Source organism: Massilia sp. CFBP9012 (assembly GCF_034045115.1).
Lineage (GTDB): Bacteria > Pseudomonadota > Gammaproteobacteria > Burkholderiales > Burkholderiaceae_D > Telluria.
Window position 1 is genome coordinate 1 of the sequence record NZ_JAXCWM010000006.1, and the last position, 393060, is coordinate 393060.

General features: G+C 65.8%; 332 protein-coding genes, 6 tRNA genes and 1 pseudogene. 165 read left to right on the forward strand and 174 right to left on the reverse strand.

Going from position 1 to position 393060, the window contains the following annotated elements; translation table 11 throughout:
- Positions 1–241 precede the first annotated feature (241 nt).
- The 8 genes from SOM61_RS10970 to SOM61_RS11005 all read left to right on the forward strand — a co-directional run bounded on the left by SOM61_RS10970 (position 242) and on the right by SOM61_RS11005 (position 9639).
- On the forward strand, positions 242–1651 hold the full coding sequence (locus tag SOM61_RS10970; RefSeq protein WP_320474127.1) for a GntP family permease: 1410 nt from the start codon (positions 242–244) through the stop codon (positions 1649–1651).
- Between the two features lie 135 nt (positions 1652–1786).
- On the forward strand, positions 1787–2746 hold the full coding sequence (locus SOM61_RS10975; protein WP_123070530.1) for a chemotaxis protein: 960 nt from the start codon (positions 1787–1789) through the stop codon (positions 2744–2746).
- 43 nt (positions 2747–2789) lie between these two features.
- Entirely contained in the window at positions 2790–3731 is a 942-nt protein-coding gene (locus SOM61_RS10980) for a LysR family transcriptional regulator (RefSeq protein WP_320474128.1), read from the forward strand.
- 81 nt (positions 3732–3812) lie between these two features.
- Positions 3813–5279, forward strand: a complete 1467-nt coding sequence (locus SOM61_RS10985) for an efflux transporter outer membrane subunit (RefSeq protein ID WP_320474129.1) — start codon at positions 3813–3815, stop codon at positions 5277–5279.
- Between the two features lie 17 nt (positions 5280–5296).
- Complete coding sequence (locus tag SOM61_RS10990) at positions 5297–6469, forward strand: HlyD family secretion protein (RefSeq protein WP_320474130.1); 1173 nt, start codon at positions 5297–5299, stop codon at positions 6467–6469.
- Between the two features lie 15 nt (positions 6470–6484).
- A complete protein-coding gene (locus SOM61_RS10995) occupies positions 6485–7942 on the forward strand; it encodes an MFS transporter (RefSeq protein WP_320474131.1) in 1458 nt (485 codons plus the stop codon).
- 48 nt (positions 7943–7990) lie between these two features.
- Positions 7991–8518 carry a TetR/AcrR family transcriptional regulator gene (locus SOM61_RS11000; RefSeq protein WP_320474132.1) on the forward strand — a complete coding sequence of 176 codons (528 nt, stop codon included), beginning with the start codon at positions 7991–7993 and terminating at the stop codon, positions 8516–8518.
- Positions 8515–9639: an MFS transporter gene (locus SOM61_RS11005; protein WP_320474133.1), complete on the forward strand. Its 1125-nt coding sequence runs from the start codon at positions 8515–8517 to the stop codon at positions 9637–9639. Before SOM61_RS11000 ends, SOM61_RS11005 begins: the two co-directional genes overlap by 4 nt.
- A gap of 59 nt (positions 9640–9698) precedes the next feature.
- Here SOM61_RS11005 and SOM61_RS11010 read toward each other — a convergent pair whose 3' ends face one another.
- From SOM61_RS11010 to purU, 7 genes are all read right to left on the reverse strand, one after another.
- Positions 9699–11201, reverse strand: a complete 1503-nt coding sequence (locus tag SOM61_RS11010) for a tripartite tricarboxylate transporter permease (RefSeq protein WP_147935506.1) — start codon at positions 11199–11201, stop codon at positions 9699–9701.
- A gap of 6 nt (positions 11202–11207) precedes the next feature.
- Positions 11208–11672, reverse strand: coding sequence for a tripartite tricarboxylate transporter TctB family protein (locus SOM61_RS11015; protein ID WP_123071110.1), 465 nt, complete (start codon positions 11670–11672; stop codon positions 11208–11210).
- Positions 11673–11877: 205 nt separating this feature from the next.
- Positions 11878–12852 carry a tripartite tricarboxylate transporter substrate binding protein BugD gene (locus tag SOM61_RS11020; RefSeq protein WP_147935505.1) on the reverse strand — a complete coding sequence of 325 codons (975 nt, stop codon included), beginning with the start codon at positions 12850–12852 and terminating at the stop codon, positions 11878–11880.
- A 259-nt stretch (positions 12853–13111) separates the two neighbouring features.
- Positions 13112–15424, reverse strand: coding sequence for a xanthine dehydrogenase family protein molybdopterin-binding subunit (locus tag SOM61_RS11025; RefSeq protein WP_320474134.1), 2313 nt, complete (start codon positions 15422–15424; stop codon positions 13112–13114).
- A complete protein-coding gene (locus SOM61_RS11030) occupies positions 15421–16455 on the reverse strand; it encodes an FAD binding domain-containing protein (RefSeq protein WP_320474135.1) in 1035 nt (344 codons plus the stop codon). Before SOM61_RS11030 ends, SOM61_RS11025 begins: the two co-directional genes overlap by 4 nt.
- Entirely contained in the window at positions 16452–16979 is a 528-nt protein-coding gene (locus SOM61_RS11035; protein ID WP_320474136.1) for a (2Fe-2S)-binding protein, read from the reverse strand. Before SOM61_RS11035 ends, SOM61_RS11030 begins: the two co-directional genes overlap by 4 nt.
- Before the next feature lie 97 nt (positions 16980–17076).
- The gene (gene purU / locus SOM61_RS11040; protein WP_320474137.1) at positions 17077–17967 is read right to left on the reverse strand and encodes a formyltetrahydrofolate deformylase; all 891 of its coding nucleotides are present in this window, start codon (positions 17965–17967) and stop codon (positions 17077–17079) included.
- A gap of 222 nt (positions 17968–18189) precedes the next feature.
- Here purU and SOM61_RS11045 point away from each other — a divergent pair, with 222 nt between their 5' ends.
- Positions 18190–18687, forward strand: a complete 498-nt coding sequence (locus tag SOM61_RS11045) for a GNAT family N-acetyltransferase (protein WP_320474138.1) — start codon at positions 18190–18192, stop codon at positions 18685–18687.
- Between the two features lies 1 nt (position 18688).
- Here SOM61_RS11045 and SOM61_RS11050 read toward each other — a convergent pair whose 3' ends face one another.
- The gene (locus SOM61_RS11050; protein ID WP_320474139.1) at positions 18689–19156 is read right to left on the reverse strand and encodes a hypothetical protein; all 468 of its coding nucleotides are present in this window, start codon (positions 19154–19156) and stop codon (positions 18689–18691) included.
- A 183-nt stretch (positions 19157–19339) separates the two neighbouring features.
- Between SOM61_RS11050 and SOM61_RS11055 the strand changes: the two genes are divergently transcribed.
- The gene (locus tag SOM61_RS11055; RefSeq protein ID WP_320474140.1) at positions 19340–19636 is read left to right on the forward strand and encodes a putative quinol monooxygenase; all 297 of its coding nucleotides are present in this window, start codon (positions 19340–19342) and stop codon (positions 19634–19636) included.
- Between the two features lie 13 nt (positions 19637–19649).
- Here SOM61_RS11055 and SOM61_RS11060 read toward each other — a convergent pair whose 3' ends face one another.
- Positions 19650–20039, reverse strand: coding sequence for a group III truncated hemoglobin (locus tag SOM61_RS11060; RefSeq protein ID WP_320474141.1), 390 nt, complete (start codon positions 20037–20039; stop codon positions 19650–19652).
- Positions 20040–20044: 5 nt separating this feature from the next.
- Positions 20045–21244: an NnrS family protein gene (locus tag SOM61_RS11065; RefSeq protein WP_320474142.1), complete on the reverse strand. Its 1200-nt coding sequence runs from the start codon at positions 21242–21244 to the stop codon at positions 20045–20047.
- Positions 21245–21468: 224 nt separating this feature from the next.
- Here SOM61_RS11065 and SOM61_RS11070 point away from each other — a divergent pair, with 224 nt between their 5' ends.
- Entirely contained in the window at positions 21469–22092 is a 624-nt protein-coding gene (locus tag SOM61_RS11070) for a PEP-CTERM sorting domain-containing protein (protein WP_320474143.1), read from the forward strand.
- 1 nt (position 22093) lies between these two features.
- Here the strand turns inward: SOM61_RS11070 and SOM61_RS11075 are convergent, their stop codons facing one another.
- Both SOM61_RS11075 and SOM61_RS11080 read right to left on the reverse strand, forming a co-directional pair.
- Positions 22094–22627 (reverse strand): ankyrin repeat domain-containing protein, encoded by a 534-nt coding sequence (locus SOM61_RS11075; RefSeq protein WP_320474144.1) that lies wholly within the window; start codon positions 22625–22627, stop codon positions 22094–22096.
- A 66-nt stretch (positions 22628–22693) separates the two neighbouring features.
- Positions 22694–23914 carry an MFS transporter gene (locus tag SOM61_RS11080; RefSeq protein WP_320474145.1) on the reverse strand — a complete coding sequence of 407 codons (1221 nt, stop codon included), beginning with the start codon at positions 23912–23914 and terminating at the stop codon, positions 22694–22696.
- 106 nt (positions 23915–24020) lie between these two features.
- Between SOM61_RS11080 and SOM61_RS11085 the strand changes: the two genes are divergently transcribed.
- Both SOM61_RS11085 and SOM61_RS11090 read left to right on the forward strand, forming a co-directional pair.
- Positions 24021–24935 carry a LysR family transcriptional regulator gene (locus SOM61_RS11085; protein WP_320474146.1) on the forward strand — a complete coding sequence of 305 codons (915 nt, stop codon included), beginning with the start codon at positions 24021–24023 and terminating at the stop codon, positions 24933–24935.
- Positions 24936–25002: 67 nt separating this feature from the next.
- Positions 25003–25380, forward strand: coding sequence for a Rap1a/Tai family immunity protein (locus SOM61_RS11090; RefSeq protein WP_320474147.1), 378 nt, complete (start codon positions 25003–25005; stop codon positions 25378–25380).
- Positions 25381–25396: 16 nt separating this feature from the next.
- Here SOM61_RS11090 and SOM61_RS11095 read toward each other — a convergent pair whose 3' ends face one another.
- Positions 25397–27553, reverse strand: a complete 2157-nt coding sequence (locus SOM61_RS11095; protein ID WP_320474148.1) for a TonB-dependent receptor domain-containing protein — start codon at positions 27551–27553, stop codon at positions 25397–25399.
- Between the two features lie 545 nt (positions 27554–28098).
- Between SOM61_RS11095 and SOM61_RS11100 the strand changes: the two genes are divergently transcribed.
- The gene (locus SOM61_RS11100; RefSeq protein WP_320474149.1) at positions 28099–28410 is read left to right on the forward strand and encodes a c-type cytochrome; all 312 of its coding nucleotides are present in this window, start codon (positions 28099–28101) and stop codon (positions 28408–28410) included.
- A gap of 37 nt (positions 28411–28447) precedes the next feature.
- Here the strand turns inward: SOM61_RS11100 and SOM61_RS11105 are convergent, their stop codons facing one another.
- On the reverse strand, positions 28448–29413 hold the full coding sequence (locus SOM61_RS11105) for an IS1595 family transposase (protein ID WP_320474150.1): 966 nt from the start codon (positions 29411–29413) through the stop codon (positions 28448–28450).
- Positions 29414–29587: 174 nt separating this feature from the next.
- Between SOM61_RS11105 and SOM61_RS11110 the strand changes: the two genes are divergently transcribed.
- The 7 genes from SOM61_RS11110 (at position 29588) to SOM61_RS11140 (ending at position 37209) form a co-directional block, all read left to right on the forward strand.
- On the forward strand, positions 29588–30310 hold the full coding sequence (locus tag SOM61_RS11110; protein WP_320474151.1) for a hypothetical protein: 723 nt from the start codon (positions 29588–29590) through the stop codon (positions 30308–30310).
- Between the two features lie 400 nt (positions 30311–30710).
- Positions 30711–32297: a flavin monoamine oxidase family protein gene (locus SOM61_RS11115; protein WP_320474152.1), complete on the forward strand. Its 1587-nt coding sequence runs from the start codon at positions 30711–30713 to the stop codon at positions 32295–32297.
- The gene (locus SOM61_RS11120) at positions 32294–32704 is read left to right on the forward strand and encodes a c-type cytochrome (RefSeq protein WP_320474153.1); all 411 of its coding nucleotides are present in this window, start codon (positions 32294–32296) and stop codon (positions 32702–32704) included. Before SOM61_RS11115 ends, SOM61_RS11120 begins: the two co-directional genes overlap by 4 nt.
- 34 nt (positions 32705–32738) lie before the next feature.
- The gene (locus tag SOM61_RS11125) at positions 32739–33251 is read left to right on the forward strand and encodes a RidA family protein (protein WP_320474154.1); all 513 of its coding nucleotides are present in this window, start codon (positions 32739–32741) and stop codon (positions 33249–33251) included.
- 65 nt (positions 33252–33316) lie between these two features.
- Complete coding sequence (locus SOM61_RS11130) at positions 33317–35815, forward strand: TonB-dependent receptor plug domain-containing protein (protein WP_320474155.1); 2499 nt, start codon at positions 33317–33319, stop codon at positions 35813–35815.
- A 220-nt stretch (positions 35816–36035) separates the two neighbouring features.
- Entirely contained in the window at positions 36036–36737 is a 702-nt protein-coding gene (locus SOM61_RS11135; RefSeq protein ID WP_320474156.1) for a pirin family protein, read from the forward strand.
- A gap of 88 nt (positions 36738–36825) precedes the next feature.
- Entirely contained in the window at positions 36826–37209 is a 384-nt protein-coding gene (locus tag SOM61_RS11140) for an OsmC family protein (protein WP_320474157.1), read from the forward strand.
- Here the strand turns inward: SOM61_RS11140 and SOM61_RS11145 are convergent.
- On the reverse strand, positions 37206–38138 hold the full coding sequence (locus SOM61_RS11145; RefSeq protein WP_320474158.1) for a LysR substrate-binding domain-containing protein: 933 nt from the start codon (positions 38136–38138) through the stop codon (positions 37206–37208). The two genes, SOM61_RS11140 and SOM61_RS11145, sit on opposite strands and share 4 nt — an antisense overlap.
- Positions 38139–38300: 162 nt before the next feature.
- Between SOM61_RS11145 and SOM61_RS11150 the strand changes: the two genes are divergently transcribed.
- The 8 genes from SOM61_RS11150 (at position 38301) to SOM61_RS11185 (ending at position 44450) form a co-directional block, all read left to right on the forward strand.
- The gene (locus tag SOM61_RS11150; protein ID WP_320474425.1) at positions 38301–38576 is read left to right on the forward strand and encodes a XapX domain-containing protein; all 276 of its coding nucleotides are present in this window, start codon (positions 38301–38303) and stop codon (positions 38574–38576) included.
- Between the two features lie 41 nt (positions 38577–38617).
- A complete protein-coding gene (locus tag SOM61_RS11155; protein WP_320474159.1) occupies positions 38618–39304 on the forward strand; it encodes a hydrolase in 687 nt (228 codons plus the stop codon).
- Positions 39305–39416: 112 nt separating this feature from the next.
- Positions 39417–41315 (forward strand): amidohydrolase, encoded by a 1899-nt coding sequence (locus tag SOM61_RS11160; RefSeq protein ID WP_320474160.1) that lies wholly within the window; start codon positions 39417–39419, stop codon positions 41313–41315.
- 2 nt (positions 41316–41317) lie between these two features.
- Positions 41318–41998, forward strand: a complete 681-nt coding sequence (locus tag SOM61_RS11165) for a YoaK family protein (RefSeq protein WP_320474161.1) — start codon at positions 41318–41320, stop codon at positions 41996–41998.
- 9 nt (positions 41999–42007) lie between these two features.
- Positions 42008–42568 carry a TMEM175 family protein gene (locus tag SOM61_RS11170; RefSeq protein ID WP_320474162.1) on the forward strand — a complete coding sequence of 187 codons (561 nt, stop codon included), beginning with the start codon at positions 42008–42010 and terminating at the stop codon, positions 42566–42568.
- 65 nt (positions 42569–42633) lie between these two features.
- Positions 42634–43266 (forward strand): response regulator transcription factor, encoded by a 633-nt coding sequence (locus SOM61_RS11175; protein WP_320474163.1) that lies wholly within the window; start codon positions 42634–42636, stop codon positions 43264–43266.
- A gap of 114 nt (positions 43267–43380) precedes the next feature.
- Entirely contained in the window at positions 43381–43824 is a 444-nt protein-coding gene (locus SOM61_RS11180; RefSeq protein ID WP_320474164.1) for a helix-turn-helix domain-containing protein, read from the forward strand.
- Positions 43825–43841: 17 nt separating this feature from the next.
- Entirely contained in the window at positions 43842–44450 is a 609-nt protein-coding gene (locus SOM61_RS11185; protein ID WP_320474165.1) for a DedA family protein, read from the forward strand.
- Positions 44451–44453: 3 nt separating this feature from the next.
- On the opposite strand, the gene SOM61_RS11190 is transcribed toward SOM61_RS11185, so the two are convergent.
- The 6 genes from SOM61_RS11190 to SOM61_RS11215 all read right to left on the reverse strand — a co-directional run bounded on the left by SOM61_RS11190 (position 44454) and on the right by SOM61_RS11215 (position 58057).
- A complete protein-coding gene (locus SOM61_RS11190) occupies positions 44454–45377 on the reverse strand; it encodes a diguanylate cyclase (RefSeq protein WP_320474166.1) in 924 nt (307 codons plus the stop codon).
- Positions 45374–48895: a hybrid sensor histidine kinase/response regulator gene (locus tag SOM61_RS11195; RefSeq protein WP_320474167.1), complete on the reverse strand. Its 3522-nt coding sequence runs from the start codon at positions 48893–48895 to the stop codon at positions 45374–45376. Before SOM61_RS11195 ends, SOM61_RS11190 begins: the two co-directional genes overlap by 4 nt.
- A 132-nt stretch (positions 48896–49027) precedes the next feature.
- Entirely contained in the window at positions 49028–52486 is a 3459-nt protein-coding gene (locus tag SOM61_RS11200) for a response regulator (protein ID WP_320474168.1), read from the reverse strand.
- Positions 52487–52488: 2 nt separating this feature from the next.
- The gene (locus tag SOM61_RS11205) at positions 52489–53889 is read right to left on the reverse strand and encodes an oxygenase MpaB family protein (protein ID WP_320474169.1); all 1401 of its coding nucleotides are present in this window, start codon (positions 53887–53889) and stop codon (positions 52489–52491) included.
- Positions 53890–53936: 47 nt separating this feature from the next.
- Positions 53937–56186: a TonB-dependent receptor gene (locus tag SOM61_RS11210; protein ID WP_320474170.1), complete on the reverse strand. Its 2250-nt coding sequence runs from the start codon at positions 56184–56186 to the stop codon at positions 53937–53939.
- Between the two features lie 257 nt (positions 56187–56443).
- Positions 56444–58057, reverse strand: a complete 1614-nt coding sequence (locus tag SOM61_RS11215; protein WP_320474171.1) for a methyl-accepting chemotaxis protein — start codon at positions 58055–58057, stop codon at positions 56444–56446.
- A 376-nt stretch (positions 58058–58433) separates the two neighbouring features.
- On the opposite strand from SOM61_RS11215, the gene SOM61_RS11220 reads away from it, so the two are divergent.
- The gene (locus SOM61_RS11220; protein ID WP_320474172.1) at positions 58434–58796 is read left to right on the forward strand and encodes a hypothetical protein; all 363 of its coding nucleotides are present in this window, start codon (positions 58434–58436) and stop codon (positions 58794–58796) included.
- 93 nt (positions 58797–58889) lie between these two features.
- Entirely contained in the window at positions 58890–59534 is a 645-nt protein-coding gene (locus SOM61_RS11225) for a TetR/AcrR family transcriptional regulator (protein WP_320474173.1), read from the forward strand.
- 37 nt (positions 59535–59571) lie between these two features.
- On the opposite strand, the gene lpdA is transcribed toward SOM61_RS11225, so the two are convergent.
- From lpdA to SOM61_RS11245, 4 genes are read right to left on the reverse strand one after another with little or no spacing between them, the layout of a single operon-like run.
- Entirely contained in the window at positions 59572–60966 is a 1395-nt protein-coding gene (gene lpdA, locus SOM61_RS11230) for a dihydrolipoyl dehydrogenase (RefSeq protein ID WP_320474174.1), read from the reverse strand.
- A gap of 4 nt (positions 60967–60970) precedes the next feature.
- Positions 60971–62305, reverse strand: a complete 1335-nt coding sequence (locus SOM61_RS11235; protein WP_320474175.1) for a dihydrolipoamide acetyltransferase family protein — start codon at positions 62303–62305, stop codon at positions 60971–60973.
- A gap of 4 nt (positions 62306–62309) precedes the next feature.
- The gene (locus SOM61_RS11240) at positions 62310–63320 is read right to left on the reverse strand and encodes an alpha-ketoacid dehydrogenase subunit beta (RefSeq protein WP_320474426.1); all 1011 of its coding nucleotides are present in this window, start codon (positions 63318–63320) and stop codon (positions 62310–62312) included.
- Positions 63321–63357: 37 nt separating this feature from the next.
- Positions 63358–64590, reverse strand: a complete 1233-nt coding sequence (locus tag SOM61_RS11245) for a 3-methyl-2-oxobutanoate dehydrogenase (2-methylpropanoyl-transferring) subunit alpha (protein WP_320474176.1) — start codon at positions 64588–64590, stop codon at positions 63358–63360.
- Between the two features lie 404 nt (positions 64591–64994).
- Between SOM61_RS11245 and SOM61_RS11250 the strand changes: the two genes are divergently transcribed.
- Positions 64995–66293 (forward strand): S41 family peptidase, encoded by a 1299-nt coding sequence (locus SOM61_RS11250; RefSeq protein ID WP_320474177.1) that lies wholly within the window; start codon positions 64995–64997, stop codon positions 66291–66293.
- Here the strand turns inward: SOM61_RS11250 and SOM61_RS11255 are convergent.
- The 6 genes from SOM61_RS11255 to hmgA form a co-directional block, all read right to left on the reverse strand.
- On the reverse strand, positions 66269–66514 hold the full coding sequence (locus SOM61_RS11255) for a hypothetical protein (protein WP_320474178.1): 246 nt from the start codon (positions 66512–66514) through the stop codon (positions 66269–66271). The genes SOM61_RS11250 and SOM61_RS11255 overlap by 25 nt on opposite strands.
- Positions 66514–67902, reverse strand: a complete 1389-nt coding sequence (locus SOM61_RS11260) for an amino acid permease (RefSeq protein ID WP_320474179.1) — start codon at positions 67900–67902, stop codon at positions 66514–66516. Before SOM61_RS11260 ends, SOM61_RS11255 begins: the two co-directional genes overlap by 1 nt.
- A 245-nt stretch (positions 67903–68147) precedes the next feature.
- Positions 68148–68849, reverse strand: a complete 702-nt coding sequence (locus tag SOM61_RS11265) for an MBL fold metallo-hydrolase (protein ID WP_320474180.1) — start codon at positions 68847–68849, stop codon at positions 68148–68150.
- A gap of 59 nt (positions 68850–68908) precedes the next feature.
- Positions 68909–69715 (reverse strand): TlpA disulfide reductase family protein, encoded by an 807-nt coding sequence (locus SOM61_RS11270; RefSeq protein ID WP_320474181.1) that lies wholly within the window; start codon positions 69713–69715, stop codon positions 68909–68911.
- Between the two features lie 66 nt (positions 69716–69781).
- Complete coding sequence (locus tag SOM61_RS11275; protein ID WP_320474182.1) at positions 69782–71107, reverse strand: hemolysin family protein; 1326 nt, start codon at positions 71105–71107, stop codon at positions 69782–69784.
- Between the two features lie 132 nt (positions 71108–71239).
- Positions 71240–72547: a homogentisate 1,2-dioxygenase gene (gene hmgA, locus SOM61_RS11280; RefSeq protein WP_320474183.1), complete on the reverse strand. Its 1308-nt coding sequence runs from the start codon at positions 72545–72547 to the stop codon at positions 71240–71242.
- A 180-nt stretch (positions 72548–72727) separates the two neighbouring features.
- Between hmgA and SOM61_RS11285 the strand changes: the two genes are divergently transcribed.
- The 6 genes from SOM61_RS11285 (at position 72728) to SOM61_RS11310 (ending at position 77085) form a co-directional block, all read left to right on the forward strand.
- Positions 72728–73651 (forward strand): LysR family transcriptional regulator, encoded by a 924-nt coding sequence (locus SOM61_RS11285; protein ID WP_320474184.1) that lies wholly within the window; start codon positions 72728–72730, stop codon positions 73649–73651.
- 34 nt (positions 73652–73685) lie between these two features.
- On the forward strand, positions 73686–74792 hold the full coding sequence (hppD, locus tag SOM61_RS11290) for a 4-hydroxyphenylpyruvate dioxygenase (protein WP_320474185.1): 1107 nt from the start codon (positions 73686–73688) through the stop codon (positions 74790–74792).
- A gap of 111 nt (positions 74793–74903) precedes the next feature.
- A complete protein-coding gene (locus SOM61_RS11295) occupies positions 74904–75257 on the forward strand; it encodes a CidA/LrgA family protein (protein WP_320474186.1) in 354 nt (117 codons plus the stop codon).
- Positions 75250–75987, forward strand: coding sequence for an LrgB family protein (locus tag SOM61_RS11300; protein ID WP_320474187.1), 738 nt, complete (start codon positions 75250–75252; stop codon positions 75985–75987). Before SOM61_RS11295 ends, SOM61_RS11300 begins: the two co-directional genes overlap by 8 nt.
- A 67-nt stretch (positions 75988–76054) precedes the next feature.
- On the forward strand, positions 76055–76945 hold the full coding sequence (locus SOM61_RS11305) for a patatin-like phospholipase family protein (RefSeq protein ID WP_320474188.1): 891 nt from the start codon (positions 76055–76057) through the stop codon (positions 76943–76945).
- Between the two features lie 8 nt (positions 76946–76953).
- Positions 76954–77085, forward strand: coding sequence for a hypothetical protein (locus SOM61_RS11310; RefSeq protein ID WP_320474189.1), 132 nt, complete (start codon positions 76954–76956; stop codon positions 77083–77085).
- A gap of 145 nt (positions 77086–77230) precedes the next feature.
- Here SOM61_RS11310 and SOM61_RS11315 read toward each other — a convergent pair whose 3' ends face one another.
- Positions 77231–77833, reverse strand: a complete 603-nt coding sequence (locus SOM61_RS11315) for a hemerythrin domain-containing protein (protein WP_320474190.1) — start codon at positions 77831–77833, stop codon at positions 77231–77233.
- A gap of 346 nt (positions 77834–78179) precedes the next feature.
- Between SOM61_RS11315 and SOM61_RS11320 the strand changes: the two genes are divergently transcribed.
- The 5 genes from SOM61_RS11320 to SOM61_RS11340 all read left to right on the forward strand — a co-directional run bounded on the left by SOM61_RS11320 (position 78180) and on the right by SOM61_RS11340 (position 82586).
- Positions 78180–79181 (forward strand): manganese catalase family protein, encoded by a 1002-nt coding sequence (locus SOM61_RS11320; RefSeq protein ID WP_320474191.1) that lies wholly within the window; start codon positions 78180–78182, stop codon positions 79179–79181.
- A gap of 58 nt (positions 79182–79239) precedes the next feature.
- Entirely contained in the window at positions 79240–80148 is a 909-nt protein-coding gene (locus SOM61_RS11325; RefSeq protein ID WP_320474192.1) for a ZIP family metal transporter, read from the forward strand.
- A 71-nt stretch (positions 80149–80219) separates the two neighbouring features.
- Positions 80220–80825, forward strand: a complete 606-nt coding sequence (locus SOM61_RS11330; RefSeq protein ID WP_320474193.1) for a TetR/AcrR family transcriptional regulator — start codon at positions 80220–80222, stop codon at positions 80823–80825.
- A 288-nt stretch (positions 80826–81113) separates the two neighbouring features.
- Positions 81114–81827 carry an SDR family oxidoreductase gene (locus SOM61_RS11335; RefSeq protein ID WP_320474194.1) on the forward strand — a complete coding sequence of 238 codons (714 nt, stop codon included), beginning with the start codon at positions 81114–81116 and terminating at the stop codon, positions 81825–81827.
- 54 nt (positions 81828–81881) lie between these two features.
- A complete protein-coding gene (locus tag SOM61_RS11340; RefSeq protein ID WP_320474195.1) occupies positions 81882–82586 on the forward strand; it encodes a hypothetical protein in 705 nt (234 codons plus the stop codon).
- A gap of 57 nt (positions 82587–82643) precedes the next feature.
- Here SOM61_RS11340 and SOM61_RS11345 read toward each other — a convergent pair whose 3' ends face one another.
- Positions 82644–83987 carry an MFS transporter gene (locus SOM61_RS11345; RefSeq protein WP_123071374.1) on the reverse strand — a complete coding sequence of 448 codons (1344 nt, stop codon included), beginning with the start codon at positions 83985–83987 and terminating at the stop codon, positions 82644–82646.
- 144 nt (positions 83988–84131) lie between these two features.
- On the opposite strand from SOM61_RS11345, the gene cyoA reads away from it, so the two are divergent.
- From cyoA to SOM61_RS11385, 8 genes are read left to right on the forward strand one after another with little or no spacing between them, the layout of a single operon-like run.
- Positions 84132–85139 (forward strand): ubiquinol oxidase subunit II, encoded by a 1008-nt coding sequence (gene cyoA / locus SOM61_RS11350; protein ID WP_123071373.1) that lies wholly within the window; start codon positions 84132–84134, stop codon positions 85137–85139.
- Between the two features lie 2 nt (positions 85140–85141).
- Positions 85142–87151 carry a cytochrome o ubiquinol oxidase subunit I gene (gene cyoB, locus SOM61_RS11355; RefSeq protein ID WP_147935443.1) on the forward strand — a complete coding sequence of 670 codons (2010 nt, stop codon included), beginning with the start codon at positions 85142–85144 and terminating at the stop codon, positions 87149–87151.
- Entirely contained in the window at positions 87144–87782 is a 639-nt protein-coding gene (gene cyoC / locus SOM61_RS11360) for a cytochrome o ubiquinol oxidase subunit III (protein ID WP_320474196.1), read from the forward strand. Before cyoB ends, cyoC begins: the two co-directional genes overlap by 8 nt.
- Positions 87779–88156, forward strand: a complete 378-nt coding sequence (gene cyoD / locus SOM61_RS11365) for a cytochrome o ubiquinol oxidase subunit IV (RefSeq protein ID WP_320474197.1) — start codon at positions 87779–87781, stop codon at positions 88154–88156. The genes cyoC and cyoD overlap by 4 nt, the downstream gene beginning before the upstream one ends.
- A gap of 38 nt (positions 88157–88194) precedes the next feature.
- Positions 88195–88989 carry an SURF1 family protein gene (locus SOM61_RS11370; RefSeq protein ID WP_320474198.1) on the forward strand — a complete coding sequence of 265 codons (795 nt, stop codon included), beginning with the start codon at positions 88195–88197 and terminating at the stop codon, positions 88987–88989.
- Positions 88990–89041: 52 nt separating this feature from the next.
- A complete protein-coding gene (locus SOM61_RS11375) occupies positions 89042–90400 on the forward strand; it encodes an ATP-binding protein (protein ID WP_320474199.1) in 1359 nt (452 codons plus the stop codon).
- Complete coding sequence (locus SOM61_RS11380; RefSeq protein ID WP_320474200.1) at positions 90387–90926, forward strand: response regulator transcription factor; 540 nt, start codon at positions 90387–90389, stop codon at positions 90924–90926. Before SOM61_RS11375 ends, SOM61_RS11380 begins: the two co-directional genes overlap by 14 nt.
- Positions 90927–91373 (forward strand): c-type cytochrome, encoded by a 447-nt coding sequence (locus SOM61_RS11385; RefSeq protein ID WP_320474201.1) that lies wholly within the window; start codon positions 90927–90929, stop codon positions 91371–91373.
- Positions 91374–91403: 30 nt separating this feature from the next.
- Here the strand turns inward: SOM61_RS11385 and SOM61_RS11390 are convergent, their stop codons facing one another.
- Positions 91404–91916: a PEP-CTERM sorting domain-containing protein gene (locus SOM61_RS11390; protein ID WP_320474202.1), complete on the reverse strand. Its 513-nt coding sequence runs from the start codon at positions 91914–91916 to the stop codon at positions 91404–91406.
- A gap of 168 nt (positions 91917–92084) precedes the next feature.
- Positions 92085–92870: a ZIP family metal transporter gene (locus SOM61_RS11395; protein ID WP_320474203.1), complete on the reverse strand. Its 786-nt coding sequence runs from the start codon at positions 92868–92870 to the stop codon at positions 92085–92087.
- 377 nt (positions 92871–93247) lie between these two features.
- On the opposite strand from SOM61_RS11395, the gene SOM61_RS11400 reads away from it, so the two are divergent.
- Positions 93248–94477: a cation:proton antiporter gene (locus tag SOM61_RS11400; protein WP_320474204.1), complete on the forward strand. Its 1230-nt coding sequence runs from the start codon at positions 93248–93250 to the stop codon at positions 94475–94477.
- A complete protein-coding gene (locus SOM61_RS11405) occupies positions 94464–95585 on the forward strand; it encodes a YbdK family carboxylate-amine ligase (protein WP_320474205.1) in 1122 nt (373 codons plus the stop codon). Before SOM61_RS11400 ends, SOM61_RS11405 begins: the two co-directional genes overlap by 14 nt.
- A gap of 3 nt (positions 95586–95588) precedes the next feature.
- Here the strand turns inward: SOM61_RS11405 and SOM61_RS11410 are convergent, their stop codons facing one another.
- Entirely contained in the window at positions 95589–96095 is a 507-nt protein-coding gene (locus SOM61_RS11410) for a MarR family winged helix-turn-helix transcriptional regulator (protein WP_320474206.1), read from the reverse strand.
- Positions 96096–96199: 104 nt separating this feature from the next.
- Between SOM61_RS11410 and SOM61_RS11415 the strand changes: the two genes are divergently transcribed.
- Together SOM61_RS11415 and SOM61_RS11420 are read left to right on the forward strand one after the other, a co-directional pair.
- Positions 96200–99013, forward strand: coding sequence for a bifunctional diguanylate cyclase/phosphodiesterase (locus SOM61_RS11415; RefSeq protein WP_320474207.1), 2814 nt, complete (start codon positions 96200–96202; stop codon positions 99011–99013).
- Positions 99014–99108: 95 nt separating this feature from the next.
- Complete coding sequence (locus SOM61_RS11420) at positions 99109–101583, forward strand: penicillin-binding protein 1A (RefSeq protein ID WP_320474208.1); 2475 nt, start codon at positions 99109–99111, stop codon at positions 101581–101583.
- Here SOM61_RS11420 and SOM61_RS11425 read toward each other — a convergent pair.
- Together SOM61_RS11425 and SOM61_RS11430 are read right to left on the reverse strand one after the other, a co-directional pair.
- Positions 101540–102145, reverse strand: coding sequence for a M23 family metallopeptidase (locus SOM61_RS11425; RefSeq protein WP_320474209.1), 606 nt, complete (start codon positions 102143–102145; stop codon positions 101540–101542). The two genes, SOM61_RS11420 and SOM61_RS11425, sit on opposite strands and share 44 nt — an antisense overlap.
- Before the next feature lie 11 nt (positions 102146–102156).
- Positions 102157–102996 (reverse strand): glucose 1-dehydrogenase, encoded by an 840-nt coding sequence (locus SOM61_RS11430; RefSeq protein WP_320474210.1) that lies wholly within the window; start codon positions 102994–102996, stop codon positions 102157–102159.
- 175 nt (positions 102997–103171) lie between these two features.
- Here SOM61_RS11430 and SOM61_RS11435 point away from each other — a divergent pair, with 175 nt between their 5' ends.
- From SOM61_RS11435 to SOM61_RS11450, 4 genes are read left to right on the forward strand one after another with little or no spacing between them, the layout of a single operon-like run.
- A complete protein-coding gene (locus SOM61_RS11435; RefSeq protein WP_320474211.1) occupies positions 103172–103492 on the forward strand; it encodes a thioredoxin family protein in 321 nt (106 codons plus the stop codon).
- Entirely contained in the window at positions 103489–104784 is a 1296-nt protein-coding gene (locus tag SOM61_RS11440; protein ID WP_320474212.1) for an MFS transporter, read from the forward strand. The genes SOM61_RS11435 and SOM61_RS11440 overlap by 4 nt, the downstream gene beginning before the upstream one ends.
- Positions 104781–105269 (forward strand): GNAT family N-acetyltransferase, encoded by a 489-nt coding sequence (locus SOM61_RS11445; RefSeq protein WP_320474213.1) that lies wholly within the window; start codon positions 104781–104783, stop codon positions 105267–105269. Before SOM61_RS11440 ends, SOM61_RS11445 begins: the two co-directional genes overlap by 4 nt.
- Positions 105270–105309: 40 nt before the next feature.
- Positions 105310–106587: an MFS transporter gene (locus SOM61_RS11450; RefSeq protein WP_320474214.1), complete on the forward strand. Its 1278-nt coding sequence runs from the start codon at positions 105310–105312 to the stop codon at positions 106585–106587.
- Here the strand turns inward: SOM61_RS11450 and SOM61_RS11455 are convergent.
- Positions 106584–107381, reverse strand: coding sequence for a DUF481 domain-containing protein (locus SOM61_RS11455; protein WP_320474215.1), 798 nt, complete (start codon positions 107379–107381; stop codon positions 106584–106586). The two genes, SOM61_RS11450 and SOM61_RS11455, sit on opposite strands and share 4 nt — an antisense overlap.
- Positions 107382–107601: 220 nt before the next feature.
- On the reverse strand, positions 107602–108894 hold the full coding sequence (locus SOM61_RS11460) for an NCS2 family permease (RefSeq protein ID WP_320474216.1): 1293 nt from the start codon (positions 108892–108894) through the stop codon (positions 107602–107604).
- Between the two features lie 133 nt (positions 108895–109027).
- Here SOM61_RS11460 and SOM61_RS11465 point away from each other — a divergent pair, with 133 nt between their 5' ends.
- Together SOM61_RS11465 and SOM61_RS11470 are read left to right on the forward strand one after the other, a co-directional pair.
- Positions 109028–110230 (forward strand): hypothetical protein, encoded by a 1203-nt coding sequence (locus SOM61_RS11465; protein ID WP_320474217.1) that lies wholly within the window; start codon positions 109028–109030, stop codon positions 110228–110230.
- 393 nt (positions 110231–110623) lie between these two features.
- The gene (locus SOM61_RS11470) at positions 110624–111802 is read left to right on the forward strand and encodes a glycosyltransferase (protein ID WP_320474218.1); all 1179 of its coding nucleotides are present in this window, start codon (positions 110624–110626) and stop codon (positions 111800–111802) included.
- A gap of 227 nt (positions 111803–112029) precedes the next feature.
- Here SOM61_RS11470 and SOM61_RS11475 read toward each other — a convergent pair whose 3' ends face one another.
- From SOM61_RS11475 to SOM61_RS11495, 5 genes are all read right to left on the reverse strand, one after another.
- Positions 112030–114372: an ATP-binding protein gene (locus SOM61_RS11475; protein WP_320474219.1), complete on the reverse strand. Its 2343-nt coding sequence runs from the start codon at positions 114370–114372 to the stop codon at positions 112030–112032.
- 92 nt (positions 114373–114464) lie between these two features.
- On the reverse strand, positions 114465–114725 hold the full coding sequence (locus SOM61_RS11480; protein ID WP_320474220.1) for a hypothetical protein: 261 nt from the start codon (positions 114723–114725) through the stop codon (positions 114465–114467).
- 80 nt (positions 114726–114805) lie between these two features.
- Entirely contained in the window at positions 114806–115075 is a 270-nt protein-coding gene (locus SOM61_RS11485; RefSeq protein ID WP_320474221.1) for a DUF5985 family protein, read from the reverse strand.
- A gap of 4 nt (positions 115076–115079) precedes the next feature.
- Positions 115080–115340 (reverse strand): DUF5985 family protein, encoded by a 261-nt coding sequence (locus SOM61_RS11490; RefSeq protein WP_320474222.1) that lies wholly within the window; start codon positions 115338–115340, stop codon positions 115080–115082.
- 116 nt (positions 115341–115456) lie between these two features.
- Positions 115457–115789, reverse strand: a complete 333-nt coding sequence (locus SOM61_RS11495; RefSeq protein WP_229493666.1) for a hypothetical protein — start codon at positions 115787–115789, stop codon at positions 115457–115459.
- Positions 115790–116019: 230 nt separating this feature from the next.
- Between SOM61_RS11495 and SOM61_RS11500 the strand changes: the two genes are divergently transcribed.
- The 3 genes from SOM61_RS11500 to SOM61_RS11510 all read left to right on the forward strand — a co-directional run bounded on the left by SOM61_RS11500 (position 116020) and on the right by SOM61_RS11510 (position 119396).
- The gene (locus SOM61_RS11500; RefSeq protein ID WP_320474223.1) at positions 116020–116808 is read left to right on the forward strand and encodes a DNA/RNA non-specific endonuclease; all 789 of its coding nucleotides are present in this window, start codon (positions 116020–116022) and stop codon (positions 116806–116808) included.
- A gap of 9 nt (positions 116809–116817) precedes the next feature.
- Entirely contained in the window at positions 116818–117081 is a 264-nt protein-coding gene (locus SOM61_RS11505) for a hypothetical protein (protein WP_320474224.1), read from the forward strand.
- A gap of 251 nt (positions 117082–117332) precedes the next feature.
- On the forward strand, positions 117333–119396 hold the full coding sequence (locus tag SOM61_RS11510) for a general stress protein (protein ID WP_320474225.1): 2064 nt from the start codon (positions 117333–117335) through the stop codon (positions 119394–119396).
- Between the two features lie 197 nt (positions 119397–119593).
- Here SOM61_RS11510 and SOM61_RS11515 read toward each other — a convergent pair whose 3' ends face one another.
- The 3 genes from SOM61_RS11515 to SOM61_RS11525 form a co-directional block, all read right to left on the reverse strand.
- Positions 119594–122461 (reverse strand): M16 family metallopeptidase, encoded by a 2868-nt coding sequence (locus SOM61_RS11515; RefSeq protein ID WP_320474226.1) that lies wholly within the window; start codon positions 122459–122461, stop codon positions 119594–119596.
- 88 nt (positions 122462–122549) lie between these two features.
- On the reverse strand, positions 122550–123524 hold the full coding sequence (locus tag SOM61_RS11520) for a sensor domain-containing diguanylate cyclase (RefSeq protein ID WP_320474227.1): 975 nt from the start codon (positions 123522–123524) through the stop codon (positions 122550–122552).
- A 140-nt stretch (positions 123525–123664) separates the two neighbouring features.
- Complete coding sequence (locus SOM61_RS11525) at positions 123665–124612, reverse strand: sensor histidine kinase (RefSeq protein ID WP_320474228.1); 948 nt, start codon at positions 124610–124612, stop codon at positions 123665–123667.
- Between the two features lie 220 nt (positions 124613–124832).
- Here SOM61_RS11525 and queE point away from each other — a divergent pair, with 220 nt between their 5' ends.
- From queE to SOM61_RS11570, 9 genes are all read left to right on the forward strand, one after another.
- Positions 124833–125468: a 7-carboxy-7-deazaguanine synthase gene (gene queE / locus SOM61_RS11530; RefSeq protein ID WP_320474229.1), complete on the forward strand. Its 636-nt coding sequence runs from the start codon at positions 124833–124835 to the stop codon at positions 125466–125468.
- A 15-nt stretch (positions 125469–125483) separates the two neighbouring features.
- Entirely contained in the window at positions 125484–125927 is a 444-nt protein-coding gene (gene queD, locus SOM61_RS11535) for a 6-carboxytetrahydropterin synthase QueD (protein WP_320474230.1), read from the forward strand.
- A complete protein-coding gene (gene tadA / locus SOM61_RS11540) occupies positions 125927–126451 on the forward strand; it encodes a tRNA adenosine(34) deaminase TadA (protein ID WP_320474427.1) in 525 nt (174 codons plus the stop codon). The genes queD and tadA overlap by 1 nt, the downstream gene beginning before the upstream one ends.
- Positions 126452–126623: 172 nt before the next feature.
- Complete coding sequence (locus tag SOM61_RS11545) at positions 126624–127553, forward strand: alpha/beta hydrolase (protein WP_320474231.1); 930 nt, start codon at positions 126624–126626, stop codon at positions 127551–127553.
- Complete coding sequence (gene ldcA / locus SOM61_RS11550; protein ID WP_320474232.1) at positions 127550–128467, forward strand: muramoyltetrapeptide carboxypeptidase; 918 nt, start codon at positions 127550–127552, stop codon at positions 128465–128467. The genes SOM61_RS11545 and ldcA overlap by 4 nt, the downstream gene beginning before the upstream one ends.
- A gap of 110 nt (positions 128468–128577) precedes the next feature.
- Positions 128578–130176, forward strand: coding sequence for an ABC-F family ATPase (locus tag SOM61_RS11555; RefSeq protein ID WP_147935405.1), 1599 nt, complete (start codon positions 128578–128580; stop codon positions 130174–130176).
- Between the two features lie 66 nt (positions 130177–130242).
- Positions 130243–131382 carry a quinolinate synthase NadA gene (gene nadA, locus SOM61_RS11560; protein WP_320474233.1) on the forward strand — a complete coding sequence of 380 codons (1140 nt, stop codon included), beginning with the start codon at positions 130243–130245 and terminating at the stop codon, positions 131380–131382.
- Positions 131379–132242: a carboxylating nicotinate-nucleotide diphosphorylase gene (gene nadC, locus SOM61_RS11565; protein ID WP_320474234.1), complete on the forward strand. Its 864-nt coding sequence runs from the start codon at positions 131379–131381 to the stop codon at positions 132240–132242. Before nadA ends, nadC begins: the two co-directional genes overlap by 4 nt.
- Before the next feature lie 23 nt (positions 132243–132265).
- On the forward strand, positions 132266–132586 hold the full coding sequence (locus SOM61_RS11570; protein ID WP_208278836.1) for a hypothetical protein: 321 nt from the start codon (positions 132266–132268) through the stop codon (positions 132584–132586).
- Positions 132587–132792: 206 nt separating this feature from the next.
- Here SOM61_RS11570 and SOM61_RS11575 read toward each other — a convergent pair whose 3' ends face one another.
- The 4 genes from SOM61_RS11575 to nadB form a co-directional block, all read right to left on the reverse strand.
- Positions 132793–133833, reverse strand: coding sequence for an alpha/beta fold hydrolase (locus SOM61_RS11575; RefSeq protein ID WP_320474235.1), 1041 nt, complete (start codon positions 133831–133833; stop codon positions 132793–132795).
- Positions 133830–134723, reverse strand: a complete 894-nt coding sequence (locus SOM61_RS11580) for an NAD-dependent protein deacetylase (RefSeq protein WP_320474236.1) — start codon at positions 134721–134723, stop codon at positions 133830–133832. The genes SOM61_RS11575 and SOM61_RS11580 overlap by 4 nt, the downstream gene beginning before the upstream one ends.
- Before the next feature lie 78 nt (positions 134724–134801).
- Positions 134802–135707, reverse strand: coding sequence for a DMT family transporter (locus tag SOM61_RS11585; protein WP_320474237.1), 906 nt, complete (start codon positions 135705–135707; stop codon positions 134802–134804).
- Between the two features lies 1 nt (position 135708).
- Positions 135709–137316, reverse strand: coding sequence for an L-aspartate oxidase (gene nadB, locus SOM61_RS11590; RefSeq protein ID WP_320474238.1), 1608 nt, complete (start codon positions 137314–137316; stop codon positions 135709–135711).
- Positions 137317–137480: 164 nt separating this feature from the next.
- On the opposite strand from nadB, the gene SOM61_RS11595 reads away from it, so the two are divergent.
- On the forward strand, positions 137481–137975 hold the full coding sequence (locus SOM61_RS11595) for a pyridoxamine 5'-phosphate oxidase family protein (RefSeq protein ID WP_320474239.1): 495 nt from the start codon (positions 137481–137483) through the stop codon (positions 137973–137975).
- A gap of 61 nt (positions 137976–138036) precedes the next feature.
- Entirely contained in the window at positions 138037–138609 is a 573-nt protein-coding gene (gene pnuC, locus SOM61_RS11600) for a nicotinamide riboside transporter PnuC (protein ID WP_147935579.1), read from the forward strand.
- Here the strand turns inward: pnuC and SOM61_RS11605 are convergent, their stop codons facing one another.
- On the reverse strand, positions 138610–138993 hold the full coding sequence (locus tag SOM61_RS11605) for a hypothetical protein (RefSeq protein ID WP_320474240.1): 384 nt from the start codon (positions 138991–138993) through the stop codon (positions 138610–138612).
- Between the two features lie 207 nt (positions 138994–139200).
- Here SOM61_RS11605 and SOM61_RS11610 point away from each other — a divergent pair, with 207 nt between their 5' ends.
- A complete protein-coding gene (locus SOM61_RS11610; RefSeq protein WP_320474241.1) occupies positions 139201–140364 on the forward strand; it encodes a tyrosine-type recombinase/integrase in 1164 nt (387 codons plus the stop codon).
- 2 nt (positions 140365–140366) lie between these two features.
- Here the strand turns inward: SOM61_RS11610 and SOM61_RS11615 are convergent, their stop codons facing one another.
- Positions 140367–140645, reverse strand: coding sequence for a hypothetical protein (locus tag SOM61_RS11615; protein ID WP_320474242.1), 279 nt, complete (start codon positions 140643–140645; stop codon positions 140367–140369).
- A gap of 209 nt (positions 140646–140854) precedes the next feature.
- Between SOM61_RS11615 and SOM61_RS11620 the strand changes: the two genes are divergently transcribed.
- Both SOM61_RS11620 and SOM61_RS11625 read left to right on the forward strand, forming a co-directional pair.
- Positions 140855–142621: an amidohydrolase gene (locus SOM61_RS11620; RefSeq protein ID WP_320474243.1), complete on the forward strand. Its 1767-nt coding sequence runs from the start codon at positions 140855–140857 to the stop codon at positions 142619–142621.
- Between the two features lie 449 nt (positions 142622–143070).
- Positions 143071–143874: a hypothetical protein gene (locus SOM61_RS11625; RefSeq protein ID WP_320474244.1), complete on the forward strand. Its 804-nt coding sequence runs from the start codon at positions 143071–143073 to the stop codon at positions 143872–143874.
- 574 nt (positions 143875–144448) lie between these two features.
- On the opposite strand, the gene SOM61_RS11630 is transcribed toward SOM61_RS11625, so the two are convergent.
- Entirely contained in the window at positions 144449–145597 is a 1149-nt protein-coding gene (locus tag SOM61_RS11630) for a glutathione-independent formaldehyde dehydrogenase (RefSeq protein ID WP_320474245.1), read from the reverse strand.
- A gap of 540 nt (positions 145598–146137) precedes the next feature.
- On the opposite strand from SOM61_RS11630, the gene SOM61_RS11635 reads away from it, so the two are divergent.
- Positions 146138–147163 carry an L-dopachrome tautomerase-related protein gene (locus tag SOM61_RS11635; protein WP_320474246.1) on the forward strand — a complete coding sequence of 342 codons (1026 nt, stop codon included), beginning with the start codon at positions 146138–146140 and terminating at the stop codon, positions 147161–147163.
- Positions 147164–147173: 10 nt separating this feature from the next.
- Positions 147174–148346, forward strand: coding sequence for a zinc-dependent alcohol dehydrogenase (locus SOM61_RS11640; protein WP_320474247.1), 1173 nt, complete (start codon positions 147174–147176; stop codon positions 148344–148346).
- 191 nt (positions 148347–148537) lie between these two features.
- Here SOM61_RS11640 and SOM61_RS11645 read toward each other — a convergent pair whose 3' ends face one another.
- Positions 148538–148951, reverse strand: a complete 414-nt coding sequence (locus SOM61_RS11645; RefSeq protein ID WP_320474248.1) for an Rrf2 family transcriptional regulator — start codon at positions 148949–148951, stop codon at positions 148538–148540.
- A 413-nt stretch (positions 148952–149364) separates the two neighbouring features.
- Between SOM61_RS11645 and SOM61_RS11650 the strand changes: the two genes are divergently transcribed.
- Together SOM61_RS11650 and galB are read left to right on the forward strand one after the other, a co-directional pair.
- A complete protein-coding gene (locus SOM61_RS11650) occupies positions 149365–151074 on the forward strand; it encodes a glycoside hydrolase family 43 protein (RefSeq protein ID WP_320474249.1) in 1710 nt (569 codons plus the stop codon).
- Between the two features lie 144 nt (positions 151075–151218).
- On the forward strand, positions 151219–154050 hold the full coding sequence (gene galB, locus SOM61_RS11655; RefSeq protein ID WP_320474250.1) for a beta-galactosidase GalB: 2832 nt from the start codon (positions 151219–151221) through the stop codon (positions 154048–154050).
- A 14-nt stretch (positions 154051–154064) separates the two neighbouring features.
- On the opposite strand, the gene SOM61_RS11660 is transcribed toward galB, so the two are convergent.
- Entirely contained in the window at positions 154065–155090 is a 1026-nt protein-coding gene (locus SOM61_RS11660) for an aldo/keto reductase (protein ID WP_320474251.1), read from the reverse strand.
- A gap of 131 nt (positions 155091–155221) precedes the next feature.
- Positions 155222–155815 carry a CGNR zinc finger domain-containing protein gene (locus SOM61_RS11665; protein WP_320474252.1) on the reverse strand — a complete coding sequence of 198 codons (594 nt, stop codon included), beginning with the start codon at positions 155813–155815 and terminating at the stop codon, positions 155222–155224.
- Positions 155816–155948: 133 nt separating this feature from the next.
- Between SOM61_RS11665 and SOM61_RS11670 the strand changes: the two genes are divergently transcribed.
- On the forward strand, positions 155949–156887 hold the full coding sequence (locus tag SOM61_RS11670; RefSeq protein WP_320474253.1) for an alpha/beta fold hydrolase: 939 nt from the start codon (positions 155949–155951) through the stop codon (positions 156885–156887).
- 2 nt (positions 156888–156889) lie between these two features.
- On the opposite strand, the gene SOM61_RS11675 is transcribed toward SOM61_RS11670, so the two are convergent.
- The 3 genes from SOM61_RS11675 to SOM61_RS11685 form a co-directional block, all read right to left on the reverse strand.
- Positions 156890–158587 carry an FAD-dependent oxidoreductase gene (locus tag SOM61_RS11675; protein ID WP_320474254.1) on the reverse strand — a complete coding sequence of 566 codons (1698 nt, stop codon included), beginning with the start codon at positions 158585–158587 and terminating at the stop codon, positions 156890–156892.
- The gene (locus SOM61_RS11680; protein ID WP_320474255.1) at positions 158584–158883 is read right to left on the reverse strand and encodes a hypothetical protein; all 300 of its coding nucleotides are present in this window, start codon (positions 158881–158883) and stop codon (positions 158584–158586) included. Before SOM61_RS11680 ends, SOM61_RS11675 begins: the two co-directional genes overlap by 4 nt.
- Before the next feature lie 145 nt (positions 158884–159028).
- Positions 159029–159487: a DUF2721 domain-containing protein gene (locus SOM61_RS11685; protein WP_320474256.1), complete on the reverse strand. Its 459-nt coding sequence runs from the start codon at positions 159485–159487 to the stop codon at positions 159029–159031.
- A 207-nt stretch (positions 159488–159694) separates the two neighbouring features.
- Between SOM61_RS11685 and SOM61_RS11690 the strand changes: the two genes are divergently transcribed.
- From SOM61_RS11690 to SOM61_RS11705, 4 genes are read left to right on the forward strand one after another with little or no spacing between them, the layout of a single operon-like run.
- Positions 159695–160723 carry an acyl-CoA dehydrogenase family protein gene (locus tag SOM61_RS11690; protein ID WP_320474257.1) on the forward strand — a complete coding sequence of 343 codons (1029 nt, stop codon included), beginning with the start codon at positions 159695–159697 and terminating at the stop codon, positions 160721–160723.
- Positions 160711–161484 (forward strand): PIG-L deacetylase family protein, encoded by a 774-nt coding sequence (locus SOM61_RS11695; protein WP_320474258.1) that lies wholly within the window; start codon positions 160711–160713, stop codon positions 161482–161484. Before SOM61_RS11690 ends, SOM61_RS11695 begins: the two co-directional genes overlap by 13 nt.
- The gene (locus SOM61_RS11700; RefSeq protein ID WP_320474259.1) at positions 161477–162067 is read left to right on the forward strand and encodes a methyltransferase domain-containing protein; all 591 of its coding nucleotides are present in this window, start codon (positions 161477–161479) and stop codon (positions 162065–162067) included. The genes SOM61_RS11695 and SOM61_RS11700 overlap by 8 nt, the downstream gene beginning before the upstream one ends.
- Positions 162064–162801, forward strand: coding sequence for a glycosyltransferase family 2 protein (locus SOM61_RS11705; protein ID WP_320474260.1), 738 nt, complete (start codon positions 162064–162066; stop codon positions 162799–162801). The genes SOM61_RS11700 and SOM61_RS11705 overlap by 4 nt, the downstream gene beginning before the upstream one ends.
- Here SOM61_RS11705 and SOM61_RS11710 read toward each other — a convergent pair.
- The 6 genes from SOM61_RS11710 to SOM61_RS11735 form a co-directional block, all read right to left on the reverse strand.
- Entirely contained in the window at positions 162779–164404 is a 1626-nt protein-coding gene (locus SOM61_RS11710; RefSeq protein ID WP_320474261.1) for an alpha,alpha-trehalose-phosphate synthase (UDP-forming), read from the reverse strand. The genes SOM61_RS11705 and SOM61_RS11710 overlap by 23 nt on opposite strands.
- 79 nt (positions 164405–164483) lie before the next feature.
- A complete protein-coding gene (gene cyoE, locus SOM61_RS11715) occupies positions 164484–165413 on the reverse strand; it encodes a heme o synthase (RefSeq protein WP_320474262.1) in 930 nt (309 codons plus the stop codon).
- Between the two features lie 121 nt (positions 165414–165534).
- Positions 165535–166224: a hypothetical protein gene (locus SOM61_RS11720; protein ID WP_320474263.1), complete on the reverse strand. Its 690-nt coding sequence runs from the start codon at positions 166222–166224 to the stop codon at positions 165535–165537.
- A 160-nt stretch (positions 166225–166384) separates the two neighbouring features.
- Complete coding sequence (locus SOM61_RS11725) at positions 166385–166858, reverse strand: copper chaperone PCu(A)C (protein WP_414674972.1); 474 nt, start codon at positions 166856–166858, stop codon at positions 166385–166387.
- Positions 166859–166888: 30 nt separating this feature from the next.
- On the reverse strand, positions 166889–167503 hold the full coding sequence (locus SOM61_RS11730; protein WP_320474264.1) for an SCO family protein: 615 nt from the start codon (positions 167501–167503) through the stop codon (positions 166889–166891).
- A gap of 116 nt (positions 167504–167619) precedes the next feature.
- Positions 167620–167952, reverse strand: coding sequence for a DUF2946 family protein (locus tag SOM61_RS11735; protein WP_414674973.1), 333 nt, complete (start codon positions 167950–167952; stop codon positions 167620–167622).
- Between the two features lie 306 nt (positions 167953–168258).
- Between SOM61_RS11735 and SOM61_RS11740 the strand changes: the two genes are divergently transcribed.
- The 3 genes from SOM61_RS11740 to map all read left to right on the forward strand — a co-directional run bounded on the left by SOM61_RS11740 (position 168259) and on the right by map (position 172596).
- On the forward strand, positions 168259–171483 hold the full coding sequence (locus tag SOM61_RS11740) for a di-heme oxidoredictase family protein (RefSeq protein WP_320474266.1): 3225 nt from the start codon (positions 168259–168261) through the stop codon (positions 171481–171483).
- A 130-nt stretch (positions 171484–171613) separates the two neighbouring features.
- Positions 171614–171826: a ParD-like family protein gene (locus SOM61_RS11745; RefSeq protein WP_123068662.1), complete on the forward strand. Its 213-nt coding sequence runs from the start codon at positions 171614–171616 to the stop codon at positions 171824–171826.
- Positions 171823–172596 (forward strand): type I methionyl aminopeptidase, encoded by a 774-nt coding sequence (map, locus tag SOM61_RS11750; RefSeq protein ID WP_320474267.1) that lies wholly within the window; start codon positions 171823–171825, stop codon positions 172594–172596. Before SOM61_RS11745 ends, map begins: the two co-directional genes overlap by 4 nt.
- On the opposite strand, the gene SOM61_RS11755 is transcribed toward map, so the two are convergent.
- From SOM61_RS11755 to udk, 4 genes are all read right to left on the reverse strand, one after another.
- Entirely contained in the window at positions 172593–172979 is a 387-nt protein-coding gene (locus SOM61_RS11755; protein WP_320474268.1) for a DsrE family protein, read from the reverse strand. The genes map and SOM61_RS11755 overlap by 4 nt on opposite strands.
- The gene (locus SOM61_RS11760) at positions 172976–173422 is read right to left on the reverse strand and encodes a glycine cleavage system protein H (RefSeq protein ID WP_320474269.1); all 447 of its coding nucleotides are present in this window, start codon (positions 173420–173422) and stop codon (positions 172976–172978) included. The genes SOM61_RS11755 and SOM61_RS11760 overlap by 4 nt, the downstream gene beginning before the upstream one ends.
- Positions 173423–173444: 22 nt before the next feature.
- A tRNA-Sec gene (locus tag SOM61_RS11765) sits at positions 173445–173540 on the reverse strand.
- Positions 173541–173572: 32 nt separating this feature from the next.
- Entirely contained in the window at positions 173573–174250 is a 678-nt protein-coding gene (udk, locus tag SOM61_RS11770; protein WP_320474270.1) for a uridine kinase, read from the reverse strand.
- Between the two features lie 181 nt (positions 174251–174431).
- On the opposite strand from udk, the pseudogene SOM61_RS11775 reads away from it, so the two are divergent.
- Positions 174432–176675, forward strand: a pseudogene (locus SOM61_RS11775) (phosphocholine-specific phospholipase C).
- A gap of 23 nt (positions 176676–176698) precedes the next feature.
- Complete coding sequence (locus tag SOM61_RS11780; RefSeq protein ID WP_320474271.1) at positions 176699–177289, forward strand: PEP-CTERM sorting domain-containing protein; 591 nt, start codon at positions 176699–176701, stop codon at positions 177287–177289.
- Here SOM61_RS11780 and selB read toward each other — a convergent pair.
- From selB to SOM61_RS11820, 8 genes are all read right to left on the reverse strand, one after another.
- A complete protein-coding gene (gene selB / locus SOM61_RS11785) occupies positions 177251–179167 on the reverse strand; it encodes a selenocysteine-specific translation elongation factor (RefSeq protein WP_320474272.1) in 1917 nt (638 codons plus the stop codon). The genes SOM61_RS11780 and selB overlap by 39 nt on opposite strands.
- A gap of 18 nt (positions 179168–179185) precedes the next feature.
- Positions 179186–180637, reverse strand: coding sequence for an L-seryl-tRNA(Sec) selenium transferase (selA, locus tag SOM61_RS11790; RefSeq protein ID WP_320474273.1), 1452 nt, complete (start codon positions 180635–180637; stop codon positions 179186–179188).
- A gap of 2 nt (positions 180638–180639) precedes the next feature.
- On the reverse strand, positions 180640–181659 hold the full coding sequence (gene fdhE / locus SOM61_RS11795) for a formate dehydrogenase accessory protein FdhE (protein WP_320474274.1): 1020 nt from the start codon (positions 181657–181659) through the stop codon (positions 180640–180642).
- Positions 181660–181674: 15 nt separating this feature from the next.
- Complete coding sequence (locus tag SOM61_RS11800; RefSeq protein WP_320474275.1) at positions 181675–182319, reverse strand: formate dehydrogenase subunit gamma; 645 nt, start codon at positions 182317–182319, stop codon at positions 181675–181677.
- A gap of 10 nt (positions 182320–182329) precedes the next feature.
- Complete coding sequence (gene fdxH / locus SOM61_RS11805; RefSeq protein WP_320474276.1) at positions 182330–183259, reverse strand: formate dehydrogenase subunit beta; 930 nt, start codon at positions 183257–183259, stop codon at positions 182330–182332.
- Between the two features lie 3 nt (positions 183260–183262).
- The gene (fdnG, locus tag SOM61_RS11810) at positions 183263–186334 is read right to left on the reverse strand and encodes a formate dehydrogenase-N subunit alpha (protein ID WP_320474277.1); all 3072 of its coding nucleotides are present in this window, start codon (positions 186332–186334) and stop codon (positions 183263–183265) included.
- A 134-nt stretch (positions 186335–186468) separates the two neighbouring features.
- Entirely contained in the window at positions 186469–186810 is a 342-nt protein-coding gene (locus SOM61_RS11815) for a hypothetical protein (RefSeq protein WP_320474278.1), read from the reverse strand.
- A gap of 161 nt (positions 186811–186971) precedes the next feature.
- A complete protein-coding gene (locus SOM61_RS11820) occupies positions 186972–188855 on the reverse strand; it encodes a patatin-like phospholipase family protein (RefSeq protein WP_320474279.1) in 1884 nt (627 codons plus the stop codon).
- Positions 188856–189200: 345 nt separating this feature from the next.
- Between SOM61_RS11820 and SOM61_RS11825 the strand changes: the two genes are divergently transcribed.
- From SOM61_RS11825 to SOM61_RS11840, 4 genes are all read left to right on the forward strand, one after another.
- The gene (locus tag SOM61_RS11825) at positions 189201–192218 is read left to right on the forward strand and encodes a TonB-dependent receptor (protein ID WP_320474280.1); all 3018 of its coding nucleotides are present in this window, start codon (positions 189201–189203) and stop codon (positions 192216–192218) included.
- Between the two features lie 71 nt (positions 192219–192289).
- Entirely contained in the window at positions 192290–194482 is a 2193-nt protein-coding gene (locus SOM61_RS11830; protein ID WP_320474281.1) for a beta-glucosidase family protein, read from the forward strand.
- A gap of 9 nt (positions 194483–194491) precedes the next feature.
- Positions 194492–195781: a helix-turn-helix domain-containing protein gene (locus SOM61_RS11835; protein ID WP_320474282.1), complete on the forward strand. Its 1290-nt coding sequence runs from the start codon at positions 194492–194494 to the stop codon at positions 195779–195781.
- Positions 195782–195784: 3 nt separating this feature from the next.
- On the forward strand, positions 195785–197365 hold the full coding sequence (locus SOM61_RS11840) for a GH39 family glycosyl hydrolase (RefSeq protein ID WP_320474283.1): 1581 nt from the start codon (positions 195785–195787) through the stop codon (positions 197363–197365).
- Positions 197366–197369: 4 nt separating this feature from the next.
- Here SOM61_RS11840 and SOM61_RS11845 read toward each other — a convergent pair whose 3' ends face one another.
- Entirely contained in the window at positions 197370–198119 is a 750-nt protein-coding gene (locus SOM61_RS11845; RefSeq protein ID WP_320474284.1) for a hypothetical protein, read from the reverse strand.
- 203 nt (positions 198120–198322) lie between these two features.
- On the opposite strand from SOM61_RS11845, the gene SOM61_RS11850 reads away from it, so the two are divergent.
- Positions 198323–198523, forward strand: coding sequence for a hypothetical protein (locus SOM61_RS11850; RefSeq protein ID WP_123072150.1), 201 nt, complete (start codon positions 198323–198325; stop codon positions 198521–198523).
- 7 nt (positions 198524–198530) lie between these two features.
- On the opposite strand, the gene SOM61_RS11855 is transcribed toward SOM61_RS11850, so the two are convergent.
- The 6 genes from SOM61_RS11855 to SOM61_RS11880 are packed head-to-tail and all read right to left on the reverse strand — an operon-like array spanning position 198531 to position 209428.
- On the reverse strand, positions 198531–199166 hold the full coding sequence (locus SOM61_RS11855; protein WP_320474285.1) for a class I SAM-dependent rRNA methyltransferase: 636 nt from the start codon (positions 199164–199166) through the stop codon (positions 198531–198533).
- A gap of 52 nt (positions 199167–199218) precedes the next feature.
- A complete protein-coding gene (locus SOM61_RS11860; protein ID WP_320474286.1) occupies positions 199219–200304 on the reverse strand; it encodes an SGNH/GDSL hydrolase family protein in 1086 nt (361 codons plus the stop codon).
- 41 nt (positions 200305–200345) lie between these two features.
- Positions 200346–203216 carry a glycoside hydrolase family 31 protein gene (locus SOM61_RS11865; RefSeq protein WP_320474287.1) on the reverse strand — a complete coding sequence of 957 codons (2871 nt, stop codon included), beginning with the start codon at positions 203214–203216 and terminating at the stop codon, positions 200346–200348.
- 25 nt (positions 203217–203241) lie between these two features.
- Positions 203242–204915: a GH35 family beta-galactosidase gene (locus SOM61_RS11870; protein ID WP_320474288.1), complete on the reverse strand. Its 1674-nt coding sequence runs from the start codon at positions 204913–204915 to the stop codon at positions 203242–203244.
- A gap of 32 nt (positions 204916–204947) precedes the next feature.
- Positions 204948–207242 (reverse strand): glycoside hydrolase family 95 protein, encoded by a 2295-nt coding sequence (locus SOM61_RS11875; RefSeq protein ID WP_320474289.1) that lies wholly within the window; start codon positions 207240–207242, stop codon positions 204948–204950.
- Positions 207239–209428, reverse strand: a complete 2190-nt coding sequence (locus SOM61_RS11880; RefSeq protein WP_320474290.1) for a beta propeller repeat protein — start codon at positions 209426–209428, stop codon at positions 207239–207241. Before SOM61_RS11880 ends, SOM61_RS11875 begins: the two co-directional genes overlap by 4 nt.
- A 202-nt stretch (positions 209429–209630) precedes the next feature.
- Between SOM61_RS11880 and SOM61_RS11885 the strand changes: the two genes are divergently transcribed.
- Positions 209631–211208: an aldehyde dehydrogenase (NADP(+)) gene (locus SOM61_RS11885; RefSeq protein ID WP_320474291.1), complete on the forward strand. Its 1578-nt coding sequence runs from the start codon at positions 209631–209633 to the stop codon at positions 211206–211208.
- A gap of 84 nt (positions 211209–211292) precedes the next feature.
- Here SOM61_RS11885 and SOM61_RS11890 read toward each other — a convergent pair whose 3' ends face one another.
- From SOM61_RS11890 to SOM61_RS11915, 6 genes are all read right to left on the reverse strand, one after another.
- Positions 211293–212435, reverse strand: coding sequence for a sugar ABC transporter permease (locus SOM61_RS11890; RefSeq protein WP_320474292.1), 1143 nt, complete (start codon positions 212433–212435; stop codon positions 211293–211295).
- Positions 212436–212451: 16 nt separating this feature from the next.
- Complete coding sequence (gene xylG / locus SOM61_RS11895) at positions 212452–213975, reverse strand: D-xylose ABC transporter ATP-binding protein (protein WP_320474293.1); 1524 nt, start codon at positions 213973–213975, stop codon at positions 212452–212454.
- 71 nt (positions 213976–214046) lie between these two features.
- Positions 214047–215042 carry a D-xylose ABC transporter substrate-binding protein gene (gene xylF / locus SOM61_RS11900; protein ID WP_320474429.1) on the reverse strand — a complete coding sequence of 332 codons (996 nt, stop codon included), beginning with the start codon at positions 215040–215042 and terminating at the stop codon, positions 214047–214049.
- 85 nt (positions 215043–215127) lie between these two features.
- Complete coding sequence (xylB, locus tag SOM61_RS11905) at positions 215128–215919, reverse strand: D-xylose 1-dehydrogenase (RefSeq protein ID WP_320474294.1); 792 nt, start codon at positions 215917–215919, stop codon at positions 215128–215130.
- A gap of 183 nt (positions 215920–216102) precedes the next feature.
- Positions 216103–217206: a LacI family DNA-binding transcriptional regulator gene (locus SOM61_RS11910; RefSeq protein WP_320474295.1), complete on the reverse strand. Its 1104-nt coding sequence runs from the start codon at positions 217204–217206 to the stop codon at positions 216103–216105.
- A 131-nt stretch (positions 217207–217337) separates the two neighbouring features.
- Positions 217338–219641 (reverse strand): FAD-dependent oxidoreductase, encoded by a 2304-nt coding sequence (locus SOM61_RS11915; protein ID WP_320474296.1) that lies wholly within the window; start codon positions 219639–219641, stop codon positions 217338–217340.
- Positions 219642–219783: 142 nt separating this feature from the next.
- Between SOM61_RS11915 and SOM61_RS11920 the strand changes: the two genes are divergently transcribed.
- Positions 219784–221769, forward strand: coding sequence for a peptidase U32 family protein (locus SOM61_RS11920; protein WP_320474297.1), 1986 nt, complete (start codon positions 219784–219786; stop codon positions 221767–221769).
- Positions 221770–222051: 282 nt separating this feature from the next.
- Positions 222052–222789, forward strand: a complete 738-nt coding sequence (locus SOM61_RS11925) for an SDR family oxidoreductase (RefSeq protein ID WP_320474298.1) — start codon at positions 222052–222054, stop codon at positions 222787–222789.
- A 12-nt stretch (positions 222790–222801) separates the two neighbouring features.
- On the opposite strand, the gene SOM61_RS11930 is transcribed toward SOM61_RS11925, so the two are convergent.
- The 8 genes from SOM61_RS11930 to SOM61_RS11965 form a co-directional block, all read right to left on the reverse strand.
- On the reverse strand, positions 222802–223500 hold the full coding sequence (locus SOM61_RS11930; protein ID WP_320474299.1) for a glutathione S-transferase N-terminal domain-containing protein: 699 nt from the start codon (positions 223498–223500) through the stop codon (positions 222802–222804).
- A gap of 105 nt (positions 223501–223605) precedes the next feature.
- Positions 223606–224205, reverse strand: coding sequence for an NAD(P)H:quinone oxidoreductase (gene wrbA / locus SOM61_RS11935; protein ID WP_208277466.1), 600 nt, complete (start codon positions 224203–224205; stop codon positions 223606–223608).
- 122 nt (positions 224206–224327) lie between these two features.
- Positions 224328–225227 carry a lipid A hydroxylase LpxO gene (lpxO, locus tag SOM61_RS11940; RefSeq protein ID WP_320474300.1) on the reverse strand — a complete coding sequence of 300 codons (900 nt, stop codon included), beginning with the start codon at positions 225225–225227 and terminating at the stop codon, positions 224328–224330.
- A gap of 179 nt (positions 225228–225406) precedes the next feature.
- Complete coding sequence (locus tag SOM61_RS11945) at positions 225407–225634, reverse strand: DUF6139 family protein (protein WP_320474301.1); 228 nt, start codon at positions 225632–225634, stop codon at positions 225407–225409.
- A gap of 121 nt (positions 225635–225755) precedes the next feature.
- Positions 225756–225956, reverse strand: a complete 201-nt coding sequence (locus SOM61_RS11950; protein ID WP_320474302.1) for a hypothetical protein — start codon at positions 225954–225956, stop codon at positions 225756–225758.
- A gap of 249 nt (positions 225957–226205) precedes the next feature.
- Positions 226206–227135, reverse strand: coding sequence for a class I SAM-dependent methyltransferase (locus SOM61_RS11955; protein WP_320474303.1), 930 nt, complete (start codon positions 227133–227135; stop codon positions 226206–226208).
- Between the two features lie 127 nt (positions 227136–227262).
- The gene (locus SOM61_RS11960; RefSeq protein WP_320474304.1) at positions 227263–227925 is read right to left on the reverse strand and encodes an ankyrin repeat domain-containing protein; all 663 of its coding nucleotides are present in this window, start codon (positions 227923–227925) and stop codon (positions 227263–227265) included.
- 3 nt (positions 227926–227928) lie between these two features.
- Entirely contained in the window at positions 227929–228711 is a 783-nt protein-coding gene (locus SOM61_RS11965) for a TatD family hydrolase (RefSeq protein WP_320474305.1), read from the reverse strand.
- 209 nt (positions 228712–228920) lie between these two features.
- Here SOM61_RS11965 and SOM61_RS11970 point away from each other — a divergent pair, with 209 nt between their 5' ends.
- Positions 228921–229418 (forward strand): hypothetical protein, encoded by a 498-nt coding sequence (locus tag SOM61_RS11970; RefSeq protein WP_320474306.1) that lies wholly within the window; start codon positions 228921–228923, stop codon positions 229416–229418.
- Between the two features lie 144 nt (positions 229419–229562).
- Positions 229563–230531: an IS1595 family transposase gene (locus tag SOM61_RS11975; RefSeq protein WP_320474307.1), complete on the forward strand. Its 969-nt coding sequence runs from the start codon at positions 229563–229565 to the stop codon at positions 230529–230531.
- 50 nt (positions 230532–230581) lie between these two features.
- Here SOM61_RS11975 and SOM61_RS11980 read toward each other — a convergent pair whose 3' ends face one another.
- The 5 genes from SOM61_RS11980 to mltG are packed head-to-tail and all read right to left on the reverse strand — an operon-like array spanning position 230582 to position 234174.
- Complete coding sequence (locus tag SOM61_RS11980; protein WP_320474308.1) at positions 230582–231103, reverse strand: GNAT family N-acetyltransferase; 522 nt, start codon at positions 231101–231103, stop codon at positions 230582–230584.
- 17 nt (positions 231104–231120) lie between these two features.
- Positions 231121–231498, reverse strand: coding sequence for a PilZ domain-containing protein (locus SOM61_RS11985; RefSeq protein ID WP_320474309.1), 378 nt, complete (start codon positions 231496–231498; stop codon positions 231121–231123).
- A gap of 10 nt (positions 231499–231508) precedes the next feature.
- Positions 231509–232525: a DNA polymerase III subunit delta' gene (locus SOM61_RS11990; protein ID WP_414674978.1), complete on the reverse strand. Its 1017-nt coding sequence runs from the start codon at positions 232523–232525 to the stop codon at positions 231509–231511.
- A gap of 2 nt (positions 232526–232527) precedes the next feature.
- Positions 232528–233136: a dTMP kinase gene (tmk, locus tag SOM61_RS11995; protein ID WP_320474310.1), complete on the reverse strand. Its 609-nt coding sequence runs from the start codon at positions 233134–233136 to the stop codon at positions 232528–232530.
- An 18-nt stretch (positions 233137–233154) separates the two neighbouring features.
- Entirely contained in the window at positions 233155–234174 is a 1020-nt protein-coding gene (gene mltG / locus SOM61_RS12000; protein WP_320474311.1) for an endolytic transglycosylase MltG, read from the reverse strand.
- 125 nt (positions 234175–234299) lie between these two features.
- Here mltG and ygfZ point away from each other — a divergent pair, with 125 nt between their 5' ends.
- From ygfZ to SOM61_RS12015, 3 genes are read left to right on the forward strand one after another with little or no spacing between them, the layout of a single operon-like run.
- Entirely contained in the window at positions 234300–235370 is a 1071-nt protein-coding gene (ygfZ, locus tag SOM61_RS12005) for a CAF17-like 4Fe-4S cluster assembly/insertion protein YgfZ (RefSeq protein WP_320474312.1), read from the forward strand.
- Between the two features lie 2 nt (positions 235371–235372).
- Positions 235373–235663: a DUF4936 family protein gene (locus SOM61_RS12010; protein ID WP_320474313.1), complete on the forward strand. Its 291-nt coding sequence runs from the start codon at positions 235373–235375 to the stop codon at positions 235661–235663.
- Complete coding sequence (locus SOM61_RS12015; protein WP_320474314.1) at positions 235654–236415, forward strand: NRDE family protein; 762 nt, start codon at positions 235654–235656, stop codon at positions 236413–236415. The genes SOM61_RS12010 and SOM61_RS12015 overlap by 10 nt, the downstream gene beginning before the upstream one ends.
- A 205-nt stretch (positions 236416–236620) precedes the next feature.
- Here the strand turns inward: SOM61_RS12015 and SOM61_RS12020 are convergent, their stop codons facing one another.
- Genes SOM61_RS12020 through SOM61_RS12030 form a run of 3 tightly spaced genes read right to left on the reverse strand, consistent with a single transcriptional unit; the run spans position 236621 to position 238658 of the window.
- The gene (locus SOM61_RS12020; protein ID WP_320474315.1) at positions 236621–237526 is read right to left on the reverse strand and encodes an SDR family oxidoreductase; all 906 of its coding nucleotides are present in this window, start codon (positions 237524–237526) and stop codon (positions 236621–236623) included.
- Between the two features lie 17 nt (positions 237527–237543).
- Positions 237544–238326: an SDR family oxidoreductase gene (locus SOM61_RS12025; RefSeq protein WP_320474316.1), complete on the reverse strand. Its 783-nt coding sequence runs from the start codon at positions 238324–238326 to the stop codon at positions 237544–237546.
- A 29-nt stretch (positions 238327–238355) separates the two neighbouring features.
- Positions 238356–238658, reverse strand: a complete 303-nt coding sequence (locus SOM61_RS12030; protein ID WP_320474317.1) for a Dabb family protein — start codon at positions 238656–238658, stop codon at positions 238356–238358.
- A 316-nt stretch (positions 238659–238974) separates the two neighbouring features.
- On the opposite strand from SOM61_RS12030, the gene SOM61_RS12035 reads away from it, so the two are divergent.
- Positions 238975–240675 carry an MFS transporter gene (locus tag SOM61_RS12035; protein ID WP_320474318.1) on the forward strand — a complete coding sequence of 567 codons (1701 nt, stop codon included), beginning with the start codon at positions 238975–238977 and terminating at the stop codon, positions 240673–240675.
- A gap of 78 nt (positions 240676–240753) precedes the next feature.
- Here SOM61_RS12035 and SOM61_RS12040 read toward each other — a convergent pair whose 3' ends face one another.
- The 4 genes from SOM61_RS12040 to SOM61_RS12050 form a co-directional block, all read right to left on the reverse strand.
- The gene (locus SOM61_RS12040; protein ID WP_320474319.1) at positions 240754–242844 is read right to left on the reverse strand and encodes a 3-hydroxyacyl-CoA dehydrogenase NAD-binding domain-containing protein; all 2091 of its coding nucleotides are present in this window, start codon (positions 242842–242844) and stop codon (positions 240754–240756) included.
- A 94-nt stretch (positions 242845–242938) separates the two neighbouring features.
- Positions 242939–243136 (reverse strand): YqaE/Pmp3 family membrane protein, encoded by a 198-nt coding sequence (locus SOM61_RS12045; protein ID WP_320474320.1) that lies wholly within the window; start codon positions 243134–243136, stop codon positions 242939–242941.
- 105 nt (positions 243137–243241) lie between these two features.
- The gene (locus SOM61_RS26475) at positions 243242–243301 is read right to left on the reverse strand and encodes a hypothetical protein (protein ID WP_414674980.1); all 60 of its coding nucleotides are present in this window, start codon (positions 243299–243301) and stop codon (positions 243242–243244) included.
- A 507-nt stretch (positions 243302–243808) separates the two neighbouring features.
- Entirely contained in the window at positions 243809–245461 is a 1653-nt protein-coding gene (locus tag SOM61_RS12050) for a 3-(methylthio)propionyl-CoA ligase (protein WP_320474321.1), read from the reverse strand.
- 219 nt (positions 245462–245680) lie between these two features.
- On the opposite strand from SOM61_RS12050, the gene SOM61_RS12055 reads away from it, so the two are divergent.
- The 7 genes from SOM61_RS12055 (at position 245681) to SOM61_RS12085 (ending at position 250754) form a co-directional block, all read left to right on the forward strand.
- A complete protein-coding gene (locus SOM61_RS12055) occupies positions 245681–247144 on the forward strand; it encodes a protein adenylyltransferase SelO (RefSeq protein ID WP_422655577.1) in 1464 nt (487 codons plus the stop codon).
- Between the two features lie 43 nt (positions 247145–247187).
- The gene (gene msrB / locus SOM61_RS12060) at positions 247188–247583 is read left to right on the forward strand and encodes a peptide-methionine (R)-S-oxide reductase MsrB (protein WP_320474322.1); all 396 of its coding nucleotides are present in this window, start codon (positions 247188–247190) and stop codon (positions 247581–247583) included.
- A 10-nt stretch (positions 247584–247593) separates the two neighbouring features.
- Complete coding sequence (locus tag SOM61_RS12065) at positions 247594–248229, forward strand: septation protein A (protein WP_320474323.1); 636 nt, start codon at positions 247594–247596, stop codon at positions 248227–248229.
- On the forward strand, positions 248226–248504 hold the full coding sequence (locus SOM61_RS12070; RefSeq protein ID WP_320474324.1) for a BolA family protein: 279 nt from the start codon (positions 248226–248228) through the stop codon (positions 248502–248504). Before SOM61_RS12065 ends, SOM61_RS12070 begins: the two co-directional genes overlap by 4 nt.
- Before the next feature lie 106 nt (positions 248505–248610).
- Positions 248611–249390 (forward strand): peptidylprolyl isomerase, encoded by a 780-nt coding sequence (locus SOM61_RS12075; RefSeq protein ID WP_320474325.1) that lies wholly within the window; start codon positions 248611–248613, stop codon positions 249388–249390.
- Positions 249391–249472: 82 nt separating this feature from the next.
- Entirely contained in the window at positions 249473–250249 is a 777-nt protein-coding gene (locus SOM61_RS12080) for a foldase protein PrsA (RefSeq protein ID WP_320474326.1), read from the forward strand.
- Positions 250250–250367: 118 nt separating this feature from the next.
- Positions 250368–250754 (forward strand): GNAT family N-acetyltransferase, encoded by a 387-nt coding sequence (locus tag SOM61_RS12085; RefSeq protein WP_320474327.1) that lies wholly within the window; start codon positions 250368–250370, stop codon positions 250752–250754.
- Positions 250755–251164: 410 nt separating this feature from the next.
- On the opposite strand, the gene purL is transcribed toward SOM61_RS12085, so the two are convergent.
- Positions 251165–255184 carry a phosphoribosylformylglycinamidine synthase gene (gene purL, locus SOM61_RS12090; protein WP_320474328.1) on the reverse strand — a complete coding sequence of 1340 codons (4020 nt, stop codon included), beginning with the start codon at positions 255182–255184 and terminating at the stop codon, positions 251165–251167.
- Between the two features lie 210 nt (positions 255185–255394).
- Between purL and SOM61_RS12095 the strand changes: the two genes are divergently transcribed.
- Positions 255395–257026, forward strand: a complete 1632-nt coding sequence (locus SOM61_RS12095) for a tetratricopeptide repeat protein (protein WP_320474329.1) — start codon at positions 255395–255397, stop codon at positions 257024–257026.
- 527 nt (positions 257027–257553) lie between these two features.
- On the opposite strand, the gene SOM61_RS12100 is transcribed toward SOM61_RS12095, so the two are convergent.
- Complete coding sequence (locus tag SOM61_RS12100) at positions 257554–261156, reverse strand: hydantoinase B/oxoprolinase family protein (protein ID WP_320474330.1); 3603 nt, start codon at positions 261154–261156, stop codon at positions 257554–257556.
- A 109-nt stretch (positions 261157–261265) separates the two neighbouring features.
- Here SOM61_RS12100 and SOM61_RS12105 point away from each other — a divergent pair, with 109 nt between their 5' ends.
- Complete coding sequence (locus tag SOM61_RS12105; RefSeq protein ID WP_320474331.1) at positions 261266–262765, forward strand: NAD(P)H-hydrate dehydratase; 1500 nt, start codon at positions 261266–261268, stop codon at positions 262763–262765.
- 5 nt (positions 262766–262770) lie between these two features.
- Here SOM61_RS12105 and SOM61_RS12110 read toward each other — a convergent pair whose 3' ends face one another.
- On the reverse strand, positions 262771–263499 hold the full coding sequence (locus SOM61_RS12110) for an ABC transporter ATP-binding protein (RefSeq protein WP_320474332.1): 729 nt from the start codon (positions 263497–263499) through the stop codon (positions 262771–262773).
- Between SOM61_RS12110 and SOM61_RS12115 the strand changes: the two genes are divergently transcribed.
- A complete protein-coding gene (locus SOM61_RS12115; protein WP_320474333.1) occupies positions 263498–264124 on the forward strand; it encodes an arylesterase in 627 nt (208 codons plus the stop codon). The two genes, SOM61_RS12110 and SOM61_RS12115, sit on opposite strands and share 2 nt — an antisense overlap.
- Before the next feature lie 13 nt (positions 264125–264137).
- On the forward strand, positions 264138–265193 hold the full coding sequence (gene mnmH / locus SOM61_RS12120; RefSeq protein ID WP_320474432.1) for a tRNA 2-selenouridine(34) synthase MnmH: 1056 nt from the start codon (positions 264138–264140) through the stop codon (positions 265191–265193).
- 9 nt (positions 265194–265202) lie between these two features.
- Here mnmH and SOM61_RS12125 read toward each other — a convergent pair whose 3' ends face one another.
- Positions 265203–266093: a DMT family transporter gene (locus SOM61_RS12125; protein WP_320474334.1), complete on the reverse strand. Its 891-nt coding sequence runs from the start codon at positions 266091–266093 to the stop codon at positions 265203–265205.
- Positions 266094–266211: 118 nt separating this feature from the next.
- On the opposite strand from SOM61_RS12125, the gene SOM61_RS12130 reads away from it, so the two are divergent.
- Positions 266212–266781: an XRE family transcriptional regulator gene (locus tag SOM61_RS12130; protein ID WP_320474335.1), complete on the forward strand. Its 570-nt coding sequence runs from the start codon at positions 266212–266214 to the stop codon at positions 266779–266781.
- An 87-nt stretch (positions 266782–266868) separates the two neighbouring features.
- Here SOM61_RS12130 and SOM61_RS12135 read toward each other — a convergent pair whose 3' ends face one another.
- From SOM61_RS12135 to SOM61_RS12185, 11 genes are all read right to left on the reverse strand, one after another.
- Positions 266869–268788: a SurA N-terminal domain-containing protein gene (locus SOM61_RS12135; protein WP_320474336.1), complete on the reverse strand. Its 1920-nt coding sequence runs from the start codon at positions 268786–268788 to the stop codon at positions 266869–266871.
- Positions 268789–269065: 277 nt separating this feature from the next.
- Positions 269066–269142 (reverse strand) — tRNA-Asp (locus SOM61_RS12140).
- A gap of 24 nt (positions 269143–269166) precedes the next feature.
- Positions 269167–269243, reverse strand: a tRNA-Asp gene (locus SOM61_RS12145).
- Positions 269244–269324: 81 nt separating this feature from the next.
- The gene (locus SOM61_RS12150; RefSeq protein ID WP_005671138.1) at positions 269325–269597 is read right to left on the reverse strand and encodes an HU family DNA-binding protein; all 273 of its coding nucleotides are present in this window, start codon (positions 269595–269597) and stop codon (positions 269325–269327) included.
- Positions 269598–269989: 392 nt separating this feature from the next.
- Positions 269990–272404, reverse strand: a complete 2415-nt coding sequence (gene lon / locus SOM61_RS12155) for an endopeptidase La (RefSeq protein WP_320474337.1) — start codon at positions 272402–272404, stop codon at positions 269990–269992.
- A 272-nt stretch (positions 272405–272676) separates the two neighbouring features.
- The gene (clpX, locus tag SOM61_RS12160; protein ID WP_123072091.1) at positions 272677–273945 is read right to left on the reverse strand and encodes an ATP-dependent Clp protease ATP-binding subunit ClpX; all 1269 of its coding nucleotides are present in this window, start codon (positions 273943–273945) and stop codon (positions 272677–272679) included.
- A 196-nt stretch (positions 273946–274141) separates the two neighbouring features.
- The gene (gene clpP, locus SOM61_RS12165) at positions 274142–274759 is read right to left on the reverse strand and encodes an ATP-dependent Clp endopeptidase proteolytic subunit ClpP (protein WP_123072090.1); all 618 of its coding nucleotides are present in this window, start codon (positions 274757–274759) and stop codon (positions 274142–274144) included.
- A gap of 69 nt (positions 274760–274828) precedes the next feature.
- Positions 274829–276169 carry a trigger factor gene (tig, locus tag SOM61_RS12170; protein ID WP_320474338.1) on the reverse strand — a complete coding sequence of 447 codons (1341 nt, stop codon included), beginning with the start codon at positions 276167–276169 and terminating at the stop codon, positions 274829–274831.
- A 31-nt stretch (positions 276170–276200) separates the two neighbouring features.
- Positions 276201–276287, reverse strand: a tRNA-Leu gene (locus SOM61_RS12175).
- 322 nt (positions 276288–276609) lie between these two features.
- The gene (locus SOM61_RS12180; protein WP_320474339.1) at positions 276610–279720 is read right to left on the reverse strand and encodes an efflux RND transporter permease subunit; all 3111 of its coding nucleotides are present in this window, start codon (positions 279718–279720) and stop codon (positions 276610–276612) included.
- Entirely contained in the window at positions 279717–280856 is a 1140-nt protein-coding gene (locus SOM61_RS12185; protein WP_320474340.1) for an efflux RND transporter periplasmic adaptor subunit, read from the reverse strand. Before SOM61_RS12185 ends, SOM61_RS12180 begins: the two co-directional genes overlap by 4 nt.
- A 141-nt stretch (positions 280857–280997) precedes the next feature.
- Between SOM61_RS12185 and hpnC the strand changes: the two genes are divergently transcribed.
- The 7 genes from hpnC (at position 280998) to SOM61_RS26530 (ending at position 286185) form a co-directional block, all read left to right on the forward strand.
- On the forward strand, positions 280998–281807 hold the full coding sequence (gene hpnC, locus SOM61_RS12190; protein ID WP_320474341.1) for a squalene synthase HpnC: 810 nt from the start codon (positions 280998–281000) through the stop codon (positions 281805–281807).
- A gap of 98 nt (positions 281808–281905) precedes the next feature.
- The gene (gene hpnD, locus SOM61_RS12195; RefSeq protein ID WP_320474342.1) at positions 281906–282739 is read left to right on the forward strand and encodes a presqualene diphosphate synthase HpnD; all 834 of its coding nucleotides are present in this window, start codon (positions 281906–281908) and stop codon (positions 282737–282739) included.
- Positions 282726–284141 (forward strand): hydroxysqualene dehydroxylase HpnE, encoded by a 1416-nt coding sequence (gene hpnE / locus SOM61_RS12200; protein ID WP_320474343.1) that lies wholly within the window; start codon positions 282726–282728, stop codon positions 284139–284141. Before hpnD ends, hpnE begins: the two co-directional genes overlap by 14 nt.
- A gap of 31 nt (positions 284142–284172) precedes the next feature.
- Positions 284173–284322 (forward strand): hypothetical protein, encoded by a 150-nt coding sequence (locus SOM61_RS12205; RefSeq protein ID WP_183407322.1) that lies wholly within the window; start codon positions 284173–284175, stop codon positions 284320–284322.
- A gap of 18 nt (positions 284323–284340) precedes the next feature.
- Positions 284341–285138: a DUF1700 domain-containing protein gene (locus tag SOM61_RS12210; RefSeq protein WP_320474344.1), complete on the forward strand. Its 798-nt coding sequence runs from the start codon at positions 284341–284343 to the stop codon at positions 285136–285138.
- A gap of 19 nt (positions 285139–285157) precedes the next feature.
- Positions 285158–285952, forward strand: a complete 795-nt coding sequence (locus tag SOM61_RS12215; protein ID WP_320474345.1) for a head GIN domain-containing protein — start codon at positions 285158–285160, stop codon at positions 285950–285952.
- Positions 285953–286011: 59 nt separating this feature from the next.
- Complete coding sequence (locus tag SOM61_RS26530; protein WP_422655578.1) at positions 286012–286185, forward strand: DUF7661 family protein; 174 nt, start codon at positions 286012–286014, stop codon at positions 286183–286185.
- 375 nt (positions 286186–286560) lie between these two features.
- Here the strand turns inward: SOM61_RS26530 and SOM61_RS12220 are convergent, their stop codons facing one another.
- On the reverse strand, positions 286561–288084 hold the full coding sequence (locus SOM61_RS12220) for a reverse transcriptase domain-containing protein (RefSeq protein ID WP_320474346.1): 1524 nt from the start codon (positions 288082–288084) through the stop codon (positions 286561–286563).
- Positions 288085–289183: 1099 nt separating this feature from the next.
- Positions 289184–290401, reverse strand: coding sequence for a YeeE/YedE family protein (locus tag SOM61_RS12225; RefSeq protein WP_320474347.1), 1218 nt, complete (start codon positions 290399–290401; stop codon positions 289184–289186).
- 86 nt (positions 290402–290487) lie between these two features.
- Here SOM61_RS12225 and arfB point away from each other — a divergent pair, with 86 nt between their 5' ends.
- On the forward strand, positions 290488–290883 hold the full coding sequence (arfB, locus tag SOM61_RS12230) for an alternative ribosome rescue aminoacyl-tRNA hydrolase ArfB (protein ID WP_320474348.1): 396 nt from the start codon (positions 290488–290490) through the stop codon (positions 290881–290883).
- Positions 290884–290892: 9 nt separating this feature from the next.
- Here the strand turns inward: arfB and SOM61_RS12235 are convergent, their stop codons facing one another.
- From SOM61_RS12235 to SOM61_RS12250, 4 genes are all read right to left on the reverse strand, one after another.
- Positions 290893–291222, reverse strand: a complete 330-nt coding sequence (locus SOM61_RS12235; protein WP_320474349.1) for a hypothetical protein — start codon at positions 291220–291222, stop codon at positions 290893–290895.
- A 54-nt stretch (positions 291223–291276) separates the two neighbouring features.
- Entirely contained in the window at positions 291277–292458 is a 1182-nt protein-coding gene (locus SOM61_RS12240) for a tetratricopeptide repeat protein (protein WP_320474350.1), read from the reverse strand.
- A 63-nt stretch (positions 292459–292521) separates the two neighbouring features.
- Positions 292522–293637, reverse strand: coding sequence for a YsnF/AvaK domain-containing protein (locus tag SOM61_RS12245; protein ID WP_320474351.1), 1116 nt, complete (start codon positions 293635–293637; stop codon positions 292522–292524).
- A 24-nt stretch (positions 293638–293661) separates the two neighbouring features.
- On the reverse strand, positions 293662–294084 hold the full coding sequence (locus tag SOM61_RS12250; protein ID WP_320474352.1) for a YsnF/AvaK domain-containing protein: 423 nt from the start codon (positions 294082–294084) through the stop codon (positions 293662–293664).
- A 188-nt stretch (positions 294085–294272) separates the two neighbouring features.
- Between SOM61_RS12250 and SOM61_RS12255 the strand changes: the two genes are divergently transcribed.
- Positions 294273–295211: an MBL fold metallo-hydrolase gene (locus SOM61_RS12255; protein WP_320474353.1), complete on the forward strand. Its 939-nt coding sequence runs from the start codon at positions 294273–294275 to the stop codon at positions 295209–295211.
- On the opposite strand, the gene SOM61_RS12260 is transcribed toward SOM61_RS12255, so the two are convergent.
- A complete protein-coding gene (locus SOM61_RS12260; RefSeq protein WP_320474354.1) occupies positions 295208–296449 on the reverse strand; it encodes a TIGR03862 family flavoprotein in 1242 nt (413 codons plus the stop codon). The two genes, SOM61_RS12255 and SOM61_RS12260, sit on opposite strands and share 4 nt — an antisense overlap.
- A gap of 136 nt (positions 296450–296585) precedes the next feature.
- On the opposite strand from SOM61_RS12260, the gene SOM61_RS12265 reads away from it, so the two are divergent.
- From SOM61_RS12265 to dctP, 5 genes are all read left to right on the forward strand, one after another.
- Positions 296586–296984 carry a hypothetical protein gene (locus tag SOM61_RS12265; protein WP_320474355.1) on the forward strand — a complete coding sequence of 133 codons (399 nt, stop codon included), beginning with the start codon at positions 296586–296588 and terminating at the stop codon, positions 296982–296984.
- Positions 296981–297184 (forward strand): helix-turn-helix transcriptional regulator, encoded by a 204-nt coding sequence (locus SOM61_RS12270; RefSeq protein ID WP_123071259.1) that lies wholly within the window; start codon positions 296981–296983, stop codon positions 297182–297184. The genes SOM61_RS12265 and SOM61_RS12270 overlap by 4 nt, the downstream gene beginning before the upstream one ends.
- The gene (locus SOM61_RS12275) at positions 297181–298146 is read left to right on the forward strand and encodes an alpha/beta fold hydrolase (protein ID WP_320474356.1); all 966 of its coding nucleotides are present in this window, start codon (positions 297181–297183) and stop codon (positions 298144–298146) included. Before SOM61_RS12270 ends, SOM61_RS12275 begins: the two co-directional genes overlap by 4 nt.
- A gap of 14 nt (positions 298147–298160) precedes the next feature.
- Positions 298161–298379 carry a hypothetical protein gene (locus SOM61_RS12280; protein ID WP_320474357.1) on the forward strand — a complete coding sequence of 73 codons (219 nt, stop codon included), beginning with the start codon at positions 298161–298163 and terminating at the stop codon, positions 298377–298379.
- Between the two features lie 230 nt (positions 298380–298609).
- A complete protein-coding gene (gene dctP, locus SOM61_RS12285; RefSeq protein ID WP_320474358.1) occupies positions 298610–299650 on the forward strand; it encodes a TRAP transporter substrate-binding protein DctP in 1041 nt (346 codons plus the stop codon).
- A 38-nt stretch (positions 299651–299688) separates the two neighbouring features.
- Here dctP and moaD read toward each other — a convergent pair whose 3' ends face one another.
- The 6 genes from moaD to SOM61_RS12315 form a co-directional block, all read right to left on the reverse strand.
- Positions 299689–299946, reverse strand: coding sequence for a molybdopterin converting factor subunit 1 (gene moaD, locus SOM61_RS12290; protein WP_320474359.1), 258 nt, complete (start codon positions 299944–299946; stop codon positions 299689–299691).
- A 21-nt stretch (positions 299947–299967) separates the two neighbouring features.
- A complete protein-coding gene (locus SOM61_RS12295; RefSeq protein ID WP_320474360.1) occupies positions 299968–301215 on the reverse strand; it encodes a molybdopterin molybdotransferase MoeA in 1248 nt (415 codons plus the stop codon).
- The gene (gene thrC / locus SOM61_RS12300; protein WP_320474361.1) at positions 301215–302690 is read right to left on the reverse strand and encodes a threonine synthase; all 1476 of its coding nucleotides are present in this window, start codon (positions 302688–302690) and stop codon (positions 301215–301217) included. The genes SOM61_RS12295 and thrC overlap by 1 nt, the downstream gene beginning before the upstream one ends.
- Before the next feature lie 255 nt (positions 302691–302945).
- Positions 302946–304334 carry an L-serine ammonia-lyase gene (locus tag SOM61_RS12305; protein ID WP_320474362.1) on the reverse strand — a complete coding sequence of 463 codons (1389 nt, stop codon included), beginning with the start codon at positions 304332–304334 and terminating at the stop codon, positions 302946–302948.
- An 89-nt stretch (positions 304335–304423) separates the two neighbouring features.
- Entirely contained in the window at positions 304424–305386 is a 963-nt protein-coding gene (locus tag SOM61_RS12310; RefSeq protein ID WP_320474363.1) for an NAD-dependent epimerase/dehydratase family protein, read from the reverse strand.
- Between the two features lie 27 nt (positions 305387–305413).
- On the reverse strand, positions 305414–306616 hold the full coding sequence (locus SOM61_RS12315) for a glycine C-acetyltransferase (RefSeq protein WP_320474364.1): 1203 nt from the start codon (positions 306614–306616) through the stop codon (positions 305414–305416).
- Positions 306617–306839: 223 nt separating this feature from the next.
- Here SOM61_RS12315 and SOM61_RS12320 point away from each other — a divergent pair, with 223 nt between their 5' ends.
- Positions 306840–307415 (forward strand): helix-turn-helix domain-containing protein, encoded by a 576-nt coding sequence (locus tag SOM61_RS12320; protein WP_123072109.1) that lies wholly within the window; start codon positions 306840–306842, stop codon positions 307413–307415.
- 94 nt (positions 307416–307509) lie between these two features.
- Here the strand turns inward: SOM61_RS12320 and SOM61_RS12325 are convergent, their stop codons facing one another.
- The 4 genes from SOM61_RS12325 to SOM61_RS12340 all read right to left on the reverse strand — a co-directional run bounded on the left by SOM61_RS12325 (position 307510) and on the right by SOM61_RS12340 (position 313430).
- A complete protein-coding gene (locus tag SOM61_RS12325; protein ID WP_320474365.1) occupies positions 307510–309678 on the reverse strand; it encodes a prolyl oligopeptidase family serine peptidase in 2169 nt (722 codons plus the stop codon).
- 213 nt (positions 309679–309891) lie between these two features.
- On the reverse strand, positions 309892–311316 hold the full coding sequence (locus SOM61_RS12330) for a tetratricopeptide repeat protein (protein ID WP_320474366.1): 1425 nt from the start codon (positions 311314–311316) through the stop codon (positions 309892–309894).
- A 151-nt stretch (positions 311317–311467) separates the two neighbouring features.
- Positions 311468–312136: a 3'-5' exonuclease gene (locus tag SOM61_RS12335; protein WP_320474367.1), complete on the reverse strand. Its 669-nt coding sequence runs from the start codon at positions 312134–312136 to the stop codon at positions 311468–311470.
- Between the two features lie 28 nt (positions 312137–312164).
- On the reverse strand, positions 312165–313430 hold the full coding sequence (locus tag SOM61_RS12340) for an Hsp70 family protein (RefSeq protein WP_320474368.1): 1266 nt from the start codon (positions 313428–313430) through the stop codon (positions 312165–312167).
- Positions 313431–313614: 184 nt separating this feature from the next.
- Between SOM61_RS12340 and SOM61_RS12345 the strand changes: the two genes are divergently transcribed.
- Genes SOM61_RS12345 through cphA (SOM61_RS12355) form a run of 3 tightly spaced genes read left to right on the forward strand, consistent with a single transcriptional unit; the run spans position 313615 to position 317986 of the window.
- Entirely contained in the window at positions 313615–314526 is a 912-nt protein-coding gene (locus SOM61_RS12345; protein ID WP_320474369.1) for an isoaspartyl peptidase/L-asparaginase, read from the forward strand.
- Positions 314523–315401 (forward strand): cyanophycinase, encoded by an 879-nt coding sequence (locus SOM61_RS12350; protein WP_320474370.1) that lies wholly within the window; start codon positions 314523–314525, stop codon positions 315399–315401. Before SOM61_RS12345 ends, SOM61_RS12350 begins: the two co-directional genes overlap by 4 nt.
- Positions 315398–317986, forward strand: a complete 2589-nt coding sequence (gene cphA / locus SOM61_RS12355; protein ID WP_320474371.1) for a cyanophycin synthetase — start codon at positions 315398–315400, stop codon at positions 317984–317986. Before SOM61_RS12350 ends, cphA (SOM61_RS12355) begins: the two co-directional genes overlap by 4 nt.
- A gap of 515 nt (positions 317987–318501) precedes the next feature.
- Here cphA (SOM61_RS12355) and cphA (SOM61_RS12360) read toward each other — a convergent pair.
- The 5 genes from cphA (SOM61_RS12360) to SOM61_RS12380 all read right to left on the reverse strand — a co-directional run bounded on the left by cphA (SOM61_RS12360) (position 318502) and on the right by SOM61_RS12380 (position 326897).
- Complete coding sequence (gene cphA / locus SOM61_RS12360; protein WP_320474372.1) at positions 318502–321135, reverse strand: cyanophycin synthetase; 2634 nt, start codon at positions 321133–321135, stop codon at positions 318502–318504.
- Between the two features lie 90 nt (positions 321136–321225).
- Positions 321226–322689 carry an iron-containing redox enzyme family protein gene (locus SOM61_RS12365; RefSeq protein ID WP_414674977.1) on the reverse strand — a complete coding sequence of 488 codons (1464 nt, stop codon included), beginning with the start codon at positions 322687–322689 and terminating at the stop codon, positions 321226–321228.
- Between the two features lie 149 nt (positions 322690–322838).
- Positions 322839–324614: a thiamine pyrophosphate-requiring protein gene (locus SOM61_RS12370; protein WP_320474374.1), complete on the reverse strand. Its 1776-nt coding sequence runs from the start codon at positions 324612–324614 to the stop codon at positions 322839–322841.
- Between the two features lie 95 nt (positions 324615–324709).
- On the reverse strand, positions 324710–325345 hold the full coding sequence (locus SOM61_RS12375) for an isochorismatase family protein (protein WP_320474375.1): 636 nt from the start codon (positions 325343–325345) through the stop codon (positions 324710–324712).
- Positions 325346–325496: 151 nt separating this feature from the next.
- Positions 325497–326897, reverse strand: coding sequence for a branched-chain amino acid transporter BcaP (locus tag SOM61_RS12380; protein WP_320474376.1), 1401 nt, complete (start codon positions 326895–326897; stop codon positions 325497–325499).
- A gap of 373 nt (positions 326898–327270) precedes the next feature.
- Between SOM61_RS12380 and SOM61_RS12385 the strand changes: the two genes are divergently transcribed.
- Positions 327271–329286 carry a GGDEF domain-containing protein gene (locus SOM61_RS12385; protein ID WP_320474377.1) on the forward strand — a complete coding sequence of 672 codons (2016 nt, stop codon included), beginning with the start codon at positions 327271–327273 and terminating at the stop codon, positions 329284–329286.
- Between the two features lie 40 nt (positions 329287–329326).
- Here SOM61_RS12385 and SOM61_RS12390 read toward each other — a convergent pair whose 3' ends face one another.
- Positions 329327–331321 carry an MHYT domain-containing protein gene (locus SOM61_RS12390; RefSeq protein ID WP_320474378.1) on the reverse strand — a complete coding sequence of 665 codons (1995 nt, stop codon included), beginning with the start codon at positions 331319–331321 and terminating at the stop codon, positions 329327–329329.
- 132 nt (positions 331322–331453) lie between these two features.
- Between SOM61_RS12390 and SOM61_RS12395 the strand changes: the two genes are divergently transcribed.
- The gene (locus SOM61_RS12395; protein WP_320474379.1) at positions 331454–332083 is read left to right on the forward strand and encodes an SAM-dependent methyltransferase; all 630 of its coding nucleotides are present in this window, start codon (positions 331454–331456) and stop codon (positions 332081–332083) included.
- A 78-nt stretch (positions 332084–332161) separates the two neighbouring features.
- Here SOM61_RS12395 and SOM61_RS12400 read toward each other — a convergent pair.
- From SOM61_RS12400 to SOM61_RS12420, 5 genes are all read right to left on the reverse strand, one after another.
- Positions 332162–332236, reverse strand: a tRNA-Val gene (locus SOM61_RS12400).
- A gap of 164 nt (positions 332237–332400) precedes the next feature.
- A tRNA-Val gene (locus SOM61_RS12405) sits at positions 332401–332475 on the reverse strand.
- 37 nt (positions 332476–332512) lie between these two features.
- The gene (gene dnaQ / locus SOM61_RS12410; protein ID WP_320474380.1) at positions 332513–333220 is read right to left on the reverse strand and encodes a DNA polymerase III subunit epsilon; all 708 of its coding nucleotides are present in this window, start codon (positions 333218–333220) and stop codon (positions 332513–332515) included.
- A 73-nt stretch (positions 333221–333293) separates the two neighbouring features.
- Complete coding sequence (gene rnhA, locus SOM61_RS12415) at positions 333294–333761, reverse strand: ribonuclease HI (RefSeq protein WP_320474381.1); 468 nt, start codon at positions 333759–333761, stop codon at positions 333294–333296.
- Positions 333739–334527: a class I SAM-dependent methyltransferase gene (locus tag SOM61_RS12420; protein WP_147937267.1), complete on the reverse strand. Its 789-nt coding sequence runs from the start codon at positions 334525–334527 to the stop codon at positions 333739–333741. Before SOM61_RS12420 ends, rnhA begins: the two co-directional genes overlap by 23 nt.
- Before the next feature lie 26 nt (positions 334528–334553).
- Between SOM61_RS12420 and gloB the strand changes: the two genes are divergently transcribed.
- Positions 334554–335366, forward strand: coding sequence for a hydroxyacylglutathione hydrolase (gene gloB / locus SOM61_RS12425; protein ID WP_320474382.1), 813 nt, complete (start codon positions 334554–334556; stop codon positions 335364–335366).
- A 42-nt stretch (positions 335367–335408) separates the two neighbouring features.
- On the opposite strand, the gene aceB is transcribed toward gloB, so the two are convergent.
- Positions 335409–336998, reverse strand: coding sequence for a malate synthase A (gene aceB / locus SOM61_RS12430; protein ID WP_320474383.1), 1590 nt, complete (start codon positions 336996–336998; stop codon positions 335409–335411).
- Positions 336999–337169: 171 nt separating this feature from the next.
- On the opposite strand from aceB, the gene SOM61_RS12435 reads away from it, so the two are divergent.
- The gene (locus tag SOM61_RS12435) at positions 337170–338075 is read left to right on the forward strand and encodes a LysR family transcriptional regulator (RefSeq protein WP_320474384.1); all 906 of its coding nucleotides are present in this window, start codon (positions 337170–337172) and stop codon (positions 338073–338075) included.
- A 98-nt stretch (positions 338076–338173) separates the two neighbouring features.
- Here the strand turns inward: SOM61_RS12435 and SOM61_RS12440 are convergent, their stop codons facing one another.
- From SOM61_RS12440 to SOM61_RS12455, 4 genes are all read right to left on the reverse strand, one after another.
- Positions 338174–338377: a cold-shock protein gene (locus SOM61_RS12440; RefSeq protein ID WP_137176112.1), complete on the reverse strand. Its 204-nt coding sequence runs from the start codon at positions 338375–338377 to the stop codon at positions 338174–338176.
- Between the two features lie 341 nt (positions 338378–338718).
- Positions 338719–339090, reverse strand: a complete 372-nt coding sequence (locus tag SOM61_RS12445; RefSeq protein WP_320474385.1) for an Hpt domain-containing protein — start codon at positions 339088–339090, stop codon at positions 338719–338721.
- A 9-nt stretch (positions 339091–339099) separates the two neighbouring features.
- Entirely contained in the window at positions 339100–339750 is a 651-nt protein-coding gene (gene upp, locus SOM61_RS12450) for a uracil phosphoribosyltransferase (protein ID WP_320474386.1), read from the reverse strand.
- A 94-nt stretch (positions 339751–339844) separates the two neighbouring features.
- Positions 339845–341530 carry an isovaleryl-CoA dehydrogenase gene (locus SOM61_RS12455; protein WP_320474387.1) on the reverse strand — a complete coding sequence of 562 codons (1686 nt, stop codon included), beginning with the start codon at positions 341528–341530 and terminating at the stop codon, positions 339845–339847.
- Positions 341531–341867: 337 nt separating this feature from the next.
- On the opposite strand from SOM61_RS12455, the gene SOM61_RS12460 reads away from it, so the two are divergent.
- Together SOM61_RS12460 and SOM61_RS12465 are read left to right on the forward strand one after the other, a co-directional pair.
- The gene (locus SOM61_RS12460) at positions 341868–343622 is read left to right on the forward strand and encodes a putative bifunctional diguanylate cyclase/phosphodiesterase (protein ID WP_320474388.1); all 1755 of its coding nucleotides are present in this window, start codon (positions 341868–341870) and stop codon (positions 343620–343622) included.
- Positions 343619–345112 carry an HDOD domain-containing protein gene (locus tag SOM61_RS12465; RefSeq protein ID WP_320474389.1) on the forward strand — a complete coding sequence of 498 codons (1494 nt, stop codon included), beginning with the start codon at positions 343619–343621 and terminating at the stop codon, positions 345110–345112. Before SOM61_RS12460 ends, SOM61_RS12465 begins: the two co-directional genes overlap by 4 nt.
- Positions 345113–345299: 187 nt before the next feature.
- Here SOM61_RS12465 and aroC read toward each other — a convergent pair whose 3' ends face one another.
- Positions 345300–346394 carry a chorismate synthase gene (aroC, locus tag SOM61_RS12470; protein ID WP_320474390.1) on the reverse strand — a complete coding sequence of 365 codons (1095 nt, stop codon included), beginning with the start codon at positions 346392–346394 and terminating at the stop codon, positions 345300–345302.
- Between the two features lie 202 nt (positions 346395–346596).
- Here aroC and SOM61_RS12475 point away from each other — a divergent pair, with 202 nt between their 5' ends.
- Complete coding sequence (locus SOM61_RS12475) at positions 346597–348858, forward strand: GGDEF/EAL domain-containing response regulator (RefSeq protein WP_320474391.1); 2262 nt, start codon at positions 346597–346599, stop codon at positions 348856–348858.
- Between the two features lie 149 nt (positions 348859–349007).
- Here the strand turns inward: SOM61_RS12475 and SOM61_RS12480 are convergent, their stop codons facing one another.
- The gene (locus tag SOM61_RS12480; protein ID WP_137176105.1) at positions 349008–349460 is read right to left on the reverse strand and encodes a CBS domain-containing protein; all 453 of its coding nucleotides are present in this window, start codon (positions 349458–349460) and stop codon (positions 349008–349010) included.
- A gap of 202 nt (positions 349461–349662) precedes the next feature.
- Here SOM61_RS12480 and SOM61_RS12485 point away from each other — a divergent pair, with 202 nt between their 5' ends.
- Both SOM61_RS12485 and SOM61_RS12490 read left to right on the forward strand, forming a co-directional pair.
- Positions 349663–350973, forward strand: coding sequence for an O-acetylhomoserine aminocarboxypropyltransferase (locus SOM61_RS12485; protein ID WP_320474392.1), 1311 nt, complete (start codon positions 349663–349665; stop codon positions 350971–350973).
- A 1-nt stretch (position 350974) separates the two neighbouring features.
- On the forward strand, positions 350975–351802 hold the full coding sequence (locus SOM61_RS12490; protein ID WP_320474393.1) for an alpha/beta fold hydrolase: 828 nt from the start codon (positions 350975–350977) through the stop codon (positions 351800–351802).
- 6 nt (positions 351803–351808) lie between these two features.
- On the opposite strand, the gene SOM61_RS12495 is transcribed toward SOM61_RS12490, so the two are convergent.
- Positions 351809–353230, reverse strand: coding sequence for a YihY family inner membrane protein (locus tag SOM61_RS12495; protein ID WP_320474394.1), 1422 nt, complete (start codon positions 353228–353230; stop codon positions 351809–351811).
- A gap of 71 nt (positions 353231–353301) precedes the next feature.
- On the opposite strand from SOM61_RS12495, the gene wrbA (SOM61_RS12500) reads away from it, so the two are divergent.
- The 14 genes from wrbA (SOM61_RS12500) (at position 353302) to SOM61_RS12565 (ending at position 370343) form a co-directional block, all read left to right on the forward strand.
- Complete coding sequence (gene wrbA / locus SOM61_RS12500; RefSeq protein WP_320474395.1) at positions 353302–353913, forward strand: NAD(P)H:quinone oxidoreductase; 612 nt, start codon at positions 353302–353304, stop codon at positions 353911–353913.
- Entirely contained in the window at positions 353913–354314 is a 402-nt protein-coding gene (locus SOM61_RS12505; protein ID WP_147936914.1) for a DUF2069 domain-containing protein, read from the forward strand. Before wrbA (SOM61_RS12500) ends, SOM61_RS12505 begins: the two co-directional genes overlap by 1 nt.
- On the forward strand, positions 354307–355716 hold the full coding sequence (locus tag SOM61_RS12510; protein ID WP_320474396.1) for an FAD-binding oxidoreductase: 1410 nt from the start codon (positions 354307–354309) through the stop codon (positions 355714–355716). Before SOM61_RS12505 ends, SOM61_RS12510 begins: the two co-directional genes overlap by 8 nt.
- A gap of 13 nt (positions 355717–355729) precedes the next feature.
- A complete protein-coding gene (locus SOM61_RS12515; RefSeq protein WP_320474397.1) occupies positions 355730–356164 on the forward strand; it encodes a DUF4124 domain-containing protein in 435 nt (144 codons plus the stop codon).
- Positions 356152–358701, forward strand: coding sequence for an ABC transporter permease (locus tag SOM61_RS12520; RefSeq protein WP_320474398.1), 2550 nt, complete (start codon positions 356152–356154; stop codon positions 358699–358701). Before SOM61_RS12515 ends, SOM61_RS12520 begins: the two co-directional genes overlap by 13 nt.
- Positions 358701–359768: a lipocalin-like domain-containing protein gene (locus SOM61_RS12525; protein WP_320474399.1), complete on the forward strand. Its 1068-nt coding sequence runs from the start codon at positions 358701–358703 to the stop codon at positions 359766–359768. The genes SOM61_RS12520 and SOM61_RS12525 overlap by 1 nt, the downstream gene beginning before the upstream one ends.
- 41 nt (positions 359769–359809) lie before the next feature.
- The gene (locus SOM61_RS12530; protein WP_320474400.1) at positions 359810–361657 is read left to right on the forward strand and encodes an ABC transporter transmembrane domain-containing protein; all 1848 of its coding nucleotides are present in this window, start codon (positions 359810–359812) and stop codon (positions 361655–361657) included.
- Between the two features lie 157 nt (positions 361658–361814).
- Positions 361815–363836: a methyl-accepting chemotaxis protein gene (locus tag SOM61_RS12535; RefSeq protein WP_320474401.1), complete on the forward strand. Its 2022-nt coding sequence runs from the start codon at positions 361815–361817 to the stop codon at positions 363834–363836.
- A 33-nt stretch (positions 363837–363869) separates the two neighbouring features.
- Positions 363870–364985, forward strand: a complete 1116-nt coding sequence (locus SOM61_RS12540) for a threonine aldolase family protein (protein ID WP_320474402.1) — start codon at positions 363870–363872, stop codon at positions 364983–364985.
- Between the two features lie 4 nt (positions 364986–364989).
- Positions 364990–365784, forward strand: coding sequence for a thymidylate synthase (locus SOM61_RS12545; RefSeq protein WP_320474403.1), 795 nt, complete (start codon positions 364990–364992; stop codon positions 365782–365784).
- A complete protein-coding gene (locus tag SOM61_RS12550; protein ID WP_320474404.1) occupies positions 365781–366284 on the forward strand; it encodes a dihydrofolate reductase in 504 nt (167 codons plus the stop codon). The genes SOM61_RS12545 and SOM61_RS12550 overlap by 4 nt, the downstream gene beginning before the upstream one ends.
- Complete coding sequence (locus SOM61_RS12555) at positions 366281–366916, forward strand: DUF4337 domain-containing protein (RefSeq protein ID WP_320474405.1); 636 nt, start codon at positions 366281–366283, stop codon at positions 366914–366916. Before SOM61_RS12550 ends, SOM61_RS12555 begins: the two co-directional genes overlap by 4 nt.
- Before the next feature lie 187 nt (positions 366917–367103).
- On the forward strand, positions 367104–369362 hold the full coding sequence (locus SOM61_RS12560; protein WP_320474406.1) for an arginine/lysine/ornithine decarboxylase: 2259 nt from the start codon (positions 367104–367106) through the stop codon (positions 369360–369362).
- 90 nt (positions 369363–369452) lie between these two features.
- On the forward strand, positions 369453–370343 hold the full coding sequence (locus SOM61_RS12565) for a sigma-70 family RNA polymerase sigma factor (RefSeq protein WP_320474407.1): 891 nt from the start codon (positions 369453–369455) through the stop codon (positions 370341–370343).
- A 7-nt stretch (positions 370344–370350) separates the two neighbouring features.
- On the opposite strand, the gene dcd is transcribed toward SOM61_RS12565, so the two are convergent.
- On the reverse strand, positions 370351–370917 hold the full coding sequence (gene dcd / locus SOM61_RS12570) for a dCTP deaminase (RefSeq protein ID WP_320474408.1): 567 nt from the start codon (positions 370915–370917) through the stop codon (positions 370351–370353).
- Positions 370918–371063: 146 nt separating this feature from the next.
- Here dcd and SOM61_RS12575 point away from each other — a divergent pair, with 146 nt between their 5' ends.
- The gene (locus SOM61_RS12575) at positions 371064–371318 is read left to right on the forward strand and encodes a hypothetical protein (RefSeq protein WP_320474409.1); all 255 of its coding nucleotides are present in this window, start codon (positions 371064–371066) and stop codon (positions 371316–371318) included.
- Position 371319: 1 nt separating this feature from the next.
- Here SOM61_RS12575 and SOM61_RS12580 read toward each other — a convergent pair whose 3' ends face one another.
- Together SOM61_RS12580 and SOM61_RS12585 are read right to left on the reverse strand one after the other, a co-directional pair.
- Positions 371320–372126: an alpha/beta hydrolase gene (locus SOM61_RS12580; RefSeq protein WP_320474410.1), complete on the reverse strand. Its 807-nt coding sequence runs from the start codon at positions 372124–372126 to the stop codon at positions 371320–371322.
- Positions 372127–372191: 65 nt separating this feature from the next.
- Complete coding sequence (locus SOM61_RS12585) at positions 372192–373169, reverse strand: peptidase associated/transthyretin-like domain-containing protein (protein WP_320474411.1); 978 nt, start codon at positions 373167–373169, stop codon at positions 372192–372194.
- Positions 373170–373303: 134 nt separating this feature from the next.
- Between SOM61_RS12585 and SOM61_RS12590 the strand changes: the two genes are divergently transcribed.
- From SOM61_RS12590 to SOM61_RS12600, 3 genes are all read left to right on the forward strand, one after another.
- Complete coding sequence (locus SOM61_RS12590; protein WP_320474412.1) at positions 373304–373990, forward strand: response regulator transcription factor; 687 nt, start codon at positions 373304–373306, stop codon at positions 373988–373990.
- Position 373991: 1 nt separating this feature from the next.
- Positions 373992–375362 carry a sensor histidine kinase gene (locus SOM61_RS12595; protein WP_320474413.1) on the forward strand — a complete coding sequence of 457 codons (1371 nt, stop codon included), beginning with the start codon at positions 373992–373994 and terminating at the stop codon, positions 375360–375362.
- Between the two features lie 106 nt (positions 375363–375468).
- Positions 375469–377007, forward strand: coding sequence for a hypothetical protein (locus tag SOM61_RS12600; protein ID WP_320474414.1), 1539 nt, complete (start codon positions 375469–375471; stop codon positions 377005–377007).
- Positions 377008–377012: 5 nt separating this feature from the next.
- Here the strand turns inward: SOM61_RS12600 and SOM61_RS12605 are convergent, their stop codons facing one another.
- The 8 genes from SOM61_RS12605 to SOM61_RS12640 form a co-directional block, all read right to left on the reverse strand.
- Positions 377013–379361, reverse strand: a complete 2349-nt coding sequence (locus SOM61_RS12605) for a DNA internalization-related competence protein ComEC/Rec2 (protein WP_320474415.1) — start codon at positions 379359–379361, stop codon at positions 377013–377015.
- A gap of 119 nt (positions 379362–379480) precedes the next feature.
- Positions 379481–381166, reverse strand: coding sequence for a T6SS immunity protein Tli4 family protein (locus tag SOM61_RS12610; protein ID WP_320474416.1), 1686 nt, complete (start codon positions 381164–381166; stop codon positions 379481–379483).
- A complete protein-coding gene (locus SOM61_RS12615; RefSeq protein ID WP_320474417.1) occupies positions 381163–382863 on the reverse strand; it encodes an alpha/beta hydrolase in 1701 nt (566 codons plus the stop codon). The genes SOM61_RS12610 and SOM61_RS12615 overlap by 4 nt, the downstream gene beginning before the upstream one ends.
- Positions 382860–385682: a type VI secretion system Vgr family protein gene (locus SOM61_RS12620; protein ID WP_320474418.1), complete on the reverse strand. Its 2823-nt coding sequence runs from the start codon at positions 385680–385682 to the stop codon at positions 382860–382862. Before SOM61_RS12620 ends, SOM61_RS12615 begins: the two co-directional genes overlap by 4 nt.
- Before the next feature lie 141 nt (positions 385683–385823).
- Positions 385824–386624 (reverse strand): TatD family hydrolase, encoded by an 801-nt coding sequence (locus tag SOM61_RS12625; RefSeq protein WP_320474419.1) that lies wholly within the window; start codon positions 386622–386624, stop codon positions 385824–385826.
- A gap of 3 nt (positions 386625–386627) precedes the next feature.
- On the reverse strand, positions 386628–387329 hold the full coding sequence (gene lolD / locus SOM61_RS12630; RefSeq protein ID WP_320474420.1) for a lipoprotein-releasing ABC transporter ATP-binding protein LolD: 702 nt from the start codon (positions 387327–387329) through the stop codon (positions 386628–386630).
- The gene (locus SOM61_RS12635; protein ID WP_320474421.1) at positions 387322–388587 is read right to left on the reverse strand and encodes a lipoprotein-releasing ABC transporter permease subunit; all 1266 of its coding nucleotides are present in this window, start codon (positions 388585–388587) and stop codon (positions 387322–387324) included. The genes lolD and SOM61_RS12635 overlap by 8 nt, the downstream gene beginning before the upstream one ends.
- Before the next feature lie 48 nt (positions 388588–388635).
- Complete coding sequence (locus tag SOM61_RS12640; protein ID WP_320474422.1) at positions 388636–389919, reverse strand: lipoprotein-releasing ABC transporter permease subunit; 1284 nt, start codon at positions 389917–389919, stop codon at positions 388636–388638.
- A gap of 159 nt (positions 389920–390078) precedes the next feature.
- Between SOM61_RS12640 and SOM61_RS12645 the strand changes: the two genes are divergently transcribed.
- Together SOM61_RS12645 and recJ are read left to right on the forward strand one after the other, a co-directional pair.
- Positions 390079–391107 (forward strand): hypothetical protein, encoded by a 1029-nt coding sequence (locus tag SOM61_RS12645; RefSeq protein ID WP_320474423.1) that lies wholly within the window; start codon positions 390079–390081, stop codon positions 391105–391107.
- Complete coding sequence (recJ, locus tag SOM61_RS12650; protein WP_320474424.1) at positions 391104–392807, forward strand: single-stranded-DNA-specific exonuclease RecJ; 1704 nt, start codon at positions 391104–391106, stop codon at positions 392805–392807. Before SOM61_RS12645 ends, recJ begins: the two co-directional genes overlap by 4 nt.
- The last annotated feature ends 253 nt before the right edge of the window (positions 392808–393060 follow it).

Below are 393060 nucleotides of genomic sequence, written 5' to 3' on the forward strand. Positions count from 1 at the left end.
CCGGGCACACTTGGGTTCCCGCCTCCGCGGGAACGACGTGGTTTTTCCTATGAAGCGGGCTTATTCAAGCGCCCGAAATTATTCCGGACACCAGTGCGCCTGCGCGGGAACGACGGGCTAACGACGGGGCTTTCAGATGCCGGCTGCATAAGCGAACCTGAAAGCCGAATGACCGCTGGCAGATGACACCATATGCTTCCTATAATGATGACGTCTTTACACGCCATCACATGGAGTCGACTTGTCCTTCCTGATTGTCCTGGCCGCACTGGCCTTCCTCATGTTCGCCGCCTACCGCGGCTATAGCGTCATCCTGTTCGCCCCGGTCGCCGCCCTGGGCGCCGTGCTGCTCACCGACCCGGCGCAGGTCGCCCCGGTCTTTTCCGGCATCTTCATGGAAAAGATGGTCGGTTTCGTCAAGCTGTACTTCCCGGTGTTCATGCTCGGCGCGGTGTTCGGCAAGGTGATTGAGCTGTCGGGCTTTTCCGAGTCCATCGTGGCGGCGGCGATCCGCTATATCGGCGCGGCGCGCGCCAATGCCGTCATCGTCGCCGTGTGCGCCTTGCTCACCTATGGCGGCGTGTCGCTGTTCGTGGTGGTGTTCGCGGTGTATCCGTTCGCGGCCGAACTCTATCGCCAAAGCGACATCCCCAAGCGCCTATTGCCCGGGGCGATCGCGCTGGGCGCCTTCTCTTTCACGATGGATGCCTTGCCCGGCACGCCGCAGATCCAGAACATCATCCCGACCACCTTCTTCCAGACCACCTCGTGGGCCGCGCCGGTGCTGGGCACCGTGGGCGCGCTGTTCATCCTGGCGGTCGGGCTGACTTACCTGGAATGGCGTCGCCGCACCGCCGCCGCCAAAGGGGAGGGCTATGGCACCTCGCTGGTGAACGAACCGGAACGCGTGGACACGGGCGCCGGCGGCTTGCCGCATCCGCTGCTGGCGGTGGCGCCGCTGCTGCTGGTGGGCGTGGCCAACTTCGTCTTCACCCGCATGATTCCAATCTGGTATGGCGGCGACAGCCACACGGTGCCGCCCGAGATCCTGCCGGGCATCGCGACGCCGGTAACGACGACGATCAAGACCGTGACCGCGATCTGGGCCGTGCAGGCGGCGCTGCTGCTGGGGATCCTGTTCGTGATCGCGACCGCCTTCGGACGGGTGGCCAAGCGCTTTGCCGACGGCAGCAAGGCGGCGGTGGGCGGCGCACTGCTGGCGGCCATGAACACGGCCTCCGAGTACGGCTTTGGCGGCGTGATCGCGGCGCTGCCGGGCTTCCTGGTGGTGAGCGATGCGCTGCGCAGCATCCCGAATCCGCTGGTGAACGCGGCGGTTTCGGTCAGCTCGCTGGCCGGCATCACCGGCTCGGCCTCGGGCGGCATGAGCATCGCGCTGGCGGCGATGTCCGATGTCTTCATCCGCGGCGCCGAGAATGCGGGGATCCCGCTCGAGGTGATGCACCGGGTGGTGGCGATGGCCAGCGGCGGCATGGACACCTTGCCGCACAATGGCGCCGTGATCACCTTGCTGGCCGTCACCGGCCTGACCCACCGCGAAGCCTACCGCGACATCTTCGCCGTCACCCTGATCAAGACGGCGGCGGTATTTGTTGTCATCGGCGTCTACTACACCCTCGGTCTGGTGTGACAATCCGTGGTTTTTTTGCACTCGCTCCGGCAAAATCAGCAAGGCTCGTGCGTCGTATTGACCCAAAAAAGAGCCGCACGACTACAATGACTTTCGCAATGGTTTCCGTGCAGCACTATTAATCCAGGATGGAACATGAAATCGGTACAACAAGAAGTCGACGAACGCAGCAACCTGACCGGCACCAATAAATTCGAATTGCTGTTGTTCCGCCTGGGCGGTGACGAGCAGGGCAACCACAACGAGCTGTTCGGCATTAACGTCTTCAAGATCCGCGAAATCGTGGCCATGCCCGAGATCACCGCGGTGGCCGGCGCCCCGCGCCATGTGCTGGGCGTGGTCAACCTGCGCGGCCAGATCATCCAGGTGCTGGACCTGCCGGGCATCACCGGCGTCAAGCCCAAGTCGGGCCTGAACATCATGCTGGTGACCGAGTTCGCGCGCACCACCCAGGCCTTCGCCGTCGAGAGCGTGGAAGAGATCGTGCGCCTGGACTGGAGCCAGGTGATGACCGCCGAGCACAGTGCCGGCAGCGGCATGGTGACCAGCATCGCGCGCCTGCCAGAGCAGGACGGCCAGCCGGCACGCCTGGCCCAGGTGCTGGACGTCGAGACCATCCTGCGCAACCTGAACCCGACCCAGGAGCGCGAGAACATGGAGCAGGCGGTGGGCGCCAAGATCTCGATCAAGCCGGGTTCCGTGATCCTGGCGGCCGACGACTCGGTGGTGGCGCGCGCGTTGATCGAGCAGGGCCTGGACGCGATGGGCCTGCCCTACATCATGACCAAGAGCGGCAAGGAAGCCTGGGACCAGCTGGGCACGATCGCCGCCGCGGCCGAAGCCGAAGGCCGCACCGTGTACGACCGCGTGGCCATGGTGCTGACCGACCTCGAGATGCCCGAGATGGACGGCTTCACGCTCACCCGCAACATCAAGTCGAGCAACCGCTTCGGCAACCTGCCGGTCGTGATTCACTCTTCGCTGTCGGGCAGCACCAACGAAGAACACGTCAAGAACGTGCGCGCCGACGCCTACGTCGCCAAGTTCTCGGCCGAAGACCTGTCGCGCACCCTGCGCAAGGTGCTGGGCGGCTGAGCCGGCACCCAGGGGATCATTGCCGCAATGATATGATGCGGCCGTGATCCCCGACCTTTCCCAATTACTGATCCTCGACAGCCTTTTGCGCGAGGGCAGCCTCACCCGCACCGCCGAACTGCTCGGCATGACCCAGCCCACCGTCAGCCGCGCGCTGGCGAAACTGCGGCGCCACTTCGGCGACCCGCTCTTGGTGCGCTCGGGCCAGCGCATGCAGCCCACCGCGCGCGCCCTTGAGCTGGCCGGCCCGGTGGCGGCCGTGCTGGACGCGGCGCGCCAGCTCGAAGGCGGCCCGGCCGCATTCGATCCGCTGACTGCTACCCGTTCCTTCGGCCTGTATATGGTCGACGGCGCAGTGGTGAACATCCTGCCGCAACTGCTCGATGGCCTGGCGAAGCTGGAAAACGGCGCCGCCGGGCTGCAGCTGCGCAGCGTGCACATCGATCCGGGCTCGCTCGAGGCCCAGCTCGAACGCGGCCACATCGACCTGGCCATCGGCCGCTTTCCTCACCTGCTCAACAACATCCGCCAGCGCAAGCTGTGGGACGACGAATACGCCTGCGTGATGCGGCGCGACCATCCCTGGGCCGGGCAACTCGACCGCGCGGCCTGGCTGACCCACCGCCACGTGCTGATCGAGATGGAGCATACGAGCCACCACAACGTGGCCGTGACCCGCAAGCTCGAAACGCTGCTGGAACCCACGCGCATCCTGTGCCACGTGCCGAGTTTCACCTCGGCCGCTCACATCGCGCTGCATACGGATGCCATCGCCACCATCCCGCTGCGCCTGGCGCGACCGTTGGCGCGCGACCTCGGCCTGGTACTGGCGCCCATGCCGGTCGAGCTGCCGCCGCTGCAGCTGGCGCTGTACTGGCATGAGCGCAGCCATCGCGACCCGGCCAACCGCTGGCTGCGCGAGTTCGTGCTCACGACACTCACCAATACACTGGGCGCCGAACACGGCTATGCAGAATCTGCATAATCCCCATGCCGCTTATGGCATGGCCTAAATAACTTAGAGCAACTATGCTTCGGCTATTCAGTATTTTTGCCGAGGCACACCATGCTTCAATCTTCTCCCGCGCCAGGCCGGTTGTCGACCCGCCTGGCGCTTGTTTCTGCAATGCTCGTTCTCAGTGGTTGCGTGTCGATGGGCGCGCAGCCGCAGTTGGCCCGCCTGAACCAGGACGCGGCTGCAAATTCATCGCGCGCTATTGGGTCGTTGGCGACCGAGACCGCCGCCTGGCCGGCCCAGGATTGGTGGCGCGCCTATGGCGATCCCCAGCTCGACCGGCTGGTGGAGACCGCAAGCGATGCCAGCCCGACGATCGCCGGCGCACTCGCGCGGGTGCGCCAGGCGGCGGCCCTCGAAGGCCTGGCCGCAGCGAGCCTGGGGCCGCAGGCCAATGCGTCGGTCCGTTCCGCGCGCCAGCGCTACAGCGAAAACGGCAGCGTGCCCAAGCCGCTGGCCGGCAGCTGGCAGTGGGTCAACGACGCCAGCGTCAACCTCAATTATGAACTCGATTTCTGGGGCAAGAACGCAGCGGGCGTGACCGCCGCCGCCGGCCGCGTCAATGCGCGCCAGGCCGAAGCCCAGGCCGCACGCCTGGCCGTGTCGACCGCTGTGGTGCAGGCCTACCTGCGACTGGACCATCTTTACGCCCAGCGCGACCTGGCCGAGCGCGAGCTGCGCCAGAGAAGCAGCATCCTCGACCTGGTGCAGCAGCGCGTATCCGCCCAGCTCGACAGCAAGGCGGAGCTGAAGCAGGCCGAGATCGGCGTGCCGGCCGCGCGTGGCCAGATCGCTGCGCTGGACGAGGCGCTTGCGCTGACCCGCGGCCAGATTGCCGCCCTGGGCGGGCAGGGACAGGACGCGGCCGAGGCGATCGCCCGCCCGCAACTGCGCCTGGACCGTCCGGCGGCGGCGCCGGCCGACGTGCCGGCCGCGCTGCTGGGCCGCCGGCCCGAACTCGTCGCGCTGCGCTGGCAGGTCGAAGCGGCCAGCGGAGAGATCGACGTCGCCAGGGCGCAGTTCTATCCGACCGTGAACCTGAGCGTGTCGGGCGGCCTGGGCAGCCTGGGTTTCGACCGCCTGTTGCAGGGCGGCAGCCGCAGCTTCGCGGCCGGCCCGCTGGTGACCCTGCCGCTGCTCGACGGCGGCCGGCTGCGCAGCAATCTCGCGGCGCGCAACGCCGAATTCGACGTCGCGGTCGAGAACTACAACGGCGCCGTGATCGAGGCCCTGCGCGACGTGACGGCGCAACTGACGTCGCTGCGCTGGCTGGGTGAACGGGTGCGCGAGCAGGACCAGGCATTGGGCGCCGCCGAGCAGGCCTATGACCTGGCCGAACAGCGCTACCGCGCGGGGCTGGGCAACTTCGTGCAGGTGCTGATCGCCGAGACCCAGGTCGTGGCCCAGCGCCGCGCCCAGGCCGACCTGGACGCCCGCGCCTACGAGCTGGACGTGAACCTGGTGCGCGCCCTGGGTGGCGGCTATCAGGCCGCGGCTCCCGCCCTGGTCGCACATTGAAGAATCGAGAGAACGCCATGGACACCAAGAATACGAACACCGCTCCCCAGGGCCGCCGCAAGATCGCGATCGGCCTGACCGTCTCCGTGCTGGCCGCCGCCGCCGGCATCGCCTGGTCCTCGCCCGAGGTGCTGGGCATCGGCTGGAACAGCCAGCACACCGAAGACGCCTACGTCGAGGGCAACCTGGTGCAGGTGACGCCGCAGGTCGGCGGCACCGTGACCCGCATCGCGGCCGACAACACCGATTTCGTGCGGCCCGGCGAGGTGCTGGTGCAGCTGAATGAAGTCGATGCGCGCCTGGCCCAGGACCGCGCCGAGGCCGCGCTGGCCAAGTCGGCGCGCCAGGTGCGGGCGCAATTCGCCGGCGTCGAGCAGTTGCGCGCGACGGTCGCCCAGCGGGAGGCGGATCTCGGCAAGGCCACCAGCGACCTGGAACGCCGGCGCAAGCTGGCCGACACCGGCGCGGTCTCGGGCGAGGACATTCGCCACGCCCGAGACGCCGTGGCCGCTGCACGCGCCGCCTTGATGGCCGCGCGCCAGCAGGTCGGCTCGGCGCTGGCCATGGTCGATGGCACCACGGTCGAAAACCATCCTGACGTGCTGGCCGCGATCGCCCAGCTGCGCGACGCCTCGCTGGGCCTGGCGCGCACCACGCTGGCGGCGCCGGTGGGCGGCATCGTCGCCCGCCGCAACGTCCAGATCGGCCAGCGCGTGGCGCAGGGCACGCCCCTGATGGCGATCGTGCCGCTGGACCAGATGTGGGTCACCGCCAACCTGAAGGAAACCCAGCTCAAGGACGTGCGCATCGGCCAGCCGGTGGCGGTGACCGCCGACGTGTACGGCAAGGATGTCGTCTTCCATGGCCGCGTGGTCGGCCAGGAAGCCGGCACCGGCAGCGCCTTCGCCGCCATCCCGGCGCAGAACGCGACCGGCAACTGGATCAAGGTAGTGCAGCGGGTGCCGGTGCGCATCGCGCTCGACCCGGCCGACCTGGCGCGCCATCCGCTGCGCCTGGGCCTGTCGATGAAGGTGGCGATCGACACCCGCGCCAAGCAGGGCCCGAGCCTGATGCAGGCCGGCGCCGTGCGCCAGCAGTACAAGACCGTCGTGTTCGAGACCGAGTCGCATGGCGCCGAGGAGGCGATCCGGCGCGCGCTCGGCCACCCGGGCGCGGTGGCGTCGCGTTGATGGAAAGGGCAGGCGATGAACGCCCCCACTAGTGTAGCCATTCCGCGTCCGGCCTTGCTGGCCGCGATCTTCGTCTTCAATTTTATCGAGTTCCTCTCGACCGGGATGACGGTGTTCGCGGCCCCGGCCATCATGGGCCATGTCGGCGCCTCGCCCGAGGAATACGCGACCGTCTCGGCGCTGTACGCGGCGGTAGCGGTGCTGTCGATCTCGCAGCTGACGGTGCTGGTGCAGCGCCTCGGCTGGCGCAACTACCTGCTCGGCGGCGTGGTGTTCTACATGACCGGCGCCTGGCTGTGCGCGGGCAGCGGCAGCGTTGCCGCCTTTGCCGGCGGCCGGCTGTTGATGGCCATGGGCGGCGGCGTATTCATGACGGCCTCGCGCATGATGGTGAACCTGATTCCGCCGTCGCCCCAGCGCCTGCAGGGCATCGCGGCCTTCGGCGGCGCGCTGTCGCTCGGCCTGGCGCTCGGCCCACTGGCCGCGGCGAAGTTCGTCGGGCACGAAGCCTGGGGCGGCATGTTCCTGTTGCTGGCGGCGCTGGCCGCGATCGGCGCCGGCATCGCGGCGCGCTGGCTGCCGCTCGGCGCCGACACGCTGGACGGCACCCCGACGCGCCTCCACGTGCCGGATGCGATCCTGCTCGGCGGCGGCGCCGCGATCACGCTGTTTGCTCTACAGCACCTGACTTACGACTGGCACGGCGGCGAGCGCGCCGGGCTGCTCGGCCACCTGGCGCTGGGCCTGGCCTTGCTGCTGGCCTTCGGCCTGCTCAAGGCGCGCCGCCGCGAACCCTTCCTGCACCTGAATATCCTGGCCAGTGCGCGCTACCGCCTGGGCCTGGTCATCTTCGCGGTCTGCTACGCGGTGCTCGGGATGGTCAATACCCTGTTGCCGCAGGCGGTACAGAAGGGCCTGGGTATGGGACTCGAACAGGCCGGCGTCCTGCAGGGCGTGGGCCTGCTGTCGACGTTCGTCGTGTTCACGGTGATGCTGCAGCTGGTCAAGCGCAATCCGCACCCGACCCGGTTCTTCGTGACCGGCTTCCTGATGCTGGCAGCGCTGGGCTGGCGCTTCGCGACCCTCGATCCGCGCGCCAATGCCTGGGACACGGTGATGCTGTGGCTTGGCCTGTTCGGCGGCTTCCTGACGCTGGGCATGGCCACCGCCGCGATCCACTCGTTCAAGGATCTGCAGGCGGACAATGTGGTGTTCGCGCATGCCCAGCAATTGAAGAACATGCTGGGCCAGGTGGGGCTGGCGCTGGGTGTGGGCGTGACCAATGTGGGGCTGCAGGAACGCACCGCGCTGCATTCGACAAGGTTGGCCGAGAAGGCGACGGCGCTTCTAGATGGCGGCGCCGAGATGGCGCGCCAGGCCGGCCTGCTGGCGGGGCAAGACCTGTTCTGGGTCGTGATGTGGGTGGGCCTGGTGGGCGCCGTGCTGCTGGCCATGCAGCGCAGGTTCGATTGATTCTCAATCGTGCGCCTGGGGGTAAAACGATCGTTTTACACTGAGTGCATGGATACGTACCCAGCACTCCTCGAGACCGCCGAACGCCTGTTCTACGAGCACGGCTATATGGCAAGCAGTATGGACACCCTGGCCCGCACGGCCAGGATGTCGAGCCGCACACTGTATAAGCACGCCGGCAGCAAGGCCGCGCTTGCGGTCGATGTTCTTGCTGTGCGCGACCGTCGCTTCTTCGAACAGGTCGATGGCCTCGACGTGCGGTCCCTGTTCGCCGCGCTGGCCGGCTGGATCGGCCGCGAAGGCGCGCGCGGCTGCCTGTTCCTGCGCATCCTTGGCGAGACTGGCGGCGCCGAACCGGCGATCGTCGCGGCGGTGTTGGCCCACAAGGCCAGGCTGCGCCGGCACGTGGCGCGCATCGTCGAGGCCGACCTTGGGCGCGCAGACGACGTGCTGGCCGGGCGCATCGTGCTGCTGTTCGAGGGCGCGGTGGCGGCCAGTGCCTGGCAGGGGGCGGCCGCGATCGAGGCGGCCCGCGGAGCGGCGCTGGACGTGGTTGCAGCGGCGCGCGCGGCATGAACCGGACCGTCATGCTCGGCGCCACCGGTTTCGGCCTGATCGCGGTCTGCTACGGTTTCGCGCGCTTCGCCTTCGGCCTGTTCCTGCCGTCGATCGCCGACGATTTCGCGCTCTCGTCCACGCTGGCCGGGATCGTCTCGGCCGGCTCCTTCCTCGGCTTTTGCCTGGCGATCGTGCTGGCGGCATGGCTGACCGAGCGGATCGGTCCGCGCTGCGTGGCCGTCGCCGCGGGAGCGGCCGGCGCCATCGGCATGATCGGGATCGCCTGCAGTGCGTCGCCAGCCTGGCTCGCCGTCTTCGTCATCCTGGCCGGCTCGAGCACCGGGCTCGCTTCGCCGGCGCTGGCGGCCGCCGTGACCTCGATCGTGCCTTCGGACCGCCAGGACGCGACCAATACCTTCATCAATGCCGGCACCAGCGCCGGCGTCGCGCTGTCCGGCCCCGTCGCGGCGCTGATGGGTGCGCAATGGCGGCTGGCCTATGCCGGCTTTGCCGGCGCGGCCATCCTGATGGCCTGGGCCACGCTGAAGGTGCTGGCCGGCGCGGCCGCGCAGCCGGCCGGGCGTGCGCCCTTGCTGCCGACGCTGACTCCCGAGCTGAAGCGCCTGGCCGCTGCCGCGGGCCTGAGCGGGGCCGCGAGCACGGTGATCTGGAGCTTCGGCGCCGACCTGCTGGCGGCCAATCTGGACTGGAGCGGCCGCCAGGTCGGCATGTTATGGACCGTCATGGGGTGTGCGGGCGTGGTGGGGGCCATGGCTGGATCCCTGATCGCCCGCTTCGGGATGCGCACCGTGCACCTGGTATTCCACGTCGCATTGGGGTTGGCCGTCGTCGCCGTCGGGCTGGACGGCGCGCCGCCGTGGCTGGTGTTCACGGGGGGAGGCCTGTTCGGCGCCGCCTACCTGATGCTGACCGGTGTCTATCTGGTGTGGGGCATCGCGGCGCTCCCCGAGCGGCCGGCGACCGGCGTGACCGTGGCCTTTCTCGCGCTCGCGGTGGGCCAGACCCTGGGCGCGATGGCGTTCGGCTTCGTCATCGAGCGTGTATCGGCGAACGTCGCGGTGGCGTCGTTCGCGGCGCTGGCCCTCGTCGCCGGCGGGATGCGCCGCCGCGCCGACTGAGCAAAAAAAAGCGCCGGCCTGTCGGGGCCGGCGCTGGGCGGCACTTGCGTGCTGTCGGATCAGTCTTCCTGGAACGCCTCTTCGCGTTTCTTGCGCAGCGACGGCAGCAGCACGACGATCATCGCCGCCGCGGCCAGGCCCAGCATCACGCCCGAGATCGGACGCTCGATGAACACCATCGGATCGGCGCGCGACAGCAGCAGGGCGCGGCGCAGGTACTCTTCCATCATCGGTCCGATGATGAAGCCGAGCAGCATCGGGGCCGGTTCCAGTTCCAGCTTGGCGCACAGGTAGCCCAAGAGGCCGAAGATCGCCATCAGGTAGACGTCGAAGGTGCTGTTGTTCAGGCTGAACACGCCGATTGCGCAGAACAGCAGGATCGCTGGATACAGCAGCTGGTAAGGCACCATGATCATGCGCACCCAGATGCCGATCATCGGCAGGTTCAGCACCACCAGGAACAGGTTACCGATCCACATCGAGACGATCAGGCCCCAGAACAGGCCAGGCTGCTCGGTCATCACGGCCGGACCTGGCTGGATGCCCTGGATGATCATCGCGCCGATCATCAGCGCCATCACCGGGTTCGACGGAATGCCCAGGGTCAGCATCGGAATGAACGAGGTCTGGGCGCCCGCATTGTTCGCCGCTTCAGGCGCCGCAACGCCTTCGATTGCACCCTTGCCGAACTGCGCCGCGTTCTTGGAGACTTTCTTTTCGAGCGAGTACGAGGCAAACGAGGCCAGCATGGCGCCGCCGCCCGGCAGGATGCCCAGGATCGAGCCGAGGCCGGTGCCGCGGATGACTGGCCAGAAGATACGCTTGAAATCGTCCTTGTTGAGCATCAGGCCCTGGACCTTCTTCATCACCAGGTTGCGGCTTTCGTCGTGCTCCAGGTTGCGGATGATTTCGCCGATACCGAACATGCCCATCGCCACGATCACGAAGTTGATGCCATCGGCCAGCTCGGGCAAGTCGAAGGTGTAGCGCGCCGAACCCGAGTTGACGTCGGTGCCAACTACGCCCAGCAACAGGCCCAGTAGCACCATGCCGATCGCCTTGAGCAGCGAACCGCTGGCCAGGACCACCGAAGCGACCAGGCCGAGCACCATCAGCGAGAAGTACTCGGCCGGGCCGAATTCGAGCGCCATATCGGCCAGCGGCGGCGCCGCCACGGCCAGCAGCACGGTGGCGATGGTGCCGGCAAAGAACGAGCCGATGGCGGCGGTGGCCAGGGCCTTGCCGGCCTGGCCGTTGCGCGCCATCTGGTAGCCGTCAAGGGCAGTCACCACCGAAGACGATTCACCCGGCAGGTTGACCAGGATAGCGGTGGTGGAGCCGCCATATTGTGCGCCGTAGTAGATACCGGCCAGCATGATGAGGGCCGATTCCGGCGGCAGGCCGAAGGTGGCCGGCAGCAGCATGGCGATGGTGGCGACCGGGCCCAAGCCCGGCAGCACGCCGACGGCGGTGCCGACGAACACGCCCACCAGGCAGTAGAACAGGTTCTGGAGCGTGAAGGCCGTTTCCAGGCCGAGTGCGAGATTGCTGAAGAGTTCCATTTTTAATTATGCTCCACCGAACCAGGGACCGAACATGGGCATCGGCAAGCCAAGCAGCTTGACGAACAGGCCCACCGCAAACAGCGCCGCGCCGATCGCGAGTGCGATCGCCTTGGCCAGGTTGAATTTCTGGCCGGCGTAGGAGCTGATCATGATCAGCACCAGGGTTGCGGGAATCAGGCCGGCGTCGCGCACCAGGAAGCCGAACAGCAGCACGGCGACCAGCACCAGGGCCAGCTCGCGCCAGTACAGGCGGCCGATCGGTTCGCCTTCGCGGAAGAACGAGCGGATCAGCGACGCAGCGCCGACCAGCGACAGCAGGCCGCCGAGCACGGACGGGAAGTAGGCCGGACCCATGCGGCCGGCCGTGCCCATTTCATAGTCCTGGCCGATGACTATGGCGGAGAGGCCGAATAAGAGAAAGACGATGCCACTCCAAAAATCCTTTGGGTGGCGTATGAATGCTGGCACGTGGTGGTCCCCTTTTTTGTGGTGCAAATGCGGTGTTACAGATGCAGTGGTTCGAAATGTGTTTCAGCTACGGTGCGGCAGGTACGACGGGTACAACGGGTACAACGGGTACGACAGGTACGACAGGTACGACAGGTATGACAGATGCAACGACACGCACCGTCCCGGCAGGGCCGGGACGGTGCGTAATATCAGATGCTCATGCTCAGTCGGCGAAAGCGCCGGCTTTCTTGATGATAGGACCCCACAGGTCGATCTGCTGCTTGAGGTGGGTGCGCAGGGCTTCCGGCGTCGCCTGGTTGGTCGGCACCGGCTCGGTGCCCAGGTCGTTGAAGCGCTTGACCACGTTCGGATCGCGCAGCGAGGCGCGCAGGGCGTTGGCCAGCGCGTCCACGACCGGCTTCGGCGTGCCCTTCGGCGCGTACAGGCCGTGCCAGACGCCCACTTCGAAGCCAGGCAGCGCGCCCGAGGCCAGGGTCGGCAGGTTCGGCAGCGACGGCACGACGGTCTTGGTGGTCACGCCATAGGCCTTGATCTTGCCGCTCTTGATCTGACTGGTGGTATTGGTGGTCTGGTCGCACATGAAGTCCACCTGGCCACCCAGCAGGTCGTTCATCGCCGGACCGGTGCCTTTGTAGGGCACGGTGGTCAGCTCGACGCCCATCGCGGTCTGCAGCAGCATGCCGCACAGGTGCGAAGCCGAACCCAGGCCGGCGTGGGCGTAGGTGACCTTGTCCTTGTTGGCCTTGACGTAGGTGATCAGCTCTTTCATGTCCTTGGCCGGGAAGTTGCCGCGGGCGACCACGGTCATCGGCACGTCGGTGATCAGGCCGATCGGCTCGAAGCTGTCGATCGCGTTGTACGGCAGCTTGCGGTACAGGGCAGGGGCGGTCGACTGGCCGATGTGGTGCAGGAACAGGGTGTAGCCGTCGGGCGAAGCCTTGGCCGCGCGCGCCGCACCGATCGTGCCGCCGGCGCCGCCGACGTTCTCGATGATGATCTGCTGCTTGAGGGTGGTGCCCATCGACTGCGCCACGAGGCGCGCGACCGTATCGGTCGGGCCGCCGGCCGCGAACGGCACGATCATGGTGATGGTCTTGGTGGGGTAGTTCTGGGCCTGGGCCAGGCCGCTGCCGAAGGCAGCCAGGCACGCGACAGCGCACAGCATCTTGAGCTTCATGTTTGTCGTCCTCGTCAATCTCGTTCTTGGTATGGGGTCGGCGGCCCGCACCTTTCTGGTGCATCGCTGCGCTCTAGCGTTGTCTTACGCAGCTAGGGTTGTACCAGTAAACATATTGATATGCAACTACGTGGAAATACGTATGTCGCACGAGTGTGACGAGGTTCGAAAAAAACTGTACAGCCGAAGCCGAAAAATCGAAAATGAGGACGCCGATGGCGGTAGCCGTCGGCGTCTGGATATCGCCAGCTGAACCGGCTTACACCGGCGCCGGCACCGGCAGTTCGCGATCGCCCATCAGCAGCTTGGCCGGGGTCATCGGCGTGGTGCGCAGGCGCTTGCCGGTTGCGTGGAAGATGGCGTTCGACACTGCCGCCGCCACGCCCACGATCCCGATCTCGCCTACGCCCTTGGCGCCGAGCTGCTTGCTCACGATGCGGTCGTCCTCTTCCACGAAGATCACGTCGATGTCGTGGATGTCGGCGTTCACCGCCACGTGGTATTCGGCGAAATTGTGATTCATGAAGCGCCCGTACTTTTCATCGGTATGGGTTTCTTCATGCAGGGCCTGGCTGATCCCCCACACCACGCCGCCGCTGATCTGGCTGGCAGCCGTCTTGGCGCTGATGATGCGCCCGGCCGCGATCGCGCTCACCACGCGGGTCACGCGCACCATGCCCAGCTTTTCGTTGACGCGCACTTCGCAGAACACGGCCGAGTGCACCGCGCGCGCGTACTTGCGCTGCTTGAGCATCTGCGGCGTCATGAAGAATTTCTCCTCGACGCTGTCCTTGCCCTCCTCACGCAGCACGCTGGCGATCTCGACGCGCCGCGCCGGATCTTTCTTGAGGAAGATGGCGCCGTCGCCGAACTCGACGTCGCGCATGCGGGCGCCATCGATGGGGGAATCCTTGATACCGGTCGCCATCTTGAGCAGCGTCTTCTTGAGCTTCTCGCAGGCGCCGTGCACGCCCGAGCCCACGGTCGCCATATGCGATGAACCGCCCTCGATCGGCGCCATCGGCAAGGTCGAGTCGCCCAGCTGGAAGGTCACCTTCTCCATCGGGAGACCCATCTGCTCGGCGGCCACGATCGACATCGCGGTGTAGGTCCCGGTGCCGATGTCGGTCGCCGCGCTGCTGACCACCAGGCGGCCGTCGGCATGCATCACGGCGCTCACGCGCGCCACCATGACCAGCGCATCCCAGATCCCGGTCGCCATGCCCCAGCCGACCAGCTCTTCGCCGTCACGCATCGCGCGCGGCTCGAGCGGACGCTTGTCCCAGCCGAAGCGCTCGGCGCCCTGGCGGTAGCATTCGCGCAGTTCCTTGGTCGAGTAGGGCTTGTCCTCGATCGGGGCGACGTCGGTGTAGTTCTTCAGGCGCAGGGCCAGCGGGTCCATCTTGAGTTCATAGGCCAGCTCGTCCATCGCCACTTCGAGCGCATGCACGCCGTGGGCGGCGCCGGGCGCGCGCATGTCCAGTGGCGTGAAGCGGTCATGCGCTACCACCTGGTAGCCCAGCTTGACGTCGGGGCACGCGTATAACTGTCCGGACCAGTTGACGATCACTTCCACATAATCCTCGAGGCGCGAGGTTTCCTGGATCGCCTCGTGCCAGATCGCCTTGAGCGTGCCGTCCTGGTCGGCGCCGAGGCGGACGCGGTGCCAGGTCTCGGGACGGTGGCCGAAACTGAACATCTGCTGGCGGGTGAGCACCACGCGCACCGAGCGCTTCAGCTGCAGCGCGCCCATCACGGCCAGCGGCAGCTGGTATTGCGGACGCAGGCCGGAACCGAAGGCGCCGCCCACGTAGGGATTGCGCACCGTGACCTTGTCCTTCGAGATGCCGAAGCCGTGCGAGACGTACCAGCGGCTGTTCTGCGAGCTTTGCGTCTTGTCGTAGATGGTCAGGTGGCCGTCTTCTCCGTAGATCACGGTCGAGGCGAACATCTCCATCGGGTTATGGTGCTCAACGCCGTTGTAGTACTGCGAGTCGACCTTGACCGGGGCACTGGCGAAGGCTTTTTCTCCATCGCCGGTGGAGCTGGGCGGCGTGAAGCCGGCCTTCATCTTCTTGGGTTCGTAGGCTTCGTCGAGGCGTTCCAGGTGGCGGGTCTCGTGCTCCTCGACGTCGTAGTGCACGCGCACCAGTTGGGCCGCGTGGCGCGCCGCCTCGAAGGTGTCTGCGATCACCAGCGCGACCGGCTGGCCGCTGTAGAAGATCTGGTCCGAGAACAGCGGGCGGAAAGGCGAGCCGGCGGGCGCGGTCATGTCCTTCCAGGCGATGTCGAAGGAGCGCATCTTGGGGCGGTTCTCGTGGGTCATCACCGAGATCACGCCGTGCGCGGTGAGGGCGTCGACGGTGTCGATGCGGGTGATGCGGCCCTTGGCCACGGTGCCGCTGACGACCACGCCGTAGCACAGGTCGGGGGCGAATACTTCGGCCGCGTACTGGGCCTGGCCGGTGACCTTGGCGCGGCCGTCGACGCGCGAGACGGACATGCCGCTCTTGACGCGGCCGGTGCCGGCCGGCGCGCTCGGGGCGCGCAATTCTGGAATCAGGTCGGTCATGCTCGGTCTCCCTCTGGATTGCGGCCGCTTCCGCTGGCGATATCGGTGCCGCGGGCGGCGCTGGTCAAGGCCTGGACGATGGCGTTGTGCGCCAGGGTCAGCTTGAAGTCGTTGTGGCCGTAGCCGCGCGCACCCTGCAGGATAGCGTCGGCCGCGGCGGCGAAGGCTTGTTCGCCGGCCGCCTTGCCCACCAGCTGGTCTTCGGCCGCTTCGATCCTCCACGGCTTATGGGCGACGCCGCCCAGCGCGATGCGCGCGGCCTTGATCGTGCCGCCGGCATCGAGGTCGAGGGCGGCCGCCACCGACACCAACGCGAAAGCGTAAGACAGGCGGTCGCGCACCTTGATGTAGGCGCTGTGCGCGATGAAGCGGTCGGCCTGCGGGACGGTGATGTGGGTGATCAGTTCGCCCTGCTGCAGGGTGTTGTCGATCTCGGGACGGTCTTCCGGCAGGCGGTGGAAGTCGGCGAAGGGGATTTGCCGCTTGCCGCTGCTGGACTGGACGTGCACGGTCGCGTCGAGCGCGCGCAGGGCCACGCACATATCGGACGGGTGGGTGGCGATGCAGGTCTCGCTCGTGCCCAGGATGGCGTGCTGGCGGTTGACGCCTTCCTTGGCCGGGCAGCCGGTGCCGGGCTCGCGCTTGTTGCAGGCGGTGCCGACGTCATAGAAGTAGACGCAGCGGGTGCGCTGCATCAGGTTGCCGCCATTGCTCGCCATATTGCGCAGCTGGGGCGAGGCGCCGGCCAGGATCGCGCTCGACAGCAGCGGATAGCGCTCGCGCACCAGCCGGTTGTAGGCCGTGTCGGCGTTGCGGGCGAGGGCGCCCAGCAGCAGGCCACCGTCTTCGCCGATCTCGACCTTATCGAGGTCGAGGCCATTGATGTCGACCAGCTGCGAAGGGCGCATCACGCCTTCCTTCATCAGGTCGAGCAGGTTGGTGCCGCCTGCGATCGGGCGCGCTTCGCCGGCGCTCAATGCCGCCAGCACACCGTCGAGGTCCTTCGATTGGGTGAAGATGAATGGATTCATGCGAGCACCGCCCCGGTCGTGAACGCAGGCTTGTCGCCACTTTGGTTCTTGCGCAGGTCCATCACCTGGATCACGGCGTCCGCGATCTGCGGATAGGCGCCGCAGCGGCAGATATTGCCGCTCATGAGTTCGCGCACGTCGTCGCGCGACTTAGCCTGGCCCTCGTTCATCAGGCCCACGGCCGAACACAGCTGTCCGGGGGTACAGTAGCCGCACTGGAAGGCGTCGCACTCGATGAAGGCTTGCTGGAGCGGGTGCAGGTCCTCACCCTTGGCCAGGCCTTCGACCGTGGTGATTTCCTTGCCGTCCTGCATGACTGCCAGGGTCAGGCAGGAATTGATGCGCTTGCCGTCCACCAGCACCGTGCAGGCGCCGCATTGTCCCTGGTCGCAGCCCTTCTTGGTGCCGGTCATGCCTGCGCGCTCGCGCAAGAGGTCAAGCAATGTTACCCAGGACTCGACATTGAATTCGCGGTCTTGCCCGTTGATACGCAGGCGGACCGGATACTGGTGGTGAAGTTCCATGGTCATTCCCTTCTATGAAGAGCCATGACCTTACCCGTGCCGCTGGGGCATCACGGTTAGGTGACGCACCCATTCCTGAGCTTAGTTGTAATTTTGCTCAGGGACCGCGGAATACCACCGTTTTGTTGCCGTCGACAAAGACGCGGCGCTCGATGTGGAACTTGACCGCCGTCGCCAGCGCCAGGCATTCGTTGTCACGGCCGACACGGGTCAACTGGTCGACCCGATAGTTGTGGTCGACCCGGGTCAGCACCTGCTCGATGATCGGGCCTTCGTCGAGATCCGGGGTGGCGTAATGGGCGGTCGCGCCGATCAACTTGACTCCGCGGTCGAAGGCTTGCTGGTAGGGCTTGGCGCCCTTGAAGCCGGGCAGGAAGGAGTGGTGGATATTGATGCACTTGCCGGCCAGGCGCCGCGCCAGCTCGTCCGACAGGATCTGCATATAGCGCGCCAGGATCACCAGCTCGGAACCGGTCTCCTCGAAAATCTCGAACAGGCGCGCCTCTTGCTGCGTCTTGTTGTCCTTGCTGACCGGCAGGAACACGAAGCGGATGCCTTCGCGCTCGACCATCGGGCGCAGGTCGAGGTGGTTCGACACCACCGCCGTGATCTGCATATTCAGCTCGCCATTGCGGCGGCGGTACAGCAGGTCGTCCAGGCAGTGGTCGGTCTTCGAGACCATGATCACGGTGCGCACCGGATCGAGCGGATCGAACATTTTCCACTGCATGTCGAGGCGGCCGGCCACGAGGTCGCCGAACTCGTCGCGAATGCGCTCGATCGGCGGCGAATTCTCTTGCTGACGGAACACGGCGCGCATGAAGAAGCGCGCGGTCGAATCGTCGTCGAACTGCTCCAGCGCGCAGATATAGCAGTCGCGCTCGGCGAGGAAGGTCGCCACGGCGGCGACGATGCCGGTGCCGGCCGGGCAGCTGGCGTTGAGGATGTATTCGATGCGGCCGGTGGACGCCGGGGCGATGCTGCTCATGAGTGATTCCTGTCGGTTAGGGGCTAAACACAATGTGCCCGTCCGTCACGCGACACCGGCCAGGTGGGCCGGCGGCAGCTCTGGTATCCGGCGCCGCCCGGTCGGCGGCGCTGGGAAGGCTATCTTGCGATGTTGTCAGAATATATAGAATGAGGGATGAGGCGGGCGCCGTCAAGCGTGTGCATCTCGCGTGCTACCATGCGCGCTTTTTCCTGAACAGCCATGTCGTCGCCAATGACCATCCGTCCGATGCAGCCCGCCGATCTCGATGCTGTCCTGCGCGTGCAGGCGGCCTGTTATCCGCCGCCGATGCAGGAGCCGGCCGCGGTGGTCAAGGCCCGGCTGGATGCTGCCGCCGCCACCTGCCTGGCCGCCTGCGATGCCGACGGCGTGTGCGGCTACCTGTTCGCCTATCCCTCGCGCCTTGGGTTGGTCACCGACCTGGGGGCGCCGTTCGAGCTTGCGCCAGATGCCGATACCCTGTACCTGCACGACCTCGCGGTCGACCCGCGCGCGCTCGGGCGGGGCCTTGCGCGCGCGCTGGTGGAATATTTGCTGGATCTCGGCCGCGGCCGGGGTTTGTCCCATGCCGCGCTGGTCTCGGTGCAGGACAGCACGCGCTTCTGGACCGGCTTCGGTTTCGTGGCGCGGATGACGGGCGATGCGGGCCTGCTCACCTATCCGGCGGGCGCGGTCTATATGGCGCGCCCGCTGGATTGATTCACTCGACGCGGCGCACCTTGGCCGAGGCGTTGGTGCCGTCCACGCGCATGAAGATGGTGCCGAACATATTGCGTTCGATGCTGACCTTGACGTCCTTGGCCGGCGCCAGGACCGCGTCGCTGCCGTCGACGACGCGCCACACCTGGCCGTTGGCCAGGCGGATCCGCGAGCCCGGGCCCCAGCCCTCGAAGTTGCCCACGATGGTGCTCTGCATCGACTTGGGCTGCGTCTCGCGCTGCTTTACCGCTTCCATGCCGAAGTTTTCCTCGGCGGTGGCCACCGGCGCCGCCGCCCTCGGCGCGCCTGGCGCCGCTGCCGCAGGACTTGCCGCGCCAAGGGGAATCGCGTCATAGCAAGCCACGCGCGCCGCGACGTCGGTCACGGCGCGGCATTTCAGGAGCGCAGCATCGTTGGCGAGCGCGGAGCCGGAGGCGAGGAGCAGTATGGCAAGAGGCAGGGCTTTCATCGGAATCCTAGGTAGTGGTGGAAGCTCGCCCCCGGACGGGGCCGGGAGCGGCTTCGATTATAGGGGATGCCGATGCCGGAGTGGAAATCGGGGGGCGGCCGGCAGACCGCTGCGGGACGTCCTATACTGCCGGGCGGCGCCAGGCACTTTCGGACCGTGGCGCCTCCAACACGAAGGAAGACCATGAACCCACAAGTGACCATCATCGCCACCCTGTATGCCAAGGCAGGCCAGGAAGCCGCGCTCGCGGCGCGCATGCACGAGATGGCGATAGAAAGCCGCAAGGAAGCCGGCTGCATCCTGTACGAGCTGCAGCGTTCGAACGAAGACCCGCGCGAATTCATCATGGTGGAATACTGGCGCGATGCCGAGGCGGTGGCGCTGCACGACGTCAGCGCGCACATGGCGGCCCTGGTGGCCGACCTGCCGGCGCTGGTCGACCGTCCGGTGGCCGTGCGCAAATATACTCCCGCCGGCTGAGCCCAGGCCTGCTTCAGGCGGCCCGGCCGAACAAGCCGATCTGCAGGCCACGCGCCATGCCGCGCGCCGCGTCGACCAGGGCGTCGGCGTCGGCGGCCGCGAACAGCGCGCCGGCCGTCTCTTCGAACAGGGCCAGCCAGCGCGCGAAGTGCGCCGGCGTGAGCTGGGGCATGGCCTGGTGCTTGCCGAAGACGTTGCCCCGAAATTCGCGCGCCTTGAGCATCGCGGTACTCCAGAACGACACCATGCGCTCCTTGTGGTGGTCCCATTCGCCGTCCGCGATCGCGCCAGCGAACACGGGACCAAGCAACGGATCGCGCCTGACCTGGTCGTAGAAGACGTCGACCAGCACAGTCAGGGCCGGGCGATCCAGGGGCAGGGGGAAGGCGTCGCGTGGGCTCACCGCCTTTATCCTGGTTTGCCGTCGAGCCGCGGACTGGCGAGCCAGGGCCCATAGCGCAGCAGGTAGATGACGAAGGCCAGCGACCACAATGCCGCCGACAGGGCCAGCGTGTGGCCGCGCGCCGGACCATCGAACAGGTTGGCGGCCAGCCGCGCGGCGACCGCCAGCGGCAGCAGCGCGAACATCGCCACCTCGGGACGCTCCGCCTGCAGGGTGCGGCCGGTATGGCCACGCGCGGTGCGGGTGATCATGGCGCCGATCATGCCCGTCATGGCGCCGGCCGCCAGCAGGTGCAGGGCGGCGCTGCCCGAGACCACGCCGACGCCAGCCAGGCCCAGGGCCATGAGGCCCGCCACCAGCATCGCATACGACAGGTGGAACGACCACAGGAGCGGCGTGCGCAGCGTCGACAGGGGATCCCACAGGAGGAAGCGCACGCCGTTCAGCACCGCCGCAATGACGCCCGCCGCCAGAAGCATCCAGCCGGGGGCCGCGGCCAGCCAGCACAGGGCCAGCACGGCGATCGAGACGATGCTGGCCAGGTCGAGCCGCGGCAGGCTGCGCGCGCGGCTGCCGGGTGCGCCATTGCGGGTGAACATGGGGCCGACCCGCCCGCCGATCACGGCCACCAGCAGCACCAGCAGCAGGATCGCGCCGTGCACGGGCGTCAGCGGCGAGACCGCGAGCACGCCGTGCATCGCCAGGTGGAAGACCAGGTTGCACACCCCCAGCAGGGCGATCACGAGGCAGATCGGCAGGTTGCGGCGGTTGTCGGCGCGCAGCAGCAGGCGCAGGATGACGCCCGCCACGGCGAACAGGAAGGCCACGTCGACCACCGCATACAGGAGCGGCGGCGCGCCGAGGGCGGCGCAGCGCCCCGCGATCCACAGCAGCACCAGGGCCTGCAGGCTGCGGCCGCGCGGTGTCGGCAGGCCGGTCCAGTTCTGCACCGCGGTCAACAGAAAGCCGGCGACCACCGCGACCGCGAACCCGAACACCATCTCGTGCACATGCCAGAGCAGGTCCACGGGTCCCTGGGGCAGCAGGCCCAGATAGGCCAGCAGCCAGGCCGGCACCGCCGCGGCGGCGAAGGCGGCGGCCAGCAGGTAGAAGGGGCGAAAGCCCAGCCGCCACAGTGGGGCATCGCCGGATGCCAGGCCGGGTTGGGAGTTGCGAGGCAGATCGGTGGCAGGGTTGGCGCGCATGCGGACCTCCTGGTTAAGATGCATTCACGATACATCAAAAAAAGGCCCGGCGGGACATCCTTTCGACCTAGTCCGAATGGATGAGTTGTCGAGAAATTTAACACTCGGCGCCAGTGTATTTACAGTGCTCGAAAAATATTTCGATAAATCAATGAGTTGCCGCCGCCAGGTTCATAGGCCCGGTTCTTGCTCATCCATGGTGAGTAACCATGAGGAGCGTGTCGATGTTTCGTATTACCCCGTTGTTGTTCGTGGCCGCGCTGCTGGCCCAGCCGGCGCAGGCCGCCGTGACGTATTCCTGGCAGCAGGTCGAGGCCTCCGATTCGATGCCGCCCGGCCTGAACCTGGAACTGGTGTTCTCCGATGCGGCGGTTGCGCAGGGCAGCCTCTACCTCGACTTCACGAATATGTGCGACCTGGACGGACCGTGCCTGAATCCCCAGGACAGCCTGCTGTCGCTGCGCTACTGGTACGAAGAGCCGTTCTCGGGCGATTACCGGCACAACTACATCGACTACGGCTACCGCCAGCTGCCGCAGCACTACTATGACAAGATCAAGCTGGACGTGACCTTCCTGCCCGGCGGTCTGCTCAGCGGCGACATCTTCGCCACCGATGGCAATTCGCACTTCACGCTGGGCAGCGCGGGCAGCCTGTTCACGGTGCTGGACGCGCACAGCGACGAGCCCTTCGGCTGCGCCTACGACAGGCCGGCCTGCTCGGGCTCGTCCGGCCTGCTGGTCGGCGAACCGAAGAAGGGCGAAGTGCCCGAGCCGTCCAGCGTGCTGCTCACCGGCCTCGGCCTGGCCGCAGCCTGGCTTTCCCTGCGCCGGCGCCTGGGGCGCTGACTCAGACGGTCGGCGCCAGCAGCGCCGCGGTGTCGGCCGCGCCCATGCGCTGCGCCAAATCGTGGGCGCTGACGCCGTCGGCATCGCGCCGTGACGGGTCGGCGCCGCGTTCGATCAACAGGCGGGCGATTTCGCTCCGGTTGAACATGGCGGCGAACATCAGCGCGGTTTTGCCCGCCGGTCCCGCATGGTCGGCGATCGCGCCGTGGTCCAGCAGCAGCTTCGTCACCGCCAGGTCGCCCTTGAAGGCGGCGCCGTGCAGCGGCGTCTGGGATGCATCGTTCATCAGTTGCGGATCGGCGCCATGCTCCAGCAGCACGCGCGCGGCCTCGTGGTGGCCGTGGTAGCAGGCCAGCATCAGGAGGCTGTCGCCGCGCTCGTTGCGCAGATTGGGCGGCAAGCCCTTGGCCAGCAGGGCGCCGAGCGGTTCGGCCTCGCCGGCGCGGGCGTGCTGGAACACCTTGCGCACCCATTCGAGGGTGGCTTCGTCGAGTTCCGCCGGCGCGGCCGGCGGGGTGGTTTCATTGGCTTGCATGCTGGCCCTGGAAGTCACTGTGATGCTTGATTAAAGCACATCCGAGGCGGCCACGCAGGCTGCGCTTCAGGCTTGCTGGCGGCTGGCCGTGTGCTCGGCCGCTTCCCACAACCAGGCCGGCAAGGCCAGCGCCGGCAGCAGCATGCCGGTCACCAGCGCCGCATGCCAGCCATATTCGGCGTAGATCCAGCCGCCGAGGGCAGAGCCGAGCGCGCCGCCGGCGAAGAACAGGGCGAAGTACAGGCCATTGAGGCGGCTGCGGATTTCGGCGCCGAGGGCGAACAGCGCGCGCTGGCCCAGCACCAGGTTGGCGGCGACGGCGGCGTCGAGCGCGATGGCAGCCACGGCCAGCAGGCCGAGTGCCAGCGGCTTCGAATTCGGCGCCGCATCTGGCCCGAGCAGCGGCAGCGTGAAGCTCAGCGCGCCGACAGCCAGTGCGATCGCAGTGGCGCCCAGGGTATGGCCAGCATCGGCCAGGCGGCCGGCAATCGGCGAGGCCACCGCGCCGGCCATGCCCACCAGGGCGAACAGCGCGATCCCGTTCTGGCTCAGGCCGAAGTCCGGGCCGGCCAGGGCTTGCGGCACCACGGTCCAGAACAGGCTGAAGGCGCCGAACAGGCCGGCGTGGTACAGCGCGCGGCGGCGCAGCACGGCGGTATTGGCCAGCACCGGCCACAGCGAGGCGATCAGCGCGCCATAGCGCTGGGTGGCGGCCGGCCGGCGCTGCGGCAGCTTGAAATGCAGCACCACGGCCAGCAGCAGCACCAGCGCCGCGGCGATCTCGAACACGGCCTGCCAGCCACCGAAGCCGGCCAGCACGCTGGCCACCGGCCGCGCCACCATGATCCCCAGCAGCAGGCCGCTGACCACCTTGCCCACGGTCTGGCCGCGCGTCGCCTCCGGCGCCAGGTGGGCCGCGAACGGCACCAGCACCTGGGCCACCACCGCGCCAAGGCCGATGGCCAGTGCGGCCAGCAGGAACTGCCAGGCCGCGCTGGCATTCGCGGCCAGCGCCAGCGCGGCGCCGGTGGCGACCAGGCCGCTCACGATCAGGCGCCGGTTCTCGAGCAAATCGCCCAGCGGCACGATGAACAGCAGGCCGAGACAGTAGCCGATCTGGGTGAGGGTGACGACCAGGCCGGTGGCGCTTGGCGGCATGCCGAGGGCGGCGCCGATCGGGGCGACCAGCGGCTGGGCGTAGTACAGGTTGGCGACGATGATGCCGGCGGCGGCGGCCAGCAGCATCGTCATGCCGCTCGAAATCTGTGTTTGGGTGCTTGTTGTCATGGCGTGTTCCTCGATGGGGTATGTGAACGGTTCCATTCTAGGCAGGCATGAGGCAAAGATAATTAGGGCATAATGCCCACATACAATTCATTTAATGTGAACAATCATGGACAAGGTGAAGGCGATGCAGACCTTCGTGCGGATCGTCGAAGCCAACAGCTTCACCAAGGCCGCCGAATCGCTCAACCTGCCGCGCGCTTCGCTGACGGCGACCATGCAGAACCTCGAGCGCCACCTGGGCGCCCAGCTCTTGCAACGCACCACGCGCCGGCTGTCGCTCACGCAGGACGGTGAGCGCTACTATGAACAATGCGCCGCCATCCTGGCCGCGATCGACACGGCGGAAGCCGATTTCCTGGGCGTCGACGGACGCCGCATGCAGGGACGGCTGCGGATCGACCTGCCGGGCGCCCTGGGCCGCGCCATCGTGCTGCCGCGACTGGCCGAATTCCGTCGCGCCTGGCCCGGCATCGACCTTTCCATCGGCATGGGCGACCGCCTGGTCGACCTGACCGGCGAGGGCATCGACTGTGCGCTGCGGGTGGGCGAGCTGCAGGATTCCAGCCTGGTGGCGCGCCGCATCGGCCTGATGCGCTTCACACTCGCGGCCACGCCCGGCTACCTGGCGCGGTGCGACGTGCCGGCCTCGGTCGACGAGTTGGCGGGGCACGACGGCATCGTGCATTTCTCGGGCCGCACCGGGCGTGCCTTCGACTGGGAGTTCGAGGAAGCGGGTGGGGTGCGCAAGGTCGCCGTGAAAGGCGGTATTTCGGTCAACGACGCCGACGCCAACCTGATCCTCGCGCTGCAGGGCCTGGGCCTGGCCCAGCTGGCGCGCTACCAGCTGCGCGGCCAGGAGGGCCGGCTGGTCGAGGTGTTGCCGGGCGTGTGCCCGACGCCGATGCCGGTGTCGCTGCTGTATCCGCAGGGGCGCATCGCCAATCCGCGCCTGCGCGCCTTCGCCGATTGGCTGGCAGGCGTGTTCGAGGCCGACCCGGACCTGCGCCTGGCGCACGATTGAGGGTCCGCAAGCGGCGGCGGCGGACGCCACCGCACCATGGGGCGCTGATTGCCCTACAGGAGACCTCATGAAAGCCGGCGCCTGGATAGCGCTCGCGGCCTGCATGCCGGCCGGCGCGCTGGCCGCGATTCCCTATGTGTATCCGTTCAATGCCATGACCGGCCAGGAAGTGGTCGAGCATCGGCTCAAGGAGCCGAAGACCCAGCTTGACTACATCAACCGCGAAAAGGTGGACGCTTACCTGAACGGCATCAAGGATGCCGGCCATGGCCGCGAATGGTGCCTGGCCAGGCCGGTGCTGCCGCAAGAATTGAATGTGGCCGTCGTGCGCCGCCTGAAGGCGACGCGCAAGCCGGCCGAGCTGAAGGAGAACGCGGCGCCGCTGGTGCTGGCCGAGCTGCGCCGGCGCTTTCCCTGCCCGAAGCCGGGCAAGAAGAAGCGCTGACCGGACTACCCCTGGATCAGAAGTCCACGTTCATCGACACCCACAAACGACGACCATCCATATTGTTGACGTACACGCTGCTATAGGTCGGCGCCGCCGTCGGCGTCGACTGGTAAGGACGGTAGTCGACGAAGTCCTTGTTGAGCAGGTTGTAGACGGCGGCATTGATCGAGATGGTCGGGCTGAGCTGGTAGGCGGTGCCCAGGTGCAGCATGCCGTAGGCCTTGTAGTCGCCCAGCGTCGCCTTGGCGGCGCGGGTGGCGGCCGAGGTTCCCGGATCGCGATAGCGCTCGCTGCGGTACTCGGCGCGCAGCCACGTGTTCCACTGCGGCGAGATGTCCCAGGTCAGGCGCGCATTGAGCGAGTGCTCGGGCGTGTCGGACAGCGGTTTGCCGGCGCTGGCGCCGCTTTTCTGCTCGCTCTCGGTATAGGTGTAGTTCGCGCTCGCGGCCCAGCCGGCGGCGATCGGGAAGCGCGTCGCCAGTTCCAGGCCGCGGGTCACCGCCTCGTCGACGTTGATCGACTGGCCGAATGCATCGACGTTCGGCCAGTTGCCGAAGCTGACGCAACCGGGGCGGTTGGGTCCCAGGCGGTAGGTACAGTTCAACAGGCCAGTGCCGCTGGTGATCTTGTCCTCGAACTCGTTGTTGAACACGGTGACATTGGCGGTCCAGCCGGCGCCGTTGTCGAAATAGGCGCCCAGTTCGGTGGTCACGCTGGTCTCGGGTTTCAGGTTCGGGCTGCCGACCAGGGGAATCGTGCCCTGGCCGCCGAAGCCGTTGATGCCGGGCGAGAGCTGCTCGACGCGCGGGGTTTTATAACCTTTGCTGATGCCGCCCTTGAAGGTCCATTGCGGCGACGTCGTCCACACCAGGTAGGCGCGCGGGCTGGTCTGGCCGCCGAAGATGCTGTGGTCGTCGTAGCGCGCGCCGAGGGTCAGGGCCAGGCGCTCGTGGAAGCGCCATTCGTCTTCCAGGAACAGCGCTTTTTGAGTGAAAGCGAATGCTTCGGGCGCGACGCCGTCGACCATCTCGGCATCCCAGTGCTGGGCGCCGATGGTGGTCAGGTGATTACCCCATGGGACCAGCAGCTTGGTGTCGAACACCTTGCTCTCGACTTCCAGCACGCGCGCGGCGCCCGCGACCATGCCCGGCGTACCGGGCGGGATGGTGCGGCCGATGGTTTCGGTCTTGTTGACCATATAGCTGCTGTCCCAGGTGCCGAACGGCAGGCGCGCCTTGTAGGCCAGGGTGGTCTGGTCGCGGTTGTATTTCTGTTCCGGGCCGTAGCCGCCTTGCACGCTCTGGGTGCCGACCTGGCCGCGCGAATTGTCATAGGTCTGGCGGGTGCGGTCGGCGTCCAGGGTGAACTCATGATAGCGGTTGGGCGTGAACGCCAGGCGCGCGCCGACGTTGTCGACCTTGGCCTTGACCGGATTGGAACCCATGTTCAGGTTCACTTCGCCGTTCTGGTTGTCGTAGCTGAGCGTTGCTTCGTTGCGGCGCAGGACGCTGCCGCGCAGCGCCAGGCCCAGCACGTCGGTGGCGATCGGGCCGTTCAGGTAGAACTTGGCGCCCTTGACGTCGCCGAACCGCGATTCTTCTTGCAGGGTGTAGTCGGCCGACACCGTGCCGCCCCATTGCTTTCCGACCTTGCGCGTGATGATGTTGATCACGCCGCCCATCGCGTCCGAACCGTACAGGGTCGACATCGGGCCGCGGATGATCTCGATGCGCTCGATGGCGCTTACTGGCGGCATGAAGCTGGTCGAGGTGCCGCCAAAGCCGTTCGGGGTCACGTTGCCGGCGGCATTCTGGCGCCGGCCGTCGATCAGGATCAGGGTGTAGTCGCTCGGCATGCCGCGCACGCTGATGTTCATGCCCCCGGTCTTGTCGCCGGCAGCCGCGACGTCGATGCCTTCCACGCTTTCCAGGGCCTGGGCCAGGTTGCCGAAGCGTTCCTTCTCGAGCTGATCGCGGGTCAGCACGGTGATCGAGGCCGGCGCTTCGCGGATGGTCTGCTCGAAGCCGGAGGCCGAGATGACGACGGTCGCCATGTCGGCCGGGGCGGCGTCGACGCCGACATTGGCATGGGCGGCGAAGGGCAGGGCGCCGATGGCGAGGCTGAGCAGGGAGCGACGCAGCAGCGGCGCGTGGTGGCTAGGTGTGGGCATCTCGATTCCGTTGTAGTTTTATGGACGTGTGACGACAGCTGTAAATCTATGTAAAGAGGTCTAACCGGCAACATTCTAAACACAAATACGAATCATTCCTATTCTTATTTGTGACTAGGTAGCAAGAATGAGACGAAACGCCCCGGCCAAACGGCCACTGCGCAGGCGGTGGTGCAGTTCCAACGCCGTTTCGCTTCGGTCGGCCCGGGCGATCGCGTCTAACCGCAGCAGCACGTCGTCGGGACGGGTGCATTCGCGCACCAGCGCCGACGGGGCGTAACGGCGTCGCGCTCACCTCGGGAGGGAAACGGCATGCGTCGGAGGGAATACCTGCGCATCGTACTGATGGCCGCCGTGGTCATGCGAGTCGCGTGCGGAGCGGCCGCGTCCGTCGTCCATACGCCCTTGCCGCAACTGGCGATCCTCGCTTCATGGGGTCGCAATCGCGCGTCGTTGTCGGCTATCATGCCGGGTGCGTCAGGGACGAGGCTGTCGGTCCCTGGGCACAGCGCCCCATTGTCATTACAGTCCATACAGGAGCACCTATGAAGAACACCATGATCCTGGCCGCGACCCTCGCCGCCGCCGCCGCGATGCCCGCGGCCCACGCCAGCGCCGACCTGGCCAAGGCCAAGGCCTGCATGGCCTGCCACACCGTCGCGTCGAAGCTGGTCGGCCCGTCCTACAAGGATGTCGCCACCAAGTATGCGAAGGACGCCGGCGCCGAGGCGCGCCTGGCGCTGAAGATCCAGAAGGGCAGCAGCGGCACCTGGGGTCCGATCCCGATGCCGGCCAACCCGCAGGTCAGCGATGCCGAGGCGCAGACGCTGGCCAAGTGGATCCTGGCGCAGAAATGACCGGCGCTGTTCGCGTTATTTAGGCATGTGGCGCGGATCAGTCCGCCTTGACGGCGGCCTGCAGTAATTGATGTGGCGCAGCAAGGCTGCCCATATCGAGCACCCGCCGCCAGCCCGAGTAATGGGACAGATACCGGCTGGCAACGCCGTGGAAACGCACCAACCAGCGCTTGAAGCGGCTGTGCCAGCCGTTGACATGGTTCAGGTGGACCGCGCCGCGCGCCCGCTCTCCGGCGCGCAGGTTAATCGTTTCGTGGTTGACGCCATGGCGCCTGGCAAATGCACGATAAGCGGCGGCGCCGTCGCTGATCAGCAACGTGGCCGGGGCCAGCACCGGCCCCAGGCACCCATCGAGCTCGATGCCCTTGACCGGACCGCGCCCGCAATGGAAATCCAGTGCCGCGCCATCGCGCTCGCAAGCGATCAGCAGGCAGTCGTGATCGCGGCCGATGCCGCGGTGGCTGGCCACGCCGCCCCTCCGCCGCGGCGGCCGGGTCAGCGTGCGCGATTCTTTTTGCGACTCCAGCAGATAGGTTTCGTCCGCTTCGACCACGCCAGCGAGGTGCGCGGCACGCTCGTGAATGAAGCCGGTCACCATCCGGTGTCGCCAGCGAAAGCTGGTGGTGCGGTGCACCTGGGCAGTCTCGGCGCTGGCGCGCACGGTGCGTGAATCCAGCAGGCACTGCAGGTAAACGAGCCAACGTTCTTTCTTGCGCAGGTGTGCCAGCGGGGTCACGCTCAAGGCGTTGTAACTGCGACCGCAAGCCAGGCAGCGCCAGCGCTGCAGGCCGCTGGCGTGCCCACAGCGATGCGAACGCGTGCCGCCGCACCGAGGGCAGCATTTTCCGACGGCCGCCTGTTCGATGAGCACGATACACTTGGCCGCGGCGTCGGCGGTATCGTCGAATGTGGCGAGCCAGGCGCGTAGTTCTGAGCGTTCGCTATCGTCCAGCGGGACGCCACGCAGGGCGGCAAACAATGTACCGAAATCAAAATTGGCCACAGCCGCCTCTTCGGGATCACTCGATAGTGCTGAGACCCGACTGGACCAGGAAGGTTCGCTGAAATAACGCGAACAGCGCCAAATGACCGATCCGCGGCGCTGCACGGCGCCGCTGCCGCGCCACTGGCGCGGTCCTTGCATACGGGCGAGGCACCTGAACGACAGGACCCGCCCATGTTCCTCCAGAACGACGTCATCGAGTATCTCGATACTCCCGGCCGTCCGCTCCGCATCCTGTGGATCGACCCGGCCGGCGCCCAGGCCTATACCTATGCGTTGGGCATTCCAGGGGCCGTGCCCCGGCCGGCGTCCCTGCGCGTCCTGTACGCCGCGCTGCGCGAGCGGCGCGCGCGCCTGCTGCGGCCCGATCCCTGGCGCGCCGTCAGCCCCGCGGCCGCTCCGTCCGATAGCCAGCGCCGCTACCAGCTGAAGGCCTGGAACGCGGTGCGCGCGCTGCACCAGGACCTCCCGGCGCTGTACCTGCCGCGCGAGCGCGCCGCCTTGTTGGCGGCATGCGGCGTCGCGCACGGCATCGCGCCCGCCAGCATCATGCGCTACCTGCGCCGCTACTGGGAACGGGGCCAGACCATCGATGCGCTGCTGCCGGACTTCGCCAATTCCGGTGCGCGCGGCAAGACGCGTGAAGCGCGCGCCGGCGTCAAGCGCGGCCGGCCGCGCAAGGGCGCGGCGCCGGGCGCCAATATCGACGGCGCGCTGCGCGCGCTGTTCCGGGACGCGGTGGCGCGCTACGCGGCGACGCACCGCAGGTTCTCGCCGGCCGCGGCCTATCGCCAGATGCTGGCCGAGCACTTCGTCGACGCCGCGCCCGACGCCATCCCGAGCTACGGCCAATTCAGCTACTGGATCGTGCGCGACGGCTTGCTGCCACCGGCCTGACGGGGCGTCGGCGGCCGCCCGCCGCGGTGCATCGATTATTTCTGCAACCCAATAAGGTGCGGTTCGACGCCACGGCGGTGCATGGCCGTGGCGGCGGACGTTCGCGTGTCACATGGCCGCCGCCGCCGGGGCCGCTGCACTGTCGGCGCCAGTGAATATGAATAATGTTTGCGCTGTCACAAGCCGACCATCACTCCGCAGCTTCGTACATACGAGTGTGACATGACTCAATCCAAATTCTGTTTGCATAGATTCGCTTACAGCTTTCTTACATTTGGAGTAGCTGTAAATAAACTCTATTTTGTCCGGATTTTATAGCGCGAAATCCCCGCATCAATGGCATGGCGATTGCTCTGAGGCCACCTGTCTGAGTCCTTTGTATTGACATGTGGAGGTGTGGATGAGCGCTGTGAAATCGCCGCTGACCCGGCGTGCTTTCCTGTACCGCGCGGCCGCCGTCGGCGGCTCGGCGTTGTTGATGAAGTCGATGAATGCATGGGGCATGGGTATCGCCTCGAAGGTGACGGCGCCGCCGCCGCTCACAGGCAGCGGAAAGGGTAAAAAGGTCGCGATCCTCGGCGCCGGGCTGGCCGGCCTCTCCGCGGCCTACGAGTTGCGCAAGCTGGGCTACCGGGTGCAGGTGCTCGAGGCGCGCCCCTATGCCGGCGGGCGATGCCAGACGGCGCGCCGCGGTTTCACGCTGCGCGAACTCGGCGGCGAGGAACAGCGTTGCCGCTTCGACCGCGGCCATTACATCAACCACGGACCGTGGCGCATCCCGCTCGACCACCAGTCGACCCTGCATTACGCCCGTGAATTCGCGGTGCCGCTCGAGGTGATGGTGAACGAGAACGACCACGCCTGGGTGTACCTGGAAGAGGGCGGGCCGTTGTCGAAGCGGCGCCTGCGCGGGGCGCAGATCAAGGCCGACATGCGCGGCCATGTCGCCGAACTGCTGGCCAAATCGGTCCAGTCGCGCCAGCTCGATGTCCGATTGAGCAGCGAGGACCAGATGCTGCTGCTCGACTACCTGGCGCGCGAGGGCGCCCTCGGCCTGGGCGACCTGGCCTACAAGGGTCGCAGCGGGCGCGGCTTCGCCACCAATCCGGGCGCCGGCCTGGTGCCGGGCGCCGGCACGCCGTCCGACCCGCTGGCCTTCGGCGACCTGCTCGCGGCCAGGGTGGGCAAGGTGTACAGCGCGGTGCAGGAGTTCCCGATGCACGCGACCATGTTCCAGCCAGTGGGCGGCATGGACCGCATCCCGCAGGCTTTCGCCGCGCGCCTGGGCGATGCGGTCCGCTACGGGGCCGAGGTGCGGCGCATCCGCCAGGACACCGCCGGCGTCACCATCGACCTGCACGACACCGCCAGCGGCCAGGCCTCCAGCGTGAAAGCCGATTACTGCCTGTGCACGCTGCCGCTGTCGGTGCTGCGCATGATCGACACCGATTTCTCGCCCGGCTTCAAGGCGGCGCTCAAGGCCGTGCCCTATGCCCCGGTCGGCAAGATCGGCCTGCAGATGGGGCGCCGCTTCTGGGAAGAGGACGACCATATCTACGGCGGCCACGTCCTCACCGACCTCAAGGGCATCAACACGATCTCGCTGCCGTCGAGCGGCTGGCAGCAGCGCAAGGGCGTGGTGCTCGGCTACTACAACTATGCGCTCGACGCCATCGAAGTCAGTGCGCTGTCGCCGGCGCAGCGGGCCGAATTCGCACTGGCCGCCGGCGAAAAAATCTTCCCCGCCTATCGCAGCGCCTACGAGAACGCGTTCTCGGTGGCCTGGCACCGCGTGCAGTACAGCCTGGGTGGTTGGGCCGAATGGAACGAGGCGGCGCGCCGCGACGCCTATCCGCTGCTGCTCGAGGGCGAGGGCAGGGTGCAGCTCGCCGGCGAACACCTGAGTTACCTCACCGGCTGGCAGGCCGGGGCCATCGAATCGGCCTGGCAGCAGATCGAACGGCTGCACCGGAGGGCGAGCGCATGAAGTCCATTTTCACGCTTTGGGCGCTGGCCACCGGGCTCTGGGCGGGCGCGGCCTTCGCCCAGACGGGGCCAGTCGCCGCCGACGGCAAGACCCTGTTCGCGAAGAATTGCGCGGCCTGCCACCAGGCCGACGGACGCGGCATCCCCGGCGCCTTCCCGGCGCTGGCCGGCAGCGCGCTGGCGATTGGCGCGCCGGCCGAAGCGACCGAGGTGCTGCTCAAGGGCCGCGGCGGCATGCCGGACTTTAGCGGCAGCCTCGATGACGCCGACATCGCGGCGGTGCTCAGTTATGTGCGCGCCAGCTGGGGCAACCGCGCCGCGCCGGTCGCCGACGCCGAGGTCGGCGCGCTGCGCACGGCCCTGCAGCTGCCGCCCGCCAGCCGCAACCGTTTCGGCAACAAGCATTGAACCGTTTCTTCCAACCACCATGAAAGGCCTGCTAATGAAGATTGACCGCCGTCCCCCCTCACGACTCGCCGCCTCGCTGCTGCTCCTGCCCTTGCTGCTGCCGGCCGCAGCCGGCGCCCAGGACATCGTGCGCCACAAGATCCCGAATTCCGATTTCCCTATCGCCCAGGCAGTGAGCGTGCCGCCCAACGCCACCATCCACTTCATCAGCGGCCAGGTGCCGCCGGTCGTGCACAAGGAGCACGATCCGAACTCGATCGCGGCCTTCGGCGACACCCGCGCCCAGACGGTCGGCGTCCTGCAGCGCATCCGCGACATCCTGCAGGGGATGGGCCTGGGCATGGGCGACGTGGTCAAGATGCAGGTGTTCCTGGTGGGCGACCCGTCGCACGGGGGACGCGCCGACGTCGCCGGCTTCATGGCCGGCTATACCCAGTTCTTCGGCGGCGCCCAGCCCAATCTGCCGGCGCGCGCGGTGATGCAGGTGGCGGCCCTGAGCAATCCGGGCTGGCTGGTGGAGATCGAAGTCGTCGCCGCGAAGAAGTAGGCAAGCAAATACGCAAGAAGCAAGCAAGGCTGTTCTCGTCCAACAATTCCAACTAGGGGAAACACATGGTCAAAGGCTTTCTTCATACCGGCATCGCCGGCCTGCTCACCTGCGGCATCTGCGCCCACGCCGGCGCCGACCCCGGCCCGGACGCCGGGCGCGACGAGGACAATGCGCCCGCCAGCGCGGCGGCGCCTGCGCTCGATGCCGCCGCGCCGGGGGTCTCCAACAGCGGCGTGGTAATCGTCACCGGCACCCGCGCCGCCGGCCTGACGGTCGAGAACAGCGCCTCGCCGATCCAGGTGCTGGACGCGGCGTCGCTGGGCCGCACCGGCCAGCCCGACCTGATCCAGGCGCTGTCGCAGAACCTGCCTTCGCTGAACGCCCAGGCCTTCGGCAGCGATATGGCGAACATGACGCTGTCGGCGCGCCTGCGCGGCCTGAGCCCGAACAATACGCTGGTGCTGGTCAACGGCAAGCGGCGTCACGGCACCGCCAACCTGGCGGTGCTGGGCGGCCCTTACCAGGGCGGCGCGGCGGTCGACCTGAACTACATTCCGGTGGCGGCGATCGACCGCATCGAGGTGCTGCAGGACGGCGCCGCGGCGCAATACGGCACCGACGCCATCGCAGGCGTGATCAACATCATCCTCAAGTCGAACAACCGTGGCGGCACCGCCAACGTCAACGGCGGCGGCTATATGGATGGCGGCGGCCATACCGGCGACGGCATGGCCAATATCGGCCTGACCCCGTTCGCCGACGCCTTCCTGAGCCTGACGGCCGAGACCAAGTACCACGGCTTCTCGGAGCGCGGCGGCATCGACCCGCGCGTGGTGGATCCAGCCACCATGGCCCAGATGCCGTCGCTGGTCAATGCGCCCGGCTACCCCTACCTGAACAAGATCCAGGGCGACGCCCAGTATCGCCAGCACATCGCCGCCGCCAATTTCGGGGTCGACTTCGGCGCCGACACTTCGCTGTACAGCTTCGCGACCTATGGCAAGAAGGAAGCGCGCGCCTGGGAGAACTACCGCATGCCGAACCGGCTGCCGCAGATCTATCCCTTCGGCTTCAGCCCGCAAGAGACCTTCGACGAGGAAGACTATGCCTTTACTCTCGGCGTCAAGGGCCGCCTGTTCGGCGCCTGGAACTGGGACCTGTCCAGCACCTACGGCAAGGACGTGGCCAAGCTCGGCGTGGCCAATTCGGCCAACATCTCGCTGTACACCGATACCGGCGCAACGCCGCTCGAATTCGATGCCGGCGAATTCCGCGCCAGCCAGTGGGCCAACAACTTCGACCTGAGCCGCGAATTCGACGTCGGCTGGGCCTCGCCGCTGACCCTGGCCCTGGGCCTCGAGCACCGCCGCGATACCTACGAGATCGTGGCAGGCGACGCGGCCTCGCGCTACAAGGAAGGCTCGCAGTCGTATCCCGGCTTCTCGCTGACCGACGCCGGTAGCCATAGCCGCAACAACAAGGCGGCCTACGTCAACCTGGCGGTCCAGCCGCTGCCCGGCTGGACTGTGGACATCGCCGGCCGCTACGAGCGCTTCAGCGACTTCGGCAACGCCAAGGTCGGCAAGCTGACCAGCCGCTACGACTTCTCGCCGGCGGTGGCGCTGCGCGCGACCTACAGCAATGGCTTTCGCGCGCCTACGCTGGCCGAATCGTATTATTCGGCCACCAACGTCTCGCCGCGCAGCGCCTTCGTGCAGCTGGCGCCCAATTCGCCAGGCGCGCGGCTGGTGGGCATCAATGGCCTCAAGCCCGAAGCCTCGACCAATATCAGCGCCGGCCTGGTGCTCAACCCGCGGCCCGGCCTGGCGATCACGCTCGACGCCTACCAGATCACGATCCGCGACCGCATCGTCGGCAGCGGTGCGCTGTACGGCTCCGGCGGCGCGGTCAATGCGCCGGCGGTGACGGCGGCGATCCTCGCCAACGGCAACGTGCTCGACCCGACCGTGGTCCAGACCGGCATCAACATCTTCTCCAATGCGGTCAATACGCGCAGCCGCGGCATGGAGGCGGTGGCCACCATGAGCAGCAATTACGGCGGCTACGGGCGGGTCGACTGGTCGGCGGCGGCCAACTACAACCATGTGGAGGTCATCAAGATCAACCAGGCGCCGCCCGAATTGCAACCGCAGACCCTGCTCGACGAGACCGCGATCTCGCACCTGGAGACCGCTTCGCCGCGCATGCGGGTCAACCTGGGCGCGCTGTGGAAGGTGGGCGCATGGACCGTCAACCTGCGCGAGAACTACTTCGGCAAATCGTCGGAGCAGTTCTCGTCGGATGGCTCGGTCTATTATGAAAACAGGATCAAGCACAAGCTGCTGACCGATCTCGAGGTGAGCTACCAGTTCAGCAAGGCCTGGACCCTGTCGCTGGGCGCCAACAACCTGTTCAACGAGTACCCGGACATGGTCAACCCTTTAGTGCTGGCGGAGCAGCGCGCCAACCTGGACAATGGCGCGGTGACGATCTACCCGGCGTTTTCTCCCTTCGGCATCAACGGCGGCTATTACTATGCCCGCGCCAGCCTGAAGTTCTGACGAGGGAGAGACCCTGCGGGTGGCAGCGTCGCGGCCGCCCGCAGGGCTTCGAGGGTATGTTCGAAAATCTCGATGATAGGACGCTAAATTACCCGTTTTTCAAGTCCTCGTGGCGCGAGCATAATGACTCCATCGCATCGAACGCAAGACAGATCGACTGGCGGATTTCCGCCCTGGCGATCGAGCGCTTCGATGATCACCACCACGAAAGGATGACACCATGTTGAACGTACGTAAAAGCAATGAACGCGGCGGCGCAAGCTTTGGCTGGCTGGACTCGAAGCACACCTTCTCCTTCGGCCACTACCACGATCCGAAGCATATGGGCTTCGGTCCGCTGCGCGTCATCAACGAGGACAAGGTGCAGCCCGGCCGCGGTTTCGATTCGCACGGCCACCGCGACATGGAGATCATCTCCTATGTGCTCGACGGCGCGCTGGAGCACAAGGACAGCATGGGCAACGGTTCGGTGCTGCGCTACGGCGACGTGCAGATCATGAGCGCCGGTTCGGGCGTTGTGCACAGCGAGTACAACCATTCCAAGACCGAGGGCGTGCACTTTCTGCAGATCTGGATCATGCCGAACGTGGGCGGCGCCGAGCCACGCTACGAAGAAAAGCACTTCGACACGGCCGACAAGACCGGCAAGCTGCGCCTGATCGGATCGCCCGACGGCCGCGAAGGTTCGGTCTCGATCCGCCAGGATGCCGCCCTGTATGCGACCATCCTCGATGGCGAGGACGAGGTCAAACATACTCTGGGCGCCGGGCGCCAGGCCTATGTCCACGTGGTGCGCGGCCAGGTGACGGTCAATGGCATCGCCCTGGAAGGCGGCGACGCGCTGAAGGTCACCGGTGAAGAAGCCGTGACCCTGGCCCAGGCAGCCGGCGCCGAAGTGTTATTGTTCGACCTGCCACAGTAAGCGACCATAGGCAACCATAAGCAGCCATGTAAAACGCCGTCCCGCCCGCGGGGCGGCGCCTCGATCACCACGATAACAGGAGACGACGATGCAAGTGACGACCACCCGCGGCAACGACAAACTGCAGTACAAGATCCAGATCGGGAAGCACTGCTTGACCACCGATGCGCCGGAAGCTTTCGGCGGCGACGACAGCGGGCCTGAACCGCACGATCTGCTAGCCGCGTCCCTGGCTGCCTGCACCGCGCTGACCGTGACGATGTACGCGAAGCGCAAGGGCATGCAACTCGACGACGTGCGGGTCGCGATCGACCACGGCCAGCAGGACGGCGCCTACGAGCTGCGCCGCCACATCGAATTCGTCGGCCAACTGAGCGATGACGAACGCGCCCGCCTGCTCGACATCGCCAACAAGTGCCCGGTCCACAAGACCCTGTCCGGCACGATTCATATCCACACCGAGGCTGTCTAAGCCTCTGCCGGCCCCGCGCAGGGGTCAGGCAGCATGCGGGCGAATGCGCCACCCGTGCGCATGCGCTCGATCCACCACTTGAGCGCCGCGCCATCCTCGCCGCTGCGCCAGGCGAGATAGAAAGTCTCGTCCGCCTTCGGTTCCACCACCTGTTTTTCGATCAGCAATCCCTGGTCGATGGCTGGTCGCGCCCATGCTTCGGGTAGAAAACCGAAGCCCAGGCCCTGGACCTGGAACTCGTACTTTGTGCGCATATCGGGCACCGCCAGCGTCTCTTGCCCGAACAGCAGGCCGACGGTGCGCGCGCCCAGCACCCGCGCCGAATCCGAGACCGAGATCGCCCGGTAGGGCAGCAGGTCGGTCTTGTCGAGGGGATGCTCGAGCCGCGCCAGCGGATGGTGCGGGGCGACCGTGAACACGAAGGTGCTGGTGCCGAGCGGTTCGGCGGTGTAGCCGCCGCCCGACGGGCCCTCGCCGGCGGCGCCCACCAGCAGGTCGACGCGGCGGTCGAGCAGGGCGTCCCAGGTGCCCGACAGCGACTCGCGCACGATGCGCAGGCGGGTCTGGTCGGCCACGCCGTAGAAAGCTTCGATGTCGGGCTGCAGGGCGCCGCTCGATAACACCGAATCCATGCCCAGTGCGATCTCGGTCTCCCAGCCCGAGGCCACGCGCCGCACCCGCGATTCGAGGTCGCCGGCGGCGCGCAGCAGGTAGCGGCCTTCCTTGAGCAGTTCCTGTCCGGCTGGGGTGAGCGTCACCTTGGGGCCGAAGCGGTCGAACAGGCGCACGCCCAGGTCGTCCTCGAGCTTGGAGACCGTGTAGGAGATGGTCGAGGGCACGCGAAACAGTTCTTTCGCGGCCCCGGCGAAGGAGCCGCGGCGGGCGATGGTTTCAATGATCTGGAGGGCGTCGAGGCTGAGCTTGAGCAATTGTAGGTCCCATGGTGCGTGATGGCGCCATGGTAGCGCCAAGGCGCGGAACAAACCAAGCCCCCTGGCTTTGAAAATAGCAATCTGATTCTATCGCCGCGGCGGCGGTCTAACGATACTTGAATGAACGGGCGCCGGGTTGGCGCCTTCTGCAAGGAGGAGCTGGACATGTATCTGATTTCACTGGGCGCCGGCATCCTGGCCGGCCTGTTGTACGGCCTGATCAATGTGCGCTCGCCGGCGCCGCCCGCCATCGCCCTGATCGGCCTGCTGGGCATGCTGATCGGTGAACAGATCGTCCCGGTAGCCAAACGCCTGATCGAGGGCGCGCCGGTCACCGCAAGCTGGTTCGCCAGCGAATGCAAGCCCAAGATCACCGGCGTGGCCAAGGCGCCGCAATCACCCGCGCAGGAACCGGATGGCCCACGCCAGGGCTGATCCACAGATTTCAATCACCAAGTCACCATAAGGAGAACATCATGAGCAATCCAAAACTCGAAGTCCTGACCCCGCAGAATTCGCAGCTGATCGTCATCGACCACCAGCCGCAAATGGCCTTCGGCGTGCAGTCGATCGACCGCCAGACCCTCAAGAACAACGTCGTCGGCCTGGCCAAGGCGGCCAAGGTGTTCAACGTCCCGACCACCATCACCACGGTCGAAACCGAATCGTTCTCGGGCAACACCTATCCCGAGCTGCTGGACGTGTTCCCGGGCCATCAGATCCTGGAGCGCACCTCGATGAACTCGTGGGACGACCAGAAGGTGCGTGACTCGCTCAAGGCCAACGGCCGCAAGAAGGTCATCGTGGCCGGCCTGTGGACCGAGGTGTGCAACACCACCTTCGCCCTGTGCGCGATGCTCGAAGGCGACTACGAGATCTATATGGTGTCGGACGCCTCGGGCGGCACCACCAAGGAAGCGCACGACATGGCCATGCTGCGCATGGTGCAGGCCGGCGTGGTGCCGGTGACCTGGCAGCAGGTGCTGCTCGAGTGGCAGCGCGACTGGGCCCACCGCGACACCTACAACGACGTGATGAAGATCGTCACCGAGCACTCGGGCGCCTATGGCATGGGCGTGGACTACGCCTACACCATGGTGCACAAGGCCCCGGCGCGCGCCCAGGGCACGCACGAAGTGCTGGCGCCCGTTCCTGCCCGCTGATCAGCCCGCTAAGTTTTACCGAAGTTCTCGCCGCCGCACGCCCTCCAAAGCGCGCGGCGGTTGCCGCAAACCCGCCGGGCGCGTCACGCCCGGCGATATTTGGAGTACACGCATGAACCAAGCACAGTCCAGCGCGGACGCGCAATCCACCCCGCCGCTCATCCTGATCAACGGTTGTTTCAACACGATCGACCGCGAACAGCCCCAGGCCAGCGCCGTCGCCATCCAGGACGGGCGCTTCCTGGCCGTGGGCGACACCGACTACGTGATGCGCCACCGCCGCGACGGCAGCCAGGTGATCGACCTGAATGGCCGCACCGTGGTGCCGGGCCTGAACGACTCGCACCTGCACCTGATCCGAGGAGGCCTCAACTACAACCTCGAGCTGCGCTGGGAAGGCGTGCCCTCGCTGGCTGACGCCCTGCGCATGCTGAAGGAACAGGCCGACCGCACGCCGAATCCGCAGTGGGTGAGGGTGGTGGGTGGCTGGAACGAATTCCAGTTCGCCGAGCGCCGCATGCCGACGCTGGACGAGATCAACGCCGCCGCGCCGGATACGCCGGTGTTCATCCTGCACCTGTATGACCGCGCCTTGCTCAACCGCGCGGCGCTGCGCGCGGTCGGCTATACGAAAGACACGCCAAATCCCCCGGGCGGCGAGATCGTGCGCGACGGCGCCGGCAACCCGACCGGCATGCTGATCGCGCGTCCGAATGCGATGATCCTGTACGCCACCCTGGCCAAGGGCCCCAAGCTGCCGTACGACCTGCAGGTGAATTCGACGCGCCAGTTCATGCGCGAACTGAACCGCCTGGGCCTGACCAGCGCGATCGACGCCGGCGGCGGCTTCCAGAACTACCCCGAAGACTACGCCGTCATCGAGCAACTCGACAAGGCCGAACAGCTCACCATCCGCATCGCCTACAACCTGTTCACCCAGAACAAGGGCCAGGAACTGGAAGACTTCCAGCGCTGGACCGGCATGGTGACGCCGGGGCAGGGCAGCGACTACTACCGCGCCAACGGCGCCGGCGAGATGCTGGTGTTCTCGGCGGCCGACTTCGAGGATTTCCTGGAGCCGCGCCCCGACCTCGATCCCGGCATGGAAGACGAGCTGGAACGCGTGGTGCGCCACCTGGTGGGCCAGCGCTGGCCGTTCCGCCTGCATGCCACCTATGACGAATCGATCTCGCGCATGCTCGACGTGTTCGAGAAGGTCAACCGCGACATCCCGTTCGACGGCCTGCACTGGATGTTCGACCATTGCGAGACCATCACCCAGCGCAATATCGACCGCGTCGCCGCGCTCGGCGGCGGCATCGCGATCCAGCACCGCATGGCGTTCCAGGGCGAGTACTTTGTCGAACGCTATGGCAGCGCGGCGGCCGAATCGACGCCGCCGGTGAAACGGATGCTGGAAACCGGCGTGCCGGTCGGCGCCGGCACCGACGCCACCCGCGTGGCCAGCTACAACCCGTGGACCTCGCTGTACTGGCTGGTGACGGGCCGCACCGTGGGTGGCCTGCCGCTGTACGGCACCGCCGGCCACCTGCCGCGCCAGGTCGCGCTGGAACTGTGGACCGCGGGCAGCGCCTGGTTCTCCAACGAGCAGGAGCGTAAAGGCCGCATCCGCGAGGGCATGCTGGCCGACCTCGCCGTGCTGTCGCAGGATTTCTTCAGCATCGATGCCGAAGAGATCAAGGCGATCGAATCGGTGATGACCGTGGTCGGTGGCCGCATCGTCTATGGAGCCGCCGAATTCACCAGTCTCGGGCCGCCGCCGATTCCCGTCTTGCCCGAATGGTCGCCGGTGAGCAAGGTGCCGGGCCACTGGAGGAAAGTCGAACCAGGAGTGCAGCAAAGCGCGCAGCAGAAAGCGCTGCCGCACCAGTGCAGCGGCCCATGCGGCGTGCACGCCCACAGCCATGACAAGGCGCGCCGTTCGAGCATGCCGGTGTCGGATTTCAGCAGCTTCTGGGGCGCGCTGGGTTGCAGCTGCTTCGCGTTCTGACGATGGCGACTCCGAATCCATCGCGCCTGCAGGGTTTCAATATGGGCTTCCTTGGGGGCTATGTCGACACACTGGGCTTCATCGGCCTGTTCGGCCTGTTCACGGCCCACGTCACCGGCAACTTCGTGCTGCTCGGCGCCTCGCTGGCCGACCCGGCGAACATCCCGTCGCTGCTGAAGATCCTGGCCTTCCCGGCCTTCATCCTCGGCATCGCCGCGGCGCGCCTGCTGGTGGCGTCGTGCGAGCGGCAAGGCAGGGATGCGCACCGGCCTTCGTACCTGCTGCAGCTGGTCCTGTTGATCGGCTTCATGGCCTGCGGGATGCTGTCCGAGCCGGTGGGGCGCGATATGTCTGCGCTCGCCATGGCGGCCGGCCTACTGGGCACCGCGGCGATGGGCGCCCACAGCGCGGCCAGCAAGCTGCTGCTGGCCCACCTGGCGCCCACCTCGATGATGACCGGGAACGTGACCCAGCTGGTGATCGACACGGTCGACCAGCTGCGCGGCGCTGGCGACGCGGCCACCACGGCGCGTTGCAGCAAGTTCTTCTGGCCGCTGTTCGGCTTCGCGATCGGCTGCGCCGCGGGCGCCTTCCTGTTTTTGGCGTTCGGCTTCGTGGCGCTGATCGTGCCGGTAGCGATCCTGTGCCTGCATCTGGTCAAGCCCAGCCTGGACCAGGCCTAGGAAGGACATATGATCAAGACCCGCCTGGAGGCGTTCAGCGACGGCGTGATCGCCGTCATCCTCACCATCATGGTGCTGGAGCTGACGCCTCCGCACGGCACGACCCTCGGCGACATGCTGGCGGTCGTGCCGGGCTGGTTGCGTTATGCCCTGAGTTTCGTCTACGTCGGCATCTACTGGGTCAACCACCACGCACTGTTCGAGCGCGTGGAGCGGGTCGACTGGGCGACGCTGTGGGCCAACCTGCACCTGCTGTTCTGGATGTCGCTGATCCCGTTCGTGACCGCCTGGGCCGCCGAATACCCGACGGCGCCGGCGCCGGTGGCCCTGTACGGCGTGGTGCTGTTCCTCTGCTCGGTGTCCTTCATGCTGCTGTCGTGGCGCCTGGGGACGCTTGCTGGCCTGGATCATGCCCACACCTGGCAGAACGCCAAGAACCGGCTGTCGCTGGCCATGTATGCGCTGGCGGTGGGGGTGTCGCTGTGGCAGCCGCCGCTGGCGGCGCTGATCCACGTGCTGCTGGCGGCGCTGTGGCTGGTGCCGAACCGGATCGAGCGAGGGGCATCGTGACTGGACGCCGCGTGGCGGCGCTGGCATGATGCCCGTCGCCAGCCAAGAACAAGAAGAGGAGCACCGTGAACAGTCAACAGCGCACCATCGACGTCCTGATTGCCGACGACCACCCCCTGATGCGCGAGGGGATCGCGGCCGTGATCTGCAGCCAGCCCGATATGCGGGTGGTTGGCGAGGCCGCCGACGGCCTCGAAGCCGTCGCGCTTTACCGCAAGCTGCGCCCCCACGTCACCCTGGTCGACCTGCAGATGCCGCACCTGAACGGCATGGATGCGATTGCCGCGATCCGCGCCGAATTCCCCCAGGCCTGCCTTGCCATCCTGACGACCTTCCGTGGCGACGCCCGCGCCATGCAGGCGATCAAGAGCGGCGCCCAGGGATACCTGCTCAAGAGTTCCCTGCGCAAGGAGCTGACCGACGCCATCCGCGTGCTGGCCGCCGGCCACCGCTACATCCCGTCCGAGATCGCCGGTGAGCTGGCGCGCCACCTGGGCCAGGAAAGCCTCACCGTGCGCGAGCTGCAGGTGCTGGAGCTGATCGCGCGCGGCAACGGCAACAAGCAGATCGGCGCCGCCCTGAACCTGTCGGAAGACACGGTCAAGGGCCATCTGCGCAGCATCATGGACAAGCTGGGCGCGAATAACCGCACCCATGCCGTGACGATCGGCATCGAACGCGGCTTCCTGGAGATCTAGGTATCCCCCACTTTCGTGGGGGGTAAGGCCGCCCCTATCTTGTCTGTGCAATATCTTGCACACACTGCAACATGCACTCCAGTTCGTTCGCGTCAAGCCAACCTGGAGAGCACCATGCAGACAGCGCCATCGTTTCCGGCCATCACCCCCTGCCACGGAGGCCTGCCGCGCTGGCAGGTCAGGCGGGTCACCGACTACATCGACGCCAACCTGGGCGCCACCCTGCGCACGGCCAGCCTGGCGGCGACACTGGGCCTGAGCGTGAGCCATTTCACGCGCGCCTTCAAGCACAGCGTCGGCGTGCCGCCGCGCATGTACGTGATCCGGCGCCGGCTGGCGGCAGCCTGCGAAGCGATGGTCAACTCGGACACGCCGCTGACAACTATTGCCCACGCGCACGGTTTCTGCGACCAGTCGCACTTCACCCGCACCTTCCACGAGGTGATCGGCCTGTCGCCCCATGTCTGGCGTTGCCTGAACCGGCCTGGCGTTGCCGCCGATCCGTACGAAAGCGAACAGAAGCGCATTGTCGAACTGGATATGGTGGAGACTGCCTAACCTGTGGGAGTGCCCCCGTGTTCGACTTCATCACCGAATTCATGCAGAGTGGCGGCTATCTGGCCGTCTTTGCGCTGATGGCGCTGGAAAATATTTTCCCGCCAATTCCGTCCGAGTTGATCATGCCGTTTGCCGGCTTCGTCGCCGCGCGCGGCGACCTGAGCGTGTTAGGTGTGCTGATCGCTGGCACCGCCGGCTCGGTGGCCGGAGCCTTGCCCTGGTATTACGCCGGCAAGGTCTACGGCAAGGAGCGCCTGGAAAAATTTGCCGACAAGCATGCGCGCTGGCTGACCGTTACCCACGGCGACATCGAGCATGCAATGGAATCATTCGAGAAGCATGGACGCAAGGTCGTGCTGTTCGGGCGCCTGATCCCGGCCATCCGCACCCTGATCTCGGTGCCGGCCGGCCTGGCCGGCATGCCGATGGGGCAGTTCTTGCTGTACTCGACGGTGGGTTCGCTGGTCTGGACCGGCATCCTGACCGGCGCCGGCTACATGCTGGAAAGCCAGTATGAACGGGTGGCGCAATACGTCGATCCGGTGTCGAAGGCGATCCTGATCGGCCTGCTCGGCTGGTACCTGTACCGGGTGGCGACCTTCAAGAAGCGGGCCAAAGCCCAGTAAGCTTTAGACGGCAGCGTCGCCGTCGCGCCACCACACCTGGTTGCGTCCGCTTTGCTTGGCGCGGTACAGCTGGGCATCGGCGGCCTCGAACAATTCGGCTGGCCCTTCGTCGCCGCTTGGCTCGAGCGTGGCGCCGCCGATGCTCACCGTGAGCAGCGGCGCCACGCCCGATGTCTCGTGCGCGATGTTCAGGGCGGCCACCGCCTCGCGCACGCCTTCGGCCACAGAGCGCGCATCGAGCGCGCCGGTATCGGGCATCAGGAACAGCAATTCCTCGCCGCCGTAACGCGCAGCCAGGTTGCCGGGCCGGGACATCGCGAAGCCGGCCACCCGCGCGACCGAGCGCAGTGCGCGGTCGCCGGCCGGATGGCCGTAGCGGTCGTTGAACTGCTTGAAGGCATCGATGTCCAGCACGGCCAGCGACAGCGGCCGTCCCGAGCGCCGTGCGCGCTCCCATTCGAGGCTGTACATTTCGTCGAAGCGGCGCCGGTTGGCCAGTTCGGTCAGTCCGTCGATGTTCGCCAGCCGTTCCAGCATGCGGCGCTGGCGCACCACCTGCAGGTGCAGCGCCACGCGCGCCATCACCACGGTCTGGTTGAACGGTTTGACGATGTAGTCCGAGGCGCCCATCTTGAGGCCGTTGGCCTCGTCCTCGGGACGGTCCAGGCCCGAGATGAAGATCACCGAGATATGCGCCGTCTGCGGGTCGCCGCGCAGGCGGCGCAACACCTCGTAGCCGTCCATGTCGGGCATCATCACGTCCAGCAGGATCAGGTCGGGCAGGTGGCGCGCGGCGCGCTCCAGGGTCTGGGCGCCGTTACGGGCCAGCAGCACCGTGTATTCGGGCTTGAGCAGCTCGCCCAGCACTTCGCGATTGATGGCGTCATCATCCGCCACCAGCACCTTCTGTGTCTCCACCAGGTTCATCGGCTACCTTCCATGCTATGACTGATATCGAGTTGCGCCGCCAGCGCAGAGAGCGGCGCCAGCGCGGCAGCATACTCGATATCGACGACCGCGCGCCGCACGCCATCGAGCGCGGCGTCGTACAGGCTCGGGTCGATGCTGGCCGCGAGCAGCGCTTCGAGCTGGGCCAGGGCGTCCTCGGCGCGCGCATCGTCGCTGCGCAGGTGGTCCTCGAGGCGGACGATGAGCGCCGCCAGCGCCCCGGGATCGCTGGGCTTGGGCAGGGTGGCAGCGGCCAGCTGGGCCAGGCCCGCCAGCACCGATTCGGCGGCCGCCACCAGCGCCGGCACCTGGATGCCGACCCGTTCGAGCTGGCCGGCGCGCAGATCCTGTTCCAGCCGGCTGGCGGCGCCGGCCAGCTCGAAGGCGCCGACGTAGGCGGCGCTCGACTTCAGGTTGTGCGCCAGCCCCTGCAGGCGCGCATGGTCGCCCACCGCCAGCGCGTCGCGCAGGATGCGCGGCGCGCCCGCGTATTCGCGCACGAAGCTGCCGGCGCGCTTTTCCAGGCGGCTGCGCTGGCCGTCGACCTTGTCCAGGGCCAGGCGCCAGTCGATGCCGGGCACCGCCGGCAGCGCGAGGTCGTGGTCTGCGATTCGCGCCACCGGCTGGACGGCGGGCTGGAATCCCTGGAGCGCCGGGCGTCCTTCCAGGCGCGCCGGGTCGATCCACTTGAGCAGGGTGCAGAACAGCAGGTCGGGGTCGATCGGCTTGGTGACGTGGTCGTTCATGCCGGCCAGGCGGCTCAATGCGCGGTCGCTGGCCAGCGCATGCGCGGTCATGGCCACGATCGGCAGTTCGCGCAGGCGCGAATCGAGGCGGATCTCACGGGTCGCCGTGAGGCCGTCCATCTCGGGCATCTGGATGTCCATCAGCACCAGGTCGTAGTCGCCGGCGCGCGCCATGCGCACCGCTTCCACGCCGTTGAAGGCGACGTCCACCTGCATGCGGGCGGCGGCCATGAATTCGAGCGCCACCTCGCGGTTGTTGGCATTGTCTTCGGCGAGCAGGATGCGCGCGCCGTCCAGGCGCGGCAGGTCGGCCATGGCCGGTAAATATTTTTCCATAGGTTCGATGGGGCCGAGCTGCGGGTGCAGGGCTTGCAGCAGGCTGTGATAGAGCAGTGCGGGACCGACCGGCTTGTGCAGGAAGGCATCGACCGGCAGCTCGCCTTCCTCTTCCATCACGGTCTCGCGGGTGCAGGCGGAGATCATCAGGATCGCGGGCGGCGGGCAGTCGTGCCCGTGTTCTTGCGCGCCGCGGCGGATGCGGCGGATCGTCTCCATCCCGTCCAGCCCCGGCATCAGGTAGTCCATCAGCACGACCTGGTAGGGCTGGCCGGCGGCGTCGGCGCGCGCCAGCAGCGCCAGGCAATCCTCGCCCGAGGCCGCGGTGTCGGCGCGCATGCCAAGGCCGGCCAGCATCTCGGACAGCGCGCTGCGGGCGGTGGCGCTGTCGTCCACCACCAGCGCGCGCACGTCCTGCAGCAAGGCCTGGCGCATAGGGGCGGCGGGGGCGGACTGGTCGTCGGCGATCCCGAGCGGCACGCTGAAGGTGAAGCAGCTGCCCTTGCGCGGCGTGCTGCGCACCGCGATGTCGCCGCCCATCAGTTCCACCAGCTGGCGCGAGATCGACAGGCCAAGGCCAGTGCCGCCATACTTGCGGGTGGTCGAGCTGTCGGCCTGGCTGAACGACTGGAACAGGCGCCCGATGGCTTCCTCGGTCATGCCGATCCCGGTGTCCCTGACCGAGAACGCCAACATCACGCGCCCGGCCACGGTCTTGTCCGCCTCGACCGCCACTACGATCTCGCCATGCTCGGTGAACTTGACGGCGTTGCCGGTCAGGTTGATCAGCACCTGGCCCAGGCGCAGCGGGTCGCCGATCAGGCGCGTGGGCACATCCGGCCCGACCCGGAACACCAGCTCGAGGCCCTTGGCTTCGGCCTTCACCGCGGTGAGGCTGGACAGGTGTTCGAGCAGCTCGTTCAGGTCAAACTGTACTTCCTCGAGATGCAGTTTTCCGGCTTCGATGCGCGAGAAGTCGAGGATGTCGTTGATGATGCCCATCAGGTGTTCGCTCGCGCCGAGGATCTTGCCCAGGTAGTTGCGCAAGGCGGGCGCCGGTTCGCTCATCAGGGCCAGCCGGCTCATGCCGATGATGGCGTTCATCGGGGTGCGGATCTCGTGGCTCATATTGGCCAGGAATTCGGATTTCATGCGGGTGCTGGCTTCGGCGCGCAGCATCGCTTCCCGGATGGCCTTGGTGCGCAGGCCCAGGATGCGCATGAAGACCAGCATGTCGAAGGTGCTGCCGAACACCAGCGCGTGCATGGTCCAGAAGTTGGCCGGCAGCCTGCCGTTGATCAGCTGGGCGGTGATCAGCGCGCAGGCGAAGGCGCCGGCCCAGCCGATCAGGAAATAGGTGCCGACCATGTCGCCGGCGCGCGCGCGGCGGAAGGCGCCGGGCAGGCCGAGCAGCATCGGCAGGATGCCGAGCGTGCCGACGATCATGACCAGGTAGCGATGGCTGATCAGGCCAAAGCCGAAGCCCAGCGCCGTCACCACGCACAGGGCGGCCAGCGTCTTCATCAGCAGGCTGAAGATGCGGTCGCGCCCGGGACGGGCCAGCGACTGCTCGACGAACAGGTAGGCCCCGCACGACGCCAGGATCGATGCGATGCCGGCTCCGTGTTCGAGCAGCCAGGCGTTGCCGGGCCAGACGTACTGGCCGGCGATGCCGAACCATGCGGCCGAGTACACGGTCACCCCGGCCGCCAGCAGCGCGTACTTGCCGAACAGGTGGTCGCGCAGGGTGATCCACTGCCCGATCGCGTACAGGAACAGGGTGATGCGTAAACCCAGCAGCAGTCCCTGCAGGATCTGCTCGCCCAGCGCCTCGGGCAGCACGGCATGCGGCTGCATGAAGGTGATCGGCAGGATCTTGGGGCCGACCGAGCGCACGCGCAGCAAGACCGTGTAGTCGGTGCCGGGCGTCAGGCGCAGCAGGGCGCCCGGTACCCGGCCCGCGAGGGATTCGCCTGATGGCGCCTGCATGCGGCCCAGGCTGGCGATTTTTTCGACGCCCGCGGGGCGGGCCAGGTAGACGTCCAGCTCGTCGAGCAGGGCGTAGTCGACCTGCAGCACCCAGCCATTGGTGGCGTCCGTCGGCACCGTCACCGGGATGCGCAGCCAGGTGGTCCCGGGCAGCATCCCCAGGCTGGCGTAGGCGGTGCGCGGCCGCTCGAAACGCTCCGGCGCCGCCAGCGCCGCCGCCGCGTCCAGGCGGTTGTCCGCGTCGTGCAGGACGGTCACGGCCGGCCACGCCTCGATCACCTGGGCGTCGCGCGCCAGCTGCAGCGGCGCCGCCTGCACCGGCTGCATGCAGAGCACCAGGAGTGCGAGCAACAGCGTGAGCGCCATCGCCAGGCGCACGAAGGCGCAAGGGGCCGGGAGGTGCGGGACAGATGGCGTGGGCGTCATGAATCTTTCGGTAGAAGCGGCGGGCGAACCGCCCGGCAGTCTAGCAGGAAGACCCTGCCGTGGACAGTGCCAATGCGCCCCCGTGCCGGTGCGCCGCGCGGCACGGTAGCGCAGCGCAGTACCGGCCCGATGCTAGCTGCTGCCCGCCGCCTGGGGCGCCAGCTGCCGGGCCAGCCGCGCCAGCGGCGCGAGCGCGGCTTGGTATTCGACCTCGTCGATCGCGCGCCGCAGCGGGGCCAGCTCCTGGGCATAGGGGCCGCCGGCCAGCAGCGCCTCGAGCTGGTCCAGCGCGTCCTCGGCACGGGCGTCGTCGGCGCGCAGCCAAGCCTCCATGCGGGCGAACACCTCCGCCAGCGCCTGCGGATCGGACGGCTGCGGCCGGCCGGCGGCCGCGACCTGGGCCAGGCCTGCCAGCACCGGCCCGGCGGCGGCGATCAGCGCCGGCACCTGGACCCCGATCCGTTCGTGCAGCCCGGCGCGCAGGTCCTGATCGAGGCGGCCGGCGGCGGCGGACAGCTCGAAGGCGCCGATATAGGCCGCGCTCGACTTGAGGTTGTGCGCCAGCGACTGCATGCGCGCATGGTCGCCGCCGTTCAGCGCTTCGCGCAGGATGTCGGGCGCGCTGCCGTACTCGCGCACGAAACTGCCAGCGCGCTTCTCGAGCCGGCTGCGCTGGCCGTCGACATTGTCCAGGGCCAGCCGCCAGTCGATGCCCGGCACCGCAGGCAGGGCGCACGCGGCGGCCGCCGGCGCGTCCGGCCCCGTTTCTTGTGGCGACGCTTGCGGAATGGAGCGGCCCGCCAGGCGAGCCGGGTCAATCCACTTGAGCAGGGTGCAGAACAGTAGGTCGGGGTCGATCGGCTTGGTGACGTGGTCGTTCATGCCGGCCAGGCGGCTTTGCGCGCGGTCGCTGGCCATGGCGTGCGCCGTCATGGCCACGATCGGCAGCGTGCGCAGGCGCGGATCGAGGCGGATCTCGCGCGTGGCGGCGTGGCCATCGAGCTCCGGCATCTGGATATCCATCAGCACCAGGTCGTAGTCGCCTTCGCGCGCCATGCGCACCGCTTCCAGGCCATTGAAGGCGACGTCGACCTGCATCTGCGCGGCCGCCATGAAGTCGAGCGCGACCTCGCGGTTGTTGGCGTTGTCCTCGGCCAGCAGGATGCGCGCGCCGTCCAGGCGCGGCAGGTCGGCCATGATGCCCGGCGGCGTACGGTTGGCGCCTTCGTTGGCGCTGTCATGAAACGGCGCGGCCTGCGGATGCAGCACCTGCAGCATGCTGTGGTACAGCAGCGCCGGGCCGACCGGCTTGTTGAGGAAGGCGTCGACCGGCAATTCCCCTGCCGTTTCCAGCACCGCCTCGCGGCCGACGGCCGACACCATCAGGATCGCCGGCGGCGTGGCCCCGGCCACGTAGGCCGGGATGCGGCGGATGGTGGCGATGCCGTCAAGGTTGGGCATCAGGTAATCCATCAGCACGATCTGGTAGGGGCGGCCTGCCGCCTGGGCCGCGGCCAGCATGCGCAGGCATTCCTCGCCCGAGGCGGCGCTGTCGGCCTGCGCGCCGAAGGTGTCCAGCATCTCGGCCAGCGCGGCGCGCGCGCTGGCGCTGTCGTCGACCACCAGCGCGCGCAGGTCGGTCAGGATCGCCGGGCGCAGCGCGCCGGCGCCGCCCTGGCCGTCGTCGATCCCCAGCGGGACGGTGAAGGTGAAGCAGCTGCCGGCGCCTGGCGTGCTCTGGACCGAGATGGTCCCGCTCATGAGTTCGACCAGCTGGCGCGAGATCGACAGGCCCAGGCCGGTGCCGCCGTATTGGCGGGTGGTCGAGCTGTCGGCCTGGGTGAAGGAGTCGAACAGGTATTCGAGCTGGCCGGCGGTCATGCCGATGCCGGTGTCGCTGACCGAGAACGCCAGCATGACCCGGCCGTCGCCCGCCGCACCGGGGCGCGCCTCGACCGCGACCACGATCTCGCCGTGCTCGGTGAACTTGACCGCGTTGCCAGTCAGGTTGATCAGCACCTGGCCCAGGCGCAGCGGATCGCCCACCAGCCGCGCCGGCACGCCCGGCCCGACCCGGAACACCAGCTCGATGCCCTTGGCGTCGGTTTTCACCCCGACCAGGTTCGATAGCTGTTCGAGCATCTCGTCGAGCGAGAACGGCACCGCCTCCACCGACATCTTGCCGGCCGCGATCTTCGAATGGTCAAGGATGTCGTTGATGATGCCCAGCAGGTGTTCGCCGGCGCCCAGGATCTTGGAGACGTAGTTGCGCAGCCTGGGGTTCGGGTCGGCCATCAGGGCCAGCCGGCTCATGCCGATGATCGCGTTCATCGGGGTGCGGATCTCGTGGCTCATATTGGCCAGGAACTCGGACTTCATGCGCGCCTCGGTTTCGGCGCGCTGCATCGCCTCGCGCAGCGCCTTGGCGCGCAGGCTCAGGATGCGCATGAAGACCAGCATGTCGAAGGTGATCCCGAACTGCAGCGAGTGGGCGGTCCAGAAATTAACCGGCACCTCGCCGGCGGCGAGCAGGGTCTGGGTGATCGTGCCGCCATAGCTGGCCACCCAGCTGATCAGGAAATAGGCGCCGATCGCGTCGCGTTCGCGCATGCGCCGGAATGCCGCCGGCACGCCCAGCAGCATCGGCACCGCGCCGATGGTGGAGGTGATGACGATCATCGGCAGGTGCGCGATCCAGTCGAAGGCCCAGGCCACGGCGGACAGCGCGCAGATCGCGGCGCCGCTGCGCATGACGATCCGGAATTTCCGGTCGCGCCCGGGCCGCGCCATGATCTGCTCGACGAACAGGTAGGCGCCGACCGAGCCGATCATCGACGCGATCCCCATCATGTGCTCGCTGAGCCACAGGTGGTCGCGCCACAGGAACTGCTCGGCCGTGCCGTACCACGTTGCGAGGTAGACGGTCAGCCCGCCGATGAACAGCGCATACTTGAGGAACAGGCCGTCGCGCAGGGCGACCCACTGGCCAAGGCTGTACAGCACCAGGCAGGCGGCGATGCCGAACAGCAGGCCTTGCAGCATCTGTTCCATCAGCGAGGCCTGGTGGAAGGCGTCTTCGTGGAAGAAGGTCACCGGCAGCAGTTTCGGACCGCGCGACTGGACCCGCGCCAGCAGGGTGTAGTCCTGGCCGGGCGTCAGTTCGAGCGCAATGGCGGGCACGCGGCCCTTGAGGGCGCCTTCCATGTCCTGGCGCCGGCCGGTGGCGGCCAGCTTGCGCAGCCCGGCGCCGTCGACCAGGTAGACGTCGAGGTACTCCAGCAGCGCGACGTCGAATTGCACCACCCAGTTCGCCGGCGCATCCGGAGCGACCCGAAACGGGATCCGGATCCAGCTCGGCGCCGGATTCAGGCCCAGTGTTCCATAGGCCTTGTCAGGCGCCGTGAAGCGCTCCGGCGCGGCCAGGGCGCCGGCCGCATCCAGGGTCTTGCTGGCGTCGCGCAGCAGGCTCGCCGCGGGCCAGCCTTCCACCGCCGGGGTGCTGGCGGCCAGGATCGCCGGGGCTGCGCCGGCGGCGCCGGCGGACAGGAAGAGGCAGAGCGCCAGGCCAAGAAAGAAGGACAGGGCGCGCATGCTCAAGCCGCCCGTTTGTCCGCGTCGGCGTCAGCGCTCGCGTGCGCAGCAGGCGGTGCGCCGTGACCGGCCAGCTTCGCTTCGAGCCGGTTCATCCAGCGCGGCGCGCGCGGGTCGTGACGCCACTGGCCGAGCGCATCCTGCACCTGGCCCAGCAGCGCGTCGGGCAGGCGCAGGGGCCGGGTCTGCTCCATCAGGAAGCGGGTCACCAGGCGGTAGCCGAAGGCGCGCGTGAGCATGCGGCTGATCGAGAAGCCCGGCACCACGAGGCGTACGGTGGCGTCGATGGCGCGCACCAGGGCCAGGCCGCCCGTGAACAGGAGCCGCGACAACAGCGGCTGGCGCTTGTTCAGTCCCAGGTCGGCGCTGGCGTCGCGTCCACACAGGTGGCGCGTGAGCAGGGTCGGGAAGGGCTTGAACAGGCGCAGTTCAATCTCGTCTTCCATGGCGCCCATCAGCGCGGCCGCCAGGGCCGGTCGCGGATCCGGCGCGCGCACCAGATCCCGTCCGTGCGCCTGGATGTCTGCGAACGCCTGCTGCGCCTGGGCCATCGTCTCGGGCATCAGGGAGTGTTCGATGCCGAGCATGTGGCCCAGGACGTTCCAGGCATGCAGGTAGTCTTCCTCGTCCTTGCGCTCCAGGCCCAGTCCCAGCTTGCGCAGGCTGCGCAAGAACACATAGTGGAAGGTGAGCAGGGTATAGGCCAGCTCTTCCTGGTTGCACGGCAGGCCGTTGCGCGCGGTGTCCCAGCCGTGGGCATACAGCGTGTGATAGATGCCGCCTCCGGCGGGCAGGAGCGGGCGCACCGGACCGGCGCCGAGCGAATCCTCGGGCGAACCGCGCAGGATCAGGTGGCGGATGGTGGCGTGGATCAGCCTGACCTTCAGCGCCTGGGCCACGCCGGCGCCCTCACTGGCGGTCAGCCCGCCCGCGAGCATCACGGGGAAGATCATGGCGGCGGTGGCGCGCACCCGGTAGTCGGTATGCGCCTCGAGCTGGCCGGCCGCGTGCAGCACGGCCGACAGGTCGGGCAGCACATAGCACTCGGGCAGGCTGGCGCAGAACAGCAGCGTGCAGGACAGCATGCTCATGTCCATGAACAGGCTTTCCGCGCGCGCGATACGGTCCGGCTCGGCCCACGCGGGCAGGGCCAGGCAGGCGGCCAGGTAGTCCTTCAGCGCCGCCGCGGCGCGCGGATCGAGGCCGGGCCCCGGCTGCCAGTGCGCCAGGCCGCCATTGCTGTCCCAGCGCGCCAGCTCGCGATTGACCGCGGCGATGCGTTCGGCAAGCTCCTGCGGCCCGTCGGCGCCTGCAAGCATGCCGGCGACGGCAAGATCGGCGGGCGGATCGGCGCGCATGGACGGCGAAGGCGCGGAAGGCAGATGGGGTGCATCGCGGTGCATATGGTCTCCTGCTACGGCGGTAGGTATCGTTGGAATGCGGCCCCGGATCAGAACCGCAGATCCAGGCGCAAGTCGGCGGTGCGCGGCGCCGTCGGCGTGGCCATGCCGAAGCTGTCGATCAGCGACGGCCGCACCGAGTTCTCCAGATTGCGCACGCGCGCAAGCAGGCTCCAGTTCGCCGCCGCCGGCTGGTAGCGCAGGGTGGCGTCGGTCGTGGTGTGCGCCGGAATGCGGTATTCGAGCAGATTGCTCGGGATCGTGATCGCGTAATCGGCGCTGCGGCGCGAGAACACACCGGCATGCAGCTGCCCGTTCAGCACGTGGAAGCGGTGCTCGTAGCCCAGGGTGTAGACGTGGCTCGGTGCGCGGTCCAGCTTGCGGCCTGCCCAAGACACGCTGGCGTTCGGCTTATAGACCGCGTAATAGGCGTCGAGGAAGGTGGCGCCGTAGCGCAGGCGGCCATTGGCGCCGACCCGCAGTTCGCCCTCCAGTTCCAGGCCGCGCGAGCGGGCCTGGCCGGCATTGCCGGTCAGGATGCGCGGCGCGCCCGAGACGATCGCATTGCTGCTCAGTTGCAGATTGCTGTAGTCGTAGTAGAAGGCGGCGGCATTGAAGCTGAGGCGCCCATCCAGCAGGCGCGACTTGAGGCCGCCCTCCCAGGCGCGCAGTTCCTCGGGCTGGTAATACAGGTAGTCCGGCGCGACCGCGGCAGCGGCCGGGCAGGCGACACCACCAACGTCGGCGCCGGCCACGCAGCCGTCATTGAAGCCGCCGGCCTTGTAGCCGGTCGCCAGGCTGCCGTACAACAGGGTGCCCGGCGCCAGGTCAACTTCGGCGCCCAGGCGCCAGGTGGTGCGCGCGGTGGACAGCTCGGCGGCGTTCGGCAGGCGGCGGTCGGTGGCCGGATTGAATACCGGTCCCTGCTGGAAGTCGGTCGAGCCGACACGGTCCTTGTCGTCCTGGGTGCGGCGCGCGCCGGCCGTCAGGCGCAGCCCGTCCAGCACGCGCCAGGTCAGCTGGCCGAAGACTGCTTTACTTTGCGCCCGGGTATGCAGCGGGAACGAGTAATACGGCGGCAGGCCGACCGGCTGCAGGCCCTGGAAGGCGTACGAGGTGTTCGAGTCTTCGCTGAAATAGTACAAGCCGGCCTGTGCGCTGAGCGGACCGCTGCCATCCGTAGCGATGCGCAACTCGTGCGAGTCCTGCTCGTTGTGGCCGTCGTAGTTATTGACCACGCCGAGGGCGAGCGTGGGGGCCACGCGGTAGTAATAATTCTGGCGGATTGCCTGGTCCAGCTTGCGGTGCGAGCCCAGGTAATACACGGTCGCCGGGCCCAGGTCCCAGCTCAGGTCGGCCGACAGGCCGCGCGCGCGGCGGTCGTGCCAGCCCTGCACCGGGGTCATGTTCGGCGGTTGGAAGCTGTTGGTCAGGCGCTCGTCGGTGGTGCTGTCGCGCCAGACCGGACGGCCGCTGGCCACGCCGGTGAAGAAGTTGGTGTCGGGGACGATGCGGTCATTATTGCCCTCGGTCTCGCCGTGGTCGTAGCGCACCACCAGGGTGGCGTCGCGGTTGAGCTTGAGTTTGCCGCTCAGGCGTGCATCGCGTTCGTCGCGGTCCATGCCGGGACGGTGCGGCGTACCCTGGCCGTTGTTCAGGAATGGGTCCTGGCGCAGCTGGCTCACGGCAGCGCGCAGCGACAACGCCTCGTTGACGGGGACGTTGATCACGCCGTCGACCTTGCGCCGGCCATAGGTGCCGGCTTCGAGGCCCAGCGCGCCTTCGAGGCGGTCGGTCGGAGCATTCGAGATTACGTTGACCAGGCCGGCCGTGGTATTGCGGCCGTACAGCGTTCCCTGCGGGCCGCGCAGCACTTCGATGCGGTCGACGTCGAGCAGGTTGGCGCTCTGGCCGGCCGGACGGGCGATATAGACGCCGTCGAGCATGAAGGCGGCCGACGGGTCGCCCTTGTCGGTGGTGTCGTTGTTGCTGATGCCGCGGATGGTCACGCGCAGGCCCGAGAAGGCCTGGTCGATGTGCACGTTCGGCAGGCGCGGGCCGATGTCGGCCGGACTGATGGCGCCGAGGTCGCGCAACTGCTCGCCGGTGACGACGCTGACTGCGACCGGGGTGCGCGACGCCAGGGACGCGGTGCGCTGGGCGGTGACGACGACTTCCGGCAGGGCCGCGTCATTGTCCTGCGTAGGCGGAATTTGCTGGGCGTGGGCGATGCTGCAGACGATACCGGATACCGCCGCGACCAGCAGCTTCTGCGCTGGGCGGACTTGCATTGCTTTCATGTAGACGACTCCTGTGTAGACCGATGCTTACCCGTCCTGGGTAGAACATCCTCTTATTGTTCTTTTTAGCAAATAAAATTGCGTCAGAGGATGCAAAGTCTGCCAGTCTAGCAGTTCATGTCTGCAGGCAATAGTGCCCAGTAAAGTTATTGAACAAAAGTGCGACCAGAATGCAACGCTGGACGCTGCTTTCTGGTCGAACGATCAATGCGGCAGGTGTGTTTATCTTGCGTAAAACCTATCGCCGTAGCGCGGCCTCAAGCCGCCAACGCTGGTCGCGCCACGGCCGTCGTGCGGCGTGCGGCCGCCGGCGCGCTGACGCCGTGCTCCAGCCGGAAGGTGCCGACCACGGCAGACAACTTCGCCGCGTGGTCGCGCATTGCATCGGCGGCGGCCGCCGCTTCTTCGACCAGGGCCGCGTTCTGCTGAGTGACGCGGTCCATCTCGACGATGGCGGTATTGACCTGCTCGATGCCGGCGCTTTGCTCTTCGCTGGCGGCGGCGATCTCGCCCATGATCACGGTGACCTGCTCGATGCTCTGGACGATCTGCCCCATGGTGGCGCCGGCGCGCGCCACCTGCTGCGTGCCTTGCTGGACCTGGCCGACAGAGTCGTCGATCAGGCTCTTGATCTCTTTGGCGGCGGCCGCCGAGCGGTGGGCCAGGGTGCGCACCTCGCCGGCGACGACCGCGAACCCACGCCCTTGCTCGCCGGCGCGGGCCGCTTCGACCGCTGCATTCAGGGCCAGGATATTGGTCTGGAAGGCGATGCCGTCGATGACGCCGATGATGTCGACGATGCGCTGCGACGAAGCGTCGATGCGGCCCATCGTGCCGACCACCTCGGCCACCATGCGGCCGCCTTCGCCGGCCACGCCGGCTGCGCTGGCCGCCAGGCTGTTGGCGCGGCGCGCATGCTCGGTGTTCTGGCGCACGGTGGAGGTGAGTTCTTCCATCGAGGCGGCGGTTTCTTCGAGCGAGCCGGCCTGCTGTTCGGTGCGGCTCGACAGGTCCTGGTTGCCGCTCGCGATCTCGTCCGAAGCGGTGGCGATGGTGGCGGTGCTGTCGCGCACCTGGCCGACGATGGACGCCAGGCTGCCGTTCATGCGCGACAGCGCCGACATCAGCTGGCCAACCTCGTCGCCGCGCTCGAGCACCTGGCGGCTGAGCTGGCTGGTCAGGTCGCCGCCGGCCACGCGCTCGGCCACCTCGACCGCCTGGCGCAGCGGGGCCGTGATCGAGCGGCTGATGAACCAGGCACAGGCGGCGCCCAGCAGCAGGGCCGCGCCGCCTAGCGTGAACAGGATCACGCGGGTGCTGGCGTAGGACGCCAGAATCGACTGGGCCACGCCGTCGGTGGCGGTGATCTGCATATTGGCGAATTTGTCGACCGTGGCCAGGTAGGACACGGTGCGCGGGCTCAGTTGATTACGGTAGATCTCGTCGATCTGGGTACGGTTGTCTTCCCGCTTGGCCTGGAACAGGGCGTCGCGCGCGGCCATGTAGCCGAGGCGCTCTTCCTTGACGAGCGTGAACTGGTCGCGCACACCGGGGTTGCGCAGCGACTCCTCGATCTCCTTCTGCAGCACGTTGGAACGGCTGGTGATTGCCTGGCGCTTGGGACCGACCACCTCGAGGATGCCGGCGTCGGGAGCGTAATAGACGGTTTCGTTGATGGCGCTGTTGATTTCGATGTTGCGGCGCCACTCGGCGACGCTGCGCTGGTTCTTGATGCTGGTATTGACCAGGCGGTCGGTCAGGTCCGCCGCCGACTGCATGCGCGTCAGGGCGGTGGCGCTCATGGCGAGCAAGAGTACGAGAACAATGGCAAAGCCAAGGCCCAGACGGGCGCCGATATTCAGTTTTTTCACGAGGGTAGTTTCCAGTCTGCTGGGTGACTGCAGGCTGGCCGCGGGCGCGGCCGGACCGGCAGGCGCCGCGCGCGGCGCCATATCGAAGACCCCCAGTATAACCCGCAGAACCGGCAACAAGGTTGCACTGAGGCAAATTTGCAACATGCGTAGTACTACGCATGTTGCAATTGCCAATGCATCAATCGAGATGCGCAAACCGATGGTGTAGCGCAATAATCAAACTCAGGTTGCTTCGCAGCAAAAATGCATGCCGAATCGTCATCGGTAGCGCCGGTCGCGCCAAGTCCTACAGGAAGCGAGGCCGTTCGCCTATTGCCGTCATGCGCCGGGAGGATAAGATGGGTGCCACGTTATTGAACATGAGGAGATCGCCATGTCGACGCACAACGAAGGCAAAGATGTGAAGGGACGCAGCTGGGACCAGGTCACCAACGGCACCACGAGCGCAGCAACCATGGGGGCCGGCTCCACCGGCGAGGTCGGCGCCAGTGCCGAGCGCAAGGATCCGGCCCAGCGCCAGCGCGATGCTGCAATGCAGCAAGGTGGGCAAGGTAGCCAGGCCGGCCGCACCGACGACCTGCTGGCGGGCGGCTCGAACGACGAGCAGTCCGATCGGGGTTTCCAGGGCGGTGACAACCGCCAGTCGGGGCCTACCGGAAATCGTCAGAATGAGGCAGGCGCGTCCGATGCCGAAGACGACGAGTACGACCAGGGGACCGTGCGGCGCAAGCCGTAGTTCGAAGGGCGCGCCAGGCTATATAGCCTGGCGCGTATACCGACATTCATCACATTTTGATAACCAACGGCAAGTTGTGTCAAAATGTGAGGGATGAACCCAGAGCTTACCACTACGTCCACGCTCACGCGCTCGTACCGCGGCCAGTCGCAGGAGCAGCGCCGCGCCGAGCGCCGCAGCCGCCTGATTGCGGGCGCCATCGCCGTCTACGGCGAGCGCGGCTACCAACAGGCGACGGTGAAGGCGGTCTGCGAGGCGGCCGGCCTGACCGAACGTTATTTCTACGAGTCTTTCGCCAATAGCGAAGCGCTGCTGATCGATTCCTACAATGCTGTCACCTACGGCGTGCTGGGCGAGATCCTGCGCGCGGGCGAGGCGGCCGGGCGCGGCCAGGTGGCGCGCTCGCTCGCAATGCTGCACGCGTATTTCGCGGCCCTGCAGCGCGAGCCGCAGTCGGCGCGCGTGTTCCTGGTCGAGATTCGGGGCGTGAGCCGCGCCGTGGACCAGGCGTTCGATGCTTCGCTGCGCGCGATCGGCCGCGAAGTCGCGCGCGTGATGGGGGCCGACGCCGTGCAAGACGAGTTGCTGCAGGCGGGGGTGATCGGGGGTGTGATCCACATTGCCCTGCGCTGGATCGAGGATGGCTACCAGCCGCCGATCGAGCGCGCGGTCGATACAGCGCTGCGCCTGGGCACGGCGCTGGCCGCGCCGCCGCGTACCCGCCGCCGGCCTGCATGAGCCAGAACGCCGCCCCATGTGGGGCGGCGCATCATGCTCAGATGTGCAGGGCGTGGCCGAGCGCGCGCAGCGCAGCTTCCTGCACCGCCTCGCCCAGCGTCGGGTGGGCGTGGATCGTACGGGCGACGTCTTCCAGCTGGGCGCCCAGCTCGATCGACTGGGTGAAGCCGGCCGCCAGTTCCGACACGCCGACACCCACCGCCTGCCAGCCCAGGATCAGGTGGTTGTCCTTGCGCGCAACCACGCGCACGAAGCCGTCCGTACTCTCGATCGTCATCGCCCGACCATTGGCGCTGAACGGGAAGCTGGCCTGGATGGCGTCGATGCCAGCCGCCTGCGCCTCGGATGGCGACATGCCGGCCACCACGATCTCGGGATCGGTGTAGCACACCGCCGGAATCGCCGCCGGCTGGAACCAGCGGCGCTTGCCGGCGATGATCTCGGCCACCATCTCGCCCTGGGCCATGGCGCGGTGGGCCAGCATCGGCTCGCCCGTGAGGTCGCCGATCGCCCACACATTGCGCATCGAGGTGCGGCATTGTTCGTCGACCTTGATCGCGCGGCCCGCCATGTCGAGCATCAGGTTTTCCAGGCCCCAGCCGGTGGTCGCCGGCTTGCGGCCGACGGCCACCAGCACCTTGTCGGCTTCCAGATAGGCCTCGACGCCGGAAGCGTCGCGCACCTTGACCTGTTCACCTTCCATGCCCAGTACCGACGTCGCCAGGCGCAGCTCGACGCCAAGGCGCTCGAGCGACTTGGCCACCGGCTTGACCAGTTCGGTGTCATAGGCCGGCAGGATGCGCTCGGCCGCCTCGACCACCGTCACCTGGCTGCCCAGCTTGCGGTATGCCGTGCCCAGCTCCAGGCCGATGTAGCCGGCGCCCACCACCACCAGGCGGCGCGGCACGCTGTCCTGCGACAGCGCCTCGGTCGACGAGATCACCGGTCCGCCGAAGGGCATGAAGGGCAGCTCGACGGCCTGCGAACCGCTGGCCAGCAGCAGGTGCTCGCAACGGATGCGCACCGTTTCCTGGCCGTCGGCCTCGACTTCGACGGTCTTGCCGTCCAGGACCTTGGCCCAGCCGTGCACCACGCGCACGCCCTGCTTCTTGAGCAGGGCGCCGACGCCGCCGGTCAGGCGCTTGACGATGCCGTCCTTCCAGGCCACGGTGCGCGCCAGGTCAATCCTTGGATTCTCGACGCTGATGCCCAGCGGCGACTCCTGCGCCGCGTAGGTGGCACTCTTGTGGTACTCGTCGGCCGCGTGGATCAGCGCCTTCGACGGGATGCAGCCGATGTTCAGGCAGGTGCCGCCGGGGTTCGCGCCCTCGACCACGATGGCCGGGATGCCGAGCTGGCCGGCGCGGATGCCGGCCACGTAGCCGCCGGGGCCGCCGCCGATGATGAGCAGTGTAGTATTGATCGTCTCCATCGGCTCACTCCACGAACAGGGTTGCGGGGAATTCGAGGTAGCCCCGGATCGCCTGCACGAACTGGGCCGCCACCATGCCGTCGATGACGCGATGGTCGAACGAGGACGACAGGTTCATCATCTTGCGCGCCACCATGGCGCCATCCCGGATCACCGGGCGGTCGACGATGCGGTTGACGCCAACGATGGCCACTTCCGGGCGGTTGATCACCGGCGTGGTCACGATGCCGCCCAGCGCGCCGAGGCTGGTGATCGTAATGGTGGAGCCGGTCAGTTCGTCGCGGGTGGCCTTGCCGGTGCGCGCGGCGTCGGCCAGGCGCGAAATCTCGGCCGCGCTCGACCACGGGTCGCGCGATTCGGCGTGGCGCACCACCGGCACCATCAGGCCGTTGTCGGTCTGGGCCGCGATGCCGATGTGGGCCGCGTCATAGGTGGTGAGCAGGTTCTTGTCGTCGTCGTAGCGCGCGCTCATCATCGGATAGCTGCGCAGGGCCAGCACCACCGCGCGCATCAGCAGCGGCAGCAGGGTCAGCTTGCCTCTTTCCGCTCCATACCGGGCGTTCAGTTGCAGGCGCAGCGCTTCGAGTTCGGTGACGTCGACTTCTTCGACATAGGTGAAGTGCGGGATGTTGCGCTTGGCTTCCTGCATCTTCTCGGCGATCTTGCGGCGCAGGCCGATCACTTGCGTCGCATGTTCGCCATGCTGCTCGGCGTAGCGTTCGTCGGGGCCGCCATTGGCCGCGCCGCCGCGGTGGCCGGCCACGTGGGCGTCCAGGTCGGCGTGGGTGATGCGACCCGCCGGGCCGCTGCCGGCCACGAACTGCAGCTCGACGCCCAAGTCCCAGGCGCGTTGGCGCACGGCCGGCGGGGCCAGCGGCTTTTCGCCTTCGGCGCGCAACTGGGGCGCGCCCTTCGACACGGGCGCTGGACGCGCGGCCGGCGCGGGCCTGGAGGCAGGGGCAGGCGCTACTGCGGATGCTTCATTGGCTGCCACGGCTGCGAGCTGCGGCTCGGCGACTTCTTCGGCCGGTGCGGTGGCGGCAACCGTCCTGGCCGGTTCCTGGCTGGCCGCGCCCTTGTCCTTCAGGTTGCCGGCGCCTGCGACTTCGAGGCGGATCAGTTCCGCGCCCACCGCCAGCGACTGGCCGATCGCGCCACCCAGGCTGGTGATGGTGCCCGCGACCGGCGACGGAATCTCGACCGTTGCCTTGTCGGTCATGACGTCGGCCAGCACCTGGTCTTCCTTGACGACGTCGCCCGGTTGAACGTGCCAGGCGACGACTTCGACTTCGGCGATGCCTTCGCCGAGGTCAGGCATCTTGATAACGTGAATACCCATTGAATCAACCCTCCATCACGCGTTTCAGGGCCGCGCCGACACGGTCGGGCCCCGGGAAATAAGCCCACTCCTGCGCATGCGGATACGGGGTGTCCCAGCCGGCGACGCGCCCGATCGGCGCCTCCAGCTGGTAGAAGCAGTGTTCCTGCACCAGCGCCGCCAGTTCGGCGCCGAAGCCGCTGGTCTGCGTCGCTTCGTGCACGATCACGCAGCGGCCGGTCTTCTTGACCGAGTCAACGATGGTGCCCAAGTCGAGCGGCCAGATGCTGCGCAGGTCGATGACTTCGGCATCGACGCCCGATTCGCGCGCCGCCGCTTCGGCGACCCAGACCATGGTGCCGTAGGCCAGCACGGTGACGTCGTTGCCGGGGCGGACGATGGCAGCTTTATCCAGCTCGACGGTGTAGTAACCCGTTGGGACGTCGCCCTTCGGATGGCCGGACCAGGGCACGACCGGACGGTCGTGGTGGCCGTCAAAAGGACCATTGTAAAGACGTTTAGGTTCCAGGAAGATCACCGGATCGTCGTTCTCGATCGAGGCGATCAAGAGGCCCTTGGCGTCGTAGGGGTTGGAGGGCATCACGGTGCGCAGGCCGCACACGTGGGTGAAGAAAGCCTCCGGGCTCTGGCTATGGGTCTGGCCGCCGTAGATGCCGCCGCCGCAAGGCATGCGGATCACCATCGACGCGGTGAACTCGCCGGCCGAGCGGTAGCGCAGGCGCGCCGCCTCGGACACGATCTGGTCGGTCGCCGGATAAAAATAATCGGCGAACTGGATCTCGACCACGGGGCGCAGGCCATAGGCGGCCATGCCGACCGCGGTGCCGACGATGCCGCCTTCCGAGATCGGCGCGTCGAACACGCGCGACTTGCCGTATTTCGCTTGTAGCCCATCCGTGACGCGGAACACGCCCCCAAAGTAGCCCACGTCCTGGCCATACACCACGACGTTGCCGTCGCGTTCCATCATCACATCCATGGCCGAGCGCAGTGCCTGGATCATGGTCATCGGCATCGTTGCGATGTCCTTCGGTTGATCGTCTCGTGCCATCTTATACTCCCAACTGCTGACGCTGACGGCGCAGGTGCTCCGGCATGTCTTTATAAACGTCTTCGAACATGGTCGCGGCGCTCGGCGCGCGCTCGTCGCCCAGGGTGCCGTAGCTTTCGGCTTCCTTCTGCGCGGCCAGCACTTCGGCTTCGAGTTCGGCCTGCACGGCCTCGTGTTCGGCATCCGACCACCAGCCCAGATTGCTCAGGTACTGGCGCAGGCGGGCGATCGGGTCGCCCAGCGGGAAGCGGGCATAGTCGTCGGCCGGGCGGTAGCGCGAAGGATCGTCCGAGGTCGAGTGCGGGCCGGCGCGGTAGGTGACCCATTCGATCAGGGTCGGACCGAGGTTGCCGCGGGCGCGTTCTGCGGCCCAGCGCGAGGCCGACAGCACGGCCAAAAAGTCATTGCCGTCCACGCGCAGCGAGGCGATGCCGCTGCCGATGCCGCGGGTGGCGAAGGTCACGCTCTCGCCGCCGGCGAGCGCCTGGAAGCTCGAGATCGCCCACTGGTTATTGACCACGTTGAGGATGACCGGCGCGCGGTACACATGGGCAAAGGTGAGGGCAGTCGAGAAATCGGATTCCGCGGTGGCGCCGTCGCCGATCCAGGCCGAAGCGATCTTGGTATCGCCCTTGATCGCGGATGCCATGGCCCAGCCCACGGCTTGCGGGTACTGGGTGGCGAGGTTGCCCGAAATGGTAAAGAAGCCGGCCTCGCGCACCGAGTACATCACCGGCAGCTGGCGGCCCTTGAGCGGATCGCGCTCATTGGACAGCAGCTGGCAGATCATGTCGACCAGGGGCACCTGGCGCGCCATCAGGAGGCTTTGCTGGCGGTAGGTGGGGAAATTCATGTCGCCGTCCTGCAGCGCGAGGGCGTGGGCGGTGCCGATCGCCTCCTCGCCGAGCGAGATCATGTAGAACGACATCTTCTTCTGGCGCTGGGCGATCACCATGCGCGCATCGAAGATGCGGGTCTTCATCATGGTGCGCAGGCCGAAGCGCAGCAGGTCGCGGTCGGGTTCCTCGGCCCAGGGGCCGACGGCATTGCCGTGCTCGTCGAGCACGCGGATCAGTTGTTGGGCGATGTCGCTTGTCTCCAATGGCGCGACATCGATCGGTGGACGCCGGACCGAACCGGCAGCGCTCACCTGGAGGAACGAAAAATCAGTCTTGCAGCCCGGGCGGCCGGTAGGCTCCGGTACGTGCAGCGACAGAGGATTGCTCTGGCTCATATATATGCTTTCCCTTTTGAGGTGTTTTGCAGCAAGAGGCATCATAGACCCTTAGTTGACGTTTACGTCAACTGCGCGAAACTATTTTCATATTGCTTTGCAACATAGCAAGCCGTCGTTTTTTGCCATTGCGATAGGGGTTCCCTGGATTGGCGCGAGGTAGGCTGCTTATGCCGTATGGGTGCGCCGCACAGCGCCGGGTGTAGCGATGACGATAGAGCATCGAACGGACGAGTCGTTGGGCTTGGCTAAACGGATGCGATGACATACGTGGCTGGGCGGCGTTTGGCCGCATTCGTCGCGTGATACTGCATTTCGTCGCAAAAGCCATGCCGTCCAGCAAGTGTGGCGCTAGCATGCATTCGTTCCGGATGAGGTAACCGGCAAGATCATTGAAAGCACGCATGCATCGACGACTGCTGTCCACGATTTCCCGACTCCGCCCGCTCCTGGCGACGTTGGTCCTTGCCTGTGGACCGGTGACGGCGGCGGATGGCGCGCCGCCACCCATCAGCGCGGCGCAGTTTCGCGAAGATATCGCCTTCGTCCGCGCCATGATCGCGCGCATGCACCCGGATCCCGGCTTCTCGACCGATCCGGCGGCCGTGCACCGCGTGCTCGACCGAATGGCGCACGATGCGCCGCCCGCGCTCACGCGCGACGAAGCGTGGCAACGGCTTGCCTCGGTCAATGCGCTGCTGGCCGACGGTCATTTCGTGATCGGCTATCCGGACTGGCGCAAGGAAACGCGTGCGTGGCTGGCGCAGGGCGGCGGCCTGTTTCCGATGGAGGTGAACGTCGAACCGGATGGCGCGCTCTATCTGTCAGCAACGCCGACCCGCGTCGTCTCCGTCAATGGCGTGGCCGCAGCGGAACTCGTGTCGACCCTGTCGTCCCTGGTGCACGGCGATACGCCGCGCTTCCGGGCGAACCTGCTGGGCCAGCGCTGGTGGCTGTACTACTGGAAGAGGTTTGGCGCTCCCGAGACCTACGAACTGGTGCTGGAAGAGGAGGGCGTGCGGCGCACCGTGACCATGTCCGCTCGGCGGTTGCTACCGCGCGTCCTGGAACAGGAGGCGCGGCAACCCTTCGATCTCGCCATTGGGCGGGATGGCCAGGCGGTGCTGACAGTCGACACTTTCAACATGGCCGATCCCGCGCCATTCCTGGCATTTACGCGCGACGCCTTCGCCCGCATCCGCGCGCAGGGCGTGACCAGCCTGGTAATCGACATCAGCAAGAACGGTGGAGGGGACGATGCCGTGTGGCTGGAGGGCCTGATGCCCTACCTCGCGACACAACCCTATCGGACCGGCTCGACCTTCCGCGGCTTGACGCGCGCGCCGGCGGGCGCCCCCGCCAAGCCGATGCATGGCGAAATCGAAACCTGGCGCCAACCCCAGCCAGGCAATTCCCTGCGATTCGAGGGCAAGACCGAGGTCCGGATCGGGCCCGCGACCTACTCGTCGGCCGTCCTGTTCGCCAACGTCATGCGCGATTTCGGCTTCGCCACGCTGGTCGGCGCCGGCGGTGCTGCCCGCCAGACCCAGTCCGGCGGCGTGCGCGACGCCAGGCTGCCGCATTCAGGCCTCGCGATCACCTTACCGCGCTTTATCCTGGATCCACCGGCCGGAGGCAGGCCCGGCGCACTGCTCGAGACGACAGTCCAGACGCGCCGTCAATCCCAGGTAAGCAGTCGATAGTAGGTCAATGCAATGATCGAAAGAATCGCGACAATCCCGATATAGCCCGACCACATCATGAACTTGCCCTCCCAGTTGCCTTCCTTGGCCAGCTGCGAATAATAGGCCCAGGCATTACCGTGCGGATAGGCGTTCTTCTTTCTGTGCTTGTAATCGATGATCGCGTTGGGAATGGCGAGAGCCAGCAAGATCACCGCATAGACAATCTTGACGATGTCCATCAGAGCCCGCCCTCATTCGTCGCTGCGTGAGACGCCCGGGCCGCCGCCCGCCGCTGACGCAGCCAATAGCCACAGCCCAGCACTGCCAGCCACACCGGGATCAGGAATACCGATATGCGCAGCCCGGGAGTCAGCAGCATCACAACCAGGAGCAGCGCGACGAAGCCCAGGCACACGTAATTCGACAGCGGGAACCAGGGGCTGCGGAAGGTGGTCGTCGCGCCGAGCGCTTCCTTGCTGCGGCGAAAGCGCAGGTGGCTCCACGAAATCATGGCCCAGTTCAGGACCAGGGCGGTCGTGGCCAGCGTCATCACCATGCCCAGCGCTTCGCGCGGCAGGAAATAGTTGATCACGATCGCCGAGCCCGTTGCCACCGCCGACACGCCCAGCGCCACCAGCGGCACGCCACGCCGGTTGGTGTACTTCAGCGACGCCGGCGCATTGCCCTGTTCGGCCAGGCCGAACAGCATGCGGCTATTGGCGTAGACGCAGCCGTTATACACCGACAGCGCGGCGGTCAGCACGACCAGGTTGAGAACGTTGGCGACCCAGCCGCTGTCGAGCGCCTGGAAGATCAGCACGAAGGGGCTGCCGCCGGTAACGACCTTCTGCCACGGGTACAGCATCAGGAGCACGGCCAGCGCGCCGATGTAGAAGATCAGGATCCGGTACAGCGCGTTATTGGTGGCGCGCGGGATCGTGCGCGCCGGGTCGTCGGCTTCGGCGGCAGTGATGCCGATCAGTTCCAGGCCGCCGAACGAGAACATGATCACCGCCATCGCCATCGCCAGGCCCGCCACGCCGTGCGGGAAGAAGCCGCCGTGCTGCCACAGATTGGCCACGCCCGCCTCGGGACCGGCGCCGCCGCCGATCAGCAGGTACAGGCCGAACACGATCATGCCGACCACCGCGACCACCTTGATCACGGCGAACCAGAATTCCATTTCGCCGAAGGCCTTCACGTTGAGCAGGCTGATACAGTTGACCAGCACGAAGAAGCCGAGGGCCGAGACCCAGGTCGGCAGGTCCGGGAACCAGTACTGCATATAGATGCCGAGCGCGGTCAGTTCGGCCAGGCTGACCAGGATGTACATCACCCAGTAATTCCAGCCCGAGGCGAAGCCGGCCCAGCGTCCACAATACTTGTCGGCGAAGTGGCTGAAGGAGCCGGCCACCGGCTCGTCGACGATCATCTCGCCCAGCTGGCGCATGATCAGGAAGGCGACCGCGCCGGCGATCGCATAGCCCAGCAGCACCGAGGGGCCGGCCATCTGGATGGTCGAGGCGATGCCGAGGAACAGGCCGGTGCCGATGGCGCCGCCAAGGGCGATCAGCTGGATGTGGCGGTTCTTTAGCCCGCGCTTGAGTTCGTTGTGCCCGTCGGCCATGGTCCGTCTCTTGGTCTTGCCAGAAAGACAGGGATTCTACTGCATCCTTTGGGTCAGGCAAACCTGCGCCACGAAGTAGAGGCGCGGGCTATGCTGTCAGTAACGGCATGTCGCCGACCACCATCAAGGAGAAATTATGCGCAAGATGATCATGATGGCCCTGGCCGGGCTGATCTGGAAACAGTTTCAAACCAAGGTAATGAAGCGTCCGCCAACGCCCAAACGCACCTGGCGCTACTAATACATCACACGCTGTGCGGCAGGCCGAGATTGCGGTTTGCCGGCACGGCGACATCCATCATCCGCGGGCGCGGCAGGTCGAGCGCCGCCATCAGGGCAACGAAATCCTCGCGGCTGCGGTTGGCCAGGCGCGCATTGTGGCGCCGCTCCCAGCCGATGGTCGATACCGACTGGCCCTTGTAATCATGGCCCGGCCACACCCGCACATGGTCGTCCAGGACGAACAGCTTGCGGGTGACGCTGTCGTACAGGCTGTCCGAACTCCCGCTCTGGAAGTCGGTACGGCCGCAGCCGTCGATCAACAGGGTATCGCCCGTAAACAGATTGCCGCGCCACAGATAGCACATGCTGCCTGCCGTGTGGCCGGGCGTGTGGATCACCGCAATGTGCTCGTGCAGGCCGAAGCGGATCTGGTCGCCGTCCTGCAACTGCACTTCGGCCGGCGGGATGTCGCAACCGCTCGGCACGCAGGCCTTAGCCCCCGTGTGCTCGCGCAGGCGACCGGCCGAGGTCACGTGGTCGGCATGGGCATGGGTTTCCAGCACGTGGGTCAGGCGCAAGCCGAGGCGCTCGATATGGGCCAGGTCGCGCGTGAAATGGCGGTCGACCGGATCGATGATGACGGCGTCGTAGCTGCCCGGGGCGGCCAGGATATACGTAAACGTCGACGATTCGGCGTCGAACAGCTGGATCGGATTGACTTGCATAGACATCTCCTCGGTTGCCGCGATGTTTTACCACAAGTCGATCAAGGCGGATAGCCTGCTCATGGCTGCAGGCTTGCCAGCTTGTCCCTCAGCGTTGCCTCCGACAGCTCGCCGACGTGACGCAGCCGCAGCTTGCCATCGGCATCGTAGAACAGGGTCGTCGGATAGCCGGCGGCGCCGGTTCGCGCCGCCAGCTGCCCAGCCGGATCGATCACCACGTTCTGCAGGCGCAGCTGCTGGGTGGCCAAAAAGCGCCGCACCGCCGCGCCTGACTCGCCCTGGTTGACGAACACGAAACCGATGTCCGGATTCGCCGCCTGCGCCGCCTGCATGGCGGGCATCTCGCGCCGGCAGGGCGGACACCAGGTGGCCCACAGGTTGACCACCAGCGGCCTGCCGCCCAGGCTGCGCAGCGCCACCTCGCTGCCATCGAGCTGGCGCACCATCAGGTTGGGCAAGGGCGGCCGTGGTGGCGCCAGCGCCTGGGCGGCCAGCAGGCCGCCGATCCAGACCGCGCCGCCGGCCAGGACACTGGCCAGCAGCGGGCGGCGCAGCTCGGCGCGGCGCCGGGTCAGCTCGGCGCCGATCACACAGGCGACGACCAGGCCAGCCACCGGTTCGAAGCCACCGTCGCGGATGTCCAGCGCGCTCCATGGCGCCTTGACGTAGATGTCGTGGTGCTTGAGCACGAACACGGCGCGCGCGGCGACGAAGCCCGCCACGATCATCCGCCACAGCACGATGCCGGCGTCGAAGCCGCGCCGGCGGCGCAGCCAGTCGGCCGTGGTGGTGGCCGCCAGCAGGGCGAGCACGACCAGAGCGGCCGATAGCGGAATGATGAGGGGGCCAAGCCTGACGACGTCCATGCTGCTCCTTGTGCGATGCAAAGCACAAGTATACGTGCTCGCCGGGCGCGGCGTGCTAGCTGATGTTCAGGCCTCTTCGGCGACCGGCTGCGGCGCGGGCAAGCGGTCCACCAGGATGCGGTCAATGCGGTTTCCGTCCATGTCGACCACCTCGATCCGGTAGCCGCCCCATTCGAAGAATTCGGAGGTCTTGGGGATGTAGCCGAACTGGTACAGCACGAAGCCGGCCAGCGTGTGGTACGCCCCCGTCCCTTCATCCGGGAAGCGCACGTCGGTATTCATCAGGTCGCGGAAGCGGTCGAGATCCACGCCGCCGTCGAGCAGCCAGCTGCCGTCCTGGCGCTGCACCGCGTCGGGATCGTTCTCTTCGCCGATCACGGTGACGTCGCCCACCAGGGCGCTCATCACGTCGGACAGGGTGACCATGCCCTGGATGTCGCCGTACTCGTCGACGATCAGGGCCAGTTCGGCGCGGTTCTTCTTGAACAGCTCGAGCAGCACCATCGCGCTCACGGTCTCGGGCACGAACAGGATATCCGACACCGCATGCTCGATATTGACCGCCTCGAGCGAGCCATGGCGCACCGACTGCGCCAGCAGGTCGCGCACCTTCACGTAACCCAGGATCTGGGCGCGGTCGCCGCGGTACACGGGGAAGCGGCTGTAGGTATGGCAACTGATGAGTTCCAGGGTGCTGCGCCGCTCGGCGTCGAGGTCGATCATGACCAGGTCGACCCGCGGCGTCATGAGGGCCTTCAGGTGGCGGTCGTCCAGGCGCAGGGCACGCGAGACGATGTCGTATTCGGTCTTCTCGAACAGGCCGGCGTCGGTGCCTTCCTTGAACATGCCGGCGATGTCTTCCTCGGTCGGCGCGTCTTCCTTGGCGTCGTGGATGCCGAACAGGCGCACGATCGCCTCGGTGGTGAGCGACAGCACCTTGACGAACGGCGACATGATCACCGAGAGCATGTTCAGCGGCGGCGCGATCAGGGTCGCCATCGTTTCCGGATGGCGCATCGCGATCCGCTTCGGGACCAGCTCGCCCAGAACAATCGAGACGAAGGTGATGCCCAGCACCACCACGAACAGCGCGATCTCGTAGGCATAGGGCGCCAGGAAGCCGACGGTCTCGATCTGCGGCGTCAGGCGCGACACCAGCGAGGCTTCGCCGAAGGCGCCGGTGAAGATGCCGATCAGGGTGATGCCCACCTGGACGGTGGACAGGAAATGGCTGGGATTGTCGGCCAGCGCGATCGCGGCGCGGGCGCCGCGGCTGCCTTCGTCGGCGCGCCGCTCCAGGCGCATGCGCTTGGCCGAAACGAGCGCGAGTTCGCTCATCGCGAACACCCCGTTCAGGAGGATCAGAACGAGGATGATCAATATGTCTGACATGCTGGGCGCTTGCCCCATGACCGGTCATGCCGGGCCGTGGCCGGGCAGGCCACCATGGCCTGCCCGCGAATCATGGCATAAATGACAAAATCCGGGAACACCGCAGCGTGTGCTGCGCGCTTGGCTACCGGCTCACGGCTCCAGGCGGAAGTGCTTGCGGATGCCTGCCCAGCACTGCTGGTAATCGCCCTGCAACTGGGGCGAGGCCAGTGCCTGCGCCGTCGGCACCAGGGCGGCGCGGGTCTCGAACATGAAGGCCATGGTGTCGCCCACCTTGTGCGGATGGCCGGTATCGGCGCTGCTGGCCTTGTCGAAGGTGGCGGCGTCCGGGCCATGCCCGCTCATGCAGTTGTGGATGCTGGCGCCGCCCGGCACGAAGCCTTCGGCCTTGGCGTCGTAGGCGCCGTGGATCAGGCCCATGAATTCGCTGGCCACGTTGCGGTGGAACCAGGGCGGGCGGAAGGTGTCCTCGGCCGCCAGCCAGCGCGGTGGGAAGATCACGAAGTCGATCGTGTCCACGCCCGGCGTGTCGGACGGTGACTGCAGCACCAGGAAGATCGACGGATCGGGGTGGTCGTAGCTGATCGAGCCGATCGTGTTGAAGTGGCGCAGGTCGTATTTATAGGGCACGTAGTTGCCATGCCAGGCCACGACGTCCAGCGGCGAGTGGCCGATCGGGGCGCGCCACAGGCTGCCACCGAACTTGGTCACCAGCTCGAAATCGCCTTCGAGGTCTTCGTAGCGCGCCGTCGGCGTGAGGAAGTCGCGCGGGTTGGCCAGGCCGTTGGAGCCGAGCGGGCCCAGGTCGGGCAAGCGCAGGAGGGCGCCGAAGTTCTCGCAGATATAGCCGCGCGCCTCGCCGTCGGGGAGCCGCACCTGGAAGCGCACGCCGCGCGGGATCACGGCGATTTCCTGCGGCTCCACCTCGATGAGGCCCAGCTCGGTCGCGATCGACAGCCGGCCCAACTGCGGCACGATCAGGAGTTCGCCGTCCGAGTTATAAAAATAGCGGCCATCCATCGGGCGGTTGGCCGCGTACATATGGATGGCGCAGCCGGTCATCGCCTCCGCCGAGCCGTTGCCAGCCATGGTCACCCAGCCGTCGACGAAGTCGGTCGGCGCGTCCGGCATCGGCAGCGGACTCCAGCGCAGCTGGTTGGGCGGCGCCGGGGTGTCGAAGCGGCCCACCAGGCGCGGCGCGTCCAGGGGAACGAAGCTGCCGTGCACCGCCGCCGGGCGGATGCGGTACAGCCACGAGCGCCGGTTATGGCTGCGCGGGGCGGTGAAGGCGGTGCCGGACAGCTGCTCGGCATACAGGCCATAGGCCACGTGCTGGGGCGAGTTGCGGTGCTGGGGCAGGGCGCCGGGCAGGGCTTCGGTGGCGAACTCGTTGCCGAAACCGCTCATATAGGCTGACGGATGGCCGGGCTCGTGGCTCATGGGGTCTCCTGGACGGTAGATAGTATCTTTGATGGCGCCACTCTAGAATAATCCGCCATGTTTTACGAGATGAATAGAAAAATGTAGACTATTCATATCATAAATATTGCTGTTCGGGCGACCGTCCGGGCGTGGACAATGCGTTTCTATTGCCGGTCCGGCCGGCAGCCCGGGAAATCCATGATCGAAGCACACGATATCGACCTGAATCTGCTGGCCGTGTTCCAGGAGGTATACAGGGAGCGCCAGATCTCATCGGCGGCCCGGCGCCTGGGGCTGTCGCAGTCGGCCGTGAGCAATGCGCTCGCGCGGCTGCGGCGCAGCTTCGGCGACGAGCTGTTCGTGCGCACCGCCAGCGGCATGCAGCCGACCCCGCTGGCGAGCCAGATGGCCGAGCCGATCGGAGCGGCGATGGCGCAGGTGGCGCTGGCGCTGAACCAGCGTAGCCGCTTCGAGCCGGCCACCAGCAACCGGCGCTTCATGCTGGCCATGACCGACGTCGGCGAAGTGTATTTCATGCCGACGCTGATCGAGCGTTGCCGCCAGCTGGCGCCCCAGGTCGAGATCAGTTCGGTGCGGGTGGGGATGTTGTCGCTCAAGGAAGAGATGGAAGGCGGGCGGGTCGACCTGGCGGTGGGCCCGTTCGAGGACGTGTCCGAGGCGCTGTACCAGCGCCATTTGTTCCGCCAGCCGTTCGTGGCGATGTTCCGCAAGGGGCACCCGCTGGCAAAGGGCGAGCTGACCCTGGCGCGCTTCGCGGCGGCCGAACATCTGCTGGTTGACGCCGCCGACAGCCCCTACGACCGGGTGAATGCGGCGCTGGGCAGGGCCGGCATCGGGCAGGCGACCCGCGGGTTTGGGACACGATATAGGGTGCCGCATTTCACGGCAGTGCCGTATATCGTGAGCACCAGCGACCTGGTCGTGACGGTGCCGCAAAAACTGGCCGAGCGCGCGGCCGTGCCGTTCGGGCTCGAATGGGCGACGCCGCCGCTCGACCTACCGCCGCTGCAAACGAATATTTTCTGGCACCGCCGCTTCAACCAGGATCCGGGCAACCAGTGGTTGCGGGGCCTCCTGGCCGACGTGTTCGCCGAAACGTGAGTCAATGACAGTCAACTGAATAAAGGAAGAGACAATGGCAGACCTGTTCGACAATCCAATGGGCCTGATGGGCTTCGAGTTCGTCGAGTTCGCATCGCCCACGCCGGGCGTGCTGGAACCGGTGTTCGAAGCGCTCGGCTTCACCAAGGTCGCGGTGCACCGCTCGAAGGACGTCGTCCTGTTCCGCCAGGGCGGGATCAACTTCATCGTCAACAACGAACCGAAGAGCTACGCGGCCTATTTCGCCGCCGAGCACGGCCCGTCGGCCTGCGGCATGGCCTTCCGCGTCAAGGACGCGCACAAGGCCTATGCGCGTGCGCTCGAGCTGGGCGCCCAGGCGGTCGAGATCCCGACCGGCCCCATGGAATTGCGCCTGCCGGCCATCAAGGGCATCGGCGGCGCGCCGCTGTACCTGATCGACCGCTTCGACGAGGGCGCCAACGTCGGCAAATCGATCTATGACATCGACTTCGAATTCATCGCAGGCGTCGACCGCAACCCGCCGGGCCACGGCCTGTCGATCATCGACCACCTGACCCATAACGTCTACCGCGGCCGCATGTCCTACTGGGCCGGTTTCTACGAGAAGCTGTTCAACTTCCGCGAGATCCGCTACTTCGACATCAAGGGCGAGTACACCGGCCTGACCTCGAAGGCGATGACGGCGCCGGACGGCATGATCCGCATTCCGCTGAACGAAGAAGGAAAAGCGGGCGGCGGCCAGATCGAAGAGTTCCTGATGCAGTTCAACGGCGAAGGCATCCAGCACATCGCCCTGCTGACCGACGACCTGATCGCCACCGTCGACAAGCTGCGCGCCGCCGGCGTGCCGCTGATGGCGCCACCGCCGGACACCTATTACGAGATGCTGGACGAGCGCATCCCGGGCCACGGCCAGGACGCCGACGCCCTGAAGGTGCGCGGTCTGCTGCTCGACGGCGCCGTCAAGGACGGCCATGCGCGCCTGCTGGTGCAGATCTTCGGCGTGCCGCAACTGGGCCCTGTGTTCTTCGAGTTCATCCAGCGCAAGGGCGACGACGGCTTCGGCGAAGGCAACTTCAAAGCCTTGTTCGAGTCGATCGAGCGCGACCAGGTCAAGCGCGGCGCGATCGCCGGGGCGGGGGCCACGGCCGAGGCGTAATATTGCAACCGGCGCCGCGACCCGCGGCGCACGCGCGCGGCGGCGCCGGATTTGCTATCCTGTACACCGTTGGCGGCCCGGGTGGCCGCCTTGTTGTGTCGGGAGTTGGGTATGCTGGCTGCGTTCGCGGTCCTGTTGTTGTTCCAGTGCCTGGGCGAAGGCATCGTATTCGTCTTCCATCTTCCCTTGCCGGGGCCGGTCGCCGGCATGCTGCTGCTGATGGTGGCGCTGCTGGCCATGCCGAAGCTGCAGGCGCTGGTCGAGGGGGCCGCCAATACGCTGCTGTCGCACCTGTCGCTGCTGTTCGTGCCGGCCGGCGTCGGCATCCTGGTCGCCGCCAGCAGCGGCAGCGGCCACTGGATCGCGATCCTGGCCTCGCTCGTGGTCAGCACGGTGCTTGCGCTGGCCGTGACCGGCCTGATCCTGCGCGGGATGGGCGCTGCTCGCAAGGACGGCGATGCCTGATTTCGCCGAGTTCAGCCATTTCTGGGTCTATCTTTCCGCCTCACCCCTGCTGGGCCTGACCATGACCTTGTGCGCCTACCTGGCGGCGCAGCGTATCTTCGTCCTGTGCAAGGCCTCGCCGCTGGCCAATCCGGTGGCGATCGCGGTCGCCCTGGTCGTGGCGGTGCTGTGGCTCACCGGGATGTCGTATGAGCGCTATTTTGCCGGTGCCCAGTTCGTCCACTTCTTGCTGGGCCCGGCCACCGTGGCGCTGGCGGTGCCGCTGGTGCGCCAGCTGCCGCGCCTGCGCCGCGCCGCCTTGCCGCTGGGCGCCGCGCTGCTGGCCGGCAGCGTGACGGCCATCGTGTCGGCCGTGGTGGTGGCGCTGCTGCTGGGCGCGACGCCGGAGCTGGCCTATACGCTGGGGCCGAAGTCGGCCACCTCACCGATCGCGATGGCGGTGTCCGAACGGCTAGGTGGCATTCCGGCGCTGACCGCGGCGCTGGTGATCGGTACCGGCATCTTCGGCGCCGTGTTCGGGCGCTACGTCTTCATGTTGCTGGGTATCCGGTCAGACGCCGCCTGCGGCTTTGCGCTGGGCCTGGCCTCGCACGGCATCGGCACCGCGCGCGCCTTCCAGGTGAGCGCCGAAATGGGCGCCTTTGCCGGGCTGGCGATGGGTTTGAATGGCGCGCTGACGGCGCTGCTGGCCCCGTGGCTGGTGCCGCTCGTGATGGCGTGGATGTCCTGAGGCTACGCTGCGCCGCAACATCGGACGCCGCGTTAAGCTCGCTGCATCAGTCACGATGGAGCGGACTTTGACCACTTACAAGAAGATCAGCCTCGCCATCCAGGGCGGGGGAACCTACGGCGCCTTCGGTTGGGGCGTACTCGACCGGTTGCTGCAAGAGGAAGACCTGCTCATCGATGCCCTGAGCGGCTCGAGCGCCGGCGCCATCAATGCGGTAGTGGTGGCCGACGGCTACGCGCGTGGCGGCGGCCGCGAAGGCGCGCGCCGCGCGCTGGACCGGTTCTGGCGCACCCTTGGCAGCGCTGCTGCCCTGAGTCCGCTGCAACGCACGCCGCTCGACCGCATGGCGCCTACCGTTACCATGGCATTCTCTCCGGTCTACCATCTGCTCGAGATGATGGGCGCGATGATGGGTCCGGTGCGCGAAGGTCCGCTCACCCTCAATCCCTTACGCAACTTCCTTTCCACCATGATCGACTTCGAGCGGGTGCGCGACTGCGAGGAGCTGCAGGTATTCATTGCCGCGACCAATGTGCGGACCGGCACCGGCAAGCTGTTCCGGCGCGAAGAGATGGACGTGCAGCGCCTGGTGGCCTCGGCCTGCCTGCCGACGGTATTCGCAGCGGTCGAGGTCGAGGGCGAGATGTACTGGGACGGCAGTTATGTCGCCAATCCGCCGCTGGAACCGCTGGTGCGACATTCGACCGCGAGCGACCTGATCATCATTCAGAACAATCCGATCGCGCGCAGCGAAATGCCGACCAATATCGCCGACATCGCCAACCGCTCCAACGAGATCGCCTTCAATATCAGCTTCGTGCGCGAGGTCAGCGCCCTGCAATACCTCAATGGGGTTCCCGATGAGCGCCGTGGCGCAGGCGCGGCGTCCAATAACAAGCACCTCCACCTGATCAGCGGAAACGATTTTTGCAGGATCACGGCATCTCAGCCAAGATGAATGCCGAGATGCCCTTCCTCCAAATGCTGCACGATCAGGGCGTCAGGACGGCCGATCTATGGCTGAAGGAGCAGGGCGCCCATCTTGGCGTCAAGTCGACGCTTGACCCGATGCCGGTGTTTTTCTCGGAGCGGATGTAAGCAACCTCACTCAGAGCCAAGGTCAAAACGTCGTCCCCGCGGAGGCGGGGACCCAAGTTTGCCGGCATTTCGACAACGCTGGCAGCACTTGGGTCCCCGCCTGCGCGGGGACGACGGCTTTTCGGCCTGAGGAAGTATCAAAGGATCAGGTATTCGCCGGCTGCGACTTCCAGGTATTCTTCTTGGGCTTGAGCGCGAACGCCGCCAGCAAGGCGCCGGCCACGCCGACCACCATCGCGGCGGTGCTGCCCGAGAAACCGACGATGTGTTCCTTGGCCAGCTTGCCGGCCTTCGGCCCCACCAGCTGCATGCGGCGGCGGGTCATGTCGGCGCCCAGTTCGGACAGGCGCTGCTTGCCCAGGATCGACTCGGCATCCGGCAGCAGCTTGGTTTCTTCCTCCGCCACGTGGTGCATCACGTCGCGCATCAGTTCCATCACCAGGTCGTCGTGGCGTGGATCGGCGCCGGAGGTAGCGCGCAGCTCGGCGATCAGGCGTCGCATTTCATCGTGCTCGGGCTCGGCCTCGTGGATGAAGGGCTCGCTGCCGTCGCGCTGGCGCATGACCGGGTAAAAAATCTCTTCCTCGAGCGTAGCGTGGATTTCCAGGCCGTCGCAGATGGTGTCGGCCAGCGCCTTCTTGACGGTCGGGCTCTTGTCTTTCGAGTACTGGTGGAAGGTGACCATTACGTGCGAGTGATCGAAGCGGATCATGTCGGTAATGGTTGGGCTCAGTCGCTTGAGATTCATGGTAATACCCCCGTTCTTGATTGTTTGAACAATATGGTAGGCCTCGGCTGCATGCGATGACTGTAGGCGCGCGCGCCGGTGGGGTGTCAGTGATGGACGCACATAGCCGCATACGTCGTTGATCCACGGATGAAAAGCGACTCGCTTGGAGGATTGTTTATCTGGAATAACAGATTGTCACATTTGTCCTACACGGACACGGGGGTGCTCCTGACTGAAATCGCATGACCGACCTGAGAACATGCATGCATTGGGTTGCCGATCCCGGCGGCACCCTGTCCCGGCAGTGTCACGCAGGACGCGTTGCTGCCGGTTTTCATTCGCACTTCAATTGGAGATACCTGTCATGTTTGCACACAATAAGCGCTTGCAATATACAGTCCGGGTTAGCGGACCGAACCCCGGCCTGGCCAACCTGATGCTGGAACAGTTCGGCGGTCCGCAGGGCGAACTGGCTGCCGCCATGCGCTACTTCACCCAGGCGGTGGCCGAAGACGATCCAGGCCGCAAGGACATGCTGTTCGATATCGCGACCGAGGAGCTGAGCCACCTCGAGGTCATCGGACACATCGTTGCCATGCTCAACAAGGGCGCCAAGGGCCGCCTGGCCGAGGCCGCCGAGGAAGAAGCCGAGATGTACAAGTCGATCACCGGCGCCGGTAACGACAGCCACATCACGCAAGTGCTGTACGGCGCCGGCGCGCCGCTGACCAATTCCGCTGGCGTGCCGTGGACGGCCGCTTATATCGATTCGATCACCGAGCCCACCGCCGACCTGCGGTCGAATATCGCGGCCGAAGCCCGTGCCAAGATCGTCTACGAGCGCCTGATCGCGCTGACCGACGATCCGGGTGTGAAGGACGCGCTGGGCTTCCTGATGACGCGCGAAGTCGCCCATCTGAAATCCTTCGAGAAGGCGCTGTACGCGATGGAGCCGAATTTCCCACCCGGGAAGATGCCGGTGGTGCCGGCCTTCGCCAGCGTCTACTACAATATGTCACAGGGCGATGGCGAGATGCGCGGGTCCTGGAACCAGGGTCCCGACTGGGACTTCATCAGCGATCGCGAAAAGCAGATGGCAGTCGACGGCGGCTCGGGCGAGGCCGAAGTGGCCCTGCCGAACGAAGACATCGACATCCTCCAGCAGATGGCTGCGCGCACTATTTCGAATCCGGCGGCAACCCCTCGTACGGGGGCCGAGTTGGGCATGATGCAATCGGCAAGCGGTGGTACTATTGCCAACGCGGGTGATGGATCCAAAGGCCAGGCCACGGTCGCTTCGATGGGTGGACCGCTGGACGATACCGGCATCGGTAATCCGATGGGTAGCGGCAAGTCGCTGAAGTAATCCCAGGCGCCGGGTCCGCGCGATATGCGGCCCCGGCGTAGTCTTTACAGGAAGATGCATGGACATCCAGACCGAGAAAACTGAACACCCTCGTGGCCTTCCGCGCTGGCTGACCCCACGCCGCGCCATCGGTTTCGGCATCTGCGCCATCGGCTTCCTTGTCCTGCTCGGCAGCATGATTGAGCAGATCATGAATGCCAATCCCAAGATGCTGGCGGCCCTGGCGGGCGGCAGCACCGCGGCGGCCGCGACCGCACTGGGCACCTTGCCGGTCCTGTTCGCACAGAATTTCACCAAGCGCACCTACGATTGCTTCCTTGGTTTCGGCGCCGGCGTCATGCTCGGCGCCACCGCCTTTTCCCTCGTGATCCCGGCGCTGTCGGCGGCCAAGACGGCCGGCGCGGGCAACTGGGAATCGAGCCTCATGGTCGGCGCCGGCATCATGTTCGGCGCCGGCGCCATCCTGCTGCTCGGCCGCGCGGTGCGCACCGAGGGCATCCTGACCAACGATCCCGACAAGGTATCGCTGCGGCGCGCCTGGCTGTTCGTGTGGGCCGTGGCCCTGCACAACCTGCCCGAAGGCCTGGCCATCGGCGTGGCCTTCGCCGGCATCGACGTCGAAAAGGCCACCTCGCTCGCCACCGGTGTGTCGATCCAGGATGTGCCCGAAGGCCTGGTGGTGGCGCTGGCGCTGCACGCCGTCGGCTACAGCCGCCTGACCGCGGTTGGCATGGGCGTGGCCTCGGGTCTGGTCGAGCCGATCGCCGCCGTGTTCGGCGTGGCCCTCATCGGCATCTCGGCCGGCCTGCTGCCGTACGCCCTGGCCGCCGCCGCCGGCGCCATGCTTCTGGTGATCGTCAACGACGTGATCCCCGAGTCGCGCCAGTCGGGCAACGGCACCCAGGCCAGCGTGGCGCTGATCTTCGGCTTCATCCTGATGACGGTGCTCGACACGGCGCTGTCCTGACATCCGGACACGGTTGACCAGCATGGTGGATGGTCGTAGCATGAAGATCATCCCATTTCTGCAAGTACGGCATGACCATCCCCTCCAAACGGGAACAAACCCATCAGCGCATCGTCGACGTCGCGGCGCGCGCGCTGCGCCGTAACGGTTTCGCGGGCGTTGGCGTGGCCGACGTCATGAAGGGCGCCGGCCTGACCCACGGCGGCTTCTATGCCCACTTCGACTCGCGCGAAGCCCTGCTGGTCGAGGCGCTAGAGCATGCCGATGCCGCGTCCACCGCCAATCTCGACCGCCGCGCGGCCGCCTTGCGCGAGGACGGCGCCAGTCCGCTGGCGGCGCTGGTCACGGCCTACCTGTCCGAAAAACACCTGGTGGCCCATGAATCGGGCCTGGGCTGCGTCGTCGGGGCGCTCGGCTCGGAGATGGCGCGCCAGGAAGCGCCGCTGCGCGAGGTCGCGCGCAGCCGCATCGAACGGCTGGTAGGGCAGGTCCAGGCGGCGCTGGAAGCCGAAGGACGCTCCGGCGACGCCGCCGCCGGCAAGGCCCTGGCGCTGGCCGGCGCCATGGTCGGCGCCCTGCAGATCGCGCGCACCTTCGGTCCCGACCCGCAAGGCAGTGCGATTTTGGCCGCCAGCCGCCAAGCCTTGCTGGCCCAATACACGCGCCAGCCTTCCTGAATCCGAGCCTGTTAGTACGAGCCTGTAAGTGGGCTCATAAGCGGGGTCACATAAGCGGGGTCACACATAAGCGGGGTTGAGATGATCCGGATTTCATGGACTTCCGAATAGGGGACAATGTGCCCCGGGAGGATTTACATGAAATCCGGATCATCTCAACCTGACCCCGATTTTTTCCTGACCTCGATTTTTTCCTGAACCAGAGCCTGTCAGTACGCAGTGGTTTTTTCTGTATTAAAATATGATGATCGTCATATTTATGACGCCCACAACCAGAAAGGGATAGCCATGAAACTCGACAACGCCACCGTCCTCGTCACCGGCGCCAACCGCGGCCTGGGCCTCGAGTTCGCCCGTCATGCGCTCGCGCGTGGCGCCAGGAAGGTCTATGCGGGGGCGCGCGATCCCGCCAGCGTCACGCTGGCCGGTGTCACCCCGGTGCAGCTCGATGTCACGGATGCGCGCAGCGTGGCCGCGGCGGCGCGCGAGCTGGGCGACGTCGACCTGGTGATCAATAACGCCGGGATTGCCCATTTCCAGCAGGTGCTGGCGGATGGGGTCGAGGACTCGCTGCGGGCGATGCTGGAAACCAATGTGTTCGGCATCCTGGGCATGAGCCGCGCCTTCGCGCCGGTGCTCGGCCGCAACGGTGGCGGCGCCGTCCTCAACGTGCTGTCGGTGGCGAGCTGGATCAGTTCGCCCGCGCTGGCAGCCTACGGGGTGTCGAAATCGGCGGCCTGGGGGCTGACCAATGCGCTGCGCAACGAACTGCGGGAGCAGGGCACGCAGGTGCTGGCCTTGCATGTCGGCTTCATCGACACCGACCTGACGCGCGACATCGCGCTACCCAAGCTGGCGCCGTTGACGGTGGTCGAGCGCGGCTACGCGGCGCTGGAAGAGGGCGCGGACGAAGTCATGATCGACGAACTCACGCAGGCGGTGAAGGCCGGACTGTCGAGCGTGCCAGGCATTTACACCGAGGTCAGGCGCAATAATGCGTGAGAAATAGCCGCCCGGCGGCGGCTATACTCGGGCCTTATGCCCGCAACCCGACTATTGAGCCATCATCCGGACACCCGCCTGACGGGCCTTGTCGTCACGCTGCTTTTCCATGCGGCGCTGGTGGCCACCTGGCAGCAGGCGCGCAAGCTGCGGCTGCCCGTGCAGGGCGAGGCGGACTTCGTCCACTGGGTGAGGGTCCAGCCGCGCACGCCAGAGGCGACGGTGGTCGAGATGGCTCCTGAGCGGCCGCGCGCGCATGCCGCGCCCGGGCCGATCGCGTCTTCCGCTCCACCTGCGCCGGTGCCGGAGGCCGTTGCAACCGCCGCACCGGCCGCGGTCTTGACCGCCCCGGCGACGGCGGCGGAGCCGGCCGCCGGCACTGCACGCCAGATGATCGAGCAGGCGATCCGCGACGCCGGCGCCATCGACCGCGCCGTGCGCAAGGACAGCAAGCCGACCATCGTCGCCCCGCGCGACAGCCCGCAGATCCGCATGGCGAACAAGTTCAGGGAAGCGGCCGCGCTGGCGCCGAACAAGTGGTACGAGGCGCCCAAGATCGTCGAACTCGTGAACGACGGCGGCGATGGGGCGCGCCGCTTTCGGGTCCTGACGGCGCTCGGCATCTACTGCATCACCGAGCGCTCGCCCGCCACCAGCATCGACATGATCGAAAAACACGGCAAGCAGCGGATCACGAACTGTGGCCACGAACACGAGCAGCCGGTCAATCCGCAGGAGTGGCGCACCGCGCGCGACTAGCCCAAAAAAAGAGACGGCCCCGCAGGGCCGTCGTCGTTTCACGCTAAGCGACAACCATCAGTCGCGAATCTCCAGCTTCCGGTTCAGGCTCAGCGCCGCCAGCGAGGCCACGGCGCCCGACAGCAGGTAGAGGCTGACATAACCCAGGCCGAAGTGGGCCGACAGGCCGAGGGCGACCAGCGGTGCGAAGGCCGCGCCGACCAGCCAGGCCAGGTCGGACGTCAGCGCCGCGCCGGTGTAGCGGAAGTGCTTCAGGAAGTTCGAGGTCGTGGCGCCCGCTGCCTGGCCGTAGGAGAAACCGAGCAGGGTGAAGCCGATCAGGATGAAGGCATTCTGGCCGCCGGTGCCGCTATCGAGCAGGAACGGGATCGAGGCCGAATACAGGGCGATCAGCGCCGCGGCGGTGCCCAGCGTGGTGCGGCGACCCAGCTTGTCGGCGACGACGCCCGAGATCAGCATGGCGATCGCCGCGAGGCCGGCGCCCCACATCTGGACATGCAGGAACTCATCCATCGGACGGGTATCGTACAGCTGGATCCACGACAGCGGGAACACGGTCACCAGGTGGAACAGCGCGTAGCTGGCCAGGGCAGCCATGGCGCCGATGGCGATATTGCTGCCTTGCTTGCTCACCAGTTCGCCGACCGGGGCCGGATCGAGGTGGTGCGAGTCGAGCAGGCGCGAATACTCGGGCGTGCTGGCCAGGCGCAGGCGGGCGAAGGTGCCGACCACGTTGATGGCGAAGGCGACGAAGAACGGGAAGCGCCAGCCCCAGGTCAGGAAATCTTCTTCGGCCGTATAGGTGATCAGGAAGGCGAAAATGCCGGCCGCGATCACGAAGCCAAGCGGTGCGCTCAATTGTCCGAGCATGGCGTACCATCCGCGCTTGTTCTCGGGTGCGCTAAGAGCCAGCAGCGAAGGCAGTCCATCCCACGAACCACCCTGGGCGAAACCCTGGGCGATGCGCAGGGCTGCCAGGAGGACGATCGCGGTGGCGCCGATTTCACTATAGCTCGGGAGCATGGCGATGACGACGGTGCTGGTACCCATCATGAGCAGGGAAATGCCGAGCTTCATGTCGCGGCTCCAGCGTTTCTGGATCGCCATGAACACGACCGTGCCGATCGGTCGTGCTATGAAGGCGAGGGCGAAGATCGCGAAGGAATACAGGGTGGCGTCGAGCCGGTCCGCCCATGGGAAGAAAATGGCGGGGAAGACGAGTGCCGACGCGATTGCGTACGTGAAGAACTCGAAGTATTCGGCCGACCGGCCGATGACCACGCCGACGGCGATGTCACCGGGATCGACGTGCGCATCCCTGGCGTTGATGTTGCGAGCCCCGCTGTGCGGGTGTGTGATTGGAGCGGCCCCTGCGCCGCCGTACGTCGTCGTGCTTTGCATATTGTGTTCTCCAGAGAAGTCGACGGTCGCCACTGTTGTTAAAATTGCACTCCGGCAAAGGTGGGACAATGTGTCCAATGTTCTTTGGCGACCGTTGGCATTACAGTAGCATGTTCTCCTTCCATGTAACGTTAGATACCTAGCATGATTCCTAAAATTGTCCGCCGCGGACTCCCATTACTTCCGCTTGCAGCGCTGGCCGGCTGCAACACGGTCGTCATGAATCCCACCGGTGATATTGCGAAGCAGCAGGCCGATCTGATCACCATATCGGTTGTGCTGATGTTGTTGATTATCGTCCCTGTGATGATCTTGACTGTCCTGTTCGCCTGGCGCTATCGCAAGAACGCCAACGCGAAGTACGAACCCGATTGGGACCACTCGACCAAGCTCGAGCTCATCATCTGGGGCGCACCGCTCCTGATCATCATCGTCCTTGGCCTGATCACCTGGGTCAGCACCCACAAGCTCGATCCTTACCGTCCGCTCGAACGCCTGGACGAACACCGTCCGATCCCGGCGTCGACCAAGCCACTCGAAGTGCAGGTCGTGGCGCTGGACTGGAAATGGCTGTTCATCTATCCAGAGCAGGGCATCGCCTCGGTCAACCAGCTGGTGACCCCGATCGATACCCCGATCCGCTTCAAGATGACCGCATCGACCGTGATGAACACCTTCTATATTCCAACGCTGGCCGGCATGATCTACACGATGCCTGGCATGCAGACCGAATTGAACGCGGTGCTGAACAAGACCGGTGACTACCACGGCCTGTCGGCCAACTTCAGCGGCGACGGTTTCTCGCACATGAAGTTCGCCTACAAGGGCGTGACCAACGAAGAGTTCAACACCTGGGTGCAGGAAATGAAGGCCAATCCGGCAGTCCTGGATCGCGCCGACTACCTGGTGCTGGAAAAGCCGACCGCCAAGGAGGCCGTGCGCCACTACGGCCAGGTCGAGCCTGCGCTGTTCAACCGTGTCGTCAACCGCTGCGTGGCGGAAGGCACCATGTGCATGAACCAGCAGATGCACGAAGACGACAAGCGCAACCAGATGGCCGCCGCTATCCGCCAGCAATCGCAGGGTGGCAAGTCGCAGCTGGCGGAAGCACTGGAAATGTGCGTCGCTCCTATTAATACCTTGATGAAGTAATCATGCAAGAATCATTCGACTTGACGAAGTTCATCTTCGGTCGGCTGGGCTGGGACGCGATCCCACTCCATGAGCCGATTCTGCTCGCTACCTTCGCAGGCGTGATCGTCGGCGGCCTGGCCCTCGTGGCCATCCTGTCGTACTTCCGCCTGTGGGGCACCCTGTGGAAGGACTGGATCACCAGTATCGACCACAAGAAAATCGGGATCATGTACATGATCCTGGGCCTGATCATGCTGCTGCGCGGCTTCGCCGACGCCCTGATGATGCGCGCCCAGCAGGCGATCGCCTTCGGCGACAACGCCGGCTTCCTGCCGCCGCACCACTACGACCAGATCTTCACCGCCCACGGCGTGATCATGATCTTCTTCGTGGCGATGCCGTTCGTGACGGGGCTGATGAACTACGTGGTGCCGCTGCAGATCGGTGCGCGCGACGTGGCCTTCCCGTTCCTGAACAACTTCTCGTTCTGGATGACCACCATGGGCGCCGTGCTGATCATGGCGTCGCTGTTCGTGGGTGAGTTCGCACGCACCGGCTGGCTGGCGTATCCGCCGCTGTCGGGCATCCTGGCAAGTCCGGGTGTCGGCGTCGACTACTACATCTGGGCGCTGCAGATCGCGGGTGTCGGTACGACCCTGTCGGGCGTCAACCTGATCGTCACCATCATCAAGATGCGTGCGCCGGGCATGGACCTGATGAAGATGCCAGTCTTCGTCTGGACCTCGCTGTGCACCAACATCCTGATCGTGGTCACCTTCCCGATCCTGACCGCCGTGCTGGCCATGCTGGGCATGGACCGCCTGCTCGACACCGCGTTCTTCACGAGCGACCGTGGCGGCAACCCGATGATGTACGTCAACCTGATCTGGATCTGGGGCCACCCCGAGGTCTACATCCTGATCCTGCCGGCCTTCGGTATCTTCTCCGAAGTCGTCTCGACCTTCTGCGGCAAGCGCCTGTTCGGCTACACCTCGATGGTGTACGCGACCTGCGTGATCATGGTTCTCTCGTACCTGGTGTGGCTGCACCACTTCTTCACCATGGGTTCGGGCGCCAGCGTCAATGCGTTCTTCGGCATCACGACGATGATCATCTCGATCCCGACCGGCGCCAAGATCTTCAACTGGCTGTTCACCATGTACCGCGGCCGTATCCGCTTCGAACTGCCGATGATGTGGACGATCTCGTTCATGCTGACCTTCGTGATCGGCGGCATGACCGGCGTCATGCTGGCCATCCCGGCGGCCGACTTCGTGCTGCACAACTCGCTGTTCCTGATCGCCCACTTCCACAACGTCATCATCGGCGGTGTCGTGTTCGGTATCTTCGCCGGTATCAACTACTGGTTCCCGAAAGCCTTCGGCTACAAGCTGGACCGTTTCTGGGGCCTGGTCTCGTTCTGGCTGTGGTCGATCGGTTTCTGGGTCGCGTTCACCCCACCGTACATCCTGGGCTTCATGGGCTACACCCGTCGCGTGAGTCACTTCGACGATCCTTCGGTGCAGTGGCTGTTCCAGATCTCGTTCGTGGGCACCCTGATGATTGCCGGTGGTATCGGCGCGCTGCTGATGCAGTTCTATGTCAGCTTCCGTGACCGCAACACCGCTCGCCTGCGCGACTTCACCGGCGACCCGTGGGAAGGCCGTACCCTGGAGTGGGCGACCTCGTCGCCACCGCCGGACTACAACTTCGCCTTCACCCCGGTGGTGTACGACAACGATACCTTCGCCGACATGAAGAAGAACGGCTACCGTCGTCCGCTGAAGGACTTCGTGGCGATCCACATGCCGAAGAACACCGGCGCCGGCATTATCATTTCCGCGATCTCGTGCGTGGTCGGCTTCGGCATCATCTGGCATATGTGGGCGCTGACCGTGGCGTCGTTCATCGCCATGATGGTCGCGATCATCATCCATACCTTCAACTACAAGCGCGACTACTACATTCCGGCCGAAGAAGTGGCCCGTACTGAAGCAGAGCGCACCCGTATGCTGGAAAGCCATGTCTGAACTTAAAGCAACTGTAACCGGCGGCAGCGTCGCCGACGACGTGAGCGGGCGCTACATCTCCCGCGACCACCACCCGGAGCAGGGCACGCTGCTGGGCTTCTGGCTCTACCTGATGAGCGACTGCCTCATCTTCGCGTCCCTGTTCGCGACCTACGCGGTGCAAGGCCGCTCGTACGCCGGCGGTCCGACCGGCGCCGAGCTGTTCGAGCTGCCGCTGATCGCGCTCAACACCGCGTTCCTGCTGGTGTCGTCGCTGACCTTCGGCTTCGCCATGATCGCCGCGCAAGCGAAGAACCTGGCCAAGACCCGCATGTGGCTGGTCGCGACCGGCATCCTGGGCCTGGCCTTCCTGTGCGTGGAAATCTATGAGTTCCAGCACCTGATCCATATGGGCGCGGGTCCGCAGCGTTCGGGCTTCCTGACCGCGTTCTTCGCGCTGGTCGGCACCCACGGCCTGCACGTGACGTTCGGCATCATCTGGCTGGTGACCCTGTTCTTCCAGCTGGGTAAGCACGGCCTGACCCCGGAGAACTTCCGTCGCCTGTCGTGCCTGTCGCTGTTCTGGCACTTCCTGGACCTGATCTGGATCTTCGTCTTCACCTTTGTCTACCTGATGGGAGTCCTGCCATGAGCGACCACCACGACCACGGCCATCATGGCCACGACGTCTACGTGACGCACTACAGCCAGAAGGATTACCTGATCGGCTTCGTGCTGGCAGCGGTCCTGACGATCATCCCGTTCTGGCTGGTGATGGGCAACGTGCTGGCGCCAGAGACCACCAAGTGGGTCATCCTGCTGTTCGCCGGCGTGCAGCTGATCGTGCAGATGGTGTACTTCCTGCACCTTAGCTCGAAGTCGGAAGGCGGCTGGAACATGATGGCCGCCATCCTGACCATCGTCATCCTGGTCATCGTGCTGGCCGGCTCGATCTGGGTCATGCATCATATGAACACCAATATGATGCCGGGCATGGGTCCGAACAGCACCCACGACATGACCTGATGGCAGTAGTGCACGAACAGCCGGTGGTTCCGGAAGGAATGTCTCATGCGCCTCAGCGCTCCGCCTTCGTGCGGCGCGCCCTGGCAGTGGCGGCCCTGCTGCTGTTCGTGCTGTTTGCCGGTCTGGGAACCTGGCAGGTGTTTCGCCTGCAATGGAAACTGGACCTGATCGAACGCGTCGACGCACGCGTTCATGCGGATCCCATTGCGCCGCCCTCGGCGACGCAATGGCCGCAAGTCTCGAAAGAGTCCGACGAATACCGGCGCGTGCGCCTGTCGGGCCACTATCTCTACCAATTGACCACACCGGTGCAAGCGCTGTCCGATCTCGGCGCCGGTTTCTGGCTGCTCACGCCGTTATGCACGCAAGAGGGCCACATCATCCTCGTCAACCGCGGGTTCATCCCGTCGAGCGGCAATATCGCGCAGCAGTACCCGGCCGACAAGGCCGCCGGCGACCCGTGCTCAGCCGCTCCTGGCGCGCCGGTCGCGCTCACCGGCCTGCTGCGCATCGCCGAGCCGAAGAGCGGTTTCCTGCGCGATAACGACCCGGTCAACAACCGCTGGTATGCGCGCGAAGTCGGCGCCATCGCCGCCGCGCGCGGCCTCGACCCCGCAAACGTCGCGCCATTCTTCGTCGACGCCGGCAAGGGCCAGGATCCGAAGGACGCGCCGGAAACCGCGGTCGGCGGCCTGACCGTCATCTCTTTCCCGAATAATCACCTCGTCTACGCGCTCACTTGGTATGCTCTGGCCCTCATGGTGGCTGCCGCCACGTGGTGGATCGTACGCTACGAGGCCAGGCGCAGCAGCAGCGGCGACGCCGACGATTAAGAGGCCTGGCGCGCCATGCGCGCTGGCCGCAGGACAGACAACACGGATTCCGATGCAATCTCCACTGGATTTCTTTGCCAGGGCGGCGCGCTCGTCGCCGTCGGCCGCCGCCGCCAACGTCGAGTTCGCGGCCGGCCACAAGAATATGCTGCAGCTGATCGAGCTGCGCTGGATCGCCGTCATCGGCCAGATCACCACGATCGCCTCGGCCATCATGATCTTCCGGATCGAGCTGCCGCTGGTGCACATGCTGCAGGTGCTGGCCTGCCTGATCGCCTTCAACGTCGCCAGCCACCTGCGCTGGCACGAACGGCGCCCGGTCTCCAATGGCGAGATGTTCCTGGCGATCCTGGTCGACGTTTCCAGCCTCACCGTGCTGCTCTACCTGTCGGGCGGCACCACCAATCCCTTCGCCTTTCTCTATCTGCTGCAGGTGATCGTATCGGCCGTGCTGCTCGACGTGCTGTGGACCTGGAGCATCGTGCTGGTCACGATCGCCTGCATGGCCGGCCTGGCCATCTACGCCCAGCCCCTCGCGCTGCCGTTCGACCATGCGCGCGGCATCGGCAGCCTGTATGTCCAGGGCCTGCTGGTCTGCTTCGCGCTCAATGCGGCGCTGCTGGTGATGTTCATTTCGCGCATTTCGGACAACGTCCGCGACAAGGCGACCCAGCTGGCCGCGCTGCGCCAGCGTGCGGCCGAAGAAGAGCACATCGTGCGCATGGGCCTGCTTGCCAGCGGCGCCGCCCACGAGCTGGGCACGCCGCTGTCGACCGTCTCGGTAATCCTGGGCGACTGGAAGCGCATGCCCGAGTTTCGCAACAATCCCGAGATGCTGGGCGAACTGACCGAGATGCAGACCCAGCTCAAGCGCTGCAAGGCCATCGTCAGCGGCATCCTGCTGTCGGCGGGCGAAGCGCGCGGCGAGTCGGCCGAGCGCACCACCGTCAGCCGCTTCCTCAACGAACTGGCCGAAGGCTGGGAAGCCAGCCGTCCGGTGCGCACCTTCATCTACAATAACCGGATCGCCGACGACCTGCCGGTCGCCAGCGATTCGGCGCTGCGCCAGACGATCGACAACCTGCTCGACAACGCGCTGGAAGCATCGCCCGACTGGGTCTATATGGACGCCCACATCGACGAGCGCACCCTGGTGGTGACGGTCTTCGACCGCGGCCCCGGCTTCGCGCCCAGCATGCTGGCCCATTTCGGCAAGCCCTATCACTCGACCAAGGGCAAGCCCGGCGGCGGGCTGGGGCTGTTCCTGGCGGTGAACGTCGTGCGCAAGCTCGGCGGCACCGTCACGGCGCGCAACCGGCGCCAGGACGAGGACGGCGGGGCCGAAGTGTCCGTGCGCCTGCCGCTGGCCGCCATCGAACTGGAAGAGGAAATAGACGATGCAGAATCCTGAGCCGCTGCTGCTCATTATCGAAGACGACGAAGCCTTCGCCCGCACCCTCTCCCGCTCGTTCGAGCGGCGCGGCTACCGCGTGCTTAGTGCCACCGGCCACGACGAGGCCTCAGGGCTGCTGGCCCAGCACAACCCCGGCTACGCCGTGGTCGACCTGAAACTCAAGGGTAATACCTCGGGCCTGGCCTGCGTGCAGCTGCTGCACGAGCACGACCCGGACATGCTCATCGTGGTGCTGACGGGCTTTGCCAGCATCGCCACCGCGGTCGAGGCGATCAAGCTGGGCGCCGTGCAATACCTGGCCAAGCCGTCGGACGCCGACGATATCGAAGCCGCCTTCGGGCACATCGCCGGCGCCACCGACGTCGAGGTTACCAACCGCTCTACCTCGATCAAGACCCTGGAGTGGGAGCGCATCCACGCCGTGCTGGCCGAGACCGACTTCAATATTTCGGAGGCGGCGCGGCGGCTGGGCATGCACCGACGCACCCTGGCGCGCAAGCTCGAAAAGCAGCGGGTCAAGTAGATGCGGTGCGCACCAACGCTGCAGGGCGTCCTGCTGTTGCTTGCCCTGGCCGGCTGCGGCCGCGCCGACACGGCAGCGGTGGCGCCGACTTCCGACACGGCGTCGCCGGCCCGCATCGAGGCCGGGCGCAAGCTGTTCGCGCGTTGCGCCGGTTGCCACGAGGTGGGGCCGAAGGCCGGCCATATCTTCGGGCCGCATCTTAACGACGTGCTGGGACGTGAAGCGGGCAGCGTGGCCGGCTACACATATTCTCCGGCGCTGAAGGCGTCGACGCTGGTGTGGAACGAAGCGAACCTGACGGCCTTCATCCGCGATTCGGAAAAAGTCATCCCGGGGAACAAGATGCGCTTCATGAGTTTCCTGAGCGACCGTCAGGCGGGGGACATCGTGGCCTACCTGGCCACGCAGGGCGGGACGGAGACTGGGCAAGGCCAGCCGCGTCCCTGATACAGCTATCCAGCGCCTATTTGACGTCGCTTATTTGACGCTCTTGCGACGACGGGCAGCCAGCAGGCCCAGGCCGGCGGCCAGCAGCGCGGCGCTGGCCGGCTCGGGCACTTCGACTGGATCCGGCAGGGCATCGAGGTCGCTGATGGTCAGGACGTAGTTGCCCAAGCCAGCGTATTCGGTGAGCGAGAAGGTGCCGAGGGTGAACTCATGGCGCGATTCCTTGCCGGTGTACAGCTGCGGGCCATTCATGGTCAGCACATAGCGGTCGGTGTAGAAGTCGTACAGCTGCAGGCCGCCGCTGATCGCCGAGTTGAAGAACGTGATGTCCAGGGCGTCGTAACCCGCGAACGTGCCCGCCACCTCGTTGAAAGTCAGGCCCCCGTTATTGTCCGAGCTGTCCGGATCGCGCTCGGTATCCAGCTTCCAGCTTGCGGTGTAGTCTCCGCTGAGCTTGAATTCGTACAGGGCTGCGTTGGCAACGCCGGCCGACAGCAGGGCGGTGGCCAGGGCCGCTTTCATCAGGTTTTTTACCAATTTCACGTATTGCTCCATCTCTCTGGTTGATTTCGTGGACATCACAATGATGTCGCCGATACAACACCAAGCAGAAAGCATGCCTGATTAATATATCGATATTAATCAATGACTTCTACATAAGACTTCAAGTAAATACGCCGAAGAATGTAAAATTTCCCGACAGCAGCCATGCTAGGTGCCGAGCTTGCTGAGCGCGAAGGCTGCCAAAAATCCGGTGGCCACGATCAGTCCCGCGAAGTCGTGGGTTTCGTCGAAGGCCTCCGGGATCATGGTATCGACCACCATCGCCAGCACGCCGCCCGCGGCCACCGCCGTGGTCGCCGCCAGCATTTCGGGCGGAAAGCGGTGGAATACCGTATAGCCGAGCAGGGCAGCGAGCCCGGACGCCGCGGCGATGCCGCTCCAGACGCCGTAGATATGGGCCGGCGAGCGGCCGGCGTGGCGCATGCCGGCGGCGCTGGACAGGCCTTCGGGCAGGTTGGACAGGAAGACCGCCGCCACCACCGCCACGCTGACCCCTTCGCCACCCAGCAGCGACAGACCGATCACGATCGATTCCGGGATGCCGTCGAGGAGGGCGCCGACGGCCAGCGCGGCGCCGCTGCCTTCGCTCGCCCCTTTTGCCTGGCGCGGCGCGGCCCGCTTGCGGTGGCGCGCGCCTTTGTGCGCCAGCCACCAGTTCGCGGCCGTATAGAACAGGGCGCCCAGCAGGAAACCGGTGGCGGTGGACGCGAAGCCGCCGGTCGCGATCGCCTCGTCCATCAATTCGAACGACAGCGCCGAGATCAGGACGCCGCTGCCGAAGGCCATGACAGCCGCCACCAGCCGTTGCGGCACCTTGAAACGCACCCCGATGAAGGCGCCCAGGAGCAGGGCTGCCCCCGCAACCAGTCCCCAGCACCCCGCCTGCAGCCACCCCGGCAATGTCTCCAATGCGCCTCCATCTGTTTCATCCATGCTAATATTTTCCAGCACATAGTGCGCGCACGAATGGCCCCAAATAGACGAACAGCGCGGCCGACCACGTCGATTCCCATCTTGACGGACGGGAAGGGTAGCTTATCGCCTGTCTGTACATTCGCACAAATAGGGTTGCCACGATTATACTTTTCGGGCAGTATAGCTGGGTGGCAACCGGTAGCATCCGGAGGCCCGATCAGCGATGAGGCGGCTCAACCCGTTTCTTTTCGCCCCCCGCATCCGTCGGGGGGCATTTTTCGACACGCGGCGTAGCGTTCCCCCATCTGCCGCGTCTGGCGCTCCCCGTGCCGAATCGGACCATCGTGCCTGCGCGGCTCCCTGCCGCCGGTTGGCGCGCCCCACCGGAGGATTTGATGAGCGAGCTGCTTTCACTCACGCATGCGCTGGCCTGGCCGCTGGCGCTGACGCTGGCCTGGATGACCGGCGAACTGCTGTACCGCTGGGCCAACGTGCCGCGCATCTCGATCTATGGACTCTGCGGCTTCGTGTTCGGCAACCTGTCGAGCGGCTATCTGCCGCCGGCCCAGGCCGACAACTTCATGATGCTGGCCAACCTCGGATTCGGACTGATGCTGTTCGAGCTCGGCTACCGCATCAACCTGCGCTGGCTGCGCACCAATCCCTGGTTGCTGCTCACCTCGCTGCTGGAAGCCGGCCTGACCTGGGCCGCGGTGTACTACGTCTCGCGCATCTGCGGCCTGGCCGTGCTGCCGGCCTGCCTGCTGGCGGCCCTGGCCATGGCCAGTTCGCCGGCCGGCCTGCTGCGCATCGTCAACGAGCAGGGCGGCGGCGGCCAGGTGACCGAGCGCGCCATGCACCTGACGGCGCTGAACTGCGTGCTGGCCGTGTTCGTCTTCAACGTGACCGTGGGCTTTGGCGTGTTCCAGACCTCGGGCGACGTGGTCCACGCCAGCTGGACCGGCCTGGTGGTGCTGGCGGCGTCCAGCGGCCTGGGCGCGGCGCTGGGCTGGCTGCTGCCACTGTGGCAGCGCGTGGCCAGCCATGTGCGCAGCAATTCGACCCTGACGTTCGCGGTCTTCGTGTTCCTGCTGGTGGCGATCACCCATGTATTGAAGCTGTCGCCGGTGCTGGCGGCGCTGACCTTCGGCCTGGTGGCGCGCCACCGCCGCGTCACCCTGAGCCCGGCCCAGCGCAATTTCGGCGCCCTGGGCGACCTGCTCACCGTGCTGCTGTTCTTCTTCGTGGCCACCACCATCGCCTGGCAGCCGACCGCCGAAGGCCTGATGCTGGGCTTGCTGCTGCTGCTGGTGCGGGCCCTGGTCAAGGTAGCGGTGTGCACCGCCACCGCCCGGGTGTCGGGCATCTCGGCGCGCAAGGGCGCCCTGACCGGGGTGGCGATCATGCCGCTGACGGTGTTCGCCATCATCCTGATCGAGCAGACCCGGCGCTCGGGCGTCGACCTGTTCGACACCCTCACACCCCTGGCGCCGTTGGCCGCGATGGCGATGATCCTGGAGGTGCTGGCGCCGATCCTGACCCAGATCGCGCTGACCGGCGCGCGCGAGTCGGGTTTTGCCAAATACAAGAATGTCGTGAAGGAGGACAAGGATGCCGCTGCCTGAATTTGCGCGCTCGGAACCGCTGACCATGGGCGTCGAGCTGGAGTTGCAGCTGGTCGGCCTGTCGGATTTCGACCTGGCGCCGGCCTCGCCGGACATGCTCGACCTGCTGGCGCGCGCGCCGTTCCCCGGCGCCGTCACGCCCGAGATCACCGAGAGCATGATCGAGATTAACAGCAGCATCCACACCGGCTACACGCCGCTGGTGGACGAGCTGCGCCTGATCCGCGACACCCTGCTGCGGGCGGGCGACCGCCTCAACGTGGGCGTGTGCGGCGGCGGCACCCATCCGTTCCAGCAGTGGACCGAGCGCCGCATCTATGAAAAGCCGCGTTTTCGCGAGGTGTCGGCGCTGTACGGCTACCTGGCCAAGCAGTTCACCGTGTTCGGCCAGCACGTGCACATCGGCTGTGGCAGCGGCGACAATGCCCTGTTCCTGTTGCACGCACTGAACCGCTACATCCCGCACTTCATCGCACTGTCTGCCTCATCGCCCTTCCTGCAGGGCAGCGACACCCAGTTCCACTCCTCGCGCCTGAACTCGGTGTTCGCCTTCCCGCTGTCGGGGAGGGCGCCGTTCCTGCTGAAATGGGAAGACTTCGAGCGCGATTATTTCAAGCGCATGGAAGACACCGGCATCGTGCGCAGCATGAAGGACTTCTATTGGGATTTGCGCCCCAAGCCCGAATACGGCACCATCGAGCTGCGCGTCTGCGACACCCCGCTCACGGTCGAGCACGCCGCGGCGCTGGCGGCCTACCTGCAAGCGCTGTGCAGCTACCTGCTGGCCGGCAACGAGGCGCCGCCGCGCGAAGACGACTACCTGGTCTACAACTACAACCGCTTCCAGGCCTGCCGCTTCGGGCTCGACGGCAATATCGTGCTGCCGCAGGAACACCAGCAGGTGTCCCTGCGCGACGATATCCTGGCCACCCTGGCGCGCATCGCGCCGCACGCCGAGCAGCTCGGCTCGAGCGCCGCGCTGACCCATCTGTCGCGGGTAACCAGGGCGGTCGGGGACGCCGAACAGCTGCGCATCGTGCATGAGCACGAGGGCAGCGTGGAGGCGATGGTCAATCTAGCCTTAGGGAAATTCCGCGGCGAGGTGTAGGCCCTAGGACTGGCTCAACGGAATCTTGCCCGCCGCCTCGTCCGCATCCAGGCGGGCGATCAGCGTTGCCAGGTCCTGTTCCAGGCGCAGCAGGGTCGCCTCGTCCAGCGTCGCCAGTGCGCCCGGCAACACGCCGGCCGCCGGGCCGGGGACGCGGCGCAGCACTTCCTGGCCCGCCGGCAAGACGCGCAGCGCGACGTTGCGCCGGTCGCTGCCTTCGCGCGCCGCCACCACATAGCCGCGCTCGACCAGGCCGCGCACCAGGTTGCTGGCGGTCGACTGGTGGATGTCCATCGCGCGCCCCAGGCTGGTGGCGCCAATGCCGGGCTGGTTCTCGATCACCGACAATGCCCAGACCTGGGCCCCGCCCAGGCCCGAATCACGCTCGAGCTGGCGAAAATGCGTCTTGACGGCATTGAAGACGATACGGAACTGGCGCAGCACGCGCTGGGGCGGGGCATCGGCAGGCACAGGTGTGGGCAGGGATGCTGGATTGGGTTCGGACGGCATGGGCGAGATGATAATGCAACAGCCCGCAAAGCGGGGCCGGGCGCCGCTCTTTTTCTTCGTAGTCCGCGCCCCCTGAAAGGGCCGTTCTGCGCTAGCATCGATTCATGCGCAACGCATCCTCCAGCCCTGGTGTTCCGGAGCGCGGCCTGTCCAGGGCCGCGATGGTCACCTGTCTGCTCGGCCTGGTGCTCACCTCGTTGCTATGCGGCGCGGTGCGCAAGATGGAATACGACCGCGCCCAGGCCGAATTCGAGCAGCGCGCCGTGGTGCGGGTCGCGGCCGTCACCCGCGCCTTCGCCGAGGCCACCGATGCCGCGCGCGCCGTCAACCTGTTCTTCCGCGCATCGAACGAGATCACGCGAGCAGAGTTCGACGCCTTCGCCCTGCCGCTGGTGGCGCGCCACGGCTACCTGCAGGCGCTGGTGTTCCAGCGCTTCGTGGGCGACGCCGAGCGCGCCGCCTTCGAGGCCCATCGGCGTGCATTCTGGCCAGGCTTCGAGATCCGCGAACGCGTCAAGACCGGCGCGCCCACCCTGGTCCGTGCCGGCGTGCGCTGGCGCTACCTGGTCAACGACTATGTGGCGCCGATCGTCGGCAATGAAGTCATCTTCGGCTACGACGCCTGGTCCAACGCGCCGCAGCGGGTGTATACCCAACGGGCGATCGACAGCGGCGAACCGGCCGCCAGCCCCATCATCAACCTGCTGCAGGGAGGCGGCGCCCGCCACGGGGTCATGATCCTCCTGCCGGTCTACCGGCCCGGCACCCGGCCTCTGGCGCCACCGGAGCGGCGCGCCGCGGTGGTGGGCACCACCGAGGTGATCATCGACGTTGCCCAGCTGGTGGGCGGCACCCTGGAAGCGGTGCGCCTGCTCGACGACGACAATTTTGCCCTGTCGCTGCGCGGCCCCGACGCCCTCGGCAACCTGGTCACTGCCTACCAGCACGGCAGCCTGGCCACGCCCGAGGGCTGGTGGGAGCGATTGCTGGACGGCATGAGCCTGCGCCATGTCGAAGAGTTCGAGATCGCCGGCAGCGCCTGGCAGGTGGCGGTCGAGGAACAGCCGCCGGCACTGGGCGCCCACATGGCCGAGCTGGTGGCGATGGCGCTGGGCCTGATCCTGAGTTTCGCCGCCGCCGGCCTGGTGCAGCAGCGGGTGGCGCGCACGCGCCGCATCGAGGCACTGGTCGAGCAGCGCACCGCGGCGCTCGAACGCGCCACCGGCTCGCTGCGGCTGTACGAACGCGCGATGGAGGCCAGCGCCAATCCGATCCTGCTGGTCGACGCAGAGCAGCCGGGCTACCCGATCGAATACGCCAACCCGGCATGTGAGCGCACCTTCGGCTATGCGCCGCGCGAACTGGCCGGCCAGCCGCTCAAGCTGCTCGCCGGCCTGGATGCCGACCAGCCGGCGATGGAAGAGTTGCGCCGCGCCCTGCACGGGCAGCGCGAGGAGCACGCCCTGCTCACGGTCCACACCCGCGACGGGGTGGAACTGATCAGCGACGTCTACGTGGCGCCGGTGCGCCGCGCCGATGGCCAGGCCGGGCATTTCGTGGTCACCGTCTACGACGTCACCACCGCCAAGCGCTATGAGGCCGAGCTCGCACGCCATGCCCACTACGACACGCTCACCGGGCTGGCCAACCGGGCCTTGCTGTCCGACCGCATCGAGCGCGCCACCGCCAATGCCGGCGGCATGCCGGTGTGGACCGTGCTGCTCGACTTCGACCACTTCAAGCTGATCAACGACACCCTCGGCCGCCGCGCCGGCGACGAGGCGCTGCGCATGCTCGCCGCCCGCATCAAGGGTGCGCTGCGGCCGGTGGACACCGCGGCCCGGGTCGGCGGCGACGACTTCGTGCTGGTGCTGGTCGGCGTGGCCGACGAGCGCCAGGCCGCGGTCCGCATCCAGCAGGTGCGCGAGGCGGTGGGCGAGCCGATCCACCTGGCCGGCCAGCGCCTGGTGCTCAGCTGCAGCGCCGGCGTGGCCGCGTTCCCGGTCGACGGGATGGACGCCGACACCCTGGTCAAGCACGCCGAGATCGCGATGTACCGCGCCAAGGCCATCGGCCGCAACGGCGTGCAGTTCTACGCCCCGCACATGAATGCCCAGGCCTTCGACCGCCTGGCCCTGGAGAGCGCGCTGCGCCATGCACTGCAGGACGACCAGTTCGAGCTGCATTTCCAGCCGCAGGTCGACCTGGCCACCGGCTGCGTGGTCGGCAACGAGGCGCTGATCCGCTGGCGCCATCCGCTGCTGGGCACGGTGCGGCCCGACCGCTTCATCGCCCTGGCCGAAGAGACCGGCCTGATCGTGCCGATCGGCGCCTGGGTGCTGCGCACCGCCTGCCGCCAGAACCGGCGCTGGCAGCGCGCCGGGCTGGGCCCGCTGCGCATCGCGGTCAACCTGTCGGCGCGCCAGTTCGCCGAGCCCGACCTGGTCGACACCGTGGCCCAGGTGCTGGTCGAGACCGGCCTGCCGCCGGGCTCGCTCGAGATCGAGCTCACCGAGAGCATGATGATGGCCGACGCCGACGCCGCCATCCGCACCATGGAGTGCCTCAAGCGCATGGGCGTCAAGCTGTCCATCGACGACTTCGGCACTGGATACTCGAGCCTGCAATACCTCAAGCGCCTGCCCGTCGATGTGCTCAAGATCGACCGCTCCTTCGTCCAGGACATCGTGGGCAACCCGGACGGCGCGGCCCTGGTCGACGCCATCATCTCGCTGGCCCACTGCCTGCGCATGCAGGTGATCGCCGAAGGGGTCGAGACGATCGAGCAGCTCGACTACCTGCGCGGCTGCGGCTGCGACGAGGTGCAGGGTCACGTCTACAGCCGTCCGCAGCCGGCCACGCGGGTCGAGGCGCTGCTGCGCGCGGGCAGGGTGGAGCCGGTGGCCAGCGCCGCCTAGGCGGCCCGGGTCGTCGGGCGTCCCGTGCCGTCGCGGCGGTCGGGGTCAGCTATACTTGCCCCACATTGTTACTTCGATCAGGGCAGGAATAGCGAGTGGACCAACAACAGAACAACGAGAACACGGACACCGCGAACAGCGCGCCAACCGTGCAGCAACGCATCAAGCAAGTGTCCCGGCGCCTCGCCCGGCGCCTGCTCGCCGGCGCCTCGACCCGGGCCGGCGCGCTCAAGAGCGGCGCCCGCGCGCGCCTGCACGGCCGGCCGCTGCCGGTCAAGCTGGCCCTGATCGCGCTATGGAGCATGGCCGCGGGCCTGATGGCGATCCTGGCCTGGCTGCTGATCCTGATCCCGTTCACCCCCGGCATCGACGACCTGGAGCAAGTGAGCCGCTCGCGCCCGACCGTGATCCTGGACGCCGGCGGCCGCCCGCTCGGCACCTTCGAGAAAGGCCTGCAGGAGCGCGTCAAGCTGTCGCAGGTGTCGCCGCACGTGGTCGAGGCGCTGATCTCGACCGAGGACCACCGCTTCTACCAGCACCACGGCGTCGACTTCAAGCGCGTGGCCGGCGCCCTCTGGGCCAGCGTCAAGGGCGACCCGCAGGGCGGCTCGACCATCACCCAGCAGCTGGCGCGCAATATGTTCCCGCAAGAGATCGGCCGCGCGCGCAGCATGAGCCGCAAGATGAAGGAACTGATCACCGCGATCAAGATCGAGAACACCTATAGCAAGACGCAGATCCTGGAAGCCTACCTGAACACGGTGCCTTTCCTGTACAACGCCTACGGCATCGAGATGGCGGCGCGCACCTATTTCGGCAAGCCGGCGCTCAAGCTGGACGTGCTGGAATCGGCGACCCTGGTCGGCATGCTCAAGGGCACCCACTATTACAACCCGGTCGCCAATCCCGAGCGCTCGCTGGCGCGCCGCAACGTGGTGCTGGGCCAGATGCGCAAGCATGGCGCCTTCGACGACAAACGGTATGCGCAACTGGTCAAGCGACCGCTGCGCCTGCGCTTCGCGCGCCTGCCCGATCGCAGCGGCAAGGACGACCATTTCACCCACCACGTGCGCAAGTGGCTGCTCGACTGGGCCGACGAGAACGACTACAACCTGCAGCTCGACGGGCTGGTGGTGCGCACCACGCTCGACCCGGAACTGCAGGCGGCGGCCGAGCGCGCGGTGCGGCGCCAGGCCGACATCCTGCAAGCGATCGCCGACGTCGAATGGGCCAACCCCAACGTGCCCCGTTCAACCGCCACCGCCACCTATACGTCGATACGCCCGAACATCGATCCCTTCTCTTACTACTGGATCACCAATGCGCGCGCGCTGGACGCCTTCGTGCGCGAGAGCGGCGCCTACCGCAACGCGGTCGAGGAGGGCGAAGAGCCGGCGGCCGCGCTCAAGCGCCTGAAGGCCGACCGCAGCTTCATGAATGAACTGAAAAGCGCCAAGTCGCGCCTGGAGGCGGGCTTCGTGGCAGTGGACCCGGCCAGCGGCGCGGTCAAGGCCTGGGTCGGCAGCCGCGACTTCGAGCGCGACCAGTACGACCACGTGGCCCAGGCCGCGCGCCAGCCGGGATCGACCTTCAAGCCCTTCGTCTATGGCGCGGCGCTCGAGCGCGGCATCCCGCCAACCCAAGCCTACCGCGACGTGGTGCTGGAATTCAAGGGCGACCACGGCGAGGTGTGGAAACCGACCGATATGGACGGCAATAGCGGCCGCTCGATGCCGATGCGCGACGGCCTGGTGTTCTCGAAGAACACGATCACCGCCCAGGTGAGCCAGGAAGTCGGCATCGAACCCATCGTGCGCCTGGCCCAGGGCCTGGGCATCCGCCAGAGCCGCCTCCAAGCCGTGCCCTCACTGGCCCTGGGCACCAGCCCGGTCACCTTGCTCGAGATGGTGAGCAGCTATGCCACCATCGCGGCCCTGGGCGAATACCACAAGCCGATTTTTGTCCGCACAATCGAGGACCGCGAAGGCAACGTGGTCGCCGATTTTGGCGTCGGCCAGCCCGAGCGCGCGATGTCGCGCGAATCGGCCGAAGCGCTGATCGACATGCTGCGCGGCGTCGTCACCCGCGGCACCGGCAATGGCGTGCGCAACCGCTTCGGCATCCGCGGCGACCTGGCAGCCAAGACCGGCACCAGCCAGAACAACCAGGACGGCTGGTTCATCATGATGCACCCGAACCTGGTGGCCGGGGCCTGGGTCGGCTTCAACGACAACCGGGTCACCATCCGCAGCAGCTACTGGGGGCAGGGCGGGCACAATGCGGCGCTGGTGGTGGGCGACTTCTTCCGCGGCGCCTTCGACGGCGGCAGCCTGGACGCCAAGGCCACCTTGCCCGGATGGCGCGCGCCGGAGCCGCGCCGCTACGTGGTGGAAGAGGAGCCGGAAGAAATCGTCATGGACGAAGCTCAGGAAATCGTGCCGGAAGGCGGCCCCGAGGAGATGCCGATGGCGCCGCCGCCAGAGGCGGTCGAACCGCCGATCGAACCGCTCGAGGCTGCGCCTGTGCCTAGCGCGCCGCCGACTGGCTTCCCGACGCCGTCGGATCTGTAGCCGACACCGTTGCCGGCGCCGCCGTTGGGGCCTCGATCGGGGCAGGATCGGCCTTGAGCAGCGGATAGGGGTTGATCGCGCCGCCGGTGTCGTAGATCCCGTAGTGGAGATGCGGCGGCGTACCCTTGGCATTGCCCGTGTCGCCGACAAAGCCCAGCACCCGGCCGGCCTCGATGCGCATGCCGGGTTCGACGTCCGAATAGCCGTCCAGATGGGCGTAGTAGTGGCGCTGCCCTCCGGGTCCCAGCACCCAGACCACCAGTCCACCGAGGCGGTTGGTGCCCACCTGGCTCACGATGCCTTCGGTGCTGGACACCACCGGCGTGCCGCGTTTGGCGAAGATATCGATCCCCTCGTGCTTGCGGCCCTCGCTGCGGGCGCCGCCCCAGGTGTCGCGCAGCGCGCGCTGGCGCACGCCCTCGACCGGCACCGGCAGTGCCTGGGGCTTGGGCATGGCGGCCAGGCGCATGGTGTAGAGGGCGCGCTCGATATAGGGTTCGAGCAGGCCATACGCCAGCACCAGGAAGACGGCGACGACAAGGTTGCGCAGGAGAGCGGCCATTGAGCGACCGCTTACAGGATCGGCGTGCCGCCCGTGACGGCGATGCGCGCGCCCGAGATATAGCTCGCCTCATTGGACGCCAGCATCACGAACACCGGCGCTACCTCTTTTGGCTGGCCGGCGCGCTTCATCGGCACCTGGCTGCCGAAGTTCTCGACTTCTTCCGGCGGCATGGTCGACGGAATCAATGGCGTCCAGATCGGGCCCGGCGCCACCGAGTTCACGCGGATGCCTTTTTCGGCCAGCAGCTGGGCCAGGCCGGCGCTGAAGTTGGCGATCGCGCCCTTGGTGGTGGCATAGGCCAGCAGGGTGGGTTTGGGATTGTCCGAGTTGATCGAGGTGGTGTTGATGATCGAGGAGCCAGACGCCATATGCTTCACCGCGGCCTTGCAGAGGTGGAACATGGCGGTGATGTTCACCTTGAAGGTGTAGTCCCATTCGTCGTCCGGGATCTCGTCGAGCGAGTCGTGCGACATCTGGAACGCGGCATTATTGACCAGCACGTCGATGCGGCCGAACTCGGCCACCGCCTTGTCGATGATGGCGCGGCAATGGGCGCGGTCGGCGATGTCGCCCGGCACCAGGACGGCGCGGCGGCCGGCTTCCTCGACCAGGCGCGCGGTTTCTTTCGCGTCGTCGTGCTCGTCGAGGTAGGAAATCAGGACGTCGGCGCCTTCGCGCGCGAAAGCCAGCGCCACCGCGCGGCCGATGCCGCTGTCCCCGCCTGTGATGACGGTGGCCTTGTCCTGCAGGCGGCCGGATCCGCGGTAGCTGGTCTCGCCATGGTCGGCTTGCGGGGACAGCGCGGCTTCACGGCCGGGCCATTGCTGTTGTTGCTTGGGAATATCCATCGCTGCGTGCTCCTTGTTGGGCGGTAGAGCACAGGGTGACAGCCTCGGGCCTCAGCTTCCGTTAGCTGCCACACTCTGGGGCCGGATCGGCCGGCGCAATCGGCCACGCGGCATGCCAGACGGCGCGTTTTGAGGTAGGCTTGCGGTATTCGAATAGCAATAATAAGGAGACCCCATGTCCGCCCCCTACGCTACCTCTCAACCCGAACGCAGCTCCATCGACGCCACCCTGGGCCTGGTCGCCCTGGACTTCGGCGCCAACTGGTGCGGCTATTGCCGCGCCGCCGAGCCGCTGATCGACCAGGCGCTGGTCGACTATCCGGCCGCCCGCCACATCAAGGTCGAGGACGGCCCCGGCCGCCCGCTGGGCCGCTCTTTCCGCATCAAGCTGTGGCCGACGGTCGTGGTGCTCAAGGATGGCCAGGAAGTGGCGCGCGTGGTGCGTCCGGTCGACGCCGACGCGGTGCGCCAGGCCCTGGCCCAGGCGGGCGCATGAGCCAGGCGGCGCTGGCAGATCAACCTGCGGCCAACAAACCCCGCACCGTCCTGTTTGCAAGCCTGATCGGCACCACGATCGAGTTCTACGACTTCTACATCTACGCCACCGCCGCGGTGCTGGTGTTTCCGCGCCTGTTCTTTCCGGCCGCCGACCCGGGCGCGGCGGTGCTGCAGTCGCTGGCGACCTTCGCCATCGCCTTCTTCGCACGCCCGATCGGCTCGGCCGTGTTCGGCCACTTCGGCGACCGTATCGGCCGCAAGGCGACCCTGGTCGCAGCCCTGCTCACGATGGGTATCTCGACCATCCTGATCGGCATGCTGCCCACCTATGCCCAGATCGGCGTGGCGGCGCCCCTGCTGCTGGCGCTGTGCCGCTTCGGCCAGGGCCTGGGCCTGGGCGGTGAGTGGGGTGGGGCGGTGCTGCTCGCGACCGAGAACGCGCCGCCGGGCAAGCGCGCGTGGTACGGCATGTTCCCGCAACTGGGGGCGCCGATCGGCTTCTTCCTGTCGGGCGGGGTGTTCCTGCTGCTGGGCGAGTTGATGAACGACGACGCCTTCTTCGCCTGGGGTTGGCGGATTCCCTTCCTGGCCAGCGCCTTGCTGGTGGCGGTCGGCCTGTACATCCGCCTGAAAATCACCGAGACGCCCGACTTCCAGAAAGTGCTGGATCAAAAAGCGCGGGTCAAGGTGCCGATGCTGGCCGTGCTGCGCGACCACCGCCGCGCGCTGGTGCTCGGGACCCTGACCGCCTTGTCGACCTTTGTCATCTTCTACCTGATGACGGTGTTCGCCCTGAGCTGGGGCACGGCGCAGCTGGGCTATACGCGCCAGGAATTCCTGGTGCTGCAGCTGTTCGCGGTGGTGTTCTTCGCGCTCACGATCCCGCCGTCGGCACTGCTGGCCGACAGCCGCGGGCGGCGCAGCGCCATGATGCTGGTGAGCGGCGCGATCGCCGTGTTCGGATTGCTGTACGGGCCGCTGTTCGGCGCCGGCGGCTGGGTCGCGGTCACCCTGTTCATGGTCCTCGGCATGTGCCTCGTCGGTTTTACCTACGGCCCGCTCGGCACCTTGCTGGCCGAGATGTTCCCGCCCGAGGTGCGCTATACCGGCGCCTCGCTCACCTTCAACCTGGCCGGCATCCTCGGCGCGTCGGTGGCGCCCTATATCGCGCTGTGGCTGGCCACGAACCACGGGCTGGAGTACGTCGGCTACTACCTGAGCGGCGCGGCGCTCATCAGCCTGGCCGCCCTGGCGCTGGCCAAGGGCCTGGTGCCATCGCCCGTGCGGTGAGAGAGCGCCGCTTCGGACACCTCGGGGCGCGTGCTCCCACGTCCGCCGACGAGGCCTTCCTCGACGCGCTCTACCTCGACTCCCGTCCAGATCTCGGCGCGCTGCCGGTGCCGCGCGGCGTCATCGAAGGGATCGCGCGCCACCAGCGCGCCATGCAGGTCGAGGACTACGCGCGTCGTTATGCCGCGCTCGAGACCTGGCTGGTGACCGACAGGGAGACCCCAATAGCGCGCGTCGTGCTGGCAGAGGCGGATGGCGCAGTGCGCGTGGTGGACCTGTCGGTGGCGCTGGCCGCACGGCGCAAGGGCATTGCCAGCAGCGTCCTGCACGCGTTGCAAGAGGAGTCCGATCGCATTGCACTGCGAGTGCGTACTGAAAACCTGGCCGCACGCCGGCTCTACGAAGGCCTGGGCTTCACGTTGCTGCAGGCCGACGACGCCACCATGGAGCTCGAGTGGCGCCAAAAGAGGGAGCATCCGGAATGAAATCCGCAGCGTATGTGCGAGATCTACCAGGAGATCCCGCATGGCCGCACCCGCACCGAACGACACACCCAACAAGCCCGGCACCGTCCTCTTCGCCAGCCTGATCGGCACCACGATCGAGTTCTACGACTTCTACATCTATGCCACCGCCGCGGTGCTGGTGTTCCCGCAGCTGTTCTTCCCGGCCAGCGATCCGGGCGCCGCGACCCTGCAGTCACTGGCCACCTTCGCCATCGCCTTCCTGGCCCGTCCCGTCGGCTCGGCCCTGTTCGGCCACTTCGGCGACCGCATCGGCCGCAAGTCGACCCTCGTTGCGGCCCTGCTCACGATGGGCATCTCGACCGTCGTCATCGGCCTCCTGCCCACCTATGCCCAGATCGGGGTGGCGGCGCCACTGCTCTTGGCGCTATGCCGTTTCGGCCAGGGGCTCGGCCTGGGCGGGGAGTGGGGCGGGGCGGTGCTGCTCGCCACCGAGAACGCCCCGCCCGGCAAGCGCGCCTGGTACGGCATGTTCCCGCAACTGGGGGCGCCGATCGGCTTCTTCCTGTCCGGCGCCACCTTCCTGCTGCTGGGAGAGGTGATGAGCGACGAAGCCTTCTTCAGCTGGGGCTGGCGCGTTCCCTTCCTGGCCAGCGCCTTGCTGGTCGCGATCGGCCTGTATATCCGCCTGAAGATCACCGAGACGCCCGACTTCCAGCGGGTGCAGGCGCGCGGCGCCCAGGTGAAAATGCCGATGGTGACGGTGGTGCGCGAGCATGGCCGCACGATGCTGCTGGGCGCGCTGGCGGCGATGGGCGGCTTTGCCTTCTTCTATCTGATGACGGTGTTCGCGCTCACCTGGGGCACGACCCGGATGGGCTTTACGCGCCAGCAGTTCCTGCTGCTGCAGCTGTTCGCGATCGTGTTCTTCGCCCTCACCATCCCCCTGTCGGCGCTGCTGGCCGACCGTCTCGGACGGAGGGTCGCGCTGATGCTGGTGAGCGTGGCGATCGGCAGCTTCGGCCTGCTGTACAAACCGCTGTTCGGCGCCGGTGCCTGGCTGCCGGTGGGGGTCTTCATGGTGCTCGGGATGTCGCTGGTGGGCTTCGTCTATGGCCCGCTCGGCACCTTCCTGGCCGAGCTGTTCCCGGCCGAGGTGCGCTATACCGGCGCTTCACTGACCTTCAATCTCGCCAGCATCCTGGGAGCTTCGGTGGCGCCCTATATCGCGCTGTGGCTGGGCACCAGGTATGGCCTGGCGCAGGTGGGCTACTACCTCAGTGCGGCGTCGCTGCTCAGCCTAACGGCGCTGGTGCTGCTCGGCCGCCAGCGGCGTTAGAACGAATAGACCATCGTCAGCGAGGTCTGGGTATCGGTGTTCTTCTTGTCGTCCGGGACGTTGCTGTCGTTGCGGACGCTGAAGCCGGCCTTCATCTGCATGCTGCCGTTGATCTTGGTGCTGAGCGAGGTCTCGGCCACCGAGTGGGTGTTGCCGGTACCTTTTTCGACGCTGACGGTCTGGGCGAAGAAGGCAGAAGGGCTGACCTGCCAGCGGAATTGGGCCGCGCTACGCACCGTCATGCCTTTTTCTTCTTCATCGTTGTCGCGCACGCCGACCGAATAGCCCGGACCGATCTCGACGTCGAGCGTCTTGTCGGGCGCGGTATACCAGCGCGAGCCATAACCGATGCCGACCGTCGAGTAGCGCGTGTAGGCGCCGAACTTGTCGTCGGTGTGGGACGCCAGCACGAAGGCGCGGCGGCCGTCGCCCAGCAGCTTGAGGGAGGCCTTGGCCGAGGTTGCCCAGCGCTGGGCCGAGCGGCTCTTGACGGGCTCGCCGACTTCGTTTTCGTATTCGTCTTCCTTGAAGTAGCCGCTGGCGATGAACTCATGGCTCCAACGAGTAGTTTCGTGGCGGGCGTCGATCTTGCCCGTCACCGAGGTGCCGTTGGTATTGCCCGAGGTCGTGATCGCGCCCAGTTCGGCGGACGTGAACCAGCCGCCATCCGGAATCGCCGGCATCGCGACCGCCAGCGGCGCATGGACGTCGCCGATTTGAGGAAGATCGGGAGCGGCAAGCGCCGCACCCGGGATGCCAGCCAAGGCCAGCGCCAGGATCGAGAGTGGTTTCATCAGCTTCTAGCGGCCGCATGGGCCGCGCCGTACCGCGTGGCGTGCCCAGGGCGACCGGCCCATCGTTCGTGGATCGTGCGCGACCGTGGTGGTAGCCGCGAGTTGGCGGACATTGTAACGCAAAGACAGCGCGAAGCGATGCAATCAGGCACGAGCCGGGCGCTGTTTAGTAAAGGACGACGCGAACGACCGGTCACTTTTTCGGGACCATTCAGGTGCCTCAGGTGCCAACATAGGCGATCTTGAAAGCGAACAGACCCGCGATCACCCACACCACCGGCTTGACCTCGCGCGCTCGCCCGGTCAGCAGCTTGAGTACCGCATAGCTGATGAAGCCGAAGGCGATGCCCTCGGCGATCGAATAGGTGAACGGCATGCCCAGCGCAGTGACGGCGGCAGGGATGCTCTCGGTACTGTCGCTCCACTCGACGTCGCCCAGGTCGGACAGCATCAGGCAGGCCACGAACAGCAGCGCCGGCGCGGTGGCGTAGGCCGGCACCACGGCGGCCAGCGGGGCGATGAACAGGCAGGCCAGGAACAGCGCGGCCACGGTCAGGGCGGTGAGGCCGGTGCGTCCGCCGGCCTGCACGCCGGACGCGCTTTCCAGGTAGGCGGTGGTGCTGGACGTGCCCAGCACGCTGCCGGCGACGATGGCGCCGCTGTCGGCCAGCAAGGCCTTGTTCAGCCGGTCCATCTTGCCCTCGACCAGCAGGCCGGCGCGACGCGCCACGCCCATCAGGGTGCCGGTGGCGTCGAACAGCTCGACCAGGAAGAACACCAGCACCACATTGAGGATGCCGGCGGCGAGGGCGCCCGGGATGTCGAGCTGGAACATCGTCGGCTCGATCGACGGCGGCAGCGAGAACAGGCCCTGGTAGGTGTTCCCGCCGAAGAAGAAGCTGAGCACCGTCACCAGCACGATGCCGATCAGGATCGCGCCGCGCACCCGCAGCCGGTCCAGCGCCACGATGGCGAAGAAGCCGACCACCGCCATGATCGCGGCAGGCTGGTGCAGGTCGCCGGCCTTGACCAGGGTGGCTTCGTTGGCGACCACGATGCCGGCGTTCTTGAGGGCGATCAGGGCCAGGAACATGCCCAGGCCCACCGTAATCGCGACCCGCATCGAGCGCGGGATGCCGTCCACGATCATGGCGCGCAGGCCCACCATGGTGACCAGGATGAACAGGCAGCCCGAGATGAACACCGCGCCCAGCGCCGCCTGCCAGGGGATGCCCATGCCCAGCACCACGGCGTAGGCGAAATAGGCGTTCAGGCCCATGCCGGGCGCCATCGCGATAGGGTAGTTGGCATACAGGCCCATGATGGCGGTGCCGCCGGCGGCCACCAGGCAGGTGGCCACGAACACCGATTCCTTCGGCATGCCGGCGTCGCCCAGGATCGAGGGATTGACGAAGATGATGTAGACCATCGTCAGGAAAGTAGTCAGTCCGGCCATCATCTCGGTGCGGATGTTGGTCTTGTTTTCGCTGAGTTTGAAGAGACGTTCGAGCATGGGGGACTTTCAGGACGTGTTTTTTGCCCGAAGCATAACACCGGGGCAAGGCGCCTGCAGCCCATGGCGCTACGCCGGGGCGCGTGGCGGTGTTACCATGCCGGCTCGAACCTCCATCCATTCTGTCCACACTATGCCGAAGAACAAGCGTCCCGCACCCCGCACCTCGAACAACACGCGCGAACCCGACACCGAGCGCCAAGCCCGGCTGATGGCCGACATGGCCCTCGAGATCGCCGAACGCGAGGACGAAGCGGCGCAGGGCGGCGAGCAGGCGGAGGCGCTCGCCACCCTGGTGCGCAAGGCGATCCGCAAGAAGCACGACGAGGTGCTGTACGAAGCCATCGAACTGGCGCGCTACACCGATCCCCTGGCCTGCCGCCTGCTGCGCGCGCGCGTGGAAGAAGAAGCCGCCACCCTGCGCATCCGGCGCGAAGACGGCCCCGAATATGAGATCGACGCCTTCCTGGTGCCGCTGTTCGTGCGCAGCCAGGGTGGCCTGGATGCGCGCGAGACTTTCCAGGACGAGGCGGCCTTCGCGGCGCTTGCGTCCAGCTTCCAGGACCATGGCCTGGACAGCAAGAGCGCCAAGCTCGTGCTGCTGCAGCATGCCTACGACCTGGCCGAGATCGACCATATCGCCTACGGCACGCTGCACCTGATGCTGCGCGAAGCCGCCGCTTCGCTGATGGACAAGAAGCTGCAGCCGGCTCCGACCATCGAGGCCAGCATGCGCGGCTGGACCGGCGAGCCGGTGGCGCCCGACGAGACCGCGCTCGAGCTGCGCTTCCTGCTCGGCTTCTCGCTCAAGCGCGCCGACGATCCGTTCTACCGGGTGCCGCGCGACGAGGCGGGCAGCGACGCCTATTTCGCGGCGCGCATGGAGCGCTACCGCGCCTGGACCGAAGCCGTCGCCCCGCTGGTGGCGCGGGTGCTTGCGCGCGAGCCGGATCGCCTGGAACTGAACTTCCTCTACCAGGACCTGTTCTACGGCGCCAAGGAGCAGGGCGTGGCCGAGCTGGCAATGCTCGGCGTGCTGGCTGAGGCCAAGCGCCTGCTGGCGGCCAAGGACCTGGCTCCGGATGCGGTGCACGCCGCAGTGGCGCCGCTCGATATGGGCGAGCACGTGGTACTACGCGCCAACCTGTATGCGATCGACGGCGGCCAACCGTGGGGCAGCGTCGAAAAGCCGGTCGATCTGGCCGCCGACCTGGCCGCCGAGGTCGACGAATTGTGCGATGCACTATTGTCGCTCGGTCTGGAAGGCGTCTCGATCGCGGCCGGTTTCAGCGCCGACGGCCATGCCGAAGGCGCCGAACCCTACCACCCTGCCTGACTCCCCATCTCCCTTCGCCCGCCGGCCAGATCTTTGCGGATCCTGGCCGCCAGGGCGGTAATCGGGCGCTTTCGGCCCCCGATTTCGGTGCAAACAGTAAAGTTTTTGCCGGATTTTCGTAGTGGATTGTCCTGTGTTGGCGTAGGACGCCCCTTACAGAAAATTGCTTGATAGACGGACTCTCACTATGAAGCCCGGCAGTGCCAGGCAATATTTAGTTACATCCGGCGCAATGTTGCTTTGCACAACTGAAAATATTGGGAAAATTGCATGATACGATTCCCTGGTCTGACCGGCTCCCCGTGTGCCGCCACGGCCTTCCGAGAGAGAGAAGAACCGGCCCGGTTGACCTTACCAACAACTAGAGCGCCGCCAAGGCGAAAGGAAATCGACATGCCGACCCTGATCGTGTTTTGCCACCTCCGCTGGGATTTCGTGTTCCAACGCCCACAGCACCTGATGACCCGCCTGGCCGAACACTACAACGTCCTCTTCGTCGAAGAACCGATGCATACCGAAGGCGAGGCGCGCCTGGAAAAGACCATGGTCGCACCGAACATCACCGTGTGCCGCCCGCATACGCCGATCCACCAGTTCGGCTTCCACGACGACCAGTTGCCGACCCTGCAGGTGCTGCTGGCCAGCCTGGTGCCCGAGAACGAAGCGCCGATCGTCTGGTTCTATACCCCGATGGCGCTGCCGCTGCTGCAGGTCTTCAAGCCGTCGAAGGTGATCTACGACTGCATGGACGAACTGGCCATGTTCAAGAATGCGCCGAAACAGCTGCTGCAGCGCGAAAGCGCGCTGCTGAACATCGCCGACGTCGTCTTCACCGGTGGCCCGAGCCTGTACCAGTCGAAACGCGACCGCCACGCCAATGCCCACTGCTTCTCGAGCAGCGTCGACGCCAAGCACTTCCGCCAGGCCCAGGATCGCGCCATCTCGCACCCGGACCAGGCCCACATCGCGCATCCGCGCCTGGGCTTCTATGGCGTGATCGACGAGCGCTTCGACGTCGACCTGGTCTCGAGCATGGCCGATGCTCACCCTGAATGGCAGATCGTGCTGGTCGGCCCGGTCGTCAAGATCGACCCGGCGACCTTGCCGAAACAGCCGAACGTCCATTACATGGGCCAGCGCACTTATGACCAGCTGCCGCAGTTCCTGGCCGGCTGGGACGTCTGCCTGCTGCCGTTCGCGATGAACGATTCGACCAAGTTCATCAGCCCGACCAAGGTGCTCGAATACATGGCGGCCGAGCTGCCATGCGTGTCGACCCCGATCACCGACGTCAAGGTGCCGTATGGCGACGTGGTGGAGATCGCCGAATCGCACGCCGACTTCATCGCCGCCTGCGAGCGCCAGCTGGCGCTGGGCGACGAGCAGCGCCAGGCCATGACGCGCCGCATGCGCGAAGTGGTGGCCGGCACCTCGTGGGACCTGACCGCCAGCCGCATGCACGAGCTGATCGGCAACGCCGTCGCGGGCAACAAGGTCGAGCGTTTCTTTGCCAACAGCCAGGAAGCGGTGCGTGTGCCGGCGGAGCAGTTGCCGGTGGCGCAAGTAGGCTAATTGCAGCCACGCCGGTAAAACCGGCCCGCACACTAAGCACGTCGTTACTGCCACTGGCAGTAACGACTCCCCGCGCAGGCGGGGACCCAAGGTACTTAGCCTGGCCACTACATCGAACGTAGCAGCTGCGCGAAGGAATTGGGTCCCCGCCTTCGCGGGGACGACGTTTTTACGCTAACAAAAGAAGTTGGCACGTGCGGAAGTTGGCGCCTGCAGAGCGCCATGAATCACACCCTCCTGAGCACTTCCTCGATCGCCTCCACCGTCGCCGGCTTGGTCAGGTGTTCGTCGAACCCGGCTGCCTTGGTCCTGGCGCGATCGGCTTCGCCGCCCCAGCCCGTCAGCGCCACCAGCCGGATGCCCGCCAGGCGGGCGTCTTCACGAATCGCCGCCGCCACCTCGTAGCCGGACATACCCGGCATGCCCAGGTCAAGGAACACCACGTCGGGCATCAGGCTGGGCAGCATGCGCAGCGCCTGGCGGCCGTCGTTGGCTACCGGGGCGCGGTGGCCCATCATATTGAGCAGGGCGGCCAGGGTTTCGGCCGCGTCGCGGTTGTCGTCGACCACCAGCACATTGCGGCCTGGCGCCACGGCCTCGGATGCGTTCCCGAGCGTCCCGGCCGCGTCGGCAGGCAGCGCTGCATGTGCACCGGCCTCGAGCGGCAGGCGTACCGTGAAAGTGCTGCCGGCATTGGTGCCGGCGCTGGCGGCGCTCACGCTGCCGCCATGCAGCTCGACCAGGCTGCGCACCAGCGACAGGCCGATGCCCAGCCCGCCGGATCCAGGCTGCTGCGCCTGGCCGACCTGGGTGAACATGCGGAACACCTCTTCCAGCGCCTCGGGCGCGATGCCGATCCCGTTATCTGTCACCGTCACCACCGCCTGCCCACCGTCGCGCCTGGCCTCGAGCGCGATGCGGCCGCCCTTGGGCGTGTAGCGCGCCGCATTGTTCAGCAGATTGCTCACCACCTGGGTCAGGCGGGTCGGATCGGCCTCGAGCACGAGTGCTTCGTGCGGCAGGCGCAGGTCGAACGCATGGCGCGCCGCCTCTATCAGCGGCATGCTGGTCTCGACCGCGGCCGTCAGGATCGTCGACAGGTCGACCCGCTCGAGCCGCAGCTCGACCTGGCCGCGCGTGATGCGCGCCACATCCAGCAGGTCGTCGACCAGGTTCACCAGGTGGTCGAGCTGGCGCTCCATGATGTCGTGCACGCGGGTCACAGCGTCGCGGTCGGCCGGCGAGCGCCGGATGAACTGCAGCCCGCTGCGGATCGGCGCCAGGGGATTTCTCAGCTCGTGCGCCAGCGTGGCGAGGAACTCGGTCTTGAGGCGGTTGGCTTCGGACAGGTCGGCCGCCATGCGGCGCAGCGCAGCCTCTGACTGACGCCGTTCGGTGATGTCGGTGAACAGCACCGCGACCCGGTGGCTCTCGGCCGGTCCCAGCCGCGTCGCATGCACGTCGTACCAGCGGTTCAGGCCCTGCGCTTCGTTCTCGAAGCGCACCGCCTCCCCGGTTTGCGCCACCCGGCCATAGATGTCGAACCAGTGCTGCTCGTGGGCAGGCACGATCTGGCGGATCGTCTTGCCCACCGCGTCGACCAGGCCCGTATGCTTGACGAAGGCCGGATTGGCCTCGATGAACAGGTAGTCGCAGGGCTTGCCGTCGGCATCGTAGATCATGTCGATCACGCACAGTCCCTCGTCGATGGAGTCGAACACGGTACGGTAGCGTTCTTCGGTGGCGTGCAGCTGCTGCTCGGCCTCGCGCTGGCGAGTAGCGTCCATCACCACGCCGTGCACCTCGCGCGGCGCGCCATGGTCGTCGTACTCGACGTGGCCGCGCGCGATCATCCAGCGCCAGCCGCCGCCGGCGGCGCGGATGCGGTAGGTGGCGGCGTAGGCGCCTTCGCCGTCGATGGCCGCATTGATCAGGGCGACGGTCGGTGCGACGTCGTCCGGGTGGAAGGCCGCCAGGTAGGTGGCCAGCGGCGTGTCGAGGCGCCGCTCCTGCGGCACGCCGAACAGCGCCGCCATGCGGGCGTCGGCCTCGACCCGGTCGGGCACGATGTCCCACGACCAGGTGCCCAGCTCGGCGGCTTCGATGATGCGCTGCAGGCGTGACCGAGTCTGCTCGAGTTCGGTTTCGGCGCGGTGGCGTTCGAACTGGCTGGTAAACGCGTCGATGTAGAAGCGCGCCTTGGCGCGCAGGATCGTGGGCGAGAGCGGTTCGGTGAGCACGGCGATGGCGCCGGCGTCGTACAGCAGTTCCTGGGGGAAGGGCAGGGGTTGCGGCAGGCCCAGCGCCACGATCGGGGTGCGGTTCGAGCGCGGGTTGGCGCGCACCGCGCGCACCGTCTCGAGCATGCCCTCGGCATCGCCCGAATAGCCGACCAGGATCAGCGCGAAGTCGCCCGTGCGCGCCTTGTCCAGGCCGTCGGCCGGGGTGGTGGCCCGCACGATGTCCTGTTCCAGTTCACGCGAGACCTGGTTGACGATCGGATCGTCGATCGCGCGCTTGCAGATGAAGAGAACGCTCCCGTGGCTGCCGTGCGGTATGGTGTCATTCAAGGTGATCGTAGCCCGATAATATAGTTATTTCGGCAATCTAAGTGCGGAGCCGGGCCGTGTCAACGATTTTGCGCCATTCCGGTGCATCGATCCTACGATTTGTCGGGCACCTGCTGCGACGGCACCGGCGTGCGTAGTGCCTCGGGAATGGCATCGGCGATGCCCTGCGACGGGGCCTGGCCGATCCTGCGCGCCTCGTCCGACTGCTGGTCGAGGTTCACTTCCTCGGCCACGTCGAAGCGGCCGTCTTCGGCGCCTTCGTCGCCCGGCAACAGATTGTCGGAACGGTTGTCCTGGCCGCCGCCGGGAACCGGCGCATCCTGCTTGCGGTCTGAGTGTTCGGGAGTGCTCATGCTTGCCTCCATGGTGTATTTGGCATGCCCCGATTATGGCGCAGCGCCACCGCGCCAGGCGCACGCCAGCGGTGGCGCGGTCATGGGCGGCGCTTCTTGCGCGGCAGGTTTTTTTCCAGAATGGCCCACAAGATCAAGCCATAGGCCAGCAGCCTGATCAGGTAGTGCAGGGGAGAGTCCTCGCCGCCGCCATCTCGCATTACGGCGTACACGCGGTGCAAGCCCTCGATCGCGAACGACAGGGCGAAATACAGGAAGAAACGGTCGCCGCTGGCGCGCCAGAAGCGCAAGAAGAACAGGGCGATGATCAGGGAAGCCATGGCGATGGCGCCGGCCAGCATATGGGTCATCGCCTCAGTCCTTCTCGTAGATCAGGCCGTAGAGCAGGAGCAGGCAGGCCACCAGCGCGCTGGCCTGGCGCCATGGCAGCAGGTCGACCTCGGTCGGGAATACGACCTTGTCCAATAACAGCAAAAAATTATTCAAGGTCATGCCCGCGAAACAGGCGCCGCTCCAGAACAGGAGCCGGAGGCGCGTGCGCCGGTAGCCGGCGAACAGCAGCACGGCGCAGCTCAGCGAGGTCAGCATGCAGAGGGTATAGATCACTTCGCCCATATCACATCGTCCCGAAGGTAATGCTCGTTATTCTTGTCGGCGCCTGGCGCCCGCTCATTGAGACTGATTATTGCTTCAGTTTATTGCATACAACCCAGCTTGTTACCAACCCGATCTCATTCGTCCTTGCGTAGGCGGAAGGCATCGGCGAACTGCCAGGCCTGACGCTCGAGGCTGGAGTGGATCAGGTGGGTGACGTCCACCAGTTGCCGCGCGTACAGGTCGGCCAGGCGGTCGATGCGTTCGCGCAGGGTCTCGCTGACGGGCTCGTAGCGGTAGCAGTGGGCGACGGGTGGACCGCAGGATTGCGCAATGCCCGCCGTGCACAGGTCGGCCAGCAGCTGGCTCGCCACGCGCTCACGGATATAGAGCCGGCTGGCCAGCATCGCGCTCTCCCACTGCTGGGTGGGGTCGGCGCGCAGCAGGAGCAGGGCTTCCAGGAAGGGCACGGAGGGTATGCTCGTCAGCACGAAACGGCGTAGATCCTCCGGGATCGGCAGGTGGGTCATACGTAGTGGATTTGTTTCCCAAATGGAAAATCTTATTGAGAAAGCGATAATTTTAAAACATTCCACGTGGAATTGCTCGCGCAATCGTGCGCGCCCATGCACGCAAAATTGATACTCAGGAGCACATGCTCAGCTAAAATGCGCGCTTTCTTCACCATGGCCCACCGATCATGCTTCGCTCCACCCTGGGCAGACTCCTCGCCCGCATCGCCGTCGCCGGCGCCCTGATTGCCGCCGGCGCGGCCCAGGCCGCCAGTTGCCCGATCCACTACCTCGATGGCCGTGCGCCCGAGATCCACAACCAGAAACTGGCCACCGCCACCCGCGAACTGTGCTATGGCGTGTTCGGCGTCGTGCATTCGGGCGTGACCCGCACGCCGCTGTGGTCGGCCGAACACGTGAGCGCCGAAAACCTCAAGCGCGCCCAGGGCCTGGACCGCGACGACAAGTTCCACGCCGAGCAGCGCCTGCCGCGCGGCCAGCGCGCCGAGCTGTCGGACTATGCGCGCAGCGGCTTCGACCGCGGCCACCTGGCGCCGAACGCGAACATGCCCGACCGCCGCACCCAGCGCGAAAGCTTTTCGCTGGCCAATATGGTCCCGCAAGACCGCGACCACAACCGCCACATCTGGGCGCCGATCGAGGGCGCGGTGCGCACCATGGCGAAGAAGGAAGGGGAGCTGTACGTGATCACCGGCCCGGCCTTCCTCGGCGCCAGCCTCAAGAAAGTCGGCAATGTGATCGTGCCGAGCCACCTGTACAAGGTAGTGTACAGTCCGCGCCAGAAGCTGGCGGCGGCCTGGTTCACCGAGAACCGCGCCAATGCGCCCATCAATGTGGTGCCGGTGGCCGAACTGGAGCGCATCGTCGGCATCGAGCTGCTGCCTTCGCTGTCGACGAAGGAAAAGGAACGCATGCTGCGCCTGCCCAAGATCAAGCAGCGCAAGAACCGATCGTAAAGGAAAGCCATGAGCAAGAAGAAACCTGCCGCCTTCACCCCGTTCGCCAACGAAGCCGACGTCGCCGGCATCGGCGACCTGATGCTGGAAAACCGGGTCGACCGCATCACGATTTCGGGCGACGTCGACCTGACCGCCGACATGCCCGGGCTGGACAAGGCGCGTCGCCTGCACGCGCTGTTGGGTGAGATCGTGGCCGCGCTCGAGGCGCGCGAGCTGCCCGACGCGCTGCCGCCGCCCGAGATCAAGACCATCGATAACCCGTTCGCCTGACCCCGGCGCACCGGTTCCGGTGCGCTGTCCATGCCGGGTGAACTCCCGGCATTTCCCTCCTTGTCGTCCTGCTCCTACGCACCCATCCGGACCTGGTCTGACGCCGCATTTCGCTTTGTCCCGACATAAATTTCCAACGGTCAATGGTGCGCGAGCCCCATCAGTATTGGAGTAATCTTGACAACAAAGCGCACAAGCAGCGGCACCTTCGCCGCCGGCGCCAGTACCACTATTTTTTCGGAGGAACGACCATGCAACATACTCTTGTCGCGGTGTTCGACAACCGCACCGATGCGCAGAACGCGATGAACGAACTGCTGTCGTCAGGCTTCACCCGGACCGACGTCCGCCTGTCCAACGCCGACCCGACCGGCCAGACCGACAGCCTGACCGGCCGTTCCGACCTCAACACCGAACGCAGCCATGATGGCGATACCGGCATCACCGCCAGCATCAAGAATTTCTTCAGTGACCTGTTTGGCTCGGATAACGCCGAACACGTGAGCCGCTACGAGGGCGCCGTCACCCGCGGCCACCACGTGCTGACCCTGGTCGCGAGTTCGCTGCCGGAAGTCGAGCGCGGCGCCGACATCGTCGAGCGCTACGGCCCGACCGATATCGACGAGAACACCACCGGCACCCCGGACCTCGCAACGGGCGGCATCAGCGCCGGCGCCATGCGCATGGGCAGCAGCACCGGCATGCAGCAATCGTCGTCGATGTCGGCCCAGTCCGGTTCGCTCGGCAACGTCCAGGCGGCGCCGACACCCAGGCTCGACAATCCGGGCGAACGTGAACTGTTCCAGCAAGGTTCCCTGAACCAGGGCCAGACCGTGGGCGGCACCCACCAGGAATCCCTGGGCACCAGCGGCCTGACCGCCACCGGCGGCACCTCGCTGCAAAGCTCGACCCTGCGCGACGACCCGGTGCAGAATGCGCCGTTCGACAGCAGCCAGCAGGGCGGCCTGTCGGCCGGCAGCGCGCAGCTGGACAACGACCGCATCGCGGCCCAGGGGTCGAACCTGGGCTCGACCGCGTCGGCGGGCAGCACCTCGTCGCTCCAGGGTTCGGCCCTGGACGGCTCGATCCGCAGCGACTCGCTGCAGCGCGACACGCAAGCCGGCTCGCTGTCGGGCGGCGCCTCGAGCCTGGACAAGCAGCGCAGCGGCGTGCGCATCTTCTCGCGCGGCCAGTCCGACGCTGCGCTGGGCCTGGGCGGCAGCGCCGGTTCGGCGTCGAGCACCATGGGTTCGGACGACGACGACGGCTATTACCGCAACCATTTCAACACCACCTACGGCGCCACCGGCGCGGCCTACGACGACTACCTGCCGGCCTACAGCTACGGCAGCGAAGCCGCACGCAGCGGCCGCTACACCAACCGCGCCTGGGACGACATCGAAACCGACCTGCACAGCGACTGGGACAGCCGCTACGCCAACGGCGGCGAACCATCGACCTGGGAAAAAATGAAGGCCGCGGTGCGCCACGGCTGGGAACGCATGACCCGCGACGATGACGACGACCTGTACCGCGGCCACTACGACAGCACCTATGCGTCCAGCGGCACCAGGTTCGAGGAGCTGAAACCGGCCTATGCCTACGGCAGCGAAGCGCGCCGCAGCGAGCTGTATCGCAACCAGCCGTGGGACGACGTCGAAGGCACCCTGCGCACCGGCTGGGACAACCGCATCGACGGCACCCGCGACTTCAGCACCACCGGCAGCGACACCAGCGAACCGTCGGCTTGGGACCGCGTCAAGAACGCGGTCCGCCACGGCTGGGACCGCATGACCGACGACAACGACGACGACGTCTACTACCGCAACCACTGGAACACGACCTACGGCGCCGCCGGCGGCGCGTACGACGAGTACCGCCCGGCCTACAGCTACGGTTCGGAAATGGCGCGCAATGACCAGTACCGCGGCCGCAGCTGGGACGCGGTCGAGACCGACCTGCGCAGCGACTGGGATCGCCGCTATCCGGGCGATGGCGGTCCGTCGACCTGGGACAAGATGAAATCGGCCGTGCGTCGCGGCTGGGACCGTATGACCGACGACGATAACGACGCCTATTACCGCAATCACTGGAACTCGGTCTACGGCGCCGGCGGCGAGGCGTATGACGAATACCGTCCGGCCTACAGCTACGGTTCGGAGATGGCGCTCAACGACAAGTACCGCGGCCGCCCGTGGAACGACGTCGAAACCGACCTTCGCAGCGATTGGGATACCCGTTATCCGGGCGAGCAGTCGACGTGGGAAAAGATGAAATCGGCCGTGCGTCACGGCTGGGATCGGATGATGCGTTGAGCGTTTAAAGGCGAACTTCAGGAGTTGCGATAAATTCGTCTCCTGGAGTTGCATCTTGCACGTCGTTACTGCCACTGGCAGTAACGACTCCCCGCGAAGGCGGGGACCCAAGCTTGCAGCACCGCTCCTGCCGGATTTGCTACAACGCTGACAAACTTGGGTCCCCGCCTTCGCGGGGACGACGTTTTTGGGCTAACTTACTTGGCAAACACCTCGGCTGCCGGCGTGATCTTCACCGCCTCCGGCTTGATGTTCAATTTCATCTCACCGATCTGCTTGTCCTCGTCCAGCAAGGCCTGCGGCTTGTTGGCGTCGTACTTGATCGGCGAGAAGGCATCGCTCACCAACGCCTGTTTCAGGCCGGCCGCATCCTTGGTGATGATTACCACCGACAGGTTCTTGGCCGACAGGTGCTTCTTGATCGCCGCATTGACGTCGGCCGCGCTCAGCTTTGCCAGGGCGTCGCGCATCAGGGAGGTGAAGCCCGGCGTGCCATACCACTGCGAATCGAGCGCATAACCCAGCTGCTGGTCCTGGGTCGCGGTCATCACGAACACGTTCTTCATCAGATAGTCGCGGGTGGTCTCGAAGTCGGCCTGGCTGATGCCCGCGTCGACCATCTTGCCCAGCTCGTGCAGCGCCACGCGCAGCGCGAAGTGGCCGTTCTGCGGCGCCACCGGGCGGATCCATACCTCGAACAGCTGCGCCTTGCGGCCCAGGTTGGGGTTCGGGAAGAACTGGAACATCCCGCGCGGGAAGGCTTCGATGTACGCGTAGTCGCCGTAGTTCATGCCGCGCTCTTCGCGGATGCGCTGGTACAGGTGGGCGCTCGAGGAGCGGTGTTCGCCGAACCAGGTCTTGGCCAGCCACAGGGCGGCGAAGTCCGGGTGCGTGCGCGTGACTTCGAGCGGCAGGCCGAACGACATCGCGGTAGCGCGGGTGTTCTTTTCGACGATTTCCACCTCCAGGCCAGTCGGCATGCGGCCTTTCGGCACGCTCGTGGCAGGCAGGCCCGCGCCTTGCGGCAGGCGCGCCAGCTGCGCCTTGAGCGAAGCCGTCATCGCATCCGACACATCGCCCGAGATGCCGACCTTCACCGCGCCACGGGTATAGGCCCTGGCGTAGAAGGCTTTCACGTCGTCGAGGGAGATGGCGTCGATGCCGGCGACGGTGCCCAGCACCGGATGACCGTAGCCGGTGCCGGCGAACACATTCGCCTGCAGCCGCTCCTTGCCGAACTCTTCCTCGTTATTGTCCTTCAGGTCCAGCACCAGGGCGTTACGCTGGGCGTCCTTCAGGCGCCGGAAATCCTCCTCGCGAAAGCCCGGGTCGGTCAGCAGCGGCATGGCGATATTGAGATACTCTTCCCAGTTGTCCTTGTGGATGGTGCCGGTGAAGGTCGTCATCTCCTTGTCGGTCTGCTCGGTGAGGCTGCCGGCCATCGGGAACAGCGCCTTGGTCACCTCGTCGATCTTGCGCTCGCGAGAACCGCTCGAGGCCACCATCGCGGCGGTCAGGGCGGCCAGGCCTTCCTTGCCTTTCGGGTCGTGGGCCGAGCCGGCGGCGAACAGCAGCTTGAAGCGGATCTGCGGCAGCGCCGACTTCTGCACCAGCACGTCGAATTTCGCATCGCTTGCCTGAGGAGCGAACGACGCCAGCTTCGGCAGCTGCTCGATGCCCTTCGGCAGCGCGTCATGCGACAGGGTGGTGACCACCATGCTGTCGTCGACCAGGTATTTACGCGCGGCGGCCTGCAGGTCGGCCGGGCTCAAGCTGTCGATCGCCCGGTAGTAGCCGTTCAGGGTGCCGTACGAGCGCTCGAAGTGCACATAGGAAGCCAGGGTCGAGGCGATCGCCTCGGTATTGTCGAGCGAGCGGATCAGGCCATACTTCTGGGCCGACTTGGCGGCTTCGAGTTCCTGGGCGCTCACCGGTTCGTCGCGCAGCTTCGCCACCGTCTGCAGGATGGCGTCGCGCACCATCAGGGCGTCCGCCGGATTCTTCACGCGCGCGCCGATGGTGGCCAGGGCCGGATCGACCCGGTTCGGGGTGAAGTCGAACAGCTGGTCGACCTTTTGCTCGTCCTGCACCAGGCGCTTGTACAGCGGCGAGGTGCGGCCAAAGCTCAGCGACAGCGCCATCGACAGCGCCGCCTGCTCCTTCTGCTGGGCGACGAAGCTCGGGGCGCGGTAGGCGACCGTCACCAGCGGCAGGGTCGGTGTCTGCCAGGCCACGTGGCGGTACTGGGCGCCGCGCGGCGCCGGTTCGACCGGCACGTTCGACTTGAAGGTGCCGCGCTTCCAGCCGGCCCAGTATTTCTCGACCATGGCGATCGCCTTCGACGGCTCGACGTCGCCGGCGATGATGATGGTGGTCTTTTCAGGACGATACCAGCGATCGAAGAAGACCTTCGAATAATCGTACTGGTTGGGCATGTCCTCGATGTCCTTGAGGAAGCCCATCGTGGTGTGCTTGTAGGTGTGGGTTGTGTAGGCGGCGTCGCGCTGCACCTCGAACAGCTTCGACATCGGATTCGCGCTGTTCTTGTTGTATTCGCCCAGCACGGCGCGCGATTCGGTCTTGAAGGCCTCGACCGGATACGACAGGTGCTGGAAGCGGTCGGCCTCGACCTTCAGCACCGTCTCCAGGTCCTGCTTGGCGAAGGTGGTGTAGTAATTGGTCAGGTCGTCGCTGGTATACGCGTTCTGGCGCGCGCCGGCCTTCGTGATTACTTCCTGGTATTTTTCCGGCGGGTAGGTCGGCGTCCCGCGGAACATCATGTGCTCGAAGAAGTGGGCAAAGCCCGACTTGCCCGGCTCGACTTCATTGCGCGAACCGGTCTGCACCGGGATATGCACCGAGACCAGGTTCGGGAAGCCGGTCGGCACCACGATGACCTTCAGGCCGTTGGGAAGCAGTTTTTCGGTGGCCTTGAACGGCAGCACGTCGCCACCGGTGGCCGGCTTGGCAGTCGCAGCGGCAGGAGCGGCATTGGCGGCGCCGGCCAGGACCACGCCGGAAATCAATGTCGCGAGCGTGGTGCGCGACAGGGTCGATTGGAACACGATGTCTCCTTGGGAAATAGACAATCGCGAAGGATAGTCTATCCGCCAAGGAATGAACAGCCGCAGGACTACCGATGAATACCCGTGTTTACGCGGCTTCCGACATCGGCAGGCTGATGCGGTTGCGCCCCAGGTGCTTGGCGCGGTACAGGGCGGCGTCGGCGATCGCGACCAGCTGGCTGGCGTGGCTGTCGGGCCCGGCGATGGCGGTGGCGGCCCCGATCGACACCGTCACGTGGCCGGCGGCGAAGCGGCACGGCAGTTGCAGCTGTTCGACCCGGCAGCGGATGCGCTCGGCCACGATGGCGGCGCCTTTCAGCGACTGATTGGGCAGGATCACGGCGAATTCCTCGCCACCGTAGCGCGCCACCAGGTCGTTGGCCCGCATCTCGCTGGCCACGGCGCGCGCCACCCGTTTCAGGCATTCGTCGCCACCCAGGTGGCCGTGGGCGTCGTTATAGGACTTGAAGTTGTCGACGTCCACCATCAGCAGCGACAGCGGCTGCATCTGGCGCAGCGCGCGCGTCCATTCCTCATGCAAGGTGTCGTCAAAGCAGCGCCGGTTGGCCAGGCCCGTCAGGCCGTCGCGCGTGGCCAGCTGCTCGAGCGCGATCTGCGCCATCTTGGCGTCGGTAAGATCGCGCAGGGTCTCGACCACCGCCGACAGCTGGCCGCTGGCATTGAAGATCGGGCTGGCGTCGGCCGCCAGGTAGCGGCGCCGGCCGGCGCGCGGCATGTCGCACCAGCTCTCGATCGACAGGGGGCTGGGGGAGCGGCCGTCCATCCCCGAGGGAAGCCGAGCCTCGTCGCGCCGGCCCTTGAGCACCATGTCGGCCAGGGTGGGGCGCTGGATTTCATAAAAACTGCGCCAGTGGTCGCCGGTGCCGAGCACCTCGGGCGCCGGCACGCCCGTCAGCTCCTCGCAGGCGCGGTTCCAGATCATGACGCGGGCATCGGTGCCCAGCACGAATACCGGCACCGACAGGCTTTCCATCAACTGCCCCACGAATGCCACGTCCTGGACCAGGTCTGTCGGGCCTGTGCCTTTGCTGGGTGCGCTCATGAGCCGTCCTCTGTGGTTGCGGTATCGGAAGGCGACAACTGGAGTTGCCGCTAGGGACCGATACTGCAACACGAGCAGGGTCAGGCCATTGATTTTGAGCAAGGACAATGGCGAGGTGGCATTTTGCAACGCTGGACGGTTCAGGCCACCTTCATGGCGGGCAGTCCGGGCGCCGCATCCTGCACCGCATCGCGTACGGCCTCGCACACCGGCACCGAGAGCGTCCAGCGGGCGCGCCGCTCGGCGGTGGCGACCATTCGCAGCACACCGCCCATGGCGCGGATGTGCTCGACCAGCTCGACGGGCAGGGCGGTTACCTCGTCCACAGAGCCGGCGCAGCCGTCAATCTCGAGGCCGAGCGTGCTGGCGCCTTCGAGCAACCGGACATGCAGTTCGCGTTCCTGATCGTCGGCGCGGCCGCCGACCTTGCGCGTGGCGCCGGCGAGCACGTCCTCCAACACGCGGAATACGGCCAGCCGCGCCGCCCGGTCCTGGCTGGCGCGTGAACGCGGATCGACGCCGGCCTCGAAGCGGTAGCGCAGGCCGTGGCGATGGGCGTGCTCGGCCAGGCAGCGTTCCAGGGCCTGGCGCAGACCATCGCCCGGATTGGCGCCGCGCAGGCCGCCGGCGACGGCGCGCACTGCGTGGATGGCGCCGTCGATGCCGGCCAGCGCGCGGTCCAGCCGGACGGCGAGGGCGGGCGTGGCCTGGGCGCACTCTTGCAGGTTCGCCATCTCGTCGCGCAAGCTCGACAGGCGACGGCCCAGCTCGGCCTGCAACTGACATCCGATCCGGGTCCGCTCGCCCTCGCGTACGCCTTCGTGCTGGCGCACCATGCGGCACAGCACATCGTGGTTGTCGGCCAGCGCCTGGTCGGACTGACAGCGCGCCTCGCGCTCGGCCGCGAGCTGGTGCTGCAGGGCGCGCGCCCGTTCATCGGTGGTGACACTGCGGCGCAGGCCGATGTAGGCCAGCACCAGCGCGGCCAGCGTGACCATGACGCAGGCCAGTATCTCCGGCGCCGCGCTGCGCCAGGGCAGGGGCACCAGTACATGCGCTTCGCTGGCCTGGGCGCTTTGGGCAAGCAAGGATAGGAAAACTAGTAAAACCGAAGACTTTTTCATGGGTAGCCCTCTTACCGGATTCGGAACATTCCGTAGGACCATACCGCCGCGCGGCTGTAGGAATATTGTTTCTTCTCAAGCGCCTGCCACGCGACACGTTTTGTGGAACGGCGGCAACCGCGGGGCCACGCTACCCGCCGCACGGCATGCCGCGCTATAATGGAAGGTTGACGAGAGGCTTAACGTGACTTACAGCATCAAAGAGATCTTCTATACCTTGCAGGGGGAGGGCGCCCATGCGGGTCGGCCAGCCGTGTTCTGCCGGTTTTCCGGCTGCAACCTCTGGACCGGGCGCGAAGCCGACCGTCTGACCTCCGTATGCCAGTTCTGCGATACCGATTTCGTCGGCACCGATGGCGAGCGCGGCGGCAAGTTCAAGGAGGCGGACTTGCTGGCGACCGAGATTGACAGCCTGTGGCCGGCCACTTATCCGGCCAGCAAATACGTGGTGTTCACCGGCGGGGAACCGCTGCTGCAGCTCGACCGCCCCCTGATCGACGCCATGCATGCGCGCGGCTTCACCATCGCCATCGAGACCAACGGCACCCTGCCGGTGCCGGAAGGCGTCGACTGGATCTGCGTCAGCCCCAAGATGGGCTCGACGCTGGTGGTGCACAAGGGCAGCGAGATCAAGGTCGTCATCCCGCAGCTCGGCCAGGACCTGGCCACCTATGAAGGACTCGACTTCGAGCACTTCTTCGTGCAGGCGATGGACGGCCCGCTGGCCGCCCGCAACATCCAGCTGGCGATCGAGACCTGCCGCGCCAACCCGAAATGGAAGCTCAGCCTCCAGACCCATAAACTTCTTCAGATTCCTTAAAGATCCACACGCAGCATGTTGACCATTACCCGCAAGCTCGAATTCGATGCCGGACACCGGATTCCCGACCACAAAAGCCAGTGCCGCAACCTGCACGGGCACCGCTATACCCTTGAGATTACTCTGACAGGCCAGGTTATCGATTCCGATGGCAATTCCGACAATGGCATGATCATGGATTTCTCCGACGTGAAGGCCCTGGCAAAACAGCATTTGGTCGACGTGTGGGACCACGCCTTCATCGTGTACGAAAAGGATGACAAGGTGCGTGAGTTCCTGGCATCGCTGCCGGACCACAAGACGATCGTGATCGACCGCATCCCGACCGTCGAGAACCTGGCCCAGGTGGCGTTTGATATCCTGAAGGCCGTGTTCATTGACCGCTACGGCAACGGCCTGCGCCTGCACAAGCTGGTGCTGCACGAAACCCCGAACTGCTGGGCCGAGATCACGGAATGATGCCGGATTCGACCGACCAGGCCGCCCAGCAAGCACCGACCGCGACCGCGCAAGGGCGCTATATGGGCCTGGCCCTGGCCCAGGCGCAGCTGGCCTGGGACCGCGGCGAGGTGCCGGTCGGCGCCGTCGTGGTCAAGGATGGCGAAGTCATCGCGACCGGCTTCAACCAGCCGATCAGCGGCCACGATCCGACCGCCCACGCCGAGATCGTGGCCCTGCGCGCGGCCGCCGAAAAGCTGGGTAACTACCGGCTCCCTGGTTGCGAGCTGTACGTGACCCTGGAACCCTGCATCATGTGCTCGGGGGCGATGATGCATGCGCGCCTGGCGAAGGTCGTGTACGCGGCGACCGACCCCAAGACCGGCGCCTGCGGCTCGGTCGTCAATCTGTTCGACGAAGACAGGCTGAACCACCACACCGAGGTGGTCGGCGGCGTCATGGCGGAAGAGGCAAGCGCCATGCTCAAGGCCTTTTTCGTGGAACGCCGCAACGCGGCGCGCAAGCCGGCCGCGGTCCAGGGGTAAGCCGGCAGGGCGGTCCGGGCGCATTCCATCAGGCGGAGCGCCATGCGCGCCAATAAGCTGTTATTCTGATTTCAAGTCGCCATGACGGCACGGCCGTCCGACCATCGGGATGTGAACCACGAACAGCATCGGCGCCAGGCGGCGCCACATTACGCGCTCCTGACCTGCCGTCATGCCTACCCTCCACGCCAATGGCCTGCGCATCGCCTTCGACACCACGGGCGACCCCAAAGCCGCGCCACTGCTCCTGATCCACGGCCTCGGCATGCAGCTGAGCAACTGGCCCGATGAATTCGTCGAAGGCCTGGTCGAGCTTGGCTTCTACGTGATCCGCTTCGACCACCGCGACAGCGGCCTGTCGACCAAGTTCGAACTTGCCGGCACCCCGAACCTCACGCTGGCACGCATCAAGGCGGCCCTCGGCTGGTCGCTGCGCTCGCCCTATGGCATCGACGATATGGCGGCCGATGCCCTCGGCGTGCTGTCGGCGCTGGGCGTGGCCCGGGCGCATCTGGTGGGCGTCTCGGCGCTGGGCGGCATGGTCGCGCAGCAACTGGCGGCGCGGCATCCACAGCGGGTGCTGAGCCTGACTTCCATCATGTCCACCAGCGGCCGGCGCGGCCTGCCAGGGCCAAGCGCGACAGTGCGCAAGGCGCTGGCCAGCCGTCCGGCCGATCCAGCCAATCTCGACAGCGTCATCGACCATGCGGTCGGGCTGCTGCGGGCATTGGGCAGCCCGTCCTATCCGACGCCTGACCGGCAGTTGCGCAAGCGCGTCACGCGCTCGATGCGACGCTGCTATTGCCCAGGCGGTAGTGCGCGCCAGATGCTGGCGCTGCTTGCCGCCGGCGACCGCAGCGCGCTGCTGCCGGCGATCGCGGCGCCCACCCTCGTCATCCACGGCGCCGCCGATCCGCTGCTGCCCGCCGCCTGCGGCCAGGACGTCGCGCGCCACATCGATGGCGCGCGGCTCGAAATCATCGAAGGGATGGGCCACGATTTGCCGCCACAGCTGGTCGAGCGCATCCTTGCCTTGATCGACTCCCATGCGCGGGGTAAGATGTTGCCAGATTCAACACCCCGGCTCTACGTCAAACAGTGATCATTTCCCGTCCCGGCATCGCCATCGTGGCGCCAGCCGGCTGCATTCCCGAACCATCGGCGCTCGAACGCGCCATCGCGCGCCTCGAGGAGCAGGGCTTCCTGGTGCGTAATTACTACGACCACAGCTGCTCCTACCTGCGCTTCGGCGGCACCGACGACGCGCGCCTGGAACAACTGCATGCCGCCGCGGCCGATCCCGACGTACACCTCATCATCGCCCTGCGCGGCGGCTACGGCATTAGCCGCCTGCTGCCGCGCATCGACTTCGAGGCGATCGCGGCCAGCGGCAAGATCGTGGTCGGGTTTTCGGACCTGACAGCCCTGCACATGGGCCTGATGGCGAAGGCGGGCGGTCTGAGCTATGCCGGGCCGATGATCGCGGGCGACTTCGGCGCGCTCGAGCCGGTCGCGTTCACGCTCGAGGATTTCTGGTCTTGCCTGGCCGGCCCCACCCATACCATCACCGAGCGCGTGGCCGGCAATCCGGCGCTCGACGTGCGCGGCACCGTCTGGGGTGGCAATCTGGCCATGATCGGCGCAATGGTCGGCACGCCATACTTTCCGCGCATCGACGACGGCATCCTGTGGCTCGAAGACATCGCCGAACATCCGTACCGGGTCGAGCGCATGCTGCTGCAACTGATGCAGGCCGGCATTCTCGAACGCCAGCAGGCCGTAGTGCTGGGCGACTTTTCGGGCTATCGCCTGGGACCGCTCGACAACGGTTACGACTTCGATGCCATGCTGGCCTACCTGCGCCAGACCCTGCCGCTGCCGGTATTGACGGGCCTCTCCTTCGGCCATATCGAGCGCCGCGTCACCATCCCGTTCGGCGCCCAGGGCCATCTGGTGTCCGATGCCATTGGCTTCCGCCTGACCTTGTCCGACTATCCGACCCTGGTTCGCGCCTGATCTGCGCGCCTGACGCGCCAGCCGCTGTCCGGAATCGACCCTTATTCGCCTGGCAAGGCGCAGAATGGTAAAATAGCCGGTTAATCAAATATGCTTTTTGGGGTAATACAGTGCTATCCACAGCCAATATCACGATGCAATTCGGCGCCAAGCCGCTGTTCGAGAACATTTCCGTCAAATTTGGCGAAGGCAACCGTTATGGCCTGATCGGCGCCAACGGCTGCGGCAAGTCGACCTTCATGAAAATCCTGGGCGGCGACCTCGAGCCGTCGGCGGGCAACGTCAGCCTCGATCCGGGCGAGCGCCTCGGCAAGCTGCGCCAGGACCAGTTCGCCTACGAAGACGTGCGCGTGCTGGACGTCGTCATGATGGGCCACACCGAGCTGTGGAACGCGATCGCCGAACGCGATGCGATCTACGCCAATCCGGAAGCGACCGACGACGACTACATGAAGGCCGCCGAACTCGAGGGCAAAGTGGCCGAATACGATGGTTACTCGGCCGAGGCGCGCGCCGGCGAACTGCTGCTGGGCCTGGAAATCGGCACCGACCTGCACCAGGGGCCGATGAGCGCCGTGGCGCCGGGCTGGAAGCTGCGCGTGCTGCTGGCCCAGGCCCTGTTCTCGAATCCAGACATCCTGCTGCTCGACGAACCAACCAATAACCTGGACATCAACACGATCCGCTGGCTGGAAAACATGCTCAACGAGCGTAATTCCACCATGATCATCATTTCCCACGATCGTCACTTCCTGAACCAGGTCTGCACCCACGTGGCCGACATGGACTACGGCACCCTGAAGGTCTATCCGGGCAACTACGACGACTACATGCTGGCCTCGACCCAGGCGCGCAACCAGCAACTGGCGAACAACGCCAAGGCCAAAGAGAAGGTCGCCGAACTGCAGGACTTCGTGCGCCGCTTCTCGGCCAATAAATCGAAGGCGCGCCAGGCGACTTCGCGCGCCAAGCAGATCGACAAGATCAAGATCGAGGAATTCAAGCCGTCGTCGCGCGCCTATCCCTTCGTGCGTTTCGAAGGCGAGAAGAAGCTGCACCGCCTGGCGGTGGAAGCCGAGAATATCTCGAAAGCCTATGATCGCCAACTGTTCAAGAACTTCTCGATCATGGTCGAGGCGGGCGAGCGCATCGCGATCATCGGCGCCAACGGCGCCGGTAAAACCACGCTGCTGCGCACGATCGGCGGCGAGCTGTGCAACCTGCAGCCGGACAGCGGCCGCGTGAAGTGGGCCGAGAACGCGAACCCCGGCTATATGCCGCAGGATCCGACCGAGGAATTCGCCAGTGGCGAAACCCTCACCGACTGGATGGGCCGCTGGACGCAAGAGGGCGACGACGACCAGGCCGTGCGTTCGATCCTGGGCCGCCTGCTGTTCGGCGGCGACGAAGTCAAGAAGTCGGTCAAGGTGCTGTCGGGTGGCGAGAAGGGCCGCATGATGTACGGCAAGCTGATGCTGGGCCGTCACAATGTGATGCTGCTCGACGAGCCGACCAACCACATGGACATGGAATCGATCGAATCGCTGAACATCGCGCTCGACAAGTATGCCGGCACCCTGATCTTCGTCTCGCACGACCGCGAGTTCGTGTCTTCGCTGGCCACCCGCGTCATCGAGATCCGCGAAAACGACGTGGTCGACTTCCAGGGCAACTACGAGGAATACCTGCGCAGCCAGGGCATCGACTGATCCACGGGTAGACGTTTGAAGGAGATGGCGGGGCAGGTCCCCGCCAACGCGAGGAGACGCGCGAGCATGAATGCCGTAACAGTACCAATCAAGACCTACGAATACGACCGGCCCCAGGCCGGCATGGCCTGCACCGCCGAGGCCTGGGCGAAAATCCCGAGCGCGCCCGAGATGGCCGAGCGCGCCGAACTGAAGGATCGCATCCGGCGCCTGCTGAAAGAGAAGGGCGCCGTGCTGGTGGCCCACTATTACGTGGACGCCGACCTGCAAGACCTGGCCGAGGAAACCGGCGGCTGCGTGTCGGATTCGCTGGAGATGGCGCGCTTCGGCCGCGACCATTCGGCCCAGACCCTGGTGGTGGCCGGCGTGCGTTTCATGGGCGAGACCGCCAAGATCCTGAGTCCCGAAAAAACCATCCTGATGCCCGACCTCGACGCGACCTGTTCGCTCGACCTGGGCTGCCCGGCCGACGAATTCGCGGCCTTCTGCGACCAGCATCCGGACCGCACCGTGGTCGTGTATGCCAATACCAGCGCGGCCGTGAAGGCGCGCGCCGACTGGATGGTGACCTCGTCGATCGGCCTGGACATCGTGGCCGAGCTGCACGCCCAAGGCAAGAAGATCCTGTGGGCGCCCGACCGCCACCTGGGTTCCTACATCCAGGCCAAGACCGGCGCCGATATGCTGCTGTGGCAGGGCTCCTGCCTGGTGCACGACGAATTCAAGGGCATCGAACTCGACCTGCTGAAAGCCGAGTACCCGAATGCGAAAGTGCTGGTACACCCGGAATCGCCCGCCAACGTCGTGGCCCTGGCCGACGCCGTCGGCTCGACCACCCAGCTGATCAACGCGGCCCAGACCATGGACGCGACCCATTTCATCGTCGCCACCGACAACGGCATCCTGCACAAGATGCGGATGGCGGCCCCGGGTAAGACCTTCATCGAGGCGCCGACCGCAGGTAACAGCGCGACCTGCAAGAGCTGCGCGCATTGCCCGTGGATGGCCATGAACGGCCTGCGCAACCTGGCCGAAGTGCTCGAATCGGGCGCCAACCAGATCCACGTCGACCCGGCTGTGGGCCTGCAAGCGAAACGCGCCATCGACCGCATGCTCGATTTCGCGGCCGCCAAGCGCGCCAAGGCACTCCCGACCGGCAAACTGGAAAACAATGCCCCGATGTTCTCGGGGGTAGGACCTGCATGACCACACTGAGAAACCAACACGCCCAGTTCGACGACAGACTGCAGGCAGCCTTCGAGCAGAACATCCTGGCCGCACTGCTGGAAGACATCGGCACCGGCGACCTGACCGGCAAGCTGGTGCCGAACGATGGCGTGGTGACGGCGCGCGTGATCGTGCGCGAAGCCGCCGTCCTGTGCGGCGCGCCGTGGTTCGAAGGCCTGATGCTGGCGGTCGACCAGGACATCGAGATCGACTGGCACTATGCCGAGGGCGAGCTCATGACGCTTGACTCGACGGTGTGCACCATCCGCGCCAATCCGCGTTCACTGCTCACGGCCGAACGCGGCGCGTTGAACTTCATGCAGCTGCTCTCTGGCGTAGCGACGGCCACCCGCCGCTATGTCGACGTGATTGCCGGCACCAAAGCCGCGATCCTCGACACCCGCAAGACCTTGCCGGGCCTGCGCCTGGCGCAAAAGTACGCGGTGCGCGTCGGCGGCGGCAAGAACCAGCGCCTGGCGCTGTATGACGGCATCCTGATCAAGGAGAACCATATCGCGGCTGCTGGCGGCGTCACCGCCGCGCTGCAGGCGGCCGCCGCACTCAATTCCGGCACGCCGGTGCAGATCGAAGTCGAGACCATCGCCCAGCTCCAGGAAGCGCTCGATGCCGGCGTCAAGTCGGTCTTGCTCGACAACTTCGATTTGGCGCGCATGCGCGAAGCGGTGCAGGTCAATGCCGGCCGTGCGCTGCTCGAGGCGTCCGGCGGCATCAATATGGAGACGGTGCGCGCGATCGCCGAGACGGGCGTCGACCGCATTTCGATCGGCAGTCTGACCAAGGACGTGCGGGCCACCGACTACTCGCTGCGCATCATCTGACCATTCATTTTCACAGGATCTTCATGACGACTTCCGACAAGTTGAAACGTTCGCTTGGCTTTCGCCTGTTCTGGCTGGGCTTCGGCCTGCTGCTGGGCGTGCCCCAGCTCCTCGACGGCATCATGTATGGCATGAAGGGCGAACTGTTCTTCGGTATCGGCATGCTGCTGGTCGGCATCCGCGGCTTCCTGCGCCCGGTTGTGCTGGGCCGCGCGATGGCGCTCAAGCGCGACGACTCGGCCGAGGCGTCGTCGATTGGGTCGACGGCCGTGCATGGCGTGTTGTCGCTGGCGATGGCGGCGAGCCTGTTTGCCGGGCTGGCGATCAAGCTCGGTAATAGCTGATCCTTTAGCCCGCACCGCTCGAACCCGTCGTTACTGCCACTGGCAGTAACGACTTCCCGCGCAGGCGGGGACCCAAGTACTCTTAAACCTGAAGTACCGTCTGCCCTTGCGATATGCAAGCAGCCTTGGGTCCCCGCCTTCGCGGGAACGACGTCAAAGCCGGCTTCGCGGGTGTAACGTCAAACGCCGCCGTCGCGGGGACGACGTCAAACCCCGCTTTCGCCGGCCGCTGCCAGCGCATTCTCGCGCGCGGTAGGAATATGCGCCGGCACCCCGGCCTGTGCCGCAATCGCATCGATCGCCCCCAGCACCTTGCCCGGTTCGGCGTAATGCAGCATATGGCCCACGCCCGGCGTCAGCGACAGTTCGCTATGCCGCAGCGCCGCATGCAGCCGTTCGGCGTTGTGGCCACAATCGCAGACGCCATCCTGGGTGCCGGACAGGATCTGCACCGGCACTTTCAGTTGGCCATAACGCCGCGCAAGCGACATTGCGCCCGGCACCATCAGGCTCGAATCGGCGGCGTTCGCCCGTAGCTGCGCGGGCCGCAGCACCATCCACGGCGACGTCTCGCGGAAGCGCTCCGATACCGGCAACGGTGCGAACGCGCGGCCGATCGCCGCCGGCCAGATCAGCCTTCCGGCGAGCGGCGCCACCGTGTAGCGCAGTGCATCGCCCACTAGCGGCAGGGCCGGCGGCGCGCCGACCAGCACGTCCATGCGCACGCTCGGATAGTAGTAGCCCGAGACCAGCACCAGCCCGCGCACGAACTCCGGCACCTGCAGCCCCATGCTCAGCGCCACCAGCGTGCCCCAGGAATGGCCGGCGACGATGGCGCTGTCCACGTTCAGTTCCTGCAGCGCGTGATGCAACAGGCGCGCCTGGCGGTCCGGGGTCCAGACCGTGGTGCGCGGCCGTTCGCTGTAGCCGAAGCCGGGGCGGTCGAAGGCGATCACCCGGTAATGCTCGGCAGCGGCGTCCAGCAGGCCGCTGTGTTCCCAGTCGGTGGCGTCGACGCCGTTGCCGTGCAAGAGCAGCAGCACTGGGCCCTGGCCGCGCTCCAGGTAATGGAGCTTGACGCCGTCGACCGTGATGAAGCTGCCCGTCGGCGGGTGGTCGCGTTCGGCGCGCCGGGATTTGGCGCGTACCAGCAGCCAGGATGCCAGCAGGCTAAGGCCGGCGATGGCGACGCCGGCCGACAGGCGCCGCGTGCTGCTTGCGTTTGTGCTTCGATAGGTGCTGATCACATGGTCCCCCTATGGTCGATAAGGTCGGATGGCGGCGCGGGCCGGTTCGCCCCAAGTAGTTGCGCCACCTGCGGCAAGATCTGTTCGGCCGTCGCTTCGAGCTTGAGCGCCAGCATGTCGTCCGCGCGGGTGCGCCCGAGGTTGATGGCGGCGATCGGTTTGCCGGCCGCATGCGCCAGCCGGCAGAAACGGAAGCCCGAATACACCATCAGCGACGAGCCGACCACCAGCAGTGCGTCGGCCGCCTCCATCTGGGCCAGCGCGCAGGCGGTGCGCGCCGGCGGCACGTTATCGCCGAAGAAGACGACGTCGGGCATCAGTACTCCGCCACAGTGCACGCAGGCAGGAATCTCGACGCCGGTGACGGCGTCGGGATCGAGCGCCGCATCGCCATCCGGCAGCGGCGTGGCCATCGCCTGCAGCAGGGCCGGGTTGGCGAATTCGAGCTGGGTCTGCACAAAAGCACGGGGGAAGCGCGCATGGCAGGCTAAACAGGCCACATGGTGGATATTGCCGTGCAATTCGAGCAGCGCATGGCTGCCGGCCTGCTGGTGCAGGCCGTCGACGTTCTGGGTCAGGATGAAACCGAGCTTGCCGGCCGTTTCGAGGGCGGCCAGTGCCCGATGGCCGTCGTTGGGCCTGGCGCGCGCCAGCAGCGGCCAGCCGACCATGCTGCGCGCCCAGTAACGGCGCTGGACCGCGACGTCGCGCCGGAATTCCGGGCCCTGGATCGGTAGCCGGCCGCGCCGCACGCCGTCACGGTCGCGGTAATCGGGGATGCCGGAGGCGGTCGACAGGCCGGCGCCGGTCAGGACCAGGGTACGCGGGTGCCTTGCCAATAAAGAGGCCAGCGCGTCGATACCCTCGTGATTGCTGAGACCTTCTGCCATGCCGCTTCTTCCTCCCATGCATGGGATCGTAACATCGGCAATCCGGGAGCCACACACGATTCCCCGGGTCAGCGCCGCTTATCTGGCGGATACCGCGATCCCGCCCACGATCATGCCGAATGCCAGCACGTGATACAGGTGCGGCGCCTCGCCCAAAAAGGCCGACGACAGCAGCGCCGTAAACAGCGGCGTCAGGTTGATGAAGAAGGCGCCCAGGCTCGGCCCGGCGCGTTGCACGCCGGCGCCCCAGCAGCGCATGGCGATGATGGCCGGGCCGATCGCCACGTACAGCAGGGCGGCGACGAGCGGCCAGCTCCAGGCGATGTGCACGTCCCTGATCGCCCATTCGCCGCCGGCCAGCGCACCCGACCACAGTACGCCGAAGCCGACCTGGGCGAGCAGAAAAGCGGCCCAGTCCGCGCGCAGCGCCGGCACGTCCTTCTGCTGCATCAGGAGCCAGCTATAGAAAGACCAGGCGATGGTGGCCAGGATCATGTACAGGTCGCCCGCCATCAGCCGCAGCGCCGCCAGCTCGGCCAGCGAGCCGCGGCACAGGACTACCAGCACGCCCGCGATCGACAGCACCGCCCCCGCGACCTGCCTGCGCTTGACCGGGATGCCGAAAAACAGCCGCCCGACCAGCAGCATCCACACCGGCACGCCGGAGGCGACCAGGGTCACGTTGATCGGGGACGAACTCTGCAACGCCAGGTATTGCAGCGAGTTGTACAGGCCGACGCCCAGCAGGCCGAGCATGCTGTAGCGCTTCCAGTTGGTCAATACGCCGCTGCCGGAGCGCAGGGCGGCGCGGCCCAGCGGCAGCAGGACAGCGAGCGCGATCGACCAGCGGATCAGGTTGAGCGTCATCGGCGGCACCGCGTCGCGCACCAGGCGGCCGACGATGGCGTTGCCCGCCCACAGCACAGGTGGGATGGTCAGGAGCAGGGCGGTGGCCGGGGTCAGCCGATAGCCGGGCGTCGACATCTCAGCCGCGCCGCGGCGTCAAGACACTCGGCAGCGCCTTCGGCAGGGTGTCCGGGAAATCGCGCGAATAATGCAGGCCGCGGCTTTCGTGACGCGACAGCGCGCTCTTGACGATCAGGTGCGCCACCTCGACCAGGTTGCGCAGCTCCAGCAGGTCGGGCGTGATGCGGAAGTTGCGGTAATACTCGTCGATTTCTTCCTTGAGCAGCTTGATGCGGTGCTCGGCCCGCTCGAGGCGCTTGGTGGTGCGCACGATGCCGACGTAATTCCACATGAAGCGGCGCAGCTCGTCCCAGTTATGGGCGATGACTACTTCTTCGTCGGCATTCGTGACGCGGCTCTCGTCCCAGGCCGGCAGCGCCGGATGCTCGGCCGGGCTGCTCCCCGCAATATGCTCGGCGCAGGCGCGCCCCACCACCACGCACTCCAGCAGCGAATTGCTGGCCAGTCGATTGGCGCCGTGCAGGCCGGTGCAGGCGGTTTCGCCCACCGCATACAGGCCGGGGATGTCGGTGCGGCCGGCCAGGTCGGTCACGATGCCGCCACAAGTAAAGTGCACGGCCGGCACCACGGGGATCGGCTCGCGCGTGATGTCGATGCCCAGCTCCAGGCAGCGCGCGTAAATCGTCGGGAAGTGCTCCTTGAGGAATTCCGGATCCTGGTGGCTGATATCGAGGTCCACGTGATCCAGGCCGCGCTTCTTCATCTCGAAGTCGATGGCGCGGGCGACGACGTCGCGCGGGGCCAGCTCGCCACGCTCGTCGTGGGCCGGCATGAAGCGGGTGCCGGCCACGGCGCCGGCTTCGCGCGGCAGCTTGAGCAATCCGCCTTCGCCGCGGATCGCCTCGGTGATCAGGAACGATTTGGCGTAGGGGTGGTACAGGCAGGTCGGGTGGAACTGGATGAATTCCATGTTCGACACCCGGCAGCCGGCGCGCCAGGCCATGGCGATGCCGTCGCCGGTGGCGGTGTCGGGATTGGTCGTGTACAGATAGACCTTGCCGGCGCCGCCCGTGGCCAGCACGGTGTGGTCGGCCTCGAAGGTCAGCACCTGGCCGCTCTCGATGTCCTGCACATACAGGCCATAGCAGCGCGGCTGGCCCACCAGCGCCGGCGCGCCCAGCTTGTCGGACGTGATGACGTCGATCGCCACGTGGTGCTCGAACAGCGCAATATTCGGGTGCGCGCGCACCTTTTCTTCGAGCGTCACCTGCACCGCGTGGCCGGTGGCGTCGGCGGCATGGATGATGCGGCGCTGGCTGTGGCCGCCTTCGCGGGTCAGGTGGAAGCCCAGCTCGGCCGTGGCGTCGCGCGTGAACGGCACGCCCTGTTCGATCAGCCATTCGATGGCGGCGCGGCCACCCTCGACGATGGCGCGGGTCGCCCCTTCGTCGCACAGGCCGGCGCCGGCGACCAGGGTGTCGTCGATGTGCTGGTCATGACTGTCGCCAGAATCGAGGACGGCGGCGATCCCGCCCTGGGCCCAGCTGCTGGCGCCATCGCGCAGTGCGCGCTTCGAGATGATGGCGACCTTGCGGGTCTCGGCCAGGTGCAGGGCAACGGACAGGCCGGCCAGGCCGCTACCGACGATCGCGACGTCAAATTTCATGGCAATGTCATATGTGTACAGAGGCATCACTATAAGCGATTTGTGGTCGATACGTCAGGCTGGGGGGAAGGCGTCCAGTTCGGTCAACACTGTACGGCCCCGCACCGAACAGCGGCCCCCAGGCACGTTAGGATGGGGTTTTAGTCACCCATCAAGGACATACCATGACCGCAGACCGCCACCACGCAGCCGCGCTCGCCGACCGGATCGGCTCGATGCGCTTCGCCATGTTCACCTTCCGTGACCAGTACGACCACCTGGTCAGCCAGCCGATGACCAAGCAGGACGTCGATGCCGAAGGCGGCATCTGGTTCTTCGTCAACTCCACGACCGAGTTGTGGGACAGCATCGCGCACCAGCCGGAAGTCAACGTCAGCTTCGCCGACAACGACAACAGCACCTATGTCTCGGTCAGCGGCCGCGCCGAACGGGTCGTCGACCGCGCGCAGGTCGTCGCACGTTGGAATCCAATGGTGCAGGCCTGGTTCCCGGCCGGCCCGGGAGACCAGCACGCGGTGCTGGTGCGGGTCGACCCGCACGCCGCCGAATACTGGGATTCGAACGATAGCAAGATGGTGCGCCTGTTCGCCATGGCCAAGGCGGCCGTGACCGGCACCCAGCCTGACGTGGACGGCGAGCACGGCACCATCAAGCTGTAATTCTTGCAGTAGGGCACGCGCGTGCCTTACAGTAGCGCTCCCGAATCCTGGAGCGCACATAATGACCAGCCCGCTCGAACTGGCGGCCAACGCCTTCACGGCCGCCGCCATCCTGCTGGCCGGTCGCAACAATGTCCACACCTGGTGGACCGGCATCGTCGGCTGCACGCTGTTCGGCGTGCTGTTCGCCCAGAACCGCTTGTATGCCGACGTCGTGCTGCAGATGTTCTTCGTCGGCACTGGGGTGCTGGGCTGGTGGCGCTGGCTGCACGGCAACGATGGGGCGCCACTGCCGATCACGCACGCCGGCTGGCGCAGCCTCGCATGGATGATTCCGGCCGGCATTGCCGCCACCGCCGCCTATGGCGCCTTGCTCCATTTTTATACGAATGCCTACGCGCCCTTCATCGATTCTGCGGTGCTGGTGTTCAGCGTCATCGCCCAGCTCCTGATGATGCAGCGGCGCATCGAGAACTGGCCGGTCTGGCTGCTGGTCAATACCATCGCCGTGCCGCTGTACTACAGCCGCGGGTTGCACCTCACGGCCTTCCTCTACCTGTGCTTCTGGGTCAATGCGATCGTGTCCTGGGTCTGGTGGACCAGGCTGGCCAGGCGCGAGCGCGCAGGCACCTGATCAGGGCTGGACCGGCGGCAGATCCCGCTCGTCCTGGTTGCCGCCCGTCTCGGGAGTCCCCAGCCCGGTCGCGCGCGGACCCGCCTGTCCAGATCGCGTGTCCTGGGCGCCCGGATTGGCATGGGTCATGGCTGCGTCCACCGATTCGGTGCGCGGCGCGGCCTCGTGCGTTTCGACATCGGTGGCGGCCGCGCCCTCGGTACCGTCCGGTGCGTTGACGTAGGGGCCGGACTGGTTGCGGGTCAGGCCAGGGCCGCCGTTGCCGCCGGTTTCAGTATGGCTCTCGTGGCTCGGGGTGGCGTCTTGCTGGCCGCTGGTCTGGCCGCCGACGCCTACAGTGACGCTGTCGTCCTTGCCTGGGCCTGGGTTGGATGCGGTGTTCATCGGGGTCTCCTCAATGTATGAAATGGCGGGATCGATACCGCATTGTCGGGCAGGCTCGGCCCGCTCACTATCGGCCTGCAGGGCGGGCGGCTGTAGGACTCGACCGCCCACAAGGCCGATATTCGAGCGGCCTCAAGCATGATGCTTCCGCAATCGGCGGGGCCGGTGCTATACTGTACATCCATACAGTTATCGCCATTTCGTCCCATGCCCGTCTTCCTGCCGATCGACCTCGAGCCGCTGCCCACCGAACATCCGGACCGGGCGGCGGCGAGTCGCCCGGACGCCGGCATCTTCTCGGGCGTACATGACGAGCCGGTCACCTCGGCCCGCAACGACGCCGAACTGGCACGCGAATACATCTCTCACGGCGAGCTGAGCCCCAAGTCGATCGCCAACCTGCAGAAGGAGCTGTACCGCTTCCTGACCTGGTGCCGCGAAGAAGCGAAAAAGACTTTTCAGCAGCTGAACGTGGCCGATCTGAACGCCTACAAGGAGTTCATCCGCAACCCGCCGCCAGAGTGGGTATGCACGACCAAGTGGCCGCGCAACGATGCGCGCTATCGCCCATTTTCGGGCCCCTTGTCCGACACCAGCCGGCGCCAGTCGATGATCGCCATCAAGGGCTTGCTGGCCTTCGCCGAGCACACCGGCTATCTGCGCCGCAACCCGGCGCGCCTGGTGCGCAATGTGCGGGCGCCGCATGCCGGCCGCATCACCCGCTACCTGACGCCGGCCGCGCTGGCCTATGCGCTGGCGGCGGCCGAGGCGCGCGACGCCGATTCCGAAGCCGCGGCGCGCCAGCGCGCCCGCGACCGCTTCCTGCTGATCGCCTTCGCCCAGACCGGCGCCCGCCTCAACGAGATCGTGAGCGCCCGCATGGGATCGATCTACAGCGAAGGCGACGGCCGCTGGTGGCTGGACGTCCTGGGCAAAGGCAACAAGCCGCGCCGGCTGCCGGTGCCGCCGGCCACGCTGGCCGCCTACCGCGACTACCGGCGCGCCTTCGGCCTGCTGGAGCAGACCAGCCGCGGCGACCACATGCCGTTGGTGCTGTCGAGCCGCACGCGCGACCATGTGCGCGTCACCGACGAAGCGGCCTCCGAGGCGCTCAAGGCGATCTTCCAGCAGGCCGCCAGCGAGGCGGCGGCCCGGGGCGACGGCGATAGCGCGTCGATGCTGCGCCAGGCGTCGCCGCACTGGCTACGGCACAGCATGCTGACCAACCACGCCAATAGCGGGGTGCAGCTCAAGACCCTGCAGGACACGGCCGGCCACGCCAATATCGCCACCACCGCCGGCTATCTGCACAAGACCGACAAGGAACGCCACGACGAAATCCTCGGTTCGGACCGCAAGGGCATTCTGTAACGTCAGACCGGGATCGACGAAGTCCCGCCATCCGAGCTGCCGTAATTCTGCAACTCGTCGAGTGACAGACGGCGTTCGTTCAGCGCCGCCACGATCGAGCCCAGTTGCTCGTCGTCGGGCTGGATATAGACGATGCGCTGTTCGAGCAGATTGTCCCAGTAGGGCGTGTACGGCACGGCAGTTTCGGTCATGACCTTGGCCTTGAAGCTGCCATCGTGCAGCTCGCCGACCAGGGTAATGCGGGCGGTATCGGGGACGGTATTCTGGACCGTGATGTTCATGCTCTTCCTTTGAATGATCAGTTCGTGTAAGTCCATTGTGACGCAGCCAGGGATTGCATGCACGCCGCCGGGCGCCTGCCGTGCGCACCCCTGGGCCTGCGAGGTCGAACGGTCGATGGAATCGAATGCCATCGTCAAAATTATCCGCTTTTCAACATTGGTGACGACGACGGATACTGGACGCAGTCCAACCAACACGGAGTCAAGCAATGAATCAACTCGCCCTCGCGCTGTTCGCCGCCGGCACGCTGGCCGCCTCGACCGCCCACGCCCAGGCCGACCTGATCCTCACCAACGGCAAGATCGCGACCATGGCGAGCGACGGCGAGTTCGTCCAGGCGCTGGCGGTCAAGGACGGCAAGATCGCCGCCACCGGCAGCAACGAGCGCGTGCTCCGCCTCAAGCAGAAGGACACCCGGGTCGTCGACGTGGGCGGGCGCACCGTCATTCCGGGCCTGAACGATTCCCACACCCACGTGATCCGCGCGGGCCTCAACTACAATATGGAGGTGCGCTGGGATGGCGTGCGCAGCCTGAGACGGGCGATGGAAATGCTCAGGGAGCAGGCAGCACGCACGCCCGAGGGCCAGTGGGTCAAGGTCGTGGGCGGCTGGAGCGAACACCAGTTCGCCGAAAAGCGCCTGCCCACCCTGGCCGAGATCAATGCCGCGGTGCCCGACAAGCCGGTCTTCATCCTCTATTTATATGGCAAGGCCTTCCTGAACCGGAAAGGCATCGAGACGCTCGGCTATACCAAGGAGACAAAGTACCTCGACGGCGAGGTGGAACTCGACACCGCCGGCAAGCCGACCGGCCTGTTGCTGGCCAAGCCGAACGCCATGATCCTGTACTCGACCCTGGCCAAGACCAACAAACTCGATCGCGCCGACCAGCGCAACTCGACCTTGCACTTTTACCGCGACCTGAACCGGCTGGGGATGACCAGCGCGGTCGACGCCGGCGGTGGCGGCCAGGCCTATCCGGACGACTATGGCGTGACGATCGAGCTGGCCAAAGAGGGCAAGCTCAGTGTGCGCACCGCCTATTACCTGTTCGCCCAGAACGCAGGCAAGGAGCTGGAAGACTACCAGCGCTGGATCGCGATGACCAAGCCGAACCGCAACGACCACCTGTTCTACGCCAACGGTTTTACGACCGAAGGCGCCGGCGAGAACCTGGTCTCGAGCGCGGCCGACTTCGAGAACTTCCTGGAACCGCGTCCCGACCTGCCGCACCATATGGAAGACGAGCTGGAACGCGTCGTCACGCTGCTGGTCAAGAACCGCTGGCCGTTCCGCATCCACGCCACCTATGGCGAAAGCATCGAGCGCGACCTGGCCGTGATCGAAAAGGTCAACCGCAGCACACCCTTGGCCGGCCTGCGCTGGATCGTCGACCACGCCGAGACAGTGACCGATGACCAGCTGAAACGCATCAAGGCGCTGGGCGGCGGAGTGGCCGTGCAGAACCGCATGTACTTCCAGGGCGAAGCCTATCGCGAACGCTACGGCGCCCAGACCCGCCAACTGCCGCCGATCCGCAAGATGCTCGAGCTCGGCCTGCCGGTGGGCCTGGGTACCGACGGCACGCGGGTGAGCAGCTATGGGCCGTGGCCGTCGATCTATTGGGCTGTGACGGGCAAGACGGCCGGCGGGCTGGCGACCTGGCAGGCAAAGGACGTGCTGTCGCGCCACGAAGCACTGCAGCTCATGACCCGGGGCAGCGCCTGGATGAGCGGCGAAGAAGAAATCAAGGGCCGCCTGGTGGAAGGCCAGTACGCCGACTTCGCGGTGCTGCCGCAGGATTACTTCACAATGGACGTGGAGAAAATCAAGGACCTGGAGAGCGTGCTGACGGTGGTGAACGGGCAGGTGGTCTATGGCGCCGGCGAATTCGAAAAGCTGTCGCCGGCACTGCCCGCGGTGTCCCCGGCCTGGAGTCCGGTGCGCCAGTTCGGCGGCTATCAGAACCGCTGACGCTGCTTGTAGAGGAGGGCCGGGCGGCGTAGGGTGAGGGCGTCAGGAGGGCACGCCCATCGCCCCGTACAATTTCCACCGCTGCGCCCCGACCATCCGTCAATGACCGAGCAGACCCGCGCTACCCTGGCCGATATCAATCGCCGTGGTGGTCGAGCGAGCCTGGCGGAGAGGCCGATGATGTCAGTAGGAGGCGGCGTCCGACGCGAATTTCTCAGCGAGAAGCCGGTCTGGATGAACGGAGAAGCTGCGGTACCGACCGCTGCCTGAGGAATGACTCTAACTCGACATTAGCATATATATTGTCGAGTTAAATGCGAGATAGGGTCATCACGCTTGTCTTCCGCTTCCGGCGCGGGTAGAGTCCCCGACACATCAAAAACCAGCCACATCCGATGAAAATCGCGCATATCTCTGCAGGAGCAACGTCACACCGTAATGACGACCATGTGGCTGTCTTCAATCTTGCCGGCGTCACCGACATCCTGGTGATCGACGGCGGTACCTCGGTGGCCGAGCGCGACTATCTCGATCCTGTTCAGGGCGACGTTGCGTGGTTCGTACACGCGTTCACGGATGCGCTGAAGCACGAAATTGCGCCCGGGCGAGGCCAGCAGGAATGCGTACATGCCGCGATCGGCGTGGTCCGCGCCGGGTTCGAGCAGATGGCTGGACATGGCGCGATGCCGCTGCATGCATGGCCGATCGCGGCGATGACCTGGCTGCGCGTCGACCAGCAGGACGGCGCTCAGCGCGCAGCGTTATACAGCCTGGGCGACTGCACGAGTCTCCTGCGCACGGCGGCCGGCGGCTGTGTCGATCTCGATCCGTTCGTGAATCCGCAGGACGCCGTACTGCAGGCCGCGATCGCGACACTGCGCGCAGAAGGCGTCAACGACCCCGAGCAACGGCGCGAACGCATGCTGCCAATGCTGCGTGCGCGACGCGAGTTCCAGAATACCCAGCCGACGCCGACAGTCCTGTGCCTGCGTCCGAACGGTGCATTCCAGGCGCGCGTGCGGAGCGTCGACCTGGAGCTGGGAGCGAGCCTGCTGATCATGACCGACGGCTTTTATCGGCTGGTCGATCCGTATGGCCGCTACACGGATGGCGCACTGATGGAGGCTTGTCTCGAACGGGGATTGCCGGCGATGCTGGACGAGCTGCGAACGTATGAAGCAGTCGCCGGCGGCACGGGGGCACGCGCGGTCAAGGCGGCGGACGACGCCTCGGCGGCGATCTGGACGGCGTAGGTGGATCGCGGTCTTCAGGCTATCTGGGTATGGCATTGGAGTGGGTGCCCCGACTTGTGATTGACCGCGGGCCTGGTGGCCAGATAGCGTATTTAACATAATATAGATTATGCGAAGTTTGGTTGACCGGCCACCCCGGACTTATACAGACATCCGTCGATGCGAATCAAGTCTCATGACACCCAGCGGCCTGTTCTCAATGCCCGGGCCATCGATCAAGCTTCGACGACTGCCGGACGACTCGGGCTCCGCCTCATCCCACGCTAACGATACCGTCCAGGTCATTGGCGCAGCCTACGGGCTCGGTTGGCCCAGGCTTGCAGCTAACCTTGTAGACGGCGCGGCCGGCGCGCTGGCAGTCGCCCACCAACGTGCCGAATCCGGTGCGTCCGACATATTCGGGCAGATTGCCGGCCGCTTTGCCAGGTCGCCGGCCCGATCCCGCATATCGCCACTCCACGGGTTTCGATATACCGGTCACAGGCGTCGATATGCCGCTCGTGACCTGTCGTCCGGATGGGCGGCTTTCACTGACACACGATGTCGACTATCGTCGGATGAACGCCCTGCTGCGCTAGGAACCTGGGTGCAGGATCACCTTGGTCCAGCCGTGATCGCGCACGTCGAAGTGCTGGTAGGCGTCTGGCGCCTGCTCCAGCTTCAGCTCATGCGAGACGATGAACGACGGCTTGGCCCGGCCGGCGTGGATCAGGTCGCGCAGCTGGCGGTTGTAGGCCTTGACGTTGCACTGGCCGGTGGCCACGCGCTGGCCCTTGAACCAGAGCTTGCCCCAGTCGAGCGCGATCTTTCCTTCCTTTTCCAGGTCGTCCGGGCTGTTTGGATCCTCTGGAACGAACACGCCCACCACGCCGATACCGCCGGTGAACTTGACCGAGCTGACCAGGTTGTTCATCGTCAGGTTGGGGCGCTCCTGCCGGTGATGGTGATGGTCGTGGCACTGGTAGCCGACGCATTCGCAGCCCGCGTCGGCGCCCTGCCCGTGGGTCAGGTCCATGACCCGCTGCACCGGGTCCTCCTTGGAATAATCGATCGCCACCGCGCCGATCGATTCGGCCAGCTTGAGCCGGTCCGAGTGACAGTCGACCACCATCACGCTGCACGCCCCCTTGATCATTGCCGAGTGCGCCGCCATCAGGCCGACTGGCCCGGCGCCGTAGATCACCACCGCGTCGCCGGGCTTCATGCCGGCCAGTTCGGTGGCGTGCCAGCCGGTCGGGAAGATGTCGGCGCACATCACGTAGTCGGACTGTTTTTCCTCGGCGTCCGGCGGCAGCTTCAGGCACATGAAGTCGGCCCAGGGCACCCGCAGAAACTCGGCTTGCCCGCCCTGCCAGGGGCCCATGTCGGCAAAGCCGAAGGCGCCGCCGGCCACGCCCGGCTCGTTCGCCTTGAGGCAGTAGGCCGTCAGGCCGCGTTCGCAGTTCCTGCAATGCCCGCAGCTGATATTGAAGGGCATGCAGACCCAGTCGCCGGGCTTGAGCCGCTCGACCGCGGCGCCGACTTCCATGACGACCCCGAGGTTCTCGTGGCCAAATACGCGGCCCTGCTCGAAATCGGTCCGACCCTCGTACATGTGCAGGTCGGAGCCGCAGATATTGGTGCTGGTAATCTTGACGATGGCATCCGTCGGACGTTCGATCTTTGGATCAGGCACATCTTCGACGGCAACCTGATTGGGACCTCGATAGACAACAGCTTTCATAGTCTACTCCTTTAGCTGCCAGGAAATAGCCCGCCCACATGACAGGAAACAGGACACGGCTATGCGTACCGGCAGTGGTTGGCGATATCCGCGGAAGGTCCGCGGGACCATCTGCCTGGCGCTGGCGCATCGATGTTCCGCAGCAGAGGCGACACAGGCTAGACCCACATTCGTGGAATGACAAGCGGCGATTCCATTGAATTTTCCAGCGCCGAGTCGCTATTGATCCACACGCTCGCAAACGCGCGAAACAGCCTTGCGGGCCTGTGTGCTTCGATGTAGCCGTCCACTTTCACATGATCCGCCTGGTGTCGGCGACGTCCGTACTCCCGGGGCTCTTCCAGCGCAGCGTGCTGACTTGAGAAAGGAAGCGTCATGCGAATCACTGTCCGGTTTCTCGCGCTCGTTCTTGCCCTCGCCGGCTCGTGCGCGACGTTGGCCTCGGCGCAAATTCCGGCGCGGTCTTCCGTCCAGTTTGAGCCACGTGGGGGCGGCGCGACGCTCCAGCAGGCGGCCCGGTTCGAACACCAGGTCACCGGCGTGACCGTCAGCGAACAGGGCCGCCTGTTCGTCAATTTCCCCCGCTGGACAGAAGACTCTCCGGTCTCGGTCGCCGAAGTCATGAAGGACGGCAGCCTGCGTCCTTATCCCGACGAGCAATGGAATGCCTGGCGCAATGTCCGGCGCGATGAGCTCGATCCAGGCCGGCACTGGGTCTGTGTGCAAAGCGTCGTTGCCGACGGCCGCGGCAGCGTATGGGTTGTCGATCCCGCGGCGCCTGCCGTTGACGGCCTGGTGCCAGGCGGCCCGAAGCTGGTGCGCATCGATCTGGCTGCCGACCGGGTGGTCCAGGTGATCCGGTTCGGGCCGGACGTCGCGATTCCCGGCTCCTTCCTGAACGACGTGCGCTTCTCCCATGACGGCAAGCATGCGTTCCTGACCGATGCAGGGCAGCGCGGCGCGCTGGTCGTTGTCGACCTGGCCAGCGGCAAGGCGCGTCGGGTACTGGATGGCCATCCGGCCACCCAGCCCGAAAAAGGCGTCGTCGTGCGTACCGACGGCAGGCCCCTGCGCTATCCGGACGGACGTCCGGTGCTGTTCGCCGCCGACAGCATCGCCCTGTCGTCCGACGGCGCCTGGCTGTACTGGAAAGCGCTCACCGGCACCACGCTCTATCGCATCCAGAGTGCGGCGCTCACCGGAAAGGGCCTTGCCGGGGCAGACCTTTCCAGCCAGGTCCAGTCCTACGGCCAGGAATGGGACACCGAAACGGTGGACCGGCACGACGGGGGCATGGGGTGGCGCACGCCGGCCGGCGGCGCAATCTCGAACGAGGGATGGGTCCGCTTCCTCCCTGCCCCGGCCGGTCGCGGCACCGTGGTCACGCTGCGCTTTCGCTTCGAACCGCCGGATGGAGCCCCGGGCAAGTGGCTCCTCGAATTGCTGGGCACCATCCCGCTGCGCCTGGTCGCCGACGGCATCCTGCGGCGCTTCAAGAACCTCGTCGAGACCGGCGAGATCCCGACCACCGCGCGCCAGCCTGCCGCTCGCGCCGACACCTATTGAGGAGCAGGACATGCGAGCACTTTACTGGAACGGCGTGAACGACCTGAGGGTCGGCACGGTGAAAGACCCCGAGATCGTGAACCCGCAGGACGCCATCCTGCGCGTCAGCCTGTCGACGACCTGCGGCTCGGACCTGCACTTCATCGACGGCTATATCCCGACCATGAGGGCTGGCGACGTGATCGGCCATGAGTTCATGGGCGTGATCGAGGAAGTCGGCCCCGCGGTCAAGCGCGTCAGCAAAGGCGACCGCGTCGTCGTTCCCTCGTTCATCGTTTGTGGACAATGCTGGTACTGCCAGCATTCCCTCTACTCGCTGTGCGACAACACCCATCCGAAACCGGAGTTGCAGGAGCCGCTGCTTGGCGGCTATACCACGGCGGGCATCTACGGTTACACCCATGCCTTCGGCGGCTACGCCGGCGCGCACGCGCAATACGTGCGCGTGCCGTTCGCCGACAACGACTGCTTCAAGGTCCCCGATGGGGTGGCGGACGAGACTGCGCTGTTTCTTTCGGATGCGGCCCCGACCGGCTATATGGGCGCCGATTTTTGCGCCATCCAGCCTGGCGATACGGTGGCTGTCTGGGGCTGCGGCGGCGTTGGCCTGATGGCGCAGCAAAGCGCGCGTCTGATGGGCGCCGAGCGCGTGATTGCGATCGATCGCTTCCCCGAACGGCTGCAGATGGCGCGCGAACATGCTGGGTCCGAGACGATCGACTACACGCAGGTCGACAGCGTGCTGGACGTACTCATGGAAATGACTGGCGGACGCGGCCCCGACGCATTCATCGATGCGGTCGGCATGGAGGCGCACGGGACCGGGCCGCAATACGCCTATGACCGCGTCAAGCAAGCCTTGCACCTCGCGACGGACCGTGGACAAGCCCTGCGCGAAGCCATCATGGCCTGCCGCAAAGGCGGCACGTTGTCGGTGCTCGGTGTCTACGGCCTGACTGACAAGTTTCCAATAGGCGCCATCATGAACAAGGGCATGACGGTGCGCACCGCCCAGCAGCATGGCCAGGCCTATATGGAGCGGCTGCTTGCCCACGCACAGAAAGGCGAGCTGAACCCTGCTTACCTCGCCACCCACCGCTTTCCACTCGAAGACGCGCCACACGGCTACGAAATGTTCAAGCACAAAACGGATGGCTGCGTGCGCGCGGTATTCGCGCCTTAGCCATCGACACCGCCAACTGTCACTCGTGGAGTGCCGGAATCTCGCATCACGGCATTATCGAGCGTCACGGCCGGCTTTCTCGCTCGACCAGGCATCGACCCATACTGCCACGCGACGAAATGCAGTATCGCTTCGACCGGCACGCCAGCGGTGCCGATGCAGCCAGCCGGCGGCTTGCCTCGGCAATCGCGTCAGGCGGCGACCGGCGCAATGAACGCAGACAGCTTCACCTGGCTGAACTCCCGCAACAATGCACCAGCAGCCTGCGCCATCGCCACCTCGAGCGCACCATTGATCGCCTGCTCCTGGGCGCAACCCGGATGATCGACATTCACGCCGATGGCGAAGATCACTGGCTCCTCGAGCGCCTGGTAGACGTCCAGCACCGTGATGGTGTCCGGCTCCACCGCCAGCACCCAGCCGCCATTGCGTCCAGCCGTCGACCGCACGTAACCGGCATCGCGCAAGCCGCCCATCATGCGGCGCACCAGGACGGGATTGGTATCCAGCATGACGGCCAGCTCCTCCGAGCTTGTCGTACCCTTACGTCCGTGTATGTGCACCAGCGCATGCAGCATGCGCGCCAGTCGAAAATCAGCTCTCATCGAATGTCCTCCTGGCACGAGGATACCGCAACTCCGGAAGTATCGGAATAGACACGTTCAATTGCTACTACCGGAGTTCTGATACCTGGCAAAACCGTGCAGGGCCCTTCTCCGCTAGTCGCATCGGTCTTCGACCACCATCCCCTGGTCGCTACGGAGGTTCGTGTTGTTGCTTCCGTAGTCGGAAGCTTCGAGCGTATTTTTTGGCTGTGTTTCAATTGTTGGTTAGTTACTTTTTGATGCGAGAATGCAGTGCCGCACCGTGCGCACCATCAATATGGTTGTCCTGCCCATGCGAAGATTATTGCAGTTTGATATTTATTGAACGACAATGATTGCGCAATCAATTGATGGTGATCATGTTCCCTTTTCTATCATCCGCAAGCGCGCGCCTTCACTCTTTCAAGGTCTTCATGATTTTCCTTCGCACCCTGGCTGCCATCGCATCGTTGACCGGACTGGCAGCCTGCTCCACCACGGCCAGCCAGACCGGCATCGACAGCCCACCGGCAGGCCCCGCCCACTTCGAACGCTTCAGCTACGAGGGACGGTCGCAGGAAACCGCAACGCCCACCGCCGCCCAATACCGCAACCCGATCCTGTCCGGCTACTACCCCGACCCTTCCGTGCTGCGCGTAGAGGACGACTATTACCTGATCAACTCGTCGTTCACCAACTTCCCCGGCCTGCCGCTGTTTCATTCGCGCGACCTGAGCACCTGGACCCAGATCGCCAACGTGATCACCCGCCCTTCGCAAGCGAATTTCCAGGGCCTGCGCTCGTCGCGCGGCATCTACGCCCCTGATATCTCGCACCACAACGGCGTCTTCTACGTCGTCACCACCTGCGTCGATTGCGGCGGCAATATGGTCATGACCGCGACCAGGCCCGAAGGCCCATGGTCCGAGCCGGTCAAGCTGGCCTTCGGCGGCATCGATCCTTCGCTGTTCTGGGATACGGACGGCAAGGTCTACCTGGTCGGCAATGACGCGCCGGCCGAAAAGCCGCGCTACGATGGTCACCGCGCCATCTGGGTCCAGGAATTCGACCCGGCAGCGCTGTCGGTCAAGGGCGAGCGCACCTTGCTGGTCAACGGCGGCGTCGACATCGCGGCCGAACCGAGCTGGATCGAAGGCCCCCACATCTTCCGCCGCGGCGCCTACTACTACCTGATCGCGGCCGAAGGCGGCACCGGCGACAACCACTCCCAGGTCGTGTTCCGCTCGAAGAGCGTGCGCGGCCCGTTCACGCCCTACGCGCACAATCCGATCCTCAGCCAGCGCAAGCTCGATCCGGCGCGCCCGAACCCGGTCACCTCGGCCGGCCACGCCAAGTTCGTCCAGACCCCGGACGGGCAATGGTGGGCAACCTTCCTCGCCACCCGCCCCTACCGGGACGGCATGTACAACATCGGCCGCGAGACCTTCCTGCTGCCGGTCAGCTGGAAAGATGACTGGCCGCTCGTGCTCGAGGACGGCAAGCCGATTCCCTTTGTCGCCGCCCGGCCCGCACTGCCTGCGCAGGGGCGCCCGGCCCTGCCGCTCTCAGGCGACTTTGCCTACGTCGATGAATTCGACGGCGCCCGCCTGTCCGACGCCTGGATCGGCGTGCGCACGCCTGCGGCGCCCTTCCACCGGCTGGAAGCAGGCCGCCTGGTGCTGGAGCCGCGCGGCCGGCTCGGCGACCTGGCCGCCACGCCGGCCTTCCTCGCCCGCCGCCAGCAGCATCATGTGGCAATGGTCAGCACCAGCCTTCGCTTTCGTCCCGCCCGCGAAGGCGACCGCGCCGGGCTGGTGGCCTACCAGAGCGACGCTTCGCACCTGTTCTTCGGGGTGAGGCGGATGGGCCAGCGCGACGTGCTCGCCCTCACAGTAAGAGACAAGTCAGACGCCGACCGCCTGGTGGCCAGCGCGCCGCTGGATGGCGATGCGATCGACCTCGAGATCCGCATCGACGCCGGCCGCATGGACTTCTTCTACACCATCGGCGGCGTGCGCAGCGTGCTGCGCACCGGGGTCGATGCAACGTTCCTGTCGACCAGCAAGGCCGGCGGATTCACCGGCACGATCGTCGGCCCCTATGTCTGGCGGGCCGGCGCCGGCGGCGCGAATCCGGCGTATTGACAGCGTCGCCGTCTCATGGCCGGGATGGGAATCTCGGCCAAAGCAATTCCTAACATTCTTTGTTATGCGCTACCATTTTAAGTTAAGCAATGGTAGGCTTACCGGACAACGTGTCTGAAGCATAACAATACGATAGGAGGAGACTTGGAACACCATCCGCCAACAACCTTGGCAGGCAGGCGCGCGCCCCGCGCCCGCAACGCCGCCCTGACTGTCGCCTGCCTGCTGAGCGCCACACTCGCCGGGGCGCTGGCGACGGCGCCGGCTGCCGCGCAGCCGGCAACGCAGGCAGCGCAGTCCGAAGGCCGTCAGCGCATCAGTTTCAACGACGGCTGGCGCTTCACCCTGGGCGACCCGGGCGGCGACTCGACGCCCTACCTGTACGACGTGCGCCCCGAAGTCAAGAAGTCGGCCGACGGCAAGGACGCCGATGCCAGGCCCGACCAGGCGGTGCAGGTCGAGCGTAGCGGCGTGGCCTTGCTCAAGCCATGGATACTCCCAAGCGGCAATGCCTTCATCAAGGATCCGGCGCGCCGCCATACGCGGCCGGCGTCCGATCCAACCATCGACGCGCCATTCGCGCGCCTGGGATTCGACGACAGCGCCTGGAGCCAGGTGCGCCTGCCGCACGACTGGGCGATCGCCGGTCCCTTCCTGGAAACCGGGCCGTATGGCGGCATGGGCCGCCTCAAGACCTGGGGCCCCGCCTGGTACCGCAAGACGCTCGACCTCGCCGCGGCCGACCGCGGCAAGCAGATCTTCCTCGACATCGACGGCGCCATGGCCTATGCCAGTGTCTGGGTCAACGGCCGCCTGGCCGGTGGCTGGCCCTATGGCTACAACTCGTTCCGCATCGACCTCACGCCCTACGTGACGCCGGGCGCCAGCAACCAGGTGGCGATCCGCCTCGACAACACGGCCGAATCGGCGCGCTGGTACCCGGGCGCGGGCCTGTATCGCGACGTCTGGATCACCAAGACGGCGCCGCTGCACGTCGGCCAATGGGGCGTGCAGATCACGACGCCCCAGGTGTCGAAGGAATCGGCCCAGGTGGCCTGGCGCGTCACCCTCGACAACAAGGGCACCGCGCCGGTCAAGGCCGATGTCGTCACCGAACTGCTCGTGCTCGACGCCCAGGGCAAGCCGACCGGCAAGCCGGTGGCAAGCGTGACGTCTGCCGCGTCGACCGTTGCGTCGGGCGCCAGCACCAGCATCGACGGCACGGCGACGCTCGCCAAGCCGCGCCTGTGGGGCCCGCTGCCAACCCAGCAACCCAACCGCTACCTGGCCGTGACCACGGTGCGCCAGGATGGCCGCATCGTTGACCGCGTCGAGACGCCGTTCGGCATCCGCACGCTGCGCTTCGATGGCAAGGAAGGCGTGTTCGTCAACGGCGAAAAGATCGTGCTGCGCGGCGTGAACAACCATCACGACCTCGGCGCGCTCGGCGCGGCCTTCAATGTGCGCGCGGCCGAACGCCAGCTCGAATTGCTGCAGGAGATGGGCGCCAACGCCGTGCGCATGGCCCACAACCCACCCGACCCGCAACTCCTGGCCCTGACCGACCGCATGGGCATCCTGGTGGTGAACGAAGTGTTCGACTCATGGCAGCGCAAGAAGACGCCGCTCGACTTCCACCTGATCTTCGACGACTGGCATGAACAAGACCTGCGCTCGATGATCCGGCGCGACCGCAACCACCCGTCGATCATCATGTGGAGCATCGGGAACGAGGTCGGCGAGCAGTACACCGAGCACGAAGGCGCTGCGCTCGCGCGCCGCCTGCACGGCATCTCGCGCGACGAAGACCCGACCCGGCCGACCACCCTGTCCATGAATTACGCCAAGCCGCACATGCCGCTGCCGGCCGAGGTGGACATCATCAGCCTGAACTACCAGGGCGAAGGCATCCGCCAGGATCCGGAGTTCGAGGGCACCGACCGCATTCGCACGCCGCCGCAGTATCCGGGCTTCCATAAGGCTTTCCCGGACAAGGTGATCCTCACCAGCGAATCGGCGTCGGCGTTCAGCAGCCGCGGCGTCTATTTCTTCCCCGTCCACCCCACCGACAGCTCGATTGTGCGCGACGGCCGCGGTGGCGACTCGAAACTGCAGCAAGTGAGCTCGTACGAGCTGTATGCCGTCGATTTCGGATCCTCGGCCGACAAGGTGTTCGCCTCGCTCGACCGCCATCCCTATGTAGCCGGCGAATTTGTCTGGACCGGCTTCGACTACCTGGGCGAGCCGACTCCCTACTACGGCGCGCGCAGCTCCTATACCGGCATCCTCGACCTGGCCGGCTTCAAGAAGGACCGCTTCTGGCTGTACCAGTCGCGCTGGCGTCCGGACCTCAAGATGGCCCACATCCTGCCGCACTGGACCTGGCCGGAACGGGTCGGCCAGGTCACGCCGGTGCACGTGTTCACCTCGGGCGACGAGGCCGAGCTGTTCGTCAACGGCAAGTCGCAGGGCCGCAAGAAGAAGGCCCCGTTCACCTATCGCCTGCGCTGGGACGACGTCAAGTATGAGCCGGGCGAGGTGCGCGTCGTGAGCTACAAGGCCGGGAAGGAATGGGCCCGCGCCTCGGTGAAAACGGCGGGCCAAGCGGCGTCGCTGCAGGCCAGCGCCGACCGTACGACGATCGCCGGCGATGGACGCGACCTGTCCTTCGTCACCGTGCGCATCGCCGACAAGGCTGGCGTCGATGTCCCGCGCAGCATGCAGCGAGTACGCTTCTCGGTCGAGGGACCGGGCGAACTGGTGGCCACCGACAACGGCGACCCGACCAGTTTCGAGCCGTTCCCGTCCGCTGAACGCGCCGCCTTCAACGGACTGGTGCTTGGCATCGTGCGCGCCAAGCCGGGCGCCACTGGCCCGATCACGGTGAAGGTGACGGCCGATGGCCTGGCGCCGGCCTCGGTGACGCTGCAGGCAAGGCCAGCGAACAAGGCGATCGGGACGCACCAGCGGCCGTAATCGCCGCCCTGGCTTTACCTGCCCTTGGCGTCGATCGGAAGCGGCGCCTCGGGCGCCACCAGCCCTTGTTCGCGCAACTCGTGCCAGAAGGCGGGCGGGATGACCGCCTGCAGGGCGGCCTGGTCTTGCGCCACCCGCTCTGGACGGCTCGCGCCCGGGATGACCGCCGCCACCGCAGGATTGGCCAGCGCGAACTGCAGCCCGGCCGCCTTGATCGGCACCCCATGGCGCTCGGCGATGGACTGGAGCCGCGCCACCCGGGCCAGGATCTCGGGCGAGGCCGGCTGGTATTCGAAATGCGTGCCGCCCACCAGCACGCCCGAACTATACGGCCCGCCGACCACGATCTCCACGCCGCGCTTGACCGCCGCCGGCATCAGGCGCTGCAAGGCGCGTGCATGGTCCAGCAGCGTATAGCGTCCCGCCAGCAGGAAGCCGTCGGGCCGCGCCCCCTCGAGGTCGAGCGTCAGTTCGCATGGCTCGACCCGGTTCACGCCCAGGCCCCAGGCCTTGATCACGCCTTCGTCGCGCAGCCGGTCCAGGACCCGGAATGCGCCCGTGCGGGCCTGCTCGAAATGCGACAGCCAGGCGTCGCCGTAGAAATCCTGGGCGATGTCGTGAACCCAGACAATCTCGATCCTGTCGGTGCGCAGCCGCTTGAGGCTATCCTCGATCGAGCGCAGCGTGGCGTCGGCCGAGTAATCGTTGACGATGCGATTCGGCCTTCCATGCTCGAACAGGCCGCCCTTGTCGCCCAGCTCGCGCGCAACCGGATCTTCGACTTCGTCCAGGATCAGGCGCCCGACCTTGGTGCTCAGCACATATTCGTCGCGCGGATACTTTGCCAGCAGCTCGCCCAGGCGGAACTCGGACAGGCCGGCCCCATAGAACGGCGCGGTATCGAAATAGCGCGTTCCTTCGCGCCAGGCGGCGTCGATGGTGTCGGCCGCTTCCTGCTCGGGGATCTTGCGGAACATATTGCCAAGCGGCGCCGTGCCGAAACCGAGCGGGTTCATTGGCAGCTTGTCTTTCAGGCTCATGATTGCTCCTCGTCGTGGTCGACGCTCCAGGAATCAGGCTGGGCGCATGGGAGCGCTGCAGGCGCCAGCGGACTACCTCCGCATCATGGCAAGGTTCGCCCGCTGGGGCCAGTAAATGATTGTCAAATCGCTCAGGCCGCCGCACGGTTCCGCTTACGGAACTCGGCCGCCTTGTGCCTGTTGCCGCACAGCGCCATGCTGCACCAGCGGCGGCGATGCGATTTGGTGCGGTCGTAGAACCACAGCACGCAGTCGGGATGCTCGCACTGGCGCACGTACTCGAACTGCGCGGCGGCCAGCAGCTCCGCCACCGACTCTGCCACCTGGCCCAGCGCCTGTTGCGGCGACGGCGCGGGAAGCCGGCGCGTGAGCAGGGGGCCGCCCTCGCCCCACTCCAGCACCGGCGCCGACTGCAGCGTTGCGAGGTAGCGGTTGATCCGCTGCGGATCGCCCCGTTCCCCCTGCTTGCGCAGCTCGACCAGTTCACGCGCGCTCGCCCTCAGCTCCCTGGCGTCGTGTAACACGGCGTCACTTGCCGCCTGGTCGCCCAGTCGGCCCACGTCGATTCCGCAACGCGCCAGCCAATCCAGCACGTCTTCCCCGCTGCGCCAGAAATCGGTATGCAGCGCGCCACTTCCCGCTTCGGTATTGAGCAGGTCGAGCGCCAGATGATCGCCTACGAGCGGCGGTTCGGTCAGGGTGGCTTCCAGTTTGTTGTCAGACATGGTCTTCCTTTCGCAATAACCATCAACATTATACTTGAACGGTTACTGAAAGCATGCCATACTTGATGCATAACCTCTGATACATAGTTTTAATGGTTACTTCAAAACCCACACCTCATACAGGGAGCGCATCATGAACAGCATTCTGAAACCAATCCTCATGGCAGCCGCGATCGGCAGCGCCGGCGCCGTCCAGGCTGCGCAACAGGCGCCCGCCGTGCGTTACGACACCGTCCAGGTCAAGGGCGTCGACGTGTTCTACCGTGAAGCCGGACCGAAAGACGCGCCCGCCGTCCTGCTGCTGCACGGCTTCGGCGCCTCTTCCCATATGTTCCGCGACCTGATCCCGCAGCTGGCGACCGGTTACCGCGTGATCGCGCCCGACCTGCCCGGCTTCGGCCTCACACGCGCCGACAAGTCGTTCAAGTACACCTTCGACAACCTGGCCGACGTGATCGACGCCTTCACCACCGCCAAGGGCCTGCAGCGCTATGCGATCTATGTATTCGACTATGGCGCACCGGTGGGCTGGCGCCTGGCGGTGCGCCATCCAGAGAAAATCACGGCGATCGTGAGCCAGAACGGCAATGCCTATGAAGAAGGCCTGAGCCCCGGCTGGGCGCCGATGCGGGCCGCCTGGGCCGATCCGACGCCGGCGAACCGCGAAGCGCTGCGCAAGTTCAATACCCTGGACATGCTAAAGTGGCAATACGTCGAGGGCGTCAAGGACACCTCAACGGTGGCGCCCGACGGTTACCTGCTGGCCCACGAGGCGATCGAGCGCATCGGCGTCGACCCGCAGATGGACCTGCTGGTGGACTACGGCCAGAACATCAAGCAATACGCCCAGCTGCACGCCTACTTCCGCCAGCACCAGCCGCCGCTGCTGGCCATCTGGGGCAAGAACGATCCCTTCTTCCTGCCGCCCGGCGCCGAGGCCTTCAAGCGCGACATTCCGAAGGCGGAAGTGCGCTTCCTGAACAGCGGTCACTTCGCGATCGAGACCCACGGACCCGAGATCGCGCGCGCGATGCGCACCTTCCTGGACCGCCACCTGGGCCCGCGCAAATAAGCCTAAGCTCCGGGTTCGCCTAGATACTGGTGAATCTGGGCGACGACGGCCGCGCCTTCCCCCACCGCGGCCGCCACCCGCTTGGTCGAGCCGGCGCGCACGTCGCCGATCGCGAACACCCCGGGCATGCTGGTTTCCAGCATCTTGCGTGGCTTGTCGGTAGCGACGGTGACGTCGCTGCCGGTGCAAATAAAACCGTTGCGGTCCACCTCGATGTCGCTGCCGTGCAGCCAGCCGGTGTTCGGGTCGGCGCCGATGAACAGGAAGACGTGGCGGATGTCATAGTCGGTCTCGAGCCCGGTGCGCAGGTCGCGCACCTGCACCCGCTCGAGGCCTTTGTCGGTATCGACCAGCCCCGCGATCTCGGCGCAGGTATGCAGCGAGATATTGGGCGTAGCCGCGATGCGCTCGATCAGGTAGTTCGACATGGCCGCCGCCAGGCCGTCGCGCCGCACCAGCACGTGTACCCGGGCCGCATGCCCGGCCAGGAAGACCGCCGCCTGGCCGGCCGAGTTGCCGCCGCCCACCAGGATCACCTCTTGTCCCTTGCACAGGCGCGTCTCGAGCGACGAGGCCCAGTAATACACGCCGCGACCCTCGAGCCGCTTCAGGTTGGCGAGCGACGGCCGTCGGTACCGGGCGCCGCAGGCCAGCACCACGCTATGCGCACGCACCGTGCCGAGGCCTTCGCACAGGGTCATGCGCAGTTGGCCCGAGTCTCGATCCGAATCTCGATCCAGGCAGGTCGCCGACGCCGGAATCGCCACCTCGACGCCGAACTTCTCGGCCTGCACATAGGCGCGGCCTGTCAGGGCCCCACCCGAGATCCCGGTTGGAAAACCCAGGTAGTTCTCGATGCGGGCGCTGGCCGCGGCCTGGCCGCCATACGAAAAGGTCTCGAGCACCACCACCGACAGGCCTTCCGACGCCGCATACACGGCGGTGGCCAGGCCGGCCGGTCCTGCGCCGACCACCGCCACGTCCCACACCTTGCCAGGATCGCATTCCTGCAGCAGGCCGATGCAGCGGCCCAGCTCGGCCAGCGAGGGATTGCGCTTGGGTTCCGTCCCCGGACAGAACACCAGCGGCCAGTCGTCCGGCCCCGGCCGCAGCCCTTCGGCCAGGGCGGCGGCGGCCGGGTCGTGCTCAGGATCGTACAGGCTGTAGGGATGCGCGTTGGACGACAGGAAGCGCTCGAGGTCGCGGATGCCCGGGTGGCCATGCGGCGCGACGATGACCGGCCCGCCCGAGTTCTTCTGCATCAGGATCACCCGGCGCAAGATCAGGGAGCGCACGATGCGCTCGCCCAGCTCGGCCTGCGCCACCAGAAGCATGCGCAGCGACTCGGACGTCAGCGCCAGCACCTCGAGTTCGCCGACGGCCCAGCCGTCTTCCATCGCCGGGCGGCCGGCCAGTTGTCCCTCTTCGCCGCTGAACTGGCCGGGGCCCAGCAGCGCCATCGCCTCGTTCACGCCGAGCCCATCGTGGCGCCGCAGCAGCAACTGGCCGCGCAGGATGAACAGGATGGCGGGCCTGGCCTGGCCGGCCTCGAACACGGCTGCGCCGTCCCTGTGGCGCTGCGGCGCGCCGAACTGGCGCACATGCTGGAGGTCGTCCTCGTCCAGCACCGGATAGATCTGGTGGCGCCGCTTCTCCAGATTCGGCGTGGGAAGCGGCGCCAGGATCGGCGTGGCGCTCATGGCGTGGTCCCGGGCACGGAGATGCCGTCGTTCGTGTGCAGGGCTGCTCGGGGGGCCCGTCCCGCTATGTTGCCGGGGGTGCCGCCGGCCCTGGTCAGCAGCGGCGCACTGGCGCCACGGCAAACCTCGGCCTGTCCGTCCAGCGCACACTCCAGCCGTGCCAGGCGCCGGCGCATCTCGGGCGCCTCGCCGTCTGCCTCGAGCTTGTCGAGCGCATAGGCGCGGGTGGTCCCGAACAGGTATTCGCGCTCGATGTCGTCGGGCGCCGCGCCCGGCATTGCGTGATTGGGTTCCATATCCTTAAGAGACTCCGGAGTGACCATGCCTGTCCAGTAAGTTTGCGTCTTTTCCGGTAAAAGTCACGCCATTTTTTTACCTTTTCCGACCATCACTTACTTTTTAGCCAGGCCGGCGGCCATCGGTGCCAGCCGATGTCCACGCCTATCCCGCCCTCGCCCCGCAGCCATCGAGCACCTTCAGCTGCTGTGCGCGCATGAAGCTGCAGCAGATCAGGATCTCGCGCATCAGATAAACGAAGGCGACGATCAGCGCCAGCATGCCGCCCACGAAGCACAGCGCGATGTACTGGTCGAGTGGCAGGTCGGTGGTGCCGCCCAGGAACAGCATCGCGATCACGACGCAGATCAGCAGCCCGCAAGCGGTGCTGGCGGTGATGCCGACGTTGATCAGACGGGCGCGGTAGTACAGGCTGAGCAGCTCGCCCACGCATTCGTTTTCGGGATCGACCTTCAGGCGGTCTTCCAGCACCCGGCTGCGGTCGATCAGTCGACCCAGCCGGTTGGTCAGCACGATCAGCATCGTGCCCACCCCGGCCAGCAGGAACACCGGCGCGATCGCCAGCTGGATGGCCTCGCCGATATCGCTGAGCTGGAGGTTCATGGGGACGGTGTGATGACGGACATGCGGCAAGTGTAGCAGCACGGCATGCCGGCTCGCGCCTGAGCTCTTCCTTATGGTGGACGGGGCACGGCAGTCCGCTGTTATCGCAACTCCAGGAATGCCATTAAAGCGCGCACGCTTGAGCGCCTGCCGGACGAGCGAACTCTTGAGCAAATGATACGATGTAATTTTTACAAGATAGTAGCCATGCATTCCGATATGACCTCGGTCGGCGCACCACTCATGACGCTTCTGCCTTCGGCGCTCGCCTCCCTGCGCGACGCCCCACCGGCGGCCGCGTTGAAGCAGCTCGCCACCGTGCGCCTGGACCGCCTGCCGCTGCCCGGCCACGGCGCCACGCTCGATCGCTGGCGTGCGCTGGCGGCCGTGGGCGCCCACGACCTCGCGCTCGCCAAGCTGTTCGAAGGTCACACCGACGCGCTTGCCATCCTCCATGAGGCGGGCGCCCATGGCGGCGCCGACGACGCACTCTGGGCCACCTGGTGCGCCGAGCCGCCCGATGCACGCCTGGCGCTGTCGCCCGGCAGCCATGGCGGACACCGTCTCGACGGACGCAAGGCATGGTGTTCGGGTGCGCGCGACGTCAGCCACGCCGTGGTGAGCTGTTGGAGCCCGGACGGCGCTGCGATGCTGGCGGCGGTCGACCTGCGCCACGCCGGCGTCACGGTCAGCGATGATGGCTGGCACGCCGTCGGCATGGCGGCCAGCGGCAGCGTCGACGTGCGCTTCGATGGCGTCGAGGCCCAGGTGCTGGGCGGCCCGGGTTTCTATGTCGAACGCGCCGGCTTCTGGCATGGCGGCGCCGGCGTTGCGGCCTGCTGGTTCGGCGCCGCAACCCGTCTTGCCGATGCCCTGCGCGAACGCGTGGCCGGACGCGGCGATCCTCACCGCCTCGCGCAACTGGGCGACGCGGCGGTGGCGCTGCAGGGGAGCGCGGCGCTGATGCGCGAAGCCGCCGCGCGCATCGACCGCTCGCCGCAGGCCAACGCGATGGGCGATGCGCTGTCGGTGCGCCTGAGCGTCGAGGCAAGCGCCGGCCTGGTGCTGGCCGCGGCCGGACGCGCGCTGGGCGCCGGTCCGCTGTGCAAGGACGCGGCGCTGGCGCGGCTGTACGCCGACCTGCCGGTCTTCATGCGCCAGAGCCACGCAGAGCGCGACCTGGAAGCGCTCGGGCGCATGGTTAGTAAATCAGGAGCGGCGCCATGGACACTGTAGCCCGCTCGCGCCACATCGCCGGCGCCGGCACCACGGCCGCGGCCTGGCGCCAGGCGTCCGAGCTGGCCATGGCGCCGTCCACGACGCTCGATCGGCTCGTGCCTCCCGGAATCCGCGTCGTGGTGGTCGCGCCGCATCCGGACGACGAAATCCTCGCCTGCGGGGCCTTGCTGTACATGCTCGCGCAGCGGGGCGACGCGCCACTGGTGGTCGCCGTCACCGATGGCGAAGCGAGCCACCCCGGCTCGCCCGACTGGCCGCCAATGCGCCTGCGCGCGCAGCGAATCCAGGAGACCGGGGCTGCGCTCGCCTGCCTGGGCCTGGCGCAGCCGCACATCGAACGGCTCGGCATTGCCGACGGCGGCGTCACGGCAGCCGAGTCGATGCTGGCCGCCAGGCTGGGCGCGCTGCTGCGGCCGGGCGACCTCGTGATCACCACCTGGCACCACGACGGCCATCCGGATCACGAGGCCACGGCGCGCGCCTGCGCCGCGGCGGCGCGTGAACGGCAAGTCTGCCTGCTCCAGGCGCCGGTATGGGGCTGGCACTGGAGCGCACCGGGCGACGGGGCGATGCCCTGGACACACGCCCGCAAACTCCAGCTGCCGATCGATGCGGTCGAGCGCAAGCGCGCCGCGCTGGCCTGCTTCACCAGCCAGGTCGAGGGCGACGCCAGCACCGGCGCCGCCCCGATCCTGCCGGCATTCGCGATGGAGCGCGTGCTCCACCCCTTCGAACTGTTCTTCGACTGCCATGACTGACACGCGCCTGCACCACTTCGAAGCGCTGTACAGCGCCAGCGACGATCCCTGGAATGTGCGCGGCGCCTGGTACGAACGGCGCAAGCGCGCCATCCTCCTCGCCAGCCTGGCCAAACCGCACTACCGCAACGCCTTCGAACCCGGTTGCGGCAATGGCGCGCTGAGCACCGCGCTTGCGCCGCGATGCGCGCGCCTGCTGGCCAGCGATGGCGCGGCCGCCGCACTCGATGCGGCGCGCAGGGATGTGCCGCCCGACCTGTCCGGCGCAATACGGTTCGAGCAGCGCAGGCTGCCGGACGACTGGCCGGACGACGAAACCTTCGACCTGATCGTCATCAGCGAGCTGGCCTATTATTTTGCGCTGCCCGAGGCCGCCGCGCTACTTGCCCGGGCCGCCGCCGGCATGGCGCCCGACGGCGAGCTCGTGATGTGCCATTATCTGCACGACTTCGACGATCGCGCATGCGGCACGGACGCGCTGCACCGGGCTGCTGGCGACATTCCCGGCCTGCAGCGCAGCATGGTTCATCGTGACCGGGATTTCTTGCTCGAGACCTGGACGGCCCATGGAGGTCGGCCATGATCGGCGTCGCCATTCCCGCCCACGACGAAGAGGCCTACCTCGACGCCTGCCTGCACGCCCTGCTGCGCGCGGCGTGCCATCCGGCGCTGGCGGGAGAGCAAGTCATGGTATGCGTCGTGCTCGATGCCTGCAGCGACCGCTCGCTGGACGTCGTTGCCTTGCATGAGGCGCTGTTCGGCGCCGCGGGCTGTCGTCTGGCGTGGTGCGAAATCTCGGCGCGCCAGGTCGGCGCCGCGCGCGCCGCCGGTGCCCGGCATCTGCTGGAGCGCGGCGCACGCTGGCTGGCGTTCACCGATGCCGACACCTGCGTCGCGCCAGGCTGGCTTGCGGCGCAGATCGCGCTCGGCGCCGATGTGGTGTGCGGTTCGGTCGGCGTCGAAGACTGGTCGGCGCATGGCGACCAGTCCTCCGTGCTGTGCGAGCGATTCAGGGGCGACTACCAGGACCGCGACGGCCATCGCCACATCCACGGGGCGAACCTGGGCGTGAGCGCCAAGGCTTACCTGGCGGTCGGCGGGTTCGCCTGCGTTGCCTGCCACGAAGACGTGCTGCTGGTGCGGGCACTGGAAGGCATCGGGGCCCGCTTCGCCTGGAGCGCGCAACCCAGGGTCGTCACCAGCGCCAGGACCGACGCGCGGGCGCGCGGCGGTTTCGGCGATACGCTGCGGGCACTGGCCGCCGGCCTGCTGCCCCTCGAGGCAGCGCCCTGGCCTACGCCGCAGCCCGCTGACTGAGACGGGCCAGCTCCGGACGCGCCGTACGACCCGCCGCGACGCGCATGCCGTCGCCCAGCAGGCGGGCCGCCCAGCCGAATACCGTGTTCTGGCTCACCACGCCGCGCATCGCGCGCATCCGGTCCATCTGTTCCTGCGCAGGCATGTCCAGCGCGCGGCCGAGGGCGCGGGCGATGCCGGCGATATCGCGCGGCTCGACCAGCAGGGCTTGACCCAGCTCCGCCGCGGCGCCGGCCTGGCGGCTGAGCACCAGCGCGCCACGCAAGTCATTGCGCGCCGCCACGAATTCCTTGGCCACCAGGTTCATCCCGTCGTGCAGGCTCGTGACCACGCACACGTCGCTGGCGCGGTAGCAGTCGGTGACGGTGGCTGCGTCGGCGCTGGCGGCGTGCAGCACCACCGGCTGCCAGGCATCATTACCGAAGCGGGCATTGATCCTGGCCGTCAGCGCCTTCACCTGGCGCGAGATTTCCTGGTAGGCCGGCAAGGCACCGCGACATGGCGCGCCGATCTGCAGCAAGGTCAGCTGGCCCAGGAGTTCTGGACGCTGTTCCAGCAGCAGCTCGAAGGCCTGCAAGCGCTCCGGAATGCCCTTGGTGTAATCCATGCGGTCGACGCCGACCAGCAGGCGCACCCCTGGCGCGATGCCGAAGCGGCGCCGGACCTCGTCGCCCAGGCCGGGCGCGGGCAGTTCCTGGCGGCCGGGCCAGGCGATCGAGATCGGATAGGCCTCGACGTGGGCGCTGCCGGCCCCCTGGGCGCAGGCGGCGCGCGCCAGCTTGAAGTTGTCCCGGTCAGCCGGGGTCTGCAGGCCGACCACGGTGCTGGCCAGCAGGCCCGCCATCACCTGCTCGCGCCATGGCAGGCGCGCCAGGCGCTGCGGCGCCGGGAATGGAATATGCCAGAACAGCACGATGACCGCGTCCGGCAGGCGCTCGCGCACCATCTGCGGCACCAGCGCCAGGTGGTAATCCTGGACCAGCACCACCGGGCGCGCGCTCGCGGCTTCGGCCACCACGGCCTCGGCGAAGCGGCGGTTGACCCGCACATAATGCTCCCAGTCGGCGGCGCGGAAGGTCGGTTCGACGTCGGTGCGGTGGCACAGCGGCCACAGGCCCTCGTTGGCCAGGCCGTCGTAATAGCCGGCCACTTCATCCGCGTCCAACCACAGGCGGCGCAGGCGGTAGGGAGCGTCCAGGTAGTGCTTGCGCACGTGGTCGTGCTCGTCGCAGGTGGCGCGGTCGGCGTCGCCGCTGCCATGGGCGATCCAGCAGCCGCCTTCCTTGGCCAGTACGGCTTCGAGCGCCGTGACCAGGCCGCCAGCGGGACGCTGTGCAACGATGCCGTCTGGGGTATGGGAATGGATGCAAGGAGCCCGGTTCGAGACGACGATCAGGTCGTCGCCGCAGCCCAGCTGCTCGAGCAGGCGGGCCAGGTCGGCGCTGTCGCGCACGTCGGCCGGGTCGAGCGGGCTGGCCGGCGCTTTCAGGCTGCGCTCGTGGCGGCGGCGATCGGCGGGCAGCCCGTCCGGGAGATGAGTCGGTAGATGCGCTTGATTGCCGCGCACCCGCGTGGTGGGGTGGGATTGGTATCTCGCTGTCATGCAAACAGCTTAATATGTTAACGTTCCACCCCACCGTGCGCCAGCGTACTCAAATTGACAATTTACCTAATGGCAATTTTCAGAGGGCGATGTAATGGTCCAGCAGCAGTGCCGCGAACAGCAGCGCCAGGTACATGATCGACCAGGCGAAGGACTTGCGGGCGATCTGGTCGCTATAGCGCTTGTGCACCAGCCAGCCGTAGCGCAGGAACACGGCGTTCAGCGCACAGGCGGCCACCAGGTACACGATCCCACTCATGCCCACCGCCCACGGCAGCGCGGTGCCGGCCGCCAGCGCCAGGCTGTAGCGCCACACCTGCAGGCCGGTATGCGCCATGCCGTGGGTAACGGGCAGCATCGGCAGGCCGGAGCGCGCGTAGTCGTCGCGGCGGTACATCGCCAGCGCCCAGAAGTGCGGCGGCGTCCACAAGAAAATGATCAGGACCAGCAACCAGGCTTCCATCGGCACCGCATTGGCGACCGCGGCCCAGCCCAGCGCCGGCGGCATGGCGCCGGCGAAGCCGCCGATCACGATGTTCTGCGAGGTATTTGGCTTGAGCAGCAGCGTGTAGATGAAGGCATAGCCGACGAAGGTCGCCAGGGTCAGCCACATCGTCAGCGGATTGACCCGGGTATACAGCAGCGCCGCACCGGCGCCACCCAGCACCAGCGAGAACACGACGGTTTGCAGCGGTCCCAGGCTGCCGCTGGCGGTCGCGCGGCGCGCGGTGCGCGCCATCCGGGCGTCGATCCGCGCTTCGAGCAGGCAATTGACTGCGAAAGCGGCGCCGGCCAGCAGCCAGATGCCCGCGCCGCTGTACAGCAGCACGCCCCAGCCGGGGAAGCCATCGCTGGCCAGCAGGCTGCCGATGACGGCGCAGAACACGGTCAGCATCGTGACGCGCGGCTTGGTCAGCGCCCAGTACTGCAAGCAGTAGGCGGCCAGGCCGGCAGCGGCGCCGTCGCCCGGGTCTGCCGTTTCCAAATCTATAACTTTAACGTTCGACATGATCGCTCGACCGCGGCGCGAAGATGGCGGTCCTTACCCAAAACCCGACATCCTAGAGGAAATCGCGGTGCACACATACGGGCAAAATGTCCCAGTTGCCGTATATGCTATGAAATTTGGGTTAATTAACCCACTTCTTCCGGCGCGACCGTGGCCGTATGCACCACACCGGCACACGTTTTACCGGCATTTGATGCATGAAAACCACATGCTGGACCATGAACAACGCGACGTAGGCAAGCAGCTCGCACAATTCCTCGAACGTCTGGGCGCTGGCAAGCACCCTGTCGAGATGACAAGACATATGGCCCTCGGCGCAGGTCGACCCCATGGCGGCGGCCAGCACGACCACCAGCTTCACCCAGGGCATGCGCCGGGCGAACGCGGCCCGCAGCGGCCCGTCGATCCGGTAGTAAACCGCACTGAGCACCAGTAGCGCCAGCAGCACGGCGGCGCCGGGCCTGGCCAGTGGCTGGAACCACAGCGCCATCGCCGCCGTGGTATCGGCGGCGGTGGAGCGGTCAGGCAGCCATGCCCTGCACCAGCTGAGCTCTCGCCCGGCCAGCAACAGCCAGACCGGCACGACCCACAGCGCCAGCATGGCGACGCGCGCCGGCCGGGTGCGCACATACATCAGCAGCGCCAGCGTGCTGCCGGCGCACAGCACGACCACCTGCAGGCTTTCCAGCAGGCCACCCTCGCGCGCCCAGGCCGCGGGCAACACCAGGCTGGCCGGATAGCAGGCGGCAAGCGCTGCCAGCAGCGCCCATTCGCCTTGCCCGCCCGGCAACCACGATGTACTTCGTCGCATATCCGCTCCAATCGCATGAGGCCGCGGTGCTCCTTGTCGGAAGACCTGTCGGCAATCTGGCGATTGTACGAAGCGGCATCACGCGCACGATTGGTTCACAGAGAACTCCTACCGATGGTTGTTGTTTTCACGTCAACGATCGCACTGTGGGATCGCGGTTTCAATGGCCGGCGTGGGCCGGCTTGGCGGCGCTGTTCAGGGCCTTCACGGGCGCCTGGATCTCGACCTGCTCGCGCTTGCCATCCTTGCCCTCGAAGACCAGGGTGAACGGCACGGTATCGCCCTCCTTCACCTGGGCTTTCAGGTTCATCATCATGATGTGATAGCCGCCCGGCTTCAGCTCCACCGTCTTGCCGGCCGGCAGGTCGACCGACTGCACCTGGCGCATGCGCATGACGTCGCCCTGCATCGCCATCTCGTGCACTTCGACGGTCGGCGTCAGCGGCGAGCTGGCCGACACGAACTTGCTGTCCTTGGCCGCATGCAGCTGCATGAAGGCGCCGGTCGCCTTCTGTTGGGGAACGGTGGCGCGCACCCAGGCGTCCTTGACGGTGACGTTGGCCTGGGCCTGGGCGGAACTAGCTACGGCCGCCAGCATGGCGGCAGCAACGACAGTGCGGATGAAATGGTTCATGGTGTTCTCCTTGATTTGAATTGGGATGACTCAAGCGGCATGCAGCAGCTTGCGCACGTCGGCAGCGTACTCGATCGCCGACTGGCTGTGCGAGAGTTTCAGGCGCAGCTTGCCCTTGGTGTCAAAGGCATAGGTGACCGAGGTATGGTCGATGGTGTAGGAATCGCCGGTGGGCACTTTCTGGTAGATGACCTTGAATTCCTTTGCGGTCTCGGCCAGGCGCTCCTGGTCACCGTACAGGGCGAGGAAAGTCGGATCGAAGGCGGCCGTATAGGCATTCAGGACCTCGGGCGTATCGCGCTCCGGGTCGACGCTGACGAACAGCACCTGCAGGCGGTCGCCGTCCGGTCCCAACAGGGTCTTGACTTCGGCCGCACGCGCCAGCGCGGTTGGGCACACGTCCGGGCATTGGGTAAAGCCAAAGAACACCAGCACGACCTTGTCCTTGAAGTCGGCCAGCGTGCGTTCCTGGCCGGTCGGATCCTTGAGACGGAAATCGCGGCCGAAATCGGCGCCGGTGATGTCGGTGCCGTTGAAACTGACCGAACTGCCCAAGCTGCAGCCGGCAAGCAGCCCCAGCGCGAGGGTCGTGCCGGACAGCACGAAGGCGCGCCGCGAGGTGATGCTTGAAACTCGTTGATTCATCTTGCTACTCCTGGATACTTCTGGATGAGCGCGCGATGTGCAGGCGCAAACCTCCATGGGCTACGCCGCGCTGCGCGCGTAAAGACTGCGCCGGCCTTGCAGCCGGTAGAACAAGGTCAGGAGTGTGCGGGCGGCCCGCGTGGCGGCAGCGGTGCGCCGACAGTGGCGGCGACGTGGAAGGCGGCAGGCACGTGCACCACGGCGGCGGCCGGCGGCGGCGGCGGAACGCACGGCGCCGCCAGCAGCGGCGGGACGGCGGCGGGCAGGCACAGTGGGCAATCGAGGGTATGCCCCTTGGCGTGCACGGCGGCGCCGTCGCGGTCGATGAGGACGACCTTGACGCCGCCCTCGGAACAGACCAGCGCCATCGCGACCGGCTGCACCATGGGGGCCGCACTGGCAGCGCCCAGGGTGAGGACGAACCAGGCCAGGACCAATCGGACCAGCATCGACGATGTGCGCAAGATGTGCATGACCTTCGATTATTGGTGATGACCTTCACTTCCGTCAACGCCAAAAGCTGCATCCAAAAGCTCTTCCATAGTGTAGATCATGACGCATGCCCTTGACAGGTATTGACGCGCCGGATATCTTAACGTTAAAAGTTGCCTTAGAGCAATTAACCCTTGGTACCAAGGGGGGAGGTACGAGAACTCGGCCACAGGCACGCGGAAATAGCACGGCCTGCGCAGTGCGGATGGCGGTTGCCGCCTGCGCAGGATCCCAATCAAAAATTGATGACCAAGGAGTATCAAATGAACTTACTGCCTCGCGGGCAGTCCTCAGGCCGCTACCGCATGCCCGGCCTGACGCTCGCGCTCACGATGTTGCTTGCCGGTTGCGGCGGTGGTGGAGATGGCGAATCGCCCATGTCTTCCATGCAAAGCGCCAGCAAGAGCCTGTTCAAGGCCTTTTCAGCAACGGCCGAGGGGCCGGAAATGCCCCTCACCCCGACCGGCGCCACCGCCACCTCGCGCGAGCGAGACGATCTCGACGCCAAATTCGCCATCGATGGCGACCGAAACACCCGTTGGGGCAGCAAGTTCACGAATGAAGAAGAACTCGTGCTCGAGTTCGCGGAAAGCGTGGTGATCACCCGTGTCCGCATCGACTGGGAGAACGCGCACGCCCGCAAATACGAGCTGCAGGTCTCCGAGGACGGCGACAGCTGGACCACGATCAAGACCGTGACCGACAGCCAGGGCGGCGTCGAAGACCTGAAAGGCTTCGCCGGCGAGGGTCGCTACCTGCGCGTGAAAGGCGCCGAGCGCGCCGGGCAGTATGGCTATTCGATCCTCGAGATCCAGGCCTTCACCGGCACGCCGCTTGACCCCGACGCGCCGACCGAGCCCGCTCCCGCACCCGAGGTCCCGGTCGACCTGAGCAAGCCTGGCGTGCCAATCAAGGCGGCAGGCGCGACCTCGTCACGCCCCGAGAACGGCGGCATGAGCGCCTCGATGGCGATCGACGGCAAGCCGAACACCCGCTGGGCCAGCCATCAGGCCGATGGCAACGGCGGCTGGATCCAGTTCGACTTCGCCGCCCCGACCCCTATTGGCTATATCAAGCTGAACTGGGAGAATTCCTACGCCAAGCAGTACAAGCTGCAGACGTCGAACGACAACGTCAACTGGACCGACCTGCGCATCGTCGACAAGGGCCAGGGCGGGGTCGAGGAGTTCTTCAACCTCAATATCGTCGCCAAGCATGTCCGCCTGCAAGGCCTGATGCGCGCGACGCAATACGGCTACTCGCTGTGGGAAGTCGAGTTCAAGACACCGGGCAGCGACAACACCATCCCCGAACAGCCAACCTCGGCGCAGGCATTCCCGGCCAGCGGCAATGGCTGGACGCCGTTGCCGGGCTCGAACGACGCCATCGAGTCGCTCCAGTTCACGCTGCCCGACGGCACCCTGGTGACGCGCTTCGGCGCCCGCGTCCAGGACCGCCATGGACGCGAACGCGGCGAGGAATGGAACGAGATCGGCTACGGCCCCAACAGGACGGTCGATCCCGCTACCGGCCAGCCGGTCAACCCGGCGCCCGGCCGCCACCTGACCTTCGTGCCGCAGTACCACCAGAACCGCACCTGGGGCGTCGAGGTCATCGACCGCAGCCGCGTGGCAAACAACACCCGTCCGGTCCTGATCGTCAACCAGTACACGCTGGTGGACTTCCTGCCGGGTGGTGTGGCGTTCTTCCGCGCCTTCGACCGGCCGGGCGACACCGGCTTCGGCTGGATGAATCCGGGCCAGCTGATCAACGACAAGGTCGCGATCTGCCCGCCGACGCCGTATCCACGCAACAACACGCTGTACAACGCGAACCTGGCCAATGGCGACTGCGCCCTGCAGCACTGGACCTATCCGGGCCACGCCGAGCTGAACTCCGACGGCTTCCCGAACGGCCGCAGCGTTCCGGCCCGTCCGCTTGTCGCCGGCGACGTGGTCGAGATCTCGCCCTCGATGTTCTCGACCACTGCGGCGATGCAGGCCAAGGGCGACTCCGGCGGCATCCGCTACTACTCGAACGAGTGGACCTATGTGGTCGGCCAGGGTCTGCGTCCATGGTATGGCGTGCAGCCACGCCTGATGAACGCACCGCTGCCCTTCGACACCCTGTCGGGCGGCATCGGCTCTGTGTCCTATAACTACAGCGACAACGGCAGTTTCATGTTCCAGCAGCCGCATAACAATACCGGCATGCAGAACATGCAGCGCTTCGTCGAGGGACGCCGCCTGGTGCACACCAACTTCACCACGGGCAAGCACAACGAGCCGGGCAACGATCCGCATCCGAACGTGGTCGGACTCCAGGGCCAGCGTTTCAGCCAGTCGGCCTGTATCGCCTGCCATACCAATAACGGCCGCAGCGCTGCACCGGAAGTCGGTCGCCGCCTGGACACCATGGCTGTGCGCGTCGCAAAAACGGCGGCGGACGGCACCCAGCTGCCGCACCCGACTTACGGGACGACGGTGCAGATGAACGCCTCCACCGCGGCCGGCACGCCCCAGAACTGGGGCGGCGTGCGCGTGAAGGAGTTCGAAACGCGCACCGTCAAGCTGGCCGACGGCACCGACGTGCAGTTGCGCAAGCCGGTACTGGTGTTCGACGGTCCGACCCCGGACACGGTGTCGCTGCGCGCCGCCCAGCCGATGATCGGCACCGGCCTGCTCGAAGCGGTGCCCGAGGCCGACATCCTGGCGCGCGTGCGCAGCGTGCCTGACCAGGACGGCGTCAAGGGCGTGGCCAACTTCGTGTTCGATCCCGAGACCGGTGCGGTGCACATTGGCCGCTTCGGCTGGAAGGCGTCGAAGGCGACGCTGCGTCACCAGACTGCCAGCGCGCTGCTGCAGGACATGGCAGTGACCTCGCCGGTCTATCCGAACCGCAGCTGCGACAGCAACCCGGCTGGCTGCGCCTCGGCGCCGAAGCAGCGCGGCATCTCGGAAGCCGACCTGCAGCAGCTCTCGAACTACCTGGCCCTGCTGGCCGTGCCTGCACAGCGCAGCCTGCCGAGCGGCTTCCCTAAAGGCGTGTCGGCCATCGAGGAGCTGGACGTCGACAGCCGCCAGGTCGCCGCCGGCGCCAAGCTGTTCGAGGCGATGCGCTGCGTGGCCTGCCACACCGCGTCGATGAAGACCGGCGCGAACCACCTGTTCGCGGAACTGCGCGACCAGACGATCCGTCCTTACACCGACCTGCTGCTGCACGATATGGGTTCCGGCCTCGCCGACGACTACCAGGAAGGCCAGGCCAGCGGCCGCATGTGGCGCACGCCGGCGCTGTGGGGCCTGGGCTACACCGAAAAGGTGCTGGACCGCGAAGGCAGCGTCGGCTACCTGCACGACGGCCGCGCGCGCAACCTGACCGAAGCGATCATGTGGCACGACGGCGAAGCCGCCGCGGCCCGCAACCGCTTCGCGAAGCTGGCGAAAGCCCAGCGCGACGAGCTGCTGGCTTTCCTGCGCTCGCTGTAAGCTGAACGCCGCAAGGCTAAGCTGAAAGGCGCCGGGAGCGATCCCGGCGCCATTTTTCATCTCATCGCCAGGGTTGACTCGATATATGAAACGTATACAATAAATATACGAATCATATAGGAGCAATATCATGGGCATTGTCAACATCGAAGACGACCTGCACGACCAGGTCCGCCTCGCCACCAAGGTTTCCTGCCGCTCGATCAACGCGCAAGCCGCGTTCTGGATCAAGATCGGCATGCTGTGCGAGACCAATCCCACCCTCAGCTTCAACGAGATCGTGCAGCGCGAGCTGGCCGCCGCCGGCGTCTCGGCGCCGCCCCTGACCCTGAGCGCGGCATGACCAAGCAACCGCATGAACTGGCGCTGATGGCCGAGTCGGGCCGCCTGCTGGCATCCGTGTTCGGGATGCTCGACCAGCTGTCCCTGGCCGGCATGACGACCCTCGAGGTGGACACGTTCGTCGAACGCTTCATCGTGGACCATCTCGGCGCACGGCCGGCCAGCAAGGGCCAGTACGACTACGGTTTCGTGCTCAACTCGTCGATCAACCACGTGGTCTGCCACGGCGTGCCGTCGACGATCGACATCCTGAAGGACGGCGACATCGTGAACTTCGACATCACGCTCGAAAAGAACGGCTATATCGCCGACTCCAGCAAGACCTATCTGGTCGGCGACGTCGACCTGGCCGCGCGCCGCCTGGTCCAGACGACTTACGAGGCGATGTGGAAAGGCATCCGCGCGGTGCGGCCCGGCGCCACCCTGGGCGACGTCGGCCATGCGATCGAGCGCCACGCCAAGCGCAATGGCTGTTCGGTGGTGCGCGAGTATTGCGGCCACGGCATCGGCCGCGAGATGCACGAGGAACCGCAGGTGCTGCACTTCGGGTCGAAAGGCGCGGGCCTCAAGCTGCGCGAGGGCATGGTGTTCACCATCGAGCCCATGCTCAACCGGGGCGGACGCAGCGTGCGCACCGAGGACGATGGCTGGACTGTCGTGACGCGCGACGGGTCATTATCGGCCCAGTTCGAGCATACGGTCGCGGTGACGGCGAGCGGCGTGGAGGTACTTACCCTGCGTCCGGAAGAGCGGGCAATGGTCGCCGCCTAGAACACCAGCATGCGCCAGCCCGGCGCGCTGCCCTGCTCGACAAAGGACACCATGCCTTCGACACCGGCGCAGTGCGGCGCGAGCGCCGGACGGTCGGCGCCGCTGGCATGCAGCGCCTGGGTGCAGGCGCGGATCTCCACGCCCAGATCAGCGCTCGCCTCCAGGTGACGTGAGATCGGCCACTGCTCGGCGCCGAAGCCGGTCAGGCGCGTCGCATTCTCAGCCAGCAGCCACAGCACCGACTGGCTGGAAAACAGCATCTTGACCCGCATATCGAGCGCCGCCGCAGCTTGGGCGGTCATGAAGGGCGTGGCGAGCAGTTCGGGACGCGACAGGTCGCAGGACCAGACCAGGATGGCCAGCCCGCGCGCTGCCGTGTTCACGGCTTGATCCAGTCGTCGCTCGGCTCGAGCCGCATGCGGTGCTCGGCCTGTTCGGCCAGGGTGGCGCCATGTGCCAGCCTGGCACGGTCGCGCTCCCAGTCGCTGGCCTGGATCACACAGATCCAGCCCTTGCCATACGGGTCCTGGTTGATGAGTTCGGGCTTGTCTTCGAGCAGTTCGTTGATCTCTACCACGGTGCCGGAGACCGGCGTCTTGATCGTCACCACGGTCTTGCTCAGCTCGACCACACCCATGGTCTTGCCCTGCTCGAGCTCGGTGCCGACCGACTTCGGCCGGCACATATAGAAATAATTACCGCTGATCTTGACGCCGAAGGCGCTGACGCCGACCTGCATGCGGCCTTCGCCCAGGTCGCGGCACCACATATCGTTCTCGAGGTCGAAGTAGCAGTCGTCCGGATAGTCGAAGCCGAGGATGAGCATGGTAGCGAGGAAGAGAAAATCATGGCGGAAGGATGCGGGAGTCGAACCCACCCGGCGACGCATGGCGCCACCAACTGGGTTTGAAGCCCAGCCGCCCCACCAGGGACGATTTCCTTCCGAAGAGCCCGCATTTTACCGCGTGCGGGCAATTCAATCCAGTGGCGGGCTGGAACGACGCTCGAGGATCTGCAGTTTGCCGAGCACGCTCGCCACCTTGGTCGTGATGACGTCGATCGCCGGGCCATTTGCGCCGTGCGGCAGGATCATGTCGGCGCTGCGCCTGGTCGGTTCGATGAATTGCTTGTGCATCGGACGCACCGTGTCCATGTACTGGCCGACGATGCTGTCCAGCGAACGGCCGCGTTCGGCGACGTCGCGCTGCAGCCGGCGGATGAAGCGCACGTCGGGCGCGGTGTCGACGAAGATCTTCAGCGACATCATGTCGCGCAGGTCGGCATCGTACAGGGCGAACAGGCCCTCGATCACGATCACCGGGGCCGGTTTGACGGGAATGGTCTGGTCGGTACGGTTGGACACGGTGAAGTCGTAGATCGGCATCGCGATCGATTCGCCGTTGCGCAAGGCGCGCACATGCTCGACCAGCAGCGGCCAGTCGAAGGCATGCGGGTGATCGTAGTTCTGTTCGCGCCGCTCTTCCATGGTGAGATGGGTCTGGTCGCGATAGTAGTCGTCCTGCATGACGACGGAAACGAGATCGGTGCCGAACGACGACAGCACTTGCTGCGTCACCGTCGATTTGCCACTGCCGCTGCCGCCGGCCACGCCAATGACAAAGGGTACAAAGGGTTGCGAAGGATTCTGATTCATCCCGCCATGATACCGGAGCGGCGTGGGTTTCGACAGGGGCGACGGGCTGCATGCATCGGCATGTCATTACATCGTCATGCACATCGCTTACCTTGGCGAAGTTGCAAACAATATCGGCACAACAACATAACGCGGCAATTGTTGTTGCCCAATCGCAAACACCTATTCCCGGATAGATCTCATGACTTCACGCCGCACATTCCTGAGCAGCAGTGCCCGCGCCGGCATCGCCGCCGCCACCTACGCCGCCTTCCCGCCCGCCATCCAGCGCGCGCTCGCCATCCCCGCCAACAATGCCACCGGCACCATCCGCGACGTCGAGCACGTGGTGATCCTGATGCAGGAGAACCGCGCCTTCGACCACTATTTCGGCACCCTGGCCGGCGTACGCGGCTTCGGCGACCGCTTCCCGATCCCCCTGCCCGAAGGCCGCAACGTGTGGCAGCAGCGCATGGGCAACGGCAACCTGATGATGCCGTTCCACCTCGACGGCAGCAAGGGCAATGCCCAACGCGCCAACGGCACGCCGCACGATTGGCTCGACAGCCAGCTGGCCTGGGACAACGGCCGCATGGACCAGTGGCCGCGCTACAAGAACCCGATCTCGATGGGTTACTTCAAGGACAGCGAAATCCCGTTCGCCTTCGCGCTGGCCAATGCCTTTACCCTGTGCGATGCCTACCACTGCTCCATGCACACCGGGACCGACGCCAACCGCTCGTTCTTCCTGACCGGCACCAACGGCGCCGTACCCACCGGCACCGCCTTCGTCACCAATGAATGGGATGCGATCGATGGCGTCGCCGCCGGCGTCAACACCGGCTACACCTGGACCACCTATGCCGAACGCCTGGAGGCTGCCGGCGTCAGCTGGATCAGCTACCAGAACATGCCCGACGAGTGGGGCGACAATATGCTGGGCGCCTTCCGCCAGTTCAGGCGCGCCAATATCGCCTCGGGCTATCCGGTCTCCAGCGGCGGCGCACCTAGCCAGCCCTACACCAATACTGGCCAGCCGCTGCCCTACAAGGCCTATGACGCGGCGACCGACAACGCCAACAATCCGCTCTACAAGGGCATCGCCAACACCCTGCCCGGCACCCGGCCTGAACAGTACCTGGACGCCTTCAAGCGCGACATCCGCGAAGGCAAGCTGCCGCAGGTAGCATGGATGAACGCGCCGTCGATCTACTGCGAGCATCCCGGCCCATCGAGCCCGGTGCAGGGCTCCTGGTTCCTGCAAGAGGTGCTGGACGCCCTCACCGCCAACCCCGAGGTCTGGAGCAAGACGGTCCTGATCGTCAACTTCGACGAGAACGACGGCTACTTCGACCACGTGCCCTCCCCCTCGGCGCCCTCGCCCGACGGCAAGGGCGGCTACGCCGGCAAGACCACGCTGGCGGCCGGCGACCTGACGCACGAGTACTACACGCATTCGCGCCCTCCCGGCAGCAACAAGCAGCCGGCGCCGGACGGCCGGGTGTACGGCCCTGGCCCGCGCGTGCCGATGTATGTGATCTCGCCCTGGAGCCGTGGCGGCTGGGTCAACTCGCAGGTGTTCGACCACACCTCGGTGCTGCGCTTCCTGGAAGCGCGCTTCGGTGTCAAGGAGCCGAATATCAGCCCGTTCCGCCGCGCGGTGTGCGGCGACCTGACCAGCGCCTTCAACTTCGTGTCGCCCAACGATGAAGCGCTGCCGGTGCTCACCGGCCGCAAGAGCAAGGGCGAGGCCGATGCCCTGCGCGCCGCGCAGCAGCGCCTGCCGCAGGTGCCAGCGCCGGCCACGCCGCAGATGCCCGTGCAGGCCGCGGGCACCCGGCCGTAGCGCGCGCTGCCGTATGAACTTGCGACCACCTTCGAAATCCAGCCCGGCGCCACGATGGCCGCGGCGCGGGTGGCGCTGACCTTCATCAACAGCGGCCGCCAGGGCGCCGTGTTCCACGTCTACGACCGCAAGAACCTGGCCGCCATCCCGCGCCGCTACACGGTCGAAGCGGGCAAGTCGCTGGCGGACGTCTGGACGCCCGCCGTTGGCGGCGCCTACGACCTGTGGGTGCTGGGACCGAACGGCTATCACCGCCATTACACCGGCAGCGCGCTGCGCGCCGTGGCGGCGGGCCAGCCGCGGCCCGAGGTCCAGGTGCGCTGCGACGCCGCTACCGGCGAACTGGTGCTGCGCCTGGTGAACACCGGCGCGGCGCCATGCACCTTCGTCCTGGGCGCCAACGCGTATGCACAGCTTCGACAGCAGCACACGCTGGCGCCGCGCACCGAACTGACCGTGCGCATTCCCGTGGCGGGCAACGATTACTGGTACGACTTCAGCGCCACGGTATCCGGCCAACCCGACTATCTGCGCCGCTTCGCCGGCCGCGTCGAGACCGGCCGCCACACGGTCAGCGACCCGGCGCTGGGCCGCGCCTGAACACACTATTGAAAGGAATTCTCATGCAATCGATCATTCGCAACTTCGCGCTCGCCGCCGCCATCGCGCTGTGCGCCCCCTTCGCCTCGGCCGCCGTGCTGAACTTCGACGACATCGTCGGTCCCGACGGCTTCGCCGCCGTGCCCGGCAACTACGGTGGCCTGGACTGGTCGGCGTCAGGCCTGAACGTGTTCACTGCGCACGGCAAGCCCTTCACGCCACATTCGGGCCTGGGCCAGGTGACGACCGACTGGATCGACGGTGGGCCGATCGCGAGCACCATCCGCTTCCTGGCGCCGACGGTGTTCAACGGCGCGTGGTTCTCGGGGTATGAGGACAGCAGCGTGCGCTTCGACCTCTACTTCGGTGGCCAGCTGGTTGCCAGCTCGGCGGCACTGCAGCTATCGAGCACGTCGGCCTTCCTCGACGCCGGCTGGAATGGCGCGATCGATTCGGTGATCGTGCGCACCGGCGCTCAGGGTTCCTACGCGATGGACGACTTCACTTTCGTGGATGCCACACAGGTGCCGGAACCGGGCATGCCGGCCCTGCTGCTGGCCGGCGTAGGCGGCCTGCTAGTCCTTCGGCGGAAACAGCAAGGTCCCCGGCCGTAACAGGTGCACGTCGCCGACCCGGCGCAAGAAACCGATCCGGTCGAAGAACTCCAGGATCTGGATCGCACGCTTGCGGCCCAGGCCCGTCTCGTCGCGGAAACGCGCCGCCGTGACCTGGCCCTGGGCATCCTCGTGCGCCAGGCGGCGCACCAGGTCGGCGGCCTCCTGCATCACGGCCGGGTGGTAGAACAGGTCTTTCACGATCTGATAGACGTCGCCGCCGCGCGCCATGCGGCCCAGCACCTGGCGCACCTGTACTTCGGGCAGGCGCGCGGTCTGGGCGATATCGCGCACCCACGGCGGATCGAAGCGGCCGTCCAGCAGCTTCGGCAGAGCATGTTCCGCCACCACCTGCTCGGCCGCACGCAAGGCCACGCCGTGCTCCGGCAGGTGCAGGAAGCCGTTGCGGCGATTGATGCTGCCGGCCGCGATCATGTGTTCGGTCAGCTGCAGCCACAGCGCCTCCGGCATGCGCGGCGCGGCCAGGCGGCGCGCGCGCAGCAGGTCGGGGCCGATCTCGTCCGGGTATTTCGCATGAAAGTCGCCCAGCACGCGCAGCAGGCCGGCCTCGTTCTCCTGCAGCCGTGCGCGTGAAACAATCCATTCGCCGCCGCCGCCGACCACGATATCCGGCACGCTCGCCAGGTCGAATGGCCTCGCCGCCAGCCCTGAGCTACGCAGCCAGGTCGCACCGTTGACGCCATACGGCGCCTGCACCAGCGCACCCAGCAGACGGGTCATTGGATCGTCGGCGCGCTGGGTTTCCAGATAGGCCAGGCGTTCCGGCGTCTGGCGGTAGCGCGCCAAGCCCAGCGGATCGAGCACCGCCCCGCCGGCGACGGTGCGGATCGCCGAGGCGTCGCGCAGAATAAAACGGTCGCCGTGCCAGACGTTGGCCGGCTTGTGGAGCACCAGCTGCGCCGGCGCCGCGCCGCCCGGCGCGATCGATGGCTGGCCCAATACCGCCACGGTGGCCAGGCAATCCTGGGTCGCCGCGTGCAGATGCACCAGGGTGCCCGAACGCAGCGCGCGCTCCTCGGTGGCCGCTACCTGCAGCCAGACGTCGATGCGCTGTGTCGTGAGCGCGATGGCCGGGTCGCACAGCACCTGGCCACGCAGCTCGTCGCTGCGTTCCAGGCCGGCCAGGCCGACGGCGCAGCGCTGGCCCGCATGCGCCTCTTGCGCGGCGCGGCTATGCACCTGCAGGCTGCGCACCCGGTATTGCTTGTCCGGCGTGGTGGCCAGCGACAAGCCGTCGCCGATGGCGACCTTGCCAGCCGAGACGCTGCCCGCGACCACGGTGCCCACGCCGTCCAGGGTAAACGCGCGGTCCAGGCCCATGCGAAAGCCCGCGCCGGGAACGCCGTCGCCAGGCGCCGTATGCAGCGCGTCCACCAGCAGTGCGCGCAAGGCATCGATGCCGTCGCCGCGGATGCTCGACACCTGCAGCACCGGGTAATCTTCGAGGCCGGCGCTGGCCAAGAGGCCGGCGACCGCCGCCTCGGTCGCGCGCAGGCGCTCGGCATCGACGCGGTCGATCTTGGTGATCACGGCCGCGCCGCGCCGTACGCCCAGCAGGGACAAGATGGTTGCATGCTCGATCGTCTGCGGCATCGGGCCGTCGTCGGCCGCGATCAGCAGCAGACCGAAATCGATGCCGCTGGCGCCCGCCACCATCGTGCGCACCAGTTTTTCGTGGCCCGGCACGTCGACGAAGCCGATGCGGCCGCCATCCTCGAGCGGCATCCAGGCGTAGCCCAGCTCGATCGTGATGCCACGCTTTTTTTCTTCCGGCAGGCGGTCGGCGTCGATGCCGGTGAGCGCGCGCACCAGCGCGGTCTTGCCGTGGTCAATATGTCCGGCAGTGCCGACGATCATGTGAAATCCTTTACTTTCTTATGCTTCGACCAGCGCCGCGCGCAGTGCGCCCAGTTGCCCCAGCAGCTCAGCCGGGTCGTCGATGCAGCGGCAGTCGAGCAGCAGGCGGTCGTCGGCGATGCGGCCGATCACCGGCAACGGCAACTCGCGCAGCGCTTCGGCCAGGGCGTCCAGCGCCGTGCCCATGCCGCGCTTGCCGGCCAGGTTCGGCGCGATCGCCAGCCCGCTCGACGGCAGGCGGTCGATCGGCAGCGAACCGGAACCGATCTGGCTCACCATCGTCTCCAGCGTCACCGTATAGCGCGGCGCCAGCGCCTCGCGCAGCGGCGTCAGGATGGCGTTCGCGGTCGCGCCCACCTGCTCTTGCGTGCGCGTCAGCCAGCGCAGGGTCGGCAGTTCGCGCAGCAGCAGCTCGGGTTGCAGGTAGAGCCGCAGGGTCGCTTCCAGCGCCGCCAGCGGCAGTTTCGACAGGCGCAGCGCGCGCTTCATCGGAAATTTGCGGATGCGCGTGACGAATTCCTTCGAGCCGACGATCAGGCCGGCCTGTGGCCCACCCAGCAGCTTGTCGCCCGAGAAGGTAACCACGTCGCAGCCCGCCGCCAGCATCTGCTGCGGCGTCGGTTCCTGCGGCAGGCCGTACTTGCCCATGTCGATCAGCGAACCGCTACCCAGGTCGCTGACCAGGGCCACGTTGCGGGCGCGCGCCAATGGCGCCAGTTCGGCTTCGGACACCGAACTGGTAAAGCCCTGCACCGCGTAATTGCTGGTGTGGACCTTTATCAAGAGCGCGGTGCGCTCGTTGATCGCGCGTTCGTAGTCCGCCAGGTGGGTGCGGTTGGTGGTGCCGACTTCGACCATGTGGGCGCCGGCGCTGGCCATCACGTCGGGCATGCGGAAAGCGCCGCCGATTTCCACCAGTTCGCCGCGCGAGACGATCGCCTCGCGCCCGCCGCCCAGGGCGGCCAGCGACAGCAGCACGGCGGCGGCATTGTTGTTGACCACGGTCGCCGCCTCGGCGCCGGTGATCTCGCACAGCAGGCCTTCGACGATGCTGTCGCGATCGCCGCGCGAGCCGCTGGCCAGATCGTATTCGAGGTTGTTCGGGCCGGCCATCATCGCGACCAGGTGGTCGATTGCCGCTTGCGGCAGGACGGCGCGTCCGAGATTGGTATGGATGACCGTACCGGTCAGGTTGATCACGCGGCGCATCTTCGGCGCCAGGCGTTCGGCAATGCGCCCGGCCAGCATCTGGCCGAGCGCCTCCGGCCGCAGCGCGCTCGCGGAGAGCACGCCGGCCAGGGCCTGCGCGCGCAGGCTATCGACCTGCGCGCGCGCTTCCGCCGCGACCAAGGCATGGCCGTGAGCGGAAACCTGCGCCTGCACGGATGGCAGGCGCAGCAGTTTATCGATCGAAGGCAGATCCTTGACTGTCGCCTTCGAGCCGTGGACCACGGACTCGTCAAGCGACATGGTCAATGACTCCCTGGTTGATCGTTTTCCGGAGCGTCGTCCTCGCCGCCCGTGAGCAGCAGCAGGTTGACGCCATGTGGCTGGAAGCCCGCCTCCGACACCAGGATGTCCAGTGTCAGGGTCGCCACGTCGTCGGCCACCGGATCGACGTGGAGATCTCTCTCCATGCGCACGATCTTGAGGTAGTGGCCGCACTCGTCGCAGGTTTCGGCCTGCACCGATGCCTGCGCAGTATCTTCCTGCGCGCCATCGGTGGCCACCGCCTGCAGCGAATGGTAGTGGATGCCCTTGGTGCTCTGGCAGTGGCTGCACTTGACCCGCACCATATGCCACTGCGTCGAGCACAGTGCGCAATTGAGGTAGCGGAAGTGGCTACCACCGGCATCCAGGCGCGTCACCGACGAGGTCGGCAAGCTGCCGCAGCATGGGCACAAGGTCACGTCGAGCGTGCGCCCGAACGGTTCCTGGCGCGCCGCGCCGTGGGCTTTCTGGATTTCCAGCACCATATGGGTCCAGTAGACCTGCAGGCCGGCCGCCACCAGTGGCGCCGCACTCATGTCCAGGCCGGCTGCGCCTTGCAGCAGCAGTTCGGCTTGTCCCTCGAGATGGTCGTCACCGGCGGCCAGCAAGGCCTGCACGGCCGCCTGGGCCGGGCTGCCCGCCAGGCGCGGGACCAGCAGCTCCAGCATGCGGCGCATGGCCCCACGCCAGGCCGGGTCACGCGGCCACAGCGGCGCCGGCAGCGGCGCCTGGGCGGCGCGGCCGGCGGCCAGCAAGTCGTCGTCGCTGGGCAGCGCAACTTCGGGATAGTCCTGCAGGACTTCATGCTGGACGTGCGCCAGTTCGGCGGCGAACAGCATGAAGTCGCGCATCGCATGCCCTGCCGCCAGCTGACGCAGGCGGGTTTCACGGGTGGCGAAGAGCTCCGCCCGCACCGGGAGGTGCAGGTAGGGCATCTGCTGCCCGGACCGGACCGCGATTTCTTCCGGGCTGAGCAGCGGTGTTGCTTTGGTAACACTCATAGAGCAGTGATGTCCTTAACGTTTCGTGCGCGTGGCGTTGTCTCGCGTATTTTGCGTGACTTCCTTATACCACAGCGGATGGTGCGACTTCGCCCAGTCCTCATGCACGGTGCCACGGGTCATGGCGCGGAACGAGCCCTTGACCCAGATGGCGGCGTACACGTGGACGATCACGCTGAGCACCAGCGCCAGGGCCGCCACCGCATGCACCAGCATGGCGACACGGCGCAGCGGAATCGGGAAGAAGTCCGCAAACCATGGCTGCCAGAACATGAAGCCGGTGATCAGCAGCAGCACGAGGCTGATGGCGAACACCCAGAACACGCCCTTCTGGCCGGCGTTGTACTTGTGCACCGGCGGCATGTCGTGCTCGTCGCCGGTGGTCACCATTTTCGGCGCCTTCTTGACCCATTCCGTATCGGCACGGGTCCAGAAGTTGTCGCGTACCACGGCAAAGAACAGGAACACGAAGCCCAGCACCATCATCAGCCCGAAGAACGGGTGCAGCACACGGGTCCAGTAGCCCCCGCCGAAGAAGACGCTGAAGAAGTACATCGAAGGATGGAACAATGCCAGCCCGGTCAGACCCGCGCAGATGAACAGCAGGGCCACGGCCCAGTGGTTCATCCGCGTGCGGTCGCGATAGCGAGTGATAAACATGTTCTTCTCCTTAAACGCGCGTATCTTCGCGCTGATCTGCGTCAGGCGTCGGCTGCACTGGCGGCTCGTCCACATGGGTCTCGATCGGACCCACTTTCATGTAGTGGAAGAAACCAGCCACGGCGGCGCCGATCATCGCGGCCACGCCCAGCGGCTTGGCCACGCCCTTCCACAGCGCCACGGTCGGGCTGATGGTCGGGTTCTCGGGCAGGCCGGCGTACAGGGTCGGCTTGTCGGCGTGCTGCAGCACGTACATCACGTGCGTGCCGCCGACGCCGGCCGGGTTGTACAGGCCTGCGTTCTGGTAACCGCGCTCCTTCAGGTCGACCACGCGATCCGACGCGTAATGGATCATGTCTTCCTTGGTGCCGAAGCGGATGGCGCCGGTAGGACAGATCTTGACGCAAGCCGGTTCCATGTTCACTGCCACGCGGTCCGCGCACAGCGAGCACTTATAGGCCTTCGAGTCCACCTTGCTGATGCGTGGCACGTCGAACGGGCAGCCGGCGACGCAGTAGCCGCAGCCGATGCAGTTTTCGCTGATGAAGTCGACGATGCCGTTGGTGTACTTGACGATCGCGCCCGGCGCCGGGCAGGCCTTCAGGCAGCCCGGTTCGTCGCAGTGCATGCAGCCGTCCTTGCGGATCAGCCACTCCAGGCGGTCACCTTCGTCTTCCGTCTTGGTGACGATTTCCGAGTACTTCATGACCGTCCACGACTGCGGCGTCAGGTCGCGCGGGTTGTCGTAGGTACCGTTGTTGTCGCCGACGTCGTCGCGCAGATCGTTCCACTGCATGCACGCCACCTGGCATGCCTTGCAGCCGATGCAGCTCGTGACGTCGATCAGCTTGGCCACTTCCGGCTTGTGGGTCCTGGCCACGGGCACGGTCGCCGTGGTGGCCGACCGCGCTGCGATATCGAGAGATTGTAGTGAAGACATGACTTAAATCCTTTCGATATTGACCAGGAACGACTTGAACTCAGGCGTCTGGGTATTCGCATCACCCACGAACGGGGTCAGCGTGTTCACCAGGAAGCCCGGCTTGGTCAAACCGACGAAGCCCCAGTGGTTCGGCAAGCCCACCGTGTCCACCTTCATGCCATCGCAATCGAGCTGCGGAATGCGCTTGGTGACGACGCACTTGGCCTTGATGTAGCCGCGCATCGACGACACCTTGACCATATCGCCATTGCTGATGCCCTTGGCCTTGGCCAGTTCCTCGCCGATTTCCACGAACTGCTGCGGCTGGATGATCGCGTTGGACAACACGTTCTTGGTCCAGTAGTGGAAGTGCTCGGTCAGGCGGTAGCTGGTCGCGACGTACGGGAAGTCCTTCGCGGTGCCGAATGCTTCCATATCGCCCTTGAACACGCGCGCCGCTGGGTTGGCACGGGCTTTCGGGTTTTTCGGGTGCATCGGGTTGACCGGGAACGGCGACTCGAACGGCTCGTAGTGCTCAGGCAGCGGACCTTCGGCCATGCCGGTCGGCGCGAACAGGCGCGACACGCCTTCGGCCGTCATGATGAACGGCTGCACGCGGTCTTCGTCGCCCGGATTGGCATCGGGACGGATGTCCGGAATATCGGAACCGGTCCAGCTGGTGCCATTCCACGAGATCAGGTTGCGGTGCGGATTCCACGGCTTGCCGGACGGATCGGCCGATGCCGCGTTGTACAGCACGCGGCGGTTGGCCGGCCATGCCCAGGCCCAGCCCAGCGTATTGCCCACGCCATACGGGTCGGCATTGTCGCGGTTGGCCATCTGGTTGCCGGCCTCGGTCCACGAACCGGCGTATACCCAGCAGCCGCTGGCGGTGGTGCCATCGTCGCGCAGCACGCCGAAGCCCGGCACCTGCTGACCCTTCTTGAGGATGATCTTGCTCGGGTCCTTGGCATCCGGGATATCGGCCAGCGCCTTGCCGTTGAACTCTTTAGCAAGTTCTTCAGCCGATGGGCTGTGCGGAATCTTGTACGGCCAGGCCAGGTTCACCATCGCATCAGGGAAGGCGCCGCCATCCTTGATGTACGCATTCTTCATGCGGGTGAACAGGTCGGCGATGATCTCGATGTCCGGCTTGGCTTCGTACGGCGCTTCGCCGCCCTTCCAGTGCCATTGCAGCCAGCGCGACGAGTTCGACAGCGAACCGTCTTCCTCGGCGAAGCAGGTGGTCGGCAGGCGGAACACGGTGGTCTGGATCTCGGCCGGATTGACGTCGTTCGACTCGCCGAAGTTCTGCCAGAATTCCGAAGTCTCGGTATTGAGCGGATCCATCGTCACCAGGAATTTCAGTTTCGACAGGCCGGCGATGATTTTCTTCTTGTTAGGGAAGGAACCAACCGGATTGAAGCCCTGGCAGATGTAGCCGTTCAACTTGCCTTGACCCATCAGCTCGAAGGCCTGCAGCACGTCGTACAGCTTGTCGATCTTCGGCAGGTAGTCGAAGGCCCAGTTGTTTTCCGCGGTCGCGGCATCGCCCCACCAGGCTTTTTGCAGGCTGACGAAGAACTTGGGATAGTTCTGCCAGTAGCTCATCTGGTTCGGACGCAGCGGCTTGAGTGCGCGCGGCTTGTAATAGGTCTCCAGGTCCTGCTCGTTGTCGGTTGCCAGAGACAGATAGCCCGGCAGCGAGTTCGACAGCAGGCCCAGGTCGGTCAGACCCTGGATGTTGGAGTGGCCGCGCAGTGCGTTCAGGCCACCGCCGGCGACGCCGACGTTACCCAGCAGCAGCTGCATGATGGCGCCGGTACGGATGATCTGGCTGCCCTGGCTGTGTTGGGTCCAGCCCAGCGCATACATGATCGTCATGGCGCGGCCCGGCACGGCGGTCGACGAGATGTACTCGCAGACTTTCAGAAATTGCTTGACCGGGGTACCGGTGATCTTGCTGACCTGCTCAGGGGTGTAGCGCGAGTAATGGCGCTTCATCACCTGCAGGACGCAATTCGGGTCTTGCATGGTCGGATCGACCTTGGCGAAACCGTCTTCACCCATGGCATAGCCCCACGACTTGTTGTCGTAGCGGCGCTTGGCTTCGTCGTAGCCGGAGAAGATACCGTCTTCGAACGAGAAGTCGGGACCGACGATGAACGACGCATTGGTATAGCTCCGGACGTATTCGGTCTGGATCTTGTCGTTACTCAGCAGATAATTGATGACGCCGCCCAGGAAGGCGATGTCGGAGCCAGCGCGGATCGGCGCGTAATAGTCGCTCATGGCGGCCGAACGCGTGAAGCGCGGGTCGACCACGACCAGCTTGGCTTTATTGTGATGCTTGGCTTCGATCACCCACTTGAAACCGCAAGGGTGAGCTTCGGCGGCATTGCCGCCCATAATCAGTACTACATCGGCATTCTTGATGTCAACCCAATGGTTGGTCATCGCTCCTCGTCCGAACGTCGGGGCCAGACCGGCCACCGTAGGTCCGTGTCAAACGCGAGCCTGGTTATCGAAGACGAGCATGCCCATCGAACGCATCGCTTTGTGCGTGATGTAGCCCGTTTCGTTGCTCGCCGCGGACGCACACAGCATACCAGTGCTGGTCCAGCGGTTGACGAGTTTGCCTTCGGCGTTGTTGACGATGAAGTTGGCGTCGCGGTCGTCCTTCATGAACTTGGCAATGCGCGACATCGCCTGGTCCCACGAAATACGCTTCCATTCCTTGCTGCCCGGCTCGCGGACTTCAGGATATTTGAGGCGGTTCGGGGAGTGCACGAAGTCGAGCAGGCCTGCGCCTTTCGGGCACAGGGTGCCGCGGTTCACCGGGTGATCCGGGTCGCCTTCGATATGAATGATGTCCGAGGTGACGTTCTTTGCGCCGTCGCCGATGCTGTACATCAGCAGGCCGCAGCCCACCGAGCAGTACGGACACGTGTTGCGCGTCTCCTTGGCCTTCGCCAGTTTATAGTGCCGGGTCTCGGCCATTGCCGGCAGCGGCGAAAAGCCGAGCGCGACGATGGTGGACGCGGCCAGTCCCGCACCGCTTACGCGGAGGAACTGCCTACGATTCATGCCCATCTAGGTTCTCCTACTAGTAATGGATTGCGCACGCCGCAAAAGGATGTGCCGGGGTCAACGCCCCGGCATGCTGATCCGATCGCGACGCTGCCACCGTCAGGTGGCGTGCGCGCCTTGCTACGTCGCCGGTTGTGTTACTTGGCCGGCGGCGTCGTTGCCTGGGTGGCGCCATCGCCACCGGTCGGTTCGGAAGCACCGCTGTCGCGGGGCTTGCCTGCATCCTGGCCAGCGACCACGCCGCCGATCGCGGTGCCGCCCTCTCCCGGACCTGTGCCCGGAATGGCTTCCGGCGACGTGGTCGGTTCGGCGACAATGCCGGCATGTGGATCCGGGTTCTGGGTGGCGACTGCTGCCGGCGATGCCGGATCTGTCGGGGCCGGGGAGGCCTCGACGTCGGCCTTCTTGCCGCACGCCGACAGGGCGAGGACGGCGGCCAACATGCCTGCGCTGAGCAGGGTGCGGTTTTTAATATACATGGTATGTTGCATTGCAATATCCGTTGGCCGTGAGATATATCGGAAATATATATGAATTGATGAACGCTACAAATAAGTATTTTACGCAATGTATACAATTCCTGCGTGACTTTAGGTGAGAATTGAACCGCGCTTGTCGTGCTAGCATCGCCGGGCTGCCGCTAATGTAAAGACGTTTCACTGCCATCGCCCTTGCGCGCGCCACCCACACGCCGCCGCGCCGCCGGGGTTGGCCCCGCCGCCGCTTCACCCTGGCCCGCAGTGGCCGCCGGCGCCACCCTCTCCTCGACATCGAGCAGGCGGGTCTCGGCCAGGCTCCAGCCCTCCTCGCCCATGCGCAGCAGCGTGCTCCCCTTCATCCGCACCAGATGTCCCTCGACCTCGGCTTCGCTCGCATGCCAGCGCAGGCTGGCCTGGCCGGCGCCCTCGATCGTGATCACGTCCGGCGCCACCAGGCCGCCGGCCATGCGCGCATGGCCCGGCAGATAGGGCATGGCCTGGGCCAGGCGGTCGCTGGGCCTGGCCCCCATCATGCCCACCTGCCCGGCCAGGGCCTCCCACAAGGCGCCGGATTGCGCGCGCAGCGCCAGGTAGCGCCCGGCCTGCTCCCGTCCGTGCGCCAGCAGGGCCTGTGCCAGTTGCGGGTCGCGGTCGAACTTGGAGAACAGCCCCAGCTCCTTGCGCACCGCGCCGCCCACCGCCTCGCCGTCAAGCACGATGCGCACCACCTCGATCGGCTTGTCGTGGGGACGGAAGCGCTGGCCCGGATCGTCAAGACGGGCATTGACGGCTTCGATGAAGGCCACTTCCTGGTTCAACGACAGGTTGCCGGACAAGGTATCGCGGCGGTGCCACAGCTCGTCGCCCGACTGGGCGCTGCCCGGGCCGGCAACCTTGCCGCTGAAGTCGTAGCGGTCCTGGTTGATCTGCAGGATCCAGAGCCCGTCCGGCTTCTTGACCGGATCGACGCCCGACGAGACGAAATTCTTGATCGGCGGGTTTTGCGAGAACAGGCCATCCCAGCACACCATGCGGCGCGGCTCGTGGGTCTCCGGGTCGAGCGCCTGGATCGACTGGGCCATGAAGACCCAGGGCAGGCAGGCCGAGGCCACCACCGCGTCGAGGGTGATGCCGGCGTCGATCGGCGCCCGCTCGGAGCTGAAGGCAACGAAGGCGCCACTGTCGATATCGACCGCGCCGATCAGCAATTGCGGGAGCGAGCGGGCGGCGTCGCGCACCGCATGCGCCAGGCTGCCCAGGGCGTCCGGCTCGAAGCGCAGCTCGGGCAGTTGAAGGCCATCGAAGGTGGTCCGCAACAGCGTGCCCGGCGCCAGCTCGTGCGCCTCCGACCAGGCCGCGATCCAGCCGCCCGAGGCCAGCCGGGCCCGCAGGTCGTGCTCGATCGCGGCCTGGCGGGCCTGCAACCGCTCGCGCTCGGGCGGCGCATCGGCCATGCGCGCCTCGAGGGCGATCGCCTGCCAGCGCTTGATCTCTCGCGGAATGCTGCAAAAGTCGCCGATGGCGCCGATCAGGTCGAAATCGACGTGCGGCGCGATCGACTCGCGCAGCTGGAAATAAGGGCCACGGATCCAGCCGCCCAGCGGCGGCCACATGGCAGTGAGCATCGGCCAGGTGGCCGTGGCGAAGGTTTCGATCTCGCGCAGCGGCGATAGATAGGGGCTCAGCTTGAGGTCGACCTGGGCCAGGCTGCCGGCCCACTGGCCGATGTCGTTCAGCAGGCGTTCACCGGGCGCGATGGCGCAGTTCGCATCCCAGAAGCGTTCGAGCCCGGCCTTGGCCGCCTGCGGGCCGCCCAGCAGGAATCCATACCAGGCCAGCAAGGCACTGATGGCGCCGCCCGAGGTGCCGCTGATGCCGGTCAGGCGCAGCACCTCTCCGGGTTCCTGGGCCAGCATTGCCCGCCCCTCGCTGGTCGCGAGCTCGGCGTTGCGAAACTGCGGCAGCAGCACCGGCAAGGCGCCGGCGGCATAGGCCGCGTGACTGCCTCCGCCCTGGCAGGCGATGGCGATGTTTTTGACAGGCATTATGTCCTCCCTCGTCCGAATCGACAATCGAGGCGGGCATTCGCCCATGGTTCAAACACAGGCACCAGAAAACGCCGACCTGTCGCTTTTAGGCAGTTGGCGCCTCTCGCAGTTCCACGTCCGGCCTGTCAACGACGTAAAAAAGCGACGCGATGATAACGATTTCATCGAAATGGCAACAACATCAATAAATATTTACAACGAGGTCGAAAAGGCAATGATTGCGCCAAACATTAGGTGTTATATTTACTGTCAGGTTATGCGGCCGCGAACCGCCGACAACCCCGGTAGCACCTGAAAAGAATCCCACAGACGGGTTCTTCACAACAAAGACGGAGACACAACATGAGACAGTTGAACAAGTCGGCCATTGCCGTGGGCGTCGCACATCTGTGCTGGTTGTCGGCAGCCTTCGCGCAGCAAGCAGCGCCAGCGACGAGCGCCGCCCCGGCCCCTGCTGGCGCCCAGGTAGTCACGGTCACCGGCCAGCGCGCCGCCCTCGACAGCGCCCAGCAGCTCAAGAAAAACTCGGACGAGGTGGTCGATTCGATCGTCGCCGAGGACATCGGCAAGCTGCCCGACAAATCCATTACCGAAGTGCTGCAGCGCGTGCCGGGCGTGACGATCGACCGCACCATGTCGCGCAGCGATCCAGAACACTTTTCGGTCGAAGGCTCGGGGGTGTCGATCCGCGGCCTGTCTTGGGTACGCTCCGAACTGAACGGCCGCGACTCCTTCTCGTCCACCGGCGGGCGGGCCCTGAACTTCGAGGACGTGCCGCCCGAGCTGATGGCTGGCGTCGACGTCTACAAGAACCCGTCGGCCGAGCAGATCGAGGGCGGCATCTCGGGCCTGGTGAACCTGCGCACGGCGCTGCCATTCGACATCAAGGGCCAACGCATTTCGGGCAGCGTCGAAGGCACCTACTCGGAACTCAAGAAGGGCAAGACCCGCCCGGCCGGCTCGATCCTGTACTCGAACCGCTGGCAGACCGGCATCGGCGAGATCGGCGCACTGGTCAACTTCGCCAGCTCGCGCAGCGTCACCCGGACCGATGCCTTCCAGGTGGAGCCCTATTATCCGGTGGCCGACGCCGAACCGGGCCGCACCGTCTGGATCCCGAAAGGCGCGCAGTGGCGCACGCTGGACTTCGACCGCAAGCGCCAGGGCACCTATGGCGCCCTGCAGTGGAAGAAGGACAATACCCTCAAGAGCCACCTGACCTGGTTCCGCTCGAAATACGATATGCGCTGGGACGAGAACGCGCTGTTCTCGGCCGAAGGCAATCCAACCCAGTTGCGCGTGCAGAACGGCGTCTACGATGCCAACGGCGCCTTCCTGAGCGGCACCATCGTCAATCCCACCGCGGGCAGCATCGAGTACGCCAACAACGCCCGTACCGCAAGCCGCGATTCGACGACCACCGACGTCGCCTGGAACGTCGAATGGAAACCCGCCAGCAACTGGACGCTGACCTCGGACTTCCAGCACGTGAAGGCCAGGTCGGAGGGCTTCGATTCGACGGTCGCCCTCGGCACCCTGATGCCCCAGCTGAATCTCGACCTGACCGGCAAGCTGCCACGCATCAGCTTTAGTCCATCGCAGGCGGCAGCGATGAGCGACCCGAACAACTTCTTCTGGGCGTTCTCGATGGAGCACCTCGACCGCAGCGTGGCCGAGCAGAAGGCGTGGAAAGGCGATGTCAAGTACGACTTCGACCACCCGGTGCTGCGCGACCTGCGAATCGGCGTACGCCTGACCGATCGCGATGCGAAGACCATCGTCTCCAACCCTGACTTCAACTGGGTCGGGATTTCACAGCGCTGGATGATGCCCTGGCAGATCAACAACCTGGCCTACCTGAGCGATCCACGCTTCCAGGCCCCGACCACGGTCAACCAGTTCAAGAATTTCTTCAATGGCGACGCCAGCGTACCGGCCATCATCTTCCCGGCTCGCTCGGTCACCGGCGGCTACCCGGGCAGCTACGCCCAGTTGCACGGCTTCCACGACATCCTGTGCGCCGAAGTCGGCAACGCGTGCGCGCCATGGACCCCGGCAGCGTTCGGCGAAGCCAATCCATCGGGCGACAATGAACAGGGCGAGAAGACCAAGGCGCTGTACACGCAGATGCGCTTCGGTTTCGATAACCTGCGTTTCCCTGTGGACGGCAATATCGGCGTTCGCTACGTCAAGACCGATGCCAAGTCCTATGGCTACACGGTCTACAATTCGACCTTTAACATTCCTCCCGGCGGCACCACCGGCCTGCCCGTGCCCGTGATCGCCCCCTTCGCCGGCCGCGAAGACTATGAGAACGGCTATCACAACTGGCTGCCGAGTCTGAACCTGCGGATGAAGGCCAGCGACGAGCTGCAATTCCGCTTCGCTATCGGCAAGGGCATGTCGCGTCCGAACTTCGACCAGTTGCAGGCCTACACCACGCTCAGCCAGAACGTGACAAGCACCACCACCGGCACCGGCGCAGGACAGGTCACCGATGTCACCTCGGTCGGCCACACAGGGGAAGCGAAAGGCAATCCCCTGTTGCGTCCGGTCACCTCGCGCAATATCGACCTGACCGCGGAATGGTACTTCGCCAAGGCCGGTTCGCTCACCGTGGGCCTGTTCGACAAGCGCCTGCGCGACATCATCATCAAGCAGAGCTCGTTTTATCAGCTGACCGACTCGGCCGGTCGTGCAATCGATTTCACCGTCGCCACGCCAGTGAATGGGGCGCGCGGAAGCGCGCGCGGCATGGAAGTCGCTTACCAGCAGTACTTCGACCGCCTGCCAGGCTGGCTGGCCGGTTTTGGCGTGCAGGCCAACTATACCCACGTCAAGACCAAGCGTGACCTGTACAGCCCGGTGTACTCGCCCTGGTGCGGCGCCGGCAACAATGCTGCCAACCTGAACCTGAACCTGAATGGCTGCGACACCGATGGCCGCTCCTTCGGCGACCTGCCGCTCGAGTACATGTCGCGCAACTCCTATAACTTCGCACTGCTGTATGACCGCGGCCCTTGGTCGGCGCGCCTGGCCTGGAGCTGGCGTTCGAAGAGCCTTCTCGGCAACAACAACAACGGCACCAACGGAACGAACGGTGTCGACAGCAACCCGGACAGCCCGACCTTCGGCCAGAACGTGGTGGCCTGGGGCTTGCCGATCTGGGCCGACGACTATGGCCAGCTCGACGGCGGCGTCAGCTACAAGTTCAACGACAACTACCGCATCGACTTCCAGGCGCAGAACCTGACCGATGCGAAGTACAAGCAGATCATGACCCACCACGTCGGCGACAAGGGCCGCGCGTGGTTCGTGACGGGGCCGCGCTACAGCGTGCGTCTGGGCGTGTCGTTCTAACTTGAAGCAAGCCGGCCGCGCACGTCCTTCAGGGGCGGCGCGGCCATCAAACAAAATAAGGAGACAACAATATGCAGCAAGCTTTGCCGAACGCCCGCTGGGCCATTGCCCTCGCCGCCGCCTGCGCCGTCCAGTGCGCGCAAGCCGCCCCCGACGACGCCCAGCAACGCGCGGCAAAACTGGTGAGCCAGATGACCATCGACGAAAAGATCGGCATGGTCTTCGGCCAGTTCGGCACCGAATTCCAGGGCAAGCAGCCGCCCGCCGAGGCCCTGGTGCAGTCAGCCGGCTACATCAAGGGCATCGAGCGCCTGGGCATTACGCCGCAGTGGCTGACCGACGCCGGCATCGGGGTTGCCTCGCAGCCGGGCAAAGAGACGCGCCTGCGCACCTCGCTGCCGGCGGGGATCGCCACCGCCGCCACCTGGAACCCGGCGCTGGCCTTCAAGGGCGCGGCCATGATCGGCAAGGAAGCGCGCCTGTCGGGCTTCAATGTGATGCTGGGCGGGAGCGTCAACCTGGCGCGCGAGCCGCGCAACGGCCGCAACTTCGAGTACACCGGCGAAGACCCACTGCTGGCCGGGATCATGGCCGGCGAACAGATTCGCGGCGTGCAGTCGAACCACGTGATCTCGACCCTCAAGCACTATGCCTACAACGACCAGGAGACGGGCCGCAACCACCTGAACGTCAAGATCGACGACGCGGCCGGCCGCATGTCCGACCTGCTGGCCTTCCAGATCGCCATCGAGCGCGGCAATCCGGGCTCGGTCATGTGCTCGTACAACCGCATCGGCGGCGTGTACGGCTGCGAGAACGATCACCTGCTTAACAAGGTGCTCAAGCGCGACTGGGGCTACAAGGGCTATGTGATGTCCGACTGGGGCGCCGTGCATTCGACCATCCCGGCGGCGCTGGCAGGCCTGGACCAGCAGTCCGGCTACCCCTTCGACAAGTCGCCCTACTTCGACGGCGCGCTCAAGGAGGCGGTGCAGAACGGCCACGTGCCGGAACAGCGCCTGGACGATATGGTCGCGCGCATCCTGTGGGCGATGGGCACGCATGGCGTGCTGGATAACCCAGTGAAGGTACGCGACAAGGATATCGATTATGCCGCCCACGGCCGCATCTCGCAGGAAGACGCCGAGGAGGGCATCGTCCTGCTCAAGAACGCGGGCAATGTGCTGCCGCTGGCCGCAGGCTTGAAACGCATCGCCATCATCGGCGGCCACGCCAACAAGGGCGTGCTGTCCGGCGGCGGCTCGGCCCAGGTCTATCCGCGCGGCGGCATGGCGGTGCCGAACGAGGGACCGGCCGCCTGGCCGGGGCCGATGGTCTATCTGCCAGGATCGCCGATGCAGGCCCTGGCCCGCCGCAGCAAGGCCAAGCTCGACTGGCATGACGGCAAGGATGTGGCAGGCGCCGCGAAGATCGCCGCTGGCGCCGACGTGGTGCTGGTGTTCGCGACCCAGTGGACCTCGGAGGCGAACGACGTGCCGAACCTGTCGCTGCCGAACGCGCAGGACGCGCTGATCGCCGCCGTAGCGAAAGCCAATCCGCGCACGGTGGTGGTGCTGCAGACCGGCACCCCGGTGACGATGCCGTGGGTGGACGCCGTGGCCGGCGTGGTCCAGGCCTGGTATCCGGGCACGAATGGCGGCGAAGCGATCGCGCGCGTGCTGAGCGGCGAAGTGGACGCCTCGGGACGCCTGCCGCAGACCTTCCCGCTGTCCGAGAACCAGCTGCCGCGGCCGAAGCTCGATGGCCTGGACCTGCCCAAGGACAGCCGCTTCGACGTCGACTATGACATCGAAGGCGCGGCGGTCGGCTACAAATGGTTCGACCTGAAGGGCATCAAACCGCTGTTCGCCTTCGGCCACGGCCTGTCGTACACCAGCTTCACCTACACCAACCTGAAGGCCGAGGCAGCGGATGGCGGCATCCAGGTCAGCTTCGACACCCTCAACAGCGGCGCGCGCGCCGGCAAGGCGGTGCCGCAAGTGTATGTGTCGAAGGTCGGCGCCGGCTGGGAAGCGCCGAAGCGCCTGGGCGGCTGGGACAAGCTGGCACTGAACGCCGGCGAGCGCCGCGCAAGCAAGGTCGCGGTCGACCCGCGCACGCTGGCGGTGTTCGACGCCGCGTCGAACCGCTGGAAGATCGCGGCCGGAGAGTATCGGGTGATGCTGGCGACGGCTGCCGACGCCCCGGTGCAGACGGTGACCGTGCGCCTGGCGGCGCGCGAGTTCGCGGCCGGAGCACGCTAGGGACTTGTCATGCACGCCTTCCAACGCCGGGCGCTGCTGGCCTTCGTCGCGCTGCTCATCGCGAGCGTCATCATAGGCCTCGCCGTCTATCGGCGCAGCTTCCTCGAAGTCGCGCTCCTGAGCGGCCCGGGAGAGAGCCAGGCGGCCTGGCGTGTCCGTCCGGGTGTCGATGCCTCGGCCGGCGGCGCCTCCAGCGTACGGGTACTCGACGACGGCCGGCGCTTGCGCATGGCGCTGAACGTCGCCAGCGGCACGGCCTATCCGTACGCCGAGGCCAACCTGTTCTTCCTGGGACCGGACGGAGCACCGGTGCACGCCGACCTGACGCGTTTTGCTTCGGTGTCCTTCGTCGCCACCTGCGCGCCACGGAATACCCTGTCGCTGGTGGCGCCGACCTTCGAGGAGGGCCTGTCGCGGCGCGGCGACCCGGCAAGCTACCGCGCGCCCTCGAGCTTCTTTTCCTGCAGCGAGCAAGGCAGCCGGATCGAACTGGACCTGACGCGCATGGAGACGCCGCAATGGTGGTTCGCCCATGCCGGGCTGCCGCTGTCGCGCCAATCCTACCGCCTGGACCAGGTGCCCAAGCTGGCCATCGGCAGCACCTTCCAGACGCCGCGCGACGTGCCGCTGGTGGTCGACGTCAGCAGCCTGACCTTGCATGGCCGCGACATGCGCTGGATTGTTGTCCCCAGCGCGCTGGTGCTGCTGGCCTGGGCCGGCTTCGGCCTGTGGCTGTTCCGCGCCCACGCGCGCGCCCTGCGCCGCGAACTGCAGGACAAGTTGCAGAAGGACTTGCCAATCGTGGCCTACCAGCAGCTCTTGCTCGAACTTCCGCTCGAGCCGCGGCGCGACCGCGAGAAGGCGGCCATCCTGCAGGCGATGGCGAGCCGCTACGCTCAGGCCAACCTGGACCTGGAAGCCGTGGTGCAGGCCGCCGCCGTCAACCGCAACAAGGTCAACGAGATCCTCAAGGCCGAACTGGGTTTTACCTTCACCGGCTACCTGAACAAGCTGCGCCTGACCGAGGCCGCGCGCCTGCTGGCCGAGAAGGGATCGGCCACGGTCTGCGAGATCGCCTACACGGTCGGCTACAACAACGCCTCCTATTTCAACAAGCTGTTCAGGCAGGAGTATGGCTGCACGCCGAAGGCGTTCCGCGCTTCGCTGGCGGGCGCGCCGGATGCGGCCCGGCAAGCTGAAACGTCCGGCACGATTGCTTCAACTATCCGCATGGAGCACGCCGTGAGAGCCAGCCAGACGTATGCTGGCGCCTCGTCCTGTTCACCATCAGAGAGTTGACCCATGAAACAGAAGCGCCTCCTGCACGCCGTTGTCGCGGCGCTGTGCGCCCTTCCCCTAGCCCTACCCCTGGCCGCGCTGGCACAGCAGCGCAATATCGACGTCGACGTCACCCAGGTGCAGGGCAAGCTTGACCGCATGTTCAACCTGTCCATCGGCGCGGGGCGCGCCAACGAGGGCTTGCGCGCCGACTGGCAACAGCAACTGGCCGAGATCCGGCGCGACGCGGGCTTTCGCTACATCCGCTTCCACGGCTTGTTGACCGACGACATGGGCGTGTACAAGATCGATGCCCAGGGCAAGGAACAGTACAACTTCCAGTACATCGATGCGCTGTTCGACTACCTGCTCTCGATCGGGATCAAGCCCTTCGTGGAGCTGGGTTTCATGCCCAATGCCATGGCCAGCGGCACGAAGACCATCTTCTGGTGGCGCGGCAACGTCACGCCGCCGCGCGACTATGGCCAGTGGGAGCGCCTGATCGAAGCCCTCACGCGCCACTGGACCGAACGCTACGGCCGCGACGAGGTGGCAAGCTGGTACTTCGAGGTGTGGAACGAACCGAACCTGGACGGCTTCTGGGCCGGCACCCAGGACGAGTATTTCAGGCTGTACGCGCATGCGGCGCGCGCGGTCAAGCGGGTCGACCCGTCCTACCGGGTCGGCGGACCGGCCACCGCCGGCGCCGCCTGGATTCCCGAGATGATCGCCTATGCCGACAAGAACAAGGTGCCGCTGGACTTCGTCAGCACCCATTCCTACGGCGTGAGCCAGGGCTTCCTCGACGAATTCGGCACCACCGGGACGATCTTGAGCCGCGACGATATGGCGGTAGCCAGCGACGTGCTCAAGAACCGCAAGGAGATCGCCGCCTCCAGCATGCCCAAGCTCGAACTGCACTACACCGAATGGAGTTCGTCGTACACACCGGCCGATCCGACCCACGACAGCTACCACCAGGCCGCCTACATCCTCAAGAAGCTCAAGCAGAGCAGCGGCGCGGTGCAGTCGATGTCGTACTGGGTGTTCACCGATATCTTCGAAGAGCCGGGCCCGCGCTTCGAGGCCTTCCACGGCGGCTTCGGCCTGATGAACACGCAAGGCATCAAGAAACCGGCCTATTTCGCCTACCAGTTCCTGAACCAGCTCGGCCACACGGAGCTCAGGAATGCGGACAAGGATTCCTGGGCCACGCTCGACGACAAGGGCAATGCCCAGGTCCTGCTATGGGACGTGACCCATACGCTGCCCGATAAGGTCAACAACCAGCAGTTCTATATCAAGGACTTGCCGCCGAAGCCCAAGGGCCAGGTCGCGGTGGCGCTGCGGGGCATGAAACCGGGCGCCTACGCGATGACCGTGTCGCAGGTCGGCTACAAGCAGAACGACGCCTTCACGGCCTATATCGGCATGGGCTCGCCGAAACAACTGAGCCGGCAGCAGGTCGCGGCGCTCAAGGCCCAGGCCACCGGCAAGCCGTCGCAGCAAAAGACGGTCACCGTCGGCGCTGACGGACGGCTGGCCACCAGCCTGCCGCTGCGCGAGAACGACGTCTACCTGCTGCAGTTCGCGCCTGCAAAATAACGCGTCAGCCTCGCGCCAGGATGGCAGTGATCGCCGCATCGGAACGTTTGTAGAACGCCGGCCATTCCTGGTCATAGCTCGCCCTCGCCTTTTGCGTGAGCGCGCCTTTCGAGGTGAAGATGTGCAGCAGACTGCCATCGCGCTCGACGACGACCTCGGGCGTGACGATCTCGGACTCGATGACCTTCTCGCCCGGGTTCTTCGCGATCGGTGTGAAGCGCCCGGGGACTTCGACAACCTGCACCCGGCCGTCCGCTGCCTGCCTGATATGGATGATCTTGGTCTCTCCCGGCCCCATCGCGTCGCGCAGCCGGGCGATGCCCGCATGCGCCTCGCGCGCCGCCCTGGCATCGAAGCCTCTTTGCAGCATGTCGACCACGACACCGAAGCCGCCGAGGTATTTCGAGATGGCCGGGTCGACCGGCTGCGGCCGCTGGAGACCTTGCCAGGCCATGCCGAGCATGTCGACCATGGTCGCGCTATCGAGCCCGGTCGCGGCGACCGGCGCGGCGACGTCCGGCGCCGGGGCCGTCGCCACGGCGGCGGCGGAAGTCTCGGTCGAGCTGGCGGTCACGGTCGACCCGCCATCAGGAGCGCGCGGATATATCGCCGGACCGCCGGCGGTATTATCCGCGGACTGCTGTGTCTTTACGTCCGCTTTGGCCGTCGACTGCGGCCACCAATCGAATGCTGCGCAACCTGTCAGCCCGAGGATCGAGCCGGCGAGCACTGTACGCGCCAAGAGCAACTTCATCGCGACCTCCCTGAATATGCGTCGATAGAGGGAGCATCATGACGCGCAGCGCGGACGGCACCTTATATCTATAACAAGCCAAGCGCCGGTTTGCACTTCGTGGTGGTGAAGCATTGGCCTCGACATCCGACTACGTTAGAATCGTGCAACGCTGATCGCTTCGATCCAGCGCTCACTGGTCACGCAACAATACGGGAAAAGATATGGCAAAGAAGGAAGAAGAACTGGACGAAGAAACATTGGCGTTCATCCAGTGGTGCATCGAAGTGGAAGGTTTCCTGGTCGCCGGCGGCGCCACCGTCAAGGAGGCCCAGGATCACATCGAGGAAGAGATCGAGTGGTTCACCGACCAGTTCTACGATTCGCTCACGCCTGAAGAGGCCGCGAAGGAAGCACTGGCCTGAAAACCGCTCAGCGCGGGTAGGTGAAGCCGGTGCGGATATCCATCGGCGCCAGCTTCTCGCGCGTACGCACCGTCAGGCGCTGCGGCGGCTCCTCGCCGGCCAGGGCGCCCGGCGTGAACGGCAATCCTTCCGCCTTGCGCACCAGCGCATCGCAACGCTCGTAGACGTTCGGGCAGCCGGTGGCCGCCAGCAGCGCCTGCACCACCGGCACCTTCCACAGGTCGACGCCGCCGGCATTGAACTGGCAGATCAGGTAGCCGCTTGGGCCGCCATAGCCCTGCACAACCAGGCCGGGCAAGCCATCCTTTTCCCCATCGATCAGCCCGATCAGCGCATCCGGCCCAATCGCGCGCCAGGTATCGGCGCGACGCTCGAAGGCGGCCTGCACGCGGCGCTTGATGAGCGCATGGTCGATCGCTTCATCCTCACGCAGGGTCCAGACGCGGGCCGCGATCTGCGACTTGCCGTTGTAGGCGGCGCGCGCCAGGAAGTGGCGCGACGACGACTGCACGAGGGCGGTGACGCCGATCTTGTTGCGCTCGTGCGGCTTGCCCTCGACTTTTTCGATGGCGGACTGGTAGATCCAGGGGTCGCCGGCAAGGATCGACTTTTCCTTGCCCTGCTTGATGGTGATGATGAGCATGTGCGGCTTTCTTGACTAAGGGCGGGATGATATCACTGCCCCTGCCATCACACTACCAGCCCATTCGCTTGCGCACGAAAACCGTCAGGAGATCGGCGTTCGCCTGATGCTGCGCCACCCGCGGGTGCTTGCCATAGCCCGTGAACGGGAAGAATAGCGTGTCGATGCGCGCGTCACCCGCCGTGCGCAGATTCCTGACGGCGGTCTCTACATAACCAGGCCAGGGCGAACCGGCCTTCGTCGCATCCATGCTGCCGAGCGCGCACACGATATAGGCCTTCGGGTACAGGGACCGGACGCGCGCGACGAAGGCCTGATAGGCCGCGATCCGCTGCGCCTCATCGGGTTCGGGTTGCAGCTTGCGGTCGCGCCCGATCAGCCAGCTGTCGTTCTGCATCAGGTTCACCACCACCACGTCCGGCGTCCAGCGCGAAAAATCCCAGCGGCTGTCGTTGTCGCCAACGGCGCTCAGCTGGTCATAAAAGTCCGGCATCGTGAACGGGAACCAACTGATCATGATGCCGATGCCGCCCTGCGAGGTGAAATGCGCTTCGGCGTCCAGTTGGCGGGCGGCGATCGCGGCATAGGAGCGGTAGTTGTTCTTGTCCTTGCCGTGGTGGTCTTCGCCATCGTCTGGAGCCTCGTTGCCCATGCCGCTGGTGATGGAGTCGCCGAAGAATTCGATGCGCCGTCCCGGCCTGGCCGCCGGTGCCTGCAATGATGCTTTATCGTCCAGCTCCAGGCCAAGGAAGACGGTGGCGCCCTCCTCGCCCTCGGTGCGCTTGGTCAGCAGGAGCCGATGCGCTCCGGGCTTCAAGCCGTTGGCCACCAGGTAGGTCTTCTTGCCCTTGTCGAGCTGCAGGATGATCGGCCGTTCGGTGTCGCCGTCGATAAAGACGTTGTAGTAATTCTTGCCGTGCTGGTCGTCGAGGACGATGGCCAGCGAGGTGCCGGTGAAAGTGGTCGCCACCGACGTGCCGGGCCAGCTCAGCAACGGCGCGCGGCGATCGCTGACATCGATGCGGCCCGTGTACTGCAGGTGCTGGTGGTCCGGCGTCACCGTTTCGAGTGCGTGCGCCGGCGCCAGGTGGAGCAGCGCGGCCAGGGCCACGCAGGTCGCGTAAGAGAAGATATTCATGAGTGTCGATAGAAAAAGCCGGGCACGCGCCCGGCCTGTGGTTACAGCTTGATGCTCACCGGCTTGCCTTCATAGACCACCGACTTGTCCGACGCATCCATGTCGGCTGCGGTCGATACGCCCGGCTTGATCAGGCGCACCTTGAACTCGCGCTTCTCGACCATGCCCTGGTAGCGTCCCGCGCGCTCGCCAATCTGCACCACGCCGGCCTTGTCGTCGTAGCTGATCGGGATGCGGCTGGCTTCACCGCGCTGGTAGCCGTTCGAAACGCCGTCGTCCTCGTACAGGGTCGCCACGCCATTCGCCCCGGCGTACACGAACACCGTCACCGGCGCATCCGGCTTCTCGTCGACGTACTGGGTCACTGGACCGGCAGTGATCACCGAGCCTGCCTTGACGAACAGCGGCATGCGCTCGCGCGGCGCCTGGATGGTGCGGGTCGCGCCGCCCTGGTGGCGCTCGCCGGTGTGGAAGTCGTACCAGTCGGCGCCGGCCGGCAGGTAGACCTGGCGCTGGCGCGCCTTGTACGCGTACACCGGCGCCACCAGGAACGATGGGCCGAACATATACTGGTCCTTGACGTTCTTGGCCTTCTCATCGTTGGGGAAGTCCATCGCTAGGCCGCGCATCATGGTGCCCGAGCGGTAGTGGGTGTCCGACGCGACAGTGTAAATATACGGCATCAGGCGATAGCGCAGCTTCAGCCACCACACCATATTGTCGCGCATGGCGTCGTCGCTGGCGGCGATGTTGTAGATCTCGCGCTTGACCACCTCGCCGTGCGAACGGAACAGCGGCGTGAAGGCGCCGAACTGGAACCAGCGGTGATTCAGCTCGCGCCACTCTTCCATGTCTTCCGGATTGGCATTGGCGCGGCTGGTGACGCGGTTTTCCTGGGCCGAGCCGACATCGCCGGTCTGGAACCGCACTTCCTGGGCGTAGCCGCCGATATCGTGGGTCCAGTTCGGAACGCCCGACATCGACATATTGGTGCCCGAGGCGATCTGGTCGTACAGATTGTTCCAGCGCCCGACCGTGTCGCCGCTCCACACCGCCACCGCGTTACGCTGGATGCCGGCGAAGCCCGAGCGCGACAGGATGAACTGGCGCTTGTCGGGCTGGTCGCGCTTGAGGCCATCGATCATGGCGCCCGTGCTCACCAGGCTGTAGGGATTGAAGGTGATCTCGCCCGCGCCGTACACGGTCGGCCCGATCAGCTCCTTGAAGTCCTCCAGGCGGCTGTTGGACAGCACATCCGGTTCGGTATTGTCCATCCACCAGGCGTCGAAGCCGAGGTCGACCAGCTTGCTCTTGAGCTGACGATAGTAGATCTCGCGCGCTTCCTTGGTGTACGGATCGTAGTGGCTGTTGAGGTAACCCTTGCCGACCCAGTCGCGCGAGCCGTTCTCGACGTTCTTGGTCCACATATGGCCCTTGGCTGCGAACTCCTTGTAGTTGTCGGTATTGGCGTAGAACTTGCCCCACACCGACAGCATGATGCGCGCATTCTGCTTGTGGACGGCGTCGACCAGGCCCTTCGGATCCGGGAAGCGGGTCTTGTCGAAGTCGTGCGAACCCCAGCCATCCTCGGGCCAGTAGAACCAGTCCTGCACGATATTATCGAGCGGCCAGCCGCGCTTGCGGTATTCGCCCAGGGCGTCGAGCAGCTGCTGCTGGGTCTCGTAGCGCTGGCGCGACTGCCAGAAGCCATAGGCCCATTTCGGCATCATCGGCGCCTGGCCGGTCAGGTGGCGGTAGCCGGCGATCGCGCCGTCCATGCTGTCGGCGCTGATCACGTGGTAGTTGATCGCCTCGGCGATCTCGGACGACATGGTCAGCGAATGGCGTTCCGCGCTCGGCAGCGGGTTGTTGTGGGTGATGGCCACCATGCCGCCCGACGGCTTCCACTCGAGGTGCAGCTTGACCGGCTTGTTCTTGTCGAATTTGACCTCGAAGTTGTGGTACCACGGGTTCCAGCCCATGCGCCACACGTCCATTACTTCCTTGCCGTCCACCGTCAGCTTGGCGTAGTCCGATGAATAGAGCTGCATCTTGTGCACGCCCGGCTTGTCGCTGCTCATCGTGCCTTCCCACACCACGCGCACGTTCTTGAGGTCCTTGGCCGGCGTGAGCTCCTTGGGCCAGTTCTCGTCCACGTCCTTCAGGTATTGGTAATCGATGTCCTTTTCCTGGCGCGTCAGCGCCAGCTTGCCATCGACGTAGTAGCGTGCGGTCAGGCCGGCCTGCTTGCCGTCCGGGCTGCGCAAGACCAGGTCGCGCGACATGTGGTCGTAGGGCGTGGCGTCGCCGAAGCGCGAGATCGAGTTGTTGTCCCACAGGAGGCCATAGCCTTTGTCCGACACCACGAAGGGCACGGCGGCGATCATATTGTGCTGGGCCAGCAGCACGTCTTCGCCGTTGTAGTTCATCTGGTTGTTCTGGTGCTGGCCCAGGCCGTAATAGGCGTCTTTGGTGCCGTGGTTGAAACCTTGCTTGATCGCCAGGAAGGGCTTGCCGCCGACGTCGACCGGCTGCATCGACTCGGACGCCTGCGCCAGGAAGCGCTTGCCGGCGGCGTCGAAGAACTGGACCTGGCCGTCTTTCAAGGACACGGTGGCGGCAATCTTGCCGGCCTTGAGCTGCACAGCGTCCTTGCCCGGCGCCACCGTGAACGCGCATTTGTCGGCGCAAGGCGTCGCCACCGTCATGAGCGAGGGTGTGAGCGTCTTGTTGTCCTGGGCGAGCTTCACCACCTGGATGATGTTGTCGCTCATGAGGTTCAGGCGCACCACCTTGGCGCCGGTGTCGGGCCTGACCTCGATGCCGGTGGCGGTCTGCTGGAAAGTGCCTGCATGGGCCTGGAGCCCAGAGGCGAGGAACAGCACCGCGGCTGCCAGCTGTGTCATACGCATTGTCGATCTCCTGTAATAATCGTTGTTATTCCTGGTACGTACCGAGCCTGACCTTCAGCACCACCGGCGTCGCCGGCAGGTTCAGGCCATAGTCGGTCTGGTCGCCGTTCCAGTTGCGCTCCATGACCCAGCGGCCATTGGCGTCGAAACGGCCCTCCTCCACCCGCGCCAGCAGCGAAGGCTTGCCTGCGTTCGGGCCATCGCCCGCGAACTTCACCCGCGCCTGCTGGCCGACGAGCACGAACTCGCTCTCGCCAACCTGGGCGATGGACACGCCGCCACCCGGCTTCACGGTTCCTTCCTTGTATTCGCTCTTGTCCTTCAGGTACTGGCGCTCGCCGAACTGGAATTCGCGGAACGACACGGTCGCCTTCCAGCCCTTGAGCGCCACCGTCTGCGGCGCGCGGTCGTCGCCCTCGGCCACGCCATGGGTGCGGCCCTCGAAGGCCCAGCGTGCCCACTGGCGCTGCATCGGTGCGAACACGCCATACACGGTGGCGAAAGGCTCGATCATGCGGCGGTCGGTGTACTTGGAGCCCAGCGGGTAGTTGCTGTAGTCGAAGTAGTCGAGCCCGAACGGCGCCACGCCCAGGGCGCCCATGCCGAGGATCTGATACACATAGCGCGCATAGCCCGCCGCATTGCCCATCTCGGGCACCATCAGCGCATTGTCGGGCCGAAGGTAGGATTTGAGCACCGCCGTCACCTTGTTCGACTCCGGCATGTAGATGTCGGGCGCCGCCAGGTCGATGTGCGGCGCGGCAGCCTTGTAGATGTCGATCACGTCCCAGGTCGGCCCACCGCTGGCGAAGTTGGATTTCCACGGCGCTGCCGGCTTGCCGTCGAGCGAAGGCTCGCGCAGGGCGGCGTTGACGAACATCGGCAGGTCGTACACCGCACGGCCGGCCTTGGCGATCGACTCGATATAGCTGGCGATAGCCCAGGAATGGAAGTACTGGTCGGCGTAGTCGCCATACACCTGGCGCCAGCTGCCCTGGGTCACGCCCGCCACCTTCGGCTTCTGGCGCGCCAGCACCGCGGCCGGCACCGGCTGGCGGAAGGCCGCCTCGGCGAGTTCGCCATGGTCGCGCGGGACGCCGTAGGTGCCCACCTCGTTCTCGACCTGCACCATGATCACGGTGCGGTGACCGCTGTCGATCTTCCTGATGTGCTCCATCATTTTCACGAAGGCGCGCCGATCGAGCGCCAGCGTCTGCTCACCGAACGGGGAATGGCTGTAGACCGTCTTGCCGTCCTTGTCCTTCATGCGCGGGAAGCGCCGGTTATCGAACTTGACCCACTCCGGCAGGTAGCCGGGCCCCGTGTTCTTCCAGGTGCCGAACCAGACGAGGACGACTCTGATATCGTTTTCACGCGCTTGCGAAACGAGGGCGTCGAGGAAGCTGAAGTCGAATTCTCCTTCTTTCGGCTCCACCTGTTCCCAAGCGATCGGCATCTCGAGGGTATTGGCGTGCGCGTCCTTGAGCGCCGCCCAGACCTTGGGCAAGGCGCCCGGATAGTTGCTGGAGTTGTGGGCCTGGCCCGCGAGCATCAGGAACGGCGCGCCGTCCACCATCAGGGCGTGCCGGCCATCCTTTTCGACGAGGCGTGGCAGCTCGGGGTCGGCGGCCGCTGCGCCGGCGCTGGCCAGCAGCAGGCATAGCGACGCCAGGCGGCGGGCGATCTGAGTCATGGTCATGCTGGTTGTCTCCTTGGTTGTCGTTCTTGTCTTTAGCGGAACTGCGCCGCGTCCAGGCTGCGGCTCTGGTCTTTCGCCAGGTCGATCTCGATAAGCTTTGCGCCATAACGTACCTTGACGGGACCGCCGTCCCCGGCCACCGCGCGCACGGTGGCGGCCTGCAAGCGGCCATTAGCCCAGCGCAGGTCCACCTCATAGCCACCACGCGCACGCAATCCCTTCACCGACCCACGCGCCCAGGTCGACGGCAGCGCCGGCAGCAGGTGCAGCTCGCCGCCCTGCGACTGCAGCAGCATTTCCGCGATCGCCGCGGTGGCGCCGAAATTGCCGTCGATCTGGAACGGCGGATGGGCGTCCAGCAGGTTCGGATAGGTGCCGCCGGCGTTGTTATGCTCCGAAAAGATGCCGGCCTGTTCGGCGGCGCGCGCGCCCGGCGCCGCCAGCAGGCCGCGCAGCATGCGGTGAGCACGGTCGCCGTCGTGCAGCCTGGCCCAGAACGCCATCTTCCAGGCCATCGACCAGCCGGTGCCGGCGTCGCCGCGTGCTTCCAGGGTGCGCCGCGCGGCGCGCGCCAGTTCGGGCGTGCGCACGGCATCGATCTGGCGTCCGGGGAACAGCGCGAACAGGTGCGACACGTGGCGATGGGTGTCCTGCGGCGTGTCGAGCACCGGGTCTTTCTTCTCTTCAAGCCATTCCAGCAGCTGGCCCCAGCTGCCGATGCGCGGCCCGGCCAGGCGGTCGCGCATGGCGGTCAGCGTGGCGCGCAGCTCCGGATCGACTTGCAGGATGCCGGCCGCCTCCACCGTGTTGTTGAACAGGTCCCACACGATCTGCTGGTCGTAGGCGATGCCATCCTCGACCGGGCCGTGTTCCGGCGACCAGCCCTGCGGCGCGACCAGGCGCCCGTCCGGCAGCTCCTTCAGATAGTCCTGCCAGAAGGCGCTGGCCTCCTTCATCATCGGGTAGGCCACCTCGCGCAGGAAGCGCTCGTCGCGCGTGAAGGCATAATGTTCCCAGAAGTGCTGGGCATACCAGGCGTTGCCGGTCTTGTTCCACAAGTAGCCCATGGCGCCGAAGGGATTCGACTCGGTGCGCAGGGTCCAGCCGCGCACCGCCTGGCCGTCGGCGCGGCGGAATTCCTCGGCCGTGGCGCGCCGCCACACCGGGGCCACGCCGCTCACGAAATCAAAGAATGGCAGCGCCAGCTCGCCAAGGTTGGTCACCTCGGCCGGCCAGTAATTCATCTGGATGTTGATGTTGGTGTGGTAGTCCGAATTCCACGGCGGCGTGAGACTGTTGTTCCACAGGCCCTGCAGATTGGCCGGCAACGAGCCGCGCGAACTGGAAGCCAGCAGGTAGCGGCCGTACTGGAAGTACTGGGCCTCCAGCTCCGGGTCGCGTCCCGCCTTCGTGTAGGCCAGCAGGCGCGCATCGGTCGGCAGCGCCCGGCGCGCGGCCGGCGTCTCGCCCAGGTCGATCGCCACACGTTTTAGCAGGCGCTGGAAGTCATCCTCGTGCTCTGTGCGCAGCGCGCCTGGCGAGCGTGCCGCGGCCTTGTCAACCTGCGCGGTCACGCGCGCCAGCGGATGCCCGCCGTCGAAGTTGCGCGCGGCGTCGAGCACGTAACTGGTGCCGGCGCCAAGTATCAGGGTCAATCCATCGGCGCCGGCGAAGGCGATGCGCGTGCCGTCGGCCACCAGCTTGCCGCCATCACTGAGCACCTGCACCTGGCTTGCGTACGACATCACGTTGCCGCTCGGCGCCTGGTCGGGCAGCGCGAAGCCGGCCAGCGTGCCAGAGGCATACAGGCGGCCGTTCGCGACAGCGAGGTGGGCACCGTGGCGGTCGGTCAGGGACACGGCGCCGGTATAGCGGCCGGGCCGGTCGGCAGTCAGGCGCAGCACGATCACCTGCGCCGGGTGACTCGCCCAGGCTTCGCGCCGGTAACGCACGCCACCATGCGTGTAAGTGACGGTGTGCACGCCGCGTTCGAGGTCGAGCGTGCGGCGGTAGTCGGTCACGCCGTTCTCGTGGCCAGCCAGCTCGACCAGCAAGTCGCCGAAGGGCTGGAAGGCGCCCATGGTCTGGTCGTCGCCGGTCCACAGCGTGATGTCGTTGAACTGCAGGTGCTCGCGGCCGGGCTGGCCGAACACCATGGCGCCGATGCGGCCATTGCCGATCGGGAGCGCCTCTTTCTCCCAGCCCTGGTCGTTGTCCTGGGCGGGCCGGTCGTAGCGCAGCACCATCTCGGGTGCGGCGCTGCTGCTCGCCGCCAGCACGAAGGCGCAGGCGCCGAGCAGCAGGCGCAGGCTGCAGAAGATTTTCATATCGGACCAGGCCTTCCGTAGACGATGCCTCGGCCTGCGGTGCTCATATAGACCACGCCGAACCGGTTCATGTCGCCGACGATGAAGTGGCCGTCGCCAGGGCCGCCGTACTGGTGGGCGTCGTCGTTGATGCGCTGCCAGCTGCGCCCCAGGTCGAGCGAACGGTGAATGCCGCGCACGCCCTTGACGCTGCCCCAGATGTACACGGTCGGTTCAAGCTTGCCCGGGGCAGCCTTGCCGAAACCGACCGCGCCGCAGTAGCCGACGCCGGCCAGCGGCGCGAAGCTGGCGCCGCCATCGAGCGAGCGCACCAGGCCTCCGTCCTTGAGCGCCACCCACAAATCGCCCTCGCGGCCCGGTAGCGGCCGAATCAGTGTCGAGCCGCCCGGCGGCAGGCTGGCGCGCGGCGCGAAGCTGGCGCCGCCGTCATTGCTTGCCATCAGGGCCTTGCCGTCGTAGGCATAGAACACCTTCGGGTTGACCGGATCGGCGACGGCGCGCAAGTCGCGGCCCGCCAGGCCAGCCACTTGCGTCCAGCTGGCGCCTTCGTCATCCGACCGGTACAGGGTCGACGAGCCCTGCGGCGTATGGACAAGGGTCGCGCCATCGCTCGACATCGCGATCGTCCCGCGCTTGCCCTGCAGCGCCGGCGTCTGCGTCCAGGTGACGCCACCGTCGCGGGTCACGAGCATGGCGTCGCCCACCCTTACCATGCTGCCCGGGCGCCGGGCGGCGGCATCGAGCCCGGTGGTAGTGCCGATCTCGGGCCGGTGGATGCGACCCGGGCGCGCCGGATCGTCGTGCACGAAGCCGTCGTAGTCGCCGATGGCCGAGACCAGCGGCGCGCCCGGCATGCTGACCAGGCCGAGCGGCACCGTCTCTTCCAGGCCTTTTACGGTAAACGTCCAGGTGGCGGGCGTGGCGTCGATATCGGGCGTGCGGAACACCCCGTTGCCGGACGTGACCCACACCGCGCGCGAATCGAGCGGATCGAATTCGACCGAGCCGGCCCAGTGGATTGCATGGCCTTCGAGCCAGGGCACGCCGGCCGCGTCGCGCTGGAAGCCGCGCGCGATCACGTCGACCCAGTTGGCGCCGGCATCGTTCGACACGAAGATGCGGTCGCCGCGCGCATCGCCCTGGGCGATGAAGGTATTGATGGTGGAGACCACCAGCCGCTTGGGGTTCCTCGGGTCGACGCTGATCCCCGCGAAAGGCCGGGTCGATCCCACCGGCGTCACGTTGCGCCAGGCGCCGCTGGCGATCTCGTACTGCCACACCTGGCCGCGGTCGATCGGCTCGCTGCCGCTCTTGTCCGGGTGCGGGCCGGCGCCGTTGGCATAAGTGATGTACAGCTTGCCGGCGCCGTCGAAGGCAGCGCGCTGCGGCATCAGCCCGGCCGGGCTGCCCGCCACCGGCACGAAGGTCGCGCCGGCGTCGTCGCTGCGGTACAGGTTGGGGCCGACGCCGCCGAAGCGCGACACGCCGACGAACAGCCTCTGTGCGCGGCCCTGCTTGACGCTGGCGGGATCGGGCAGCACGATGTTCAGGCCCACGTCGTTGGGGGTGGTCGTCACCGCCAGCGCAGGGTTGCGTTGCCAGGTGCTGCCAAGGTCGGCGCTCTCGAACAGGCCGTCGCGGCGTGAGCCCAGGTAGAGGCGCTTGCTGGTCCCCGGATCGACGGCGAGCCGTTCGCCGCCCTGGCGTCCGAAGCCGTTGCCGTGGGTCTTGAACTGGCCGCTGACGTCGATCACGTCGAAAGTCTTGCCGTAATCGGTCGAGCGCAGGATGGCGGTGCGTCCGCCGTTCAGGTAGGCGATGCCGGCCAGCAGCCACACCCGGCCGGCGTTGTCAGGGTCGATCGCCAATGCGTCGATGCCCAGGAAGCCCGTCTGGTCTTCGCCCACCCAGTCGAGCAGCGGCGTCCAACGGCCTTCTTTCGCCCGCCACAGGTAGGCGCCGCCGACGTCGGTGCGGGCGTAGGCGACGCCCGGTTCGCTGCGGCTCGGAACGATCGCGGTCACGAAGCCGCCGCCGCCGATGGCGACGCTGTCCCAGACATAGCTGGCGCGGTCCTGGGCGACGGGGGCGGCCATGGCCGCGGCGGCGACGCACACGGCCGCAACCACGCCCAGGCTCGAGCGCCAACCCATGCCGGGTCGACGGGCGATCGTGGTACGCATCATGTCTCCTGCCTGTATTTATTATTGACTTGCTTGCAACCATGCTAATCAATACAGGGAGGCCTTGCAACTAAAATGTTCGCGCTAACAGAAAACGTTATCATTCAGGCTGGATGTTTTATCGCCGATCCCGCTTCAGCGTCTGATTGCGTATGACATCGAGGGCTTGAAACCTCCCCCATCAATTCCAACTAGGAGATCCACCATGAATATCAGCGGCGAAATGATCATCGGCCACCAGATCCTGCGCGGCAGTGCCGGCGTCGCGCGCGCCTACAATCCCGCCAGCAAGCAGGACCTCGAGCCCGAGTTTGGTCTGGCCACGCCCGCCGACCTGGCCCGCGCCTGCGAACTGGCCGATGCCGCCGTCGAGCCCTATCGCGCACTGCCCCTGGAACTGCGCGCACGCTTCCTGGAGACGATCGCCCAGCGCATTCTCGACCTGGGTCCGCTGCTGATCGAACGCGCCGGCCAGGAAAGCGGTTTGCCGGCAGCCCGCCTCGAGGGTGAACGTGGCCGCACCGTGAACCAGCTGCGCCTGTTCGCCAAGGTGGTCCGCGACGGCCACTTCCTGGGAGCGACCCTGGATTCGGCCCTGCCCGAGCGCACCCCGCCGCGCTCCGACCTGCGCATGCGCAAGATCCCGCTCGGCGCGGTCGCCGTCTTCGGCGCCAGTAACTTCCCGCTCGCGTTCTCGGTGGCCGGCGGCGATACCGCCTCGGCGCTGGCCGCCGGTTGCCCGGTCGTGGTCAAGGCCCACAACGCCCACCTCGGCACCTCGGAACTGGTCGGCAAGGCCGTGCTGCAGGCCGCGCTCGAATGCGGCATGCCGGAAGGCGTGTTCTCGCTCGTGATCGGCGAAGGCAACCAAATTGGTGGTGACCTGGTGAGCCACCCTGCGATCCGCGCCGTCGGCTTCACCGGCTCGCGCGGCGGTGGCCTGGCGCTGGCTCAGATCGCGGCCAAGCGCAAGGAGCCGATTCCCGTGTACGCCGAGATGAGCAGCATCAATCCGGTCTACCTGCTGCCGGGCGCGCTGGAAGCGGGCGGCGCCAAGCTGGCCGGCGCCTTCGTCGATTCGCTGACCATGGGCGTCGGCCAGTTCTGCACCAACCCGGGCCTGGTGATCGGCCTGGCCGGGCCGCAGCTGGACGCCTTCCGCGACGCCGCCGCTGCCGCGCTGCAGCTCAAGCCGGCCGGCACCATGCTCAGCGCCGGAATCCATCAGGCGTATGACAACGCCATCGGCAAACGCACGGGCGTCGCCGGCGTGCAGCTGGTGGCCAACGGCAGCCAGGAAGGCCCCGGCTGCGCCGCACGCGCCGCCCTCTACCAGTGCGACGCCGCGACCTTCCTTGCCAACCCGGCGCTGGAAGAAGAGATCTTTGGACCGGTGTCCCTGCTGATCGTCTGCCGCAATCAAGACGAGATCCTGGCCGTGACCCGGCACCTGGAAGGCCAGCTGACCGCCACCGTGCACGCCCTCGAGAGCGACCATGCACTGGCCGGCGCCCTGCTTCCGCTACTGGAACGCAAGGTGGGCCGCATCCTGTTCAACGGCTTCCCGACCGGCGTCGAAGTGTCGTATGCGATGGTGCACGGCGGGCCGTTCCCGGCGACCTCGGATGCCCGCAGCACCTCGGTCGGCGCGACCGCGATCGAGCGCTTCCTGCGTCCGGTGTGCTACCAGGACGTGCCGGCCGGCCTGCTGCCAGAGGCGCTCAAGGACGGTAATCCGCTCGGGATCGTGCGCCTGGTAGATGGTGAAGTGAAGCTGGCGTAATCAAGGTTGAATCGAAGACGTCTCTTCAATCGTTGACGCCTGAACGTCGTCCCCGCCTTCGTGGGGACGACGTTTCGAGTGACCTCAGCGCGTAGTGCTGCGCGTCGCCACATCCAGCCACACAGCCAGGGTCAGGATCAACCCCTTGACGATCATCTGCCAGTAAGCGTCGACGTCGAGCATCGACATGCCGTTGTCCAGGCTGGCCATCACCAGCGCGCCCACCAGGGCGCCATGCACGGTGCCGGCGCCGCCGCGCATCGAGGTGCCGCCGATGAAGCAGGCCGCGATCACGTCCAGCTCCGCCGACACGCCGGCCGACGGCGAGCCGGCCGCCAGGCGCGCGGTGTTGATCAGGCCAGCCAGCGCGCACATCAGGCCCATCAGGCCGAAGATCCACAGCTTCACCTTGCGCACGTCGATGCCGGACAGCCGCGTCGCCTCCATATTGCTGCCCACCGCATAGATGCGGCGGCCGAACACGGTCTGGCGCGCGATGTAGCTGAACACGCCCATCAGGGTCAGGAGAATCAGCACCGGCAGCGGAATGCCCTCGTAGCTGTTGAAGGTGGTGATCAGGCCGGCCAGCGCCACGCCGACCAGCGCCACCCGAGCCACCGAGCGCCACAGCGCGATCACCGGCAGTCCGTGGCGCGCCTGGTTCACCCGCTGGCGCCAGGCCAGCACGCCGGCCAGCGCGAACAGCAGCACGCCCAGCCCGATCCCCCAGGCCGGCGGCAGATAGGCCTGCCCGATCTGCTCGAAGCCCGGCGAGACCGGCGCCACGGTGGCGCCGTCGGTCAGGCCCAGCACCACGCCGCGATAGGCCAGCATGCCCCCGAGCCCGACGATGAAGGACGGTATGCCCGCATAGGCCGTCAAATAGCCGTTGAGGAAGCCGCAAAAGAGGCCCGCGCCCAGCACCACCGCGATCGATAGCGGCAGCGGCATGCCGTGGGTGACGTCGAGCACCGCCGCCATCCCGCCCAGGAGGCCAAGCAACGAACCGATCGACAGGTCGATCTCGCCGGCGATGATGACGAACACCATGCCGCAGGCCAGGATGCCGGTGATCGACATCTGGCGCATCAGGTTCGAGACGTTGCGCGCCGAGGTGAAGCCGCCCTCGGTCATCCAGTGGAAGAAGGTCCAGATCAGGGCGACCGCCACCAGAAGGGCCAGGATCTTGTATTGGGTGAACAGCCGCTTGAGTGTCGTTGTATCCATGGGAGTCGTTTGCTTGTCAGCCCTGGCCCAGGGCGGCGGCCAGCACCGTCTCCTGGCTCAGGCCATCGTTGAGAAAATCGCCGCGCAGCCGGCCTTCTTGCAGCACCAGCACGCGGTCGGACACGCCCAGCACCTCGGCCAGCTCGGACGAGACCATGACGATGGCGATGCCCTGTGCCGCCAGTTCCAGCATCAGGCGGTAGATTTCAAACTTGGCGCCGACGTCGACGCCGCGCGTCGGCTCGTCGAGGATCAGCACCTTGGGGCCGGTCAGCAGCATTCGGGCCAGTACCGCCTTTTGCTGGTTGCCGCCCGAGAGCGCCGTGATCGGCAGCGCGGGGCTGGCGGTCTTGAGCGCCAGGCGCGCGATCTGTTCGCTGACCGCGCTGGTTTCCTCGCCGTCGTCGATGCGGGTCAGGTGCGCATAGCGCTGCAGCACCGACAGCGTGATGTTCTCGCCCACCGACAGGTCGCGCACGATGCCGTGGTGCTTGCGGTCTTCGGGCACCAGGGCGAAGCCGGCGCGGATCGCCTTCATGGGTTCCGATGTATCGACCCGTTGGCCTTCGAGCCAGACCTCGCCCTCATGGCGGCCCGGATAGGCGCCGAAGATCGCCGTCACCAGCTCAGTGCGGCCGGCGCCGACGATCCCGGCGATGCCGAGGATCTCGCCGCGCCGCACCTGGAACGAGACGTCGTCCACCTTCTTGCGGCGCGGGTTCTCGGGGTCGTAGCAGGTGATGTGGCGCGCCTCCATCACGACCTCGCCGATCGCGTGAGGGAACGACGGATACATCTGGTTCATCTCGCGCCCGCACATCTGGGCGATGATCCGGTCCACGCTCATCTGCGGCATCGGCGTGGTGGCGATGTGCCTGCCGTCGCGGATGACGACGATGGTGTCGCAGATGGCGGCCACTTCTTCGAGCTTGTGCGAGATGTAGACGCAGGCCACGCCGCGCGCCTTCAGGTCGCGCACCGTCCCGAGCAGCACGTCGATCTCGGAGGCGCTGAGCGAGGCCGATGGTTCATCGAGAATCAGCAGCCGCGCATTCTTGTTCAACGCCTTGCCGATCTCGATCAGCTGCTGGTGGCCGCCGCCGTAATGCTTCACCGGCAGCACCACGTTCACGTCCGGCAGGCGCAGGCCGCGCAGGATTTCCTCGGCGCGCCGGTTCATCGCCGGGTAGTCGAGCCGGCCGCCAGGCAAGGTGATCTCGTTCCCCAAAAAGATGTTCTCGGCCACCGACAGCTCGGGCACCAGCATCAGTTCCTGGTGAATGATGATGATCCCCGCCTCTTCGGTCTCGCGCACCGAGCGCGCGCGCAACGGCTGGCCGTCCCACACGATCTCGCCGTCCCAGCTGCCATGCGGGTAGACCGCCGACAGCACTTTCATCAGGGTCGACTTGCCAGCCCCGTTCTCGCCGCACAGGCCGACGCACTCGCCCGACTGGATCGCCAGGTCGATGCCGTCCAGCGCGGGCACCCCGTCGAATCGCTTGGCGATTCCCTTCATTTCAAGCAGATAGCCCGACATCGCAAGACTTCCAAGGCGTGAAAAAATCCCCGGGCCGCAGGAGCGGGCACGGGGAAAGGAGAGAAGCAGGCTTATTTACCGGCCAGCTGGCCCTGGGTGTAGAACCCGTCCTTCACCAGCAGGTCGACGTTCGATTTTGTCAGCAAGATGGGTTTGAGCAGCACGGTGCTGACCTGCTTGTGGCCGTTGTTGATCTGAGAGTTATAGGCCGGCTTTTCATTGCGCACCAGCTGCACGGCCAGGGTGGCGGCGCTGGTGGCGATGGTCTTGAGCGGCTTGTAGACCGTCATGGCCTGGGTGCCGGCGATCACGCGCCGCACCGCTGCCAGGTCGGCGTCCTGGCCCGACACCGGCACCTTGCCGGCCAGCTTCTGCGAGGCCAGCGCCTGGATCGCGCCGCCGGCGGTGGCGTCGTTGGACGCGACCACGGCGTCGATCTTGTTGCCGTTGGCCGTCAGCGCATTCTCGACGATCGACATCGCTTCGGAGGCGCTCCAGTCCTTGACCCACTGGCGGCCGACCACCTTGATGTCGCCCTTGTCGATCAGCGGCTGCAGCACCTTCATCTGGCCTTCGCGCAGGATCTTGGCGTTGTTGTCGGTCGGCGCCCCGCCCAGCAGATAGTAGTTACCCTTCGGTTTCAGGCCGACGATCGACTGCGCCTGCAGCTCGCCCACCGCCTTGTTGTCGAACGAGATGTAGGCGTCGACGTCGGCGTTGAGGATCAGGCGGTCGTACGACAGCACCTTGATCTTGGCCTTCTTCGCTTCACGGATCGCATTGTTCAACACCGTGGCGTTATAGGGCACGATCACCAGCACGTCGACGCCGCGCGAGATCAGGTTCTCGATCTGGGCGATCTGGCGCTGCTCGCTGGCGTCGGCCGACTGCACATAGACCTTGGCGCCGAGCTTTTCGGCGGCGCCGATGAAGTAATCGCGGTCACGCGTCCAGCGCTCCAGCCGCAGGTCGTCGATCGAGAAGCCGATCTTGGGATTCTTGGCGTCGGCCATGCTCGGGGCCGACGTAAACAGCAGCGCGCAACCAAGTCCGATCGCGGCGCCCATCTTCGTGATGCTAACCTTCATGCTTGTCTCCTTTATTGTCGGCGCGTGCGCCTACGCGTCGCGCCGTATTGACATTCTATTCGAGTCAGGCGCCGTACCAGCCGGCGTCGACGAAGTACTCGCGCCCGCTGCAGCGGCGCGCATTGTTCGAAGCGAGGAATAGCGACAGCGCCGCCACGTCCTGCATCTCGACCCGCGCCGGCAGGCACTGGCCAGCCAGGATGCGGTTTTCTTCGGCCGGCGTATGCCACAGGGCCTCCTGGCGCGGGGTGCGCACGGCGCCCGGCACCACGGTGTTGACGCGGATATGGTCAGGACCAAGGTCGCGCGCCAGGGCGCGGCTCAGGCCCTCGATCGCGGCCTTGGCCGTCATGTACAGCGCCAGCTCCGTGTGCGGCAGGTGCCATGAGATCGAGCCGAAGTTGAGGATCACGCCGCCCTGCTGGCGCCGCATCGACCCCACCGCCGCCTGGGCGCAAAAGAACTGGTGGCGCAGGTTGACCGCCATCCGGTTTTCCCAATAGGCGGGCGTCACGGTCTCGATATGGTGGCGGTCGTCGTTGGCTGCGTTATTGAGGAGGATGTCGATGCCGCCCGCCTCGCCCTCGATGGCGGCAAAGGCCGCGGCCAGCGCATCGAGGTCGGTCAGGTCGCAGTGCAGGAAACGTGGCGCATGGTGCGCGCCGTGGAGCGCCGCGGCCAGCGCCTGTCCCGGGGCAACCGCGATATCGAGGAACCAGACCCGCGCGCCCTGGCCGGCGAAGGCCCGCACCAGTTCACTGCCGATCCCCGAGCCGCCCCCGGTGATCACGACGCGCTTGTCGCGCAAGTCCGGATAGGTCGCGTAGCCCAGCGTCGGGGCGGCGGCTGCCGTCATGGTTGTCTCCAGATTATTCTGAGTATTATGGCTGCACAGAACAGCCCTTTAACAGGACTGTTAGCGCAATCATCCCAGTCTAATGGGGGCCTTCGACGGTTGTCAACGAATTATTGAAATGGATTTCATAGCGACCGGATTTGCCGGATGCGCACGCCGTTCGGCGTACGCAGGCGCCGGCGATCAGCGCGCTTTCGCGACCGAAGGCAGGCGTGCCGGCGGGCGGATGCGGGGGGCGGCATCGGACTGGCGGCGCACCAGCTCGAAGTCCATGTGGGTCTGTTCCGGCTCGGCCGGTTCGTCTTCGCGTAGCGCGCGCACGCGGCGCACCAGCGCCTGCACCGCCTCGCGCGCCATGCCGGCGATCGGCTGGCGCACGGTCGTCAGTTCGGGCCAGATCGTGGTGGCGAGAGCCGTATCGTCGAAGCCGGTGACGGTCAGGTCGCCCGGCACGTCCAGGCCCAGGCGGTGCGCGACCGCCACCGTGGCGGCCGCCATATCGTCGTTGCTGGCAAAGATCGCCGTCGGCCGATCCTGCAGGGCCAGCAGCTGCTCGGCCGCGTCCAGGCCCGAGCGATAGGTGAACATGCCCTGCACCACCAGCTCGTCGGAGGAGTCGGCGCCCTTTTCGGCGATCGCCTTGCGGTATCCATCCAGGCGGCGCGCGCTGGCGGTCTGGTTCGGATGGCCGACGATGAAGCCGATGCGCTGGTGGCCCAGCGCGATCAGGTGACGCGCCATGTAGCGGGCCGCTTCGTAGTCGTCGATGCTGACCGCGCCGACGCTCGGCGCCGGCGAGCCGCAGGCCACGACCACGGCCGGAATCCCCGCCTTGGCCACGCACTCGAGCACGGCCACGCTGTCGCACAGCGGCGGCGGCAGGATCACGCCATCCAGGCCGTTATTGATCAGGCGCTGGGTATGCTCGATCTCGTGATTGCCGGCTTCGCACTTCTCGACGAACAGCTGGACGTTGTTCAGGCCGGACTGGTTGAGCAGGCCGACGAGGAATTCGCTCAGGTAGGCGGCACTCGGGTTGCTGTACAAAAAGCCGATCCGGATCGGCTTGGAGCCAGCGAGGTTGCGCGCTTCCTGGTTCGGTGTGTAGTTGAGCGCCGCGACCGCTTCGGCTACTTTGCGGCGGGTGCTCTCGCGCACCAGGCTTTTGCCATTCATGACGCGTGAAACAGTCATCGCGGACACCCCGGCGAGCTTGGCAACGTCCACCATGGTGGGTTTGCCGGGCTCCATCGATTCTCGGATGGCCTCGATACTTGCTTTGTTCATATCGGAAATGTTTCTTTAATAGATGGCAATGTTGTACGATGTTAGCACACCTGACTCGCCGCCGTCGGAGGCGACATCCACCGTGCCAGCTTATGCGTTTGCGCTAACATCCACGATCGTTCATCAATGCCTTATTTCTTCCGAGCCGACAGCGCATCTCGCGCGGCGGCATACCCCTCTTCCATATGACGGGAGATCGAGGTCGCCGAAAAATCGTAATCCCTCGATGCTGATTCGCAGTCACTCCCCTTGCGCACGATGCGCGTGATGTCCGGTGGCGCATCGCGGTCGCCCATCAGCTGGATATAAGTCGGCCACTCGCGCACCCTGTCGGCCTGGGCCGGGGTGCTGGCATGGCTCAGGATGCTCTCGACCAGCTTGTGGAAGTCGCGCACCAGCCCCGCCTCCACACTATCGCGCCGGATGCGTTCGGCGAACACGATTTCGTCGCGCCTGCCCAGCACTTCCATCAGGCTGGTCGGCAAGGGGCGGGTGTCGGGAAACAGGTCGACGATAAAGATGCGCTTGCGTGCCGTGCCCGAACGTTCGAGCAGCATCTCCAGCGGCGAATTGCTGATGATCCCGCCGTCCCAGTAGTGCTGGCCTTTGATCGTCGTCCACGGAAAGCCCGGCGGCAGGCTACCGCTGGCCAGGATATGCTCGGGCGTCAGGTCGTCGACATAGCTGTCGAACACTTCCAGGCGCGAGGTTTCGACATTGACGGCACTGACCAGCAGGCGCACCGAGCTCGACTTGAGGGCGGCGAAATCGACGTGGCGTTCTAATAACTCCTTGACCGGTGCCGGATCGTAGAAGCTGGTCCAGTTCATGGGTGGTTCGGCGGTAAACGGCAGCCCGGCCCAGCGCGGCTTGAAGAAGGCCGGTACGCCGAAGGCCAGTGTCTGCCACGAGCCGAGCAGGCGGCGTGCGCGGTCGTCGACCAGCGCGTCGGCCAGTTGCGGCATGTCCAGCGACAGCCGGCGCCAGAAGTCCCTCAGTGCGCCCGCCGCATTGCCCGGGTTGGCCGCGATGATGACGCCGTTGAAAGCGCCGATCGAGACCCCGGCCACGATGTCGGGGTGGACGCCAGCCTCCTCCATCGCCTGGGCCACGCCGCACTCAAAGGCCCCCAGAGCCCCGCCGCCCTGCAGGATCAGCGCCGTCTGGCTCGGGATGTCGGTGATGGAAAACGCGGGCTCATGCAGGCGTTTGCAGGCCCAGCCGATGTTGGTGCGGTAGCGGATCAGCGATTCGACCGCGCGCGTCTCGGCAGCCGGACGTCCAGTCGAGAACAGGGCGCGCGGCACTTCGTGGTCCAGGTACAGGCATCCCCATGAACCGCTCTCAGGCTGGCCCAGGCGCGCATGCTCGTGGCCGGCCTCAGGATGGCCCACGACCTGGAAGGCCTGGCCGAAGAGCTCGCACGAAAAGTACGACACCTCGTCGTAGCGCAGCCGCATGCCGAGCATATTTCGCGCCACCAGCCGTCCCTGCTTGACCGCATTATCCCAATGCTCGATGCGGTGGCGCAGCTTGAACACGGGATCGTCGAAGTTGGCGATATCACCCGCCGCCCAAACCGCCTGGTCCGACGTCTGCAGATGCTGGTCGACGCAAATACCATCGCCCAGCGCCAGGCCGCTGCCTTCCAGCCAGCCGAGCTCGGGCGCGACGCCGATGCCGACGCCGACCAGATCGCACGGCAAGCGCAAGCCGCCCTCGGTCACGACCATCTCGACGCGCTTGTCGCCGTGGAAGGCGGCGACCGAGTCGGCCAGGATCTCCACGCCCTGGCCGGCATACAGCGCGCGCAGGTAGTTGCTGATGCCGCGGTCGTGCAGCTTGTCGAACAGCTGGCCGTGGCGCGCCAGCAGCGTCACCCGCATCCCCTGCTGGGCAAACGCGGCTGCCATCTCGAGCGCGATGAAACCGGCTCCCACCACCACTGCCGTGCGCGCCCCCTCCATCGCCCCGCGCAAGGTACGCGCTTCGCTGGCCGTACGCAGGTAGTGGATCCCGGGCAGCCGCGCGCCGGGCACGTCGAGGCGCATCGGTCGTACGCCAGTGGCGATCAGGAGCTTGTCGTAGGCAATGGCGCCCGCATGATCGGTGCGCACGATGCGCCGGGCGGTGTCGATGCCCAGCGCGCGCACGCCGGACAGGAGCGTGATTTCCTTATCGTGAATAAACCCTTCCGGAAACACGGTCGCCAGCGGCGGGACCTCGGGTAATGTCAGGAAGCGGGTCGACAATTGCGGTCGGTGATACGGCGGATCGCGTTCGTCGGCCACCATGACGATCGCGCCTTCGGCGCCCTCCTGGCGCAGGGCTTCGGCCGCTGTTGCGGCGGCCAGGCCGCCGCCCAGCAGCAGGTAACTCGCATGGCGGGTGGGTCCGTCGCCTGCCTCGACTTCGGGTTGCCGTACTTGTACCATCGATCACTCCCTTCTCAGTTCGTTGCCGATTGGACCACGCCACTGCTGCAGCGTGCGCCGCTGTGCGCCATTGCGCGACGCCGGACATGACGCCAGCGCCTCATATCGCTATAATTTCGTCCTTCGCCCCAAAGGAAACACCATGTCACTGCTTGCCCACGAGCTCGAATTGCTTTCGCCCGCCAAAACCGCCGAGATCGGCCGCGAAGCGATCCTCCATGGCGCCGACGCCGTGTACATTGGCGGCCCGGCCTTTGGGGCGCGCCACAACGCGAGTAATCCGCTTGAAGACATCGCCGCGCTGGTGCGGTTTGCCCACGGCTACCGCGCACGCATCTTCGTGACCATGAACACGATTATGCACGACAGTGAACTCGAGCTTGCCCGCAAGCAGATCTGGCAGCTGTACGAGGCCGGCGTCGATGCGCTGATCATCCAGGACCTGGGCCTGCTCGAACTCGACCTGCCGCCGATCCAGCTGCACGCCAGCACCCAGTGCGACATCCGCGGCGCCGAGAAAGCGAAATTCCTGGGCGACGTCGGCTTCTCGCAGCTGGTGCTGGCGCGCGAGCTGACGGTCGACCAGATCCGCAAGATCCACGCCGCCACCGACACCCCACTCGAATACTTCGTGCACGGCGCGCTGTGCGTGGCCTATTCGGGCCAGTGCTATATCTCGCACGCCGACACCGGCCGCTCGGCCAACCGCGGCGATTGCTCGCAAGCCTGCCGCCTGCCCTACACCCTCTCCGACGGCCAGGGCCGCGTGGTCGCCTTCGACAAGCACCTGCTGTCGATGAAGGACAACGACCAGAGCCGCAACCTGGAAGCGCTGGTCGATGCCGGCATCCGCTCGTTCAAGATCGAGGGCCGCTACAAGGACATGGGCTACGTCAAGAACATCACGGCCAACTACCGCCTGCTGCTGGACGAGCTGCTCGAGCGCCGTCCGGAGTTCGCGCGCGCCGCCAGTGGCCGCACCCGCGTGATGTTTACGCCCGACGTCGACAAGAATTTCCACCGCGGCCACACCGAATACTTCGCCCAGGGCCGCCTGACGGACATCGGCGCCTTCGACTCTCCGAAGTACGTGGGCGTGGAACTGGGCATCGTGGCGCGCCTGAACGGCGACAGCTTCGACATCGTCACCTCGGCGCCGATGGCCAACGGCGACGGCCTGAACTACATGAACAAGCGCGACACCTGCGGCATCCAGGCCAACCTCGCCCAGAAGCTGGGCGAGGAAGCCGACGGCCAGCGCTGGCGCGTATTCCCCAACGAGCCGATGCAGTCCCTGACCGGACTGAAGGTGGGCACCGTCATCCACCGCAACCGCGACCACCAGTGGGAAGCCACGCTCAATAAAAAATCGTCCGAGCGCAAGGTGGCGGTCGACCTGATCCTGAGCGAAGTGCCTGGCGGCCTGCGCCTGGACGTCGTCGACGAGGACGGCATCGCCTCCGGTGCCGAGGCCATGCTCGAACTGCAGCCGGCCCAGCAGGCGGCCCAGGCCGACGCCGGGCTGCGCGCCAGCCTGGCAAAGCTGGGCAACACGATGTTCGAGGCCGGCCACGTCGCCCTGCAGCTGAGCCAGCCGTGGTTCGTGCCGAGCGCCGCCATCAATGCCCTGCGCCGCGACGCCATCGCGGCGCACGAAGCGGCGCGCCTGGCGGCCTGGGAGCGCCCGCAGCGCAAGGCGTCGGTGCAACCGCCACCCGTCTACCCGGACACGCAGCTCAGCTACCTGGCCAACGTCTACAACGAAAAGGCGCGCGCCTTCTACCACAAGCACGGTGTGCAGCTGATCGACGCGGCGTATGAGGCGCACGAGGAAGCCGGCGAAGTGTCGCTGATGATCACCAAGCACTGCCTGCGCTTCTCGTTCAACCTGTGCCCGAAACAGGCCAAGGGCGTGCAAGGCGTGCAAGGACAGGTGAAGGCCGAGCCGATGACGCTGGTCAGCGGCGACGAGAAATACACGCTGCGTTTCGATTGCAAGCCGTGCGAGATGCACGTGGTGGGCGCCATGAAGACGAATATCCTGAAATCGCCGCCGCCGTCGAATGTGGCTTACACCCCGTTGACCTTCCATCGCCAGCGTCCGCGCGATCAAGCGCCGAAGACCTGAGCGGCTGCATGTCGCAGGGTATGCGCTCGAGTTAGCGTAGAAGCGTCGTTCCCGCGAAGGCGGGAACCTAAGTCCTCGACGTAGTCGAAACGCTTGCAAAACTTAGGTTCCCGCCTGCGCGGGAACGACGACGGGTCTGCTCATAAGTTGACGGCAAATGGCCCACAGGCGCCGTTCTCAATTCCGGACTATTGTGCAATCCGCCGCGATTTTTCGGCATGGGCGGCGTGCGCGTCCGCGTCCATACTGGCTCCACTGTCCAACCACACAACGGAGCCCACCATGAAAGACCAACTGTCCAAAGTCGTCCTGATCACCGGCGCCAGCAGCGGCATCGGCGAAGCCACCGCCCGCCATCTTGCGGCGCTCGGCCACCGCGTGGTGCTCGGCGCACGCCGCACCGAACGCCTGGTGGCGCTGGCGGCCGATATCCGCGAAGCCGGCGGCAAGGCCGACGTTGCCCAGCTCGACGTGACGAGCCTGGAGAGCATGCGTGAATTCGTCGACTTCGCCATCGAGCGCCATGGCCAGGTCGACGTGCTGATCAACAATGCGGGCGTGATGCCGCTCTCAAAGCTCGATGCACTCAAGATCGACGAATGGAACCGCATGATCGACGTGAATATCCGCGGCGTGCTGCACGGGATCGCTACCGTGTTGCCGGGAATGCAGGCGCGCCGCAGCGGCCAGTTCATCAATATCGCCTCGATCGGCGCATATGCCGTCAGCCCGACGGCCGCCGTCTACTGCGCCACCAAGTTCGCGGTGGCGGCCATCACCGAGGGCCTGCGCCAGGAAGTGGGCGGCGACATCCGCGTGACCCTGGTCTCGCCTGGCGTGGTAGAGTCCGAACTGGCCGATTCGATCTCGGACCCGCTGGCGCGCGACACGATGCGCGAATTCCGCAAGGGCGCCATCAAGCCGGAAGCGATCGCGCGCGCCATCGCCTTCGCCATCGAGCAGCCGGCGGATGTCGACGTCAGCGAGATGATCGTGCGGCCGACGTCCAGCCCCTACTGATCCACGGCGACATCAGGACGGGATCTTGAGTCCCTTCCTGACCGAGGGCCGCGCCAGGAAACGATCCAGCGCGTCCCTCACATTGCCGAAGTCTTCGGCGCCGATCAGGTCCTCCGCCTCGTAGAAGTTCAGCAAGCCATTAATCCAGGGGAATACCGCGATGTCGGCAATGGTGAAGTCGTTGCCCGCGATCCAGGTATGCTGCGCCAGCTGGGCGTCGATCACGCCGAGTAGCCGGCGCGATTCGGCCACGTAGCGGTCACGCGGGCGCTTGTCTTCGTAGTCCTTGCCGGCGAACTTGACGAAGAAGCCGAGCTGGCCAAACATCGGTCCCACCCCACCGATCTGGAACATCACCCACTGGATGACACGGTAGCGTCCTGCCGCGTCGCTTGGGATGAGCTTGCCGCTTTTCTCGGCCAGGTAGAGCAGGATCGCGCCCGATTCGAACAGCGCCAGCGGCTGCCCATCGGGGCCGTCCGGATCGAGGATGGCGGGAATCTTGTTGTTCGGGTTCAGCGACAGGAAGGCCGGCGAGTTTTGCTCATCCTTGGCGAAGTCGACCTTGTGCACCTCGTACGGCAGGCCGATCTCTTCGAGCATGATCGGGACCTTGACGCCGTTCGGGGTGGGCATCGAGTACAGCTGCAGCCGGTCGGGATGTACGGCCGGCCATTTTTTGGTGATGGGAAAATCGGAAAGCGTGGTCATGTCGTTGGCGCCTCTTGAAGAACCGCCGCGGCGGCAGAGTGCCAAGATACCAAAGATTCAATATGCCCGCTGCGCACTTGCCAGCAGCGGGCAGCAGCGCGTGGATCAGCCGAACAGCTTGTTGGCGGTCTTGGCAATAAGTTCACCCTGGTGGCGGGCGCCGCCCAGGTCCTTCTCGCTCGGCTGGCGCTGGCCTTGTCCACCGGCGATGGTGGTGGCGCCGTAAGGGCTGCCGCCGACGATCTCGTCCAGCGTCATCTGTTCCTGGTAGCTGTACGGCAGGCCGACGATGGTCATGCCGAAGTGCAGCAGGTTGGTGATGATCGAGAACAGCGTCGCTTCCTGGCCGCCGTGCTGGGTGGCGGTGGAAGTGAAGGCGCCGCCCACCTTGCCGTTCAGGGCGCCGCGCGCCCACAGGCTGCCGGTCTGATCGAGGAAGGCCGCCATCTGGCCCGGCATGCGGCCGTAGCGGGTCGGCGCGCCGACGATGATGGCATCGTAGTGCTCCAGCTCGGCAACAGTGGCGACTGGCGCGGCCTGCTCGAGCTTGAAGTGGGCGCCCTTGGCGACGTCCTCGGGGACGGTTTCAGGAACCCGCTTGACGTCGACCGTCGCGCCCGTGCTGCGCGCGCCTTCGGCGACAGCGTTTGCCATCGTCTCGATGTGGCCATACGACGAGTAATACAGAACCAGTACTTTTGCCATCGACTTCCTCCATGTGTGGGATTCAGGACGGCCATTGTAGCGACAATGGCCGAATGTCCGTTTTCGGGAACACAGGGATTGTGCAGGCGAGGCGCCTCTCGCGCACTAGGCCTTAAGTCGGATCAGATCCAGTAGATGAAGGCGGCCAGCGCGATGACCAGCGCCACGCGGGTGATGTTGTAGGCGGTCTTGTTCCAGGCCTTGAAGCGGCGGCGATACTGGCCGGCATAGAAGGAAATGCGGAACAGCTTGCTCACCAGGCCGACCTGGTCGCCAGTTTCATTCGGAGAGGCGGCGGCGGTCATCACGGTGCGGCCGAACCAGCGGTTGAAGGCCTGCATCCAGCGGTAGCGCATCGGGCGCTCGACGTCGCAGAACAGGATCACGCGGTCGCTCTCGCTGCCGTTGATCGCCCAGTGGATATAGGTTTCGTCGAACACGACGCCCTCGCCGTCGCGCCAGCTGTGGCGCTCGCCATCGACGTCGATGAAGCAGCGGTCGTCGTTCGGCGTGGCCAGGCCCAGGTGGTAGCGCATCGAGCCGGCGAACGGGTCGCGGTGCGGATTGAGCTTGCCGCCCGGCGGCAGCTCGGCGAACATCGCCGCCTTGACCGAGGGGATCGATTGCAGCAGCGCATAGGTTTGCGGGCACAGGCGCTCGGCCGAGGGATGGCTGGCGTCATACCACTTGAGGTAGAAGCGCTTCCAGCCATTCTTGAAGAAGGAATTGAAGCCGGCATCGTCGTTCTGCTCGGCGGCCTTGATCTTCTTGAGCGCGAGCAGGTTCTCGGCTTCGGCGCGGATGATCGGCCAGTTCTCTTGCAGGCGCGCCAGTTCAGGAAACTCGCTCACCGGAATGAAGGGCGTGTTCGCCACCTTCGAGAACTTGTGCATGAAGATATTGATGGGCGCCATGAACGACGAATGATCGAAGATCTGGCGACGGAACGGCAGGCGCACGCGCCCGCGGAAATGGATGTGCAGGATAGACAGAATATAGAAACCCACCACGACCCACTTCATCACATCCTCCATCGCAGCCATGCAAGCGGCTGACTCCCTTGATCAAGGACGCAGGATACCACATCGGCTACTGGGCCGTGACGGCCCTGCCGACTCGCTGGGGAGAGAGGATAACGCCGGCACACGGGCCGAATGGCCCGCCCGCCGGCGGTGGCGGTGGCTAGACCGCCAGGAAAATGTTAGTGCAGCACCGACGTCATCGCATACCCTTTTTCGGCGATCTGGCCGTTGAGGTTATCGATGTCGAAATCCTCGATCTGGTCGGCGCTGTCGTCGACCTCGAAGGCACGGGCTTCGATCTCCCAATCGGTATTGGTGGCTTCTTCGGGGATGTTCTTGGCTTCGGGCACGGCCAGGTACGAAAACTTGCCGTCGTGTTCGGCTCTGCGGTAAATATCCAGGCGCATAGTCATTTTCCTCTATTCAATGCGCGCTTTCCGGATGAAAGCGCGCAGCTCCATAGTAGAAGATCAAGTGGCCATAGTCTGTTATCTGCCGAACATTCTGCCGAAGACTTAAGCAGGCTCGTCAGCGCGCCGGATTGTAGCCGAGCACGCGCGCGGGCAGCATGACGATCGCGCGCAGCAGGCTGAACACGGCATCGACGCCGATGCCAAGCAGGCGGAACGGCAGTAACAACAGCCACACCACAGGATACAGCAGCAGGGCAAGCAGCGCGATTGGCCAGCAAAGGAACAGCAGCACCAACCATACCAGGAAACTCAGCATCGTCTTTCTCCATGAAGAAGCATCATGGTGAATGTAGGCCGAAAGAGGCGACCGGGCCAGTGCCGTGCGATAAACGGGGGGAATGATGGGACGAACGGTAGAGCGTGCGTAAATCGCTGCTTCGAAATACGTCGTCCCCGCGAAGGCGGGGACCCAAGGCTGCCAGCACAGCCACATCGGTATCTGTAAGTGGCGCGCTTAAAACTTGGGTCCCCGCCTGCGCGGGGACGACGTTGATCGTTTCGGGAGTCAGGCGATGGCCGCGGTTTCCTGCTCGGCAGGAACGTACGACTCCTGCGGACTGACGACCTCGACCTTGATCGACGCCTGCAGCGACGGAATCGAACCGCCCGCACGGTAGGCGAACGACATGCGCAGCAGGTCGCCTGCCTTCACCTCGACCGGACGGTACAGCGGCAGCGTCATATAGTGATTGAGCCAATCGATCGTGGTCGCCTGCTCCTGCACGATGGCCAGCACGTTCTTGGTCACGAAACGCATCGCGTTCAGGGTACCGCCCTGCTCCACCAGCATCGAGCCTTCCCAGGCGATCAGGCTGTCGACCGGCTGGCTGAAGTCGAGAATGCTGTAGACGGCGGGCTGGGCCAGCTCGACCGTGCCTGGCTGGACCACACCGGTTTCCTGGAACTGGACGATCGGGGCGTAGAAGCCATCGAAGTCATACGCTTGCTGGATCGGCTGGACCGCCATGATCACGGCTTCCGGCATGAACAGCGGCAGCGGGCCACCGAATTTGGCCAGGTAGCGGCGCTTGAACGATTCGATCACCTCAACCTGTTTTTCGCGCAGCATGCCGACGTGGATCATTTCGCAGATCACGACATCGACCGGTTCCGGCGGAAGGTAGTCGAAGGCGTCGGCGTGCACCACCTCGACCTTGTGGCCATTGGGGTTCATTGCCAGGAAGCGGCGCGCCTCCTGCACCATGTCCGGATTGAACTCGACGCAATACACTTTCGAAGCGCTCTGGGCCGCGAAGAAGGAAAGCACACCGGTGCCGCCACCCAGCTCCAGCACTTTCGCGCCGGGGAACACGGAATAGTGGATGGCATTCTTGAAGCTGTGCATCCGGTTCTGGTCCATCAGCATATTGTGATGGTAGTGGACTGGAATGAACTGCCCCAGGTAGCAGCTTTCGATTTCGCGTTCGTTGAGCATGAGTATCCTTGGTAATCGGTGGTCGTTTGACCGTAGAAGCATTATGGATACCATTGCCCTTGCGCAATTGGTCGAGCTAAGCGCGTTTTACCGTCCAATTCAGGATCGAATTGTGACGCGGGCGGGATCAGCGCCGCGCAGCCGCCAATTCCTTGGCCAGTTGTTCGCGCCCCGCCTGCTTGGCGATCTGGGCCGCCGTCAGGCCCTCGGTGTTTTTCAGACTGGTGTTGGCGCCACGGGCGACCAGCAGTCGCGCCGTCGCATCCATCCCTTCACGCGCCGCCATCATCAGCGGCGTGAAGGCGCCGCTGGCGCGCGGCGACACGGCGTCGAGCTTGGCGCCGTGCTCGATCAGCAATTGCGCGATCTTGTCGTCGCCACTGGCGGCGGCATAGTGGAGCGCGGTCCAACCTGGTTGATTGACCTTGGCACCTTTTTTCAGCAGCGCGCGGACGACTTCTTCGTCGCGCTTGAAGGCGGCCATCATCAGCGCCGTATTGCCATTGACCGCCTTGCGCTCGAGGTCGGTGCCCGGATGGCGCAGCAGTTCAAGGATCACCTCGCGCGAACCTTCGCGGATCGCCAGCACCAGGGCCGGCTCGCCGCCCAGGGGATTCAGTTCGTTGGCATTGACGACCGCGCCGACCATTTTGCGCACCGTACTGGCGTCATCCATCTGCACGGCGCGGAAGAAGGAACTCACCTGCTGCGGCGTGGGCGGTTCGGCGGCGTGGGCGCCGGCGATTGCGGCAAACAGCAAACTGGTGGCAAGCAAGCGGCGGATCGGCACGTGTCAGCTCCTGGCGGTCTGGAACAAGTTGAAGAAATTCTCGCTGGTGCGGTCGGCAACCTCGCGCAGCGAGACGCCCTTGAGCGTGGCGATGTACTCGGCCACGTGGGCCACATAGCCCGGCTCGTTCATCCTGCCGCGGAAAGGCACTGGCGCGAGATATGGCGAATCGGTTTCGATCAGCATGCGCTCGAGCGGCACGGCTTGCGCCACCGCCTGCAATTCCTTGGCGCTCTTGAACGTGACGATGCCCGAGAACGAGATATAGAAGCCCTGGGCCATGGCGGCCTCGGCCACGGCCAGCGATTCGGTAAAGCAGTGCATGACTCCGGCGACGCCACCGGCGTCAGTGCCGGCGCCCTCTTCCTTCATCAGGCGGATCGTGTCCTCGCTGGCGGCGCGGGTGTGGATGATCAGGGGCTTGCGGGTTTCGCGCGAAGCCCGGATGTGCACGCGGAAGCGCTCGCGCTGCCATTCCAGGTCGCCTTCGAGCCGGTAGTAATCCAGGCCGGTCTCGCCGATGGCGACGATCTTCGGGTGGCTGGCCAGCTCGACCAGCTGCTGCACGGTCGGCTCCGGGGTGTCTTCATAGTCGGGGTGGACGCCGACCGACGCGAAAATGTGGGGATGCTGCTCGGCCAGGGCGAGCACTTGCGGGAAGTCAGGCAGGTCGACCGACACGCACAGGGCGTGCGTCACCTTGTTCTCGGCCATCTTGGCCAGGACTTCGGGCATGCGGGCTGCCAATTCCGGGAAATTGATGTGGCAATGGGAATCGATGTACATCCTGTCATTGTAAAGCCAGGCGGCGGGGAGCGCCATGCAGGCCACTAGCAGACAGTTGCTTCACTCTCCATCCGGGGAGACGGCGGTGCATGCGGAAAACGTGGATAACTTGCAACAACGTAAAAAGATCGAATCGTGCGCGCAACAAAATTCTTCACTTATCTTAGTATGTGCCATATCAATTTTTTAACAACCGAAGAAATATTGCGATGAAAACTGTATCACTCCGCCTTCTGCCCAGCCTCGTCCTGATGGCCGCTTCGTTCTCGGCCTCGGCCGGCCCGACCGTGGCCAGGGCGCTTGAAGTCAAAGGCGTATTCAATGAAAAAGTCGGTCCCGCGCCGCAATGTGCGTCCACCCTCGGCGGCAAGCTTGCCGGCCACGGTGAGACTGCCGACGGAACGCCAGTCGCGTTCGTCGGCGGAGATTGCTTCGCCCAATCTGGCACCACATTCACCTTCAGCAACGGCAAGTTCATCCTGCTGTTTCCGAACGGCGACCAGATCTTCGCTAACTACGGTGGCCAGTTCGTTCCCACCGGCGAAGGCACTGCCTACGTCATGAACGGCGGCACCTTCACCATCACCGGCGGCTCCGGCACCTATTCTCGCGCAACCGGCGGCGGCTATTTGAGCGGCACCGAAGACCTGTCCACCGGCGCCGGCACGATTGCGTTATCGGGTCGCGTTTCCTACAAGCCGAAGTGATCGCTGAAACAGCGCCAGGCTGCGCTGACACAGCGTTGTAACGGCCCAAAGAAAAAGGCGCTGTACCCGTTAGATATGGATGAGGATTGAACTGCTGGGCTGACCCGCGGTCCAATCCCGGTCGCCATCGATCGGGAGCGCGCCATGAAAACGCCGGAGTTTGATGAGTTATTCGCCCAGCTGGCGCTGCTGAACCAGCCTCAGCGTCAGCAGGTGCTCGCCGCCCTGCATCCAGCTGCTGGGCTCGACCGGGTGGTCGCCCTCATCGACGAGATTCGGTCAAAGGGGCGTTGTTGCCCGGATTGCGCCTGCGAGCGTTGCCACCGCCATGGCCATGCCAACGACCTGCAACGCTTTCGCTGTTGCGCGTGCGGCCGCACTTTCAACGACCTGACAGGTACGCCGCTAGCGCGGCTCAGGCACAAGGGCAAGTGGCTCGATTATCTGGACACAGTGCTCGATTCCCGAACAGTCCGCTCTTCGGCCAAGCGGCTCGGCGTGCACCCGAACACGACGTTTCGCTGGCGCCATCGCTTTCTCGACCGGGTCAAGGACGACCGGCCCGAGCGCCTGGTCGGCATCGTCGAGGCCGACGAAACGTTCCTGCTCGAATCGCAGAAAGGGGCACGCAAGCTCGATCGCCAGCCGCGCAGGCGTGGCGGCAGGGCGTCCCTACGCGGGATTTCGCATCACCTCGACTGTATCCTGGTGGCACGCGACCGCAGCGGACAAACCCTCGACGCCGTGACCGGACGCGGCGCCTTGAAGGTGGCCCAGCTGGTCAAGTACTTGCTGCCGAAACTCGATCCCCAGGCGCTGCTGGTCACCGATGCCAACGCAGCCTATCCCGCCTTCGCCCGTGCCCATGGTATCGCCCACCAGCCCGTCAATCTCAGCGTCGGCGAACGCGTCCGCAACGGTGTAGAAGGCGCGATCCATGTTCAAAATGTGAATGCGTATCACCGGCGCTTCAAGGAATGGCTGGCGCGCTTCCACGGCGTAGCGTCGCGCCGGCTGCCCAACTACCTGGGCTGGCATTGGGCGCTTGATGGCGGGCGAGTCACTTCTGTCGAGCAATTGCTGCGGATTGCACTCGGGGTCATCAACAGGTAACGATGACAGCGCCAAGAAAAAAGAGCGGTATGTATGCCGCTCTTTTTACATCAGTCTGCGACGCGCTTGCCCAGAATAATCAGGTCGCGCTCGATCCCGTCGAGATTGGCCACGCGCGGGAAATTTGCCCACGTCTCGAACCCGTATTTGCGGAATAGCGCCAGGCTAGGCTGGTTATGACCAAAAATGAACCCTAGCAAGGTATGCACCTTGACCTCGGGTGCGAACGCCATCGCCAATTCCAGGCAATAACGCCCCAGTCCCTTGCCGCGCGCGCTTTCGGCGATATAGATCGACACCTCAGCCGTACCCGAATAGGCCGGACGACCATAGAAATTCGAATACGACAGCCAGCCCAGCACTTCCGGCTGCTCGCTCTTGTCCTCGGCATCGTGAATCACCCACAGCGGACGCCGATCGGGCGTATGGTCATTGAACCAGCCCACGCGCGACTCGACCGTAATTGGTGCGGTATCGGCAGTAACTTCGCGCGAAGCGACGGTGGAATTGTAGATATCGACGATGACCGGCAGGTCATCGCGTCGAGCCAGGCGATGGACGTAGGATGGCATGAAACGAAAGGTGGTGGTTACAGGGTATGGGTTGCGCGCGACGACCGCAGCGCCGCGCCAAGAATCTCTTCGATACGGGCCTTGGCGCGCTGTCCCGCCTCGTCGGCCGGGAAATGCACGCCGATGCCTTGCGCCTTGTTGTTATTGGCGCCGCTCGGGGTGATCCAGGCCACGGTGCCGGCGATCGGGTATTTGTTAGGGTCCTCCATCAGCGCCAGGATCAGGTAGATCTCGTCGCCGATTTTATAAGGTTTGTTGGTGGGCACGAACATGCCGCCGTTCTTGAGGAACGGCATGTAAGCCGCGTACAGCGCCGCCTTTTCCTTGATCGCCAGCGACAGCACCGAAGGCCGCGGGGCCTGGGCTGCGTTCGTCTCTGGCTGGGTGACGCTCATCGTGGTCCTTTCATGTGCAGCAAGCAGTGTACTCAAGCAGCATATCTTCGACAAACAATTTTGCCGACAAAGGATGATCCGCCACAGCCCGCCGCTCGTTCACGGCCTTGATCACGCGCAGCAGGCCAGGCGTTTGGACGCGGCCGGCCAGCGCCGCCAGTTCCTTCTGGTAACGCGGGTAGTAGCGGATATTGCCCGACAATTTGTACGAAAACACATCGTACAGCCAGCGCTGGGTCCACGACACCAGGGCCGGCAGCTCGGCCTTGGCCAGCTTCTCGGCGGCGCGCAGCGCGGAGTCCGGCGCCGGCCGGGCCAGGAAATGCAGCAACGCCTCCATGTCCTCACGGCTGCCGCTGGTCGACTCGGCCAGGGCCGCCAGCGGCGCCCCACCCTGCTCGCGCAGCCAGCTGTCGGCGTCCGGCACGCCCTGCTCCTTGAGCCAGGCCAGGGCCTCGGCATGCGACGGCGTCGGCAGCGCGAACTTGCGGCAACGCGACAGGATCGTCGGCAGCAGGCGGTCGATGCTGTTGGAGGACAGCAGGAACACGGTGCCGGGCGGCGGTTCTTCCAGCGTCTTGAGCAGCGCATTCGACGCCGGCATGTTCAGCGCCTCGGCCGGGTACAGCACCACCACCCGCAAGCCCTGGCGGTGGGTCGAGATGTTCATGAAATCCGACAGGTTGCGGATCTGCTCGATCTTGATCTCTTTCGACGGCGCCTTGGCCGATTTCGACTTGGCGCCCGCCTCGCCGTCCTCGCCGTCGGCGGGCAGCTCGTCTTCGAATACCTCCGGCCGCACGCGGCGATAATCCGGGTGGTTGTGCTGCACGAACCAGCCGCAGGACGCGCAGGTGCCGCAGGCATGGCCGTCAGGTTGCGGGCTCTCGCACAGCAGGGCCTGGGCAAAACCCTCGATAAAATCGGCCTTGCCGGTGCCGGCCGGGCCATGGAACAGGATCGCGTGCGGCATGCGCGCGCGCATCTGCTGCAGCTGGGACCAGGCGGCCCCTTGCCACGGGTACATCGTCACAACAATTTCTCCAGAACCTGGGCCAGGCTGGCCTGGATATCGGCAATGCTCCTGGTCGAGTCGACCACGACGAAACGCTCGGGGAATTGTTCCGCGCGGCGCAGGTATTCGGCGCGGCAGCGGGCGAAGAAATCGGCTTGCTCGCGCTCGAACTTGTCGAGCGTGCGCGTGGCATTCAGGCGCTGACGCGCCACTTCGAGCGGCACGTCAAACAGGAGGGTAAGGTCGGGCTGCAGATCGGCATGAACCCAGGCTTCCAGCGCCTCCATCTTGGCACGCGCCAGGCCGCGGCCACCGCTCTGATAGGCAAAGCTCGCGTCGGTGAAGCGGTCCGACAGTACCCACTTGCCTTCACCCAGGTTGGGCGCAATTACCTGCGCGATGTGCTCACGTCGGCTTGCGAACATCAGCAGCGCCTCGGTTTCCAGGTCCATCTTTTCGTGCAAAAGCAAGTCGCGCAACTTCTCGCCGAGCGGCGTGCCACCGGGTTCACGTGAAGAGACAACGGTCTTGCCGTGCGACTCGAGGAAATCGGTGACGAACCCGATATGTGTCGATTTCCCGGCCCCGTCGATGCCTTCGAATGTAATGAACTTGCCCTGCATGTGCTGCCTTGCTTCGTGTTAGTGGGATTGAGTCAGTGGCCCGTTGGTGATGCCACGCTGGAAACGATTGACCGCGCGGTTATGGTCCAGCAGGTTGTCCGAAAAATGGCTGGTGCCATCGCCGCGCGCCACGAAATACAGTGCCGGCGTCTCGGCCGGCGCAAGCGCCGCATTCAGCGACTGCAACCCCGGCAGCGCGATCGGCGTCGGCGGCAGGCCACCGCGCGTGTAGGTATTGTAAGGGGTATCCGTCAGCAGGTCCTTCTTGCGGATCTGGCCCGCATAGGCTTGGCCCATGCCGTAGATCACGGTCGGGTCGGTCTGCAGCAGCATACCGGTACGCAGACGGTTGACGAACACGCCGGCGATCATATTGCGCTCGCTCTTCTGGCCCGTTTCCTTTTCGACGATCGAAGCCATGATCAGGGCCTCGTACGGCGTCTTGTACGGTAGCTCCTTGTCGCGCTTTTCCCAGGCTGCGTTCAGGTGGTCGATCATCGCCTGGTGCGCGCGCCGGTAGATCTCGATTTCCGACGAGCCCTTGGCGAACAGGTAAGTATCCGGGAAGAACATGCCCTCAGGGTCTTTGAACTCGGTCGAGATTTTGGCCATCACTTCCTGATCGGAGAGCTTGACGGTATCGTGCTTGAGACGATTGTGCGAGCTGATGGCCTGGCGCATCTGGCGGAAGGTCCAGCCCTCGATGATGACGATCGCTTCTTGCGCGAACTCGCCGCGCACCAGCTGGGTCAGCAGACGCCGCGGGCTGGTATCGGGTTTGAGTTCATAACTGCCGGCCTTGATGCGCGCGGCGTCGCCCGTCAGGCGCGCCAGCAGCACGAACATGGTCGGGTTGATCGGCACACCGGCCGCCACCATCTGCTGCGCGCTCGATGCCACGCCGCTGCCGGGATTGATCGTGAATTCGATCGGTTCACCGCCCGTGGTCAGCGAGTGCTTGGTCCACCAGGAGAATCCGCCTGCGGCTGCCAGCGTGACCACGACGCCGGTAACGAGTAATTTTTTTATGAATGCCATGTGGTGTGTGCGGGTTCAAACACGGATGCAAATGCGGATTGCGGCGCTCCCGGCGCGATTTCCCCGACAACTCTATAATGAGGCCGTAATGATAAAGCCTAATTGCCAAAATATTTCGGAATTTCATGAGTAACTGGACTGAACACCTCGCCACGCATGGCGCACGCTTCCATCTCGACGAAGCCACCCAGGTCGAGGACTTCGGCGCGCCCCTGGATATTGACGCGCTCGCGGCCGGTTTTGTCGCCACCGTCACCGACCAGGGCCTGATCGCCGTCGCCGGCGATGAGGCCGCGAAATTCCTGCATGCGCAGCTCACCAACGACGTCGAGCACCTGCAGCAAACCGAGGCCCGCTTCGCCGGCTTCTGCACGCCGAAAGGCCGCCTGCAAGCGAGCTTTTTGATGTGGCGCGACACCGATGCCGGGCTTGATACCGTCTATTTGCAGCTGCCGCGCGTCATCCAGCCGCCGCTTCAAAAGCGCCTGTCGATGTTTGTGCTGCGCAGCAAAGCCAAGCTGCGTGACGCCACCGACGAAGCGCCCTTCGCGGCATTGCTCGGCCTCGGCGGCGCCAAGGCGCAAGCGGCGCTCGGTCGCTTCGTCAATACGCTGCCAGCCGCGCCGATGGGCAAGACCAGCGGCGAGTTCGGCACCGTGCTGCGTCTGCATGACGCCTTTGAAGCGCCGCGCTACCTGTGGATCACGTCGAGCGAAGCAGCCAGCGCCGCGCTGCCTTCGCTCAAACAGGAACTGGCCCTGGGCGGCAACCAGGCCTGGCGCCTGGCCACCATCCACGCCGGCGAGCCGCAAGTGAGCGCCGCGACGCAAGAACAGTTCGTGCCGCAGATGATCAACCTCGAACTGCTGGGCGGCGTCAATTTCAAGAAGGGCTGCTATCCGGGCCAGGAAATCGTCGCGCGCACCAAATACCTGGGCAAGATCAAGCGCCGCGCCGCGCTGGCCGGCATCGAGAATGCCGCCGCGCGTGCCGGCGACGAAGTGTTCTCTGCGGCGGACCCCGATCAACCCTGCGGCATGGTGGTCAACGCCGCGCCGAACGGCCGTGGCGGCGCCGATGCGCTGGTCGAAATCAAGCTGGCGGCACTGGGTGAAGAAGTGCGCCTGGGCTCGGCCACCGGCGCACCGCTGCATTTCCTACCCATGCCCTACAGCCTCGACGCGATCGACGACTAGCGATGGTCGACCTATACGTCTACTACAAGGTGCGCAGCATCGATGCCGCCCGGTTGGCGCCGCTGGTGCACGCGATGGGGCGCCACCTGGCGCAGGACGCGGGCGTGCAGGTGCAGCTCAAGCGCCGTCCCGAAGACAAGGACGGCCTGCAGACCTGGATGGAAGTCTATCCGGGCGTGACTGACGCTTTCGATGCGGTATTGAGGCGGGCGGTCGTCGACGCCGGCATCGAGGCCCTGCTCGCCGGGCCGCGCCGCCTCGAAATTTTCACGGACTTGCCGCCATGTGCCTGATCGTCTTCGCCTGGCACGTCGTTCCCGGCATGCCCGTCATCGCGGCCGCCAACCGCGACGAATTCTATGACCGCCCCGCCGCCCCGGCCGGCCCCTGGCCGCAGGCGCCGCACGTGATCGCGGGTCGCGACCTGCAGGGTGGCGGCAGCTGGATGGGCGTGTCGGTCACCGGCCCCAACGGCCCGCGCTTCGCGGCGCTGACCAATATCCGCGGTCCTCAGGAACGCCGCACGGACGCACCGTCGCGCGGCGCTCTGGTGGCCGACTACCTGCGCGGCGAGCTCGATGCGGCAGCCTATGTGGCCGAACTGGCGGCGCGTCCCGACCTGTACAACGGCTACAACCTGGTGCTGGGCGACCGCGAGACCCTGTACTGGTACTCGAACCGCGGCGATGCCGACCCGCGCAACGGCCAGCCTCTGGAACGGGGCCGCATCTACGGCATCTCCAACGGCCTGCTCGACACGCCGTGGCCCAAGGTGCTGCGCACCAAGGCCCAGTTCGCGAGCCTGCTGTGCCAGGGGGCGCCCGAGGATGCGTATTTCGAGATGCTGGCCGATACCACGCGCGCACCGGACGTGCGGCTGCCGGAGACCGGCGTGCCGATCGAGATGGAGCGCATGCTGTCGCCGGTGTGCATCGAGTCGCCGGAATATGGCACGCGCACCTCGACCGTGGTCAAGCTGTATCGGGATGCGGGGCCGGAGTTGCATGAGCGGGTGGTGCAGCCGGGGGTTGTGGCTGCGGCTTGATTCGGTGTTGCGTTGACGCGAGCGAGCTTAGGTTCCCGCCTTCGCGGGAACGACGGTCTCCGGGCTAGTGGCGTCGTTGCGCATCATTGGTATCGCCAGCACGTCGTTCCCGCGCAGGCGAGAACCCAAGTATTTACCGCAGCGTCGAAAGCACGACCTAATGTCGCCCTGAAAGCGCGACCTAATGTCGCCCTGAAAGCGCGACCTAATGTCGCCCTTTCATCCCCGCCTTCAAAATCTCTTTCAAATGCGGCGTCGCCGCATACGGATCCGCCGGCTGCCGCGCATGAACCAAGGCATCCATGCGCTCAGCCACCGCCCCCAACGCCTGCGGATGCGAAAACACATAAAAGCGCTCTTCGCGGATCGCGTCGAAGGTCAGGCGCGCCACGTCCGCCGCCGACACCTTGCCGGAACCGACCGCCTTTTCGGTAAGCGCCTGCGCCGCGATCTGGCTCGCGGTCATGATTTCGTCGGTGCGCAATTCGTCCGGCCGGTGGCGGTGCGACTGCGCGATCGCGGTCGGGATGAAATACGGGCACAGCACCGAGGCGCCGATCGGCGCGTCGACCAGCTTGAGGTCGTGATACAAGGTCTCGGTCAGCGACACCACCGCATGCTTGGACACGTTATAGATGCCCAGCGCCGGCGAATTGAGCAGCCCCGCCATCGAAGCGGTATTGACGATCCAGCCGCGATAGCCCGGATCCTGCGCCGCGCATTCGAGCATCGTGCGCGTAAACACCCGCACGCCGTGGATCACACCCCACAGGTTCACGCCCAGCACCCACTCCCAGTCTTCCTCGGTGTTCTCCCACACCAACCCGCCGGCACCCACGCCGGCATTGTTGAACACCAGGTGCACCGCGCCGAAACGCGCCATAGCCGAATCGGCCAGTTCCTGCACGTGCTCGCCCTTGCGCACATCGCACACCATGGCCAGCACCTCGGTCTGCTTTGCCAGTTCATCGGCCGCCTTTTCGAGGGCCTTGGGCTGGACATCGGCCAGCACCAGCTTCATGCCCAGGCTCGCGGCCAGGTTGGCGAACTCGCGCCCCATGCCGCTGGCGGCGCCCGTGATGACCGCAACCTTTCCGTGAAACTCGTCCATCCCTGCCCCTCCTTAAACTAGACCGCCGTCACCCCGCCATCCACCGCCAGCACCTGGCCGGTGATGTGCTTGCCCGCATCCGAAGCGAACAACACCACGGCGCCCTTCAGGTCTTCGTCGTCGCCCAGGCGCTTGAGCGGCGCCGCGGCCGCCAGGCCATCGACGCCATAGGTGGCGAGCACGCCCTTCGTCATCTTCGACGGGAAAAATCCCGGCGCGATCGAGTTGACCGTGATGCCGTAGCGTCCCCACTCGCCGGCAAGCGTACGGGTGAAATTTACCACTGCGCCCTTGGACGTGTTGTACGCCAGCGTCTGCATCGCATCGGGCGGGTTGCCGGCCAGGCCGGCGATCGACGAGATATTGATGATGCGGCCGTAGCGGCGCGGGATCATCGACAGCTTGCCGACCGCCTGCGACACCAGGAAGATCGAGCGCACGTTCAGGTTCATCACCTTGTCCCAGGCCTCGAGCGGATAGTCCTCGGCCGGTGCGCCCCAGGTGGCGCCCGCATTGTTGACCAGGATGTCGACGTGCCCGAGGCGCGCGATCGCCTGTTCAACCAGCGCCTGCGCCTGGCCAGGGTCCGAGAGATCTCCCGCGAAGCAGCTGGCCTCGATGCCGAGGGTGTGCAGCTGGGCCACGGTGGCATCGAGTTCCTCCTGCTTGCGCGACGAGATCACCAGCCGCGCGCCCTGCTCGCCGAGCGCCTGCGCCATCTGCAGGCCGAGCCCGCGCGAGCCGCCGGTCACGATGGCGGTCTTGCCCTTCAGTGAAAACAGCTCCTGCGTGGTGCGCATGCGGTCTCCTGATTATTGTGATGGAAGGCTCAGACCTCGTAGTCCATGCACTGGCGCCCTTCGCGGATGGCGCCGATGAAGGGCACGACCGCCTGGTGGGTCGGATGCTTGATGTAAGCGTCGAGCGCGGCGCGGTCGGCAAATTCCGAATACAGCACCACGTCATAGGTCGCTTCGAGGTCGGGCTGGGCCAAGGTGACTTCAAAAGTCAGGATGCCCGGCACGATGGTCGCGCACTGGTCGAGCCGGCGCTTCATCTCGTGCGCATTGCTCACGCGGTCCGCGCCTTCAGCCTGTTCCTTCAACTTCCACATCACGATGTGCTTGATCATGCTCTTTCCTGTTCTATCCATAGTGGGTGATCGTCTTCCACGCCCCCCCTGCGCGGGGACGAGACGCCGATCGAGCATAGCATAGCGACAGCACGACCGTTCGCGAAAAAATGCCAAATTCATATTGACACTGGATAGGATGATTCTCTCCTATGAGCGGGGTGTCGTCTTACATGAGAAAGGGGAGCATCAGAAGGAGTGCGTAAGCTTTATGTAAGCCGCATGCAAGATTCGCGTAAGGATTCGGGAGCACATTTAAGTTAGCTGACCAACAATCAGCATTTCCGGTTACACAAAATTAATTACGGAGACACCCATGGCTATCACACCCGGCAATACTGTCGGAGGACAAGCTGCACCGACCTCCGCCGGACTCACCAAGGAAGAGCGCAAAGTCATCGCCGCCTCTTCCCTCGGCACCGTTTTCGAATGGTACGACTTCTATCTCTACGGTTCGCTCGCATCCATCATCGCCAAGCAGTTCTTCATCGGCGACCCCAACACCACCTTCATCTTCGCCCTGCTCGCCTTTGCAGCCGGCTTCATCGTGCGCCCGTTCGGCGCGCTGGTGTTCGGCCGCCTGGGCGACATGATCGGGCGTAAGTACACCTTCCTGGTGACCATCCTGCTGATGGGCGCCTCGACCTTCCTGGTCGGCATCCTGCCGAGCTATTCGCAGATCGGCATCGCTGCGCCGATCATCCTGGTCACCCTGCGCATCCTGCAAGGCCTGGCGCTGGGCGGCGAGTATGGCGGCGCCGCCACCTACGTGGCCGAGCACGCGCCGCATGGCAAGCGCGGCCTGTTCACGGCCTTCATCCAGACCACGGCCACGATCGGCCTGTTCCTGTCGCTGCTGGTCATCCTGGGCACCCGCACCCTGACCGGCGAAGAGGAATTCCAGGCCTGGGGCTGGCGTATTCCCTTCCTGATCTCGGTCGTGCTGCTCGGCATCTCGGTCTGGATCCGACTGTCGATGAACGAATCGCCGGCCTTCGCCAAGATGAAGGCCGAAGGCAAGACCTCGAAAGCGCCGTTGTCCGAAGCTTTCCTCAGGCCGAAGAACGCCAAGGTTGCCCTGCTGGCCCTGCTCGGCCTGACGATGGGCCAGGCCGTGGTGTGGTACACCGGCCAGTTCTACGCCCTGTTCTTCCTGACCAAGACGCTCAAGATCGCCGACCCGACCGCGAACATCCTGATCGCCATCGCGCTGCTGCTGGCCACCCCGTTCTTCATCGTGTTCGGCGCGCTGTCGGACAAGATCGGCCGCAAGTGGATCATCCTCGGTGGTTGCGTGATCGCCGCCGCCACCTACTTCCCGATCTTCAAGGCCATCACCCACTACGGCAACCCGGCGCTCGAAACCGCGCTGCAGACCGCGCCAGTCGTGGTAGTGGCCGATCCGGACACCTGCAGCTTCCAGATCGACGCCACCGGCACCAAGAAATTCCCGAACTCGTGCGACATCGCCACCCGCATGCTCACTGCCGCCTCGGTGAGCTACAACCGCATCGATGCGCCGGCCGGCACCGTCGCGACGATCAAGATCGGCGACACCGAGTACCGCTCCTTCAACGCCGTCATGACGCCGGATAACCTGAACTTCGACAAGGCTTCACTGGCCAGCGAAGCCGCGCTCAAGGCCGAGGTCAACGGCGCCCTCAAGGCGGCCGGCTACCCGGACAAGGCCGATCCGACGCAGATCAACAAGCCGATGCTGGTGCTGTTCCTGTTCATCCTGGTGCTGTACGTGACCATGGTGTACGGCCCGATCGCGGCGATGCTGGTCGAGATGTTCCCGACCCGGATCCGCTATACCTCGATGTCCCTGCCGTATCACATCGGTAACGGCTGGTTTGGCGGCCTGCTGCCGACGACGGCCTTCGCGCTGGTGGCGTTCAAGGGCGACATCTATTATGGGTTGTGGTATCCGATCGTCATTGCGCTGATCACCTTCGTGATCGGGGCCTTGTTCGTGCGGGAGACCAAGGACAATAATATTTACGCGAACGACTGAGATGACGGGTACCAAATGAAAAATGCCGCTGGCTAGCCAGCGGCATTTTTTTCGAGTCGACGAAAGCGGCTTCGCCCCTTATCCGTTGAAGCCCTGGCCGAGCGGCGCCAGCCGCGCCAGCAACGGCGCCGGCTGCCACGCCTCGCCCTGGCGCCCGCGCCCAAATCCTTCGACCGCCGCCAGCACCTTCGGCAAGCCGACGCTATCGGCATACAACATCGGTCCGCCCCAATGCAAGGGGAAGCCATACCCGCTCAGATAGACCATGTCGACGTCGGAAGCGCGCAGCGCAATGCCTTCTTCCACGATCTTCGCGCCTTCATTTACCAGCGCGTACACCAGGCGCTCGACGATCTCCTCGTCCGCAATCGCGCGCCGCGGCACGCCAATGTCGGCCGAGTGCTGCACGACCATATCGTTTATCCCCTCCGACGGCAGCGCCTTGCGTTCGCCCGCGCGGTAGTCGTACCAGCCGGCCCCGGTCTTCTGCCCGAAACGTCCCTGTTCGCATAGCAGGTCGGGCAGCTTCGAATACGCGAAGCCCGGCGACTCCAGCGCGCGGCGCTTGCGGATCTGCCAGCCGATATCGTTGCCTGCCAGGTCGCTCATGCGGAACGGCCCCATGGCAAAACCGAACGCTTCGATCGCGCGGTCGACCTGCTCCGGCAGCGCGCCTTCTTCCAGCAAGAAGTAAGCCTGGCGCAGGTACTGCTCCAGCATGCGGTTGCCGATGAAGCCGTCGCACACGCCGGAAACCACGCCGGTCTTCCTGAGCTTTTTCGACAGCGCCAGCGCCGTGGCCAGCACGTCCTTGCCGGTCTGAGCGCCGCGCACGATCTCGAGCAGCTTCATCACGTGCGCGGGGCTGAAGAAATGCAGGCCGATCACGTCCTGCGGGCGCCGCGTGAACGCGGCGATCCGGTTCACGTCGAGCGTGGAGGTATTGGTGGCCAGGATCGCGCCACGCTTCATGACCTTGTCCAGCTCGCGGAACACGAGTTCCTTGACGCCGATGTCCTCGAACACCGCCTCGACCACGATATCGGCCTGGGCGATGGCGTCATAGGACAGCGTACCGCTGACCAGCGCCATGCGCTGCTCGAGCTGTTCGGCCTGCAGCTTGCCCTTGTGGACGCTGCTTTCGTACATCCTTCGCATCGCCGCGAGCCCCTGGTCCAGGGCGTCCTGCTTCGTTTCGAGGAGCAGTACCGGAATGCCGGCGTTGGCGAAGTTCATGGCGATCCCGCGGCCCATGGTGCCGGCGCCAACGACCGCCGCGGTCGCGATGCGGCGCAGCGGCGTGTCGGCCGGCACATCCGGCACCTTGCCGGCTGAGCGCTCGGCAAAGAAGGCATGGCGCAGCGCCTTCGATTCGCTCGTCGTGGTCAGTTGAATGAAGCGCTCGCGCTCGAAGCGCAGGCCGTCCTCGAACGAGTCGGCCGTCACCGACGCCGCCACCGCTTCCACGCAGGCGCGCGGCGCCGGGAACGGGCCGGCGGCGGCATCGACCTGGGCCCGCGCCGAGGCCAGGAAGCCGGCGGCGTCGGGATGTTCGACCGCGCGGTCGCGCACCTTCGGCAGCGGACGCAGGTCGGCGATGCGCTCGGCGTAGGCGATGGCGGCCGGCAGCAGCTCGGCGCCGGGCGCGAACACCTCGTCGAACAGCGGGGTGCCAGCCAGCTTTTCGGACAGCACCGGGATCCCGCCAACAATCATGCCCAGCGCTTTTTCCAGGCCGAGCAGGCGCGGCAGACGCTGGGTGCCGCCGGCGCCCGGGATCAGGCCCAGCTTCACTTCGGGCAGCGCAATCTGCGCGCCAGGCAGCGCCACGCGATAGTGGCAGCCCAACGCCAGCTCCAGGCCGCCGCCCATGGCCACGCTGTGGATCGCCGCCACGACCGGCTTGGAGGAACCTTCGACCACCCGGATCAGCGAATGCAGGGTCGGTTCGGTGAGCGCCTTCGGAGAATTGAATTCACGGATGTCGGCGCCGCCCGAGAAGGCCTTGCCGGCGCCCGTGAGCACGATCGCCTTCACCGCCGGATCGCTCTCGGCCGCCTGCACGCCCTGCACGGCGGCGCTGCGGGTCGCGAGCCCCAGACCGTTGACCGGCGGGTTGTTCAGGGTGATGACGGCAACGCTGCCGTGGACCTGGTAGTCGGCGCTCATGTCTCTGCTTCTCCTTGTAGGTGGTGCTGGCTGAGCTGACCACTATACCGCAGAAAATGCACGAACGTACTATTCAGGCAACGGCCGATGGAGGTCAGAAATCGCGTTGCTGGCGTGCCCGTTCGATCTTCTGGTCGGTCTTGTACTGGCTCAGTGCGTAGACGGCCCAGATCGCGGCAGGCAGCCAGCCGACCAGGGTGATTTGCAGGATCAGACAGATGATGCCGGCGATCGGGCGGCCGATGGTGAAGAAGGTGAGCCAGGGGAGGATGAGGGCGATGAGCAGGCGCATGGAAAATCCTGTGAGCAAAAGTTATCAAAAGTGATAACAGTCTAACTGCCATGCGCACTTTGCCGTGTTCCGATTGGCGCTTCGCAGCGCATGCTGGATAGGCGCTTAGAGCGGCGGGCGCTCCTGGCGGATGGGCATCAAGTCGCTCCTGATCCACGCCTGCACCTGGCGGGCGCGCGCCTTGTCCTGCGGCGCCAGGGATAGAGCGAGGTACCGGGATAGACGTCGATCAAGGCCCTGTACGATCCGGCCACGATGATCAAGATCGAAGCCATTGCCGCCGTGCGCCAAGTGGCCGATTCATAGGCTAATCCACGTCGTTCCCGCGGAGGCGGGAACCCAATTGTGCATGGCCAGTGCCCTAAAAATCGACCTCTGATGAACGTTCGGGCAACGCAAGAGCATGAACATTCTGTGATTTCACTTGGATCCCCGCCTTCGCGGGGATGACGATGCATACTTTGCGTATAAATATTCCGGACACCAGTGCGCCTCCGCGGGGATGACGATGCATACTTTGCGTATAAATATTCCGGACACCAGTGCGCCTGCGCGGGGATGACGGGCATACTTTGCGTATAAATATTCCAGGCGGCAGTGGCCAGCGCAGTAGGTCGATGCTGCCACTGGCAGCAACGACGGCTTCAAGGCTAACTTGATGCCATCCGCGCTTCAGGCAGTCGGCAAGCGGTGCCCCGCATACGCGTCGCGCAGCTTGTTCTTCTGAATCTTGCCGGTGCCGCCCACCGGCAGGCTCTCGGCGAACACCACGTCGTCCGGCGTCCACCACTTGGCCACCTTGCCGCCGAACCAGTCGATCAACTCCTCGCGCGAGACCTCCATACCGGGCCGGCGCACCACCACCAGCAAGGGCCGCTCGGCCCACTTCGGATGCTGCACGCCGATGCAGGCCGCCTGCAGCACCGCAGGGTGCGACATCGCCACGTTCTCGAGGTCGATCGTGCCGATCCATTCGCCGCCCGACTTGATCACGTCCTTGCTGCGGTCGGTGATCGCCAGGTAGCCGTCGGCATCGATCGTGGCCACGTCGCCGGTCGGGAACCAGCCATCCCGCAGCACGTCGCCGCCCTCCCCGCCAAAATACCCGGATACCACCCACGGCCCCTTGACCAGCAAATGGCCATAGGTCGCGCCGTCCCATGGCAGTTCAGTCCCGTCGTCGTCGACGATCTTCATGTCGACGCCATAGATCGCGTGGCCCTGCTTCCTCAGCACGGCGCGCTGCGCCTCCTGCGGCAAGTCGCTATGTTTGGCCAGCAGGTTGCAGGCGGTGCCGAGCGGCGACATCTCGGTCATGCCCCAGGCGTGCACCACCTGGACTCCCAGGCGGTCGATCAGGGCATCCATCATGGCCGGCGGACAGGCCGAGCCTCCGATCACGGTGCGGCGGAAGGTCGAGAACTGCAAGTCATTGGACAGGACGTGGTTGATCAGACCCAGCCAGACAGTCGGCACGCCGGCCGAGAAGGTCACGCCCTCGGCCTCGAATAGTTCATACAGCGACTTGCCGTCCAGCGCAGGTCCCGGAAACACCAGCGTGGCGCCCGCCAGCGGTGCGGAGTACGGCAGCCCCCAGGCATTCACATGGAACATCGGCACCACCGGCAGCACCACATCGGCACTCGAGACGCTCAGGGCGTTCGGCATCGCAGAGGCATAGGCGTGCAGTACGGTCGAGCGGTGCGAGTACAGGGCGCCCTTCGGATTGCCAGTCGTGCCCGAGGTATAGCACAGGGCCGCCGCCGAACGCTCGTCGAACTGCGGCCAGTCGTAGTCGCTGGACTCTTGTTCGATCAGGTCTTCATAGCACAGCAGGCCGGGAATCGCGCCCGCCGGCGGCATGTGCTCGCGGCCGCACAGGGCGACGTAGGCCTTGACGGTCTTGCACTGGCGCGCCATGGCTTCGATGGCCGGCAGGAAGGTCAGGTCGAAGAACAGCACGCGGTCGTCGGCGTGATTGACGATATAGGCGATCTGCTCCGGATGCAGGCGCGGATTGATCGTATGCAACACCGCGCCCGATCCGGATACGCCATAGTAGAGTTCCAGGTGGCGATAGCCGTTCCAGGCCAGCGTCGCGATGCGTTCACCCATCCCGATGCCCAGCGCGCCCAGGGCGTTGGCCAGCTGGCGCGCGCGGCGCGCGCAATCGCGGTAGGTGTAGCGGTGCAGGTCGCCCTCGACCCGGCGCGAGACGATCTCGGTATCGCCGTAATGGCGCGCCGCAAACTCCAGAATGCCCGAGATCAGCAGCGGTTGATCCATCATCTGGCCTTGCAAGGGACTTATTGGATAGTCATGCATCGCGTCTCCGTGACTAGAATGGCAACCTGGAAAGTGTCATCCTCGCATCGTGCACTCGTCAACCGGATTCGATGATGCAGCGCATCAACTCCTTGAGCCAGATCGGCAACGAGCGGTTACCGGATGTAACGCCGGCCCACGCCGCACGGGTGCGCGAATAGAATCGGCCTGGTGCGGTAAAATCCCGCCAATCTTGATCACTTTGCTACGGACACTGCCATCACTGCCGACGAACTTCCACTGAACAATTCATTTGCCGAATTGCCACCGGCGTTCTACACGCGCCTCATGCCGACGCCGCTGCCTTCGCCCCATTTCGTGGCGGCAAGCAGCCCTGCCGCCGCCCTGATCGGGCTGGATGCGGCCGATCTCGCGCGTCCTGATTTTGTCGAGGTCTTTACTGGCAACAAGGTCGCTGCACGTTCGCAGCCCCTGTCCGCCGTGTATTCCGGCCACCAGTTCGGCGTCTGGGCCGGCCAGTTGGGCGACGGCCGCGCAATCACGCTGGGCGAGCTCGCCACGCCGACCGGCCCGATGGAGCTGCAACTGAAAGGCGCCGGTCGCACGCCGTATTCGCGCATGGGCGACGGCCGCGCTGTGCTGCGCTCGTCGATCCGCGAATTCCTGTGTTCCGAAGCCATGGCCGCCCTCGGCATCCCGACCACACGCGCGCTGATGGTCACCGGCTCGCCACAACAGGTGGCGCGCGAGACCATGGAAAGTACCGCCGTCGTCACGCGCATGGCGCCTACCTTCGTGCGCTTCGGCTCCTTCGAGCACTGGGCCTCGCAAGGGAAAGAGGCCGAGCTCAAGACGCTCGCCGACTACGTTATCCGCCAGTACTACCCACAATTCCAGGGCGCCGCCAACCCCTACCAGGAATTGCTGGCCGAAGTCACCCGCCGCACCGCGCGCATGATCGCGCACTGGCAGGCGGTCGGCTTCATGCATGGCGTGATGAACACCGACAATATGTCGATCCTGGGCCTGACCCTGGATTACGGCCCGTTCGGCTTCATGGAAGCCTTCGATGCCAAGCACATCTGCAACCACACCGACCAGGGCGGCCGCTATTCGTATGCCAACCAGGTGCCGGTGGGCCACTGGAACTGCTATGCGCTGGCCAATGCCCTGCTGCCGCTGATCGGCGAGCCCGAGGCGGCCGAGGCGGCGCTCGACCTCTATCGCCCGGAGTTCGGCCGCCAGCTCGACACCCTTCTGCACGCCAAGCTTGGCCTGAAGGAAACGCGCGACGGCGATGCGGCGCTGTTCGACAATATGTTCACGCTGCTGCAGGACAATCACGCCGACTTCACGCTGTTCTTCCGCGGCCTGGGCGAACTGCGCCTCGATGAGCCGGCCCTGGATGAACCGCTGCGCGATCTGTTCATCGACCGTGCGGCCTTCGACGCCTGGGTCGCCGAATACCGCGCCCGTCTGCGCCAGGAAGGCAGTGTCGATGCGGCCCGGCGCGAGTCCATGCACCGGGCCAATCCGAAATACATCCTGCGCAACTACCTGGCGCAGATCGCCATCGAACAGGCCCAGAACGGGGATTTCAGCGGCGTACACAAGCTGCTGGCCGTGCTGGAACGTCCGTTCGACGAGCAGCCTGAAAACGAATCCTATGCGGCCCTGCCGCCGGACTGGGCGGCCCACCTCGAGGTGAGCTGCTCTTCCTGAGCCTCGCCCGTGCTTCGCCCCATCAACACCACGAAAGAGAATCATGACCGACAAAGTGACCAAGACCGACGCCGAGTGGCGCGACCAGCTCGACCCGACGGAGTACCAGGTGACCCGCCACGCCGCCACCGAGCGCGCCTTCACCGGCAAGTACTGGGACCACCACGAGCACGGCATTTATCACTGCGTGTGCTGCGACACCCCGCTGTTCGAATCGGACACCAAGTTCGACTCGGGCTGCGGCTGGCCCAGCTACTTCAAGGCCCTCGACCCGGCGAATGTGATCGAGAAGGTCGACCGCACGCACGGCATGGTGCGCACCGAAGTCATCTGCGGCGTGTGCGACGCCCACCTGGGCCACGTGTTCCCGGACGGCCCGCCGCCGACCGGCTTGCGCTATTGCATCAATTCCGCCTCGATGCGGTTCGAACCGATCTGAGGGTGCCGCGGTGAAGAAATTTCTGTTCGACCTGTTCCCGGTCCTCCTGTTCTTTGGCGTCTACAAGTACGGCGACAGCAACCAGGAGTGGGCGCATCGCATGGCCGTCGAGTACCTGGGTGGCCTGATCGCGGGCGGCGCGGTGCCCCCCGCGCAGTCGGCGATCCTGCTGGCCACGGCAGTGGCGATCGTCGCCACCGCGCTGCAGGTCGGCTACCTGCTGGTGCGCGGCCGCAAAGTCGACAATATGCTGTGGCTGTCGATGGCCGTGATCCTGGTTGCCGGCGGCGCCACGATCTATTTCCATGACGACCTGTTTATCAAATGGAAGCCGACCATCCTGTACTGGGCCTTTGCCGTCGCCCTGCTGGTGGCGCAGGTGTTCTACAAGAAGAACCTGATGCGCTCCGTGATGGAGGCCAATATCAAGCTGCCCGATCTGGTGTGGAACCGGCTCGGCTACAGCTGGATCCTGTTCTTCGCCGGCATGGGCCTGCTGAACTTGTTGATGGCTTTCGTGGTCTTCCGTAACGACACCAGCGCCTGGGTCAGCTTCAAGCTGTTCGGCTTTACCGGCATCATGTTCGGATTCATCGTGATCCAGATGATGATGCTTTCGAAATACATCAAGGAGGAAGAAGCATGACCACCATCGACCGCGAAACTCGCCTGCGCGCCATTCTCGAGGCCGAGCTGGCCCCGGCATCGCTCGAGATCATCGACGACTCGCACCTGCATGCCGGCCACGCCGGCAACACCGGGGGCAGCCATTACACGGTCAAAATCGTGTCGTCCCGCTTTGAGGGCCTCAAGCTAGTCATGCGCCATCGTCTTGTGTATGATGCCGTTCACGATATGATCAACAAGGCGGAAATCCACGCGCTCGCCATCCATGCGGTCGCGCCTTCCGAGCTAGCCTGAGCGTCGGCTTCAGGCAGCTTTAAGTAATTTGCCCGACAATTTACACTGCTCGTCAAAAGAACTAATCTAATCTCGTCCAGCAACTATCCCCGCTACAGGAACACACATGACCTTTAAGCCAGCTCGCCTGCTGTTAGCCCTTGTCGCCGTTGCATCGGCTCCCGCTTTCGCCCAGAACCTCGCAGTGGTGAATGGCAAGGCGATCCCTTCGTCGCGCGCCGAAGCCGTCGTCAAGCAGGTCGTGGCCCAGGGCCAGAACCAGGATTCGCCAGAACTGCGCGAAGCCGTCAAGAATGACCTGATCGCCCGCGAAGTGCTGATGCAAGAAGCCGTCAAGCAAGGCTACGACAAGAAGCCCGAAGTGCGCGAAGCGCTGGATAACGCCCGCCAGTCGATCGTCGTCAACGCCCTGGCCCGCGAATACATCGCCAAGAACCCGGTGAGCGACGCCCAGATCAAGGCCGAGTACGACAAGTTCAAGGCGCAGACCGGCGACAAGGAATACCATGTGCGTCACATCCTGTTCACGACCGAGGACGAAGCCAAGGCCGCCATCGGCAAGCTGAAAGGCGGCGCCAAGTTCGAAGACCTGGCCAAGACCTCGAAAGACACCGGCACCGCCAACAATGGCGGCGACCTGGACTGGGTCACCCCGAACGCCCTGCCGCCGGAATTCTCGGCCGGTTTCACCAAGCTGCAGAAGGGCGCGATCACCGACGTGCCGGTCAAGACCAACGCCGGTTTCCACGTGATCAAGCTGGACGACACCCGTGCGGTCAAGCTGCCATCGTTCGATGAAGTCAAGCCGCAGATCGCCGACTCCCTGTCGCAAGAGAAGCTGCGTGACTATCAGGAGCAAATGGTCAAAAAGGCAAAGGTGCAGTAATATGTGCTGTCGTCGGCGCTGAATTTGCGCCGGCTTTCGTCGCCTGCGGCGATACTTTTCGTGTTTATATAGGATCTCAACAATGATTTTGAAGCCAGCCCGCCTGTTGTTAGCCATGACCGCATTGGTTGCCCTGCCCGCACTCGCGCAAAACGCTGCAACCGTCAATGGCAAGGCGATCCCGCAAGCGAGGGTCGACCAGCTGGTCAAGCAAGTCGTCGCCCAGGGCCGCGCCACCGACTCTCCTGAGCTGCGCACCGCGATCAAGAACGACCTGATCAGCCGTGAAGTATTGATCCAGGAAGCCGACAAGCAGAACATCGGCAACCGCGCCGACGTCAAGTCGGCCATCGACAACGCCCGCCAGAGCATCATCATCAATGCGATGCTGGCCGACTACGTCAAGAAGAACCCGGTCAAGGATGCCGAGATCAAGGCCGAGTACGACAAGCAGAAAGCCATGATCGGCGACAAGGAATACCACGCCCGCCACATCCTGGTCGATTCCGAAGCCACCGCCAAGGACATCATCGCCAAGCTGAAAGCCGGCGGCAAGTTCGAGGACCTGGCCAAGCAGTCGAAAGACGGCAGCGCCCAGAACGGTGGCGACCTGGGCTGGGCAAGCCCGGCAACCTACGTGCCTGAGTTCTCGAAAGCCATGGTCGCCTTGCAAAAAGGCGCCATCACCGAGACCCCGGTGAAGTCGCAGTTCGGCTTCCACGTCATCAAGCTGGAAGACGTGCGCGCGACCAAGGTCCCGGCGCTGGATGAAGTCAAGCAGCAAGTCGCGGAAGGCCTGCAGCAGCGTCAGCTGGCTACCTACCGCGAGAGCCTGGTCAAGAAGGCCAAGGTGCAGTAATCGCTGCTTAGCGATATCGAAGAGCGCTCCCGAGGGAGCGCTCTTTTCTTATGTGCGAGTACAAATGAACTCAGTTCTTCCCATCTTTCGGCGCGCGACAATTGCCGATATCCCGCAGATGTCGCGCGTCCGTCTATCGGTGCTGGAGAACCGCTTGCGCGACCCGACACGAGTCACGCCACAGATGTATGAAGATTTTCTGGAAAAGGATGGCCGCGGCTGGATTGCGCAAGTCGATGGCGTGACCGTCGCGTTCAGCTACGCCAACAGCCTGGATGGCTCGATCTGGGCACTGTTCGTCGATCCGGCACATGAGGGCAAGGGCCTGGCCAAGGCCTTGCTCGGACTAGCGACAGAATGGCTGTTCGAATCCGGCTACGTCGAGGTCACACTCGACACCGGCGCCGGCACGCGGGCCGACCTGTTCTATGCGCGTCAGGGCTGGACCAGGGACGACGCCGGCGCTGCCGACGTGCGCTACACGCTGGCGCGCCCGCTGCCCTGACTACCCGGCCTAGCCCTGCTTGTCGACTTCGGCCAGGCGCTTGCGCAGCAGGTCGGCATGCATGGCGTCTCGCGGCTTCTCCAGCAGCGCCGTCAATGCCACAGCGAGTGTCAGGTCTGACATTCGGACACAACCTCAGCTCTGGCAGGAAGCATGGGGTCGGAATTCTCAATCTCGGGATCGATGAGAAACGCAATGCTCGCTGCCGCGCCTGAATGTCGACCTGACCTTCTATCTGCGCCGTCGCCGCAACGCTCCTGCGGTGGATAGCGTCATGATCAATGCACTAATCAGACGAACGATGATCAGGCTCATGGCCTTCAATCGTCGTCAGGCTCGACAGAGCGTGCATCGCACCGAAAATAAAAAAACGCCTCCGAAGAGGCGTTTATGATCAAAGCACGACGTGCTTAGCCAACCCACTTGCGCGCATTACGGAACATGCGCATCCACGGCGACTCATCGCCCCATGCCTCCGGCGCCCACGAGTGCGTCGCCGCGCGGAACACGCGCTCAGCGTGCGGCATCAGCACGGTGAAGCGACCATCGTCGGTGGTGACCGAGGTCAGCCCGCCCGGCGAACCGTTCGGGTTGAACGGATACACTTCGGTGGCCTGGCCGCGGTTGTCGACGAAGCGCATCGCCTGGTTGACGGCGCTCAGATCGCCAGTCAGCGAGAAATCGGCGAAGCCTTCGCCGTGGGCGATGGCGATCGGCGCCTGGGTGCCGGCCATGCCCGCGAAGAAGATCGATGCCGAATCCAGCACCTCGACCATGCCGAAGCGCGCTTCGAACTGCTCGGACTTGTTGCGGGTGAACTTCGGCCACGCCTGCGCGCCCGGGATGATCGATTTCAGGTTGCTCATCATCTGGCAGCCGTTGCAGACGCCCAGGCCGAAGGTGTCCTGGCGCTGGAAGAACTTGGCGAACTGTTCGGACAGCTGCGGGTTGAACAGGATGGTCTTGGCCCAGCCCTCGCCCGCGCCCAGCACGTCGCCGTACGAGAAGCCGCCGACGGCGATGATGCCGTGGAAGTCATCCAGCTTGGCGCGGCCGGCGATCAGGTCGCTCATGTGGACGTCGATCGCGGCAAAGCCCGCCTGGTGCATCACCCACGCGGTTTCGATATGCGAATTGACGCCCTGCTCGCGCAGGATCGCCACGCGCGGACGCACGCCCGTCGCGATGAACGGCGCGGCGACGTTGTCCGCCAGGTCGAAGGTGATCTTCGGCTGCATGCCCGGATCGGTTTCGTCCAGCAGGCGGTCGTATTCCGAATCGGCGCACGCCGGGTTGTCGCGCAGGCGCGCGATGCGCCAGCTGGTCTCGCTCCACAGGCGGTGCAGGCTGCTGCGCGACTCGTTGTAGATCACTTTCGCATCGCGCGTAAACTCGATCGCGCCGCGGTCGTTCAGTTTGCCGATGATGTGGCTGCAGGCGCCCAGGCCCTGGTCGCGCAGCACGTTCATGACAAAGCTCTTGTCGTCGGCGCGCACCTGGATCACGGCGCCCAGCTCTTCGGAAAACAGCGCGCGCAGGGTCATCTCGTTGCGGCGCTCGGCCACCTGACCGGCCCAGTTCTTGGCGTCGCCCCAGTCGGACGCGTGCTCGCCTTCCATGGTCAGGATGTCGAGGTTGACCGACACGCCGGTGCGGCCGGCGAAGGCCATTTCGGTGAGCGTGGCGAACAGGCCGCCGTCCGAGCGGTCGTGGTAGGCCAGCAGCTTGCCGTCCTTGTTCAGCTGCTGGATCGCGACGAAGAACGCTTTCAGGTCTTGCGGCGAATCGACGTCCGGCACCGAGTCGCCCAGCTGCTGCGTCACTTGCGCCAGGATCGAAGCGCCCAGGCGGTTCTTGCCGCGGCCCAGGTCGACCAGGATCAGGGCGGTGTCGCCACTGTCGGTGCGCAGTTGCGGGGTCAGCGAACGGCGCACGTCCACGACCGGCGCGAACGAGGACACGATCAGCGACACCGGAGAGATCACGGCCTTGTTCTGGCCCTCGTCGTTCCAGGTGGTGCGCATCGACAGCGAATCTTTACCCACCGGGATCGACACGCCCAGCGCCGGGCACAGTTCCATGCCGACGGCCTTGACGGTGTCGAACAGCGCCGCGTCCTGGCCAGGCTGGCCGCAGGCCGCCATCCAGTTGGCCGACAGCTTGATGTCCGAGATGTCGTCGATCGCGGCGGCCGCGATATTGGTAATCGCCTCGCCCACGGCCATGCGGCCCGATGCGGCGGCGTCGATCACGGCCAGCGGGGTACGCTCGCCCATCGCCATCGCCTCGCCCAAGAAGCCTTCGAAGGACATTGCGGTGACCGCGCAGTCGGCGACCGGCACCTGCCATGGGCCGACCATCTGGTCGCGCACGCTGGTGGCGCCGACGCTGCGGTCGCCGATGGTGATCAGGAACGATTTATCGGCCACGGCCGGGTTCAGCAGCACGCGGCGCGCCGCTTCCGGCAGTTCGATGCCGGTCAGGTCCACCGGCGGGAAGGCGTGCTGGACGTGCGCGACGTCGCGCAGCATCTTCGGCGGTTTGCCGAGCAGGACGTCCATCGGCATGTCGACCGGCGAGTTGCCTTCCTGATCGTCGATCAGTTTCAGCTGGCGCTCTTCGGTGGCGGTGCCGACCACGGCGAACGGGCAGCGCTCGCGCTCGCACAGCGATGCAAATTTTGCAAGGCTCTCTGGCGAAATCGCCAACACATATCGCTCTTGTGATTCATTGGACCAAATTTCCTTTGGCGCCAAACCGCTCTCTTCCAGCGGCACCTTGCGCAGGTCGAAAATCGCGCCGCGCTTGGCGTCGTTGACGATTTCCGGGAAGGCGTTCGACAGGCCGCCGGCGCCGACGTCGTGGATCGAGATGATCGGATTGTGCTCGCCCAGCTGCCAGCAGCCGTTGATGACTTCTTGTGCGCGGCGTTCCATCTCCGGGTTGCCGCGCTGGACCGAGTCGAAGTCCAGGTCGGCGGTGTTGGTGCCGGTGGCCATCGACGAGGCGGCGCTGCCGCCCATGCCGATGCGCATGCCCGGGCCGCCCAGCTGGATCAGCAGGCTGCCGACCGGGATGTCGTCCTTGTGTGTATGCTGGGCCGAGATGCTGCCGATACCGCCGGCGATCATGATCGGCTTGTGGTAGCCGTAGACCGCGTTCGCGGCGCCGACGTTCTGCTCGTAGGCGCGGAAATAACCGCCCAGGACCGGACGGCCGAATTCATTGCTGAAGGCGGCGCCGCCGATCGGGCCGTCGATCATGATCTGCAGCGGAGACGCGATGCGCTCCGGCTTGCCATACACGGCATCGCTACGCTCGGCCCTGGTGACGTCCGATGCGTTCTCCCACGGACGCTGGGCGTCCGGCAGCAGCAGGTTCGACACCGTGAAGCCGGTCAGGCCGGCCTTCGGCTTGGCGCCGCGGCCGGTCGCGCCCTCGTCGCGGATCTCGCCGCCGGCGCCGGTCGAGGCGCCCGGGAATGGGGAAATCGCGGTCGGGTGGTTGTGGGTCTCGACCTTCATCAGGGTGTGAACCAGCTCGGTCGACGCGCCGTATTCCTGGCCGTCGCGCGGGAAGAAGCGCGTGACGGTGGCGCCTTCGATGATCGACGAGTTGTCGCTGTAGGCGACCACGGTGCCGCGGGGTTGAAGCTGGTGCGTGTTCTTGATCATGCCGAACAGCGATTTATCCTGCTTGACGCCGTCGATGATCCAGTCGGCGTTGAAGATCTTGTGGCGGCAGTGCTCGCTGTTCGCCTGGGCGAACATCATGAGCTCGACGTCGGTGGGGTTGCGCTGGGCCTTGGTGAAGGCCTCGTGCAGGTAGTCGACTTCGTCTTCCGACATCGCCAGGCCGAGTTCCGTGTTGGCGCGCACCAGCGCGTCGCGGCCAAGCGCCAGCACGTCGATGCTTTCCAGCTGCTTGCCTTCGAGTTCGTTGAACAGGTGCTGGGCATCGTTGGCGCTGCGCAGCACCGATTCGGTCATGCGGTCGTGCAGCAGCGCGCTGACCGCTTCCAGTTCCTCGCTCGTGAGCTTCTTGGCGGCGCCGATGCTGCTGCCCAGGATACCGCTCTTGAGCACCACGGTGTAGCCGACGCCGCGCTCGATGCGGTGCACGTGGCCCATGCCGCAGTTGTGGGCGATGTCGGTCGCCTTCGAGGCCCAGGGCGAAATCGTGCCCAGGCGCGGAATGACGAAGAACTCCTCGGTCACGCCCTCGTACAGCGTTTCGGCCGCCGGCTCGCCATAGGTGAGCATGGCCGATAGACGTTGCGTGTCGTCGGTGGAGAGCGGCGCGCTGGTGTCGATGAAGTGGTAGAAGCGTCCCTGGACGGCGGCGATCGACGGGGCGACAGCTTGCAGTTGGCTCAGGAGGCGTTGGCTACGGAAGGCGGACAGGGCATTGGAACCCGGCAGAATCAACATGGCTTGGACAGTCGTTGATGCAGCGTGGCTGCTAGGGTGGAAGATAGCCCGCTATTATACAGTGTTGCACTATGGTCGGGCCGTCGGCCGACTGACAATATGACACTGCAGTTTCCTTGATCGAATTGAAACTTGCCGGTATCTTTACGGTAGACAATATTTGAACGCGCGCCCTCAGCGTGGCGCCGGATGACCTGGACGAGAGCGACGATGCAAGAGAATGGAAACCTGGCGGTGCTGGTGGTCGACCCGAACCCGGGAATGCGCACCAGCCTGCAGAACATGCTGAACCTGGCCGGCATCGGCAAGGTCGAGTACGCGATCAACGCCAACACGGCCATCCGCCAGCTGCAGCGGCGCGCCTACGACGTCATCCTGTGCGAGTACGACCTGGCCAGCGGCAGCGGCGAAGGCCAGGACGGCCAGCAATTGCTGGAAGACCTGCGCCACCATCGCCTGATCTCGGCCTCGACGATCTTCATCATGCTCACCTCGGAGGGCGTCTACGACAAGGTGGTCAGTGCGGCCGAGCTGACGCCGACCGACTACGTCCTCAAGCCCTTCACGGTGGAGATGCTCAGCGAGCGCATCAAGCGCGCCCTGGCCCGTCGCGCCGCCCTGCTCCCGGCCTGGAAGCTGGCGGCCCAGGGCAAGCTGCGCGAGGCGATCGGCGCCTGCCGCGACGGCGCCTCCGTGCAACCACGCTATGCCGCCGACTTCGCCCGCATCCGCGCCGAGCTGCACACCAGCCTGAACGAGCACCACGAGGCCGCTGAGGTCTATCGCGAGGTGCTGACCGAGCGGCCCCTCGGCTGGGCCGCGCTGGGCATGGCGCGCGCCCTGTTCGCCCTCGACCAGGTTGACGACGCCCGCACCATCCTCGACGAACTGCTGGTCGCCAATCCGCGCCTGATGGCTGGCTACGACCTGCTGGCGCGCTGCCTGGAGGCGAGCAACGAGCCGGACCTGGCGAAAAAGGTGCTCGAAGACGCGGTGGCGATCTCGCCGCACGTGGTGCGGCGCCTGCGTAAACTCGGCGAAGTGGCGCTCGCGGCGGGCGACGTCGAAGGCGCCGAAAAATCGTTCCGCCAGGTGGTGACCAAGGCGCGCTATTCCGAGTTCCGCAATCCCGAGGACCACGTCAACCTGGTCAAGGCGCTGGTGACGCGCGACGACCTGCTCGGCGCGACCGGCGTGGTGCGCGACCTGGAGCGCTCGATGCGCGGCAACCCCGCGGCCGACGCCTGCCGCGCCTATGCCAACTCGCTGGTGCTCGACAAGAGCGGCAACGCCGGCGCCGCGGTGGCCGAACTGCAGGCGGCGGTGACGGCGGTACGCGCAGGAGGAGCAACCTCGCCCGGCCTGCGCATGGACCTGGCCAAGGCTTGCCTGGATCACCAGCTCGACGAACAAGCCTCGAACGTCATGCTGACGGTAATGAACGAGGCCAACAACGGCGTCTCGGTCGACCAGGCGATGCACGTGTTTGTCAACGCCGGCCGCACCGACATGGTCGAGGGCATGGGCCAGCAACTGCGGGCGCAAGCGCAAATCCTGCTTGGCGTGGCCGACGAGAAGCGCAATATGGGCGACGTGCGCGGCGCGGTGCAGACCCTGCTCGAGGCGCTGCACATCGCGCCGCACAACCTGCAGGTGATGGTTGCGACAGCCGGCGGCATCCTGCGCCAGGTGAACGAACTGGGATGGGATCACCCGCTGGGCGATACCGCAGCCCAGTTGCTGGAAGGCATACGCGCGCAGGATGGGCAGCATCCGCGGCTGGTGGCGCTAACCGAGGAGTATCAGGCGGCGCGGCGCAAGTACGGTATCGCTGTCGCCTAGACGGGATCAGGCATGCCGCGAAAGCTGGGGAGAACCGCCATGCCCGGCCACTGTCGATCATTCCTGGGCAGGTCATGGCACATGCTGGTCGAGACGATGTCGCCACTGGCAAGGTCGCGGCAAGCCCACATGACGGTACTGCGGTGCTTGAAATTGTCCCAGGCCGAGCCGACCACGGCCAGAGGGGCCGCAGCGCCTGGCGCAAAGACTGCGGCGCTCGCTGCGGACCGTGTCTCGGGCGTCGTGCTGCCGCACGCACCCAAGGCGCCGCATAGCACTAGCAAGGTGAGCCGTGGAACCGATCGATGCGGCATGCATTTTCCTTGACGATGTCATCACGCGCCCGCCTGGGCGTCCCACGTGCCGCGATGGATCGATCGGCGGCTGAGTTCGAATCATCGCCTTTCCAGCCCGCCTCCCCTATCGTCGTAGCAATTCCTTACAAATCCGCCGCCACCGCCGCTCCGGCACGGGACTACCGATTACGGCGGCCATCCCTATAGCCGTCCTGCCTTGGCCAAACCGGATCAGGCAGGCTCGCCGTAACCGCCCCCGCCCGGCGTCTCGATCACGAACAGATCGCCCGGCGCCATGTCGGTCTTGCCGATATGGCCCAGCTCCTCGACCTGGCCGTCGGCACGCTCCACACGGTTGCGCCCGCGTTCGGCCTCTAGTCCACCGGCCATTCCGAACGGCGCATGGATACGGTTGTTGGACAGGATCGCCGCCGTCATCGGCTCCAGGAAGCGCACCTTGCGCACCCCGCCATTGCCGCCATGCCAGCGACCCGCCCCGCCCGACCCGTGCCGGATCTCGTAACTGTCCAGCCGCACCGGGAAGCGGAACTCGAGGATCTCGGGATCGGTCAGCCGCGAGTTGGTCATATTCGTCTGCACGACATCGGTGCCGTCAAACCCTTCGCCCGCGCCCGAGCCGCCCGAGATGGTCTCGTAGTACTGATAACGCGCATTACCGAAGGTGAAGTTGTTCATCGTGCCCTGCGCCGCCGCCATTACGCCCAGCGCGCCATACAGCGCGTTGGTGATGCAGGTCGAGGTCTCGACGTTCCCCGACACCACCGAAGCCGGATAGTGCGGGTTGAGCATCGAGCCGGGCGGGATGATGACCTTCAAGGGTTTCAGGCAGCCGGCGTTTAGCGGAATCTCGTCGTCCACCAGCGTGCGGAACACGTACAGCACCGCCGCCATGCACACGCTCGACGGCGCATTGAAGTTGTTCGGCAGCTGGCCCGACGTGCCCGTGAAATCGACCTGCGCGCTGCGCGTGGCCTGGTCGACCCGGATCGCGACGTCGATGTGGGCGCCGTTATCGAGCTCGTAGTGAAAAGTGCCGTCCTTGAGCGCCGAGATCACGCGCCGCACCGCCTCCTCGGCGTTGTCCTGCACATGGCCCATGTACGCGCGCACGACGTCCAGGCCGAAGTGCGCCACCATCTTGCGCAGCTCCTCGACGCCCTTCTGATTCGCGGCCACCTGCGCGCGCAGGTCGGCCATGTTCTGGTCGGGATTCCTCGCCGGGTAGCGCGCGCCTTGCAGCATCGCGCGCGCTTCTGCTTCGCGCAGGATGCCATCCGCGCCATCGACCAGCTTGAAATTATTGATCAACACGCCTTCCTGCTCGATGTGATCCGAATCCGGCGGCATCGAGCCTGGCGTGGTGCCGCCGATATCGGCGTGGTGGCCGCGCGAACCGACATAGAACAGGATGTCACTACCGGCTTCGTCGAACACCGGCGAGATCACCGTCACGTCAGGCAAGTGGGTGCCGCCGTTGTACGGATCGTTGAGCACATAGACGTCGCCCGAGCGCATGCGGCCGGCGTTCTCGCGCATCACGGTCTTGATGCTCTCGCCCATCGAGCCCAGGTGCACCGGCATGTGCGGCGCGTTCGCGACCAGGTTGCCGTCGTGGTCGAAAATCGCGCAGCTGAAGTCCAGGCGCTCCTTGATGTTGACGGAATAGGCCGTGTTCTGCAGCCGCAGGCCCATCTGCTCTGCGATCGACATGAACAGGTTGTTGAAGATCTCGAGCATCACCGGATCGGCCGTGGTGCCGATCGCACGCCGTTCCGGCAGCGCTTCCACCCGCTGCAATACCAGGTGGTTATAGCTTGTGACCTGCGCCTGCCAGCCCGGCTCCACGATCGTGGTCGCATTGTCTTCGGCGATGATGGCAGGGCCACGCACCAGATGGCCCGGCTGCAGCGTGCGGCGCGCATAGATGCCCGTCTCATGCCACTGCGCGCCGCTGTACATGCGCACGGTTTCCTGCGGCGCTGGCGCGCCCTCCTCCGTCACGGCGCCCGATGGCTGCTCTGGCGGCGCATCGGATTGGCCGATCGCTTCCACCGACACCGCTTCGACGATCAATGCACGCGACGGCATCAGGAACGAATAGCGGCGTTTATATGCCTGCTCGAACTGGGCCTGCATGGACGCCACGTCGTCGAACTGCACGACCAGCGCCGAATCGGTTCCTTCGTATCGCAGGTGCACACGCTCGACCAGGGCGATGCGTCCCTGCTCCACGCCTTGCTTGAGCAGCTGACCGCGCGCAGCCTCGCCGAGCGCCGACAGGCGCGTGGCCAGCGGATCGAGCCCAGCATCCGACAGCTTCTCTTCCACCGCCTGCTCGCGCATCGCGGTCTGGTCGGCCAGGCCCATACCATAGGCCGACAGCACGCCGGCCAGCGAGTGGATGAATACCGTCTTCATACCCAGCGCGTCGGCCACCAGGCAGGCGTGCTGGCCACCCGCGCCACCGAAACTGGTCAGCGCGTAGTCGGTGACGTCGTGGCCGCGCTGTACCGAGATCTGCTTGATCGCATTGGCCATATTGCCCACGGCGATCTGGATGAAGCCTTCGGCCACGGCCTCCGGCGCCGGACGTTCGCCGGTAGCAGCGCCGATCTGGTCCGCCATCTCGTCGAAGCGTGCCCGCACCGCGGCGGCGTCGAGCGCTTCGTCGCCGCCCGGGCCGAACAGGCGCGGGAAGTAATTCGGTTGCACCTTGCCGAGCATGACGTTGCAGTCGGTGACCGCCAGCGGTCCGCCGCGGCGGTAGCTGGCCGGGCCCGGATTGGCGCCGGCGCTGTCCGGCCCCACGCGATAGCGGCTGCCATCGAAATGCAGGATCGAGCCGCCGCCTGCGGCCACCGTATGAATGCTCATCATCGGCGCGCGCATGCGCACGCCGGCGACCTGGGTCTCGAACACGCGCTCGAACTCGCCCGAGAAGTGCGAGACGTCGGTCGAGGTGCCACCCATATCGAAGCCGATCACGCGCTCGAAGCCGGCCAGGCGGCTGGCGCGCACCATGCCGACGATGCCGCCGGCCGGTCCGGAAAGAATGCTGTCCTTGCCCTGGAAGGCGCGCGCATCGGTCAGGCCGCCGTTGGACTGCATGAACTGCAGGTTCACGCCAGGCAGCTCGCCCGCCACCTGGTCGACGTAGCGGCGCAGGATCGGCGACAGGTATGCGTCCACGACCGTGGTGTCGCCGCGCGCAACCAGCTTCATCATCGGGCTCACCTCGTGCGAGCTTGATACCTGCGTAAAGCCGATCTCGCGCGCGATGCGCGCCACTGCGGCTTCGTGGGCCGTGTGGCGGTAGCCGTGCATGAACACGATCGCCAGCGAGCGCAGGCCGTTGTCATACGCCTGCTGCAGGCCTGCGCGGGCGGATGCTTCATCCAGCGGCTGCACGACGTCGCCGTGGGCGCCCATGCGCTCGTCGATCTCGATCACCTGTGCATACAGCAGCTCGGGCAGCACGATGTGGCGGTCGAACAGGCGCGGACGGTTCTGGTAGGCGATGCGCAGCGCGTCGCGGAAGCCCCGGGTGATGGCGAGCGCCGTCGGCTCGCCCTTGCGCTCGAGCAGAGCGTTGGTGGCTACCGTGGTGCCCATCTTGACGGCTTCGACGCTTGCCGCAGGCAGCGGCTCGCCGGCGGCGACACCCAGCAGGTGGCGGATGCCGGCCACGGCCGCGTCGCGGTACTGTTCCGGATTCTCCGACAGCAGCTTGTGCGTGACGAGTTGTCCATCCGGGCGCCGCGCCACGATGTCGGTGAAGGTGCCGCCTCGGTCGATCCAGAACTGCCAATCCATGCCTTGCTCCTGCTGTAACGGGTGAAGCGCCTATTGTAGATCGGACGGCGCGACAACGTTGGCGGAAATGCACGACAATGAATCCATACCCCCAACGAAATGAACGAGCATGGAACGACATCTTTACACGGTCGCGCAACTGCGCGCCATCGAACAAGCGGCCTACGCCGGCCTGGCGCCGGGCACTCTGATGCAGCGCGCCGGCAAGGCTGCCAGTGACTTCGCCCTCGAACTGCTGGGAGACCGGCGCGACCGGCCGGTGCTGGTGCTGGCCGGTCCCGGCAACAACGGCGGAGACGCGCTCGAAGCCGCCGCCAACCTGGCCGACGCCGGCGTGGACGCCACCGTCCTGCACCTGCCAGGCCGGCGCGACGCCTCCACCGAAACGGCGGCCGCCTATGAACGCGCCCGCGCCGGCTCGGTGGGCTGGATCGACATGCTTCCGCCCGGCGCCGAATGGGGCCTGGTGATCGACGGCCTGTTCGGCATCGGCCTGGAGCGGCCGGTCGACGGCGACTATCGCGAAGTCGTGGTTGGCCTCGAGGCGATCCGCTGCCCGATCCTGGCGCTCGATGTGCCGAGTGGACTGGATGCCGACACCGGCGCCGTGATCGGCCCGGACGGCATCGCGGTGCGCGCTACCCACACCATCACCTTCCTGGGCGACAAGCCCGGTCTGCACACGGCCGACGGCCGGGACCACGCCGGACAGGTGCGTGTAGACATGCTCGGCGTCGGCATCGAGGCGCTGCCGCGCGCGACCGCGCAACTGAGCAGTCTGCCGCTATTCGCCGACCGCTTCACGGCGCGGCGCCACAACACGCATAAAGGCAGCTTCGGCGACGTCGCCATCGTCGGCGGCGCACACGGCATGGCCGGCGCGCCAGTGCTGTCAGCGCGCGGCGCGCTATACGCTGGCGCCGGCCGTGTCTACGTGGCCGCACTGAATACGCCGCCCGGCTACGACAGCAGCCAGCCCGAGATCATGTTCCGCGCGGCCGACGACTTCGATTTCTTCGGTCGCACACTGGTGATCGGCCCTGGCATGAGCGATTCGGCCAGTGCGATCCGCCTGCTGGCCAGGGCGCTCGACAGCGACAGCCCACTGGTGATCGATGCCGACGCATTGAACCTGATCGGCGCCAGTCCCGACCTGCAATCGCGCCTGGCGCAGCGCGCGGCGCCGGCGGTATTGACGCCGCATCCGCTCGAAGGCGCGCGCCTGCTCGGGATGACGGCAACAGTCGTACAGTCCGACCGCCTGGAAGCCGCGCGTGAAATGGCGCTGCGCACCAATGCGACGGTGATCCTGAAGGGCTCGGGCACGGTGATCGCGCGGCCCGATGGCGAGGTGCTGGTCAACCCCACGGGAAATGCTGGCCTGGCCACGGCCGGTAGCGGCGACGTGCTGGCGGGGATCTGCGGCGCCTTGCTGGCGCAAGGCTGGCCGGGCTGGGAAGCGGCGGCTGCCGCCACCTGGATTCATGGCGCGGCGGCCGATACGCTGGTGGACGAAGGCGTCGGTCCGATCGGCATGACCGCTGGCGAGTTGCCGGCGGCCGTGCGCAAGGTATTGAACCGGCTGGTGAAGGATGCCGCCAGCCGTTAAGGAATTTATTCCACCAGGCGGCCCGCCGCGATCGTGATCGTGCGGCCGCAGCGCGCCGCCATGCCCGGGTCGTGGGTGACCAGCACCAGAGTCGAGCCGCGTTCACGATTGAGCTCGAACATCAGCTGGATGACGGATTCGCCGGTGGCGGCATCGAGGCTGCCGGTCGGCTCGTCGGCGAACAGCAACGGCGGTTCGGTGACGAAGGCGCGCGCCAGCGCGACGCGCTGCTGCTCGCCGCCGGACAGGAATTTGGGATAGTGCTTCAGGCGGCTCGACAGCCCAACGCGGCCCAGCATCTCGGCAGCCTTCTCGCGCGCCCCGGCGTCGCCGCGCAGTTCGAGCGGCAGCATCACGTTCTCGAGCGCGCTCAGGTGGGCCAGCAGCTGGAACGACTGGAATACGAAGCCCAGCTTGGCCTTGCGGAAAGCTGCGCGCCCGTCTTCATCGAGGGCAAAGATGTCGGTGCCATCGAGCAGCACGGTGCCGGAGGATGGCGTGTCCAGGCCCGCCAGCAGGCCAAGCAGGGTCGACTTGCCCGAGCCGGATGCGCCCACCAGCGCGAGCGTCTCGGCCGGTTGCACGGTAAAATCGATGCTTTGCAGGATGGTGAGCTCGCCGCTGGCGTCGGCCACCTTCTTCGACAAACCGCTTACCTGGATCGCGGGCGGACGGCCTGCATGTACGCCGGCGTCGCTGACGCCGTTTTTGAATGCCTCGGGATGATCACGCATGCTAGCTTTTCTTAAAAATTTGACTGTCGTCGCATTCTTCACCTTGGCCGCGACGGCGAGCGCCTATTCTGCACCAAAAACGGTGCTCGTGGTGGGCGACAGCCTGTCGGCCGAATACGGCATCGCGCGCGGCGCGGGCTGGGTGGCCCTGCTGGAACAGAAACTGCAGCGCGAAAAAATTGCAGCGAAGGTGGTCAACGCCAGCATCAGCGGCGAGACCACTAGCGGCGGCCGCGCGCGCCTGCCGGCCCTGATCAAGCAGCATCGTCCGGACATCGTCGTCATCGAACTGGGCGCCAACGACGGCCTGCGCGGCCTGCCCGTGCCGTCGGCCGAAGCCAATCTGCGCGCCATGATCGACATGGCGCACGACACCAAGGCGCGCGTGCTGCTGGTCGGCATGCGCATGCCGCCGAACTACGGGCGTGCATACACCGAACGCTTCTTCAATATGTTCGAGACCGTATCGAAATCCACCAAGTCGCCGCTGGTGCCGTTCATGCTCGAAGGCGTGGCCGACAAGCCGGCGCTGTTCCAGCAAGACCGCCTGCACCCGACTGCCCAGGCGCATCCGATCATCCTCAATAACATCTGGCCGCAGTTCGCGGCCCTCATCAAAAAGTAAGCTTTCAATGAGCATGAAGTATCCGGAAGTCCTGGGGTTCGATGCCCTGCTGCTGCCGCTCGAGTCGTTCGATGCGATCATCGATGCGCGCAGCGAGGGCGAGTACGCCCTCGACCACATTCCCGGCGCGATCAACTGCCCCGTCCTGAACGACGAGGAACGCGTCCTCGTCGGCACGCTGTACAAGCAGACCGGCGCCTTCGAGGCCAAGAAAGTCGGCGCGCCGATCATCGCGCACAATATCGCGCGCCATATCGAGACCCTGTGGGCGGACAAGCCGCGCGAATGGCGCCCCCTGGTGTACTGCTGGCGCGGCGGCAACCGCAGCGGCGCGATGGCGCACATCCTGGCACGGATCGGCTGGCCGGTGGTGCAGCTCGAGGGCGGCTACAAGACGTATCGCGCGCACGTGAGTGCGGCACTCGAGAATCCTCCCGAACTCGATTTCCGCGTCGTCTGCGGCACCACCGGCAGCGGCAAGAGCCGCCTGCTGGAAACGCTCGACGGCATTGGCGCCCAGGTGCTCGATCTCGAGAAGCTGGCAGCCCACCGCGGCTCGGTGCTCGGCCACCTGCCGAACGAGCCGCAACCGACGCAGAAGATGTTCGAGAGCCTGGTGTGGGACAAGCTGCGCCGCTTTGACCCGAGCAAACCCGTGTTCGTCGAATCCGAGAGCAAGAAGGTCGGCAACCTGCGCGTGCCGGACCAGGTCATGGTGCGGATGCGCGCCTCCCCCTGCATCGCCGTCAACCTGTCGCGGCCGAACCGCGTGCGGCTCCTGATGGAAGACTACGAGCACTTCTGCGCCGATCCATCTGCATTGAATACGCAACTCGACCACCTGGTGCAGCTGCATGGCCGCGCGCAGATCGACGCCTGGCATGCGATGGCGGACGGCGGCGAGATGGCGGAACTGGTCGACCAGCTGCTGGTGCGGCACTACGATCCGGCCTACCTGCGCTCGATCGACCGCAACTTCGTGCATTACCCGCAGGCCGACGTGCTGGCGCTGGACGACATCGCGCCGGACGATTTCCTCCAGGCGGCGCGCCGGCTACATCCCGCATAGCCAGGCTAGCTAGGTCTGAGCGCGATGCGCACGGAAGATGCGCCAACCGAAATTCATCCCCGCCACGGCGACGAGGATGGCGACGGCGCCGCCGATCTGCAACGCGCCCAGCAGATGGCCGAAGGCCAGCGCATCGACCACGATGGCGACGATCGGATACAGGAACGAGAGCACGCCGACCAGCGAGGTCGATATCTTCTGGATCGCGCCGTACAGCAATGTCGACATCAGTCCGGTGTGGATGAAGCCGATTGCCAGTAACAAGCCCCAGGTTCGGGGCGAAGACACGTCGTCGGGCAAGGTGGCGAACGGTGCCAGCAGCACGCTGCCCACGACCATCTGGATCGTGACGATGAGGTACGGCGACACCCCGTCGAGGCGCTTGGTGACGGCGGCGGCGAGCGCATAGAAGAACGCGGCGGCCAATGCCAGGCCGACACCGGCCAGGTAGTCCCCGGAAGGCGTCGCCGGCTGGTGGCCGCCCGCGACAATCAACAGGATGCCGCCGAACGCCACGCCCAGCCATGCAAGCTTGTTCGCCGTCGGTCGTTCGCCAAACAACAGCGCGCCCAGGGCCACCAGCAGGAAGGGTTGCGTGTGATAGGTGACGGTGGCGACGGCGATCGACGCGTGCCCGTAGGCCGCGAACAGCAGCACCCAGTTCGCCACCAGGGCCACGCCTCCCAGCACTGCCAGTGCGGCCTGCCTGGCATCGATTACGCCCCGTCGCAGCAGGCCCAGGCAGCCGCAGGCAATCAGCATGGCAAGTGCCCCGAACGCGCAGCGCCAGAACACCACAGACACGGCCGGCATCCGCGTTTCGAGCACGAACCAGCCGACCGTGCCGGCGATGATCATCGCCGTGCTCATGTCGACGATTCCCCGCGTCCTGGCATTCATGCGCGCCGCTCCTTGAAAGAGAAAATGCATTCGTTCTGTCAATCGAACATTTGACCGATATAATGAACAGCAGCATACCTTTCGTCAAGTCGAGCGATCGAATCTCATGGAGCAACGCATGTCGCACCCTCATCCATCCCAGCCATCGCCGATCGGCCTGCTGTCGGCGTCGCTCAGGCGCGAACGTGAGCGCCTGGGCCTCTCCGTCTCCGAACTGGCCAGGCGGGGCGGGATTGCCAAGTCCACGCTGTCGCAACTCGAAGCGGGCGTCGGCAATCCGAGCCTGGAAACGCTGTGGGCGCTGGCGGCCGCGCTGGATGTCCAGGTGACCCGGCTGATCGCCCAGCCGTTGAATCAGGTCAAGGTCATCCGCGCCGGCGAAGGCGCCGTCATCGCGTCGGAACAAGCCAATTACGCGGCCACGCTGCTGGCGGTCTGCCCGCCCGGCGCGCAGCGCGACCTATACCGCCTGGCGGTCGAACCGGGTGCGCCGCGATCTTCCGAACCGCATCGCCCTGGAACGATCGAACACGTCGTGCTCTGTCATGGGCGCGCCCGGCTGGGACCGGTAGGGCAAGCCGTCGAACTGTCTGCCGGCGACTACGCGAGCTATCCGGCCGACGTGGCGCACACGTTCGAAGCGCTCGCGGCCGGCACCACCGCCGTGATGCTGATCGAACACGCGTGAACGTATCTGGCGAGCCTGAAAGGGTCGCCACAACGCAAAAGCACCGGCGGCGCACGCAGCCGGGCTTTTTAATGTCCAACGAACCGATTACTGCCCGTCGGTATTCGCACCCAGTTCATTCGGGCGAACATTGATCTTCACCTTGGCCTTGGCCTTGAGCGCTTCGACGTAGTCATACATCTGCTGCTGGCCCACCAGGTTGCCGATCTGGTCGGATTCCTGCTTGCGGCGCGCCGCATCGGGCTGGGCCGGCTGCGATACCTTGCCGATGCGATAGACGCCATAACCCTGGCCCGGCACCTCGACGCCGACATAGGCTGGCAGCTTGGTCACGTCGGCCTTCAGCACGGCGATCGCAGCGGTCGGATTGATCGCAGGCTCCTTGGTACGCGACACGCTCACAGGGGCGCCGAAACCGGTGGCGTCGCCCGATGCCTTGGCGGCCTTCAGCTTCGCTTCACCGGCGACGCGCGCCAGGCGGCCCGCTTCTTCCAGGGTCACGCGCTGGCGGATCTGCGCTTCCACTTCGGCCAGCGGACGCTTGGTCGCCGGACGGAACTCGACCACACGGCCCGACACCAGCACACTCGGCGCCACTTCGACGGCTTCGGTATTGCGCTTGTTCTTGATCGCGTCGGTGCTGAACAGGGCGGTCAGGAACTTGGCGTTGTTGATCGGCGAGTCGCCCAGCGCCGGGTTCGGCGTGCGGGTCAGGTTGTCGGCGGTCTGGATCTGCAGCTTGAGCTTGTCGGCGACCGGCTTCAGGCTTTCGGACTGGTCATACGCGGTCTCGCTGAACACGCCAGCCAGCTCGGTGTACTTGGCCGACATCTTCTGCTTCTTGAGGTCGGCGGCGATGTCGCCCTTCGCATCGTCCAGCGAACGCTGCGTCGACGGCTTGATGCCGGTGACCTTGATGACGTGCCAGCCGAATTCCGACTGCACCAGGCCGCTCGTCTCGCCCTCTTTCAGCGCGTAGATCGAGTCCTCGACCGACTTCACGAACAGGCCCTTCTCGACCACGCCCAGGTCGCCGCCCGACTGGGCCGAGCCCGGGTCTTGCGAGTTGGCCTTGGCGATCGCCGCGAAGTTGTCCGGATTGGCGCGCACCTCGGCCAGCACTGCCTCGGCCTTCTTCTTGGCGGCTGCCTGGTCGGCGGCGCTGGCGTCGCGCGACACGGTGATCAGGATGTGGCTCGCGCTGCGCTGCTCGGGCGTGGTGTAGTTCTTGAGGTTCTTGTTGTAATAGTCGGTGACTTCGGCATCGGTGACCTGCACCTGGCCTTCGACGGTCGACGCATCGAACACGACGTACTCGGCCTTCACCTGCTCCGGGATCTGGAACAGCTGCGCGTTCTTGTCGTAATAAGCCTTGACCATCTCGTCGGTGACTTTCACCTGCGGCAGATAGGTCGACAGCGGGAAAAGGACTTCCTGCACTTCCCGTTCCTGGTCGTTGATGTCCGACAGGCGGTTGGCCACACTGCGCGGCGCGAATGCGGTCGCCTGGATGGCGCCCGACAGCTGCTGCACGGAGAGGTCGCGGCGCAGGCGTTGGTCGAACATCTCGGGCGTCATGCCCTGGGCTGCCAGCGCGGCCTTGTAGCCTTCCATGTCGAAGCCACCGTCCGGCGTGCGGAACTGCTGGATGTCCATGATGGTCTTCTGCAGGGTCGCATCGCTCACGCTCATGTGCGCGCGATTGATCTCGGCATTGATGGCGCGCTCGGCCACCAGGTTATTCAGGATCGCCTGCTTGGCTTCCGAGGTCTCGAACAGCTTCTGGTCGAACTGCTCGCCCATCATCTGGCGCGCCTGGTCGATCTGGCGGCGCTGCGCGTCTTCCCATTCCTGCTGGGTGATCTTCTGGCCATCGACAGTGGCGACACCGGCGCCGCCGTCATTGCTCTGGTAACTCTCCATGCCCACGAACACGAACGAGGGAATGATCAAGAGCAGCAGGATCCCGTACATCCAGCGCTTGTGGGTCCGAATAAATTCAAACATGGTCAGCCATTCAAGGTTGAGAATGCAATATGAGCCGATCCCAGTAGGTGGGAGTCGCTCCTGGCGCGCCTGGCACGCGTGGGCTGCGTTGCTCGTCATTGCATGGCGCGCCATGCGGCCTCGTCGCGCCTTGCCCACGCGTGCCATGCATCGCCATGAGCTTCCCCCCACCTACTGGGATCGGCTCACGCAAAGTTAAAAAAAAAGGCGAACTCGCGTTCGCCTCTTCTCGTTTCGAGGCGGCTCTTTTCTGAGCTGCCCCTGTCTTACTAAATTCTGGCGGAGCGGACGGGGCTCGAACCCGCGACCCCCGGCGTGACAGGCCGGTATTCTAACCAACTGAACTACCGCTCCAGACTTGTGTTTCATGTTTTTTGTTGGCGGAGCGGACGGGGCTCGAACCCGCGACCCCCGGCGTGACAGGCCGGTATTCTAACCAACTGAACTACCGCTCCAGCAAAAAACAATCAACTCAGCATCAGGATGAATACAACGTTATCCTGCTGCTCTCTTCGCTTGTCACCGCGAAGAAGGCATTAGTTTACTGCATCTTTCAGCGCTTTACCAGCCTTAAATTTCGGAACCTTCGCAGCCTTGATCTTGATAGGTTCCTTGGTGCGTGGATCGCGGCCAGTACGTGCTGCGCGCTCGCCCACGGTGAAGGTGCCGAAGCCCACCAGCGTGACGCTGTCGTTCTTCTTCAGGCTTTCGGTGACTGCTTCGATCATGGCGTCGAGTGCACGCGTCGCCGAGGCCTTCGTAATGTCCGCGGACTTCGCGATTTCTTCGATCAGTTCTGTCTTGTTCACTCGTTTCCTCGTTTTCCGTTCGTGACGCATACCGCGCCATTGCTGCAAAAGTGCAAGCGCATATTAAACAAGGGCAACATAGGGATGTCAAGCGAGCATGGTCGAGGGTGGCTTCAGTTGGCGGGTCAGGAAGCCCGCCAGTATTGACACTCTGGCGCTGAATCGCACGACGCTCGCGCTAACACGACGCTCGCGCGCTAACACGACGCTCGCGCGCTATCACGTCGTACCCGCGCAGGCGGGTACCCAAGTTGTTTGCGTTTCGACTGCGTTCGATGATGATGGTTTGCGTGCGCACTTCGGTACCCGCCTTCGCGGGTACGACGTTCTAAAGTAGCGGGCAAAAAAACAGGCGCCACATGGGCGCCTGGTTCATGAACTACGTGAACTGCTTAGTGCTTGACCACTTCGCTCTGCCCTTCGCTCGGGGCTGGCGCCACGGCGACTGCAGGCACGTCGGACAGCGCCTCCGGCTGGCGTTCCAGCGCAATCTCAAGGACCTTTTCGATCCAGCGCACCGGCACGATCTCGAGCTTGTTCTTGACGTTGTCCGGGATCTCGGCCAGGTCCTTCACGTTCTGCTCGGGGATCAGCACCGTCTTGATGCCGCCGCGATGCGCCGCCAGCAGCTTCTCTTTCAGGCCGCCGATCGGCAGCACTTCGCCGCGCAGCGTGATCTCGCCCGTCATCGCCACGTCGGCGCGCACCGGGATGCCGGTGAAGGCCGAGACCAGTGCGGTCGTCATGCCGATGCCGGCGGACGGACCGTCCTTCGGCGTCGCGCCTTCCGGCACGTGGATGTGGATGTCGGTCTTCTCGAACACTTCGTTCTTGATGCCGAAGCGCTGCGCGCGGCTGCGCACCACGGTGCGTGCGGCCTCGATCGATTCCTTCATCACGTCGCCCAGCGTACCGGTGCGGATGATGCCGCCCTTGCCCGGGACGTTGACCGCCTCGATGGTCAGCAGGTCGCCGCCCACTTCGGTCCAGGCCAGGCCGACCACCTGGCCGATCTGGTTGTCCTTCTCGGCCACGCCGAAGTCGTAGCGGCGCACACCCAGGAATTTATCCAGGTTCTTGGCATTGACGATCACGCGCTTCTCGACCGCGGTCGAACCTTTTTTCAGCAGCAGCATCTTGACCACCTTGCGGCAGATCTTCGACACTTCGCGCTCGAGCGAACGCACGCCGGCTTCACGGGTGTAGTAACGGATGATGTCGCGGATCGCGGTCTCTTCGACCTTGATTTCCTCTTCCTTGAGCCCGTTGTTCTTCAACTGCTTCGGCAGCAGGTAGCGCTGCGCGATGCTGGTCTTCTCGTCCTCGGTGTAACCCGACAGGCGGATGACTTCCATCCGGTCCAGCAGTGCCGGCGGGATGTTGAACGAGTTCGAGGTCGCCACGAACATCACGTCCGACAGGTCGAAGTCGACCTCCAGGTAGTGGTCCGAGAAGGTGTGGTTCTGTTCCGGGTCCAGCACCTCGAGCAGGGCCGACGATGGGTCGCCGCGGAAGTCCGCACCCATCTTGTCGATCTCGTCGAGCAGGAACAGCGGATTGCGCACGCCGACCTTGGCCAGCGATTGCAGCACCTTGCCCGGCATCGAGCCGATATAGGTGCGGCGGTGGCCGCGGATCTCGGCTTCGTCACGCACGCCGCCCAGCGCCATGCGCACGAACTTGCGGTTCGTGGCGCGGGCGATCGACTGGCCCAGCGAGGTCTTGCCGACGCCAGGAGGACCGACGAAGCACAGGATCGGGGCCTTGAGCTTGTCGACACGCTGTTGCACCGCGAGGTATTCCAGGATGCGTTCCTTGATCTTGTCGAGGCCATAGTGATCCTGCTCGAGCACGGCTTCCGCGTTCTGCAGGTCGATGGTCACTTTCGACTTTTTCTTCCATGGCAACGACACCAGGGTATCGATGTAGTTGCGCACCACGGTGGCTTCGGCCGACATCGGCGACATCAGCTTGAGCTTGCGGATCTCGGCCTGGGCTTTGTCCATGGCTTCCTTCGGCATCTTGGCGGCGATAACTTTCTTCTCGAGCTCCTCGATGTCGGCACCCTCTTCGCCTTCGCCCAGTTCCTTCTGGATCGCCTTGACCTGTTCGTTCAGGTAGTACTCGCGCTGCGATTTTTCCATCTGACGCTTGACGCGGCCACGGATGCGCTTCTCGACCTGAAGGATGTCCAGTTCGCCTTCCAGCTGGCCGAGCAGGTGCTCGAGGCGCTTGGCGACGTTGAAGATCTCCAGGATCACCTGCTTTTGTTCGAGCTTGAGCGGCAGATGGGCGGCAACGGTATCGGCCAGGCGTCCGGCGTCGTCGATACCGGCCAGAGAAGCCAGGATCTCGGGCGGAATCTTTTTATTGAGTTTGACGTACTGGTCGAACTGCTGGACGATCGCACGGCGCATGGCTTCGACTTCGGAATCGTCACCGACTTCCGAATTGAGCGGCGTGAGGTCGGCCACGAAATGGGTGGCGCCATCGGTAATATTATCGATGCGCGCGCGCTGGGAACCTTCCACCAGCACCTTCACGGTGCCGTCCGGGAGTTTCAGCATTTGCAGAATATTGGCCACGCAGCCGATCTCGTAGATGTCTGCGGCGGAAGGTTCGTCCTTGGCGGCGGCCTTCTGGGCTGCCAGCATGATGCTCTTGCCCTGTTCCATTGCGGCTTCGAGCGCCTTGATGGATTTTGGACGGCCGACGAACAGAGGTATCACCATATGCGGGAACACAACCACATCGCGCAACGGCAGAAGTGGCAGCGTCGTTTGCTCGGTTAATTTCGAAGTTGTCATGGCATACCTTATAGAAAGCGTGTAGCTGAACTTGGGCGCTGGGCAGTGAAAACACAAGGGCCACCCAGCGAAAATATTTTCTACAAGTAAAAAAGTTTCAACTTGCCGAAGAATATAGCCGTTCCAATAAAAGCTCGTTAAAAAAGAAAAAGCCACCGCGCGGCGCGCCGCGAGTGGCTTTTCGATTGAAGCCGGGAGTCTTTTATTGAGATTGATTGTACCTAGTTGAGTCCGTACGGCAAGCCTTTTTGTGGCGTGCGTGCGGGCTTTTTTCAGTTCTCTCCAGACGCCTTCGCGGTTTCGCTATAAATCAGCAAAGGTTTCGCGCCATTCGTGATCGTATTTTCGTCGATGACGACTTTCACGACGTTTTGCTGGCTTGGTAATTCATACATCACGTCCAGCAGCGCGTGTTCCAGAATCGAACGCAGGCCGCGCGCGCCGGTCTTGCGCGCCAGCGCTTTCTTGGCGATCGCGTGCAGGGCTGCAGGACGAATCTCCAGCTCGGCGCCTTCCATCTCGAGCAGCTTCGAATACTGCTTGATCAGGGCGTTCTTCGGCTCGACCAGGATCTGGATCAGCGCTTCCTCGGTCAGCTCGGAGAGGGCGGCCACGACCGGCAGACGGCCGACCAGCTCGGGAATGAGACCGAACTTGATCAGGTCTTCTGGCTCGGCTTCAAGCAGGATCTCGGCGTTGTAGCTGTCGTCCAGGCTCTTGACCGTGGCGCCGAAGCCGATGCCGCTCTTGACCGAACGGTTCTGGATCACCTTGGCCAGGCCGTCGAAGGCGCCGCCGCAGATGAACATGATGTTGGTCGTGTCGATCTGCACGAAGTCCTGGTTCGGATGCTTGCGGCCACCTTGTGGCGGCACCGAAGCCATCGTGCCTTCGATCAGTTTCAACAGCGCCTGCTGCACGCCTTCGCCCGACACGTCGCGGGTGATCGATGGATTGTCGGACTTGCGCGAAATCTTGTCGATCTCGTCGATGTAGACGATGCCGCGCTGCGCCTTCTCCACCTCATAGTTGCAGCTTTGCAGCAGCTTCTGGATGATGTTCTCGACGTCTTCGCCGACATAGCCGGCTTCGGTCAGGGTGGTCGCGTCGGCGATCACGAACGGCACGTTGAGCATGCGCGCCAGGGTCTGGGCCAGCAGGGTTTTACCGGAGCCGGTGGGGCCCACGAGCAGAATATTGCTCTTGGCCAGTTCGACTTCGTCTTTCTTGCCCAGGTGCTTGAGGCGCTTGTAATGGTTGTACACCGCGACCGACAGGATGCGCTTGGCCGTTTGCTGGCCAATCACATACTGGTCGAGCAGTTCGGTGATTTCGAGGGGCGTCGGCAGGTCGGACTTGGCGCCCGCCACCGTTTCGACGTTCGACGTTTCATCGCGGATGATGTCGTTGCACAGATCGATGCATTCATCGCAGATGAACACCGACGGTCCCGCGATCAGCTTCTTGACTTCGTGCTGGCTCTTTCCGCAGAACGAGCAGTACAGAAGTTTTTCGCCGCTGGAGGATTTTTTGTCTGACATGGGGGCAGGACTCTATTGAATTGCTGTGAATATAACGCTTATACGAGTGTGCAACAAGTGCCAATGTGACATGCCATGAAGGCAGCGCAACCTGTGCACCTACGAACATGCTACCCGAAATAAAAAACAAACGCCCGAACGTGATCGCGTCCGGGCGTTTTTTTCCAACACCTCTTTCGAGGTACGGGGTTGAAACCTACCCGCGACTGGTCAGGACCTTGTCGATCAAGCCATATTCGACGGACTCGTCCGCCGACATGAAGCGGTCGCGGTCGGTATCCTTGTGGATCTGCTCAATGCTCTGGCCGGTGTTATCGGCCATGATGCGCGCCAGGCGCTCGCGCAGGTACAGGATTTCCTTGGCCTGGATTTCGATATCCGAAGCCATACCCTGCGATCCGCCCGATGGCTGGTGAATCATGACGCGCGAGTTCGGCAGCGAGAAGCGCTTGCCCTTGGCGCCCGCGGCCAGCAGGAAGGCGCCCATCGAGGCGGCCAGACCCGTGCACAGGGTCGAGACGTCCGGCTTGATGAAGTTCATCGTGTCGAAGATCGCCAGGCCCGCCGAGACCGAACCGCCCGGGGAATTAATGTAAAGCGAAATATCCTTGTCAGGATTTTCACTTTCCAGGAACAGCATCTGGGCGACGATCAGGTTCGCCATCTGGTCGTTGACAGGACCGACCAGGAAAATCACGCGCTCCTTCAAGAGGCGCGAATAGATGTCATAGGCGCGCTCGCCGCGGCCACTCTGTTCGATCACCATCGGCACCATGCCGAGTGCTTGTGTATCCAATGCCGGATTACGAATCATACCTGTCTCGTTCCTTATAAAGAGGCCATGGAAAAAAATGCCGGCCTTGGAGGCCGGCATTTCGATTCCTTAGGCCTGTGGGACGCTGCCCATCAGTTCATCGAAAGCGATGGTCGTGGTCGACACTTTCGCCTTGCCGAGTACATAGTTGACGACGTTTTCTTCCAATACAAGAGCTTCGACTTCACCCAGGCGACGACGGTCGCTGAAGTAGTACTTGAGCACTTCTTTCGGATCTTCGTAGCTCTGCGAGAAGTCTTCGATCTGGGCTTTCACCTGGTCTTGGGTAGCTTGCAGATTGTTGTCTGCCACCAGTTGCGACAGGATCAGGCCCAGGCGCACGCGGCGCTCTGCCTTGTCCTTGAACATCTCGGCCGGGAATGGCAGCTTGGAGACGTCCATGCCACGCTGCGACATGTCCTGGCGGGTCATTTCGGCCAGGCGTTCCGAATCCTGCTCAATCATCACTTGCGGCACGTCCAGTTCGGTCGACTTGACCAGGGCGTCCATCACGGCTTCCTTGTTACGTGCTTTGACACGGGCGCGCACTTCGCGTTCCAGGTTGACCTTGATGTCTTCGCGCATCTTCTCGATCGAGCCGTCTTCGATGCCCAGCGATTGGGCGAATTCGGCGTCGACTTCCGGCAGGTGCGCCCATTCCAGGGCCTTCAGGGTGATGGTGAACTCGGCGGTTTTACCGGCCACGTCCTTGCCATGGTAGTCCTCTGGGAAAGCCAGTGGGAAGGTCTTGGCTTCGCCGACTTTCAGGCCGATGGTCGCAGCTTCGAATTCCGGCAGCATGCGGCCTTCGCCCAGCACGAAGGCGTAGTCTTCAGCCTTGCCGCCAGCGAATTCAACACCGTCCAGGGTGCCGACGAAGTCGACGGTCACGCGATCGCCATTGGCAGCCACGGCTTCGCCGCCGGTGCCGTGCTCGCCTGCTTCACCCTTGGTGTGGTAGTGCACGCGCTGCTTGCGCAGGATGTCGATGGTCTTGTCGATCTCGACGTCGCTCACTTCGGTGGCGACGGTTTCGACTTCGACGGCAGCCAGGTCGCCGATCACGACTTCTGGATACACTTCGAAGGTCGCGTCGAAGGCCAGGGTGCCTTCTTCGGAGTCTTGCTTAGGCTCGATTTTCGGGAAACCGGCAACGCGCAGTTCGTTCTCGACGGCGGCTTCGTTGAAAGCGCGGCCGACTTTGTCGTTCAGGACGTCGGTTTCGATCTGGTAGCCGTACTGGGCAGCGACCATCTTCAGGGGCACTTTGCCTGGACGGAAGCCCGGCGCACGGGCCGTCTTGGCCTGCTGTTTCAGGCGCTTTTCGACTTCGGTACGGACGTCAGCGACCGGAAAAGAGATCGTCAAGCGACGCTCGAGTTTACCCAGGGTTTCGACTGCAGTTGCCATTGTAAAAATCGTCCAAAAAAATAATTATTCGTGGTGCGAGGAGGGGGACTCGAACCCCCACACCATTGCTGGCGTCAGGACCTAAACCTGGTGCGTCTACCAATTTCGCCATCCTCGCTCAGGATTGCATAATTGCCACAAAAACAAAGGACGACCGACAGTGAAACCGGCCGCCCTGCACTCCAATGTTTAGGGGCTACAACTTCAAACGATTATTTTACTGGAATTTCTGACACTATTGGGCATCATTTTTAGTGGTGCGGGGTATGGCGCAAGGCAGGGACTTCTTGAGTCAGCTTTAACACGTCGCTCCCGCGAACTTTGATACGTCGTTCCCGCGCAGGCGGGAACCCAAGTTCGCTTGCATTATCGCCAGCGCGCGCATTACCACTTTGCATAAAACTTGGGTTCCCGCCTCCGCGGGAACGACGGAGCGACTGTCAGCGGTTCAAAGATACGTCACTCTGCTCCGGCTTCTTGACCTTGAACCACAGCGCATACAACGCCGGCAAGAACAACAAGGTCAACGCCGTCGCCACGATCAACCCACCCATGATCGCCACCGCCATCGGCCCCCAGAACGTGGACCGGGACAGCGGAATCATGGCCAGCGCCGCCGCAGCCGCCGTCAACAGGATCGGCCGGCAACGCCGCACCGCCGATTCCACGATCGCATCCCACGGATGGCTGCCATTGGCGATGTCATGCTCGATCTGGTCCACCAGGATCACCGAGTTCCGGATGATCATCCCGAACAGCGCGATCACACCAAGGTTGGCAACGAAGCCGAACGGCCGGTCCAGGATCAGCAGCGCCATCGCCGCTCCCGCCACGCCCAATGGACCGGTAAGGAACACCAGCAGCGAGCGCGAGAAGCTGTGCAGCTGCAGCATCAGCAAGGTAAAGGTGATGAACAGCACCAGCGGCACATTGGCCATGATCGAGGCCTCGGCCTCGGAGCTGTCGGCTGCGGCGCCCTCCACCGTCACGCGGTAGCCGGCCGGCAGCTTGGCGCGGATGTCGGCCAGTTTGGCATCGACCTGGTCGGTCACGGTCGGCCCCTGGATACCCTCCACCACGTCGGACTGAACCATGATCGCCCACTCGCGGCCTTCGCGCCACACCACGCCCGGCTCCCACACGAACTGCACCCGCGCGACCTGGCCGATGGTGACGGCACGTCCACCGGCGGTCGGCACCAGGGCTTCCTGCAAGCGCGTGATGGTCGAACGCTCCTCGAGCGGCTGGCGCACCACCATGTCGATCAGGCGGTTCGATTCGCGGAACTGGCCGATCGGGGTGCCGGTCAGGGTGGTCTGCACCACCCGCCGCACGGCTTGCGACGTCACGCCCAAGGCGCGCAGCTTGTCCTGGTCCAGGTCCAGGCGCAGCACCTTGACCGATTCGTTCCAGTTGTCGTTTACGCCCAGCGTGTTCGGGTTGGCGGCCATTACTTCCTTGACCTGGTCGGCGATGGTGCGCACCACGCCGATGTCCGGGCCCAGCACCTGGAACTGCACCGGATACGGCACCGGCGGCCCGTTCGGCAGTAGTTTCACGCGGCCGCGCACCTCGGGGAAGTCGTTCTTGAAGACTTCGATGATCTTCATGCGCAGGCGCTCACGCGCCTGGGTATCGACCGGGAGCACCACCAGCTGGGACACGTTCGACTGCGGGAAGATCTGGTCCAGCGGCAGGTAGAAACGCGGGCTGCCGGTGCCGACGTAGCTGGTCACGCTCTGCACGCCCTCCTGCTTGGCCAGGAAGGCCTCGAAGCGCTTCACGACGGCTTCGTTGGCGGCGAAGCTGGTGCCTTCGGGCGACCACATCTCCACCATCAGCTCGGGGCGGCTCGAATCGGGGAAGAACTGCTTTTCAATGAAATTGAAGCCGAACACGCCCAGCGCGAACACACCCAGGCTCAGCGCGATCGTGGTCTTTCTCCACTCGACGCAGCGGTTGACCAGGCGGCGGAAGCGCTGGTAGCCGGGCGAATCGAAGACGTCGTGATGACCGCCCTCCCCCGCGGCATGCGGTTTTACTTTCAGCAGCAGGAAGCCGATGTAAGGGGTAAACGTGACAGCCACCACCCAAGAAATCAGCAGCGCCAGCCCGTTCACCGAAAACATCGTAAACGTGTATTCGCCGGCCGCCGATTCGGCCAGGCCGATCGGCAGGAAGCCCGCTGCCGTGATCAGGGTCCCGGTCAGCATCGGCATCGCGGTCGAGGTATAGGCGAAGGTGGCTGCCTCGAAGCGCGACAGGCCCTCCTCCATTTTTCGCACCATCATCTCGACCGCGATGATGGCGTCGTCCACCAGCAGGCCGAGGGCGATGATCAGGGCGCCGAGCGAAATCTTGTGCAGCGAGATGTCCAGCATGCGCATGAACAGGAAGGTAATCGCCAGCACCAGCGGGATCGACAGCGCCACCACCAGGCCCGGATACACGTCCACCCGCCATTTGGGCTTGGTATGCAGGCCCAGGGCCAGGAAGGACACGACCAGCACGATCACCACCGCCTCGATCAGCACCTTGACGAATTCGCCGACCGAAGCCGTCACCGCCTGCGGCTGGTCGGCCACCCGTTCGAGTTCGATGCCGACCGGGAGCTGGGAGCGGATGCGGCCCACTGTCTCGCTCAGGCCTTCGCCCATGGTGATGATGTTGCCGCCTTTTTGCATCGACACACCGAGGCCAATGACTTCCTTGCCATTGAAGCGCATCTTCTCGGCCGGCGGGTCCTGGTAGCCGCGCTTGACGGTGGCGAAATCACCGAGCCGGAAATTGGTGCCGCCGGCGCGCAGCTGCAGGTCTTCGATCTGGCCCAGCGTGCGTAGCGCGCCCGTGACCCGCACCTGCAGGTTGTCAGTGGCAGTGACCAGCACTCCGCTTGCTTCCACCTGGTTCTGGGTCGCGATCTGGTTGACGATCTGCTCGAACGGCACGCCCAGCTGGGCGAACTTCTTGCTCGAAAACTCGATATAGACTTTCTCGCTCTGCACGCCGAACTGCTCGACCTTGGCCACCAGCGGCACGCGCAGCAGTTGCTGGCGCACGAAGTCGGCATAGTCGCGCATCTCGGCATAGGTGAAGCCGTCGCCCGACAGCGCGAAGATGGAACCGTAGGTATCGCCGAATTCGTCGTTGAAGAACGGCCCGATCACGCCCTGCGGCAAGGTGCCGGCGATGTCGCCGATCTTCTTGCGCACCTGGTACCAGGCCTCCGGCGTCTCGGACGGCGGCGTCGATTCGCGCAGCTCGAGGATGATGGTGGTCTCGCCCGGCTTGGAAAAGCTGCGGATGGTGTGGATATAGGGCGTCTCCTGGAGTTTACGCTCCAGCGGATCGGTCACCTGCTCGGCCATCTGCAGCGCGGTGGCGCCCGGCCACACGGCGCGCACCACCATCGCGCGGAAGGTGAAGGGCGGATCCTCGTCCTGGCCCAGCTCGAAGTAACTGAGGATCCCGAACAGCATGCAGGCGGCGATCAGGAAGCGCGTGAGCGGGATGTGCTCCAGCGCCCAGCGCGACAGGTTGAAGTCCTTCATTTCTTGTCCTCGCCCGACACCAGCGCTTCGGTGTCGGCGCGGCGCGAGACGTCGGCGGTGAGGATGCGCACCTTCTGGCCATTCTTCAGCAGGTTGACGCCGGCGGTGACGACGTTCTGGCCCGCGGCGACCTGCCCCGTGACCAGCACGTCATTGCGCACCTGGCCGACCACCTGCACCGGCACCAGCTTGACGGCGCCGTTCTCGACAATCCAGACGGAGCTGGCGCCCTTGTGCTGCACCAGGGAGGTCAGGGGCAGGCGCAGGCCGGCCGCGCCATTGGCGCCGGTGGCCAGTTCGACCGTTGCGGTCATGCCCAGGCGTACCTCGGCATTCTCGGGAATCGCCACTTTCACGGTATAGGTGCGGGTGGCCGGATCGGCCATGGGCGAGACTTCGCGGATCTTGCCGGGAATCGCGACCGCCTCGTTGGCCCACAGGCGCACGGTGACGTCGCCCGCCGCGCGCAGCTGCCCGACCTTGTCTTCGGGGATGCCGATCACCACTTCCTTCTCGACCGTGCGCGCCACCCGCACCACCGGGCTACCCGGCTGCACCACCTGCCCCACCTCGGCCTCGATGGCGGTCACCACGCCATCGGCGTCGGCCGCAAGGCTGGCGTAGTTGGACTGGTTGGACTGGCCACGCAGGCCGGCGCGGGCGGCGTCGACATTGGCCTGGGCCGCCCTCAGTGCGCTTTGCTTGGCATCGAGCACGGCCTGGCTGACGAAGTTCTGCGCGCGCAGGTCGACATGGCGCTTGTGGTCGGCACGGGCCAGATCGCGCTCGGTCTCGGCGGCGCGCAGGGTGGCTCTAGCCTGGCTTTCGGCCAGGCGCAGGTCTTGCGGGTCGAGCCGCATCAGTACGTCGCCGCGCTTGACCGTGGCGCCGACGTCCACCTTGCGTTCGACGATCTTGCCGCCGACCCGGAAGCCCAGCTGCGATTCATAGCGGGGGCGCACGTCGCCCGAGAATTCCAGGCGCTCACCGGCCGTGTCGGCGGCCAGGGTGATCACGCGCACCGGACGCACGTCCTCGGCAGGTGGGGCGGGCTTGGAACAGGCGACCAGGGCGGCGGCGGCAAGCGGCGCCAGCACGGCCGCGCGCAGGGCGGAAGAAGAAATTCGGGAAAACACAGTGGCGATCCTTTGGCTGATCTTGCGGCGTCTCAGGCCGGAGCTGGCTGCGTGTGAGTGTCACATTAGCGCCAGTTTGTATTCCAGCAATTATAATCATGCAAATAGATAATCAGATGACTTTAGAGTCATCCGTCCAAAATGGCCGTAGACCACTACGAAAACTTTCCTGTCGCCTCGATCCTGCTGCCGCGCCGCCTGGTGCCGGCGGTCGAGGCGATCTATGCCTTCGCGCGCAGCGCCGACGACCTGGCCGACGAAGGCAACGCAACTCCCGATGAGCGGCTGGCCGCTCTTGAAGCCTACGAACGCGAATTGGACCAGATCGATGTCGGCGCAACGTCGTCGGATCCGATGTTCGCCCGCCTGGCCGGCGTCGTCGCCCAGTACCGCCTGCGGCTGGACCCGATGCGCGACCTGTTGTCGGCCTTCAAGCAGGACGTCGTCACCCAGCGTTACGCTGATTATGCGAGTCTTCTCGATTATTGTCGCCGCTCGGCCGATCCGGTCGGGCGCCTGATGCTGGCGCTGTACGGCGCCGACAACGCCGACAATGTGCGGGAGTCCGATGCCATCTGCAGCGCGCTGCAGCTGACGAACTTCTTGCAGGACGTGGCGATCGACCTGGAGAAGGGGCGCATCTATATCCCTCTGGAAGACCTGGCCCGCTTCAAGGTGAGCGAGGCGGCGCTGCGCGCCGGCACGGTCGACGCGCCATTCCAGGCCCTGATGCGCTTCGAGGTCGAGCGCACCCGCGCGCTGATGCTGTCCGGCGCCCCGCTGGCCAAGCGCCTGCCGGGCCGCATCGGCTGGGAGCTGCGCATGATCGTCCAGGGCGGCCTGCGCATCCTCGACCGCATCGAACACGCCGGCTACGACGTGTTCCGGCGCCGCCCGGTGCTGTCGGCGCCCGACTGGCTCATGGTCGGCTGGGGCGCCTTGCGCATGTAATACCCCTTCGATTGACCATGTTTTCACGCTCATCGGCTAAGATAGCGGATTGACAGCGCGGCTCCGTCGCGCCCCGACCAGCATTTCACGACAATTTCATGTCTCCAGACGAATACTGCCAGCAAAAGACCGTCCAAAGCGGCTCCAGTTTCTATTACAGCTTCCTGTTCCTCCCGCCCGAGCGCCGGCGTGCGATCACGGCGCTGTACGCCTTTTGCCGCGAGGTCGACGACACCGTCGACGAGGCCACCGACGGTTCGGTGGCGCGCATCAAGCTGGCCTGGTGGCGCACCGAGGTCTCGAAGATGTACTCGGGCACCCCGACCCACCCGGTGATGCTGGCCCTGCAGCCGCACATCGCTACCTATAAACTGGAAGAGAAACACCTGCTGGCGATCGTCGACGGCATGGAGATGGACCTCGACCAGAGCCGCTATCTCGATTACCCGGGCCTGCAGCGCTATTGCTGGCACGTGGCGGGCGTGGTCGGCATCCTGTCGGCCAGCATCTTCGGCTACACCAATCCGCAGACCCTGGCCTATGCCGAGAAACTCGGCCTGGCCTTCCAGCTGACGAACATCATCCGCGACGTCGGCGACGATGCGCGCAAGGGCCGCATCTACCTGCCGGTCAACGAGCTGCAGCAGTTCGGCGTGACTGCCAACGACCTGCTCAAGCTGCAGCACAGCGACAAATTCGAGGCGCTGATGCGCTTCCAGGCCGAGCGCGCGCAAGCCATCTATGACGAAGCCCTGGCCCTGCTGCCGAAAGAGGACCGGCGCGCCCAGCGTCCCGGCCTGATGATGGCCGCCATCTACCGCACGCTGCTGGACGAGATCCAGCGCGACGGCTTCCACGTGCTCAACCAGCGCATCTCGCTCACGCCGCTGCGCAAATTGTGGCTGGCGTGGAAGACCTATGTCCGCACCTAAGCTGCACGTCGCCGTTGCCGGCGGCGGCTGGGCCGGCTGCGCAGCGGCGGTGGAGCTGGCGCGCCAGGGCTGCCAGGTGACCTTGTTCGAGGCCGCCCGCAGCCTGGGCGGCCGCGCGCGCGGCGTCGAGGTACGCGGCATGGCCCTCGACAACGGCCAGCACATCCTGCTGGGCGCCTACCGCGAATCGCTGCGCCTCATGAAACGGGTGGGCGTCGACGAAAAAACCGCCTTCCTGCGCCTGCCGGTGCAGATGCGCTATCCGGAGGGCGGCGACGGCATGGATTTCGCCGCGCCGCGCCTGCCCGCGCCGCTGCACCTGGCATTCGCCCTGCTACGCGCCAAGGGCCTGGACCGCGCCGACAAGCTGGCGCTGGCCCGCTTCAACAGCGCCGGGCGCTGGATGGGCTGGCAGCTGGACAACGACTGCACGGTGCTCGAGCTGCTGGAGCGCTTCGATCAGACCGAGCGCCTGGCACGGCTGATGTGGCGCCCGCTGTGCATCGCGGCCCTGAACACCCCGCCGGAACGGGCCTCGGCCAATGTGTTCCTGGCCGTGCTGCGCGACAGCCTGGGCGCCCGCCGGCGCGCCGCTTCCGACATGCTGCTGCCACGCCTGCCGATGGGGGCGCTGTTCCCGGAACCGGCCGGCGCCTGGCTCGAGCGCCAGGGTCAAGGTCATTCTGTGCGCCTGGGCGTCAAGGTCGCAGGCATCAGGCGCGATGGCGACGGCTGGCTGGTGGACTCCGGCGGAGATGCCCCGGCCGAGCGCTTCGACGCGATGGTGCTGGCCACCCCGGCGTCGGTGAGCGCCGCGCTGCTGGCGGGGTTCCCGGAATCTGCGGAGGTGACCGGCCAGCTGGAGGCCTTTACCCACGAGCCGATCGCCACCTGCTACCTGCAATACGCGCCCGGCACGCGCCTGGCGCTGCCGTTCTACGCCCTGCTGGACGACCCTGCGACAAACCGCTGGGGCCAGTTCGTGTTCGACCGCGCCCAGCTGGATGCCGCCCAGGACGGCCTGCTGGCGGTGGTGGTGAGCGCCGCGGCCGAGGCTGCGAGCCTGCCGCGCGAACAGCTGGCGGCCGCTATCGCAACTCAGCTGGCCCAGGATTTCGGACGGCCGGAACTGGCCACGCCGGCCTGGACCCAGCTGATCACCGAGAAACGCGCGACCTTCAGCTGCACGCCCGGATTAGTGCGCCCAGGCAACATCACACCCCTGCCCGGCTTGGTCCTGGCCGGCGACTACACGGCCAGCGACTACCCGGCTACCCTGGAAACGGCGGTGCGCAGCGGCCAGGCGGCGGCGACAGCCATCCGCGCCTACGGCGCCCTACCCCGCGAAAAGCGCAGCCTGTCGCACGCCGATGGCGCCGCTTCCGGCGATTCCGTAAGGTAGCAGCATCAAAACCCGTCTTATGGAACTGAATATGAAACCCCGTCTCGGCCTGCACGCCGTTGCCATTCTTGCCATCGTGGCGCTGAGCACCCTGGTGCTGGTCAAGCCTGAGCTGATCGGCGGCTCGGCGCACGCGACCGTCATGGCGATCGGCTCCATCCCGGCCCTTGGCCACCACTAGACGGAAAGCCGCAAGCACATGGGCAAGCTGGAATACCTCGACGCGCTCAAGCGGGCCCTCATGGGCCTGCCGCCGGAGACCCAGGCCAGGACCCTGGCCTGGTACGAGCAGCGCTTCGTCGACGGCAGCGCCGCCGGCCGGCCGGAACACGAGGTGGCCGCCGAACTGGGCGATCCGCGCCAGGTCGCGGTGACCCTGCGCACCAGCGCCCACCTGGCCGACCTCAAGGACAACGGCAAGGACAAGAAACCATCGGGCAATATCGCGCGCACTGTGGTCTCGGGCATCGGCCTGTTGATTTTTAATCTGTTCATGCTGATCCCGGCTGCGGTGTTCGCGTCGCTGCTGATGTCGTTGTACCTGTCCGCCTTCGGCGTCTATGTCTCGGGCATCGCCGTGACCGCCAGCGGACTGGCCGGCTCGAACGAGTTGATCCTGAGCGCCCCGCTGACCCGCATGGTGATCAGCGACGACGGCGAAACGGTCGAGTCGCAGACCCGGGTCACGATCGGCGCCAACGGCATCCACGTGTTCGACGAACCGGCGCCTGGCGCCGACGAGGACAACCCCGACACCCGCGCCGAGCGCGACGACCGCAACTCACGCTTCATGCGCGGGGCCGAGGCGGTGGTGGAACGCAAGATCCAGATCACGACCGAGATGGATCCCGGCTCGCGCACCACGCAAGTGGCCTTCGGCTGCGCGCTGATCCTGGGCGGCATTGCGCTGTTCCTGCTCTCGATCGTGCTCACCAAATACACGCTGATGGGCATCCGCCGCTACGTGAACATGAACCTGTCGCTGCTGAAGGGATAAGGACACCATGCGCGCCTTGATGAGAATCGGATTCGCCCTGCTGCTGCTGGCAGCCGTACTGGTGGCGCTGAGCTACAGCATGCTGCGCGCCACGGGCGTGAGCACCGCCGCCGAGCGCCGCGAAGTGGCGCAGGACCGGCGCAGCGTGCCCGCCGGCGTCGACATCGTCGAACTCGACGGCCCGATCGACCTGAACCTGCGCTATGGCGCTACGCCGTCGCTCCAGGTCAGCGGCGAGCAGCGCATGCTGGGCAATGTCGAAGTCCAGGGCGACGGCAATGTGCTGCGCATCGGCATCCGCGGCATGGTGCTGCGCCACCGCGAACCGCTGGTGGTCGACCTGACCTTGCCGGCCCTGAGCTCGGTGCGGATCGACGGCAGCGGCGACAGCAGCATCAACGGCTTCTCGGGCGACGAGATCGCCGTCCAGCTCAATGGCTCGGGCAGCGTGCGCTTCAATGGCCGCTTCCGCACCGCCAAGGCGAGCTTGACCGGCAGCGGCGACCTGGACGTGAACGGCGGCGCCGCCATGGACCGGGTCGAGACGCGCCTGATGGGATCGGGCCGCATCACCGTGGTCGGCACCGCGCGCGAGCTCGACGCCACCACGACCGGCTCGGGGCACCTCGATGCCGAGCACCTGCGCGCCGAAGAAGTCACGGTAAGCCAGAGCGGCTCGGGCGACAGCGCGGTGCAGGCGCGCGGCAAGGTGAAGGTGTCGCTCAGCGGCAGTGGAGATGTCGAGGTGTATGGGAATCCGGGGGAGCGTAGCACGAGTCGGGCGGGTAGCGGAAGTGTCAGCTACCACGATTAGGCTGCCGGGGCCGCGATGGAGGACGGGTGATATGAAGTTCAGCATCTACGGCCGGTCTCATATCGAGGTGTGGCGGGGATGAGGGCTGGGTTGCTTATCGTTCGGAATCGCGCGAGCGTGCCCGGATCGATGAACTGGTCATTCCTCCAGAGCTGGATGCTCGAGATCTCACCACCAAACTCGACGATGTATTTCGTGAGTACCCGGGTTCGGTCAAGTCTAGGACGGGTTGAGAACTGATCCAATGTTCTGGCGAAAACTCTCCGCACAGCTCCAAGACGGGCAAAGAGCGGTAAACCCGTTTTAGCCTCAGCGCCCCATTCACCTGAAATGCGCTGTCTTCGATGACAGTGAAACGATCCAAGCGTTCAACCATACGATCCACCTGCAGAAACCCGCCGTATAGCTTCCCTCCATCCAACACATTAGCCCATCGCAGTGCAGTCCACCGCCACAGTATTAGTCCGGTAATTTGCAGTTACTTATCCTGCTCTTGAAGTCGAGTCACGGGCGTATCCGCTATCGACTCGAAGCAGACAGTCGCGATGACGTTGACCGCAACAACTCGTAGTGAACTAACTGAGCCTTTCCGTCAGTTGCATGATTTACTAAGCCGTCTCGAGTACCCACTTTGCAACCCACCTGTCAAGAATTACCGGGGAGTTGCCGATAAAAAGCTTGAGCCAATGTGTTCTTTCGTCACTAGGCAAAACCCGCGATGCATTTAAGACTGCACGGCGTGCCCACCCCCCAAGATTATATACGGAACCCTTGTGGTTACGTACCCATGCCACATTCTTCGTCGTGATTGCAGCAAGCGCTTGATTTTCAATATTGGGGCCGTTAAACACGTATTGCTGAAGTTTAGGCACGTTCATGTAACCTGCATGCTGGGCTAAATACCACTCCATCCAGAATCGAACTAGTTGACTATCCAATGCGGAAGAGTCAGTAAGGTGCTCAATGACTGGCAACAGATCTGCAGCCAAAGCAACATCGGTAACTTCATGCAAATATAATGCCACATCATTAATAGCTGGAGCGAAGAACGTGAAGTTCTCAAGCAAATGCTTTGCAATACTACTATTTTTATGCCTACGAGCCGTACGAATAACACTTCGGGCCACTCCAAGATCAAGGTGCTCGTAATTAATAACCTTATCAATTGCAGCTGTCAACTGTGCCTTTTGAAGCTCCTGCTCATCCTGCACAAGGACCTCAATCTCTTCCATTTCATTCGTATAAGGATTAAATACCTCCAACGTCTCTAAAAGCTCTATCTTTTCTTCGGCGTAAGTACTGTGAAGGTGGTTCTGCACGAATTCCTTCGATTCCATTAAGTGGGTCTTGTCGGATGCAAGAGTGAGGCGATGGTTCTCGTACAAATATAGTGTTAGACACTCAAGGACTTGATACAGTGTTCGCGGCGAATCAGAAAAAATACGAATATCGTCAACATATCGAGTGTGGCAGACGCCTTGATCTCTCAGAAATATATCGACGTCGATGAGAACGGCCTCAGCCATCACTATGCTCGCGGCTGGACCAACTGGTACGCCCTGTGATGATTTGTTATTCAACGTCGACAGGAAAGTTTCTATGTCATCGCCTACTGGCTTTAACGACACGTCCGCGGTTTCGATCGCATTATTAAGACGGTGCAGGTAAATTTGATTGTAGAAATCCGTAATATCTGTTACGAGTACGTGCGAATTATTTGAAGCAAGCTCCTCTGTCTTCGCTGTAAAATTTGTCCAGCCGGAGCCGCCAGAGAAATAGCTTCCGTCGGCAATTTGAAAACGATATGAGCATGCGACATGCTGGGCTGCTGGTGTGCGTGCAGCTTCAACAGCTGGAGCGATTTGGCACGCGAGCGCGGCATATACTAGAGCGTCAACTGGCTCGAGCTGGTGGACAACTCGAAAGCTAGCTTTAGGCTTAGCTATTGTCATCGCCCTCGGAGGGGTCACCCAAAGTTTCGCAACATTCTTTGACATCAACTCCTTCTTTACGTCCTCCCATTGATGCCATATCGCAGCAAATTCTGGCGGCTTCGGGAAAAAGTCAGAATCGTAGAACTTCGAAATATGTTCGCGCGCGAATTCGAGAGATGGCTCAGTTAGAATAGTCACTTGTAAGTCCGGAGAGTGTTTGTTACAGTATATGTTCATTAATGGATTAAAATCAATACTTCCCGCAGAGCAAATCTGCATCCGTATCCTAAACGCTGGCACATCTCGAGTGTCCGCTCCCATCCTGAGGCGCACGGCGGGAGTGTCTTCATATACGACGTCGTCACCTTTAACATCTAACCTTACTGTTGTCAGGCACTCCGACGACTCCACTTCATGCAGGTCAGATAACGTGGCCTGATTTCACATCGCAAGTGCGCAATTTGCTACGCGATGGGCCTCATGAAGCGCCCGTCGAATCAGTGCGTCAAACCTTCAGCCATACAACGCTCATCGCCCAACGGCGCCCTCTGATCTTGCCGTCTGGCATACGCAGGCCACGATGGTCGTTCCTAATGTCTAGCGTCGAAGGGATCGCGGCTAGCTTGAGCCAAGCGAAGCCAAACGCCGCGCGGGCCTTTTGCACGAAAACAGACATTGGCGCCCGCGTACTTATCCCAACTGGACGCGCCGCCAGCTTCCGAGACCGCGCCATTCGCTTAGCGACTTGTCAACCTTGCCCTACTGGCGTCCATAGCAATCCCTCATGTCAGTACAAAATGTCCTCCTCCGTACCAATGGCTTATCGGTAATCGCATAGCAAATTTGCCGCGGTCACAATGCAAGGTGGCTTAGTCATCAAGACACGCCAATCGACCACCATGTCTTGATTGAACTTCAACAGGTTTAGCTCAAAAATCCGTGTAAGGTTGACTTAGCACGACCAGTTAGTTGCTTGAACATGGTCGCGGCTGGAGACAAAAAGACCACAGTGACGATAGCGACGAGCAAACAAACATAAATTCTGCGATAGACACTTGCTCGCCTTGAAAAACCGACAACGGAGGCACACTCACAAGCACGCACCATCGAAAATACGCGACTTATCACCTTAGCCGCAGACTTACGCCTGCCACAGAAAGCATACGGCCAGAATGACGCGGTGCCTGGCGTTTCGCACTATTGAGAAGATCTTCTCTGCGCGGAGTACGTCAGATAATCGTGACCAGTCTCGATAGCACTGCACCCCGCGTAACCAGACACCTCTAAGTACGTTCGATCAGCGACCACCCAAATTCACCCGCTCGACTTCCAGCCCGAACAAGGGCCGCAAGCGCGTACCAACCACATTGCCGGCGAACGCAACCACCAGCCACAGCCAGCCATGCAGGCTGCCCGAGATGATGCCGCTGAAATAGGCGCCGATATTGCAGCCATACGCCAGACGGGCGCCATAGCCGAGCAGCAGGCCGCCGACGACCGCCGCGATCAGCGAACGAACTGGCAGCTTCCACACCGGCGCGTAGCGGCCGGCCAGCGCCGCCGCCAGCATCGCGCCGAGCACGATGCCGATGTCCATCACCGACGTCACGTCCTTCCAGACCGGCGCGGCGAGCGCGGCGGCGTTCGCGCCGCTCGACCAGTAGGTCCAGCTGGCGACATCGATGCCGGCCACGGATGCCGCCTTGGCGCCCCACAGCGCGAAGGCCGAGGTCACGCCCCACGGGCGGCCCGACAGGGCCAGGGTGGCGAAGTTGAGCACGACCAGCGCCAGCGCGCCGGCCACCAGCGGCCACGGGCCGTACAGCCAGCGCGCGCCGCCGCTCGGCTGCGACTGCGCCGTGACCAAGCGGCCGTGGCGGCGTTTCTCGACGACGACGGTGATGGCCGCGATCAAGGCGAACACGAGCAGGTTCAGCGCCAGCGCCGGGGCCAGGCCCAGCTCCTTCACCGCCGACAGCGGTGGCAACTGCGGCATCGCGGTCCAGAACGGCATGTGGGCGGTGCCGACCAGCGAGCCGACGATGAAGAAGATCAGCGTGACGATCATGCGCGTGCTGCCGCCGCCGACCGTGTACAGCGTGCCTGAGGCGCAACCGCCGCCAAGCTGCATGCCGATGCCGAAGATGAAGGCGCCGACGATGACGGACGTGCCGGCCGGCTGCACCAGTCCGGTGACCGGGTTGCCGAACAGCGTGCCGCCGGCGAGCGCCGGGAAGAACAGCACGACGCCGACCGCCAGCATCAGCATTTGCGCGCGCAGGCCGGCGCCGCGGCCGTCGGCGATGAAGACGCGCCAGGCCGAAGTGAAGCCAAATGCTGCATGGTACAGGGCCACGCCGAGCAGCGCGCCAACAACATAGAGCGCGGCCTGGCGCGGGCCGACGACTTGCGTCAGGTACCAGGCGCCAAGCACGATAAGCACGAATGCGATGCCGAACGGCCGCGGGTTGATGTCGGCGCGTCGTGCGCCGGACAAGGATGCAGGAATGGTCATGGGTATCGAAGAAGATGAGGCGGAACCCACTATTGTCTAACATCTTCACGTTCCGTGCAGGGCGGCGGCCGGTTTACAATGGCGGCATGGCAGTCATCAATCCTTTAGAAGTCGAATTCAGCGCAATCCGGGCCCAGGGCCCGGGTGGCCAGAACGTCAACAAGGTCTCGTGCGCCGTGCACGCGCGCTTCGACATCGGCGCCTCGTCGCTGCCGCAGCACGTAAAGGAGCGCCTGCTGGCTTCCAGCGATGCGCGCATCACGCAGGAAGGCGTGCTGGTACTCAAGGCGCAGCAGTCGCGCAGCCTGGAGCAGAATAAGGAAGACGCCCTGCGCCGGCTGCAGGAACTGGTCGACAAGGCCTCGATCGTGCCGGTGATGCGGCGCCCCACCCGGCCGACGCGCGGCTCGCAGTTGCGGCGCCTGGACTCCAAGGCCCGCAGCGGCCAGACCAAGGCCTTGCGCGGCAAGGTCAGCGACTAATCTTGGCCTTTACGCCTGCAGCGCCGCGAACCAGGCCGCGTAAGGCGTGTTCGCCACCATCCGCCGGTTGAGATCCGGGGCGCCGTCGGTCCACCACACGGGCCCACGCTCTCCCAACGCGCGCTTGGCCGCGTCGACCGCCTGGCGCGCGGTCCGCTCGGCGTTGCCGTCGCGTGCCTTCAGCGCGGCGCTCACTTCCCGACGCGCCTTCATGAGCTGGTCGACCAGTTGCTGGCGCGCGTCCGGTGCCAGGTCGGGATTGCTGGTTCGCCACAGTCGGTCCGAGACGACGAAGTACCGTCCATCTGGCGTAGTGGGATATTTGTCGGGTGAAGGCATGGCTGCACTATACCCAAAGGGGCCGTGCGCAGCCGTTCGACTCCGCCCGTTGAATCAAGGCCGCAGGCCGTAGCGGTCGATGAACAGCTTGACGCCGCCCGGATTGGCAGCCAGCCAGGCCTCCAGCGCCGGACGATACGACTGGCGGAACATGAGCAGCAGGATCGCCGGCTCCAGCTGCCCATCCTTTGCCAGCGCCTTCATCTGCAGCAAGGCGGGGTCGGTCACACCCAGGCCATCAAGCGCCTTGGTCTCGTCCATCACTTTCAGGGCGGTGCGCCACGCGCCCAGTTCGATCTCGTAGGGCGACTTGCTGCCGGCGTTCTCGGACTGGCGCTGGTTCGACTCGCTGATACCGAGCAGGAGCCGTATGGCGTAGTTCGGGGTATCGGCCTGGCCGGCCGCAGACTCGTCGATATGAACTGTAAACTTGCCGTCCGCCTCCTGCGTCACACGCACGCCACGCCTGAACGCCAGCGGCTTCAATGGCAGGCCGGCCGGGGCGCGCAACCTGGCCAGCTTGCCCCAGGCCGGGCGCTGCGATGGATCGGCGGAGATCGAGGCATACAAGGCCGCTTCGGCCGGCGCGCGTTGGCCTTGCGCCAGCAAGGCATCGGACAGGAAGCGCCACGCCTGAGCATTTTGCGGCTCGATCTCGGTGGCGCGCCTGAACAGCGCCTCCGCGCGCGGCCAGTCGCCCTGCATGAAGTGGCAGTCCGCGGCGCCCACCCAGGCGCTCGATGCCTTGGGATCGGCCTCCATCGCCGCCTCGTACTTGAGCAGCGCTTCCTTCGGTTTGCGTTGCATGAACAGGGCCGAGCCTTCGGCCAGCAGATTCGCGGCGCGGGGATTCGGCGTGTGCAGGGGCGACGCACCGTCGTCGTCCAGCATACGCAAGACCTCGTGCGCGATCGGATCGTCGGCGGCAAGCGTGGTCGCACGCTCGGCCAGCGCGCGCGCGGTCTGACGCACCTGCGCGGCCTTGTCTTTCAGGGCCACGCTCGACAATTTGAACATCAGACCGGCCTGCAGCGATACCGGCAGCGAGGCCTGCGGATCGGCCTTTTCGGCGGCCTGGTACTTGTCCAGCGCTTCCTGGTACTTGCCTTGCCCCTCGAGAACGTGGGCGTCGCGCACCAGCGTGTGGCATGGTTCGCCGCACTGCATGGCGGCCGATGCCGCCGTGTTGAAGAAGGCCAGCAGCACAGCGAATGTCAGAACGCGAATCGATGTCATGGGAAGGCCAGGCGACAAAAGCCCATATTACCGCGCCGCCTGGCCCCTGTTGCTATCCGAATGTCACGCGCCGTGCCGGCCCGTCATGCGGTCCCACCCGTGACGCACGGCCGACTTCATTTTTTCCCAGGTCGACACGCCACCATGGCGCGAATCCCAGTCGGTGCGCAGTTCAGGCTCGATCTCTTCCCACCGGCGGCCCGCGTACTTGCCGCTACCCGCGATCTGCGAACCGTAGAGATAGGCCGGCGCATAGTCGTCATATGCGCCACCGCTCGCCCCGAAGGTCAGCTTGAAGTGCTCGCGATAATAGATGTCGTCGTCGCTCATGGCGGTGCCAAGCCGCTCCACGTCCACCTCGGTGTGGCGCACCGTGTCGTCGATCTGCTGCTGGCGTTCGCTGACCTGCTTGCCGATCGAGACTTCCTCGGTGATGCGGGCGGATTTCTCGACCACGGCCTCCTCGGCGCTCTCGCGCATCTCGATGGTCTGTTCCCGGAACGCGGCCGCGTCGCTCGGGCTGATCGGCTGGTCAACCTTTCGCCGCTGGACGTCGACGTGTTCTTCACGCAGGCCGATGGTTTCGTGCACCGGGGTCTCGACGATGCGCGAGAAGATGCGCATGCCGCCGCGCTGGACTTCGCGCTTGCCCACCCGCAGCTGCTCTTCGACCACCGGAATGGTCGCGCTGGCCGAGGTGTCGCGCTGCATTGCCGCGCCCGCGGTGGCGCCCTGGCGCGGGCCGGACGCTGACTGGGCCGACAAAGTCCCTCCCTGCGTCGTGCCCTGCCTTGAACCGGCGCCGCCCGTCAGTAGCGCGCCCGGAGTGGCGACGCCATCCGAATGCTCGTCGATGTCGACCGGCCCGAAGACTTCGACGACGTCGGCGGCGCGCTCGACTTCGGGTAGCGAATCGGCACTCAGCGTCACCACGTGCTGGCCACGCGCGAGCGCGCCTTCATAGCGGCTCGTGTGGTGCTTGTGCTCGTCGCCGAACAGGTCCTGGAAGAAGTGCTTGATGCCTTTACCCTTGCCTTCGGCAGTAGTGGTGCTGCCGGCGACTGCATTGGCCTCGGACAGCCGCACGCTCTCGCGGCTGAAACCGGTAGACAGCAGCTGGTCGTACGCGCTTTGCGCGTCGGTGCGGTTGTCGAAAACCGCGACTAGCGTATGGTGCATGATGTGCCTCCTTGGGTGATGACTTCAGGCACCCGAATCGCTGGCCTCGTCGAAACGCTCGACCTCGACCCGTTCCGCCTTGAGCGAAACGGTCTCGGCATGACGCTCCTCGTGCCGGACCCGGGTGATGTGCAGTTCTTCCTTGATGCGGACCTTGCGCTCGACCACCAGCACCTCTTCGAGCACGGGAATGACCAGGGTGTCGCCCACGTAGTGCTGGCCTGGCGCCTCGCCGGCGCCGACGATGCGGTCGACCGGGACGTGTTGAACGCGCAGCTCTTCGCGCAGAAGCCGTTCGTCGATGGTGACGGGATGTTCGGTGACGGTCTTGTGGACGCGCACGCCGCGGCCGGTGTCGACCACGCGGGTGCCGACCGCGAGCTGCTCCTCGACGACAGGAATGCGCACGGGCTCCTGTTCGCTCGGCTCGGTAGGCGTGCTGGACATGGTCCGTTCCTGGGCAAGGCTGCGAGAAGAACGATCCAGCCTACGCCAATCCACGAACGGCATGCGCACCGTTGGTGTTCAATACTTGCCTATAACTCCGCACGGTTGAGGCCGATTTGCTTGATTCCACTACAGGAGATAAATTCGTCCGCATTTGCCGCAACGGCGGCCTCGACGAGGAGAACTGTATGCGTGTAACACCTTGCGAATCCCCCCCTGCCGCCGCGCCTGAGGCACGGCGCAGGCAGCTGCTAGCGCTGTTCGGCGCCGGCATCGCGGCCGCGACGCTGCCGCAAACGGTCTTTGCCCAAGCCGCCCCAAGCATGAAGCGCCTTGCCGCCGGCCGCAACTACGTGTCCTGGCAGTTCGGCGAGCTCAAGATCGTCGCCTTGCGCGACGGCCACGTCGACATGCCGCCGGCGCGCCTGCGGCAAGTGAACGGCGAGCCGCTGGGCGCCCTGCCGCCGGGCATGCCGCTGGCCGACGGCAAGCTGCGGCTGTCGGTGAATGCCTATGTGGTGATTGAACAATCCCGGGCGATCCTGATCGATACCGGCGCCGCCGACACCTGGGCCCCATCGATGGGCCTGCTGCCCGAAGCGATGAAGGAAGCCGGCATCGACAAGGACAGCATCACGCAGGTGGCGATCACGCACACCCACCGTGACCACGTGAACGGTCTGATCACCGCCGACGGGACCGACGGCTTTCCGAATGCGCAGCAGATCTACGTGCCCAGGGAAGAAATCGCGACGATCACCGGCCGGCTCGGCGTGCTGCGCAACCGCATCGTCCCGATCGACCACGACTTCGCGATCAGCGACCACGTCAGGGCGGTCAGGGCCGCCGGGCACTCGGCCGGACACACGATGTACGAGGTGCGCAGCAAGGCTGGACGGCTGCTGTTCTGGGGAGATATCGTGCACGCGCCGTTCGTCCAGTTCGGCCGGCCCGAGATCACCTGGGAACTCGACGAAGACCAGGCCTGGGCCCGTTCGACCCGCATGGAGGTGTTGAAACGCGTGACTGGTGGCGGCTACCTGGTGGCCGGCGCCCACCTGGACTTTCCCGGCATCGGCCATGTCACGCGGAGCGGCCAGGCCTATGCCTTCCGGCCACTGGACTAAGAAGCCAGCCAGCTCAGCGCATCGCGTCCCGCAGTGCGGCCACTCGCGAAGCAGGCGGTAAGCAGATACCCTCCGGTCGGCGCTTCCCAATCGACCATCTCGCCCGCCACGAAAACGCCCGGCAGCGCGGCCAGCATCGCGGTGCGATCCGCCAGCGCGTCGAAGCGCACGCCACCGGCGCTGCTGATCGCCTCATCGATCGGTCGCGTCCGCAGCAGCTTGAGCGGCAGGCGCTTGATGCCGGCGGCCAAACGCGCGGGGTCGGCGTACTCCTCTCGCGACAGGCACTCGTGCAGCAGCCCGGCCTTGACGCCCTTGATGCCGAGCCGGCTCTGCAGATGGCTGGACATCGAGCGCGAGCCGCGCGGGCGCGTCACTTCGTCGAACACCCGCTCGGCGTCGTGGTCAGGCGCGAGGTCGAGCCAGAGGGTGGCGCTGCCATCGCGCTCAATCTGTTCGCGCAGCGGCGCCGACAGCGCATACACCAGGCTGCCCTCGACGCCGCCCCCGGTGATGACGAACTGGCCCTTGCGCCAGGCGATCGTCCCATCCTGGTCCTGGCAACCGGCCGCCACCGTGAGCAGGGGCGCACCGGCGTAGCGGCTGCTGAAATGCTCGCTCCAGCCGACGTCGAAGCCGCAGTTGGCGGGCGCCAGCGGGGACAGCGCAACCCCGCGCTCGGCCAGCAGCGGCTGCCAGGCGCCGTCCGAGCCGAGGCGCGCCCAGCTGGCGCCGCCCAGCGCCAGGATCGTGGCGTCGGCCTCGACCAGTCGCTCGCCCTCAGGCGTGGCCAGGCGCAACTTGCCATCCTGCCAGCCCAGCCAGCGATGGCGCATGTGAAAGCGCACGCCGGACTCGCGCAGGCGGTGCAGCCAGGCGCGCAGCAGCGGGGCCGCCTTCATCTCGAGTGGGAAGACCCGGCCCGAGGTGCCGACAAAGGTCTCGATGCCGAGCTCGTGGATCCAGGCGCGTACGGCGTCGGCGTCGAAGCCCTCCAGCCAGCGCCCCACCTCATCCTGCCGCGCGCCATATCGCCCCACGAAATCGGGATAAGGCTCGGAATGCGTGATGTTCATGCCGCCCTTCCCCGCCAGCAGGAACTTGCGGCCCACGCTGGCCATCGCATCGTAGACGTCGACCTGCGCGCCACCCTGCGCCAACACCTCGGCCGCCATCAGCCCGGCGGGGCCGCCGCCAATCACGGCGACACGCTTGGAGGATAGTGGAGACTGGGTCATGACGGTGCGGGGTGCGGAAGGAAGGACCAGCATTGTAGTCGAGTTCGGGCAGCCAAAGAGGATGTAAAGGATGCTTGACATGACATCGTCACGCGCATACGATGTAAAGCATCCTTTACTCCACGAGGGCTGGACCATGAAGACGAACACACATGAAAAACGCGTCGGCAAGGCTTACCTGCGCGAGCTGGGCATCTCCTTCGCGGTGTACGCGATCCTGCTGGTGGCGACGATTCTCTACGGCCGGCCGATGGAAGAAGGCGTGCTGCGCACCGTGGTCCTGCTGTCGCCGATGCTGGGATTCTGCCTGATGCTGTGGGCCATCGCGCGCCACCTGGACCGGGTCGATGAGTACACGCGCCGCTTCCTGCTCGAATCGTTCGCGCTGGCCGCCGCACTCACCGCCGGGCTCACCTTCAGCTACGGCTTCCTCGAGACCGCCGGCTATCCGCGCCTGTCGATGTTCGCGGTCTGGATGGTGCTCGGGGCGACCACTGCCGTGGTCTGCACGGTGCGGGCGCTGCGCCAGCGATGAAGAACCGCATCCGCGAACTACGGGCCGAACACGGCTGGAGCCAGGCCGACCTGGCCGAACGCCTCGACGTCTCGCGCCAGAGCATCAACGCGATCGAGACCGGGCGCTACGACCCCAGCCTGCCGCTCGCCTTCGCCATTTCACGGTTGTTCGGCCTGCCGGTCGAAGCCATCTTTTCCCCCGATCAGGAGACCGCATGAAGAAAGCTTCCCTGTTGTTTGCACTCGCCGCACTGCTTGCCGGCGCCGCTTCCATCGCCCAGGCCCAAGTGCAGGCGACGCCCCCGACTGCGCCGGTCGCGAACCGATTCGCCGCCACCATCGAACCGGCCGAGCGCTTCGAATCCGGCGGCCTGCTGGTCGAGCGCCACGGCAGCCGCGGCCGGCCCGTGATCCTGATCCCCGGCCTGGCCAGCGGCCCGTGGGTGTGGCAGGAAACGATCCGCCAGTTCAAGGACGAGTTCACGCTGTACGTGGTCACCCTGCCCGGCTTCGATGGCCGTCCGGCGCCAGGCGCCACGTCCGACTGGGCGCCGTTCGAAGGCGCTCGCGCCGCCCTGCGCGGCCTGATCGCCGGGCGCAAGCTCGACAAGCCGGTCATCATCGGCCACAGCCTGGGCGGCACGCTGGCCTATGCCGTGGCCCAGGACCTCGGCAACGGCATCGGCGGCGTGGTGGCGCTGGACGGCCTGCCGGTCTTCCCCGGCACCGAGAACATGCCGCCGCAGCAGCGCCCGCAGGCGGCGATCAATGTGCGCAACCGCATGGCGACCAGCCGGCCGGATGCCTATGCCGCCGAGCAGCGCCAGTATATGCGCGGCCAGGGCGTGCTCGACATCGGCAAGGCCGACGACATCACGCCGCTGCTGCTGCGCAGCGATCGCGAGGCGGTCGGCGCCTACGTGGCCGACCTGCTGGCGCTCGACCTGCGTCCTGGCCTGTCTAAAATCACTGCCCCGGTGCTGGTCGTGGCGCCGTTTTACCAGTACGATGCGGCTCAGGATGCGTTGACGGTGAACGACAAGGTCGAGCACTACCGGATGCTGGTCGAAGGGATTGCCTCGGTCGAGGTGGCGCCGATCGCGCCGTCGCGCCACTTCCTGATGATCGACCAGCCGCTGGCGCTGGCCGGCATCCTGCGCCGTTATCTCGACCGCCGTTGAAAGGAATCCGTTTCATGCGTCCTGCATCTCGTCCTTTATTCCACTGGATCGGCCAGTACCTGCTGGCCGCCGGCACCATGTTCCTGCTGCTGTGCGCAATCGACCTGATGCGCGGCGACAGCCTGGCCCACACCTGGGGGCCGACCCTGCTGTGGTCGCTCGCCGCGGCCGCCATCTTCGTCGCCGCGCGCTGGCGTGCGGCCAGCCAGGCGATCACCGACAAGGGACGCTGACCCCAACATTCTCCAAGATGGGTCAAGGCCGGTTCCATTGGCCTGCGCGATACTGCCGCGTTGGCACGGCTGTACCTTAACTGCATGCCTTTGTCATAGCTGCAATATTCCGCTTGACATGCGGTGTAGCAGGAATATTCTTGTACACGCCAAGGTGAACGATGGCGCCCGCTCGACGAGGTTAGCCACGATTCACCCGGCAGTCCGTTAAAACATCTTGGAGGATGTATATGTCGGTAATCAACCGGTCGTTCACGACCCGCAGGGCAATGCTGGGCGCGATCGCGACCAGTCCGTTATGGATGCAGTCCGCCTGGGCGCAGGCCAGCAATCTCAGGATCTCGCACCAGTTCCCCGGCGGCAGCATCGCCCAGGGCGATTTTCGCGACCGGCTGTGCCGCATGTTCGCGGCCGAGGTCGAGAAGCGCACGCGCGGCGGCCTGAAGTTCTCGATCCACCCGGGGTCGAGCCTGATGCAGCCCAATGCCCAGTTCGGCGCCCTGCGCAGCGGTTCGCTCGACATGGCCCTGGTGCCGCTGTCGTATGCGGGCAGCGAGGCGCCGGAAGCGAATATCGGGCTGATGCCGGCGCTGGTCACGTCCTACGACCAAGGCTATGGCTGGAAGAACGCCCCGGTCGGGCGCGAGCTGTCGCGCATCCTGAACGAGCAAGGGCTGGTGATCGTCAGCTGGATCTGGCAGGCCGGCGGGGTCGCCTCGCGCGGCAATCCGATCGTCACGCCCGAGGACGTGCGCGGCCTGAAGGTGCGCGGCGGCTCGCGCGAGATGGACATGCTGCTGCAGGACGCCGGCGCGACCGTCGTCAGCCTGCCGTCCAACGAGATCTACAATGCCATGCGCAGCGGCGCGCTCGACGCCGCCCTGACATCGTCGACGTCCCTGATGTCTTTCCGCCTGCAAGAGACGGCGCGCTCGCTGACCACGGCGCGCGGCGGCTCCTACTGGTTCATGTTCGAGCCGCTGCTGATGTCGCGCACCGTGTTCGAGCGCCTGGCCAAACCGCAGCAGGAAGCCATCCTCAAGGTCGGCGCCGACCTGGAGCAGTTCGCGATGAAGATGGCGCGCATCGACGATGCGGAGGTGGTGTCGGTCTATCGCGGCGTCGGCGCGCGCGTGGTCGACCTCAATCCGGAGGCCCTGCGCGGCTGGCAGTCGGTGGCGCGCAATACGGCGTGGAAGGATTTCGCGGCCCGTAACAGCAACTGCGCGAAATTGATGGCCTTGGCCGAGGAGTCGATTGCGGCCTTGTGATGGAAAAGCCGGCCCCTTTGAACCCGGGCCGGCTCCTATCAACCGCCGGTGACCGGCGGGAAAAACGCCACTTCGGCGGCCTCAAGGACTGGCGTATCGGCGCCACACATGACCTGGTTATGGGCCATGCGCACCGCGCGTTCCGGTGCCAGGGCCTCGGCCCACACGCCGCCGCGTGCGCGCAGCAATTCGCGCACCTGGCCCACTGTCGTGACTTCCGGCGCCAATTCCAGCTGCTCATGCCCGGTACCCACTGCTTCGCGCAGCGCGGCGAAGTATTTCAAACTGATCTTCATGTCTTTCCTAGTGCTGTGCTTCTAATACTGTAACTCGGCGAACGGGATAAAGCGCACCAGATCGCCCGCGGCGATGCGGTTGCCCGCCGGGTTGTCGACCAGGCCATCGCCCCATACCGTCGAGGTGAGCACGCCCGAGCTCTGGTTCGGGAACAGGTCCAGTCCCCCGCCCGCATTCAGGCGCGCGCGCAGGAATTCGTTGCGGCGGTCGCCCTTCGGCAGCTCGAAATCGGCGCGCACGGCATACCCCTGCGGCTCGACCTGGCCCGTCACGCCCTGCAGGCGCAGCAGGAAAGGCCGCACGAACAGAAGGAAGGTGACGAAGCTCGATACCGGATTGCCCGGCAGGCCCAGGAAGAACGCCGAGCCATCCTCGCGTCGCACTTCGCCGAACGCCAGTGGCTTGCCTGGCTTGACAGCGATCTGCCACATCGACAGGCGCCCTTCCGCTTCCACGGCGGGCTTGATGTGGTCTTCCTCGCCCACCGAGACGCCGCCCGAAGTGATGATCAGGTCATTCTCGCGCGCCGCCTCGCGCAAGGTGGCGCGGGTCGCTTCCAGCGAATCGGGCACGATGCCGAAGTCGCTGATCTCGCAGCCGAAGTTCTCCAGCAGGCCGCGCAGGGTGAACCGGTTCGAATTGTAGATCGCGCCGGGCTTCAGTCCTTCTGGCGGCACGTCGCCCGGCATGGTCAGCTCGTCGCCGGTAAAGAACACCGCCACGCGCAGGCGTCGGCGCACCGCCAGGCTGGCCAGGCCGACGGAGGCCGCCAGTCCCAGCTCCTGGCTGCGCAGGCGGCTGCCCGCCGGCAGGATCACGGCGCCCGAGCTGATGTCTTCGCCCTTGCGGCGGATCCACTCGCCGGCGCGCGGCGCATGGTGGATGGTGACGCTGTCGCCGACCGCCTCGGCCTGCTCCTGCATCACCACCGCATCGGCGCCTGGCGGAATCAGCGCGCCTGTAAAAATGCGCGCCGCGGTGCCGGCCTCCAGTTCATGGCCGACGCTGCCGGCCGGGATGCGCTGGCTGACCTTCAGGGTGGCGCTGCCGTTCGCGCAATCCTCCGCGCGCACGGCGTAGCCGTCCATCTGCGTATTGTCGGCCGACGGCACGTCGATCGTCGCCAGCTGGTCCGCCGCCAGCACGCGGCCGTTGGCTTCGAGGGTCGGGATGGTCTCCACCTGCTCGACGGGCCGTGCGGCCTCGAGCAGGAAGTCGAGCGCTTCGCGCACCGACAGCATGGGGGCTTTGGGTACCGGCGCGTTCATCACAGCCCCGTGTGTTCGGCGATATAGGCCTTCATGCGGTCGACGTCGGCCGGCATGACCACGAAGCGCTGCGGCAGCGATTCGATGTCCTCGAAGCCGGCGGGACGCTCTGCGTCCTGGCCCAGCGCTTCCAGGATGGTTTCGTTGAACTTGGCCGCCAGCGCGGTCTCGAGCACGATCATCGGCACGCCAGGCTGCAGGTGTGCGCGCGCGACCTTGATGCCGTCGGCGGTGTGGGTGTCGATCGTGATGCCGTAGTCGTCGGCGACGTCGCGGATCGTGGCCAGGCGGTCGGCATGCGTCGAGCGGCCCGACAGGAAGCCGAATTTGGCAACCGACTTGAACTCGTCGCCATCGCTGCCCGGCGCGCCGGACAGGTCGAAGCCGCCATGGGTGTCGACCTTGCGGAACAACGCATGGGTGCGATCGGCGTCGCGGCCCACCAGTTCATAGACGAAGCGCTCGAAGTTCGAGGCCTTGGAGATGTCCATCGACGGGCTGCTGGTGTGGAAGGTCTCGGACGGCTTGCGCACGCGATAAACGCCTGTGCGGAAAAATTCGTCCAGCACGTCATTCTCGTTGGTGGCGGCCACCAGCTTGTCGATCGGCAGGCCCATCATGCGGGCGATGTGGCCGGCGCAGATATTGCCGAAATTCCCAGACGGGACCGTGAACGACACTTTCTGGTCGTTGCTGGTGGTGGCCGCCAGATAGCCGCGGAAGTAGTACACCACCTGGGCCACGACGCGCGCCCAGTTGATCGAGTTGACGGTGCCGATCTTTTGGCGCGCCTTGAACTCGAGGTCGTTCGAGACCGCCTTGACCAGGTCCTGGCAATCGTCGAACACGCCCTCCACCGCGATATTGAAGATGTTCGGGTCTTGCAGGCTGAACATCTGGGCGGTCTGGAAGGCGCTCATCTTCTTGTGCGGCGACAGCATGAACACGCGCACGCCGCGCTTGCCGCGCATCGCGTACTCGGCGGCGCTGCCGGTGTCGCCCGAGGTGGCGCCGAAGATGTTCAGTTCATCGCTGTTCTTGGCCAGCGCGTACTCGAACAGATTGCCCAGCAACTGCATCGCCATGTCCTTGAAGGCCAGGGTCGGGCCGTTCGACAAGGCCTGCAGCACCAGCTTGCCCTGCGCGCCGTCTTCCAGAACGCGCAGCGGCGTGATGTCCGCGCCCGATTCGTCGGCGCGGGCGTTGCGGTAGACCTCTGGCGTATAGGTGCGCGCGGTCAGGGCCTTCAGGTCGGCGTCCGGAATGTCGGTGGCAAACTTGCGCAGAATTTCATAGGCCAGTTCGGCGTAGGACAGCTTGCGCCATGCATCGAGTTCGGCGCCAGTCACCTGCGGGTACTCGGCCGGCAGGTAGAGTCCGCCGTCCGGGGCCAGGCCGCCTAGCAGGATGTCGGAGAATTGCTGGGGATTGCGTGCTGCGGACGCGCTGGTCGCGCGGGTGGACACATAATGCATACAGTTGAAGATCCGGTTGGCTCACATTGAAACTTTATTATAGTGGGAGCGGGCGGAAATGTATGCTGTGCTGCAAAAAACTTGTTTGAGTGAATAAAATTGGGTGAGGTGGTGTGCGCACTTGGATTCCCGCCTGCGCGGGAATGACGGCTTCGAATCAACAAAGGAATCGCGCTCGTCGATCATCCCGCGATTCGGAACAACGTCGTTCCCGCGAAGGCGGGAACCCAAGCCCGCCGAGCAGCCACGCCCCTTTCAGCAAGCCGCGTGGTTGACCGTCACCACATGAATCGCCAGCCCGCCGAGCGAGGTCTCCTTGTACTTGACCTGCATGTCCGCCCCGGTTTGACGCATGGTCTCGATCGCGCTGTCCAGGCTCACGAAGTGGGTGCCGTCGCCCTTCAGCGCCAGCGAGGCGGCGGTGAGCGCCTTGATCGCGCCCATGCCGTTGCGTTCGATGCACGGGATCTGCACCAGGCCGCCGATCGGGTCGCAGGTCATGCCCAGGTGGTGCTCGATGCCGATCTCGGCCGCGTTTTCGATCTGCTCATTGCTGCCGCCGAGCGCCGCCACCAGGCCGGCCGCCGCCATCGCGCAGGCCACACCCACTTCGCCCTGGCAGCCGACTTCGGCGCCCGAGATCGAGGCGTTCTTCTTGCACAGCATGCCGATCGCAGCGGAGGTCAGCAAAAAATCGCGCACGCCGCGCTGCGGATCGATCGGCCGGCAATCCTCGGCGTAGTAGCGCAGCACCGCCGGGATGATGCCGGCCGCGCCATTGGTTGGCGCAGTGACGACCCGGCCGCCGGCCGCATTTTCTTCGTTGACGGCCATCGCGTACAGGGTCACCTGCTGCACCGCGTCATGCGGCAAGGCGTTCAGCGGTTGCTGTTGCGCTTGCTGTGCCTGCTTCCACAGGCCGGCGGCGCGGCGCCGCACGTCCAGGCCGCCCGGCAGGCGGCCCTCGGTCACCAGGCCGTGGCCGATACACTCGCGCATCACGCGCCAGATATTGTCCAGGCCGGCGTCCAGCTCTTCGTTGCCCATGCGCGTGCACTCGTTGGCGCGCAGCATGTGCGGGATGGAGAGGCTATGACGGCGGCCATGCTCGAGCAGCTGAGCCATCGTGTCGAACGGGTACGGCACCGGCGCCGCAGCGGTATCGGCGGCGCGCGCCTGGCTCTCTCCGGCCGCGGTGATGAAGCCGCCGCCGACCGAATAATAAATGCGCTCGATGATGCTGCCGTCCTGCAGCTGCAGCACGAAGCGCATGCCGTTCGGGTGTTCCGGCAAGGTCGAGGCCTTGTGCCAGACCAGGTGCGTTTTCGTGCTGAACGGCACGGGTTTCGTGCCCAGCAGGTGCAACACGCCGTCGAGCTCCACTTCGGCCAGCTTGTCCTCGACTGCGATCGGGTCGACGCCCTGCGGGGTTTCGCCCATCAGGCCGAGGATCACGGCCTTGTCGGTCGCGTGGCCGACGCCGGTCAGCGCCAGCGAGCCATACAGGTGGGCTTCGACGCCGACCGCCTGTTCCAGCATTCCGCTCTCTAGCAGGAAGCGGCGCGCGGCCACCATCGGGCCCACGGTGTGGGAACTCGACGGGCCAATGCCGATCTTGAACAAATCGAAAACGCTCATGTCCATGCTTGTCTCACTTTTCGGTTCTTATAATGATTGCGGCCTGGCGCATCAAGGCGGCAGGCCGTTGGATGTGGATCCTGGAGCAGCGGTGCTCAGGCCGCGACGCCCAGTCCGACATCGATATTCTTCAGCATCGAATCGACCATCTCGTCGACCTTGACGCGCGATTTCCAGCCCCAGTCGGCGCTGGCGCGGCTGTCGTCCAGGCTCTTCGGCCAGGAGTCGGCGATCTGCTGGCGGCTGTCCGGCTTGTAGTCGATGCAAAAAGCCGGCAGCGCCTTCGAGATCGCCGCGGCCAGTTCGCGCGGGTTGAACGACACACCGGCCACGTTGTACGACGAACGGATGACGACCTGTTCGCTTGGGGCTTCCATCAATTCGATGGTGGCGCGGATCGCGTCCGGCATGTAGATCATCGGCAGGGTCGTTTCCGGCCCCAGGAAGCACTCATAGGTCTCGCCGCGCAGGGCCGCGTGGAAGATCGCGATGGCGTAGTCGGTGGTGCCGCCGCCCGGAGGCGATTTATACGAGATGATGCCCGGATAGCGGATGCTGCGCACGTCGACGCCATATTTGCTGTGATAGTACTCGCACAGGCGCTCGCCGGCCAGCTTGCTGATGCCATAGATCGTGGTCGGGTCCATGATCGTGAACTGCGGCGTGTTCTCGCTCGGGGTGGTCGGGCCGAAGGCGGCGATCGACGACGGCCAGAACACCTTCAACGGCTTGCCCGCTTCGCCACGCTCGCGCGCGATCTCGAGGATGTTCAGCAGGCCGTCCATGTTCAGGCTCCAGGCCTTGAGCGGCGCCTTTTCGCCGGTGGCCGACAGCATGGCGGCCAGCTGGTAGACCTGGGTGATGCCTTCATCCGCCACCAGGCGCGCGAGGCTGTCCTTGTCCAGCACATTGAGCACGGTATAGCGTGCGGCGCCGTACAGGTTCTTGTCGCCGATGTCCGAGGCGATCACGTTCTGCGCGCCGTGCTTGTCGGCCAATGCGCTGACCAGTTCACTGCCGATCTGGCCATTGGCGCCGATGATGAGGATGCGTTCCATGCTGTCGATTCCTTGCTTCTATGTATATTAGTTCTTGATGATGCCCAGCTCTTTGCCGGCTTGTTCGAAGGCCTTGAGCACGGTGTCGAGCTGCTCGCGAGTGTGGGCGCTTGAGATCTGCACGCGCACGCGCGCCTGGCCCATCGGCACCACTGGATAGAAGAAGCCCGACAGCAGCACGCCCAGGTCGAACATGCGCGCCGCGAATTTCTGCGCGACCGGCGCTTCGAACAGCATCACCGGCACCACCGGGTGGGTGCCTGGCTTGATGGTGAATCCGATGCGCTCGATCTCCTTGCGGAAGTAGGCGGTGTTCTCGTGCAGGCGGTCGCGCAGCTCGGTCGACTTGGAGATACGCTCCAGCACCGCCAGCGAGGCGCCGGCGATCATCGGCGCCAGCGTGTTCGAGAACAGGTAAGGACGCGACTTCTGGCGCAGGGTTTCGATCACTTCTTTTTTTCCTGACGTGAAACCGCCCATCGCACCGCCCAGGGCCTTGCCCAGTGTGCCGGTGATGATGTCGATCTTGCCGATCACGCCGCAATGCTCGTGGGTGCCGCGACCGGTCGCGCCCATGAAGCCGGAAGCGTGCGATTCGTCGATCATGGTCAGGGCGCCATACTTCTCGGCCAGCGCGACGATCTTGTCCAGCTGGGCGATGGTGCCGTCCATCGAGAACACGCCGTCGGTGACGATGATCTTGTGGCGCTTGCCAGCTTCGGTAGCGGCGATCAGCTGCTTCTCGAGGTCGGCCATGTCGTTGTTGGCATAGCGGTAGCGCGCCGCCTTGCACAGGCGCACGCCGTCGATGATAGAGGCGTGGTTCAGGGCGTCCGAGATGATGGCGTCGTTCTCGTCGAACAGCGGCTCGAACACGCCGCCGTTGGCGTCGAAGGCGGCCGCGTACAGGATGGTGTCTTCGGTGCCCAGGAAGCTCGACAGCGCGCTTTCGAGTTCCTTGTGCACGGTCTGGGTGCCGCAGATGAAGCGCACCGAAGATAAGCCATAACCGTATTTCTCGAGGGCGGCGGCGGCGGCTTTCTGGGTCTCGACGTCGCCCGACAGGCCCAGGTAGTTATTGGCGCACATATTGATCAGGGTACGGCCATCCTGCGCCACCACTTCGGCGCCCTGGCGCGATGCCAGCACGCGCTCGGGCTTGAACAGGCCCTCGTCCTTCAAGGTCGCGAGTTTTTGCTGCAGGCTGCTGTAGAAAGCTTGATCGCTCATGGTGTTCCCCTGTTCCCAGTTCGTTTGACGTGACCGGCGGCTTGACCGGCGGTCGGCGGATGTTGTACCGTTGGCTAGTTCGATGTAGAGAACAAGTTCGCTATCTCGAACAGAAATTCAATATATCGAATATTACGCCCAGCCAATGAACTTGGCAAGCGACTCGACATATACTTATAAATAATTTGAATTAGGCAATACGCAGACAGGCACGCAACGGAAAATGAGTACCACTCTAACAAACAATGCCCCACCAGAAGTTGGCGCCACACTACAACGCCTGCGGCTGGCGCGTGGCCTGACGCTGGAAGACCTGTCGCGTATCGCCGGGGTGTCGAAATCGATGCTGTCCCAGATCGAGCGCGAGAAGGCCAATCCCACCATCGCCATCACCTGGCGCCTGGCCAATGCCTTGGGTGTGCAGATCGGCGAACTGCTGTCATCCGAGGTGCGTACGGCGGAATTGATCCGGGTGGTCGATGCCCACGAGATCCCCACCCTGCCCGGCGCCCATGCCGGCTACTCCCTGCGCATCCTGGGGCCGATGGACCTGGCCGGCAAGTATGAATGGTATGAGCTGACCCTGGCGCCTGGGGGAGAGCTGGCCTCGCAGGCCCACGACCCAGGGACCGGCGAGCACCTGACCGTGATTACCGGCGCGGTCGAGCTGGAGGTGGGGAACGAGAAGAGGAAGGTGAGGCACGGGGCGACGGCAAGGTATCCGGCCGATCAGAACCATGTGATTCGTAATACGGGCAAGACCGAGGCGAAAGCCGTATTGGTGGTGGTCCACCGGTAGGTCGACAAGGCAAGCACAGAAAACAACGGCCGCCGGGTTGCCCTGGTGGCCGTTGTTTCATTCGTCCGGCGTAGCGCCGGACGACCGTCAATGCCTAGTGTGAGCCGCCAACCGTCTTGGCAGCATCTTCCATATGCAGTTCGCGCGACAGGAAGCCCCAGCGATCGGCGACTTCCTCGATCTGCTTGCCGGTCGGTTTGCCGGCGCCATGGCCCGCCTTGGTATCGATGCGAATCAGGATCGGCGCGCCGCCGGCCTGCGCGGCCTGGGCCGCGGCGGCGTACTTGAAGCTATGCGCCGGCACCACGCGGTCGTCGTGGTCGGCCGTGGTGACCATGGTGGCTGGATAGCAGGTGCCCGCCTTCAGGTTGTGCAGCGGCGAGTACTTGACCAGGGCCTTGAACTCGTCAGGATTTTCCGACGAGCCGTAGTCCGAAGTCCAGGCCCAGCCGATGGTGAACTTGTGGAAGCGCAGCATGTCCATGACGCCCACGCTCGGAATCGCCGCCGCGAACAGGTCCGGACGCTGGGTGGTGGCCGCGCCGACCAGCAGGCCGCCATTGCTGCCGCCGCCAATCGCCAGTTTCTTCGGCGAAGTGACCTTGTTCTCGACCAGCCATTCGGCTGCCCCGATGAAGTCGTCGAACACGTTCTGCTTTTGCAGCTTGGTGCCGGCCTGGTGCCAGGCTTCGCCGTATTCGCCACCGCCGCGCAGGTTCGCCAGCACATAGACGCCGCCCATTTCCATCCAGGCCAGGTTGGCCGGCGAGAAGCTCGGGGTCAGCGAGATATTGAAACCGCCATAACCGTACAGATAGGTCGGGTTCGAGCCATCGAGCTTGATGCCTTTCTTGGACACGATAAACATCGGCACCTTGGTGCCGTCGCGGCTCGTGTAGAACTGCTGGCGGGTTTCATAGTCGGCCGGATTGAAGGCGACCTTCGGCTGGCGGAACACGGTGCTCTCGCCATTCTTGAGGTTCAGGCGGTAGATCGTGGTCGGATTGGTAAAGCTGGTAAACGAATAAAAGGTCTCGGTGTCGTTGCGCTTGCCCGACAGGCCGCCGACGGTGCCGATGCCCGGCAGCGCGATCTCGCGCACCGGCTTGCCTTCAAGCGACACCACACGCACGACGCTCTTCGCATCCTTCAGGTATTCGAGCACCAACTGGTTGTTGACGATGTCGGCGCCGGTAAGGGTATCGGCGCTCTCGGCGACGATCTCTTTCCAGTTGTTTTCCGCAGGCTTGCTCACGTCGATGGCCACGATGCGTTTTTTCGGCGCATTGCGGTCGGTGCTGAAATAGAACACGGTGCCGACGTTGTCGATGAAGTCGTATCCGGCGTCGAAGTTGTCGATCAGGTCGACCACCTTGGCATCGGGCTTGGACAGGTCCTTGTACGAGACGCGGTATTTCGGCGCGGTACCCTTGGTGGTGGTGACGATCAGGTAACGGCCGTCGTCGGTGGTCTGGCCGCCGAAGCCCCATTCTTTCTGGTCGGCGCGGTCGTACACCAGGGTGTCGGCGCTTTGCGGCGTGCCGATGCGGTGGAAGTACAGCTTCTGGAAGTAGTTGACGTCGGCCAGCTTGGTCGCTTCTTTCGGCTCGTCGTAGCGGCTGTAGAAGAAGCCCTTGCCATCCTTGGTCCAGGCGGTGCTCGAGAACTTGACCCACTTGATGTGGTCGGGCAAGTCCTTGCCGGTCTCGATGTCGCGCACCTTGATCTCGTTCCAGTCGGAACCCGACGCGGCGATGCTATAGGCCAGCAGCTTGCCGTCGGGGCTGACCTCGGCGCCGGCCAGGGCGATGGTGCCGTCGGCCGCCAGGGTGTTCGGGTCGAGCAGCATGCGCGGCTGGTCGTTCAGGTTCTTGAGCGTGTACAGCACGGCCTGGTTCTGCAAGCCATTATTGCGCGTGTAGAAGTAGCGACCGCCCTCCTTGCCCGGCACGCTGTAGCGCTCGTAATTCCAGAGCTGGGTGAGACGCTGGCGGATCGCTTCGCGCTGCGGGATCTGCGCCAGGTAGGCCTGGGTGACCTTGTTCTGGGCATCGACCCAGGATTTGGTCTCGGCGCTATTCGCGTCCTCGAGCCAGCGATAGGGGTCGGCCACCACGGTGCCATGGTAGTTGTCGGTCTGGTCGACTTTCTTCGACACGGGATAGGTCAGCGAAGGGCCGGCTGGCGAGCAGCTCTGCCCCATCGCTGGCGCGGCGAAAGCAGCGGCCAGGACGGCGGCGAGCGTGGCGAGTCTCATGTGCATATTCTTCTCGGGCTGTTGAATGATGGTGTGGGCTTGTGGCCGCAGGGCATCATAGCGCGAAATGACATGCTTGAGTATGGCGCGGCCGCCCGGTTCGCCACCGAGGGCTCGACCCGTATTGACGCACCATATGACACGCACGCAGCGATGCGGCGAATGCAAGTCGACACCCGGCGCAACACCAGCGCAAGACGCCGCGATGCAAGCGCTGGCTCATGCGCCGGTACGCCCGAGCAGCCGGCGTGGAACGGCCCTGGACGCCAGCCAGCGCTCCACCAGGGTCCGCGCCAGGCTCCGTTCGGCCGGGCTCAGCAGAGCGGTATAGTCGTTGGCCGCCGTGCTGGCGGCCAACGCGACGTCAGCCGGCGCCGCCTTGTCGAGACCGCGCCCCTGGCGCGCCAGCCACGCCCACATGCAGGCGCGCACCGGATTCTTCGCGACGCCGCGGCCGGTCGCGTACAGCCCACCGAGGTTGTGCTGGGCAGGCGCATGGTGTTGGCGGGCCGCGAGACGATACCAGTGGGCGGCCAGGATGTCGTCGCGCGGCACGCCTTCGCCGCAGGCATACATGGCGCCGAGGTTGTTCTGGGCGCTGGCGTCGCCCTGCTGGGCGGCGCGCCGGTACCAGACGGCGGCCTGGGCCGGGTCGCGTGGCACGCCCTGGCCCTTGGCATAGAGCAGGCCCAGCGCGAACTGGGCATTGGCGGCGCCGGCCTCGGCGGCCTGCAGGTAGAACTCGAGGGCGCGCGCCGGATCGCGCTGCACGCCGCAACCGCCGGCCAGCATGCGCGCCACCCGGTACTGGGCCTGCACGTGGCCATGGGCAGCGGCCTGCATATAGCAGCGCAGCGCGCGTGCGCTGTCGCGCGCCATGCCGCCGCCGGACAGCAGGTCGCCCAGTACGTACAGCGCCTCGCGCTCGCCGCCTGCCGCCGCGCGTTCGAGCCACTGGATGCCCAGCGCCGGATCGGGGCCGGCGCCGCGGCCTTCGGCATAGGCCAGGCCGAGCTGGCGCTGGGCGATGGGGTCGCCCGCCCCGGCCGCGTGACGGAACCAGTACAGGGCCTGCCCGGGACTGGGCGCCACGCCCTGCCCGCGCGCATACATCTGCGCCAGCTGCACCTGCGCCGGCACGTGGCCCTGCATCGCGGCCTTGCGGAACCATGCCATCGCCAGCGGGTGGCTGACGTTGACGCCCAGGCCGTGCAGATAGCCCTGGGCGAGCTGGGTCTGGGCGCGCGCCATGCCTTGTTCGGCGGCGCGGTAGAACCAGCCGAGCGCCGCCTGGTGCGAGTGCGGCACGCCGCGGCCCTTGCGGTACAGGAGGCCGAGATTGTGCTGGGCCGAGCGGTCGCCCTGCTCCGCGGCGCACTGGAACCAATGGGCCGCACGCGCGTGGTCGCGGCACACGCCGCGGCCGTTGTAGTACATGGCGCCCAGGTGGTTCTGGGCATAGGCCAGCCGCTGCTGGGCGGCGCGCGCCATCCAGGCCGCCGCTTTCGCATCGTCGCGCTCGACGCCGTCGCCCCGCAGATACAGTTGGGCCAGGTTGAACTGGGCGTAGGGATTGCCGCTGCTGGCGGCGCGGTGGAACCACTCATAGGTGGCGGTGCCCTGTCGGGCGGCATCCTCGCTCATCGCAATCCTCTCGGCGGTCGCTGTTAGAGCCTGTCCCATCTGCTGGGATAGGCTCTTGATCCCGTTGTTAAAATTTTAAGGAGTGCGAGGGATTCGGGATTTGCGACCGCACAATCGGACGGTCAGCGGCGCGCGCGCCGCAACAGTTGCCTCAGGCCGGCGTGGCGGCGGCAGCCGCGGCGCGGCGTTCGCGCACGGTGGCCGCGTACTTGTCGAGGAAGGCGGGAATCTTGGCGGCCGCGACCTTGTTGATCGAGACCAGCAGCGCCGGCTCGACCTGCTCGATGCCGCAGGTGCGGCCGAGGTGGCGCGCGGCGTGCAGCAGGACGTCGGCGGCCACCTGGGCGTCAGCCTCGGCCCGGTGGGCGGTGCCGCGAAATTCGATGCCGAGCTGGTTCGAGAGCAGGCCCAGCTTGTAGCTGGCCAGGCCCGGGAACAGGCGGCGCGACAGCTTCAGCGAACATACCAGCCCGGTGTGCGAGGTGGTGCGGCCCAGGCGCGCGCCTTCGGCCTTGAGGAACTTCTCGTCGAAACTGGCGTTGTGGGCAGACAGCACGTCGCCGCCGATGAAGTCCAGCAGTTCGGGCACCACCTGGTGCGCCGGCGGCGCGCCGTCGACCATCGCTTGCGTGATCCCGGTCAGCTGGGTGATGAAGCTTGGCACCCGCACGCCGCAATTCACCAGCGAGACGTAGCGCTCGGTCACTACGCCGCCGACGATGCGCAGCGCCGCCACTTCGGTGATACGGTCGCCCATCTCGGGCGACAGGCCGGTGGTCTCGAAGTCGAGCATCACCAGCGGCCGATCATAAACACTCATTGCGCTTTCCTATTCTGTACCACCACTGTCAACCGAACCTGCGCAGAGCGTCCAGCGCCAGGCCGGTGCCGATGCTGCCGAACAAGTCGCCCTCCACGCGGCGCGCACCCGGCACCATGGCGCCGATGCGCTCGCGCAGCAGGCCGACGCCGCTCGAGCCACCCGTGAAGAATACCGTATCCACGTCTTCCGGCTTCACGCCGGCATCCGCGAATAGTTTACTCACCGTGGCCGCCACCTGGTCGACCAGGCCGGCGATGGCCGCCTCGAACTGGGCGCGGGCGACATCGAGCGTCTCGGGCGGCAACAGGCGATCGAGCTGCAGGCGCACCATGTCGGCGTCGGACAGCGCGATCTTGGCGCCCTCCACCTGGATCGCCAGCCAATGGCCGGCGCGCTCGTCGATCAGGTTCTGCAAACGGGCGATCTTAGCCGGTTCGCTCGCATCGCGCGCCAGGTCGGCCAGCTGCGTCACGCTCTTGCGCGTATAGGCCTGGTTGATCGTGTGCCAGGTCGCCAGGTTGAAGTAATAGCTGGACGGGATCGCCGCGCCCGAGCGCAGGCTGCTGCCGTAGCCGAGCAGGGGCATCACGCTGGCCAGGCTCAGGTACTTGTCGAAATCGGTGCCGCCGATGTGGACGCCGCCGTTGGCCAGGATGTCGTCGCGCCGGTCGCTGCGGCCGGCGCGCTGCGGGCCGAGGCGCAGCAGCGAGAAGTCCGAGGTGCCGCCGCCGATGTCGGCGATCAGGACCAGTTCCTCGCGGTCGATCCGCGCTTCGTAGTCGAAGGCAGCGGCGATCGGCTCGTACTGGAAGCCGATCTCCCTGAACCCGACCGCACTGGCCACGTCGCGCAGCGTGTCTTCGGCCAGCTGGTCGGCCTGCGGGTCGTCGTCGATGAAGAAGACCGGACGGCCGAACACCGCGCGCTCGAACGGCACGCCGGCCTCGCTCTCGGCGCGGCGCTTGACCTCACCGATGAACTGCGACAGCAGCGCGCGGAACGGTAGCGCGCGGCCGGCGACCTCGGTCTGGCCGTCGATCAGGCTGGTGCCGAGCAGGCTCTTGAGCGAGCGCATGAGGCGGCCCTCGTAACCTTCGAGGTATTCGGCCAGCGCCGCGCGGCCATAGCTGACCCGTTCGTCGTCGGCATTGAAGAACACCACCGACGGCAGGGTCGGCTTGCCCTCCTCGAGCGTCAGGAGCGCCGTGGGGGCGGAGTGGGTCGTGCCTGGGCGGAGCCAGCCGACAGTGGAGTTGGACGTGCCGAAGTCAACGCCGCAAGCGTACGCCATAGGAACCTTTATATTGAAGGGGCGGTATGTTACCAGATTTGGAATCCCCTGTAAGCGGCCTCTTACAACCACACGGCGGCGCTACCGATATGGCTCAGGCCGTTGCTTTTGCATAATATCTGCTGGTCGCACACAAAGCTGCGCGACCGGTCAACATAACAATAATGCAAAAGGATTGGACGAGATGAGCAAGCCCCAACAAGCTGGCGCCGTCGTGGTACACGGTGGCGCCGGCGCGTCGCGCGCGAACGAAGATGGCTGCGTTCTCGCCGCGCGCCGCGCATTGGCGCAGCTGGAAGTCAATGGCGACGCGCTCGACGCCGCCGTCGGCGCAGTAAGCACCCTCGAAGACGATGGCCGCTTCAACGCCGGCAGCGGTTCGGTGCTGGGCCTCGACGGCGCCACCGTCGAAATGGATGCCTCGATCATGGATACCCGCGGCCGCCTCGGCGCGATCGCCTGCGTGCAATCGGTGAAGAACCCGGTGCGGCTGGCGCGCGCGGTGGCCGACACGCCGCACTGGATGCTGGCCGGCGACGGCGCCGCGCGCTTCGCGCGTGCGATCGGCATGCCCGAGAGCGCCCCGGTGTCGGAGCGCCAGCGCGCCGAACACCGCAAGATCATGACCCAGCTGGCCGGCTCGGTGCCGGCCATGCCGGGCCTGAACAGCCGCCTGTTCGACCGCTTCTGGAACTACAACACCCCATTGAACCTGCCCGAAGGCGTGGCCTGCGACACCGTGGGCGCCGTGGTGCGCGGCCCCGACGGCCACTTCGCGGTCGCCTGCTCCACCGGCGGCTCGGCGCCGGCGCTGCTCGGGCGCGTCGGCGACACCCCGATCATCGGCAGCGGTTTCTTTGCCGGTCCCGCTGGCGCGGTGGCGGCCAGCGGCATCGGCGAACAGATCGTGCGCCACCTGCTCGCGCGCACGGTCTACGGTTGGATCGAAGACGGCATGCCGCTCGAACAGGCCCTGCAACGCGGGGTCGACCTGTTCGCGCCGGAGATCAAGGTCGGGTTGATCGCCGTCAGCCGTCTCGAAGCCGGCGCCTGCAGCAATGGCGAGATGCCTTACTCGAAGATGGTGCAACGATGAGCGAACAACGCACGCAAAAGAACGGCCATCTGGTCATCATCGGCGGCGGCGAAGACCGCAAGCGCGATATGGAAATCCTGTCGCGCTTCGTCGAGCTGGCCGGCGGCGCGGACGCGCGCATCGTGGTGATCACGGCGGCCAGCCAGATCGCCGACGAGATGTGGCAAATCTATGACGGCGTGTTCGGCACGCTGGGCGTCAGGGAACGCGCGCACCTCGAGATCACCAGCCGCGAAGACGCCAACAGCGAAGACTTCGTGCGCAAGGTGGCCGAGGCCGACGGCATCTTCATGACCGGCGGCGACCAGAAGCGCCTGCTGGCCCTGATCGGCGGCACCGCCATGGACGCCGAGATGCACACCGCCCTCAAGGTGCGCGGCGCCACGATCGGCGGCACCAGCGCCGGAGCCTCGGCCATGTCGGGCCACATGCTGGCGCAAGGCCGCGTGGACCTGCTGCCCGAGAAAGGCTCGGTGAGCCTCGGCGCCGGTCTCGGATTCCTGCACCGCGTGGTGGTCGATCAGCACTTCTCGGAACGCCAGCGCCTGTCGCGCCTGTTGTCGGTGGTGGCCCAGAACCCGTATCTGCAGGGGATCGGCATCGACGAGGACACGGCGCTGATCATCGAGCGCGGGGTCGGCATCGAGGTGCTGGGCGAAGGCGCGGTGACCGTGGTCGACGGCCGTTCGATGAGCACCAATGTGGCCGAGATCAAGGACCGCGCCACGCCGGAGCTGATCGATGTGCGCCTGCACCTGCTGCCTGCCGGGAGCAAATATTCACTGCCTGTTGGAGATGAGCAGACCGGGAAGCGCGTGCCGCCCCAGTTGCTGGACTTCCTGGAAAACGTCACAAAACGGACCACACTGTCATGAGAATCAAGGAAAAACGCCTGCTGCGCGGGCCCAATCTGTACGCTGACAATCCCTGCCTGATGGCGCTCGTCGACAACGTCGGCGCCAAGGGCCGCGGCTTTTCGGCGCGCCTGCTCGATCTGTTGCCGGCGCTGCCGGCCGAGGCTGCGGTGCGCCTGGCCGACGACGCGCTGCTGGTCGACGCGCTCGAGCCGGTCGTCATGGAGCTGCAGCGCCTGGCCGGCGTCCCGGGTGAACACAGCGCCACCCGACCGGTGCTGGGGCAGCCCGAGCGCCGCCGCGTGGTGTGTGGCTACACCATCGAACAAGTGGCCGAGGAAGCGCTGCGCACCGCGATCGCCCTGCTCGAGGCGCTGGCGCTCGACCAGGCCTTCGACCTCGTTGCGGCCATTGCCGAATTGCGCGACGTCGCCGAGCACCATGCGATCGGCACCAGCACCGGCGCCGTCGTCAACGCCGCCCTGCGGCGCGGCATCCCGGCCCTGCGCCTGCTTGACTCGGCCAACCTGTTCCAGCTGGGCTGGGGCAGCCGCCAGAAACGGCTGCAGGCGACGATCACGGGCGCCACCAATTCGATCGCGGTGGGCATCGCCAGCGACAAGCAGCTGACCAAGGCCTTGCTCGACGGGGCCGGCGTGCCGGTGCCGGAAGGCGACGTCGTCACCACGGTGGAAGCGGCCCAGCGCATCGCGCGCCGCCTCGGCCGGCCGGTGGCGATCAAGCCGCTGGACGCCAACCAGGGCAAGGGCGTGACCGTCGACTGCGTGGGCCCTGAAGCCGTGGCGCGCGCTTTCGAGTTCGCGCGCAAGCATGGCCGGCGCGTGATCGTCGAGGAATACCTGCGCGGCCGCGACTACCGCGTGCTGGTCACGGGCGGCAAGATCGCCGCCGCCTCGTGGCGCCGTCCGCCGCACGTGACGGGCGACGGCAAGTCGACCATTCGCGCGCTGGTGGAGACCGAAAACCGCAATCCGGCGCGCGGCGAGGGTCATACCAACATCCTCACTAAAATTGCGCTCGACGCCCTGGCCGCCGAGACGCTGGCCCGGCAGGGATATGACCTCGACACGGTGCTGGCCGACGGCGTGAGCGCCGACCTGCGCGGCAACGCCAACCTGTCGACCGGCGGCACCGCCGAAGACGTGACCGACCTGCTGCCCGACGAGACCCGCGACATCTGCATCCGCGCCGCGCGCACCATCGGCCTGGACGTGGCCGGCATCGACATCATCTGCGAAGACATCGCGCAGCCGCTGCGCGCGCAGCGCGGCGGCATCATCGAAGTCAACGCGGCGCCGGGCATCCGCATGCACCAGTACCCGAGCCGCGGCACGCCGCGCGACGCGGGCGACGCCATCGTCGAGGCGCTGTTCGGCGGCTGCAATGGACGCATCCCGGTGGTGGCGGTCACCGGCACCAACGGCAAGACCACCACCAGTCTCTTGATCGAGCACACCGTGCGCATGGCCGGCCTGCGCACCGGCGTGACCACCACCAGCGGCGTCTACCTGAACGGCCAGCTGGCCTATGAAGGCGACTGCACCGGCTACCATTCGGCGCGCAGCGTGCTGGGCGCGCCGGACGTCGACTTCGCGGTGCTGGAGACGGCGCGCGGCGGCATCCTCAAACGCGGCCTGGCCTATGACCGTTGCGACGTGTCGGTGGTGCTGAACGTCTCGGCCGACCACCTGGGGCTGGACGGCATCGACACCATCGACGACCTGGCCAAAGTGAAGGCGGTGGTGGCCAAGCGCGCCTCGCGCGCGGTGGTGCTCAATGCCGAAGACACGTACTGCGTGCAGATGGGGGCCGAGCTGGCCGACGGCGTGGAGATCATCTATTTCGCGCTGGACGCCGAGGATCCGGTGCTGCTGCGCCACGTAGAGCATGGCGGGCGCGGGGTCTACCTGCAGGATTCGACGATCGTGATCGCGAGCGGCCTGCGCCACGAAGCGCTGATGGACGTGCACGAGATGCCGTCCTCGCTGGGCGGCCGCGCGCGCTACAACATCGCCAACGCGATGGCGGCGGCCGCCGCACTGACCGCCTGCGGCTTCGCCAACCACGAGATCGCGGACGGCCTGCGCGGCTTCGTCTCGGACAGCAAGCACAATCCACTGCGTTCGAACCTGTTCGACGTGGACGGCGTGACGGTGGTGGTCGACTACGCCCACAACTGCGCGGCCTACGCCGCCCTGGCCGAGATGGCGCGCTCGATGACCCCGGGCCGCCTGATCGGGGTCATCGCCGCTCCGGGCGACCGCCGCGACGCCGACCTGGTCGACATCGGCCGCACCTGCGCCGCGGGCTTCGACGAACTGGTGATCTACGAATCCGAAAACCGCGGCCGCCCCGCCGGCGAAACCGCCACCCTGCTGGCGCGCGGCGCCCGCCTGGGCAAGATCGACGCCGAGCAACTGCAGGTGGAGCTGGAGGTCCACCGCGCGATCCGCCTGGGCCTGTCGATCTGCCGTCCCGGCGACGTGCTGGTCTTCGGCTGTGGCTCCTCGATCTCCGAACTGACCGAAGCCCTCCGCCCCACCCGCCCCGACCTCGCCCGCCGCATCGACGCCACCACCATCTAACCCAACGGCCCTCCCGGGCCGTTTCCTCCCCCCTCCCAATTAGGGTCCAATTAGGGTCAGAGTCGAATTGTTTGACAACTTTTGCTGATGAGCCGTTAAATCGACTCTGACCCTAGTTATCTGGGGAGCAATTGGCCAGTAATTCGACTCCGACCCTATTTACTTGAACCGCAAATTTGGGCAATTGCTCAATAATTCGACTCTGACCCTAATTAATTCTGGGCCGTGATTTTGCCCTGGATTATCGGATGCTGGGAAAACATGAGGGGCGAGTAAGCGCATTCCGAGCCAACTGCCGTTTTGGCGCGAAAAATGAACGCTGGGGAAGGAAAATTAATGAGGGTCAGAGTCGAATTGTTTGACAAGTTTTACGGCTGAGCCGTTAATTCGACTCTGACCCTAACTGTCCGCCAAGCAATTTGCCAATAATTTGACTCTGACCCTCATTAATTAAAGGGCGAATTTGGAAAATTGCCCAATAATTTTACTCTGACCCTCATTGGAGGGGCGGGCGGTTAGGTGGTTTGGGCGGCGATCAGGTCGGCGCTTTCGGGGTCGGTGGCGCGGATGGCGTCGACGAAGACCTGGAGGGACGAGCCGCAGGCGAAGACCAGGACGTCGCCCGGCTCGCACAGGCTCAGGCCCAGGCGGATGGCGTTGCCGACTTCCAATTCGCGGTGCAGGGTGTCGGTCAGGCCGACGGCTTCTTCAGCGCCACTCAGGATCAGGTCGACCGCCTCGCCGACGGCGCGGCCGCGGCTTTGGGATTCGTAGACCACCAGCTCGTCGAAGCGGGCGCCGCATACTTTGCCGACTTCGCGCAGGTCGCGGTCGCGGCGGTCGCCCGGGGCAGTCACGATGCCGACCAGCTGGCCCGGGAGCATGCCGCGCGCCATGTCGGCCATGGCGGCGTAGGCGGCTGGATTGTGGGCGTAGTCGACGATCACGGTCACGCCGCGCACGTCGAACATATTCGTGCGCAGCGGGTTGGTGCGGCCGTTCGACACAAACGTGGACAGGCCGGCGGCGATCTGCAGGTGGCTGAAGTCGGATGCCATCAGCGCGGCCGCGGCGGCCAGCGCATTGGCGATGTTGAAGCGGGCCAGGCCGCCGAAGGCCACCGGCATGCTTTCGACCTTGATCACCGCCTGCTGGATATGGCCGTCGGCGATCACCACGGCGCCATCTTGCAGGTAGGCGCCACGGCCGCCGTCTTCCAGGTGCTTGAGCAGCACCGGGTTCTCGGCGTCCATCGAGAAGAACAATACTTCGGCGCCGGGTTTCACGCGGCGCGCCATCTGCACGCACAGCGCGTCTTCGGCGTTGAGCACCACCGCCTTCGAGGCCGATTGCGCCACCACCGCCTTCACCTGCGCCAGGTCCTCGACCGTGTCGACGCCGTCCAGGCCCAGGTGGTCGGCCGCGATATTCAGCACCACCGCCACGTCGCAGCGGTCGTACGCCAGGCCGCGCTTGAGGATGCCGCCACGCGCCGTCTCCAGCACCGCGATCTCCACTTCCGGCGCATGCAGCACCGTGCGCGCCGACCAGTAGCCGGTGCAGTCGCCCTTCACCACCTGCTTGCCGTCGATGAAGACGCCTTCGGTGGTGGTCACGCCGGTCACCCGGCCGGCCATGCGCGCCGCGTGCGCGACCAGCAAGGTGGTGGTGGTCTTGCCGTTGGTGCCGGTCAGCGCGATCACGGGAATGCGCCCGCTCGATGCGCCCATCAGGCCATCGACGATCGCCTCGCCGGCGTCGCGCGCTTCTCCCGCGCTCGGATACTGGTGCATGCGGATGCCAGGCGCCGCATTGACTTCGATGACCGCGCCGCGCTGGGCCGCCAGCGGCTGGCCGATGTCCTCGCACACGATGTCGATGCCGGCCACGTCCAGGCCGATCTTGGCGGCTGCGCGCACGCACAACAGGCGCGTCGAATCAGGCAGAAGATCGGTCACGTCTTCGGCGGTGCCGCCGGTCGACAGGTTGGCGTTGCCGCGCAACTCGGCCACCACCCCGCTTGGGGGCACGCTGTCGAACTCGAAGCCCTGGCGCGACAGCATGTCGGCCGCATGGTCGTCGAGGGAGATCCGGGTCAGGATCGTCGCATGGCCGGCGCCGCGCGCCGGATCGGCGTTCTCGATCTCGACCAGCTCGCGGATGGTCTTGTCGCCGTCACCCACCACATGCGCCGGACGGCGGCGCGAGGCCGCGGCCACGCGCCCGCCGGCGACCAGCACGCGGTAATCGCAGCCCGAGACATGGCGTTCGACGATGACGCGGCGACCGTACTGGCGCGCGAACTCGAAAGCGCGTGCGACGTCGTCCGGCGTGGTGCAATCGACCGTCACACCCTTGCCCTGGTTGCCGTCCAGCGGTTTCAGGGTCACCGGCCCGTTCAAGCGGCGCGCCACGCGCTGGGCCGACTCCACGGTGGTGACCACGTCGCCCTCCGGCACCGGCACGCCGGCCTCTTTCAGCAAGGCCTTGGTCAGCTGCTTGTCGCTGGCGATCTTCACCGCGATGAAGCTGGTGTCGCCGGTGGTCGTGGCCTGCAGCCGCTTTTGCCTGACGCCCCAGCCAAGCAGGAACAGGTTGGCGTCGTCGGTGATGCGCTGCACCGGGATGCCGCGCTCTTGCGCCGCCGTGATGACCGCGGCGGTGCTGGTGCCGATCGCATAGCGCGCCGCGATCTCGCGCAGTTCTTCGAGGCGCGCAGCAAGTTCGAAGCCCGCGCCGCGAGCCAGCGCGCCGACCAGGTCGAGCGCCAGGTCGAAGGCCGGCTCGGCCAGCTTTTCGCAGCTGTAGGCGCACACGATGCGGAATTGGCCAGGATGGCCGTTCACCGGACGAGTACGGCCAAAGCTGGCCGGGGCGCCGGCCAGGGTTTGCAGTTCCAGCATCACGTGTTCGATCACGCGCCCCAGGTAGGTGCCTTCGCGCAGGCGCTGGGCGAAGCCGCCAGGCTGGCCGGCGGGCAGGCGCTCGCCGTGCAGCGACGGCAGCAGCTCGAGCAACGCATGGTTAAAGCCGGGCAGGTCCTTGGTGGACTTTCCATATAAATCCTTCAGGTCGACCACCGACAGCAGGCATGGCGAGTCGGCGTGGACATTCGGTCCGCGCAGGAAGCGTTGTTCGAGGATTTGCACGTGTGTTTCCCTTGTAATAATTGTTTTTTAAAGCTACGACCGGCGCACGCTCTCTATCGCGCACCGGCCGCTTGTCCCTGTGCAGGCGGTTCAGGCGTCGAACAGTTGCGTGTACATGCGGGTGGCCATCAGGCCCACCGCCGTATGGTGAATCTCGGGCGACAGCAGGCGGCCCAGCATCTGCATCGCCTCCTGCTTGCCGTTGGCCGCCGCCACTTGCTGCTCCAGCAGGCGCAGCTCGTTACTGGCATCGGCGTCGTCCAGATTGGCGTGGCGGCGGATCAGGCCGCGCACCGGATGCGCCATGCCGCTTTCCGCGCCCTGCCCCAGCTGGTCGAGGGTGCGCTGGCGCGCGCGCGCCGTGAGCACGCGCTGGGCGCTGGCCGGCTTGCCGTCGGCAGTGGAGGTGATCCAGTCGCGCAGCACCTGCAATTCATAGGCGTTGAACACGCCGAACATCTCGGCCCGCTCGCCTTCGACCAGGCGCCAGAAGCGGCTATGCTCGACGTCTTCGCCACGCTTGATCCAGCCCGCCCCTTCGAGCGCGGCCAGGAAGGCCGGGATCTGCGCCGGATCCGTCAACCAGTCGTTGACCGAACGGCCGGCAACGCGGCAGTAATCCGAGTGCATGTTCTTGCCCACGCCGCTCTTGGCGGCCAGGATGGCGACGAGTTCGGACTGCAGGTCGAATTCGCCGATCACCGAGGTCGTGCTTGCGCCCAGTTCGTTCAGGCGATAGCCGTCGACCACGCGCTGCCAGAAGGCGTCGCGGTCGCCGACCTTCGGCATCAGGTCGTGCACCGCCTGCACCGCCTTGCGCGCATGGCCGCTGGCGGCGTTATCGACCGTCACATGCAGGGTGAAGTAATACGGGTCGATGCCCAGTTCATTGAGTTCATAGGACGTGATCAGCAGGTGCAGCGGCAGCTGTTCGTAGCCCAGGTTGTAGCCGACGACTTCGGGCAGGAAGTGTTCGGCATGGTGGCCCAGCGCCAGCTGCAGCGCGCCTTGCAGGAAGTGGTCGTCGCCCAGGTCTTCCCAGCTTTCGCAGCCATGGGTGGCCAGCAGCTTGCGGTACAAGGTGACGTGGTTCTTGTCCGGCAGGCCGTCGCCCAGTTCCTCGAGATAGGTCTTGATCAGCGGATGGAAGGCGACGTCGTCCCACTGGCGCGTCAGGCCATACAGCCAGGCGCCGTCGACCAGCTTGGTCGGCGCCACGCCCTTGATGAAGTACAGCGCATGTGCGCGGCACGAAAAATAGCGGCGCGGCGCGCCGTTCTTGCGCGCGGCGAGATAGTCGCGGTACTGCTGGCCGACGATCTCGGTACGCTGTTCGATCCAGGCCTGCAGCTGGTCCAGGCGCGCCGGCAGGTCGGACGGCAGCTCGCGCGCGACCGCGATCTGCCCTGCCACGAAGTCCCTCGCCTGTTCGGGTTGCGCTGACGGATCGGCGTACAGCGAAAAATACAGGTCCTTCGCGCCTTCTGCGGTAGCAAAGGGCGCGGGCGCGACGCCAGGCGCGTCGGCTAACAACAATGGTGTCATGTCTCGCATCGTGAAGTGTCCTATGGACGATTACCGACATTATCCAAGCTGGACCATGTTGCGCAAATCGGTTGGCGCGCTGCGAGTGTGTAAGAGAGGGATTACAAAATTATATCTCGCAGCGCAGCATTTGATTGTCAACTTACTTACGTCGATGCTTACGTCGATGCACCACTACCCTGCTGGCGCACGCCGCGCGCCACGTCCGCCGCTTCCGGGTCACCCTTCTGTTGCGCCTCCCGATATTTCTCGGCCTGGGCATCGACGATATGCGGCGGGAACGGCGGGATGTTCGCATCGGCCACCACTTCCAGCACAAAGGGCCGGCCAGCCGCCAGTGCACGGTCCCAGGCCGGGCCCAACGCTTCCGGATCGTCGACCCGCTCGCCCTCCAGGCCGAGCATGCGCGCATATTCCGCATACGAGAAATCGGGCAGTTCCTGCGATGGCGCATATTTCGGCTCGCCCTGCATCCCGCGCTGTTCCCAGGTCACGAAATTAAGATCGCGGTTGTTCAGCACCAGCACCACCAATGTGGGATTGGCCCAGTCGCGCCAGTGGCGTGCGATCGTGATCAGGCCGTTCATGCCGTTCATCTGCATCGCGCCGTCGCCGGCCAGCGCGATCACCGGCCGTCCCGGATGCGCCATCTTGGCCGCCATCGCATACGGCACCGCCGAGCCCATGGTCGCCAGCCCGCCCGACAGCGACGCCATCATGCCGCGCCGCAGGCGCAGGTGCAGCGCATACCAGGCCGAGACCGAGCCCGAGTCGCCGGCCAGGATCACATCATCCGGCAGGCGCGGCGACAGCTCGCTGAAGGCGCGCTGCGGATTGATTGGATTACCCGGCTGGCGCGCGCGCTCGTCCAGCACGCGCCAGCTCTCGGCGACGTTCGACTCGATCCGCGCGCGCCAGCTGCGCACTCCCTTGCGCCGCAACAGCGGAATCAGGGCGCGCAAGGTCGCGCGCGCGTCACCGGCCAGGTTCACGTCCATCGGATAGCGCAGGCCGAGCATGGTGGCGTCGACGTCGATCTGCACCGCCTTCGCAGTGCCTTCCTGCGGCAGGAACTCGGCATACGGGAAGCTCGAGCCGATCATCAGGAGCGTGTCGCATTCCTTCATCATGGTATCGCTGGCCTGGGTGCCGATCATGCCGATGGTGCCGGTGCAGAACGGCAGGTCGTCGGGCACCACGGCCTTGCCGAGCAGCGCCTTGGCGATGCCGGCGCCGAGCAGCTCGGCCACCTCGACCAGTTCGTCCAAAGCGCCATGGGCGCCGGCGCCGGCCAGGATGGCCACCTTGTCGCCCGCATTGAGCAGGTCGGCCGCTGCGCGCAGGGCCTCGGGCGGCGGCACCGCCGCCTCGAGCGCGGCGCCTACGCCGGAGAAGGTATTGCCGTGTTCATGCGGCGGATGAGGCACCGATTCTTCTTCCTGCAAGTCGTTCGGGAGGATGATGCAGGTCACACAGCGCCGCGCCCTGGCGATGCGAAGCGCGCGGTCGACCAGGTGGCGCACCTGCGATGCATTGCTCGCCATCTGCACGAACTCGCCCGCCACGTCCTTGAACAGCGTGACCAGGTCGACTTCCTGCTGGTAGTGGGCGCCGAGCGCGGAGCGCTGCTGTTGGCCGACGATGGCCACCACCGGCTGGTGATCGAGCTTGGCGTCGTACAGGCCGTTGAGCAGGTGGATGGCGCCGGGACCGGAGGTCGCCAGGCACACGCCTACCTCGCCCGTGAACTTGGCGTGGCCGCAGGCCATCAAAGCCGACATCTCTTCGTGGCGGCACTGGACGAACTCGATCGCGTCCTGGCGCCCGAGGGCGGCCAGGATGCCGTTGATGCCGTCACCCGGATAGCCGTAGACGCGGTGCACGCCCCATTGCCCGAGACGGTCGAGCAGAAAGTCTCCTACGGTGCTGGTCATGCCGGTGTCCTTTCGCAACTGCTGGAAAGGCGACTGTAGGCCCGGAATGGAACGCAGACCGTGCGCCAGCGCCCGCAGGCGCCGACACGGCACAATCAGAGGCGCGCGCCGAGTTCCACGTCGGCCACGAGGCCGTCGCCCGACAGCCGCACCGGCTCCGCGCCCGCGCGCAGCATGCGCGTCATGGCGCGGTCGCCATCGCCGGGCGCGACGTCGACCGCACGCGCGGCCTCGGCCACGATCAGGATCTCGATGTCTTCCCTGAGCCCGTCGAGCACCGTATTGAGCACGCAATAGTCGGTGGCCAGGCCGCACACGGCCACGCGGCGTATGCCGCGCGCGCGCATGGCCTGCCCCAGCCCGGTGCCATTGAAGGCGGAATACGCGTCCACCTCCACGCTATCGGCCTTGGATACGACGATGACGTCGTCCGGCAGGTTCAGGTCGGACGCAAAGCCGGCGCCGTCGGTCCCGGCCACGCAATGCGGCGGCCACGGCCCGCCCTGGGCGGCGAAGGAGCAATGCAGTTCGGGATGCCAGTCGCGCGAGGCATAGATGGGCAGCGCGCGCGTCCGGTACAGGTCGATCAGACGGTTGATCGGCGCGATCACCTGATCGCCATGAGGGACGCCCAGCTTACCGCCGGGGAGGAAGTCGACCTGGAGGTCGACGATCAGGAGGGCGTCGCCCTGGCCGAGCACGATGGCGCTCATGAGACTTCTCCGTTTCAAGGACGCACACGCTGCGTCAAAGATGGCAGATTAACATGAAGCGCCGTCGCCGGCCGAAGGGCGCGCGGCAGACCGGAAGGGCCTGCCGCGAGGGACTGCAGCCAGGGACTGCAGTCAGGGACTGCAGTCAGGGACTGCAGTCAAAGACTACTTATTCCTGCGGATTGTTCAGCAGCGAGCGTTGGCGTGCATAGCCGAAGTAGACGGCGGCGCCGATCGCCAGCCAGATGGCGAATGCCAGCCAGGTATGCCAGGAGAGGAAGGACATCAGCACCAGGCAGAACACGATCGCCAGGCCCGGAATATACGGTACGCCCGGGCAGCGGAAGGCGCGCGGCAGATCCGGACGCTTCTTGCGCAGCACGATGACGGCGATCGAGACCAGGGTGAAGGCGGCCAGGGTGCCGATATTGACCAGTTCAGCCAGCACGGTCAGCGGCACCACGGCGGCGATCAGGCCAAAGATGATGCCCACCAGCCAGGTGGCGAAGAACGGGGTGCCGTATTTCGGATGCACCTTCGACAGCTTGGCCGGCAGCAGGCCGTCGCGCGACATGGCGAACAGGATACGGGTCTGGCCATAGGCCATCACCAGGATCACGGTGCTCATGCCCAGGATTGCGGCCAGGTCGACGAAGCCGGCAACCCAGTTTTCGCCCGCCACCTGCAGCGCCAGCGAGACCGGGTGGTCGACGCCCTTGAAGTCCAGGTGCGGCACGATGCCGGTCATGATCGCTGCGACCACGACGTACAGGATGGTGCAGACCACCAGCGAACCGATGATGCCGATCGGCAGGTCACGCTTCGGATTTTTCACTTCTTCGGCGGCCGAGGTGACGGCGTCGAAGCCGATGAAGGCGAAGAACACCAGCGCGGCAGCGCTCATCACGCCACCCATGCCATATGGCATGAACGGTTCCCAGTTCTCCGGACGGACGTGGCCGACGCCGACGGCGATAAACAGCAGCACGACGCCGGTCTTGATGATGACCATGACGTTGTTGATGCGTGCCGATTCGCGCATGCCCAGCGACAGCATCGCGGTTAGCGCGATCATGATCAGGAAGGCCGGCAGGTTGAACAGGGTCTCGACGCCGGGACGGGCGCCCGGGGCCGCGGTCAGCGCATCCGGCAGCACCAGGCCGAAGCCCGACATCAGCGACTGGAAATAGCCGGACCAGCCGACCGCGACGGTCGAGGTGGCCAGGCCGTACTCGAGCAGCAGGTCCCAGCCGATCATCCAGGCGACGAATTCGCCCAGGGTGGCATAGCTATAGGTATAGATCGAACCAGCAACCGGCACGGTCGAGGCGAACTCGGCGTAGCACAGGGCGGCGAAGCAGCAGGCCATGGCAGCCACGATGAAGGAGAGGGTCAGCGCAGGGCCGGCAGTGACGGCGCCCGTGCCGGTGAGCACGAAAATACCGGTGCCGACGATGGCGCCAATACCGAGCAGGATCAGGTCGGTCGGGCCGAGCACCTTTTTGAGTCCGCCCGGCTTGGCGCTGGCGGCCAGCATGGCATCCAGATTCTTGGTTCTAAAAATACTCACTACGTGTTCTCCAATCAAATATGTATGTGGTCCCGCGTCTTGTCAATACGCCGTGCCCGCAGGTCGTGCGGGCACGCTCTCGAGATCCTGCCTGTTGGGCCGGCATGCCTGACATGAAACCGCTCTTGCTACACCTGCAAACCGTCAACTTTTTGCAGACGTGCAAATATAACCAGAATGCTGTTGCGAATCAAAGCAATCTAACAAATCTTCTGCAATTTACGTGCCGGCAGGCAATTTCTGCTATTAAAGGCGGCCGTTGCGTAAACATCGCAGCCTGGGCGGCTGTGCTTGATTTCCTCAAATCAACATTCGATAATGGACCGAGCCATCCCGCCCCACCCTCGCTTCTCCGCCCACCGATCCCGCCGACATGACTGTTCCCAATGGACGCCCGACCAGATCCACGCCGCTGCTCGCGATCGGCGGGTTGCTGGCCGCACTTGCCGGTCCGGCGCCGGCGGCCATGCAGCCGAAAGCACGGCTGGACGAAATCGCGGCGCTGGCCGAGCATAATAATGCGCAGGCGCGCACCATCCTGGTGCAGGAGGGCCAGAAGCTGATCGCCGGCGCGCCCTATCCGGTGCGCATCCACTACCTGCGCCTGTTGCGACGGACACAGGCCGATGCCGGCAACTTCCGAGAAGCCTTCGAGACGAACGAGCTTATCATTGGCCTGGCCGAGGCCGAACGCGATCCGCTCAATCTCGCGCTGGCCAGCCTGGCGCGGGTGCTGCGCCTGATCGAGAACAACGATCCGGCCAAGGCCCTCGGCCAGCTCGCCACCCTCGGCGCCCGCTACCGCAAGCTGGACAGTCCCGAATTCACGGCCACGGCCGAAGCGCTGCACGGCATGGCCTACAGCGCGGTGGGCCAGTACGACCGCGCGCTGCACCATTTCCTGCGTGCGCTGGACATGGTCAAGCGCCATCCCGGCCTGTGGAGCCCGCGCGAAGCCGACATCCGGCTGGCGATGGCGCGCATGTACGTCAATTCGCGCGATCCGGCCCGCGCACTCGAGACGTTGCGCGAGATCCGCACCGGCGCGACACGGCTTGCGCCGCGCACCGCAGCGGCGGCCCACTTCTTCGAGGGCCGGGCGCTGGTGGCGCAGGACGAGCTGGAGGGCGCCCAGCAAGCCTTCGGGCGCGCGCTGGAACTGGCCCATACCCACCAGTTGATCGCGATCGAAGCCAATGTGCTGGGCAATATCGCCAACGCCTACCTGAAGGCGGGACGCTACCAGGAGGCCGAGGAAGCGGCGCGCGCCGCCCTGGCGCCGGCCGAGCGCAGCGAAGACAAGATCAGCCTGCAAATGGCGAAGGCCAACCTGGGTTTCGCCCTGTTCGGCCAGGGCCGCCAGAGCGAAGGCATGCAGCACGTGGACGCGGTGATCGCCGCGATGCGCAAGGCCGGCGCCATGTCGGCCGTCGGCCGCTTGCTGGCCGAGAAGAGCCTCGCGCTGGAAAGCGCCGGACGCTTCCGCGAAGCGCTGGCCACCACGCGCGAACGCGAAGCCGTGACCCAGGACCTGGCGGTCGATGAACGCAATAAGGCGATCTCGGCGCTGCAAGAACAGTTCAAGGCGCGCGAGCGCGCCGCCCAGATCGATGCCCTGCGCCAGGAGAACGCCGTCAAGGACACCGAATTGCGCCACCGCAGCCTGATCCAGACCGCCGCCTCGCTGGGCGCGTCGGTGGCGCTTTTCATGTGCGCAGGCGTGCTGTGGATGTACCGCAAGTCGGTGCTGACCGGTCGCCGCCTGGCCGAACTGAACGACGAGCTGGCCTACCGCTCGGCCCACGACCCACTCACTGGCCTCTTCAACCGGCGCTCCTTCCTCGACCGCATGCGCAGCCGCACCGGGCAAGCGCCGCCGCGCCTGGGTTCGGCCGACTGCTTCACCCTGCTCGACATCGACCACTTCAAGCGCATCAACGACGAATATGGCCACGCGGCGGGCGATGCGGTGCTGGTCGAGGTCGGCAAGCGCCTGCGCGCGGCGATGCGCGAATCGGACATGGTGCTGCGCTGGGGCGGCGAGGAATTCCTGGTGTATTCCCAGGGTGTGACCCAGGAGCAGCGCCCGCTGCTGGTAGGCCGCATCCTCGATGCGATCGCCGCCACGCCGATCGTGCTGGACGACGGCACCGCGCTCAGGATCAGCGCCACCGCCGGCGCGGTATCGCTGCCGTTCGCGCCGGATGGCGACGAGACCAGGCCGGAAGCCACGCTCCAACCCGACTGGGAACAGGCGATCGCGCTGGCCGACCGCGCGCTCTACAAGGGCAAGGAAGCGGGCCGCAACCGCGGCTATATCGTGGCCGGCCTGCGCCGTCCCGAAGGTGGGCTGGAGCTCGACCTGGTGCTGCCGGGCGTGGCCGGCTGAAGACGGCGCATCGGCCCCATCGGCGGCCAGGCGCGCCGCGTTACAGCGAACGCAGCAGATTGCGGCGGGCGACGATCGCCGCCACCGTCTGCAGCAGCGTCGCCGGGGCGACCGGCTTGGCCAGGTAGTCGTCGAATCCCGCTTCCAGCGCACGCTGCTGGTCTTCGCGCCGCGAGAATGCGGTCAGGGCAATGGCGGGCACACCCGCCGTCTCGCGGTCGGGCATCGACCGTATGCGGCGGATCATCTCGAAACCATCGACCAGCGGCATGCCGATGTCGCTGATGACCAGGTCGGGCCGGCGCGTCTCGACCAGGCGCAGCGCCTCGCGCGCGCCGGTGGCGGTGAGGATCGTGGCGTCGCTGGCGGCCAGCACCTGCTGCACCAGTTCCAACGAATCGAGTTCGTCGTCGATCACCAGCACCGTCATGCCGGCCATCTCCGGTGGCGCCAGCGGCAGGCCGGCAAGCGGCTCGACCCGCGCCGCCGGCACCGCGCCGGGCGCCGCCAACGGCAGGTGCAGGGTGAAGGTGGCGCCCTGCCCTTCACCGTGGCTGGCCACGCTGATCGCGCCGCCCTGCAGCTCGACCAGCTGGCGCGCAATCGCCAGGCCCAGTCCCAGGCCGCCATGGCGCCGCGCCGACGAGGAATCGGCCTGGCGGAAGCGGTCGAACACATAGGGTAGGAATTCGGGCGCGATGCCGGCGCCGGTATCGGCCACGTCGATCGCCACCGCGCGCTCGTCCGCTTCTCCATCGGTCCGCAGCGTGACCGTCACCACGCCGCCGGGCTCGGAAAACTTGATGGCGTTCGAGATCAGGTTCGACATCACCTGCTGCATGCGCGCCAGGTCGCCGCGCACGGGGCCGGCGCCGTGGTCGATGCTGGCGTCCAGGCCGATGCTGCGCGCCAGCGCCGCCGGACGCGCCGTCTCGAGCGCCGCGTTGACGAAGTCCTGCGGCTGGATCGGCGCCGCGTCGATGCGCACCTTGCCGGCCAGCAGGCGGCTCATGTCGAGCATGTCTTCGATCAGCTGCGACTGGGCGCGCGCATTGCGCTCGATGGTTTCGAGGCCGCGGCGCAGCATGGCGCCATCGCGATGGCCCTGCAGCAGCAACTGCGACCAACCGAGCATGGCGTTGAGCGGCGTGCGCAGCTCGTGCGACAAGGTGGCGAGGAACTCGTCCTTCATCTGGCTGACGTTCTCGGCCTCGAGACGGGCGCGCTGCTCGTCGAGATACAGTTGCTGGCGCTCGGCCGCCGCCTGCAACGATTCGGCGATCGTACGGTTGCGCGCCTCGAGGCGCGCATCGAAGATGGTGGCCAGCAGCGCGATGCTGAGCAGGGCCACGGTGGCCAGCGTCACCAGCGCCGCCAGGTGATCCTGGTCGACGCCGCCAAGCGCCGCGCGGCACACGCTGCCGGCCTCGAAGTGGGCGGCGGCCATGCCCGTATAGTGCATGCCGGCGATGGCGCCACCCATGATGACGCTGGCCGCGAGCTGCACCGCGCGCCGCGAGCGGCCGCGCTCCTGGCCATCGTCGTGAAGGCGCAGGGCGAGCTGCAACGCCAGCGCCGAGGCGCCGATCGCGATCGCGACCGACAGCGCGAACAGCCAGGGGGTGTAGGTGATGGCGGGATCCATGCGCATGCCGGCCATGCCGGTGTAGTGCATGGCGTTGATCCCCGCGCCCATCAGGGCAGCGCTCAAGGCCAGCTGGCGGCGCCGGAAGGCACGGTGCCGCACATGCCACAGCGCCAGGCCGGAGGCGACCACGGGCAGCAGCCAGGAGGCGAAGGTGATCAGGGGATCGTAGCCGACCGGCATCGGCAGGCGAAAGGCCAGCATGCCGATGAAGTGCATGGCCCAGATGCCGCTGCCCATGGCCAGGGCGCCGCCGGCGATCCAGAAGTACGGCGTGCGGCCCTGGGCCTGGCGCACGCGCATCGCAAGGCTGAGCGCGGTGTACGACGCCAGGATGGCCACCAGGATCGACACGAAGACCAGCAGGGGTTCGTAATACCCGTTCACCATCGGTGTTGTCCCGTTTTTTATTGTCTACTTGCCGACATGCCGCATGCCGGTCGGAGCCAGTGTACACGACCTGGCCGGCGATATCGGTTACGCTTGCACGCCTGCTTAACGCCAGCTCCAGGAGGAAAAACCTTGTCCGACGACCGTACGACCGCCCCATCCATCGTGCATGAGCGCCGCACCCTGCTGCACGGCGCCGCCGCGCTGGCCGGCCTGGCGCTGGCCCCGGCGACGATCCTGCCCGCGCGCGCGCAGCGGCCCTTGCCCAAGGTGCCGTATGTGACGACGCCGCAGGACATCGTCGAGCGCATGCTGTCGATGGCGAAGATCGCAAGCGATGACGTGGTCTACGACCTGGGCTGCGGCGACGGCCGCATCGTGATCTCGGCCGCCCGCCGGTATGGCGCGCGCGGCGTGGGCATCGATCTCGATCCCGAACGCATTCAGGAAGCGAATGCCAATGCGCGCTCGGCCGGCGTGCAGGACCGCGTGCGCTTTCGCCAGGCCGACCTGTTCCGCACCGATTTCAGCCCGGCTACCGTGGTCATGCTGTACCTGCTGTTCGAGGTCAACCTGCAGCTGATGCCGCAGCTGTGGCGGCAATTGCGGGTCGGCGCGCGCGTCGTGTCGCACGATTTTCACATGGGCGCCCAATGGCCGCCGGAGCAGATCGTGCGGGTGCGCGACAAGACCCTGTATGCGTGGACGATGACGGAGGAGCTCAAGCGGGAGATCGGGCAGGTGCGTGCAGCGCAGCTTTGATATGCCGCACGGGCAATAAAAAACGGCGCCTGAAATGCGAAACGCCCGCATCATGCGGGCGTTTCGAAGGAATCCTGTTGGTGGGAAGTGCAAGTTTCGAACTTGCGACCCCTGCAGTGTGAATGCAGTGCTCTACCCCTGAGCTAACCTCCCAACGAGGCCGTATTATGCCATAAAGTCTTGATTATTCCAAATGGCAATTGACCAACTTATTTGTACCGATACCGTGATCTCGAAAGAAACACGGCGAGGCAGCGATACCTGCCGCGCTTGCCGAAAACAAGAAGGCCAGCATTGCTGCTGGCCCTTGTGAATTCTGGTGGGAAGTGCAAGTTTCGAACTTGCGACCCCTGCAGTGTGAATGCAGTGCTCTACCCCTGAGCTAACCTCCCGAAGCGAGGCGTATTATGGCACAGAATCACTGTCTCGTCATCCCTGCGGAGAATAATTCCTCCACACGCAGCTGCCTTTCACGTTCTTGTCGAGGCCAGTCAGCACCTCGTCGTGCGCCGTGAGTTCGTCGCCGCTTGCCGCGACCACGATGATCTCGCCCAGCGGCACCACTTCGAGCGCGTCGCCGATGTTTGCGGTCTCGACTTCGACGTCCATCGTCAGCGAATTCTGGCCGCGGGTCATGGCCAGGTAGACGTCGGCCAGCAGCTCCGAGTCGAGCAGCGCGCCGTGCAGCTTGCGGTGCGCGTTCGAGATCTCGTAGCGGTCGCACAGCGCGTCCAGCGAATTGCGCTTGCCCGGATGCAGTTCCTTGGCGTTCACCAGGGTATCGATCACGCCGCTGCAGTGCTGGACGAAGGGCGGCAGGCCGATGCGGGTGAATTCGTGGTTCAGGAAGCCCAGATCGAACGGTGCGTTATGGATGATGACCTCGGCGCCCTGCACGAACTCGCGCAATTCCTCGGCGATCTCGTGGAACTTCGGCTTGTCGCTCAAGAACTCGGTGGTCAGGCCGTGGACGGCCAGCGCCGCCTCGTCCGACTCGCGTTCGGGATTGATATAGCGGTGAAAATTATTGCCGGTCAGTTTACGGTTGAAGATTTCGACGCAGCCGACCTCGATGACGCGGTCGCCCGTGCGAGGATTCAGGCCGGTGGTTTCGGTATCGAGGACGATCTGGCGCATGGTGTTCTACAAGATAAATTAAAGCGGACCAGAGTATAGCAAAGCCCGCCCCTGCCTTCCGGCGCTGAAACGGTCAGCGGCGGACCGAGGCGGCGCCGCGATTGGCCAGCACGTCGGCCCGCTCGTTGCCTGGATGGCCGTTGTGGCCGCGTACCCAGCGCCATTCGACGGCGTGCTGCTGCTGGGCCAGGTCGAGCGCCTTCCACAGGTCGTCGTTCTTGACCGGCTCCCTGGCCGCCGTCTTCCAGCCGCGCGCCTTCCAGCCGTGGATCCATTCCGAGATCCCCTTCTGCACGTACTGGCTGTCGGTGTGCAGCACGATCTTGCACGGACGGTTCAACACGCCGAGCGCCTCGATCACGGCGCGCAATTCCATGCGGTTATTGGTGGTGTTCGGCTCGCCGCCGAAAATTTCTTTCTCGTGGCCGTTCGAGACCAGGAGCGCGCCCCAGCCACCCGTGCCGGGATTGCCCTTGCACGCGCCGTCGGTAAAAATCTCGACCTGCGTCGCGCTTGCTTCATTCGTTTGTTGTTCGCTCATTCCTGTTCGCTGCCGGCACTGCCGCCGGTCGCTTGCTCGCTTTCTTGTTCCATGCGGGACCGATAATGTGCATGCCCTTGACCCGCTTGATCGCATGCACCACGTAGACCGCGCCGAGATACGGCCACCAGCGCCCGCCCGCCGATTCCATCATCGAGAAGCGGCTGAGCCAGTGGGCCGTGCGGCACGGCGGGGCGTAGCAGCCGAAATGGCTGCGTGTCACGCCCAGATTCAACAATTTTAGCCAGTCTTTCAGGCGCGGCAAAGAAATGAATTCGCCGGACTCGGGCAGGTAGTCGCTGCGCGTGACGCGCCGGAAGCCCTGGCGCATGCCCCACAGGCTGGCCGGATTGAAGCCGCAGATGATCACCTGCCCTTCCGGAATCAGGACCCGCTCGACTTCGCGCAAGACCTGGTGCGGCTCGGCGGCGAACTCCAGCACGTGCGGCAGCACCACCAGATCGATGCTGCTGGTGGCAAACGGCAGTTCCTCGAAGTCGACCGCCACCGCGATCTGCTTGCCGCCCGCGGCAAACGCGAGTTCGTCCGCATGCGAGGTGCGCGTGGCCGCCTGCCATTTATTGGGCATGCGGCTGGCCGCCAGCGCATCGAGCTGGGGCACGCCGATCTGCAGCGCATTGAAGCCGAAGATATCCACCGTGAGTTCGTCCAGGCAGGCTTGCTCGAACGCGCGCACGTAGGCGCCCGCCGGCGATTGCAGCCAGTTGTCGAGCGCTATAATGGATTTTTCGGATGCGCTATCCATGCCACCTCTTTGACCTACGGTTCACCATGACGACTCCTCTGCGCACTCACCTCGCGGTATTGACGCTTCCTGCCTTTAAAGACAATTATCTCTGGCTCATTCACGACGGCAGCAACGCCGCCATCGTCGACCCGGGCGACGCCGCGCCGGTCAAGGCCGCGCTGGCCGCGCACAAGCTGCGCCTGACCGCCATTCTACTCACCCATCACCATGCTGACCATATCGGGGGTGTGCCGGGCTTGCTCCAGGAGTGGAATGTGCCCGTCTTCGGGCCGCGCAACGACGGCATCGCGCTGGTGACGCATCCGCTCGGCGAGGGCGAGCGCATCGGCGTGCCGGGGCTGGATCTCGCCCTGGACGTGCTGGACGTGCCGGGGCACACGCTGGGTCACATCGCTTATGTGCGGCGCAATCCAGGTCGCGAGCCGGGTGCCGAGTGGCTATTTTGTGGCGACACGCTGTTCGGCGCGGGCTGCGGACGGCTGTTCGAGGGCACGCCGCAGCAGATGATGGCGTCGCTCGGGAAGTTCACGGCGCTGCCGGACGACACGCTGGTCTATTGCGCGCACGAGTACACGCTGTCGAATCTGCGTTTCGCCCAGGCGGTCGAACCGGGCAACGCTGCGCTCGATGCGCGGGTGCTGGCCGATGGCATGAAGCGAGAGGCAGGGCAGCCGACCATTCCGTCGACGATCAGCCTCGAGCGGGCGACCAATCCCTTCCTGCGGCAAGGCGAAGCACGCATCGTGCAAAGCCTGGTCGAGGCGGGACGCCTCGCGCCGGGGGCGCCGGAGGTCGACGCCTTCGCGGCGCTGCGCGAATGGAAGAATACGTTCTGATTTATCGCATGGTTGGCGACGATGCCGCCAACCATGCAAGCATCAAATCTCCTCGTACAGCGGCAGGGTCAGGAATTCGGCGAATTCATCCGACGTCGACATGTCCTCGAAGATAACGGCGGCGCGCTCGTAGCTCGCATGCGTCCCGTCCGCCGCCACCACCTTCACCTTCTCCAGTTCTTCGGGAATCATCGCCCGCACCATGTCCGCCGTCACCTTGCGGCCATCTTCGAGCACACCCTTCGGTGAGCGGATCCACTGCCACACCTGCGAGCGGCTGATCTCGGCCGTCGCCGCGTCTTCCATCAGGTTGTGGATCGGCACGCAGCCATTCCCGGCCAGCCAGGCGCCCAGGTAGTGGATGCCGACATTGATGTTGTAGCGCAGGCCAGCCTCGGTGATCGGCGTCTCGGGCTGGAAATCGAGCAATTGCGCGGCCGTGACTTCGACGTCCGGACGCTGCTTCTCGAACTGGTTCGGCCGGTCGCCCAGCACCTTGGTGAATTCCTCCATCGCCAACCCGACCAGGCCGGGGTGGGCGACCCAGCCGCCGTCATAGCCGTCCGTGGCATCGCGCGCCTTGTCGGTGCGCACGCCGCCCATCGCGATCTCGTTTTTCTCCGGGTCGTTCTTGATCGGAATGAGGGCTGACATGCCGCCCATGGCCGGCGCGCCGCGCGCGTGGCAGGTCTTGAGCAGCAGCAGCGCATAGGCGCGCATGAACGGCGCCGTCATCGTCACCTTGGCGCGGTCGGCCAGGCAGAAGTCGCGGTCATGCTTGAACTTCTTGATGCACGAGAAGATGTAATCCCAGCGTCCGGCGTTCAGGCCGGCGCTGTGCTCGCGCAATTCATACAGGATCTCGTCCATTTCGAACGCGGCAAGAATCGTCTCGATCAGCACCGTGGCCTTGATCGTGCCCTGCGGCAGGCCCAGCGCATCCTGGGTCATCACGAACACGTCGTTCCACAGGCGCGCTTCCAGGTGCGATTCCAGCTTCGGCAGGTAGAAATACGGACCGGCGCCCCGCGCCAGCAATTGTTTCGCGTTGTGGAACATGAACAGCGCGAAATCGACGATGCCGCCCGAGACGCGCTGGCCGTCGACCAGCACGTGCTTTTCGTCCAGGTGCCAGCCGCGCGGACGCACGATCAGGGTCGCCACCTTGTCATTGAGATGATAGGACTTGCCGTTCTGCTCCAGCGAAATGGTTTTGCGGACTGCATCGAACAGATTGACCTGGCCCTGGATCTGGTTGTCCCAGTTGGGCGTATTCGAATCCTCGAAGTCTGTCATGTAGCTGTCGGCGCCCGAATTGAGCGCGTTGATGACCATCTTGCGCTCGACCGGACCGGTGATTTCCACACGCCGGCAAGCCAGCGCCGGCGGGATCGGCGCGATGCGCCAGTCGCCGTCGCGGATGTGGGCGGTCTGGGGCAGGAAGTCCGGGCGCTCGCCGGCGTCCAGGCGCCGCGCCCGTTCGGCGCGCAGGGCCAGCAATTCCTGGCGGCGCGGTGCGAAGGCGCGCGCCAGCTGGGCCACGAGCGCGAGCGCTTCCGGCACCAAAATGTTCTCGTAGCCGGGCTTGATCTCGCCCGTGATCTGCATGCCTGCGGGGATGGTGAGGGACATATTGCCTCCTGAGTTTGATGAACAATGCGTGCAACGCCGCACCCGAGACGGGCGCTTCTTGGCGTTTGTCTTTGCATCAAGTATATTCACCTAAATAGCGCTAAACCATACAAATTCTCACAGCATCCGTGTGTTTTTGTATCAAATAAGAAGCAGGAGCGGGTAAACAACATGGGCAAATTTACCCAGATGTCGACCTTCGTCGAGGTCGTCGCGCGTGGCAGCCTGTCCGCCGCGGCGCGCGCCGAGGGCATCGCGCCGGCCATGATCGGCCGCCGGCTGGACGCGCTCGAGGCCCGGCTCGGGGTCAAGCTGCTGCAGCGCACGACGCGGCGGCTGGTCCTGACCGACGAGGGCACGGCCTTCCTCGAGGATTGCCTGCGCATCCTGGGCGAGGTCAATGACGCCGAGTCCGCCATTTCAGAGCACAGCATGCGCGCGTCGGGCCACCTGACGGTGTCGGCGCCGGCCGGCTTCGGCCGCCTGCACCTGGCGCCGCTGCTGCCCTCCTTCCTGGCCGAACACCGCGACGTGACCATCAACCTGAACCTGTCCGACCGTGTAATCGACCTCGTGGCCGAGGGCGTGGACGTGGCCATCCGCATCGCCAGCCTAGACGACTCGAACCTGATCGGGGTCAAGCTGGCCGACAACCGGCGCGTGGTGGTGGCGGCGCCCGCCTATCTCAAGCGCCACGGCCAGCCGCGCCAGCTGGCCGACCTGGCGCGCCACAACTGCCTGCCGATCAGCAGCGAAGGCAGCCAGCGCGGCTGGACCTTCATGGACAATGGCAAGCCAGTGACCCTCAAAGTGGGCGGCAATATGGTGTGCAACGACGGCGCCGTGCTGCATGCCTGGGCGCTGGCCGGCAAGGGCCTGGCCTGGCGCTCGATGTGGGAAGTGGGCGGCCAGATCGCGAGCGGCGAACTGGTGACCGTGCTGGACGACTTCGCGGCGCCCGGCAACGACATCCACGCCGTGTTCGCCCAGCGCCGCCACCTGCCGCTGCGCATCCGCGCCTTCGTGGATTTCCTGCGCCGCAGCTACGCCGCGCCGGATTACTGGCGCCATTCCTGACGCGACCGGTGCGGCCCACGCGGGGAGCGATGGGACGTACAGGCAAAAAAAATCCCCGGCAATTCCGGGGATTTTTGTCTCGTAAAGCCCTTAGGCTATTACAGAGGCTGGATGTTCGAGGCTTGCTTGCCCTTAGGGCCGGTGGTCACGTCGAACGAAACGCGCTGGTTTTCCTGCAGCGACTTGAAGCCGTTGCTCTGGATAGCCGAGAAGTGCGCGAACAGATCTTCGCCGCCTTCATCAGGGGTGATGAAGCCGAAGCCCTTCGAGTCATTGAACCATTTAACGATGCCAGTTGCCATTACAATTTCCTATTTCGGTTAGTTGGGCTTGCGCCCGTTTCAGATCGTTTGAAGAAGCAAGAAAGAAATGACAGACAGACTGCACTACTACCTCGAACCCAACGATCCCGTATTATACCGAATAAATTCGACGCGCACCCTATTCGTTAAATAAAAAAACCGCCTGGCAGCAACGATTCTCAAATTCAATAAATTGGTGAGCACGCTTTTTATCCCGTACGAGGGAAAATATAGGCGCAACGCCCGACCAAATGTTTGCGATGAATCAAATTCCGCTCTGCCGCACGTTTGCGCATGCGGCTTGCGTAGCGCCGCGCGCGAATGGGCGCCCCTGCTACTGCTCAGGTCAGGGATTTTGGATCGCGATGCGCGGCGCGGATGTATTCGTCGAGTTCCGCGCGCCAGGCTTGCCATTCCGTAGCGGCCACGACATCGAAGGCGCGCAGCACCCGTAGCCGCTGTTCCAGCAGGCGTGCATGGTGGCCCAGGCCGCGAAAGCCGAAGGTGGCCGCCGAGCCGGCCAGCGTGTGCAGCATGGCCTGTACCTCGTTCGCCGCCGGCGCGACGTCGAAGGCCGGCTCGCCGGCGCGCTCCAGTTGTTGCGACAGCCCCGCCAGGCGCTCGAGGGTCGACGGCAGGCGCGCCGCGAACTTCTCGTTCAGTTCGGCGAGGCGCGCGAAGAACTGCTGGTCGGCCGGCTGCACGGTTGCCATCGTCGGCGCTTACTTGGTGCCGAAGATGCGGTCGCCCGCATCGCCCAGGCCCGGGATGATGTAGGCATGATCGTCCAGGTGCGAGTCGAGCGAGGCGACGTACAGCTTGACGTTCGGATGCGCATCCTGGACCACCTGCACGCCTTCGGGCGCCGCCACCAGGGCCAGGAACAGGATCTGCTCGTCCGGCACGCCACGCTTCTTGAGCACGTCGATCGCATGCACCGCCGAGTTGCCGGTGGCAACCATCGGGTCGCACAGGATGAAGGTACGATCGACGGTATCCGGCAGGCGCACCATGTACTCGACCGGCTCATGGGTCTCCGGGTCGCGGAATACGCCGATGTGGCCGACCCGCGCCGACGGCACCAGTTCCAGCAAGCCGTCGCTCATGCCGATGCCGGCGCGCAGGATCGGCACCACGGCCAACTTCTTGCCTGCGATCACTGGCGCATCGATGGTCACCAGCGGGGTCTTGATCGAGCGCGTCGTCAGCGGCAGGTCGCGCGTGATCTCGTATCCCATCAGCAGCGTGATCTCGCGCAGCAGTTCGCGGAAGGTGCGGGTCGAGGTGTCGTGCTCGCGCATATGCGACAGCTTGTGCTGGATCAGCGGGTGGTTCAGGATGTAGAGGTTCGGGAAGCGCGGGTCTTGGTTCATGGCGGAATTCAAAAGTTCTGTGTGAAGCATACAAGCGCGCATTATCCCAGCGACGCGGCTGTTTGTCCCGGTCTGCACGTGAAATAAATGATAATCATGACACGAGGGCGCGCGCCAGGATCGCTCCCAGGTCGACAGCGGCGGGCAAGCGTCCATAGGCCCCGCCCACCGGCTGCAGGATGCGCGTGAGCAGGAACGCCTCGCCCACGTAGTGCGGCGCATGGCGCAGCAACAGCGCGGCCTGAACCGCCACCACGATCTGCTCGGCCAGCAGCCGCGCGCCGGCTTCGTCGTGCAGGCGCCCCGCCAGGCCGTCCAGCAGCGCCGCCACGTGGTCCGCGTAGCGCTCGTCCAGCCCCGCCGCCGGCGCCAGCTCGGCCGCCAGGGCCGCACGCGCAACTTCCGGGGCTTTTCCCAGCGCGCGCAGCAGGTCCAGGCACATCACATTGCCCGAGCCTTCCCAGATCGAATTAACCGGCAGCTCGCGGTACAGGCGCGCCAGCGGGCCGTCCTCGACATAGCCGTTGCCACCCATGACTTCCATCGCCTCGGCGCCGAAGCCGGGACCGCGCTTGCAGATCCAGTATTTGCCGGCCGCGGTGAGGATGCGGCCCAGCAGCGCCTGGGACGGGTCTTGTCCCTCGTCGAAGCAGCGCGCCAGGCGCAGGGCGAAGGCGGTGGCGGCCTCGGATTCCAGCGCCAGGTCGGCCAGCACATTGCGCATCAGCGGTTGTTCGGCCAGCGGCCGGCCGAAGGCGATGCGCCCGCGTGCATGGTGCAGCGCGTGGCACAGGGCGGCGCGCATGATGCCAGCGCTGCCCAGCACGCAATCGAGGCGGGTATGGCTGCCCATCTCGAGGATGGTCGGGATGCCGCGCCCCGGCTCGCCGATCATCCAGCCGAGCGCGCCGCAGAATTCGACTTCGGACGAGGCGTTCGAGCGGTTGCCCAGCTTGTCCTTCAGGCGCTGCACCCGCACCGCATTTCTCCGGCCGTCGGCCAGAAAGCGCGGCACCAGGAAGCAACTCAACGCGCCCGCGCCTTCACCGATCTCGTCGCAGCGCGCCAGCACCAGGTGAGCATCGGCCTGCGGCACCGAATAAAACCATTTGTGGCCGACGATGCGCCAGGCGCCCTCGCCGGCCGCGCCTTCCTCCAGCAGTTCGCCCGCCGCCAGCGGCGTGGCGCGCGTGGTGTTGGCGCGCACGTCGGAACCGCCCTGCTTCTCGGTCATGCCCATGCCGATCAGGGCGCCGCGCTTGTGCGCCACCGGCAAGGGCCGGGGATCGTAGTCGCGCGACAGGATCTTGGGCAGCCAGGCCGCCGCCAGGCCTGGCGCCCGGCGCAAGGCAGGCACCGCGGCATAGGTCATCGTTACCGGGCACTGGGCGCCGTTCTCGGCCTGGCCGAACAGCAGGTATTGCGCCGCCCGCGCCACCTGGGCGCCGGGGCGCGGATCGCTCCAGGGCGCGCTATGGGCGCCGGCGCCGATCATCAGGGTCATCAGGGCATGCCAGGCGGGATGGAATTCCGGCTCGTCGATGCGGCGCCCGGCGCGGTCGAAGCTCGCCAGCGTCGGGCCGTGGACATTGGCCAGGCGCGCCAGCTCCTGGACCTCGGCGCTGCCTAGCCGCGCACCGAGCGCGTCCAGCTGCGCCGCCGCCCAGCCGCCGCCCTCGCGATGCAGCGCTTCCTGCAAGGCCGGATCACAGGAATACAAGTTGATGCCGGTGAATGGCGGCGCCTGGTTCTCGACCTCGTGGGTGGCGAATCGGTCCATTGTTCCTCCTCTACGCACATCTGCGTATTGCTAAATGTTGCATTGCGGCATCATAATTGCACTTTATTATGTCGTTACAATCAAGAATAAGCGACAATATAGCGGGACAAACTTGACTGTCCTGCAACGAGGGTAGCGCCAACATGCTTGCCGGGCAAGCAGCCTGCGCTGGCTCAACAAAGCTTGGAATCATCGCATGACTTGTGCTTTCTGATGCTTTGCGGAATTTTTCAATGATAGAGTCATCGCTGGTTTGGTAGACTTGCACGGATTCACATGTGACATTGGCATGACGTGCACGTGCCGCAACAAGAAAGCAAGAAAGCTCCTGGACAACATGCACACCAGTTCCTCCGCCGCGCCCCCGCCCCAGCCGGCCGCCGCTCCTGCGCAGGCGGCAGTGCTGCCCGCGGCGCTGCTCGACGGCTTGCTGGAAACGGCCGGCGACGCCGTGTTCCGCGTCGCGCCCGATGGCGCGATCCATGCGGCCGGCACGCGCGCGCAGCGCCTGTCGGGCTTTGAATCCGGCTGCTCGCTGTTGTCGCTGGTGCACGAGATCGACCAGACCGCACTGCGCAATGCACTGGCCGGCGCCGCCGCCGGCCACGAGGCGGTGCTGGTCGAGACCCGCTTCCGCTCGGCCGAACGCGACCTGTGGTTCGAGTTGCGCATTGCGCGCCTGGCCACCGGCGACGCCGCGCCGCTGCTGGTGATCGGCCGCGATATGTCGGTCCAGCATGCAACCGAAGAACGCCTGCGCCACATGGCGACCCACGACGCCCTGACCGAGCTGCCCAACCGGGTGCTGCTGTCGGACCGGATCCGGATGGTGATCGCCCATGCGCGCCGCTCGGGCCAGGGCTTCGCGGTCGCCGCCATCGGCCTGGACGGCTTTAAAAAGGTCAACGACGGCCTGGGCCATCCGCTGGGCGACACCGTGCTGCAGCTGGCGGCCGTCCGCCTGCGCCGCACCCTGCGCGACAGCGACACGCTGGCCCGGGTCGGCGGCGACGAGTTCGTGGCGGTGCTGCCGGGCACCTTCACCGAGCCGCAGATCAAGCTCGTCACGGGGCGCCTGATGGCCACCCTGCAGTCGCCGTTCGAGGCCGGCGGCCACACGATCTACCTGGGCGCCTCGATCGGCGTGGCGGTCTATCCGGATCACGCCGAAGACGAGGTGCGCCTGGTGACGCTGGCCGACGCCGCCCTGTCGCGCGCCAAGGAAACCGGCAAGGGCCGCGCCGTGGTCTACAGCCCCAGCGACCAGGGCCCGCCGCAACACGATATCTCGCTCGAAGCGGCCATGTTCAACGCGGTGCGCGAGGGCGAATTTTTGCTCTACTACCAGCCGATCATGAACGCCCGCAGCCGCGTCATCGAGGGTTTCGAGACCCTGATGCGCTGGAAGCATCCGACGCTGGGCATGGTGCCGCCGGTGCGCTTCATCCCGATCGCCGAGAGCAACGGCCTGATCAACCTGCTCGGCGCCTGGGCGCTGAAGGCGGCCTGCATGCAGATCCGCCAGTTCCAGGAAGTGGCCGGGCGCGAGCTGTACATCTCGGTCAACATCAGCCCGCGCCAGTTCCGCAGCGACCGCTTCCTGACCGTGCTGGACGACGCACTGGCGCTGTCCGGCCTCGACGGCCGCCAGCTGGTGCTCGAGATTACCGAGGGCACCCTGATGATCGACCCGACGCACGCCGAAGACATCCTGGCGCGCATGGTGGAGCGCCATGCGCGCATCGCGATCGACGATTTCGGCACCGGCTACTCGTCGCTGGCCTACCTCAAGCGCTTCCCGATCTCGGTGCTCAAGATCGACCGCGCCTTCGTGAAGGACTTGCCGGCGTCGAAGAAAGACGCGGCCATCTGCAACGCGATACTCGACCTGGCCGGGCACCTTTCCCTGTCGGTGGTGGCCGAAGGCGTCGAGACCGAGGAGCAGCTGGCCTGGCTGGACGACCAGGGCTGCCATTACGTCCAGGGCTACCTAACGGGCAAGCCGATGCCGGCCAATGTGGCCGTCACCGCCCTCAAGGAAAATCTCTATACCGCTCTTCTGCCTGCCGACCACCGGACAGGAAAATCATGACCACACAAGCCATCACCCCGCACTCGGCGAAGTCGCAAGCCACCCTCGCCCTGCTGTGGGAGCGCATCCGGCGCCAGGGCGACATGCCGGGCTTCACCAAGGCCATCAGCGCCATCCTGGCCTCGATGCGCGGCGAGGACGAGCGCGACTTTTCGATGACGCAGACGGTGCTGTCCGACCCGGTGCTGACCCAGAAGGTGCTGCGTTTGGCCAACAGCAGCATGTATGCGGCCTTCGGCCAGCACGTCAACACCATCTCGAAGGCGGTGCTGGTGCTGGGCACCGAGTCGATCGGCCACCTGGCGCTGGGCCTGAAACTGATCGAGGAACTGAGCCGCAGCAGCCCGGACACCGAAGCCGCCCACGTCGAGATGGAAAAGGCGGTGCTGGCCGGGATGGTGGCGCAGCAGCTGGCGGCCGACTCGCGCTCGCGCGACCCCGAGGAAGCCGTGGTGTGCTCGATCCTGCACTCGCTGGGCCGCATGATGCTGACTTTCTACATGCCGGAGCGCTGGACCCGGATGCGCGAGGCCGCCGGCGAAGGCCGCGAAGAAAGCGCGGCCCATGAGGTGCTCGGCCTGTCGCTGGAAGAAGTCGGCCGCGCCACCGCCGCCCATTGGGGCCTGCCGCGCAACCTGGTGGCCGGCATGCGCCGGGTCGAACCGGGCGAGCGCTTCGAAGGCTTCGCCCACGAGGACTGGCTGGCCGCGCTGGGCAGCATGTCGACCCAGGCCGCCGACGCCCTGTGGGCCGACGATGCGGCCAGCGCCGAGAAGGTCGCGCAACTGGCCGAAAGCTTCGCACCGATGCTCGGCCTGCCGGCCAGCGGCATCCTGGCCTCGATCGACAAGGCCAAGGCGGAAGCGGCGTCCGACCTGTCGATCGCGCCGCTGGCCAAGCCGGCCGAAAAACGCGCGCAACAGGCTGCCGCCACCAGCAAGCGCATCGCCGGCAACAAGATCCTGATGAGCGGCGTGGCCGACATGCGCGACGTCGGCGCCACCGCGACCGCCGGCCAGATGATCTCGATGGCCCTCGAGACGATGCACAAGGGCCTGTCGTTTACGCGCTCGTTCGCTTTTCTCCGCAATCGGCGCGAAGGCCGCTATTCGGCGCGCCTGGGCCTGGGCGAGGACGTCAAGGCGATGCTGCCGAACCTCGCGTTCGACGACGTCTACGAACCGAACGTGTTCCACGCGGCGCTGGGAAGCGACCGCGTGATCTTCATCGAGAACGCGCACGACACCAAGTTCGCGACCAAGCTGCCGGGCTGGTGGAAAGGCACGCTGGCCGAAGCCCACTGCTTCGTGATCATTCCGCTGTGCGCCCACGGGCAGCCGGCGGGCTTCATCTATGGCGACTGGGACGACACCTTCCCGCAGGTGATCCTGAGCCAGACCGAGTTCTCGCTGCTCAACGACCTGCGCGCGCTGGTGGTGCGCACGGTCGAGCGCAGGCATCAGATGGAAGCGATCGTTACGCGGGTGTGACGAGGGTGCGGCTGATCCCCGCCGCCCCCTCCTTGAGTTTGCTCTCGCACGTCGTTCCCGCGCAGGCGGGAACCTGATTGTGCGCACGCTGCAGCTACGGTGCGCGCTTGCAGCTGCGCCAAGGACTTGGGTTCCCGCCTTCGCGGGAACGACGTGCGAGGGCCAACGACTACCGTTGGCCCCAGCCTTATTTCAGCTTCGGCGTCGCAACCTGCACGTCGCCGCATTGCGCCCGGTTCATCAGCGCGTGGTCGATCAGCACCAGCGCCAGCATCGCTTCGGCGATTGGGGTCGCGCGGATGCCCACGCAGGGATCGTGGCGGCCGAAGGTTTCGACCGTCGCCGGATTGCCGGCCTTGTCGATCGAGCGGCGCGGCACGCGGATCGAGGACGTCGGCTTGATCGCCAGCGACACCGTGATGTCCTGGCCGGTCGAGATCCCGCCAAGCACCCCACCCGAGTGGTTGCCGACGAAGCCCTCGAGGGTCAGCTCGTCGCCATGTTCCGAACCGCGCTGCGCCACCGAGGCGAAGCCGGCGCCGATTTCCACGCCCTTGACCGCGTTAATCCCCATCATCGCATAGGCGATGTCGGCGTCGAGCTTGTCGTAGATCGGCTGGCCCAGGCCCACCGGCACGCCGCGCGCCACCACGTCGATGCGCGCGCCGATCGAGTCGCCGTCGCGCCGCAGCTGGTCCATCGCATCCTCCATGCGCTGCAGCAGGGCCGCGTCGCCGGTGGCGGCGAAGAAGGGATTGGCATGCACATGCTCCCAACCCTCGAACGGCACGGCGATATCGCCCAGCGCGCTCATATAACCCATCAGTTCGGTGCCGTACTTCTCGCGCAGCCACTTCTTGGCGACGGCGCCGGCGCCGACCACCGGCGCGGTCAGGCGCGCCGACGAACGGCCGCCGCCGCGCGGATCGCGCACGCCGTATTTATGCCAATAGGTATAGTCGGCATGGCCGGGGCGGAAGCTTTCGGCGATGTTGCCGTAGTCCTTGCTGCGCTGGTCTTCGTTGCGGATCAGGAGCGCGATCGGGGTGCCGGTAGTGACGCCCTGGTAGACGCCGGACAGGATCTCGACCCGGTCCGCCTCCTGGCGCTGGGTGACGTGACGCGAGGTGCCGGGCTTGCGACGGTCCAGTTCGGGCTGGATGTCGGCCTCGGAGAGGGTCATGCCGGGCGGGCAGCCGTCGATGACGCAGCCGATCGCGGGACCATGCGATTCGCCGAAGGTGGTGACGGAAAACAGCTTGCCAAATGTATTGCCGGACATGGGATTGATGAGTTCGGATTGATCGAATTACCATTTTAACAGGCGATCTGGCAAGCAGAAACGAACATCGACCGATCGACTGTCGCAATTATGTTTCCATAAGGATATATTTTTCACCAGCGAGCAGGATCGTGCCCTTGCCTTTTTACAATTGCATATATACTGAAGTTATCCATGCCGAGCCAATCTGGAGACGTAGCACATGCCAGTATCGATTACGCCTTCGGGACCACTGAAGGATGCCCGCATTGACGATGACCTCGTCAACGACGACCTCGTCTTTGCCGACGAAGCCGCCGCCGCCGCATCCCCGAGTCCAGCCTGGCGGATCCTGGTGGTCGATGACGATGCCGACGTGCACTCGACCACTACCTTCGCTCTCGGCAACGTCGAGATGCAGGGCCGCCCGCTGGTCTTCCTGCACGCTTATTCCGCCAGCGAGGCCTTCGAGCTGCTGGCGCATGAACACGATATCGCCGTCATCCTGCTGGACGTGGTGATGGAGCGCGCCGACGCCGGCCTGCGGCTGGTGCGCCGCATCCGCGACGAGCTGGGCCTGCACGACGTACGCATCATCCTGCGTACCGGCCAGCCCGGCTATGCGCCCGAGATGGAAGCCATCCGCGGCTACGACATCAACGATTACCGCACCAAGTCCGAGCTGACCCACACCAAGCTGTATACGACGGTGGCGGCCGCGATCCGCTCCTACCAGCAGATCCGCGCGCTCGAGGCCAACCGCATCGGCATGGAGCGCATCGTCGCCGCCTGCGCCGAGCTGATGGCCCTGCACGGCGTGCGCGACGTGGCGGCCGGCATCCTGGCCCAGACCGGGCGCCTGGTCGGCCAGCCGCCCGAGGGCGTGCTGTGCACCCGCGACAGTGGCCATAGCCGCCCCGAGACCCTGCGCGCGGTGGCCGCCGCCGGCGCCTGCCGCAACCTCGATGGCCGTGAACTGAGCGGCCAGTTCGCGGTCGCCGCCGAGCGCACCCTGCTCCAGCGCCAGTGCGGCGCCGAGGACGGCCTGCTGAACATGTACTTCCCGGGCAAGGCGGGCCGCGATTTCGTGGCCTGCATTCCGCTCGAACGGCCGATCGACGAGGTCGAGCGGCGCCTGCTGAAGGTGTTCTGCGGCATGGTGGCGGTGTGCCTCGACAACTGCGAGCTGGTCACCAGCCTGAACAAGTCGGCCTTCCACGACCCGCTCACCGGCCTGCCGAACCGCACCCGCATGGTCGAACTGCTCGACGCCATCTTGTCCGGCCCGCGCCGCACGACCTCGGTGCTGGCCCTGGTCGACCTCGACCATTTTGCCGAAACCAACGACGCCCTCGGCCACCATTTCGGCGACCTGCTGCTGGTGGCGGTCGGCCAGCGCCTGACGTCGCGCCTGGCGCCGGGCCTGGAGATCGGTCGCATCGGCGGCGACATCTTCTGCGTGCTGGGCGACGCCGACGCGGTGCAGCCGGCCCAGATCCAGGCCCTGTTCCGCGAATCGTTCCGCATCGACGGCCAGGACGTGCAGGTCTCGGCGACGCTCGGCCTGGTGCGCCTGCCGGAGCATGACGGCAGCGGCGCCGACGCCCTCAAGGATGCCGACATCGCGCTCAAGCGCGCCAAGTCGCAGCAGCGCGCCGGCCACTTCTATTTTTCGCGCAGCATGGGCGTCGAGATCCGCGAGCGGGTGCGCATGATGCACGCGCTGCGCAGCGGCTTCCAGCGCGGCCAGCTGTTCCTGCACTACCAGCCGCAGGTCGACCTGGCAACCAATCGCCCGTTCGGCGCCGAGGCGCTGCTGCGCTGGCGCCTGGACGACGGCCGCCTGGTGCCGCCCGACCGCTTCATCCCAATTGCCGAATACTCGGGCCTGATCGTCGAGATCGGCGAATGGGTGCTGCGCCAGGCCTGCGCCGAACTGATGCGCCTGCGCGCGGCGGGACACTGCGACTTCACGATGTCGGTGAACGTCTCGCAGGTGCAGTTCCGCCATCCGCACTTCGTCGACATGCTGCGCCGCGCGCTGCTCGACACGGGCGCGCCGCCCGACTACATCGAGCTCGAAATCACGGAATCGATGGCGATGGAAGAACCGGCGCTGCTGGTCGAGAAGCTGGCCCAGGTCAAGCGCACCGGCGTGTCGATCGCGATCGACGATTTCGGCACCGGCTTCTCGTCGCTCTCGCATCTGCAGCGCCTGCAGGTGGACCGGCTCAAGATCGACCGCACCTTCGTCACCGAAATCACGGGATCGGCGCGCGGCAGCAGCATCGCGCAGATGGTGGTGCAACTGGGCCGCAACCTGGGATTGTCGGTGATCGCCGAAGGGGTAGAGGACGAGCGCCAGGCGCAAATCCTGCGCCAGCTCGGCTGCCCGTTGGCGCAGGGCTTCCTGTATGCGCGTCCGCTGTCGCCGGAAGCGCTGCTGGAGTGGCTGGCGGGGAATCCGATGACGCGCGCGGCGTGATCGGATCGGCACAATTGACCCACGTCGTTCCCGCGCAGGCGGGTACCCAAGTCATTCGAGTCGCCTATACGATTCGCCGTTGCGCCAGCGCGGACTAACTTGGGTTCCCGCCTGCGCGGGAACGACGGCTAATCCGGCACCAACACCGGTCAATCCGGCGCGTTCTGCTCCGCCGGCCAATCGCGGATATACGCCTTGAGCATGCGGTTCTCGAAGCTTTGCGCTTCCAGCACGGCGCGCGCGACGTCGTAGAACGAGATCACGCCCAGCAGGGTGCGGGCGTCCATCACCGGCAGGTAGCGCGCGTGCTTCTCGAGCATGATGCGGCGCACTTCATTGACCTCGGTGTCCGGGGTCACGGTGATCGGGCTGTCGTCCATGTGACGGCGCACGGTGCCGGAACCGACCGCGCCGCCGTTCGCGTGCAGCGCCTTGAGCACTTCGCGGAAGGTCAGCATGCCGACCAGGTCGCCGTATTCCATTACCACCAGCGAACCGATATCGTTCTCGGACATCGTGGTCACCGCGTCGACCAGCGGCTGGTCAGGCGTTACGGTGTACAGGATATTGCCCTTCACTTGCAGGATTTCCGAAACTTTCATGTTCGCCACCCCCGCTTCGTCAATATTGCTGATACTGGATAAATTTGTATAAGGCATAACACCGACTGTAGCCTATGCTCGCCAAAAAATCCAGCGTTGCGCTGTATCATGGTGCAAGCTCGGTTTCACGATGGTGCAGCGCAGATTGCGCAACAAGCCATAACTGCTAGGATGCGCCATTCCCACTCACCACGAGTCCAGCATGAGCGCTCCCCGACCACCCGGTTTCGACACCCTGTCCCTGCACGCGGGCAGCGCCCCCGATCCCAGCACCGGCGCGCGCGCCACGCCGATCCATTTCACGTCCTCGTTCGCCTTCCGCGATTCCGACCACGGCGCCGCCCTCTTCAATATGGAACAGGCCGGCCATGTGTATTCGCGCATCTCGAACCCGACCAATGCGGTGCTGGAAGAACGCATCGCAGCGCTCGAAGGCGGCGTGGCCGGCATCGCCACCGCCAGCGGCCAGGCGGCCATGCACCTGGGTTTGACGACGCTGGTGGGCGCCGGCGACCATATCGTGGCCTCGCGCGCCCTGTACGGCGGCTCGCACAACCTGCTGGCCCATACCCTGCGCAGGTTCGGTGTCGAGACCACCTTCGTCGATCCGCGCGACCTCGATGCCTGGCGCGCCGCGATCCGGCCATCGACCAGATTGCTGTTCGGAGAGACGCTGGGCAATCCGCGGCTCGACGTGCTCGACATCCCGGCAATCTCGGAACTCGCGCACGCGCACGACCTGCCGCTGATGGTTGACGCAACCTTCACCACACCCTGGCTGCAGCGCCCCTTCGACCTGGGCGCCGACCTGCTGTTCCACTCGGCCACCAAATTCCTGTGCGGCCACGGCACTGCGATCGGTGGCCTGCTGGTCGATGGCGGCACCTTCGACTGGCAAGCGGCGCATGAACGGAGCGGCCGCTTTGCCACCCTGTGCGAGCCCTATGACGGCTTTCATGGCATGGTGTTCAGCGAAGAATCGACCGTTGGCGCCTTCGCCCTGCGTGCGCGGCGCGAAGGCTTGCGCGACTTTGGCGCGGCAATGAGCCCGCACAATGCCTTCGCCATCCTGCAAGGCGTCGAGACGCTCGGCCTGCGCATGGAGCGCCACGTCGCCAATACCCGGCGCGTGGTCGAGTTCCTCGCCGCGCATCCGATGGTGGCCTCGGTGTGCTCTCCGGAACTGGTATCGCACCCCGACCATGCGCTGGCGCAGCGCATCCTGCCGAAAGGCTGCGGCGCCGTCTTCACCTTCGAACTGAAGGGCGACCGCGCGGCCGGCCGCCGTTTCGCCGACGGTTTACAGGTGTTCTCGCATCTGGCGAACGTGGGCGACGCCAGGTCGCTCGTCATCCATCCCGCATCGACCACCCATTTCCGGGTGCCGGCCGAGCACCTGGCGGCCAGCGGGGTCACCGAAGGCCTGCTCCGCCTGTCGGTCGGGCTGGAAGACCCGGACGACCTGATCGACGACCTCAAGCGTGGCCTGAAGCTGGCCGCGAAGGGAGCCTGAGATGCTACTCGACGTCAATGGCCATCAAGTCTATTGCTACAGCGGCGGCAAGGCCTTCGACCCAGGCCTGCCGGCCGTCGTGCTGATCCACGGCGCGCAAAACGACCATTCGGTATGGGCCTTGCAAAGCCGCGCCCTCGCCCACCGCGGCTACGCGGTGCTGGCGCCGGATCTGCCTGGACACGGCCGCAGCAGCGGCCCGCCTTTGTCCACGGTCGAGGCCATGGCCGCCTGGGTGCTCGCCTTGCTCGACGCGGCCGGCGCCAGTCGCGCGCTGCTGGCCGGGCACAGCATGGGATCGCTGATCGCGCTGGAGGCAACCCACCTCGCGCCACAGCGCGTGAGCGGACTGGCGCTGCTCGGCGCCACCTACCCGATGCGGGTGTCGGACACGCTGCTGGAAGCCGCGCGCACCGAGCAGGACGCGGCCATCGAGATGGTCGCCGCCTGGTCGCATGCTTCCTGGCTGCCCGGCCCCTCGACCGCTGGCCCGGGCGCCTCGGTGATCAACACGGCGCAGCGCCTGATGCAGCGCATAGCGGCGCGCGGCGCGGATAGCCTGTTCCACACGGATTTCGCCGCCTGCAACGCATATGCCAACGGCGAGGCCGCGGCGGCCTCGGTCGCCTGCCCGACGCTATTCGTGCAGGGCAAGAAGGACATGATGACGCCGCCGCGCTCGGCGCAGTTGCTGACCGGCGGGGTCAAGCACGCCAGGGTCGTCGGCGTGGACGCCGGCCACGCGATGATGAGCGAAGCACCCGACGCGGTGCTCGACGCCCTGCTTCGCTTCGCCGCGGATGCCCGAGAGGCTGGGTCAAAAGGCTGAGACCGCTTAGTCTTCGGCCTCGCTGAACTTTCGGCTGGTCGCGCGCGCCTCGATATCGGCCATCACGGCTTCTTCGGGATCGCCGAAGTGCGCCGCCAGCGTCTGGTCCAGCCCCGCCTCGACCGCCTCCTCGACCTGCCGCGCCAGGTCGCCGGCGTCGAGCGCCAGCGGCGTGTCCGGTCCGCCATCTTCCCGCTGCATCGCCTCGGCCGCCGCGCAATCGAACACGAACAGCTTGTAGACATCGGCCAGGCGCAAGCTCCCCGGATCGGCCAGCAAGACCCAGTTCTCTTGATTACCGCCTCGATTGAAGCGCCAGCGGGCCCGCGCCGGGGCGTCATCCTGCACCCGCCCGACCCAGCCCTCGGCCACCATCCGGTCCAGCAGGCGCCCCATCTCGTCGTAGCCGATCCGGGTATGGTCGCGGATCGTGCTGCTGGCGACCAGCGCATTGCCGCTCAGCTTCGCGCTGCCGTGCAACACCTTGAGCACCGACATCGCGTCGACGAAGGCGCCGCCGGGCGCCGGCTGGTACCACCAGCGTTCATGCTTGACCACTGGCAGCGCCGCGCTCAGGACCGCGCCGACCAGCGTGATCATCCAGGTTACATAGATCCAGACCAGGAATAATGGCAATGCGGCCAGCGCGCCATAGATGATGGCGTAGGTCGGGAACTGGCGGATGAAGAGGCCAAAGCCGCGCTTGGCGATCTCGAAGGCGATCGCCGCCGCCAGCGCGCCCCAGAAGGCATCGCGCCAGGCCACCTTGCGGTTCGGCACCACGACGTACAGCAAGGTATAGCCAGCGGTGGTGACCGCCACCGAGGCCAGGGTGAAGAACAGGGTGCCGAGCAGGGACGCATCGCGCTCCAGGCCGCCCGTCACGTCCACCAGTTGTGAGGTAAAGCTGATCGACAGGCCGAACAGCAGCGGGCCCAGGGTCAGCAAGGCCCAGTAGACCAGCAGGCGCTGGGGCAGCGGGCGCGGCTGGCGCACGCTCCAGATCTGGTTGAACACGCGCTCGATCAGGCTCATCGTGGCGGCCGTGGTAAACAGCAGCGCCACCGCGCCCAGGGCCGACAGGCCCTTGGCCTTGTCGGCGAACTGGGTCAGGTTGCCGCTGATGGTGCTGGCGATCGCCTTGGGCATCAGGTTCTGCACGAACCAGGCGTCGAGCATCTCGCGCACCTGGCCGAAGGCCGGGAACATCGTGAAGATGGCCAGCACGATGGTCAGCAGCGGCACCAGGGCCAGGGTCGTGGTGAAGGTCAGGCTGCCCGCCACCTGCGGCAGGCGCTCTTCGCCCAGGCGGCGCGCGGCAAAGCGCACCAGGTTGCGCACTTCCGGCCAGGTCAGGCCGCGCTCGTCGCTGCCATTGACGAACTCACCGCCGGCACGCGACAAGCCTTCTACCGTCTTGTTCAGCATGGTGTTGGATTCACCGTATTCGTCATTGTCGCCAACATGTTATTTCAACAAACCGCACTATAATACCAAGGATGAACACGACCCCTCTGAGCATCCTCGTCCTCTACTATTCGCGCCATGGCGCCACCCGCAAGCTGGCCGAGCTGATTGCCCAGGGCGTCGACAGCGTGCCGGGGGCCGAAGCGCGGCTGCGCACCGTGCCGCCTGTCTCGTCGGTGGCCGAAGCGACCGCGCCCGGGATTCCCGATCAGGGCTCGCCCTATGTCGACCATGACGACCTGCGCGAATGCGCCGGGCTGGCGCTGGGCTCGCCTACGCGCTTCGGCAATATGGCTGCGAGCATGAAATACTTCCTCGACGGCACCGCGACCGAATGGGTCAACGGATCGCTGTCCGGCAAGCCGGCTGTCGTGTTCGCCTCCACCGGCAGCCTGCATGGCGGCCAGGAGGCGACCCTGCTGTCGATGATGATCCCCTTGCTGCACCACGGAATGATGGTGATGGGCCTGCCCTATACCCATCCCGAATTGATGAACACCGCCAGCGGCGGCAGCCCCTACGGCGCGACCCACTGGGCCGGCGTCGATGGCAAGCGCCCCGTCACCGAAGAAGAGCGTACGCTGACGATTGCGCTCGGTCGCCGCCTGGCAGAGGCGGCCCTGAAACTGCAGGGAAGCCGCTGATGGGAACAGGGAAAAAAGTCTTTCATATGGGGGCGATCGCCAGCCTGATCTGGCTGATCGGCTGGCTGGTCGCCTGGGAAGCCTTCGTGGCGCCCCTGCAGCCAGGTAGCTGGCTGCTGGCCCTGAAGGCCTTGCCCCTGTTGCTGCCGCTGCGCGGCGTCATCAAGCGCGACCTCTACACCCTGCAATGGTCGTCGATGCTGATCCTGATCTATTTTGCCGAAGGCGTGGTGCGCGCCTGGGCCGACCAGAGCGCGGCCTCGCGCCATATGGCCATCGGCGAGATCGCCCTGGTCGTGGTGTATTACTTCTGTGCCCTGCTCTATCTGCGCCCGTACAAGAAAGAGGCGCAGCGCCTGGCCAAGGAGTTGCTGGACAAGGTCAAAGTGCCGCATGGCTGAGGGTTTATTGGCGCGCTGCCGCGCGATCGTCGGCGACGCCTACGTCATTACCGATGATGCGACGATGGCGCCCTTCATGGCCGACTGGCGCGGCCGCTACAGTGGACGCGGCCTGGCGGTCGTACTCCCCCTGGATACCGCGCAAGTGGCCGCCATCGTCGCCGCCTGCGCCGCAGCGCGCGTGCCCATCGTCCCGCAAGGCGGCCGCACCGGCCTGGTCATGGGCAGCGTGCCCGACACCTCGGGCGCGGCCGTCGTGCTGTCGCTGCGGCGGCTCAACCGCATCCGCGCCATCGATCCCTTGAACCGCACCATGACGGTGGAGGCCGGCTGCATCCTGGCCGACGTGCAGGCCGCGGCCAGCGAAGCCGGGATGCTGTATCCGCTGTCGCTGGCGGCCGAAGGCAGTTGCACGATCGGCGGCAACCTGTCGACCAATGCCGGCGGCACCGCCGTCCTGCGTTACGGCAACACCCGCGAGCTGTGCCTGGGCCTGGAAGTCGTCAACGCCCAGGGCGAGGTCTGGGATGGCTTGCGCGGCCTGCGCAAGGACAATACCGGCTATGCGCTGCGCGAACTCTTCATCGGCGCCGAGGGCACGCTGGGCGTGATCACGGCGGCGGTGCTGAAACTGTATCCGGCGCCGCGCGCGGCGCTCACCGCCCTGGTCGCCCTCGATTCGCCGCGCCAGGCCGTCGAATTGCTCGGCCTGCTGCAGGCGCGCTGTGGGGCGGCGCTGACCGGCTTCGAGCTGATGTCGGCCTTCTGCCTGGACCTGGTCGCGGCGCAATTTCCCGACCTGCCGCGGCCGTTCGCGGATCGCCATCCGCAATACGCCTTGGTCGAGCTCTCCAGCAATGAATCGGATGCACACGCCCACGGGCTGCTGGAATCGAGCATCGGAGAGGCGCTGGAAGCCGGCGTCGCGCGCGACGCCGTGGTGGCCACTTCGAACAAGCAGGCGCTGGACCTGTGGCGGCTGCGCGAGCACATCCCGCTGGCGCAGGCAGCGGCCGGCAAGAACATCAAGCACGATATTTCGCTGGCAGTGTCGCGCATCCCCGACTTCGTCGCGCGCGCCGACGCCGCACTGCAGGCAGCCTTTCCCGGCTGCCAGCCGGTCACCTTCGGCCACCTGGGCGACGGCAACCTGCACTACAACGTCGCGCCGCCGGCCGGGGAATCGCACGAGGCCTTCCTGGCGCACCAGGCGGCCGTCAATCGCATTGTGCACGACCTGGTGGCGGATTGCGGCGGCTCGATCTCGGCCGAGCACGGCATCGGCATGCTCAAGCGTGAAGAACTGGCGCGCTACAAGTCGCCGGTCGAACTTGGCATGATGCGTGCCATCAAAGCCGCGCTCGACCCGCTCGGCATCATGAATCCTGGGAAGATACTATGACCAGGAGTCGCGCATGCACCGCTTGCTCTCGATCGCCACGGCCTGCATCCTGTGCCAGGCCCAGCCTCAGGCCGCTGGCGCCATCTATAAATGCCATGAAGGCGGCCGCGTGACCTACGCCGACCGTCCCTGCGCCGGCGCCGGCGCCGAACTGGCGCTGCGCGCCGCGCCACCACCCGATCCTGAAACGCAGGCGCGCATGACCCGCGCGCGCGACATGGTCCTCGAGATCGACAAATCGCGCGCCGAGCAGGCGCTGCGCGATGAGCGTGACGGCGAGCGCGCCCGGCGCGCGGTGCTGGCCCTGCGCAAGCGCTGCGACAAGCTGCGCCTGCAGCGCCAGTGGCTCGAGGAAGACCTGGCAAGAACACGGGGCGACGCGAAAGAGGCGGCCCGCATCAAGGTACGGCGCCAGGCCGAGACATTGGCGGTGGAATGCCCGGCCTGAGCCAGCTGTCGCGCTGGCTGCTACTCGGCGAGTGGCGCGCGCATCCGGTGCGGGCGCTGGTCGCCATCGCGGCGATCGCCGTCGGAGTGGCCATGGGCTTTGCCATCCACCTGATCAACGCCGCCGCCTTCAACGAATTCTCGGCCGCCGTCAAGAGCCTGTCGGGCCAGGCCGACATAAGGGTAGAGGGCCGCGAGCCGTTCTTCGACGAATCCGTCTACCCCTTCCTGGCCGAGCATCCCGAGGTGGCGCTGGCCTCGCCCATCCTCGACGTCCAGGCCGGCGTGCCGGGCGCCGACGGTCCGCTGCGCATCGTCGGCATCGACCCGTTTCGCGCCGGCGCCATCTCGCCCGACCTGCTCGGGGTGACGGACGAAGGTCGCCGCCTCGACATCCTGGCCGACGACGCGCTGTTCCTGTCGCCGGCGGCCCAGGCCTGGCTGGATAAACGGCGCGGTGACTCCCTGGTGCTGCGCGCCGGTACCGGCGAAGTCGCGCTGCGCGTGGCCGGCCCGGTGCAGCGCGCCCGCGCCGGCCAGCGCCTGGCGGTGATGGACATCGGCGCTGCCCAGTGGCGCCTCAACCGGCTCGGCCAGCTGTCGCGGGTCGACCTCAAACTGCGCGACGGCATCGACCGCGCAGCCTTCCAGCGCAGCCTCGCCGCCCAACTGGATAAAACCTGGCCGGGCCGCTTCACGGTTGGCCAGCCGAACGACGCCGACCAGGAAAGCCGCACCGCGAACATGAGCCGCGCCTACCGCGTCAACCTGACCGTGCTGGCCCTGGTGGCGCTGTTCACCGGCGCCTTCCTCGTGTTTTCGACCCAGGCGCTGTCGGTGATGCGCCGGCGCAGCCAGTTCGCGCTGCTGCGGGTGCTGGGCCTCGAACGGGGCCAGTTGCTGCGCCAGGTGCTGCTCGAAGGGGGCAGCCTGGGCGTGCTCGGCGCGTTGCTCGGCATCGGCGCCGGCTATGCGCTGGCGGGGGCCGCGCTGCATTTCTTTGGCGGCGACCTCGGCGCCGGCTACTTCCCCGGCATTCGCCCGCAGGTGGCGTTCACGCCCGGCGCCGCCATCGTGTTCTTCGCGCTGGGCCTGGGCGTGGCCCTGCTGGGCTGCCTGGCGCCGGCCTGGGAGGCGGCGCGCGCACGGCCGGCGGTGGCCATCAAGTCCGGGGCCGACGAAGCGCCGCTCACACGCCTGGCGCGGGTCTGGCCCTCGTTCGTGTGCCTGGCGCTGGCCGCCGCATTTTCCTTCGCGCCCCCGGTGTTCGAACTGCCCTTGTTCGGCTACCTGGCGATCGCCCTGCTGCTGGTCGGCGGCATCGGCCTGATGCCGCGCTTCGCGGCGCTGACTTTCCGCGCGCTCGAAGCCTCGCTTGCGCGTAACAAGCGCAATCCGACGGTGCTGGCGCTGTCGCTGGCGCGACTGGCCAATGCACCGGGCCAGGCCTCGATCGCCCTGGGCGGCATCCTGGCCAGCTTCAGCCTGATGGTGGCGATGGGGATCATGGTGTCGAGCTTCCGGGTCTCGGTCGACGACTGGATGGGCCACATCCTGCCGGCCGACCTGTACGTACGCACGGTCGATGCCGGCGGCACCGGCTTCCTGAGCCGTGAGCAGCAGTCCGCCCTGGCGAGCCTGCCCGGCGTCGAGAAGGTGCAATTCCTGCGCACCCGGCGCGTGTCATTGGCGCCCGAGCGGCCGCCGATCGTCGTCATCGCCCGCGACATTGATGCGAGCGACCCGGCGCGCGTGCTGTACCTGGTCGGAGAGTCCGCAGCGATTCCGGCAGGCGCCCGGCCGGCCTGGGTGTCGGAAGCGATGCTCGACCTGTACGGCGCCCGCGTCGGCCAGCGACTGCGCCTGCCGCTGGGCGGCGGCGAGGCCGGATTCTTCATCGCCGGCGCCTGGCGCGACTACGCCAACCAGGGCGGCTCGGTCGTGATCCAGCTGGGGGACTACCGCCGGCTGACGGGCGAACGCGAGGTCACCGACGCCGCCTTGTGGAGCGCGCGCGGCGTGGACGCCGCGACGCTGGAGGGCAGCCTGCGCGCGCTGCCATTCGGAGCGTCGCTGAACATGATGCGGCCCGGCGACATCCGCGCCACCAGCCTCAAGATCTTCGACCGCAGTTTCGCCGTCACTTACCTGCTCGAGGCGATCGCGATCGCGATCGGCCTCTCGGGCATCGCGGCAAGTTTTTCGGCCCAGACTTTGGCAAGGGCGCGAGAATTCGGTATGCTGCGCCACGTCGGCGTCACCCGGCGCCAGGTCTTGCAGCTGCTCGCCTTCGAAGGCGGCCTGCTCACGAGCCTCGGCGTCGTCGCCGGCTTCGCGCTCGGGCTGGTGATCAGCCTGATCCTGGTGTACGTGATCAACCCACAGTCCTTCCACTGGACCATGGGCTTGCACCTGCCCTGGCCCCTGCTTGGCAGCGTGGCCGCGGTATTGGTCGCGGCATCGGTTGCTACCGCGCTCGTTTCGGGTCGCCAGGCTTTGTCCGGCGGTCCGGTGCGCGCGGTCAGAGAGGATTGGTAATGCGTTTTATTCTGTGCCTGCTGGTGTTGCTGTCGTTGTCTGCCCATGCTGCGGCGCCCGTGTATGCGCCGGTCACCCCTGGCGCCGGCCTGTCGTTCCCGCGCGACTACGGCGCGCATCCCGAATTTCGCACCGAGTGGTGGTACGTCACCGGCTGGGTCGAGACGCCGGACAAGCGCCCACTCGGCTTCCAGGTCACGTTCTTTCGCAGCCGCACGGGTGCCGACAATGCCAACCCGAGCCACTTCGCTCCGCGCCAGCTGGTGATCGGCCACGCGGCACTGTCCGATCCCCAGGTCGGCCGCCTGGTGCACGACGAGCGCAGCGCACGCGAAGGCTTCAGCATGGCCTGGGCCCGGCCCGGCAACACCGACCTGAAACTGGACGACTGGCGCATGGTGCGCGACGCGAACGGCGTCTACCGCGTCACCATCCGCTCCAACCAGCTGACGCTCGAACTGCGCCTGAAGCCGACCCAGCCGGTGCTGGTGCAGGGCCAGGGCGGCTATTCGCGCAAGGGCCCCAGCTCCCAGCATGCGAGCTACTACTACAGCGAACCGCACCTCGAGGTGTCCGGCACGGTCGGACGCGCCGGCATGGCCGCCACCCAGGTGACCGGCAGCGCATGGCTCGACCACGAATGGTCGAGCGAGGCGCTGCAGCCGGACGCGGTGGGCTGGGATTGGGTCGGCGCCAACCTCGACGACGGCGGGGCCCTGATGGCTTTCCAGATCCGCGACCGTCAAGGTGGTAAACTATGGGCGCACGCTACCCGGCGCGACAAGGCCGGCAAGGTGGTGCACTACGCGCCCGAGCAGATCGCGTTCGCGCCGCAGACGCACTGGAAGTCGCCGCGCACCGGCGCCACGTATCCGATCGCGACCACGATCACCACGGGCGGCCAGAGCTGGCAGGTGGTGCCGCTGCAGCAGGACCAGGAACTCGATTCGCGCCGCTCGACCGGCGCCGTGTACTGGGAAGGCGCGGTCACAATCGAGCAGGACGGCCGCCGGGTGGGCCGCGGCTACCTCGAGATGACGGGCTATGTGCAGCCCATGAAGCTCTGAATGAACAACGATAATAAGAACGATCGACACACCAAAACACGATGACCACCCGTAATACCGGCAAGACCGACCCAGAAACATCCCGCAAGAGCAGCCTGGCCACCCTCAGGGGCTTGAGTCCCTTCCTGCGTCCCTACCGCCGCCAGTTCCTGCTGGCCGGCATTGCCCTGCTGTTCGCGGCCGGCGCCACCCTGGCGATCCCCGCGGCCTTCAAGCAGATGATCGACCTGGGCTTCGGCGCCGCCAGCGCCACCGCGGCGGCCGGCGCCGCCATCGAAGGCGGCAGCCTGGAACACATCAACGCCACCTTCCTGGCCCTGTTCGGCGTGGCCGCCGTGCTCGCGGTGGCCACCGCGGCGCGCTTCTACATGGTGTCGTGGCTGGGCGAGCGCGTCACCGCCGATATCAGGAGCAGCGTCTACGGCCACGTGGTGCGCCAGAGTCCCGAATTCTTCGAGACCACCCGCACCGGCGAAGTGCTGTCGCGCCTGACCACTGACACCACCCTGATCCAGACCGTGGTCGGCACCAGCATCTCGCTGGCGCTGCGCAATACGCTGCTGTTCTTCGGCGGCCTGGTGATGCTGTTCGTGACCAGCCCGCGCCTGACCTCCATCATCCTGGGCCTCTTGGTGCTGGTGGTGCTGCCGATCGTGCTGTTCGGCCGCCGCGTGCGCAAGCTGTCGCGCGATTCGCAGGACCGCATTGCCGACGCCTCCGCGGTGGCCGGCGAGATCCTGAACGCGATGCCGACCGTGCAGGCGTTTACCCGCGAAGGCCATGAATCGGGCCGCTTCTCAAGGGAAGTCGAAGGCGCCTTCACCACCGCCATGCGCCGCATCCGCGCCCGCTCCACGCTGACCATGCTGGCCATCGTGCTGATATTCGGCGCGATCGTGTTCGTGCTGTGGCTCGGCGCCCACGCCGTGCTCGAAGGAACCATGACCGGCGGCGACCTGGGCCAGTTCATCCTGTACGCCGGCATCGTCGCCGGTTCGGTCGGCGCGCTGTCGGAAGTGATGGGCGACGCCCAGCGCGCCGCCGGCGCCACCGAACGCCTGCTGGAACTGCTCGGCGCGCAATCAGAGATCCAGGATCCGCTGCAGCCCAAGGCGCTCCCGGCGCGCACCGAGAACGGCGCCCGCGTGACGCTCGACGACGTGACCTTCGCCTATCCGTCGCGCCTGGACGAAGCCGCCCTGTCGCACCTGGCGCTCGACATCCGCCCCGGCGAGACGGTGGCCGTGGTCGGCCCTTCCGGCGCCGGCAAGACCACCCTGTTCCAGCTGCTGCTGCGCTTCTACGATCCGCAGGCCGGCGCCATCCGCCTCGATGGCGTCGACGTGCGCGACCTGGCGCTGCAGTCGTTGCGCGGCGCGGTCGGCATCGTGCCGCAAGACACCGTGATCTTCTCGCTCGACGCCATGGAAAACATCCGCTACGGCCGCCCGGACGCCAGCGACGACGAGGTGATCGCCGCGGCGAAGATGGCCGCCGCCCACGATTTCATCGAACGCCTGCCGCAGGGTTATACCTCGTTCCTGGGCGAGCGCGGGGTGCGCCTGTCGGGCGGCCAGCGCCAGCGCATCGCGATCGCGCGCGCCCTGCTCAAGAACCCGCCATTGCTGCTGCTGGACGAAGCCACCAGCGCGCTCGACGCCGAATCCGAACGGCTGGTGCAGCGCGCGCTCGAAGCTGCGATGGTCGGCCGTACCACCATCATCATTGCCCACCGCCTGGCGACTGTGCAGCGCGCCGACCGCATCATCGTGCTCGACGAAGGCCGGATCGTCGAATCCGGCACCCACGCCGAGCTGATCGCGCTGCGTGGCGTGTATGCCAACCTGGCGGCGCTGCAATTCCAGACCCATGCGCCGGTGGCTGCGTAAACACGCTTCCGAAGCAATGCGTAGTGTTACGTAGCAATCCAACGAGCTGTTGCGTCGGGGATACCAGGTAGCATTCCAAAACTCACTAATTGTTGCGGCACGAAAAGTTTGCGAGGTATGATCGCGGATTATATCCCTCTATTTTTCCTCACAATACATGAGTAACCGTAAATTTAGTCCAGCGAGCTGGAATGTCGGCACGCGCATCAGCGCAGTCACCTTCCTGCTGGCCGGCGCCATCATTGCCTCCCTGATCGCGACCATCACCGTCCTGACCTCCGGCATGCTGGAACGGCGCGCCATCGACGGCGTGAGGAACGAGCTGCATGGCGTCACCAGCACCGTCGAGCTGTTCAACAAGACCGTCAGCAGCCAGGCGGTCAGCTTCGGCCGCATCTTCCGCGCCGGCCTGCCGGGCGACTTCGCGCTGGATGAGGCGACCACGGTCGACGTCGGCGGACGCCAGGTGCCGACCCTGAGCGTGGCCGGCCAGCCGCTCAACCTCGATTTCAGCGCCCCTGACGGGTTCACCGAACGCACCGGCGGCAACGCCACCATCTTCGCCGCCGCCGGCGAGGACTTCGTGCGCGTGACGACCTCGGTCAAGAAGGAAAACGGCGAGCGCGCGGTGGGTACCGCCCTCGACAAGGCTTCGCCGGCCTACCCGGCGCTGCGCGCCGGCCGCACCTACGTGGGGCTGACCACGCTGTTCGGCAAGCAGTTCATCACCCAGTACGAACCGGTGCGCGACGCCGCCGGCAAGGTGGTCGGCGCGCTTTACGTCGGGGTCGACATCACGGCCGACGTGGCCGCGCTCAAGGAGCGCATCCGCGCCGTCAAGGTGGGCGATACCGGCTACTTCTTCGTGCTGTCGTCGGCGCCGAAGACCTATGGCGACCTGATCGTCCACCCGAACAAGGAAGGCGAGAACATCCTCGACAGCAAATCCGCCGACGGCCACGCCTTCATCAAGGAGATGCTGGAGAAGAAGGAAGGCACGATCAGCTACGACTGGCAGAACCCGGGTGAGATGCGCGCGCGCGAGAAGTTCGCGGCCTATGCCGAGATGAAGGACTGGAACTGGGTCATCGCCGGCGGCACCTACCGCGACGAGATCACCGCCGCCGCGACCGAGCTGCGCAACCGCTTCATCGTGTTCGGCCTGGCGGCGCTCGCCGTGCTGGCCACCGTGCTGTACTTCCTGGTTCGCGCCACCGTGACCCGGCCGCTGGCCGAGGTGCAGGCGGTCGCCACCCGCATCGCCGACGGCGACCTGACCGCATCGACCACCGCGCGCCGCGACGACGAAATCGGCCGCCTCGTGGGCGCCATCAACGAGATCGGCGCACGTTTGTCAGGCGTGGTCGGCCAGGTGCGCGACGGCGCCGAGCACATCGCCACCGCCTCGCAGGAAATCTCGACCGGCAACCTGGACCTGTGCAGCCGCACCGAGGAACAGGCGGCCAGCCTGGCCACCACCGCCTCGTCGATGGACCAGTTGACCACGACCGTGCGCCAGAACGCCGACAACGCACGCCAGGCCGACCAGCTGGCCCGCAGCGCCTCCGAAGTCGCCCAGAAGGGCGGCAGCACGGTGTCGCAGGTGGTGGAGCGCATGGACTCGATTTCCCAGGCTTCGCGCAAGATTTCCGACATCACCAGCGTCATCGACGGCATCGCGTTCCAGACCAATATCCTGGCGCTGAATGCGGCCGTGGAAGCAGCGCGCGCCGGCGAACAGGGCCGCGGCTTCGCGGTCGTCGCGAGCGAAGTGCGCAACCTGGCCCAGCGCTCGGCGGCCGCCGCCAAGGAGATCAAGGTCCTGATAGACGCCTCCAACAGCGAAGTCAACGCCGGCAGCCAGCTGGTCGCCGAAGCCGGCGTCACGATGCAGGAAGTGCTGGCCAGCGTGCAGCGCGTGACCGACGTCATTTCCGAGATCAGCAGCGCCAGCCAGGAACAGACGCAAGGCATCGAAGAGATCAACCGCTCGGTGGTCGAGATGGACACCGTGACCCAGCAGAACGCGGCCCTGGTCGAAGAAGCCAGCGCCGCCGCCCAGGCCATGCACGAACAGGCCGACGCGCTGGCGCGTTCGGTGCGCCGCTTCCGCCTGGCCGACGAGCGCGATGGCGCCGCGCTGGTCACGCCGAAGCGCCGCGCCCTGATCGAGAACTGATAGAGTAGCGGGCTCGCCTTCCAGGAGCCCGCTTTGCCTGACACCGACCTGCAGCGCCGCTGCCATACCGTCCTCCCCGGCCACCGCCAGCCGCGCCCGGCCGAACTGTTCGCCGCCATGGCCGCATGGTGCGAGGAGCACGACGTCGACCACGACGTCTACGGCAACGGCGCCCTGATCCAGGACTTCGAACGCAAGGTCGCCGCCCTGCTCGGCTTCGAGGCGGCCGTGTTCTGCATCAGCGGCACCATGGCCCAGGTCACGGCGCTGCGCCTCGGGGGTGAGGATCGAGCTAGCCGCCTGGTGGCCCTGCATCCGACCTCGCACATCCTCAACCACGAGCGTTCCAACTACCAGTTGCTGGACCATTTCCAGGCGCTGTGCGCGGGCGACCGTCACCGTCCATGGATCGAGGCCGACCTGGCGGCGGTGCCGGACCGCCTCGGCGCCATCGGCCTCGAGATCCCGATGCGCGAAATCGGCGGCCAGCTCACTGACTGGGACGAGCTGGAAGCGATCAAACGCCATTGCCGCACGCGCGGCATCCACCTGCACATGGATGGCGCGCGCCTGTGGGAAGCGGCGGCGGGCTATGGCCGGGATGTCGCGGCGATCGCGGCCGGCTTCGACTCGGTGTACGTCTCGCTGTACAAGGGCATCGGCGGGCTGGGTGGCGCCATGCTGCTCGGTAGCCGCGCCTTCGTGGACCGCTGCGCCGAATGGTTCCGGCGCCAGGGCGGCAACGTCATTCACCGCTCGCCCTATATCGTGGCGGCGGCCATGCAGTTCGACGCGCGGCTGGCGGCGATGCCCGCGTATTTCGAGCGCACGCGCTTGCTGTACCAGGCATTGCGCGCCTATCCCGAACTGCGCCTCAATCCCGCCGCGCCGCAATCGAACATGCTGCACATTCACCTGCCGGTCGAGCGCGAGCGCGCATTCGCGGTGCGCGATGCGCTGGCGCGCGAGCACGGCATCTGGATGTTCAACCGCGCCGTCCATGGCGCGCTGCCGGCGTCGAGTGTGATCGAGATCTACGTCGGCGACAACCTGCTGTCGATGTCCGACGATACGGTGCGAGAAGCACTGCGGCTATTCGCCGCGGCGCTGGCGGCGAATGCTAAAATGACAGATTCTTCAACCACGTAACGCAATGCGCCAATATCTCGAATTCATGCGCCATGTGAAAGAGCATGGCGCCATCAAGACCGACCGCACCGGCACCGGCACCCGCTCGGTGTTCGGCTACCAGATGCGCTTTAATCTGCAGGAAGGCTTCCCGCTCCTGACCACCAAGAAGGTGCACCTGAAGTCGATCATCCATGAACTGATCTGGTTCCTGCAGGGCTCGACCAATATCGCCTACCTGAAGGAAAACGGCGTGTCCATCTGGGACGAATGGGCCGATGCCGAGGGCAACCTGGGGCCGATCTACGGCTACCAGTGGCGCAACTGGCCGACGCCCTCCGGCGAGCACATCGACCAGATATCGCAGGTACTGGAACAGATCCGCGCCACGCCGGACTCGCGCCGCATGATCGTCTCGGCCTGGAACGTGGCCGACGTGCCGCAGATGAAACTGCCGCCCTGCCATGCGCTGTTCCAGTTCTACGTGGCCGACGGCAAGCTGTCCTGCCAGTTGTACCAGCGCAGCGCCGACATCTTCCTGGGCGTGCCCTTCAATATCGCCTCGTACGCGATCCTGACCCACATGATGGCCCAGCAGGCCGGGCTCGAAGTGGGCGACTTCGTCTGGACCGGCGGCGACTGCCACCTCTATTCGAACCACATGGAACAGGTCGAGCTACAGCTGTCGCGCGAGACCCGCGCGCTGCCGCGCCTCGAGATCAAGCGCAAGCCCGATTCGCTGTTCGACTATCGCTTCGAGGACTTCGAGATCACGGGCTACGATCCGCATCCGGCGATCAAGGCGCCGGTGGCCGTATGAGCGATGCTGCCCGCCTGACCCTGGTGGTCGCGGTCGACGCCAATAACGGCATCGGCGTCGACAACAAGATGCCCTGGCACCTGCCCGAGGATTTCGCCCATTTCAAGCGCGTCACGCTCGGCAAACCGGTGATCATGGGCCGCAAGACCTTCGATTCGATCGGCCGCGTCCTGCCCGGACGCCGCAATATCGTCATCACGCGCAACGCCGACTGGTCGCACGAAGGCGCCGAGCGCGCGACGTCGCTGGATGCGGCCATCGCCATGCTCGACGGCGCGCCGGCCAGCATCATCGGCGGCGCCCAGGTCTTCGCGCAGGCCATGGACATCGCCGACGCCATGATCGTCACCCATATCGGCCGTGTTTTCGACTGCGATACGTTCTTTCCGCCGATCGACGCGGCCGTGTGGCGCGAAACGGCGCGCGATACCCATCACAGCCAGGCCAATGGCTTCGATTACGCCTTCGTGACGTATGCACGCCGCGGGGCGATGCCATGAACGAGTCGGCACGCCCACCGGGCTCGCGCGGCGGCGACGGCTTCTCGGGGCGCATCGCGGTACTGATCGCGGTACTGGCCACGCTCGGCACCCTGTTCGCCTTCCTGGGCACGTCGTCGCACAACGACGCCAGCCTGTACAAGACCCAGGCGGCGATGGAAAAGACCAGCGCCGCCAATGCCTGGAGCCACTACCAGGCCAAGTCGAGCCGCCAGAACCTGGCCGAGCTGGCCGCGACCCTGCCCGGCGTCGACGGCGTGCGCTACCGCGACGAAGCGGAGCGCTACCGGGAAGAAAAGGACGTCATCCGCAAGGAAGCCGAGCGCTGGGAAGCGGCATCGGGCGAATCGAACCGCCGCTCGGACGAAGCCCTGCACCGCCAGCGCCAGTGGGCCGCCGCCTCGGTGGCCCAGCAGATCGCGATCTCGCTGGCCGCCGTCACGCTGCTGGCGCGCCGCACCTGGCTGCTCACGCTCACCGGGGCCGTGGCCGCTTTCGGCATCACGCTGGGGCTGTTCGCCTTCATGCATGGCAGCGTCACGGCGCTGTCACCGATCCCGCTCGTCGGCGCCCTGATTGCGGCGCTGTTGACCGAGGGCATCCGTCGCGCCGGACGCCGAGTGGATAGCTGAACAGGACTAGAGTGCGCCACCCTTCCGGAACAGTGGCTAACCTAGCAAAAAAACTTGCACCGGGACCCGTGTTTTCTGCGAAAATCCGCTTCTCATTTTTCTACGGTGCCGTGCGCGGCGGCCAGACCCTCCGGAATGTTCCGGAGAGGACCTGCCGCTTCCACGGCGCTTCGTTTTGGAGCTGTCCATGAAATTTCGTTTCCCTATCGTCATCATCGATGAGGATTTCCGCTCGGAGAACACCTCCGGTCTCGGCATTCGCGCCCTCGCGGCCGCGATGGAACAGGAAGGCATGGAGGTCGTCGGTGTGACCAGCTATGGCGACCTGTCCCAGTTCGCCCAGCAGCAATCGCGTGCATCGGCCTTCGTCCTGTCGATCGACGACGAGGAATTCGGCGGCGGCTCGCTCGAAGAGACCGACTTCGCACTGACCGGCCTGCGTGCCTTCGTGAAGGAAATCCGTCACAAGAACGCCAATATCCCGATCTATATCTATGGCGAGACGCGTACCAGCCGCCACATCCCGAACGACATCCTGAAGGAGCTGCATGGCTTCATCCACATGTTCGAGGACACCCCGGAATTCGTGGCGCGTCACATCATCCGCGAGGCCAAGGCCTACCTCGACAGCCTGGCGCCGCCGTTCTTCCGCGCGCTGGTCAACTATGCCTACGACGGCTCCTATTCGTGGCACTGCCCGGGCCACTCGGGCGGCGTGGCTTTCCTGAAGTCGCCGATCGGCCAGATGTTCCACCAGTTCTTTGGCGAGAACATGCTGCGCGCCGACGTCTGCAACGCGGTCGAAGAACTTGGCCAGCTGCTCGACCATACCGGCCCGGTGGCCAAGTCCGAACGCAACGCCGCGCGCATCTACAGCGCCGACCACTGCTATTTCGTGACCAACGGCACCTCCACCTCGAACAAGATGGTGTGGCACTCGACCGTGGCGCCGGGCGACATCGTCGTGGTCGACCGCAACTGCCACAAGTCGATCCTGCACTCGATCATCATGTGCGGCGCGATTCCCGTGTTCCTGATGCCGACCCGGAATCACCTGGGCATCATCGGCCCGATCCCGCTCGAAGAGTTCACGCCCGAATCGATCGCCCGCAAGATCGAAGCCAATCCGTTCGCACGCGACGCCGTCAACAAGAAGCCGCGCATCCTCACCATCACCCAGTCGACCTACGACGGCGTGGTGTACAACGTCGAGACCCTGCGCGAAATGCTGGACGGGAAGATCGACACCCTGCACTTCGACGAAGCCTGGCTGCCGCACGCAACCTTCCATGACTTCTACAAGAACATGCACGCGATCGGGCAGAACCGCCCGCGCGCCAAGGAGTCGATGATCTTCTCGACCCAGTCGACGCACAAGCTGCTGGCCGGCCTGTCGCAGGCTTCGCAGGTGCTGGTGCGCGAATCCGAATCGGTCAAGCTCGACCAGGATGCCTTCAACGAGGCCTACCTGATGCACACCTCGACCTCGCCGCAATATTCGATCATCGCTTCGTGCGACGTCGCCGCGGCCATGATGGAAGCGCCGGGCGGCACCGCCCTGGTCGAGGAATCGATCCTTGAAGCGCTGGACTTCCGCCGCGCGATGAAGAAGGTCGACGAGGACTTCGGCGCCGACTGGTGGTTCCAGGTCTGGGGTCCGGATAAATTCTCGGAAGAAGGCATCGGCACCCAGGACGACTGGATGATCCGCGCCGAAGAGAACTGGCACGGCTTCGGCAAGCTGGCGCCGGGCTTCAATATGCTCGACCCGATCAAGGCCACCATCGTGACCCCGGGCCTGGACCTGTCGGGCCAGTTCGGCGAGACCGGCATCCCGGCCTCGATCGTCACCAAGTACCTGGCCGAGCACGGCGTCATCATCGAGAAGTGCGGCCTGTACTCGTTCTTCATCATGTTCACCATCGGCATCACCAAGGGCCGCTGGAACACGCTGGTGACGGCGCTGCAGCAGTTCAAGGACGACTACGACCGCAACGCCCCGATGTGGCGCGCGATGCCGCAGTTCGCCTCGGCCAACCCGCGCTACGAGACGCACGGCCTGCGCGACCTGTGCACCGAGATCCACACCTTCTACAAGTCGCGCGACGTGGCCCGCCTGACCACCGAGATGTATTTGTCGGACATGATCCCGGCCATGAAGCCGTCGGACGCCTTCGCCCATATGGCGCACCGCAAGATCGAGCGCGTGGCGATCGACGAACTCGAAGGACGCATCACCGCGATCCTGCTGACGCCTTACCCGCCGGGCATTCCGCTGCTGATCCCGGGCGAGCGTTTCAACCGCGTGATCGTCGACTACCTGCGCTTCGCGCGCGACTTCAACGAACGCTTCCCGGGCTTCGAGACCGACGTCCACGGCCTGGTCAAGCGTGAAGTCGACGGCAAGCGCGGTTACTTCGTCGATTGCGTGAGGCAGGACGCGTAAACCGAAACGGAGGCTGGGACTGGAGCCTCTGCCCGCCGAGAGAGGCCCGGATCGAATCCGGGCCTTTTTTTTCGCGTATCATTTTCGCCCATGGATACCATCGACGTCGACTCCGCCGCCTTCTTCACCGCCCGCCGCCCGCGCCTGCAGCGCATCGCCTACCGCATGCTCGGTTCCGTGGCCGAGGCCGAGGACGTGGTGCAGGACGCCTGGCTGCGCTGGCACGGCGCCCACCAGGAGGCGGTGCGCGAACCGGAAGCCTTCCTGGTGCGCACCGTGACGCGCCTGTGCCTGGACGTGCTCAAGTCGGCGCGCATCAAGCGCGAGCAATACATCGGCCCCTGGCTGCCGGAACCTTTCATCGATCCCTCCGATGAAGACGACGACGACATCACCCTGCCCCTGATGCTGGCGATGGAGCGCCTGTCGCCGCTGGAGCGCGCCGCCTTTTTGCTGCACGATGTGTTCGACCTGGACTTCGACGAGGTGGCCGAGGCGATCGGTCGCGAACCGGCGGCCTGCCGCCAGCTGGCCAGCCGTGCGCGCGCCCACGTGGCCGGCGCGCGGCCGCGCTTCCCGGTGCCCTCGGCCCGCCAGAAAGAGATCGCCGCCGCCTTCTTCGCCGCCTCGCGCAGCGGCGACGTGGCCCAGCTCACCCAACTGCTGTCGAGCGACGTGGTGTTCTATGGCGACGGCGGCGGCAAGCGCCCGGCCGTGATGAACCCGATCTTCGGGCAAGAGAAGGTGCTGCGCTTCCTGCTGGCGCAGAAGGTGAAGGCGGCCTGGGATGCGGCCGAGTTGCTGGGCTCGCCCAGCATCGACGGCCTGCCGGGACGGATCACGCTCGAACCCGACGCCATGCTGCAGACGATGGCGCTCGAGATCGACGACGGGCGCGTCAAGGCCATCTATGTGATGCGCAATCCGGACAAGCTGGGACACCTGGCGCCCTCGGGACACCGGGCGCGCCAGGAGGACTGAAGACCGGTCAGGTCTTCGGCAGGGTCACGCCGTGCTGGCCCTGGTACTTGCCGCCACGGTCCTTGTACGAGGTCTCGCAGACTTCGTCGCTTTCGAAGAACAGCACCTGGGCGCAGCCTTCGCCGGCGTAGATCTTGGCCGGCAGCGGGGTGGTGTTCGAGAACTCCAGCGTCACGTAGCCTTCCCATTCCGGCTCGAACGGCGTCACGTTGACGATGATGCCGCAGCGCGCATAGGTCGACTTGCCCAGGCAGACCGTCAGCACATTGCGCGGAATGCGGAAGTATTCGATGGTGCGCGCCAGCGCGAACGAGTTCGGCGGGATGATGCAGACGTCGCTCTTGACGTCGACGAAGGAGTTCGAATCGAAGTTCTTCGGGTCGACGATGGTGCTGTTGATGTTGGTAAACACCTTGAATTCGTCGGCGCAGCGGATGTCGTAGCCGTACGAGGAGGTGCCGAAGGAGATGATGCGGCGGCCGTCCTGCTCACGTACCTGCTGCGGCTCGAACGGCTCGATCATGCCGGTGCTCTGCGCCATGCGGCGGATCCATTTGTCGCTCTTGATAGTCATTGTCGGTTTCCAGCAGGGAGAAAATCCCGCGATTTTACGCGAAATGGAGCCGCCGGTGATGGTCGTCGACAGCCGGCCTGCCAATATACATTGCGAGCAAGCGCAATTGTGAATACCATAAGTTACCCTATACGATGGAGATCCACATGCAGCATCTGCCCAAGGCCCTGATCGGCGTGTTCGTCCTGACCCTCGCCGCATGCACGACCGCGCCAACCACCGACCAGCCGGCGCCCCCGGCCGCGGCGGCGCCCGCCATCGCGGCCAAGGTCGACGATGAAACCCTGACTGGCTCGCGGATTCCGAAAAAAGGCGGCGGCGACCGTACCGTCAGGACCGTCGGTTCGCGCGACGCGCGCGACTCTTTCGACAACCAGGCCAAGCCGATGGACCGCCAGTAGCCTAGGGCCGCATTGGTGCGGCCAGCAGTCGCTCGATCATCGCCTGCGTCAGGCGCGCCGTCTCCTGCGGCTTTTCGAGCGGGTACAGGTGGCCGCCCTCGATCATGACCAGGTTTTCGCCCACCAGCTTGCGGGTGCCGTCCATGCCCGCCTGGCGCATCTCTTCCGAGCGGGTGCCGGCGACGAAGCCGACCGGCACCGGGAACGGTTCGCGGATCACGGCGTCCATGTGGTGCGGGAGCGTCTGGTAGATGGCCGATTCCACGTCGCGACGGAAGCGCAAGGTCACGCCGTCCGGATGCGGCGCCAGTCCGTGTTCCAGGTAGTCGTCCAGGGCGCCCGGGGCCCAGGCCTGGAAGATCGGCTTGGCGCTGAAGTGCTGGAAAGCGGCGTCGCGGCTGGGCCACAGCTCGCGGCGCTTGCGCGCGAAGCGCGCCGGCGACAGGCGTTCGCCCCAGCCGGCCAGCTTCGCCAGGCGCCAGCCCAGCGCGCGCCAACCCGCCACCACCGGCGAATCGAGCATCACCACGCAGCGCGCGAGGTCGGGGCGGCGCTTGGCCGCCATCATGCACAGCATCCCGCCCAGCGAATGGCCGACCAGGATCGCCGGCCGGCCGTAACCTTCCAGGTGCTCGACCAGTTCGTCGACCAGCGCGCCCCAGCCGTCGGCGACCGGATGGCGCGGATCGTGGCCGTGCATGTCGAGGGTGTGCACGTCGTAGCGCTCGCGCAGCTGCGCCAGCAGGCGGTTGTAGGTGCCGGCCGGGTAACTGTTGCCATGGGCGAAATGAAGCAGGGGTCTGGACATGGGCGGGCGCGATCGGATGCAGGAGCGCCCAATTGTAATGTCCCGCGCCGCCGGGCGGTCCGCCTTTAGAAGGAAACGCCTACAAGCAGCTCGGCGGTATAGCCCTGGACCGCATTGCCTGTTACGCTCGCCATCTGCAGCGCCGTCCCGTCGGCAAAGACGTTGTCCGTCGCGTAGCTGATACGTGCCAGGTTGCGCACGCTGCTGGCGTAGCCGCTGCTGGCATAGGCATCAATGAGCGTCGCCAGCGGGAATGCGAACTGCGAGGTCTTGACCCGGTTCGCCGCGCTGTTCGCCTTGGCCAGGGTCGGATAGACTTCGAAATGCACGTGCGGCATGCGGCCGTCATAGCAGCCCGGGAAGATGGTCGTGAACGTGACCCAGCCGTCGCTGTCGGCTTCCTGCACGCCGCGCAGGTAATTCTCGTCCACGATGCCGTTCGAGTACATCGAATAGCCGCCTTCGCGGGTGCAATGCCACAGATAGACGGCCGCCCCGCCCGCCGCGGCGCAGCCCTGGAGCACATTCTCGATCTTCAGGCGGATGACCAGCGGCACGCCCTGGGCCACGCCGCTGGCGCCGCCCACGCTGGCGCGAATATCGGCGCGCACGATGCCGGACAGGGTCAACGCATTGGCCACGCCCTTGGCGTTGCGGTTGGTGCCGTCGCCCGGATAGGGGCCGCCGGTCTCCTCGGGGATGACGGAGCAGGCGGCATTGCCTCCCGTCGTGCCACCGCCCGTGCCGTTACCGGTGGTGGTGGTCGAGGTCGAGATGCCGTAGCCATCGTCCACGCTGCCGCCGCAGCCGGCCAGCGGCAGCGCCGCCGTGCTCATGCCAAGACCCAGCCAGCGCAGCAACTGGCGGCGCGTGGCAGGCCGCGCCAGCAGGCGCGCCAGATCGACGCCGAGGCCGAGGCCGAGGTGGTGATCGTCATGCGCCTCCTGCGCGACGCGGGAGATGATCCGCGCGCCCATCTCGTCACCCCTGTCCATGCAGGCTTGGGCAGCGCGTACGGCCGAGCGAGTTGTGGGCAAAGTCATCGTCAGTCCTCCTGTGGTGTTGACGCGGCCATTGTGTGGCGGGCAGGTGTAAAGCGGGCCTAAGCGAGGTAAATCCGGGTAAAGCCGCCCGCTGCGGGAAAGACCGGAATGCGCGACTGCGCTATCCTGTCGCCATGAACCATGTATTGCTTATCGATGACGACGTCGAACTCGTCGGCATGTTCGCCGAATACCTCGAACAGGAAGGGTTCAGGGTCACCTGCGTCCACAACGGCGACGATGGCGCGCGCGAAGCGCTCAGCGGCCGCCACGCCATCGCCATCCTCGACGTCATGATGCCCGGCACCAGCGGCATCGACGCCCTGCGCCAGATCCGCGCCGCCAGCCGCATCCCGGTCCTGATGCTGACCGCGCGCGGCGACGACGCCGACCGCATCCTCGGCCTCGAACTGGGCGCCGACGACTATGTGGCCAAGCCCTGCACGCCGCGCGAACTGACCGCGCGGGTGCGCGCCATCCTGCGCCGCACCCAGGGGCAGACGGAAAGCATTCCGGGCGCGGCCCTCACGGTCGGCAAGCTGACCATGCATCCCGAGGGACGGCGCGCCACCTGGGACGGCGCGCCGCTGGACCTGACCAGCACCGAATTCAACCTGCTGGAAGTGCTGGCCCGGAATGCCGGTAAGCCGGTGAGCAAGAACGAGCTGTCGGAACAAGGCCTGGGACGGCCGCTGGCACGCTTCGATCGCAATATCGACGTTCACCTGAGCAGCCTGCGCCACAAGCTGGGACCGCTGGCGGACGGCCGTTCCTGCCTGCAGACCATCTACCGCCAGGGCTACCAATTGATCAAGGAGTAGCATGGGGCGGCTGTTCTGGAAGTTCTTCCTCTGCATTCTGCTGGCGCAGCTGACGGCCACAATCGCCATCGGCGGCGCATTCTGGCTGCGCGACCAGGCGCGCCAGAAGGCCAGCTCGAGCCTCGATTCGGGCCCGCCGGCCACGGTCGCCCTTGATGCTGCGGCGGCCACCCTGCGCCACGGCGGAGAAGCTGCGCTGCGCGGCCTGCTGGCCGACCTGCAGCGCCCGCAGCTGTACGTGCTCGACGAAGCCCGCCGCGACCTGCTCGGGCGCCCAGTGCCGGCCGAGCTGCTCAAGGAAGCCGAGCGCCAGCTCGGCAACGGCGAACGGCGCGGCGCCTGGCGCGGCGCACGGCATCTGGTCGGGCCCGGCGGCGAGCGCTACCTGGCCTTCGTCCCGCGCCAGTCGGGCCGGGCGGAGGGAATGCGTCGCGGCCCGCCAGACCCGCTGGCGCCGGCGCTCGACCCGGGCGCACGCCGCCGCATCGGCCAGACCGTCGTGATCGGCGCCGCCGTCGTGGCCAGCCTGCTGTTCGCGGCCCTGCTGGCCTGGTATTTCTCCCGTCCCATCCGCGCCCTGCGCAGCGCCTTCGAGGCCGCCGCCGCAGGTGACCTGGCGCCGCGCTTCGGCCGCGCCACCAAGGGCGGCGACGAACTGTCCGACCTGGGACGCGACTTCGACCGCATGAGCGGCCGCCTGCGCACCCTGATGGATGGCCAGCGCCGCCTGCTGCACGACGTCTCGCACGAGCTGCGCTCGCCGCTGGCACGCATGCAGGCGGCAGTCGGGCTGGCGCACCAGCAGCCGGACAAGTTCGCGAGCACGCTCGAACGCATCGAGCGCGAGAGCAACCGCATGGACAAGCTGATCGGCGAGCTGTTGACCCTGTCCCGCCTGGAGGCCATGCCCGACGCGCTGCGGCGCGAGGCGGTCGACCTGACCGAGCTGGCGGACGGGATCGTGGCCGATGCCCGCTTCGAGGCGTCCGAGTCGACCCGGATCCTGATCGAGGCCGAGGGCACCGTCGGAGTAACAGGCGATCCCGACCTGCTGTGGAGCGCCCTGGAAAACGTGGTGCGCAACGCGGCCAAGCACGGCGCCCAGGGTGGCATCGTGAACGTGACGGTGCGCGCCGACGAGAAGCTGGCCCGCATCGACGTGCTCGATCGCGGGCCGGGCATCGCGCAGCAAGACCTGGCGGCGATCTTCCAGCCCTTCTTTCGTGCCGGCGCATCGCGCACCGGCGTCGATGGCCACGGCTTGGGCCTGGCGATTGCGCAGCGCGTGCTGCACGCCCATGGCGGCGAGATCGTGGCGCGCAACCGCGAGGGCGGTGGCCTGCAGGTGACGATCACGCTGCCGCGCGCCTGATTCGGCTGGCCGTCACCCCATCGATATTGCCCAAAGAACCAGCAGGGAGGTAGAATACGGCGGCCTTCTCCACCTGAGTGCTATCGCTCGCATATCTGGAGCGATCTTGCTCAAGCGCCTGTCCACCTATTGGTTCGCCCCCCTGTTCCTGGCCATCGCCGGATTCGCCCTGGCCACGACCTCGCTGACCGGCGATGGTTATGAATACATGCTGACCATGCACGCGCTCTACGAGCATGGTACGCCCGACATCACCCACGCCGACCTGGAGTCGCTGAAACACAGCGCAGGCGGCATGCCGTTCTATGGCGCGACCCTGGGCGACCTGATGCCGCAGCTCCATGAGCACCTGCGCGCACCCGGGAAGACGCCGGCCTACACCTTCACGGTCATGCCGAACGATGCCGGCCACTTCTACGGCATCCATTTTGGCTTGTACTCGCTGCTGGCGCTGCCCTTCTACGCGCTGCTGAAAGCCTTCGGCGCGCAGCCATACTACGCGTTCACCCTGCTCAACCTGTGCTTCTGCGCCGGCGCCCTCCCGTATATCAGGCGCGCGTTGCCCAAACAATCCTCGCTCGCGATGCTGCTGTTCCTGCTGGGGGGCACGACGTTCTACCTGAACTGGACCGGCCCCGAAGTGATGACCGCCAGCTGCGTGCTGATCGCCTGCCTCGCAAGCCTGCGCGGCCAGGCCGGGCTGGCCATCCTGTGCGCCGGCCTGGCGGCGAGCCAGAATCCCCCGCTGGCGCTTCTGATTCCCTTTGCTTGCGCCTGCCGCGTCCTGATCGTCAGGTATCCCAGGCTGCAGTGGCCGGAAAGCATCGCCGCGCCCCTGGGCAGGCGCGAGCTCGTGCTGGCCGCGGCCGGCATCTTGCTGACGCTGGCGCCGTTTGTCTTCTTCCAGTGGACGTTCGGCACGCCGAGCGTGATCGCGCGCGACTTCAACGGCTCCGAATTCGTCACCGGCGCCCGCCTGTTCTCGCTGTTCTTCGACCTGAACCAGGGAATGATCATCGGCAGCCCCGGCATCGCGCTGGCGGTATTGCTCGGATTGTTCGTGCTGCCGAAAGGGCAGCGCGCCACGTGGCTGCTCATAGCGGCGCCGGTGCTGGCACTGATCGTCCTGATGGCCGTGCCCGCGCTGAGCACCATCAACTGGAACTCGGGCGGCGTGGTCATGACGCGCTACAGCTACTGGCTGAGCATACCGCTGCTAGCGCTGGCCCTGCTGGCGGCGCGGCTATCTTCACCAAGGCCGCGCATTGCGCTGCTGCTCGGCGGCGTGGCGCTGCAGGCGGTGGTGCTGTCGGGTACCGGCCTGCTGGGAGAAAAGACCATCTTCATCGAACACTCGGCGCCGGCGCGCTGGGCGCTCAGCCACTTCCCGGAGTACTACAACCCCGAAGCCGAGATCTTCCACGCCCGGAACCAGAAACGGGTGACCCTGCCGCTGCCGAAAGACAGCATCTCGGTATTCAGCGTCGACGGCAAGCCGACCAAGATCATGCGGCATCGATCGAACTGGAGCGCACCGCCCGGCCTGTGCGCCGCGGGCGAGGCGCTGCAAGGACACGATGTACGTGACGTCTCGCGCGAATGGAAATACCTGCATGCGCCGTTCACCTGCGTGCCCGCTCGCTAGGCTTGTCAGCGGCCATGCCAGTAACGGGCGTGTTCGACCCGGTAAGCGCGCGCGATCAGGCCATCGGCTGAATCGAGCGTGATGGCGCCCGTCTGGTCGGTCCGCATCTGGTCGATGCCCATGGCGCGGTAACGCTCGACCACTTCCTTTTTGGGATGGCGATATCGGTTGCGGTGGCCAACCTGGAACAGCGCCAGGTCGGGACGCACCGCCGCCAGGAACGCCGAGGTCGACGACGTACCGCTGCCATGATGCGGCGCAAGTAAAACCTTGGCGCGCAGGCGTTCACCGGCCGTGACGAGCAGTTCGGCCTCCTGCGCCGCTTCGATGTCGGCCGCCAGCAGCATGGCCGTGCCAGCGGCGCTCACGCGCAGCACGCAGCTGCGCGCATTGGCCTTCAGACGCGGATTGGCATAGCTGCCCGGGTCGGGGCCAAGCATCTCGAAACGCACGCCATCCCACGTCCACGCCTGTCCGGCTGCGCAGCGCCGTGTACGCTTCGCCTTGCGCAGCACGGGATGCGAGGCCGGCAGGGATGACACCAGGCTGTCGACCTCCAGCGCCTGGAGCACGGCATCGGCGCCGCCGACGTGATCGAGGTCGCTGTGCGACACCACCAGCGTGTCCAGCCGCCCTACGCCGCGCCCGCGCAGGTAAGGCAGGATGACGCGGGTAGCGCCGCTGGCGCCGGGCGCGTACTGCGGGCCGGTATCGTACAGCAGGCGGTGGCGGTGGGTTTCGACCAGCAGCGCCATGCCCTGGCCGACGTCGAAGGCGGTGACGCTGAACGCGCCGGGTGGCGGCGCCGTCGGCAGTTGCGTCAGCAGCGGGGTCCAGGCCGCGAGGCCGGCCCAGCGCTGCGGCCAGCCGCGCGGCGCCAGCATCCATGCGGTGCCATAGAGCGCCAGCGCGAGCATCCAGGGCGTCGGCGCCGGCGCGGTCCATACCGCCAGCGCCGGCGCGGCCAGCCGTTGCAGGGGCCAGGCCAGCAACTCGATCGCCAGGTGGGCCACCCCCAGGACCACGTCGGCCAGCGGCGACGGCAGGATGCTGCCGACCAGCGCCAGCGGCGTCACGAACAGGCTGATGACGGGGATCGCGACCGCGTTCGCCAATGGACTCACCAAAGAAATCTGACCGAACAGCAGCAGCGTGAGCGGCGCCAGGCCGATGGTGACGGCCCATTGGGTGCGCGCCGCCACCAGCAGCCCCGCGCGCCAGCCGCGCGTCCGTTCTCCGAGCCGTCCGCTGCAGGCATACAGGATCGCGGCGACGGCGCCGAAGGACAGCCAGAATCCGGGCCACAGCATGGCCCAGGGATCGAGCAGCACGACGATGCCCAGCGCCAGGCACAGGACATGCGAGCTGGATGCGATGCGGCCGCACCAGACCGCGGCCGCGACCACCGCCAGCATATAGAAGGTGCGCTGGGCCGGCACCCCGAAGCCGGCCAGCAGCACGTACATCAGCGCCACCATCGCTCCCGCCAGCGCGGCGGCCTTCTGGGCCGGGAGCCGCAGCGGCAGCTGGGCGTCGGTCCAGAACGAGCGGCGCCACAGGCTTGCGACGATCCAGGCCGCGAAGCCCGCCACCATCGTGATATGCAGGCCTGAGATCGACACCAGGTGACTGATGCCGGTGCGGTTGAACACGTCCCAGTCGTCCTGGTCGATGCCGCGCTGGTCGCCGATGACCAGGGCCACGATCACGCCCGCATACGGCTCGCCGTCGAGGGTGGACAGGATGCGCGCGCGCAGGTAGCCGCGCGCGCGTTCGATCGCGTAGCCGGCGCCGGGGGTCCAGTCGTCGAGGCGTTCGTTGCGGCTGCCTGCGGGACGGACGTAGCCGGTGGCGCGCACACCCTGCTCCAGCAGCCAGGCTTCGTAGTCGAAGCCGTGGGGGTTGGCGTTGCCGTGGGGGCGCTGCAGGCGTACCACCAGGCGCCAGTGTTCGCCAGGGTGGATGAAGGCGGGATCGGCGGCCGTGGCGCCGTACCAGGACAGGACGATCTTTGGCGGGACGCTGGCGTTACGGGTTTCGGTGTGGGCGACGTCGAACTGGAAGCGCACGCCGCCGTCGAAGCGGTGCGGGAGGCTGGCGATGGTGCCGGTGACGGTGATGTCGCGACCTTCGTCGTCGTGGGGCAAGGCCTTGCTCAGTGCCAGGTGGGCGATGAAGGCGGCCCAGCAGAAGCCGAGCAGGAGACCGGTTGTGAGCATTCGGGGCAGGCCGCGCAAGAACAGGCAGGCTACGGCTGCGAGCATGCAGGCGCTCAACGTCCTCGCATCTGGCAACGCGGACTGGATCTGGACCAAGCAGGCGCCGGCGGCGAATGTCAGGATTGCGCTGCGCATGCGCAGGATGGCTTCTGTGATTTAAGTTGGCATATGCGACGAATGTTGGCCAGTTGTCGCGGTACGCACCTCGACCACGTCAGTATTTCGACGGCCAATCGATTTCACTTGCGCCCCTGTCAGCTGCCCAGCGCCGCACTAGTACCGCCAGGCGTATCCGCGTATCGGACGAGTTGCCAGGCACTACGTCGATGAATGAGTTCCGGATGTGGACTGCCACGCCCATGCAGCGGCGCACGGAAGGTCGCTGCGGGCAACAAACTTCCAGCAGCAAACCAGCGAATCCCATCGAGTGCATGGCTATCTTCGCAACGCCACCATCCGCTAGCTGGGCAGGCCGCGCCAGTCTTCGTGATACTGCCTATCGGTGGCTCGACATATGCCATGGGCGAGTCGCCAGCAAGTGTCGCGAGCAGTTCTGAACCGGGAATAGCTTGCTCAATACCTGGCAGAGAAGCAAGACGCACGCTGCTACGTTTGTCTACCAGCGTCCATAAGGTCGGGTTACTGCTCTCGAAGCTAGGCTGCACGCCGCGCAGCCTCTGCCATACGGTCTGCTGGGGCAAGAGCAGTGCTTGGGGCATGCGTTGGCCCTCTCTGACGAATTGCTGCTGCCCGCCGAACACGCCGATGTCTCTATTGCCATCGCTACATTGCCACCATCCGCTATGCGGACACACATCACCGGCAGATGCACAAGTGCCGAGCGCCACTGTTGTTTGCTGAGACGTTGTTGCGCCTGCTGGTTCGATAGAGCGAAGCCGAATACTGGTAGCAATCCGGTCCCAGAGATCAAACATTGCCTCTTCAGACAGCGTCGACTGCACAGGTTTACCGCCGGTGACCGGATTGGTGCCCGACTCCAGTTCCAATGTCAGCAAGGGCGCATGAATGTCGTCCTGTTTGCCGGCCATTTCCCACTGAAATGAATACCCGGTAGTAAAGTTAGGTTCCAACACCCGCATGACCAATTCATCGCCGGTCAAGCCGTTGATGGTGCGCGAATGCTCGCGTAGGTGCGTAAAAGCCAGGCGCATGAAGACGGGTTGACGCTCGGCCGATGCCGCGTGCCGCGCTAGCAATCCAGGAGCCGGCTCGGTCCCCGCCAGCGAAGAAAGGACGATGTTGACGTCAGGATGTCCCGGCAATCCAGCGAACATGACGACGCTCTCGTTCTCCGGATGCTCATATGGATCGCGAACGATTGCGTGCCCTATGCAAAAACCATTTTCTCGCGGTATCTCATCCTGGCCCAAAGGACGGAACTGCCCAAGTAGCCTGGCTAGTTCATCTCCGCTGTCCAAAGCCATTCCGTCAGCTTTTGCCGTGACGCTGACGCCTGGAAGCCGAATCATCCCTTGTACATCGACGTCTTCGATCGCGACGATCCGCTTTCCTTCGAAGGCCCGCGCCTTGCGCCGGTTGTATACGTAGACTTTTCCTTGCGCAGTAGTCAATGAGACTGGCTTTACCGACTCGAACTGGCGAAGGCCGGTTCCCCCGTCCGACTCATCGGCTTCGGTTTCGAACTGCTTGAGACGCTCGGCGAATTCCTCGTCCGTTTCAAGTGCGGTGCTCGCGACATCATAACCACTGACAAATCCACGTCCGATATGTACTGTTGCGTCGGCCGGAAGGTCGATGAGAAATCGACCGACGCAAATCGTCTTCATCTTATCTGTCATCTTCGCCACCTTTTGCTTATCTTGTACGGTCTGTACCGAGTTGGCGAAAAAGGACGCCAGCGCCAGGGACAACGCCATTACACCGCCAATCCAGCGCACCCGGCTCCTGAGCCGTTTCATCTGATTTCCTGAACGATCTTGACGATAAGATGCCGTGTCAGGAGTAGCATGTCCTCATGATGAAAGCTGTCCTGATGCCGAAATCCAGCTGGCGCAAAAATCTGTCGGATGTGGTGCGTCGGTCCTGCACCGGATTGAACAGGCAATGTTTCGTCCCCATTGGCATCTTGCGGCCAAACCGAGAACGACAGACGTACGCCACCCTCGACCTCGATTTCTCGCGCACCGTCTTTTCCATATGCGATCAACTTGCCGGCCCGGATATTTGCTGGCGTAAGGACGGCGTGGGAGCTGGGGGGAACCTTGGCTACCCATCTGATCTGCCCGTATGCTTTCAGTGACCTGTCCGCACCATAGAAGGCGTACGTATTTGGGTGATAATACGGACGACCCGGCTCGTTCGGAGATTCGTCTGACAAGACTTTTGTATGGAAGCGCTCAGCTTCATCAATGGCACTTAGAATGCGCTTCCTGACGCCGCCGTTCTTTCTTCCGTAGCGATGAGCTGGATCTGCCAAGACAGGGTCAATCATTCGATACCAGGAGTCCATGTCACGATACAGCTCGTACGGACTACTCACGGGGAGTGACACCATGTCACGTACATCGTCCCGTCCATTTGCTCCCCATATGGTCTTGATAATCAACCATGGTTTTGGATAAAGATGGTTTGGCAGAAGTTGTAGGACTCCTGGCGCGACTGCCATCACCGGTGTTGTCTTGGCGCTTGTATCTCCCGCAATCTCGGCGAATTTGGCCGCTTTAATATTATCGGCCAAGCCGTTGGTGAAGTTCCCGCCCTCGGTGCCGCATGCGATACGGCGATATGCAACAGGGGCGCCCAAGGCTGGCATCACTGCGTGTATGATCCCTGCTATATCGGAGCCGCCGCTCTCGGGGACACTCAGGCGCGAGCAGGCCCGTGCAACAAGCCCCCCCATTGAGTGAGTCACAATGATGACCTGACGGCACTCATGCCTTCTTTCGGTCCAAAATTTCTTGATCTGATCGATCCGTTTACGCAGGGATTTAGCTGCAACCTCGCATGAGTCAAGCCAGTTGTAGCCAAAAGCATAGACCGGATATTGAAAGGCGGCGTAACGCTCGAGTTCCGATTCGGTTACGTTCTCGATACTTCGCACTCCCCAGCGCTCGGGCTCGCATTGCATGACGCGCTTCCAGTAGTGGCGCACTTGTCGAATGCCGTATGGCGACACCTGGAATGTCTTTTCCAAGTGTCGCTGCAAATCTACCAGCAGTGCACCATAGGACGAGGTATGGACTTCGCCCCAACCGCGCTCGCGCATAACCGCTGCATCGATCGCACAAAAAGGCAGATTGAGTTCACCACCCGGATCTACTTCGAGCGTACCGGGATCCAGAATGCGCTGCCGAGCGGCAGGAGAACGCGAGTCCCATTTCTCGGCCTCCCGATACGCATCAATGGCCTTGTTCGGAGGCCTCCAGGCAGGCTCCCCGGGCTTGGGTTCGTCGCCATCGCGTGCTGCCATATCGCGCCGGACGCGTAAATTCGACCCCATGATCCCGGGCACAAAGATCACCGGAATCACCTTGCGCGACCCAATGGTGACCCTGGCCCTCACCTTGAAGGCCGTCGGCGTCGCGACCGTATGCGCCACCAGGCTTCCATCGCGGTCGACAGTTGGCTGGGGAATTGGACGGGTCGGCTCCTTCATGCCCGGCCCGCACCGGGATCGTCTGGTTCGTCGTCCGGCAACAGGCGCAATTCGATGTCGCCCATCGCGTAGCTGCAGAGGATGCTGGTGCGTCCCTCGTCGTCGGTGACACCCTGGATGCGGGTGCCGTCTTCGTGGCGGGCGACATAGCGCTTGCCCCGTGCCGGCAGGTTCGTCTGGCGGTCGAGCACCACCACCCGCTCGTCCGTTTCCAGTTCGGTCGCCGGCAGGCGCAGGTCTGCCGGCGTTCCGCCGCCGGGAGAAAGATGCTCTACCGACGCCGCCCTGACCACGTGCTTGCCGCTGCTCTGGTGCGTGATGGTGCCTCCGTCCCAGTCGGTCTGGGTGCCCTGCGAGACAACCTTCACCGACGGCGCTTCGAGCTCGATGCCGGTGGCGGCGATCAGGCGGATGCGGCTGGACGACTTGATCTCGATGTCCCCGCGATGGGTCTCAACCACAATGTCGCCGCGGGCGGCGATCAGCTTCATGCCCAGTTCATAGGCGAACATGCTCAGCGCGCGCGAGGCCCGCAGGAACAGGCTACGACCGGTCGCCAGTTCGGCGTCGCCGGTCGAGACGATATCGATCTTGGTCTGGGCGCCGAAGGCGATGCTGTCGTCGCTCGCGACCACCACGCCGGCCGGGCCGTTCACCGCCACCAGCGGCTCGCCCCCCGTCCCCGGGCCTGGTGCGACGTTCGAGCCGTCGTGCCATTGGCGCAGCCGATCAGCCAGCGCGTCCAGGCGCGGCTTGGCTTCTTCGCTCTCGCCATGGTCGCCCGCGAACCGCCCGAGCGTGTCCAGCACGCCGTGCATCGTTTCCATGAGGCCGACCAGGCTGGCGCGCTCGAGCTGGGCGCCGGCGTCAATCTGCTTGCCGCCCGCGCTGAGCAGGATGCCCTCTCCGCCACGCAGCGCCACCGCCTTGTCGCTGCGCAGCTCGGCCCCTTCGCCGCGCGGGCCTGCCTGTCCGTTCGCACGCGGCTCGGACAGCCAGCCGAGGTTCAGCTCCGAAGCCCCATGTTCGCTGGCCAGCTGCACCGCGATCTGGCCTGGCGTGTCGTCGAACAGCAGTTGACCGCCGCGCGCGCCACCGATCTCGCGGCTACGCATCCCCGACAGATACCGATTACCCGGCAACTCCCCCGCCCTGCTCAGCGCCGGCGGCTGCGCGCGCTGGTTGTACAGCTGCGACAGGATCACCGGCCGGTCCGGGTCGCCGCCCATGAAGGCCACCAGCACCTCGGTGCCGACGCGCGGCAGGCCGAGCGAGCCGGCCTGCTGCTGGCTGCCCGGCCCGGCGCCGGCCCAGTTGGACGCCACCCGCACCCAGGCCGAATCGGCCGGCGTGTCGGAGGCGCCGGCGCCGTGCGCATGACGGTGGTCGCCCGTGCGCATGCCGGGAAAGCGGATCTTGACCCGGCCCAGCGCATCGCAATGCACTTCTTCGCCGGGCGGGCCGGTGACGATCGCGCTTTGCAACTGCGGATGCGGCAGGTCGACCCGCGGATCGAAGCTGGGCACCAGCGGGATGCCGCGCCGCACCGCGTCGAAGCTCACACGTACCCGCACCGCGTCCAGCGATGACGGGGTGTCGGGAAAGGCGGCGGCGTCCATCCAGGCGCCCATCAGGCGCCGTACGCGCGCCGAGACGTCGGCCGGCAGGTTGTTCTCGGCCTCGACGTGCAGCGCGGTGATGGTGAAGTCGCGCTCGGCCGCCGGGTGGGTGTCGATCTCGGGGTGGCCGCTCAGGGTGAACCATTCGCCAGCGCGCAGGTCGCGTACGCCGCCTTCGCCATGGAAGCACTTGGTCTCGAACTCGTGCCGGTTCATGCGCACCTGGCCGAGGCGCCAGTGGTCCTCGACGTCGTTGCCTGCATGCGGCATCTCGACCTGGTAGTCGTCGAGACTGGCGGCGAGCTGGTTGCCGCTGCGGCCCTGGTCGGCCATGCTGCGCGCGGTGGCGGTCATGAACTGGGTGCCGAGCGGGTTGCGATAGTCCCAGCTGTGGCGCGTGGTGCTACCCGCCTGCAGGCGGCGTGCGGCGCTCCAGGAGACGATGGTGTCGCGCTCTTCGCTGGCGCCGCCGCGGTGGTAGCGCACGGTGCCGGCGCCGTTGCGCGGCAGCGAGTTGGAATCGGCGAACAGCACCAGCGTGTGCACCGGCGAGGTGTCGCGCTCGACCTCGAGCGTCCGGGTGCGCGCATGGCCGGGGCGGAAGGTCCAGGCCACGCCGCGCCGGCGCAGCAGGCGGCGCACGAAGGCGGCGTCGGACTCGTTGTATTGCATCGTCTGTTCGCGCGGCGGGAACTGGCGCATGTCGAACAGTGGATCGAGCTCGTATTCGAAGGCGCTGGCCAGCACGCCGTTCGACGAGCGCCATTCGTCGAACAGCACCTGCACGATCTCGAGTTCGTTCTGGTAGCGGAACACGCGGCTGTTGACGCGCTTTTCCATGATCGCCAGCGCGTCGCGGATCACCAGCTGGTAGACGCCCAGGCCACCGTCGTAGTCGCCGGCGCGGGCTTCGGCCACGATGCCGCTAGCGCTGCGCAACTGGCCGCGGTCGGTGACGAACTGGATTTCGGCCGGCAGCGCGATCAGTTCCTTGAGCGGCAGGCGCGGGGTCGAGGCGACGCAGGTGATGACGTATTCGAGGCTGCCGCAGACCGACTCGCTGCCGCTGACCCGCTGCGGCAGCAGGACTTCATCGGCAAGGTGGTCGGCATGGCCCAGGCGCAGCCGGATTGCCCGATGGGCCGTCGTCAGCGATTTCTCGTGCTGCAGCATGCGCAGGAATTCGCTCGCGCTGTCCAAGTGTGTCTCCTGTCCGGTAATCGCTGGGGTCAGCGCAACTCGTCGAAACAGAATCTTGGCACGGCGGTATCAATTACAGTTTGCTCGCGCTCACAATTGACGAGTGAACTACGTCGAAAACCGATACTCGTGGCTTTCGTGTCAAGGACACAGCGCCGCCAGGCGGGGAATGGCTGCCAGCGAGGCGCGGTAGGCGGCTTCGCGCACCTCGTCCACCCCGATCCCGCGCAACTCGGCCAGGGTAGCGCCAATGCCGGGGAGTTGATCGGGACTGTTGCGTCCCGGATGAATCCAGCTCGGCGCGATGTCCGGCGAGTCGGTCTCCAGCACGATGGATTCCAGGGGCAGTTCGGCCGCCAGGCGCCGGATCTGCAGCGCGCGCGTGAAGGTCATATTGCCGCCGAATCCCAGGTGGAATCCCAGCTCAATGAAATTCTGCGCCTGCTGGAAACTGCCGTTGAATGCATGGGCAATCCCCCCTGGCGGGCGAATCTGGCGCAGGTGCTTGAGCACCTGGTCTTGCGAGCGCCGCACGTGCGTCAAGACCGGCAGGCCGAAGTCGCGCGCGATGCGCAGCTGTTCGCGAAAGAACCGTTCCTGCTTGTCGCGCATGGCGGGTTCGGTCAGTTCCGGGATGAAGAAATCCAGACCGATCTCGCCAATGCCCACGAAGCGCGGGTCGCTCATCGCCTGCTCCACCCGGGTGCGCATATAGACCAGGTCTTCGTCCTGCGCCTGTGGCACGCAGATCGGATGTATGCCAAGCGCATAGCAGGCGTTGGGACTGCCGTGCGCCAGGCCGGCGACGGCATCGAAATTGCCCCGCTCGACCGCCACGATCACGATCATCGACACACCCGCCTCACGCGCCTTCAGCGCTTCCCCAGCGCCGTCGCCGCCATACTCGCGGGCGTCAAGGTGGACGTGGGTATCGATCCACATCGCTCAGCCTTCCGCCGGTTGCAGGCCGTGCTCGGTCATGCGCAGCACGCGGTCGCAACGGCGCGCCAGTTCCATGTCGTGGGTGACGATCACGAAGGCGGTGCCGAGGGTGCGCGACAATTCGAGCATCAGGTCGAAGATGATTTGCGCCGTGGTGTGATCGAGGTTGCCGGTCGGTTCGTCGGCCAGCACGCATGCCGGCTGGGTGACCAGCGCGCGCGCCAGCGCCACCCGCTGGCGCTCGCCGCCCGACAGTTCGCCCGGACGGTGCACCACGCGCTTGCCCAGGCCCACCCGTTCCAGGATCGCCTGCGCACGCTCCATGGCGACCGCGCGCGGTTCGCGCCGTATCAAGAGCGGCATCATGACGTTGTCGAGCGCGGTGAATTCAGGCAGCAGGTGGTGGAACTGGTAGACGAAGCCCAGCGCCGTGTTGCGTAGCTCACCGCGGCGCGCTTCGGACAGGTTGGCGAAATCCTCGCCGTGCAGGGTCACCGAGCCGCTGCTCGGCGTATCCAGGCCGCCCAGCAGGTGCAGCAGCGTCGATTTGCCGGAACCCGATGCGCCGACGATGGCGACCCGCTCGCCCCGGTGGACGGCGAAATCGATGCCTTCGATCACGCGCACATTGGCGTCGCCCTGTTTGAAGGTTTTACCGAGGCCGCGGCAGGCGAGCACCGGCGCGCCGTTGAATGCATCACTCATAACGCAGCGCCTCCGCCGGTTTCACGGTTGACGCGGCCCAGCTTGGATAAACGGTGGCGGCAAACGCCAGCAGCACCGAGATGACGCCGATGACGGCGACATCCGGCCCATGCAGGTCGGACGGCACGGTACTGATCAAATATATATCTTTGGACAAGAACTCCACTCCCAGCAAACGTTCGATGAACGGAACGATGACATCGATGTTCAGGCTCACCGCCACCCCCATGCCGATGCCGGCCAGCGTCCCGAGCACGCCGACCACCCCGCCCTGCACCATGAAGATCTTCATGATCGATTGCGGCGACGATCCGAGCGTGCGCAGGATCGCGATATCTGCCTGCTTCTCGGTCACCGTCATCACCAGGCTCGAGACCAGGTTGAAGGCGGCCACCGCGATGATCAGGGTGAGGATAATGAACATCATCTTTTTTTCGGTCTGTACGGCAGCGTACCAGTTGGCATTGAGCTTGGGCCAGTCGCGCACCGTCAAGTCTCCCGTCATCTGGCCCTTCAATTGCTCGGCCACTTCAGGCGCCTCGCGCATATTGGCGATGCGCAGGCGCAGGCCCGACGGCGCCGGCAGCCGCTCCAGGCGCTGGGCGTCTTCCACGTGGATGAAGGACAGCGCCGCATCGAAGTCGAAATGGCCTGCCTCGAAGATGCCGGCGACGGTGAAGCTGCGCGTGCGCGGCACCATGCCGGCCGGCGTCACCTGGCCCTGGGCAAGCACCATCGTCACCTTGTCGCCCAGGCCGACGCCGAGCGCGCGCGCCAGCGCATAGCCCAGCACGATGTTGAACTGGCCTGGCTTCAATGCGTCGAAACTGCCCGCGCGCACCTGGCGCGCCACGGTCGACACATTATCTTCCTCGCCCGGCAGCACGCCGCGCACGATCGACGGGCGCATCACGCCGTCGCGCACCAGCAGGCCCTGGGTCTCGACGAACGGCGCGGCGCCCAGCACGTTCGGATTGCGCAGGGCTTCTTTCGCCGACGCGCGCCAGTCGGGCATGCTGCCCGAATCGTCGAATACCTCGATATGCGCCAGCACCGACAGCATGCGGTCGGTGACCTGCTTCTGGAAGCCGTTCATCACCGACAGCACGATGATCAGGGCCGCGACGCCGAGGGCGATGCCCGCCACCGAGATCAGCGAAATGAAGGAAATGAAGCTGCTGCGCCCGCTGCGCTTGCCGGCGCGCGTGTAGCGCAGGCCGACCTGCCACTCATATGGCAGTTTGTGGATGATGCTCATGCGTTCCTGAATCGAAAATGTGAACCGGAGTGTGCCAATGCGCCGCGCTCATTCATACCGCAGCGCCTCGGCCGGCTTGACGCGCGAAGCCGCCCAGCTTGGGTAGATCGTGGCCAGGAAGGACAGCACTACGGCCACGCCGCCGATCCAGCCGACGTCGTTCCAACGCAGCTCGGACGGCATCTCGCTGATCAGGTAGACCTCTTGCGACAGGAAGTGCACGCCGAGCAGGCGTTCGATGGCCGGCACGATCACGTCGACGTTCAGCGCCACCAGCACGCCAAGTCCGACGCCGAGCAGGCCGCCCAGCATGCCCACCAGCGTGCCCTGCACGATGAAGATCTTCATGATGCCGCGCGGCGAAGCGCCCAGCGTGCGCAGGATGGCGATGTCGGCCTGCTTGTCCTTGACCGTCATGACCAGGGTCGAGACCAGGTTGAAGGCGGCCACCGCCACGATCATGGTCAGGATAATGAACATCATGTTCTTTTGCGACTGCACGGCGGCGAACCATACGGTGTTCACGCGGGTCCAGTCGCGCATGATCAGGTCGCCCGCCATCGACTGCTGCAGCTCGTAGGCCACGCGCGGCGCCTGCTGCAGGTCGGCCAGGCGCAGGCGCAGGCCGAGCGGCGCCGTGGCCCCGGTCGCGGTCTCGGCGTCGGCGATGTTCATCAGGGCCAGCGTGGAATCGAATTCGAAGTGACCGGCCTCGAAGATGCCCGACACGTTCAGCGCGCGCGAGCGCGGCAAGGGATTTTCGCCGGGCGAGGCGGCGCCGCCCAGGATGCCGCTGCTGGCCACCAGCAGCGACACGCGGTCGCCCACTCCGACCCCGAGCGACTTCGCGAGCGCGCGGCCCAGTACGACGTTATAGGAACCGGGACGCAGCGAATCGAAGCTGCCTTCCTTCATCTGCTGGACGATATCGGACACCTTGGCTTCTTCGGTCGGCTCGACCCCACGCAGCAGGGCCGGCTTCATGACGCCATCGACCAGCAGCATCGATTGCGCATCGAGGAAAGGCGCGGCGGCGCGCACCTCGGGATGGCGCAGCGCATCGGCGCTGGTGGCGCGCCAGTCGGGCAGCGCGCCGCGCGCATCGAAGATCTCGACGTGGGCCAGCATCGACAGCATGCGGTTGGTGACTTCCTTCTGGAAGCCGTTCATCACCGACAGAACCACGATCAGGGCGGCCACGCCGAGGGCGATGCCGGCCACCGAGGCCATCGAGATGAACGAAATAAAACTGTTACGGCCGCTGCGCTTGCCGGCGCGGGTATAGCGCAGGCCGATCTGCCATTCGTACGGAAGTTTATGGGTGATGCTCATACAATCCTGTCGGTTCTTGTTCTTTTGGCTTCGCCAACCCGGCAGTTTGCCAGACAAACCACTTTTGTGGCGCGGATTATCAAAAACCCATGTGCAAACGCCGTCCGGCAAACCAAGATCGAACCCGCCGGTCGGCCGATTTTGGCCTAAAATAGCGGGATGGCTCATATTACGCTTGTCCTGCCGTTCGCCCTCCCGCTCCCCGAATTCGCCCCCGACATGGTCCGCGCCCTGCAGGCTCCGGCCCTGGCCGCGCTGCTGTCGCGCACGTCGAGCGCCAGGCGCGCGCCCAAAGCCGACACCGTCCACGCCCTGCCGCATGAAACCTGGCTGGCGCGGGAGCTCGGCCTGGCCGACGATGGCCGCACCCCGTTCGCCGTCGCCGCCATGCGCGGGCTCAATCTCGATCCGGGCGCCGGCCGCTGGCATATCGTCACGCCGGCCCACATCCAGATCGCGCGCAGCCACCTGATGATGGCCGATACGCGCCAGGTCAGCCTGGACGACGCGGACGGCCGCGCGCTGTTCGACGCCGCGAGCACGCTGTGCGAAGAGATCGGCCACGAACTGCGCTATGGCGACGCCCACACCTGGTTCCTGCGCGCCGACGACTGGACCGGTTTCGACACCGCCAGCCCGGACACCGTCGCCAATATGGACCTGACCGACTTCATGCCCAAGGGCGCTCAGGCGCAAGCCTACCGGCGCCTGCAGAACGAAGTGCAGATGGCCTGGCACGCGCACCCCGTGAACGCCGCGCGCGAGGCGAAGCGGCTGCCGGTGGTGAACGCGTTCTGGCTGTGGGGTGCGAGCGGGGGCGCCAGTGTGCAGGCACAGCAGCCTGTGAAGAACATGGCCAGCTACGCCGTCCCCGGCTGGCTGGCCGCCCTCGGCCAGCAGCGCCTGCCTTCGCTCGATCGCCTGGATGACGTCCTGGCGCAGGGTGGCCTGCTGGTCGCCGGCAACCTGGGCGAGGCCGCGCTGGCCGCCGACTGGCACGGCTGGCTGCAGGGCATGCAGCACCTTGAAGACGCACTGTTCGCGCCGCTCCTTGCTGCCCTCAAGGATGGCCGCGTGCGCGAGCTGCGCCTGGTCCTGAGCAGCCGCGAAGGCCTTGCCGACTACACGACGACCGCGATGGCGCAGCGCAAATTCTGGCGCCGCCCGACACTGGATTCACTGACTTGACCCAAAAGACCCGCATTTCCACCCGCCCCTGCCCGTTCCGCATCTCGGAACTGCTGCGCCAGGATGGCGTCCACCCGGTGCTGGCGCGCATCTATGCCGCGCGCGGCCTGGAGCACGTGCGCGAACTCTCGAGCGAGCTGACGGCGCTGTCGCCGCCCTCGGGCCTGAAGCACATCGACACGGCCGCCGTGTTCCTGGCCGACGCCATCGGGGCCGGCAAGCGCATGACGATCGTCGCCGACTACGACTGCGACGGCGCCACCGCTTGCGCGGTCGCCCTGCGCGGCCTGCGCGCGATGGGCGCTGAGGTCGACTACTTCGTGCCCAACCGCGTCGTGCATGGCTACGGCCTCACGCCCGGCATCGTCGAGATCACGGCGCGCGAAAAGAACCCCGACATCATCGTCACGGTCGACAACGGCATCGCCAGCATGGAGGGCGTGCTCGAGGCCAACCGGCTGGGCATCGAAGTCGTCGTCACCGACCACCACCTGCCGGGCGACACCCTGCCGCCGGCGCGCGTGATCGTCAACCCGAACCAGCCCGAATGCGGCTTCCCGAGTAAAAACCTGGCCGGCGTCGGCGTCGTGTTCTATGTGCTGCTGGCGCTGCGCGCCGAGATGCGCCGACGCGGCGTGTTCGACGCCCAGACCCAGCCCAAGCTGGACAGCCTGCTCGACCTGGTGGCGCTGGGCACCGTGGCCGACGTGGTCAAGCTCGACGCCAACAACCGCATCCTCGTCGCGCAAGGCCTCAAGCGCATGCGCGCGGGCCGCATGCATGCGGGCGTGGCCGCCCTGTTCCGCGTGGCCGGCCGCGAAGCGCGCTGCGCCTCGCCGTTCGACCTGGGCTTTGCCGTCGGGCCGCGCCTGAACGCCGCCGGCCGTCTGGAAGACATGGCGCTCGGCATCGAGTGCCTGACCACCGACGACGAGGGCCGCGCCTGGGCCATCGCCCAGCAGCTCAACGAGATCAACCTCAAAAGGCGCGAGATCGAGGCCGAGATGCAGGACACCGCCCTGCTGCACCTGGACAGCTTCGAGCCGACCAGCGCCAGCACCATCGCCGTGTTCGACGAAGGCTGGCACCAGGGCGTGATCGGCATCGTCGCCTCGCGCCTGAAAGAAAAATTCTACCGGCCGACGATCACCTTCGCCCCGGCCGGCGACGGCTGGATCAAGGGCTCGGGCCGCTCGATCCCGGGCTTTCACTTGCGCGATGCGCTCGACCTGGTGTCCAAGCGCGTGCCTGGCCTGATTGACAAGTTCGGCGGCCACTCGATGGCGGCCGGCCTGTCGATCCGCCACGACGCTTTCGAACATTTTTGCCAGGCCTTCGAGGCGGTCGGCCAGGCCTGGCTGACCGAGGCCCAGCTCGAGCGCATCGTCGAGACCGACGGCCCGCTGGAGGATGAGTTCTACTCGACCCAGTTCATCGAACTGATGGATGGCCAGGTCTGGGGCCAGGGCTTCGCGCCGCCGGTGTTCTGCGACGAATTCCGCGTGGTCAGCCAGCGCGTCCTCAAAGAGCGCCATCTGAAACTGCTGCTCGAGAAAAACGGCCGCCGCTACGATGCGATCTGGTTCGGCCACCCCGACAGCCTGCCCGAGCGTGCGCGGGTGGCGTTCAGGCTCGATGCGAATGAATACAATGGGGTGACCAAGGTGCAGCTGCTGGTGGAGCATGCCGAAGCGGCCTAGAGTCTATCTGACTGAATCTTGCGTCATAGCGTCCGTTTGTACGTCAGCCCCGCAGCCTCAGCACGTCATTCCCGCGAAGGCGGGAATCTAAGTCTTACGGCTCACTGCCGCCCTTCCACGGAGTGGCTGCGCTACGTACTTGGATTCCCGCCTTCGCGCACTGGTGTCCGGAATAATTTCGGGCGCTTGAATAAGCCCGCTTCATAGGAAAAACCACGTCGTTCCCGCGGAGGCGGGAACCCAAGTGTGCCCG

Coding starts and splice junctions, on each gene's coding strand:
- SOM61_RS10975 (WP_123070530.1), top strand. CDS start 1,787: ATGAAATCGGTACAACAAGAAGTCGACGAACGCAGCAACCTGACCGGC.
- SOM61_RS10985 (WP_320474129.1), top strand. CDS start 3,813: ATGCTTCAATCTTCTCCCGCGCCAGGCCGGTTGTCGACCCGCCTGGCG.
- SOM61_RS10990 (WP_320474130.1), top strand. CDS start 5,297: ATGGACACCAAGAATACGAACACCGCTCCCCAGGGCCGCCGCAAGATC.
- SOM61_RS10995 (WP_320474131.1), top strand. CDS start 6,485: ATGAACGCCCCCACTAGTGTAGCCATTCCGCGTCCGGCCTTGCTGGCC.
- SOM61_RS11000 (WP_320474132.1), top strand. CDS start 7,991: ATGGATACGTACCCAGCACTCCTCGAGACCGCCGAACGCCTGTTCTAC.
- SOM61_RS11005 (WP_320474133.1), top strand. CDS start 8,515: ATGAACCGGACCGTCATGCTCGGCGCCACCGGTTTCGGCCTGATCGCG.
- SOM61_RS11010 (WP_147935506.1), bottom strand. CDS start 11,201: ATGGAACTCTTCAGCAATCTCGCACTCGGCCTGGAAACGGCCTTCACG.
- SOM61_RS11020 (WP_147935505.1), bottom strand. CDS start 12,852: ATGAAGCTCAAGATGCTGTGCGCTGTCGCGTGCCTGGCTGCCTTCGGC.
- SOM61_RS11025 (WP_320474134.1), bottom strand. CDS start 15,424: ATGACCGACCTGATTCCAGAATTGCGCGCCCCGAGCGCGCCGGCCGGC.
- SOM61_RS11030 (WP_320474135.1), bottom strand. CDS start 16,455: ATGAATCCATTCATCTTCACCCAATCGAAGGACCTCGACGGTGTGCTG.
- SOM61_RS11035 (WP_320474136.1), bottom strand. CDS start 16,979: ATGGAACTTCACCACCAGTATCCGGTCCGCCTGCGTATCAACGGGCAA.
- purU (WP_320474137.1), bottom strand. CDS start 17,967: ATGAGCAGCATCGCCCCGGCGTCCACCGGCCGCATCGAATACATCCTC.
- SOM61_RS11045 (WP_320474138.1), top strand. CDS start 18,190: ATGTCGTCGCCAATGACCATCCGTCCGATGCAGCCCGCCGATCTCGAT.
- SOM61_RS11050 (WP_320474139.1), bottom strand. CDS start 19,156: ATGAAAGCCCTGCCTCTTGCCATACTGCTCCTCGCCTCCGGCTCCGCG.
- SOM61_RS11055 (WP_320474140.1), top strand. CDS start 19,340: ATGAACCCACAAGTGACCATCATCGCCACCCTGTATGCCAAGGCAGGC.
- SOM61_RS11065 (WP_320474142.1), bottom strand. CDS start 21,244: ATGCGCGCCAACCCTGCCACCGATCTGCCTCGCAACTCCCAACCCGGC.
- SOM61_RS11070 (WP_320474143.1), top strand. CDS start 21,469: ATGTTTCGTATTACCCCGTTGTTGTTCGTGGCCGCGCTGCTGGCCCAG.
- SOM61_RS11075 (WP_320474144.1), bottom strand. CDS start 22,627: ATGCAAGCCAATGAAACCACCCCGCCGGCCGCGCCGGCGGAACTCGAC.
- SOM61_RS11080 (WP_320474145.1), bottom strand. CDS start 23,914: ATGACAACAAGCACCCAAACACAGATTTCGAGCGGCATGACGATGCTG.
- SOM61_RS11085 (WP_320474146.1), top strand. CDS start 24,021: ATGGACAAGGTGAAGGCGATGCAGACCTTCGTGCGGATCGTCGAAGCC.
- SOM61_RS11090 (WP_320474147.1), top strand. CDS start 25,003: ATGAAAGCCGGCGCCTGGATAGCGCTCGCGGCCTGCATGCCGGCCGGC.
- SOM61_RS11095 (WP_320474148.1), bottom strand. CDS start 27,553: ATGCCCACACCTAGCCACCACGCGCCGCTGCTGCGTCGCTCCCTGCTC.
- SOM61_RS11100 (WP_320474149.1), top strand. CDS start 28,099: ATGAAGAACACCATGATCCTGGCCGCGACCCTCGCCGCCGCCGCCGCG.
- SOM61_RS11110 (WP_320474151.1), top strand. CDS start 29,588: ATGTTCCTCCAGAACGACGTCATCGAGTATCTCGATACTCCCGGCCGT.
- SOM61_RS11115 (WP_320474152.1), top strand. CDS start 30,711: ATGAGCGCTGTGAAATCGCCGCTGACCCGGCGTGCTTTCCTGTACCGC.
- SOM61_RS11120 (WP_320474153.1), top strand. CDS start 32,294: ATGAAGTCCATTTTCACGCTTTGGGCGCTGGCCACCGGGCTCTGGGCG.
- SOM61_RS11125 (WP_320474154.1), top strand. CDS start 32,739: ATGAAGATTGACCGCCGTCCCCCCTCACGACTCGCCGCCTCGCTGCTG.
- SOM61_RS11130 (WP_320474155.1), top strand. CDS start 33,317: ATGGTCAAAGGCTTTCTTCATACCGGCATCGCCGGCCTGCTCACCTGC.
- SOM61_RS11135 (WP_320474156.1), top strand. CDS start 36,036: ATGTTGAACGTACGTAAAAGCAATGAACGCGGCGGCGCAAGCTTTGGC.
- SOM61_RS11140 (WP_320474157.1), top strand. CDS start 36,826: ATGCAAGTGACGACCACCCGCGGCAACGACAAACTGCAGTACAAGATC.
- SOM61_RS11155 (WP_320474159.1), top strand. CDS start 38,618: ATGAGCAATCCAAAACTCGAAGTCCTGACCCCGCAGAATTCGCAGCTG.
- SOM61_RS11160 (WP_320474160.1), top strand. CDS start 39,417: ATGAACCAAGCACAGTCCAGCGCGGACGCGCAATCCACCCCGCCGCTC.
- SOM61_RS11165 (WP_320474161.1), top strand. CDS start 41,318: ATGGCGACTCCGAATCCATCGCGCCTGCAGGGTTTCAATATGGGCTTC.
- SOM61_RS11170 (WP_320474162.1), top strand. CDS start 42,008: ATGATCAAGACCCGCCTGGAGGCGTTCAGCGACGGCGTGATCGCCGTC.
- SOM61_RS11180 (WP_320474164.1), top strand. CDS start 43,381: ATGCAGACAGCGCCATCGTTTCCGGCCATCACCCCCTGCCACGGAGGC.
- SOM61_RS11190 (WP_320474166.1), bottom strand. CDS start 45,377: ATGAACCTGGTGGAGACACAGAAGGTGCTGGTGGCGGATGATGACGCC.
- SOM61_RS11195 (WP_320474167.1), bottom strand. CDS start 48,895: ATGACGCCCACGCCATCTGTCCCGCACCTCCCGGCCCCTTGCGCCTTC.
- SOM61_RS11200 (WP_320474168.1), bottom strand. CDS start 52,486: ATGCGCGCCCTGTCCTTCTTTCTTGGCCTGGCGCTCTGCCTCTTCCTG.
- SOM61_RS11205 (WP_320474169.1), bottom strand. CDS start 53,889: ATGCACCGCGATGCACCCCATCTGCCTTCCGCGCCTTCGCCGTCCATG.
- SOM61_RS11210 (WP_320474170.1), bottom strand. CDS start 56,186: ATGAAAGCAATGCAAGTCCGCCCAGCGCAGAAGCTGCTGGTCGCGGCG.
- SOM61_RS11220 (WP_320474172.1), top strand. CDS start 58,434: ATGTCGACGCACAACGAAGGCAAAGATGTGAAGGGACGCAGCTGGGAC.
- SOM61_RS11225 (WP_320474173.1), top strand. CDS start 58,890: ATGAACCCAGAGCTTACCACTACGTCCACGCTCACGCGCTCGTACCGC.
- lpdA (WP_320474174.1), bottom strand. CDS start 60,966: ATGGAGACGATCAATACTACACTGCTCATCATCGGCGGCGGCCCCGGC.
- SOM61_RS11235 (WP_320474175.1), bottom strand. CDS start 62,305: ATGGGTATTCACGTTATCAAGATGCCTGACCTCGGCGAAGGCATCGCC.
- SOM61_RS11240 (WP_320474426.1), bottom strand. CDS start 63,320: ATGCCGATGACCATGATCCAGGCACTGCGCTCGGCCATGGATGTGATG.
- SOM61_RS11245 (WP_320474176.1), bottom strand. CDS start 64,590: ATGAGCCAGAGCAATCCTCTGTCGCTGCACGTACCGGAGCCTACCGGC.
- SOM61_RS11250 (WP_320474177.1), top strand. CDS start 64,995: ATGCATCGACGACTGCTGTCCACGATTTCCCGACTCCGCCCGCTCCTG.
- SOM61_RS11255 (WP_320474178.1), bottom strand. CDS start 66,514: ATGGACATCGTCAAGATTGTCTATGCGGTGATCTTGCTGGCTCTCGCC.
- SOM61_RS11260 (WP_320474179.1), bottom strand. CDS start 67,902: ATGGCCGACGGGCACAACGAACTCAAGCGCGGGCTAAAGAACCGCCAC.
- SOM61_RS11265 (WP_320474180.1), bottom strand. CDS start 68,849: ATGCAAGTCAATCCGATCCAGCTGTTCGACGCCGAATCGTCGACGTTT.
- SOM61_RS11270 (WP_320474181.1), bottom strand. CDS start 69,715: ATGGACGTCGTCAGGCTTGGCCCCCTCATCATTCCGCTATCGGCCGCT.
- SOM61_RS11275 (WP_320474182.1), bottom strand. CDS start 71,107: ATGTCAGACATATTGATCATCCTCGTTCTGATCCTCCTGAACGGGGTG.
- hmgA (WP_320474183.1), bottom strand. CDS start 72,547: ATGAGCCACGAGCCCGGCCATCCGTCAGCCTATATGAGCGGTTTCGGC.
- SOM61_RS11285 (WP_320474184.1), top strand. CDS start 72,728: ATGATCGAAGCACACGATATCGACCTGAATCTGCTGGCCGTGTTCCAG.
- hppD (WP_320474185.1), top strand. CDS start 73,686: ATGGCAGACCTGTTCGACAATCCAATGGGCCTGATGGGCTTCGAGTTC.
- SOM61_RS11295 (WP_320474186.1), top strand. CDS start 74,904: ATGCTGGCTGCGTTCGCGGTCCTGTTGTTGTTCCAGTGCCTGGGCGAA.
- SOM61_RS11300 (WP_320474187.1), top strand. CDS start 75,250: ATGCCTGATTTCGCCGAGTTCAGCCATTTCTGGGTCTATCTTTCCGCC.
- SOM61_RS11310 (WP_320474189.1), top strand. CDS start 76,954: ATGCCCTTCCTCCAAATGCTGCACGATCAGGGCGTCAGGACGGCCGAT.
- SOM61_RS11315 (WP_320474190.1), bottom strand. CDS start 77,833: ATGAATCTCAAGCGACTGAGCCCAACCATTACCGACATGATCCGCTTC.
- SOM61_RS11320 (WP_320474191.1), top strand. CDS start 78,180: ATGTTTGCACACAATAAGCGCTTGCAATATACAGTCCGGGTTAGCGGA.
- SOM61_RS11325 (WP_320474192.1), top strand. CDS start 79,240: ATGGACATCCAGACCGAGAAAACTGAACACCCTCGTGGCCTTCCGCGC.
- SOM61_RS11330 (WP_320474193.1), top strand. CDS start 80,220: ATGACCATCCCCTCCAAACGGGAACAAACCCATCAGCGCATCGTCGAC.
- SOM61_RS11335 (WP_320474194.1), top strand. CDS start 81,114: ATGAAACTCGACAACGCCACCGTCCTCGTCACCGGCGCCAACCGCGGC.
- SOM61_RS11345 (WP_123071374.1), bottom strand. CDS start 83,987: ATGCAAAGCACGACGACGTACGGCGGCGCAGGGGCCGCTCCAATCACA.
- cyoA (WP_123071373.1), top strand. CDS start 84,132: ATGATTCCTAAAATTGTCCGCCGCGGACTCCCATTACTTCCGCTTGCA.
- cyoB (WP_147935443.1), top strand. CDS start 85,142: ATGCAAGAATCATTCGACTTGACGAAGTTCATCTTCGGTCGGCTGGGC.
- cyoC (WP_320474196.1), top strand. CDS start 87,144: ATGTCTGAACTTAAAGCAACTGTAACCGGCGGCAGCGTCGCCGACGAC.
- cyoD (WP_320474197.1), top strand. CDS start 87,779: ATGAGCGACCACCACGACCACGGCCATCATGGCCACGACGTCTACGTG.
- SOM61_RS11370 (WP_320474198.1), top strand. CDS start 88,195: ATGTCTCATGCGCCTCAGCGCTCCGCCTTCGTGCGGCGCGCCCTGGCA.
- SOM61_RS11375 (WP_320474199.1), top strand. CDS start 89,042: ATGCAATCTCCACTGGATTTCTTTGCCAGGGCGGCGCGCTCGTCGCCG.
- SOM61_RS11380 (WP_320474200.1), top strand. CDS start 90,387: ATGCAGAATCCTGAGCCGCTGCTGCTCATTATCGAAGACGACGAAGCC.
- SOM61_RS11385 (WP_320474201.1), top strand. CDS start 90,927: ATGCGGTGCGCACCAACGCTGCAGGGCGTCCTGCTGTTGCTTGCCCTG.
- SOM61_RS11395 (WP_320474203.1), bottom strand. CDS start 92,870: ATGGATGAAACAGATGGAGGCGCATTGGAGACATTGCCGGGGTGGCTG.
- SOM61_RS11400 (WP_320474204.1), top strand. CDS start 93,248: ATGAGCGAGCTGCTTTCACTCACGCATGCGCTGGCCTGGCCGCTGGCG.
- SOM61_RS11405 (WP_320474205.1), top strand. CDS start 94,464: ATGCCGCTGCCTGAATTTGCGCGCTCGGAACCGCTGACCATGGGCGTC.
- SOM61_RS11410 (WP_320474206.1), bottom strand. CDS start 96,095: ATGCCGTCCGAACCCAATCCAGCATCCCTGCCCACACCTGTGCCTGCC.
- SOM61_RS11415 (WP_320474207.1), top strand. CDS start 96,200: ATGCGCAACGCATCCTCCAGCCCTGGTGTTCCGGAGCGCGGCCTGTCC.
- SOM61_RS11425 (WP_320474209.1), bottom strand. CDS start 102,145: ATGGCCGCTCTCCTGCGCAACCTTGTCGTCGCCGTCTTCCTGGTGCTG.
- SOM61_RS11430 (WP_320474210.1), bottom strand. CDS start 102,996: ATGGATATTCCCAAGCAACAACAGCAATGGCCCGGCCGTGAAGCCGCG.
- SOM61_RS11435 (WP_320474211.1), top strand. CDS start 103,172: ATGTCCGCCCCCTACGCTACCTCTCAACCCGAACGCAGCTCCATCGAC.
- SOM61_RS11440 (WP_320474212.1), top strand. CDS start 103,489: ATGAGCCAGGCGGCGCTGGCAGATCAACCTGCGGCCAACAAACCCCGC.
- SOM61_RS11450 (WP_320474214.1), top strand. CDS start 105,310: ATGGCCGCACCCGCACCGAACGACACACCCAACAAGCCCGGCACCGTC.
- SOM61_RS11455 (WP_320474215.1), bottom strand. CDS start 107,381: ATGAAACCACTCTCGATCCTGGCGCTGGCCTTGGCTGGCATCCCGGGT.
- SOM61_RS11460 (WP_320474216.1), bottom strand. CDS start 108,894: ATGCTCGAACGTCTCTTCAAACTCAGCGAAAACAAGACCAACATCCGC.
- SOM61_RS11465 (WP_320474217.1), top strand. CDS start 109,028: ATGCCGAAGAACAAGCGTCCCGCACCCCGCACCTCGAACAACACGCGC.
- SOM61_RS11470 (WP_320474218.1), top strand. CDS start 110,624: ATGCCGACCCTGATCGTGTTTTGCCACCTCCGCTGGGATTTCGTGTTC.
- SOM61_RS11480 (WP_320474220.1), bottom strand. CDS start 114,725: ATGAGCACTCCCGAACACTCAGACCGCAAGCAGGATGCGCCGGTTCCC.
- SOM61_RS11485 (WP_320474221.1), bottom strand. CDS start 115,075: ATGACCCATATGCTGGCCGGCGCCATCGCCATGGCTTCCCTGATCATC.
- SOM61_RS11490 (WP_320474222.1), bottom strand. CDS start 115,340: ATGGGCGAAGTGATCTATACCCTCTGCATGCTGACCTCGCTGAGCTGC.
- SOM61_RS11500 (WP_320474223.1), top strand. CDS start 116,020: ATGCTTCGCTCCACCCTGGGCAGACTCCTCGCCCGCATCGCCGTCGCC.
- SOM61_RS11505 (WP_320474224.1), top strand. CDS start 116,818: ATGAGCAAGAAGAAACCTGCCGCCTTCACCCCGTTCGCCAACGAAGCC.
- SOM61_RS11510 (WP_320474225.1), top strand. CDS start 117,333: ATGCAACATACTCTTGTCGCGGTGTTCGACAACCGCACCGATGCGCAG.
- SOM61_RS11520 (WP_320474227.1), bottom strand. CDS start 123,524: ATGAGCGCACCCAGCAAAGGCACAGGCCCGACAGACCTGGTCCAGGAC.
- queD (WP_320474230.1), top strand. CDS start 125,484: ATGTTGACCATTACCCGCAAGCTCGAATTCGATGCCGGACACCGGATT.
- tadA (WP_320474427.1), top strand. CDS start 125,927: ATGCCGGATTCGACCGACCAGGCCGCCCAGCAAGCACCGACCGCGACC.
- SOM61_RS11545 (WP_320474231.1), top strand. CDS start 126,624: ATGCCTACCCTCCACGCCAATGGCCTGCGCATCGCCTTCGACACCACG.
- nadA (WP_320474233.1), top strand. CDS start 130,243: ATGAATGCCGTAACAGTACCAATCAAGACCTACGAATACGACCGGCCC.
- nadC (WP_320474234.1), top strand. CDS start 131,379: ATGACCACACTGAGAAACCAACACGCCCAGTTCGACGACAGACTGCAG.
- SOM61_RS11570 (WP_208278836.1), top strand. CDS start 132,266: ATGACGACTTCCGACAAGTTGAAACGTTCGCTTGGCTTTCGCCTGTTC.
- SOM61_RS11580 (WP_320474236.1), bottom strand. CDS start 134,723: ATGGCAGAAGGTCTCAGCAATCACGAGGGTATCGACGCGCTGGCCTCT.
- SOM61_RS11585 (WP_320474237.1), bottom strand. CDS start 135,707: ATGTCGACGCCCGGCTATCGGCTGACCCCGGCCACCGCCCTGCTCCTG.
- nadB (WP_320474238.1), bottom strand. CDS start 137,316: ATGAAATTTGACGTCGCGATCGTCGGTAGCGGCCTGGCCGGCCTGTCC.
- SOM61_RS11595 (WP_320474239.1), top strand. CDS start 137,481: ATGACCGCAGACCGCCACCACGCAGCCGCGCTCGCCGACCGGATCGGC.
- pnuC (WP_147935579.1), top strand. CDS start 138,037: ATGACCAGCCCGCTCGAACTGGCGGCCAACGCCTTCACGGCCGCCGCC.
- SOM61_RS11605 (WP_320474240.1), bottom strand. CDS start 138,993: ATGAACACCGCATCCAACCCAGGCCCAGGCAAGGACGACAGCGTCACT.
- SOM61_RS11610 (WP_320474241.1), top strand. CDS start 139,201: ATGCCCGTCTTCCTGCCGATCGACCTCGAGCCGCTGCCCACCGAACAT.
- SOM61_RS11615 (WP_320474242.1), bottom strand. CDS start 140,645: ATGAACATCACGGTCCAGAATACCGTCCCCGATACCGCCCGCATTACC.
- SOM61_RS11620 (WP_320474243.1), top strand. CDS start 140,855: ATGAATCAACTCGCCCTCGCGCTGTTCGCCGCCGGCACGCTGGCCGCC.
- SOM61_RS11630 (WP_320474245.1), bottom strand. CDS start 145,597: ATGAAAGCTGTTGTCTATCGAGGTCCCAATCAGGTTGCCGTCGAAGAT.
- SOM61_RS11640 (WP_320474247.1), top strand. CDS start 147,174: ATGCGAGCACTTTACTGGAACGGCGTGAACGACCTGAGGGTCGGCACG.
- SOM61_RS11645 (WP_320474248.1), bottom strand. CDS start 148,951: ATGAGAGCTGATTTTCGACTGGCGCGCATGCTGCATGCGCTGGTGCAC.
- SOM61_RS11650 (WP_320474249.1), top strand. CDS start 149,365: ATGATTTTCCTTCGCACCCTGGCTGCCATCGCATCGTTGACCGGACTG.
- SOM61_RS11660 (WP_320474251.1), bottom strand. CDS start 155,090: ATGAGCCTGAAAGACAAGCTGCCAATGAACCCGCTCGGTTTCGGCACG.
- SOM61_RS11665 (WP_320474252.1), bottom strand. CDS start 155,815: ATGTCTGACAACAAACTGGAAGCCACCCTGACCGAACCGCCGCTCGTA.
- SOM61_RS11670 (WP_320474253.1), top strand. CDS start 155,949: ATGAACAGCATTCTGAAACCAATCCTCATGGCAGCCGCGATCGGCAGC.
- SOM61_RS11675 (WP_320474254.1), bottom strand. CDS start 158,587: ATGAGCGCCACGCCGATCCTGGCGCCGCTTCCCACGCCGAATCTGGAG.
- SOM61_RS11680 (WP_320474255.1), bottom strand. CDS start 158,883: ATGGAACCCAATCACGCAATGCCGGGCGCGGCGCCCGACGACATCGAG.
- SOM61_RS11685 (WP_320474256.1), bottom strand. CDS start 159,487: ATGAACCTCCAGCTCAGCGATATCGGCGAGGCCATCCAGCTGGCGATC.
- SOM61_RS11690 (WP_320474257.1), top strand. CDS start 159,695: ATGCATTCCGATATGACCTCGGTCGGCGCACCACTCATGACGCTTCTG.
- SOM61_RS11695 (WP_320474258.1), top strand. CDS start 160,711: ATGGACACTGTAGCCCGCTCGCGCCACATCGCCGGCGCCGGCACCACG.
- SOM61_RS11700 (WP_320474259.1), top strand. CDS start 161,477: ATGACTGACACGCGCCTGCACCACTTCGAAGCGCTGTACAGCGCCAGC.
- SOM61_RS11705 (WP_320474260.1), top strand. CDS start 162,064: ATGATCGGCGTCGCCATTCCCGCCCACGACGAAGAGGCCTACCTCGAC.
- SOM61_RS11710 (WP_320474261.1), bottom strand. CDS start 164,404: ATGACAGCGAGATACCAATCCCACCCCACCACGCGGGTGCGCGGCAAT.
- cyoE (WP_320474262.1), bottom strand. CDS start 165,413: ATGTCGAACGTTAAAGTTATAGATTTGGAAACGGCAGACCCGGGCGAC.
- SOM61_RS11720 (WP_320474263.1), bottom strand. CDS start 166,224: ATGCGACGAAGTACATCGTGGTTGCCGGGCGGGCAAGGCGAATGGGCG.
- SOM61_RS11725 (WP_414674972.1), bottom strand. CDS start 166,858: ATGAACCATTTCATCCGCACTGTCGTTGCTGCCGCCATGCTGGCGGCC.
- SOM61_RS11730 (WP_320474264.1), bottom strand. CDS start 167,503: ATGAATCAACGAGTTTCAAGCATCACCTCGCGGCGCGCCTTCGTGCTG.
- SOM61_RS11735 (WP_414674973.1), bottom strand. CDS start 167,952: ATGCTGGTCCGATTGGTCCTGGCCTGGTTCGTCCTCACCCTGGGCGCT.
- SOM61_RS11740 (WP_320474266.1), top strand. CDS start 168,259: ATGAACTTACTGCCTCGCGGGCAGTCCTCAGGCCGCTACCGCATGCCC.
- SOM61_RS11745 (WP_123068662.1), top strand. CDS start 171,614: ATGGGCATTGTCAACATCGAAGACGACCTGCACGACCAGGTCCGCCTC.
- map (WP_320474267.1), top strand. CDS start 171,823: ATGACCAAGCAACCGCATGAACTGGCGCTGATGGCCGAGTCGGGCCGC.
- SOM61_RS11760 (WP_320474269.1), bottom strand. CDS start 173,422: ATGCTCATCCTCGGCTTCGACTATCCGGACGACTGCTACTTCGACCTC.
- udk (WP_320474270.1), bottom strand. CDS start 174,250: ATGAATCAGAATCCTTCGCAACCCTTTGTACCCTTTGTCATTGGCGTG.
- SOM61_RS11780 (WP_320474271.1), top strand. CDS start 176,699: ATGCAATCGATCATTCGCAACTTCGCGCTCGCCGCCGCCATCGCGCTG.
- selB (WP_320474272.1), bottom strand. CDS start 179,167: ATGATCGTCGGCACTGCCGGACATATTGACCACGGCAAGACCGCGCTG.
- selA (WP_320474273.1), bottom strand. CDS start 180,637: ATGTCGCTTGACGAGTCCGTGGTCCACGGCTCGAAGGCGACAGTCAAG.
- fdhE (WP_320474274.1), bottom strand. CDS start 181,659: ATGAGTGTTACCAAAGCAACACCGCTGCTCAGCCCGGAAGAAATCGCG.
- SOM61_RS11800 (WP_320474275.1), bottom strand. CDS start 182,319: ATGTTTATCACTCGCTATCGCGACCGCACGCGGATGAACCACTGGGCC.
- fdxH (WP_320474276.1), bottom strand. CDS start 183,259: ATGTCTTCACTACAATCTCTCGATATCGCAGCGCGGTCGGCCACCACG.
- SOM61_RS11815 (WP_320474278.1), bottom strand. CDS start 186,810: ATGTATATTAAAAACCGCACCCTGCTCAGCGCAGGCATGTTGGCCGCC.
- SOM61_RS11820 (WP_320474279.1), bottom strand. CDS start 188,855: ATGCCTGTCAAAAACATCGCCATCGCCTGCCAGGGCGGAGGCAGTCAC.
- SOM61_RS11825 (WP_320474280.1), top strand. CDS start 189,201: ATGAGACAGTTGAACAAGTCGGCCATTGCCGTGGGCGTCGCACATCTG.
- SOM61_RS11830 (WP_320474281.1), top strand. CDS start 192,290: ATGCAGCAAGCTTTGCCGAACGCCCGCTGGGCCATTGCCCTCGCCGCC.
- SOM61_RS11835 (WP_320474282.1), top strand. CDS start 194,492: ATGCACGCCTTCCAACGCCGGGCGCTGCTGGCCTTCGTCGCGCTGCTC.
- SOM61_RS11840 (WP_320474283.1), top strand. CDS start 195,785: ATGAAACAGAAGCGCCTCCTGCACGCCGTTGTCGCGGCGCTGTGCGCC.
- SOM61_RS11845 (WP_320474284.1), bottom strand. CDS start 198,119: ATGAAGTTGCTCTTGGCGCGTACAGTGCTCGCCGGCTCGATCCTCGGG.
- SOM61_RS11850 (WP_123072150.1), top strand. CDS start 198,323: ATGGCAAAGAAGGAAGAAGAACTGGACGAAGAAACATTGGCGTTCATC.
- SOM61_RS11855 (WP_320474285.1), bottom strand. CDS start 199,166: ATGCTCATCATCACCATCAAGCAGGGCAAGGAAAAGTCGATCCTTGCC.
- SOM61_RS11860 (WP_320474286.1), bottom strand. CDS start 200,304: ATGAATATCTTCTCTTACGCGACCTGCGTGGCCCTGGCCGCGCTGCTC.
- SOM61_RS11865 (WP_320474287.1), bottom strand. CDS start 203,216: ATGCGTATGACACAGCTGGCAGCCGCGGTGCTGTTCCTCGCCTCTGGG.
- SOM61_RS11870 (WP_320474288.1), bottom strand. CDS start 204,915: ATGACCATGACTCAGATCGCCCGCCGCCTGGCGTCGCTATGCCTGCTG.
- SOM61_RS11875 (WP_320474289.1), bottom strand. CDS start 207,242: ATGAAAATCTTCTGCAGCCTGCGCCTGCTGCTCGGCGCCTGCGCCTTC.
- SOM61_RS11880 (WP_320474290.1), bottom strand. CDS start 209,428: ATGATGCGTACCACGATCGCCCGTCGACCCGGCATGGGTTGGCGCTCG.
- SOM61_RS11885 (WP_320474291.1), top strand. CDS start 209,631: ATGAATATCAGCGGCGAAATGATCATCGGCCACCAGATCCTGCGCGGC.
- SOM61_RS11890 (WP_320474292.1), bottom strand. CDS start 212,435: ATGGATACAACGACACTCAAGCGGCTGTTCACCCAATACAAGATCCTG.
- xylG (WP_320474293.1), bottom strand. CDS start 213,975: ATGTCGGGCTATCTGCTTGAAATGAAGGGAATCGCCAAGCGATTCGAC.
- xylF (WP_320474429.1), bottom strand. CDS start 215,042: ATGGGCGCCGCGATCGGACTTGGTTGCGCGCTGCTGTTTACGTCGGCC.
- xylB (WP_320474294.1), bottom strand. CDS start 215,919: ATGACGGCAGCCGCCGCCCCGACGCTGGGCTACGCGACCTATCCGGAC.
- SOM61_RS11910 (WP_320474295.1), bottom strand. CDS start 217,206: ATGAACAAAGCAAGTATCGAGGCCATCCGAGAATCGATGGAGCCCGGC.
- SOM61_RS11915 (WP_320474296.1), bottom strand. CDS start 219,641: ATGGTACAAGTACGGCAACCCGAAGTCGAGGCAGGCGACGGACCCACC.
- SOM61_RS11920 (WP_320474297.1), top strand. CDS start 219,784: ATGTCACTGCTTGCCCACGAGCTCGAATTGCTTTCGCCCGCCAAAACC.
- SOM61_RS11925 (WP_320474298.1), top strand. CDS start 222,052: ATGAAAGACCAACTGTCCAAAGTCGTCCTGATCACCGGCGCCAGCAGC.
- SOM61_RS11930 (WP_320474299.1), bottom strand. CDS start 223,500: ATGACCACGCTTTCCGATTTTCCCATCACCAAAAAATGGCCGGCCGTA.
- wrbA (WP_208277466.1), bottom strand. CDS start 224,205: ATGGCAAAAGTACTGGTTCTGTATTACTCGTCGTATGGCCACATCGAG.
- lpxO (WP_320474300.1), bottom strand. CDS start 225,227: ATGAAGTGGGTCGTGGTGGGTTTCTATATTCTGTCTATCCTGCACATC.
- SOM61_RS11945 (WP_320474301.1), bottom strand. CDS start 225,634: ATGCGCCTGGATATTTACCGCAGAGCCGAACACGACGGCAAGTTTTCG.
- SOM61_RS11950 (WP_320474302.1), bottom strand. CDS start 225,956: ATGCTGAGTTTCCTGGTATGGTTGGTGCTGCTGTTCCTTTGCTGGCCA.
- SOM61_RS11955 (WP_320474303.1), bottom strand. CDS start 227,135: ATGCTCAACGAACGCGAAATCGAAAGCTGCTACCTGGGGCAGTTCATT.
- SOM61_RS11965 (WP_320474305.1), bottom strand. CDS start 228,711: ATGTACATCGATTCCCATTGCCACATCAATTTCCCGGAATTGGCAGCC.
- SOM61_RS11970 (WP_320474306.1), top strand. CDS start 228,921: ATGAAAACTGTATCACTCCGCCTTCTGCCCAGCCTCGTCCTGATGGCC.
- SOM61_RS11975 (WP_320474307.1), top strand. CDS start 229,563: ATGAAAACGCCGGAGTTTGATGAGTTATTCGCCCAGCTGGCGCTGCTG.
- SOM61_RS11980 (WP_320474308.1), bottom strand. CDS start 231,103: ATGCCATCCTACGTCCATCGCCTGGCTCGACGCGATGACCTGCCGGTC.
- SOM61_RS11985 (WP_320474309.1), bottom strand. CDS start 231,498: ATGAGCGTCACCCAGCCAGAGACGAACGCAGCCCAGGCCCCGCGGCCT.
- SOM61_RS11990 (WP_414674978.1), bottom strand. CDS start 232,525: ATGTACCCGTGGCAAGGGGCCGCCTGGTCCCAGCTGCAGCAGATGCGC.
- tmk (WP_320474310.1), bottom strand. CDS start 233,136: ATGCAGGGCAAGTTCATTACATTCGAAGGCATCGACGGGGCCGGGAAA.
- mltG (WP_320474311.1), bottom strand. CDS start 234,174: ATGGCATTCATAAAAAAATTACTCGTTACCGGCGTCGTGGTCACGCTG.
- ygfZ (WP_320474312.1), top strand. CDS start 234,300: ATGAGTAACTGGACTGAACACCTCGCCACGCATGGCGCACGCTTCCAT.
- SOM61_RS12010 (WP_320474313.1), top strand. CDS start 235,373: ATGGTCGACCTATACGTCTACTACAAGGTGCGCAGCATCGATGCCGCC.
- SOM61_RS12015 (WP_320474314.1), top strand. CDS start 235,654: ATGTGCCTGATCGTCTTCGCCTGGCACGTCGTTCCCGGCATGCCCGTC.
- SOM61_RS12020 (WP_320474315.1), bottom strand. CDS start 237,526: ATGGACGAGTTTCACGGAAAGGTTGCGGTCATCACGGGCGCCGCCAGC.
- SOM61_RS12025 (WP_320474316.1), bottom strand. CDS start 238,326: ATGCGCACCACGCAGGAGCTGTTTTCACTGAAGGGCAAGACCGCCATC.
- SOM61_RS12030 (WP_320474317.1), bottom strand. CDS start 238,658: ATGATCAAGCACATCGTGATGTGGAAGTTGAAGGAACAGGCTGAAGGC.
- SOM61_RS12035 (WP_320474318.1), top strand. CDS start 238,975: ATGGCTATCACACCCGGCAATACTGTCGGAGGACAAGCTGCACCGACC.
- SOM61_RS12040 (WP_320474319.1), bottom strand. CDS start 242,844: ATGAGCGCCGACTACCAGGTCCACGGCAGCGTTGCCGTCATCACCCTG.
- SOM61_RS12045 (WP_320474320.1), bottom strand. CDS start 243,136: ATGCGCCTGCTCATCGCCCTCATCCTCCCCTGGCTCACCTTCTTCACC.
- SOM61_RS12050 (WP_320474321.1), bottom strand. CDS start 245,461: ATGCATGACTATCCAATAAGTCCCTTGCAAGGCCAGATGATGGATCAA.
- msrB (WP_320474322.1), top strand. CDS start 247,188: ATGACCGACAAAGTGACCAAGACCGACGCCGAGTGGCGCGACCAGCTC.
- SOM61_RS12070 (WP_320474324.1), top strand. CDS start 248,226: ATGACCACCATCGACCGCGAAACTCGCCTGCGCGCCATTCTCGAGGCC.
- SOM61_RS12075 (WP_320474325.1), top strand. CDS start 248,611: ATGACCTTTAAGCCAGCTCGCCTGCTGTTAGCCCTTGTCGCCGTTGCA.
- SOM61_RS12080 (WP_320474326.1), top strand. CDS start 249,473: ATGATTTTGAAGCCAGCCCGCCTGTTGTTAGCCATGACCGCATTGGTT.
- SOM61_RS12085 (WP_320474327.1), top strand. CDS start 250,368: ATGTCGCGCGTCCGTCTATCGGTGCTGGAGAACCGCTTGCGCGACCCG.
- purL (WP_320474328.1), bottom strand. CDS start 255,184: ATGTTGATTCTGCCGGGTTCCAATGCCCTGTCCGCCTTCCGTAGCCAA.
- SOM61_RS12095 (WP_320474329.1), top strand. CDS start 255,395: ATGCAAGAGAATGGAAACCTGGCGGTGCTGGTGGTCGACCCGAACCCG.
- SOM61_RS12100 (WP_320474330.1), bottom strand. CDS start 261,156: ATGGATTGGCAGTTCTGGATCGACCGAGGCGGCACCTTCACCGACATC.
- SOM61_RS12105 (WP_320474331.1), top strand. CDS start 261,266: ATGGAACGACATCTTTACACGGTCGCGCAACTGCGCGCCATCGAACAA.
- SOM61_RS12115 (WP_320474333.1), top strand. CDS start 263,498: ATGCTAGCTTTTCTTAAAAATTTGACTGTCGTCGCATTCTTCACCTTG.
- SOM61_RS12110 (WP_320474332.1), bottom strand. CDS start 263,499: ATGCGTGATCATCCCGAGGCATTCAAAAACGGCGTCAGCGACGCCGGC.
- mnmH (WP_320474432.1), top strand. CDS start 264,138: ATGAAGTATCCGGAAGTCCTGGGGTTCGATGCCCTGCTGCTGCCGCTC.
- SOM61_RS12125 (WP_320474334.1), bottom strand. CDS start 266,093: ATGAATGCCAGGACGCGGGGAATCGTCGACATGAGCACGGCGATGATC.
- SOM61_RS12130 (WP_320474335.1), top strand. CDS start 266,212: ATGTCGCACCCTCATCCATCCCAGCCATCGCCGATCGGCCTGCTGTCG.
- SOM61_RS12135 (WP_320474336.1), bottom strand. CDS start 268,788: ATGTTTGAATTTATTCGGACCCACAAGCGCTGGATGTACGGGATCCTG.
- lon (WP_320474337.1), bottom strand. CDS start 272,404: ATGACAACTTCGAAATTAACCGAGCAAACGACGCTGCCACTTCTGCCG.
- clpX (WP_123072091.1), bottom strand. CDS start 273,945: ATGTCAGACAAAAAATCCTCCAGCGGCGAAAAACTTCTGTACTGCTCG.
- clpP (WP_123072090.1), bottom strand. CDS start 274,759: ATGATTCGTAATCCGGCATTGGATACACAAGCACTCGGCATGGTGCCG.
- tig (WP_320474338.1), bottom strand. CDS start 276,169: ATGGCAACTGCAGTCGAAACCCTGGGTAAACTCGAGCGTCGCTTGACG.
- SOM61_RS12180 (WP_320474339.1), bottom strand. CDS start 279,720: ATGAAGGACTTCAACCTGTCGCGCTGGGCGCTGGAGCACATCCCGCTC.
- hpnC (WP_320474341.1), top strand. CDS start 280,998: ATGGCCGTAGACCACTACGAAAACTTTCCTGTCGCCTCGATCCTGCTG.
- hpnD (WP_320474342.1), top strand. CDS start 281,906: ATGTCTCCAGACGAATACTGCCAGCAAAAGACCGTCCAAAGCGGCTCC.
- hpnE (WP_320474343.1), top strand. CDS start 282,726: ATGTCCGCACCTAAGCTGCACGTCGCCGTTGCCGGCGGCGGCTGGGCC.
- SOM61_RS12205 (WP_183407322.1), top strand. CDS start 284,173: ATGAAACCCCGTCTCGGCCTGCACGCCGTTGCCATTCTTGCCATCGTG.
- SOM61_RS12210 (WP_320474344.1), top strand. CDS start 284,341: ATGGGCAAGCTGGAATACCTCGACGCGCTCAAGCGGGCCCTCATGGGC.
- SOM61_RS12215 (WP_320474345.1), top strand. CDS start 285,158: ATGAGAATCGGATTCGCCCTGCTGCTGCTGGCAGCCGTACTGGTGGCG.
- SOM61_RS12225 (WP_320474347.1), bottom strand. CDS start 290,401: ATGACCATTCCTGCATCCTTGTCCGGCGCACGACGCGCCGACATCAAC.
- arfB (WP_320474348.1), top strand. CDS start 290,488: ATGGCAGTCATCAATCCTTTAGAAGTCGAATTCAGCGCAATCCGGGCC.
- SOM61_RS12235 (WP_320474349.1), bottom strand. CDS start 291,222: ATGCCTTCACCCGACAAATATCCCACTACGCCAGATGGACGGTACTTC.
- SOM61_RS12240 (WP_320474350.1), bottom strand. CDS start 292,458: ATGACATCGATTCGCGTTCTGACATTCGCTGTGCTGCTGGCCTTCTTC.
- SOM61_RS12245 (WP_320474351.1), bottom strand. CDS start 293,637: ATGCACCATACGCTAGTCGCGGTTTTCGACAACCGCACCGACGCGCAA.
- SOM61_RS12250 (WP_320474352.1), bottom strand. CDS start 294,084: ATGTCCAGCACGCCTACCGAGCCGAGCGAACAGGAGCCCGTGCGCATT.
- SOM61_RS12255 (WP_320474353.1), top strand. CDS start 294,273: ATGCGTGTAACACCTTGCGAATCCCCCCCTGCCGCCGCGCCTGAGGCA.
- SOM61_RS12260 (WP_320474354.1), bottom strand. CDS start 296,449: ATGACCCAGTCTCCACTATCCTCCAAGCGTGTCGCCGTGATTGGCGGC.
- SOM61_RS12265 (WP_320474355.1), top strand. CDS start 296,586: ATGAAGACGAACACACATGAAAAACGCGTCGGCAAGGCTTACCTGCGC.
- SOM61_RS12270 (WP_123071259.1), top strand. CDS start 296,981: ATGAAGAACCGCATCCGCGAACTACGGGCCGAACACGGCTGGAGCCAG.
- SOM61_RS12275 (WP_320474356.1), top strand. CDS start 297,181: ATGAAGAAAGCTTCCCTGTTGTTTGCACTCGCCGCACTGCTTGCCGGC.
- SOM61_RS12280 (WP_320474357.1), top strand. CDS start 298,161: ATGCGTCCTGCATCTCGTCCTTTATTCCACTGGATCGGCCAGTACCTG.
- dctP (WP_320474358.1), top strand. CDS start 298,610: ATGTCGGTAATCAACCGGTCGTTCACGACCCGCAGGGCAATGCTGGGC.
- moaD (WP_320474359.1), bottom strand. CDS start 299,946: ATGAAGATCAGTTTGAAATACTTCGCCGCGCTGCGCGAAGCAGTGGGT.
- SOM61_RS12295 (WP_320474360.1), bottom strand. CDS start 301,215: ATGAACGCGCCGGTACCCAAAGCCCCCATGCTGTCGGTGCGCGAAGCG.
- thrC (WP_320474361.1), bottom strand. CDS start 302,690: ATGCATTATGTGTCCACCCGCGCGACCAGCGCGTCCGCAGCACGCAAT.
- SOM61_RS12305 (WP_320474362.1), bottom strand. CDS start 304,334: ATGGACATGAGCGTTTTCGATTTGTTCAAGATCGGCATTGGCCCGTCG.
- SOM61_RS12310 (WP_320474363.1), bottom strand. CDS start 305,386: ATGGAACGCATCCTCATCATCGGCGCCAATGGCCAGATCGGCAGTGAA.
- SOM61_RS12315 (WP_320474364.1), bottom strand. CDS start 306,616: ATGAGCGATCAAGCTTTCTACAGCAGCCTGCAGCAAAAACTCGCGACC.
- SOM61_RS12320 (WP_123072109.1), top strand. CDS start 306,840: ATGAGTACCACTCTAACAAACAATGCCCCACCAGAAGTTGGCGCCACA.
- SOM61_RS12325 (WP_320474365.1), bottom strand. CDS start 309,678: ATGCACATGAGACTCGCCACGCTCGCCGCCGTCCTGGCCGCTGCTTTC.
- SOM61_RS12330 (WP_320474366.1), bottom strand. CDS start 311,316: ATGAGCGAGGATGCCGCCCGACAGGGCACCGCCACCTATGAGTGGTTC.
- SOM61_RS12335 (WP_320474367.1), bottom strand. CDS start 312,136: ATGAGTGTTTATGATCGGCCGCTGGTGATGCTCGACTTCGAGACCACC.
- SOM61_RS12340 (WP_320474368.1), bottom strand. CDS start 313,430: ATGGCGTACGCTTGCGGCGTTGACTTCGGCACGTCCAACTCCACTGTC.
- SOM61_RS12345 (WP_320474369.1), top strand. CDS start 313,615: ATGAGCAAGCCCCAACAAGCTGGCGCCGTCGTGGTACACGGTGGCGCC.
- SOM61_RS12350 (WP_320474370.1), top strand. CDS start 314,523: ATGAGCGAACAACGCACGCAAAAGAACGGCCATCTGGTCATCATCGGC.
- cphA (WP_320474371.1), top strand. CDS start 315,398: ATGAGAATCAAGGAAAAACGCCTGCTGCGCGGGCCCAATCTGTACGCT.
- SOM61_RS12365 (WP_414674977.1), bottom strand. CDS start 322,689: ATGCGAGACATGACACCATTGTTGTTAGCCGACGCGCCTGGCGTCGCG.
- SOM61_RS12370 (WP_320474374.1), bottom strand. CDS start 324,614: ATGACCAGCACCGTAGGAGACTTTCTGCTCGACCGTCTCGGGCAATGG.
- SOM61_RS12385 (WP_320474377.1), top strand. CDS start 327,271: ATGACTGTTCCCAATGGACGCCCGACCAGATCCACGCCGCTGCTCGCG.
- SOM61_RS12390 (WP_320474378.1), bottom strand. CDS start 331,321: ATGGTGAACGGGTATTACGAACCCCTGCTGGTCTTCGTGTCGATCCTG.
- dnaQ (WP_320474380.1), bottom strand. CDS start 333,220: ATGCGCCAGATCGTCCTCGATACCGAAACCACCGGCCTGAATCCTCGC.
- rnhA (WP_320474381.1), bottom strand. CDS start 333,761: ATGAGCGAACAACAAACGAATGAAGCAAGCGCGACGCAGGTCGAGATT.
- SOM61_RS12420 (WP_147937267.1), bottom strand. CDS start 334,527: ATGGATAGCGCATCCGAAAAATCCATTATAGCGCTCGACAACTGGCTG.
- gloB (WP_320474382.1), top strand. CDS start 334,554: ATGACGACTCCTCTGCGCACTCACCTCGCGGTATTGACGCTTCCTGCC.
- aceB (WP_320474383.1), bottom strand. CDS start 336,998: ATGTCCCTCACCATCCCCGCAGGCATGCAGATCACGGGCGAGATCAAG.
- SOM61_RS12435 (WP_320474384.1), top strand. CDS start 337,170: ATGGGCAAATTTACCCAGATGTCGACCTTCGTCGAGGTCGTCGCGCGT.
- SOM61_RS12440 (WP_137176112.1), bottom strand. CDS start 338,377: ATGGCAACTGGCATCGTTAAATGGTTCAATGACTCGAAGGGCTTCGGC.
- SOM61_RS12445 (WP_320474385.1), bottom strand. CDS start 339,090: ATGGCAACCGTGCAGCCGGCCGACCAGCAGTTCTTCGCGCGCCTCGCC.
- upp (WP_320474386.1), bottom strand. CDS start 339,750: ATGAACCAAGACCCGCGCTTCCCGAACCTCTACATCCTGAACCACCCG.
- SOM61_RS12455 (WP_320474387.1), bottom strand. CDS start 341,530: ATGGACCGATTCGCCACCCACGAGGTCGAGAACCAGGCGCCGCCATTC.
- SOM61_RS12460 (WP_320474388.1), top strand. CDS start 341,868: ATGCACACCAGTTCCTCCGCCGCGCCCCCGCCCCAGCCGGCCGCCGCT.
- SOM61_RS12465 (WP_320474389.1), top strand. CDS start 343,619: ATGACCACACAAGCCATCACCCCGCACTCGGCGAAGTCGCAAGCCACC.
- aroC (WP_320474390.1), bottom strand. CDS start 346,394: ATGTCCGGCAATACATTTGGCAAGCTGTTTTCCGTCACCACCTTCGGC.
- SOM61_RS12475 (WP_320474391.1), top strand. CDS start 346,597: ATGCCAGTATCGATTACGCCTTCGGGACCACTGAAGGATGCCCGCATT.
- SOM61_RS12480 (WP_137176105.1), bottom strand. CDS start 349,460: ATGAAAGTTTCGGAAATCCTGCAAGTGAAGGGCAATATCCTGTACACC.
- SOM61_RS12485 (WP_320474392.1), top strand. CDS start 349,663: ATGAGCGCTCCCCGACCACCCGGTTTCGACACCCTGTCCCTGCACGCG.
- SOM61_RS12490 (WP_320474393.1), top strand. CDS start 350,975: ATGCTACTCGACGTCAATGGCCATCAAGTCTATTGCTACAGCGGCGGC.
- SOM61_RS12495 (WP_320474394.1), bottom strand. CDS start 353,230: ATGCTGAACAAGACGGTAGAAGGCTTGTCGCGTGCCGGCGGTGAGTTC.
- wrbA (WP_320474395.1), top strand. CDS start 353,302: ATGAACACGACCCCTCTGAGCATCCTCGTCCTCTACTATTCGCGCCAT.
- SOM61_RS12505 (WP_147936914.1), top strand. CDS start 353,913: ATGGGAACAGGGAAAAAAGTCTTTCATATGGGGGCGATCGCCAGCCTG.
- SOM61_RS12510 (WP_320474396.1), top strand. CDS start 354,307: ATGGCTGAGGGTTTATTGGCGCGCTGCCGCGCGATCGTCGGCGACGCC.
- SOM61_RS12515 (WP_320474397.1), top strand. CDS start 355,730: ATGCACCGCTTGCTCTCGATCGCCACGGCCTGCATCCTGTGCCAGGCC.
- SOM61_RS12520 (WP_320474398.1), top strand. CDS start 356,152: ATGCCCGGCCTGAGCCAGCTGTCGCGCTGGCTGCTACTCGGCGAGTGG.
- SOM61_RS12525 (WP_320474399.1), top strand. CDS start 358,701: ATGCGTTTTATTCTGTGCCTGCTGGTGTTGCTGTCGTTGTCTGCCCAT.
- SOM61_RS12530 (WP_320474400.1), top strand. CDS start 359,810: ATGACCACCCGTAATACCGGCAAGACCGACCCAGAAACATCCCGCAAG.
- SOM61_RS12535 (WP_320474401.1), top strand. CDS start 361,815: ATGAGTAACCGTAAATTTAGTCCAGCGAGCTGGAATGTCGGCACGCGC.
- SOM61_RS12545 (WP_320474403.1), top strand. CDS start 364,990: ATGCGCCAATATCTCGAATTCATGCGCCATGTGAAAGAGCATGGCGCC.
- SOM61_RS12550 (WP_320474404.1), top strand. CDS start 365,781: ATGAGCGATGCTGCCCGCCTGACCCTGGTGGTCGCGGTCGACGCCAAT.
- SOM61_RS12555 (WP_320474405.1), top strand. CDS start 366,281: ATGAACGAGTCGGCACGCCCACCGGGCTCGCGCGGCGGCGACGGCTTC.
- SOM61_RS12560 (WP_320474406.1), top strand. CDS start 367,104: ATGAAATTTCGTTTCCCTATCGTCATCATCGATGAGGATTTCCGCTCG.
- SOM61_RS12565 (WP_320474407.1), top strand. CDS start 369,453: ATGGATACCATCGACGTCGACTCCGCCGCCTTCTTCACCGCCCGCCGC.
- dcd (WP_320474408.1), bottom strand. CDS start 370,917: ATGACTATCAAGAGCGACAAATGGATCCGCCGCATGGCGCAGAGCACC.
- SOM61_RS12575 (WP_320474409.1), top strand. CDS start 371,064: ATGCAGCATCTGCCCAAGGCCCTGATCGGCGTGTTCGTCCTGACCCTC.
- SOM61_RS12580 (WP_320474410.1), bottom strand. CDS start 372,126: ATGTCCAGACCCCTGCTTCATTTCGCCCATGGCAACAGTTACCCGGCC.
- SOM61_RS12585 (WP_320474411.1), bottom strand. CDS start 373,169: ATGACTTTGCCCACAACTCGCTCGGCCGTACGCGCTGCCCAAGCCTGC.
- SOM61_RS12590 (WP_320474412.1), top strand. CDS start 373,304: ATGAACCATGTATTGCTTATCGATGACGACGTCGAACTCGTCGGCATG.
- SOM61_RS12595 (WP_320474413.1), top strand. CDS start 373,992: ATGGGGCGGCTGTTCTGGAAGTTCTTCCTCTGCATTCTGCTGGCGCAG.
- SOM61_RS12605 (WP_320474415.1), bottom strand. CDS start 379,361: ATGCGCAGCGCAATCCTGACATTCGCCGCCGGCGCCTGCTTGGTCCAG.
- SOM61_RS12610 (WP_320474416.1), bottom strand. CDS start 381,166: ATGAAACGGCTCAGGAGCCGGGTGCGCTGGATTGGCGGTGTAATGGCG.
- SOM61_RS12615 (WP_320474417.1), bottom strand. CDS start 382,863: ATGAAGGAGCCGACCCGTCCAATTCCCCAGCCAACTGTCGACCGCGAT.
- SOM61_RS12625 (WP_320474419.1), bottom strand. CDS start 386,624: ATGTGGATCGATACCCACGTCCACCTTGACGCCCGCGAGTATGGCGGC.
- lolD (WP_320474420.1), bottom strand. CDS start 387,329: ATGAGTGATGCATTCAACGGCGCGCCGGTGCTCGCCTGCCGCGGCCTC.
- SOM61_RS12635 (WP_320474421.1), bottom strand. CDS start 388,587: ATGAGCATCATCCACAAACTGCCATATGAGTGGCAGGTCGGCCTGCGC.
- SOM61_RS12640 (WP_320474422.1), bottom strand. CDS start 389,919: ATGAGCATCACCCATAAACTTCCGTACGAATGGCAGATCGGCCTGCGC.
- SOM61_RS12645 (WP_320474423.1), top strand. CDS start 390,079: ATGGCTCATATTACGCTTGTCCTGCCGTTCGCCCTCCCGCTCCCCGAA.